General features: G+C 65.9%; 404 protein-coding genes, 4 tRNA genes, 6 rRNA genes, 3 pseudogenes and 2 riboswitches (3 of these 419 cut by a window edge). Of the genes and pseudogenes, 227 read left to right on the top strand and 190 right to left on the bottom strand.

Annotated features, from left to right (window positions below; all coding sequences use genetic code 11):
* Positions 1-46, top strand: the 3' portion of a protein-coding gene (locus NIBR502770_RS18335) for an IS481 family transposase (RefSeq protein WP_141182900.1). It extends 923 nt beyond the left edge of the window; the window shows 46 of its 969 coding nt (coding positions 924-969); its start codon lies beyond the left edge, outside the window; the stop codon is at positions 44-46.
* Between the two features lie 67 nt (positions 47-113).
* On the opposite strand, the gene NIBR502770_RS18330 is transcribed toward NIBR502770_RS18335, so the two are convergent.
* From NIBR502770_RS18330 to NIBR502770_RS18310, 5 genes are all read right to left on the bottom strand, one after another.
* Positions 114-1,490, bottom strand: a complete 1,377-nt coding sequence (locus NIBR502770_RS18330; protein WP_141182899.1) for an MFS transporter — start codon at positions 1,488-1,490, stop codon at positions 114-116.
* 222 nt (positions 1,491-1,712) lie between these two features.
* Entirely contained in the window at positions 1,713-2,912 is a 1,200-nt protein-coding gene (locus NIBR502770_RS18325) for a cytochrome P450 (protein WP_141182898.1), read from the bottom strand.
* Positions 2,913-2,957: 45 nt separating this feature from the next.
* Positions 2,958-3,923: a PDR/VanB family oxidoreductase gene (locus tag NIBR502770_RS18320; protein ID WP_141182897.1), complete on the bottom strand. Its 966-nt coding sequence runs from the start codon at positions 3,921-3,923 to the stop codon at positions 2,958-2,960.
* 161 nt (positions 3,924-4,084) lie between these two features.
* Positions 4,085-4,924: an IclR family transcriptional regulator gene (locus tag NIBR502770_RS18315; protein WP_141182896.1), complete on the bottom strand. Its 840-nt coding sequence runs from the start codon at positions 4,922-4,924 to the stop codon at positions 4,085-4,087.
* 151 nt (positions 4,925-5,075) lie between these two features.
* A complete protein-coding gene (locus NIBR502770_RS18310) occupies positions 5,076-5,876 on the bottom strand; it encodes an SDR family oxidoreductase (RefSeq protein ID WP_141182895.1) in 801 nt (266 codons plus the stop codon).
* 160 nt (positions 5,877-6,036) lie between these two features.
* Here NIBR502770_RS18310 and NIBR502770_RS18305 point away from each other — a divergent pair, with 160 nt between their 5' ends.
* The 6 genes from NIBR502770_RS18305 (at position 6,037) to NIBR502770_RS18280 (ending at position 12,015) form a co-directional block, all read left to right on the top strand.
* Positions 6,037-7,416 (top strand): aldehyde dehydrogenase family protein, encoded by a 1,380-nt coding sequence (locus tag NIBR502770_RS18305; RefSeq protein ID WP_141182894.1) that lies wholly within the window; start codon positions 6,037-6,039, stop codon positions 7,414-7,416.
* Between the two features lie 30 nt (positions 7,417-7,446).
* Positions 7,447-8,373 carry an MBL fold metallo-hydrolase gene (locus NIBR502770_RS18300; RefSeq protein ID WP_246857319.1) on the top strand — a complete coding sequence of 309 codons (927 nt, stop codon included), beginning with the start codon at positions 7,447-7,449 and terminating at the stop codon, positions 8,371-8,373.
* 51 nt (positions 8,374-8,424) lie between these two features.
* A complete protein-coding gene (locus NIBR502770_RS18295) occupies positions 8,425-9,720 on the top strand; it encodes a CynX/NimT family MFS transporter (RefSeq protein ID WP_246857318.1) in 1,296 nt (431 codons plus the stop codon).
* Positions 9,721-9,774: 54 nt separating this feature from the next.
* On the top strand, positions 9,775-11,175 hold the full coding sequence (locus tag NIBR502770_RS18290; protein WP_246857317.1) for an MFS transporter: 1,401 nt from the start codon (positions 9,775-9,777) through the stop codon (positions 11,173-11,175).
* A 99-nt stretch (positions 11,176-11,274) separates the two neighbouring features.
* Positions 11,275-11,664: a YidH family protein gene (locus NIBR502770_RS18285; protein ID WP_141182891.1), complete on the top strand. Its 390-nt coding sequence runs from the start codon at positions 11,275-11,277 to the stop codon at positions 11,662-11,664.
* Between the two features lie 3 nt (positions 11,665-11,667).
* A complete protein-coding gene (locus NIBR502770_RS18280; protein WP_141182890.1) occupies positions 11,668-12,015 on the top strand; it encodes a DUF202 domain-containing protein in 348 nt (115 codons plus the stop codon).
* A 134-nt stretch (positions 12,016-12,149) separates the two neighbouring features.
* Here the strand turns inward: NIBR502770_RS18280 and NIBR502770_RS18275 are convergent, their stop codons facing one another.
* Positions 12,150-13,022, bottom strand: coding sequence for an NAD(P)-dependent oxidoreductase (locus NIBR502770_RS18275; RefSeq protein ID WP_141182889.1), 873 nt, complete (start codon positions 13,020-13,022; stop codon positions 12,150-12,152).
* A gap of 137 nt (positions 13,023-13,159) precedes the next feature.
* On the opposite strand from NIBR502770_RS18275, the gene NIBR502770_RS18270 reads away from it, so the two are divergent.
* The gene (locus NIBR502770_RS18270) at positions 13,160-13,420 is read left to right on the top strand and encodes a DUF3072 domain-containing protein (protein ID WP_141182888.1); all 261 of its coding nucleotides are present in this window, start codon (positions 13,160-13,162) and stop codon (positions 13,418-13,420) included.
* A gap of 101 nt (positions 13,421-13,521) precedes the next feature.
* On the opposite strand, the gene NIBR502770_RS18265 is transcribed toward NIBR502770_RS18270, so the two are convergent.
* Positions 13,522-13,722 carry a hypothetical protein gene (locus NIBR502770_RS18265; protein ID WP_141182887.1) on the bottom strand — a complete coding sequence of 67 codons (201 nt, stop codon included), beginning with the start codon at positions 13,720-13,722 and terminating at the stop codon, positions 13,522-13,524.
* A gap of 397 nt (positions 13,723-14,119) precedes the next feature.
* On the opposite strand from NIBR502770_RS18265, the gene NIBR502770_RS18260 reads away from it, so the two are divergent.
* Entirely contained in the window at positions 14,120-15,373 is a 1,254-nt protein-coding gene (locus NIBR502770_RS18260; RefSeq protein ID WP_246857315.1) for a glycosyltransferase family 87 protein, read from the top strand.
* A 28-nt stretch (positions 15,374-15,401) separates the two neighbouring features.
* Complete coding sequence (locus tag NIBR502770_RS18255; RefSeq protein WP_141182885.1) at positions 15,402-16,658, top strand: glycosyltransferase 87 family protein; 1,257 nt, start codon at positions 15,402-15,404, stop codon at positions 16,656-16,658.
* Between the two features lie 24 nt (positions 16,659-16,682).
* Here NIBR502770_RS18255 and mptB read toward each other — a convergent pair whose 3' ends face one another.
* Positions 16,683-18,308 carry a polyprenol phosphomannose-dependent alpha 1,6 mannosyltransferase MptB gene (gene mptB / locus NIBR502770_RS18250; RefSeq protein WP_141182884.1) on the bottom strand — a complete coding sequence of 542 codons (1,626 nt, stop codon included), beginning with the start codon at positions 18,306-18,308 and terminating at the stop codon, positions 16,683-16,685.
* Between the two features lie 259 nt (positions 18,309-18,567).
* Here mptB and NIBR502770_RS18245 point away from each other — a divergent pair, with 259 nt between their 5' ends.
* Positions 18,568-20,067: a SulP family inorganic anion transporter gene (locus NIBR502770_RS18245; RefSeq protein ID WP_141182883.1), complete on the top strand. Its 1,500-nt coding sequence runs from the start codon at positions 18,568-18,570 to the stop codon at positions 20,065-20,067.
* Between the two features lie 48 nt (positions 20,068-20,115).
* Positions 20,116-20,520 carry a DUF1003 domain-containing protein gene (locus tag NIBR502770_RS18240; RefSeq protein ID WP_141158752.1) on the top strand — a complete coding sequence of 135 codons (405 nt, stop codon included), beginning with the start codon at positions 20,116-20,118 and terminating at the stop codon, positions 20,518-20,520.
* 12 nt (positions 20,521-20,532) lie between these two features.
* Here the strand turns inward: NIBR502770_RS18240 and NIBR502770_RS18235 are convergent, their stop codons facing one another.
* Positions 20,533-21,573 carry a LacI family DNA-binding transcriptional regulator gene (locus tag NIBR502770_RS18235; RefSeq protein WP_141182882.1) on the bottom strand — a complete coding sequence of 347 codons (1,041 nt, stop codon included), beginning with the start codon at positions 21,571-21,573 and terminating at the stop codon, positions 20,533-20,535.
* 296 nt (positions 21,574-21,869) lie between these two features.
* Here NIBR502770_RS18235 and NIBR502770_RS18230 point away from each other — a divergent pair, with 296 nt between their 5' ends.
* Genes NIBR502770_RS18230 through NIBR502770_RS18200 form a run of 7 tightly spaced genes read left to right on the top strand, consistent with a single transcriptional unit; the run spans position 21,870 to position 29,110 of the window.
* Complete coding sequence (locus tag NIBR502770_RS18230) at positions 21,870-23,189, top strand: ABC transporter substrate-binding protein (RefSeq protein WP_141158754.1); 1,320 nt, start codon at positions 21,870-21,872, stop codon at positions 23,187-23,189.
* 6 nt (positions 23,190-23,195) lie between these two features.
* Positions 23,196-24,098, top strand: a complete 903-nt coding sequence (locus NIBR502770_RS18225) for a carbohydrate ABC transporter permease (RefSeq protein ID WP_141158755.1) — start codon at positions 23,196-23,198, stop codon at positions 24,096-24,098.
* On the top strand, positions 24,098-25,003 hold the full coding sequence (locus tag NIBR502770_RS18220) for a carbohydrate ABC transporter permease (RefSeq protein ID WP_141182881.1): 906 nt from the start codon (positions 24,098-24,100) through the stop codon (positions 25,001-25,003). The genes NIBR502770_RS18225 and NIBR502770_RS18220 overlap by 1 nt, the downstream gene beginning before the upstream one ends.
* A gap of 13 nt (positions 25,004-25,016) precedes the next feature.
* Positions 25,017-26,207, top strand: coding sequence for a Gfo/Idh/MocA family protein (locus NIBR502770_RS18215; RefSeq protein WP_141182880.1), 1,191 nt, complete (start codon positions 25,017-25,019; stop codon positions 26,205-26,207).
* A 51-nt stretch (positions 26,208-26,258) separates the two neighbouring features.
* The gene (locus NIBR502770_RS18210) at positions 26,259-27,263 is read left to right on the top strand and encodes a sugar phosphate isomerase/epimerase (protein ID WP_141182879.1); all 1,005 of its coding nucleotides are present in this window, start codon (positions 26,259-26,261) and stop codon (positions 27,261-27,263) included.
* A gap of 48 nt (positions 27,264-27,311) precedes the next feature.
* A complete protein-coding gene (locus tag NIBR502770_RS18205) occupies positions 27,312-28,010 on the top strand; it encodes a ThuA domain-containing protein (RefSeq protein ID WP_141182878.1) in 699 nt (232 codons plus the stop codon).
* Entirely contained in the window at positions 27,995-29,110 is a 1,116-nt protein-coding gene (locus NIBR502770_RS18200) for a Gfo/Idh/MocA family protein (RefSeq protein WP_210418885.1), read from the top strand. Before NIBR502770_RS18205 ends, NIBR502770_RS18200 begins: the two co-directional genes overlap by 16 nt.
* Positions 29,111-29,145: 35 nt before the next feature.
* On the opposite strand, the gene NIBR502770_RS18195 is transcribed toward NIBR502770_RS18200, so the two are convergent.
* Positions 29,146-30,297 carry a diguanylate cyclase gene (locus tag NIBR502770_RS18195; RefSeq protein ID WP_141183495.1) on the bottom strand — a complete coding sequence of 384 codons (1,152 nt, stop codon included), beginning with the start codon at positions 30,295-30,297 and terminating at the stop codon, positions 29,146-29,148.
* Between the two features lie 372 nt (positions 30,298-30,669).
* Between NIBR502770_RS18195 and rsgA the strand changes: the two genes are divergently transcribed.
* From rsgA to NIBR502770_RS18160, 7 genes are all read left to right on the top strand, one after another.
* A complete protein-coding gene (gene rsgA, locus NIBR502770_RS18190; protein ID WP_141182876.1) occupies positions 30,670-31,833 on the top strand; it encodes a ribosome small subunit-dependent GTPase A in 1,164 nt (387 codons plus the stop codon).
* 44 nt (positions 31,834-31,877) lie between these two features.
* Complete coding sequence (locus NIBR502770_RS18185; protein WP_141158763.1) at positions 31,878-32,594, top strand: alpha/beta fold hydrolase; 717 nt, start codon at positions 31,878-31,880, stop codon at positions 32,592-32,594.
* A gap of 42 nt (positions 32,595-32,636) precedes the next feature.
* Positions 32,637-33,737 (top strand): agmatine/peptidylarginine deiminase, encoded by a 1,101-nt coding sequence (locus tag NIBR502770_RS18180; protein WP_141182875.1) that lies wholly within the window; start codon positions 32,637-32,639, stop codon positions 33,735-33,737.
* Positions 33,734-35,500, top strand: coding sequence for an amidase (locus tag NIBR502770_RS18175; RefSeq protein WP_141182874.1), 1,767 nt, complete (start codon positions 33,734-33,736; stop codon positions 35,498-35,500). Before NIBR502770_RS18180 ends, NIBR502770_RS18175 begins: the two co-directional genes overlap by 4 nt.
* A 32-nt stretch (positions 35,501-35,532) precedes the next feature.
* On the top strand, positions 35,533-36,366 hold the full coding sequence (locus tag NIBR502770_RS18170; RefSeq protein WP_141182873.1) for a pentapeptide repeat-containing protein: 834 nt from the start codon (positions 35,533-35,535) through the stop codon (positions 36,364-36,366).
* Positions 36,367-36,467: 101 nt separating this feature from the next.
* Entirely contained in the window at positions 36,468-37,718 is a 1,251-nt protein-coding gene (locus NIBR502770_RS18165) for a D-arabinono-1,4-lactone oxidase (RefSeq protein ID WP_141182872.1), read from the top strand.
* 22 nt (positions 37,719-37,740) lie between these two features.
* A complete protein-coding gene (locus NIBR502770_RS18160) occupies positions 37,741-38,082 on the top strand; it encodes a hypothetical protein (RefSeq protein WP_141182871.1) in 342 nt (113 codons plus the stop codon).
* Between the two features lie 33 nt (positions 38,083-38,115).
* Here the strand turns inward: NIBR502770_RS18160 and NIBR502770_RS18155 are convergent, their stop codons facing one another.
* Entirely contained in the window at positions 38,116-38,529 is a 414-nt protein-coding gene (locus NIBR502770_RS18155; RefSeq protein ID WP_246857314.1) for a MarR family transcriptional regulator, read from the bottom strand.
* Positions 38,526-38,648, bottom strand: a complete 123-nt coding sequence (locus NIBR502770_RS21695) for a hypothetical protein (RefSeq protein ID WP_256371921.1) — start codon at positions 38,646-38,648, stop codon at positions 38,526-38,528. Before NIBR502770_RS21695 ends, NIBR502770_RS18155 begins: the two co-directional genes overlap by 4 nt.
* 273 nt (positions 38,649-38,921) lie before the next feature.
* On the opposite strand from NIBR502770_RS21695, the gene NIBR502770_RS18150 reads away from it, so the two are divergent.
* The 3 genes from NIBR502770_RS18150 to NIBR502770_RS18140 are packed head-to-tail and all read left to right on the top strand — an operon-like array spanning position 38,922 to position 40,911.
* Positions 38,922-39,821: a hypothetical protein gene (locus NIBR502770_RS18150; RefSeq protein WP_141182870.1), complete on the top strand. Its 900-nt coding sequence runs from the start codon at positions 38,922-38,924 to the stop codon at positions 39,819-39,821.
* On the top strand, positions 39,821-40,252 hold the full coding sequence (locus NIBR502770_RS18145) for a phage holin family protein (protein ID WP_141158388.1): 432 nt from the start codon (positions 39,821-39,823) through the stop codon (positions 40,250-40,252). Before NIBR502770_RS18150 ends, NIBR502770_RS18145 begins: the two co-directional genes overlap by 1 nt.
* Complete coding sequence (locus NIBR502770_RS18140; RefSeq protein ID WP_141182869.1) at positions 40,249-40,911, top strand: DUF3618 domain-containing protein; 663 nt, start codon at positions 40,249-40,251, stop codon at positions 40,909-40,911. The genes NIBR502770_RS18145 and NIBR502770_RS18140 overlap by 4 nt, the downstream gene beginning before the upstream one ends.
* Positions 40,912-41,017: 106 nt before the next feature.
* Here NIBR502770_RS18140 and NIBR502770_RS18135 read toward each other — a convergent pair whose 3' ends face one another.
* A complete protein-coding gene (locus tag NIBR502770_RS18135) occupies positions 41,018-41,839 on the bottom strand; it encodes a LysR family substrate-binding domain-containing protein (protein ID WP_246857313.1) in 822 nt (273 codons plus the stop codon).
* Between NIBR502770_RS18135 and NIBR502770_RS18130 the strand changes: the two genes are divergently transcribed.
* Positions 41,802-42,203: a DUF5997 family protein gene (locus tag NIBR502770_RS18130; RefSeq protein WP_141158771.1), complete on the top strand. Its 402-nt coding sequence runs from the start codon at positions 41,802-41,804 to the stop codon at positions 42,201-42,203. The genes NIBR502770_RS18135 and NIBR502770_RS18130 overlap by 38 nt on opposite strands.
* Before the next feature lie 11 nt (positions 42,204-42,214).
* Here the strand turns inward: NIBR502770_RS18130 and NIBR502770_RS18125 are convergent, their stop codons facing one another.
* Complete coding sequence (locus tag NIBR502770_RS18125) at positions 42,215-42,595, bottom strand: VOC family protein (protein ID WP_141158772.1); 381 nt, start codon at positions 42,593-42,595, stop codon at positions 42,215-42,217.
* A 160-nt stretch (positions 42,596-42,755) separates the two neighbouring features.
* On the opposite strand from NIBR502770_RS18125, the gene NIBR502770_RS18120 reads away from it, so the two are divergent.
* Positions 42,756-43,382: a hypothetical protein gene (locus NIBR502770_RS18120; protein WP_141182868.1), complete on the top strand. Its 627-nt coding sequence runs from the start codon at positions 42,756-42,758 to the stop codon at positions 43,380-43,382.
* 60 nt (positions 43,383-43,442) lie between these two features.
* The gene (locus NIBR502770_RS18115) at positions 43,443-44,051 is read left to right on the top strand and encodes a hypothetical protein (protein ID WP_141182867.1); all 609 of its coding nucleotides are present in this window, start codon (positions 43,443-43,445) and stop codon (positions 44,049-44,051) included.
* A gap of 21 nt (positions 44,052-44,072) precedes the next feature.
* Here the strand turns inward: NIBR502770_RS18115 and NIBR502770_RS18110 are convergent, their stop codons facing one another.
* Together NIBR502770_RS18110 and NIBR502770_RS18105 are read right to left on the bottom strand one after the other, a co-directional pair.
* Positions 44,073-44,555 carry a pyridoxamine 5'-phosphate oxidase family protein gene (locus tag NIBR502770_RS18110; RefSeq protein ID WP_141158775.1) on the bottom strand — a complete coding sequence of 161 codons (483 nt, stop codon included), beginning with the start codon at positions 44,553-44,555 and terminating at the stop codon, positions 44,073-44,075.
* A 66-nt stretch (positions 44,556-44,621) separates the two neighbouring features.
* Positions 44,622-46,013: an NAD(P)/FAD-dependent oxidoreductase gene (locus NIBR502770_RS18105; RefSeq protein WP_141183493.1), complete on the bottom strand. Its 1,392-nt coding sequence runs from the start codon at positions 46,011-46,013 to the stop codon at positions 44,622-44,624.
* A 137-nt stretch (positions 46,014-46,150) separates the two neighbouring features.
* On the opposite strand from NIBR502770_RS18105, the gene NIBR502770_RS18100 reads away from it, so the two are divergent.
* From NIBR502770_RS18100 to NIBR502770_RS18085, 4 genes are all read left to right on the top strand, one after another.
* On the top strand, positions 46,151-46,879 hold the full coding sequence (locus tag NIBR502770_RS18100; protein ID WP_246857312.1) for a TetR/AcrR family transcriptional regulator: 729 nt from the start codon (positions 46,151-46,153) through the stop codon (positions 46,877-46,879).
* 111 nt (positions 46,880-46,990) lie between these two features.
* Positions 46,991-48,214 (top strand): MFS transporter, encoded by a 1,224-nt coding sequence (locus NIBR502770_RS18095; RefSeq protein WP_246857311.1) that lies wholly within the window; start codon positions 46,991-46,993, stop codon positions 48,212-48,214.
* A gap of 93 nt (positions 48,215-48,307) precedes the next feature.
* Positions 48,308-49,435, top strand: a complete 1,128-nt coding sequence (locus NIBR502770_RS18090) for a mandelate racemase/muconate lactonizing enzyme family protein (protein WP_141182866.1) — start codon at positions 48,308-48,310, stop codon at positions 49,433-49,435.
* 23 nt (positions 49,436-49,458) lie between these two features.
* Entirely contained in the window at positions 49,459-50,190 is a 732-nt protein-coding gene (locus tag NIBR502770_RS18085) for a FadR/GntR family transcriptional regulator (protein ID WP_141158778.1), read from the top strand.
* 107 nt (positions 50,191-50,297) lie between these two features.
* Here the strand turns inward: NIBR502770_RS18085 and NIBR502770_RS18080 are convergent.
* A tRNA-Leu gene (locus NIBR502770_RS18080) sits at positions 50,298-50,380 on the bottom strand.
* Positions 50,381-50,775: 395 nt separating this feature from the next.
* Between NIBR502770_RS18080 and NIBR502770_RS18075 the strand changes: the two genes are divergently transcribed.
* From NIBR502770_RS18075 to pknB, 7 genes are read left to right on the top strand one after another with little or no spacing between them, the layout of a single operon-like run.
* Positions 50,776-51,516, top strand: a complete 741-nt coding sequence (locus tag NIBR502770_RS18075; RefSeq protein ID WP_141158779.1) for a DUF3662 and FHA domain-containing protein — start codon at positions 50,776-50,778, stop codon at positions 51,514-51,516.
* A complete protein-coding gene (locus NIBR502770_RS18070) occupies positions 51,513-51,995 on the top strand; it encodes an FHA domain-containing protein (protein ID WP_141158780.1) in 483 nt (160 codons plus the stop codon). The genes NIBR502770_RS18075 and NIBR502770_RS18070 overlap by 4 nt, the downstream gene beginning before the upstream one ends.
* A gap of 2 nt (positions 51,996-51,997) precedes the next feature.
* Positions 51,998-53,689 (top strand): PP2C family serine/threonine-protein phosphatase, encoded by a 1,692-nt coding sequence (locus tag NIBR502770_RS18065; RefSeq protein WP_141182865.1) that lies wholly within the window; start codon positions 51,998-52,000, stop codon positions 53,687-53,689.
* The gene (locus tag NIBR502770_RS18060) at positions 53,686-55,074 is read left to right on the top strand and encodes an FtsW/RodA/SpoVE family cell cycle protein (protein ID WP_141158782.1); all 1,389 of its coding nucleotides are present in this window, start codon (positions 53,686-53,688) and stop codon (positions 55,072-55,074) included. Before NIBR502770_RS18065 ends, NIBR502770_RS18060 begins: the two co-directional genes overlap by 4 nt.
* Positions 55,071-56,531 (top strand): penicillin-binding protein 2, encoded by a 1,461-nt coding sequence (locus NIBR502770_RS18055; RefSeq protein ID WP_141182864.1) that lies wholly within the window; start codon positions 55,071-55,073, stop codon positions 56,529-56,531. The genes NIBR502770_RS18060 and NIBR502770_RS18055 overlap by 4 nt, the downstream gene beginning before the upstream one ends.
* Entirely contained in the window at positions 56,528-58,258 is a 1,731-nt protein-coding gene (locus NIBR502770_RS18050) for a protein kinase (protein WP_141182863.1), read from the top strand. The genes NIBR502770_RS18055 and NIBR502770_RS18050 overlap by 4 nt, the downstream gene beginning before the upstream one ends.
* Positions 58,259-58,273: 15 nt before the next feature.
* The gene (pknB, locus tag NIBR502770_RS18045) at positions 58,274-60,247 is read left to right on the top strand and encodes a Stk1 family PASTA domain-containing Ser/Thr kinase (protein ID WP_168223196.1); all 1,974 of its coding nucleotides are present in this window, start codon (positions 58,274-58,276) and stop codon (positions 60,245-60,247) included.
* A 28-nt stretch (positions 60,248-60,275) separates the two neighbouring features.
* Here pknB and NIBR502770_RS18040 read toward each other — a convergent pair whose 3' ends face one another.
* Genes NIBR502770_RS18040 through NIBR502770_RS18035 form a run of 3 tightly spaced genes read right to left on the bottom strand, consistent with a single transcriptional unit; the run spans position 60,276 to position 61,881 of the window.
* Complete coding sequence (locus NIBR502770_RS18040; protein WP_141158786.1) at positions 60,276-60,917, bottom strand: aminodeoxychorismate/anthranilate synthase component II; 642 nt, start codon at positions 60,915-60,917, stop codon at positions 60,276-60,278.
* Positions 60,914-61,084, bottom strand: a complete 171-nt coding sequence (locus tag NIBR502770_RS21275; RefSeq protein ID WP_168223195.1) for a hypothetical protein — start codon at positions 61,082-61,084, stop codon at positions 60,914-60,916. Before NIBR502770_RS21275 ends, NIBR502770_RS18040 begins: the two co-directional genes overlap by 4 nt.
* Before the next feature lie 2 nt (positions 61,085-61,086).
* Positions 61,087-61,881, bottom strand: coding sequence for a class E sortase (locus tag NIBR502770_RS18035; protein WP_141182862.1), 795 nt, complete (start codon positions 61,879-61,881; stop codon positions 61,087-61,089).
* Positions 61,882-62,054: 173 nt separating this feature from the next.
* Here NIBR502770_RS18035 and NIBR502770_RS18030 point away from each other — a divergent pair, with 173 nt between their 5' ends.
* Positions 62,055-62,306 carry a cell division protein CrgA gene (locus tag NIBR502770_RS18030; RefSeq protein ID WP_141158788.1) on the top strand — a complete coding sequence of 84 codons (252 nt, stop codon included), beginning with the start codon at positions 62,055-62,057 and terminating at the stop codon, positions 62,304-62,306.
* 34 nt (positions 62,307-62,340) lie between these two features.
* Positions 62,341-62,952 carry a DNA-3-methyladenine glycosylase I gene (locus NIBR502770_RS18025; RefSeq protein WP_141182861.1) on the top strand — a complete coding sequence of 204 codons (612 nt, stop codon included), beginning with the start codon at positions 62,341-62,343 and terminating at the stop codon, positions 62,950-62,952.
* Positions 62,953-63,157: 205 nt separating this feature from the next.
* On the opposite strand, the gene NIBR502770_RS18020 is transcribed toward NIBR502770_RS18025, so the two are convergent.
* From NIBR502770_RS18020 to NIBR502770_RS18010, 3 genes are all read right to left on the bottom strand, one after another.
* Positions 63,158-63,625 (bottom strand): carboxymuconolactone decarboxylase family protein, encoded by a 468-nt coding sequence (locus tag NIBR502770_RS18020; RefSeq protein WP_141158790.1) that lies wholly within the window; start codon positions 63,623-63,625, stop codon positions 63,158-63,160.
* Between the two features lie 543 nt (positions 63,626-64,168).
* Positions 64,169-65,047 carry a rhomboid family intramembrane serine protease gene (locus NIBR502770_RS18015; protein WP_141182860.1) on the bottom strand — a complete coding sequence of 293 codons (879 nt, stop codon included), beginning with the start codon at positions 65,045-65,047 and terminating at the stop codon, positions 64,169-64,171.
* Between the two features lie 9 nt (positions 65,048-65,056).
* Positions 65,057-65,602, bottom strand: coding sequence for a peptidylprolyl isomerase (locus NIBR502770_RS18010; RefSeq protein WP_141158792.1), 546 nt, complete (start codon positions 65,600-65,602; stop codon positions 65,057-65,059).
* 154 nt (positions 65,603-65,756) lie between these two features.
* On the opposite strand from NIBR502770_RS18010, the gene NIBR502770_RS18005 reads away from it, so the two are divergent.
* Complete coding sequence (locus NIBR502770_RS18005; protein WP_141182859.1) at positions 65,757-66,692, top strand: hypothetical protein; 936 nt, start codon at positions 65,757-65,759, stop codon at positions 66,690-66,692.
* Positions 66,693-66,794: 102 nt separating this feature from the next.
* Positions 66,795-67,670, top strand: a complete 876-nt coding sequence (locus NIBR502770_RS18000; RefSeq protein ID WP_141158794.1) for a glycosyltransferase family 2 protein — start codon at positions 66,795-66,797, stop codon at positions 67,668-67,670.
* Positions 67,671-67,673: 3 nt separating this feature from the next.
* Here NIBR502770_RS18000 and NIBR502770_RS17995 read toward each other — a convergent pair whose 3' ends face one another.
* From NIBR502770_RS17995 to dnaA, 12 genes are all read right to left on the bottom strand, one after another.
* Complete coding sequence (locus NIBR502770_RS17995) at positions 67,674-68,630, bottom strand: DMT family transporter (protein WP_141158795.1); 957 nt, start codon at positions 68,628-68,630, stop codon at positions 67,674-67,676.
* 82 nt (positions 68,631-68,712) lie between these two features.
* Positions 68,713-68,788, bottom strand: a tRNA-Ala gene (locus NIBR502770_RS17990).
* A gap of 72 nt (positions 68,789-68,860) precedes the next feature.
* The gene (locus tag NIBR502770_RS21365; protein WP_246857309.1) at positions 68,861-69,019 is read right to left on the bottom strand and encodes a DLW-39 family protein; all 159 of its coding nucleotides are present in this window, start codon (positions 69,017-69,019) and stop codon (positions 68,861-68,863) included.
* 29 nt (positions 69,020-69,048) lie between these two features.
* Positions 69,049-69,122: transfer RNA gene (locus tag NIBR502770_RS17985), tRNA-Ile, on the bottom strand.
* A gap of 97 nt (positions 69,123-69,219) precedes the next feature.
* On the bottom strand, positions 69,220-69,891 hold the full coding sequence (locus tag NIBR502770_RS17980) for a DUF3566 domain-containing protein (protein WP_141158796.1): 672 nt from the start codon (positions 69,889-69,891) through the stop codon (positions 69,220-69,222).
* A complete protein-coding gene (gene gyrA / locus NIBR502770_RS17975) occupies positions 69,884-72,562 on the bottom strand; it encodes a DNA gyrase subunit A (protein ID WP_141158797.1) in 2,679 nt (892 codons plus the stop codon). The genes NIBR502770_RS17980 and gyrA overlap by 8 nt, the downstream gene beginning before the upstream one ends.
* A 55-nt stretch (positions 72,563-72,617) precedes the next feature.
* Complete coding sequence (gyrB, locus tag NIBR502770_RS17970) at positions 72,618-74,705, bottom strand: DNA topoisomerase (ATP-hydrolyzing) subunit B (RefSeq protein WP_141158798.1); 2,088 nt, start codon at positions 74,703-74,705, stop codon at positions 72,618-72,620.
* 375 nt (positions 74,706-75,080) lie between these two features.
* Positions 75,081-75,635 carry a DUF721 domain-containing protein gene (locus tag NIBR502770_RS17965; protein WP_141158799.1) on the bottom strand — a complete coding sequence of 185 codons (555 nt, stop codon included), beginning with the start codon at positions 75,633-75,635 and terminating at the stop codon, positions 75,081-75,083.
* The gene (gene recF, locus NIBR502770_RS17960) at positions 75,625-76,830 is read right to left on the bottom strand and encodes a DNA replication/repair protein RecF (protein ID WP_141182858.1); all 1,206 of its coding nucleotides are present in this window, start codon (positions 76,828-76,830) and stop codon (positions 75,625-75,627) included. The genes NIBR502770_RS17965 and recF overlap by 11 nt, the downstream gene beginning before the upstream one ends.
* A 45-nt stretch (positions 76,831-76,875) precedes the next feature.
* A complete protein-coding gene (gene gnd, locus NIBR502770_RS17955) occupies positions 76,876-77,760 on the bottom strand; it encodes a phosphogluconate dehydrogenase (NAD(+)-dependent, decarboxylating) (protein ID WP_141182857.1) in 885 nt (294 codons plus the stop codon).
* An 83-nt stretch (positions 77,761-77,843) separates the two neighbouring features.
* Positions 77,844-78,968: a DNA polymerase III subunit beta gene (gene dnaN, locus NIBR502770_RS17950; protein WP_141158802.1), complete on the bottom strand. Its 1,125-nt coding sequence runs from the start codon at positions 78,966-78,968 to the stop codon at positions 77,844-77,846.
* A 537-nt stretch (positions 78,969-79,505) separates the two neighbouring features.
* Positions 79,506-80,927: a chromosomal replication initiator protein DnaA gene (gene dnaA / locus NIBR502770_RS17945; RefSeq protein WP_141158803.1), complete on the bottom strand. Its 1,422-nt coding sequence runs from the start codon at positions 80,925-80,927 to the stop codon at positions 79,506-79,508.
* Positions 80,928-81,396: 469 nt separating this feature from the next.
* On the opposite strand from dnaA, the gene rpmH reads away from it, so the two are divergent.
* The 8 genes from rpmH to NIBR502770_RS17905 all read left to right on the top strand — a co-directional run bounded on the left by rpmH (position 81,397) and on the right by NIBR502770_RS17905 (position 87,136).
* Positions 81,397-81,534 (top strand): 50S ribosomal protein L34, encoded by a 138-nt coding sequence (rpmH, locus tag NIBR502770_RS17940; protein WP_003800212.1) that lies wholly within the window; start codon positions 81,397-81,399, stop codon positions 81,532-81,534.
* A gap of 40 nt (positions 81,535-81,574) precedes the next feature.
* On the top strand, positions 81,575-81,985 hold the full coding sequence (gene rnpA / locus NIBR502770_RS17935) for a ribonuclease P protein component (protein WP_141158804.1): 411 nt from the start codon (positions 81,575-81,577) through the stop codon (positions 81,983-81,985).
* Positions 81,978-82,370 carry a membrane protein insertion efficiency factor YidD gene (gene yidD / locus NIBR502770_RS17930; protein ID WP_210418884.1) on the top strand — a complete coding sequence of 131 codons (393 nt, stop codon included), beginning with the start codon at positions 81,978-81,980 and terminating at the stop codon, positions 82,368-82,370. Before rnpA ends, yidD begins: the two co-directional genes overlap by 8 nt.
* A 15-nt stretch (positions 82,371-82,385) precedes the next feature.
* The gene (gene yidC, locus NIBR502770_RS17925) at positions 82,386-83,351 is read left to right on the top strand and encodes a membrane protein insertase YidC (protein WP_141158806.1); all 966 of its coding nucleotides are present in this window, start codon (positions 82,386-82,388) and stop codon (positions 83,349-83,351) included.
* Positions 83,351-83,914, top strand: a complete 564-nt coding sequence (locus NIBR502770_RS17920; RefSeq protein WP_141158807.1) for a R3H domain-containing nucleic acid-binding protein — start codon at positions 83,351-83,353, stop codon at positions 83,912-83,914. The genes yidC and NIBR502770_RS17920 overlap by 1 nt, the downstream gene beginning before the upstream one ends.
* Positions 83,915-83,934: 20 nt before the next feature.
* Positions 83,935-84,585, top strand: a complete 651-nt coding sequence (rsmG, locus tag NIBR502770_RS17915; protein WP_141182855.1) for a 16S rRNA (guanine(527)-N(7))-methyltransferase RsmG — start codon at positions 83,935-83,937, stop codon at positions 84,583-84,585.
* Positions 84,586-84,674: 89 nt separating this feature from the next.
* A complete protein-coding gene (locus NIBR502770_RS17910; RefSeq protein WP_246839819.1) occupies positions 84,675-85,757 on the top strand; it encodes a ParA family protein in 1,083 nt (360 codons plus the stop codon).
* Positions 85,758-85,822: 65 nt separating this feature from the next.
* Entirely contained in the window at positions 85,823-87,136 is a 1,314-nt protein-coding gene (locus NIBR502770_RS17905) for a ParB/RepB/Spo0J family partition protein (protein ID WP_141182854.1), read from the top strand.
* A 4,136-nt stretch (positions 87,137-91,272) separates the two neighbouring features.
* Here the strand turns inward: NIBR502770_RS17905 and trxA are convergent.
* The 5 genes from trxA to NIBR502770_RS17880 form a co-directional block, all read right to left on the bottom strand.
* On the bottom strand, positions 91,273-91,599 hold the full coding sequence (trxA, locus tag NIBR502770_RS17900) for a thioredoxin (protein ID WP_141182853.1): 327 nt from the start codon (positions 91,597-91,599) through the stop codon (positions 91,273-91,275).
* A gap of 36 nt (positions 91,600-91,635) precedes the next feature.
* Positions 91,636-92,592 carry a thioredoxin-disulfide reductase gene (gene trxB / locus NIBR502770_RS17895; protein ID WP_141158812.1) on the bottom strand — a complete coding sequence of 319 codons (957 nt, stop codon included), beginning with the start codon at positions 92,590-92,592 and terminating at the stop codon, positions 91,636-91,638.
* 158 nt (positions 92,593-92,750) lie between these two features.
* Positions 92,751-94,406 (bottom strand): discoidin domain-containing protein, encoded by a 1,656-nt coding sequence (locus NIBR502770_RS17890; protein WP_141182852.1) that lies wholly within the window; start codon positions 94,404-94,406, stop codon positions 92,751-92,753.
* A 166-nt stretch (positions 94,407-94,572) separates the two neighbouring features.
* A complete protein-coding gene (gene murJ, locus NIBR502770_RS17885) occupies positions 94,573-96,711 on the bottom strand; it encodes a murein biosynthesis integral membrane protein MurJ (protein WP_141182851.1) in 2,139 nt (712 codons plus the stop codon).
* 60 nt (positions 96,712-96,771) lie between these two features.
* The gene (locus tag NIBR502770_RS17880) at positions 96,772-97,272 is read right to left on the bottom strand and encodes an NUDIX hydrolase (RefSeq protein WP_141158815.1); all 501 of its coding nucleotides are present in this window, start codon (positions 97,270-97,272) and stop codon (positions 96,772-96,774) included.
* 208 nt (positions 97,273-97,480) lie between these two features.
* Between NIBR502770_RS17880 and NIBR502770_RS17875 the strand changes: the two genes are divergently transcribed.
* The 14 genes from NIBR502770_RS17875 to NIBR502770_RS17815 all read left to right on the top strand — a co-directional run bounded on the left by NIBR502770_RS17875 (position 97,481) and on the right by NIBR502770_RS17815 (position 115,534).
* A complete protein-coding gene (locus NIBR502770_RS17875) occupies positions 97,481-98,989 on the top strand; it encodes a CCA tRNA nucleotidyltransferase (protein WP_141182850.1) in 1,509 nt (502 codons plus the stop codon).
* Complete coding sequence (locus NIBR502770_RS17870) at positions 98,986-99,570, top strand: histidine phosphatase family protein (RefSeq protein ID WP_141182849.1); 585 nt, start codon at positions 98,986-98,988, stop codon at positions 99,568-99,570. Before NIBR502770_RS17875 ends, NIBR502770_RS17870 begins: the two co-directional genes overlap by 4 nt.
* A gap of 156 nt (positions 99,571-99,726) precedes the next feature.
* Positions 99,727-99,858, top strand: coding sequence for a hypothetical protein (locus NIBR502770_RS21690; protein WP_256371920.1), 132 nt, complete (start codon positions 99,727-99,729; stop codon positions 99,856-99,858).
* A 511-nt stretch (positions 99,859-100,369) separates the two neighbouring features.
* Positions 100,370-101,833 carry a glycosyltransferase family 87 protein gene (locus NIBR502770_RS17865; protein ID WP_141182848.1) on the top strand — a complete coding sequence of 488 codons (1,464 nt, stop codon included), beginning with the start codon at positions 100,370-100,372 and terminating at the stop codon, positions 101,831-101,833.
* A complete protein-coding gene (locus tag NIBR502770_RS17860; RefSeq protein WP_141182847.1) occupies positions 101,826-103,268 on the top strand; it encodes an NAD(P)/FAD-dependent oxidoreductase in 1,443 nt (480 codons plus the stop codon). The genes NIBR502770_RS17865 and NIBR502770_RS17860 overlap by 8 nt, the downstream gene beginning before the upstream one ends.
* Before the next feature lie 65 nt (positions 103,269-103,333).
* Complete coding sequence (locus NIBR502770_RS17855; RefSeq protein WP_141182846.1) at positions 103,334-105,322, top strand: penicillin-binding transpeptidase domain-containing protein; 1,989 nt, start codon at positions 103,334-103,336, stop codon at positions 105,320-105,322.
* 25 nt (positions 105,323-105,347) lie between these two features.
* Positions 105,348-107,030 carry an ABC-F family ATP-binding cassette domain-containing protein gene (locus NIBR502770_RS17850; protein WP_141182845.1) on the top strand — a complete coding sequence of 561 codons (1,683 nt, stop codon included), beginning with the start codon at positions 105,348-105,350 and terminating at the stop codon, positions 107,028-107,030.
* Positions 107,031-107,081: 51 nt separating this feature from the next.
* The gene (locus NIBR502770_RS17845; RefSeq protein ID WP_141182844.1) at positions 107,082-107,855 is read left to right on the top strand and encodes a DeoR/GlpR family DNA-binding transcription regulator; all 774 of its coding nucleotides are present in this window, start codon (positions 107,082-107,084) and stop codon (positions 107,853-107,855) included.
* The gene (locus NIBR502770_RS17840; protein WP_141182843.1) at positions 107,852-109,066 is read left to right on the top strand and encodes an MFS transporter; all 1,215 of its coding nucleotides are present in this window, start codon (positions 107,852-107,854) and stop codon (positions 109,064-109,066) included. Before NIBR502770_RS17845 ends, NIBR502770_RS17840 begins: the two co-directional genes overlap by 4 nt.
* 22 nt (positions 109,067-109,088) lie before the next feature.
* Positions 109,089-110,585 (top strand): bifunctional phosphatase PAP2/diacylglycerol kinase family protein, encoded by a 1,497-nt coding sequence (locus NIBR502770_RS17835; protein ID WP_141182842.1) that lies wholly within the window; start codon positions 109,089-109,091, stop codon positions 110,583-110,585.
* Between the two features lie 147 nt (positions 110,586-110,732).
* Positions 110,733-111,659: an ABC transporter ATP-binding protein gene (locus NIBR502770_RS17830; RefSeq protein WP_141182841.1), complete on the top strand. Its 927-nt coding sequence runs from the start codon at positions 110,733-110,735 to the stop codon at positions 111,657-111,659.
* Entirely contained in the window at positions 111,656-112,531 is an 876-nt protein-coding gene (locus NIBR502770_RS17825; protein ID WP_370871457.1) for an ABC transporter permease, read from the top strand. Before NIBR502770_RS17830 ends, NIBR502770_RS17825 begins: the two co-directional genes overlap by 4 nt.
* A 273-nt stretch (positions 112,532-112,804) precedes the next feature.
* On the top strand, positions 112,805-114,211 hold the full coding sequence (locus tag NIBR502770_RS17820) for an amino acid permease (protein WP_141182840.1): 1,407 nt from the start codon (positions 112,805-112,807) through the stop codon (positions 114,209-114,211).
* A 21-nt stretch (positions 114,212-114,232) separates the two neighbouring features.
* On the top strand, positions 114,233-115,534 hold the full coding sequence (locus tag NIBR502770_RS17815) for a M18 family aminopeptidase (protein WP_141182839.1): 1,302 nt from the start codon (positions 114,233-114,235) through the stop codon (positions 115,532-115,534).
* A 531-nt stretch (positions 115,535-116,065) separates the two neighbouring features.
* Here NIBR502770_RS17815 and NIBR502770_RS17810 read toward each other — a convergent pair.
* From NIBR502770_RS17810 to NIBR502770_RS17775, 9 genes are all read right to left on the bottom strand, one after another.
* Complete coding sequence (locus NIBR502770_RS17810; RefSeq protein WP_141182838.1) at positions 116,066-116,521, bottom strand: GtrA family protein; 456 nt, start codon at positions 116,519-116,521, stop codon at positions 116,066-116,068.
* Entirely contained in the window at positions 116,518-118,143 is a 1,626-nt protein-coding gene (locus tag NIBR502770_RS17805) for a glycosyltransferase family 39 protein (protein WP_246857308.1), read from the bottom strand. The genes NIBR502770_RS17810 and NIBR502770_RS17805 overlap by 4 nt, the downstream gene beginning before the upstream one ends.
* A 38-nt stretch (positions 118,144-118,181) precedes the next feature.
* Positions 118,182-119,468, bottom strand: a complete 1,287-nt coding sequence (locus NIBR502770_RS17800; protein ID WP_141182836.1) for a glycosyltransferase — start codon at positions 119,466-119,468, stop codon at positions 118,182-118,184.
* A gap of 107 nt (positions 119,469-119,575) precedes the next feature.
* Positions 119,576-120,277, bottom strand: a complete 702-nt coding sequence (locus tag NIBR502770_RS17795; protein WP_141182835.1) for a hypothetical protein — start codon at positions 120,275-120,277, stop codon at positions 119,576-119,578.
* The gene (locus NIBR502770_RS17790; RefSeq protein WP_246857499.1) at positions 120,274-122,514 is read right to left on the bottom strand and encodes a galactose oxidase early set domain-containing protein; all 2,241 of its coding nucleotides are present in this window, start codon (positions 122,512-122,514) and stop codon (positions 120,274-120,276) included. Before NIBR502770_RS17790 ends, NIBR502770_RS17795 begins: the two co-directional genes overlap by 4 nt.
* Before the next feature lie 866 nt (positions 122,515-123,380).
* Positions 123,381-123,527 (bottom strand): hypothetical protein, encoded by a 147-nt coding sequence (locus NIBR502770_RS21270; RefSeq protein ID WP_168223194.1) that lies wholly within the window; start codon positions 123,525-123,527, stop codon positions 123,381-123,383.
* The gene (locus NIBR502770_RS17785; protein WP_141182833.1) at positions 123,524-124,183 is read right to left on the bottom strand and encodes an acetyltransferase; all 660 of its coding nucleotides are present in this window, start codon (positions 124,181-124,183) and stop codon (positions 123,524-123,526) included. The genes NIBR502770_RS21270 and NIBR502770_RS17785 overlap by 4 nt, the downstream gene beginning before the upstream one ends.
* On the bottom strand, positions 124,180-125,346 hold the full coding sequence (locus tag NIBR502770_RS17780) for a DegT/DnrJ/EryC1/StrS aminotransferase family protein (RefSeq protein WP_141182832.1): 1,167 nt from the start codon (positions 125,344-125,346) through the stop codon (positions 124,180-124,182). Before NIBR502770_RS17780 ends, NIBR502770_RS17785 begins: the two co-directional genes overlap by 4 nt.
* A gap of 411 nt (positions 125,347-125,757) precedes the next feature.
* A complete protein-coding gene (locus NIBR502770_RS17775; protein WP_141182831.1) occupies positions 125,758-128,445 on the bottom strand; it encodes a LuxR family transcriptional regulator in 2,688 nt (895 codons plus the stop codon).
* Between the two features lie 550 nt (positions 128,446-128,995).
* Here NIBR502770_RS17775 and NIBR502770_RS17770 point away from each other — a divergent pair.
* Positions 128,996-129,808: a glycosyltransferase family 2 protein gene (locus NIBR502770_RS17770; protein WP_141182830.1), complete on the top strand. Its 813-nt coding sequence runs from the start codon at positions 128,996-128,998 to the stop codon at positions 129,806-129,808.
* Between the two features lie 4 nt (positions 129,809-129,812).
* A complete protein-coding gene (locus tag NIBR502770_RS17765; RefSeq protein ID WP_141182829.1) occupies positions 129,813-130,799 on the top strand; it encodes a glycosyltransferase family 2 protein in 987 nt (328 codons plus the stop codon).
* Positions 130,800-130,935: 136 nt separating this feature from the next.
* Here NIBR502770_RS17765 and NIBR502770_RS17760 read toward each other — a convergent pair whose 3' ends face one another.
* From NIBR502770_RS17760 to NIBR502770_RS17725, 8 genes are all read right to left on the bottom strand, one after another.
* Positions 130,936-131,997 (bottom strand): hypothetical protein, encoded by a 1,062-nt coding sequence (locus NIBR502770_RS17760; RefSeq protein WP_141182828.1) that lies wholly within the window; start codon positions 131,995-131,997, stop codon positions 130,936-130,938.
* Positions 131,994-132,200, bottom strand: a complete 207-nt coding sequence (locus NIBR502770_RS17755; protein ID WP_141182827.1) for a hypothetical protein — start codon at positions 132,198-132,200, stop codon at positions 131,994-131,996. The genes NIBR502770_RS17760 and NIBR502770_RS17755 overlap by 4 nt, the downstream gene beginning before the upstream one ends.
* Positions 132,197-132,538, bottom strand: coding sequence for a hypothetical protein (locus tag NIBR502770_RS17750; RefSeq protein WP_141182826.1), 342 nt, complete (start codon positions 132,536-132,538; stop codon positions 132,197-132,199). The genes NIBR502770_RS17755 and NIBR502770_RS17750 overlap by 4 nt, the downstream gene beginning before the upstream one ends.
* On the bottom strand, positions 132,535-134,316 hold the full coding sequence (locus tag NIBR502770_RS17745) for a glycosyltransferase (RefSeq protein WP_141182825.1): 1,782 nt from the start codon (positions 134,314-134,316) through the stop codon (positions 132,535-132,537). The genes NIBR502770_RS17750 and NIBR502770_RS17745 overlap by 4 nt, the downstream gene beginning before the upstream one ends.
* The gene (locus NIBR502770_RS17740) at positions 134,313-135,602 is read right to left on the bottom strand and encodes a lipopolysaccharide biosynthesis protein (protein ID WP_141182824.1); all 1,290 of its coding nucleotides are present in this window, start codon (positions 135,600-135,602) and stop codon (positions 134,313-134,315) included. Before NIBR502770_RS17740 ends, NIBR502770_RS17745 begins: the two co-directional genes overlap by 4 nt.
* Positions 135,592-136,410, bottom strand: a complete 819-nt coding sequence (locus NIBR502770_RS17735) for a glycosyltransferase (RefSeq protein ID WP_141182823.1) — start codon at positions 136,408-136,410, stop codon at positions 135,592-135,594. Before NIBR502770_RS17735 ends, NIBR502770_RS17740 begins: the two co-directional genes overlap by 11 nt.
* Positions 136,411-136,424: 14 nt before the next feature.
* Positions 136,425-137,516, bottom strand: coding sequence for a hypothetical protein (locus NIBR502770_RS17730; RefSeq protein WP_141182822.1), 1,092 nt, complete (start codon positions 137,514-137,516; stop codon positions 136,425-136,427).
* Between the two features lie 319 nt (positions 137,517-137,835).
* Complete coding sequence (locus tag NIBR502770_RS17725) at positions 137,836-138,624, bottom strand: family 16 glycosylhydrolase (RefSeq protein ID WP_141182821.1); 789 nt, start codon at positions 138,622-138,624, stop codon at positions 137,836-137,838.
* A 280-nt stretch (positions 138,625-138,904) separates the two neighbouring features.
* On the opposite strand from NIBR502770_RS17725, the gene rpsF reads away from it, so the two are divergent.
* The 7 genes from rpsF (at position 138,905) to NIBR502770_RS17690 (ending at position 144,766) form a co-directional block, all read left to right on the top strand.
* A complete protein-coding gene (rpsF, locus tag NIBR502770_RS17720) occupies positions 138,905-139,210 on the top strand; it encodes a 30S ribosomal protein S6 (protein ID WP_015939036.1) in 306 nt (101 codons plus the stop codon).
* A 73-nt stretch (positions 139,211-139,283) separates the two neighbouring features.
* A complete protein-coding gene (locus NIBR502770_RS17715) occupies positions 139,284-139,859 on the top strand; it encodes a single-stranded DNA-binding protein (RefSeq protein ID WP_141158852.1) in 576 nt (191 codons plus the stop codon).
* 124 nt (positions 139,860-139,983) lie between these two features.
* Positions 139,984-140,223: a 30S ribosomal protein S18 gene (gene rpsR / locus NIBR502770_RS17710; protein WP_003800144.1), complete on the top strand. Its 240-nt coding sequence runs from the start codon at positions 139,984-139,986 to the stop codon at positions 140,221-140,223.
* Between the two features lie 17 nt (positions 140,224-140,240).
* Positions 140,241-140,693 carry a 50S ribosomal protein L9 gene (rplI, locus tag NIBR502770_RS17705; RefSeq protein ID WP_141158853.1) on the top strand — a complete coding sequence of 151 codons (453 nt, stop codon included), beginning with the start codon at positions 140,241-140,243 and terminating at the stop codon, positions 140,691-140,693.
* A gap of 80 nt (positions 140,694-140,773) precedes the next feature.
* The gene (locus NIBR502770_RS17700) at positions 140,774-141,622 is read left to right on the top strand and encodes a PhzF family phenazine biosynthesis protein (RefSeq protein ID WP_141158854.1); all 849 of its coding nucleotides are present in this window, start codon (positions 140,774-140,776) and stop codon (positions 141,620-141,622) included.
* A 108-nt stretch (positions 141,623-141,730) separates the two neighbouring features.
* On the top strand, positions 141,731-142,357 hold the full coding sequence (locus NIBR502770_RS17695) for an FMN reductase (RefSeq protein WP_141183488.1): 627 nt from the start codon (positions 141,731-141,733) through the stop codon (positions 142,355-142,357).
* 600 nt (positions 142,358-142,957) lie between these two features.
* A complete protein-coding gene (locus NIBR502770_RS17690; protein WP_246857307.1) occupies positions 142,958-144,766 on the top strand; it encodes an Ig-like domain-containing protein in 1,809 nt (602 codons plus the stop codon).
* 116 nt (positions 144,767-144,882) lie between these two features.
* Here the strand turns inward: NIBR502770_RS17690 and NIBR502770_RS17685 are convergent, their stop codons facing one another.
* A complete protein-coding gene (locus tag NIBR502770_RS17685) occupies positions 144,883-145,449 on the bottom strand; it encodes a hypothetical protein (RefSeq protein ID WP_141183487.1) in 567 nt (188 codons plus the stop codon).
* Between the two features lie 2 nt (positions 145,450-145,451).
* Positions 145,452-145,769, bottom strand: coding sequence for a hypothetical protein (locus tag NIBR502770_RS17680; protein ID WP_141158856.1), 318 nt, complete (start codon positions 145,767-145,769; stop codon positions 145,452-145,454).
* Between the two features lie 641 nt (positions 145,770-146,410).
* Between NIBR502770_RS17680 and dnaB the strand changes: the two genes are divergently transcribed.
* Complete coding sequence (dnaB, locus tag NIBR502770_RS17675) at positions 146,411-147,793, top strand: replicative DNA helicase (protein WP_141158857.1); 1,383 nt, start codon at positions 146,411-146,413, stop codon at positions 147,791-147,793.
* Here the strand turns inward: dnaB and NIBR502770_RS17670 are convergent.
* Both NIBR502770_RS17670 and NIBR502770_RS17665 read right to left on the bottom strand, forming a co-directional pair.
* Entirely contained in the window at positions 147,790-148,806 is a 1,017-nt protein-coding gene (locus NIBR502770_RS17670) for an acyl-CoA thioesterase (RefSeq protein ID WP_141182819.1), read from the bottom strand. The two genes, dnaB and NIBR502770_RS17670, sit on opposite strands and share 4 nt — an antisense overlap.
* A 127-nt stretch (positions 148,807-148,933) precedes the next feature.
* Positions 148,934-149,371: a DoxX family protein gene (locus tag NIBR502770_RS17665; protein WP_141182818.1), complete on the bottom strand. Its 438-nt coding sequence runs from the start codon at positions 149,369-149,371 to the stop codon at positions 148,934-148,936.
* A gap of 108 nt (positions 149,372-149,479) precedes the next feature.
* Here NIBR502770_RS17665 and NIBR502770_RS17660 point away from each other — a divergent pair, with 108 nt between their 5' ends.
* From NIBR502770_RS17660 to NIBR502770_RS17650, 3 genes are all read left to right on the top strand, one after another.
* Positions 149,480-150,832, top strand: a complete 1,353-nt coding sequence (locus tag NIBR502770_RS17660; protein WP_141182817.1) for an MATE family efflux transporter — start codon at positions 149,480-149,482, stop codon at positions 150,830-150,832.
* Positions 150,833-150,901: 69 nt separating this feature from the next.
* Positions 150,902-151,492, top strand: coding sequence for a hypothetical protein (locus NIBR502770_RS17655; protein WP_210418883.1), 591 nt, complete (start codon positions 150,902-150,904; stop codon positions 151,490-151,492).
* 100 nt (positions 151,493-151,592) lie between these two features.
* A complete protein-coding gene (locus NIBR502770_RS17650) occupies positions 151,593-151,949 on the top strand; it encodes a hypothetical protein (protein WP_141182816.1) in 357 nt (118 codons plus the stop codon).
* 39 nt (positions 151,950-151,988) lie between these two features.
* On the opposite strand, the gene NIBR502770_RS17645 is transcribed toward NIBR502770_RS17650, so the two are convergent.
* The gene (locus NIBR502770_RS17645) at positions 151,989-152,534 is read right to left on the bottom strand and encodes a CGNR zinc finger domain-containing protein (RefSeq protein WP_141182815.1); all 546 of its coding nucleotides are present in this window, start codon (positions 152,532-152,534) and stop codon (positions 151,989-151,991) included.
* Positions 152,535-152,605: 71 nt separating this feature from the next.
* Between NIBR502770_RS17645 and NIBR502770_RS17640 the strand changes: the two genes are divergently transcribed.
* Entirely contained in the window at positions 152,606-153,634 is a 1,029-nt protein-coding gene (locus NIBR502770_RS17640) for a DMT family transporter (RefSeq protein WP_141182814.1), read from the top strand.
* A gap of 85 nt (positions 153,635-153,719) precedes the next feature.
* Here NIBR502770_RS17640 and NIBR502770_RS17635 read toward each other — a convergent pair whose 3' ends face one another.
* Positions 153,720-153,983, bottom strand: a complete 264-nt coding sequence (locus tag NIBR502770_RS17635) for a WXG100 family type VII secretion target (protein ID WP_110545130.1) — start codon at positions 153,981-153,983, stop codon at positions 153,720-153,722.
* Positions 153,984-154,195: 212 nt separating this feature from the next.
* Here NIBR502770_RS17635 and NIBR502770_RS17630 point away from each other — a divergent pair, with 212 nt between their 5' ends.
* Positions 154,196-154,468: a DUF2277 domain-containing protein gene (locus NIBR502770_RS17630; protein WP_141158864.1), complete on the top strand. Its 273-nt coding sequence runs from the start codon at positions 154,196-154,198 to the stop codon at positions 154,466-154,468.
* A 22-nt stretch (positions 154,469-154,490) separates the two neighbouring features.
* Here the strand turns inward: NIBR502770_RS17630 and NIBR502770_RS17625 are convergent, their stop codons facing one another.
* From NIBR502770_RS17625 to NIBR502770_RS17600, 6 genes are all read right to left on the bottom strand, one after another.
* Positions 154,491-156,767: a cation-translocating P-type ATPase gene (locus NIBR502770_RS17625; RefSeq protein ID WP_141182813.1), complete on the bottom strand. Its 2,277-nt coding sequence runs from the start codon at positions 156,765-156,767 to the stop codon at positions 154,491-154,493.
* A gap of 27 nt (positions 156,768-156,794) precedes the next feature.
* The gene (locus tag NIBR502770_RS17620; protein WP_141158866.1) at positions 156,795-157,034 is read right to left on the bottom strand and encodes a heavy-metal-associated domain-containing protein; all 240 of its coding nucleotides are present in this window, start codon (positions 157,032-157,034) and stop codon (positions 156,795-156,797) included.
* A 53-nt stretch (positions 157,035-157,087) separates the two neighbouring features.
* Entirely contained in the window at positions 157,088-157,447 is a 360-nt protein-coding gene (locus NIBR502770_RS17615; protein ID WP_371416470.1) for a metal-sensitive transcriptional regulator, read from the bottom strand.
* A gap of 285 nt (positions 157,448-157,732) precedes the next feature.
* The gene (locus NIBR502770_RS17610) at positions 157,733-158,245 is read right to left on the bottom strand and encodes a universal stress protein (protein WP_141182812.1); all 513 of its coding nucleotides are present in this window, start codon (positions 158,243-158,245) and stop codon (positions 157,733-157,735) included.
* An 81-nt stretch (positions 158,246-158,326) separates the two neighbouring features.
* Entirely contained in the window at positions 158,327-159,100 is a 774-nt protein-coding gene (locus NIBR502770_RS17605) for a class F sortase (RefSeq protein ID WP_141182811.1), read from the bottom strand.
* Between the two features lie 108 nt (positions 159,101-159,208).
* Positions 159,209-160,390, bottom strand: a complete 1,182-nt coding sequence (locus NIBR502770_RS17600) for a hypothetical protein (RefSeq protein WP_141182810.1) — start codon at positions 160,388-160,390, stop codon at positions 159,209-159,211.
* 280 nt (positions 160,391-160,670) lie between these two features.
* On the opposite strand from NIBR502770_RS17600, the gene NIBR502770_RS17595 reads away from it, so the two are divergent.
* The 8 genes from NIBR502770_RS17595 (at position 160,671) to NIBR502770_RS17560 (ending at position 167,191) form a co-directional block, all read left to right on the top strand.
* Positions 160,671-160,871 carry a hypothetical protein gene (locus tag NIBR502770_RS17595; RefSeq protein WP_141158870.1) on the top strand — a complete coding sequence of 67 codons (201 nt, stop codon included), beginning with the start codon at positions 160,671-160,673 and terminating at the stop codon, positions 160,869-160,871.
* Between the two features lie 71 nt (positions 160,872-160,942).
* Entirely contained in the window at positions 160,943-162,052 is a 1,110-nt protein-coding gene (locus NIBR502770_RS17590; RefSeq protein WP_141182809.1) for an exo-alpha-sialidase, read from the top strand.
* On the top strand, positions 162,045-162,332 hold the full coding sequence (locus tag NIBR502770_RS17585) for a MoaD/ThiS family protein (RefSeq protein WP_141182808.1): 288 nt from the start codon (positions 162,045-162,047) through the stop codon (positions 162,330-162,332). The genes NIBR502770_RS17590 and NIBR502770_RS17585 overlap by 8 nt, the downstream gene beginning before the upstream one ends.
* Positions 162,333-162,466: 134 nt before the next feature.
* Positions 162,467-163,249, top strand: coding sequence for an ABC transporter ATP-binding protein (locus NIBR502770_RS17580; protein ID WP_141182807.1), 783 nt, complete (start codon positions 162,467-162,469; stop codon positions 163,247-163,249).
* Positions 163,236-163,946, top strand: a complete 711-nt coding sequence (locus tag NIBR502770_RS17575) for an ABC transporter ATP-binding protein (RefSeq protein ID WP_141182806.1) — start codon at positions 163,236-163,238, stop codon at positions 163,944-163,946. The genes NIBR502770_RS17580 and NIBR502770_RS17575 overlap by 14 nt, the downstream gene beginning before the upstream one ends.
* Before the next feature lie 4 nt (positions 163,947-163,950).
* Complete coding sequence (locus NIBR502770_RS17570; protein WP_141158875.1) at positions 163,951-164,832, top strand: branched-chain amino acid ABC transporter permease; 882 nt, start codon at positions 163,951-163,953, stop codon at positions 164,830-164,832.
* Entirely contained in the window at positions 164,832-165,935 is a 1,104-nt protein-coding gene (locus NIBR502770_RS17565) for a branched-chain amino acid ABC transporter permease (protein ID WP_141182805.1), read from the top strand. Before NIBR502770_RS17570 ends, NIBR502770_RS17565 begins: the two co-directional genes overlap by 1 nt.
* Before the next feature lie 2 nt (positions 165,936-165,937).
* Entirely contained in the window at positions 165,938-167,191 is a 1,254-nt protein-coding gene (locus NIBR502770_RS17560; RefSeq protein WP_141182804.1) for an ABC transporter substrate-binding protein, read from the top strand.
* A gap of 15 nt (positions 167,192-167,206) precedes the next feature.
* Here the strand turns inward: NIBR502770_RS17560 and NIBR502770_RS17555 are convergent, their stop codons facing one another.
* The 7 genes from NIBR502770_RS17555 to NIBR502770_RS17525 all read right to left on the bottom strand — a co-directional run bounded on the left by NIBR502770_RS17555 (position 167,207) and on the right by NIBR502770_RS17525 (position 174,879).
* On the bottom strand, positions 167,207-167,827 hold the full coding sequence (locus NIBR502770_RS17555; RefSeq protein ID WP_141182803.1) for a PadR family transcriptional regulator: 621 nt from the start codon (positions 167,825-167,827) through the stop codon (positions 167,207-167,209).
* A 69-nt stretch (positions 167,828-167,896) separates the two neighbouring features.
* Positions 167,897-169,309: an aminomethyltransferase family protein gene (locus NIBR502770_RS17550; RefSeq protein ID WP_141182802.1), complete on the bottom strand. Its 1,413-nt coding sequence runs from the start codon at positions 169,307-169,309 to the stop codon at positions 167,897-167,899.
* Between the two features lie 38 nt (positions 169,310-169,347).
* Complete coding sequence (gene purU / locus NIBR502770_RS17545) at positions 169,348-170,220, bottom strand: formyltetrahydrofolate deformylase (RefSeq protein WP_141182801.1); 873 nt, start codon at positions 170,218-170,220, stop codon at positions 169,348-169,350.
* An 11-nt stretch (positions 170,221-170,231) separates the two neighbouring features.
* Positions 170,232-171,125: a methylenetetrahydrofolate reductase gene (locus NIBR502770_RS17540; protein WP_246857306.1), complete on the bottom strand. Its 894-nt coding sequence runs from the start codon at positions 171,123-171,125 to the stop codon at positions 170,232-170,234.
* A gap of 123 nt (positions 171,126-171,248) precedes the next feature.
* On the bottom strand, positions 171,249-172,511 hold the full coding sequence (locus NIBR502770_RS17535) for an aldehyde dehydrogenase family protein (protein WP_246857305.1): 1,263 nt from the start codon (positions 172,509-172,511) through the stop codon (positions 171,249-171,251).
* 273 nt (positions 172,512-172,784) lie between these two features.
* Positions 172,785-173,750, bottom strand: coding sequence for a VOC family protein (locus NIBR502770_RS17530; protein ID WP_141182800.1), 966 nt, complete (start codon positions 173,748-173,750; stop codon positions 172,785-172,787).
* A 37-nt stretch (positions 173,751-173,787) separates the two neighbouring features.
* Positions 173,788-174,879: a 4-oxalomesaconate tautomerase gene (locus tag NIBR502770_RS17525; RefSeq protein WP_141182799.1), complete on the bottom strand. Its 1,092-nt coding sequence runs from the start codon at positions 174,877-174,879 to the stop codon at positions 173,788-173,790.
* 206 nt (positions 174,880-175,085) lie between these two features.
* On the opposite strand from NIBR502770_RS17525, the gene NIBR502770_RS17520 reads away from it, so the two are divergent.
* From NIBR502770_RS17520 to NIBR502770_RS17510, 3 genes are read left to right on the top strand one after another with little or no spacing between them, the layout of a single operon-like run.
* On the top strand, positions 175,086-176,435 hold the full coding sequence (locus NIBR502770_RS17520; RefSeq protein ID WP_141182798.1) for an aminomethyl transferase family protein: 1,350 nt from the start codon (positions 175,086-175,088) through the stop codon (positions 176,433-176,435).
* Positions 176,436-176,453: 18 nt separating this feature from the next.
* Positions 176,454-177,866, top strand: a complete 1,413-nt coding sequence (locus tag NIBR502770_RS17515) for an aminomethyl transferase family protein (protein WP_141182797.1) — start codon at positions 176,454-176,456, stop codon at positions 177,864-177,866.
* Positions 177,856-178,680, top strand: a complete 825-nt coding sequence (locus NIBR502770_RS17510) for a DUF1932 domain-containing protein (protein ID WP_210418882.1) — start codon at positions 177,856-177,858, stop codon at positions 178,678-178,680. Before NIBR502770_RS17515 ends, NIBR502770_RS17510 begins: the two co-directional genes overlap by 11 nt.
* A gap of 29 nt (positions 178,681-178,709) precedes the next feature.
* Here the strand turns inward: NIBR502770_RS17510 and NIBR502770_RS17505 are convergent, their stop codons facing one another.
* Both NIBR502770_RS17505 and NIBR502770_RS17500 read right to left on the bottom strand, forming a co-directional pair.
* Complete coding sequence (locus NIBR502770_RS17505) at positions 178,710-178,946, bottom strand: hypothetical protein (protein WP_141158887.1); 237 nt, start codon at positions 178,944-178,946, stop codon at positions 178,710-178,712.
* 123 nt (positions 178,947-179,069) lie between these two features.
* Entirely contained in the window at positions 179,070-180,296 is a 1,227-nt protein-coding gene (locus tag NIBR502770_RS17500; RefSeq protein ID WP_141158888.1) for a pyridoxal phosphate-dependent aminotransferase, read from the bottom strand.
* 153 nt (positions 180,297-180,449) lie between these two features.
* Between NIBR502770_RS17500 and NIBR502770_RS17495 the strand changes: the two genes are divergently transcribed.
* Both NIBR502770_RS17495 and NIBR502770_RS17490 read left to right on the top strand, forming a co-directional pair.
* Positions 180,450-181,373: an AEC family transporter gene (locus NIBR502770_RS17495; RefSeq protein WP_141182795.1), complete on the top strand. Its 924-nt coding sequence runs from the start codon at positions 180,450-180,452 to the stop codon at positions 181,371-181,373.
* Between the two features lie 52 nt (positions 181,374-181,425).
* On the top strand, positions 181,426-182,511 hold the full coding sequence (locus NIBR502770_RS17490; RefSeq protein WP_141182794.1) for an ATP-dependent DNA ligase: 1,086 nt from the start codon (positions 181,426-181,428) through the stop codon (positions 182,509-182,511).
* Positions 182,512-182,611: 100 nt separating this feature from the next.
* On the opposite strand, the gene NIBR502770_RS17485 is transcribed toward NIBR502770_RS17490, so the two are convergent.
* A complete protein-coding gene (locus NIBR502770_RS17485; RefSeq protein ID WP_141182793.1) occupies positions 182,612-183,931 on the bottom strand; it encodes an MFS transporter in 1,320 nt (439 codons plus the stop codon).
* 230 nt (positions 183,932-184,161) lie between these two features.
* On the opposite strand from NIBR502770_RS17485, the gene NIBR502770_RS17480 reads away from it, so the two are divergent.
* The 12 genes from NIBR502770_RS17480 to NIBR502770_RS17425 all read left to right on the top strand — a co-directional run bounded on the left by NIBR502770_RS17480 (position 184,162) and on the right by NIBR502770_RS17425 (position 195,555).
* On the top strand, positions 184,162-185,019 hold the full coding sequence (locus tag NIBR502770_RS17480) for an IclR family transcriptional regulator (RefSeq protein ID WP_168223193.1): 858 nt from the start codon (positions 184,162-184,164) through the stop codon (positions 185,017-185,019).
* 154 nt (positions 185,020-185,173) lie between these two features.
* Positions 185,174-186,055: a shikimate dehydrogenase gene (locus NIBR502770_RS17475; RefSeq protein WP_141158893.1), complete on the top strand. Its 882-nt coding sequence runs from the start codon at positions 185,174-185,176 to the stop codon at positions 186,053-186,055.
* Complete coding sequence (locus NIBR502770_RS17470; protein ID WP_141182792.1) at positions 186,055-187,926, top strand: bifunctional sugar phosphate isomerase/epimerase/4-hydroxyphenylpyruvate dioxygenase family protein; 1,872 nt, start codon at positions 186,055-186,057, stop codon at positions 187,924-187,926. The genes NIBR502770_RS17475 and NIBR502770_RS17470 overlap by 1 nt, the downstream gene beginning before the upstream one ends.
* 58 nt (positions 187,927-187,984) lie before the next feature.
* Positions 187,985-188,857 carry a protocatechuate 3,4-dioxygenase subunit beta gene (gene pcaH / locus NIBR502770_RS17465; protein WP_141158895.1) on the top strand — a complete coding sequence of 291 codons (873 nt, stop codon included), beginning with the start codon at positions 187,985-187,987 and terminating at the stop codon, positions 188,855-188,857.
* A gap of 5 nt (positions 188,858-188,862) precedes the next feature.
* Entirely contained in the window at positions 188,863-189,417 is a 555-nt protein-coding gene (gene pcaG / locus NIBR502770_RS17460) for a protocatechuate 3,4-dioxygenase subunit alpha (protein WP_141158896.1), read from the top strand.
* Positions 189,414-190,892, top strand: coding sequence for a lyase family protein (locus tag NIBR502770_RS17455; RefSeq protein ID WP_141182791.1), 1,479 nt, complete (start codon positions 189,414-189,416; stop codon positions 190,890-190,892). The genes pcaG and NIBR502770_RS17455 overlap by 4 nt, the downstream gene beginning before the upstream one ends.
* Entirely contained in the window at positions 190,885-191,703 is an 819-nt protein-coding gene (locus tag NIBR502770_RS17450; protein ID WP_141158898.1) for an alpha/beta fold hydrolase, read from the top strand. Before NIBR502770_RS17455 ends, NIBR502770_RS17450 begins: the two co-directional genes overlap by 8 nt.
* Entirely contained in the window at positions 191,700-192,140 is a 441-nt protein-coding gene (pcaC, locus tag NIBR502770_RS17445; protein ID WP_141182790.1) for a 4-carboxymuconolactone decarboxylase, read from the top strand. The genes NIBR502770_RS17450 and pcaC overlap by 4 nt, the downstream gene beginning before the upstream one ends.
* On the top strand, positions 192,137-193,336 hold the full coding sequence (locus NIBR502770_RS17440) for a thiolase family protein (protein WP_141182789.1): 1,200 nt from the start codon (positions 192,137-192,139) through the stop codon (positions 193,334-193,336). The genes pcaC and NIBR502770_RS17440 overlap by 4 nt, the downstream gene beginning before the upstream one ends.
* On the top strand, positions 193,336-194,025 hold the full coding sequence (locus NIBR502770_RS17435) for a 3-oxoacid CoA-transferase subunit A (protein WP_141182788.1): 690 nt from the start codon (positions 193,336-193,338) through the stop codon (positions 194,023-194,025). Before NIBR502770_RS17440 ends, NIBR502770_RS17435 begins: the two co-directional genes overlap by 1 nt.
* Position 194,026: 1 nt before the next feature.
* A complete protein-coding gene (locus tag NIBR502770_RS17430) occupies positions 194,027-194,731 on the top strand; it encodes a 3-oxoacid CoA-transferase subunit B (RefSeq protein ID WP_141182787.1) in 705 nt (234 codons plus the stop codon).
* An 11-nt stretch (positions 194,732-194,742) separates the two neighbouring features.
* Positions 194,743-195,555: an IclR family transcriptional regulator C-terminal domain-containing protein gene (locus tag NIBR502770_RS17425; protein WP_141158903.1), complete on the top strand. Its 813-nt coding sequence runs from the start codon at positions 194,743-194,745 to the stop codon at positions 195,553-195,555.
* Positions 195,556-195,569: 14 nt separating this feature from the next.
* Here the strand turns inward: NIBR502770_RS17425 and ligK are convergent, their stop codons facing one another.
* The 3 genes from ligK to NIBR502770_RS21680 are packed head-to-tail and all read right to left on the bottom strand — an operon-like array spanning position 195,570 to position 197,300.
* Complete coding sequence (ligK, locus tag NIBR502770_RS17420) at positions 195,570-196,253, bottom strand: 4-carboxy-4-hydroxy-2-oxoadipate aldolase/oxaloacetate decarboxylase (protein ID WP_141158904.1); 684 nt, start codon at positions 196,251-196,253, stop codon at positions 195,570-195,572.
* Positions 196,254-196,275: 22 nt separating this feature from the next.
* Positions 196,276-196,620 carry an amidohydrolase family protein gene (locus NIBR502770_RS21685; protein WP_256371919.1) on the bottom strand — a complete coding sequence of 115 codons (345 nt, stop codon included), beginning with the start codon at positions 196,618-196,620 and terminating at the stop codon, positions 196,276-196,278.
* A 29-nt stretch (positions 196,621-196,649) separates the two neighbouring features.
* Entirely contained in the window at positions 196,650-197,300 is a 651-nt protein-coding gene (locus tag NIBR502770_RS21680; RefSeq protein WP_256371918.1) for an amidohydrolase family protein, read from the bottom strand.
* A gap of 191 nt (positions 197,301-197,491) precedes the next feature.
* Between NIBR502770_RS21680 and NIBR502770_RS17410 the strand changes: the two genes are divergently transcribed.
* From NIBR502770_RS17410 to NIBR502770_RS17390, 5 genes are all read left to right on the top strand, one after another.
* The gene (locus NIBR502770_RS17410) at positions 197,492-198,148 is read left to right on the top strand and encodes a GntR family transcriptional regulator (RefSeq protein WP_141182786.1); all 657 of its coding nucleotides are present in this window, start codon (positions 197,492-197,494) and stop codon (positions 198,146-198,148) included.
* A 175-nt stretch (positions 198,149-198,323) separates the two neighbouring features.
* On the top strand, positions 198,324-199,502 hold the full coding sequence (locus tag NIBR502770_RS17405; protein ID WP_141182785.1) for a Re/Si-specific NAD(P)(+) transhydrogenase subunit alpha: 1,179 nt from the start codon (positions 198,324-198,326) through the stop codon (positions 199,500-199,502).
* Entirely contained in the window at positions 199,502-199,822 is a 321-nt protein-coding gene (locus tag NIBR502770_RS17400) for an NAD(P) transhydrogenase subunit alpha (RefSeq protein WP_141182784.1), read from the top strand. Before NIBR502770_RS17405 ends, NIBR502770_RS17400 begins: the two co-directional genes overlap by 1 nt.
* Entirely contained in the window at positions 199,819-201,192 is a 1,374-nt protein-coding gene (locus NIBR502770_RS17395) for an NAD(P)(+) transhydrogenase (Re/Si-specific) subunit beta (protein WP_141182783.1), read from the top strand. The genes NIBR502770_RS17400 and NIBR502770_RS17395 overlap by 4 nt, the downstream gene beginning before the upstream one ends.
* A gap of 72 nt (positions 201,193-201,264) precedes the next feature.
* Entirely contained in the window at positions 201,265-202,185 is a 921-nt protein-coding gene (locus NIBR502770_RS17390) for a diacylglycerol kinase family protein (protein WP_141182782.1), read from the top strand.
* 20 nt (positions 202,186-202,205) lie between these two features.
* Here NIBR502770_RS17390 and NIBR502770_RS17385 read toward each other — a convergent pair whose 3' ends face one another.
* The gene (locus NIBR502770_RS17385; protein WP_141182781.1) at positions 202,206-203,045 is read right to left on the bottom strand and encodes an ACT domain-containing protein; all 840 of its coding nucleotides are present in this window, start codon (positions 203,043-203,045) and stop codon (positions 202,206-202,208) included.
* A gap of 158 nt (positions 203,046-203,203) precedes the next feature.
* Between NIBR502770_RS17385 and NIBR502770_RS17380 the strand changes: the two genes are divergently transcribed.
* The 3 genes from NIBR502770_RS17380 to NIBR502770_RS17370 all read left to right on the top strand — a co-directional run bounded on the left by NIBR502770_RS17380 (position 203,204) and on the right by NIBR502770_RS17370 (position 206,413).
* Complete coding sequence (locus tag NIBR502770_RS17380; RefSeq protein WP_141183482.1) at positions 203,204-204,280, top strand: FUSC family protein; 1,077 nt, start codon at positions 203,204-203,206, stop codon at positions 204,278-204,280.
* 70 nt (positions 204,281-204,350) lie between these two features.
* Positions 204,351-205,094, top strand: coding sequence for an IclR family transcriptional regulator (locus tag NIBR502770_RS17375; RefSeq protein WP_141182780.1), 744 nt, complete (start codon positions 204,351-204,353; stop codon positions 205,092-205,094).
* Between the two features lie 131 nt (positions 205,095-205,225).
* Entirely contained in the window at positions 205,226-206,413 is a 1,188-nt protein-coding gene (locus tag NIBR502770_RS17370) for a 4-hydroxybenzoate 3-monooxygenase (RefSeq protein WP_141182779.1), read from the top strand.
* A 40-nt stretch (positions 206,414-206,453) separates the two neighbouring features.
* On the opposite strand, the gene NIBR502770_RS17365 is transcribed toward NIBR502770_RS17370, so the two are convergent.
* Positions 206,454-206,993, bottom strand: coding sequence for a TetR/AcrR family transcriptional regulator (locus NIBR502770_RS17365; protein WP_141182778.1), 540 nt, complete (start codon positions 206,991-206,993; stop codon positions 206,454-206,456).
* Positions 206,994-207,050: 57 nt separating this feature from the next.
* Here NIBR502770_RS17365 and NIBR502770_RS17360 point away from each other — a divergent pair, with 57 nt between their 5' ends.
* Positions 207,051-208,106, top strand: a complete 1,056-nt coding sequence (locus NIBR502770_RS17360) for an FAD-dependent monooxygenase (protein ID WP_141182777.1) — start codon at positions 207,051-207,053, stop codon at positions 208,104-208,106.
* On the opposite strand, the pseudogene NIBR502770_RS17355 reads toward NIBR502770_RS17360, so the two are convergent.
* The 5 genes and pseudogenes from NIBR502770_RS17355 to NIBR502770_RS17335 form a co-directional block, all read right to left on the bottom strand.
* Positions 208,107-209,929, bottom strand: a pseudogene (locus NIBR502770_RS17355) (ABC transporter permease).
* Entirely contained in the window at positions 209,926-210,990 is a 1,065-nt protein-coding gene (locus NIBR502770_RS17350; RefSeq protein ID WP_141182776.1) for an ABC transporter ATP-binding protein, read from the bottom strand. Before NIBR502770_RS17350 ends, NIBR502770_RS17355 begins: the two are co-directional and overlap by 4 nt.
* Before the next feature lie 47 nt (positions 210,991-211,037).
* Positions 211,038-212,114 (bottom strand): extracellular solute-binding protein, encoded by a 1,077-nt coding sequence (locus NIBR502770_RS17345; RefSeq protein WP_141182775.1) that lies wholly within the window; start codon positions 212,112-212,114, stop codon positions 211,038-211,040.
* Positions 212,115-212,284: 170 nt separating this feature from the next.
* Positions 212,285-212,719 (bottom strand): acyl-CoA thioesterase, encoded by a 435-nt coding sequence (locus tag NIBR502770_RS17340; protein ID WP_141158919.1) that lies wholly within the window; start codon positions 212,717-212,719, stop codon positions 212,285-212,287.
* Between the two features lie 67 nt (positions 212,720-212,786).
* Positions 212,787-213,290, bottom strand: a complete 504-nt coding sequence (locus tag NIBR502770_RS17335) for a GNAT family N-acetyltransferase (RefSeq protein WP_141158920.1) — start codon at positions 213,288-213,290, stop codon at positions 212,787-212,789.
* Positions 213,291-213,444: 154 nt separating this feature from the next.
* On the opposite strand from NIBR502770_RS17335, the gene NIBR502770_RS17330 reads away from it, so the two are divergent.
* A complete protein-coding gene (locus tag NIBR502770_RS17330) occupies positions 213,445-213,957 on the top strand; it encodes a MarR family winged helix-turn-helix transcriptional regulator (protein WP_141182774.1) in 513 nt (170 codons plus the stop codon).
* A 390-nt stretch (positions 213,958-214,347) separates the two neighbouring features.
* Entirely contained in the window at positions 214,348-215,307 is a 960-nt protein-coding gene (locus NIBR502770_RS17320) for a serine/threonine-protein kinase (protein ID WP_141182773.1), read from the top strand.
* Here the strand turns inward: NIBR502770_RS17320 and NIBR502770_RS17315 are convergent.
* Positions 215,304-215,978 carry a histidine phosphatase family protein gene (locus NIBR502770_RS17315; protein WP_141158924.1) on the bottom strand — a complete coding sequence of 225 codons (675 nt, stop codon included), beginning with the start codon at positions 215,976-215,978 and terminating at the stop codon, positions 215,304-215,306. The two genes, NIBR502770_RS17320 and NIBR502770_RS17315, sit on opposite strands and share 4 nt — an antisense overlap.
* A gap of 140 nt (positions 215,979-216,118) precedes the next feature.
* Positions 216,119-217,561, bottom strand: coding sequence for an adenylosuccinate lyase (gene purB / locus NIBR502770_RS17310; RefSeq protein WP_141182772.1), 1,443 nt, complete (start codon positions 217,559-217,561; stop codon positions 216,119-216,121).
* Between the two features lie 178 nt (positions 217,562-217,739).
* Here purB and NIBR502770_RS17305 point away from each other — a divergent pair, with 178 nt between their 5' ends.
* Together NIBR502770_RS17305 and NIBR502770_RS17300 are read left to right on the top strand one after the other, a co-directional pair.
* Positions 217,740-218,030 carry a hypothetical protein gene (locus tag NIBR502770_RS17305; RefSeq protein WP_141182771.1) on the top strand — a complete coding sequence of 97 codons (291 nt, stop codon included), beginning with the start codon at positions 217,740-217,742 and terminating at the stop codon, positions 218,028-218,030.
* Between the two features lie 68 nt (positions 218,031-218,098).
* Positions 218,099-219,400, top strand: a complete 1,302-nt coding sequence (locus NIBR502770_RS17300) for a hypothetical protein (RefSeq protein ID WP_246857304.1) — start codon at positions 218,099-218,101, stop codon at positions 219,398-219,400.
* 27 nt (positions 219,401-219,427) lie between these two features.
* Here the strand turns inward: NIBR502770_RS17300 and NIBR502770_RS17295 are convergent, their stop codons facing one another.
* Positions 219,428-220,327, bottom strand: a complete 900-nt coding sequence (locus NIBR502770_RS17295; protein ID WP_141182769.1) for a hypothetical protein — start codon at positions 220,325-220,327, stop codon at positions 219,428-219,430.
* Between the two features lie 216 nt (positions 220,328-220,543).
* The gene (locus NIBR502770_RS17290; protein WP_141158929.1) at positions 220,544-220,969 is read right to left on the bottom strand and encodes a phage holin family protein; all 426 of its coding nucleotides are present in this window, start codon (positions 220,967-220,969) and stop codon (positions 220,544-220,546) included.
* A gap of 105 nt (positions 220,970-221,074) precedes the next feature.
* Between NIBR502770_RS17290 and NIBR502770_RS17285 the strand changes: the two genes are divergently transcribed.
* The 5 genes from NIBR502770_RS17285 (at position 221,075) to NIBR502770_RS17265 (ending at position 226,654) form a co-directional block, all read left to right on the top strand.
* Positions 221,075-222,193 (top strand): histidinol-phosphate transaminase, encoded by a 1,119-nt coding sequence (locus NIBR502770_RS17285; protein ID WP_141182768.1) that lies wholly within the window; start codon positions 221,075-221,077, stop codon positions 222,191-222,193.
* A gap of 149 nt (positions 222,194-222,342) precedes the next feature.
* On the top strand, positions 222,343-223,575 hold the full coding sequence (gene pdhA, locus NIBR502770_RS17280) for a pyruvate dehydrogenase (acetyl-transferring) E1 component subunit alpha (RefSeq protein ID WP_141158931.1): 1,233 nt from the start codon (positions 222,343-222,345) through the stop codon (positions 223,573-223,575).
* Positions 223,575-224,555, top strand: a complete 981-nt coding sequence (locus NIBR502770_RS17275; RefSeq protein ID WP_141158932.1) for an alpha-ketoacid dehydrogenase subunit beta — start codon at positions 223,575-223,577, stop codon at positions 224,553-224,555. Before pdhA ends, NIBR502770_RS17275 begins: the two co-directional genes overlap by 1 nt.
* Before the next feature lie 7 nt (positions 224,556-224,562).
* Positions 224,563-226,020, top strand: a complete 1,458-nt coding sequence (locus NIBR502770_RS17270; RefSeq protein ID WP_141182767.1) for a dihydrolipoamide acetyltransferase family protein — start codon at positions 224,563-224,565, stop codon at positions 226,018-226,020.
* A gap of 16 nt (positions 226,021-226,036) precedes the next feature.
* On the top strand, positions 226,037-226,654 hold the full coding sequence (locus tag NIBR502770_RS17265; protein WP_141182766.1) for a phosphatase PAP2 family protein: 618 nt from the start codon (positions 226,037-226,039) through the stop codon (positions 226,652-226,654).
* A gap of 29 nt (positions 226,655-226,683) precedes the next feature.
* Here NIBR502770_RS17265 and NIBR502770_RS17260 read toward each other — a convergent pair whose 3' ends face one another.
* The 4 genes from NIBR502770_RS17260 to NIBR502770_RS17245 form a co-directional block, all read right to left on the bottom strand.
* The gene (locus NIBR502770_RS17260; RefSeq protein WP_141182765.1) at positions 226,684-227,019 is read right to left on the bottom strand and encodes a hypothetical protein; all 336 of its coding nucleotides are present in this window, start codon (positions 227,017-227,019) and stop codon (positions 226,684-226,686) included.
* A 176-nt stretch (positions 227,020-227,195) separates the two neighbouring features.
* Positions 227,196-227,624, bottom strand: a complete 429-nt coding sequence (locus NIBR502770_RS17255; protein WP_141158936.1) for a universal stress protein — start codon at positions 227,622-227,624, stop codon at positions 227,196-227,198.
* A gap of 44 nt (positions 227,625-227,668) precedes the next feature.
* Entirely contained in the window at positions 227,669-228,961 is a 1,293-nt protein-coding gene (locus tag NIBR502770_RS17250; RefSeq protein WP_141182764.1) for a PLP-dependent aminotransferase family protein, read from the bottom strand.
* 126 nt (positions 228,962-229,087) lie between these two features.
* Entirely contained in the window at positions 229,088-229,645 is a 558-nt protein-coding gene (locus tag NIBR502770_RS17245; RefSeq protein ID WP_141182763.1) for an NAD(P)H-dependent oxidoreductase, read from the bottom strand.
* A gap of 120 nt (positions 229,646-229,765) precedes the next feature.
* On the opposite strand from NIBR502770_RS17245, the gene NIBR502770_RS17240 reads away from it, so the two are divergent.
* From NIBR502770_RS17240 to NIBR502770_RS17215, 6 genes are all read left to right on the top strand, one after another.
* Positions 229,766-230,389, top strand: coding sequence for a TetR/AcrR family transcriptional regulator (locus NIBR502770_RS17240; RefSeq protein WP_141182762.1), 624 nt, complete (start codon positions 229,766-229,768; stop codon positions 230,387-230,389).
* 258 nt (positions 230,390-230,647) lie between these two features.
* On the top strand, positions 230,648-231,631 hold the full coding sequence (locus tag NIBR502770_RS17235) for an ABC transporter permease (RefSeq protein ID WP_141158940.1): 984 nt from the start codon (positions 230,648-230,650) through the stop codon (positions 231,629-231,631).
* Positions 231,632-231,633: 2 nt separating this feature from the next.
* Complete coding sequence (locus NIBR502770_RS17230; protein WP_141158941.1) at positions 231,634-232,623, top strand: ABC transporter permease; 990 nt, start codon at positions 231,634-231,636, stop codon at positions 232,621-232,623.
* Complete coding sequence (locus NIBR502770_RS17225; protein ID WP_141182761.1) at positions 232,620-234,818, top strand: ABC transporter ATP-binding protein; 2,199 nt, start codon at positions 232,620-232,622, stop codon at positions 234,816-234,818. Before NIBR502770_RS17230 ends, NIBR502770_RS17225 begins: the two co-directional genes overlap by 4 nt.
* Before the next feature lie 50 nt (positions 234,819-234,868).
* Positions 234,869-236,584, top strand: coding sequence for an ABC transporter family substrate-binding protein (locus NIBR502770_RS17220; RefSeq protein WP_141182760.1), 1,716 nt, complete (start codon positions 234,869-234,871; stop codon positions 236,582-236,584).
* Between the two features lie 106 nt (positions 236,585-236,690).
* On the top strand, positions 236,691-237,755 hold the full coding sequence (locus tag NIBR502770_RS17215; RefSeq protein ID WP_141182759.1) for a Gfo/Idh/MocA family oxidoreductase: 1,065 nt from the start codon (positions 236,691-236,693) through the stop codon (positions 237,753-237,755).
* Between the two features lie 72 nt (positions 237,756-237,827).
* Here NIBR502770_RS17215 and ald read toward each other — a convergent pair whose 3' ends face one another.
* Positions 237,828-238,946: an alanine dehydrogenase gene (gene ald, locus NIBR502770_RS17210; protein ID WP_141182758.1), complete on the bottom strand. Its 1,119-nt coding sequence runs from the start codon at positions 238,944-238,946 to the stop codon at positions 237,828-237,830.
* Positions 238,947-239,180: 234 nt separating this feature from the next.
* Between ald and NIBR502770_RS17205 the strand changes: the two genes are divergently transcribed.
* A complete protein-coding gene (locus tag NIBR502770_RS17205) occupies positions 239,181-240,401 on the top strand; it encodes a CdaR family transcriptional regulator (protein WP_141182757.1) in 1,221 nt (406 codons plus the stop codon).
* On the opposite strand, the gene NIBR502770_RS17200 is transcribed toward NIBR502770_RS17205, so the two are convergent.
* The 3 genes from NIBR502770_RS17200 to ptsP are packed head-to-tail and all read right to left on the bottom strand — an operon-like array spanning position 240,364 to position 243,345.
* The gene (locus NIBR502770_RS17200; RefSeq protein WP_141183480.1) at positions 240,364-241,134 is read right to left on the bottom strand and encodes an alpha/beta fold hydrolase; all 771 of its coding nucleotides are present in this window, start codon (positions 241,132-241,134) and stop codon (positions 240,364-240,366) included. The genes NIBR502770_RS17205 and NIBR502770_RS17200 overlap by 38 nt on opposite strands.
* Positions 241,135-241,193: 59 nt before the next feature.
* On the bottom strand, positions 241,194-241,616 hold the full coding sequence (locus tag NIBR502770_RS17195) for a helix-turn-helix domain-containing protein (protein WP_141182756.1): 423 nt from the start codon (positions 241,614-241,616) through the stop codon (positions 241,194-241,196).
* A 43-nt stretch (positions 241,617-241,659) separates the two neighbouring features.
* The gene (gene ptsP, locus NIBR502770_RS17190; protein WP_141182755.1) at positions 241,660-243,345 is read right to left on the bottom strand and encodes a phosphoenolpyruvate--protein phosphotransferase; all 1,686 of its coding nucleotides are present in this window, start codon (positions 243,343-243,345) and stop codon (positions 241,660-241,662) included.
* Positions 243,346-243,505: 160 nt separating this feature from the next.
* Between ptsP and NIBR502770_RS17185 the strand changes: the two genes are divergently transcribed.
* The 6 genes from NIBR502770_RS17185 (at position 243,506) to NIBR502770_RS17160 (ending at position 249,973) form a co-directional block, all read left to right on the top strand.
* Positions 243,506-244,234, top strand: a complete 729-nt coding sequence (locus NIBR502770_RS17185; protein WP_141158949.1) for a TetR/AcrR family transcriptional regulator — start codon at positions 243,506-243,508, stop codon at positions 244,232-244,234.
* Between the two features lie 88 nt (positions 244,235-244,322).
* Positions 244,323-246,383 carry a PTS mannitol transporter subunit IICBA gene (locus tag NIBR502770_RS17180; RefSeq protein WP_141182754.1) on the top strand — a complete coding sequence of 687 codons (2,061 nt, stop codon included), beginning with the start codon at positions 244,323-244,325 and terminating at the stop codon, positions 246,381-246,383.
* On the top strand, positions 246,383-247,546 hold the full coding sequence (locus NIBR502770_RS17175) for a mannitol-1-phosphate 5-dehydrogenase (protein ID WP_141182753.1): 1,164 nt from the start codon (positions 246,383-246,385) through the stop codon (positions 247,544-247,546). The genes NIBR502770_RS17180 and NIBR502770_RS17175 overlap by 1 nt, the downstream gene beginning before the upstream one ends.
* A 179-nt stretch (positions 247,547-247,725) precedes the next feature.
* Positions 247,726-248,217, top strand: coding sequence for a GNAT family N-acetyltransferase (locus NIBR502770_RS17170; RefSeq protein WP_246857498.1), 492 nt, complete (start codon positions 247,726-247,728; stop codon positions 248,215-248,217).
* A gap of 41 nt (positions 248,218-248,258) precedes the next feature.
* Positions 248,259-248,699: a MarR family winged helix-turn-helix transcriptional regulator gene (locus NIBR502770_RS17165; protein ID WP_141182752.1), complete on the top strand. Its 441-nt coding sequence runs from the start codon at positions 248,259-248,261 to the stop codon at positions 248,697-248,699.
* A 47-nt stretch (positions 248,700-248,746) separates the two neighbouring features.
* Entirely contained in the window at positions 248,747-249,973 is a 1,227-nt protein-coding gene (locus NIBR502770_RS17160; RefSeq protein WP_141182751.1) for an MFS transporter, read from the top strand.
* 111 nt (positions 249,974-250,084) lie between these two features.
* On the opposite strand, the gene NIBR502770_RS17155 is transcribed toward NIBR502770_RS17160, so the two are convergent.
* The 3 genes from NIBR502770_RS17155 to rraA all read right to left on the bottom strand — a co-directional run bounded on the left by NIBR502770_RS17155 (position 250,085) and on the right by rraA (position 254,033).
* Positions 250,085-251,527, bottom strand: coding sequence for a sugar porter family MFS transporter (locus tag NIBR502770_RS17155; protein ID WP_141182750.1), 1,443 nt, complete (start codon positions 251,525-251,527; stop codon positions 250,085-250,087).
* Between the two features lie 224 nt (positions 251,528-251,751).
* Positions 251,752-253,416: an MDR family MFS transporter gene (locus NIBR502770_RS17150; protein ID WP_141182749.1), complete on the bottom strand. Its 1,665-nt coding sequence runs from the start codon at positions 253,414-253,416 to the stop codon at positions 251,752-251,754.
* A gap of 119 nt (positions 253,417-253,535) precedes the next feature.
* Positions 253,536-254,033 (bottom strand): ribonuclease E activity regulator RraA, encoded by a 498-nt coding sequence (gene rraA, locus NIBR502770_RS17145; RefSeq protein ID WP_210411338.1) that lies wholly within the window; start codon positions 254,031-254,033, stop codon positions 253,536-253,538.
* Between the two features lie 119 nt (positions 254,034-254,152).
* Here rraA and NIBR502770_RS17140 point away from each other — a divergent pair, with 119 nt between their 5' ends.
* From NIBR502770_RS17140 to NIBR502770_RS17120, 5 genes are all read left to right on the top strand, one after another.
* Complete coding sequence (locus NIBR502770_RS17140) at positions 254,153-255,439, top strand: MFS transporter (protein ID WP_141182748.1); 1,287 nt, start codon at positions 254,153-254,155, stop codon at positions 255,437-255,439.
* A gap of 137 nt (positions 255,440-255,576) precedes the next feature.
* Positions 255,577-256,185 carry a TetR/AcrR family transcriptional regulator gene (locus NIBR502770_RS17135; protein WP_141158957.1) on the top strand — a complete coding sequence of 203 codons (609 nt, stop codon included), beginning with the start codon at positions 255,577-255,579 and terminating at the stop codon, positions 256,183-256,185.
* 289 nt (positions 256,186-256,474) lie between these two features.
* A complete protein-coding gene (locus NIBR502770_RS17130; RefSeq protein WP_141182747.1) occupies positions 256,475-257,674 on the top strand; it encodes an NADP-dependent malic enzyme in 1,200 nt (399 codons plus the stop codon).
* Between the two features lie 93 nt (positions 257,675-257,767).
* The gene (locus NIBR502770_RS17125; protein WP_141182746.1) at positions 257,768-258,271 is read left to right on the top strand and encodes a DUF456 domain-containing protein; all 504 of its coding nucleotides are present in this window, start codon (positions 257,768-257,770) and stop codon (positions 258,269-258,271) included.
* A 76-nt stretch (positions 258,272-258,347) separates the two neighbouring features.
* A complete protein-coding gene (locus NIBR502770_RS17120) occupies positions 258,348-259,325 on the top strand; it encodes a hypothetical protein (RefSeq protein WP_141158960.1) in 978 nt (325 codons plus the stop codon).
* Positions 259,326-259,344: 19 nt separating this feature from the next.
* On the opposite strand, the gene NIBR502770_RS17115 is transcribed toward NIBR502770_RS17120, so the two are convergent.
* Positions 259,345-259,986 (bottom strand): LysE family translocator, encoded by a 642-nt coding sequence (locus tag NIBR502770_RS17115; protein ID WP_141158961.1) that lies wholly within the window; start codon positions 259,984-259,986, stop codon positions 259,345-259,347.
* 107 nt (positions 259,987-260,093) lie between these two features.
* Between NIBR502770_RS17115 and NIBR502770_RS17110 the strand changes: the two genes are divergently transcribed.
* Entirely contained in the window at positions 260,094-260,549 is a 456-nt protein-coding gene (locus NIBR502770_RS17110) for an Lrp/AsnC family transcriptional regulator (RefSeq protein WP_141182745.1), read from the top strand.
* 14 nt (positions 260,550-260,563) lie between these two features.
* Here the strand turns inward: NIBR502770_RS17110 and NIBR502770_RS17105 are convergent, their stop codons facing one another.
* A complete protein-coding gene (locus tag NIBR502770_RS17105) occupies positions 260,564-261,022 on the bottom strand; it encodes an Lrp/AsnC family transcriptional regulator (protein ID WP_210411392.1) in 459 nt (152 codons plus the stop codon).
* A gap of 325 nt (positions 261,023-261,347) precedes the next feature.
* Between NIBR502770_RS17105 and gluQRS the strand changes: the two genes are divergently transcribed.
* Both gluQRS and NIBR502770_RS17095 read left to right on the top strand, forming a co-directional pair.
* A complete protein-coding gene (gene gluQRS / locus NIBR502770_RS17100; RefSeq protein ID WP_141182744.1) occupies positions 261,348-262,244 on the top strand; it encodes a tRNA glutamyl-Q(34) synthetase GluQRS in 897 nt (298 codons plus the stop codon).
* 9 nt (positions 262,245-262,253) lie between these two features.
* Entirely contained in the window at positions 262,254-262,868 is a 615-nt protein-coding gene (locus NIBR502770_RS17095; protein ID WP_141158965.1) for an HD domain-containing protein, read from the top strand.
* Here the strand turns inward: NIBR502770_RS17095 and NIBR502770_RS17090 are convergent.
* Both NIBR502770_RS17090 and NIBR502770_RS17085 read right to left on the bottom strand, forming a co-directional pair.
* Entirely contained in the window at positions 262,865-264,181 is a 1,317-nt protein-coding gene (locus tag NIBR502770_RS17090; protein ID WP_141182743.1) for an ATP-binding protein, read from the bottom strand. The genes NIBR502770_RS17095 and NIBR502770_RS17090 overlap by 4 nt on opposite strands.
* A gap of 120 nt (positions 264,182-264,301) precedes the next feature.
* A complete protein-coding gene (locus NIBR502770_RS17085) occupies positions 264,302-265,249 on the bottom strand; it encodes an L-lactate dehydrogenase (RefSeq protein WP_141158967.1) in 948 nt (315 codons plus the stop codon).
* 90 nt (positions 265,250-265,339) lie between these two features.
* Between NIBR502770_RS17085 and ggt the strand changes: the two genes are divergently transcribed.
* Positions 265,340-267,193 carry a gamma-glutamyltransferase gene (ggt, locus tag NIBR502770_RS17080; protein WP_141182742.1) on the top strand — a complete coding sequence of 618 codons (1,854 nt, stop codon included), beginning with the start codon at positions 265,340-265,342 and terminating at the stop codon, positions 267,191-267,193.
* Positions 267,194-267,283: 90 nt separating this feature from the next.
* Here the strand turns inward: ggt and NIBR502770_RS17075 are convergent, their stop codons facing one another.
* From NIBR502770_RS17075 to NIBR502770_RS17035, 9 genes are all read right to left on the bottom strand, one after another.
* Positions 267,284-268,798, bottom strand: a complete 1,515-nt coding sequence (locus NIBR502770_RS17075; RefSeq protein WP_141182741.1) for an amino acid permease — start codon at positions 268,796-268,798, stop codon at positions 267,284-267,286.
* 27 nt (positions 268,799-268,825) lie between these two features.
* Positions 268,826-270,241, bottom strand: coding sequence for an aspartate ammonia-lyase (locus NIBR502770_RS17070; RefSeq protein WP_141182740.1), 1,416 nt, complete (start codon positions 270,239-270,241; stop codon positions 268,826-268,828).
* A gap of 40 nt (positions 270,242-270,281) precedes the next feature.
* Positions 270,282-271,310: an asparaginase gene (locus tag NIBR502770_RS17065; protein WP_141182739.1), complete on the bottom strand. Its 1,029-nt coding sequence runs from the start codon at positions 271,308-271,310 to the stop codon at positions 270,282-270,284.
* Positions 271,311-271,340: 30 nt separating this feature from the next.
* Complete coding sequence (locus tag NIBR502770_RS17060) at positions 271,341-272,048, bottom strand: FadR/GntR family transcriptional regulator (RefSeq protein WP_141182738.1); 708 nt, start codon at positions 272,046-272,048, stop codon at positions 271,341-271,343.
* A gap of 43 nt (positions 272,049-272,091) precedes the next feature.
* Positions 272,092-272,742: a DedA family protein gene (locus tag NIBR502770_RS17055; RefSeq protein ID WP_141182737.1), complete on the bottom strand. Its 651-nt coding sequence runs from the start codon at positions 272,740-272,742 to the stop codon at positions 272,092-272,094.
* Between the two features lie 241 nt (positions 272,743-272,983).
* Positions 272,984-274,096, bottom strand: coding sequence for a thermonuclease family protein (locus NIBR502770_RS17050; RefSeq protein ID WP_168223192.1), 1,113 nt, complete (start codon positions 274,094-274,096; stop codon positions 272,984-272,986).
* Positions 274,097-274,257: 161 nt separating this feature from the next.
* Positions 274,258-274,794 (bottom strand): uracil-DNA glycosylase, encoded by a 537-nt coding sequence (locus NIBR502770_RS17045; protein WP_246839826.1) that lies wholly within the window; start codon positions 274,792-274,794, stop codon positions 274,258-274,260.
* A 209-nt stretch (positions 274,795-275,003) separates the two neighbouring features.
* Positions 275,004-275,885 carry a cytochrome c oxidase assembly protein gene (locus tag NIBR502770_RS17040; protein WP_141182735.1) on the bottom strand — a complete coding sequence of 294 codons (882 nt, stop codon included), beginning with the start codon at positions 275,883-275,885 and terminating at the stop codon, positions 275,004-275,006.
* A complete protein-coding gene (locus NIBR502770_RS17035; protein ID WP_141182734.1) occupies positions 275,872-277,305 on the bottom strand; it encodes an HNH endonuclease signature motif containing protein in 1,434 nt (477 codons plus the stop codon). The genes NIBR502770_RS17040 and NIBR502770_RS17035 overlap by 14 nt, the downstream gene beginning before the upstream one ends.
* A gap of 102 nt (positions 277,306-277,407) precedes the next feature.
* Between NIBR502770_RS17035 and NIBR502770_RS17030 the strand changes: the two genes are divergently transcribed.
* A complete protein-coding gene (locus tag NIBR502770_RS17030) occupies positions 277,408-277,920 on the top strand; it encodes a hypothetical protein (RefSeq protein WP_141158977.1) in 513 nt (170 codons plus the stop codon).
* A gap of 17 nt (positions 277,921-277,937) precedes the next feature.
* On the opposite strand, the gene NIBR502770_RS17025 is transcribed toward NIBR502770_RS17030, so the two are convergent.
* The 5 genes from NIBR502770_RS17025 to NIBR502770_RS17005 all read right to left on the bottom strand — a co-directional run bounded on the left by NIBR502770_RS17025 (position 277,938) and on the right by NIBR502770_RS17005 (position 282,134).
* Entirely contained in the window at positions 277,938-278,321 is a 384-nt protein-coding gene (locus NIBR502770_RS17025; protein ID WP_141158978.1) for an RNA-binding S4 domain-containing protein, read from the bottom strand.
* A 54-nt stretch (positions 278,322-278,375) separates the two neighbouring features.
* A complete protein-coding gene (locus tag NIBR502770_RS17020) occupies positions 278,376-279,491 on the bottom strand; it encodes a sulfite oxidase (protein ID WP_141158979.1) in 1,116 nt (371 codons plus the stop codon).
* Between the two features lie 86 nt (positions 279,492-279,577).
* Complete coding sequence (locus tag NIBR502770_RS17015; RefSeq protein ID WP_141182733.1) at positions 279,578-280,438, bottom strand: SDR family oxidoreductase; 861 nt, start codon at positions 280,436-280,438, stop codon at positions 279,578-279,580.
* Positions 280,439-281,443, bottom strand: a complete 1,005-nt coding sequence (locus tag NIBR502770_RS17010) for an aldo/keto reductase family protein (RefSeq protein ID WP_141182732.1) — start codon at positions 281,441-281,443, stop codon at positions 280,439-280,441.
* A gap of 40 nt (positions 281,444-281,483) precedes the next feature.
* Positions 281,484-282,134 (bottom strand): hypothetical protein, encoded by a 651-nt coding sequence (locus NIBR502770_RS17005; protein WP_141182731.1) that lies wholly within the window; start codon positions 282,132-282,134, stop codon positions 281,484-281,486.
* A 162-nt stretch (positions 282,135-282,296) separates the two neighbouring features.
* Here NIBR502770_RS17005 and NIBR502770_RS17000 point away from each other — a divergent pair, with 162 nt between their 5' ends.
* A complete protein-coding gene (locus NIBR502770_RS17000) occupies positions 282,297-282,695 on the top strand; it encodes a YchJ family protein (RefSeq protein ID WP_168223191.1) in 399 nt (132 codons plus the stop codon).
* Here NIBR502770_RS17000 and NIBR502770_RS16995 read toward each other — a convergent pair whose 3' ends face one another.
* From NIBR502770_RS16995 to NIBR502770_RS16985, 3 genes are all read right to left on the bottom strand, one after another.
* Entirely contained in the window at positions 282,696-283,550 is an 855-nt protein-coding gene (locus NIBR502770_RS16995; RefSeq protein WP_141182730.1) for a TIGR04086 family membrane protein, read from the bottom strand.
* Positions 283,551-283,614: 64 nt separating this feature from the next.
* The gene (locus NIBR502770_RS16990) at positions 283,615-285,615 is read right to left on the bottom strand and encodes an acyl-CoA dehydrogenase family protein (RefSeq protein ID WP_141182729.1); all 2,001 of its coding nucleotides are present in this window, start codon (positions 285,613-285,615) and stop codon (positions 283,615-283,617) included.
* Between the two features lie 61 nt (positions 285,616-285,676).
* On the bottom strand, positions 285,677-285,979 hold the full coding sequence (locus NIBR502770_RS16985) for a hypothetical protein (RefSeq protein WP_141158985.1): 303 nt from the start codon (positions 285,977-285,979) through the stop codon (positions 285,677-285,679).
* Positions 285,980-286,248: 269 nt separating this feature from the next.
* Here NIBR502770_RS16985 and NIBR502770_RS16980 point away from each other — a divergent pair.
* The 3 genes and pseudogenes from NIBR502770_RS16980 (at position 286,249) to NIBR502770_RS16970 (ending at position 291,947) form a co-directional block, all read left to right on the top strand.
* Positions 286,249-287,705, top strand: a pseudogene (locus NIBR502770_RS16980) (DUF3375 family protein).
* Positions 287,698-288,486, top strand: coding sequence for a DUF4194 domain-containing protein (locus NIBR502770_RS16975; protein WP_141182728.1), 789 nt, complete (start codon positions 287,698-287,700; stop codon positions 288,484-288,486). Before NIBR502770_RS16980 ends, NIBR502770_RS16975 begins: the two are co-directional and overlap by 8 nt.
* Positions 288,483-291,947 carry an ATP-binding protein gene (locus tag NIBR502770_RS16970; protein WP_141182727.1) on the top strand — a complete coding sequence of 1,155 codons (3,465 nt, stop codon included), beginning with the start codon at positions 288,483-288,485 and terminating at the stop codon, positions 291,945-291,947. The genes NIBR502770_RS16975 and NIBR502770_RS16970 overlap by 4 nt, the downstream gene beginning before the upstream one ends.
* Before the next feature lie 71 nt (positions 291,948-292,018).
* On the opposite strand, the gene NIBR502770_RS16965 is transcribed toward NIBR502770_RS16970, so the two are convergent.
* Entirely contained in the window at positions 292,019-292,513 is a 495-nt protein-coding gene (locus NIBR502770_RS16965) for an FBP domain-containing protein (protein ID WP_141182726.1), read from the bottom strand.
* A 358-nt stretch (positions 292,514-292,871) separates the two neighbouring features.
* Here NIBR502770_RS16965 and NIBR502770_RS16960 point away from each other — a divergent pair, with 358 nt between their 5' ends.
* The 6 genes from NIBR502770_RS16960 (at position 292,872) to NIBR502770_RS16935 (ending at position 299,015) form a co-directional block, all read left to right on the top strand.
* Positions 292,872-293,960 carry an iron-siderophore ABC transporter substrate-binding protein gene (locus NIBR502770_RS16960; protein ID WP_141182725.1) on the top strand — a complete coding sequence of 363 codons (1,089 nt, stop codon included), beginning with the start codon at positions 292,872-292,874 and terminating at the stop codon, positions 293,958-293,960.
* 10 nt (positions 293,961-293,970) lie between these two features.
* Positions 293,971-295,053: an iron ABC transporter permease gene (locus NIBR502770_RS16955; protein WP_141182724.1), complete on the top strand. Its 1,083-nt coding sequence runs from the start codon at positions 293,971-293,973 to the stop codon at positions 295,051-295,053.
* Between the two features lie 56 nt (positions 295,054-295,109).
* On the top strand, positions 295,110-296,147 hold the full coding sequence (locus NIBR502770_RS16950; protein ID WP_246857497.1) for an iron chelate uptake ABC transporter family permease subunit: 1,038 nt from the start codon (positions 295,110-295,112) through the stop codon (positions 296,145-296,147).
* 1 nt (position 296,148) lies between these two features.
* Positions 296,149-296,964 carry an ABC transporter ATP-binding protein gene (locus tag NIBR502770_RS16945; RefSeq protein WP_141182722.1) on the top strand — a complete coding sequence of 272 codons (816 nt, stop codon included), beginning with the start codon at positions 296,149-296,151 and terminating at the stop codon, positions 296,962-296,964.
* Positions 296,961-298,016 (top strand): siderophore-interacting protein, encoded by a 1,056-nt coding sequence (locus NIBR502770_RS16940; RefSeq protein ID WP_141182721.1) that lies wholly within the window; start codon positions 296,961-296,963, stop codon positions 298,014-298,016. The genes NIBR502770_RS16945 and NIBR502770_RS16940 overlap by 4 nt, the downstream gene beginning before the upstream one ends.
* 135 nt (positions 298,017-298,151) lie before the next feature.
* The gene (locus tag NIBR502770_RS16935) at positions 298,152-299,015 is read left to right on the top strand and encodes an SGNH/GDSL hydrolase family protein (RefSeq protein ID WP_141182720.1); all 864 of its coding nucleotides are present in this window, start codon (positions 298,152-298,154) and stop codon (positions 299,013-299,015) included.
* On the opposite strand, the gene NIBR502770_RS16930 is transcribed toward NIBR502770_RS16935, so the two are convergent.
* Positions 299,012-299,317 carry a YciI family protein gene (locus NIBR502770_RS16930; protein WP_141158996.1) on the bottom strand — a complete coding sequence of 102 codons (306 nt, stop codon included), beginning with the start codon at positions 299,315-299,317 and terminating at the stop codon, positions 299,012-299,014. The two genes, NIBR502770_RS16935 and NIBR502770_RS16930, sit on opposite strands and share 4 nt — an antisense overlap.
* Positions 299,318-299,376: 59 nt before the next feature.
* On the opposite strand from NIBR502770_RS16930, the gene NIBR502770_RS16925 reads away from it, so the two are divergent.
* Both NIBR502770_RS16925 and NIBR502770_RS16920 read left to right on the top strand, forming a co-directional pair.
* Positions 299,377-299,862, top strand: a complete 486-nt coding sequence (locus tag NIBR502770_RS16925) for a MarR family winged helix-turn-helix transcriptional regulator (protein WP_141158997.1) — start codon at positions 299,377-299,379, stop codon at positions 299,860-299,862.
* Between the two features lie 56 nt (positions 299,863-299,918).
* A complete protein-coding gene (locus NIBR502770_RS16920; RefSeq protein WP_141182719.1) occupies positions 299,919-300,680 on the top strand; it encodes an SGNH/GDSL hydrolase family protein in 762 nt (253 codons plus the stop codon).
* A gap of 10 nt (positions 300,681-300,690) precedes the next feature.
* Here the strand turns inward: NIBR502770_RS16920 and NIBR502770_RS16915 are convergent, their stop codons facing one another.
* The 3 genes from NIBR502770_RS16915 to NIBR502770_RS16905 are packed head-to-tail and all read right to left on the bottom strand — an operon-like array spanning position 300,691 to position 303,501.
* Positions 300,691-301,521 (bottom strand): FAD:protein FMN transferase, encoded by an 831-nt coding sequence (locus tag NIBR502770_RS16915; protein ID WP_141182718.1) that lies wholly within the window; start codon positions 301,519-301,521, stop codon positions 300,691-300,693.
* Entirely contained in the window at positions 301,505-302,038 is a 534-nt protein-coding gene (locus tag NIBR502770_RS16910; RefSeq protein ID WP_141182717.1) for an FMN-binding protein, read from the bottom strand. The genes NIBR502770_RS16915 and NIBR502770_RS16910 overlap by 17 nt, the downstream gene beginning before the upstream one ends.
* Positions 302,035-303,501: a ferric reductase-like transmembrane domain-containing protein gene (locus NIBR502770_RS16905; protein WP_141182716.1), complete on the bottom strand. Its 1,467-nt coding sequence runs from the start codon at positions 303,499-303,501 to the stop codon at positions 302,035-302,037. The genes NIBR502770_RS16910 and NIBR502770_RS16905 overlap by 4 nt, the downstream gene beginning before the upstream one ends.
* A 314-nt stretch (positions 303,502-303,815) precedes the next feature.
* Between NIBR502770_RS16905 and rpmB the strand changes: the two genes are divergently transcribed.
* From rpmB to NIBR502770_RS21580, 13 genes are all read left to right on the top strand, one after another.
* Entirely contained in the window at positions 303,816-304,052 is a 237-nt protein-coding gene (gene rpmB / locus NIBR502770_RS16900) for a 50S ribosomal protein L28 (protein ID WP_018763944.1), read from the top strand.
* Positions 304,052-304,219 carry a 50S ribosomal protein L33 gene (gene rpmG, locus NIBR502770_RS16895; RefSeq protein ID WP_013602737.1) on the top strand — a complete coding sequence of 56 codons (168 nt, stop codon included), beginning with the start codon at positions 304,052-304,054 and terminating at the stop codon, positions 304,217-304,219. The genes rpmB and rpmG overlap by 1 nt, the downstream gene beginning before the upstream one ends.
* A 2-nt stretch (positions 304,220-304,221) precedes the next feature.
* On the top strand, positions 304,222-304,527 hold the full coding sequence (gene rpsN, locus NIBR502770_RS16890) for a 30S ribosomal protein S14 (RefSeq protein ID WP_141159002.1): 306 nt from the start codon (positions 304,222-304,224) through the stop codon (positions 304,525-304,527).
* 662 nt (positions 304,528-305,189) lie between these two features.
* Positions 305,190-306,711: ribosomal RNA gene (locus tag NIBR502770_RS16885) — 16S ribosomal RNA — on the top strand.
* A gap of 500 nt (positions 306,712-307,211) precedes the next feature.
* A 23S ribosomal RNA gene (locus tag NIBR502770_RS16880) occupies positions 307,212-310,340 on the top strand.
* A 162-nt stretch (positions 310,341-310,502) separates the two neighbouring features.
* Positions 310,503-310,619 (top strand): 5S ribosomal RNA (rrf, locus tag NIBR502770_RS16875).
* A 1,566-nt stretch (positions 310,620-312,185) separates the two neighbouring features.
* Positions 312,186-313,707: ribosomal RNA gene (locus NIBR502770_RS16870) — 16S ribosomal RNA — on the top strand.
* A 513-nt stretch (positions 313,708-314,220) separates the two neighbouring features.
* Positions 314,221-317,349: ribosomal RNA gene (locus tag NIBR502770_RS16865) — 23S ribosomal RNA — on the top strand.
* 162 nt (positions 317,350-317,511) lie between these two features.
* A 5S ribosomal RNA gene (gene rrf / locus NIBR502770_RS16860) occupies positions 317,512-317,628 on the top strand.
* The 16S, 23S and 5S rRNA genes sit together here, the layout of an rRNA operon.
* 358 nt (positions 317,629-317,986) lie before the next feature.
* Positions 317,987-318,271: an HU family DNA-binding protein gene (locus NIBR502770_RS16855; protein ID WP_011693739.1), complete on the top strand. Its 285-nt coding sequence runs from the start codon at positions 317,987-317,989 to the stop codon at positions 318,269-318,271.
* Between the two features lie 116 nt (positions 318,272-318,387).
* Complete coding sequence (locus NIBR502770_RS16850) at positions 318,388-320,547, top strand: cytochrome c oxidase assembly protein (RefSeq protein ID WP_141182715.1); 2,160 nt, start codon at positions 318,388-318,390, stop codon at positions 320,545-320,547.
* Positions 320,547-322,571, top strand: a complete 2,025-nt coding sequence (locus NIBR502770_RS16845; protein ID WP_141159005.1) for an NHL domain-containing thioredoxin family protein — start codon at positions 320,547-320,549, stop codon at positions 322,569-322,571. The genes NIBR502770_RS16850 and NIBR502770_RS16845 overlap by 1 nt, the downstream gene beginning before the upstream one ends.
* Before the next feature lie 654 nt (positions 322,572-323,225).
* The gene (locus NIBR502770_RS21580; RefSeq protein WP_246857303.1) at positions 323,226-323,609 is read left to right on the top strand and encodes an endonuclease domain-containing protein; all 384 of its coding nucleotides are present in this window, start codon (positions 323,226-323,228) and stop codon (positions 323,607-323,609) included.
* 130 nt (positions 323,610-323,739) lie between these two features.
* Here NIBR502770_RS21580 and NIBR502770_RS16835 read toward each other — a convergent pair whose 3' ends face one another.
* The 4 genes from NIBR502770_RS16835 to NIBR502770_RS16820 form a co-directional block, all read right to left on the bottom strand.
* Positions 323,740-324,732, bottom strand: a complete 993-nt coding sequence (locus tag NIBR502770_RS16835) for a hypothetical protein (RefSeq protein ID WP_210411344.1) — start codon at positions 324,730-324,732, stop codon at positions 323,740-323,742.
* Positions 324,733-324,887: 155 nt separating this feature from the next.
* Complete coding sequence (locus NIBR502770_RS16830) at positions 324,888-326,660, bottom strand: helicase HerA-like domain-containing protein (RefSeq protein ID WP_141182713.1); 1,773 nt, start codon at positions 326,658-326,660, stop codon at positions 324,888-324,890.
* 47 nt (positions 326,661-326,707) lie between these two features.
* Positions 326,708-327,238: a GNAT family N-acetyltransferase gene (locus NIBR502770_RS16825; protein WP_141182712.1), complete on the bottom strand. Its 531-nt coding sequence runs from the start codon at positions 327,236-327,238 to the stop codon at positions 326,708-326,710.
* Positions 327,239-327,242: 4 nt separating this feature from the next.
* Positions 327,243-329,180 carry an FAD/NAD(P)-binding protein gene (locus NIBR502770_RS16820; RefSeq protein WP_141182711.1) on the bottom strand — a complete coding sequence of 646 codons (1,938 nt, stop codon included), beginning with the start codon at positions 329,178-329,180 and terminating at the stop codon, positions 327,243-327,245.
* A gap of 379 nt (positions 329,181-329,559) precedes the next feature.
* Here NIBR502770_RS16820 and NIBR502770_RS16815 point away from each other — a divergent pair.
* The 7 genes and pseudogenes from NIBR502770_RS16815 to NIBR502770_RS16785 form a co-directional block, all read left to right on the top strand.
* A pseudogene (locus NIBR502770_RS16815) lies at positions 329,560-330,486 on the top strand (amino acid ABC transporter permease); the annotation flags it as partial.
* Positions 330,486-331,295, top strand: coding sequence for an amino acid ABC transporter ATP-binding protein (locus NIBR502770_RS16810; protein WP_141182710.1), 810 nt, complete (start codon positions 330,486-330,488; stop codon positions 331,293-331,295). The pseudogene NIBR502770_RS16815 and the gene NIBR502770_RS16810, both read left to right, overlap by 1 nt.
* A gap of 9 nt (positions 331,296-331,304) precedes the next feature.
* Entirely contained in the window at positions 331,305-332,363 is a 1,059-nt protein-coding gene (locus tag NIBR502770_RS16805; protein ID WP_141182709.1) for a transporter substrate-binding domain-containing protein, read from the top strand.
* Positions 332,360-333,196 (top strand): DUF1684 domain-containing protein, encoded by an 837-nt coding sequence (locus tag NIBR502770_RS16800; protein WP_141182708.1) that lies wholly within the window; start codon positions 332,360-332,362, stop codon positions 333,194-333,196. Before NIBR502770_RS16805 ends, NIBR502770_RS16800 begins: the two co-directional genes overlap by 4 nt.
* Positions 333,193-334,251, top strand: a complete 1,059-nt coding sequence (locus NIBR502770_RS16795; RefSeq protein ID WP_141182707.1) for an LLM class flavin-dependent oxidoreductase — start codon at positions 333,193-333,195, stop codon at positions 334,249-334,251. The genes NIBR502770_RS16800 and NIBR502770_RS16795 overlap by 4 nt, the downstream gene beginning before the upstream one ends.
* 10 nt (positions 334,252-334,261) lie before the next feature.
* The gene (locus NIBR502770_RS16790) at positions 334,262-335,635 is read left to right on the top strand and encodes an NtaA/DmoA family FMN-dependent monooxygenase (protein WP_141182706.1); all 1,374 of its coding nucleotides are present in this window, start codon (positions 334,262-334,264) and stop codon (positions 335,633-335,635) included.
* On the top strand, positions 335,635-335,817 hold the full coding sequence (locus NIBR502770_RS16785; RefSeq protein WP_141182705.1) for a hypothetical protein: 183 nt from the start codon (positions 335,635-335,637) through the stop codon (positions 335,815-335,817). The genes NIBR502770_RS16790 and NIBR502770_RS16785 overlap by 1 nt, the downstream gene beginning before the upstream one ends.
* A 222-nt stretch (positions 335,818-336,039) precedes the next feature.
* On the opposite strand, the gene dctA is transcribed toward NIBR502770_RS16785, so the two are convergent.
* Positions 336,040-337,350, bottom strand: a complete 1,311-nt coding sequence (dctA, locus tag NIBR502770_RS16780; protein WP_141159015.1) for a C4-dicarboxylate transporter DctA — start codon at positions 337,348-337,350, stop codon at positions 336,040-336,042.
* A 56-nt stretch (positions 337,351-337,406) separates the two neighbouring features.
* Entirely contained in the window at positions 337,407-338,549 is a 1,143-nt protein-coding gene (locus tag NIBR502770_RS16775; RefSeq protein ID WP_141182704.1) for a PrpF domain-containing protein, read from the bottom strand.
* Between the two features lie 128 nt (positions 338,550-338,677).
* On the opposite strand from NIBR502770_RS16775, the gene NIBR502770_RS16770 reads away from it, so the two are divergent.
* Positions 338,678-339,583: a LysR family transcriptional regulator gene (locus tag NIBR502770_RS16770; protein ID WP_018772062.1), complete on the top strand. Its 906-nt coding sequence runs from the start codon at positions 338,678-338,680 to the stop codon at positions 339,581-339,583.
* A 40-nt stretch (positions 339,584-339,623) separates the two neighbouring features.
* On the opposite strand, the gene NIBR502770_RS16765 is transcribed toward NIBR502770_RS16770, so the two are convergent.
* The 5 genes from NIBR502770_RS16765 to NIBR502770_RS16745 form a co-directional block, all read right to left on the bottom strand.
* Entirely contained in the window at positions 339,624-340,589 is a 966-nt protein-coding gene (locus NIBR502770_RS16765; protein WP_141182703.1) for a serine hydrolase, read from the bottom strand.
* 81 nt (positions 340,590-340,670) lie between these two features.
* Complete coding sequence (locus NIBR502770_RS16760) at positions 340,671-341,789, bottom strand: ABC transporter substrate-binding protein (protein ID WP_141182702.1); 1,119 nt, start codon at positions 341,787-341,789, stop codon at positions 340,671-340,673.
* Positions 341,790-341,821: 32 nt separating this feature from the next.
* Positions 341,822-343,606, bottom strand: a complete 1,785-nt coding sequence (locus tag NIBR502770_RS16755; RefSeq protein WP_141182701.1) for an iron ABC transporter permease — start codon at positions 343,604-343,606, stop codon at positions 341,822-341,824.
* Entirely contained in the window at positions 343,603-344,700 is a 1,098-nt protein-coding gene (locus NIBR502770_RS16750) for an ABC transporter ATP-binding protein (protein ID WP_141182700.1), read from the bottom strand. Before NIBR502770_RS16750 ends, NIBR502770_RS16755 begins: the two co-directional genes overlap by 4 nt.
* A 39-nt stretch (positions 344,701-344,739) precedes the next feature.
* Positions 344,740-345,831 carry a PrpF domain-containing protein gene (locus NIBR502770_RS16745; RefSeq protein ID WP_141182699.1) on the bottom strand — a complete coding sequence of 364 codons (1,092 nt, stop codon included), beginning with the start codon at positions 345,829-345,831 and terminating at the stop codon, positions 344,740-344,742.
* A gap of 319 nt (positions 345,832-346,150) precedes the next feature.
* On the opposite strand from NIBR502770_RS16745, the gene NIBR502770_RS16740 reads away from it, so the two are divergent.
* From NIBR502770_RS16740 to NIBR502770_RS16715, 6 genes are all read left to right on the top strand, one after another.
* Positions 346,151-346,819 (top strand): GntR family transcriptional regulator, encoded by a 669-nt coding sequence (locus NIBR502770_RS16740; RefSeq protein ID WP_246857301.1) that lies wholly within the window; start codon positions 346,151-346,153, stop codon positions 346,817-346,819.
* Positions 346,820-346,926: 107 nt separating this feature from the next.
* Positions 346,927-348,390, top strand: coding sequence for an FAD-dependent tricarballylate dehydrogenase TcuA (tcuA, locus tag NIBR502770_RS16735; RefSeq protein WP_141182698.1), 1,464 nt, complete (start codon positions 346,927-346,929; stop codon positions 348,388-348,390).
* A gap of 41 nt (positions 348,391-348,431) precedes the next feature.
* Positions 348,432-349,067 (top strand): GntR family transcriptional regulator, encoded by a 636-nt coding sequence (locus NIBR502770_RS16730; protein WP_141182697.1) that lies wholly within the window; start codon positions 348,432-348,434, stop codon positions 349,065-349,067.
* Between the two features lie 312 nt (positions 349,068-349,379).
* The gene (locus NIBR502770_RS16725; protein ID WP_141182696.1) at positions 349,380-350,297 is read left to right on the top strand and encodes an intradiol ring-cleavage dioxygenase; all 918 of its coding nucleotides are present in this window, start codon (positions 349,380-349,382) and stop codon (positions 350,295-350,297) included.
* A gap of 115 nt (positions 350,298-350,412) precedes the next feature.
* Positions 350,413-351,873, top strand: a complete 1,461-nt coding sequence (locus tag NIBR502770_RS16720; RefSeq protein ID WP_246857300.1) for a polysaccharide deacetylase family protein — start codon at positions 350,413-350,415, stop codon at positions 351,871-351,873.
* An 83-nt stretch (positions 351,874-351,956) separates the two neighbouring features.
* Positions 351,957-352,526 carry an SRPBCC family protein gene (locus NIBR502770_RS16715; protein ID WP_141183475.1) on the top strand — a complete coding sequence of 190 codons (570 nt, stop codon included), beginning with the start codon at positions 351,957-351,959 and terminating at the stop codon, positions 352,524-352,526.
* A 92-nt stretch (positions 352,527-352,618) separates the two neighbouring features.
* Here NIBR502770_RS16715 and NIBR502770_RS16710 read toward each other — a convergent pair whose 3' ends face one another.
* A complete protein-coding gene (locus tag NIBR502770_RS16710) occupies positions 352,619-353,563 on the bottom strand; it encodes an alpha/beta fold hydrolase (protein WP_141182695.1) in 945 nt (314 codons plus the stop codon).
* Between the two features lie 142 nt (positions 353,564-353,705).
* On the opposite strand from NIBR502770_RS16710, the gene NIBR502770_RS16705 reads away from it, so the two are divergent.
* From NIBR502770_RS16705 to NIBR502770_RS16695, 3 genes are all read left to right on the top strand, one after another.
* Entirely contained in the window at positions 353,706-354,758 is a 1,053-nt protein-coding gene (locus NIBR502770_RS16705; protein WP_141182694.1) for an LLM class flavin-dependent oxidoreductase, read from the top strand.
* Positions 354,759-355,165: 407 nt separating this feature from the next.
* Positions 355,166-355,999, top strand: a complete 834-nt coding sequence (locus NIBR502770_RS16700; protein WP_168223190.1) for a serine/threonine-protein kinase — start codon at positions 355,166-355,168, stop codon at positions 355,997-355,999.
* Positions 355,996-357,150, top strand: a complete 1,155-nt coding sequence (locus NIBR502770_RS16695; RefSeq protein WP_141182692.1) for a hypothetical protein — start codon at positions 355,996-355,998, stop codon at positions 357,148-357,150. The genes NIBR502770_RS16700 and NIBR502770_RS16695 overlap by 4 nt, the downstream gene beginning before the upstream one ends.
* A gap of 1,003 nt (positions 357,151-358,153) precedes the next feature.
* Here NIBR502770_RS16695 and NIBR502770_RS16690 read toward each other — a convergent pair.
* Positions 358,154-358,576, bottom strand: coding sequence for a hypothetical protein (locus tag NIBR502770_RS16690; protein ID WP_141182691.1), 423 nt, complete (start codon positions 358,574-358,576; stop codon positions 358,154-358,156).
* A 302-nt stretch (positions 358,577-358,878) separates the two neighbouring features.
* Between NIBR502770_RS16690 and metH the strand changes: the two genes are divergently transcribed.
* Positions 358,879-362,526 (top strand): methionine synthase, encoded by a 3,648-nt coding sequence (gene metH / locus NIBR502770_RS16685; protein WP_141182690.1) that lies wholly within the window; start codon positions 358,879-358,881, stop codon positions 362,524-362,526.
* A gap of 670 nt (positions 362,527-363,196) precedes the next feature.
* Here the strand turns inward: metH and NIBR502770_RS16675 are convergent.
* The 8 genes from NIBR502770_RS16675 to NIBR502770_RS16640 form a co-directional block, all read right to left on the bottom strand.
* Positions 363,197-364,816 (bottom strand): ABC-F family ATP-binding cassette domain-containing protein, encoded by a 1,620-nt coding sequence (locus NIBR502770_RS16675; RefSeq protein ID WP_141182689.1) that lies wholly within the window; start codon positions 364,814-364,816, stop codon positions 363,197-363,199.
* Positions 364,817-365,176: 360 nt separating this feature from the next.
* Positions 365,177-368,026, bottom strand: coding sequence for an ATP-binding cassette domain-containing protein (locus tag NIBR502770_RS16670; protein WP_141182688.1), 2,850 nt, complete (start codon positions 368,024-368,026; stop codon positions 365,177-365,179).
* Complete coding sequence (locus NIBR502770_RS16665; RefSeq protein WP_168223189.1) at positions 368,023-368,580, bottom strand: hypothetical protein; 558 nt, start codon at positions 368,578-368,580, stop codon at positions 368,023-368,025. The genes NIBR502770_RS16670 and NIBR502770_RS16665 overlap by 4 nt, the downstream gene beginning before the upstream one ends.
* 149 nt (positions 368,581-368,729) lie before the next feature.
* Positions 368,730-370,304, bottom strand: a complete 1,575-nt coding sequence (locus tag NIBR502770_RS16660) for an APC family permease (RefSeq protein WP_246857299.1) — start codon at positions 370,302-370,304, stop codon at positions 368,730-368,732.
* 145 nt (positions 370,305-370,449) lie between these two features.
* Positions 370,450-372,090, bottom strand: coding sequence for a GMC family oxidoreductase (locus NIBR502770_RS16655; RefSeq protein ID WP_141182686.1), 1,641 nt, complete (start codon positions 372,088-372,090; stop codon positions 370,450-370,452).
* Positions 372,091-373,629 carry an aldehyde dehydrogenase family protein gene (locus NIBR502770_RS16650; RefSeq protein ID WP_141182685.1) on the bottom strand — a complete coding sequence of 513 codons (1,539 nt, stop codon included), beginning with the start codon at positions 373,627-373,629 and terminating at the stop codon, positions 372,091-372,093.
* A 99-nt stretch (positions 373,630-373,728) separates the two neighbouring features.
* Complete coding sequence (locus NIBR502770_RS16645; protein WP_141182684.1) at positions 373,729-374,355, bottom strand: TetR/AcrR family transcriptional regulator; 627 nt, start codon at positions 374,353-374,355, stop codon at positions 373,729-373,731.
* Between the two features lie 115 nt (positions 374,356-374,470).
* Positions 374,471-375,448, bottom strand: coding sequence for an ABC transporter substrate-binding protein (locus tag NIBR502770_RS16640; RefSeq protein ID WP_141182683.1), 978 nt, complete (start codon positions 375,446-375,448; stop codon positions 374,471-374,473).
* 324 nt (positions 375,449-375,772) lie between these two features.
* Here NIBR502770_RS16640 and NIBR502770_RS16635 point away from each other — a divergent pair, with 324 nt between their 5' ends.
* Positions 375,773-378,106 (top strand): chromosome segregation ATPase, encoded by a 2,334-nt coding sequence (locus tag NIBR502770_RS16635; protein ID WP_141182682.1) that lies wholly within the window; start codon positions 375,773-375,775, stop codon positions 378,104-378,106.
* A 105-nt stretch (positions 378,107-378,211) separates the two neighbouring features.
* On the opposite strand, the gene NIBR502770_RS16630 is transcribed toward NIBR502770_RS16635, so the two are convergent.
* A complete protein-coding gene (locus tag NIBR502770_RS16630; protein ID WP_134164999.1) occupies positions 378,212-378,910 on the bottom strand; it encodes a type 1 glutamine amidotransferase domain-containing protein in 699 nt (232 codons plus the stop codon).
* Between the two features lie 24 nt (positions 378,911-378,934).
* Positions 378,935-379,807: an aldo/keto reductase gene (locus NIBR502770_RS16625; protein WP_018769950.1), complete on the bottom strand. Its 873-nt coding sequence runs from the start codon at positions 379,805-379,807 to the stop codon at positions 378,935-378,937.
* Between the two features lie 140 nt (positions 379,808-379,947).
* Between NIBR502770_RS16625 and NIBR502770_RS16620 the strand changes: the two genes are divergently transcribed.
* The 3 genes from NIBR502770_RS16620 to NIBR502770_RS16610 all read left to right on the top strand — a co-directional run bounded on the left by NIBR502770_RS16620 (position 379,948) and on the right by NIBR502770_RS16610 (position 385,320).
* Positions 379,948-380,940: an LLM class flavin-dependent oxidoreductase gene (locus NIBR502770_RS16620; RefSeq protein ID WP_141182681.1), complete on the top strand. Its 993-nt coding sequence runs from the start codon at positions 379,948-379,950 to the stop codon at positions 380,938-380,940.
* 218 nt (positions 380,941-381,158) lie between these two features.
* The gene (locus tag NIBR502770_RS16615) at positions 381,159-383,789 is read left to right on the top strand and encodes a trehalase-like domain-containing protein (RefSeq protein WP_168223188.1); all 2,631 of its coding nucleotides are present in this window, start codon (positions 381,159-381,161) and stop codon (positions 383,787-383,789) included.
* A 64-nt stretch (positions 383,790-383,853) separates the two neighbouring features.
* The gene (locus NIBR502770_RS16610) at positions 383,854-385,320 is read left to right on the top strand and encodes an MFS transporter (RefSeq protein WP_141182680.1); all 1,467 of its coding nucleotides are present in this window, start codon (positions 383,854-383,856) and stop codon (positions 385,318-385,320) included.
* Positions 385,321-385,381: 61 nt separating this feature from the next.
* On the opposite strand, the gene NIBR502770_RS16605 is transcribed toward NIBR502770_RS16610, so the two are convergent.
* From NIBR502770_RS16605 to NIBR502770_RS16590, 4 genes are all read right to left on the bottom strand, one after another.
* Positions 385,382-386,515, bottom strand: a complete 1,134-nt coding sequence (locus NIBR502770_RS16605; protein ID WP_141182679.1) for an FAD-dependent oxidoreductase — start codon at positions 386,513-386,515, stop codon at positions 385,382-385,384.
* A 38-nt stretch (positions 386,516-386,553) separates the two neighbouring features.
* Positions 386,554-387,480, bottom strand: coding sequence for an AEC family transporter (locus NIBR502770_RS16600; RefSeq protein ID WP_141182678.1), 927 nt, complete (start codon positions 387,478-387,480; stop codon positions 386,554-386,556).
* Between the two features lie 51 nt (positions 387,481-387,531).
* Positions 387,532-387,957: an aspartate 1-decarboxylase gene (panD, locus tag NIBR502770_RS16595; protein ID WP_210411346.1), complete on the bottom strand. Its 426-nt coding sequence runs from the start codon at positions 387,955-387,957 to the stop codon at positions 387,532-387,534.
* A gap of 166 nt (positions 387,958-388,123) precedes the next feature.
* Complete coding sequence (locus NIBR502770_RS16590) at positions 388,124-389,038, bottom strand: LysR substrate-binding domain-containing protein (protein WP_141159056.1); 915 nt, start codon at positions 389,036-389,038, stop codon at positions 388,124-388,126.
* A 155-nt stretch (positions 389,039-389,193) separates the two neighbouring features.
* Here NIBR502770_RS16590 and NIBR502770_RS16585 point away from each other — a divergent pair, with 155 nt between their 5' ends.
* Both NIBR502770_RS16585 and NIBR502770_RS16580 read left to right on the top strand, forming a co-directional pair.
* Entirely contained in the window at positions 389,194-390,657 is a 1,464-nt protein-coding gene (locus tag NIBR502770_RS16585; protein WP_141182677.1) for an amino acid permease, read from the top strand.
* A gap of 325 nt (positions 390,658-390,982) precedes the next feature.
* Positions 390,983-394,489 carry a bifunctional proline dehydrogenase/L-glutamate gamma-semialdehyde dehydrogenase gene (locus NIBR502770_RS16580; protein ID WP_141182676.1) on the top strand — a complete coding sequence of 1,169 codons (3,507 nt, stop codon included), beginning with the start codon at positions 390,983-390,985 and terminating at the stop codon, positions 394,487-394,489.
* A 77-nt stretch (positions 394,490-394,566) separates the two neighbouring features.
* Here the strand turns inward: NIBR502770_RS16580 and NIBR502770_RS16575 are convergent, their stop codons facing one another.
* Together NIBR502770_RS16575 and NIBR502770_RS16570 are read right to left on the bottom strand one after the other, a co-directional pair.
* Positions 394,567-394,881 carry a hypothetical protein gene (locus NIBR502770_RS16575; RefSeq protein ID WP_141159059.1) on the bottom strand — a complete coding sequence of 105 codons (315 nt, stop codon included), beginning with the start codon at positions 394,879-394,881 and terminating at the stop codon, positions 394,567-394,569.
* 168 nt (positions 394,882-395,049) lie between these two features.
* Complete coding sequence (locus NIBR502770_RS16570; RefSeq protein WP_141182675.1) at positions 395,050-395,904, bottom strand: LysR substrate-binding domain-containing protein; 855 nt, start codon at positions 395,902-395,904, stop codon at positions 395,050-395,052.
* A 140-nt stretch (positions 395,905-396,044) separates the two neighbouring features.
* Between NIBR502770_RS16570 and NIBR502770_RS16565 the strand changes: the two genes are divergently transcribed.
* Positions 396,045-397,424: an MFS transporter gene (locus tag NIBR502770_RS16565; RefSeq protein ID WP_141182674.1), complete on the top strand. Its 1,380-nt coding sequence runs from the start codon at positions 396,045-396,047 to the stop codon at positions 397,422-397,424.
* 69 nt (positions 397,425-397,493) lie between these two features.
* On the opposite strand, the gene NIBR502770_RS16560 is transcribed toward NIBR502770_RS16565, so the two are convergent.
* The 3 genes from NIBR502770_RS16560 to NIBR502770_RS16555 form a co-directional block, all read right to left on the bottom strand.
* Positions 397,494-398,663, bottom strand: a complete 1,170-nt coding sequence (locus NIBR502770_RS16560; protein ID WP_141182673.1) for a N(5)-(carboxyethyl)ornithine synthase — start codon at positions 398,661-398,663, stop codon at positions 397,494-397,496.
* Entirely contained in the window at positions 398,660-398,800 is a 141-nt protein-coding gene (locus NIBR502770_RS21265; RefSeq protein WP_168223187.1) for a hypothetical protein, read from the bottom strand. Before NIBR502770_RS21265 ends, NIBR502770_RS16560 begins: the two co-directional genes overlap by 4 nt.
* 103 nt (positions 398,801-398,903) lie before the next feature.
* A tRNA-Gly gene (locus NIBR502770_RS16555) sits at positions 398,904-398,977 on the bottom strand.
* 241 nt (positions 398,978-399,218) lie between these two features.
* Here NIBR502770_RS16555 and NIBR502770_RS16550 point away from each other — a divergent pair.
* The gene (locus tag NIBR502770_RS16550; RefSeq protein ID WP_141159063.1) at positions 399,219-399,680 is read left to right on the top strand and encodes an SRPBCC family protein; all 462 of its coding nucleotides are present in this window, start codon (positions 399,219-399,221) and stop codon (positions 399,678-399,680) included.
* A gap of 16 nt (positions 399,681-399,696) precedes the next feature.
* On the opposite strand, the gene NIBR502770_RS16545 is transcribed toward NIBR502770_RS16550, so the two are convergent.
* Positions 399,697-401,406 (bottom strand): CAP domain-containing protein, encoded by a 1,710-nt coding sequence (locus tag NIBR502770_RS16545; protein ID WP_371416469.1) that lies wholly within the window; start codon positions 401,404-401,406, stop codon positions 399,697-399,699.
* A gap of 144 nt (positions 401,407-401,550) precedes the next feature.
* Between NIBR502770_RS16545 and dcd the strand changes: the two genes are divergently transcribed.
* Positions 401,551-402,126 carry a dCTP deaminase gene (gene dcd, locus NIBR502770_RS16540; protein WP_141161442.1) on the top strand — a complete coding sequence of 192 codons (576 nt, stop codon included), beginning with the start codon at positions 401,551-401,553 and terminating at the stop codon, positions 402,124-402,126.
* Positions 402,127-402,143: 17 nt separating this feature from the next.
* Here dcd and NIBR502770_RS16535 read toward each other — a convergent pair whose 3' ends face one another.
* The 3 genes from NIBR502770_RS16535 to NIBR502770_RS16525 form a co-directional block, all read right to left on the bottom strand.
* Positions 402,144-403,325 carry a cation:proton antiporter gene (locus NIBR502770_RS16535; RefSeq protein WP_141182672.1) on the bottom strand — a complete coding sequence of 394 codons (1,182 nt, stop codon included), beginning with the start codon at positions 403,323-403,325 and terminating at the stop codon, positions 402,144-402,146.
* Positions 403,326-403,330: 5 nt separating this feature from the next.
* Entirely contained in the window at positions 403,331-403,813 is a 483-nt protein-coding gene (locus tag NIBR502770_RS16530) for a cation:proton antiporter regulatory subunit (protein WP_141159065.1), read from the bottom strand.
* A gap of 63 nt (positions 403,814-403,876) precedes the next feature.
* On the bottom strand, positions 403,877-405,277 hold the full coding sequence (locus NIBR502770_RS16525) for an MFS transporter (RefSeq protein ID WP_141182671.1): 1,401 nt from the start codon (positions 405,275-405,277) through the stop codon (positions 403,877-403,879).
* A 194-nt stretch (positions 405,278-405,471) separates the two neighbouring features.
* Here NIBR502770_RS16525 and NIBR502770_RS16520 point away from each other — a divergent pair, with 194 nt between their 5' ends.
* The 6 genes from NIBR502770_RS16520 to mnhG are packed head-to-tail and all read left to right on the top strand — an operon-like array spanning position 405,472 to position 411,972.
* Positions 405,472-408,558 carry a Na+/H+ antiporter subunit A gene (locus tag NIBR502770_RS16520; protein WP_141182670.1) on the top strand — a complete coding sequence of 1,029 codons (3,087 nt, stop codon included), beginning with the start codon at positions 405,472-405,474 and terminating at the stop codon, positions 408,556-408,558.
* Positions 408,555-409,157, top strand: a complete 603-nt coding sequence (locus tag NIBR502770_RS16515) for a Na(+)/H(+) antiporter subunit C (RefSeq protein WP_141182669.1) — start codon at positions 408,555-408,557, stop codon at positions 409,155-409,157. The genes NIBR502770_RS16520 and NIBR502770_RS16515 overlap by 4 nt, the downstream gene beginning before the upstream one ends.
* Positions 409,154-410,761: a Na+/H+ antiporter subunit D gene (locus NIBR502770_RS16510; protein ID WP_141182668.1), complete on the top strand. Its 1,608-nt coding sequence runs from the start codon at positions 409,154-409,156 to the stop codon at positions 410,759-410,761. The genes NIBR502770_RS16515 and NIBR502770_RS16510 overlap by 4 nt, the downstream gene beginning before the upstream one ends.
* The gene (locus NIBR502770_RS16505; protein WP_141159070.1) at positions 410,758-411,303 is read left to right on the top strand and encodes a Na+/H+ antiporter subunit E; all 546 of its coding nucleotides are present in this window, start codon (positions 410,758-410,760) and stop codon (positions 411,301-411,303) included. The genes NIBR502770_RS16510 and NIBR502770_RS16505 overlap by 4 nt, the downstream gene beginning before the upstream one ends.
* The gene (locus tag NIBR502770_RS16500; protein WP_141159071.1) at positions 411,300-411,578 is read left to right on the top strand and encodes a monovalent cation/H+ antiporter complex subunit F; all 279 of its coding nucleotides are present in this window, start codon (positions 411,300-411,302) and stop codon (positions 411,576-411,578) included. The genes NIBR502770_RS16505 and NIBR502770_RS16500 overlap by 4 nt, the downstream gene beginning before the upstream one ends.
* Positions 411,568-411,972, top strand: a complete 405-nt coding sequence (mnhG, locus tag NIBR502770_RS16495; protein WP_141182667.1) for a monovalent cation/H(+) antiporter subunit G — start codon at positions 411,568-411,570, stop codon at positions 411,970-411,972. The genes NIBR502770_RS16500 and mnhG overlap by 11 nt, the downstream gene beginning before the upstream one ends.
* A 15-nt stretch (positions 411,973-411,987) precedes the next feature.
* On the opposite strand, the gene NIBR502770_RS16490 is transcribed toward mnhG, so the two are convergent.
* Together NIBR502770_RS16490 and NIBR502770_RS16485 are read right to left on the bottom strand one after the other, a co-directional pair.
* A complete protein-coding gene (locus NIBR502770_RS16490; RefSeq protein WP_141159073.1) occupies positions 411,988-412,251 on the bottom strand; it encodes a DUF4235 domain-containing protein in 264 nt (87 codons plus the stop codon).
* A gap of 79 nt (positions 412,252-412,330) precedes the next feature.
* Positions 412,331-413,365: a LacI family DNA-binding transcriptional regulator gene (locus NIBR502770_RS16485; RefSeq protein ID WP_141182666.1), complete on the bottom strand. Its 1,035-nt coding sequence runs from the start codon at positions 413,363-413,365 to the stop codon at positions 412,331-412,333.
* Positions 413,366-413,532: 167 nt separating this feature from the next.
* Here NIBR502770_RS16485 and NIBR502770_RS16480 point away from each other — a divergent pair, with 167 nt between their 5' ends.
* From NIBR502770_RS16480 to NIBR502770_RS16450, 7 genes are all read left to right on the top strand, one after another.
* Complete coding sequence (locus NIBR502770_RS16480; protein WP_141182665.1) at positions 413,533-414,468, top strand: dihydrodipicolinate synthase family protein; 936 nt, start codon at positions 413,533-413,535, stop codon at positions 414,466-414,468.
* A gap of 116 nt (positions 414,469-414,584) precedes the next feature.
* Complete coding sequence (locus NIBR502770_RS16475; protein WP_141182664.1) at positions 414,585-415,982, top strand: MFS transporter; 1,398 nt, start codon at positions 414,585-414,587, stop codon at positions 415,980-415,982.
* A 229-nt stretch (positions 415,983-416,211) separates the two neighbouring features.
* A riboswitch (TPP riboswitch) is annotated at positions 416,212-416,352 on the top strand.
* A 67-nt stretch (positions 416,353-416,419) separates the two neighbouring features.
* Positions 416,420-417,043 (top strand): ECF transporter S component, encoded by a 624-nt coding sequence (locus tag NIBR502770_RS16470; RefSeq protein ID WP_141159074.1) that lies wholly within the window; start codon positions 416,420-416,422, stop codon positions 417,041-417,043.
* Positions 417,043-418,587, top strand: coding sequence for an ABC transporter ATP-binding protein (locus NIBR502770_RS16465; RefSeq protein WP_141182663.1), 1,545 nt, complete (start codon positions 417,043-417,045; stop codon positions 418,585-418,587). Before NIBR502770_RS16470 ends, NIBR502770_RS16465 begins: the two co-directional genes overlap by 1 nt.
* Entirely contained in the window at positions 418,584-419,384 is an 801-nt protein-coding gene (locus NIBR502770_RS16460) for an energy-coupling factor transporter transmembrane protein EcfT (protein ID WP_141182662.1), read from the top strand. Before NIBR502770_RS16465 ends, NIBR502770_RS16460 begins: the two co-directional genes overlap by 4 nt.
* A 116-nt stretch (positions 419,385-419,500) precedes the next feature.
* Positions 419,501-421,024: a UDP-N-acetylglucosamine 1-carboxyvinyltransferase gene (locus NIBR502770_RS16455; RefSeq protein ID WP_141182661.1), complete on the top strand. Its 1,524-nt coding sequence runs from the start codon at positions 419,501-419,503 to the stop codon at positions 421,022-421,024.
* A gap of 67 nt (positions 421,025-421,091) precedes the next feature.
* A complete protein-coding gene (locus tag NIBR502770_RS16450) occupies positions 421,092-422,318 on the top strand; it encodes a glutamate--cysteine ligase (protein ID WP_141159078.1) in 1,227 nt (408 codons plus the stop codon).
* Positions 422,319-422,446: 128 nt separating this feature from the next.
* On the opposite strand, the gene NIBR502770_RS16445 is transcribed toward NIBR502770_RS16450, so the two are convergent.
* Genes NIBR502770_RS16445 through NIBR502770_RS16435 form a run of 3 tightly spaced genes read right to left on the bottom strand, consistent with a single transcriptional unit; the run spans position 422,447 to position 424,338 of the window.
* Entirely contained in the window at positions 422,447-423,655 is a 1,209-nt protein-coding gene (locus NIBR502770_RS16445; RefSeq protein ID WP_141182660.1) for an O-succinylhomoserine sulfhydrylase, read from the bottom strand.
* Positions 423,656-424,066, bottom strand: coding sequence for a rhodanese-like domain-containing protein (locus NIBR502770_RS16440; protein WP_141182659.1), 411 nt, complete (start codon positions 424,064-424,066; stop codon positions 423,656-423,658). It abuts the gene before it with no gap.
* Positions 424,063-424,338: a DUF1737 domain-containing protein gene (locus NIBR502770_RS16435; protein ID WP_141159081.1), complete on the bottom strand. Its 276-nt coding sequence runs from the start codon at positions 424,336-424,338 to the stop codon at positions 424,063-424,065. Before NIBR502770_RS16435 ends, NIBR502770_RS16440 begins: the two co-directional genes overlap by 4 nt.
* A 13-nt stretch (positions 424,339-424,351) precedes the next feature.
* Positions 424,352-424,467: riboswitch (SAM riboswitch) on the bottom strand.
* Between the two features lie 166 nt (positions 424,468-424,633).
* On the opposite strand from NIBR502770_RS16435, the gene opgC reads away from it, so the two are divergent.
* The gene (gene opgC, locus NIBR502770_RS16430) at positions 424,634-427,102 is read left to right on the top strand and encodes an OpgC domain-containing protein (protein WP_141182658.1); all 2,469 of its coding nucleotides are present in this window, start codon (positions 424,634-424,636) and stop codon (positions 427,100-427,102) included.
* Positions 427,103-427,218: 116 nt separating this feature from the next.
* Here the strand turns inward: opgC and NIBR502770_RS16425 are convergent, their stop codons facing one another.
* Entirely contained in the window at positions 427,219-427,473 is a 255-nt protein-coding gene (locus tag NIBR502770_RS16425) for a hypothetical protein (RefSeq protein ID WP_141159083.1), read from the bottom strand.
* Between the two features lie 225 nt (positions 427,474-427,698).
* On the opposite strand from NIBR502770_RS16425, the gene NIBR502770_RS16420 reads away from it, so the two are divergent.
* Complete coding sequence (locus tag NIBR502770_RS16420) at positions 427,699-428,403, top strand: TetR/AcrR family transcriptional regulator C-terminal domain-containing protein (RefSeq protein WP_141182657.1); 705 nt, start codon at positions 427,699-427,701, stop codon at positions 428,401-428,403.
* Between the two features lie 39 nt (positions 428,404-428,442).
* On the opposite strand, the gene NIBR502770_RS16415 is transcribed toward NIBR502770_RS16420, so the two are convergent.
* Both NIBR502770_RS16415 and NIBR502770_RS16410 read right to left on the bottom strand, forming a co-directional pair.
* Positions 428,443-428,910 (bottom strand): pyridoxamine 5'-phosphate oxidase family protein, encoded by a 468-nt coding sequence (locus NIBR502770_RS16415; protein ID WP_141159085.1) that lies wholly within the window; start codon positions 428,908-428,910, stop codon positions 428,443-428,445.
* A 60-nt stretch (positions 428,911-428,970) separates the two neighbouring features.
* The gene (locus NIBR502770_RS16410; RefSeq protein WP_141182656.1) at positions 428,971-429,900 is read right to left on the bottom strand and encodes an aminodeoxychorismate lyase; all 930 of its coding nucleotides are present in this window, start codon (positions 429,898-429,900) and stop codon (positions 428,971-428,973) included.
* A 94-nt stretch (positions 429,901-429,994) separates the two neighbouring features.
* Here NIBR502770_RS16410 and cls point away from each other — a divergent pair, with 94 nt between their 5' ends.
* Complete coding sequence (gene cls, locus NIBR502770_RS16405; protein ID WP_371416468.1) at positions 429,995-431,470, top strand: cardiolipin synthase; 1,476 nt, start codon at positions 429,995-429,997, stop codon at positions 431,468-431,470.
* A 26-nt stretch (positions 431,471-431,496) separates the two neighbouring features.
* Here cls and pabB read toward each other — a convergent pair whose 3' ends face one another.
* The 6 genes from pabB to NIBR502770_RS16375 all read right to left on the bottom strand — a co-directional run bounded on the left by pabB (position 431,497) and on the right by NIBR502770_RS16375 (position 436,986).
* Positions 431,497-433,605, bottom strand: coding sequence for an aminodeoxychorismate synthase component I (gene pabB, locus NIBR502770_RS16400; protein ID WP_141182655.1), 2,109 nt, complete (start codon positions 433,603-433,605; stop codon positions 431,497-431,499).
* Positions 433,606-433,638: 33 nt separating this feature from the next.
* On the bottom strand, positions 433,639-434,190 hold the full coding sequence (locus NIBR502770_RS16395) for a DUF2231 domain-containing protein (RefSeq protein ID WP_141182654.1): 552 nt from the start codon (positions 434,188-434,190) through the stop codon (positions 433,639-433,641).
* Positions 434,191-434,263: 73 nt separating this feature from the next.
* Entirely contained in the window at positions 434,264-434,797 is a 534-nt protein-coding gene (locus NIBR502770_RS16390; RefSeq protein WP_141182653.1) for a low molecular weight protein-tyrosine-phosphatase, read from the bottom strand.
* A 144-nt stretch (positions 434,798-434,941) separates the two neighbouring features.
* A complete protein-coding gene (locus NIBR502770_RS16385; RefSeq protein ID WP_141182652.1) occupies positions 434,942-435,565 on the bottom strand; it encodes a LysE family transporter in 624 nt (207 codons plus the stop codon).
* A gap of 71 nt (positions 435,566-435,636) precedes the next feature.
* Positions 435,637-436,455 carry a methyltransferase domain-containing protein gene (locus tag NIBR502770_RS16380; RefSeq protein WP_141159090.1) on the bottom strand — a complete coding sequence of 273 codons (819 nt, stop codon included), beginning with the start codon at positions 436,453-436,455 and terminating at the stop codon, positions 435,637-435,639.
* Positions 436,456-436,485: 30 nt separating this feature from the next.
* Complete coding sequence (locus NIBR502770_RS16375) at positions 436,486-436,986, bottom strand: MarR family winged helix-turn-helix transcriptional regulator (protein ID WP_141182651.1); 501 nt, start codon at positions 436,984-436,986, stop codon at positions 436,486-436,488.
* Between the two features lie 207 nt (positions 436,987-437,193).
* Here NIBR502770_RS16375 and NIBR502770_RS16370 point away from each other — a divergent pair, with 207 nt between their 5' ends.
* Positions 437,194-439,395, top strand: a complete 2,202-nt coding sequence (locus NIBR502770_RS16370; RefSeq protein ID WP_141182650.1) for an efflux RND transporter permease subunit — start codon at positions 437,194-437,196, stop codon at positions 439,393-439,395.
* Between the two features lie 32 nt (positions 439,396-439,427).
* Here NIBR502770_RS16370 and NIBR502770_RS16365 read toward each other — a convergent pair whose 3' ends face one another.
* Positions 439,428-440,357, bottom strand: coding sequence for an NAD-dependent epimerase/dehydratase family protein (locus NIBR502770_RS16365; RefSeq protein ID WP_141182649.1), 930 nt, complete (start codon positions 440,355-440,357; stop codon positions 439,428-439,430).
* A gap of 125 nt (positions 440,358-440,482) precedes the next feature.
* Here NIBR502770_RS16365 and NIBR502770_RS16360 point away from each other — a divergent pair, with 125 nt between their 5' ends.
* From NIBR502770_RS16360 to NIBR502770_RS16330, 7 genes are all read left to right on the top strand, one after another.
* Positions 440,483-441,235, top strand: a complete 753-nt coding sequence (locus tag NIBR502770_RS16360) for a TetR/AcrR family transcriptional regulator (protein WP_141182648.1) — start codon at positions 440,483-440,485, stop codon at positions 441,233-441,235.
* Between the two features lie 90 nt (positions 441,236-441,325).
* Positions 441,326-441,760 (top strand): hypothetical protein, encoded by a 435-nt coding sequence (locus tag NIBR502770_RS16355; protein ID WP_141182647.1) that lies wholly within the window; start codon positions 441,326-441,328, stop codon positions 441,758-441,760.
* 234 nt (positions 441,761-441,994) lie between these two features.
* On the top strand, positions 441,995-443,863 hold the full coding sequence (gene dnaK / locus NIBR502770_RS16350; RefSeq protein WP_141182646.1) for a molecular chaperone DnaK: 1,869 nt from the start codon (positions 441,995-441,997) through the stop codon (positions 443,861-443,863).
* A 3-nt stretch (positions 443,864-443,866) separates the two neighbouring features.
* Positions 443,867-444,565, top strand: coding sequence for a nucleotide exchange factor GrpE (locus tag NIBR502770_RS16345; protein WP_141182645.1), 699 nt, complete (start codon positions 443,867-443,869; stop codon positions 444,563-444,565).
* Positions 444,566-444,860: 295 nt separating this feature from the next.
* Complete coding sequence (locus tag NIBR502770_RS16340; protein ID WP_210411349.1) at positions 444,861-445,832, top strand: DnaJ C-terminal domain-containing protein; 972 nt, start codon at positions 444,861-444,863, stop codon at positions 445,830-445,832.
* 15 nt (positions 445,833-445,847) lie between these two features.
* On the top strand, positions 445,848-446,273 hold the full coding sequence (locus NIBR502770_RS16335; RefSeq protein WP_141159097.1) for a heat shock protein transcriptional repressor HspR: 426 nt from the start codon (positions 445,848-445,850) through the stop codon (positions 446,271-446,273).
* Between the two features lie 191 nt (positions 446,274-446,464).
* Positions 446,465-446,851 carry a hypothetical protein gene (locus tag NIBR502770_RS16330; protein WP_141161447.1) on the top strand — a complete coding sequence of 129 codons (387 nt, stop codon included), beginning with the start codon at positions 446,465-446,467 and terminating at the stop codon, positions 446,849-446,851.
* A 36-nt stretch (positions 446,852-446,887) separates the two neighbouring features.
* On the opposite strand, the gene NIBR502770_RS16325 is transcribed toward NIBR502770_RS16330, so the two are convergent.
* The 8 genes from NIBR502770_RS16325 to NIBR502770_RS16290 form a co-directional block, all read right to left on the bottom strand.
* Positions 446,888-448,297 carry an aldehyde dehydrogenase family protein gene (locus NIBR502770_RS16325; protein WP_141182644.1) on the bottom strand — a complete coding sequence of 470 codons (1,410 nt, stop codon included), beginning with the start codon at positions 448,295-448,297 and terminating at the stop codon, positions 446,888-446,890.
* Positions 448,298-448,541: 244 nt separating this feature from the next.
* Positions 448,542-450,044 (bottom strand): NAD-dependent succinate-semialdehyde dehydrogenase, encoded by a 1,503-nt coding sequence (locus tag NIBR502770_RS16320; protein WP_141182643.1) that lies wholly within the window; start codon positions 450,042-450,044, stop codon positions 448,542-448,544.
* Between the two features lie 23 nt (positions 450,045-450,067).
* On the bottom strand, positions 450,068-450,871 hold the full coding sequence (locus NIBR502770_RS16315; protein ID WP_210418880.1) for an HpcH/HpaI aldolase/citrate lyase family protein: 804 nt from the start codon (positions 450,869-450,871) through the stop codon (positions 450,068-450,070).
* On the bottom strand, positions 450,856-451,641 hold the full coding sequence (gene hpaH / locus NIBR502770_RS16310) for a 2-oxo-hept-4-ene-1,7-dioate hydratase (RefSeq protein WP_141159101.1): 786 nt from the start codon (positions 451,639-451,641) through the stop codon (positions 450,856-450,858). Before hpaH ends, NIBR502770_RS16315 begins: the two co-directional genes overlap by 16 nt.
* 2 nt (positions 451,642-451,643) lie before the next feature.
* Positions 451,644-452,723, bottom strand: a complete 1,080-nt coding sequence (gene hpaD, locus NIBR502770_RS16305) for a 3,4-dihydroxyphenylacetate 2,3-dioxygenase (RefSeq protein WP_141182642.1) — start codon at positions 452,721-452,723, stop codon at positions 451,644-451,646.
* 55 nt (positions 452,724-452,778) lie between these two features.
* On the bottom strand, positions 452,779-454,290 hold the full coding sequence (hpaE, locus tag NIBR502770_RS16300; RefSeq protein ID WP_141182641.1) for a 5-carboxymethyl-2-hydroxymuconate semialdehyde dehydrogenase: 1,512 nt from the start codon (positions 454,288-454,290) through the stop codon (positions 452,779-452,781).
* Between the two features lie 11 nt (positions 454,291-454,301).
* The gene (locus tag NIBR502770_RS16295) at positions 454,302-454,967 is read right to left on the bottom strand and encodes a GntR family transcriptional regulator (RefSeq protein ID WP_141182640.1); all 666 of its coding nucleotides are present in this window, start codon (positions 454,965-454,967) and stop codon (positions 454,302-454,304) included.
* Complete coding sequence (locus NIBR502770_RS16290) at positions 454,960-456,432, bottom strand: fumarylacetoacetate hydrolase family protein (RefSeq protein WP_141183469.1); 1,473 nt, start codon at positions 456,430-456,432, stop codon at positions 454,960-454,962. Before NIBR502770_RS16290 ends, NIBR502770_RS16295 begins: the two co-directional genes overlap by 8 nt.
* Positions 456,433-456,659: 227 nt before the next feature.
* On the opposite strand from NIBR502770_RS16290, the gene NIBR502770_RS16285 reads away from it, so the two are divergent.
* On the top strand, positions 456,660-458,581 hold the 5' portion of the coding sequence (locus NIBR502770_RS16285) for an FAD-binding monooxygenase (RefSeq protein WP_141182639.1). It continues 1 nt past the right edge of the window; only the first 1,922 of its 1,923 coding nucleotides appear in the window; its start codon is at positions 456,660-456,662; the stop codon is cut by the window's right edge — 2 of its three bases fall inside, at positions 458,580-458,581.
* Positions 458,555-458,581 carry the end of a prephenate dehydratase gene (locus NIBR502770_RS16280; RefSeq protein ID WP_141159106.1) on the bottom strand. It continues 828 nt past the right edge of the window, so only the last 27 of its 855 coding nucleotides appear in the window; the start codon falls outside the window, past its right edge; its stop codon occupies positions 458,555-458,557. The two genes, NIBR502770_RS16285 and NIBR502770_RS16280, sit on opposite strands and share 28 nt — an antisense overlap.

Here is a 458,581-nt window from a genome sequence, read left to right as displayed (position 1 = left end):
GACACCGGCCAGCCGCGTCATCAACCTCTCAGGTCAATACAGCTAGCGGGGCCGCGTGCAGGCACACGAAGAAGGGGCAGCAAGTGCTGCCCCTTCTTCGTTTCCTATCGGGACTAAGCGGGCTCCGCGGTCCGCCCGGCCTTCCGTCCCTCGAGGTCCTCCAGGGTGGCGCCCCTGGTATCGGAGGACATCAGGGTGGCCACGGCCGAGACCAGGCAGATGCCGAGCGTGGCCAGCCCGATGGTCAGCGGGATGTTGGCGGAGCCAGGAGGGGCGATCGCCGTGAAGATGCTCGGGAAGAACGACGCAATCATGAGTCCGATGTTCTGCGACACCGCGAAGCCGGTGACCCTGATCCGCATGGGGAACTGCTCCTGGAAGAACGTGGCGAAGGTTGCGTTCCACATCTGGAAAAAGATGCCCTGCACGATCACCACGCAGACGAAGACCAGCGGCAGGCTCCCCTGCTCGATGGCCCAGAGGTATCCGGTCACCAGGACGCCACCGATAACGCCTCCGGCCGCCATCAGCATCCGCCGGCCAATCCTGTCGGACAGTGCGCCGAACACCGGAATGGTGGCCACTGCCGCGATATTGGCCACCAGCGTCACCCACAGGAACTCGCTGCTGGAGAAGCCGTTGCCGTAGCCCTTCTGGGTGGCAAAGGAGACGCCGAAGATCAGGGTGGCCATGCCGATGACGTTGGTGAAGGTCATCAGGATGCAGCGGAGCAGTGCGCCCGGCCGGGTGCGCAGGAGCTCGGCCAGCGGAAAGCGCTGCCGCGCCTGGGCCGGCCCGGACTGCGCGGCGTACGCAGGGGGTTCGGTCACCCGGCGGCGGATGAGGTAGCCGGCGAAAATGACGACGGCGCTGAGCAGGAATGGGATGCGCCAGCCCCAGGCACCGAACTGGTCAGCCGGGAGGAGGGCGGCGAGCGGCAGCAGGACGGCGGTGGCCAGGATTGACCCCACCTGCGTGCCCTGGAGGCTGAAGCTGGCGAAGAATCCGCGCCGGGCATCCGGCGAGTGTTCGACGATCATCGCGCTGGCACCGCCCAGTTCGCCGGCCACCGCGAAGCCTTGGATCAGGCGGAGGATCACCAGCAGGGCCGGGGCGAGGAGGCCCACCGTCCCGTACGTGGGCAGGAGCCCGACGGCGAAAGTCGCGAAGCCCATGAGCAGCATGGCGAAGACGAGCACCTTCTTGCGACCGTGCCGGTCCCCGTAGGCCCCTAGGACGACGGCGCCTACCGGGCGGGAGACGTAGCCCACCGCATAGGTAGCAAGGGAAGCAATGATCCCAACGGTCGGGTTCTCTGCGGGGAAGAAGATGGTGGGAAAGATGAGCGTGGCGGCCAGCGAATACAGCGCGAAATCGTAGTACTCAAGGGCACTTCCAATCCAGCCGCTCATCGCCGCTTTCCGCGGGTCTCGGGGACCGGTTGCGCCTTCCTGGCCAGCATGTACGACGCGGGTTGGGGTGGTGCTCATGGTGCTTATGTCCTTCGTCTTCATTGGCAAGGAACCGGACCGCTGGTGGCAGCTGAGGCTTTGGCGGTGTCCGCGCCGCAACCCGCCGGAGAGGGGATCGGGCGACAGCTCTTGAATCGATTCATCCAATATAGAAGGTGACGTGCGTTACGTCAACGGGCAAGCGCTATCCGGGGAAGGAGACATCCCCCGGGAGGCACCCGGCCTCCCGGAAGGTCCTGCCTATGCGGCCGTGACGCGCACCGGGAGGGACTCAAACCCGCGGAGCACGTTGTGCAGGATGGGCACCGGGGCGCCGGCAGGTTCGATGGTGGCCACCCGCTCCAGCAGCTGCTGCAGCACAATTTCCATTTCGAGCCGGGCGATCGGCTGCCCCACACACTGGTGCAGGCCCATCCCGAACGCGACGTGGCCCGATGCATTGCGGTTGAGATCGAAGTCATCAGCGTTCTCACCCCACTTGCGCGGGTCACGGTTCGCGGCGCCGAGGAACACCAGGACCTTGGCCCCGGCAGGGATATGTACTCCGCCCAGGACGGTGTCCACCGCGACGGTCCGGTGGAACTTTTGGAACGGCGATTCCAGGCGCAGCGCCTCATCCACGGCAAACTTCGCCATCTTCGGGTTTTCCCGCAGCTGGGCCCAGGCTTCCGGGTAGCGCGCCAGCACGGAGAGCGTGTTGCCGATGCCGAAGATGGTGGTGTCCACGCCGGCGGACAGCAGGGCGCGGACCAGGAGCGTGGCTTGCTGCTCGGTGATCAGCCCGTCCTCCACGCGCTTCCAGATCTGGGCGCCGAACCCGGTGTCGTCCAGGTTTTCGCGCTGGCAGTTCCGCATCACCGCGGCGGCGTGCTCGTCGCCCTGTGCGAAAGCCTGCTTGAAGATGTAGTTCTCCGGACCGAACGCGTTGAACACCATGTTGCCGTACGGCAGCAGGTGTTCACGTCCGACGTCGGGAATCCCAACCGCGTCGGGGAAGACACGGAGGGGGTACTTTTCGGCGAGGTCCGTAATGGCGTCGAACCGGTTGCGGCGGGCAAGCTGCTCCGTCAGCTCCACGGCAGGCGGCGTGAACGGCTCGCGGAGGGCACGCACCGTGCCGGGGTTAATGACGCCGGTCAGGGCGCGGCGCATGACGGTGTGAATGGGCGGGTCCGATTCCAGGATGCTCGGCGGACGCCAGCCAGAGTCCTTGCGGATGTCCCGCGGGCCCAGGCCGCCGGAGGAGATATAGGTTTCGAAGTCGGTCAGGACCTCGTAGACCTCCTGGTACCCGGCCACGGCGTAGCTGCCCGCACTCTCCAAGTAGGACACGGCTCCGGCGTCGCGGAGCCGGCCCAGGAACGGATAGGGGTCCAGGAGGTTTGCGGTGTCGAACGGATCCTCGTCCAACACATTGGCGTCGTGGGTGGTAACGGTCATGGGAAACACTCCTGGGGACGGAACTTGGCAGGGAAGAGGTTGTGGCTAGAGGTCCAGGACGAGCCGCGAACATCCCGCGGCGGCCCGCGAGACGCAGACCAGCATGATTTCGCCCGCATCCCGGTCCTCCTGGGTGAGCACTGCGTCCCGGTGTTCCGGCTCACCCGCAATGATCTGGGTTTCGCAAGTGCCGCACAGGCCGCCGCGGCAGGAGGACAGGACGCGCACGCCCACTTCCTCCACCGCTTCGAGGATGGTCTTGTCATTCGGCACGGTGACGGTGGTCCCGGTCCGGGCCAGCTCCACCTCGAACGGGGCGTTGGCGGCGGCGGCACCCAGTGTGGAGGCGACGAAACGCTCCGTGTGCAGGGCGCCCGGCGGCCAGCCCATGCAGCGTTCCTCCACCGCGCCGAGCAGGCCGCCGGGTCCGCACGCGTACACCAGCATGTGCGCCCGCGGCATGCCAAGAATCTGGTCCAGGTCGAGCCGGCCGGCTTCGTCCTCGGCGATGATCCTGATCCGGTCAGTCCCGTACAGGTCCTCCAGCTGCTGCGCGAAGGCCATGGTGTTCCGGCTCCGGCCGCCGTAGATCAGGGTCCATTCCTTGCCTGCAGCCTGGGCCGCTTCCAGCATGGGAATGAGCGGGGTGATGCCAATGCCGCCGGCGATATAGAGGTAGCGCCGCGACTCGCGCAGCGGAAAGTTGTTGCGGGGTTCGGAAATGGTCAGGGGCGTGCCCGCCAACAGGGCGTGCACTGCTTTTGATCCGCCACGGGAATCCGGCACGTGCAGCACACCGATGCGCAGGTGGTCCAGTTCGTCAGGCGAGGAACACAGGGAGTACTGGCGAATAAGGCCATCGCCTACGTGGACATCGATGTGAGCGCCGGGCTGCCAGGGCTGGAACGGCTGGCCATCAGCCCGTCGCAGGACCAGGGAAACCACCTGGTCCGCCACAACGTCCACCTGGTCCACCACGGCGTCGATAGTGGCTCCTGCAGATGCACTCATGGGGGTTCACTTCCTGTGGAATGGCTCGCCTGCCGGGCAGGCTATGGCCGGTAGCCCGGCCTCATTGGTCTAAGTTGAGGTTAGGTGTTCCACGCCACAGGCGGGGGAAGGCTTTCCACCCAACGGAAAGATTCGCGCCCGGGCAACTGCAAAGATCTGGCCTACTGCGGCAGATGCTCCACGCCCAGCCGCCGGGCGATTCCCCGGGCGGCAATGTTGAGCACCGGAACCACACTGCCCACCGGGGCCGGGCGCCCCCGGGTGACGATGCCCAGCGCGGCCACCACCTGCTTGTTCGGCAGGAAAACCGGAACGGCCAGGCCGTAGTTGTCCGGGCCGGCTTCCTCCTCAGTGGTGGCGTAGCCGTTGGCACGGACCCGCTCGATCTCGGCAGCCAGCAGCCCGGGTTGGGTGATGGTCCGCGGCGTATGCGGCTCCAGCCGCTGGACAGCGGAGGAAAAGAGGTCCTTGGCTCCATAAGCGAGCATGATTTTGCCCGCGGCGCTTGCGTGCAGGGGCAGGCGGGCGCCCACGCGCCGGAACGGCTGGCCGGCACCGGTGCCGGACATCCGCTCCACCAGCAGGACCTCCTCGCCGTCCAGAATGAACAGGTTCACCACGTTGTGGGTGACGAAGAGAACGTCCTGCATAAAAGGTGCAGCCACTTCGGCGATGTTCTGCTGCGCGGGTGCCAGCAGGCCCAGCCGCCATATCCGCTGGCCTACACGGTATTCGCCGTTCGCCTTCTCGAGGCCGCCCCACGCCACCAAATCACCGGCCAGGCGGTGTGCGGTGGCCACCGGGAGCCCTGCCCTCCGGGCCATGGAACTGAGGCTTTGAACGGAATGCTCGGTATCGAAAGTGCCCAACAGCGCCAGGGCGCGCGACGTGACGCTGGCCGCCTGGTGTGCGGCAGCACCGTCGTCGCCGGCTGGACGCTTTGGCGCGGCCGTCGGACCCGTGCGCCGGGTGGTCCGGCCTGCCGGGGCAGCGTTAGCCATGGGTCACCCTTCTGCGCGCTGGAGGACACGGCGCCGTCCGTGGCGCGGTGCTGCATCCTGCCATTTTAACGCCCGACGCCGGCGCCTCCCAGGACGCCAGGCGAGGTGACGGCGTCCTGCTGTAGGCACATCCTCCATGGGCGGAGAAGGTTCACTTGGGTACTGCGGCGAGGCCGGAGCCGCGGTAGGCGCCCAGGCCGCCGTCCACGCGGATGTCCGAGCCGTTCACCCAGCCCGATTCGGGGCGGAGCAGGAAGTCGATGACGGGGGCAATATCGTCCGGGTCGCCGAAGCGGCCCAGCAGTGCACCGGCGCCCTCCACCTTGTCGCGGCCGTGGTCTTTCTTGAAGTCCTCGAGGATGGGAGTGGCCACGGGTCCCGGGCTGACGCTGTTGACCCGGATCCGCTGCGGCAGCAGTTCGGCGGCCAGGTGCTCGGTGAGGACCCGGACGCACTGTTTGGAGAAGAGGTAGGACTCACCCGTCACCCCGTCGTCGCCGGCAATGGACTCCAAGGCGGCAGCTTGGTCTTCGGCGAGCGCGAAAGCGGAGCACTTTGCCTTGACCTCCCGCCAGTTCACGGCAACGTTGGAGGCCAGGTTCACCACGGCGCCGCCCTCGCCGAGCAAGGGCGCAAGCGCCCGGACCAGCCCGCGGACGCCGAATACGTTCACCGCCAGCACGGTCCGCCACGGGGCCGTCCCAGGAACGCCGGCGATGTTCGCCAGGCCCGCGATGCCGTGCGGCGCTGCGGCGGTGACTGCTGCCGCTGCGGCGTCGATGCCGGCCTGGCTCGAGAGATCCGCTTGGACAAATGTGCCGCTGAACTCAGTGGGTGGGTTGCGGTCGATGCCGATCAGCGGGATGCCGCGGGCGGCGAGGATGCGGGCGGTACGTGCCCCGATTCCGGAGGAGACCCCGGTGAGTACGATGGGCAGTTGCTCGTGGGACATGCAGACTCCTCGTTAGTGCGTGGCGTGCTTCACTCCATAGTGGCAAGCGGGACCGGGCGATTGAGGGACACTTTCCGTTGGACGGAAAGGTCACCCCGGGAAGTGACGGGTGCCATGACACTGGTATAAGAATTTCCCTCCCGGCCGAAAGGACAAAACCATGACGGCAACCCAGTATGAGGTCCACGACCCGGCCACCCTTGAACTCGTTGGACATGCTCCGGAAAACACCGCGCAGGACGTCGAGGCTGCGGTGGCAGCCGCCCGTGCGGCGTCGGCCGGCTGGGCCGCGGACCGGGAGGCCCGCCGCAATTCCCTGCTGGCAGGCGCGGCCCTGATCCGCCGTGACCTGGACGCGCTGGCCACCCTGCTCTCCCGGGAACAGGGCAAACCGAAGGCCGAGGCCGCCGGCGAATTCTCCGTGGCCGCAGGGCTGTTCGAGTACTACGCCGACCTGGAATGGGACTCGGAACAGCAGCTGAGCCCGCGCGCGGACCGCAGCCTGGAGGTCCAGTACCGGCCCGTGGGCATCGTTGGCACCATCACGCCCTGGAACTTCCCCATCTCGCTGCTCTGTGTGAAACTTGCCCCCGCTTTGGTGGCCGGCTGCACCGTGGTCGCCAAGCCCTCACCATCCACTCCCCTGTCCACGATTGCCCTGGTGAACCTGCTCAACGAGGCCCTCCCCGCCGGTGTGCTGCAGGTCCGGACCAGTTCGCGGCGGACTGTGAACGTTGCTTTGAGCACCTCGCCGGGCATCCGCAAGATCTCCTTCACCGGTTCCACGGAGGTGGGCATCTCCATCGCGCAGCAGGCCGCCTCAACGGTTAAGCGCGTCACCATGGAACTGGGCGGGAATGATCCTGCCATCGTGCTGGACGATGCGGACATCGCAGTCACCGCCCGCGGCATTGTGGGCAGCGCCTTCCGCAACGCCGGCCAAGTCTGCATGGCGGTCAAGCGCGTCTATGTCCCGCGCAGCCGCAGTGCGGAACTTGCTGAGGCCATTGCCGTCGAGGCAGCCCGCCATGTGCTGGGCCACGGCATTGCTGATGGCACCACCATGGGCCCGATGCACAACGAGTCCCAGCTCAAGCTGGTCCACGGCCTGGTGGATTCCGCCGTGGGCGCCGGTGCCCGCATCCTCTCCGGGGGAACCGCCGACTGCGACCTGCCGGGCTACTTCCTCTCCCCCACCGTAGTGATCGACGCCGAACCCGGCATGGACCTGGTGGAGCATGAACAGTTCGGGGCGGCGCTGCCCATCGTGGCCTACGACAGCCTCGACGACACCATCGCGGGACTGAACGCCGGCGAATTCGGCCTCGGCGCATCGGTGTGGAGCCAGGACCAGGAGCGGGCCTACGCCACTGCCTCCCGCATTGATGCAGGAACGGTCTGGGTCAACCAGCACACCGTGGTGGAACCGGACGCCCCGTTCGGCGGCTGGAAGGCCTCCGGCGTGGGCCGCGAGCGCGGCCGCTGGGGCCTGGAGGAATACCTGGAAACCCGTGTCATCAATGCCCGCCCGCACGCCTGACCCCCGCACACCCTGCAGAAGGACTTCCCTGTGAGCGTCGAACTGATCACTCTTGGCACCGCCGCCGGCCCGGCCATCCGCGGACCTGAAAACGGCATCTCCAGCGCACTGGTGGTGGGTGATGCCTTCTACATGGTGGACTTTGGCCTCGGCTGCTCCCGCGCGGCACATGAGGCGGGGCTCCGGGGCAAGGATTTTGTGGCCGGCTTCGTCACGCACCTGCATTCGGACCATGTGGTGGAACTTCCCGGCTTCCTGCTGTGGAACTGGGGGAATCCGGTGGAGGGCTTCACGCGGCCGGTATCAGTTGTTGGCCCCGGCAAGGATGCCACCCGGACGGGTGGCGGCGGCCTGTCCGGCACTGCCGAACTGGTGTCCCACTCGCTGCAGGCCTTCTCCTACGACATTGACATCCGGGTCCATGACGAGGCCCGCCCGGACCTTGCGTCACTGGTGCGCACCGTGGACCTGGCCACCCCCGCGCACGGCTCCGAGGACGCGGCCCGCCCCTTCGACGTCTACGAGGATGACAGGGTCAAGGTCACCGGCATCCTGGTGGAGCACCCGCCGGTGCGGCCCGCCTTGGCGTTCCGCTTCGAGACCGACGCCGGTTCTGTCGTATTCTCCGGCGATACCGCCGAATGCGAGGCCATGGTTGTGCTCGCCGAGGGTGCGGACGTCCTGGTGCATGAAGCGGTCAACCTGGACTTCTATGCGGACAAGGGGTTCGCGCCGGAGTTCCTTAACCACCAGCGGATCGCCCACACGCCACCTGAGGCCGCCGGCCGGGTAGCCTCCGCGGCGGGGGTGGACCGGCTTGTGCTCTCCCACCTGGCCGGGCGGGCGGAACCGCAGTGGTGGCGCAGCCGTGCTGCCTCAACCTTTCCCGGCACCGTGGACGTCGCCGTCAGCGGCCAGCGTTTCCGCATCGGCAGCCCCGTCCTGGCTTCTACCTGAGCAGAGAACCCGATCCCGGGTCGCCTGCCACAAACTCAGCAAGGACAACTCTTGGCTCTGCCGTCGCACACCACACCCGTTGATGACGCCGACGCGACGACGGACAGGGCGTGGCTTGCGGTCCTCGCGGCCGGTATCGCAGCGGCCATGCACATCTGGAAGCTTCCCGCCGCCCTGGCCGGCATCCAGGCGGATCTTGGCACCTCGCTGATCCAAGCCGGGCTGCTGCTGGGCATCATCCAGCTGGCCAGCGTGGTTGGCGGCCTGGCCACGGCTGTGGGCGGTGAGATGGCCGGCCTGCGCCGACTCCTGATCCTCGGTCTTGTCCTGCTGAGCGGCGCGTCCGCCGTGGGTGCGGCCGCCCCCAGCACCGAATGGCTTATGGCAACACGCACCCTGGAGGGCGTCGGCTTCCTGCTGGCCGTGGTGGTGGCACCCGCCCTCATCCGCAAAGTGGCCCCGCCGCAGCGGCTGAACATTGCGCTGGCAAGCTGGGCCACGTTCCAGGGCACTGCTACGCTGATCGGCCTTTCCGCGGGTGCGATGTTCCTGCAGGCTGCTGGCTGGCGGCAATGGTGGCTGATTATGGCGGCTCTCACGCTTCTCCCGGTGCCGCTGCTGCTGCGCCGGGTGCCGAAGGACGCGGCTCCAGCCGAGGCCGGACTCCGGCCCGCTCTACGCAGGGTGGGGCGCACCGTTGCCACCCGCAGGCCCTGGATCATTGGCGTGGTGTTCGCCTGCTACACGGCGCAGTGGATGGCGGTGCTTGGCTTCCTGCCCTCGATCTACCGCTCAGCGGGGCTCGACGGCCCGTGGCCCGGTCTCCTCAGCGCCCTGGTCGGTGGCGTCAACGCCATCGGTGCCCTCAGTGCCGGTCCGCTGATCCAGCGGGGAATTTCTGAGCGGAGCATCATTTTCTGGACCTTCCTGTCGATGTCCGCCGCTTCCGTGGCCACGTTCGCCGTGAACTGGGACCGCTTCGGCAACGGCATCTTTATCCAGGTTGTCCTGATCGCCGCGTTTTCCGCCGTCGGGGGCCTCATACCGGCGGCGGTGACCAGCTACTCCGTGCGCATCGCACCCGCAGATGGCTCCGTCACTGCCGTGCTGGGGCTGACGCAGCAGATCTTCAATGTGGGAAACTTTGCGGGGCCCATGTTGTTCGCCCTGCTCGCCACCACTACCCGCGGCTGGGGCACCACCTGGTGGCTGACGTGTGCCTTGAGCTGCTTGGGGATGGGCCTGCTGGCGCTCCTGAGACAGGCCGCCAAAAGTGACTTTCCGGCCAACGGAAAACCCAAATGTAAGGCCGGTCACACGAGCCTACAGTCAAGGAAACGCCGGTGAACCGGCAAAGACTCCCCTTCAACGATTGGGCAAACCGTGTCTAAAACTCCGCTTATGACGCCGGGCTCCGCGGCCTCCCGCGATCCCCGCACCTGGTCCCGGGCCAAGCGTAACCGCTACGGCTGGTTCATGACGTTCGGCCTGCTTTTCCTCATGATGCTCAGCTGGGCTGACAAGGCAGTCCTGGGCATCGCGGCCGTTCCCCTGATGAAGCAGCTGGGCATCACGCCCGAGCAGTTTGGCTTGGTGGGCAGCGCCATGTTCCTGACCTTTGGTGTGGCCCAGATCGTTGCCGCCCCCATCGCCAACAAGGTATCCAGCAAGTGGATCCTGCTGGTCCTGTGCCTGCTATGGTCCGTGGCGCAGGTTCCCATCCTGCTCTTCGCCTCGCTGCCCGCGCTCTGGGCAAGCCGCCTGCTCCTCGGCGTCGGCGAGGGCCCGCTGGCACCGGTCCTGATGCATGGGATCTACAAGTGGTTCCCCGAGAAGAAGGGGGCCACACCCGCTGCGCTGGCGTCATCCGGCGTGACTTTGGGCATTGTGGCGTTCGCCCCGGTCCTGGCCTGGGTCATTGGACAATTCGGCTGGCAGACCGCCTTCGCCGTGCTGGCCATCGTGGGCCTGCTGTGGTCCGTCTTCTGGGCCATCGCTGGCAAGGAGGGTCCCTATACCAGCCGGAAAGCTGAACAGGAACTTGACGGCATCGCTCGGGAGGAAACTCCGGTGATCAGCGAAACCAAGATCCGCTACTGGCGCACCATCCTGTCCCCCAGTTGGATCTTCGCGGTCCTGGCCTCCTTCTTCGGCTACTGGACCTTCACACTCGCCATGTCCTGGGGACCCGCCTACTTCCAGAACGTCCTGGGCTTCAGCGGCCAGCAGTCCGGCACCATGATCGCCCTGCCCGCGGCCTGGGGAACCGTCGCCACCGTTGGCCTTAGCGCACTTACCCAGCGCCTGCACCTCAAGGGCGTTCCCACCAGGAAGGCCCGTGGCTGGGTCCTCGGCGGCGCTGGCGCCTTCGCCGGGGCCTGCCTACTCGGAGCGACTATGACTACCTCGCCGGCCCTGTCAATCGCCCTGATGGTCTCCGGCTTTGGTACCGCACCGGCGCTCTTCGCCATCACGTACCTTGTGGTCGCGGAACTGACCACCATCGGCCAGCGCGGAGCCAACCTCTCCATTGCCAACGCCGTCCTCACCACGGGCGGCGTGTTTGCCCCCGCCGTATCAGGATTCCTTATTGGCGGTGCAGCCACCCCGGCAGATGGCTACCACGCGGCATTCGCCCTGGCCGGCGGCCTCATGCTGACCTTCGGTATTCTGGCACTACTCTTCGTCAACCAGCAGCGTGACCGCCGCCGGCTCGGCCTTGACTCAGCCGCTGGTTTTTCACTCGGGGCGGCCCCTGCAGCCGAAGCTGAGGAAGCCAGAGCGGTAGTCACTAAGGCCTAGAACTAACTCTCGAACGGCCGCCAGCGGAGGCGGCAAGCGCGGCCTCCGCTGGCTGCCTTAGCTACACGACAAATCGTGTACACGGAAGGAAGCCATCCCATGGATAATCCCAGCTCACGCAGTGATGGTGGAAGAACTGGCATATCCAGCCGAATATTGGGCGGCGGCCAAGAACCGGACCCGCGCTTCACCTTAGCCAACGAACGCACGTTCCTTGCATGGATTAGGACCTCCTTGGCATTGCTCGCCGGTGGCGTCGCCGTTGAAGCCTTCATGGCCGATCTATTCGACCCGAGACTTCGCAAAGGGCTCGCCGTCCTGCTTCTCGTTCTCGCGCTCCTCATCGGAGGCGGCTCATTCTTCCGCTGGCTTAATGTAGAACGCGCCATACGCCGCAAAGCCCCAATCCCACTCCCATGGATCGCTCCGGTCCTGGCAATTGGCGGGGGCGTCGTCGCCGCCATCATGACGGCTGTCGTGCTCGTCTAATCCATGCCTTCACGAGCTGAAACGCCAGTCCATGGAGATCCCGGACTCCAGCCGGAACGCACAGACATGGCGTGGGGTCGCACGATGCTGTCCTTGGCAGTTGCGGGCGCCGTCTTCCTGCGTTGGACAACACACCACGGCTGGTTCACGGCGCCGCTGGTAGGGGCATGCGTCATCACCGCCACAGCTATCAACCTCACCCGCAAGCCGCGCTTTCACCGCGCCATCAACGGCATTCGACATGAATCGATTCCGCCTTGCATCACTTCGATCGCCGCCGTCTCGGCAAGCGTCGTGGTCCTTGCTGCCCTAGGGATCTGGACCGTACTGTTCCTCCCTGTCCAGCAGTGACCTTTGAGGCTCGTCGCTGGAATCCGCATCATCAACCAAGCCGTCCGTTCAGGATGGGTTGCTGGTTTCACCCAGTTGGAGTCTGACCGAAATGAGGGTCCGTGAGCCATAAGTACTTCCGGCCTTGATGCCTGCTACCGGCTGGAGTAGTAAGCCGCGGCCATGTCCTGCTTGCTGCGGCCCTGCCCGGCTGCCCGGTCCAGCCTTGCGGCGAACGCTTCGGCACCGTCAAGCTTCAAGCCCTGCTCGGCGGCGGCATCGACAATCAAGTGTGCGTCCTTGCAGGCGGTGTCCACGGCGAAGGACGCCGGCTCGAGTCCCCCGTCCAGGATGAGCCCCATCTTGGTCCGCAGGTAGGGAAGGTCCAGGCCGCCGCCGTCGATCACGTTGAGGAACTGCTGCGGATCGACGCCCAGCGCCTCCGCCAGGGCAACCACCTCACCGGCGGCATTGGAGGCAGCAATGACCCAGCTGTTCACCACGAGTTTCAGCCGGGCGGCGGAGCCTTCGGCAGGGTCCTGCCCCGTCCAGATGGTCCGGGCTCCGATGGCATCCAGCACCGGCGCCACCCGCTGGCGCACCGAATCGGGTCCGGCGGCAAGTACCAGGAGCTGGCCGGCTTCGGCCGGGGCCCGGGTGCCGGAAACGGGCGCCTCCACCAGGTCCAGGCCGAGCTCCGCGGCCAGTTTGGCCAAAACGGGAACGTCCTGGACGCCCACCGTGGTGGACTGCACCCAGGCCATGCCGGGCCGGACGCCGGCGGCCGCAGCCCGCATGACATCTTCCACCGCGGCCGCGTCGAAGAGCATGGTCAGGACCACGTCGGCCGCCTTGACGGCGTCGGAAGGGTTGGCGGCACGCCGGGCGCCGTCAGCAGCCAGGGGTTCCGTTTTGGCCCTGTCCCGGTTCCATACCGAGACTTCATGGCCGGCCCGCAGGAGGTTCCGGGCCATGGCCGCTCCCATGATTCCCGTCCCGAGCACTGCGACTTTGAGCTTGGTATCCATCGAGTCCTTCTCCTGGCTGCGTTGGGGTCTGCGTCTACCTACTCAACGTCTCCATGATTTCCCGACTTATTCATGCCAATGCATTTCGGCACGCACGCTCCGGCAGAATGTCGGCGCCCCGACCTAGACTCGTACCCATGAGCGACAGCAACCAGGAAACAATCGGCAGCCCCGAACCGGAACCGAATGCAGGACTCAACAGGGACCCGGAAGACTGGGTGACCGGGGATGAGCCCATGACGGCGGCGCAGCGAAGCTACCTCTATACCCTCGCACGCGAGGCGGGCGAGGAACTTCCCGCGGACCTGAGCAAGGCGGACGCGTCAAAGCACATCGACCGGCTGCAGCAGCGCAGCAACCGCGTGGGCGGCGACGGGGACAACAGCGCCGGCAGTTAGGCACATTGACGGTCGACGCCGGAAGTGACGGCGGTTCCAAAGGAACCCCCCTCAGGGGCTGGCTGCGTTGGGGCTGGCTGGATCGGGCGCCAGCCAATGGCTTACCAGACCTGGTGTTCGCGGGTGAGGCCGAAGGGGACGGCGTCGCTGAGGTCCACCGTGAACTTATCTGCGCCATGGCGGGTCACCAAAATGCCGCGCCGGCCGATGAGTGCATGTGCCTTGGCGGCTGTGACGGCGGCGTCGAGCTCGGTGTCCATGCTCTGGCGGTCGGACACGGTGAGGGTCAGCGGGAAGTTCATGGGTCTAGCCTTTGTGTGTTGGGGGTAGGGGGTGATATCCAACGCCTGCGCTCCCCAAGGCTGCAGGCGAAGTTGGGAACCTTTGTGCCCAGCTCATGATGCCCGAGTGATGGATCACCAGCAACTTGAAAAATCAAGTAATAAGTCGCCGCAGGTCAAGGCATGACGGCTGGAGCCTGCCTCGGCAATTACGGGCGCCAAAGCACCGTGAATTAGAGTTGGACAGGAGTGGAAGCTGTTTCCGAACGGCTCCGCTGCCCTGACCCAGCCCTGCGGCAGAACCCAGCCACCAGCACGACACCACACGTGTGCCACGACCTGACAAGGATCCGCCATTTCCACCGACGCCCTCTTCGGCAACCTGACCAGGATCCGCAACGTCATCCTCCCCACCCCCGTGCGCAGCGCACTGAATTCCGGGCGCGGACTGCTGGGCGGCTTCATCGTGGTGCACCTTGTCTTCCTGGTCTTCGCCGCTTCCCTCTCCCTGCGCGGGGAAGCCTTCAGCGACACGTTCATCTACCGTGACTGGGCCATGGCCGGCTTCAACGACGCGAACTTGAGGGGCGGGCCCAGCCCCTGGGTATACCCCATCCTGGCCCTGTTCCCCATGGCCATTGCGGGCCTCGCAGGTCCAGGACCGTTCTTCTTCCTCTGGGTCCTCATGACAACACTGCTCAACGGCTGGGCGCTGCTGAAACTCACCGCACGGGGCCGCAACGTCAACGCCATCCCCGCGGGCTGGTGGTGGCTGGCCTTTACGTTCCTTATGGGCTGGCTGGGATTCGCCCGCGTTGACGGCCTCACCGCCCCCCTGGTCCTCGTGGCGCTGGCATACGGCGTCCAGCGCCCCTTCATTGCCTCGGTCCTGCTGGCCATCGGCACCTGGGTGAAGGTGTGGCCGGCGGCCATCATGCTGGCCCTCTTCGCCGTCGTCAAGAACCGCCTGCTGGTGGTACTGGCTGGAGTTGCGGCGACGGCGGGCGTCGTGGCGCTGGCGGCCGCCCTGGGCAGCGTCCCCAAGCTCCTGAACTTCCTCACCCAGCAGGGCGACCGCGGCATGCAGCTCGAAGCCACCTTCACCACCCCGTGGCTGTGGCTTTCCGTCCTGAACGTGGGCGGCTCCCGGATGTACATGAACACGGACATCAACTCCATGCAGGTGGACGGTCCGGGCACCGCCACCATGTCCGTGCTGATGCAGCCGCTCCTGGTCCTGGCCGCCCTGCTGGTGGCTGGCCTGGCTTTCTGGGCGCTCCACAACGGCAAGCAGCACAAGGTGGCCGGCGGCGTGGACCGGACTGAATTGCTTCTGGCCGGCGCCCTCGCCCTGGCAGCCGCCTTCGTGGTGTTCAACAAGGTGGGTTCGCCCCAGTTCATGGTGTGGCTGGGCCCTGCCGTCGCCGTCGGCCTCGCGCACAGCTGGCGCGAATGGCGCGTCCCGGCATTGATGCTGATCGCCATCGCTGTGGCCACCTACTTCATCTACCCGCTCTTCTACGACGCACTCAGCCACAACAACCCGTGGATGGCACTGGTGCTGACCATCCGCAACATCCTGGTGGTGGTCCTGTTCCTGTGGAGCGTCCGGCGCCTGTATTCGCTGGGCAAGAAAACCGCCGCACCCGCCCCCGCGCTCAAGGAGACCTGAGATTTCCACAAGGTTCTTTGACCGTTTGGTGACGGTCCGCAGCAAGGTCCTGCCGGCCAAAGCAGTGGATTGGTCCGCCCGCCCGTCCAGCGTGTGGTGGGGCTTCGCCGTCGTCCATCTGTACTTCCTGGGCTGGATGGCGTCCTTCTTCCTGAACGGCGAAACGTTCAGCGACACCGAGCAGTACCGGCAGTGGGCCACGGCCGGGTACAACCCGGCGGACCTCACCGGGAAGATCAGCCCGTGGGTTTACCCGGTGCTGGCGCAGATCCCCATTTTCGTCGCCAACATCGCCGGGCCCAGCCTCTACCTGCTCGTGTGGTTCCTGATTATCGCGGCACTCAATGCCGTCGGCCTGCTCTACCTGACCCGCGGCCCGCGGAGGGTTACCGGCGTGGCCCCGGCGTGGTGGTGGCTGTTCTTCACCGTCTTCATGGGCTACCTGAGCTTCGCCAGGGTGGAAGGCATCACCGCACCGATCGTGCTGATCGCGCTGCTCTACGCCGCGGAGCGGCCCGTGGTGGCGGGCGTCCTGCTCAGCGTCGCCACGTGGATCAAGGTGTGGCCGGCAGCGGTGCTGGTACCCATCGCCATCGCCAGCCACAAGCGCGTCCAAGTGGTGCTCGCCGGCGCCGCCGTGACCGCCGTCGTGGGCCTGGGGACCTGGCTGACCGGCGGCCTGCCGCACATCATGGACTTCCTGTTGAACCAGGGCGAGCGCGGCATGCAGCTTGAGGCCACGTTCTCCACACCGTGGGTCTGGCTGAGCGTGTTCCACATTGCCGGCTCGAAGATGGCGGACAACACGGCCATCAACTCCACCGAGGTTTACGGTCCGGGAGCCAGTACCGCAGCTTTCCTGATGCAGCCGCTGCTGGTCCTGGCCGCCGTGATTGCAGCCATCCTGCTGGTGCGCGCCATGCGGCGGGGCGCCGAGCGTGAGGAGCTGTTCCTCGAGGGCTCCCTCATGATGGTCACGGCGTTCATTGTGTTCAACAAGGTGGGCTCGCCGCAGTTCATCATCTGGCTGGCACCGGTGATCATCGCCGGCCTGACCCACGACTGGGAGCGCTGGAAGGTGCCCGCGGCCCTGCTGATGGGCATCGCCATGACCACGTTCGTAATCTACCCGCTGTTCTACACGCCCCTGATCCACGCCCATCCGGTCATGGCGGCCATCCTCACCACCCGCAACGTGCTCCTGGTGGTGCTGCTGTGGTGGTCGGTGAAGCGGACGGCCGAGCTGGGGCGCAGGACGTCCTCCCGGGTACCCGCGGGCGCGTAGCCGTTTCGGGCGCGCTTCGTCCGGCTATCGGCTTTTGGACCGGTCGCCGGCGGCGGGGGCCTGGGGTGCGCTACGGCGGTGTGCCGCCCTGCGCTCCACCGCCCACTGCCAGCCGCGGCGGCCCAGGTCCAGCGGCCTGCCCTCGATGAGCAGTTTCCGGGTGTGGATGTCCAGCACCAGCAGGTAGAACGTGAAGGCCAGGGCGGTGAAGAACGCCAGGGATGACGCGTCGATGGGCAGTTCCACGAAGGACCAGACCGAGAGTTGGTCCTGCGCGCCGAACACCACGAAGAACGTCACGCCGACGTAGAGGGAACGGATCTGCCAGTCGTCCCGGATGCCGGTGACGGCCAGGAACGGCAGGAACCACAGGATGTACCAGGGCTGGATGATGGGTGAGAGCATCACGACGGCGGTGAACGCCAGGGCCATCCGGCGCACCGCACGGGAGTAGTCGCCGCGGAACATGAGCAGCAGGACCAAGGCGATGGCGGCCCACTTCATGGCGGTCCGCAGCCAGGTGGCCAGCGTTCCGCCGGGCAGGCCCAGGGCGTTGGCGAGCATCTCCACCTGCTGGCCGATGAAACCGGACGGCGAGTAGCCGGTGTAGCCGGGGGTGGGATCCATAATGGCCCAGGTCCAGCCGATGCCCAGGTTGTAGGGGATGCCGCTGAGGGCCAGCACGCCGAAGCTGATGCCGGCCGTTGCTCCCCACATCAGGAATTTGCGTGGCCAGGAGGCAGACGGTCCTGCCCACATGACACCGATGAACGGCAGCAGCAGCACGGTAATGGGCTTGATGCCCACGGACGCGGTGACCAGGAGGATGCCCAGCAGGTAGCGGCGGGTGGCGGCCAGGTAGACGCCGGCGACGGCGAGCCCCACCATGAGTGCGTCGTTGTGGGCGCTGGCGATGAAGCTGATGAGGAACAACGGGTTGGCCACGGAGATCCAGAGGGCCCGTGCACCGTTGATGCCGTGCAGTTCGGCCAGTTTGGGTACGTAGATGACGCAGAGCAGGACGCCGACGCCGGCCAGCAGGCGGAACAGCAGGACCGAGGCATCCGGTTGGGCACCGGTCAGTCCCACCACGCCGCGCGCCAGCCACAGGAAGTAGGGGCCGTAGGGTGTCCGGTTTTCCGCCCAGGCGGGGTCGGCGCCCAGCGCGAACCAGTTGTTGAGGGTGGAGATGCCCACTTCGTAAGGGTTCTGGCCCTCCTGGACCAGGCGTCCCTGCCCTGTGTAGGCGTAGACGTCGCGGGAAAAGACGGGGACGCAGAACAACAGGGGCAGCGACCAGGCCGAAATGGCGATGACAACGGACCGCAGCGACGACTGCCCCCAGTCCCCCAACCGCTGGCCAAGCCTCAACCAGGAGCGCATCAGGAGCATGGCTCCGGCCGTCAGCAGCACGGTGGACACCGCCACACCCCACCCTTCGGTGCGGAGCGCGATCACCACCGGCTGGCGGATCATGGGTGAGCCGTTGGCGATCCAGCCGGTGCCGATAGAGCCGACAAACATCATCAGGGCGCCGATGAAGCCTTCGATGGTGGCGAGGTAGGCGCGGCCCCTGGCAGGCGCGGAGGCGTCGACCGGTTTGCCCTGCCTGCTCTCCGACGTCTCAAGGTGTGACCCGCCTGCCGTCATGATTGTGTGGTCCCCTACTTTGTTACGGCGTTGGTTGCACCGGCTCTACTGGCCGCCCTGCAACCCGGTCATTTTATCAGCCACGCTTACTGCCGGCCCGGGGGCACGGGGTAGTGTTGCATACGCAGCCGAGAGTCACCCGGCGCCTTTCTTCTCCACCCAATTGTCGTCCATGACAGGGCTGGACCGTGCGCATCGTGGCGCGCAATACATTGCCCACCCCGCTCTTGCCCAAGAGCCAAGTCCTTGGAGCCGCTCCTTGGCCGTCGCCGACCGCCCCCGCCCCACCCGGCAACCGGATAATGTCCTGGCCGCGCTCCGCTCTCCCCGGCAGCTGACCCGTGAGGTCCTCGCCGGCATGGTCACCACGCTCGCACTGGTCCCGGAGGTCATTTCGTTCTCGATCGTGGCCGGGGTGGATCCGATGGTCAGCCTGGTCGCCTCCATCGTGCTCGCCCTGGCGATGTCCATCCTCGGCGGACGGCCCGGCGTCGTGACGGCCGCCGCCGGCTCGGTGGCCCTGGTCATCGCCCCACTGGTCCACGAGCACGGCGTCCAGTACGTCCTGCCCACGGTGCTTCTCGCCGGCGTCATCCAGGTGGTCTTTGGCCTGGCAGGCCTTGCCCGGCTGATGCGGTTCATCCCGCGCTCGGTGATGATCGGGTTCGTTAACGCCTTGGGTGTGCTGATCTTTATGGCGCAGGTGCCGCACGTCCTCAATGTTCCCTGGCTCGCCTACGTCCTGTTCGCCGTAACGCTGGCCATCATTTTCGTCCTCCCGCGCTTCACCAAGGTGGTCCCGTCGCCGCTGGTGGCCATTGTCGTCGTCACGGCGATTGCCATCCTTGCGGGCCTTGCCGTTCCGACCGTCGCCGACGAAGGGCCTCTCACCGGCCGGATGCCGGGAATCACCCCGTTCCTGGTTCCGCTTGATGTTGGGACGTTCCGGCTGGTGCTGCCCACGGCCCTAAGCGTGGCGTTCGTCGGCCTCATGGAAACCCTCCTCACGGCGAAACTTGTCGATGACATCACGGAAACCCCCTCGCACAAGGGCCGCGAGTCGTGGGGCCTGGGCGTCTCAAACATCCTCGCCGGCTTCTATGGCGGCATCGCCGGCTGCGCCATGATCGGCCAGACGGTCCTCAACGTGAAGACCGGGCAGGCGCGTACCCGTATCTCGACGGTTGTGGCCGGGGTGTTCCTGCTGGCCCTGGTGACGGGGCTGAGCTCGATCATGGCGCAGATTCCCATGGTGGCCCTTGCCGCGGTCATGATGGTCGTGGCCGTTACCACGGTGGACTGGCACAGCGTCAAACCGTCCACGCTGAAGCGGATGCCGGTCCCCGAGACGCTCGTCATGGGTGCCACTGTCGCCGTGGTGGTCTTCACCGGCAACCTCGCCTACGGCGTGCTGGTGGGCGTCATCCTGGCGATGGTGCTCTTCGCCCGCCGGGTGGCCCACGTCATCACCGTCGAGCGGACCCTGGCGGACGACGGCGGGAGCGTGCGTTATGAGGTGGTGGGGCCGCTGTTCTTCGGCAGCAGCAACGACCTGGTGGAGCATTTCGCGTACGGCGACGATCCCGCCTCGGTGACCATTGACCTTAGCCGCGCCCAGATTTGGGACGCGTCAACGGTGGCCGCCTTGGACTCCATCGAAACCAAATACGCGGACCACGGCGCGACGGTGGCCATCGAAGGCCTCGATGAGCGCAGCACCGGTTTCCACCGCCGCCTCACTGGGCATCTGGGCGCCTGACCAGCTGGGGCCTGCCTGAGGAATGGCTTCCTCGGTCTACCCTGAGCCATGAGCTTCCAACAGAAGACCTGGCACGAGAAACACAAAGCTTCCCTGAGCACGGGACAGCGGGCCGCTGACATCATGCGCAACGGAATGGGAAGCTGGCCCTTCGTTGCCAGCTTTATCGGCTTCATGCTGATCTGGGCTGCCATCAATACGGTGGCACTGGCCGCCAACGCCTGGGACCCGTACCCCTACATCCTGCTGAACCTCCTGCTTTCAATGCTCGCCGGACTGCAGGGCGCCATTTTGCTCATCGCCGCCAAGCGGCAGGACGCCATTGCCGCGGCCATGGCCCAACACGACTACGACACCAATATCGAAGCGAAAAAGGAGATCGAGCTCCTGATCTCCATGAACCGGGTCCAGCTGGAAATCCTGCAGGAGCTGAAGAAGGCGGCCTCCCCCTAGGCACCGCCCCCGTCAGTCCGCGGGAACTGCCGTGGATTCGCGGACAATCACATGCGTGGCCAGTTCCACACGGTGGGAATCGAGGACCTCGCCGCGCGCTTGGCGCAGGAGCGACCTGAGGGCAGCGCGCCCCATCTCCTCGAGGGGCTGCGCCACCGACGTTAGCGCCGGTACGCATTCCTCGCCCTGGATGGTGCCATCGAAACCGACCAGGCTGATGTCCCCGGGAACCTTCAAGCCGCAATGCGCCGCCTCGCTGAGCACGCCCAGGGCGATGCTGTCGCTTCCGGCGAAAATGGCCGTGGGGGGCTTCTTGAGGCCAAGCAGCGCCTTCATCCCGGACACCCCACTGTCCCGGCGGAACCTGCCGCCGGAAATGATGTACTGCGGATCCACGGAGATGCCATGGGCAGCGAGGGCCGCCATGTAGCCGTGGAGCCGCGCCTGGTTGCACTCGGCCCGCTCGATCCCGCCGATGTAGGCAATGCGCCGGTGGCCCAGTTCCAGCAGGTGTTCAGTGGCCGCCTTGCCGCCGGCCCAGTTGGTGGCGCCTACGCTGACAACGTCCGCGGGGGGCGGGTTGAGCGGATCGATCACCACCACGGGAATCCGGCGCCGCCGGAAGGCGTGCATCTGCGCCTCGCTGAATGCCGAGGTCACCACGATCATTCCCGCCCGGCCTTCGTCGACCATCCGCTGGGCGCGGCGCTCAGCGGTGTGCACCGTGGGGGTCGACGGACCGGCGACGCTTACCAGGACCTCGACATCCTCGGCAGCGGCGAACTGCAGGATCCCGTCCAGGACCTCCGTGGTGTAGGCCGAGGTCAGGACGTCCACCACCACCTCGATCACGGTGCTGGTCCTCGCCACGGAACGGCGCTGCACGGGGGATTTATAGCCCGCCTGCTCCAAAGCGGTCAGAATGCGGGCGCGGGTCTCCGGCGCAACATCTTCGCGGCCGTTGACCACCTTGGACACCGTGGGGGTTGAAACCCCCGCCTGCAAGGCAACAGCTGCCAGGGTTGCCTTCGCCGGCCGTGCAGTCTTCGCCACTGACTTATCCACTCTTTCGAAACATTTCGCTTATGGTTATCTTGCCCGCGTTCCATCAAGGCGTCAACCGGATACAGGCGGGTACAGGTCACAGCCAATGGCATTACCCCTTGACTGTGACTCAACTCACGGCTAGATTGGCACCACCGCTCGCAAAGTTTCGAAAACTTTCGAAAGCTGCGCGGTACGACCACCGACCGAATTGATGCGGGCTATCCGCCTCGGAGCCGAGGCAAACGCCTGCTTCACACGTTACCGGGACCCAGCGTTGAGCCCGGAGGATGAACGGAAACGAAATGAAGATTCGAAAGTTGCGCTCGGCAGCGTTGGCAATTTCCGCAGCAGGTCTGGCAGTCAGCCTCGCGGCCTGCGGTTCGTCAGGTCCTGCCGGCTCAAACGTCAGCAGTGATTCGGCCACCATGTGGGGACTCACCGGCGGCAACCAGCCGGTGCTCCAAAAGTCGGTGGATGACTGGAACCAGGCCAACCCGGACAAGTCCATCAAACTGGATTTCTTCGCCAATGACGCCTACAAGACCAAAGTCCGCACCGCCGTCGGCGCCGGCGAAGGCCCCACCTTCATTTACGGCTGGGGCGGCGGAGTCCTGAAGTCGTACGTCGACGCCAACCAGGTTGACGACCTGACCACCTTCATCAAGGACAATCCACAGGTCAAGGACCGCTACCTTCCCTCAGTCCTAAAAAACGGTGAAGTGAACGGCAAGACCTACGCACTGCCGAACAACAACGTCCAGCCGGTAGTCCTCTACTTCAACAAGGACGTCTTCGACAAGGTGGGAGCCCAGCCCCCGAAGACCTGGGATGAGCTGATGGCCCTGGTGCCCAAGTTCAAGGAAGCCGGTATTGCCCCGTTCTCCCTGGGCGGCCAGTCCAAGTGGCCGGACCTGATGTGGCTTGAGTACCTCGTCGAGCGCATCGGCGGCCCCGAAGTCTTTGCCAACATCGCAGCCAACAAGCCCGGAGCCTGGTCCGACCCCGCCGTTAAGGAGGCGCTGACCAAGATCCAGGACCTGGCCGACGCCGGCGGGTTCATCAACGGCTTCTCTTCAGTCGCGGCAGACAGCAACGCAGACCAGGCACTGATGTACACCGGCAAGGCCGCCATGATCCTGCAGGGTGGCTGGATCTACCAGGGCATGAAGAAGGATGCCGCCGACTTCGTCAAGAGTGGAAAGCTGGGGTACACCACCTTCCCCACCGTCCCAGGCGGCAAGGGTGACCCTGCGAACGTGGTGGGCAACCCCTCCAACTTCTGGTCCATCTCCGCCAAGGCCACGGATGCCCAGAAGAAGGCCGCCCTGGACTATGTCAAGGACGGCATGTTCACCGGCGCCAACACCGACGCCTTGATCAGCTCCGGAGCTGTGCCGGTGGTCAAGGGAATCGAAGACAAACTGGCCGCCTCACCCGACAAGGACTTCCTGACCTTCGTCTACGGACTGGCCAAGAACGCCCCCAGCTTCACCCTCTCCTGGGACCAGGCCCTCAGCCCCGCGCAGGGTGACGCCATGCTGTCCAACCTGGACCAGATCTTCCTCAAGAAGATCAGCCCTGACCAGTTCATCAGCACCATGAACGCCACAATCGGAAAGTAAGGGACCATGACGGCTCTTGGTTCCGCCAACCGGGGGGTCCGCGACGCGGGTCCCTCGGGGTGGCTCGCAGTCCCGGCCCTGGTCTTCTTCCTGGCGTTCGCTGTTGTCCCGCTGATCGGCGTCGTCTTCCTCAGCTTCACCAGCTGGAACGGTTTGGGCGAGATCAAGCTGGACGGCCTGTCCAGCTGGACCACGGTCCTTACGGATCCGGTCACCGGCAACGCGTTGGTGGTCACCGCGAAGATCATGTTCTTCTCGTTCATCGTCCAGGCGCCCATCAGCCTGCTGCTGGGCGTCTTCACGGCCGGCGGCCAAAAGTACCGCGCCGCCCTCGCCGTGCTCTACTTCCTGCCGTTGCTGCTGTCGTCCGCGGCAGTTGCCATCGCCTTCAAGGCCCTGCTCGATCCCAACTTCGGCCTGGGGCCCGGATTCAACCTGCCCGTCCTTGCCCAGGACTGGCTTGGCAACTCGGATCTGGTCCTGTTCGTGGTGGTCTTCGTCATTGCCTGGCAGTTCGTTCCATTCCACACGCTGATCTACCAGGGCGGCGTACGCCAAATCCCCACGTCGCTTTACGAGGCTGCTGAGATCGACGGCGCGGGACGCTTCCGCCAGTTCTGGAACATCACCCTGCCCCAGCTGAAGTACACGGTCATCACGTCCTCCACCCTGATGGTGGTGGGCAGCCTCGCGTACTTCGACCTTATCTTCGTGCTCACCGGGGGTGGCCCCGGCTACAGCACCCGGCTGCTTCCGCTGCATATGTACCTGACGGGCTTCAAGGCCAACGACATGGGCGCCGCGAGCGCCCTGGGAGTCATTCTCGTCGTCATCGGACTGGGCCTTGCGCTCATCCTCCAGCGGTTGGGCGGCAAAAACCGCAACGCAAGCCAATTGGAAGGTGCCTGATGGCGTCCACAACCCAACTTCCCGTCCCACCGGCCCCCACCGCCGGCGGCATCACCGCCTCACCGGTTACCCGCACCAAGGGCCCCGGACGGCTCCGGCCAAACTTGCTTGGCGGCCTGGGCGGCTGGCTTTGGCTGGCCATCATCATCGTCCCCATCTATTACGTGGTGATCACCAGCTTCAAGAACCAGGCTGGCTTCTTCACCTCCAACCCCATGCTCCCGGCAACGGACCCGACGCTGGACAACTACAAGCTGGTCCTGGAGAACAACTTCGTCAGGTACTTCACCAACAGCCTGATCGTCACCCTGGGCACAGTCCTGCCTGCCCTGCTGGTGTCCTTCATGGCCGCATACGCCATTGTCCGCGGCAAGGGCCGGTTCCTGGGCCTGACGAACAACCTGTTCCTCCTTGGCCTTGCCATCCCCCTGCACGCCACCATCATCCCTATCTACTGGATGATCACCCGGGCGCACATGTATGACACCCTGCTGGCCCTGATCCTTCCGTCCGTGGCGTTTGCCATCCCGGTCAGCGTGCTCATCCTGTCCAACTTCATGCGCGATGTCCCCAATGAGCTTTTCGAATCGATGCGACTGGACGGTTGTTCCGACTGGGCCATGATGTGGCGCCTTGCGCTCCCCATGACCAAGCCGGCGGTCATCACGGTCGGCATCTACAACGCCCTGCACGTCTGGAACGGTTTCCTTTTCCCGCTGATCCTGACGCAGAGCCCGGCAACCAGGGTCCTGCCGCTGTCCCTGTGGACCTTCCAGGGCGAGTTCAGCGTGAACATCCCTGCCATTCTCGCCTCCGTCGTCCTGGCGACCCTTCCCCTGCTGGTGGTGTACGTCGTCGCCCGCCGTCAACTGCTGAGCGGCCTCACCGCCGGCTTCAGCAAGTAGAAAGGACTCCTCCATGACCACCGCCAAACCCCTGCGGGTCGGCATGGTGGGCTACGCCTTCATGGGTGCCGCCCACTCCCACGCCTGGCGCACCGCGCCCCGGTTCTTCGACCTGCCGCTGCGGCCACAGCTCACCGCGGTGGCGGGCAGGAATGCCGACGGCGTCCGAGCGGCCGCTGACAAGCTGGGCTGGGAGTCGGTGGAGAGCGACTGGCGGCGCCTGATCGAGCGCGACGACATCGACCTCATCGATATCTGCACGCCCGGCAACACCCATGCCGAGATTGCCATCGCGGCCCTCGAAGCCGGTAAGCACGTGCTGTGCGAAAAGCCGCTGGCCAACTCCGTGGAGGAAGCCGAGCGGATGACACTGGCAGCGGAGACCGCCGCCAAGAACGGTGTCCTCTCGATGTGCGGCTTCAGCTACCGCCGCACGCCGGCCCTGGCGCTGGCCCGGCGGTTCGTGGACCAGGGACGGCTGGGCGAGATCCGCCATGTCAGGGCCCAGTACCTGCAGGACTGGCTCACCGACGCCAACGCCCCCATGACGTGGCGGCTGGACAAGGAGCAGTCCGGCTCCGGCTCCCTGGGTGACATCGGAGCGCACAGCATCGACGCCGCCCAGTGGGTTACGGGCCTGAACATCAGCGGGGTTTCGGCACTGCTGGAGACCTTCGTGCAGGAACGCCCGCTGGCCGGCGACCTGGTGGGCCTCGGCGGCCACGGCGACCTCAGCAGCGACGCCCCGCGCGGGAAGGTCACCGTAGATGATGCGGCCATCTTCAGCGCAAGGTTCGACGGCGGCACCTCGGCAGGTGCCGTGGGCGTCTTTGAAGCCACGCGCTACGCGCTGGGCCGGAAGAACGCCATGCGGCTGGAGGTCAACGGCACCAAGGGTTCCCTCGCCTTCGATTTCGAAGACATGAACGCCCTCTCCTTCTACGACGCGGCCGATTCCCCCGACGCGGGGTTCCGGAAGATCTTCGTCACCGAGCCCGAGCACCCCTACGTCGGAAACTGGTGGCCCACCGGCCACGGCCTGGGGTATGAACACGGCTTCACCCACCAGGTGGTGGACCTCGTCACGGCCATCGGCGAAGCCCGCCAACCGGAACCGTCCTTCGCGGACGCCCTGCAGGTGCAGCGGGTCCTGGCCGCCGTGGAGTCCAGTGCCGCAAATTCCAGCCAGTGGCAAAAGGTCTGAGCAGCGGTTCGGCAGGGCAACGACCAGCTTCAAGCGATCCAAGGAATAGACATGACACGACCAATCACGCTGTTTACCGGCCAGTGGGCCGACCTACCCTTCGAGGAAGTGGCGCGGCTCGCGGGCGAGTGGGGCTTCGACGGGCTGGAGATCGCCTGCTGGGGCGACCACCTGGACCCGCGCCGCGCGGCCGAGGACGACAACTACCTCCAGGGCCGGCTGGATATCCTCGAAAAGAACAACCTGAAGGTGTTCGCCATCGCCAACCACCTAACCGGACAGGCAGTGTGTGACGACCCCATCGACGAGCGCCACCAGGGCATCCTGTCAGCGGACATCTGGGGCGACGGCGAGCCCGAAGGCGTACGCCGCCGGGCAGCGGATGCCATGAAGGACACCGCCAGGGCTGCTGCCCGCCTGGGGGTGAAGACCGTCACCGGGTTCACGGGCTCCTCCATCTGGAAGGCGGTGGCCATGTTCCCGCCCGCCTCCCAGGCCATGATCGACGCCGGATACCAGGACTTCGCGGACCGCTGGAACCCCATCCTCGATGTGTTCGACGATGAGGGTGTCCGGTTCGCACTGGAGGTCCATCCGTCCGAAATCGCCTACGACTACTGGACAGCCAAGCGCACCCTTGAAGCCGTGGGGCACCGGGAGAATTTCGGCCTGAACTTCGATCCCTCGCACTTCATCTGGCAGGACCTGGACCCGGTGATGTTCCTGCAGGACTTCGCGGACAAGATCTTCCACGTCCACGTCAAGGAATCCGTGCGCCAACTGGACGGACGCAACGGCCGTCTCGGCTCCCACCTGGCCTGGGCGGACCCCCGCCGCGGCTGGGACTTCGTCACCGCAGGGCACGGGGATGTCCAGTGGAACAGGATCTTCCGGACCCTGAACGCCATCGGCTACGAAGGTCCCACCAGCATCGAATGGGAGGATGCCGGCATGGACCGGCTCATCGGCGCTCCCCAGGCACTTGCCATGGTCCAGGGACTGGGCCGGATTGCCCCGCCCGCAGCGGCCTTCGACGCCGCGTTCGCCAGCCACTGACCCCAAGCCTTGCCGGCACGAGCCGGCAGCCAGACAAAGGAAACCTCAATGACAGATCGCAAGAATGCGCTGGTCGTCCGCGGCGGCTGGGACGGCCACCAGCCGTACGAGGCCACGGAGCTCTTCATTCCCTACCTCAAGGACAACGGCTACGACGTCCGGGTGGAGGAATCCCCCAAGGTCTACGCCGACGCCGAATACATGGCAGGCGTGGACCTGATCATGCAGTGCATGACCATGAGCACGATCGAAAAAGACGAGTTCGCCGGGCTGCGGGCGGCCGTGGAGAACGGCACCGGCCTGGCCGGCTGGCACGGCGGGATCGCCGATTCCTACCGGAACACCTCGGACTACCTGCACCTGATCGGCGGCCAGTTCGCCTGCCACCCCGGCAAGCACCCGGACGAGTGCAGCGGCGAGCAGTCGGACAACTACGTGCCCTATACCGTCAACATGCTGCCGGCCGCAGCAGACCACCCCATCACCAAGGGCATCAAGGACTTTGACCTGGTCACCGAACAGTACTGGGTCCTCTCGGACGACTACGTGGACATCCTGGCCACCACCACGCAAAAAGTCCGCGCGTGGGACCCCTGGAACCGCGAAGTGACGTCTCCCGCCATCTGGACCCGCCAATGGGGCAAGGGCCGGATCTTCGTGTCCACCCCAGGGCACCGCGTGGAAATCCTCCAGGACCAGAACGTACGCACCATCATCGAAAGGGGCCTGCTGTGGGCAAGCCGTTGAACGTCGGAATCATTGGCTGCGGAGCCATCATCGCGCAGTACCTCGCCAACTTCCGCCGGCTGGACCAGGTCCGGCTGGTGGCCGTCGCGGACCTGGACCCGGCACGTGCGCAGGCAGTTGCGGATGATTACGACGGCGTCCGCGCCCTGTCCGTGGAGGACCTGCTCTCCGCAGCCGACGTCGACCTGGTCCTGAACCTCACCATCCCGGCCGCACACGCCGACGTGGCACTGAGGGCGATCGCTGCCGGCAAAAGCGTCTATGGTGAAAAGCCCCTCGCTGCTACCACCGAAGAAGCCCGCCGGGTGCTGGATGCTGCACGGGAGGCGGGCGTCGTCGTCGGCTGTGCACCTGACACCGTGCTGGGCACGGGGATCCAGACCGCCCGCAAGGCGATCGACGACGGACTGATCGGCGCACCCATCTCGGCGTCTGCCACCATGGCCACCCCGGGCCACGAACGCTGGCATCCCAACCCGGACTTCTACTACCAGCCCGGCGGCGGCCCCCTCCTCGATATGGGCCCCTACTACGTCACCGCTCTCGTGACACTGCTGGGTCCCGTGACGTCGGTACTGGGCGCCGCCAGCCACACCCGGGACGAGCGGACCATCGGCTCGGGGGCGCGGCAGGGCGAAAAAGTCCCCGTGACCATCGACTCCCACGTCACCGGCGTCCTGGTCCACGCCTCCGGGGCACTGTCTACGCTCTTCATGAGCTTCGACGCCGTAAAATCCAAGTCGCCAAACATCGAGATCCACGGTGAGCGCGGCTCCCTGGTGGTACCGGACCCCAACCACTTCGACGGGGACGTCGAACTGTTCCCGCTCGGTGCCACGGACTGGGAAACCCTTCCGGTGTCCGCCGGGTATGTTGATTCCGGCCGCGGGTTCGGCATCGCGGACCTGGCCGCCACCCCGCAGGGCAAGGAGCCCCGGGCCGGCGGCGCCCTTGCCTACCACGCCCTGGAGGTCATGGAATCCCTGCTGGAGTCCGCCCACAAGGGCACTTCGGTGGCGATCCACAGCACCGTCGACCGCCCTGACCGCGTGGAGCTGACGGTCCTGGCGGAGCGGGCGGACGCACTCCAGCCCAAGTAGCAGATTGGCGGAACCGTGCCGCCGGCGCAGCCCGGCTAGTACAGCTCGTCGCTGCGGGCGGCGCGGTTCCGGCCCAGGGACTTGGCCCTGTATAAGGCGGCATCCGCGGAGGCCACGAGGTCGTCAACGTCGGAGGTCCCGGCGCCGTACGTGGAAATCCCGTAACTGGCGGTGGGCATCTCCATTCCGTTCAGGGTTTGGGCGACGGCCAGCCGCCTGCTGATCTCCTCCGCGATGGTTTCCGCGCGTTCGGCGCTAGCCCCCGGGACCAGGATGACAAACTCTTCCCCGCCGTACCTGCCGATCAGGTCGGTGGACCGGACCGTGGCAACGCAGGCGCCGGCGAAGGCCTGCAGCGCCAGGTCGCCGGCGGCATGGCCGTGGGTATCGTTGACCGCCTTGAAATGGTCCAGGTCGGCAAGGATCAGGGCCCCGGAGCCGCCCGTGATGCTCCGGTCGGCCAACTGCTCCGCCGCAAGGTCCATGAAGGCCTTCCGGTTCAACAGCCCGGTGAGGTCGTCCCGGGAAGCCACCACCCGCAGGGCGCGGGTCTGCTGCTCGCTGCTCAACGCCGCCATGCTGAAGGACACCACCACCAAGAGCACCATGGTGACCATGGTGGTGACTGCCGATCCAAAGACGGTGACGAAAACGGGACCGTCGGGGCCTTCAACCAGGAAAGCCAGCCAGCGGAAGAAGTAGAAAACGGACAGCCCGCCGGCGGCCACGGCCATGGGGATGCGTACCCGTGAGTAGCCCGGTTCCAGCCGCCACAGCTCGCGCGATGCCATGCCGATGGTCAGGCTCATCGCGGCGAGGAACACCGGGCCGCCGGACCAGGTATTGGTGGCGGGATGGTCCAGCAGGGAGGCAACCAGGGTGGCCAGGGGGATACCGGTAAAGGCCCATTTGGGCGGGCGCACCGTCCGCAGCGACCGCGCGCCGGCCCACACAGCAACACCGCCGTGGACCAGCAGGGTGTTGCCCACCGGGTTGGCCCACACCTGGTGGGGGGTGCCGTCCAGGAGGAAGCAACCCGATCCGGACAGGAAGAACAGCAGGGCTGCGCACCACCAGGCGCTGTACGGCGAGCGCGTCACCCGGTAGGCGGAAAAATAGAACAGGACCACCAGCACCAGGGCCATCAGGCCGAAAGCGATGCGCAGGGTTGCCGTATCCAGAACCATGTGCCAGAAGTCCCCCCAAACGCGGCGAATGCTGCTCACGACAGTATTGCATTCCACCCTGACATCGCAGAAGGTCCTGCCCACCACGGGGGCCGGCCTAGCGGGCGGAGGGTGTCCGCCCCCTTGTGGTCCAGGCTCTGGTGCCCGACGCCGGCGGCTACTAAAGTGGGTCCCGGCCCCATCCTGCCGTTCCCGGCAGGGTGACGGGACCCGCACGAGGGAGAGGAGGTGGCGTTGATGACTGCAATTGCCGCGCGCCGTGAGCGCCCCGCATCAACACCATCAACCATCCTTTCCCGTTGCACGCGCCTTTCCTGAGAAACCTGCCGGATACCCCGCGCCTGCACCGGGAACCTTTCCGAGGAAACCAACGTGCATATTCCTTCAGGCAACGCCCTGGACAACCCTGGCATCAACACCCCTTCAACAGCCGAGGGCCCCTTCGCCTACGGCTACACGCCCGCCGTCGCCCGCCATTTCGCCGCGCACCCCAACCCCGAGGCCACCGGCACCGGCCGGGTGGTGCGCGTGGACCGAACGCTGCTGCTGGTGGCCGTCGCTGACGGTCTGCTCCACCTGCCATACCCGCTGACCGGCGACCAGCCCGTTACCGGCGACTGGGTCTGGATCGGCCCCAACCGCGCCGGCGGACGGCAGATCCTGGCTGTCCTGCCCCGCCGGTCCGAGCTCAGCCGCAAACGTGCCTTCGAGGACTCGTCGGCCGAGCAGGTCCTTGCCGCCAACATGGACACGGTTGGCGTGGTGGTGCCCGTGGACCGGCCGCTCACCCACAACCGGCTGGAACGGACCCTGGTGGCGGTATGGGACTCGGGTGCCACTCCCCTGGTGATCATCACCAAGGCCGACCTTGCGCAGGTGGCGGACGACGTCGTCGGGAAGGTCATCCTGCAGGCGGCCGGCGTGGACGTGGTGACCACCTCAGCCGGGAACGGCAGCGGGATCGACGAACTGATGTCCCGCATCCCCGCCCGTGGCACCATCGTGCTCCTGGGTCCGTCCGGCGCGGGCAAATCCACCTTGATCAATGCCCTGGTGGGCCGCGAGGTCCAGCAGACCGGGGAGGTGCGGTCCGGCGACTTCAAGGGCAAGCACACCACCACCGCCCGCGAACTGGTGCCGCTGTCCAACGGTACGGTGCTGATGGACACCCCAGGGGTCCGCGGTTTCGGGCTGTTCGACGCCGGCGAAGGCCTGGGCAGCATGTTCGGCGATGTGGAGGAGCTGGCTGCCGGCTGCCGGTTTGCGGACTGCTCGCACGGAACTGAGCCAGGGTGCGCGGTCCGGGACGCAATTGACAGGGGCGTCCTGGAGGAGCGGCGCTGGAATTCGTACCTGAAGATGCAGCGTGAACTCGCAGCCCTGGCCCGCCGCTCCGACGTTGCTGCCCAGCGCGCATACCACCGGGAGTGGCAGCAGAAGGTGGTGTCTGCGGGAAAGTCTCAGCGCTCCGCTGAGCGCGAGGCCTTCGAACGCGGCAGCCGGAACGCCGGGAAAGGCCGGAACCGGAAGCGGTAGCGGCCCCTTGTTCCTGCGCAGGGGGTGGGGGGTAGGGTGCGGTCATGGACATCATCCTGGTACCCGGCTTCTGGTTGGACGCTTCATCATGGGCGGAGGTAACACCTGCTCTGGAGGCAGCGGGCCACCGGCCCCACCCCCTGACCCTGCCCGGACTGGAATCCGTGGACTCCAGCCGGGCCGGAATAGGGCTGCAGGACCACATTGATGCCGTGGTCCAGGCCGTCGACGCCATGGGCGGCAGGGTGGTCCTGGTGGGGCATTCGGGAGGTGGCGCAATCATCCACGGGGCCGTCGACGCACGGCCGGACAAGGTGCAGCGCGCCATCTATGTGGACAGCGGCCCACTGGGCGAAGGGGGTGTGATCAATGACGAACTGCCCGCCGAGGGTGACGACATTCCCCTTCCGCCCTGGGAAAGCTTCGACGACGCCGACCTGGTGGACCTGGACGACGGGCTTCGCCAGGCCTTCCGTGCCCGTGCCATTCCGGAGCCCCGGGGCGTGGCGTACGGCAAGCAGCAACTGCATGATGAAGGCCGCTACGACGTACCCGCCACCGTGATCGCGTGCGAGTTTCCGTCCGCCATGATCCGTGAATGGGTCGCGGCCGGGCACCCGTTCGTCTCCGAGCTGGCCAAGGTCCATGACGTGGAGTACATCGACCTGCCCACAGGGCACTGGCCCCAATTCACCAAGCCGGAGCAACTGGCGCAGGCCATCCTGGCGGCCGTTGACCGCACCAACACCTCCCGGGTCTGAATTACCCTTGCGCAGGGCCGGCATGGTCCCCATAATAAATGAATGGCATTCATTTATTCGACCGCAACCGAGGGCAGTGCTGCCCCCGGCCATGTCCATACCGGGCCCGCGGGCCGCATGCCCGCAGAGTGGGAGCCCCACCAGCGGACGTGGATGGCTTTCCCGCCGCCCAACGACACCTTCGGCCCTGTGGGAAGCTCCACTTTGGACCGGGCGCGGGCCGCGTGGAGCAAGGTGGCCCGGGTCATCGCCCGCTATGAGCCCGTCACTGTCATCGCCGATCCACGGGATGCCACTCCCGCGCGGGAATGGCTCGGCCAGGGCATCGACGTCCTGGAGATTCCGCTGGACGACGCCTGGCTGCGTGACAGCGGCCCCACCTTCGTTCACTCGGCGGACGGCTCGCTGGCCGCCGTCGACTGGATCTTCAACGGCTGGGGCGCGCAGCACTGGGCCGCCTGGTCCAAGGACCAAAACGTTGCCCGAAGCGTGGCAGCCGGCATCGATGTGCCGGTGCGGCCGAGCTCCCTGGTGAACGAGGGCGGCGGATTCCACGTGGACGGCGAAGGCACCGTGCTGTTGACCGAGACGGTCCAGCTCGATCCCGGCCGCAACCCTGGCGCCACCAAGGAATCGGTCGAGGCGGAAGTCCACGCGGCCCTGGGCACCACCAAGGCCATCTGGCTTCCGCGCGGCCTCACCCGGGACTACGACGAATTCGGCACCCGCGGCCACGTGGACATTGTCGCCGCCTTTGGCGGGCCCGGCACCATCCTGTTGCACCGGCAGGACGATCCTGCCCATCCCGACCACGCGGTCTATCTTCAGCTGAAAGCCGTCCTCGGAGGCCAGCTGGATGCCCAGGGGCGGCCCCTGCGGATTATCGACGTTCCGGCCCCCACCACGCTCAAGGACGGCGAAGGGTGGGTGGACTGGTCCTACATCAACCACTACGTGGCCAACGACGTGGTGGTGCTCTGCGCCTTCGATGACCCCAACGACGCCATCGCCGCCGGCATCCTGGAACGTACCTACCCCGGACGAACCGTGGAACTGGTGGACGCCCGGGACATCTTCGCCTTTGGCGGTGGCATCCACTGCATCACCCAGCAGCAGCCGGCCCCGAAGGAGGAGGCCGCGTGAACCTGGTTGAGGAGCAGAAGCCCGTGCCCGCAGTCCGCTCATTCAACGTCGTCGAGGCCGGCATCAGCCGGCTGCGTTCCGCGCTCGAGTCGGGCCAGGTCACCAGCGAGGAGCTGGTGGAGCTGTACCTGGAGCGAATCCTAAAATATGACTCATCAGGCATATGCCTAAATGCCATGGTGGTCATGAACCCGGAGGCCGTCGCTGAAGCGCAGGCGTCCGACCGGCGCCGGGCCGCCGGCTTCACGCTGGGCCCTCTGGACGGCATCCCCTACACGGCGAAGGACAGCTACCAGGTCCGCGGCCTCACCGTGGCCGCCGGCTCCCCGGCGTTCAAGGACCTGGTGGCGCAGCGCGACGCCTTCACCATTGGACGGCTCCGGGCCGGCGGCGCAATCCTGATCGGTCTTACCAACATGCCTCCCATGGCCAACGGCGGGATGCAGCGCGGGGTCTACGGCCGGGCGGAAAGCCCCTACAACGCGGACTACCTCACGGCCGCATTCGCGTCGGGTTCATCCAACGGCTCCGGGACCGCCACCGCCGCCAGCTTCGCGGCGTTCGGCCTCGCGGAAGAGACCTGGTCCTCCGGCCGCGCCCCGGCGTCGAACAACGCCCTCTGCGCCTACACACCGTCCCGCGGCGTGATCTCCGTCCGCGGGAACTGGCCGCTCGTTCCCACCATGGACGTAGTAGTTCCGCACACCCGCACCGTGGCGGACATGCTGGAGGTCCTGGACGTGGTGGTAGCCGACGACACCAACCCCCGCGGCGACTTCTGGCGCGTCCAGCCGTGGATCCCGGTACCCAAGGCATCAAGTGTCCGCCCGCCGTCGTATGTTTCCCTGGGCGTCCCTGACGCAGCCGCCGCGGCAGGCGTACTGGCAGGGAAGCGTTTGGGCGTGCCCCGGATGTACATCAACGCGGACCCGCAGGCCGGCACCGCCGACGCCCCGGGCATTGGTGGTCCCACAGGGCAGCGGATCGAAACCCGAGCGTCCATCATTGCGCTGTGGGAGGCGGCCCGCCGCGACCTGGAAGCGGCTGGTGCCGAGGTCATCGAGGTGGACTTCCCCGTGGTGTCCAACTACGAAGGGGACCGGCCGGGCGCACCCACCATCGCCACCCGAGGCCTGGTGTCCCCGGCATATTTGCGCCGGGAAATCGTTGACCTGTCAGCCTGGGCATGGAATGACTTCCTTGAGGCCAACGGTGATCCGCAGCTGAACCGCCTCGCAGACGTGGACGGCTCCGCGATCTTCCCCGCCCCGGACGGTGCATTGCCGGACCGCTACGACGGCTTCGACGACGACATCGCTGACTATCCCGCATGGATCCGGGAGCACGGCGTTCCGGACCTCGCCCACATTCCGCACCTGCCCACGGGCCTGGCCGGACTCGAAGAGACGCGCCGGGTGGACCTGGAGGCATGGATGGACCGGCTGGGCCTGGACGCGGTGGTGTTTCCCGCCGCTGCGGATGTGGCCCCGGCGGACGCTGACACGAACCCCGCTTCGGCGGACACGGCCTGGCGCAACGGCGTCTGGGTATCCAACGGCAACCTTGTCCCCCGGCACCTCGGCATTCCCACGGTCACCGTCCCGATGGGCCTGGCTACTGACATCGCCATGCCGGTGGGCCTGACCATCGCCGGCAAAGCCTACAGCGACACGGACCTGCTCCGGCTGGCCGCGGCCTTCGAAGCCACCGGGAACCGGCGCATGCCACCTCCCCGCACCACGCCTGCAGGAGAAAGTGACTGAACGAAGCCAGCCCTGGTGGGTAGTCTGGACGCATGGCACGGCCTCTTGCCAACCCAGCCGCCCTTCGGCCTGACTGCTCACACTGCTTTGCCCTGTGCTGCACGGCCTTCGGTTTTGCCCGCTCCGCAGACTTTGCCGTCGACAAGCCGCCGGCCACGCCGTGCTCCAACCTCGCCACAGACTTTTCCTGCACCATCCATGACAGGCTCCGGGCACGCGGTTTTGCCGGCTGCACGGTCTTCGACTGCTTCGGCGCAGGGCAGGCCGTCAGCAGGCGGCTGTTCAACGGAACCTCGTGGCGGGAAGACCCGGAAACGGCAACGGACATGTTCACGGCCTTCCGGATCCTGCGCCAACTCCACGAAATGCTGTGGCACCTGGCCCAGGCGGCGACGGTGGCCTACAGCGCGGATACCGCAATCGAGGTGCGCCAGGTGGAGTCGAGCGTCCGGAAGGTCGCCGAAGGCGGGCTTGGCGAGGTCCTGGCAGCCGATGTCGCGACCCTCCACCGGCAAGTGGGCGAAACTCTGCGCTGGGTCAGTGAGGAGGTCCGCGCCGGGTATATCGACGATGCCCCACAGCCTGCCCGCCTGGCACCAGGCTCGGACCTTGCCGGAGCACGCCTGGGCGGGTTGGCGCTGTGCGGCGCAGATCTTCGCGGCGCCTGCCTGATCGCCGCCGACCTCCGCGGAGCAGACCTGACCGCAGTGGACCTGCTGGGCGCGGACCTGCGGGATGCAAGGCTCGACGACGCAGACCTCAGTCATGCCCTATTCCTCACCCAGGCGCAGGTTGCCGCCGCCCGCGGCAGCGCGTCCACCCGGCTCCCCGCAGGACTGGAACAGCCTGCCCACTGGGTCCCCTAACCCGCACCGGGGCCTCCCGCCCACCCAGCGGATGCGCCTTGACAGCCGTGATTGTGAGCGCTGACAGTGGGAGGAAACCGACGCCAAGCGAAAGCCACTCGATGAAGAACTGGGCAGGAAACCTCGAATACTCCTCGGCTGATGTCAGGCGGCCGGAGTCCGTTGCGGAGCTGGCGGCCATCGTGGCCGCTTCGCCACGGGTCAAGGCCCTGGGGTCACGGCACTCGTTCAACCGCGTGGGTGACACTGACGGGGTCCACGTGCTGCTTGATGCGCTGCCGCAGCGGGTGGACCTGGACCCCAGCCGTGGCACGGTGCGCGTCAGTGGTGGCGTCAGTTACGGGGCACTGTGCCGGACCCTTGAGGAGTCCGGCGTGGCAATCCACAACCTGGCCTCGCTGCCGCACATCTCGGTGGCAGGTGCTGTGCAGACCGGCACCCACGGCTCGGGCGTGAACAACCAGTCCCTCGCCGGGGCCGTGGAATCGATCGACCTGGTGCGGGCGTCCGGCGAGCAGGTAACGCTGACCCGGGAGGACGGGGACGAGTTCCTGGCCAGCGTGGTGGGAGTCGGAGCCGTTGGCATCGTCACCGGCCTGGAACTGGCAGTGCAGCCCAGCTTCAGGATGCGCCAGCGGGTCCTCGAAGACCTGCCGTGGGACAACGCCCTGGCCGATTTCAGCACTATTGTGTCGGCCGCCTACAGCGTGAGCCTGTTTACGGACTACGGGGGCTCCGCGGTCAACCAGGTATGGCTCAAGGCGCTGGACGGGGAGCTGCCGCTTCCCAGCCTGTTCGGGGCCACCGCCGCCCTGCAGCCGCGGCACCCCCTACCGGAAATGTCGGCGGAAAACTGCACGGCGCAGCTGGACGAACCCGGCCTGTGGCTGGACCGGCTGCCGCACTTCCGGCACGAGTTCACGCCGAGCAACGGAGACGAACTCCAGAGTGAGTTCATCCTTCCCATCGAACACGCCCCAGCCGCCCTCCAGGCCGTCCGCGCGCTGGCAGAAGGCCTCACGCCCCTGCTGTTCGTCTCGGAGATCCGCACCGGCGCCGCGGACGAGTTCTGGCTCAGCCCGTTCCACCGCCAGCAGAGCGTCGCGCTCCATTTCACCTGGAAGCCGCTGCAACCTGAGGTGGAGGCCTTCCTTCCAGTCCTTGAGGAGGCCCTGCGCCCCTTTGGCGCGAGGCCGCACTGGGGCAAGCTGTTCACGCCGGACGGCCATGACTGGGAGGCCCTGTACCCCCGCTTCGCAGATTTCCGTGCGTTTGCCGCCGGGCATGATCCCGAAGGCAAATTCCGGAACAGGCTGCTGGACAGCATCCTGGGTGTCCCGGCCCGGCGGTAGGGAACGCCGGTACGCTGGGGGCATGACTTTCCGCCCCGCCGTCGTACCAGCCACCGCCCTGGCCGCCACCCTCCTGCTGACGGGATGCGGCGCAGTGGGGGACGCAGCGGGTACCGCTGCCAGCGATGCCGCTTCAAAAGCTGCCTCGGCCGCCGCGCAGGAGGTCAACAGGCAAATCTGCGCCGTCGTCAAGGACGGCCTGGTCAGCCCCGAGGACCGCAAGGCGCTGGCCGGCTTGGTCTCGGCCGCCAAATCAGCAGGGGTGCCCGCAGAGATTACGACGCCGCTGGGCCAGGTTGCGGAGTCCGGAGACCAGGTGCCCGCAGACTCCCTCCGGGCACTGCAGGACGCCTGCCGGGCATGAGCGCGCAAGCCGGGTCAGCTCTGGTAACCCGGGTCAGTTTTGGCGCGGCTGTTCCCAGCCCCGCATGCCGGCTGCCCGGCCGGCTTGGGGGCGGTGCCCCGTACGGTGTTCCGGCGGTGCGAACGGGACCACGTCGGTGTCCCGGCCGGGCGGGACGGCGCGGACAAACTTGGTGAGTTCCTTCCGGAGTACGTTCCAGCCAATGTCCGGATCATCGGGATAGGCGTTAACCTCCGCTTGCCGCGCCGCTTCGACGGCTGCCACACCGGCATCCGTCAGCTCCACCTTCAGCTGGCGGCGGTCCGAGGTCCGGCGGGTCCTGGTGATGAGTCCTGTATTTTCCAGGCGCGTGAGGACCCTGCCCAGCGTCTGGCTCTGGACCCTGATGGCGTCGGCAAGCTGTTCCTGGTTCAGTGGGCCCCCGGTGAGGCCTTCCAGTGCGATCACGGCCGCACGGGTGAGGCCAAGGGGGCCAGTGCATCGTCCTGGCGCCGCTGGATCAGCCGCGCCGCCAAAGTAATCAGGCGGTAGCTGCTCCGGGCGTCCGGATCGAGATTGCTGGTCATCGGCCGCGGCCTTCCTATTGGTGGCGAATTGCTGGTCACCCTGCGTCGCTACACCCCTACAATAAGCATGCTTAGCAACGTATTCGCAAGTAGGCTTACTATCCGCCCATCTCCGGGCCCTTGGAAAGGCCTGGTGAATAGAAAGCCGGACGGCCCGCCCCTTGCAATCGAAATGGGAAGTGTGCTTAGTATCTGGTTAGTAACCTTGCTTACTAAGTCGCCAGCATTGCTGGTTCCTGATCGCCAGCTAACCCTTTCCGAAAGAGAGCGAAGATGACAGAGAACCAATGGCCCCAGACCCCGCACACTGCCAACGATCCGGCCATCGCCGATCCGTACGGCGGAACCGAGCCAGCTCGCCAGCACGCCTCCTACCCATCCACTCCGGATGGCAACTCCAAGTCGCAGGCAGCGAAGGAAGAGGCCTCCAACGTCGCCGGTGAAGCGGCGTCCGCCGCCCAGGGGGTGGCCCAGACGGCGAAGGACGAGGCTGCGAACGTTGCGCATGAGGCGAAGGCCAATGCGCAGGACCTGCTGGGACAGGCGAAGTCAGGCCTGACCAGCCAGGCAGGCACGCAGCAGCAGAAGGCTGCCGAGGGCATCCGCAACATCTCCACCCAGCTGCACAGCATGGCCAGCGCCCCGGACCAGCAGGGCATGGCCAGTGACCTGGTCCGCCAGGCAGCGGAGCGCACCTCCTCGATGGCCACCTGGCTGGAAAACCGGGAACCGGGTGACCTCCTGAACGAGGTCCAACGCTTCGCCCGGAACAAGCCCGGGACCTTCCTGCTCCTGGCCGCCGGCGCCGGCGTCCTGGCCGGCCGCCTCACCCGCGGCCTCACCGCAGGCCCGCCCGAAGCGCAGGGGCAGGCGCGGTATTCCAGCCCTGCACAAGGTCCAGCCCAGCACCGCGCCGCGCAGTCACCGCCGGCAGCACCCCTGCACCAGGAGACCGTCTACGCCGCGGGCACCGACGACCTCTTCGATGAGCCCACCGTCCGCGGCTCCGCACCTGTGTCCACCAGCACCCTGCCGTCGGGGACTGCCGAGGAGACTCCCCTGCGCTTCGAAGACGACCCCTTCCGGGCCGAAAACGGTGTGTACAGCGGTGAAGAAGCACCTGGAACCGACGGTACCTACGGCAGTGGCCGCCATGGCACGGGTGGTTTGTGATGAGCAGCCAGATTCCGGAGCCGCCGCCCAGCGCGGCGCATGTGAAAGCGGATAACGCCTCGATCGGTGAACTCCTCGGGGACGTGACCCGTGACCTGTCCACCCTGATGCGCCAGGAAGTGGAACTGGCCAAGGCCGAACTCAAACAATCCACCTCCCGCGCGGGCAAAGGCGCCGGCATGCTCGCCGGCGCCGGCGTGGGCGGCCACTTCGTCCTGGTCTTCCTCTCCCTGGCCCTGATGTTCGCCCTCGGCGCCGTCATGGCCCTGGGCTGGGCGGCGCTGATCGTCGCCGTGCTCTGGGCCATCATCGCCGCCGTCCTGGCCTCCATCGGCCGGAAGGAACTCAAACAGATCAAGGGCCTGCCCCAAACCGGGGAAACCCTCGCAGAAATACCCCCAACCCTAAAACCAGGTGAGGTAAACCGATGAGCGAAAACCCCGATGCCATCCGCGCAGACATAGAAGCCACCCGGGCCCGCCTGGGCACCAACGTCGACGCCGTGGCCGACAAAGTCACCCCGTCCAACATCGTCCACCGCCAAACCGACAAGGTCCGCGACGCCGTGACCGGGGTGAAGGAGAAAATCATGGGCGCAGCAGACCACGCCACCACCAAGGTCCACGACACCACCGCCACCGGGACCGGGCACACCACCAACGCCCTAAACACCGCCGGGGACAACCTCCACCAGGCAGGAGACGCGGTCTCCGCGAAACTCTCCGACGCCGGCCAGGCCGTCTCCAACGCCCCGGACCAGGTCAAAGCCAAAACCGCCGGGAACCCCCTGGCCGCCGGGCTCATCGCGTTCGGCGCCGGCATGCTCATCTCCTCCCTGATCCCCGCCAGCGAGAAAGAACGCGAAGCCGCGGACCAACTCAAAACCGCCGCCCAGCCCCTGGCCACCCAGGTCACCGACGCCGCCAAAACCATGGCCCAGGACCTCAAGGAACCCGCCCAGGAAGCCATGGACAACGTCAAAGCCACCGCCACCGACGCCGCCCACAACGTCAAAACCGAAGGCCAAAACGCCGCCACCGACGTCAAAGACCGCGCCACAGACGCCAAAGACAACATCCAAAACACCTAGTCCGCCAGCGTAAAACGGACTACAGCGAAGCCGGTTCCGCATGATGCGGGGCCGGCTTTGCCGCCGTTCGGGCCATCACCAACGGCCCGGGGTCTCTCAGGGGAGACTAGCGCTTGCCCTTCTTGCGGGACCCCTTGCCGCGGCCCTTGTCCGGGTTGGGGGCATAGCGCTGTGCCACCTTGGGCGCTTTCTTGGTGCCTGTGCCGCGGCGGTCCGGCTTGGGTTCCTTCTTGACCTTCTGCGGCTGCGCGGAGGGCTGGCGGGAGCTCTGCGCGGTGCGGCCTCGGACCACGCCGATGAACTCCTCCAGCACCTCGTCCGTGGCCTCCGCAGGCCAGGCCAGGGCGATTTCGGTCCCCCCCGCCCCTGTAAGCCTGCGCGCCACCGTGTCTTTGACGTTGAAGTGGCGCGCCACTGACATCGGAAGGATCACCAGGCCGGCTCCGGAGGCCACCACCTGGAGGGCCGGATCCGGTCCGCCCAGGGTTGCAGGATCAAGGAAGGATTCCTGTGCGAGGTCGGCAAGGGCCACCTCCTCGAACACCGAGATCTCATGGCCTTTCGGGGCAACCACCACGGGCTGCTCCTCGTACAGCGGGATAACGCTGAGGCCTTCGCGCTCAATGGGAAGACGGACAAATGCCATGTGCGCCCTGCCGTCGTCCAGCACGTCACGCTGCACGCCGTCGTCGACCATGAATGCTTCAAGGGGAATATCCGGCATCCGCTCTTCCCAGCGGCGGATCCACTTGCCCGGCGTCACCCCTGCCACGTACGCGATGCGCAACACGCGCTGGGCCGCATCGTCAGGGGTGGGCTGGCCATCGGGCGTGGGGGTATTGTCGGCGGGCACGTCTTCACAGTACCCGCCGCCCGGATACCCTTGAAGCATGACCTCTGCAAACTCCCAGTCCATGAAGCCGGCCACCGTTGCCAAGAAACTTGGCATCTACCTGCCGGCCACCCCGCAGGAGTTCCAGGATTCATCGATTACCCGCGAGGAATTTGCCGAACTCCAGGCCAACCCGCCGGAATGGCTTGCCGAACTCCGCCGCAACGGGCCGCACCCCCGCCCGGTGGTGGCGCAGAAGCTGAACGTTTCCATCAGCGGCCTGGCCCGCGGCGGCGTGGAGGAAGCCCTCACGACGGCGGAGATCACCGCGCTGCTGCAGGCGCCCCCGCAGTGGCTCGTCACCGAGCGCGCCACGCACGCGGCCGTCCGCGCCGAGGCCCAGCGGGTCAAGGACGAGGCCGCGAAGAAGCAGGCCAAGAAGGACCGCGCCCAGGCCTGATTGCCCGCCCCTTAGTCCTGGTGGATTTGGACGTAGTTGCCGCAGCCGTCGTCGAACACGGCGCTGGTCCCGAATGAATCAGTGGTGGGCGGCGTCTTGAAACTCACCCCGGCGGCCATCAGCCGGTCATACTCCGCCTGGACATCGGGGACGCCGAACACGATGGCAGGAAGGCCGGCCTCGCGGACGGCGTTCATGTAACTGGCGCCGATGGGGTTGTCGCTGGGTTCCAGGAGCAGTCCCACGGAGCTGTCCCCCGCTCCCGGATCCTTAATGATGTACAGGTTGTACTCCGGCATGGCCATCAGGGTGTCGAAGCCGAGTGTGCCGGTGTAAAAGGCATGGGCGGCCGCGGGGTCCTGGACGTGGATGCTGCACATTTTGAGTCGCATGGTCCCACGGTACCGCCCATCGCCGTGACTCCCAGGCTGTGCGCCCCCCTTTCGCAGCCATTGACGCTGTGCCCGGAAGACGGTCCAATGGAAAGACCAGCCCGGGCTTTCCGGCCGGGGCCATGGCTTAGTGGGGAATGGCGGGCGCGGGAGGTACAGGATGTCGATCTTGGCGGAGTCCCTGAACCAGGGGCTGCTTCACGGTGCATGGGCGGTCCTGCTGTGCGGTCCGGTGCTGGTTGCCACCGTCGCAGCCACCGTGTTCGTTGTACGACGCCGGTCCCTGGCGCCTGCAAGCGACGCAGCTCAGGCGCCCGACCAGCTGTTTTGGGACTTTTTCCTCGGGTCCTGCGTGGCCCTTCCTGCGCTCGTGATCCCGTCCCTGGTGTCGCCATGGGCGGGATTGGTTCTGGCCGCGGCAGCGGCCGCCTCCGGCATCGCCGCATACCGGGGCAGCCCCCGGATCCTGGCGTGGCGCGCCGGCCGACGGGAGCACAGGGAGCGGCTCTCCGCCCATCAAGCGGCCCGGATCCAGCATGAGGAGCTGATGCACCGGTGGCAGCGTTACGAACTGGATCCCGGCTTTAGCATCGACTATCCGGCCCTGACCGACGTGCGGCTGCCGGAAACGTCCGCACTGATCAAGGCCATGCGGACCGCGGACCAGCTGCGGACAGCCTCGCACACGGGCTACCCGGCCGCCGTCGGAAGCCTGGCCGCCTCGCTGGCAGCCGCCGAACGGGCGGCCGGAATTCCTGCAGCCCTGCCGGCCGAGCGGGCCGGCTGACGTTAACTGCTGTGTCGAAGGGGTTGGATTGCTTCCGAGGCCCGGCGATAGCATCCCAGGATGAAGCCTGAGGAACTGCCTGCCCATGACCAGTACGGCCGGCTCCTGGAAGACCGGGGAGTCTGGCGCCAAGCCACCACGCTGGAGGCTGCCGGTGAGCTGACGGCCCGGTGGCTGGAAGGTGGAAGTTCATACCAGCCTGGACATTTCGCCGCAGTCTTTGACGCAGAGACCAAACCCATCGCCGCCGCGCTGGCGGAGCTGAACCGCAACGGGCTGTTCACCAAGGAGTCCCAGCCGGGCATCCTTGGCGATGGTGCCGCGCAGCGCCAGTACGTGACCGGATTCTGCGGCGCCGAAACCGCGCGCGGCTTGCTGGCGCTGTCCACCCGGACTGAACTGGTCACCGTTGCCCACGCCCCGGGCGAAGCAAGCAGCGCCGCCATTGCGGTGACCGTTGCGGGAACGGAGATCGCCACGGTGCTGGGCTCCAGCGAGAATCCCGTGACGGACGGGCAGATCCAGGATTGGGCCGGGGAGACCAACGATTCGCTGGCCCTCCTGCTCGCTGATTCCTGGTACGTGGAGATCCTGGATCCCGTGTGGGGACGCAATGACGTGCTGCTGCCGGCCGTCCTAAAGGCATTGAAAAGGGCGGAGCAGCAGTAGCCGCCCCGCCCAAAGCCGGCGTTACAGCTCCACGGTGCCGCTTTCGCCAACGCTCATGCGGCTGTTCGTCACCTTGGACTTGACCCACTGCAGGACCGTTGCGGCAGTGCCGCCCGGACTGGTCCAGTACTCCGCCGAATCCGAGTCCACCCGGAGGAGGCAGACCTCGGGGGTGTCCGGACCGTCCGGGAACCATGCTTCGACAACCTGGTTCCACATCTCGTGGATCTTGGCGCGGTCGGTGACCACCTCGGCGGTCCCTGCAACGGAAACCCATTCGGTGTTCTTGCCGAAGGCGACGTTGACGCGGGGATCAGCCCGGACATGGGCAACCTGCGAGGTGCCGAGCCCGGTGAAGAACCACATGTCGCCGTCGTCCTTAACCTCCTGGACGGCCAGCGGGCGGCTGACGAGGGCGCCTTCTTCGTTGATGGTGGTGACCATACCGATCTTGGAATCGTTGATGATCTCAGTAACCTTGCTGATGCTCTGCGCGTCAGTCATGCCTCACCTCGTTCGTCGAAAGTAGGGGAAAGTCCCCGCCGCCAGCCTATTAGTAAGCATGCTTATTTACCAGCCGGATGCCACCGGAACTTTGGCCACCTCGGCGATGCGCGCGGCCGTGATGCGGCCCGTGCGGATGGCGCCGTCCACGTGCTGGTAGCCTTCCGCCGCAAGGTCCGACGAGGACCAGTAGATCGGGCCGACCGGGGCATGCTGGTCCCTGCCGTAGCGGTGGAGGCCTCCAAGGTCATAGCTGGCGGCGTAGGCGCCACGGGTCCATTCCTCGGAGCCCCAGTCGGACTCGTAGTAGACGTCAGGAGTGAGGGCCTCCTCGCCCAGGTAGCCCGCAATGGATTCCAGGATGGCCTTCCTGCGGTCCTCTGCGCTCAACTCGAAAACGGCATCGGCCTTTTCATCGGACACGAAGCCCACCAGGGTGCCCCGCTGGTCATCGAAGTTCGTATTGTCGTACACCTCCTGGACCAGGGCATCCGCGCCGAAGCCGGTGCCGGAGAGTCCCTTTTCCCGCCAGAACGGAGTGCTGTAGACGGCGTGCACCTTGATGACCAGGCCCAGGGACTGGTGCTGGTGCATCTGGTGCTGCCGGCGCGGCAGCGGCGGGTTGAAGGAGACGCGGGAGTAAAGGTTGGGCGGCACGGCCATGATGACGAAGCGGGCGTTGACCGTGGCACGGTCCGATTCGACGGTGACGCGGTGGCCGCCGTCCCCATCCGGCTCCCAGTTGATGGTGCGGACCGGCGAACTGAGGATGACGTCGTCACCCAGTTCCTGCGCCTGCAACAGGGACACCTGCTGCATCCCACCAACCACGCGGCGGTCCAGGATGAAATCCTCGTCAGTCAGGTGGGTGAAGGAGCCGGCCGAAGCGGCCATCAGGACCGCCTGCAGGGCAGAGAAGGAGTGTGACGGCTTGGTGAGCATCCCGCCGGCGATGAACAGGCCAATGTTCCTGCAGGCTTCCTCGTTGGCAGAGTTCCGGCGGAGCCAGTGATGGAAGGAGATCGTGTCCAGTTCACGCGCCTTGGGGTGGGCCCAGGGTTGCGTGGGTCCAACCTCCGCGGCGAGGCCATCCAGCAATGCCACCAGCCGGTCCATTTCGACGGCGGTGTCCGGGTCCACGGGAAAGGTGTCACCCGTGTAGCGCACGGGTGTACCGTCCGCGCCGATGTAGATGGATTCGCCTTCGCGGTAGCGCGGGTAGGTCTCCAGGCCCAGTTCCTGGAGCAGTTCCAGGAGGGCGGTCTGGTCCGGGGAGACCCACTGGCCGCCGATCTCGAGCATGGCTCCGTTCACGGTGTCGGTCCAGGTGCGGCCGCCCACCCTGTCGCGGGCCTCAAGCACGGCGACCGTGAGTCCGGCCTTCTTCAGTTCGCGGGCGGCGGTGAGTCCGGACGGCCCGGCTCCAACGACCACAACGTCGCGGTTCAGGTTCAGCATGATGTCCTCTCTGCGGCCCCAGGTGACGGGGACCACTAAATGAATGTCATTCATTTAGTAGGAACTATAGCCCGTGCCTGCCGGCAGGGGAAGTGCTGAATGGAATAATGCAGGGGACGACGACGGAAAGGGCAGGAATGCCGGCAGTATCAGCCGCACAGGGGCGCTCCACCAGCAATGGCGGAGCGCCGAGGAGGCGGGCAGGCCGGCCCTCGGCGGCAGTGCTGGACAAGGCAGGGATCACAACGGCCGCGCTGGAGCTGGTCGGACGCAAGGGATACGACGGACTGACCATGGCCGCCCTCGCCAGGGTGCTGGATGTGGCACCCTCCGCCCTCTACAACCACGTGGCATCCAAACAGGACGTGCTGCTGTTGGTGGAGGATCACCTGATGTCGCTGGTGGACGTCTCAGGCTTTGAGGGCGGCAGCTGGGAAGATGCCGTGCACACCTGGGCATGGAGCTATCGGGACGTCTTCGCCGAACACACTCCGCTCATTCCGGTTATTGCAGTGCTGCCGGTAACAGACGCCCCGCAGACCCTCGCCATGTACGAGACCGTCAGCAAGGGATTTTCGGACGCCGGATTCCCGCAGGAGCGCATCATTCCTGCCATAGTGGCGCTGGAGTCCTTTATTTTCGGCTCCGCGTACGACGTTACGGCCCCGGAGGACATCTTCGATTCCGGGTCCATGGCCGGTTCCACGCCGTACTTCACTGCCGCCGTCCAAAGCTCGTCCGCGGCGCCCGAGGCGTCCTCCAGGCACCCCGAAGCCGGCCACCGCGACCATGGCCGGCAGGCGGATACCGCCTTTCAACTGGGCCTGGACGCACTGGTCTCCGGCCTGGCCGCGCTGCGGCGCTGAGATGCACGATTTGGCGCGCCGAGGCAGGTATCAGCATTCCCTCCCTCGTGGGGCTGCACCTTCCTACTATGGCGTGGGGCGAAGGAACGTTTCGCCAAAATAGGAGAAGACGTGCGGACAGGACAAGACCACCCGGCCGGGCCCCATGCGCAGCGGGGCGTGGCATCCACTGCGCCTGCCGCCGCCACTCCGCTGCTGACGTCGTCCGCCGCGCTGTGCTGGGGCCTGCAATTCGCTCTGCTGAACCCCGTCCTCGCACTGTTGCTCGTCGGTTTGTACGACGCCGGCCCGGCCGATGTCGGATGGGTCCTCGGCGTGTACAACGCCAGTGGGTTCGTCGCGGCGCTGGGCATACCGTCGTGGGCCGACAGGAGGAAGGACTACCTCCGGCCCCTCCTGGTGTGTGGAACCCTTACCCTGGCCCTCGCCGGTACCCTCGCCATAACCACAGCCCTCCCCGTTGCGGTGGTGGCCCTCGTCGTCCTCGGCGGTCCCGCGGGCGTCGGAGTGTCCCTCCTGTTCGCCGATATGAAGCATGCCAAGGCTGCCCCTTCCGAGGTGATCAACACGCGCGCCATCGTGTCCTTCGCCTGGGTAGCGGGGCCGCCGCTGGCCACGTTCATCATGGCCGCCCTGGGAAACCGTGCGATCCTTCCGGTGCTGGCCGTCATCGCCTTCCTCAACATGGCCACCACCGCGGGCATGATCGCCAAGCGACGCGCAGCAAAGAGTATGGATCCGGACCCGGATCCGACGCTCCACGCCACCGGGCAACCGGTCAGCCGCACGGCCGTTGTCCTCATTGTCAGCGGTTTCGTGGCACTGCAGGCGACCAACAGTGCTGCGGTATCGGTCATGAGCCTCTTCGTCACCGAACGCCTCGGGCTCCCGCTGATATGGTCAGGCGTCGCGCTGGGAATCTCCGCCCTGCTGGAGATTCCTGCACTGCTGATTATCGGAAGGCTGAGCCGCCGGTCCTCAAGCCAGGCAATCCTCGCGACCGGCTGCGTTGCCGGCGTGGCCTATTACGCTGCCATGACCGTATTGACGGGACCCGTGCTGCTGATCGCCGTCCAACCGCTCAACGCTTGGTTCTTTGGAACCGTTGCAGGCATTGGACTGACCTTGTTCCAGGACCTTATCCCTGGGCCCGGGCTCGCGTCCGGTTTGTTCACCAACACCAGGCGCATCGGAGCGATTGTCTCCGGTGTGATCATCGCGGCCGGCCCGGGCCTCGGCCTTGGATACCAGGGCGTGTTCGGCATCTGCGCCGTCGCGGCTTTCGCGGCGCTCATCCTCATTGGACTGTCGCGTGGGACGGCTCCGAAGGCCTGACCTGGCCCATTCGGCACTTCTTGTAATACAAGTTATGTACTTGTATCCTTTGTTGGTGGGCGAAGGAGCCCCGCGCCGCCACTAGGAGAATCCATGAGCACTGTCGACCTGATCCGGCACGTGAAGCTGTCCACCGCCCGACTCCCCCTTGCCGTTCCCATCAGTGACGCCAAGGTCTTCACCGGCCGGCAGAAGCCCATGACCGAGGTAGTCTTCCTGTTCGCCGAGATCACCAGCGAACTGGGCCATTCAGGGATTGGCTTCAGCTATTCCAAGCGGGCCGGCGGACGGGCCCAGTATGCGCACGCCAAGGAAGTTGCCGAAGGCCTCATCGGGGAAGACCCGAATGACATCGCCAGGATCTACACCAAGCTGCTTTGGGCAGGCGCATCCGTGGGACGCTCAGGCGTCGCCACCCAGGCCCTCGCCGCCGTCGACATCGCTTTGTACGATCTCAAAGCGAGGCGCGCCGGCCTGCCGCTGGCAAAGTTCCTCGGCTCCTACCGGGACTCCGTGCGGACCTACAACACCTCGGGCGGTTTCCTGAACGCCACCCTGGACGAGGTCAAAGCACGCGCCACGCAGTCCATCGAGGAAGGCATCGGCGGCATCAAAATCAAGGTGGGCCTGCCCGATTCTGCCGAGGACCTCCGCCGCGTGGCCGGCATCCGGGAACACATCGGCTGGGATGTCCCGCTGATGGTGGACGCCAACCAGCAGTGGGACCGCGCCACGGCCCTGCGCATGGGCCGCAGGCTCGAGGAGTTCAACCTCATCTGGATCGAGGAGCCCCTGGACGCCTACGACTTTGAGGGCCATGCCCACCTGGCACAGGTGCTGGACACTCCCATCGCCACCGGCGAGATGCTCGCGTCCGTGGCCGAACACAAGGGCCTCATTGCCGCCGACGGCTGTGACATCATCCAGCCGGATGCCCCCCGCGTCGGCGGCATCACCCAGTTCCTCCGCCTTGCTGCCCTGGCGGATGAGCGCGGCCTGGGGCTGGCCCCGCACTTCGCCATGGAAATCCATTTGCACCTTGCTGCTGCCTATCCGCGCGAGCCGTGGGTGGAGCACTTCGACTGGTTGGATCCGCTGTTCAACGAGCGCCTCGAAACCAAGGACGGGCGCATGATCGTCCCGGACCGCCCCGGCCTCGGCGTCACCCTCAGCGGGCAGGCCCGTGCCTGGACCACTGAGAGCGTGGAATTCGGCGCCTAACCCCGACGCCGTAACCTTGAGCCATGAGCCGGAACCTCACCGCGGACCTCGCCGCTGACCTTCGCACCCGCATCGTTGACGGCGTGATCCAGCCGGGTGGGAAGCTGCCCAGTGAAAACACCCTGATCAGTGAGTTCGGCGTTAGCCGGACGGTAGTCCGCGCAGCCCTGACGCGCCTCCAGGCCGAAGGTCTCGTGGAAACCGAACGGGGACGGGGCAGCTTCGCGCTCACGCCGCCGTCGGACGGCCCGCTGGCAGTGCCGGGTGTCCGGCCTGTGGCCACCACGGAGGACAGGCTGCACCTGCTGGCTTTCCGTATGGGTGTTGAGACCGAAGCGGCCGCCCTGGCTGCCCGGAACCGTACGGACAGGCAGCTGCGGGCGGTCGGCACGGCACTGGAGGCCTTCACCGAAAGCGCAGGCCACCCCGCCCATGCCATGAAATCGGATTTCGAATTCCACCGGGCGGTGGCGGCAGCCTCCGGCAACCCCTATTACTCCGATTGCCTGGCTGCGCTGGGGCAAACAATGATTGCCATGCCGCGGACCCGCCTGATGACCGGCGTCGAGCATTACGCCCGGGACCATTTCGACCAGGTGGTCCAGGAGCACCGGTCCATCCTTGAGGCGATCACCGATGGCGACGAAGCTGCCGCGGCGGCAGCGATGCGCAGCCACCTGGCCAACTCACGACGCCGGTTCAAGGCTTCGGCACGCCTGTCCACACGGCAGGACGCTTCGCCGTCGGACTCCTAGGGTTGTTCGCGCATCCGGTCGATATAGGGACGGATTCGCGAACCAGCCCATGATTGGCCAGGAACGCAGAAGACCCCCGGTCCTAAGACCGGGGCTCTTCTGTTGCGTGCGCGAGGGGGGATTTGAACCCCCACGCCCTTTCGGACACTGGCACCTGAAGCCAGCGCGTCTGCCGTTCCGCCACTCGCGCGCAATTTCCTCCACTCGGCCGTTTCGGTTTCCCGTTCCGCGCCTCGTAAAAGCAGCGAGATCAAGCATAACGGACAGATGCCGCAAATTACCAATCGGCCGAACGCCGCCCTCCCGTAAGCCACCTGGACCGCAATTAAAACGCGTTGAAGCAGGTAATTCCCGGACGGCAACCGCAGCGGGATGGCCGCCCCACAGCCGCCAAGGACAACCACCCTTCCGAACTTTTGCCGGCGCCCGGCCGTTGTTGATTAAGGTCATTCGCAGGGCTGGCCATTAGTATCGGATGTAGGAGTGGCCACTTCCGGCGGGCATCCCCGCACAGCGGTGGGGTGCCCCGCAGATGATGGCCGGCAACAACTACTGCCCCGGAGCCGGGGGGAAAGGAGAAGCACCATGGGCCTGCTGGACAAGGTTGAACGTGGCATTGAAAAGGCCGTCCGCGGCGTCTTCTCCACCGGTTCCAAAGCCCAGGTCGAGCCGGTGGAGATCGCCAGCCGGCTCCGCCGCGAGGTGGACCACAAGGCCCTCACCGTGGCCGCCGGACGCACGTTGGTGCCCAATGTCTTCGACGTCCAGCTCAGTGACGATGACTTCGGCAGGGCGCAGGAATGGGGCACGCCCCTGGCTGAAGAACTCTGCGACGTCGTCATCAACCACGTCCGCAGCCAGGGCTACACCCTCCAGGGTCCCGTCCGCATCTCGTTCCGCCGCGACGCGGAACTCCGGGCCGGCGACTTCGAAATCGCTTCCTCGACAGAGAAGTCCCAGGGTTCCGGCGCCGCCCAGTCCAGGCCCAATGTCCCGGCGGCTCCGAGCCGGCAGCCGGTCAGGCTCCAGCCGGTTCTGGATATTGACGGGCAGCGCTACTCGCTGAACGCCCCGTCCATCGTCCTGGGCCGGTCATCCGAGGCAGACATCCTCATCGAAGACACGGGGGTTTCGCGGCGCCACCTGGAGATCCGCACGGAGAACGGAGTCACCAGCGCCGTTGACCTGGGGTCCACCAACGGCAGCTATGTCAACGGCCAAAAGGTCTCCGGAAGCACCGAACTCACTGACGGCTCCACCATCACGATGGGACGGACAAAGATCATCTTCCGCCTGCTTCCTGCCAACCAGGGTGGCCACGCATGAGCGACCTCACCATCACCGCGCTGCGGTTCGGTTTCCTGCTCCTCCTTTGGGTCCTGATCTTCAGCATCGTCTCCGCCATGCGCCGGGACCTGATGCTGGGCCGCAAGGCTGCAGCTGGCGCACCCACAGCCCGCCAGCTCCGGCGTAACCCCGAACTGGCCGAAACGCCTCCGCAGCCCGTGAAACAGCAGGCCCGGCAGCTGGTGGTGCTGGAAGGACCGCTCAAGGGCAGGACCCTCCCTCTGGCAGCGAGCCCCATCCTGCTGGGACGCGCGCAGGAAGCCACCCTGGTCCTCGAGGACGATTACGCCTCCGGCCGCCATGCCAGGCTCTTCCCCCAGGGAAGCCGCTGGTTCATCGAGGATCTTGGTTCCACCAACGGAACCTACCTGGGAGACCAGCAACTTACCCGTGCCCTGCCTGTCGAGCCAGGGGTACCCGTGAGGATCGGCAAGACGGTCATTGAATTGAGGCCGTAACCGTGGCCGTTCCCGAAAACCCCGCAACCGGCTCCAGTCCGGCGCAGCGGCCTCTCATCATGCGCTTCGCCGCGCGGTCGGATGTTGGCCGGATACGTGCCAAGAATGACGATTCCGCCTACGCCGGCCGGCACCTTGCCGTCGTCGCGGACGGCATGGGAGGACATGCGGGCGGCGACGTCGCCTCGGCCGCAACCGTCCTGGACATGATCCACCTGGACAGCCCGGACCATGGTGACGATGCCGGAACGGTCCTGGCGGACGAGATCCAGACCGCCAATTCCCTCCTCTCCGAGCTGGTGCACATCAACCCGAAGCTTGCGGGCATGGGTACCACCGTCACCGCCCTCCTGCTGGCCAACGGCAAGCTGCACTTCGCCCACATCGGCGATTCACGCGCTTACCGGCTCCGCGACGGTGAATTCAAGCAGGTCAGCGTGGACCACACCTTCGTCCAGCGGCTTATCGACGAAGGCCGGCTGCGGCCTGAAGAAGCCGAAACGCACCCCCACAAGAACGTCCTCATGCGCGTCCTTGGCGATGTCGACGCCAGCCCCGAACTGGACCTGGACACCCTCGATGCCCGGCCCGGGGACCGCTGGCTGCTGTGCTCCGACGGCCTGAACTACGTTGCCGCGCATGCCGTGGAGCGGACGGTCCGCGAAACCCACAACCTGCATGAATGCGCCGAAACCCTTGTTGAGTTGACCCTTGAGGCCGGTTCCCCTGACAACGTCACCGTGGTCGTGGTGGACATCGTGGAGGAAACGCCCGACGACGTCAGCACGGCCGCCGTCGAAATCATCCCGCCGGTGCAGGGCAGCAAGCCCGCTGCCGCGGCAGAGGGCGTTCCCGCCGCCGCAACGGCAGCCGCCGCGGACGAGCCCAAGGAAACCCACGCCTCCAAACCCGGGGATGCCACTCCCGGCTCCGGGCCAGCCAAGGAACCGCAAGATGGCAACGCCGCCAACGCCCCTCAGGCCGAGTCCGGCAGCACCGACCCCCATCTTGGTGAACACCTCTCTGCCGAGGTCCTGCGGGAGGAACTCGCCTCCCGCCCCCACGAGCTGGTGGGAGCCGCCGCTGCTGCCGCGGAGTCCGGCTCCATCCCCACGGTGGCAGGCCGGACCGTGGCCCGCCGGGCCGCCACGCTCCTCACCCACAAGGCGGAACCGGCGGACGGAGAGGACGCGCTGCCGGCGCTGCGTCCGCGCCGCTGGCTGACCTGGTCCATCGCGGCCGCCGTACTGGTTGTGGTGGCAGTGGGCCTCTGGCTCGGCTACGCCTGGACCCAGACCCGGTACTACGTGGGCGAGTTCGATTCCCGCGTGGCCATCTACAACGGCGTGTCCCAGCGGCTGGGTCCCATCCAGCTGTCCTCCCTTGAAGCGGTGACGGACATCCGGATGGATTCCCTTCCACCCTTCTCGCAGCAGCGGGTCCGCCAGACGGTCCCTGCCAATGACCTGTACGACGCACAGCGCATCGTCAAGAACCTGGAGCTGACCGGGACCACGTCCCCCGAGGAGGAATGCCCCAAGGTGTCCGCTTCCCCGACACCGGCCCCGGGCAGCGCTCCTCCGGCCACCGCGGCAGCCCCGCCGCCGGCAACCGATGCGTCCGCACCTGCCCCTGCACCGCCGGCCCCGTCCCCCTCACCCACTCCGACCATCACCTGCGAGGCGGCCAAATGAGCCAGGTAAGCACCATGCCCAAGCCTCGCCGCAACGTCGAACTGGCGTTGCTGCTGGTGGCCCTCGCCGTGGGCATCGGCGCCAACATGATGGTAGGCGTGGACCAGGAAAAGGCCTTCGACTCCGACTTCTGGTTCCAGTCGAGCCTCCTGGCAGTGGCCGCGCTCGTTTTCCACGGCGTCCTGCGTTTCCGGGCGAAATATGCCGATCCAGTAATACTCCCGATTGTGATCGCACTGAACGGCTTGGGCCTGGCGATGATCCACCGCCTGGACGCTCCCGGCGAGGACACGGGGAACAACCAGCTCCGGTGGACCCTCATTGCCATGGCCGTGGCCATCGCCGTGGTGTTCTTCCTCAAGGACCACCGCATCCTCCGGCGGTTCACCTTCATTTCGCTGGCGGCTTCGGCTCTTTTGCTGATCCTGCCGCTTGTCCCGGGAATCAGCGCCGGGGAAATCCTGGGCGCCCGGGTGTGGATCCGGTTCGGCTCGATGACGTTCCAGCCGGGCGAGGTCGCCAAGATTACGCTGGCTATATTCTTTGCCGGGTATCTTTCGTCCAACCGTGACCTGATCCTGCTTGCGGGCCGCAAGATCGGCCCCATGCAGTTCCCGCGGTTCAAGGACATGGGGCCCATGGTCACGGCCTGGCTGGTCAGTATCGGTGTGCTGGTGTTCCAGCGCGACCTGGGCTCGTCCCTGCTGTTCTTCGGCCTGTTCATCGTGATGATCTACGTGGCCACCAGCCGGATCAGCTGGGTGGTGATCGGACTGGCGCTGATCCTGGGCGGCGGCTTCGTGGCGGCACAGGTCTTTTCCCATGTGCAGCAGCGCGTCTACGGCTGGCTCAACGCCTTCTCCCCCGATGTCTATGAGAACGGCAGCCGGCAAGTCATCGAGGGCCTGTTCGGCATGGCCAACGGCGGCCTGGTGGGTACCGGCCTTGGCCAGGGCCGTCCGGACCTGGTCCCGTTCGCCAACAGCGACATGATCATCGCCTCGCTGGGCGAAGAACTGGGACTGATCGGGCTGTTCGCCATCGTGCTGCTCTACCTGCTGTTCGTCACGCGCGGTTTCCGGGCAGCCCTGGGCACCCGCGACGCGTTCGGAAAGCTCCTCGCCTGCGGCCTGTCCCTCGCCGTGGCCCTCCAGTGCTTCGTGGTGATCGGCGGCGTCACGCGCCTCATTCCCCTGACCGGGCTTACCACCCCGTTCCTGGCGGCGGGCGGCTCGTCCCTCCTGGCCAACTGGATCATCGTGGGGCTGCTCCTGTTGATTTCCCACGCTGCCCGCGGGCCGGTGGATACAACCCCGCTCCCACCCGCCGGCGCGGCGGCGGCAAACGGCATTGACACTCCAACCGAGGCGGTGAAGCAGGCATGAACCAGGCAATTCGACACTCATGGGTAGCGGCAGTTGCCATGTTTGCGCTGCTCTTCGGCGCCATCAGTTATGTGCAGGTGGTGGGCGCCGACGACCTCAAGACCAATCCGCTGAACCAGCGCGCCATCCTGCAGAACTACTGCAACGACCGCGGTTCCATCATCGTGGGCGGCACTCCCGTGGCTGAGTCGGCGGAAACCGGTTCGGAGACGTGCAAATTCCAGCGGACCTATCCGCAGCCGGAACTCTACGCCGGCATCACCGGCTACTTCTCGAAGAATTACGGAGCCACGGGCCTCGAGCAGACCATGGGCGCCGAGCTGGCAGGGAACTCCGACCAGCTCTTCCTTGACCGGGTGGGCCAGCTCTTCCTGGGAAACCAGCCCAAGGGCGCGTCGGTGGAACTCACCATCGATCCGCAGATCCAGCAGCTTGCCTACAGCCTGATCCCGGACGGCCAGCGCGGTTCGATCGTGGTCACCAACCCCAAGACCGGTGCCATCCTGGCGATGGCGTCCAAGCCTTCCTACAACCCCAACCTGGTGGCCACGCAGGACGCAGCCGCGGAACGGGCCAACATCAACGAGTTGGTCAAGGTCCCTGGCATCAACCTGAACCAGAACGTCAGTGGTCCCACCGGCGAACTCCTCGCCCCGGGTTCGGTCTTCAAGCTCGTGGATACGGCCGCGGCCTTGGCGTCGGGGAAGTACAACAAGGACAGCGTCCTGCCGAACCCTGCGGAGATGCCCTTTGACGGCATCCAGTACAAGCTGCCCAACTACGCCGGGGGCAACTGCTACACCAGGGACACCGCCAGCTTCGCCTTCGCCCTGCAGCAGTCCTGCAATACGCCGTTCGCCAGCATCGCCCTGGACCTAGGCCGCGACGCCATCGCCGCCCAGGCCAAGAAGTTCGGGTTCGGCGAAGACGTGGGAGGCCTGCTGAAGCTGGGCCACGCAGCGGGAAACGGGTTCCCTGACAACCTGGACAAGCCCGGGCTCGCCCAGTCCGCCATCGGCCAGAAGGATGTCCGGGTCACGCCGCTGCAGGTCAACATGATGACGAACGCCATCGCCAACGGCGGCGCCCAGATGGCGCCAAGCCTCGTCAAGACCCTCCGGTCCCCGGACCTGCGCGTCATTGACGAGCCGCAGCCCTCGCAGCTCAGGACGTCCACCACCCCGGAAATCGCCAAGCAGATCACCGAATGGATGACCAGCGTGGTGACTGACGGGATTGCCAAGGGCGCCGCCGTCCCGGGCGTCCAGGTCGCAGGCAAGACCGGCACCGCCGAACTCGGAAACGGAACCAACAATTCGTGGTTTACCGGGTTCGCCCCTGCTGACAACCCGAAGGTCAGCGTCACGATCGTCATGGAAGGCGTAGACATCTACGCGGGAGCAAAGCTGACCAGTCCCAACGCGAAGAAGATTTTTGAGGCGGTGTTGAATAAGTGAGGCCTACAACGGGAATCACCCTCGGCGGCAGATTCCAGCTGACCACGCGGATTGCGATCGGCGGCATGGGGGAAGTGTGGAAGGCCAAAGACCTCGTCCTGGGCCGCATCGTCGCCATTAAGGTGCTGAAGGAGGAGTACACCGGTGACCCCGGCTTCCTCCAGCGGTTCCGCGCTGAGGCACGCCACACCGCGCTGCTGAACCACGTCGGCATTGCCAACGTCTTCGACTACGGCGAAGAGGAGGGCTCGGCCTACCTGGTCATGGAGCTGGTCCCGGGCCAGCCGCTGAGCAGCATCATTGAACACGAACAGGTGCTTTCGCCGGACCGTACGCTGTCGATCATCGCGCAGACCGCCCGCGCCCTGGCCGTCGCGCACGCCCAGGGCCTGGTCCACCGCGACGTCAAGCCCGGCAACCTCCTGATCACCCCCGACGGGAGGGTCAAGGTCACCGACTTCGGCATCGCCCGACTCGCCGACCAGGTGCCGCTCACCCAGACCGGGCAGGTCATGGGAACCGCCCAGTACCTCGCGCCCGAGCAGGCAACGGGACAGACCGCCACCGGTTCCTCGGACATCTACTCCCTCGGCGTCATTGGCTACGAGTGCCTCAGCGGCCACCGCCCGTTCTCGGGTGAATCCCAGATCGCCATTGCCCTGGCCCAGGTGAACGACGCCCCGCCGCCGCTTCCTGAAAGCCTGCCCGCGCCGGTCCGGGCGCTCCTGATGTCCATGCTGGCCAAGGACCCCAAGGACCGGCCGGCGAACGCCATCAAGCTCGCCGAAGCAGCGGAGGCCATCCGCAACGGCGACGTCGGTGCCGCCCGCGCCGCGGTGCCCGGCATGCTGCTTTTCGATGCGGCGACGGGACCCATCACGGCTCCTGTTGACACCGCCACCGCCCCCACCGGCGTGATTGGCACGCAGCGGGATTCTGCGCCCACCGCCACGTCGGCACTGCCGGTGATGGGTGCGGGCGCAGCAGGTGCGGCCGCAGCCATGGCTGCCGGCGCCCACGGTGCATCCGCGGATGGCGGGGAGCGTGCGCAGGGCCCGCTGGCCCGCGCCAACGCCTTGGCTGCCGAGCGGAACTGGGACCAGGAGGAGGAAACGTACGACGACGGGCCCTCCGATGAGCCCCGGCGCAAGGGCCGCAGCCCCTGGACCTGGCCTCTGGTCGCCTTGATCCTGTTGCTGCTCTTCGCCCTGGTGGGCTTCCTCCTGAACCAGGCAGGACTCTTCTCGCCGGCCGGGAACCCCAGCTCCAGCGCCACTGCCAGCAGCGCACCGCCGTCGTCCGCGACCCCCACGCGGACCACCCAGTCGGCTACACCGACGCCGACGCGCAACACTCCAACACCAACCCCCACCACGCAGCCCACCCAGGCCACCGTCAACGTCATTCCGGCGGCGTACCTCGGCAAGGACTACCGGCAGGTCCAGGCTGCGCTTGCCGGCATGGGGCTGCAGGTGACCGTCGTTCCGCAGGAGAGCAGCACGGAGACGCCCGGAACGGTGCTGGAACTCAACCCCACCGGAACGGTGCCCAAGGGTTCGCTGATCACCGTCGTCTACGCGACCGCTCCCAGCCCTGCGCCCACCACCGCAGCACCGACCCCTGCCCCCACGTCGTCCGCGCCCGTGGCTGGACCGACGCCCATCTCGCCCCTGGCAACCTGCGCGGCCGGCCAAACGCCCGGGACGCCCCCTACCTGCGCACCCTGATCTCGGGACCAGCCAGTGAATGAGTCGCCACGCACACCGTTGCACCGGGAGGACAGCCTTCCGGTGGATAACCGGCGTGTCCTGAACGGTCGCTACGAACTGGGTAACCTCATTGGCCGGGGCGGCATGGCGGATGTCTACAAGGGCACGGACACCCGCCTGGGCAGGACCGTTGCCGTCAAGCTGCTGCGGCCGGACATGGCACGGGATCCGCAGTTCCAGGCACGCTTCAAGCGTGAAGCGCAAGCGGTGGCCGCCCTGAACCACCCGTCCATCGTGGCCATCTTTGATACCGGCGAGCATGTGGTCCATGACGGTTCCGCCGAGGACGTACGGGTGCCGTACATCGTCATGGAATACGTTGACGGCAGGACCCTGCGTGAATTGATCCGCGCCAACGAGGTCAGCATCAGCCAGGCCATCGACTACTGCCTGGGCGTCCTGGCAGCCCTTGAGTACAGCCACAAGGCCGGCATCGTGCACCGGGACATCAAACCCGCCAACGTGATGTACTGCCCGGGCAGCGACTCAGTTAAGGTGATGGACTTCGGCATTGCCCGCGCCATCGCCGATTCCTCCGCCACCATGACCCAGACCCAGGCTGTGGTGGGAACCGCCCAGTACCTCTCGCCGGAACAGGCCCGGGGCGAGACGGTGGATGCCCGCAGCGACCTCTATTCCGCTGCGTGCCTGCTCTACGAAATGCTCACCTCGCGGCCGCCGTTCATCGGGGACAGCCCGGTTTCCGTGGCTTACCAGCATGTCCGCGAAATCCCGGAACCGGCCAGCAGCCTCAATCCGGATGTGTCCCCGGCGCTGGACACCGTCCTCGCCACGGCCCTGCAAAAGAACCGGGCCGACAGGTTCCAGGACGCGGCGGCCTTCCGGCGCGCCTTGCGCGCTGCCAAAGCCGGTGTTCCCGTGCCGGCCGTGGCGGCGTCAGAGGCGCCCACCGATCCCAATGACCACGTTCCGCAGGCGCCGCCACCCACCGAGGCGTTCGCCGCCACAGGGGCAAGCTTCCTCGACGATGCCCCCACCGGGCGGCTGGCTGCCACCAACCTGTACCATGACGACGGCGGAGCGGCGGCTCCGCTGGAACTGGCCGATGAGCACGGGGCGGACGCGTATGGGGCCGGCGCGCTCCCGCTGGGCCTCGCTACGGAACGTGAGCAAAGCACACGGCAGAAGTCCCAGCGTCGTGCCTGGATCGCCACCCTGGTGATCTTCACCCTCCTGATCCTCGCCGGCGGCGGATTATGGCTGTACCAAACGGTCAACCGGCCCGCTCCTGCGCCGCCCAAGGTGTCCATCCCGGCGGTGGCGTCCATGACGGAAACCGCCGCACTGCAGGAGCTGTACAACGCCGGCCTGCGGCCGCGGATCGCACGGTCCGCAAACGACACAGTGCCCAAGGGAACCGCGATCGGGACGGACCCCGCGGCGGGCGGTTCGCTGGATCCTGGAGCTGAGGTCATCCTCAACGTTTCGGACGGCCCCAGTTCGGTGAAGATCCCTGACAGCCTCCCCGGCAAGACCGAGGCAGCGGCGCGGGACATCCTCCGCCAGGTGGGGCTGGTGGGCGCCCCCTCGACCACCACCGCCAACAGCGCCACGGTTCCGGCAGGAATCGTCATCACCTCCAACCCGGCCCCCGGGCAAAGCGTCGGTGTCGGCACCAGCGTGGAGCTGATCGTGTCCACCGGAAAGGTAGTGGTCCCGGAACTGCGGGGCCTGATGCGTGACGAAGCCGAGGCAGCACTGAAGGAGCTCGGCCTGGTGCCGTCGGTGGTTGAGGTGGAAAACTCCCAGGTGGAGCCCGGCAAGGTCACGGACCAAAGCGACCCGGCCAACGCTGCCGTACCGCAGGGGAAGACCATCACTGTCGTGGTGGCCAAGGCACCGCCGCCTCCGCCGCCACCGCCCGCGCCAACGGAAACCGCCACCCCCACGCCAACACCGACGCCCAAACCCACCAAGAAGGGCTGACGCGTCCTGGCCGGTCCGGCAGCTCCGGCTACTGCTGGATCAGCGGGCTCAGTTTCGCTGCCCGGGCAGCGGCGCCCTTCATGCCCAGCGATTCGAGCCAGTTGCCGAGCATCTGGTACCCGCCCTCGGTGAGTACCGATTCCGGGTGGAACTGTACCCCGCACAATGGTGCTGTCCGGTGCTGCAGCCCCATGACCACCCCGGACGCGGTCTGCGCCGTGATTTCCAGGACGTCGGGGATGGATTCCCGGACCGCGGCCAGCGAGTGGTAGCGGGTGGCCGTGACGGGGGAGGGGAGCCCGGCAAAGACGCTGGTGCCGATGTGCTCCACCTTGGACGTTTTGCCGTGCATGAGTTCAGGGGCATGGGTCACCTTGCCGCCGAAAGCCTCCGCCAGCGCCTGGTGGCCCAGGCACACGCCGAACATGGGAACGCTGTTTTCACCGCACCACTTGATCAGCTCGATGCAGACTCCCGCCTCGGCGGGGTTTCCGGGACCGGGCGAAATGAGGACGCCGTCACGGGTGCTGGCCAGTTCGATGGCCTCGGCGAGCGTGACGTCGTCGTTGCGGACCACCGTGGTCTCGGCGCCGAGTTCCTGGAGGTAGCCCACCAGGGTGTAGACGAAGCTGTCGTAGTTATCCACTACAAGGATCTTGGTTGTGGTCATGGCTGGTCTGCGGAACCAATCGTTGAGTCGGTGAACGGGGTGAAATGGGACATCCAGGGGAACAGGAACTGGACCATCAGGACCAGGGCAAGGAATACCAGTGCCAGCGAGATGAAGATCCTGAGCCACAGCGGCCCGGGGAGGTGGCGGAAGATCCAGGCGTACACGGTCAGCTCCTTCCGGTGGCTGCTGCCACCTGGGCCGCGATCTCAGCCGGTGGTCCTGCCGCCAGGGGCCGCCAGCTGTCCAGCAGGGCGTAGGCGATGATGCGTTCTTCCGCTCCGAAGCGGGGGTTGCAGCTGGTCATGGTGAGGTAGCTTTCAGTCGGCGCGGCACCCGGCTGGGTGGGAACCGGTTCCAGGACATCGGTGCGGGACGGCATCACGATCTGGTTGTTCCGGAAGACGTAGACGTAGAAACCGTCTTTGGTCTGGACGTAGATCTTGTCACCCGGGACCAGTGTGTGGATGTTGTCCAGCACGGCTCCATGTGTTTGGCGGTGGCCGGCCACCGCGAAGTTGCCGACGGCGCCGGGCATGGCGGTGTTGCTGTAGTGGCCAAGGCCCAGGGTGTCCAGGACGTCCTGGCTTGTCCCCTGGACGATCGGACGGGTGTAGGTGGGACCGAACCTGGGGATGTACATAATGCCGATGGTGCCGGCGTGGCCGGGAGCCGTGCCCACCACGGGCTTTCCAAAGTCCTCCCCGGCGGCAGGAGGCGACGCCGGTGCTGAGGCCGAGGGAGCGGGGGCTGCGGTGCCCAGGTCCTGGGCGAATTCCTTGATGACCTGGCTCTGTTTGGCGTCGGACTCAACATTGGTCCACCACAACTGCCACGCCACAAAAAGCAGGAGGATGACGCCAACGGTGATCAACAGTTCACCGAGCACCGAGATAATGCCGGGCAGGAGGGCTCGACGGGATGCGGGCGCGGTGGCGGTCCCCGCCTTCTCCTGCAATACCACGCGTTCTCCTCCGGGCGTTTACCCTGGGCACCGGCTGCCCATCAACTGCGGCTAGAATTGGCTGCTAGTAAGAATCCAGATTTGACCAAGATCGCGCAGACCGCTGGCAATTTCCTTCTTGCAGGATACCAAGCCCGGGCCGCCGAGCTTGCCCAGTCCGCCAAGGAGAGCCAGTGCCCGAGTCAAAGCCTCGCAGGAAGACCGCCAGCACCGCCCAGCCGGCATCACCGCAGGCCTACAAGCCCAACCCCGTATGGTTCAAGCCGGTCATGTTCGGCCTCATGATCATCGGTCTCTTCTGGATCATCACGTTCTACATCAGCGAGGGACGGTTCCCGGTCCAGGCCTGGCAGTCCTGGAACATCGTTGCAGGCTTCGGCATCGCCATCGTCGGGTTCCTGATGACCACCCGCTGGCGCTCCTAGCCCCTGCTGCGGAACTGTTCCAAGGAGGACTCCACTGGCTCCGGATTCCACCGGCGTGATCGTTGGCGAGGATGGCCTGGCGCGGCCTGCCTGGGCTGCCACGGATCCGCTGATGCGCGAATATTACGACCAGGAATGGGGGCTGCCCGTTACCGACGAGCAGGGCCTCTACGAGCGGATTTGCCTTGAGGGTTTCCAGGCGGGTCTTTCCTGGGCCACCATCCTGCGAAAGCGGCCGGCCTTCCGCGCGGCCTTCGCCGGCTTTGATCCGGATGCCGTGGCGCTTTTTGGCGCCCCGGAGGTGGAGCGGCTGATGCAGGACCCCGGCATCATCCGGAACAGGCTGAAGATCCTGGCGGCGGTGAAGAACGCCCAAGCAACCCAGGAGCTCAGGAACGACGGCGGACTGGTGGACTTCGTGTGGAGCTTCCGTCCGGCCAGCACGCCCAAGCCACAGGCAATAACCGATATTCCGACCCAATCAGAAGAATCGGTGGCCCTGTCCAAGGCGCTTCGAAAGCGCGGATTCTCCTTCGTAGGCCCCACCACCATGTTCGCCCTGATGGAAGCCATCGGCATGGTGGACACCCACCTCCTGCAAAGTCACCGCCGGGGATCTTCCGGCGTGTGGCCCATTGAGGCCTAAAGGCACTGGCACAGGCTGTTATCCCCAGCTGTTGGGAAGGTTATCCACAATGGGGAAAACCTCCCCCTTCGACCGAAACTGATTCCGCTGCACCGCCCTGCAGGGCCTGTTCCGGGAAACCTGCCGGCCAGATGTGGTTATTAACAGTGTGGAATACCTGTGGAAAAGTGCAGGGCGCGAGTGGAGGGACGCCGGCCGGCCGGAACTATGGGCGGTCCCGCCGCACCGGGTGGTGGCTGGTGATGGACACCCGGTTGAAGGCATTCATGGTCACGGCAAGCCAACTCACGGCCGAAAACTCCGCGGCGCTGAGCCGCTCCCGCGCATAAGCCTCCGCGTGCTCCCGTGACCGTTCGTCCGGGAGTTCTGTAATGCTTTCCACCAAGGCCAGGGCGGCGCGCTCCTGGTCGGTGAAGAGTGCCGTTTCACGCCATGCGGGCAGGACCGCGAGCCGCTGCGGGGTTTCACCGGCCTCGGCGGCCTTCCGGACATGGAGGTCCAAGCAATACGCGCAGCCGTTGAGCTGGGAAATGCGCACATTCAGGAGTTCCACCAGGCCCCGGCCCAGTCCGGCCTCTTCTGCTGCTTCCTGGACCTTCAGTCCCAACCCGCTGATGGCTCTCCAGAGGGCCGGATGCTGTTTGTCCAGGTACAGGTGTTCGGTGGCGCTCACGGGAGTCCTTGTCGGTTGAACGGCTTGGCAGGCCACCATCATAGGCTGGCGGCCGTCCGGCACTGGGGTCGGTTGTCCACTTACCAACAACGCGATACCCACAAGTTATCCACAGATGTGGGAAACTTCGTGGACACTCGGCTCTCCTGGGGACTCCAGCCTTACTCCGGCGGGCTCACTCCCGGCCCAAACAACAGTGCTGTCACTTATTAACAGTGTGGATACCGCTGTCGATAACGTCCCGCACAGGGTGTGCACCGCCTCCTGCCGGCCACTTTCCCGCCGGTTTATCCACAGGCGCGCCCGAAAGTGGCGTCTTATCCACTTACGCACAGCAATATCCCCACAGGTTATCCACAGATGTGGAGAAAGGGTGCCCGGTACGCCTCGTAATGGATGAGGATCGCCGGGAGTAGCCGATCCAGCACATGAACTACAGCTATGTAAGTTACCAACACTGTGGATAAACGCTGTGGAAAACACGAATGCCCCCGTCACCGGAGGGTGACGGGGGCATAGTGTTTGTCCGCAGGCCGAAAAGGGTTAGAGCGTCACCCGTGCCCAGCTCACTGCGGCGAGCAGCACCACCACGGCGGCCAAGCCGAGTGCCTGGAGGAGGCCCTGGCGGCGTCCCCGCGGCGTGTAGGCAAGGACAGCGGCACAGAGACCACCGGTAATGAGGCCGCCCAGGTGGGCCTGCCAGGCGATGTGGGGGATCAGGAAGCCAATGACGCCGTTGATGGCAATCAGGACCCAGAGCTGCCGTGTATCGCCGCCCCGCTGGCGTTGAACCAGCAACATGGCACCGAAGAGGCCAAAGATGGCACCTGAAGCGCCGACCAGCCCCACCAGGCCCTGGCCGGGAACCAGCACAGGGTTTAGCAGCAGGTACCCCACCGAGCCGCCAAGGGCGGAGATCAAGTACACCGCAAGGAAGCGGGCCCGGCCCAGGACCGGTTCCAGTGCCTGCCCAAAGATCCACAGCGTGTACATGTTCAGGAGGATGTGTAGAAAGGAGTCCGGGGAGTGGAGGAAGGCTGACGTCACCATCCGCCATGGCTCGAAGGCGCCGTACTGCGGGGCGACAAAAATATTGTTGTAGGCAAACTGCTTGTAGACCCAGTCGCCAGGAATGAGCATTTGCAGGGCGTAGACGGCTACGCACGCTGCGATGATGCCGAACGTCACCAAAGGCTTCCCGGTGGCTGCGGCGCCGCCGTAGACCGACCGCACCTCCGGCGTCGTACGTTTTGTTTCGTTGACGCAGTCAACGCATTGGAATCCGACGGCGGCCGCCCGCTGGCAGTCCGGGCATGCCGGGCGCCCGCAGCGCTGGCACCGTACGTAGGAGGGCCGGTCCGGGTGCCGGGGGCAGACCGGGACCTGGGCGGACGGCTCGGCCGACGGAATTCCGTAGCTCATGGTGCCGCGTTACAGCTGTTCGATGTCGATGCTGTTGATGGTGACGTCCTCAACCGGGCGGTCGCCCATGCCGGTGCGGACACCCTCGATGGCGTCGACAACCTTCTTGGATTCCTCGTCGGCAACTTCACCAAAGATGGTGTGCTTGCCCTGGAGCCAGTCCGTGGGAATGGTGGTGATGAAGAACTGTGAACCGTTGGTGCCCTTGCCCATCTGGATGCCGGCGTTGGCCATGGCCAGCTTGTAGGGCTGGTTGAAGCTCAGCTCGGGGTGGATCTCGTCGTCAAAACGGTAGCCCGGACCACCGGTTCCACGGCCCAGGGGATCGCCGGCCTGGATCATGAAGTCCTTGATGATGCGGTGGAAGATGGTTCCGTTGTAAAGCGGCGTGCCGGTCTTGTCCTCGCCGGTTTCCGGGTGGGTCCAGGCCTGCTCGCCGGTGGAAAGGCCCACGAAGTTCTTGACCGTCTTGGGCGCGTGGTTGCCGAAGAGGTTAACCACGATGTCGCCGAGGCTGGTGTGGATGGTTGCTTTTGCGGTTGCGATTGCAGTCATAGGTCGATTCTCCCATGCCGGTTCGGGGCAGCCATGGCCGCGGGGGCAGTTCCGCGCTGGGTGAAATCGCCCTAAAATCCGCAGAGTGAATAGCCCGTGGTGATCTGGACACGTAGGCTAGCGACAGAACCGTCAAATTAATCGGGAGGTAGTTGTGAAGAAATCGGATCGTATTGCCCGTGACCTTGAGCAGTCGGTCACCAGTGCGGTGGAAAACGCCAAGGATTGGGCGGCCCCCCGGGTGGAAGCTGCCGTGGACTGGGCTGTTCCCCGCCTCCAGCAGAGCCTGGATACCGCATCTCCCAAGATCCAGGAAGGCCTGAAGACGGCGGCCCACAGCCTGGCCGACGGCGTGGCCACCGTGACTCCCCGGATCCAGGACGGACTGGCCCACCTGGCTCCCAAGATCAACGACGTAGTGGAAGGCGCATCGCCCAAGCTGCATGAGGCCCTGGACAAGGCCACGCCAGTTGTCCTGAATGCCCGCGACCGGGTGGTGGTGGATTACCTGCCCAAGCTCTCCGACCAGATTGGCGTGGCCTCCGGAGCTGTCCACCGCACCCTGGAAAACACCCCGGCCCGTGTTGACGCCGTTGCGCAGAAGCTCGGGGACGTGGGAATCATCCACGCCCTCCAGGAGCAGGCACAGGCCACCGGCACGCAGCTGAAGGCGGCCGCAGCAGGAGCCAGCCGCGCAGTGGACGTGAAGCTTGCCCAGCCGGAGAAGCCGAAGAAGCGCGGCTGGCTCGTCTTCGGCGTGGTGGCTGCTGCCGTCGCAGCCGGCGTCGCCGCGTGGAAGGCATCCAAGCCGGTCGAGGACCCCTGGAAGACTCCGTCGCCGGTCACCCCGACCCCGGCACCCGTCCCGGCCACCACCGTCAGCGACGTCAAGGCAACCACTGCCGGCACCGCCGGCAAGGGCACGTCCGAAGCCGCAGCCGGTGCTGCAGCGGACAAGGCCGGTGACGCAGCTGAGACTGTGGCTGATAAGTCAGAGGATGCCGCCGACAAGGCCAAGCATGTTGCCGATGACACCGAAGGCGGCGCCAAGACGGTCGCCGATGAGGGCAAGGGCAACAGCCAGGCCTGATTTCCGCCATACACACAAGGGGGCTCCGTTCCACGGCGGGGCCCCCTTTTGTGACCTTTCCCGTCCGCGGGGGCATCTATCCCGGATGCTAGATTTGAAGTGATGTCAGCCAATCGATCCTCTGGGGATGCCGTGAACGACGCAGCCGTACAGCTCCGCGTGTCAATCGTCATCCCGGCGTACAACGAGGAGAACGTGATCAGGCAGTGCCTGATAGCTGCCATCTACCAGTCTGTTCCCGCCCACGAGATCATCGTGGTGGACAACCTTTCGAAGGACCGGACCGCTGACATTGTCCGCCAGATGCAGCTCGAGTATCCGGAAAGCCCCATCATCCTCCTGAGCCAGGACCGCGAGCAGGGACTCATCCCCACCAGGAACTTCGGGCTGGACAGTGCCACCGGTGACATCCTGGGCCGGATCGACGCCGACTCCATTGTGGAACCCGACTGGGTTGAGCAGGTGCAGAAGGCCTTCGCGGACCAGTCGGTCCAGGCCGCAACCGGCCCCGTGGTCTACTACGACATGCCAATGCGCCGCTTTGGACTCAAGGCGGATGACAAAATGCGCCAGCTCATGCTTAAGCTGGCCAAGCACCAGTACCATTTCCTGTTCGGCTCCAACATGGCCCTGCGGGCCGGCGCCTGGGAGATCATCCGTTCCGAAACCTGCCGGGACGAGAAGGATGAGATGCACGAGGACATCGATTTGTCCCTGCACCTGGCCGACCACGAGCTGCCTGTCCGTTATTGGCCGCAGATGGTGTCCGGAATGTCTGCCCGGAGGCTTGAGGATTCACCCCGGGATTACCGCTACTACGTCACCCGGTTCGACCGGACCTACAAGGCGCACAACGTCAGGAAGATGGCGCTGAAGGCCCCCATGGTGGTGTTCTTCTCGGTGTATTTCCCGGCCAAGCTCCTCAGGGCCATCCACACCGTCAATACGGCCCAGCCGGTCCGGCGCGGCGGCCAGTAGCGCCTAGTCGGTCCCCAGCCCGGCGAGGTATTCCGACGGCGGTTCCTCCTGGGGATCGGTTCTGCGGCCCCTGCGCGTGGCGTTCCCTCGGCCCCGGCCACTCCTTTGGCCCAGCACCACGACGGCGAGTCCCGCCAGGATGAGGCCCAGCCCGGCGTAGGTGCCCGCCGGCAGGGTCTCGTGCAGGAAGACGGCGGCCAGCAGCGCTGCGCCGGGGATTTCCAGCAGGATGATCATGGAGACAATGAGGGGACTCATGGTGGCCAGCAGGTGGTTGAAGGCCGTATGGCCCACCAACTGGGCACAGACGGTGATGGCCGCGATGCCGAGCCACCCGGCCGGCTCGAACCCGGCCAGGGGTTGCCCCCAGAGCAGCGCCATTACTGCCACGAGGACGGCGCACATCCCGTAGCAGAGCGTTGTATAGGTCCCGGTGGTCATACTTTGCCGGGCCTTACCGCCGGCGAGCGTATATAGGCCGGCCAGCGCTCCACCGGCCATGGCCAACAGGTCCCCCGTAACGGCCTGCGGAGAGGAGCCCATATCAAACCCGGTGATGGCAAGGACTCCGCCAAAAGCAATCCCCAGCCCTGCCAGGACCTGCCACCGGTGGCGGATGCCCCGGAAGAGCTGGAAGACGGCAATCCAGGCTGACTGCAGGCACACGAGGGCTGTGGCAGCTGCTACGGACGTGAGCTGAAGGGAGGTGATGAAGCAGGCGAAGTGCAAGGCAAGCGCAATGGCGGCCAGCATGGACCAGCGGAACTCCCGGCCGCTGATCCTGCGGAACTGGCCGGGTTCCCGGACAAGGGTGGGAGTTGCCATGACAACGGCACCGATGGCATTGCGCCAGAAGGCGATGGCAAGCGCGCTGACGCTGGTGGCACCAAGCGTGGCGGCTATCAGCGGTCCGGAGGATGCAACGCCCAGGACCCCCAGGGCCGCGAATAAGAAGTTCAATGCAGCCCCCTGGTGCTGGTTCCTTGCGCAGATGGAAAGCAAAAAGTCCCGGCCGGCGTTTCCGCTGACCGGGACTTTCCTATGGTGGAGGCACGGGGACTCGAACCCCGAACCCCCTGCTTGCAAAGCAGGTGCGCTACCAATTGCGCCATGCCCCCATAAGAAGCAACCCGTCAATCATACCCTAGAACCAGGGAGCCTCTGACCGGCTCCCGGGGTGGGCGGCCGGGCTAGTCCACCGTGTCGGTTGACTTGCTCCAGACCGTTTTCCGGGCTTCGGATTCCTGTGCTTTCCGGTAAACCAGGAAGCCTGCGATTGCGGCTGCCAGTACAAGCAACTTCTTCACATGCTCCCCAATCCGGCAAGGTACCGGACGGATCCGCACCATACCTCCGTTTGAAACCTGCACAGGTTCCGTGGGCGTACCAGGACTTGAACCTGGGACCTCTTCGTTATCAGCGAAGCGCTCTAACCGCCTGAGCTATACGCCCTCAATCCCTCATCGGGCCGAGACATGACTTTACAGCACACCCCGGCCCGATCTCAAATCGGGCCATTCCACCGGCGTGGAGCCGGTGGAATGGTGTCCTAATCGTCGGTGAGGGTCACGCCGATGCCGCCCACCAGGGTGGCGGAAATGTTGTACAGGACAGCGGAAAGCATGGAGAGCGCCGTCAGCAGGACGACGTTGACCACGGCAATGATGGTGGCGAATGATGCCACCTGGCCCAGCGAAGCAACCTTCTTCAGTTCGAAGCCGCCGCTTTCAGCGCCCGCCAGGGTGCCGAGGAGGCTGTCCACCTGGTCAAAGATCCCGGTCAGGTCCAGGACGGTCCACAGGACGATGGCGGCCACCACGGTGACGATGCCCAGTGCCACGGACAGCAGGAACGCCATTTTCAGCACGGACCACGGGTCCACTTTGCTGATCAGCAGCCTGGCCCGGCGGACCTTTGCCTTCGGAGCGGGCTTCACCAGGCCAGGTGTTCCCTGGCCGGAGGCTCCCTGCGCAGGGCGCTGGCCTGTTTGTGCCGGGCGCTGGCCGGGCTGGCCCTGGAAGGGGCGTTGGCCCGGCTGTGCGGGGCGGTCTCCCTGCTGGGGACGCTGGCCCGGGACGGCAGGCCGCTGGCCTGGCGCGCCGGCGGGCGCCGAGGGGCGCTGTTGCGGACGAACGGGGGCGTTCACGCGGGGTGCCGCGGAAGGCCGGTTCCCGTCGGGAACAGTACTGTTCGGCTTGGGAAATGAGTCGGAATTACTCACTCGTTACCTCCGTGTTGTCTTCGTTCGGCTCAGCGTCGCCCGAGGCGTCCTCTGACTCAACGGCCGGTGATTCTTCTGCCATTGCTGGCGCGGCGGATTCCCCAGCGGTTCCGCCATCTTCAGCCAACGTTACGTCATCGCCGGCGGATTCCTCGTCCTCAAGACCGCGTTCGCTGTTGCGTGCCACCTCGATGATCCGGTCGTTCTTGTCCGGTTTGGCGAAGATGACGCCCATGGTGTCCCGGCCCTTTGCGGGAACACCGGCAACCGAGGAACGGACAACCTTGCCGCCCTCCATGACCACCAGGACTTCGTCTTCTTCCTGCACGATAAGTGCGCCCACCAGGTGGCCGCGCTCTTCCTGGTACTTTCCTACCTTAATGCCCAGGCCGCCGCGGCCCTGCAGCCGGTACTCCTCGACGGCCGTCCGCTTGGCGTAGCCGCCTTCGGTCACGATAAACACGAATGAACCGTCGGTGACCACGTCTGCAGCAAGCAGTTCATCATCCTCGCGGAATTTCATGCCGGTAACGCCGGATGTGGCGCGGCCCATGGGGCGCAGGGCGTCATCGGTGGCGGTGAAGCGGATTGACTGGCCCTTGCGGGAGACCAGGAAGAGGTCATCGGTCTCGGACACCAGCTGCGCGGAGACCAGTTCGTCACCGTCCCGCAGGTTGATGGCGATCACGCCGGCCGAACGGTTGGTGTCGTAGTCTTCCAGCCTGGTCTTTTTCACCAGGCCCCTCTTGGTGGCGAGGACCAGGTACGGGGCCTGCTGGTAGTCCTTGAGATCCAGCACCTGGGCGATGTGTTCATCAGGCTGGAAGGCCATCAGGTTGGCCACGTGCTGGCCCTTGGCGTCCCTGCCCGCTTCCATCAGCTCGTAGGCCTTGGCGCGGTAGACCCTGCCCAGGTTGGTGAAGAACAGCAGCCAGTGGTGGGTGGTGGTGACGAAGAAGTGCTCCACCACGTCGTCTCCACGCAGCTGGGCGCCCTTGATGCCCTTGCCGCCGCGCTGCTGCGACCGGTAATTGTCGCTGCGGGTGCGCTTGACGTAGCCGCCGCGGGTGATGGTTACCACCATCTCCTCTTCGGGGATCAGGTCCTCCATGGACATGTCGCCGTCGTAGCCCATGAGGATCCTGGTACGGCGGTCATCGCCATGCTTGTCCACGATCTCGCCGAGTTCGGTGCTGATGATCTCGCGCTGGCGCTGCTCCGAACCCAGGATTTCCTTGTATTCGGTGATCAGGGCTTCAAGTTCTGCGTGCTTTTCCTGGATGCGCTGGCGTTCCAGGGCGGCGAGGCGGCGCAGCTGCATGTCCAGGATGGCCCGCGCCTGCAGCTCATCGATGTCCAGCAGCTCCATCAGTCCGTCCCGGGCGGCCTCGGTGGTGCTGGAGGCGCGGATGAGGGCGATGACCTCATCGAGCATGTCCAGTGCCTTGAGGAGGGCGCGCAGGATGTGGGCTTCTTCCTCCGCCTTGCGCAGCCGGTACCGGGTGCGGCGGGCGATGACGTCCATCTGGTGCGTTACCCAGTGGCGGATGAACGCGTCCAGGCTCAGGGTCCGCGGCACCCCGTCCACGATGGCCAGCATGTTGGCGGAGAAGTTGCTCTGCAGTTCGGTGTGCTTGTAGAGGTTGTTCAGCACCACCTTGGGCACGGCGTCGCGCTTCAGCACGATCACCAGGCGCTGGCCCGTGCGTCCGGATGTTTCATCGCGGAGGTCGGCGATGCCCTGGATCTTGCCGTCCTTGACCAGTTCGGCGATCTTGATGGCCAGGTTGTCAGGGTTGGCCTGGTACGGAAGCTCGGTGACCACCAGGCAGGTCCGGCCCTGCAGTTCCTCCACGGCAACCACCGCGCGCATGGTGACCGATCCACGGCCGGTGCGGTAGGCGTCTTCGATGCCCTTGTGGCCAAGGATGGTGGCTCCCGTGGGGAAGTCCGGGCCCTTGACCCGTACGAGCAATTCCTCGAGGAGTTCCTCGCGCGTGGCACCGGGGTTGGAGAGGTACCACTGCACTCCGTCGGCTACTTCCCGGAGGTTATGCGGCGGGATGTTGGTGGCCATGCCCACGGCGATACCGGAGGAACCGTTCACCAGCAGGTTGGGGAACCTGGCCGGCAGGATGGTGGGTTCCTGGTTCTTGCCGTCGTAGTTGTCCTGGAAATCGACGGTTTCCTCGTCGATGTCCCGGACCATTTCCATGGCAAGCGGTGCCATTTTGGTTTCGGTGTATCGCGGTGCGGCGGCACCGTCGTTGCCGGGCGAGCCGAAGTTACCCTGCCCCAGCGCCAGCGGGTAGCGCATGGTCCAGTCCTGGATGAGGCGTACCAGGGCATCGTAGATCGCGGTGTCACCGTGGGGGTGGTACTGGCCCATGACCTCGCCCACCACGCGGGCACACTTGTTGAAGGACCGGTCGGGACGGTAGCCGCCGTCGAACATCGCGTACAGCACACGCCGGTGCACAGGCTTGAGGCCGTCACGGACGTCGGGGAGGGCGCGGCCCACAATGACGGCCATGGCGTAGTCGAGGTAGGAACGCTGCATTTCCGTCTGCAGGTCCACTTGTTCCACCCGGTCGATCAGCACGTCGCCTTCAAGAACGGTGTCCGGAGTTCCGCCCTCAGGGGCGGAGTTCTCGGGGATTTCGTCGCTCATTAGTTATTTTCCGTTTCAGGTATATGTCTGGTTCCGAATACTTTGGAGCGAGTCCTTAGATGTCCAGGAACCTGACGTCCTTGGCGTTCTGCTGGATGAAGTTGCGTCGGGATTCCACGTCTTCACCCATGAGGACGGAGAAGATTTGGTCGGCGGCCAGGGCGTCGTCCATGGTTACCTGCAGCAGGGTGCGGTGGTCGGGGTCCATGGTGGTGTCCCACAGTTCGGTGTAGTCCATCTCGCCGAGGCCCTTGTAGCGCTGGATGCCGTTGTCCTTGGGAATACGGCGTCCGGCTGCCTGTCCTGCCACGAGTTTGGCGTCGCGTTCCCGGTCGCTGTACACGTAGTCGTGCGGGGCATTGGACCACTTGATCCGGTACAGCGGCGGCTGGGCCAGGTACACGTAGCCGTTCTCGATGAGGGGCCGCATGTACCGGAAAAGCAGGGTCATCAGCAGCGTGGTGATGTGCTGGCCGTCCACGTCGGCATCTGCCATGAGCACAATCTTGTGGTAGCGCAGCTTGGCGAGGTCGAAGTCCTCACCGATGCCGGTGCCGAATGCGGTGATCATGGACTGGACTTCGGCGTTGCCCAGGGCCTTGTCCAGGCGGGCACGCTCCACGTTCAGGATCTTGCCGCGCAGCGGAAGGATGGCCTGGGTCTCGGGGTTGCGGCCGCGCTTGGCGGAACCACCGGCCGAGTCACCCTCCACGATGTAGACCTCGCACTTTTCCGGGTCTTTGGAGGAGCAGTCCGACAGCTTGCCGGGCATGCCAAAAGACTCCAGGGGGCTCTTGCGCCGTGCGTTGTCGCGGGCCTTGCGCGCCGCCATCCTGGCCTGCGCGGCGGAGATCGCCTTGCGGATCACGTCACGGGCGGGGCCGGGGTTGCGCTCGAGCCAGTCGCCCAGGCCGTCGGTGACCACGCGCTGGACGAAGCCTTTGACCTCTGAGTTGCCGAGCTTGGTCTTGGTCTGGCCCTCGAACTGCGGTTCAGCCAACTTGACTGAAATGACGGCAGTGAGGCCTTCACGGATGTCGTCGCCCGTGAGGTTGTCGTCCTTTTCCTTGATAATGCCTTTTTCCCGGGCATAGCGGTTGACCAGGGAGGTCATGGCAGCGCGGAAGCCTTCTTCGTGCGTGCCACCCTCATGGGTGTTGATGGTGTTGGCGTAGGTGTGGACGCTTTCGGAATAGGCGCTGGTCCACTGCATGGCCATTTCCAGGGCGATCTTGCGGTCCTTGTCCTCGGTTTCGAAGGCGATGACGTCCTCATGGACCACTTCCACCTTCTTGCCCGAATTCAGGTGCCGGACGTAGTCCAGGAGGCCTTCGTCGTACTGGTACACCACGGTGCGGTGTTCTGCGCTGACTTCGCCCTCGGTGCTGAGGTCGTCAAGGTCCAGGTCGCCGTCGGCATCGTCCCCGGCCGGCGCGCGCTCATCCGTGAGGGTGATACGCAGGCCCTTGTTCAGGAAAGCCATCTGCTGGAAGCGGGCGCGCAGCGTCTCGAAATCGAACTCGGTGGTCTCGAAGATCTCCGGATCCGGGTAGAACGTCTGGGTGGTTCCGGTAGCGTCCGTCTCTTCGCCCATGACCAGGCTGCCCTGCGGCTTGCCACCATCGGCAAAGGACATCCGCCATACGTGTCCCTGGCGGCGCACTTCGGTATCCACGCGGCTGGACAGGGCGTTGACCACAGAGATGCCCACGCCGTGCAGGCCGCCGGAGACAGCGTATCCACCCCCACCAAATTTTCCGCCGGCGTGCAGGATGGTCATGACCACCTCGACGGTGGGCTTGTGTTCCGTGGGGTGCATATCCACCGGGATACCGCGGCCGTCATCGACTACCTTGACGCCGCCGTCGGCCTGCAGGACGATCTCGATGTGGCTGCAGTATCCGGCCAGTGCCTCGTCCACGGAGTTGTCCACCACCTCGTACACCAGGTGATGGAGGCCACGGGGTCCGGTGGATCCGATGTACATGCCCGGACGTTTGCGGACAGCTTCGAGGCCCTCGAGGACAGTGATGTCGCTGGCGCCGTATTCCCTCGGCGTTGTGGCCGCAGCCGGGGTGTCAGGGGTGCGGCCATCCTCGACTGCTGTATCTGCTGCCAGAATATCTGTATTGTCGTTAGCCACAGGCGCTGCGACTCCTCTGTTCTCGATGATGGCCGGCCGGTGCCTCTCCCAGGGAAAGCCACCCGCCAACAGGCACAAACCTATGGCGCCGGTGACCTGCTGACAGTGGTGCTCCGTTCCCCGGACGCGGAGAGCGCGCGGAGAACGGACTGAAGTCAACGTTTCATCCGCGCCCAGTTATCTGCACCAATTCTACCGTGAACCGGCTCATATCCCCGCATTCCAGGGCCTTCAGCCCAGGTGAACATGGCTGTGCGAGGCTCTTGGCCGCGCCTAGGGCGGCCCAGCGGTACGCCCTCCGGGTGCCTATACACGCAATGGTCCTTACAGCGCCCTACACGCCCTTGCGCGCAGTTTCAAGAGTTGCCGCCCCGGTTATCCGTAAGTGTCCCGCGGACCACGGCCCTGGACACTGCGTCCACCCTTACGCCAGCTTGGTGCCGACGGTCCGAGGACCTGGATTTTGGTAACCACCCCTTCGCCCAGTTCCCGGCGGAACTTATCAAGCAGGCTGGTGCTGAGGAGCCGAAGCTGGGTGGCCCACGCCGTGGAATCACACCGCACGTGGAGGGTGGTGTCGGTAAAACTCTCCGGAGTGCAGTGGGAGGAGATTTCCGGTCCCACCAGGGTTGCCCACTCTGCCATGACCGAACCAACGGCCACAGGTGACGTCCAGCCGCGCTCCGCCACCAGCCGGCCAACCACCTTTCCCAGGCCCAGGGGATCCCGCCCGGTGGCGTGGAACTGGCTGAAGCCGCGGGTGTCCCGGATACTGCCCTTGGTTTTCGGTGCGCCAGGCCGCGCCACTTTCCGGCGGACTTCACCGCGTGCGGCCGCGGCTTCACGCATCCGGTTCAGTGCAGCCTGCGGGGCATCGATGTCGTCAGGCTCCCGGCCGGGCTGCAGCCCGCCGCCCTGCTCACTGTTCATCGATACCTCCCGGGACTACCTTCACCCGCCGTCCGGACAGCTCTCCCGGAATATCGGCGTCGACGGCGGCGGTCACCAGGACCTGTTCCGCGCCGGAGACTATTGCGGCCAGTTTACGCCTGCGCTGGACGTCGAGTTCGGCAAAGACGTCGTCAAGGATGAGGATGGGAGCGGAACCGCCCGTGCGGGCATCGTCCAGCATGACGTAGTACGAGGCCAGGCGCAGGGACAGGCACATGGACCAGGTTTCACCATGCGAGGCATACCCCTTGGCGGGGGCTTGCCCGAGCATCAGTTCCAAATCGTCACGGTGCGGGCCGACCAGGGAGATGCCGCGTTCCAGTTCCTTCTTGCGGGATTCCGCGAATGCCTGGATGTAGCGTTCCGTGAGTTGGTCCACGGAGAGAAGGCGGAGATCGTCGGGGCCGTCTGAAGAACCTCCCGGCTTGGCGCGCGGGGAACTTCCGGCAGGAACGCCGTCGTCGTCCATCTGGTTCTGCAGCGTTGACCGGTAGGTGGCGTCCGCCGGCTTGGACGCATCCGTAAGTTCGGCGTAGGCACGGGCGAGGTGTGGGCGCAGCCTTTCCACCAGCTCCAGCCGCGCGTGCAGCAATTCCGCTCCGGCCCTGGCCATGTGCTGGTCCCACACCTCGAGCGTGGATTCATGCGCGGAGGTGAACCTTCCGGCCCGCGCGGACTTGAGCAGGGCGTTGCGCTGCTTCAGCACCCGGTCGTAGTCACTGCGGGTGGCCGCGTGGTGCGGGATGAGGCTCGCCAGCAGCTCGTCCAGGAAGCGGCGGCGGTTGGACGGATCTCCCTTGACCAACGCTAAATCTTCCGGAGCGAAGAGTACCGTCTGGCAGATGCCCACCAGGTCACGGGCACGCACCGGATTACTGCGGTTGATACGCCCGCGGTTCGCCCGGCTGCCGTTGATTTCCAGTTCAAGGACCGTCGTCTGCGTGCCGCGGACCAGGCGCGCGCGGACCAGCGCGCGTTCCGTGCCGAACCTCAGCAGGGGCGCATCGGAACTGACCCGGTGCGAACTGAGCGTGGCCAGGTAGCCGATGGCCTCCATCAGGTTGGTCTTGCCAATGCCGTTGTATCCCACCAGCACGGTGACGCCGGGTTCCAGGGCGAGATCCACCTGGGCGTAACTGCGGAAGTCGGTCAGTGAAAGGTGTTCCAGATACACGCGGTTTTCGGCAATTCTGGGAACTCTGATGGTTCCCGGTGGGTGCTACTTGGCGGGACGGGTAGCGTGGCCACCGAACTGGTGGCGCAGCGCGGAAACCATCTTCATGGCTGGCGAGGTGTCCTCCCGGGAGGCAAACCGGGCGAACAATGCGGCTGTAATAGCCGGAGCGGGAACTGCGTTGGCGATGGCTTCCTCAACGGTCCAACGGCCTTCACCGGAGTCTTCCACGTAGTCGTCAATCGAGGCCAGGCCGGGGTCCTCGTCAAGTGCCTTGACCATGAGGTCCAGGAGCCATGACCGGACGACGGTGCCTTTTTGCCATGCCCGGAACGTGCCGGGAAGGTCGGTGACGATGTCCTTGGCTGCAAGCAGTTCGTAGCCTTCGGCGTACGCCTGCATCAGGCCGTACTCGATCCCGTTGTGGACCATCTTGGCGTAATGGCCGGCACCAATGCCGCCGACGTGGACAAAGCTGTCCGCCCGCTCACCTTCGGGGCGCAATGCGTCGAAGACCGGCAGGGCACGTTCGATGTCTGCGGCGTCCCCGCCGGCCATCAGTCCGTACCCGTTCTGCAAGCCCCAGACTCCGCCCGAGACACCGCAGTCAGCGAAACGAATGTCTTTGGCGGCAAGGAGCTCGCCATGCTTTTGGTCCTCGGTGAACCTGGAGTTACCTCCGTCGATAACCAGGTCGCCCGGTTCCAGCTTTTCACTGAGCTCGGTGATAACGGCGTCCGTGATGGGCCCCGAAGGCACCATCACCCAGATGATCCTTGGCGCCGGAACGGTGGCGATCAGCTCCTCGACGCTGGCGGCATCGGTTACGTCCGGGTTGCGGTCGTAACCGGTGACTTCCACGCCTCCCTTGCGCAGGCGCTCACGCATGTTGAATCCCATTTTGCCGAGGCCTATCAATCCAATATGCATGGTGGATCTCATTTCTGCGCTGGTGTGTGGCGGCGGTGGGGGCGGGCCTGAGCTGGGGAAGGCTGGGAGCCGATGGGTGGGGACTAGTTGGGAAGCCGGACCGGCATGACCAGGTAGCGGTAGTCGTCCTGGTCTTCGCCGTCAGCGTCTGCCTGTGCCGTGATCATGGCAGGCTTGGGCGCCGTGGTGAAGGAGAACCGGACGAACTTGGTTTCGATCACGCTGAGCCCCTCGATCAGGTAATGCGGGTTGAAGGCAACCGTGATGTCCTCGCCGGACAACTGCGCCTCCAGCTCTTCCGATGCCTGGGCGTCTTCTCCCGTCCCGGCATCAAGGTTCAGCAGGCCGTCGGTGAAGGCAAGGCGGACCGGGGTGTTGCGCTCGGCCACCAGGGATACACGGCGGACGGCCTCAACGAGTTCCTGGGTCTGCACCGTGGCGTGGATCGGGGTGGACTCAGGGAACAGCGACCGGATCTTGGGGTAGTCGCCATCCACCAGCAATGAAGTGGTGGTTCGGCCGCCGCTCTCGAAACCGATCAGGCGGCTGTCGTCGTCGGACAGGGCGAGGTTGATGTCGCCGCTGTTACCAAGCGTTTTGGCTACTTCGTTGAGGGTTTTGGCCTTGACCAGGGCGCTGGTGGAGATCCCGGGAGTAACGGGCTTCCACGGTACTTCGCGCATTGCGAGCCGGTAGCGGTCGGTGGCCAGGAGCGTGATCAGGTCGTCTTCGATCTCCATCCGTACGCCGGTGAGGATGGGGAGGGTGTCGTCCTTGCTCGCCGCGATGATCACCTGGGAGACAGCCTGGGCAAAGGCATCACCCGGGACGGTTCCGCTGATGGCCGGCAGGGACGGAAGTGGCGGGTATTCAGCTTCCGGCATGGTGGCCAGGTGAAAGCTGCTCCGGCGGCAGGTGAGGGTGACTTTGTTGCCGTCGGTCTCCACGTCCACCGGGGCCGACGGCAGGCTGCGGCAGATATCAGCCAGGAGGCGTCCGGATACCAGGATGGTGCCTTCATCCCTGATGTCGGCTGTGATCTCAAGGCGCGCCGAGGTTTCGTAGTCAAAGCTGGAAAGGCTGACGGTTCCGGCTTCAGCCTTCAGCAGGAGGCCGGACAGGACAGGCACAGGAGGCCGCGGAGACAACGACCGGGCTGTCCAGGTGACGGCTTCTGCCAGGACGTCCCGATCGACTCTGAACTTCACGGAAGGGTGCCGCCTTTCATTGCTGCTGCCATGTAAACCCGGGAATCTCGCAGGAAACTCCGGAAGAAGTTGGGCGCCACCCGGCTGGTGCATGGTCCGCGGAGACAGAAACCACACGAAAACCCAGGGATGGGAGCGCTGCTGACAGCTTAGCCGGAAGATCGGGGATTAACCCATCCCCCGCAAGACCGGACCGGCCCTTCAGGGGCCGGCAGGCCCCCTCGGCGGACCAGCGGAAGGTTCTTGTTGTTTGAGGGATTTCAATTTTTTGGGATTAGTAGTGTTAATAACTGCTGTGGAAACTGTGGATAACCCGGTCCTGCCGCATGGTTCCGCGCTTAAGCCCTGTTCACCGACTGTGCGTTAAGTGGGTTTTAAACAGGGTGTGGATGGGGACAACGCAAACGGCCATTTTTGACGATCCACAGACGGCTTAAGGGTTTTAAGCCCATTAACCGCGCTTGTCCCCTTAAGTATCCACAGGCTTATCCACATGGCCCTGTTAATAAGGTATAGAGTGCCGGACGCGGTGTGGATTCAGGAGTCGCGTTGCTGCTGCTTGATCCGGTTGGTCAGCTCGGTCACCTGGTTGTAGATCACACGGCGCTCGGCCATGAGTTCGCGGATCTTCCGGTCTGCGTGGATGACGGTTGTGTGGTCGCGGCCGCCAAGTTCCTGTCCGATCTTGGGAAGTGACATGTCCGTCAGCTCCCGGCACAGGTACATGGCGATCTGGCGTGCAGTCACCAGGGTCCTGGTGCGGGACTTGCTGCAGAGCTCTTCCATGCTGAGCTTGAAGTAGTCAGCCGTCTGCTGGAGGATCTGGGCGGACGTGATCTCCTGTGCGCCGTCGTCCGTGATCAGGTCCTTCAGGACCATCTCGGCAAGGGCCACGTCCACGGGCTGCCGGTTCAGGCTGGCGAACGCGGTCACCCGGATCAGGGCGCCCTCAAGTTCTCGGATGTTGCTGGAGATCTTCGAGGCGATGTACTCCAAGGCATCGTCCGGGGCGGACAGTCCCTCGCTCAGCGCCTTCTTACGGAGGATGGCGATACGCGTCTCCAGTTCCGGCGGCTGGATGTCCGTCAGCAGGCCCCACTCGAAGCGGGACTTCATCCGGTCCTCGAACCCGGCCAACAGCTTGGGCGGCTGGTCAGAGGTGATGACCACCTGCTTGTTGTTGTTGTGCAGGGCGTTGAAGGTGTGGAAGAACTCCTCCAGCGTCCGGTCCTTGCCGGCCAGGAACTGGATGTCATCAATCAGCAGGACGTCGACGTTGCGGTACGTCGTCTTGAAGCTGGTGCCCTCGTCATCGCGGATCGAGTTGATGAAGTCGTTGGTGAATTCTTCCGAATTTACGTAGCGGACCCGGATCCCGCTGTAGAGGCGCCGGGCATAATGGCCGATCGCGTGCAGGAGGTGGGTCTTGCCCAGGCCCGAATCACCGTAGATGAAGAGCGGGTTGTAGGCCTTGGCGGGCGCTTCGGCAACAGCGACGGCGGCGGCGTGGGCGAACCGGTTCGAGGAACCAATCACGAAGGTGTCAAAGACGTACTTGGGGTTCAGCCGGCCGAACTCGTGCGACGTGCTGGGGAGCATAGGCTGCGGCTTCTGCTCGATGACCTGGTCCGGCGCGAAAGCAGGTTCGACGGCGGGCTCGGGCTCCTCGTGGATGGGCACCAGATCGGTGTCCACGTCGATGGCGCAGCGGATGTCTTCGGAAAAAACGTTATGGAGCGCATCGTCAAGGGCTTCCTTGACCTGGGTCTGAAGCACTTCGCGGGTTAGTTCGTTGGGGACGGCCACCAGGAGCGTGGAACCGATCAGGCCCTGCGCCTGGGCAAGGATGACAAAGCCACGCTGGCGCGGTGATACCCGGTGGTCCTGTTCCAGCAGGCTGACAACCCTTCTCCAGGAACTTCCGACAGTATTGGCGTGGTTGGCTTCGTCTACTGTCATCAATCGGTTCCCTCAAAACTTGCTATGCCTGCATTGCCTGCAGCCCCAAGTCCGGAACCAGGGTGCTGGCCCAGCTTCATCCACAGGGTTATGCACAGTCCGTGGATAATCGGCTACTGGGACACTCTAGGTGATGAAAAGCCTAGAAGATAGCTGGCTATCTGGCTGTGGATAATTACACGGTTGTGGTTCCGGAAGTGCCTCTGTGAGCCACTTCATCCACAGGCTGTTGGGGATACTTAGCAACAGCTGGGGACGGCCGTACGGGACCGCTCCGGTTTGACTCGGGCCTGCAAATTGCCCTAACGTTGTGAAGTCCTTTGTGTCCGCTTTTTGGGCCCCATCTGAACATCCAGGCGCAGTGCGCCTGGGCAGTCGGGGGAAGCGTGCATATACAAAACTTAGCGTCGGCCAGTTCTTCCCCTTACTGATCGGGTGGGCGCACCTTTGATCCACTGGAGTAACTAACGTGAGCAAGCGGACTTTTCAGCCGAATAACCGCCGTCGAGCCAAGAAGCACGGCTTCCGCCTTCGTATGCGTACCCGTGCCGGCCGTGCCATCCTGGCAGCCCGTCGTGGCAAGGGCCGCACCGAACTGTCGGCCTAAATAACTGGCTTGTCGGTAGACATTCCCTTGCGAGTTTAAGGTGCTGGCCGCCCGCAACCGCTTGAGGACCCCAACCGATTTTTCAACAACTGTACGTTCCGGTGTCCGCAATGGACGCCGGAACGTAGTGTTATATGCGGCAGCTATTGCTGCTGACGAACCCAGCCGGATCGGGTTCATTGTTTCCAAGAGTGTAGGGAACGCTGTGGTCAGAAACCTCGTTAAGAGGAGACTGAGAGAAGCGGGTGCTGCGTCGTTGCGCGAGCACGGTACAGGACTCGCCATCGTCGTGCGGGCGCTTCCTGCGTCCGCCTCGGCCAGCTGGGACCAGCTGCTGTCGGACTACAACGCTGCACTGGAATCTACGCTGAACCGGCTGGCCGGCCGTCCTTCGCGGGCTGCCGCCAGGGGTTCAGCCGGTACAACACAGGAGGGGACACCGCGTGCCTAACGCCACCGCCGTCGTCGCCCGTCTCCGCACCGTGATCGCCGTCGCCGGCAGGTTCCTCTGGAACCTGCCCCGGAACATCCTCATTCTTTTGCTGATGGCCTACCGCAAGGTGGTTTCTCCCTTGTACGGCCCGGTCTGCCGGTTCTTCCCGTCATGTTCCGCCTATGCCCTGGAAGCGGTCACCGTCCACGGTGCCGTCAAGGGAAGCTGGCTCGCAGCGCGGCGCCTTGGCCACTGCCACCCATGGAATGCCGGCGGAGTGGACCATGTCCCCGCCGGCGGCCGGGAATGGCCCGCGGGCCAGACCCCCACAATTGTTGTGCTGAACAATCCGGACAGGTACCTGGTTGCTCGGACTGATGAAGAAGGCCGCAGTGCGGCCTGACGAATAGGGATAAGTATGGACATCTTTGGAGCAATAATCGGCCCGTTCAAGTGGCTGGTTTCGTTCATCATGGTGGCGTTCCACGACGGGCTGAGCAGCATCGGCATGCCCGCCGCGAACGGCTGGACCTGGACGTTGGCCATCATCGGGCTGGTGCTGGTGATCCGTGCCGCGCTGATCCCGGTATTCGTCAAGCAGATCAAGGCCCAGCGCGGCATGCAGTTGCTGCAGCCGGACCTGAAGAAGCTGCAGGAGAAGTACAAGGGAAAAACCGACCAGCTGTCCCGCCAGGCCATGGCCCAGGAACAGATGGCCATGTACAAGAAGCATGGGACCAACCCCTTCTCGGCGTGCCTTCCCATGCTGATCCAGATGCCGTTCTTCTTCGCCCTGTTCCAGGTGCTCTCCGGCATTTCGCAGGCCAAGGACCAGGGAGCCGGCATCGGTGCGATGAGCCACGAACAGGTGGTGGAGTTCGATGCCTCCAGCATTTTCGGTGCGCCGCTGTCCGCCGCCCTGCTGCACGGCGGTGCCGGGAACACAGCCGTGGTGGTGCTCTCGATCGTGATGATCCTGGCCATGACGGCTTCGCAGTTCATCACGCAGAAGCAGATCATGGCCAAGAACATGTCCGAAGAAGCCATGGCCAGCCCGTTCATGCGGCAGCAGAAGATGATGCTCTACATCCTGCCTATCGTCTTCGGCGTGGGTGGCATCAACTTCCCCATCGGCGTCCTGATTTACTGGACCACCACCAACCTCTGGACCATGGGCCAGCAGTTCTTCGTTATCCGCCGGATGCCGACGCCGGGTTCCCCCGCAGCGAAGGCCCTCGCCGAGCGGCGTGCCGCCAAGGGCCTGCCGGCTCTGTCCGTTCTGAGCGGGAAGCGGGATGAGGCAGCCGACGACGCCGCAGCCGCCGCAGTTGAGATCAAGGGACAGCGTGTCCAGCCCCAGCGCAAGAACAGGAAGAAGAAGTAATGTCAGCCGAGAGCACCGAGCACGCCCTTTCTGAAGAGATCGAAGATCAGGACGAGTCCGTGGGCCAGGATGATTCCACCGCCAAGGGTTCCGCCGCCAGCCGCCTCGAGGAAGAGGGGGACGTCGCCGCCGACTACCTGGAGGAACTGCTGGATATCGCCGACATCGACGGCGACATCGACATCGAGGTCCGCAATGGACGGACCTACATCTCCATCGTTGCCGAAGAGGAGACCGAAGGGCTCGAAAGCCTGGTCGGCGAAGACGGTGAAGTCCTGGAAGCCCTGCAGGAACTCACCCGCCTGGCAGTGTTGTCTGCAACAGAGAACCGTTCACGGCTCGTGCTGGACATCAACGGCTACCGGCAGGAACGCACCGGGCACCTGCAGAAGATCGCCGAGGACGCAGCAGCTTCCGTAAAGGAATCCGGCAAGTCGGTGGCCCTGGAGCCAATGAGCGCCTACGAACGGAAGATCGTGCACGACGCCGTGGCTGACCTCGGCCTGGTCAGCGAGTCCGAGGGCGAGGGCGCCGGACGCCACATCGTCGTTTCCGCAGACTAGTGAATGCCGGACCAATAGTCATGGTTGACATCACGGCGGCAGAGCTGCGCGCTGCTGAGAAGATCTTTGGCGATCGCCTGGAGCTGGCAAAGCGGTACGTGGAGCACCTGGCCACGTCCGGTACCGAGCGGGGCCTCATCGGACCACGCGAGGTGCCCAGGCTGTGGAGCCGCCACGTGCTCAACTGCGCAGTCATCGAAAGTGAGATTGCGCGCGGAAGCCATGTGGCCGACGTCGGGAGCGGCGCCGGCCTGCCGGGCCTTTGCCTTGCCATTGCGCGTCCCGATCTTGAGCTCACCCTTATCGAACCGCTGGAGCGCAGGGTTATCTGGCTTCAGGAAGTTGTCGATGACCTCGGCCTGGGCAATGTCACGGTGATGCGCACCCGTGCCGAACTCGCTGTTGGGCATGTGGAGGCTGACGTTGTGACTGCGCGCGCCGTATCTGCGTTGACCAACCTCGCCGGCCTGACCATCCCACTGCTGGGAGGGCACGGCGAAGTGGTAGCCATCAAGGGCCGCAGCGCGGGCGAGGAAATCGAGAAGGCGGCCAAGACCATCCGTAAGCTGGGTGGCGTTGAGACGTCAGTACTGACCGTAGGTGACAACCTCCTGGAGGAGCCGACGACGGTTGTGCGCATCGTGGTGAACAAGTCCCAAAAGAAGTCCTAATGCGGGCCCGCTGACGGCTGTCAGCAGGCCGGAGCAGTTAGGCTAGACAACGGCAGCAAAATTGGCTGAACGAGAGTGAGTGTGCCCCAGTGACCAGTAGTGAAGCCTCCGCACAACGGATCCCACCGTTTGTGTCCTTGGGGTCGGCACGTTCTGTCGCTGGGTCAGGGCTTGCGGGCATCGCAATGGCTCCCGGCCGTGGTGGTAATCATCCAAAGCCGGTTGTTTCGTCCGCTTCCAGCAGTGCAGTTTCACGTGAAACAACCTCTGCCGGTCGTTCCAACGTTATTGATGCCATTGATGACTCGAGTCCCATCGCACGCGAACTTGCCCATGAAACCAAACGGCGTGAGCGTTTGGTGGGCCGGAAGCTCCCCCGCCCGGAAAAGACGCGGATCTTTACCGTCTCCAACCAGAAGGGCGGAGTAGGCAAGACCACCACGACGGTGAACATCGCCGCTGCCCTTGCTGCTGCCGGGCTGAATGTCCTGGTGATCGATATTGATCCGCAGGGCAATGCTTCCACCGCGTTGGGCATCGAGCACCACGCCGATGTGGACAGCATCTACGACGTGCTGATCAACGACGTCCCGCTGGCTGATGTGGTGGCCCCCTGCCCGGACATCGGAAAGCTCATCTGCGCACCCGCCACGATCCACCTTGCCGGCGCCGAAATTGAACTCGTATCCCTTGTAGCGCGTGAACAGCGCCTGCGCCGCGCCATCGACGTCTATGCCAAGGCACGCGAGAAAAACGGCGAAGAACGGCTGGACTACGTTTTCATTGACTGCCCGCCGAGCCTGGGCCTGCTGACGGTCAATGCCTTCTGTGCAGCCAATGAGGTCCTGATTCCCATTCAGTGCGAGTACTACGCCCTGGAAGGCCTCAGCCAACTCCTCAAGAACATTGAGATGATCCAGAAGCACCTCAATGCCGATCTTGTTGTCTCGACCATCCTGCTCACCATGTATGACGGCCGCACCAACCTGGCCGCCCAGGTAGCCGCGGAGGTGCGCCAGCACTTCCCCGACCAGGTCCTCTCGGCCGTCGTTCCCCGCTCCGTGCGAATTTCTGAGGCACCCAGCTACCAGCAGACGGTCATGACGTACGACCCTTCCTCAAGTGGTGCGCTGTCCTACCTGGAAGCCGCCGCGGAAATCGCCGAACGCTAGAATCTTCAATACCGCAACGCACGGAGCCAGGCTCGTCCCGGCTCTATCACTGGAGGGATTTACCCATGAGCGAGAAGCGACGGGGCCTAGGCCGCGGTCTTGGCGCGCTGATTCCTAGTTCCGCCGCAGCCAATGGGTCTTCCGGTAACGGCGGGGCGGTATCCCGGCCGGTGGATCTCTTCTTCCCCGAGGGCCGAAAAAAGACCGAACCCCAGGACCAGCCCGCAGCGCGTGCTGAAGCCAAGGCGGACAAGGATACGGCACCGAATGCCGCTGCTCGCCGGTCGCCGGTTAAACCAGCGGACGCAAAGTCCCCTGCCGGTAAGGGTGGTGCTGGGGAAACCAATGCTGATGCCAGTACCGATACGTCGGCTGCGAAAAAGGAGCCGGCCAGGAAGGCTCCCCGTGGGGGGTCCAAGTCGGCTGCAGACGCTGCCGTCCCTTCGGCTGGAACGCCTGCCGGGCCTGCCCCGGAGGATGAAGATGCTGCTGTAACGGTTTCTGCCGCTACACCCAATGCCGTGGACACCGGAGCGGACTCGGGGGTTGAACTCGTTGAGGTTCCCGGCGCCCGCTTCGCGGAAATTTCCGTTGCTGACATTCACCCCAACCGGAAGCAGCCACGCAGCGTCTTCGATGAAGATGACATGGCCGAGCTTGTGCACTCAGTACGCGAGATTGGCGTCCTCCAGCCTATCGTGGTTCGCACATCAACCGAAGATGGTAGCGAACCTTACGAACTGGTCATGGGTGAACGCCGCTGGCGCGCAGTGCAGGCGGCAGGCCTCGATACCATCCCAGCGATCATCCGGGACACGACAGATGACGACCTCCTGCGTGACGCACTGCTGGAGAACCTCCACCGCAGCCAGCTGAACCCCCTGGAAGAGGCGGCGGCGTACCAGCAGCTCCTGGAGGACTTTGGTACCACCCACGAGCAGCTTGCAGACCGCATTGGGCGTTCCCGGCCGCAGGTGTCCAACACCCTGCGGCTCCTGAAGCTTCCGCCGCTGGTGCAGCGCCGCGTCGCTGCCGGTGTACTGTCAGCGGGCCATGCCAGGGCGCTGCTTTCCCTGCCTGACGCGGCGGCAATGGAACGGCTTGCCCAAAAGATCGTTGCCGAAGGCATGTCTGTCCGGGCGACGGAAGAAGCAGTCACCCTGTACCAGGATCCTGCAAAGCCGGCCAAGAACAACATCCCCCGCCCCGGCGCCAGGCACGAGCGCCTCGACTATCTCGCTTCCTCGCTCTCCGACCGTCTGGACACCAACGTCAAGATCTCATTGGGAGTCCGCAAGGGCAAGGTCAGCATTGAGTTTGCAAGCGTTGAAGATTTGAACCGCATTATGGACGTTTTAGCTCCTGGCTCAAATAACTAACTGGCTCAAATAACTGCCTACATGAAAGGGCCCGGTTCCTTGAGAATCGGGCCTTTTCTTGTCCACTGGGCGCTTCTACCGCCCGGGTGTCCTGAAGCAACTTAATTTTCGTATGTCCGTTGGCGTAAAAAAGGAACACTGGGCCCATAGCCTGACACCGTCCGGGTAGTGAAGCGGAAGAACGCGCCAACTAATAGCGGACAACGTTTCCGTGTCATTCCGGCACTTCCCAATTACGATGCAATGGCAGATTAGCAGCTTTGAGTAAGTATCTTCCGATTTGAGATGCTCATGCGAATTCAGTAAGTCCGGCCAACTGCGTTGTCTCTTAGGTCAGAACCTCCATGGAGCGTCCGATAGTTTCACGTGAAACAGGCGCCTGGTCCTCCTCACAAGTCGTTCGGCCAGGGATTGTCATGGCATTTTCTATTAGCATCTGTAGGTACGACGCACAGGTTGTTGGATGACTCTTCAGCGCCGCGCGAAGGCGACCGACTTTTCGCTCAAACACCTCAGCAGACTTGTCAGTGAGGGACGTGGGGTCCGGTGGACCGTCGTACCCGTATCAGTACTTCAATCTCTCTACAGTACTGACGAATCCCGTGCCACTGACGTCAGGGCACTGGGGGGCGGCCGGCATAACGGGCGACCAAGGAACGCAGACGTAGTAGATGGGTTCGAATGCGCTAATCTCCATGAAGCGATGACTGGTAGAGACTCTGCGGTAGTGGTCAGCCGAGGTGTGTCCAGTTCACTGATGAGAACAAGGGACCTGACTGGCAAACTGCTGAGAGATACCTAGAGGTCTCCTGTTCACTGCGTTGTCCCGACATCGTCGCGCGCGTCAGCTCCAATTCCCCGAAGGGTCACATCTGGGCTGTTGCACCACGACAAGAGTCATCCCCCGCAGAAATCGCATCACAGGCGGCTCAAGGCGGCGCAGCGGATAGTCCTTTGGTGCGCCGACATTGGATCTTATCGACTCCATCTCGAGTAGGTTGGCTGGCTCGCACTGGTTCTACCTACGCCCGGTGAAAGCCGCCTGCTTGGATGTTTCACGTGAAACGCGTGTTCAAGTAGGGCTCCGTACTGCCAGGACAGGTGTTTCACGTGAAACAGCTGAGCCCGACCGATGCTGACGTGGATCTGCGTCATGGCGAGCGAGCAGATCTCCCTCTAGGACATGTGCCAAGTGCACCCTGTGTGGCATTCTGGTCCTTCGATTGGCCGGACGTGTCCACCGCATCGATGCTAACTCAAAGGCCATAGCTGTGGCGAGAGCGGCTATGAGTATTAGCGCAGTGGGGTTGTACTGTTTCACGTGAAACGCCCGCAGCTGCGCCGTGTATCGGGCTAGCGCAAACTGGGCCAGCAAGACGTGTCGTTTCGGTCTGCTGTGCGCGTTCGAGGCCTCGGCCGAGGAGAGGGCCCAGCGGATCAAAATCACCGTCGAGCCAAACGGATGATCGTCTTAGATGGGGCGGCTTGCGTGAGGAACCGAAGTCGACCGGGCGGCGCTCAGCTAACGAGGACCGGCTAATGATCCTATATCCAGGTCTCAACATGGGGCGTCACCGACGTTCAACTGCACGCTGCAATGCCCTGGTTCTGGACAAGATCAGTGGGAGGGTGTGATCTGGTAATCCCGCAGGGAGAAGGTCGATGTGGTTAGGAGTGCTCAATGGGGCGGATTGAGTGTCCTTGACAGGATTGCCGGTGACCGCGCATGGAATCGGGATGGGCGTACTGTCCAGTGCCCCACATGGCGCAAAGCAACTGAGCCTTCTGACACAGTGCGTCGGGTGAGGCGCGCTAGCGCGAGATCTGGAGATAGATGCTGATAATGCGACGCAGTGTGGCCGAGGATGGCTGAGGCTGACGGTATCGACTCCGGACCCGTCTTGCCTGTCGCGTCGGACATACCTCGGCAGTACTACCGGCGCCGCTGCCTCCTCCCCGGACCCGGGTTTTCCCTAGTAGTCGGCACATCCTAACCGGTGGATATCGCTGTGGATAACTTTGTGGATATAGACGTTCAACCAGAGGAGTCGCCACGCGCCTCCTATCCCCTAATGGGGACCATCCTGCCCGACGTGACCGGAACTACTGAAGGGGAAACCTTCGAGCTGCTGCCGATGTTTCACGTGGAACCAAGCGCAGCAATGCATGCACGACGAAATCACCGGCGTCGTCACCCAATGGAGGTTAATTAACCTCAGCAGACCGTAAGGCAGGCGGCGCAAAGCTGCAGTTGAGCACCCTGCCTTGGTCGGGGCGGGGCCGTACGCTGCGGGGACGGTGCACATGGTCAGGGGTTGCTTCCGGCATCCGAACGCAGCCAGTCCGGCAATTACCTGTGGATAAGCCTGTTGATTTCCATCGAGGCGACTGGGGATAACGCTGTGGATAACTCCACCCCGGCTCTGGAGGCCCGTGCTTCCTTCATGGCGCAGGTTTCACGTCTCGCCCGTCTCAGGAGCCGCACGGACTCGCTTATGGGCAGCCGCGAAAGGGCTGCCTAAGAGGCTCGCCTCTGCCGCGGTGCCATCCAGGACACAAACCTTGTCTTGTCCCATTGAAACAGTAGTCCTAAGCCCGCGTGGTGAAGGTGATGCTCAAGCACGAAGATCGACCTTGCTGCCCCATCTACTGGCGACACGGCTTGGGCAAGGAGCCAGGGCGGATCTGTGGTTTTGGGTCCTCCTAAAGCGGGAACTCACGGGAGACACGACGGCGGCTGGCGTATTCCCTTCAGGGACATCCTTGGTGCCCTGTCAGTCGCAACGATGATCCGGAGCATAGGCATCAATCAATCCCCCGATATTTGGGCGATCCCCGAATGAGCCTAAGCCGCTGCTCTATCCGTTTCACGTGAAACGAATGCTAGTCTGTCCGATGTTTCACGTGAAACAATTGCAGGTCTTCGGAAGATCCACTTCGATATCGTCGAAAAAGCCTCACCGTCGGGCAATAGTTGAGAAGGGACTGTGATGCGACTGAAGTCCTGTACGTCGGCCGCGCGGAGAATTCTTAGGCTCAACCCGCAGCGCAAAGCGCTGAGCATCGGTCGAGGATCGAGAGCCAGATCTGTGTCCAGAGCAGGGCAAGCCAACATCCTGGTTCATAGCGCTTCTGAGCAGGGAATGTATGGGTTGACTGAGCTGTACAAATCCTTTCGACGGCACCGGCCGGGAGCGGGAAACTTAGTCGCTTGGATGGCAGATGTAGGCCACTTGGGGCGCTCTAGTGGGTGCCACTGGCGCCGGCTGACCCTGCTGATGAGCTGGGGTCGCATTTAGGCAGTCGGACGTTCCGTGCCGTGGTTGGGCCGCTGCTTTGCTTGTGGCAAATCTAAACGGGGCCCAGGGTATGCGTGGAGCGCGGCTCCATTAGTGCACACGTCTGCTGACGGACTTTGCGGGCGTAGTGCAGCAGGATCACCGGCAAAATTACAGCTCGGCGCAGCGTGCGTAATGGGCGGGGAGTACCGGCACAGCGATTGCGGGAAACAGCAGACAGTTTTGTTGTATTCATAGAGAATTTTTGACTTCCTGGTCATTTCTTTCGTCCGCGAAGATTCACGAGATTCGAAGGCTGGCAGTTCCGATTCATAAGTCGGTTGCCGCTAGCTGTGGAAGTCCGAGTGCCATCTTTCTTGAACAGATGTTTCACGTGAAACGCCAGCGCTTCTCAATGTGTCGGCTTAGGCGCGACATCCTGGCCCGCTTCCAGGCACAAGCGGACATGCTGCTGATGGTCCCCGGTAACCGTAAACAGCATTCATCCTTCGATTTCCTGCCCGCGATTCGTGCCAGAACCCTGTGACCGCAAAGATTCGTTTCACGAGCCGATATTTTTGCGTTGTGTGCAGCGACTCGTTGGGCGGTTGTAGATCTGCGGACCCTGCGAATTGCGAATACCACAGCCCGGCGAGTCGAATAGCGAAAAGAAAGCCGGGATGGGGCCGCGCTCCTGGACAGCTCTTTGTGTTTCACGTGAAACACTGTCGCCGATGCCGATGCCGATGCCTGGGCCCACTACTAAAGGGACGGGATGCAGAAAGGTGGCCACCGCCAGCCGGCAGTGACCACCTTTCTAAGTTTTTCCTGCAGGATCGACTGCAGGTACCTCACATATCAGGAGAGGACGTCGGCGAATTCCTTCTCAAAGAACTGCTTCGGCTTGGCGCCGATGACGGTACTCTTTACCTCACCGCGCTGGAAGAGGTACACAGCCGGAATAGAGGTAATCCCATACTGCGCGGCGATGGCAGGGTTGTCGTCGACGTTTACTTTGACGACGTCAACCTTTTCGCTGTACTCCCCCGCGATCTCGTCCAGGATCGGGCCGAGCTTGCGGCACGGACCACACCATTCGGCCCAGAAATCAACGATGACCGGCTTGTCGGCAGAGAGGACATCGGTGTCGAAACTTGCGTCAGTTACATCTTTTGCGTTGCTCATAACCTTCTCTTTCTTTTCAAACTACGGTGGCGCAAATTAGGCGGACAGGTCGGCCAGATAGTGCTCGACGTCGATGGCCGCAACACAGCCCGAACCTGAGGCGGTAATGGCCTGCCGGTAGGTGGGGTCGACAACATCACCAGCAGCGAAGACGCCCGGAAGACTGGTCCGGGAACTCCTCCCCTGTACTGCGATGGTCCCTTCCGGAGCCAGGTCCAGGACATCCTTGACGAGATCCGTGCGGGGATCGTTACCAATGGCTACGAAGACTCCGGTAACAGCGAGCTCGGACAGCGAACCGTCCAAAAGGTTCTTCAACCGAAGGCCGGTTACCTTATCCGTGCCGAGGACGTCATCAACGGTGCTGTTCCAGACGAAACTGATCTTTTCGTGGGCCAGGGCACGGTCTGCCATGATCTTCGACGCTTTCAGCGAGTCACGGCGGTGAACAACCGTAACTGATTTCGCAAACTTGGTGAGGAATAGCGCTTCTTCCATGGCCGAGTCGCCGCCACCGATGACGGCAATGTCTTGGTCCTTGAAGAAGAAACCGTCACAGGTTGCACACCAGCTAACACCGTGTCCTGAGAGCCGCTTTTCGTTGGGCAAGCCCAGTTCCCGGTAGGCGGAGCCGGTGGAGAGAATGACTGCCTTTGCTTTGAAGGTCTCCCCCGTTGCGATGGTGACCGTCTTGACGGGGCCGTCGAGTTCAAGGTCAGTAACGTCCTCGAACTGGATCTCCGTCCCGAACCGGGCGGCCTGCTTCTCGAAGTTCTCCATCAGGTCCGGTCCCATGATGCCCTCCGGGAACCCCGGGTAGTTTTCCACGTCCGTGGTATTCATCAGTTCCCCGCCGGCGGTTACCGATCCAGCCAGTAGCAGAGGCTTGAGGTTTGCCCTGGCGGTGTAGACGGCTGCTGTGTAGCCCGCTGGGCCCGAGCCCACGATGATGACGTCGCGAACGTCCGACGCCGACTTCTCTTCGATGGTCACTGGACCGTGAACCTCTTCCTTTTTCGACTCGCCTCCACTCGGAGGCCGGCCACATGGCACAACTGTGTCCGCTTGCTGAATATTCCAGCGCCCGAGCGACGTGGGCCATCCCGCAGCACAGAGGCAGCACCAGCCCGCTTGATGGTGGTGGTGGAGTGCTACTGGACCTTGATCTCGGCGAGCCGCAGACCGTACCCGTACCGGGTCTTCGGCGCTGCAAGCTTGGGGAGGGAATTGATGGAGATGATCACGTACTGCGCCTGGACGGGTTCCGAAAGGGGCATGTTCAAGTCAGTGGACGTGAAGCTGTTCGTCCCCACCGCCTTGGCTCCGTCCGTGGAGGGCCGGTCGTTGGTGTAAACGGTGATGTTGCCGCCCGATCCCCCCAGCTGGGAGAGCGTGATTGAGGAGATGGTTGCAGTGCCTTTCAGCTTCACCACGAGGGGGACGCCCTGGGGAGCCAGACCACCCCAGTTTTCGGTCGCAAATTCCATGTCGGACCAGTAGCTGGCGGCATTTCCGTCATAGGCCTTGACCAGGTCACCATCGAATGTGGCAGCGAAATCGAAATTCCCCTGCCGGCTGACGCTCTCGATAACCGGCGGGACGGCCGGCGGAGCCGACGGGGCTGCCTGGGTTGCCGTTGCCGAGTTTTGTGGAGCACTGCTGGTAACAGGGGCAGCCGTGGGTTTGGCCTGTGGTTCTGATGTGAAGAGGCTGCCAAGATTGGTAACCGCGAAGATCAGGCCCGCAATCAGGACAACAGCCAACAGCCCGCCAACCAACCAGCGCATTGAGCGGGGCTGATTGTCGGATTCGTCCCGGTCATCGTCATCGTCATCCCGGTCGGCAAACGACACACCAGCCGCAGCGGGCGCGGCCGCACGGGCAAAGAGGGCCGCCTTGCCCTTGACCGGACGCTGCTCCTCCACCGCGCCATCGGAGTCCTCGTAAGCGTCGTGGCCTCCGGACTGAGCGTAGTCATCATTGGACCACAAGGAGACCTTCGGCTTCTGGTCAGCAGCCGAAGACTGTTCCCCAGCAGGGCTGCCGGCCGGGGCAGCAGTATCGTTCGGGCCCGTGTCCGCCTCAGCTGAGACGGCACGCCCCGATTCGGTTGCGGCAGTGTGCGCCACAGGCTGGGCGGCAGTGGCATCCGGATCAATCCGCGAGGCACCCGACTTGGCGGCACCCGCACCGGCGGCGGCAGCACCGGCAGCGGCGGCACCTGCGGCAGCAGCCCCGGAACGGCCCTGGGAAGTGGGCTGCTGGGCAGCGGGCCTCACCGGCGGCCTGGGCGGAACGGCGGGAGCTGAACGTTCCGGGGCTGACCGCTCAGGAGCTGAACGGTAGTTATCAACCGGGTTGGGGTGTGAATCGGCGTAGCTGATGTAGCCGGCCTCGACGTGGTCTTCCTCGTCGTAAGGTTCAGGCTCGTGTGACCGGGCCTGTCCGAAGATTTCACTGCCCAGGGTGTCTGTGAAGAACGGCTCGACGTAGGGCGGATTGGGCGCCACCACCAGGTCCAGGAGATCGGCCGCCGAAGTGTGGTTTGTGATGAGGTAGGTGGCGTCCTCGGTCACGCCAAGGTCCAGTACCTGCACCGTTCCGGGACGTTCGCCCGTGGCCACCTCGCGGGCGCTCTGGGCAACCTGCTCAGTGTTCTCCGGTCCGGCAACCAGGATGCTGACCGGGCGGTTCAGGACCTGGTCCACACCATCCAGCACCAGATCGTGGTCGTGCGAGGCCAACACTGTGGCGGTGACCTTGTAGCGGCCGCCCAGTACTGATCCGACATCGATCGGGTTGGACACGTGTTCCTCCTAGACTGTCCGGGATTGCCGGCCTCAATGACGCAACCGCTTTCCAGGTGCCCGCGCGCACGGCCCGGCCTGAATGCAACTACCCCTGTATCTGTTCGATCCTAGCCGATCCGCCCCGGACGGCCGCGGAGAAGACGGCCGCCACAGGGTGCGGAACTTACTTTTTGCGCTTGCGCCGGGTACTGAAAAATGGGTTCTCACCGGCCTTGCCCTGGTACGTCCTGCGGCCCGGAAGCGGAATCTGCTCGCTGAGCAGGCCGCCGCGGGCGGTGCTCGGCTGGTCCTCGCCCGGCAGGTAGGAGCTGTCGGCAGCCTGCCGTGCCCCGTCGTCGTGCGTGTCCGGGCGGCCGCCCGCGCGCTGGGGGTCCGGGCCGGCGCGGAACGAGACGGCGTCGAACTCGCCGGAAATCCTTGGGATCAGGCCGGTGTCCACCGAGGTGGTGGCGCGCTCAGGCTGGTTCCCGCGGGCAGGGGATCCAGCGGAGGGAGAGGACGACGGCGCGTCCCCCGCTTCCGGCCCTTGGGCCTGGTTACCGCGGCCAAACCTTCCCAGCAGGGGGCGGAGCATGTCGCTGAGCTCGGACACACGGAACACACGGAGGAGCAGGAAGTAGACGGCCAGCATGACCGGCCCCACGATAATGAGCGTCACGAGTGCCTGGAGGCGGCCGCTCCAGGCGAAACCGTCGGGGTTGTAGCTGCCCATGAGCCAGAGGGCGCCGGCGCCGGCGATTGCCGAGCCCAGGGCCGCGTATCCCATCCTGATGTATGAATTGGCGATCCGGGCGCCGTCCAGGTGCCCCAGCATGCGGCGCAGGAACACCGCGCTGATGACCACCGAAAGGATGTTGCCCACCATGTACAGGATGGCGATGGCATAGATGATCTGGCCCACCGGCAGGAACTGGATGCCGAACGCACCCGCGACGTACACCACGGCGAGCAGCAGCTGAACGTAGAACGGGGTGCGGGCGTCCTCGTTGGCGTAGAACACGCGGGACATCATGAAGTTGGCGCTCATGAATGGGGTGCTGAGGGCCAGGATGGTCAGTGTCTGGGCCAGCATGACGCCGTCCTGGCGCAGGCCGCCCGAGAAGAACATGCCCAGCGGACCGGCCAGGGCAAACAGCGCCAGCGCACCAAAGACGGTGGCGACGGCCATGGTCCGCAGGCCGTGCGAGAGCGCATCCCGCAGTTCGGCCCGGTTGCCCTCCTGGGAGGCGCGGGTCATGCGGTTGAACAGCACGGTGGCCAGGGATAGCGCGATGATCGAGTGCGGCAGCAGGTACAGCTGGCTGGCCACTTCGAGGACGGCGTTGCCGGGCAGGGTGGACGCGGCCGGGTCCCCCGCCTCCTGCAGCCGGATGCGCTCCGCGCCGGGGATGGTGGCGATGCGCATGACATACAGGAAGGCCAGCTGCCCGACGGCGGCCGTCAGCAGCGTCCACACGCTCAGCTTTGCGGCGTGCCCAAGTCCTACGCCGCGCCAGCCGAACCTGGGCCGAAGTCCCAGCTTCAGCCGGAAGACGGGTACCAGCAGGATCGCCGTCTGCGACAGCACGCCAATAGTGGAGAACCCGGCCACCAACAGTGTCTGGGTGGCACCCCAGTTGTCCAGTGTGTGGGGGCTGAACTCGTTCGTGCCAAAGATCCAGATGAACATTCCCAGGCCGGCGATGGCCACCACGTTGTTCAGGATAGGTGCCCACATGGCAGGGCCGAACGCGCCGTTGGCGTTCAGGACCTGGGTGAGCAGGGCGTAGAGCCCATAGAAGAAGATCTGCGGCAGGCACCAGAACGCAAAGGTGACGGCGAGGGCCTTCTGCTGCGGGGAGTACCCCTGCGTGGTCAGCTCGATGACCCCCGGGGCCGCCAGGGTAACCAGCGCAGTCAGGCCGAAGAGAAGCAGGACAGCCAGCGTCAGCAGCCGGCTGATGTAGTCCGCTCCCCTGTCCGGAGCCTTGCTGGCCTTGATGATCTGCGGGACCAGCACGGCGTTGAACACGCCGCCGGCCACCAGGAGGAAGATCAGGTTGGGCAGGTTGTTGGCATTGATGAACGTGTCATTGACCGTTGAACCGAGGCCCAGGGCGGTACCCAGCATCCAGGTCTTGCCGAAGCCGAGGAAACGCGACACCAGCGTCCCGGCAGCCATGATGGCGCTGGAACGGGTTTCGCTGACGCCTGCCGCAGCAGGCTCCGCAAGGTCCGGTGCGGCGGGCTCAGGGGGGACGCTGTCGGGCGCGGCATCATCGGGCCGGCCGGACCGGTCGGAAGGAAAGTTGGTAGCTGACATCGACTTCATCGTCTCACCCGCGGGCGCATAACACCGCAATGACGACGGCGGCGTCCGGGCTTAAAGGTGCCCGGGAAGGACCTCGCGGGCGAGGTCGGCGATGCGGCGTTCGTTGGGGAAGGACAGCTTCCGTGCCAGCTCCTGGATGGGCACCCAGGCCACGTCCACGGCTTCCTGGTCGGGATCGTTTTCGATGGTGAGCTCACCGCCCGTGGCACGCAGGAGGTAATGGTGCACGGTCTTATGGACCCGGTGGCCGCTGACGGTGAACCAGTAATCGATGCTGCCCAGAGGTGCCAGGATGTCTCCCTCGATGCCGGTTTCCTCGGCAATTTCCCGGACCGCGGCCTCTTCGTTGTTTTCCTTGCCCTCCGGATGCCCCTTGGGCAGGCACCACTCAAGGCGTCCACCCCTGTTAAGGCGGGCGATGATGGCAACCCTCAGCTCGGCGTCGGACGTGTCCACCACCACGCCGCCGGCCGACACTTCCTCAACCGTTGGCAGCGATGCCGGTGCCGACTGCTGGGCAGGGGCAACGTGCGCACCTATTGCTGACGGCAACGGTGCGTTTGTCCTCCTGCCTGGAGCGCTCGGTACTGGATGGGCCATGGAGTCCACTCTAACGACTGTTGCCCTCCCGTGATGACCGGAACATGACAACAACATGGACGGGATATGACGCACTTTCCGCACGGGAACCCGAATCAGCGCGGATCGTGACGCTTTTTTGGACTGCCAAGGCGCTGGTTTCTGCCAAGCTTAAGGAACTATGGCGCACGCACATCACAAGATTGATTCCCACACTGTCGACTTCAAGGTACCGCCGGTGGTCCTGGAGCTCGGGCAGCGCTTCGTGGACGCCGGCCACGAGCTGTCCCTGGTGGGCGGTCCGGTGCGCGACCTCTTCCTTGGCCGGGTTTCCCCCGACCTCGACTTCACCACCGATGCCACGCCGGACCAGACGGTGGCACTGATCAAGAAGTGGGCGGACAACTTCTGGGAGATCGGCCGGGCATTCGGCACCATCGGCATGCGCAAGGCCGGCTTCCAGATCGAAATCACCACCTACCGGGCCGAGGCCTACGATCCCGATTCGCGCAAGCCCGTGGTGGCCTTCGGTTCCTCCCTCACCGATGACCTGCTGCGCCGGGACTTCACCATCAACGCCATGGCATTGAAACTGCCGTCCATGGAACTGGTGGACCCCTTCGGCGGGGTCCGCGACCTTCATGCTTCCATCCTGGCAACCCCCGGTTCACCGGAGGCGTCCTTCTCCGATGATCCGCTCCGGATGATGCGGGCGGCCAGGTTCGCCGCGCAACTGGGCGTCACAGTCCACGACGACGTCCGGGACGCCATGACGCGCATGGCCGACCGGATCAAGATCATTTCCGCGGAACGCGTGCGGGACGAACTGGTCAAGCTCATTTGCGGGGCCCGGCCGCGGACCGGGATCGACATCCTTGTGGATACGGGACTGGCCGAACATGTGCTGCCCGAGGTTTCCGCCCTTCGCCTCGAATCCGACGAGCACCACCGGCACAAGGATGTCTACCAGCATTCCCTGCAGGTCCTGGACCAGGCAGCCGAACTTGAAACGAATGCGGACGGGCCCGTGCCCGGGCCGGACTTCGTGCTGCGGTTCGCAGCCTTGATGCACGACGTCGGGAAGCCGGCTACGCGCCGCTTCGAACCGGGCGGCGCGGTGAGCTTCCGCCACCACGACATGGTGGGTGCCAAGCTCACCAGCAAGCGGATGAAGGCGTTGCGGTTCGACAACGACACCACCAGGGCCGTGGCGCGGCTGGTGGAATTGCACATGCGCTTCTACGGCTACGGTGACGCCGGCTGGAGTGACTCCGCCGTCCGGCGCTACGTCACGGACGCCGGGCCGCTGCTGGAGCGGCTGCACCGGCTTACCCGCTCCGATGTCACCACCCGGAACCAGCGGAAGGCAGAACGCCTGGCCTTCGCCTATGACGACCTCGAGTCACGGATCGCAGCCCTGCGTGAACAGGAATCCCTGGATGCGGTGCGCCCGGACCTCGACGGTGCCCGGATCATGGAGCTGCTGGGGCTTAAACCGGGGCCTGTAGTGGGCCGGGCCTACAAGTTCCTCCTGAATGAACGGATGGAGCATGGACCGCTGCCCACCGAGGAAGCGGAGGCGCGCCTGCTCCGCTGGTGGGCTGAACAGCCTGAATCCGCACCGTCCGGCCCCGGGGGGGAAGCCTCTCCCGCCGTCGTCGAACCTTCACCCGTTGAGGAGTCCAAGTGACCAATCCCGCCCTTGCCCCGCGCCCGCAGCTCTGGATCCTCCGCCATGGTGAGACCGAGTGGTCCAAAAGCGGTCAGTACACCGGCCTGACCGACCTCCCCCTGACCGTGGAAGGTGAACAGCAGGCCGTCGAGGCCCGCAAGGTACTGGACGGCGTCGATTTCGACCTGGTGCTCACCTCCCCGCTGCGGCGCGCACGGCGAACCGCCGAGCTGGCTGGATTCCCCGATGCCCGGCATGAGCCGCTGGCCGTGGAATGGAACTACGGCGATTACGAAGGCATCAGCTCCGACCTGATCCGCAAGGACAACCCCGATTACTTGATCTGGACCCACGGCGTACCCAACGGCGAGACCCTGGACGAGGTGGCCGCCAGGGCGGACAAAATCATCGGCCGGATCCTCGAATCGGGGATGGACAATGTGCTGATCGTGGCACACGGGCATTTCTCCCGGATCCTGACTGCCCGCTGGCTGGAATTGCCGCCCACGGAGGGACGGCACTTTGTCCTGGGAACGGCCAAAGTATGCACCCTGGGCTGGGATAAGAAGACGCCCGCCATTGTCCGTTGGGGCCTCTGAATCGCCTTTAGTAAAAAACTAATCCGCATTTCCCGGGAATTGCTGGCCTTTCGCAGATTCCTGGGGTACCTTTATTCCTGACCCCGCGGCAATCTGCCCGGGTCCAAGACCGCATTGCACACCAAGCAGCGGACAGCAGAAAAGGAGGTTGGGAAAATGATGACTTTGACTGGCGAATGGAATGCCCTCGTCAATGCGTTCCCGGCCTTTGCTGATTCTGCAAGCGTTGCCTCGGATACCCCGGATACCTGGCGTTCAGCCGCCGTCCAGGGCCTGCGGCGCCGCTAAACGGCACCAGCCTCCGGCCGGGACCCCGCACGGGCTTCCACCCGGGACAGCCGTCCGGTAAAGGAACGCACTCCGCTGGCTCTTTGATAGCCACCGCATCACTCCTTCCTTTGTCGTCGGTGTCCCTAACCGGGCCACCGACGGCCGGCAGTGGCCAGCTCCGGCGCAACTCCCGTAATTGTCCGAACTTACAATTGCGCTGATTCCTGCAATTAATCTGGATTCTTCCATGGATTGCAGGTCCCTATTTCTGCCTTACTTTTGTGCGCCCTAAAAGGCGCTGATTTGTCATGCCCTATTTCCGACCGCCCAAGAAAGGAGGTGGCTCCCCTTGATGCAAAGAATCATGAGACTCCTGTCCCGTCCCCTGCAGCGCCGCAGTTCCCTTAACAGCGGCCTGCTGGAGCAGCATCGAAATGACGTATTCGTGCTGATGCACCAGCAGGTTGGCGGCCTGCGCTGACGGCCGGCCCCGGTCCCGTGGGAAGGGGCCGGCTGTAAGCTCGATTCCATGCACGAGACCCAGGCGCCGGAGGATGGTCGACGGCCCCGCATCGTGGTGCCCAGCCGAAGCGACACCCTCCTGCGGAATTTCACCGAGGTAATAGGCGGCCCGCTGGGGACCCGGACGGATCCCGGGGTCGTCACCCCCGGCATCTTTACCGTGGAGCGGGTGCTCATTGCCCTCACGGCGCTGGCAGCCCTGTTGGGGATCCTGCTGAAGGGTTATTGCAGGGCCAACGGGTGGGAGACTCCCACGCAGTTCTATGCCACCTGCTACTCGGACTTTCCGGAGCTGTTCCGGAACCGGGGCATGGCAGCGGGAGTCTTTCCCATCGTGGGCAGCGGCAGCTTGTTCGAATACCCCGTTCTCATCGGATTGATCGCGGGCTTGACGGCATGGTTGGTCCCGGGAGGGGACGCCAACGCCCAGGCATTGGCCTACTTCGACATCAACGCCGTGCTGCTGGCGGCGGCGGCCATGATTACCGTGCTGGTGACTGCCCGGATGCCCGGCCGCCGTCCCTGGGATGCTGCCATGGTGGCACTGGCGCCGGGCATCGTGCTGGCCGGGACCATCAACTGGGACCTTTGGGCTGCCTGCCTGCTTGCGCTGGGAATGTATCTCTTCGCCAGGCAGCGGCTGGTTCCCGCCGGCGTGCTGATCGGCCTGGCCACAGCCACCAAGCTGTATCCCGTGCTGGTGCTGGCAGCCATCCTGCTGCTGGCGGTTCGGACTGCCCGATGGCGGCCACTGCTGGTTACCGCCGGGAGCGCCGCCGCCGCATGGCTGGTGGTCAACCTCCCTTTCGCCCTCGCGAACTTTTCCGGCTGGACCTATTTCTTCCAGTACAGCGCCGACCGGGGCGCCGGATACAGTTCCCCCTGGTTTGCCTACAACCTGGTGGCGGACAGGCTGGGCTGGTCCAAGCTGGGTGCCGAAGGCGTCAGCCTCCTGTCGGGCGGACTCTTCGTGGTGGCCTGCCTCGGTATCGCTGCTGTTGCCCTCACCGCCCGTCGCCGCCCGCGCCTGGCGCAACTCGCATTCCTGATCGTGGCTGCCTTCATCCTGACCAGCAAGGTCTACTCCCCGCAGTACGTGGTGTGGCTCATCCCGCTGCTGGCGCTGGCCAGGCCGCGGTGGCGTGACTTCCTCGTGTGGCAGGGCGTCGAAGCCCTGCATTGGGCTGCCATCTGGATGTACCTTGGTCAGGTGACCAGCGCAGGTTCCTCCCAGCACAACCTGGACATGCCCTACTACGTCCTGGCTGTGGCCGCGCACATGGTCGCGGTGGGCTACCTCATGGCACGCGTCGTCTGGGATATCTACGATCCCATGTACGATCCCATCCGCCGGCACCACCTCGACGATCCCCACGGCGGTCCGTTTGCCAACGCACCGGACCGGTTCCGGCTAAATCCATTCGGCCCGGCCGCTCCGCTGCTTCCCTCGAAAGCAAAGTCCCATGCCTGATGTCGCGGTAGTCGGTTCCGGTCCCAACGGACTCTCCGCGGCAGCGGTCATGGCACGCGCCGGGTTGTCAGTGGAAGTCTTCGAGGCAGCCCCCAAAATCGGTGGTGGCACCCGGACCATAGAGCTCATGCGGCCGGGACACTTCCACGACGTCTGCTCTGCGGTGCATCCCATGGCCGTTGCTTCCCCTTTCTTCCGTGCCTTCGAGTTGCCCCGGCGGGTGGAGCTGGTTACCCCGGAGATTTCCTTCGGGTCACCGCTGGACGGGGGCCGCGCGGCGCTGGCCTACAAGTCGCTGGACAGGACGGCATCGGAGCTGGGCCAGGACGGCCCCGCGTACCGGCGGCTCATGGAACCATTGGTCCGGCACATTGACGATGTCATGGACTTCACGCAGAACCAGCTCCTCCGGATCCCCCGGAACCCCCTGGTGGCCGCCGTCTATGGGCTGCGGACAATGGAGCAGGGGACCGGGCTGTGGAACACCAGGTTCCGGGATGACCTTGCGCCGGCACTCCTCAGCGGTGTGGCCGCCCACGCCATTTCCCATTTGCCCTCCCTCGCAGCCTCCGGCGCCGGTCTCATGCTCGGCGCCCTGGGGCACGCCGGCGGGTGGCCCATCCCCCGCGGCGGCTCCGCATCAATTGCCGAAGCACTTGCCGACGACATCCGGGCACACGGCGGCGCCATTCACACCGACACGCCGATCGACAGGCTGGAACAGCTTCCGGCTGCCCGCGCCACCCTCCTGGACGTTGCCCCCGCGGGGCTGCTCGGAATGGCAGGACATTCCCTTCCCGCCCACTACCGCAGGGCGCTGGAGCGTTTCCGCTACGGCAACGGCTCCTGCAAGGTGGACTTCATCCTGTCCGGCCCCGTGCCGTGGCAGGCAGCCGGGCTCTCCGACGCCGGGACGGTTCATGTGGGCGGCACGCGGGCTGAGCTCGCGCGCTCGGAGAACGAGGTCAGTGCCGGACGGCACCCTGAACGGCCGTATGTGCTCGTGGCCCAGCCCTCCCGGTTCGATGCCGGCCGCGCACCGGAAGGCCGGCACATCCTGTGGACCTACTGCCATGTGCCGTCCGGCTCGACGAAGGACATGACCAGCCATGTGGTGGCCCAGTTGGAACGGTTCGCGCCGGGCTTCCGCGACCTCGTGGTGGAATCGCACGCCATCACCGCTGCGGAACTGGCCGACTATAACCGGAACTACATTGGGGGCGACTTCAGCGCCGGCGTGATGGATGTCCGCGGACTTGTCCAGAAACCGGTGGTATCTCCAGTCCCGTGGCGGACACCGCTGCTCGGCGTCTACCTGTGCTCGTCATCGACGCCCCCCGGGCCCGGTGTCACGGGCATGCCCGGGCTGCACGCGGCAAAGTATGCCCTCAAGGACATCTTCAAACTCCCGGTTCCGGATCTGGGACTGTCCTAGGACCCTTCACGGCCGCAACCGCCGGCGTGGCGCGGCCCACGTCCGGTCCGGGGGATAATGGCGCGATGGGGAAATCAACGAAACTTTCGCTTGCCGTAGCTGCGCTCATTCTCAGTTCCACACTGGTGGCCTGCGATGACGGAAAATCCGGAGCGGAAGCTGCCGCCCAACAACTGGCAGGGGCGGTCTCCGCGCTCGATGTAGGGTCTGTGGCTTTCGAGGGCAAAGACGCCGCAGCGGCAAACGACCAGCTGCACCAGGTCTTCGCGGCACTGGACCCGCAAAAGCCAGAGGTCCAGTCAGGCACCCTGACGCTGGACGGAGACAAGGCGTCGGCGCCCTTGAACTACACCTGGAAGTTCGGTGATGCGGAGTGGAAGTACACCATCGCAGTGAACTTCAAGAAGTCCGGCGGCAAGTGGCTCACCGTCTGGGACCCGGCCATCCTGGCACCAGGCCTGGCGGACAGCGAGATTGTGACCAAGGGATCCCAGTCCCCCCAGCGTGCAGACATCCTTGGTGCCGGTGACGTCCCGCTGGTGACCTACCGCCCCGTGGTGAACGTAGGCATCGACAAACCGCAGCTCGGCACCGCGGACCCGGCCGATTCTGCCGGCAAGCTGGCGGCACTGGTGGGAGTGGACCCTGCCGCCTACGTGCAGCAGGTCAAAGCGGCAGGGGCGCAGGCCTTCGTTTCCGCCATCACGCTGCGTGAAGAAGGCCGCACCATCTCCGACGAGCAGATCGCGGCCATTCCCGGCGCCCGCGGCATCCCTGCGTCGATCCCCCTGGCCCCGAGCAGGACGTTTGCCCGCGCAGTGCTCGGATCCGTTGGGGAAGCCACCGCCGAACAGATTGAGGCGTCGAAAGGCGTCCTTACCGCGGGTGATGTCACCGGTATCGGCGGGCTCCAGCAACAGTATGACGAACAGCTCCGTGGCTCGGACGCGGTGGTCATCCGCGCGCAGCGGGCAGACCTGACCCGCGAACAGATCCAGTCGGCGGGTACGGACCCGCGGCGCGTCCTCTTCCAGGTGGCACCCAAGCCGGGGACGCCCTTGAAGACCACGCTCGATCCGCGGCTGCAGTCGCTGGCCGAAACCACCTTGGATAAGGTGGGTCCGGCGTCGGCCATTGTGGCCCTGAGGCCCTCCAGCGGCGCCGTGCTGGCCGCCGCCTCGGGGCCCGGCAGCAACGGCTACAACACGGCCATGCTGGGGCAGTACGCCCCCGGATCCATCTTCAAGATGGTGGATTCCCTGGCGATGTTCCGCAACGGGATGACGCCGGACTCCACCGTCCAGTGCACGCCCACGCTCACCGTGGACGGACGGACCTTCAAGAACTCCGAAGGCTACCCGGAAACCTCGCTGGGTGCGGTCACCCTGCGCGACGCCTTTGCCCACTCCTGCAACACCGCCTTCATCTCGCAGCGCGATTCTGTCTCACAGGGCCAGCTTGAAGCAGCGGCCACATCCATGGGGGTGGCGGTTGAGGCACCCAAACTCGGCGCAGAAGCATTCCTGGGTTCCGTCCCCGGTGACGCCCAGGGTACGGAGCACGCGGCTTCCATGATTGGCCAGGGCAAGGTGCTGCTGTCCCCGCTGGCCGCCGCGATCATGGCCGGCTCGGTCGCCAAGGGCGCCCCGGTCTCGGCGCAGCTGGTCCTGAACCCCGACGCCGGTGCTCCCGCCGCCGGAACAACGGCGGGTTCCACCGCTCCAGCAGCCGAAGCATCGGCGACGGCCACCGCGCAGGCGCCCTCTACGGCGTCGGACAAGCCCATCACAGCAGCGGAGGCGGCATCGCTGTCGGACATGATGCGCGCCGTGGTCACTTCCGGGCACGCGGGCTTCCTTTCCAGCGTCCCCGGCGCACCGGTAGGAGCCAAGACGGGAACCGCCGAATTCGGAACCGAGAACCCGCCCAAGACCCACGCCTGGATCGTGGCCGTCCACGGTGACCTGGCCGTGGCCGTGTTCGTGGAGGACGGCGGCCTGGGCGCCACCACCTCCGGGCCGTTGCTGAAGCAGTTCCTCACCGCCGCCGGCTAGGAAGCGGCGTGGGAGGATTGACGGCGTGGCCCATATTGACGTTTCCGGCATCGACTACTTCCTCTCCGACGGCACCCAGCTGCTGAACGGGGTGACCTTCAAGGTCCCGGACGGCACCAAGACCGCCCTGATCGGCCCCAACGGCACAGGTAAAACCACCCTGTTCCGGATCATCGCCGGGGATTTGGTCCCCGACGAGGGCGTCATCGGGCGCTCCGGCAACATGGGCATCATGCGCCAGTTTGTGGGCCAGGTCCGGGATGGTTCCACGGTCCGGGACCTGCTGGTCTCCGCCGCTCCCCCGGCCCTTGCGGCCGCTGCCCGAGAGGTGGACGAGGCCGAACTGGCCATGCTGGAGCACGACGACGAGCCCACCCAGATGCGGTACGCCCAGGCGATCGTGGACTGGGGCGATGCCGGGGGCTACGACGTCGAAACCGTCTGGGACGAGGTCTGCATGGCCGCGCTGGGACTCCCGTTCGACCGCGCGCAGCACCGCCCGGCGTCGACCCTTTCCGGCGGCGAGCAGAAGCGCCTGGTGCTGGAGGCACTTTTCGCAGGCCCGGACGACCTCCTGCTCCTGGACGAGCCGGACAACTACCTGGACGTCCCGGGCAAGCGCTGGCTCGAGGAAAAACTGAATGACTCAAAGAAGACCGTCTTCTTCATCAGCCACGACCGGGAACTGCTGAACAACGCGGCCGGCCGCATTGTCACCTTGGAGCCCGGAATCAACGGAGCGGCAGCATGGATCCATGGCGGCGGCTTTGGGTCCTACGTCGAGGCACGCGCAGACCGGAACGCGCGTTTCGAGGAGCTCCGCAAGCGCTGGGACGAGGAGCACATCAAGCTCAAGGAACTCGTCAACATGTACAAGAACAAGGCTGCCTTCCGCTCCGACATGGCGAACCGGTACCACGCGGCGCAGACCCGGCTGGCCAAGTTCCTGGAGGTTGGGCCGCCCGAGGCCCTGCCCATCGAGCAGAATGTCCAGATGCGGCTCAAGGGCGGCCGAACGGCCAAGCGGGCCATCGTGGCGGAGCGGCTGGAGCTCACGGGCCTGATGAAGCCGTTCTCCACCGAAGTGTGGTTTGGCGACCGGGTCGGTGTTCTCGGATCCAACGGCTCGGGCAAGTCGCACTTCCTCCGGCTGCTCGCCACCGGCGGCACCGACCCCGAACGCGAGCACCTCCCCGTTTCCGATGTGGAGATCGCCGAGGTACCCCACGAGGGAACCGTGAAGCTCGGTGCCCGGATCCGGCCAGGATTCTTCGCCCAGACCCACGTCCGGCCCGACCTGCTGGGCAAGACCCTCCTGGAGATCCTGCACCGCGGCGACGAACACCGTTCCGGGCTGGGTCGCGAGGCCGCCGCCGGCGCGCTGGACGGCTACGGCCTGGCGGGGCAGTCGGAACAGAAATATGAGTCCCTCTCCGGCGGTCAGCAGGCGCGGTTCCAAATCCTGCTGCTCCAGCTCAGCGGCGCCACGCTGCTCCTGCTGGACGAGCCCACGGACAACCTGGACCTGCATTCGGCCGAAGCGCTGGAACGGGCCATTGACCACTTTGAGGGGACCGTGCTGGCCGTGACCCACGACCGCTGGTTCGCGCGGACCTTCGACCGGTTCCTGGTCTTCGGTTCGGACGGCAAGGTCTATGAGTCCGCGGAGCCCGTTTGGGACGAACAGCGGGTGGAGCGCACCCGCTGAGGGTTCGATCACATGAGTGATCAAATGATCAAGTATTGATAGCATTTGATCATGAAGACGGATGAGCGGCACCGCGTAATCGCCGAAGTCCTGCGGCAGCAGCCGGAGGTGAGCGTGGAGGAGCTGATGCAGGCCTGCGGCGCCTCCGGAGCAACCATCCGCCGCGACCTCGAGGTTTTGGCCGGCCATGGTGTCCTTCGCAGGGTCCACGGCGGGGCCAGGAGCCTGATAGGGCAGGGGCAGAGTCCCGGCTACGGACAGCGGGAGCTGGAGGAGCAGGACGGCAAGAGGCGCATCGCGGCAGCCGTCGCCGGCCTCCTGGCGGAGAACGAGCACGTCTGGCTGGACAGCGGAAGCACCGCCACCGCAGTGGCCCGGGCCGTGGCGGGCAGGGAGCTGACGCTGATGCCCATGTCCCTGCAGGCCTTGAACGCGGCAGCTGAGGGAGAGGGCGCAGGGGGCTCACGCCCCGCGCTGCTCTTGCCTGGGGGAAGCGTGGTGCCCGGTGAACTCTGCTTCCGCGGACCACTGGCCGAGTCCACCATCAGGTCCCTGCGTTTCGACACCGCGGTGCTGACGCCGTGTTCCGTGGACTTCAAAGACGGACTCCTGGCCCACGACCTTGAAGATGCGGCCGTCAAGGCAGCCGGCCTGCAATCCGCAGCCCGGGTGGTGGTAGCCGCCTCAGCCGCGAAGTGGCAGACCCACGCCAGGGTTCTCGTGGCGGGACTGGACCGGGTGGACGTCATCGTCACGGACCGGAAATTCAGTGCACAGGACAAAGCCGAACTTGAGAAATACCCAGTGGAAGTAGTGAGTGTATGAGCACCAATACCGGAACGGACCAGCAGGCAGGACTAAAGGCCGCCGCTGCGGCGACCTTCGTGGTTTTCGGCATCAACGGGCTTGTCTTTGCCAGTTGGGCGGCCCGCATCCCCGCCGTCACCCAGACGCTGCACATCACTTCCGGCCAAATGGGCACCCTGCTGCTGTGCACGGCCGTGGGATCCCTGCTCGCGCTGCCAACCGCAGGACTCGTGGTGGGCCGGCTCGGAACGGGCAATACCGTGCGCTATGCCGGACTGCTGGCCGCGGCCGCCGGCGTGGGCATCGCCATGTCACTCCTGACAACGTCCATTCCCGGAACGGCCGTGTCACTCTTCTTCTTCGGCATTGGAATTGGCCTCTGGGACGTGGCGCAAAATATCGAAGGGGCCGACGTGGAGCACAAGCTCCGGCGGACCGTCATGCCCCAGTTCCACGCAGCCTTCAGCGGAGGCGCCTTCGTAGGGGCCCTGGTGGGGGCGGGGCTGTCAACCCTCGGCGTGGACCTGCCATTGCACCTTCTGATGATCGCAGCCGTAGTGGTGCTGGTGGCGCTGACGGTGCCGCGCTACTTCCTTCCCCACGTCTCGACTGCCCCTGTGGACGGGGAGCCGAAACGAGCCAAGGGACCGTCCGCCTGGCGGGACAGCAGGACGTTGCTCATTGGTGTGGTGGTCCTCGGGGCCACGCTTACCGAAGGCGCAGGCAACGACTGGATCGCCAAGGCCTCGGTGGACGGGCTTGCCACCTCCGAATCCACCGGCGCCCTCATGTTCGCGTTGTTCGTCCTGGCCATGACGGCCATGCGGTTTCTGGGCGGGCGGGTCATCGACAAGTACGGGCGGGTGGCCGTCCTGCGGGCCAGCATGGCAGCGGCCGCCGCCGGACTGGGTCTCTTCGTGCTGGCATCAAACATTTGGCTGGCAGGTATTGGAGCTGCCCTGTGGGGCGTGGGCGCCGCCCTGGCCTTCCCCATGGGCATGTCCGCAGCTTCGGATGACCCCAAGCATTCAGCGGCCCGCGTGTCCGTTGTATCCACTTTGGGGTATATATCTTTCCTGGCCGGGCCGCCGTTGCTGGGCTACCTGGGTGACCTCACCGGAATCCACACCGCGCTGCTGGCCATCATGGCGCCCATCCTGGTGGCACTGCTCCTCGCCGGAGCGGCGAAACCCCTGCGCGTTGAACCGGGGCCAGCCCCGGAGGAGTAGCCAGTGGGGTTAGGGTGATCCCATGCAAAGCACCAAGCCCCCGGGCCGGAGCTGGGTCAGCCGCCTCGATAGATACCTCGTAGGGCATGTTTCGGGCCTGCCCGGAGGCAACCACGACGCCTTCTTCCGCCGCCTCTCCGCCTCCGCCAACCAGGGGAAACTCTGGATGGGGACGGCAGCGGCCCTGGCCCTCTTCCCGGGGAAGACCAGGAGGGCGGCGGTGCACGGGCTGATCGCACAGGGAGTGGCGTCGGCAGTGACCAACGTGGTGTTCAAGACACTGCTCCCCCGCACCCGGCCGCTCCCCGAGCACCTGCCGGTCTTCCGCTTCGTGCATCCGCAGCCCACGAGCTCCTCCATGCCGTCCGGGCACTCCGCATCAGCCGTAGCGTTTGCCGTGGGAGCCGGCCTGGTCCGTCCGGCGCTGGGAATCGCGCTGGCTCCGGCCGCCCTGGGGGTGGCCTATTCGAGGGTCCACACCGGCGCGCACTGGCCCTCCGATGTAATCTTCGGGTCGGTCCTGGGTGCAGGAGCTGCCCTGGTGACGCGCCACTGGTGGCCTGTCCGTCCGCCCATCCCCCCGACCACGCGGGCGGTAACCAGCGCACCGGCACTGCCGGGCGGTGAGGGCCTCAGTATCGTTGTGAACACCCTGGGCGGCTCTTTCAAGGAGGAAACCGCGGCAGCGCTCCAAGAAGTATTCCCAAAGGCGCATATGAATGTCGTGCAGCCGGATGAAGACCTGGTCCAGCGAATCAATGCCACTGCAGACCATCCCGGCACCCTGGCCCTCGGTGTCTGGGGCGGAGACGGGACCGTCGGCGCCGCAGCCGCTGTCGCCGTCGAACGCTCCATACCCCTGCTGGTCCTGCCGGGCGGGACGCTCAACCACTTTGCACGCGACGCCGGGACCGGCAGCCTCAAGGAGGCGGTCGCGGCCGCGGAAAAGGGCGAGGCGGCCCTGGCCGACGTTGGTGTGGTCACCGTGGAACGCGGACTTGCCGGCAATCCTGAGGTCTCCCGGCTGATCATGCTGAACACCTCCAGCGTGGGCCTTTATCCGAATCTTGTGCGGCGGCGGGAACACCTGCAGCCGGCGCTGGGCAAGCCGCTGGCCGGTGTTGTGGCCATGTTCCGCACCTTCGCCGCCGGCACCCCCACAACGTTGAGCGTGGACGGCGTCCGCCACAAGGTGTGGATCGCCTACCTGGGCCGCGGCCGGTATTATCCGCGGGACCACGCACCCCTGATCAGGCCGGTGATGGACGACGGGGTCCTCGACGTCCGGCTGATCACCGCGGACGAATCCTTTGCCCGGCTCCGGCTTCTCTGGTCCGTGCTGACGGGGACGGTGGCAAGCTCAAGGATCACCCACCTCCGGGAAGCCACCGAGGTGAGGATCGACGCCGGCGGCGCGCCCATGGTACTGGCAGTGGACGGAGAAGCGCTGGCCGGTGTCCGGAAGGTGGCCTACGAACTACGGCCCAAGGCCTTGGCGTACTACTCGCCACGCCCCTGACATGGGCTGCGCCGGGGAGGACAACCCTGATTCTCCCCTGAATCATCCCTGAAACCGGCCCAAAGCGGCGCCTGCCTCGGTAGCGTGGGGAAGGTATCCGCACCCCACAACGTCCGCAGCCGTCCGCTGCCGTTCAAAGGATGATTCATGATCGAGGTAAACGGGCTGACAAAGGTCTATGGCGACAAAACCGCCGTGGCCGGTGTCAGTTTCACCGTCAGGGCAGGGCAAGTCACCGGCTTCCTTGGACCGAACGGGGCAGGAAAGTCCACCACCATGCGCATGATCATGGGACTGGACCGGCCAACGTCAGGGTCAGCGACGGTAAACGGACTGCCCTACGGGCAGCACAAAGCCCCGCTGCGGGAGGTGGGCGCCCTGCTGGATGCCAAAGCCGTCCACACCAGCCGCAGCGCCTACAACCACCTGCTGGCCATGGCCGCCACCCACAGCATCCCGAAAGCCAGGGTGCACGAAGTCATCGAAATGACCGGACTCGAGGCGGTGGCGCGCAAGAAAGCCGGCGGATTCTCGCTGGGCATGGGCCAGCGCCTGGGCATCGCAACGGCGCTGCTGGGGGACCCCCAGACGCTCATCCTCGATGAACCCGTCAACGGCCTGGACCCTGAGGGCGTGGTGTGGGTGCGGAATCTCGTGCGGTACCTTGCCGGTCAAGGGCGGACGGTGTTCCTTTCCAGCCACCTGATGAGCGAGATGGCACAGACGGCGGACCACTTGATTGTCATTGGCCGCGGCCGCGTCATTGCCGATGCCCCCATCCGGGACATCATCACCGGGAAGGGCCAGTCCCGGGTCCGCGTCCGCACCGACCAGCCCGACCACCTGCGCCAGCTCCTGGCCGGCCGTGGAGCATCCATTGAGGTGCCGGAACGGGAACTGCTTGAAGTGACCGGCCTGGATCCCAGGACCATCGCAGCCACGGCCCTGGAAAGCCAGGTCATGGTGTATGAACTCACGCCCCTTGTGGCCAGCCTCGAGGAGGCATATATGGAACTGACCAAGGACGACGTCGAATACCACTCCCTGCCCGCTGCGGAGGTAGCCCACTCATGAGCTCCACGACCACTGAATCCATGCCCTCCCCCGCCGGACCTGACCCGCGCAGTGCCGGACGCTCCCTTCCCGGGCCCACCTTCATCCGGGTGCTCAACTCGGAAGTCATCAAGTTCCGCAGCCTTCTTTCGACCCTGATCCTGCTCGCCTCCACGGCCGTGGTGATGGTTGGCTTTGGCGCGTTGTCCGCATGGGGGACGGGCCAGTTCGCCGATGCGGCCACCCGGGACCCGCAGGCTGCTGCCCGGATGGCAGCACAGGGCGGAGACCTTGCCGTCAGCGTGCCTACGTCCGGCATCGCCTTCGCCCAGCTGATTCTCGGCTCCCTTGGCGTGCTGCTGATGAGTTCGGAATTTACTACCGGAATGGCACGGTCCACCTTCGCGGCAGTTCCCCGCCGCCTCCCGGCTTTCGGTGCCAAGCTGGTGGTGGTCATGGTGACTTCGTTCGTGGTCACGGCTGCCTCCACGTGGGTGGCAGGACTGGTGGCGGTGCCTATCCTGGACAACTACGGACTGAAACTGGACCTTGGCAGCTCCCAGTCGGTGAAGCTCCTACTGGTCAACAGCATCTATGTGGCCGCCGTCGCCGCCATCGGGATGGCCCTGGGGACGCTGATCAGGAATTCGGCCGGCGGCATTATGAGCTTGGTGGGCATCTTCTTCGTGGCACCGATTGCGTTCCAGCTCATCCCCGGGGACTTCTTCAAGGAAGCCCGCAAATACCTGCCCGGCAACACCGTGGAGCCTTTGACGGCCGCCCAGCACGTTCCGGATACCCTGGAGGCCTGGCAGGCAGGACTGGTCCTGGGCGCCTGGGTGGTTATCCCCGTCCTGCTCGCAGCCGTGCTGCTGAAGCGCCGGGACGTATAGGCCCGCGGGGCCGGTTTCCGCCACGCGCCCGGGGTGGCCGCGTGGTTTCGGGCACATTACAAATATGCCTGGAGGGAAACTTTTATTGCCCCTGACGGTCTCCGCTTGGAGCGCCGTCCTGTTGGCCGGAACCAGATCTGTTGGACTGCACAAAGCAAGGCGCATAATGGCGGATCTAGGGTGAGACGACGATGTGGTGCATCACACGGTCCGCCGGTGACCACCAAGGCACGTCGCCCAACCCATGCTATTTCCCAACAGGACGGCACTTCCATGCATGCTGACCAGCAACTTTCAAAGTCCCTGAAACCCAGGCACCTGTCCATGATCGCCATCGCCGGCGTCATCGGTGCAGGACTCTTCGTCGGCTCGGGGGCAGCCATCCAGCAGGCCGGTCCCGGCATCCTCGTGGCGTATGCGGCCGCCGGCCTGGTGGTCATCCTGGTGATGCGCATGCTGGGTGAGATGGCAGCCGCAAACCCCGAAACGGGTTCCTTCTCCACCTACGCGGACAAGGCGCTGGGCCGCTGGGCAGGGTTCAGCATCGGCTGGCTCTACGCCTGGTTCTGGATCATCGTCCTGGGCATTGAAGCCACAGCTGGTGCCGCGATCATGCACCGCTGGGTGCCGGGCATCGACCAGTGGGTGTGGGCCCTTGTCCTCATGGTGCTGCTGACACTCACCAACCTCGGCTCCGTGAAGTCCTACGGCGAGTTCGAGTTCTGGTTCGCGTCCATCAAGGTCGCGGCGATCGTCCTGTTCCTGATCTTTGGCGTTGCGGCCATCCTGGGGCTCATCCCCGGTGTCCCTGCGCCCGGCCTGAGCAACCTGCTCGACAACGGCGGCTTCATGCCCAACGGTCCGGGAGCCGTCCTGGCCGGCATCCTGGTGGTGGTCTTCTCCTTCTTCGGTGCCGAAATCGCCACCATTGCCGCCGGCGAATCGGAGAACCCCGTGGACGCCGTGAAGAAGGCCGTGAAGTCCACCGTGTGGCGCATCCTGGTTTTCTACATCGGCTCCATCGCCGTAGTGGTCACCCTGCTTCCCTGGAACTCTGCTTCCGTGGCCAAGAGCCCGTACGTGGCGGTCATCGAGCTGTTCGGCATCCCCGGCGCCGGAACCATCATGGACGTCGTGGTGCTGACCTCGGTCCTCTCCTGCCTGAACTCCGGCCTCTACACCGCCAGCCGGATGCTGTTCTCCCTCTCCACCCGCGGTGACGCCCCGCGCTCCTGGACCCGCATCTCCCGCCGAGGCGTTCCCGCTGCCGCAGTGCTCGCCTCCACCGTGGTCGGCTTCGTCACCGTGGGCCTGAACTACATCGCCCCGGACACGGTGTTCCTCTTCCTGGTGAACACCTCCGGTGCCATTGCCCTGTTTGTGTGGCTGGTCATCTCCGCCTCGCAGCTGGTCCTCCGCCGTCGGATGGGTGCCGCAGCGAAGGACCTTCAGCTGAAGATGTGGCTCTTCCCGTACCTCACCTGGGCAGCGATCATCAGCATCGTGGCCCTGCTGATCGGCATGGTGATCGTGGAATCCACGCGTGAGTCCCTGCTGCTCTCCCTGGCGCTGGCCGCCGTTGTGGTGGCATTGGGCGTCCTCCGGTACCGCCGCAAGGATGCGGCAGCGGACGCACAGCCCGCCGTAGCCGCCGAGGCTGCCCCGGCTCCCGCGGAGTAGGGCGGCGCTAGACTCGGGACCATGCCTTTGCCTTCCTCTGCCGCAGACCACATCCAGGACCTTGGCGCCTTTGTCAGCGCATCGCCGTCGAGCTTCCATGCAGCGCACGAGGGAGGCCGGCGGCTGGCGGAGGCCGGGTTCACGCGCCTGGATGAGCTGGAGCCGTGGGAGGGCGGGCCGGGTTCGTTCTACATCATCCGCGACGGCGCGCTGATCGCGTGGGTGGTCCCGGAGGGTGCGGGACCGGCCACCGGATTCAACATCCTCGGCGCGCACACCGATTCGCCGTCCTTCAAGCTCAAGCCCAAGCCCACCACCGGAGCCCACGGCTGGCTTCAGGCGGGTGTGGAGGTCTACGGCGGCCCGCTGCTGAATTCCTGGCTGGACCGCGAGCTCCGGCTCGCGGGCCGGCTGGTGATGCTGGACGGCAGCGAGCACCTCACGGCCACCGGGCCGCTGCTCCGCTTCCCCCAGCTGGCCATCCACCTGGACCGGGCGGTGAACGAGGGGCTGGCACTGGACAAACAGCGGCACATGAATCCGGTGTGGGGGCTGGGGAACCCCTCCGAAGCCGACCTGCTGGGCGTCCTGGCGGCTTCGGTTGCCGGGGCGTCCGTCGATCCGGCGCAGATTGGCGGGTACGACGTCGTCATTGCGGACACGCAGGAGGCGGCAGTTTTCGGGGGCAAGGGGGAGTTCTTCGCGTCCGGGCGGCTGGACAACCTTTCGGCCACGCACGCCGGGCTGGCGGCGCTGACCGCCCACACCGGTTCCGGGCCCGAGGGCGGTCCCATCGCAGTGCTTGCGGCCTTCGACCATGAGGAAATCGGGTCGAACTCCCGCTCCGGTGCGTGCGGGCCCATCCTCGAAGATGTCCTGGTGCGCATCTCCGACGGCCTTGGCGCAACGGTGAGCCAGCGGCGGCAGGCCCTGGCGGCGTCGTTCTGCCTTTCTGCCGATGCCGGCCACGCGGTGCACCCCAACTACCCCGAGCGGCACGACCCCGGCAACCACCCCGTGCTGAACGGCGGTCCGCTGCTGAAGATCAACGCCAACCAGCGGTACGCCACGGACGCCTTTGGTGCCGCGTTCTGGGCCCGGCTCTGCGGCGAAGCCGGGGTCCCGTACCAGGAGTTCGTCTCCAACAACGTGGTGCCCTGCGGCTCCACCATTGGCCCGCTCACCGCCACCCGGCTGGGAATCCGGACCGTGGACGTGGGCGTGCCGCTGCTGTCCATGCACTCCGCCCGCGAGCTGTGCGGCGTGGAGGATCCGTACCGCCTGGCTGTTGTCACGGAGCTGTTCTTCGGGACGGCGGCGTAGGTACTTCCGGCCCCGAGGCTCCACAGGAGCGGATTCTGGAGACCGCGGAATGCCATTGAATGCCCAACCTGCGGCTGATTTCCACGATCCAACAATCCTCAGAGTTGCTCGTCCCCTGTCTCAGGATTTGATCGTAGTGAGCTTGGGAAACGTTCTAGTTGCCCTGACTCTCTTCCTATTGCGACTCATAAAAGCAGCTCAGGAGTTGCAACGACCACTGAACGCCAAGCCCACCCAATGGCTTAGTTTTCACCCGTCCCAGGCGGTAATCCAAGGCGTGCTTTTCCTTCTGTTTCCGCGACCCGTCTGCGCGGTTCTTTGGGATGATGATCTGGAACCACCCTTGAAGGAAGCTCCGAATACCGATTGCTTTCTTGATGGCGAGGGGGCATCCGGTCCTGTTATTTCGGCATGCGGTCCTTAGCAGAAGCCATGGGATAGCATATCGGTTAGAGGTCGAGAAGGTCTGGTCGGTAGCGCACCCTTATCTGCCCGCCTTCGTGGGCACGGGAGTTTGCCGCAGCGGAACGCTCAGGCCAGCGGCTCCGACGTGGCCGGCCCTACCGGCGCTTCATCCACCGCCAGCGGCGCATATACCAACTTCGCATGGTAGATGTAGCGGAGCAGGAACGCTGCTACCAGGCCAATTCCCTGCGCTAGGGTAGCGGACATGTGGGTCAGCTCAACCATGCACCAGACGGCGGGGACCCTTGCCATTCCTTCCACGGTGTTGAACCCGAATGAGTGGATGAACCGGCTGGCCAAGGAGCTCCGGCGTTCCACGCCCTGCTTGAAGACAAGCTTCTCCTGCATGATGAAGTTCGAGATTATGGTGGTTTCGTTTGCGAGGATTCCGGCCACACCATAGTCAGTCCCGACCGCAACTAGGGCCGTCATGATTATCAGGTTTATCATGGCCCCGAAGAGGCCTATCAGGGCAAAGCGCCCGATCGTGGCTGACAGGACGCCGCGTCCCGAAGCGATCATTGCCCAGCCTCCGCAGTTGCAGGCGCGGCCGCATTCACCGTCTCCTGCGTGTTCTTCACAACTTCCCTGATGCGCCAATCCCCGAAGGAAGCCACCACACGGGAATGTTTCAGTGCCTCGCCGGCGTTCCTGAGTTGCAGGTTCTTGATGTTTCGCGCAGTTGGTGGCCCCTCAATGATCCAGTCAATGGCGCGCCAGCTGTCCGGATGATGAACGGCGAACTCAGAGTCGAGGTCCATCTTTTCCAAAGCGACCACTTTCCATGGGTCGTGCCTGCCGTCCGCGTAAAGGTCCTGCCACATGGAGTAGGGCACCAAAGCCGTATCCTGGCGTGGCAGATTCTCTTTAGACCAATCCAGTGCGTGTTGCCAGTCGGCATTGCTGTTCGTTTCGAGGAGTGTCCTGTTCATGGACAGCCACTGCGGCAAGAGCACAACGGTGAGGGCTGCCAGCATTGCACCACCCGTCAACCCTCGGGCTGCCCTTCTTCTTCCCGGCACGGTTCGGGCAGCTGTATTTGAGTGCGTGGCGGCGGAGGCCAGGACAGGGACAAGCAGGGCTAGGCAATTCCAAGCCAAGTCGGCTGCGACGGCGATGGCAAGGACCAGAAACGGGATGGCTGCGATCACATACATGGCAGGCATGTATCCCTGCCCGATGACCACGGGAGCCGAAAACACGAGCAGCCCGGCGGGTATCCAACGAGCCTCGCGCCTCAGGATGCACGCCAGGGCCGCAACGATGCCGCCGACCACGAGATATTTGTCGTAGTACATCCACCCCATGACCAGCTTGGTCCGGTCGGACTGCGGATCGAAAATGCTGCCGGAACCCGGGCGGGAGGCGAATTGGTAGGTGACTGCGTCTTGAAGGGAGACGTGACCGGGTCCACTGAGCAGTTCATTTTGAAGTAAAGCCAACAGCGGGAAGAACGCCAGAATGAGGCCGCCTACCGAGAGGAACCCCACCAGAGAGAAGAACCGAGTCTTCCACCCAGGCCGGTGCAGCAGTGCCACCAAAAGGGCGGGACCGAAAATCGCAAGAGTCTCTTTTGAGAGAACGGCTATTGCGAAGCATGCCCCTGCCCCGATATGTTCCCACAGCCTGAGCCGGGGTGAGAGCATCAGGTAAAACGCTAAGAGCAGCCACGGCAGCCCCACGTTGTCGATGAACACCTGGCGCCCCAAAACCAGCGACAACGGGGACAGGCAGAAGAGGGCGGCAGCCAGGACAGCGAGGACCTGCCGCAGCTCGAGCCTTCGTGCGATCAAGTAAACCAGCACCGTGCTCGCCACGAAGAAGGCAGCCACCACGTAGCGCATCTGGCCTACGGAACTCTGATTTCCCTGACCGAAGAGCACCGGCAACCACGACAGTGCCGCCAACTGCGACCAGCCCACGGGTGGATGGTCATACCAGTAGGTGTAAGGGGCCAATCTGCCCTCGAGGATGGCAAGTGCCTGCGCGGTGTACGTACCCTCGTCATCCTGGTATTCGGGTGCGTTCAACAGATTCCAGCCGGAAAGCGCCGCGGCGGCAAGGGCAATGAGTGCCGCCGTTCGTTGGTCAGCGCTGAAGCGGTGTCTGATGGCCCAAAATACCTTCGCGGCGCGTGTAGGCATAACGTGAGGGGCATCTTTAGCGGGTGCTAGGAGCATGTTCACGCTTTGGCCGCCGCCCCGAGGTACTCAAGATGCGAGCCGCTATGGCTGGTCTTTTCCCACCGGAAGTCGTGGCGGCGGAACTTTATCAATGCCCGTAGGGCAGCGAATGCGAGCAGCACTTGGTAGAACGGCGTTGCGGCTACCAGCCGCAGGTAGTCGTACATGCGGATCCTGTATCCGTGGTCCCGGCCGAATTCGTGCAGCATGCAGACGTCAAAGGCAAGGGCTGCAACGGCAGGCACCAGTGGCACGAAGGCGAGCAGGGTGATGGGAACGGGATACTTTCCGAGCACCGCCGTGCCAATCGAGAATGGAAGGCACAACCCTGCGAAGGCCATGAAGTGCTGCTGCATAAGGGTCCACCACGCCATGCAGCGTTGGCGCATGGTTGGAAGGGTCTTCCAGTCGCCTTTTGCATGCACCTGCATGAAGCCCAGCGACCACCGCGTGCGTTGCTTGACCAAGGAACGAATGGAGTCGGGGGTTTCCTCTTTCGTGACCAGATGGGGTGAATAGGCGATGACGATTCTGCGGTGAAGGACTGACAGTCTTACCCCCAGGTCGCAGTCCTCCGCAAGGCAGCGGGCGTCCCAGCCATTGATGGTGCCAAGCACATCGCGGCGAATAAAGACCGTATTTCCCCCCAACGGAATGAAGCCCTGTTTTGCATAGGCATGCAACCTTGACCGGAACCAGGTGAAATACTCCAGGCAGTTCCTAAGGGAATACCAAGTGTCCCGGTAGTTGACCAACTGGACGGCCCCTTGGACGACATCGGCGTTCCTGATTTGAAAACAACTGTCCACGTGGAGCAATAAATCCGGTGCGGCGATGGACTCGGCGTCGAAGATGCCCACGATGTCATTGCGGCATATTGCCAAGGCAGTGTTGAGCTGCTGCGGCTTGTTCTTTACCGCCCCGCTGTCCAGACTGACGCGGACCTTCTCGGGACGCCGAGCAGCCAGCCTGTATGCCGTGGCAGCGGTTTCCGGGTCGTCGTGCCCGACAGAGATGATTACCTCGACATTCGGATGGTCTTGCTCGCACAGGTGCTTCAGAGTACTGGCCATGACGCGTTCACTTTCGTGTCGGCAGGGCATGATCAGCGAAAAGGACAGTGCCGGTTTGGGGAGCAGCTCGGTGTAGGAGGTGGAAGCCTGAGTCAGCGGGTCCCACCAGGCGTGGGTACTGACGTAGAGGGTAGACAAAGCTATGGCGAAGAGGGCGACGGAGACGCCGACAATGAGTAGTCCAATGGTGGCAGCAATGAGCGTGGGGAACATTTGGGGCTTTGTCCGTTCAGCGGTAGGTGCACAAGGGACACGAAAGGGCGTGTGGCATCTGCCGCAGGTCAGGCAGCTGCAGTTGGTTGAGAGCTACGAAAGAGCGATTACTTGGGGCCCGAGTCGCCGAGCCCGCACGCCTTTCCGTCCCCGTTGGAATCCAGCTTTTGGGGATCTATTCCTGCCTGGCGCACTGTTACGCCGTCATGGAAGTATTGGCGGAGCTCCGTGCACGACCACTGGTGCGGCATGGCCGCGGGGTTGCCGCCGGCCTTTGTCATCTCCTGCAGATGTTGGGCGAGGCTTGGTGGAACGGCGGGGACGCATTGACCGTTGTCGCCGTATTCCTTCAGGCACCCAGCGGCGTTCTCCGCACCCAGCTGAAACACCTGGGAAGAAGTGACAGGGCCGCGGGCCACAGGCGCCGGGGCCAAGGGCGGGGCTTCCTGCCCGGGTCCCACCACCGCGTGTTCCTTGTCGGCCGCCCCTTGCAGGGAGGCTTGTTGGCGGTTCGCCGGGTCGGCGGGGTCTGCGGGGCCGGGCCGCGGTACAGTTACCCCCGCCGGCGCCGGAAGCGATGGAACCAGCTGGGGAAGGGCAGCGGCGCTCCCTCCGGTTTGCGTGTTGGCCGGCAACTGCTGTGGGTCCGCTGCCAGGGCAACAGCATAATGGAGCTCGTGTGCTTCCGGCGCCGGTGCCGGAGCTGTGGCCGAATGGTAAGAAAGCGCTGCCAGTGCGCTCAGGCCAAGGGACATGATGATCGTCCGGACGACAAACCAGCCACGATGCCGCTGACCTTGAGAAGTCATGATATCCACACCCATTTCGCAATGCTCGGAATATTGTTTGAGTCCACGACGGTCAGCATGTACGGGCCGGGCGGAAGCAGATTGGGATTGCTTGGTATCGATGCGCTGACCGTGCCCCCGTTTGCAGTCATCGGCAGGTCCACCAGACGCGCATTCGTGTCGGTTTGGTGCGTTGCCGACATCGGTGACATCAGTTGCGCCGCTTTGATCGTGCCGGTGGCTTGGAACGTGATCTGCTGCCCGTAGGTGGCTGAGCTGGGGGCCGCCGCGATGGTCGGACGCGTCCCATTGAAAAGATAGGGCGGCGAATAGACGGAAATCCGAAGGTCAAAAGAATTGTCTAGGGGGTTTGAGCCCAGGATCGCCACCCTTCCATCAGGAAGGAGGATGGCTGAGGAATGGTAGTTCCGTCCCACCGGATCAGCGGCAATGCTTGTCCAACGATTGCTGGCCGGCTGGTAGAGAGCTGCGGTAAGCACGTTGTCCGAGCGATTATGTTGGGCCCCATCCGCTGCCAGGACTGTCCGGTCCGGCAGGTTCAGGAGGTTCACATAGCCCTTTCCGGGGCCCGGGAGGTCCGGGCCGGGCACATACGTTGGGTTTGCCTGTTTGAGGTCAATGATGTCCACGAGGTTGATCGCGGTGGTGTTAGTTTGCGTGTTCCCACCCCCCACGATCATGACCTTTTGGTCCTGCGCTGGCCCGAGAAGCACCGAACCGGCCTGATCCCTCAGATCCTTCTGGCGAAGCCCCGGCACATCCCACATCTGGGCTTTCCTCCAGTCGTACAGCGAAGCCCCGGTACCAGGAAGCCCATTGCCAAACGTGTGTGCTCCGGCGTAGAACATCCGGCCATCCTCAAGCAGATACATGTGGGGATAGGTGCCCCAGAAACTCCATGTTTGCGGCACGCTGCCGGACGGAAGCCATTTCAGTGTGGACGCTTGGAACATCTCGGTGAGCACCGTCCCGTCCGCCTGCTCGTTCAATCCGCCTGCGGACCAGACGTCCCCGTTACCCAGCTTGGTCATGGTTGGGTACCAATGTGCCCCGGCCATGTCGCTGATCTGGTGGAAACTGTTGTCCTTCGGATCGAAGTAGTAGCTGGCTTTGGACCCCTTGAAGGTGGTGGGGCCTGCACCTGTGGTGGGGTAGGCTGCGGTGCCGCCCCCGATCAGTACCTTTCCGTCGGCCAAGGTGAGGTGGCCGGCGCAAAACATGTCGTAGGGGACGGGGACCGGGGTAAAGGTGCCGGCATTGGGGTCCCAGATGGAAGCCTTGAACGTTCCGGCCGCGAATGCTGATCCTTCATTGCCGGAACCGGCGATAAGTAAGAGCCTGCCGTCGCTAAGCAGCGTGGAATGGATTCCCCGCAGCGGCATGGGAGCATTAAGGACCTCCCACGATCCAACCTGGGCAGGGGTGCCCACCTGAGGCGGTGCCGCTGCCTCCTGTACGGAATAGTTGGTAGTCAGCAGGGTTCCGTTGGCGCTGATGGACAGTCCGAAGGAGATGGCGTCAACACCAGCCGGAATGGCAGGGGTGGTCCCTGCAGCCACGGCCCAGGTGTCCGACGCAGCCACCGGTGCCAGGTCTGTCCAGTAACCCCATCCGCTTGCTGTATGCGAAAAGATTGTGATTGAGTTCTTTGCTGCCGTTGACTTGTAATTCACGGACAGGTTGTATTTTGAACCAGCCTTTACCGCCGGCGCGCAGGCCGGAGTTTCAGCCTGGAGGAGCTTGGCGTCCCCGCTGGCATAGGCGCTGACGGTAAGGGCGTAGGAGCGGGACCCCGCCGGAGCCGTGGCCGGGACGTCGGTATTCAGTCCCTGCGTCAGGCTCTTCGTTCCCCACCCTCCGGTGATGAAGCAATCAGGGAGGGGATTTCCAGCCGCCAGGTTTCCGTTAACCACAAGTTCGTTGGTGGCCGGCAAGGGCGTACCCGCGTTGGTAGCGTACAGCGAGTAGTCATCCGTAGTCAGCTGGCCGGTTGCAGAGATCGACAGACCGAACACGATCTTGTCGGTTCCGTCAGGAACCACCGGCGTGGATGCCTTCGCTTCCTGCCACGCACCAGCCGCTGGAACCTTCCCCAAGTCCCCCCAATACGTCCACCCACTCGCGGTATGCCGGAAAGTCGTGATGGAGACGGGGACGGTAGACTGGTACCAAACTCCTAGGTTGTAGACTTGGCCGGGTGTAACGGCGGGAGCACAATCAGGGGACTCCTTCTGCATCAACTTCCGGTCACCTGACACGTATCCCTGGACAGTGACGCTGAGCGCCCGTCCTCCAGTCCGTCCCGGAGAAAAGGACCACGTGCCTGCTGTCCCCCAGCCCGAAGCCTGGAAGCAGTCCGGGAAGGTCGCGCCTGTTTCCAGGGACGGGTTCACCACGAGGTTGGGGCCCGTGCTGTCAGCCGCGAACACCGGTCCCGCTGCTGTAACGGATGCAAGCATCAACACAGGTGCAAGCAGGTGTGCTGCGAGTTTCCGCCACGACAATAAATGCCTTGATCTGCCGCCACGGCGTCCAGGCCTCAGCATTAGGGGCCCTGAAACTGTAAAGCTCATCACCACATACCTGCTTAGGGTCGGCCATCCCAACGGTGGTTGGGGTCGAACAACAGCCAACCTAGGTCAGGAAGCACCGCCCGCCTAAGGGGTTGCGGGCACCAGTGCGGGTTTCCTGTGGAAACTGCGGATTTCTTACCAAAGGTGTGGACACGCACCGCTCTCGCCCAGCGTGCTCCGCCGGGAAGGGACTGTATCCAGCACACTCCAGCCCGAACCCGCTAGGAGCTACAGTGTGCGATTCAGATGAACATGAATTTGGATGGGGTAGTGGATTCCCACATGAGTCCTGGCAGCATGCTGCGCCTGGAGGACCGCGTCCTGGCGCTCGATCGTTACCACAAACAGGTGCGATATCTTCGCATTTTCCGGGCGCCTCGCTGACAGCCTCCGCCTATGCGATTGAGGTATTCGCGGAAATATCACGTCCCGCCACGGCAGACCCCGCTCGCACCTAGGGCAAGATCAGTGCGTCGGTTCCGATGACGCTTACGCAGTGCCCGGCGCCCCCGAACGAGGCCTACATGGCCTTAAAGTTTGTGACGGCGGGTCGGTTCGATAAAGGCAGCCGTAGACAAGACGCTGGCCAGTTCCGCCATGACTTCGTCGTGAACTTCGGCCTGCTGGGCCACCAAATCCACCAAGGGAACAACCTGCAGATGAACATCCACGCTCATGACATCCCCCCAATCCGGAAGCTTTCGCCATCAATCTCGTGTGCCGGCACCCCAACCCACGTCTGCCCGTCAGGGACGTTGCTCAAAACAGCAGCCCCCATCCCCACGGTCGCGTATGCCCCCACCGAGGTCCGTTCGCGGACGCTGGCGTTCATGCCCAGGTAGGCAGCCCGGCCAATCCGTACTCCGCCGCCCAGCGACACCCCCGCCGCGAACGTCGCAAAGTCCGCCACGTCGTCGTCGTGCGTGAATGTCACTGACGGCATCGCAACCACGTGCGAACCCAGCGTGACCGACGCAGTAAGCGTGACGTTCCGGAGCAGGATGCTGCCCCTGCCCACCCGGCACCCCTCCGGGCACAGGACCGAAGGGTCGATGGCGGTGGCGTAGCGCGCCTCGGTGAGCCCCATCGCCGTCAGCCGCTCCACCACGGATTCACGCGCCCTGCCCGAACCGATGCACACCAGGATGAACGCGTGGGTGTATTTGGCTGCGTCATCGATGGTTCCCAGCACCGGGGCGCCGTCCACGCTGACACCCGCCATTTCCTTATCGTCATCGAGCAGGCCGACGACGTCGTACTGGCCGCTGCTGCGCACCATCGCCAGGACTTCACGGGCCAGGCCGCTGGCAGCTATCAGGATCAGCTCACTCATGTGCGCGTCCCCGCTGCCGAAGCCCGGATGGCGCCGATGATCCTGTCCAGGCCGCCGTCGTCCAACTCGTGGTACACCGGCAGGATCAATGTCCTGTCATTGAGCCGCTCCGTGTGCTGCAGGAGGCCTCCGCCCGAGTCGCGCCACCGGTAGGCGGGCTGGCGGTGCGCCGCCATGATGCCGCGCCGCGCAGAGATCCCGGCTTCCGCCAGCTTTTCGAGCAGCCCGTCCCGGGTGGTTCCGAAACTGGGCAGGACCTCCACCCAGAAGGACTGGAAGTTTGTTGTGCCGTAGGGCGGGTCGGACACCAAACGCAGGCCGGGCACCCCGGCGAGTCCGGCCACATACCGTGCCGCGATGTCCCGGCGCCGTGCCAGCACCGCAGCCAGCCGGCCCAGTTGGACGATGCCGACGGCGGCCTGCAGGTCCGTCATCCGGTAGTTGAAACCCACCTCCAGGTAGTCCTCCGGCGGTGCCAGCAGGGATCCGTGCCGGTCTGCTGCGGAGAGGCTCATGGAGTGCTCCCGCAGGGTCCTGGCCCGGGCAGCCCAGTCTGCCCGGTTGGTGGTGAGCATCCCGCCCTCGCCGGTGGTGAGGATCTTCCGTGGATGGAAGGACCACACCGCGACATCCGCGTCCACACCCACCGGCCGGCCCCTGTAAGTCGACCCCACGGCGCAGGCGGCGTCTTCGATCACGGTGATCTCGTGGCGGTCGCACAGGCTGCGGATTGGATCCATGTCCAGGGGCACGCCGCCCTGGTCCACCACAATCACGGCCCGTGTATCCAGGGTGAGTGCAGCATAGATGGTTTCCGCGGTCACGTTCCCGGTCACGGGGTCGACGTCGCAGAATACCGGCCGGGCACCGACGTAGGTGACGGCATTTGCCGTTGCGATGAAGGACAAGGACGGAACGACGACGTCGTCCCCGGGCCCGATCCCCGCCACCACCAAGGCGAGGTGAAGGGCGGTGGTGCAACTGGAGGTGGCCACGCCGTGCCGGACACCCTGGGATTCGGCGAAGCGGGATTCAAACTCCTTCACCTTGGGTCCCTGCGCCACCCAGCCGGATGCCACCACGTCGGCCAGGGCACGGGCTTCCTCGTCCCCAAGCCAGGGCTTCATCACGTTGATCCGGGCCAGGACCGGCTCGGCAGTCATCGGGCACCAACCGTGCGTGCAGCGGCAATCTCCTCGCGCAGCGGCATCCACCAGCTGACCAGTTGCCGGGCACAACAGGCGAGAAGCCTGCCTCGGAGAGGAGGAAACCGATGTACACGGCCCCCGCGACGACAGATGTGTCAGGGCCCCGCCGAAGATCCGCCGGCTGCGGTGTTGCCACCCGCTGTGCCGCAGCGGGAGCAACGGGCCAGACAAAGGCAGCCTGCCGGGTTTTGCCTACTGGTATTTCCGCCATCGTGCCCCTTTCCAACGCAGCTGCCTGTTCTCTGGCCGTGAAGCAAAACTAGCCCTGGACTGACGCGGTTGAGGGTGAATCGGGAAGGCCTTTGTGGGTACCTCAGTGCAAGGGTGTGGAAACTGCGGGTACCTGCAAATTGCAGGACTTTAGGCCTATAGGATGGGAAGGACGTAGGGTTCAGCGGCCGCGGATCCCTTGCCTGCGGCGAGTGCCGTCAACTGAGCCCTGGACTCAACACCGAGCTTTCGGTAGATGGCGGTGAGGCGCACTTCGACCGTGCGCACGGAGACATACAAGGTGGCAGCAATTTCCTTGTTGCGCATGCCCCGTGCCACCATCTTCGCCAACGACCGCTCATGGTCCGCAAGCAACAGCATTGCCGGGTTGCCCTGCGGGCGGGCAGGCTCCATGCGTTCATCCAGGAGGAGGGCGTCCACATGCTGGGTCCACGCGTCCGCGCCGGCTTCGTCGAACATCACCTTGGCCCGCAACAACGCATCCCGTGCGTCCCGCAGCCTGCCAAAGGCGTGCAACCGCTCCGCATAGCAGGCAAGGGTCCTTGCCCTTTCAAGAGTGTGCCCGTTCCTGCTGTCCAGTGCCTGGCTGAAAAGCTGCAGTGACTGCTCGCCGTCCGCGAGAAGGGCACGGCTGCGGGCCACAGCCATCATCAGCCATGGTGACCGGAGCCCCACCGAGCGGCTCTCAAGGCGCAGAAGTGCCTGCGTGGCCTCCTGGTGCCGGCCGAGCCGGACCAGTACTTCAACAAGGTCCGCCTCACAGCGCAGGAGCGTGGGGTTGCCGAACCGCATGCCGATTTCGGCGGCCCGGGACAACTGGGCAACGGACTCTGCCAGGTCGCCGCGCAGCAGCGCGAACTGGCCTTGGCAGGCGGCAAGCTGTGCCGTAATGGCAGGGTGGCTGTCCGCACCCGCATAGCGAAGTGCCTCGGCGGCATACGTCCGGGCCTGGGCGTCGTCGCCGAGGGAATGTGCCCGCCAGACCCGGAAAAGGTGGCGCGTTCCGCGGTGGTACTTGAGTTCGGGCTCGGAAAGTTCAAGTTCGTCAATCAGCCGGACCGCCGCGCGTACGTTACCGGCACGGATTGCATTGTCCACTGCCATGAACGCTGCGGTTTCCTGCCAGTTAACGTGGCCTGGTTCGTCTGAACTCCTGAGCAGGGCGAAAGTTTCGTGGGCGCCTTCATAGTGTTCGGCGTAGGTGAGGGCCCTGCCATGCATCAAAAGCCCGGCGGCCCGGGCGGCGCCCGTTTGTTCCTGCCGCCGGCCAAGGCCGGCAGTTCCGCCGCCAATCGACTCAATCAATAGCTCGGCGCGCTCAGCGATGCCAAGGCAATGCGCCGACGCGGACCCGCGGAATTCTTTGCCGTGGCGCAGGAGCTCCGAGGCCTCCTCCAGTTCCCATCTCTCCGCATAGTACAAGGCGCCGATGGACAGCAGGCTCGCAGCGTAGGCCGGATCGTGCTGGCCAAATTCCTTCACCAGCCGGAGCACCATGCTGGAACGCACGGCAGCCCCTTGGGCGAACTGGATCTCAAAGGAAAGACCGGTCAACCGCAGGATCAGTGCGGGATTGCGCGTTACCCGCTGGGCCCACTCCAGGTACCGGCGGGCGTACACAAACTCACCCCGGTTGAACAGCATTTCTGCAACGCTGGTCAGCCGGGCCGCCGTTTCCGCTTCCCAGGGGTTTATGGTGAGCGCCCGCTCGATGTACTCCACGGCAAAACTCACTTCACCGTTGCGAACCAGGTCAACGGCGTGACGGAGCAGCTGGAACGGGGTTTGCCGTTCCAGTGCGGTAAAACTCATGTGCCACCTGCGGGCATACGGATCGGTGTCACTTGCTGCTTCTGCCAGGGCCCGATGGTTGGCCGTGCGGACGGCCGGCGTCATGGCCGCGAAGACATATCCCCGCAGCAGCTGGTCACCGATCCCCAGGTGGGGACCTGTTCGCTTCACCAGGCCGGCAGCCAACAGTTCGTCAACGCTTGTCCACACGTCCCGGTCGATCTTCTCGATCGTCGAGATGTCGCTGCGGAAGGAAAGAGCCAGGAGGTCAAGCACGTTACGGGCGCCGGGGGTCAGGCCTCCCACAACCGACGCGCACTCCGCGTCAAAGCTGCCCCCGGAGGGCAGCGGGACGGGCAAGGCATATTTGCCTGCGGTGTGCCTCTCCAGCAACCGGGTGTAAAGGTCGACGGCGGCGAGCGGGTTGCCGCCGGCGGCTGCGGCAACCGCGTGGGCAGCCGCCGTCGTGGTCCTCTTGGCGGGCAGGCTCTCCAGCATCCGCACAGTGTCGCTGTAGCCCAGCGGGCCGAGGCGCAAGGCAGCGAGCCCGCTGAAGGGGCTCTCGGGCAGGTCCTCCCGCATGCTGACAAAAAGGACGGTATCCGTACCCACCAAACGCCTGGCCACAAAGCCGATGACCGCCTGGCTGCTGGGATCCAGCTGGTCGACATCGTCGAGCACGACGACGGTCCGCGATGACGAGCGCTGGTGCAGGCCGTTGAGCAGCATGCTTGAAACTGCCGGTACGCTCATGGCGCCGGTGTTGTCGTGGAGCAGCTCGTCAGCAATCCGGTTCAGGACGGGATCGTCCATGTCATTCAAGAGTGCAGTAAGCCCGGACAGTGGCCAGTCCGATTCAGCGGCAGTGGCGGACAGGAAGACGGTGCGGTAATCGGAGAGCATGCGGATTGCCGACAAAAGGGCTGTTTTGCCTGTCCCTTTGCGGCCGATCACCGCCAGTGCAGTGTCCTTGGGCCCGCGAATAACTGAGAGGATGCGGTCCAGTTCTTTGCTTCGGCCAATAAGTGGCATGGTGTCCCCATTCGTCGAAGAAGGAGACCGCATTCTTGCACTGCCGGATCACGTCCCGGCAGTCCGCTCCCCAGTGCGGATTCTGCCGGTACCTGCGAATATAGCCCGCAACCAGCAGCCTTACCACAACGTTCCCGCTGGATTCCATCAAGATTGGCGCCTGCGCTTGGTTAAGGGACTACGTGGTGTCGGTGGCCCCATTCCGGATGTATGAACCCCCTGCCCTCCGATTCCCGCTCCAGGGCAATCCCCTATACCTAACGAAATCCGAAAACCCAGAGCCCCTTACTTGCCTAACAGGGGGTAAACGGTAGGTGAAAAGCGAGTACCTACTACTCGTGATACCTGCATTAGGTAGGGGATAGTCTTCCTGAAACGGCCAGAGGATTGGCGGTGGGTTGCTGGGGGACAGCGACCAGACCATGACCGGATTAAGCGTTGGTGCCGCCGGGTAACTCTCGGCGGCATTGTCAAGAATCCGAACTGTCATGAAGTGGTGAGGCAATTGTCAATTTCGCCCCAACTTCCAGCTCTTTTTTCCGAGCCGGGAATGTTATCTCCGCAAGCATCAATCAGCGTGATTATCCCTACGTTGAACGAAGAAAAGAACATACCTTGGGTTCTGCGCAGGATGCCATCCTACGTCGATGAGGTGATCATCGTGGACGGCCGCTCACAGGACAACACCGTTGAAGTGGCGAAGGCAGTACGCCCTGACGTGGTGGTGGTAAACGAAACCCGAAAGGGAAAGGGTGTGGCCCTTCGCGCCGGCTTCGCGGCGGCTTCCGGCGATATTATCGTGATGCTGGACGCTGACGGGAGCATGGATCCGCGGGAAATCGGCTGGTTCGTCGCACCGCTCCAGCACGATTTCGATTTCGTCAAAGGGTCCCGCCACGTCACCGGCGGCGGCTCCGAGGACCTCACCCGTTTGCGGAAGGCCGGCAACAGGGCCCTGACCGGACTCGCCAATGCTGTCCTGCACAGCAACTATTCGGACCTTTGCTATGGATACATCGCTTTCCGGCGGGAATGCCTGGAGGTGCTGGAACTGCAGTCCGACGGCTTCGAAATCGAGACCGAACTCATTGTCCGCGCTGCCAAGGCGGGCCTGCGGATCGCGGAAGTTCCCAGCCTGGAGCTGGACCGGATCTCGGGGGCATCCAACCTCCAGACGTTCCGCGACGGCTGGCGGGTCCTGCACACGCTGGCCCGTGAATGCACGGTGTGGGAAGCCCCAACCGCGGGCGCCCGCCCGGAGGCCCTCCGCCGCGTGAAATACACCTATTCAAATGTCCGCTTCCCGCGGCTGCCAGTGGATCCGCACAGCGTCCTCACGCCGGTGGTGAGCCAGCATGCTTGACCGCATGAAGCCCCTGTCCGTGACAGTGGTGATCTGCGCCTACACCTCCGAACGGTGGGGCATGCTGCTGGACGTCATTGAATCCGTGCGCAACCAGACCCTCACCCCTGACCAGGTCCTGGTTGTCATCGATCACAACCAGGACCTGCATGAAAGGCTCATCGAGATCGTCGACGACGTCACCATTGTGGAAAGCACCGGCCTGCCAGGCCTGTCAGGGGCCCGCAACACGGGCGTCGGGCTCGCTGAGTCCGACATCGTTGCGTTCCTTGACGACGACGCCGAGGCGGCACCGGACTGGCTTGAACGCCTGGTGGCGCTGTATGACGATCCCGACGTCCTGGCCGTGGGCGGGAAGGTTGTTCCACTGTGGGAAACCGGCAGGCCCGGTTACTTCGGGGAGGAACTGGACTGGATCGTGGGATGCAGCCACCGAGGGTTGCCCCGTGTGGCCTCCGAAGTCCGGAATGTCATCGGCGCAAATATGTCGTTCAGGCTTGAGGTGCTGCGCCAAGTGGGTGGATTCAATCAAGCACTTGGCCGGAAGGGCACGTTGCCCCTCGGCTGCGAGGAGACCGAGATTTGCATCCGGTCAACAATGGGATCCCCCGGCGCCCGCATCGTTTACGAACCCGCGGCCCTCGTCAGGCACCATGTGCCGGCCGAGAGGGGCAGCGTGCGCTACATGCTCTCACGGTCCTGGTCGGAAGGAATTTCCAAAGCACAGGTCAGCCACATCGTCGGGCAGAAGCGGGCCCTGCGGCCCGAACGGCGGTACGTCCGCAGCACCTTGCCGCGTGCGGTGTTCTCCGGAATCCGCGACTGGAGCCGGGGAGCCAACCCCCAGGGACTGGGCAGGGCAGGATCTGTCCTCGCCGTACTGGCCTTCACTTCCGCCGGCTACCTCCGTGGACGCCGGATTGCCCACGGGTCAACCACGCAACTGGCTGAGCTCGAGCTCCAGGGCGCACCATGGCGGCAGGTCCAGTGACACCCGGATTGGAGTCCTGAGCCGCAAGGGCCTGGGTACGGTGGAGAACCGGACCCAGGCCCTTCGGTTTTGTGCTATGTGCCAGCTGGCCGTTGCTTCCGCAAGGGTGCAAGGGAGACGAAGCCGTTCAGGGCTCCTAGCCGGCCACCGGACGCCAGTAGCGCAGCCCACCTTCGGTGGACCCGTCGTCGGCTACGTCAATAACGGCGTAGGGGAACGCCTGGCGGTCCGCCTGGTCGGGCCCAAGGCCGCGGACATCGGAGGACCAGGTCCCGGTGTTGACGTACCGGGTTGGAGAACCCTCGAGCGTCGTTTCAAGGGCACGGTGCGTATGGGCCGAGACATACCAGGCCACGCGGGAGCCGTACGTTTCGAGGATCCCTGCGACCCGGGCTGCGGCCGCGGGCGGCTGGTCGCCGCCATGGATGTTGCGCCCGGCGGCAGCAAGCACCATGCGGGTGGCGGTCACGGGCAGTGCCGACACGGTCCGGAATCGGGAGAGGCGCGCAAGTTCACGCACTGCCGTCCCGTCGAGCGCGAGCCGCAGCGATTCGGTCTGCAGCAGTTCGTCGTAGGCAGGCCTCCGGACCCGGCGTTCCGCCCGTTCCGAGGCCACGCAGGCCCGTGCCACTGCTCCGGCGCGGCTAAGCCGTGATGCCGTTGGGTTCGCATGCCAGGCCGCCAACGGGGGCAGGTCCACCTCGTCGGTGCCGTTGACTGCAGTCCGGAGCACCTCGGGTATCCGGTGCAGGGCATGATGGAGGTGCCCGTGTTCAACCACGAGCACCCCGGGGACGTAAAGGAGCCACGGGTGCACGCTGACCCGTGTGGGATCACCTGGTGACAGCAGCGCTGACAACCGCGCGGCCACCGGGGGCCGCGCCAGCTCCACGTCATGGTTGCCGCAGACGAAATGCAGCCGCACGCCGGCTGCAGCGCACGCCTGCAGCGCCCCCAACGTTTCGGGGTGGCGCTTGAAGATGGACTCGAGCCTTGCCAGGCTCTGCTCCTCGTCCAGCCTGACGAGCTCAAACGTGTCACCAACAAAGATGACGTGCTGCTCCAGGCCCGGTGGCTGCGTTGCGGACACCTCGCGGCGCAGGAACTCCGGCAGGACCTTCCCTGGGTGCCGGGGGTCGCTGTCCGACCCGTCCAGGTGGAGGTCGCTGAGGAGTATCCATCGCGCCGCGTGGTTCACGTCAGCAGCCCCAGGACCCGCGGGAAAAGGAGGATAACCACCAGCAGCCATAGGACACCGACTGTGATCCTGATGTTCACGGCCCGGTTGAAGAGCCGCAGGCTTGCCGGCTGTCCCGAGGCTGACGCGGTATGCCGTACCTCCAGCCCGATGAGGGTAAACAGCAGAACCGCAGCGGCAACCAATCCGGCGATATCAATCATGACGCGGCCTCCTGCCGTGCGCGGGCAATGCAAGCAAGGATGGTTATGGCACCCATGGTGACGACACAGGCCTGCCAGGACCAGACGGAGAGGTAGAACATCGCTGTTGATACCGCGGTAAGGCTGGCAAGGCCGAGTGCCAGGACGAGCAGTGCGCCCAGGCCGAGATCGGTGATCCGCATAAGCCGGGTAAGTGCCTGTCCCGGGAGCAGGACGAGCACAAGCAGTGCGGTGACCGCCTGGATCGGGGTTGGCAGCCCAAGGAGGGACACCGCGGAGAGGACCAAGGCCGTGAGCCCGATCGCCATAGTGGGCCGGCTTATTGCACGGGCGTTCATGGCGCCACCCGGTACACTCGGGCGTCGCTGTTGCTGAACGCGATGTCTACGCCGTCTTGTGACTTCAGCCAATTCTCCAACTCCTCGAAGCTCTGTGGGGTGGTTTGGCCCTGCAGGACAAGGCTTGATTCCGCGGAGGTCATGAGAAGCAGGTAGCCGCCGCCGGGGTTGTGCCTTGCGTACCGGTAAACCAGCGGGCCGCACGTCGCCGCCGACAAGTCGGAGGGACAAAGGTCCTCTATGGTCCGGTACCGGTGGTCCAGGTAGTCCTGGCTGCGCCAAGGTGTTGGATGGGCTGCCGCGATGATCGCGGAACCGGGCGGGGCGAGATTGTCCACGGCCTGGACAGCGGCGATCTCATCGTCCGCGAACACGTCGTACTGTGCGTTGCCGAACCTCCCGGTCACTGTCATAACAGCGAGCAGGACACAGGCCGGCACCAGTACCACCGTGTTGCGGGTCGAAAAACGAACACTGCCCGTGGTGGGGAGCAGGACCGAGCTTGCCTGCATGGCAATGAACGGCAGCGCAAACAGCGAGACGCGGATGAGCATTTCTCCGCCGTAGGCCTGCACGGGGAAGAGCAACAGGGGAGTGACGGCCAGGAGGACCACCCGGATATCAAGGCGTCCCCGGCGCCAGTCCCGGACCGATCCGATCGCCGCGAGGGCCCAAAGGATGAGTGTGAGCGCTATCCGGATCTGGACCACCAGCAGGTGTCCCGCCGAACCCGTCGTGCGGTCGACGACGTTCGCTTCGATGGCGGTCTGCAGTCCGGCGTCCGCCAGGGGTGGGTGGCCGGAAAGGTAGGTGCTTGCAGGATAGACGAGCCACAGCACAAGGAGGATGCCGGCAATGAGCGGCAGCCTGCCGGGCCACACCCGCCCGCTGAGGGTGAGGGCCGTGACGGCGATCAATACCAGGAACGGCGTCAGTTGATGGCTTGCGCAGATGACGGCGATCAGCAGGAGGGTGACCACGAGGGCTGCGACCCGGTGCCCGGGGCGATCGTCTGCTGGCGTCCGCGCCAGCCACCATGACTTGAGATTGGCACGCCCGAAACCACGGAAAGCGGGAGCCTTGGCGGCAAGGGGGCCGATGAGCAGCACGATTACCACCAGGTACAGGAAGAAACCGAAGGCTTGGGGAGACAGATAGTCCTGGTCCTGCCAGTTGCCGAGGCAAAAAATCCAGAGCACCAGCCAACGCCGGCGCGGATCCTTCGTCAGGTAGCGGGTCAGCACGCCAACGGCGGTGAGCCACAAGCCCATGTTGAACACCGGTGCCCACAGGGCAACGGTTACCGGATCAATACCGGTTGCCCGGAGCACGGTCGCCAGGAGCGCAAAGAAGCCGGGCCAATTGAAGTAAGCATCGATGTTCGGGTCGACGCCGCCGGAGGTTGAAAGAGCGTCGGCGATGCCAAGGTGGCGGAAAGCAACTTCGCCGCGCGGGACATCCGTGACGAACGCGGCAGCGCCGAAGAGCATCAGCACGAGGACTGCGATGAGCCACAGCATGACCGGCCGGCGCGCGGGCCCGGTGGCATCTCCCCGCAACGCCACGACGAAGGCGACGTTGACAATCAGAACGCCCACCCAGAAGGGATAGGGCAACACAGCCACAAGCCCAAGGTCGCTGTGGACGGGAACTGCCACCGTGGCGGCACTGCCCACTGCCAGAGCCAGTGAGACGGCGCCTGCTACGGCGCACCAGATGTCACGGGCATGCCACGGGTGTGATCGGATCCGGCTCGGTTGCTTCAGCGTGCTGGTCATGACGCCTCCTTTTTGGCGCGGCGGAGAATTGCGAGCAGTCGGAGGCCCACCGCGACGGCCCCGACGTAAAGCACCACCATCCACGCAAGGGCCATGGCGCTTGAGCCGCTCTCAGCGGCCCACAGAGCCGAGACGCAGAGCGCGGTTCCGAGCACTACGCCGACCACGATGGCTTCTGTGTAGAGTCCCAGGACGCGGCAGACGGAGTTGTAGGCCTGCAACACTGCGTAGGCCACGAGTCCGGCAGCCAGCAGCCGCAGGGCGACGGTGGACGCGTTTGCGTACCTGTCCCCGAGGAGGTGGAGAAGGGGGTGGGCGAAGACAATCAGTACGACGGCGGCCAGGCTTCCAATGACCAGCGACCATCGGAAACTGGCCCAGGTGGTGGTCGCCAGGCGGTCCGGGTCACGCACTCCCTCGGAGAATTGGACGATGCCTATCAGCATTGGAGCGGTGTAAGCGGCCCATGCCATCATCCATGCCGGATACCAGTAGGCCGCGACCTCGGGCGATACCAGGTGCGCGAGCAGGAGCGGCAGTACGAGTCCTGGGGCGCGTTCGGTGAGGGTAAGGAGCTGGTTCGGGATCCCCAGCATCAGCAGCGGCCGGTGGCGTGCGGGGTGCAGGGTGGGGCGTGGCTTGTATCCGACCAGTTTCCGCAGCTGGAAGGCACCGATCATGCATGACACGGCCGAGCCCAAGGTCCAGCAGGCCAGCAGGACGTCGGCGGAGGCGCCGTGGGCCTGCCAGGCGACAAGGGCTGTGGCCGCGAGGGAAGCCACGCCGCCCACCGTGTACCTCATCGTCGCGCTGCCGCCGCGCCCCAGCGCCACGAGCGCCTGGTCCAGTACCGTGCACATGGTCCCGGTGACGGCGGCCACGATGAAGGTGAGCCAGAAGAGAACCGAGAGTGAGTCCGAGTCGGGCGCCACGAAAGTCTCCAGCACGAGGTAGCCGAGCGCCAGGACGGTGCCTGCTATTCCCACGATGCCAAAGGCCGCGTCCAGCACCCGGGCGGGCGGCTCGCCCCGGCCCACCGACACGATCACGGCGGATCCGGTGCCCAGCACAGCCAGCTGGGTGCAGATCATCACCGCCGAGACGGCGGCCGTGGTGAGCCCGACCTCCCGGTCAAAGGTGGCATGCGCTGCCAGGATCCAGAACGCGAAGCCGGTACCGGTCTGCGCCCCCTTGGCGATGACCAGGCCGATGGAGCTGCGCAGGGGAGAGTGCCGCCGGAGGGCCGATGCGGCCTCCGTTGGGGCAATCTCCCGCTCAGCCGTCACGACCTAAACCCCTAGCCATTCCCGCATAGTTGTACCAGCAGAAGGCGATGTAGTAGCGCACCCATTGTGGCTGGCCGGCGGCGAGGCTCATTACGCTCCCGCGGGCTGCCGCCGCTGCGGGCAGCAGAGCCAGCCGGGCCCCACGCCAGCCGTGCTTGCGGACCATGCGTCCCAGGCCCGTGCCGTCCATGAGGAACTGGTCCAGCGCGAAGTCGAAGTCGTCCGCGGCAAACCTGTGTTCAACGAAGACCCGCTGCGACACGCCAGTCTTCATCCCCGACTGCCTCATGCGCCACCGCAGTTCGATGTCCTCGCCCGACTTGAACGAATCGTCGAACCCCAGGTTCAACATCAGGTCCCGGTCCACCAGCGTCGCCACAAGCCCGAACCAGTTGCGGCTGCGGCCTGTGCGGTGGTGATGCGCCAGTGCCTGCCCCCAGTAGCCCGGGCCGGCAACGCTTTCCAGGCCCGCCTGGAGGGCGTCATACCCGTCCTCCACGAATTCAATGAGCAGGTCCGCCACACCGGTCGCTCCGAACACGACGTCCGCGTCCACGAGCAGGACCCAACGCGTGGTGCTGCTGCGGACCCCGAGGGTACGGGCCCAGGGAAGGCCCCGGCCTTCGTCACTCAGCACCCGGGCACCCGCTTCACGGGCGATCTCGACAGTCCGGTCGGTGGACAGGCCGTCCACCACGATAATCTCGGCTACACCGGACTGGCGCAGGGCTTCCAGGCAGCCTGGGAGTAGATGCTCCGCATTGCGGGCCGGAACAACCGCCGTCACGTCTGCTGTGCTGTGGGCCACCGTCTTACCCCCTTTCAGACTTGCTCGTCGAGGACTGAAGGCAACAGCTCCTCAAGATGCCGGACAATGTCGTCCGACGCCTGGTCCGCCGAATATGCAGCCGGCACCTGCAGAAGGTGGCAGGGACGCCCGTCCAGCGCCTTGTTCAGGACCAGCCCCTTGGCCGCGAAATGCTCCCGCCACGGGACCACGGACGTGGCCGCCAGGCCCGTCACCACCCGCTGCGAGAAACCTGCCATTTCGATGTGGAAGTTGCCGATCATCCGGTCGACCATCCAGTCGCTCGTCTTCTCCAGGATCCGGGACCGTGCGCCGTCATAGCGTTCGATGTAGATCGAGGCTGCGAGTGGAGCCTTGGTGGTTACTTCCCGCCCCGGGAATGCAGCCTCCGGGGTAACCATGCGGTGCTCCGGCGACCAGCGCCGGGAGAAGTCTGCCAGCCGCGGATAGCGGATTACGAAGGGGTGCACCAGCGTTGTCAGCCGGCCCACAGGTTCGGAGAACCTCGAAGGAACGAGGGGTTTCCGTGCGCCCTCGAACAGGTGCGGGTAGATGGCCCGGTGGTGTGGCTTGATGAACATCGGCTTCGCGTAGCCGAGCAGCGTGGCGTCCTCTGCAAGGAACGCCCAGTCGTCTCCCATGAACGACCATCCCTCGCGCCGCATCAGTTTTGCGGCGGTACTCGTCTTGCCGGTACCTCCCGCCGCGGGAAGTGCGATCGCGTGGCCACGGTACGCCATGGTTGCTGCGTGGATCATTGCAGCTCCGCGGGCGACCATGGCGGCGTCCAGGACGGGTACAACCGTGGTCAGGAGTTCGCCGGGCCCGTGGATCCGCCAATGGTCTGCGTCCCTGACCACCTGCACCCGGTCGGCCTGGAACTGCACGCTGTTGTCTGTGTATGCCAGTTCGTGCTCAACATGGCCGGCATCCGGCATCGGCTCTGGTTGGTCGTCAACGACGATCTCGGCCTGCCGTTCCGTATCCGAGGCGAAACATGCCAGCATGCTCTGAAGCTGCTTCGCCGCCGGTGCAGTCGCGTCCACGTTGATCGTGACGCGGCCATGAATGTCGAAGTGCAGTGCCTTCGCTCGCCTGTTGCTCATGGTCCTCCCCTGTCTGATTGGTGTCAGCCGTGGTTTCCGTACCTGGGTTCAAGCCCGCCAGTGCCCCTATGCGGAATCGAAAACCCCGGCGTGCGACTCCGCCGGCAGAATCGAGCGTAGGGTAGGTCCGCTAGGTAAACACCGGTAGTAGGTACTCGCTTTTGTACCGGGCCCTACGTGGGGAAATCCGCGCGTACGTGGGCAATAGGGGTGGCGGGACAGCGCCCAGGGCCGTGTTAGGTACGTTAGGGGTTGGGGTCAGCGGAGTACTGGGTATAGGGGGTACCTATTCCAGTGACGCGCACGCATCCGGGGGCTCCTAGAGGCGGGGACTGCCTTCCGCCGGGTAGACGCGGACCCAGTCGACCCGCAGCTCACCAGGGCCATCGGCGGTGACGTTGTCAGGGAACCAGTCCAGTTGAAGTGTCTGGTGCATCGAACCTGGGGGCTGGTGCGCGGGATCGCGGTCTTCAAACCACTTCACGCCGTCGACGTAGCCCACGATGGCGTCGGGAGTCCAGTCGACGGCATAGTTGTGGAACTGGGTCAGGTCCAGGGCCTTTGATCCGGACGTCTTCGAGTTCGAGCACCCATAGTGGTGGAAGAAATTGATCAATCCCCAGTTGCCCGTGGTCTCCATGTAGTCGACTTCGCCGTCACACGGCCAGTTCCCACTGTCCGGCCACAGGATCGCCACCATGTGGTAGGCATCGTCACCTGAACCGGCAGCCCGGACTTCCCAGCGGCCGTACTTCTGCCGGCCAAACTTGGCACTCATGCCGGCGGAAATGCCATCAGGTGTTCCGGTGATCACCATTTGGGAACCATCAACGGTCACCTGCCCGGGGCTGCGGACGCCATTGCCCGCATGGCCGGAACTGTCGTAGACCGACCATTTCAAAGCGTCTGGTTCGCCGGTGTAGTTAAATTCGTCACCGGCAATCGGTGCACCCCAGTGCAGCATCGCGGCGGCCGAGTCCGCCACCGGTGTAACCGCTACCGGATCGGAGCCCTGGTCCGCCCCGTTGGCTGCCGGCTGCGCAGGAGGGGAGGAACAGCCGGACAAGAACATTGCCGCCACGCAGCTGGCGATCAACTGTCGATGCATACGTCAGATGATAGGGCCCCGCTTGTACGGTGCCTATGGAGTTGCTTCCGCCTGGCCCCCCGTTTTCCACATAGCCGCCATGCCCGGCCCCGTCCCGCATCCATGCGGGCTAGCCTTGGGTCAAGCGTGAATCGCCTATCGGGTCCAAATGCACTAGGATATTGAAGTCTGTGCTGCGTCCTGCCTCCGTTCCGGTGGCCGGGCATCGCGCGGAATCGCAAATGAACCTCCTGTTACGGAAATGCCGTAACCGCTTAGCCCAAAGGAGGTGGGTTCACATATGCGTCCTTACGAATTGATGGTAATCATCGACCCCGAGGTCGAAGAGCGTACCGTTGAGCCGTCGCTTCAGAAGTTCCTGAACGTCATCACCAACGATGGTGGAACCATCGAGAAGGTTGACATCTGGGGCCGTCGTCGCCTGGCTTACGACATCAAGAAGAAGTCCGAAGGTATCTACGCCGTGGTGAACTTCACCGCAAAGCCGGAGACCGCCAAGGAACTTGACCGCCAGCTGTCTCTTAACGAGACCATCATGCGCACCAAGATCACCCGCCCCGAAGAGCAGAAGGTTGTTGCTGAGTAATTCAGCGCCACTCTTCATTCTTTACCCCGCAGGAAACGCACTCTTCACCCAGGATCGAACAAGGAGGCAGTAGATGGCAGGCGAGACCACCATTACGGTCATCGGTAATCTCACCAATGACCCGGAATTGCGGTTCACACCGTCAGGTTCGGCAGTAGCGAACTTCACCATCGCTTCCACCCCCCGCACCTTTGATCGCCAGTCCAACGAGTGGAAGGACGGGGAGACCCTGTTCCTCCGCGCCGCTGTTTGGCGTGAAGCAGCCGAGAACGTCGCCGAGTCCCTGACCAAGGGCATGCGCGTCATCGTTACCGGCCGCCTGAAGAGCCGCTCCTACGAAACAAAAGAAGGCGAAAAGCGCACCGTTATCGAGCTTGAGGTCGACGAAATCGGCCCCAGCCTGCGCTACGCCAATGCCAAGGTCAACCGTACCCAGCGCTCCGGCGGACAGGGTGGCGGCGGCTTTGGTGGCGGCAACAGCGGCGGTGGCTTCGGAGGCGGCAACTCTGGTGGAAACCAGGGCGGCAACTCCGGTGGAGGCTGGGGCGGCGGCAACCAGCAGGCTGCACAGGACGATCCCTGGGCTACGCCCGGTGTGTCCAATGCAGGCGGCTGGGGCAACGGCCCCGATTCCGAACCTCCCTTCTAAAACCTAAACAACGGCCCGGCGCTGGGGCTGCCAAGGTGCAAGATGCACCCGGGCACTGCCGCCGTCGGACCACCACCATCCCGTGGATCAATATCCACGGGCTCCATAGAATAGGAGCTCCACGATGGCTAAGGCTGAACTCCGTAAGCCCAAACCAAAGTCCAACCCCTTGAAGGCCGCTGACATCACTGTCATCGACTACAAGGACGTAGCATTGCTGCGCAAGTTCATCTCCGACCGCGGCAAGATCCGCGCCCGTCGCGTTACTGGCGTCACGGTGCAGGAACAGCGCAAGATCGCCCAGGCAATCAAGAACGCCCGCGAAGTTGCTCTGCTGCCTTACTCCGGCGCTGGCCGCGGCTAAGGAAGGGATTAACTAACATGGCAAAGCTCATTCTGACCCACGAGGTCACCGGTCTCGGTGCTGCTGGCGATGTTGTCGAGGTCAAGGACGGTTACGCACGTAACTACCTGCTGCCCCGCAACTTCGCCCTGACCTGGTCGAAGGGTGGCGAGAAGCAGGTTGAGTCCATCAAGGCTGCCCGTGCCGCCCGCGAGCACGCTTCCCTGGAAGATGCTCAGAAGCAGGCCGCTGCACTGTCCGCCAAGCCGGTCAAGCTGGTCGTCAAGGCCGGCGAGTCCGGCCGCCTGTTCGGCACCGTCAAGCAGGGCGACGTTGCTGACGCTGTTGAGGCCGCAGGCCTTGGCAAGATCGACAAGCGCAAGGTTGAACTGCCCGCCCACATCAAGTCGGTTGGCACCTACCAGGCCAACGTCCGCCTCCACGCTGACGTTGCCGCTGTGATCGAACTGGACGTGGTGGCAGGAAAGTAATTTCCCCGCCTCACGCCAAGACCCCCGCTGCCGGACTCCGGCAGCGGGGGTCTTTCGTTTTCCGGTGGTAGCCTGCTCCGGTGAACCCGAACCCCCGCCATCGCCCATTTCACCAGGTGGATGTCTTCGCCGGCCAGGCCTACCGCGGCAACCCGCTCGCCGTCGTGCTTGATGCCCAGGGCCTGGACGCGGCAACCATGCAGCACTTCGCCAACTGGACCAACCTCTCGGAAACCACCTTCCTCTTGCCTCCCCGGGATCCGCGGGCGGACTACAGGGTCCGGATCTTCACCGGGGCCGAGGAGTTTCCCTTTGCAGGCCATCCGACGCTGGGCTCTGCGCATTCCTGGCTGGAGAGCGGAGGGGTGCCGAAGTCCGGCGGCCACGTGGTGCAGGAATGCGCCGCGGGGCTGGTCCGGATAAAGCTCGACGGCGGCAGGCTGGCTTTCGCAGCGCCGCCCCTGACACGTTTCGGCCCTGTGGAGGACCCGGTCCGCCGGCAACTGGCCGCCGCCCTGCGGGTGTCTGCCGGGGACATCGTTGACGCGTGCTGGCTGGTGAACGGCCCGGAATGGATTGGCGTCCTGCTGGAATCCGCAGAGCAGGTGCTGGCCCTGGAACCGGACCAGGCTGCCATGGGCGACCTGAAGATCGGCGTCATAGGGCCATACCATCCCGGAGCCGGAACCGACTTTGAAGTCCGCACGTTCCTGCCGGGTGCTGGAACGGTAGAGGATCCCGTCACCGGCAGCTTTAACGCCGGTGCCGCCCAGTGGCTGGTGGGAAGCGGCAGGGCGCCGGAGCAGTATGTGGCCTCGCAGGGGACCGTCCTGGGACGGGACGGGCGCATCCACGTGAGTACGGAGGACGGAGACGTCTGGGTCGGCGGCGAGTCCACTACCTGTATCCGGGGCACCGTCCTGCTCTGATCCGGCGCCCGGCAAGGCTCGCCCGGGAATACTCCGCTGCGCGCAACAGTTCAAAGGTATAGATGCATACGCATGTATGATGAACTGAACAAACACCAGGAGAATGCCATGGAAACCCGCCGCATCACCGTCCTCTCCGCAGGGCTTGGCGTACCTTCGTCGAGTCGGCTGCTGGCTGACCAGCTTTCGGTCGCCGCCACGCGACAGCTGGAAGCAGCCGGTTATGAGGTGGCCGTGGACGTCGTCGAGCTCCGCGACCTGGCCGTGGACATCGCCAACAACTTCGTTACCGGCTACGCCGCGCCCCGCCTGGCGGACGTCATCGAGGGTGTGAAGGCGTCCGACGGGATCATTGCGGTCACTCCCGTGTTCAGTGCCTCCTACAGCGGCCTTTTCAAGTCCTTTATCGACGTCCTTGATCCCAAGTCACTCGACGGAAAGGCCGTCCTGTTGGGCGCCACCGGCGGAACGGACCGGCACCAAATGGTCCTGGATTACGCAATGCGGCCACTGTTCAGCTACCTCCGGACGCGTATGGCAGCCACCGGAGTCTTCGCAGGACCGCAGGACTGGGGAACCGCAGAGGAGGGTGGGGGATCCCTCGCGGACCGCATCGAACGTGCAGCCGGCGAGTTCACGCGCCTGCTTGACGGTCCGCAGCCGGGCCGGGAGGAAGTCCCGCTGGAGTCCTTGCCGTTCGAGCAGCTGCTGGCGGGCATTTCCGGGGGCCGCTGACACACGCGTCCGCCCGGGTGCCGGACCCCGTGGTTCGGGGTTAGGGGACCCGGGCCACGGGTTTTAGGGGGCCGTCCGGGGATTGCTATTGATGGTTCCACCGCCAACACTGAACAAACTGGGGATTGGCGGAGTTTTCGACACCGGGGAGTGACGTTGATGGACCATCCAATATCCAAAGTGGACGAGCATGATCGGGGTGCCGGGGCTTCCCGGCCCTTTTTTAAATGGGGAGATGCCGGTCCCGAGGGGCGCCGTATGCGTCAACCCCGGCTGGGGCTTCCCGCACTGCTGACGGCGCTACTGCTTGTGCTTGGAGGTCTGGTGGCGCCGTTGGCCGCTTCCGCTGCTACCGGTGATGTGGGGGTGGAGGGCCCGTCCCATTCAGGGACCGGGACACCGACTGGTACCAAGCGGCAGTCGAATTCGCTGTGGTTTAACGATGGGATCTGGTGGGGGAACCTTTGGGATGCCGGAAGTTCCAGCTTTAGGATTTTCCGGTTCAACCCCGCGACCAACGCCTGGTCCAGCACCGGTGTGGTAACGGAGTCCCGGGCGAACACCCATCACGACGTGCTATGGGACGGAAAGACGTTGTATGTGGCGAGCTTTAAGTTCGTCAATGACGGGCTGCCGGCCGAGCCAAACTTCCCCACGACGATGCGCCGCTACAGCTACAACACGAGCACAAAGACTTACACCAGCCTTGGGTCCACGCAGATCAATAACCAGAAGACCGAAACCCTGTCCATAGACAAGGATTCCACGGGCCGCGTGTGGGCCACGTGGCAGCAGGGAAACCGGATTTTCCTGAACGTCACAGACACTGCGGGCGTAAACTGGGGGACACCTTTTCAGCACCCCGCGGCGTTGAGTAACGTGTCCGTGGACGACAACTCGGCTGTAATCGCATTTGGTGGAAACAAGGTCGGCGTGATGTGGAGCCGGCAGGTCGGGGACGCAACGGACGGCATGTACTGGAGTGTTCATGCTGACGGGGACGCGAACTCGTCCTGGACCACCCCTGTAGCGGCGGTGAAGGGGCAGCGGAGCGGCGACGACCACATGAACCTGAAGTGGCTGGATGCCTCCTCTGACCGCGTTTTCGCTGCTATCAAGACATCCTTCACGTCAGCGTCCCAGCCTTTGATCCAGCTGCTGGCCCTTGATACTTCGACGTCCGCCTGGTCCGCGACGACGATCGCAACGGTGGCGGAATGTCCCAACCGCGTGATCGTCCTGATTGACGAAAGTACGCAGATGCTGCGGACCTTCGCCACGTACCCGAAACCCAGCGGAACGACGAACGCGGGTGTCTGTACAAGCTCGGGCGGCGCAATCTACGAGAAGTCCACGCCGCTGAACAAGATCAGCTTCACTACCACCAAGACGGCCCGCATCGTTGACGCCGACCAGTATGTCCACAACGTGACGTCCACCAAGCAGAACCTGAACAGTTCCGCACGTGGCACGGCCAACAGCGGTCTCCTGGTACTCGCCGACGTGAACGCCACAAGCCGGTACTGGCATTTCTACGACGGCAGTGGCGGGAGTGGTGGGACCCCACCTCCAGCTGATACGACCGCACCAACGGTGACGGCTACGTCTCCGGCCTCGGGTAGCACCGGTGTGGCGGCCGCGGCCAACGTGACGGCCACCTTTTCCGAAGCAATGAACGCCTCGACGGTGACGTCAAGTACCTTCACGCTGCAGGCGGGATCGTCGACGCCCGTACCGGCCGTTGTGGCCTACGACAGCGCGAATAACGTGGCAACGTTGAATCCGAATGCGGACCTGGCCGCGGGGACGGTCTACACGGCAACCGTCAAGGGCGGCAGCGGCGGGGTGAAGGACAGTGCCGGCAACGCCTTGGCAGCGGACAGGACGTGGACATTCACCACTGCTCCGGCTTCGGGGGGTGGCGGAACGGCGCAGACCGTGACCCTCACCGCAACAGCCGACACCTACGCGTCGAGCGGGGCTGCAGGAACAAACTATGGAACGTCCGCCATGCTGGGGGTTGATAACAGTCCGGTGGAAGTTGCATACCTGAAGTTCGACCTCACGCCCTACGCAGGCAAGACGATCCAAAGCGCCACGTTGCAGCTGGTCAGCGCCGGGAGCGGCTCGACTGGCAAGCAGAACGTCAAGCTGGTGGCTGACGACGGCTGGACCGAGACCGGGGTGACCTATAACAGCCGCCCCGCGCTGGGAACGACTATTGGAACCTTAGGGCCGACCGCGACCAACACCAGCTACAGCGTCCCGCTCACGGCTGCCGGATTGGCCGGGGACCTGGGAAGCCAGCTCTCGCTGGGGCTCGATACGAGCAGCAGTGATGGCCTGGACCTCAATTCCAGGGAGGCCGGCAGCGCCGTAGCACCCAAGCTCGTCCTCACCTTCCAGTAGGCGGGCAAACACGGCAAAAGAGGGCCGGGGCTGCATTCGAAAACGATGCGGGCCCCGGCCCTCTCCTTGTGTGCTGCCTCCCGCCGGGGGCTCAAGGGTTAGTTTGTAATCCGCGCCTAGTCGTCCAGCAGCGCGATGAACTCCCGGGCCTGCTTGAGCGAGATATCCGAGTGCCGCGTCAGCGCGGTGGCTGCCGCCTCCGTTTCTCCGCTCCGGGCCAGCGTCCGGATCCTTCCGAAAATTTCGTCGTTAAGCATGTTGCTGCTTACTTCCCGGGTGACGTCACCTTTGCTCGCGATCGCCCGGTAGCGGTACGGGAACCGCTCTGGCTCGTCGTCGTCCTCCTCCGGGACCTGCACCGGTTCCTGGGCCCGGTAAGGCTGGGGGTGGGCTGCCATGGCGCCGACAGCGTCGCGGGAGGCCCGCAGTCCCTCGCCGGTGGCCTCGTAGTAGAGCTTGATGGCGGCCATGGCCTGCCCTTGGGCGATCAGGGCATAGAGCCGCCGGTGTTGGTCCTCGGACAAGCGGCCCGCAGCCGCGCGGGCCAATTCCTGCGACGAGGCAGCGGCCTGGGCCGGGGCTGTGCCGCGCGTTGACTTCCGGGTGCGGAAGGCGCGGTACGCCAGTATGACGCCAGTAACAACCGCGAGCAGGATAAGGACCGGGACCGCCAGGGATTCCATTTTCACGTGCCGTTCTCTGTTGTTCCTGGCCTTTGCCAGGTGCGTTCGCTTTGCTGGCGGGCCGCACGGATATATTCCTGCTGCTGGTTGTGCTGCTGGGCGTTTTGGCTGGGGTGGGTAGCGGCGGCCAAGCGGTCCCGGGCGGCAGTGGCCGCCTGGACCTGGGCCGCGTAGTGGCGTGCCGACCGCTCGGCAAGCTCGCGCTGGTACTTTGCGGCCTCCGACAAGCCCGGATCGCGCGGCCGCAGCGCGGTGGCGACTCCCCATAGGAGGGCCACCAAAACAATCGCCGGCAACAGCACCAGCAGGAGATCGCCCATACCTAGAGCCTAATCCAGATCGGGTTTATCCACAGCAATATTCACTCTTCCGCATACAGGGCCGCGCAGGCGCCAGTCAAACCCCCGCACTGGAATATGAGGAGCGCCACGGACAGGGGGCCCGGGCTCTTCCGGGGCCGTTCCGCACCTTCCATCTCTGGGATCCCACTCAGTGCCTGTGGATGAAATTCCGCGGAAGAAATATTTACTCCACATGCTGGTGGCAGTGTTTTCCCATTTCAGGGGCATAAAGAGGGCGAAAAAAACTTTGTATCCACAGACTTCCCCACAGGCTGTGCACAAGCTATGCCGCATACTGCACAGGTTATCCACAGGGTGTGCGGCATGCTGGCTTTGCGGCGGCCGCCATGCCAGTTAGCGTAGCGGGGTACCTGTTCTCCGGGGCCGAAACAGGATCCCTGTTCTGGCCACTGGGACCTCCTCCATGCTTCCTCCACACCTTTTTGTGGAAAAGCTGTGGATATTGGGGATAACTCCGGTCCGGAGGTGGTTTCCGGAACTCCGGCACGTGATTGTCAGGGCCTGCGGGTATACCTGGACGCGTGGCGGATCGGATATCGGAGCCACGAACAGGATGGATCACCGGACTGCACACCCGGTACAAATGGAGGACGGCAGCTTTGTCAATCGCGCATCTGGACCCTGTCGAGGCAACCCGTGGATCGGACGCGAGCCGGAAGCCGCCACAGGACATCGCGGCCGAGCAGTCAGTCCTGGGCGGAATGATGCTGTCCAAGGATGCCATCGCGGATGTTGTCGAGATCCTCCGCGGCCAGGATTTTTACCGCCCGGCGCACGAGACCATCTATGAGGCCATCATCGACCTCTATGGCCGCGGCGAGCCTGCAGATGCGGTTACCGTGTCCGATGAACTGACCAAGCGGGCCGAGATCAACAGGATCGGTGGGCCCGCCTACCTCCACGAATTGATCCAGACCGTCCCCACTGCCGCCAACGCCGGCTATTATGCCGAGATCGTGGCCGAACGGGCGGTGCTTCGCCGCCTGGTCAACGCCGGCACCAAGATTGTCCAGCTGGGCTATGGGTCCGACGGCGAGGTGGAGGACCTGGTCAACCAGGCCCAGGCCGAGGTTTACGCCGTGGCCGAACGCCGCACCGCGGAGGATTACGTGGTGCTGAAGGACGTCATGGAGTCCACGGTGGACGAAATTGAGGCGTCCGGCCACCGCGGGGAGGGCATGACCGGTGTCCCCACAGGTTTCTACGAACTCGACGAGTTGACCCACGGGCTGCACCCCGGCCAGATGATCGTCATCGCCGCGCGCCCCGCCGTTGGCAAGTCGACGTTCGCCCTGGACTTCGCCCGGTCCGCGGCCATCAAGAACAACCTCGCCACGGTGATGTTCTCCCTGGAAATGGGCCGGAACGAGATCGCCATGCGCCTGTTGTCAGCCGAAGCCACCATTGGGCTCCAGGACCTCCGTAAGGGAACCATCAAGGACGAGCAGTGGTCCAAGATCGCCACCACCATGGGCCGCATGAACGATGCCCCGCTGTTCATCGATGACAGCCCCAACATGTCCCTGATGGAAATCCGTGCCAAGTGCCGCCGCCTGAAGCAGCAGCACGACCTCAAGCTGGTGATCCTCGACTACCTGCAGCTTATGAGCTCGGGCAAGAAGGTGGAATCCCGCCAGCAGGAAGTTTCCGAGTTCTCCCGGGCGCTGAAGCTCCTGGCCAAGGAACTCCAGGTTCCCGTCATTGCCCTGTCCCAGCTGAACCGTGGATCGGAACAGCGCCAGGACAAGCGCCCCATGGTCTCGGACCTCCGTGAGTCCGGGTCCATCGAGCAGGATGCCGACATGGTGATCCTGCTCCACCGCGAAGATGTTTACGACAAGGAATCACCCCGGGCCGGTGAGGCGGACATCCTGGTGGCCAAGCACCGTAACGGCCCCACCAAGGACATTGTGGTCGCCTTCCAGGGCCACTACTCCCGCTTTGCGAACATGGCGGGCGACGCTGGCGGTGGAGGCTTCTAGTCCCCTTCGTTCCCGGAGCGGGCCGCGGCGCTGCCGGCAGGCCCCGCGGCGGCCAGCAGGTGGTTCGGCAGGCGGTTCCCGGGCGCCGTACCCCGGATCTCCAGGAGTTCGCGGGCGTGGGCATGCAGCCGCTTGTCCTCCTCGCTGACCGGCACCCAGGCGGGAACCGGCACCGAGTTGCCTTCGTCGTCGCGCGCCACCATTACGGTGAGGCAGTAGGTAGTGAGATCCAGCTCCCGGCCCTTGGGGTCGCCTGAGCGGACGTGGACGGCGATGTGCATGCCCTTGGTCCCGGTGTAGACCAGGCGGGCTTCCACTTCCACCACGTGCCCGATCAGCAGGGGCCGGTAGAAGCGGACGCCGCCGGAGAATACGGCCACGGTATCCCTGCCGCAGTAGCGGGAGGCGCAGACGTAGGCTGCTTCGTCGATCCATTTCATGACGATGCCGCCGTGGACCTTCCCGCCCCAGTTCACGTCGGTGGGGGCTGCCATGAACCTCAGCGTCACACGCTCGGCCGTGCCGGCGTCTGTATATTCCTGCCGGTTCATGGCTTCCACAATCTGTTCCCGGACCTTGATCCTGGCCAAGGCGTGGTCCCGCTGCTCAATCTCGGCTGGGGTGGAGGGCTGGAACTGCTGAACCGGGATCGGCCTGCCGTCTTCGCCGACCGCCACAAAGATCACCATGCACTGGCTCCGCATCGTGGCCGGGCCGCCTTTGGGGTCGCCGGAGGAGACCACGGTGTGGATGTGCATGGAGGAGCGGCCGGTGTAAACGATGGTGGCCTCCACTTCCACCATGTCGCCGCTGTTGACGGGATCGGCGAAATGGATGTTTCCCACGTAGGCGGTCACGCAGTAGGACTTGGCCCACCCCACCGCGGCGGCGTAGGCGGCCTTGTCCACCCACTCAAGCACTGTGCCGGCATCCACCGAGCCGCTGTGGCCCACGTCGGTTGGGGCGGCGAGGAAGCGGAGGGTCACGGAGTTGGGGCGGCCGGTCTCAGTCATGCTGCGATCCTACTGGCGGCCCCGGTTACCGGCCGGTTGGCGCTGCAACAATGCGAAGCGCAGCTTAAAATCCGACGGCGGCAGGCACCTTTGGGTGGCCTGCCGCCGTTCGTGGCTTGGGGAGGGGCTACGCGAGGACTGCCAGCCGGGATTCCGGACGGCGGCCGAAGAGGGCGCGGTCCACGGACAGCCGGCCGGCTCCGGTAAGGGCCAGGGCGAAGGATGCCGCTGCCAGCAGGAGGACGAGTTCGTAGCCTCCGTTTGCCGCGAAGATACCGGCGGGGGCATGTACCAGGAACAGGGCGCCCAGCATGTCCACCACGAGGAGGGCGGCCACGACCCGTGTCAGGATCCCCAGGATCAGGGCAACGCCGCCTGCCAGTTCGAGGACGGCGATCGCGGGGGCCATGACGTCGGCGGCCGGGACGCCCATCTTGGCGAAGGACGCCTGGGTGCCGGCGATGGTCCATTCATTGAACTTCTGCCAGCCATGGGCCGCGAAGAGGAAGCCGAGGATGATTCGTAGGGCGGCCAGGGCAGTGGTGGTCAGTGCGGACTTGTTCATGGGTTCCACTGTCCCGGATTAATAGTTGTAGTGTCAACTAATTCGTCATACTTGTGGTCTTTGTCATGCCTTGAAGGGTCCCGCGTGCGGCCCGGTTAGGCTGGCAACGTGCCCCAACAACCTGCCCTTGCCGCCGTCTCCGGAGGGCGCGGGCCTGCCCGTGAAATTCTCCGCCTCGCCATCCCTGCGTTCGGGGCGCTGGTGGCTGAACCCCTGTTCCTGCTGGCCGACTCGGCGATTGTGGGGCACCTTGGTGTCGCGCAGCTCGCAGGCGTGGGGCTGGCATCAGCGGTGCTGCAGACCGCCGTCGGGCTCATGGTCTTCCTGGCTTACTCGACGACGCCCGCCGTGGCCCGCGCGATCGGGGACGGACAGCTCGGCAAGGCCCTCGCGGCAGGGCGCGACGGCGTGTGGCTGGCCACGCTCCTGGGCGTGCTGCTCGCCGCCGCCGGCTTCGCTGCGGCCGAACCGCTGATCGACCTACTGGGCGCGGAGGGCAGTGTCCGCACCTTTGCCATCGACTACTTCCGCTGGTCCATGCCGGGACTGGTGGCCATGCTGCTGATTTTTGCCGGCACGGGTGTCCTGCGCGGCCTGCAGGACACCCGGACCCCGCTGGTGGTGGCCACGGCCGGATTCGGCGTCAACGCGCTGCTGAACCTGTGGCTTGTCTACGGGCTGGGCTTGTCGGTAACCGGTTCGGCGATCGGCACCAGCCTTGCCCAGTGGGCCATGGCTGCGGTTTACGTGGCGATGGTCCGCCGGAACGCCGTACGGCACGGAGTCAGCCTGCTGCCCAGTTGGCGGGGCATCCGCAGCATGACGAGGGTTGGATCCTGGCTCATGCTGCGCACGCTCAGCCTGCGGGCCGCAATACTGGCCACCGTGCTGGTGGTAACGGCCCAGGGTGAAGTCAACCTTGCCGCCCATCAGTTGGCCATGACCATCTTTTCCTTCCTGGCGTTCGCTTTGGATGCCCTGGCCATCGCTGCGCAGGCGCTCATCGGCAAGGAGCTCGGTGCCTCCAATGCCGGCAGGGCGCGCCTGCTGACCGGGACCATGATCAGGTGGGGCGCCGGGTTCGGCGTAGTGACAGGCCTGCTGCTGGCTGCGGTTGCCCCCTGGGCGGGAGCCCTGTTCACGACGGATCCCCACGTGCAGTCAGTCCTCACCGTTGCGCTCTGGGTCCTGGCCGCCGGACAGCCCATCGCCGGCTACGTTTTTGTGCTCGATGGTGTGCTGATCGGCGCGGGGGACGCCCGTTACCTCGCCCTCGCAGGGCTGGTGAACATCGCCATCTACGTGCCGCTGCTCGCCTGGGTGGCACTCTCCGGTGCAACCGGCGCCGCAGGGCTGGGGTGGCTGTGGGCCGCTTTCGGCGTGGGATACATGGCCGCGCGGGCACTCACCCTGGGCGTGCGTGCCCGGTCCGACCGCTGGATGGTGCTGGGCTCCGCCTGAATTGACTGCAGGCAAACCGGGCAACAGCGCCCGGTTCGACCTTCCATCAGCCCCCACTAAACTGGACCGGTGACGCAATCTTCCATCCCCGCGGATGCTGCCCAGGGAACTGCCCCCCGTACCGACCTCTGGAAGCCGGTCCTGCTGCGCTCGGCGGCTGCCCTGGTGTTCGGCGCAGTGACGGTGTTTTGGACTTCGCCTTCCGTGGAGGTCATGGGCTGGGCCGGAGGCCTCTACCTATTGGCGACGGGTGTACTGTCCCTCCGGAGTGTCCCGGCGGCGGGTTTCGCCCGAAATTCCGCCCCTGGAAAGCTGCTTTCCGCCGCTGGCGCCGTCCTGGCCGGGGCTGGTTTTGCGGTGGTCCTGCTGCACAGTGACCTCTTGTTCGCAGTCATTGCCGCGCTGGGGCTGGGCGTGGCCGGTGTATTTGAGCTTGCCTGCGGCCTTCAGCGCCGGGGGCGCCACGTGCTGGCCCGGGACTGGATCGCGTCGGGCATCATCGGGATCGGCACCGCCATCCTGCTGCCGTTCTTCGTCAACCTCGGGGCCCATGCCCTGCTGGGTGTTGCCGGGGGAGGGGCCATTATTTCCGGCGTCCTGTGGGTCCTGTCCGGCCTGACCCTCCGGCACGATGCCCGCACCGGCGCAGGAAAGCCGTAAACTAGGAGGAGCGCCCTTCTACTTTCTGTAGAAATGCCGGGGTGCGACACCGCAATTCGTAAACCAGGTGGCCGTACGCCGCCTGCAGGGAGGAACCACCGTGGCTGACCAGCATCAAGGAAAACCGCGCAAGCTGCGGACCTCGGTGAAGGGGCCGCTGATGTTTTCGGCGTTCTGGGCCGTCGTCGCCTTCGTTGCGGTGCTGATTTTCGCCTCCGGGGGAAGCGCCCGCGCGCCCCGCTTCGACCTCGCCTTCACCGCCGCCGGCATCGCCTTCATCGTGACCCTGGTCATCGCCGCAATGCTGTCCATGAGCTACAAGGAGAACGCCGAACACCTGGGCAAGGGATCGGGCGTCAACCTGAGTTCGGCGCCCAAGGCATCCCCCCATGGAGGTCCCGGCCGCCAGAACCCGCCGGCATCCGGCGACGGCACCGACAGCACGCCCCAGCGCTAGCGGCACACCTGCGCCAAAGCCCCAGGCAGCCTCAGCCTGCTAATTCGCTGCCGCCTGCCTGGCCCGATACGCGGCCACATGTGCCCGGTTGGCGCAGTTTCCGGTGTCGCAATACCTCTTGGACCGGTTGCGGCTCAGGTCCAGCACGGCGGCATCGCAGTCTTCTGATTCGCACGTGCGCATCCTGTCCATTTCCTTGCCGCGGATCACGTCCGCGAGGGCCATGGCTGCCTCGGTGCTCATCCGGTCCGCCAAGGGAGCATCCGGTGCCGTGGCGTGCAGGTGCCAGTCCCAACCGTCGTGCTTCATGAGCTGGGGAAGCGCATTCGCATCCCGCAGCAGCCGGTTGACGGTGTCGACCGCCGCGTCCTCATCCGCCGTCCAGACTGCCGCCAGTTCACGGCGCAGCTCCAGCACGCTTTCCAGTTCCGCGTTATCCCGGCGCCGGCCGCCCGAAAACCCCTCAGCGGCCAGGAAGGCATCGAGGTCCTCGAGGGTGGCCAGTCCCTCCCTGCCATTCGCCGCCGTGTTGATGAGGTTCACCACCGTACGCAGCGCCACTTCCGTGTCAGGGGCGAAAACCATGTTGACTCCTTACAGTGCCCGGGCGTAATGTCATGGGCATTACCCCATTTTACTCCTGACAGGAGGCGACGGTGCCTGCCGCCAAAGACCACATCCCCACCACGGAGCTGCCCGCCGGACGCCGAGGCTTCCTGGCACCCGGGCTCGGGATTGCGCTGTTCTCCTCCGCTGTCTTCGGGCTGTCCGGATCCTTTGCCAAGTCACTGCTGGAGACCGGCTGGTCGCCGGGAGCTGCCGTCACCGCCCGCTTGACGGGTGCGGCCCTGATCCTTGCACTGCCGGCCGCCGTCGCGCTCAAGGGCCGCTGGCACCAGCTGAGGGACAATTGGCTAACCATCGTGCTGTTCGGGCTTATTGGCGTGGCGGCCTGCCAGTTGTTCTACTTCAACGCTGTGGCACGTTTGTCCGTGGGCGTGGCACTCCTGCTGGAGTACCTGGCCCCGGTGCTCATCGTCCTGTGGCTCTGGGCCGCGAGCCGCCGGCGCCCCCGGCTGCTGACCTCCGGCGGGACACTCCTCTCCCTGGCCGGCCTGGTGCTGGTCCTGGACCTCACGGGCGCCGTCAAGGTGGATCTGGTGGGGGTTCTTTGGGGCATGGCGGCCGCCGTTTGCCTGGCCATCTACTTCTTCATCACCGCCAAGGAAAACGACACCTTACCCCCCATCGTGCTGGCGTCAGGGGGACTCATGACGGGCGCTGCCGTGATGTGGCTTGCAGCCGCCACCGGCCTGCTGCCCATGGCCTTCAGCACCGCGGACACCACCCTTGGGTCCTGGACCACCCCGTGGTGGGTGTCCCTTGCCGGGCTGGTGGTGCTGGCCACGGTACTCGCCTACACCTCGGGCATCATGGCCGCCAGGGCGCTCGGCTCCAAGGTTGCATCCTTCGTGTCGCTCACCGAGGTCCTGTTTGCCGTGCTGTGGGCGTGGCTGCTGCTTGGGGAACTTCCCGGTGCCATCCAGCTCCTCGGCGGAGTCCTGATCGTTGGCGGTGTGGTCCTGGTCCGGCTTGACGAGCTTCGCGCCTCCGCAGGCGCAGCGGGTACGAAAGTCCAGGCGTCGCCGCTGGAGCACGCGAACGACGTCGAGCCCGTCCCCTAAGCACGTGGGCGCCGTCGTCGGCCGCAAGAAAGAAAAGGCAGGGACACCTCATGGTGTCCCTGCCCCCGCCGGGCGGCGGTAAAGCCTAGTGGGAGGCCTGGCTCTGCTCTTCGGCGTTGCGCTTGGCCTGTGAGCCGGCTTCCTTCAGTGCCTCGGCAACCTTGGTCAGCATGGCGGTGTGGGTACCGGACCACTCGTTGCGGAACTTGGTGGCGTCCGGACCTTCCCAGTTGGTGCTGCTCAGAACCTTCGTGAGAGTGGACTTCTGCGTCTCGATCTCGGACGCACCTGCCTGAAGCTTGCTGCCGAGCTGGCGAAGCTGCTCAACGTCTGCACCCCAAATAGCCATCAGTTTCTCCTTGTTAGGTGTGTGGATCCGAACAAGATCGGCATCCCCAGCGGCCCCCCGGCTCATCCGGAAGATCCATTGCCTAGAACCTATCCCGGCCCCCAAACAGTGTCGATGGGCAGCCCTGCCCATGCCGGGCTCCCCATGGACGCCGGGTGAAGACCATGAAAAAAGGGTCGATCCCAGGCGTTGGAAGAGCCTAGCATGGCGTTATGTGCCGGAATATCCGAACCCTCCATAACTTCGAGCCGCATGCCTCATCCGAGGAGGTGCATGCGGCTGCGCTGCAGTACGTCCGCAAGATCAGCGGCAGCACCAAGCCGTCAAAGGCCAACCAGGAGGCCTTTGACGACGCCGTCCATGAGATCGCCCACATCACACAGCACCTGCTGGATTCGCTGGTAACGCAGGCGCCGCCCAAGGACCGGGACGCGGAAGCGGCCAAGGCCAAGGCGCGTTCCGCAGTGCGTTTCGGCGCGGCCTGACCGCGGGGGTCAGCCGCCGGGGCTACTTGCCGAAACTTCGCAGCCGCAGCGAGTTGGCCACCACCAGTACCGAGCTGGCGGCCATGGCCGCGCCGGCGATCATCGGATTGAGCAGCCCCAGGGCGGCCACCGGGATGCCCACCGCGTTGTAGAAGAACGCCCAGAACAGGTTCGTCTTGATGGTGCCCAGCGTCTTCCTGGACAGCTCAATGGCCTGCGCCACCTGGGCCAGGTCGTTGCCCATCACCGTCAGGTCCGCGGCCTCGATGGCCACATCCGTGCCCGAACCCATCGCAATTCCGAGGTCGGCCTGCGCCAAAGCAGCGGCGTCGTTGACGCCGTCCCCGGCCATGGCCACCGTGGCGCCGCCGGCCTGGAGCTTGCGGACTGCCTCGACTTTTCCTTCGGGCAGGACGCCGGCGTAGATATCCTCCGGAGCAATCCCGACGACGGCAGCCACCCGGGCGGCGACCGCGGCGTTGTCGCCGGTCAGCAGGATGGGCCGCAGGCCCAATGCCTTCAACCGTTCGACGGCGGCGGCGGAACCTTCCTTGACAGTGTCCCGGAGGCTGATGATTCCAGCAGCCTTCCCGTCCACGGCGACGCAGATGGTTGTCGCTCCGCCCTGCTCAGCGGATGCGAGCAGGGCCTGCCGGCGGGCGTCCAGGACGATCCCGTTCTGCTCCAGCCAACCGCTCCGCCCTGCCATCACGGCCATGCCCTCAACGGTGCCCGACACTCCGCCGCCCGGGGCGGAACTGAACCCCTGCACGGCCGGCAATGTCCCGGCGTCGCCCGCTTTGCCTGCGGACACTGACGTGGCTGCTGCTGCGATGGCGCGGGCCACCGGGTGCTCCGAGGCGGCCTCGACGGCGCCTGCAAGCCGAAGGACGTCCCGGTCCTGGAAGCCTGGAAATGCTGCCGCGGCATCCACGGCCAGGACGCCAGTGGTGACCGTACCGGTCTTGTCCAGGAGGATGGTGTCCACGGTGCGGGTGTCCTCAAGGACCTGCGGGCCCTTGATCAGGATGCCCAGCTGCGCGCCGCGGCCGGTACCGGTGAGCAGGCCGACGGGCGTGGCCAGGCCCAGTGCGCAGGGGCAGGCAATGACAAGGACGGCGACGGCGGCGGTGAACGCCTGCCGCAGGTGGTCCCCGTCCGCGGCCGGCCCGGCGAAGAGCAGCCAGAGTACGAATGTCAGCACCGCCAGCGCCAGGACTACCGGCACGAAGACGCTGCTGATCCGGTCCGCGAGCCGCGCGATGGGCGCCTTCCCGGTCTGGGCTTGTGACACCAGCCGCGCCATCTGGGCAAGGGTGGTTTGGGCGCCCACCCGGGTAGCCCTGACCAGCAGGCGGCCGGACGTGTTGATGGTGGCACCTGTCACGCGGCTGTCCGGGCCTACCTCGACGGGGACTGATTCACCCGTGACCAGGGACGCGTCAACGGCCGAGGCGCCGTCCACCACCACGCCGTCTGTGGCAATTTTCTCTCCTGGCCGGACCACCAGGAGGTCGCCCACCTGGAGCAGGTCGGCGGAAATCTTCTGCTCTGTGCCGTCGCGCAGGACCGTGGCATCCTTGGCACCCAAATTCAGCAGGGCCTTGAGGGCATCGCCGGCCTTCTGCTTGGCATTGGCCTCCAGGTACCGGCCCAGGAGCAGGAAGGTGGTGACGACGGCCGCCACCTCGAAGTACAGGCCGCCGGTCATGCCCTCCATGCCGGGGTGTTCGGTCATGCGCGGATCTGCCAGCAGCTGCCAGGCCGAAAACAGGTAGGCCGCTGCCACCCCAAGCGATACCAGGGTGTCCATGGTGGATGCCAGGTGCCGTGCATTGACGGCCGCCGCGCGGTGGAAGGGCCACGCCGCCCACGTGACCACTGGAAGGGCCAGAGCCGCCGCAACCCACCCCCAGTTGGGGAACTGGAACGCCGGGACCATGCTGACCAGGAATACCGGAACTGTCAGGATGGCTGCCAGGATGAGCCGCGGACGGAGCTCGGCGGCGGGCATTGCGGCAGGTTCAGCAGCTGTATTTTCGCCGCCCGTCGGCTGCTGCCGGCGCACCTTCGCCTGGTAGCCGGCCGCGTTGACGGTCTCCACCAGTTGCTCGTCGGTGATGCCTGCCGGGACCGTGACGTACGCGGACTCCAGGGGCAGGTTGACCGTTGCGGCCACGCCGTCGAGTTTGCCGAGCTTCTTTTCCACCCGGTTGACGCAGGACGCACAGGTCATCCCTTCGATGTCGAGTTCGACGACGCGGGTGCCCGGTGGGTGCAGCAGTTCCTGGTGGCTCATGGCAGCTTTCCGGTAGTGGGAGGGTGATCAGGCTTCGTTGGCAACCACCAGGTAGCCGGCCTCGGCCACGGCTTCGCCGATTTCCGCGGGGGACAGTTCCTTGCCGGAGGTGATGGTCACGGTGGAGATGCCGCCGGCGTTCAGGTCCACGTTCACTGCTTCAACGCCTTCAAGGGCTTCGAGTTCTTCGCTGACGGCCGATACGCAGTGTCCGCAGGTCATGCCGGAGACGCTGATGGTCGTGGTGGTGGGGGCGGTGGTGCTCATGGCTTGCTCCTTCTTGTGGTGCCGGCGGTGGCCGGGTTGGGATGGTGGTGGCGTCAGCGAAGCAGGCGGCCGATTGCGTCGGCAGCTTCCTTGACCTTGGCATCGATGGCTTCTGCCCGTACGTCGGGGTCTGGTTCGGAGGCGGCCCCCACCACACAGTGGCCGATGTGTTCCTCGACCAGCCCCAGGCTGACGGCGTGCAGGGCCTTGGTGACGGCGGCAACCTGGGTCAGGATGTCGATGCAGTATTTGTCCTCGTCCACCATCCGGGCTATGCCCCGCACCTGGCCTTCGATGCGCTTCAGGCGGCGGAGGTAGGCGTCCTTGTTTCCCGTGTACCCGTGCTGAGGGGCAGCGCCTTCCTCCATAGCCGGATGTTCGGCGTCCACAATGGCTTCCCCGGTAGCGTTCATGCAGTCAACATATACCCCTTGGGGGTATATGCACAAGTACCCCGGGGGGTAATTTAAAGGTGCCGATAGCACCCCCTCATGGCACAAAAAAGCTCCGGAGTGCGTTATTGGGGGATACGCACTCCGGAGCAGCTCTTGGGCAATTCCTGCTTCCACGGTAGGTGGATCGGCCTTGCTTGAATCAGCTTACTGGCTGGTACGGCACCGCGCCAGCACCCCGAATAACTACTTTCGCTTTACTTTAGCGGGGCCCCGAAGAAGGGGTTTTGCCCCCGGGAGCACCCATCACGGCCGGTTCTCGTGGGCGGGCATCCGGTAGGGAACCACCAGCACGGGCCGGCTCTGGTGGTGGCTGAGCCATGTGCCCACGGCGCCGCTGAGGGCTTCCGAGAGGCGATGGGTAAACCCCCGTTCCGGGGTACCCACAATGATCAAGGGTGCGTCCATTTCGGCGGCCAGCTGCCCGAGTGCCCGGGCCGGGTCCCCGGTGAGGGTGCGGAAGGACCACTCCGGCGGTCCAGCGCCCGCCGGCAGCTGGTCCAGGGTGGACTGGACCAGCGCTTTCAGCTCGGTTGTCAGTGCCAGCATGTCGTCATCCACTCCCGGGTGCCGGGACAGGCGGTGGGCGGAACGGGCCGGATCCCACTCGACCAGGTAGCTGGCTTCATCTACATACGCACAGACCAGGGGTGCCGCCAGTCGGGCAGCGAGGGCAGCCGCAGTCTGGATGACCTCCGGGTGCTGATTCGGCATGATGCCCACCAGCAGGGGAGCTCCATCGAAGTTTTCCCACGTCATGCTGCCCATTGTGCGCCAGTCAAAGACCTTGTGAACAGGTACGTTAGGCCCGGGCACGTTTCAGGCGTTGCCGGGCGGATGCTACGGGGCAGCTGGGGAAGCGGTGACCACAACGTTCTTGCCCCACGGGTCCTCGGTAAAGCAGCTGATGAGGACCAGGCGGTTGGGCACCATGTCCCAGACGGCGCTGTCCTTGAGGCCGGACTTCAGGTAGGTGGTAACGCTGTCCACCTGGTAGCTGATGGACCCGGCGGCGGTTTCCAGATCAAAACGGTCACCAACGGCGGCCGCCGAGCTCAAATGGTTAAAGGGAGCGTCCGCACCCTCCCAGCTGTGGCCTATGACGTACGTGGTGTTGCCGGATCCCTTGCCCGGCGTGCCGAAAGCTGACAGCCAGTAGCCGTCCTTCGTAGCGGGGGGCTCAATGGTGCGGCTGGATTGTGCTTCGCCGTCCAGGTCCAGCGGATGGAGGGGCACATCGAAGGCGGCGGCCGGGTACCGGATGTGGATCGGCTGGGCGGCCGGCGGCAGGACGGCGGCTGCCGGCGCTGGATTCACCACGGGCTGGGGCTGGGCGGCCGCTGTTCCGGTGGCCTGCGGAATGCCGGTCTCCGCCATCGGGGCTGCCGCCCCCGCAGGCGCAGCGGCGGCGCGTACGCCGGGAGCCGACGCGTGGATGCCGGGGACCGTCAGCAGGGGGGCCTCGTGGAAGAGGGGTGCGCCAGCCGTGAAGGACAGGAAGGTGAGGACGCCGCAGCCAAGGATGGCCAGGTCGCCTTTGGTCCACCGTTGCCGGGGCGGCCACCTCGTGAGGCCCCGCCCGGGTGCTGCGTGCCGGCGTCGGTCCTGTGGCATGGCATCTCCTCACGGGTGGCCTGGGGAAAGGAAGGAAGGAAGGCGCCCTGCCGGGCACTGGCAGGGCGCCTTCCTTGTCTCTAAGCCACCGGGGTGGCGGATTGTGGGCTAGCGGGTGGTGTGCAGCGGACGTGGCCGACGGCGTACCCCCACCATCGCTCCTGCGGCGGCCAGTGCTCCCAGGCCAGCAAGCCAGCCGGGTGTGCTCTCAGCCCCAACGGCCGTTTGGGCGTTGTAGCCCTGGTTGGTTCCCACGCTGACCGGGGCTGCGGCGGGAGCGGCCTGCGGGGCTGCCTTGGGGGCAGCGGCCGGGGTCAAAGCCGCCGAGACGTTGGTGTTGCCGCCGCCGGTGTTGTCGGTGCCGCCTCCGCCGGTGCCGCCGCCGGTGTTGTCGGTGCCGCCTCCGCCGGTGCCGCCGCCGGTGTTGTCGGTGCCGCCTCCGCCGGTGCCGCCGCCGGTGTTGTCGGTGCCGCCTCCGCCGGTGCCGCCGCCGGTGTTGTCGGTGCCGCCTCCGCCGGTGCCGCCGCCGGTGTTGTCGGTGCCGCCTCCGCCGGTGCCGCCGCCGTTGCCGCCTCCGTTGTTGCCGCCTCCGCCGCCGCCGCCGTTGCCGCCTCCGTTGTTGCCGCCTCCGCCGCCGTTGCCGTTGCCGCCGCCGTTGCCGCCGCCGTTGCCGTTGCCGTTGCCGTTGCCGCCGCCGTTGCCGTTGCCGTTGCCGTTGCCGCCGCCGTTGCCGTTGCCGTTGCCGTTGCCGCCGCCGTTGTTGGAGCCGCCGTTGCCGCCGCCGTTGTTGGAGCCGCCGTTGCCGCCGCCGTTGTTGCCGCCGCCGTTGCCGTTGCCGCCGCCGTTGTTGGAGCCGCCGTTGCCGGTGCCGCCGCCGTTGCCGCCAGCGTTGGAGCCGCCTCCGCCGTTGCCGCCAGCGTTGGAGCCGCCGTTGCCGGTGCCGCCTCCGCCGTTGCCGCCAGCGTTGGAGCCGCCGTTGCCGCCAGCGTTGCCGCCGCCGTTGTCGGTGCCGCCTCCGCCGGTGCCGCCGCCGTTGTTGCCGCTACCGCCAGTATTGTTGGCGCCGCCGTTGTTGGTTCCGCCGTTGCCGTTCCCGCCAGTATTGTTGGCGCCGCCGTTGTTGGTTCCGCCGTTGCCGTTCCCGCCTGTGCCGTTGACATTGACCAGCGGTATCAGCGCGCTTCCGCCGGAGTGGGTGATCACCACTGGGTCGGAAGCTGCGATGGCAGGCGCTGTGAGGCTGATCAGGCCGAGCCCAACCACCCCCAGTGTGGCTAAGGTGCGTTTCATGTCTTCTCCCCATATGTGTGCGTCAAACGGACCATGGCGGGGGACGGCCAGCGATTGCGCCGTATGCCCCAGCAGCACGGTCAGCTTGCTTTGAGATTTCAGGCTAGGGGCGCCGCCTGGGGCAGTCGCCAGTAGGGGGTACTCGTCTTTCTGCGGGGCTGGCGGCCCAAGTTACCTGCCAGTACCCTAAAGCCGGCCCGCGCCACCTGCTTCCGCGGCGGGACCTTGTCCGCAGTGCGGGCCGCGCCTACCGTTTTAACTGAAGCAGGGAGGGGGAATCGTGGAAATCTACATGTGGTGGCTGGACCTGGACCTGGCCAGCAAAGAGTGGCTGCGGCAGAACCTCCGCGCACTGGAGTTGCCGCTTCCGGTACTCCAGGGGATTGCGGAAGCCGGCGGCCCGCATCCGGGCAATCCCGCCGCCGTGCTGACCGCCGCTGACTGGGACTTCATCGAAACGCAGTCGGAATTCGTGGACTAACCCCTTGTCCGCCCGCTGTCCCACCGGTGGCGGGCTCAAAACCGTTGCGCGTTGCCCCTGACGGTGGTTGCATGGTCCGCATGGCAACGGCGGCAGAATCCTTCATCCTGGCAATCGGCACCAAGAAAGGGCTGTGGCTCGCCACCAGCCGGGACCGGCGAGAATGGTCCTTCAGCGGCCCCCACTTCCTCATGGCCGAAATCCCCAGCATCGGAATCGATACCCGGGAGGGCCGCACCAGGATCCTGGTGGGAGTCCGCAGCCCGCACTGGGGACCCACCGTTGCACACTCCGATGACCTTGGTGCCACCTGGTCCGAGCCGGAACACGGCGCCATAACCTTTCCTGGCGACACCGGCGCCGCCGTGGAGCGCGTATGGCAGATCTACCCGGACGCCGAGTCCCGGCCCGGGGTGGTGTGGGCGGGGGCGGAGCCCATCTCCGTATGGAAATCGACCGACGGCGGCGAGCACTTCGAGTTGAACCGGGGCCTGTGGGACCACCCGCACCGCAGTGAGTGGGGAGCAGGCTACGGCGGTGCGGCGGCACATTCGATCGTGGTGGACCCGGCGGGCGAAACCGTGCACGTCGCCATGAGCACCGGAGGTGTGTACCGCTCGCTGGACGGCGGGTCGTCCTGGGAAGCGCGCAACAAGGGCATCTCGGCCTACTTCATGCCGGACCCCAACCCGGAGTTCGGCCAGTGCGTGCACAAGATCGCCGCGGATGCCGCCGTCGAAGGACGCCTCTACGCACAGAACCACCACGGGGTCTACCGGACCGACGACAATGCCGACAGCTGGAACTCCATCGCGGAGGGCCTGCCGGCCGACTTCGGCTTCGTCATGCTGACGCATCCGCGCCGGGACGGCACCGCCTGGGTGATACCGCTGAAGGCCGACGGCGAACGCATCCCTCCGGACGGAAAGCTCGCCGTCCATCGCACGGACGACGCCGGGAACACCTGGATGGGGCTCAGCGCCGGCCTCCCCGAGCAGGAATACAACAGTGTGCTCAGGGACGCTGCCTCGGTGGACACGGCCGAACCGGCCGGGGTCTACTTCGGCACGCGGGGCGGGACCGTCTACGCGAGTGCTGATGAAGGGGAGACGTTCACGGAGGTAGCGTCCCACCTGCCGGACGTCCTCTGCGTCCGGGCGGCAGTGGTAGCCGGTGCCTGAGATTTCGCTGCTGTTGCCCAGTGTCCTGCAACCCCTGGCCGGCGGACAACCCGTGCTCTCCACTCCGGCCGACGGGCCGGTAACGGTGGGGCACCTGCTCGATGCCGTCGCCGCCGACTATGCCGTGCTGGGACGCCGGCTCCGGGACGAGACCGGGGCGCTGCGCAGATTCGTCAACATCTACGTCGGCGGTGACGAGGTGCGGCGGCTTCAGGGCCTGGAAACCGAGGTAGCGCCGGGCCAGGAAGTGCTGGTTATCCAGTCTGTTGCGGGCGGCTGAGCGGCGGCTGGAGCCGTTGGCGCAAACCGAGTGCAAAATCGTTGACAATTTCGTCCGCGATCCGTAGCGTCGGTTTCGTGCAGTGGTGATCAACTGCATCCATTCCTAGCGATGATGCAACAGGAAGGTACAGGGTGGCCGCGAGCCTGAGCCTCAAGGACGTCAGCCTGCACTTCGGCGGGGTCAAGGTGCTGCAGGACGTCAGTTTCGACGTCGAGCCCGGCGTGATCTTCGGCCTGGTGGGCCCGAACGGTGCCGGCAAGACATCCCTGTTCAATTGCATCAGCGGCCACTACAAGCCCAGTTCCGGTTCAGTTTCCATCGACGGGACCGAGGTGTCCGGCAGTGCCCCGTCCCGGATGGCACGCCTTGGACTTGCCCGCACCTTCCAGCACCCGGCGCTCCAGCTGAACGCCACAGTCCTGCAGAACGTGCTCCTCGGGGGCCACACGCGGCTGCCAGGCGGCCCGGTCTCGTGGGCGCTGCGGATGCCGTACACCGTCCGCGCCGAGCGCGCCGTCCGCGCCGAGGCACTCGACCTCCTGGCCAACGCCGGGCTGGGATGGGCGGCGGACGTGCCTGCCGACGAACTGTCCCACGGGCTCCACAAGGGCATCGAGCTGTGGCGGGCGCTGCTTTCCAGGCCCACGTTGCTCCTTCTCGATGAACCGGCAGCCGGCCTGTCGCATGGGGAGGTTGAACAGCTCATCGCCACCGTGAAGCGCCTCCGCGCTGAGCAGGACCTCACCATCATCATCGTGGAGCACCACATGGGACTTATTTCCGCTCTGACGGACCAGGTGGTGGTCCTGGACCACGGGCGGAAGCTGATGTCGGGAACCGCGGCGGAAGCCCAGTCCGATCCCCGCGTCATTGAGGCCTACATCGGAAAGGACGCCGCGGATGACGCTGCTTGAACTGACCGGCGTCACAGCGTCCTACGGCCCCGTGCAGGTCCTGGAGGGGGTCTCCCTCAGCGTCCCGGAGGGCGGATCCGTGGGTATCCTGGGCGCGAACGGTGCGGGCAAAACCACCACGCTCCGGGCCATCAGCGGCAGCGTCCGGACCGGCGGCAGCATCCGGTTCGATGGCAGGGACATCAGGGGCCTCCGGCCGGACCAAGTGGCAGCACTCGGCGTAGCACACGTACCTGAAGGGCGGGGCACCCTGGGCCAGCTGAGCGTGCGGGAGAACCTGATGGTGGGCTCCTACCTGCGCAAGGACCGGAAGGCCATCGCCGGTGACATCGACTACTGCCTGGACCTGTTTCCGCAACTGCAGGACAGGGTTGGCTCGCGGGCAGCAGCGCTTTCGGGCGGCGAACAACAAATGCTCGCGGTTGGCCGCGCCTTCATGGCCAAACCCAAACTGTTGCTCCTGGACGAAGCCTCGCTGGGGCTGGCACCGAGCACCGCCAAAACGGTGTACCAGGCCATCCGGCGGCTACGGCTCGAATCCGGGATCGCGATGCTGGTGGTGGAACAGAATGCAAACCTCGCATTCTCCCTCGTGGACACCGCCACCGTCCTGGAAACGGGCCGGAATGTCCTCACCGGAACCTCGGCCGAACTCAAGGGCATGGACGAAATCCGCCGCGCCTACCTGGGGGGCTGACCGAATGGGAACCTTCATCCAACTCGTCGTCGACGGCCTGGCCACCGGCTCCATCTACGCGGCCCTGGCCCTGGCAATCGTGCTGGTGAACCAGGCCACCGGCCTGATCAACTTCGCGCAGGGCGGCATGGCGGTGCTGTCCGCCTACCTCGCCTACGCGTTCGTGCAGCTCGGCCTGCCGCTCATCCTGGCCATCATCATTGCCATTGTCCTGTCCTTCCTCTTCGGCGCACTGGTGGAACGTTTCCTGATCCGGCGGTTTGAACGGGGAGATCCGGACACCGCAGTGGTGGTGACAATCGGCCTGCTCACCCTGGTCACCGGTATCTGCGCGGTCCTGTGGGGCTACAACAACCTGGGGTTCCCGTCGCTCTTCCCGCTGACCAGCGTTGAAATCCTCGGGGCCGTCGTCAGCGTCAGGTCCCTTGCCACCGCCGTGACCATCGTTGTGATCATGGTGGTCCTGCAACTGCTCTTCCTGCGCACCAAGCTGGGACTGGCCCTCCGCGCCGTTGCCGACAACCCGGCGTCGGCCGCTTTTTCGGGCCTGCCGGTGGGCCGCCTGCTCATGGTGGGCTGGGGACTCGCTGCCACCCTGGGGGCGATTGCCGGCGTCCTGGTTGCTCCGCAGCTGACGTTGACGCCCGGCATGCTGGACACCGCCCTCGTTTACGCGCTCGCCGCCGTGATCCTCGGCGGCCTGACCAGTCCCATCGGCTGCGTGGTGGCGGCATCCGCAATCGGTGTCCTGGAAAACCTGGTGGCCGTCTACGTTCCCCTCATCGGCCACGACCTCAAAATCGCCGTGCCCTTCGCGCTGATCTTCGTCATCCTCATCGTCCGTCCCCAAGGCCTGTTCGGCAGGAAGGTCGTGGTGAGGGTCTGATGAATGCCGCTGCCGCCACTGCACGCAGGCCATGGGTCCGGGTACTCCTCGCCGCCCTCGCGGCCATTGTGCTGATCGTGGCCCCACTGGCCCTGCCGGCCTTTGCGAACCAGACGCTGGTCCGCATCGGTGTCTATGCGGTGGCGGTGCTCGGGCTGAACATCGTCATGGGCTACACCGGCCAGGTCAACCTCGGGCAGATCTTCTTTGTGGGGCTGGGAGCCTATGTCACCGCCTACGGCGTCAACCACGGCTGGAACATCCTGCTGGTGTTCGTCGCGGCCTGCGCCGTGGCCGGTGTGGTGGGGCTGCTGGTGGCCCTCGCGGCCGCACGCCTGGGCGGCCTGGCGATCGCGATGGTCACCATCGCCCTCCCCATCGTCGGGGTACCCCTGGCCAAGCGCCTCTCCGAATTCACCGGCGGCTCGCAGGGGATCTCCGCACGGTTCACGGACGCCCCCGACTGGTCCGGGCTGGACAACGACCAATGGCAGTTCTACATCGTCCTGGTGGTGGCAACCGCGGCCTTCCTGCTGGCGCGGAGCCTGGTCCGGGGCAAGTACGGGCGGGCGTTCGCGGCGGTCCGGGAGAACGAGGCTGTCGCGGCCTCCATGGGCATTTCCCCCTACCGGACCAAGGTGCTCGCCTTTACCATCGCCTCCATCTTCGGCGGGGCCAGCGGCTTCCTGTACCTCGCCGCCGTGCAGTACACCTCGCCTGAGACGCTCAGTTTCGGCCACTCCATCAGCCTCCTGGCCGCCATGGTCATCGGCGGCGCGGGCAGCATCGCCGGGTCCCTCCTTGGCGGCGCCTACTACGTCTTCGTCCCACAGCTGACCAACGCCATCGATCCCAACCTCACCACCGTCAGCCAGGGCGCCATCCTTCTCGCGGTGCTGTTCCTGCTGCCCGGCGGCCTGGTGAGCGTGCCCCGGGTGGTGCGGCGGCTGACCCGCCGGACCGGTGCCGGCCGCTCCACGGGCCGCCGGTCCTCCGCCGGCCCGGTTCGGGAGACTTCCCAGCAGACCGCTCCAGCGCACCGCCCGGTTCCGGACGATGCGCTGGAGGGACATGAACAAACAGAGAGGCAAGATGGACCATGAACATGAGAAAGAAGCCCGGCGGGGTACTTGGCATCGTTGCCGTGACAGCCGCCCTCGCGCTCTCCCTGTCCGGCTGCAGGGGCGATAGCGGCGGCCAGGGCGGCGGCGGTTCTGCGTCCTCTCCCGGGATCACGGACTCGGCGATCACGCTTGGCATCACCACCCCCCTTAGCGGCGCCACCGCAGGGCCGGGCAAGTGCACCGTGGCCGGCGTCTCGGCCTACTTCGGTGCCGCGAACGCCGCCGGCGGCGTGAAGTTTGGCGACGGCAAGACGCGAACCGTGAACATCAAGTCCTACGACGACGCCTACGATCCGCAAAAGTCGCTGGCCAACTTCCAGCAGATGGTGTCGGACAACGTCTTTGCCGCCACGGCCGGCCTGGGCACCCCCACCAACCGTGCTTTCCGCGACGCCGCGATCAGCCAGAAAGTCCCGCAGGTGCTGGTGATGACCGGTGACCCGCTCTTCAGCGACCGGAAGCAGAGCCCGTGGCAACTGGGCTTCGTGCCCATCTACCAGAATGAGGGGGGCGCCTTCGGCAAGCTCCTGGCGAAGTCGGGCGCGCAGCACAAGGTGGCCATCCTGTCGCAGAACGATGACTACGGCAAGGGCTACGTTGCCGGCTTCAAGGAAGCCATCCAGGGAGCATCCAACATCTCGGTGGTGGGGGAGCAGACTTACGAGGCCACCGACACATCCGTTGATGCCCAGCTCACCCAGCTGGCCTCCTCCGGAGCGGACGTCTTCTTCAACGCCATGTCCATCACGCCGCTGACCATCGCCGCGCTGCAGAAGGCGCAGCAGATCGGCTGGAAGCCCAGCTGGTTCCTGCCCTCCAATACGTCCAGCCCCACTGCGATCCTTGAGCCCGGCGGTGCTGCCGCCTACCCCGGCATCTACTCGGTGTCCTTTGCCAAGGCACCGCAGAGCCCTTCGTTCGCCAAGGACCCCGACGTCGTGAAATTCCTTGACGAACTCAAGAAGTACGGGAACTACCCGGATATGCCGGCCTTCCCGCACTGCATGTGGAGCTACATGGTGGGCGCCACCCTTGAGAAGGCGTTCCAGAACATGAAGGAACCCACCCGGGACAGCTTCATGACGGCGCTGCGGGACATCAAGGACCTGAAGGCGCCGCTGATGCTGGAAGGTACGTCGGTCAACACCACGGTGGACGGCCAGCCGGCAGTGTCCTCGGTGGTGGTGCAGAAGTACAACGGCAAGGGCTACGCAACGGCCGAGAACTTTGGCTGACCAGGGCGGTATCCGCTAGGCGCGGGCGGCGCTCGGCTCCGGCCGGGCGCCGCCCCCGGACTCGAGGGTGTCCACCAGTTCCAGCCCGCGCCGGGCCCACGCGATCTCCACATGGGCCCGGTCCACCAGGCCCTCGTAGGTAAACCGCTTAAAGGCTATGGTCCGTTCACGGTCGGCCGGATCCGTTACGGCCAGGCGGCGCACCAGCATTGGGTTGTCCACCTGGTCGATGCGCTGGAGTTCACCCTCCCACTGGGCGAGTTCGGACTCCCACTGGTCCATATGCCGGCGGAAGAACGCCCGCGCGGCCTCCGGTGACGCTGCTTCCAGGTAGGCGGCCCGCAGGTGGGCGGGGTCGCGGACCCGGGCGTACTCCAAGGGGGTCTGCATCCAGTCAAGGAAGGCCTGGTTTCCGGTATCCGTCACGTGGTACAGCCGCCGCGTGGCGCGCTGGCCCCGGGGCTGCTCCTCACCTTCGATGAGGTTTTCCGCCTCCATCTTGCGCAGCTCAGGGTAGATCTGCGAGTCGGGGGCGTGCCACACGTGGCCTACCGACATGGAGAACTGCTTTTGCAGTTCATAGCCTGACAGCGGGCCCACGCGCAGCAGCGCAAGCAGCGCGTACCGAAGGCTCATGCGGTACTCCTCCAAGGGCTCAAGGAAGGTGCGGGGGCGCACGCGCCCCCGCACTCCGGGGTCCCCAGCCTAGGCCGACTGGTAGTTCGTCCGCCACCCGCCGTGGTAGGTGGCGCGGGCCACGGTCGAGTAGGGCACGGGGCTGACCACCGCACGCACCTCGGTCTGCACATGGGGTTCGACGGCGGCCTTGGCAGTGCCGCCGTTGGGCTCACCCCATACCACCTTCAGTTCCGTGCCTTCGGGAACGTTGGGATCAATCGTTGCAAGCGAGAGGGCGCGGCGTTCGTTGGCGCTGTAGCCGGTGAACATCGAGTAGCCCACCACGGTTCCGTCGGCGTCCACCACGGAGTCGTAGTTGGCCGAGCCGTAGTTTGCCAAGGGCAGGTCGAAGAACTTGTAGCTGGGTCCGTCCACATCGAACAGCGACGCGAAGATGGAGGTGACATCTTCGGCGTCCCAGGCCAGGGTGACTTTCCTGCGCTGGGCGGCGGGGTCGATTTTCTGAAGCGCGTCCCGGCCGATGAAGTCGTGGTCGAATTTCACGAACGAGCCGTAGCCCAGCTCCCACGGGGTCAGGTAGTAGTCCTCGATGTTCCCGGACACAAAGGATCCTGCCAGGGTCCCGGTTGCTTCGTAGCCATCTGCCGGCAGCCATTCACGGTAGCCGCGCTCTGCTTCGCCGGTGTAGATGGCGGGAAGGGGAGACGGGATCCAGCCCGATTCGAGGGTGTTGGACGGGTACGCCCGGGAACCGACGGGGACCAGTCCGAACTCGGCTCCGGCGTCAACGATCGCGTCGCGGATGCGGTCGTGGTCCGCGTACGGTCCCCACACCTCCAGTCCCGGCGCGCCGGCCATGCCGTGGCGCAGCGTGCGGACCGTGGTGCCGGCAATGGTCATGGTGGACATGTTGAAGAACTTGAGCTGCTCCAGGGCTCCGCCGTTGAGTTTTTCGATCACCTGCCAGGCGTTGGGTCCCTGGATCTGGAAGCGGTAGTACTGGCGGGTCACCGGGTGGCCGTACGGCCGCGACGGGGAGCGCCGGTCCACGGTGATGTCCAGGTCCCGGTAGCCGCCCGTTTCGCCGTGGTAGAGCAGCCAGTTGGCCGCCGGGGAGCGGCCCACGTACACGTACTCGTCGTCCGCCTCGTGGAAGAGGATGCCGTCGCCGATCACGTGCCCGGACTCTGTGGTGGGCACGTACTGCTTGGCTTTGTTCACCGGGAAGGTGGCGGTGGAGTTGATGGCGGTCGCCGTGATCAGCTTGATGGCGTCCGGGCCTTTCAGGAACAGGTTGTCCATGTGGTGGGACTGGTCGTACAGCACAGCCGTCTGACGCCACGCGGTCTGCTCCTTGATCCAGTTCTGGAAGTCGGCCGGCACCACCGGGTAGATGTAGGAGCCGATCTGGGAGTTGCGGAGGAGATCCACGGCCCCTTTCGACGCGTCGAGGACTTCCTGCAGGTTTTTCGGTGCCACGTTGAACCTCTTGTTCTGTATCGGATTGTTGGTGGGTCTCAGAAGACGATGGTCTGGTTGCCGTGCCGGATGACCCGGTCTTCGGCATGCCACTGGACGGCGCGGGAGAGCACCGCGCGTTCCACGTAGGCGCCCCGCGCCTGGAGGTCCTGCGCCGAGTGGGCGTGCGTCACGCGGGCCACATCCTGTTCGATGATGGGCCCCTCGTCCAGGTCCTTGGTTACGTAGTGCGAGGTGGCGCCAATCAGCTTGACGCCCCGGTCCTTCGCCTTGCGGTAGGGGGCGGCGCCCACGAACGCGGGCAGGAAGGAATGGTGGATGTTGATCAGCGGTACGGAAACCGCGTCCAGGAATCCGGGGGACAGGATCTGCATGTACCGGGCCAGCACCACGAAGTCCACGTTCCCTTCCAGGAGCTTCAGGATCTGGGCTTCGGCCGCGCCTTTGTCCGGACCGGCGGAAGGGACGTGGAAGAACGGGACACCAAAGGACCGCACGTCCTCCGCCGTGTTGGTGTGGTTTGAGATCACCATGGGGATGGTCACCGGCAGTTCGCCCCTCCGGTGCCGCCACAGGAGTTCGAGCAGGCAGTGGTCTGAGGTGGAGACCAGGATGGCCATGCGCTTGGGGATGGAGCGGTCGGTCAGCGTCCAGGCCAGCCCCAGGGGCGTGAGCGTCCGGGCGAGGTCGGCCTCGATCCCGGGCATGGCGGCGGACAGGTCCGGCCGGTTGAAGACCACCCGCTGGAAGAAATCACCCGACGAAGGATCACTGGAGTATTGGTCCAGGGACACGATGTTTCCCCTGTTGCGGGTCACCAGGGCGGCTACGGCAGCCACGATGCCCGGCTGGTCCGGCCCGTGGACGATCAGGCAGGACTGGTCCTTGCGGGATTCGGTGTGCAGGACCATGGCTTGCCGCCCTAGCCCTCTTCGGTGAAGTGCCGGACCCAGTTGGCCGTGGCCAGCAGGCCGCCAAAAGTGTAGAAGTGAAGCCCTACCTGCGCCGGAAGGTGGTGGTCCGGACGTGGTGCGTGGTCTGCAAGTACGGCGGCCAGATCGTTGACGAACCGGTCCGGGCCGGCGTCGCCCATCAGGTTGGTCAGCGAGAAGCCGTATTTCTTCACGATCATGGCGTTGGCTCCCACGCCGAAGCGCCGAGCGAAACCGAGGAGCCGCTTGACTCCGGCCGGGCCTGGCGTGCCTACGCGGATGGGAGCCTGGATGCCCCTGGCCCGGACCTCGTCGATCCACGCGGCAACCGGCGCCGTGTCGAAGGCGAACTGCGTGATGATGGAGGCCTTAAGCCCCTGCGCGGCGAGGGCTGCGGACTTGTCCTCCAGGGCACGCCAGAGATCTTCCTTGCGGATGTCCGGATGGCCTTCCGGATACCCGCCGATTCCCACCTCCCGAACCCCGTACTGCTGCAGGAGCCCGGTGTTGACCAGTGCCAGGGAGTCCCCGTACGGGCCCTCCGGTTCTGCGGGGTCGCCGCCCACCACGAAAAGATGCTCGGCGGCGCCCACCTCCTGGAGCCGCCCAAGGAACTCCTCAAAGTCGCCCTTCGACTTCAGCCGGCGCGCCGAAACGTGCGGCACAGGGATGAACCCCAGGTCCCGGGCCGCCTTGGCCGCGGCCACCCGCATCTCCAGGTCCTCGTTGCCGAGGAAGGTGACATTGATGCGGGTGCCCGGCGGAATGCCGTCCTTTGCCTCGATGAGGGCAGGAATGTCCTTGCCGGTCATCTCCAGCGAGAAGTTCTTGATGAGTTCCAGGGATGCTGCCCGGTTGGGGGCGGGCATGGTTCGAGTCGCCATCAGGTCATCCTTTCGGCGGGTGCAGCGGTGCACCCGCCTCCAAGATTACCTATGAGCATAGGTAATGTCGATAGTTATTCGGGGATTGCTGATCCCTTCTTGCCTGCCGGCCGTCCGCAGGCCCTACCCTTCGGCTGCGCCCGGTTCGAGATGGGCGATGGCGCGGGTGTCCTGGAAGGCCCGGACCCCTTCGATGCCCTGTTCCCGGCCCATGCCGGACTGCTTCATGCCGCCGAAAGGTGCGCGCAGGTCCAGGCGGGTTGCCCCGTGGTCGTTCACCCAGACGTAGCCGCAGACCAGCCTGCCGCCCACGCGGTCGGCCGCTGCCGGGTCGGCGGTCCACACCGAACCGCACAGGCCCGCCCAGGTGGCGTTCGCCGCCTCCACCGCCTCGTCCTCCGTGTCGAACGGGATCAGGGGGATCACGGGCCCGAACTGTTCCTGGGTGACAACCCGCAGCGAGGGGTCCGGATCGATGACCAGTGCCGGGCGCAGGAAGTTCCCGCCGTGCAGTTCAGGGTCCGAGGGAAGGGTGCCGAACTCCCTGACATCGGCGCCCGCTTCCTTGGCCTCCTCGATGAGTTCGGCCACGAAGGCTTTCTGCACGGGGGAGTGCAGCGGACCCATGGTGGTCCCGTCGTCGAGCCCGTAGCCGATGACCGCCTTTTCAAGCCGCTGCGAGAGCCCGTCCACCACCTCGTCCAGGCGCGAACGGTGCACGTAGACCCGCTTTGCGTTCATGCAGATCTGGCCGGTCGTGTCGAAGATGGCGGCATAGAGCCGGTCCAGGTGGGTGTCGTCAAGGACCGCGTCCTGGAGGATGACGGCGGCGTCGTTCCCGCCGAGTTCAAGCGTCACGCGGGTGAGGGACTTCGCGGCCATTTCCATGATGCGCTTGCCGCCGCCCACGCTTCCCGTGAAGCAGACCTTGGCAATGTCCGGGCTGGTGATGAGTTCGGCCATGTCCGCGTCCTTGCCGGTCACCACGTTCAGCACCCCTGGCGGAAGCTTTTCGGCAATCCGCTGGACCACGCGCGTGGTTGCCAGCGGCGCGGTGGGCGGCGGCTTAACGATTGCCGTGTTCCCTGCCAGCAGTGCGTGCGGCAGCGAGGCCGCGAGGATGGCAATGGGCCAGTTGAAGGGCACGATGACCGTCACCACGCCCAGGGGCTGGAAGGTGACAGACGTGGAGACGGGAATGCCGGGCGCGGGCGGCAGCGTCTTGGCGGTGTCGACGTCGGGAGCCAGTTCCAGCGCGAGGTTCCACCTGATCTCGAACACCAGCGAGTCCACCCAGGCTTCCATGCGGATCTTGCCGTTTTCCTGCGAAAGGATGGCTGCATCCTCATCGCGGAAGTCCGCAATGCCTTCCAGCGCCTGCCGCATCCGGTCCGCTCGCTCCTGAGCCCCAGGGCAGCCCATCCGGGGTAGGCCGCCTTTGCCGCGGCGATGGCATCCTGGACGTCAGACGGCCCGGCGGCCGCGGCGTGGCCCACCACTGTGCCGGGCTTGCCGGGATCGGCAATCTCCATGGTGGCGGCGGCCTGGCGCTCGGTGCCTCCGATGAAGAGGCCGGTGGTCACCGGGGCGGACGTGTCCACTGTGTTGGTCATGATGATGCACCTCTCTGTGCGGTACTGCCGGGATCCTTTAATTTTCTCACTGGCTGACGTTCGGCGTTCCGTGCGTATGGAACGTCTCGATGGTTTTCATGCCCCAGGCCTGCCCTTTGCGGCGCTCCTCCTGGCTCCACTCGACCACGGGCGAGTCCGGGTCAAGCAGCAGGCGGGCGCCGGCGTTGGCCAGTTCGATCCGGTTGCCGCCGGGCTCCCAGACATACAGGAAGAACGTCTGGTTGATGGCGTGCTTGTGCGGACCGGACTCGATGTGGATGCCGTTTTCAAGGAAGATGTCCGCGGCCTTCAGGATGTCCTCGCGGGTATCGGGGGCGAACGCCACGTGGTGGAGCCGGTTGCCGTGCTTGAGCCAGTCGTCGGAATACACGATGTCGTAGGACTTGTTGTTGAAGTGGAACCACCAGGCGGCGTATCCGCCGTCGTCGAGCCGGATGCGCTCACTCTCCCGCCCGCACAGCGCCTGGGCCACGAACTCCCCGTTGGCCTCCACGTCCTTGGCCAGGAAATTGATGTGGTCCAGCCGCCGGGCGTTGACTCCCCGGCCGGGGAAGGCCGAGGCCTGGTTCTTCAGGGCGGGTTTGTCGTCCGTGGCCACGTACCGTTCGGTTTCGTAATAGATGCCCAAGAGGTGCCCGTCGGGGTCCCGGAAGGAATAGGTGGGCCCGGTTCCCACTTCACCGTCTTCCCAGCCCATGCCCAGGCCGGTGGCTTCGATGGCGGCGACCCGGCGCTCCAGTGCCTCCCGGCTGGTGGCCCGGAAGGTGGTTCGCCCGACGCCGGCATCGGCCGAGGCGGTGAGTTTGACGGTGTAGAGCTGGTATTCGTCCCAGGTGCGAAGGTAGGCGGACTTCGTGCCGGCGCTGCTGGTCTCCGCCACGACGCGCATGGCGAGCAGGTCGCGGAAGAACCACAGGCTTTCCTCGAAGACGGGGGTCAGCAGTTCCACGTTTCCCAGGTGGGCGACGTCGAACGAGGTATACCCGGTCATGAAGCTGTCCTCTCTAAAAGGGGTCGTTGTGCAGGCGTCAGGGGCGCGGGAAGACGCGTCCATCGAAAATCTTCCGTGCCGTCCTGAGGGCGGTTGAGCGGGTCACGGTGTAGCCGTCCGGGGTGGCCTCGATGGACACCTCGACGTCGAAGTGCCCGCTGGGGTGTTCCACCCGGAAGGGTTCTCCCGGTGAAGGAAGGACGCCCAGGCCGTGGCCCACCGATCCTTCGGCCAGTACTCCGGCCGCCACGGTGAGTGCTCCCAGCACGCCGATGGAGGTGTGGACCCGGACGGGAAGGAAGCTGCGGGTGGCGATGGCACCCCCCTCCCGCGGCGGCGCCAGCAGCACCAGCTTGGGCACGGTGGCAGCGCTGACATCGCCCATGCCCATCAGGTCCGCCGCCGCGAGGCGGAGCCCGGCCAACCGTTGTGCCAGGCCTGCATTGGCCTCAAGGTCTGCGGGGGCCTCGTCCCCGGCGACGCCCAGGTCGGCGGCGCGCATCAGGACGGTGGGCATTCCGTTGTCAACGCACGTGAGGTCCACCCCGTCCGCGCGGTCCATGACGTGGCCTGTGGGAAACAGGGCACCGGTCGAAGATCCCGCGGTGCCTTCGAAATTGAGCCGGATGGCTGCCGCCGTACCTGGAACCCCGTCGATGGCCACCGCCCCGCCTGCCGCCGGGCCGCCGTCGTAATCCACCACCCCGCCGGGGGTGGCAAACCGCGCCGTGGCCATGCTGCCCGTGTTCAGCATCCGGATGCGCACCTCGGTCTGGCCGTCGGCCGGCTGCACCAGGCCCCGCTCCACGGCGAAGGGCCCCACGGCCGCAAGGATGTTCCCGCAGTTCTGCCGGCTGCTGACCAGTGCGGTGTCCACGGCGACCTGGAGGAACAGGTAGTCCACGTCCGCGCCGGCGTCCGAAGACGGCGAGATGACGGCAACCTTGCTGGTCAAGGGGTGCGCCCCACCCAGTCCGTCCACCTGGCGGGGATCAGGCGAGCCCATGATCCGCAACAGCAGGTCGTCGCGTTCTGCGGGGTCGGCAGGCAGGTCCGAGGCCAAAAACAACGCACCCTTGGAGGTCCCGCCCCGCATCAGGAGGCAGGGGATCCCCTCTGTACCCGGCATGTGCACCCTCGCGTTCCACGGCGGGCATGGTGCCTGGACGGCCCATGGTCAGTCCTTTCCGGCGGACAGTGCCAGAAAACCACGCTCTGGAACTTTGGTCAAGACATCCGATACAATTTTGTTAGCAATCGTGTTGGTACTGGACGTCCCGGGCTGCCCTCCGCCGTGGACCGAACGATGGAGTTCGCAGTGACAGGCATTTCACAGTGACAGGGACTTTGCAGGAAGCGCTGGACCGGGCCGCTTCACCGGTCCAGCTTCTACGTGATTCCCCGGCCGGCCCCCACGTTTTTCCCGTCCGGGCGGAGTTCAGCAACTGGCGCTCCGAGCAGAATTCCTGGCGTACGGCCTGCGCCCTCCTGGACCAGTCCCACCACATGACCGATCTCTTCCTCTCCGGGCCCGACGCGGAGGGGCTGCTGCGCGGGCTCGCGGTGAACTCTTTCGCGAACTTTCCCGTGGACCGTGCCAAGCAGTTCATTGCGGTGAACCATTCAGGGCAGCTCATCGGCGACGCCATTTTGGCACATCTTGACGAACGGTCCTTCAACCTGGTGGGCCACCCGATGGCCATCGACTGGGTGCAGTACCACGCCGAAACCGGAGGCCACGACGTTAAAGTTTCCCGGGACGGAAACTCGATCGTCCGCGCCGGTGACCCCCGCCTGTTCCGCTACGAGCTCCAGGGGCCCACCGCCATGGCCATCGTCGAAAAACTCACCGGCGCCCCGGTACCGCAACTCGGGTTCTTCCACATGGGGCACCTCCCCATCGCCGGACTGCAGGTCCGGGCCATCCGGCACGGCATGGCCGGACAGCCCGGCTTTGAGCTGTTCGGCCCCTGGGCAGAGGGCGGACGCGTCAGGGACGCGCTGCTTCAGGCCGGCGGGGAGTTCGGCCTGACCCAGGTGGGGGCAAAAGGCTATTCGACGGCGAACCTTGAGTCCGGCTGGGTGCCCTCGCCCGTGCCGGCGGTCTTCACGGACGAACGGTTGCGCGGCTACCGCGAATGGCTTCCGGCTTCAGCGGCCGGTTCCCTGGGCGGGAGTTTCGATTCAGCGGACATCGAGGACTACTTCCTGACCCCGTACGAGCTCGGGTACGGCCGCTCCATCGCGTTCGACCACGACTTCGTGGGGCGGGAGGCGCTGGAAGCGCTCTCCCGCACCTCCTCCCGCCGCAAGGTGACACTCGTCTGGAACCCCGACGACCTCCAGGACGTGATGGGTTCCATCCTGCGTCCCGGCCTCCCCGCCAAATACATCGACCTGCCCAAGGCCCGCTATGCCCTCTTCCAGGTGGACCGGGTGCTCCAGGACGGCGTCACGGTGGGCCAGTCCTTTGACTGCGGCTACATCGCCAACGAGCACTCTTTTGTTTCCCTGGCGGCGGTGGAGGGACTGGAGGACGGCGCCGAGGTCACCGTGCTCTGGGGCGAAGAGCCCAACTCCGCCAAACTGCAGGTGGAACCCCACCGGCAGGTCCCCATCCGAGCCACCGTCGCCCCCGCTCCCTTCGTGCAATACGCACGCGAGAGCTACCGCGCCACCCACTGAACCGAAGGAGAACAGCCCATGGCCCCGAAATCCCTGCAGGACGTGCTCGATGCGGCGGGCAATACCGTCGAACTGCTGCGCAATTCCCAACTCGGCACCTACATCTACCCCGTGGTCCCGGCAGAATTCACCAACTGGCGGCGCGAGCAGCGCGCGTGGCGCGAAACCGCGGTGCTCTACGACCAGTCCCACCACATGGTCAACTTCTTCGTAAAGGGCCCCGATGCCCTGAAGCTCTTCTCGGACACCGGCATCAACAGCTTCGCCAACTTCCCGGTCAACACCGCCAAACAGTTCGTCCCCACGGCCTCCAACGGCGGGGTGATCGGCGACGGCATCCTGTTCCACCTGGAAGACCAGGAGTTTGTCTACGTGGGCCGCGCGCCGGCTGCGAACTGGCTCCAGTTCCACGCCGAAACCGGCGGGTACGACGTCGAATGCACCTACGATGACAGGTCGCCGTCGCGCCCGTACGGACAGCCGGTCAGCCGTAAGTACTACCGCTTCCAGATCCAGGGCCCCAGCGCCTGGCAGATCATCGAGAAACTCAACGGCGGAACCCTGGAGCAGGTGAAGTTCTTCCACATGGGCCACCTGGGCATCGCCGGGGAACAGGTGCGGACTCTGCGCCACGGCATGGCGGGAGCGCCGGGGCTTGAAATCTGGGGACCCTACGAACAGCACGGAAAAATCCGTGATGCCGTGCTCGAGGCCGGGGCTGAGTTCGGGCTGGAACCGTGCGGGTCGCGGGCCTACTCCTCGAACACACTGGAATCGGGCTGGATCCCCTCGCCGCTGCCGGCAATCTACAGCAGCGACGCCGAGCGCGCCTACCGCCAATGGCTGCCGGCAACCAGCTATGAAGCGGTCAACGCGCTCGCCGGCTCGTTTGTCTCCGGCAACATCGAGGACTACTACCTCACCCCCTGGGAACTGGGCTACGGCTCCTTCGTGAAATTCGATCACGACTTCATTGGCCGCGACGCCCTCCAGGGGGTCGATCCTGCTGCGCAGCGAAAAAAAGTCACCCTCGCCTGGAACGACGAGGACCTGGCCGCCATCTGGGCGTCGTTCCTGGACCGGGACAAGCCCGGCTACCAGTTCTTCGACGTCCCCAACGCCAACTACGGGTCCTCCAACTACGACGCCGTCATCGACGCCGACGGGACGGGGGTGGGCCTGTCGCTCTTCACCGGCGTGACGGCCAACGAACGCCGCGGCCTCTCGCTGGCCACGGTAGACCCCAACGTGGAGATCGGTACCGAGGTGCGGGTTGTCTGGGGCGAACCCGACGGAGGGTCCCGGAAGACTACCGTGGAACCGCATGAACAAATCAGTGTCCGGGCCGTCGTCAGCCCCGCCCCCTACGCGGTGACAGCCCGCACTGAATACCACGGCGGCTGGCGGACCGCTGCCGCCGGTGCCCGATAGGCCGGTGGGAACGGCCGGCCCCGCTGTCGCCGTCCTGGGCCTGGGAGAAGCCGGGAGCATCTACGCCCAGGACCTGGCCGGCCGTGGACTGCGGGTGACGGGGACGGATCCGGTGGTCCAGGCAGTTCCGCCGGGGGTGCTGCAGGCCCCTGGAATCAGCGAAGCGGTGGCCGGCGCCGGCCTGGTGATCAGCCTGGTGGGTGCCGGCGCGGCGGAAACCGTCCTTGCGGAGGCGCTGGCCGCCATAGACCCGGAAGCCGTCTTCGCGGACCTGAACACCGCGGCACCGGGCCAAAAGCGGCAGTTGGCGGAACGGGCCGCCAGGAGCGGAGTCCTTTTCGCCGACGTCGCCATCCTGGCGCCCGTTCCCCGCGGGCGGATCAATTCGCCCCTGCTGATTAGCGGCACGGGGGCTGATGCCCTGCTGTCACTCTTCACCGGATGGGGTATCCCGGCGGCCGGCGCAGGCGGCGAAGCCGGTGCTGCCGCCGGCCGGAAGCTGCTCCGCAGCGTGTTCATGAAGGGACTGGCCGCATCCGTCCTGGAGGCGGTCACGGCCGCCGAGGCGGCAGGGGCAAAAGACTGGATCATCAGCCAGATCGCAGCGGAACTTGGCCCGTCAGGCGACGCGCTGGTGGCGCGGATGCTTGAGGGGACGCGGCTGCATGCCGTCCGGAGGGAGGCGGAGATGGTTGGGGTGCGGGAGTTCCTGGAGTCGCTCGGGACCGCCCATCCGGTAACGGACGCCAGCATCGAGTGGCTGCATTCGCTCGCGCTCCGGCAGCAGGAACAGGTTGCGGACAGTCCTTCCTGACTACGCCCGCAGCCGTCTTCCCGGACCGGCTAGGCCACCCGCCAAACGCTGCACTCGTCCGTATTGATAGCCTTCCGCACCCCGCTGATGCGGTCGAGGATCCAGACCACGCCGATGCCGGGAGCTGTCTCCTGCACGCTGCCGCGGCGGATCACCACGTCGTCGTAGGAGGGCCCCACCGAAAGGCGGGCTTCGATTTCGTCGCCGCGGTGGAGCTGGTCCAGGGCGCGGACTCGTGTTACATGCGTGGTCGCCTTCTTCAACATCGCGGGGCCTCCTGGCTGGAGCTGGTGCGGGCTCTTGCCTGCAATACCAAGTGTGGGCCGCGAATGTTGCGTGCCGGTTTCCCAGCGGTTAGGGCGCGGTTAGTACTTCGCGCCGCCCCGGTTTCAGGCTGCCGCCCCGCCGCGGTAGGCCGCCAGGAACGTGGAAATCCTCCGGACGGCTTCCTCGATGTCCAGCACCGAGGGGAGGATGACGAAGCGGAAGTGGTCCGGCGCCGGCCAGTTGAAGGCCGACCCGTGGGAGACCAGGATTTTTTGGTCCCGGAGCAGGTCCAGGACAAACTTCTCGTCGCTCTCGATCGGGTACAGGTCCGGGTCCAGGCGCGGGAACAGGTACATGGCGCCCGACGCCGGGACGCACGTCACGCCGGGAATGGCAGTGAGGAGCTTGTGGGCCAGGTCCCGCTGTTCGCGCAGCCGGCCGCCAGGCTTCACCAGCGCGTCGATGCTCTGGTACCCGCCCAGGCAGGTCTGGATGGCGTGCTGCGCGGGAACGTTGGCGCACAGGCGCAGCGACGCCAGCAGTTCCAGGGCTTCACGGTAGGCGGCGGTGGCGGCCAGTGGACCGGTGATGGCCACCCAGCCGGCACGGTAGCCGGGCATCCTGTAGGCCTTGGACAGGCCACTGAAGGTCAGGCAGCAGACGTCCTCGGCCACGGCAGCGGTGTGGATGTGCGTGGCGTCGCCATAGAGCACTTTCTCGTAGATCTCGTCGGAGAACAGGACCAGGTTGTGCTTCCGGGCCAGGCCGGCGAACTGTTCCAGGATGTGCCGGGGGTAGACGGCGCCGGTGGGGTTGTTCGGATTGATGATCACAATGCCCTTGGTGCGGCTGGTGATCTTTGCTTCGACGTCGGCCAGGTCCGGCCACCAGTTCTCGGCCTCGTCGCAGATGTAGTGCACGGCCTTGCCGCCGGTCAGGGTCACGGCGGCGGTCCACAGGGGGTAGTCCGGCGCGGGGACCAGGATTTCGTCGCCGTTCTCCATGAACGCCTGGAGGCACATGGAGATCAATTCGCTGACGCCGTTGCCGATGACGATGTCCTCGACCCCGATGTTCATGAGGCCCCGGGTCTGGTAGTACTGCGAAATGGCTGTCCGCGCCGTGAAGATGCCCTTCGAATCGCTGTACCCCTGGGCGCCGCGCAGGTGGTGGATCATGTCCACCACCACGGACTCCGGCGCTTCCAGCCCGAAAGGCGCGGTGTCACCGAGGTTCATCTTGAGGATCCGGTGCCCCTCGGCCTCCATGTTCTTCGCCGCCTCATGGATGGGGCCGCGAAGTTCATAGCGGACATTCCGGAGTTTGCTGGAGTGTTGCATGGCGCGCATGGTTGATCTTTTCACACAGCACGGGCGGCGGGCGGCGGGGAAGGCCAGTCCGTGGACGCCTGCTGGCACAGCGCTCCCTATTCGATAAGTTGTGAACTTGTAGTACTGCCTTCCTGCGGTGGTGCACGGCGGAACGGGAAGGAAGTACCCCACGTGGGCGGTGTGCTGGTCGGACTGGCGGTGATCGGCGTCGTCATTGCCGTCGGATATCTTGCTGCGCGCTGTGGCCTGGGCGATGAACCCACCATCAACGCACTGACCCGCACCGCTTTCTTCATCACCAACCCGGTCCTGCTGTTCACCGTGGTGCTCAAGTCAGACCTATCTGTGGTCTTTTCCGCCTATGTTCCGCTGGCCATGATCACGGCGGCGGCAACTGCGCTCCTCTATGTGGCCGCCAGCCGGATCTGGTTCCGGCGACCACTTGCCGAGACTGCGGTGGGTGCCATGGCCGGCTCCTACGTCAACGCCAACAACATCGGCATCCCCATCACGCTCTATGCCCTGGGGGACGCCACCCCGGTGGCCCCGGTCCTGCTGGTCCAGCTCCTCCTGTTCGCCCCCCTGGTCCTGACCCTGCTGGACCTCTCGGAAGCCGGCCGGTTCTCGCCGCGGCTGATGCTCACGCAGCCCTTCCGCAACCCCATGATCATCGCCTCGCTCCTCGGCGTGGTCCTGGCAGCGTTCCACGTGGAGTTGCCCGCCCCGGTGATGGCGCCGCTGACCCTGCTGGGCGGTGCGGCTGTCCCGGTGGTGCTGCTGGCCTTCGGCATGTCGCTGCGCGGCACCAGGATGCTCCGGAGCGGCGGGCACACGGCCGAAATCCTCACTGCCACGGCGCTGAAGTCCGCTGTGATGCCTGCCGTGGCATTCGTCGTCGGACGCTTCCTGTTCAATCTGGACCACCACATGCTCCTGGGTGTGGTGCTCATGGCCGCGCTGCCCTCGGCCCAGAACGTGTTCCTGTTCGCCAGCAAGTACGGTCGCGGGGTGGCGGTGGCGCGGGAGACCATCCTGCTCTCCACGGCCGCAGCTGCGCCGGTGCTGGTGCTGGTGGTGTGGCTGCTGGCGGCCTGAAGCGGGCGCGCCGCCCTACCGCCCGGGCCGCCGGCCGGGCAAGAATGGGCACATGGAACTTCCCGTGATGCCGCCCGTCCCGCCCATGCTCGCCAAGGCCGTCAGCGGCATCGATGGCATCCCCGGCAGCGGAGGCCTCAGTTACGAACCCAAGTGGGACGGCTTCCGGTCCATCATTTTCCGCGACGGGGATGACCTGGAGATCGGCAGCCGCAACGAGAAACCCATGACCCGCTACTTTCCGGAACTGGTGGCTGCGCTCAAGGAAAACCTGCCCCCGCGCTGCGTGGTGGACGGCGAGATCATCCTGGTGGGGGCGTCCGGGGACCGGCTGGATTTCGACACGCTGCAGCAGCGCATCCACCCTGCCGCCAGCCGCGTGAAGCTGCTGGCGGAACAGACCCCCGCAAGCTTTGTGGCCTTCGACCTCCTGGCCCTGGGTGGGGACGACTACACCGGCCGGCCCTTTGCGGAGCGGCGGGCCGCCCTGGAGAAGGCGCTCGCCGGCAGCAAGGCGCCCGTCCACCTCACCGCAGCCACCACGGACAAGGACACCGCCGGGCAGTGGTTCGAGCAGTTCGAGGGTGCCGGGCTGGACGGCATCGTGGCCAAGCGGCTGGACGGCCGGTACGAGCCGGACAAGAGGGTGATGTTCAAGGTCAAGCACGAGCGCACCGCGGACTGCGTGGTGGCCGGCTACCGCCTGCACAAGAGCGGGCCGGACGCCATCGGCTCGCTGCTGCTGGGCTTGTACAAGGACGACGGCGGCCTGGCCAGCGTGGGTGTGATCGGCGCCTTCCCGATGAAGCGGCGGCAGGAGTTGTTCCAGGAGCTGCAGCCGCTGGTGACGGGCTTTGATAACCACCCCTGGGCCTGGGCCAGGCAGGAGGAAGGCGAACGGACCCCGCGGAACGCGGAGGGCAGCCGCTGGAGCGCCGGGAAGGACCTGTCCTTCGTGCCCCTGAAGCCCGAACTGGTGGTGGAGGTCCGCTACGACCACATGGAAGGCGAGAGGTTCCGGCACACGGCCCAGTTCAACCGCTGGCGGCCGGACCGGGACCCGGAATCCTGCACCTACGCGCAGCTGGAGGAGCCGGTGAACTTCGACCTCGCCTCGGTGCTGGCGACGGGCCGATAGCCCCAGGCCGGCCCAGTTTTAATGGGGGAGAGCCCGCCATTTGGGGGAATGGCGGGCTCTCCGGCCTGGAAACCGGGCCAGTCTGTAAGCGGCGGACGGCCTACTTCAGGCCGAGCAGCCTGGTGGGCGTCCGGAAGGACTCCCGGGCCGTCAGGGCGGACACTGCTGCAACGGCGCAGATGATGGCGGTGAAGATGCTGATCTGCACCCAGCCGCCGGGCTTGATGCCACCCATGGCCGCAACGATTGCCGGGGCGAACCCTGCCATCAGGAAGCCGAGCTGCGTGCCGATGGCCAGGCCGGAGAAGCGGACCTTGGTGCTGAACATCTCGGCGTAGAAGGAGGGCCAGACGGCGTTGGCTGCCGCGTAGCCTCCGGAGAAGTAGCCAATGGCGGCCAGGAACATCAGGGGGATGCTGCCGGACTCCAGGCTGAGCAGGAACACCGGGGTGAGGATCGCGCTGGCCACGGCGCCGTAGATGAAGACGGGCTTGCGGCCGATCTTGTCCGCCAGCATCCCGAAGAGCGGCTGCGTGCCCAGGGCCACCAGGTTTGCACCCACGACGAGCCACAGGGTGGTGGTGCCGTCCACGCCGGCCACGGTCTTGGCGTAGCTGATGGCCAGGGTGCCGAACACGGTGGAGACGGCGGCGATGAACGCGCAGCAGATGACGCGGAGGACGTCGCGCCAGTGGCCTTTGAGCAGGTCGGCGACGGGCAACTTGGCGATCTGGGCGGTCCTGCGTGCTTCTTCGAAGGCGGGCGGTTCGTGCAGGGTGCGGCGGATCAGGAACGCCACCACCACCACCACGGCGCTGAGCCAGAACGGGATGCGCCAGCCGATGCCGAACTTGATCTCATCCGGCAGGGCCAGGACGGGGATGAACACCAGGGCTGCGAGGATCTGGCCGCCCTGGGTGCCGGTGAGGGTCCAGGAGGTGAAGAAGGAACGGCGGTTGTCCGGCGCGTGCTCGAGGGTCATGGAGGAGGCGCCGGCTTGCTCGCCTGCGGCCGAGAGGCCCTGGCAGAGGCGGGCGAGCACCAGCAGGACGGGAGCCCACCAGCCGACGGTCTTGAAGTCCGGCAGGCAGCCGATCACGAAGGTGGAGGCACCCATCAGCAACAGCGTAAACATCAGCACCTTGCGGCGGCCCACGCGGTCGCCGAAGTGGCCCAGGATGATGGCGCCCACCGGCCGGGCCACGTAGGCGAAGCCGAACGTCGCAAAGGACATGATGGCCGCATTGGTGTCGGCGTCGGGGAAGAAGACCTTGGGGAAGATCAGTGCGGCTGCGGAGCCGAAGATGAAGAAGTCGTAATACTCGACGGCGCTGCCGAGGAAGCTGGCGAGGGCTGCCTTCTTGGGCGTCCCGCCGGAGGTGAGGGCACCCGCCCCGGCGGACGGAAGTGTCTGGCTCATGGTGTTCCTTTGGTGTGACGACATTGTCGCGGATGGATCTGGGGGTCGCAGCCGCCGTTGCCTTGGTGCGGGCGGCGATGCGGCTGGAGTCCGGTGGAAAGACCCGGCAGGGGTAGCCACATGGTGGGAGCTACTTGTGCGATACAGAAACTATGACTGTGAGGATGGTCACCTGTCAAGAAAATAATCACCATCTAGAAATAGCTCTCACATTGTGGCAATATCGAAGCATGAGTGTGAACCAAGCCACAATGAACGACGACGTTCAGCCGGACCCTGCCGCGCTGGCCGAAGAGCCCGAGGGTGGGAAGAAGGTGGGGACAAAGAAGGCGGCGGACCGGACGGACATGGTGGGCAAAGCCCTGGGACTGCTGGTGCTGCTGGGGGAGGAGCCCCGTGGTGCAAGTGCCGCCGACATATCCCGCCGGGCGGAACTGCCGTTCAGCACTACCTACCGGCTGCTCGGATCACTGGCGCGCGACGGATTCGTGGACTACGAGCCGGATGGCCGCCGCTACCACCTCGGCCTCCGGATCTTCCAGCTGGGCCAGCGTGTTTCAAACCACCACGGTTTCGCCGGCACGGCCATGCCGGTATTGCGCAGGGTAACTGCCGAAACCGGCGAAGCAACCATCCTCAGCGTCCGGGACGGCCTCCACCACCTCACCGTCAGCAAAGTGGACGGCCCGCAGATCTTCCGGGTGACCAGCGACCCCGGCCACCTGGGATCTTTGTCCACCACCGCCGTCGGGAAGGCCCTGGTGGCATTCGCCGAGGACGGGGAGCGCGAAAAGCTCCTCGCGGAGTTGCCGCTTGAGCCGCTGACCGGGAAGTCCATCACGGACCGGGAGGCGTTCAGGGCCGAGATTGCCCAGGTCCGCCGACAGGGCTACGCCGTCATGGATGAAGAGAATGAGGCCGGCATGCGGGCGGTTGCCGTCCCGCTGCTCAACAGCCAAGGCCACGCCTTCGCGTCACTGGCAACGGCTGTTCCCGTCTTCCGGCTGGACCTTGAGGACCTGATCGCCCATGTTCCCCTGCTGCAGGAGGCCGCCGCCGAGCTTGCGGCCCGGCTGCCGCAGCGATAGCGGGCCCAGCGCCCCAACAACGTTTCGCCCCCATTTGTTCGTATAAAGAACATAAGTGCGATAAGTGAACATCTGTTGTACTGTAATCCCTATCACCCCGCAGCGCGGCCCGAGGTCCGCGCCTGCCCGGTGCCGTACCAAAGGAGCTGCACGCATGAGCATTCGAACTGAGTCCTACCTGGTGGGACTGGTTGGTGACGGCGTCACGCCATCGCTCACGCCACCCATGCACGAACGGGAAGGTGACGTGCAGGGCCTGCGCTACCTGTACCGGCCCATCGACCTGCTCGAACTGGGGTTGACCGGGGAAGCGGTGGGAGCCATCCTGCAGAGTGCCCGCACCCTGGGTTTCAACGGACTGAACATCACCCACCCCTGCAAGCAGCTGGTCCTCCAGCACCTGGACGAGGTCAGCCCGGACGCCCGCCGGCTCGGCGCCGTGAACACCGTGGTCATCCGGGACGGCCGCTTCATCGGCCACAACACGGACTTTTCCGGCTTCGCCGCCGCCCTGGCCTCCGGCCTGCCCGGCGCGCGGCTGGACCGCGTGGTGCAGCTCGGCGCAGGAGGTGCCGGCTCCGCCGTCGCCTACGCCCTGCTCAGCGCAGGCGTCAAGACCCTGGACCTGGTGGACATGGATCCGCAGCGCGCCGCAGCGCGCGCCGCCGAACTGGCAGGTTTCTTCCCGGACAGCACCGTGGCGGCACGCACGACGACGGAGCTGCCGCAGCTGATGCCGCTGGCCGACGGCCTGGTGCACTGCACACCCGTTGGCATGGCAGCCCACCCCGGCGTCCCGCTGGACCTGGACCTGCTCGAGCCCCGGCACTGGGTGGCCGACATTGTCTACCGCCCCATCGACACGGAACTGGTCCGCGGCGCCCGCGCCAAGGGCTGCGAGGTCCTGGACGGTGGCCGCATGGCGGTGGGCCAGGCCGCCGACGCGTTCCGGATCTTCACCGGGCTGGACGCTGACCCGGAGCGCATGCGCTCCCACTTCCTGGACCTTGTAGCCGCCGAGGAGGTGGCCGCCTGATGCGCACCGGAATCGCCACGGTCTGCCTCTCCGGCACCCTGAAGGAAAAGATGCAGGCCTGCGCCATCGCCGGGTTCGACGGCATCGAGATCTTCGAGCAGGACCTGGTCACCTCACCCCTGAGCCCCGAGGACGTCCGCAGGATGGCAACGGACCTGGGGCTCGGCCTGGACCTGTACCAGCCCTTCCGCGACTTCGACGGCGTCACCCCGGACCTGCTCAAAGCCAACCTCCGGCGCGCCGAGGCCAAGTTCAAGCTCATGGCACGCCTGGGCATGGACACCATCCTGGTGTGCTCGAACGTTGCCACCGCCACCATCGACGACGATGCCGTCCGCGCCGAACAACTGGCACAGCTCGCCAACCTGGCCGGGGACCACGGCGTCAAGGTGGCCTACGAGGCCCTGGCGTGGGGCAAGTACGTCAACGACTACGAGCACGCCTACCGCCTGGTGGAGATGGTGGACCACCCCAACTTGGGCACCTGCCTCGACTCCTTCCACATCCTGTCCCGTGATTGGGACACCGCACCGATCGAGCAGATCAACGCGGAGAAGATCTTCTTCGTCCAGGTGGCGGATGCCCCCAAACTGTCCATGGACGTCCTGTCCTGGAGCCGCCACTACCGGGTGTTCCCGGGCGAAGGACAGTTCGAGCTGGCCAAGTTCATGGGCCACGTGGTCCGCGCGGGCTACACCGGGCCGGTTTCGCTCGAGGTCTTCAACGACGTCTTCCGCCAGTCGGACGTGGAACGCACCGCCGTGGATGCGATGCGTTCACTGATCTGGCTGGAGGAGCAAAGCGCCAAATGGCTCGCCGGCAATGAAGCCACGCCCGGCAACCCAGCCGCGCTCCGCCGTCGTTATCCCATGGAACTGGCCACACTGCCCAAGGTGAACGAACCCGCCGGCTTCAACTTCGCCGAGGTCAAGGCGGACGACACCGCGCAGCTGGAGAAGCTCCTGGGCCAGCTCGGTTTCCAGTTCGAAGGCCGCCACCGGACCAAGGACGTTCAGCTGTGGACCATGGGCCAGGCACGCGTGATCATCAACGAACAGGCAGCGCAGCACGCGGAGCCCGCCATCGCCGCGCTGGGATTCGACGTCGATTCACCCGTGATTGCCTCCGCCCGCGCCCAGCAGCTCAAGGCCCCCGTGGTGGCCCGGAAGGTCCAGGCGGACGAGGAAGTGTTCCAGGGCATTGCCGCCCCGGACTCCACCGAAATCTTCCTCTGCCAGGGCAGCCCGGACGGCACCGCGGCCTGGACGCACGAATTCGGCGAAGGGCTGGAACACCCGTCGGCCGGGACCACGGCGGTCATTGACCACGTCAACCTGGCCCAGCCGTGGCAGCACTTCGATGAAGCTGTCCTCTTCTACACCAGCGCCCTGGCCCTGGAGCCGCAGCCCTTCGCGGAGGTTCCCAGTCCCAGCGGCCTGGTGCGCTCGCAGGTAATGCAGACTTCCGACGGCGCGGTGCGGCTGGTCCTGAACCTCGCCCCGATCCAGCAGGCCAGAAACGAGGCCCGCAAGACCTACCAGGAACACATCGCCTTCGCCGTGGAGGACCTGGTGGCCACCGCCCGGGCCGCCCGGGAGCGCGGCCTGGAATTCCTGCAGATCCCGGCCAACTACTACGAGGACCTGGACGCCCGGTTCGACCTGGAACCCGGATTCCTGGCCACCCTGCAGGAGCTCAACCTGCTCTTCGACCGGGATGCCGACGGCGAGTTCCTGCACTTCTACACCGCCACCGTGGGCAGCGTGTTCTTCGAAATGGTGGAACGCCGCGGCGGCTATGACGGCTACGGCGCCCCGAACGCCCCGGTCCGGCACGCGGTCCAATACGACTCGCTGCACCGCACCACCTGAACCCGCACCACCCACTACCCAGACGCAACAAACCCAACAGATCAGAAAGGAGCCAGCGGTGAAGGAAGACATCAACGCCGAGCTGGAGTCGGAAGAGCTCGTGCCCCCGGCCGAACCGAAGGCTGCCCACCAGCCCCTGGACAAGGCCATCGAGTCGCAGGCGGACCTCAGCGCAGAGATCAACGCCATCGGCGAGGCCTACCGCCGCGCGCTCAAGGACGGCGGCCAGCCGGAGATCCAGCCCCGGCTGGACTATCCGCCGTACCGCAGCAGCATCCTGCGCCACCCCACCAAGAGCCTGCAGCACGCGGACCCGGAAACCATTGAGCTCTACTCGCCGGCCTTCGGGCACCAGGACGTGCACGCGCTGGAATCGGATTTGACCATCCAGCACAACGGCGAACCCCTGGGCGAGCGCATCATCGTCTCCGGCAAGGTCCTGGACGGCGACGGCCGCCCGGTGGCAGGACAGCTGGTGGAGATCTGGCAGGCCAACTCCTCCGGCCGCTACATCCACAAGCGTGACCAGCACCCCGCGCCCATCGACCCCAACTTCACCGGCATTGGCCGCTGCATCACCGGCCCGGACGGCTCGTACCGGTTCACCACCATCAAGCCCGGCGCTTACCCGTGGAAGAACCACCTGAACGCGTGGAGGCCGGCGCACATCCACTTCTCGCTGTTCGGCACCGAGTTCACCCAGCGCATCATCACCCAGATGTACTTCCCCGGCGACCAGCTCTTCCCGCTGGACCCGATCTACCAGACCATCGTGGACCAGGACGCCCGCGACCGGCTGGTGGCCACCTATGACCACAGCATCACCGAGCCCGAATGGGCCCTGGGCTACAACTGGGACATCGTCCTGACCGGTCCCAAGCGGACCTGGACCGAAAACGAGGCGCTCGGCGCCGCAGGCGACGAGGAGTAGGAAAGATGACCAAACTGGTACCCACCCCCGGCCAGACCGTGGGCCCGTTCTACGGCTACGCGCTCCCGTTCGAGAAGGACAACGAACTCCTGCCCCCCGGCTTCCCGGGCTCCATCCGCCTGCAGGGCACCGTCTATGACGGCGCCGGCCACACCATCCCGGACGCCATCCTGGAGATCTGGCAGCCGGACGCCGACGGCAAGGTTGTCCAGCGCACCGGTTCCCTGGTCCGCGACGGCTACACCTTCACCGGCTGGGGCCGCGGCGCCGTGGGCAACTCCGGCGTCTTCACCTTCACCACCGTCAACCCCGGCCCCACCAAGCCGGGTGCGGCCCCGTTCATTTCCGTGGCGCTCTTCGCCCGCGGCCTGACCAACCGGCTGTTCACCCGCATCTACCTGCCGGAGGACACCGAGGCACTGGCCAACGACCCGCTGCTGGGCTCCCTGGAGCCGGAGCGCCGCGAGACGCTCATTGCACGCCGCGACCCCGATGGGGGCCTCACCTGGGACATCCGCCTCCAGGGTGAGGGCGAGACGGTCTTCCTGGACTTCCAGTGACCCACGCCGCCGCTTTGGGAGACTTGCGCGCCTTCGCGGAAGAGGGCGACGCCGGCCTGCTCACCCCCGTCTCAGCGTCGCCGTTGGTGGCGGCGCTGACGGGGGACCGGGCAGTGCTGGCGGCCATCCTCGCCGTCGAGGCCGGCTGGGCCGCCGTGCTGGAACGGGCCGGGCTGGCACCCGCCGGTTCGGCCGCCGTCGTGGCCTCCGCTGCCGAGGCGGGGCGCTACGACCTTGCAGGCATAGCGCTGCGCGCCCAGGGCGGCGGCAACCCGGTGATCCCGCTGCTGGCCGACCTCCGGAAGAACGTGGCGGCGCTCGATGCCGCCGGAGTCGGTGCCACGAAGGCCGTGCACACCTCCCTGACCAGCCAGGACGTCCTGGACACGGCCCTGATGCTACTGGCCCGCAATACCGTCCACGCGGTGCTGGCGGACCTGAAAGGCACCACGACGGCGCTGGCGCACCTTGCTGGGCAGCATGCGGACACGCTGTGCGTGGGCAGGAGCCTGACGCAGCATTCGCTGCCCTACACCTTCGGGCTGCGGGCCGCGCAGTGGTTCCAGGGCGTGGCCGCCGCGGGGCGGCAACTGGAAAACCTGGAGTTCCCGGTCCAGTTCGGCGGGGCGGCGGGAACACTCGCCGCCGGAACCGTGCTGACGGATGGCTCCCAGGCCACGCCGTTCACCCTGGCCGACGCCCTGGCGGACCAGCTGGGCCTGGCCCCGGCCACGGCTCCCTGGCACACCAACCGTTTGGCCATCACATCCCTGGGGCACGCGCTGGCATCCGTACTCGACGCCTTTGGCAAGATCGCCGCCGACGTCCTGTTCCTGAGCCGGCCCGAGGTGGCTGAGGTCGCCGAGCCGCGGGCGGCCGGGCGGGGCGTGTCCTCGGCCATGCCGCAGAAGCAGAACCCGGTGCTGTCCGTCCTGGTCCGGAGCGCCGCGCTGCAGGCACCACAGCTGGCCGCCCAGCTGCACGTGGCCGCCGCCAACTTCAACGACGAACGCCCGGACGGCGCCTGGCATACCGAATGGCCGGCCCTCCGCCAGCTGCTGGCCCTGGCCCTCGGCGCCGCAGGCCATCTGCGGGAACTCGCCGAAGGGCTCCGGGTGTTCCCGGACGGCATGCGCCGCAACCTCGACCTGTCCGGCCCGCTGCTGCTGGCCGAAGGCGTCACCGCCGCCGTGGCTCCGCTGCTGGCGGAGCAGGACGGGCGCACCGGCAAGCAGCAGCTGCAGCACGTGGTGGACCGGACCCTTGAAGCACCTCCTTCGGAGCAGGCCGCCGCCTACCGCAAGCTGTTCCGCGAAGCCGTTCCCGCCGCCGTCGTCCCTGACGCCCGGCTGGAGGAACTCCTGGACCCCGCCAGCTACCTGGGCCAATCGGCGGAGATTACCCGCCGCATCCTTGCCGCCTACCCCGAATTTGATTCCACCACCACCGACGCGAATGGAGCTTCCCGTGGCTAAGCCGGCCTTGAAGGCAGCGCTGCTGTCCCCCCAACGTCCCCTGGGCGACCACCCCCTGATCGTGGCAGGGCCGTCCCTGGGCACCTCCACGATCCTGTGGAACAGGGTGGCGTCCCTGCTCGGCGGTGATTACGACGTGGTGGCCTGGGACCTCCCCGGCCACGGGGTTTCGCCGGCTGCCAGCGAAGGATTCGACGTCGCCGCGCTCGCTGACGCCGTGGTGGACCTGGTGGACTCCATCGCCCCCGGCGAAAACTTCCACTATGCCGGGGTTTCCCTGGGCGGCGCGGTGGGCCTCCAGCTGGGCATCAAGCACGGTGAACGGCTGAAGAGCCTCTCCGTACAGAACAGCGGCGCCAAGATCGGCACCCCCGAAGGCTGGCTGGAGCGCGCGGAAACCGTCCGCACGCAGGGCACGCCGGTCATGATCCAGGGGTCCGCCCAGCGCTGGTTCGCGCCCGGCTTCATGGACCGGGAACCCGAGTTCAGCAGCCGGCTCCTGCACGCCCTGCGCGACGCCGACCGCTTCAGCTACGCCTTCTGCTGCGAGGCGCTGGCCGCCTTCGACGTCCGGGAGGAGCTGGGCAGCATCACCGTCCCCACCCAGGTCATCGCCGGGTCCCTGGACGGCGTCGCCACCCCCGCCATGGCCGAGGAAGTGGCAGGGGGTATCACCGCAGCGGGAGGCACTGCGACGGCGGTGACCGTGGAGGGCATCTCGCACCTGGCACCCGCGGAGGCCCCGGCCCACGTCGCGGACCTGATGCGCAGCCTGGCCACCTGGGCCGAATCACGGCAGGCCGCCAAGTGAGCGGCGCTGAGGGGGGCGGCCTGGAGCGCCATGGAGTGGTCCAGCCCGGTGCCACCAGCCAGGAAATCTACGACGGCGGCATGGTGGTCCGGCGCGAAGTGCTCGGCGACGCGCACGTGGACCGGGCCAACGCCAACAAAGATGAATTCACCGACGACTTCCAGGACATGATCACCCGCATCGCCTGGGGCGGAATCTGGACCCGGCCCGGCCTGACCCGCCAGATGCGCTCCGCGGTCACCATCACCGCCATGGTGGCGCACGGACACTGGGAGGAGTTGGCCATGCACATCCGCGCCGCCCTCCGGAACGGCCTCAGCAGGGACGAGATCAAGGAAATCCTGCTGCAGACCGCCATCTACTGCGGAGTCCCCTCCGCCAACACCGCCTTCAAGACCGCCCAGCAGGTCTTTCGAGAAATGGATACCACCGTATGAACCAGGCTTTTGTGTACGACGCCGTGCGCACCCCCTTTGGCAAGTTCGGCTCGGGCCTCGCGGCCGTCCGTCCGGATGACCTTGCGGCGCACGTGATCAAGGAGTCCGTGCAGCGTGCACCGGGACTCGATGTGGAGCGGATCGATGAGGTGGTGTTCGGCAACGCGAACGGCGCCGGTGAGGAGAACCGGAACATCGCGCGGATGGGCACGCTGCTGGCCGGGCTCCCGGTTTCCATCCCGGGCACCACGGTGAACCGGCTCTGCGGCTCCTCGCTGGATGCCGCGATCATCGCCTCGCGCCAGGTCAACGCCGGCGACGCCGACCTGATGCTGGTGGGCGGGGCCGAGTCGATGTCCCGTGCCCCGTGGGTGCTGCCCAAGACGGAAAAGCCGTACCCGGCCGGGGACATGACCCTGGCCTCCACCACGCTGGGCTGGCGGCTGGTGAACAAGGCGATGCCGAAGGAGTGGACCATCTCCCTGGGGGAGGCCACCGAGCGGCTCCGCGAGAAGTACGGCGTGACCCGGGAGGCGCAGGACGAGTTCGCCGCTGCCTCGCACAACCTGTCTGCCGCGGCGTGGGATGAAGGGTTCTATGACAACCTGGTCGCCCCGGTGCCCGGGACGGACCTGGTCCGGGACGAAGGCATCCGGGCGGGTTCGTCCGCCGAGAAACTCGCCGGGCTCAAAACCGTGTTCCGGACCGAGGACGGCACGGTCACCGCGGGCAACGCGTCGCCGTTGTCCGACGGCGCCTCCGCGGCGTGGATCGGATCCGAGGCGGCCGCCGGGCTGCTGGGGCTGGATCCGCTGGCCCGCATCGCCGGGCGCGGGGCGCACGCCAATGATCCGCAGTACTTCGGCTACGCCCCCGTCGAGGCCGCGAACAAGGCCCTCGAAAAGGCGGGCATCGGCTGGGAGCAGGTGGGCGCCGTCGAACTTAACGAAGCCTTCGCCGCGCAGTCCCTGGCGTGCATCAACGCCTGGGGGATCGACCACTCGATCGTGAACCGGCACGGCGGAGCGATCGCCATGGGGCACCCGCTGGGCGCTTCCGGGACCCGGATCCTGGGCACCTTGGCCCGGTCCCTGCAGGCCTCCGGCGAACGCTGGGGCGTCGCTGCGATCTGCATCGGCGTCGGCCAGGCCCTGGCCGTCGTGCTCGAAAACGTCACCGCTGGAAAGGACCAGTAATGCTGAACTTCGTAGATTCGGTCCAGGACGCCGTGGCCGGCATCAAGGACGGCTCCACCGTGATGATCGGCGGGTTCGGCAACGCCGGCCAGCCGTTCGAACTGATCGACGCGCTGCTGGAGTGCGGCGCCACGGACCTGACCGTGGTGAACAACAACGCGGGCCAGGGCGACCAGGGCCTGGCCCTGCTGATCAAGGAGGGCCGGGTGAAGAAGATGATCTGCTCCTTCCCGCGGCAGTCCGACTCCTGGCACTTCGACGCCAAGTACAAGGCCGGCGAAATCGAACTCGAACTCGTCCCGCAGGGCAACCTCGCCGAACGCATCCGCGCCGCCGGCGCCGGCATCGGCGGGTTCTTCACCCCCACCGGGTACGGCACCATGCTGGCCGAGGGCAAGGAAACCCGCATCATTGACGGCCGCGGGCAGGTCTTCGAAACCCCCATCCACGCCGATGTGGCCCTGATCAAGGCCCTGAAGGCGGACGGGAAGGGCAACCTGGTATACCGCAAGACGGCCCGGAACTTCGGCCCCATCATGGCCGCCGCGGCGAAGCACACCATCGTCCAGGTGTCCGAGATCGTCCCCACCGGCGGCCTGGACCCGGAAAACGTGGTCACCCCGGGGATCTACGTCAACAGCATCGTCAAAGTTGCCGGCAGCGGCAGCGCAGCAGAAAAGGTTGCCTGAGATGAGCGTGCAGTCCAACGAAAAGTCCCTCCAGACCTCGGCGACGCCCCTGGGCCGCGATGACCTGGCCCGCCTGGTGGCCAGGGACATCGCGCCCGGGTCCTTCGTGAACCTGGGCATCGGCCAGCCCACCCTGGTGTCCAACTACCTCACCGAGGAACAGAACATCACCCTCCACACGGAGAACGGCATGCTCGGCATGGGCCCGGAAGCCAAGGGCGGGGAGATCGACGAGGACCTGATCAACGCCGGCAAGATCCCCGTCACCGAACTGCCCGGCGCATCCTACTTCCACCACGCGGACTCGTTCGCGATCATGCGCGGCGGCCACCTGGACATCTGCGTCCTGGGTGCTTTCCAGGTCTCCGCCACCGGGGACCTGGCGAACTGGCACACCGGGGCACCCGGGGCGATTCCCGCCGTCGGCGGTGCCATGGACCTGGCAACCGGCGCCAAGGACGTCTTCGTCATGATGACCCTCCTGACCCGCGACGGCGCCTCAAAGATCGTGGACGCCTGCACCTACCCGGTCACCGGCGTCGGCTGCGTCACCCGCGTCTACACAGACAAGGGAGTGTTCCTCACCGGCCCGGACGGCGTCAGCGTCCGCGAAACCTTCGGCTGCACCCTCGAGGAACTCCAGGAACTTGTCCCGGTCCCGCTCAAGGCCGCACCCGCCGAACGCCAGGACCCGCGCGCATCCTAGGATTGGTAACCATGACCGACGCCGCAGGTACCGACACCAGGCCCGCCCCGCAGGCCGGCGACCAGTATGTCCAGTCGCTGGCCCGGGGGCTGGCGGTAATCCGTGCCTTCGACGCCGACCGTCCGGTCATGACGCTCACCGAGGTCGCCTCCCGCACCGGCCTGACACGGGCCACGGCGCGCCGCTTCCTGCACACGCTGGTGGAGCTCGGCTACGTGCGGACCGACGGCAAGACCTTTGCGCTGACCGCCAAGGTCCTCCAGCTGGGGTACGCGTACCTTTCGGGGCTGTCGCTGCCGCAGCTGGCACAGCCGCACCTGGAGGAACTGTCCCTCAAGCTGGGCGAATCCACGTCCGCGGCGGTGCTGGACGGAACGGACATCGCCTACATTGCGCGGGTGACCAGCCGCCGGATCATGACGGTTGGCATCACCGTGGGTACCAGGTTCCCCGCCTATGCCACCTCGATGGGGCGGGTGCTGCTGGCCTACCTTCCGCCCGCGGACCTGAAGGCCTACCTCGCGTCCGCCGAGGTCAGGCCGCTCACTCCGCGCGCCCTGGGCTCCGTGGACCAGTTGGTGGCGGTGCTGGACAGAGTCCGGGCCCAGGGCTGGTGCCTGCTGAACCAGGAACTGGAGCTGGGCCTGATGTCCGTGGCCGCGCCGGTGTATGACGGAGCCAAGGTGGTGGCGGCCGTGAACGTGTCGCTGCAGGCCCAGTCCGTGGAGGCCAAACCGGACCCGCAGGCGTACCTGGCATCGGTGGCGCAGGAGATCGTTGCCACCGCCAAGCTGATTTCCGCCGACCTTACCGCCCGGGGATAACGGGAGCCCGGGCTTCAGTCCACGTACCGCAGTCCGGCTTCCGCCAGCGGTCCGCGCATGCTGTAGATGTCGAGCCCCAGTTCCCCGCTGGCAAAACGCCCACGCTTGGCTTTCTCGTTGTCTTCGCGTTTCCGCGCGGCTTCCGCAACGTCGGCGGCGCGGGAGGCGGGGACCACTGCCACGCCGTCGACGTCGGCAATCACCACGTCCCCGGGGTTCACCAGTGCGTTGGCGCAGACCACCGGGATGTTCACTGAGCCGAGGGTGGCCTTGACGGTGCCCTTTGAGTTGATGGCCCGGCTGAACACGGGAAAGTCCATGGCCTGGAGGGCTGCCACATCGCGGCAGCCGCCATCAATGACCAGGCCGGCTGCGCCCCGGGCCCGGAGCGATGTTGCCAGCAGTTCGCCAAAGAAGCCGTCCTCGCACTCGGTGGTGCAGCCGGCCACCACCACGTCACCGGGCCGGACCTGTTCGGCCGCAACATGCAGCATCCAGTTGTCGCCGGGCTGGAGCAGGACGGTCACGGCGGTGCCGCACAGGGTGGCAGCGGGGTAGGCGGGGCGGATGTAGGGGCGCATGAGGCCCAGCCTGCCCATGGCTTCATGGACCGTGCTGACGCCGAAGGCGGAGAGGGCCTTGACGGCGTCCTCCGGTGCGCGGGTGATGTTGGTATGGACTACCCCAAGTTCCTGCATCGTGGCTCCCTTCGACGGCGTCTCACCGGCCCTGCCGCTTGAGCAGGGCGTCAAGGCGCGGATAGACGGTACGTGCGTTGTGTTCGTGGATGGCGCCGAGTTCGGCCTCGTCGAGGCCGGCGGCGTCGATGTAGCGTGCCGTGTCGTCGAAATGGTGGCCCGTCCACGGATCGATGTCCCGGACCGCGCCGATCATTTCGGAGGCAAAGAGGATGTTCTGCGTGGGGATGACTTCCAGCAGGAGGTCGATTCCGGGCTGGTGGTACACGCAGGTGTCGAAGAAGACATTTCCCAGCAGGTGCTCTTCCAGCGTGGGCTTCCCCAGGGCCATGGCAAGCCCACGGAAGCGCCCCCAGTGGTAGGGCACTGCGCCGCCGCCATGGGGAATGATGAGCTTCAGGGTGGGGAAGTCCTTGAACAGGTCCCCTGGATGAGCTGCATGAAAGCGGTGGTGTCCGCATTGAGGTAGTGCGCGCCGGTGGTGTGGAAGGCGGCGTTGATGCTGGTGCTGACGTGGACCATGGCAGGGACGCCGTACTCAACCATCTTCTCGTAGACGGGATACCAGTACCGGTCCGTCAGGGGCGGGGCAGTCCAGTGCCCGCCGGACGGGTCGGGGTTCAGGTTCAGCGCCACCGCCCCGTATTCCTCCACGCAGCGGGTGAGCTCGGGGAGGCAGGTTTCGGTGTCCACGCCGGGGGACTGGGGGAGCATGGCGGCCGGGACGAACCTCCCGGGGTAGAGCCGGCTGACCCGGTGGCAGAGTTCGTTGCAGATGGCAGCCCACTCCGCCGAGGTTGCGAGGGAACCGACATGGTGCGCCATGAAGGACGCGCGCGGTGAGAAGACGGTGAGGTCGATGCCGCGTTCGTCCATGAGCCGCAGCTGGTTCGCCTCGATGCTTTCACGCAGGTCGTCGTCGGAAATGGACAGGTCGGTGCGGGACGGCGCCAGTGAAGGATCCTCCAGGGCCGCCACCTGCCGGTCACGCCACAACCCGAGGGCGGCCGGGGCCGTGGTGTAGTGGCCGTGGATGTCAATAATCATCGCGCATGCTCCTGGCAGGGGCGCCTGCCAAACGGCGCCGTTCTAACTCGATAACCGCACATGCAAATGTTGTCAGCAATATAGTTAACAATCAATGGTTTCCCGGGCCCAGGCGGACAAGTCTGGAGTACGCTGAATCCGGAAAATCGTCAGCAAATGTGGCAACCGGCCGAGCAGGGAGATGGTGGGCAGTGGAAACCGTGGATGGAACGGGCCGGGCCCTCACGGCTGCCGAGCTCGCGGAGCTGCTGCGCACCGCCATCGTCAGCGGTGAGCTGGTTCCCAACCAGCGCCTGGTGGAAGGGGACCTCGCTGCCGAGTACGGAGCAAGCCGCGGGAACATCAGGGTGGCCCTCTCGGAGTTGAGCGTGGAAGGCCTGGTGGAACGGGTCCAGAACCGCGGCGCCAGGGTGCGCGCCGTCTCAGTGGACGAGGCCGTTGAAATCACCGAGGTGCGGGCTGCGCTGGAGGCGTTGTGTGCCCGCAAAGCCGCGGAACGGGCCACCGAGAGGGACATTGAAGAGCTGCAGGAGCTGGCCGCCCGGATGCAGGGCGCCGTGGACCGCGGAGACCGTGAGTCCTACTCGGAAGGCAACCAGGCGATGCACGAAAAGATCATCGCCATGAGTGCGCAGAAGACCGCCGCAGCCACCATCCAGCGCCTGCGCGGACAGGCGGTCCGCTTCCAGTTCCGCCTGGCGCGCCAGCCGGGGCGCCCGGCCGTCTCGCTCCCGCAGCACCTTGCCGTCATTGATGCCGTCTGCGCGCATGATGCCGATGCCGCCGCCGAGGCCATGCGGGTCCACCTGGAAAGCGTGGCGGACGCCATCCGCGCCAGCAACAAGTAACCCGCAGCCGGTCTGGCCAGGGGCCGCCGCAGCATGGGAGGCGCGGCCTGACAGGCGAATCGTTACCCACAACCTCCCCGCCGGCTACTCCCGCCGCGGGCCGCCGCGCTCTAGACTCAAGCCAACTGCGTGCAGCAGAGCCGCTGCACAGCTCGTCAGGAAGAGGAGTCGGCGGGTGAAACTGGGGATTCCGCGGGAACGCAGGGAGGGCGAGCGGCGCGTCGCCGCCACTCCTGATACCGTCAGGCAGCTGGTGGCGATGGGACTGGACGTCCTGGTGGAAACCGGGGCGGGGGACGGCGCCGGGCATGCCGATGCGGGCTATCAGCAGGCCGGTGCCACCATCGTCCCCGTACTGGACACAACGGCCCTGGATGTCCTGGCCCATGTCCGGCCCCTTGACCCGAACACCGCCGCGTCCCTGCACAAGGGAGCCGTCACGGTGGGGCTCGCGTCGCCGTCGTCCGACCTGCCCGCGGTCCAGGCGCTCGCTGATAACGCGGTGACCTCGTTCGCCCTGGAACTGGTGCCCCGCATCTCCCGCGCCCAGTCCATGGACGCCCTGACCTCCCAGGCCCTGGTGGCCGGCTACCGGTGCGTCCTGGAGGCCGCCATCAGGCTGCCCCGGTTCTTCCCGCTCTACATGACCGCGGCAGGGACCATCCCGCCCGCCCGCGTCCTGGTGCTTGGTGCCGGCGTGGCAGGGCTGCAGGCGATAGGCACCGCCAAACGGCTGGGTGCGCGCGTCTTCGCGAACGACATCCGCCCTGCCTCCGCCGACGAGGTCGCGTCCATGGGTGGCACCTTCATCCGGCTGGACCTGGAGACTGCTGAAGCGGCCGGCGGCTACGCACGGCAACTGAGTTCCGATGCCGGCACCCGGCAGCGGCAGCTGCTGGCACCCCACGTGGCGGAGTCGGACGTCCTGATTACGACGGCGGCCGTTCCCGGGCGCCCGGCGCCCCTCCTGGTGACCCGCGAGATGGTGCAGGGCATGCGCCCGGGATCGGTCGTCGTCGACCTCGCCGCCGAGTCCGGCGGCAACGTGGAAGGCTCCGTGCCCGGCCGGGACATCCCCATACCCACCGCCGACGGAACCGGGCACATCACCCTGGTCGGCTTGAAGGATCCGGCCTCCGCGATGGCGTCGGACGCCTCCCGCCTGTACGCCAAGAACGTGGCCAACCTGCTGGCACTCCTGGTCCAGGACGGGCACCTCGCGCTGGATTTCGGGGACGAAGTGGTGGCCGGTGCGTGCCTCACCCACGCCGGGGAAGTGCGGCACCGGCCCACCGCGGACCTGCTCGCGGCCCGGACGGCCACGGCAGCGGCCGGGCAGGAAGGAACACGCTGATGGATGGAATCGCCCTGCTGACCATCACCGTGCTGGCGGTGTTCGTTGGCTTCGAGGTGGTCTCCAAGGTCTCCAGCACCCTGCACACGCCGTTGATGTCCGGCGCCAACGCCATCCACGGGATCATCCTGGTAGGGGCCATCATCGTCGCCGGCCAGGCGGCCGACCCGTGGGTTCTCGCGGTGGCGCTCGTCGCCGTCGTCCTCGCCACCGCCAACTTGGTGGGCGGGTTCGTGGTGACGGACCGGATGCTGCACATGTTCCATGCCAAGAAGGATCCGGTCAAGGCAGGCGCCCAGCCCAAGGCAGGCAGTAAATGAGCCTCCTCGACCCCGTCTGGACCTCACTGCTCTACCTCGCCGCCGCGGTCTGCTTCATCCTGGCCCTGCGCGGACTCAGTTCCCCCCGTACGGCACGCCGCGGAAACCTGGTGGGGGCACTTGGGGCGCTGATCGCCGTCATCACCGTCTTCCTGTCCGCCCGGCTGGAGAACGTCCCCTGGATCCTGGCCGCCATCGCCGTGGGTTCCGCGGTGGCGGCACCCGTGGCGCGGCGGGTGAAAATGACGCAGATGCCGCAGCTCGTGGCCCTGTTCAACGGGGTGGGCGGCGGCGCTGCCGCCCTGGTGGCCCTCCTCGAGCTGGGCCATGCGGGGGAACCGTGGGTCCGCGTGGCCATCGTTTTCACGCTCTTGGTGGGTGCGGTGTCCTTCGCCGGTTCCGGGATCACGTTCGCCAAGCTGCAGGAGCTGATGACCACCCGGCCCGTGGTGTTCCCCGGGCTGCCCGTGGTGATGTCGGTGGTGCTGCTGGCGGCAGTGGGCTCCGGCGTCGCCGTCGTCGTTTCCGGGTCGCTGCCCCTTGCGGTCCTGCTGCTGGTCCTGGGCCTTGCCGCGGGCGTCCTGCTGGTGCTGCCCGTGGGCGGCGCGGACGTGCCCATCGTCATCTCGCTGCTCAACGCCTTCACCGGCCTGGCCGTCGCGGCGTCCGGCGTGGTGCTCGGCAACGTCCTGCTGGTGGTGGCCGGCACGCTGGTGGGCGCCTCGGGCACCATCCTCACCCGGGCCATGGCGGCCGCCATGGGCCGGAGCGTGGCGGGCATCCTGTTCGGCGCTTTCCGTGGAGGTTCGACGGCGGGGTCCACGGCCGTGAGCGAACGTCCGGTCCGGTCGTCCTCGGCTGAAGACGTGGCGGTGCTGCTGGGGTATGCCCAGCGCGTGATCATCGTCCCCGGCTACGGGCTGGCGGTGGCGCAGGGCCAGCATACTGCCGCCGAGTTGGCGCTGGCCCTGGAGGCCCGAGGGATCGAAGTGGACTTTGCCATCCATCCTGTGGCCGGCCGGATGCCCGGACACATGAATGTGCTCCTGGCCGAAGCCAACGTTCCGTACGAGTCGCTCAAGGAAATGGGCGAGATCAACCCGCAGTTCAAGACCACCGATGTGGCCTTGGTGGTGGGTGCCAACGACGTGGTGAACCCGGCCGCCAAGACGTCCTCCGGGTCCCCGATTTACGGCATGCCCATCCTGGAAGTGGCCGACGCGCGGCAGGTGGTCTTCCTTAAGCGCTCCATGCGCCCGGGCTTCGCCGGCATCGAAAACGACCTGCTGTACGAGCCACAGACATCCCTGCTGTTCGGCGACGCCAAGGACTCCCTGGCCCAGGTGCTGGGCGCGGTCAAGGCACTGTAGGCGGGGAACGGCCCCCGCGGCGGGTTACCCTTCTCTCAGAAGCTTGCTTTCCATCCGCCATCAGAGGACGCCATGACTGACATCAGCTCCACTTCGCCCAAACGTGCCGCCATCATCGTCAATCCAGCCAAGCCGGTGGACATCGACGTGCGCGGGCTGGTGGCCAAGCACTGCGTGGAAAACGGCTGGGGCGAGGCCATTTGGCTGGAAACCACCAAGGAGGATCCCGGGGTCGGGCAGGCGAAGGAAGCGCTGGCCCAGGGTGCGGACATCGTTATCGCTGCCGGCGGTGACGGTACCGTGCGCTGTGTCGCTGAGGTCCTGGCCGGCGGGGACACCCCCATGGGCCTGCTGCCGCTGGGCACCGGCAACCTGTTGGCCCGGAACCTCGGCCTGGACGTGACCGATTACGACGCCGCCATGGCCGGGGCCCTGATTGGCACCGAACGGAAGATCGACGTTGTCCGTGCCCGGCGCAGCGACCCGGACAAGGAGCAGGTGTTCCTGGTCATGGCCGGCGTGGGATATGACGCCACCATCATGGCGGACACCAATGAGGACCTGAAGGACAAGGTGGGCTGGCTGGCCTACGTTGACGCCGGCATCCGTAACCTGCCCGGCAAGCCGATCAAGGCGACCGTGGTGATCGACGGCAAGGACGTGGTGCACCGCGGGGTCCGCAGCGTGATGGTGGGCAACTGCGGCAAGGTCCAGGGCGGCCTGGAAATCTTCCCCGATGCCAAGATGGACGACGGTCTGCTGGACATTGCCGTCCTGGCACCCCACCACGGCAAGCTGGGCTGGCTGTCCGTGCTGGCCGGCATCATCGGCCGGGGCAAGAACAGGGACACCGCCGTGGAGTACTTCCAGGGCAAGACCGTGGAGATCACCCTCGAGCACAACGACGACTACCAGCTGGACGGCGACCACGAAGGCGAGGGCAAGCACGTCCTGATGACCATGGAGCCCGGAGCCCTGACCCTGCGGATGTAGGGACTGCGGTCGGAGGCCCGTTACGCGCGGGGTCCCTCCGTCCGCCGGTGCGAGAGGATCTCGGCAAGCTCCGCCAGGCGGTGCGCCCGGGCCGATTCGGCCGGGGTGAACGGCTCGCCGGGCCGGGTGAAGGTGATGGGACCGTGCCATGCCGTGGGGATCTTAAGCCGGGTCCCGTCGTCGGGCCCTTTGGTGCCGGCGTCCGACGGCGGCACGATGCCCGCGTGCAGCAGCTCGGCCACCGCCAGGGGCAGTTCGTCCGGAGCGGCAGCGATCCTGGCCGCCAGGCTCAGCGCCCTGGTCTGTCCGTCTGCCATGGCCAGTGCGGTGGTGGGCCAGACGTGCGAGTGGCTCCCGCCGCCGTTGGACAGCGCTGCAAGCAATTCACGCTCACCCACGGTGCCCGGGGCCGAGAGCACGAACTCATCCAGGACCCCGCCCGGTGCCGGGTGGACGTGGATGCCAAGGATGTTCGCATCCAGCCTGGCCAAAGCCCGCGTGATCCGCTGCAGCGACCCGGGCTGGTCCCGGAGCAGCGTCCGCGCCCGCCACAGCGACGGTGCCGCTGCCAGCCGCCGGCGGTGACGCAGTGCCGGGGCGTGCAGCCAGCTGCGAAGGACCCGGGCGGCGGACGGCTCGGCCACCCAGATCACCAGGACCGTGGCGGTGAGGGTCAGCACCAGCACCTTGGCCACGTAAGGGAGGTGGGCTTCCACCACGAGGGCGTGGACCAGAAGCTCGATGGGCAGCATCGCGGCGACATTGGCCAAGGTCAGCCGGGCCTTGTGCGGTTCCGGCATCCGGCCGCAGACTTCGCAGCTCAATTCAGCGGCAGGCGCATTGCGCGGAGGGCGGTTCATGACTCAAGCATCAGCGGGCGCTGTTTCCGCCGCATTGCCTCCTGATTCCATTCATGGGAACGTGTTGGCCGGTTTCTGAGGCCTCCGGCGTAGGATTTACCAGGAACGTCAGCGCGGCCGCCACCCCGGAATCCACCCCCAAGGAAGGCGCTGCCCCCGTGAAGATGCTTGCTGAAATGTTCAGCATTGCCCCCGGCAACAAAGACCACCACCCGGCCATCAGGTGCGCCGTCGGCGTCTTTGTCCCCCTGATCACCCTGGTGCTGCTGGGCAGGCTGGACCTGGCGATCTTCGCGTCGTTCGGAGCCTTCACTGGAATCTACGGCCGCGGCGAGCCGCACGCCGTCCGCTTCATGCTGCAGCTGCGGGCCGGGCTGCTGATGCTGCTGGTCATCTTCCTGGCCGCCCTCGCGGCCCGGTTGGGTCCTGCCCTGGGCCTGGATACCTCCGCGCACACATGGCTGCTGGTCCTGGCCACCACCGTGGTGGCGGGCGCCTGCTCGGTGGCGATTTCCTGGCTCCGGCTGCGCCCGGCAGGCTCCCTCTTCCACATTTTCGCGTTCGCTGCCATCGCCTCCATTCCCAACCAGCCGCCGCTGTGGGAAGGCATGCTGGTTGCGGTCCTTACCACCATGTTCGCGTTGTTCGTCGGCTTCTCGTCAAGGATCCTTCCCAGCCACCGCACCCCCTGGACCAGGCCTCCCCGCATCCGTCGCACCCCCGCTGAGAAGCGGACGGCGTGGCTTGAAGGCTTCGGCTACCTGGTGGCGGCGGGCCTGGCCGGGTCGTTGGCCACGTGGGCAGGAAGCCAGCTCGGCTTCGGCCACAACTACTGGGCCATGGTGGCCGCCGTGGTTCCCCTCGTGGGCCACAGCACCAGGCACCGGGTGCGCCGGGGCATCCAAAGGATCATCGGGACCGTGCTGGGCCTGCTGGTCCTGGCTGCCGTCCTGCTGGTGGGGCTGCAGCCCTGGCAGACGGTGCTGGTCATGGCGCTCTGCCAGTTCGGCGCCGAGCTGTTCATTATCCGCCAGTACCTTTTGGCCCAGGTGTTCGTCACGCCCCTGGCGCTGGTGTCCACGCTCCTGGTGGTCCCCGCCTCAGCCTCCATCCTGTTGCGCGACCGCATCGTCGAGACCGTCATTGGCGCCGCCGTCGGCATCGTGGTGGTGCTGGCCCCCGGGGCGTGGCGCCGGCTGCGGGCCGGTGCGGAAAGGGCCGGGACGCCGGCCTGACCGGCTCCCGCTGCGGTCCGCCGCCCGGCCGCGGTACGCTGGACTTCCCGTTCAACGGAAGGCGGCGGCAGTGGCGAACTCAACTTCGGGCGATTCGGTAGTGGACCGGATTGTGCGTCTGATCTCCGCCTTCCCGCAGGACGTTGCCGACCTCCGGTTGTCGGAGCTCGCCGAGCGTGCAGGCCTCCCACTGACGACGGCGCACCGGCTGGTGGGCCAACTGGCCGGCCACGGGCTGCTGGAGACCGCCCCCGGCGGTATCGTCCGCCCGGGCCTCCGGCTGTGGGAACTGGTGAACCGCGCCTCGCCTGCCCTGGCGCTGCGCCAGGCGGCCATGCCGTTCATGGAGGACATCCAGCAGGTCCTGAACCAGAACGTGAACCTGGCTGTACTGGACGGCTGGGAGGCGCTGTTCGTGGAACGCCTCTCCCGCCGCGGGTCGGTGGCCAACCGGGCCCAGGTGGCCGGCAGGATGCCCATCCACATATCGTCCGCCGGACTGGCGCTCATGGCCCACCAGGACAGGACCCTCCAACATGAATACCTCGCCCAGTTCCAGGATCCCTACGGCAAGCTGGTTGCCGACGACGTCCGTACGCTGCTCGCCGATACCTCGCGGCAGGGCTTCGCCCAACTCAAAGGCGTGGTTGATCCGGACACGTGGGGCATCGCCGTGCCCGTCCTGAACCGCCGCCAGCGCGCGGTGGCATCCCTCGGCGTCGTGGTTCCCCTGCGGGAAATGCGGCTGCAGGCGCTGGTTCCGGCGCTGCAGACGGCTGCCCGCGGGATTGCGAGGGGCCTGGCCGAGGCCTGAGCAACGGTCCCGGAGCTGCCCCGGAATCCGTTGAACGGAATTCCTGTAACGCCGGTCACCCGCCCTGCTGCACACTGAAAGCCAGGCATCCATCCGCCCCTCCCGGGCCCGCAACGAAGCGAGACGCAGCCATGGCACGAAAAGTCATTACCACCCAGGTAGCCATCATGGGAGGCGGCCCGGCGGGCTTGATGCTCTCCCATTTGCTGGCCAAGGCCGGCATCGAGTCCACGGTGGTCGAGATCCGCAGCCACGAGGAAATCTCCCACACTGTCCGTGCCGGCATCCTGGAGCACGGAACCGTCAACCTGCTGGTGGACAGCGGCGTCTCCGACCGGGTGCTGCGCGAGGGCGACCGGCACGATGGCATCGAACTGCGGTTCAACGGCGAGAGCCACCGCATCGACTTCAAGGACCTCGTGGGCGAGTCCGTCTGGCTGTACCCGCAGACGGACGTCTTCCTGGACCTCGCCGCGCGGAGGAAGGACGACGGCGGCGACGTCCGCTACAGCGTCACCGACACCACTGTCCACGACCTGGAAGGCAGCCCGAAAGTCCGGTTTACCGACTCCGAAGGCGTTGAGTTCGAGATCCAGGCGGATTTCCTGGTGGGTGCCGACGGCTCCCGCAGCCACTGCCGGTTCCAGATCCCGGAAGCCCACCGCAAGTGGTACTTCCACGAGTACCCCTTCGCCTGGTTCGGCATCCTGGCCGAGGCCCCGCGCAGCTCCGATGAACTGATCTACGCCAACTCGGCCAACGGATTCGCCCTGATCAGCCAGCGTACGGAGACAGTCCAGCGGATGTATTTCCAATGCGACCCCAAGGAGAACGTGGCGGAATGGGACGACGAGAGGATCTGGGCCGAATTCCGGAGCCGTGTCAACGGCAACGGCTTCGAGCTCAAGGAAGGCCCTGTCCTGGAAAAAATGGTGCTGCCCTTCCGCAGCTTCGTCCACACTCCCATGCGCCACGGCAACCTGTTCCTGGCCGGGGATGCTGCGCACACCGTGCCGCCTACCGGTGCCAAGGGCCTGAACCTGGCCATCAATGACGTCAAGTTCCTTTTCGAGGGGCTGGACAGCCACTACAACTCCGGTTCGGACCGGCTCCTCGAGACCTACAGCGACCGTGCCTTGGACCGGGTGTGGAAGGCCCAGCAGTTCTCGTACTGGATGACCACCATGCTGCACACCCCTGCCGACGCGGACGATTTCTCCCGTGCCCGCCAGCTCGGCGAACTGAACTCCGTGGTCTCCTCCCGCCACGGCAAGGCCTACCTGGCTGAGGCGTACACGGGCTGGCCAGCTTCGGCCTAAAGATGCCGGGAACGTACGACGGCGGCCGGCCGGGCAGCGTTCAATTGCCCACCAGCCGCCGGACGGCGGCCGCGATGGCGGCAGCGTCGGGCTGCTCGTCCCGCCTGACGGTGAGCAGGTGAAGCAGCACCCCGTCGCCGTAGTCGGCCACGTCCCGGGCCCGGGCCTGCGAATCCGGGACACCCAGCGCGGCCAGCGCATGTTCCAGGCCGCCCACCAGCTGGAAGTGGCCCGCCGTTACGGACTCCGGTTTGTCCAGGGAAAGTGCCAGCCGGGCCCGGGTCAGGCCGGCATGCCGGCCGGCAAGCATTACCACCATGGAGGCGAGCTGGCTTGCCAGTTCACCCGCATCCTTCGGCGGACCAGCAGGTCCCTGCTCCCGGAGGAGCGCGGCGTCCAGTTCAAGCAGGCGGTCCAGTACGGCGTCAACCAGGGCAGCGCGGTTGCGGTAGTAGTTGGACGTAGTGCCTTCCGACAGGCCCGCGGCGGTGTCCACGGCCCGGTGGGTGAGGCCCTTCATGCCCTTGTCCGCCACTACGGCCAGGGCGGCGTCGAGCAATAGGGTGCGTCGGTCCGGCATGGATCCAGTGTAAGTGGACCCCTTCCCGGCCACTACAAAAGTAGTAAACTGGTAGGCATGGAAACGATCACGATCGTTGGCGGCGGCATCGCCGGCCTGGCCCTGGCAGCAGCCCTGGACCCCAGCCGCTTCCACGTGGCGGTGTACGAGAAACGGCCGGAACTGCCCACCGTCGGCAACGCCCTCGGGATGTGGCCTAACGCCCAACGCGCCCTGGCCCGGTTGGGGATCCTGGACCAGGCTCGGGCCGTCAGCCCGGTGCTGGGCAGCGGGTCGGTCCGCAATGCACAGGGTGAACCGTGGTTCACCGTCGAGGCGGGGGAGATGTTCGGCATCTCCCGGATCGACCTGATCCGGCTGCTGGATGGCGCCGTGCCCGCCACCGTCCTCCGCGTCACCGACACCGTGCAGTCGGTCCCCGCGGACGGCAGCCTGGTAGTGGGCGCCGACGGTGTCCACAGCATGGTTCGCCGTGCGGGATGGGGCAGCGCCACGGAGGCCCGGCTCACGCCCTACCTCGCCCTCCGCGGTACCCTCCCGACGCCGGTCGCCCCGGACGAGGTGGGCGAGTACTGGGGCCGCGGCGACCTGTTCGGCATGGCCGCCGCCCGGGGCGGGTCCTTTTGGTACGCCAGCTACCGGTCCGGACTGGGCCCCTATGGAATCGATGTTCCATTGGCCCTGGAACAGGCTCGGGCACGCTTTGCCGGCCATGCACCTGCCATCCGTCGAACCCTGGCAGCAGCCACGCCGGAGGAATGCCTGGCCCAGCGCCTGTGGACGGTTCCACGCCTGCGCTCCTACGTCACGGGCCGGACGGTGCTTATCGGCGATGCCGCGCACGGCATGCTGCCCACCCTTGGCCGCGGTGCGTGCGAATCCCTGGTGGACGCGGTGACACTGGCAGACCTGCTTAACACGCTTCCCGAAGACCAAGCACTGCGTGCCTACAACCGGCAGCGGAGACTCCGCACCCGCGCCGTGAGCGTGGCCTCCTCGGCGCTCGGACGTGTCGCGCTGGCAGACCGTGCCCAGCCGCTGCGTGACCGCCTGCTCAACCTGGCCCGGCGGCGGAACACACGGACCGCCGTCGGCAGCGGTTCGGGGCGGTAGTCAACGGACGGCGGCGGCCGGGCGCGTGGCGTCGTCCTCACCCGGTGCCTGTGCGCCGGAAAGTCCGGCGCCGGAGGCCTGCTGGCCGGCCGGCGCTGCGGGCAGCCGCTTCCTGCCCTTCCGCCGCCCGGACCTGCCGTACACCAGATACATCGTCACGCCGGTGATCACCATGAGGAGCACCGTGTAAACGAAAGTGTTCGCGATCCCCTCCGTGCCTTCTGCCCCGTCGGTGTTGGCTTTGATCACCAGGCCCAGCGGCTGCACCAGCGGATGGGCCAGGAAGATCGCGGTGTCGTAGTCGTCCAGCAGGCTGTTGAAGTTCAGGGCCGTGATGGCTGCAGCTGCCGGAAGTACCAGCGGCAGGAGGATCCGGCGGAAGACATACAGCGTCTTGGCGCCCATGATGGCGGCGGCCTCCTCCAGGGAAGAGTTCACTGCCGCAAAGGACGCCTTGAGCATCCGGAGCGTGAACGGGATCTTCACCGTGACGAAGGCGATGAGCAGGATCACCGTTGTCCCGGTGAGGACGGCGCCCCCACCAGGGGATTGGGATGGTCGTAGCTGACAATCAGGCCCAGGGCCAGCAGTGCCGACGGCAGGATCCACGGAATGTGCAGCAGGTATTCAAATGTTGAGGACAGCCAGTTTTTGTACTTTTGCAGCAGCCGGGCCACAAAGAGCAGGCCGCCGACGGCGATGACCGCAGCCAGGGCGCTGTACACCACACTGACGATGAACGGCCGGAGCCCGGATTGCTGCGTGAGGACGCGGACATAGTTGTCGAGGGTCAGGTTGGAAAGCGAGAGCTGTCCGGTCTGGATGGCTGCGCCATCGGCAAATGAATAAAGCACGATCAGCACCACGGGCAGCGTGTAGACGGCAAAAAGGAGATAGGCCACGGCGTGCACGGCCACGTTGGCCACGGGGTGGGCAATGTCCTGCTTCTGCAGCTCGGAGGACACCTTTGACACCGAAAAGTAGGTGCCGCCCTTCTCCAGCCGGGACATCACTGCGAGCATCACCATGGTGGCCAGGCCAAGGATCACGGCCAGCAGCGCGGCCAGGTCGCGCGAAGTGGGGCTGTTGGTGAAGGTCAGGATCATCGGTGTGATGGTCTGGAACTCGCGGCCGCCCAGCACCTGTGGGGCGCTGAGGGCGCCCAGGCCGGTGAGGAAGGACAGGATGGTGACAGCGAACAGCGTGGGTTTAAGCATCGGCAGGACGATGCGGCGCAGGATGGTCCATGTGGAGGCACCAAGGTTCCGCGCGGCCTCGATGGTCTGGTAGTCGATGCCTTTGAGGGCGTTGGCAACGAACAGCATGTGGTTAGTGGTGGTGGCAAAGGTCATGACTGCCAGCACGGCCAAGAACCCGGAAAACCAGCCGGGGTCCATTCCGGGAAAAATCCGGACCAGCAGCGACGTGACAATGCCCCTGTCCCCGTAGATGAATTTGTACCCCGCCGCCAGCACGATGCCGCCATAGATGAACGTGGACGCGTAGCCGAGGAACAGGATCCTCGAGCCGCGGATCCGAAAGTAATGCGTTACCAGGACGATGAAGACGCCCACCAGGTTCACGGTGACGGACAGCGCCACGGCCAGCAGGAAGCTGTTGCCCAGTGCCTTCATGGCCCGCTGGGAGGAAAACAGCTTCTCCGCGGCGCGGCCCGAAAAGCTGCCGTCGGGGAAGAAGGTGGCGATCAGGATGTTGACGTTGGGCCACACCAGGAATGCGGCGATGAACCAGGTGAGGATGACCCCCACCACCAGGACGAACGGGGAGCGGGCCATGCTGCGCACCGGGCTGTTGACGCTCATTTCAGGGCAACCGCCGGGTCCTGTGCCAGTGCGGCGCCGGTTCCCGGATGGTACTGGAGGACATGCCCGGGCTGGACGTAGACCGTCGTGGCCGTGCCGGCCCCAGGGTGGGCGGCGCCGTCTTCACGGACCAGGAGGCGGATGTCCGCGCCATGGCTGCGGACCACATAGCGGCTGTGCAGGCCGTGGTACGTCCGGGAAACCACGGTGGCGGGAAGCCCGACGGCGGTCCCTCCGTCCGAGGGCCGGTCCAGGGAGGCTTTTTCAACGCGCAGGTAGGACCTGGCATCCGTACTGAGGCCGGCCCCGGAGAGCCGGTTGACCTCCGCCACGAAGTCCGGCGTCAGGGCTGAGCTGTCACCGATGAAGTTGCAGACAAACTCCGTAGCAGCATGGTCGTAGATGTCCTGGGGCGTCCCAACCTGTTCAACCACCCCCTTGTTGAAGACCGCCACCCGGTCACTCATGGCAAGGGCCTCGTCCTGGTCGTGGGTGACGTACACGGTGGTGATGCCGAACTCGCTCTGCAGGTCCTTGAGCTGCTGGCGCAACTGGTGGCGGAGCTTGGCATCGAGGTTGGACAGCGGCTCGTCCAGCAGCAGGATCTTGGGCCGCAGCACCAGGGCGCGGGCCACGGCCACGCGCTGCTGCTGGCCGCCGGACAGCTCGGCCACGTTCTTGGCCAGCTGCTCGTCGCTGAGGTCCACGCGCCGCGCAATGTCCCGCACAAGGCGGTCGCTGTCGGCAGGTTTTTCCTTCCGGACCCGGAGCCCGAAGGCGATGTTCTCCCATACGCTCATGCTCGGGAACAGGGCATAGTTCTGGAACACCATGCCCACCTGACGCTTGTCGCTCGGAAGGCGGGTCACGTCCTTCCCGTCCACCCGGACCGTCCCCCTGGCCGGCTGGATGAAGCCGGCCAGGGTGCGCAGCGCCGTCGTCTTCCCACAGCCGGAGGGCCCCAGGAGGGTGAAAAACTCACCCGGCTGGACATGCAGGTCCAAGTGCGGAATGGCGGTGAAATCGCCAAAAGTAACTTCGATGTCTTCCAAGCGGATCATGGCAACCCTGTCTGATGGAACGCGGAAACGGCGGCTGGCAGGACGGGCTACGTCATGTATTCGAGTTCGATCTTCTCCACCCAGGCGCCCATGTTCTTCTGAACGAAGTTCCAGTCGATGTCCTGCTGCTTCAGGCCGGCGAAAAAGTCCACCACCTCCGGGTTGGCTTTCGCCTGGGCGCTTTTGTTGACGGGCATGGAATTGAACTTCTGGGCGAACTCGCCCTGCACGTCCGCGCTGCCGAACCAGTCGATGAACTTCTGCGCCTGCTCCTTTTTCTTGGTGCCTTTCACCAGGGCTATCTGCTCCACGGCAAGCGGGACCCCCACGGAGGGAATGACCGTGTCCACGTTCACTTTGAAGGACTTTTCGCGGTCGGCAATGATCGAGGACGGCATCTGGCCCATGTCCACCTCGCCGGACGCGATGCGGGCAAACAGGTCGGTCTTGGCCACTGCGGGGCTGCCGTTCTTGAAGTACTGCTCAACCTGCTTCCACCCGTCGTCGGAAATCCCAAGATCGCCCGAGTCATCCCGGTAACGCGAAAGGATGCCGGCGAAAACCAGCTGCGCCGTTGCGGTGCCCAGGCCGGTGACCCGCTCATAGCGGCTCTTGAACTCGTCCTTGGACCACAGGTCCGTCCAGTCCTTCGGTGCGGCGTCCTTGGAGATCTTGTCCGAGTTGTAGCCCAGAAGGATGGCCTGCTTCACCAGGGGCCAGTACGTCTCCCCGTCGCCCAGGCCCTTGTCCACCTCGCCCGCCCACGCGGGCTGGTACGCCTCCAGCGCGCCCTCGTTCTTGACCTGGGAGAAGTACATGTTGTTCAGGCCGAACGCGACGTCGGCGATGGGGTTGTTCTTCTCGGCAATGAGCTTGTTGGTGGCATCGGCGCCTCCGGCCCCCACGATCTCGATCTTGAATCCAGCCTCGGCCGCCTTGGCGGCCAACCAGTCGCCCCGGCCCTCCCCGTTGGAGTTGGTGTAGATCACCAAGGTGTCCCCCGACGCTCCCGCGGAAGCTCCGGAGGCTTCACCGGTGGAGGCCGGCGGGGTGGAGCCCCCGCCGCAACCGGCGAGGAGGGTGGCGGCAACGGCGGCGGCAACCAAAGTCTGCAATTTACGCACGATCAGGACTCATTTCTGGACTGGAATCAGAGCATGTCCGCACAGCCTATAGCCGGGCATGACAAAAACCGGGCTGTTATAGCTATCGATTCGATAAACAGCCCGGCTTCTCACTTTGGACCTGTCGGGAAAACGGCTGGGGCCCCCGGCGTGAACCGGCGGGAAACGTTTCAGTCCTGGTCGGGGGTTCCGCCGAGGTGGTGGGTGGGGATTCGGTCCCGGTCGTAGGTGATCTCCGTGTAGCCGTGCGGTTCCGGCTTTCCGTCCCGGCCCAGGTTCACGAAGACGATCTCCTCGATGGTGAGGATGCTCTGCCTGGTGATCATGTTGCGGACCTCGGCGCGCATGGTCAGTGAGGTCCGGCCGAACCGGGTTGCCGTCAGGCCCATCTCGATGAGGTCACCCTGGACCGCGGAGCTGACAAAGTTGATTTCAGAGATGTACTTGGTGACCGCGCGGCCGTTCCCCAATTGGAGGATGGCGTAGATGGCGGCTTCTTCGTCGATCCACTTCAGCAGGCTGCCGCCGAAAAGGGTTCCGTTGGCGTTGAGGTCCTCCGGCCGGACCCATTTGCGGGTCCGGAAGGTGATGTCTGCTGCTTCCATACGGCCGAGGTTAGCTGATGCCGCCCGCCACAGTCCCAGTGTGACGGCTTCCCGGGTCGGCCGGACGCTAGGCCATGGCCGTCTGGGCGGCGCTGTGGGCGTTGATGCGTTTGGCATAGCAGTACGAGTGCTCCACGCCCGTGTAGGGCCCAAAGTTCGGGATCGGCTCGAAACCTGAATTTTCGTAGAAGTTCCGGCCGTCCGGTTGTGCCGACCCGGCCTCGGCCTTGATCCTGGTTATGCCCTGGCTGAAGGCCTCCGCCTCCAGGGCCGCGAGGATGGAGCTGGCCACCCCGGAGCCACGGGTGTACGGCAGCACGTAGAGCCGCTTGATTTCGGCCGTCGTTCCGTCCAGGAGCCGGAGCCCGCCGCAACCCACCGGTTGCCCCGAGCCTTTGTCGTACGCCACCAGGAAGACGGCGCAGTCAGCGCCCGACGGCGGCGGCCCAGGCTCATGGTCGGGCCGGCCGAAGCGGGCGTCGAGTTCTGCCTGCTGCGCGCGGCGAAGGTCCGCGCCCACGGGGTTGGACCAGGAGACCTGCCGAATGTTGAGCCTGGGGTTGGTCTGCATATCTGCCTCGATTCGCCGGAGGGGTATGCCTGACAAGGCTAGGTGGGGCGAGTTACGCAGGTGTTTCCAAGGGGTTAGCACCCGGATAACCCCCCAAGCGACCATAAAGTAGATTACTTGGCAGTCTAGTTACCAGTTGGTCTAAAATGATGTCATGGTTTCTATGGGCAACGAGGGATCCGGCTACTGGTACGGACCTGACGGGCAACTGGACTACAGTGCGGCGGTGCTGAAGGCCCTGCGCGACTACCGCGCGGCCGAAACCGAGATTCGCCGAAGCACCAGGGACTCCATGGGCATGGGCGAAACGGACATCCTCGCCCTGCGGTACCTGCTGCGGGTCCAGGCATCGGGGAAGCAGGTTGTCCCCAAGGACCTTAGCCGGTTCCTCAATATTACTAGCGCTTCCACCACATCGCTCATCGACCGCCTGGTGGCCAGTGGGCACGTTCGCCGCGAGGCGCACCCTTCCGACCGCCGTTCGGTGGTGGTGGTTCCCACCGTGGAGTCGGACAAGGAGGTCCGGGAGACGCTCGGCGCGATGCACCGCCGCATGATGGCAGTTGCGGAAGGCCTGAGCGCCGAAGAGGCGCGGATCGTGGTCGATTTCCTGCAGCGCATGACCGATTCACTTCAGCTCCGGGAAGAAGAATTAAAAGTTCACTAGCCTGACTAGCTAGTTCACCTAGTTATATGTAAGCTTACGATTGTTCCCGAAGTTGCTTCCCAACGGAGTCGTGAGTGTGTTGGTCTCTTACACCGAAGTTTCACCGCGTAAACCCGCCATGGGCGTGACCATTCCGGATGCCCGCACGGACCTGACGCGGTCCACCCTGGACGGCACCACAGCGCCGCCGGGACACACCGCCGTCCACTGCGGTACGCCGATGCAGCTGGTGACGCCGGCACTTGGGTGGCAGCGTGCCAGCTACACCTTTGCCCCAACTGCCCCCGGGGACAGCGAGCTTCCGCCCGTGTGGCGTTGCGCCTGCGGGTTCCAGCTTGACGCCTGTAGCGCCGGACCCCGCGTGGCACGTCGTTCCGCTGACCTCTCCGCATGAGCGCCAACGGGACGGCAGCTGCGGCGCCGCCGCATTCGTTGCTGAACAGCGGGGCGGCGCCCCTTGCCGGCCGGTACCAGTTGAGGGAACGCCTTGGCCGGGGATCCGCGGCCGAAGTATTTCGCGCGGTGGACCTGGAGGGCGGCCCGGACGTTGCGGTGAAGATCGCGACGGCCGGCGGCCGGAAGCAGCACCAGCGGATCCGGAATGAGGCTGCCGTCCTGGCCCGCTTCAGCCATCCATCCATCGTGAGCCTGGTGGACCAGGGCGTGGTGGCAGGCAGCGGTTCCCGTGCCGGGCGCCCGTACCTCGTGGAGGAACTGGCCCTGGGCGCCAGCCTTGCCGAGGTCATCCGCGCGGACCCCCCTGGGTCCGGTGATGTGGCACTGTGGGCCCGGGGCCTCTTCGGTGCACTCGCCCACCTGCATGCCGGCGGGCTGGTGCACCGCGACGTCAAACCCGCGAACCTGATGCTCAGCGGCCTGCGGAGAAGTCCAGTCCGGATCATCGATTTCGGCATTGCCGCCGCCACCGGTTCGGCGCCCGAGCCCGGAATTTCGTCCGGGACAGTGCACTATATGAGTCCCGAGCAGGCATCCGGCGGCACCGTTGCGCCGTCCTGGGACGTGTACTCCACGGGGCTTGTCCTGCTGGAGCTCCTCACCGGCAACAAGGCCTTTCCGGGCACCGCCATTGAATCCCTGGTGGCCCGGACCCTTCGGTCCCCCGACGTCCCGGAGTACCTCGGGGGCTGGGTCCCCCTGCTGCGGTCCCTGACGGCCATGGACCCCGGGGAACGGCCGACGGCGGCAGATGCCGCGGTGATGGCAGCGCAGCTGATTCCCGGGGTCCCGTCAGCCCGCCGCGGCATACCGGCCGTGCGCAGCCGGGCGGACGTGGGCCCATGTCCCGCCGCGCGGGCGCTGCCCCACCGGCGCCACCGGCAGCAGGCCTAGGGGGCGGCTGCGTCCCGGCCCGTCGGGTCCCCGGCGGCGGGGTCCGCCAGGGCGAGGCCGCCCACCGGGCTGCCTTCCCAGTGGATCAGCTTCCAGCCGGTGTCCGGGTCACCCTCCAGCGCCACAATGCCGGTATTGGCCAGCACGTGCCTGGCGGCGAATTCGTGGTCGATGCCGTCGGCCCGGAGCCCGGCCCAGGTCCTGATGGCCGCACCATGGCTCACCACTGCCACTGTGTTGTGCTGCCCGGATGCCCTGTCGACCACCCTGGCGATGGCGGCGTCGAACCGGTCGAAGAACGCGTGGCCGTCGGGTCCTGCGGGCATGCGGTTGTCCAGTTCACCTGCAGCCCAGGAAATGACCGTTCCCATGTACCGCTTATGCGACTCGTGGTCCGTGAGCTTCTCCAGTGCTCCCGCCTCGATCTCGTGCAGCCCCTCCAGCACCGTGGTTTCCAGGCCCCGGAGCCTGCCCAGGGGTGCCGCGGTGATCTGGGTGCGGATCAAGGTTGACGCGTACAGGGCGCCGATGGGTTCGTTGACCAGGGACCGCGCCATCGCCTCTGCCTGCCGTTCGCCCAGTTCGGTGAGGCCCGGTCCCGGGTGGTCGGTGTCCAGCTGGCCCAGCACATTTCCCGGGGTTTCGCCGTGGCGGATCAGGAGCAACTTCATGACTCCAGTTTCCCATCCCGCCGCAGTGCTGCCGAAACGCCTGCATCCGGGCCCGGGAGGCACGCCCTGCCTGGACAAACGAAAGGCGCCGGACCCTCCCGGGCCCGGCGCCGTCGTCGTACGTTCCTGCCTTGCGGGGCTTACTTCAGGTGGTCCACCAGCTGGTCCGCGATACCCGTGTATTTGCCGGGCGTGAGGGCCAGGAGGCGGGCCTCAGCCTCGGGGGAGAGGCCCAGGCCCTGCACGAACTCCTGCATGCGCGCAGCGTCCACGCGCTGGCCGCGGGTGAGGTCCTTGAGGCGCTCGTAGGGGTTTTCCATGCCCTCGACGCCGGCAATCGCCTCGGCGCGCATGACCATCTGGATGGCCTCGCCCAGGACCTCCCAGTTGGTGTCCAGGTCCGCTGCCAGGACGTCTTCGGCGACATCCAGGCGCTCCAGGCCCTTGGCAACGTTGGAGATGGCCAGGAGGGAGTGCCCGAATGCGACGCCGATGTTGCGCTGGCTGGAGGAATCGGTGAGGTCGCGCTGCCAGCGGGAGGTCACCAGGGTGGAGCCCAGGACATCGAGCAGTCCGGAGGAGATCTCCAGGTTTGCCTCGGCGTTTTCGAAGCGGATGGGGTTGACCTTGTGCGGCATGGTGGAGGAACCCGTGGCACCGGCCACCGGGATCTGGGCAAAGTAGCCGATGGAGATGTAGCTCCAGATGTCGGTGCAGACGTTGTGCAGGATGCGGTTGAAGCGGGCAACGTCGGCGTAGAGCTCAGCCTGCCAGTCGTGGCTTTCGATCTGCGTGGTGAGCGGGTTCCAGGTAAGGCCCAGCCCCTCCACGAAGGATTCGGAAACCTGCTGCCAGTCGGCGCCGGGGACGGAGGCCACGTGGGCGGCGTAGGTGCCGGTGGCCCCGTTGATCTTGCCCAGGTATTCGGTCTTGGCGATCCGGTCCAGCTGGCGGGTCAGGCGGTGCGCGATGACGGCCAGTTCCTTGCCCAGGGTGGTGGGGGTGGCCGGCTGCCCGTGGGTGCGGGACAGCATGGGAACTGCGCGGTTCTCCTCCGCCATGGTGCTGATTTGCGCCACGAGCTTGCGGGCAGCGGGGAGCCACACGTCCTCCACGGCACCCTTCACGCCGAGGGCGTAGGACAGGTTGTTGATGTCCTCGGAGGTGCAGCCGAAGTGGACCATGGCGGTCAGGTTTTCGATGCCGATGGCGGGGAGGCGGCGGCCGATGTAGTACTCCACGGCCTTCACATCGTGCACGGTCACGGCTTCGATTTCAGCCAGTTCGGCGACGGACGCGGCGTCGAATTCAGTGACGATGGCTCGGAGCTGGTCCTGCTGCTCCGGGCTCAGGGGACCGGCGCCGGGAAGGACGTTGTTGCTGGTCAGGTGGATGAGCCATTCCACTTCGACCGCCACGCGGTCCCGGTTCAGGGCGGCCTCGGACAGGTAGTCAACGAGGGGCGCGACGGCGGACTGGTAACGGCCGTCCAGGGGTCCAAGCGCGATCTTTTCCGATGACGCGGCGAGGGCCAGGCGTCCTGAGGGCGTACGGGTATCAGCTGTGGCGGCAGTTTCAGGCATGTGCTGATTCTTTCATGAAGTCCGGGGCCGCCTTAAGCGTGGTCGTCCACGTTACTTGTCCACATAGCCGACGGCGGCGCTTACGGGGGCGGGGCCGCGTGCCTAGCGTTGGGAGCAGCAGGGTTGGGACGGATTATCCGGCCGGGGAGGCTGGGTCGGAAAGCAGGGGGACGGTCCGATGGACGGGAGCTGGGACAGCCGGCAGCAGCTGGATGCCACGCTGATGTCGGTCGCGGGCCGCCTTGAAACCTGCAGCGCCAAGGTCGAACAGGTACTTGGCGGATTCCATGACATTCAGCTGCTCGACTGGCAATCTCCGGCCGGGCGCGCTTACCGGGATGCTGTCACTCTCCAGGCCTCCAGCCTGCGCCGCGCCCTCGACCGTCTGCAGGAGGCGCGGCTCGCGGTAGCACGGCGGGCCCAGGAAGACACCGGGGTGCCAATCGCCACGTCCGGCTGGCCAGGATGAGCACCGCGGCTCCACGGGGGGAGGGCGACATTGGGCTGTATGGCCCGTCCCGGAACGGCAGTATCACCGTGAGCGGAGGCGTCTCGGGGTTCAGCGTGCAGCTTGAGGAACTCATGGCCGGCGCGGAGAAACTCGACGGGCTCGCACAGGATCTGTTGTGGGCCGAAGAGGAATCCGGCCGCATCCTGGACGAGCTTTGCCGGGCGGACCACCAGCCAGCCTGGTCCGGCGCGGGCTACGTGGCGAGCGTGCGCGACAGTGCATGGGCGCTGCGGACGGTCCGGGCAGAGATGCAACGGATCAGTGCCGAGGTCCGCACCTGCATCCGGGACTACGAGAAGGCTGAAGAGCACGCAAAAACAAGCCAGTATTTCGGGTACCGCAGCCATCAGGATCTCCTGCACTCGGCCATCGTGATCCTGACTTCCAAGGCTGCCGACGGAAAGACTATGGAATGGCTGGTGAGCCAACTGGGCGCGCAGGCCTCGGCAATGAAAACCAACATTGGACAAAACCCCTGGGTCCGGGACGCCGTATTTGGCATTGCATCGGGCCTCAGGCCAAGGCACATTGATGTGCAGCGCGAAGAGAATATGGCAGTGGACCTGGAGGCTTCGCCGGCCGGCCTGTTGGAGCGGATACGGCAGATTGAGGCACGGGGACCCGGGTTCATCGAAGTCCTTGAGGTGCCAAAAGGAGGGGAAACAGCTTATGTCGTGGTCATTCCCGGCACTCAAGCGGCAGGAATCCAGGCAGGGGGCGACAACCCCTTCGATGAAGCAGGCATCGGCGAGGGAATGTTCTACAGTTCCTCGGAAGTCAACCAGGCAATCCTTGAGGCACTTGAGGCGGCCGGGGCAAAGCGGGGAGCTCCGCTGGTAGCGGTGGGGTACAGCCAGGGCGGCATCCATGCCATGAACCTTGCTGCCGATCCCGAAGTCCTCCGCACCTACGATGTCCGCTACGTGCTTACCGCTGGATCGCCGGTTGCCGGAATTACACCTGGAGTGGGGGTCAGTTCGCTGCACCTGGAGCATGAAGCAGACTGGGTTCCGGGCGCAGACGGAGCACCAAACCCCGACACCCGAGACAGGGTAACGGTCACTCTGACAAATCCGGTAACCACTCCAGAGGGGGAAAGCGCGGGGCTGGGGCCAGGCCACCGACTCAGCGGTTATGGAGAGGCGGCAAGCCTGGTTGGCGCCAGCAAAGATCCCTCACTGGTCCAGTCCACCGCGGCGCTGGGTGCTGTCCTGGGCGCAGGCGGGGCCGTCACGGCTACGCGATTCTCCCTGTCCAGGACTCCGCCCACCGTCCCCAAGGACCGCAGGGATCCCTTTTCCGGGCGGCCACAACCGGGAGCCCGCTAGGGAGTTTCTCCGCACGCGCGGCAGGCGTCAGGAGATTGGGGCGGCGTGCAATTCCATGTACCGGCTGGAGCGCAACTGTTCGGGTTGCGGGGCGGGGGCAGCCGGCTGTGGGGCAGGTGCCGGGACGGCGGCAGGGCACCGGTAGTTGTAGTCGAGGTCGTTTTCCGTGAACTGCGTTGTGGTGACAGTTCCGCCCGGCGTCAACGGCGGAGCGCCGCAATACTCTTCTGCCGACTCTGCCGAGTCGGGGCCCGCAAGCCAGTTCTGGAGTTTGTAGAGGTTGCTGCCGGGACTGACGTCGCCCGCAATCTCGTTGAACTGATATCCGGTTGAATAGATCCCCACTTCCACCCCGGCCCCCTGCAGGTAGGCCGTCATGCCTTCCAGTTCGGCTGCATTGGCTGCCTTGTCCCACAGCCAGGTGTTTCCAAACTCAACATCCAGCCACCACATGCGGTGTATGTCCTGCCCGGCTGCCGCCAGGATGCCGGCTGACGTGGCGGCCATGGCGTAGCCGTGCACGTAGGCGCAGGCCGGGGACGCGTTGCCGTCGCACAAACCATATGGATTGCTGACAGCGGTTTCCCCGTAAGTGTTCCCGGCCGGCCACCATAACGAGTCCGCGGGCCCGGTCGCGGCAGTGTTCACATACACTGCAGCCGGGGTGCCGCCTGCCGCCTCCGCACTTTGATCCGCCCACGCCAGTTGGGCGGCCAGGCAAGGGTTGGCGGTGTCGGGACGCCCGCCGTTCACCCCGACGATCGCGAAGGGCGGGGGCGCAGGAAGATCAGCGCCGCATTGCGGCCAGGAGATGTCGTTGCCCAACCCCGCGGGGCCGTGCGGTGCGGTGCCGGATTCCGCACGTGCCGGGCCGGCTTGCCATGCCAGGAGCAGGCAGGCAGCGAGACATATCCTGATGGACTTCATACCTTGACCCCAATGTTCCGGAACCGACAGCGACGGGCCGTGCCTGGCCTGAATTGCAGCCTAGGCGGCCGCCAGCGCAGGGGTCATGGGTGGCTGGTACTGGAGTTTGTGCTGCTGATTCTGGGAATGGCACCTGATGGGTACCTGCCCGCCGGCCGCCCTGCTACTTGGCGGCAAGGCACCGTGGGGGCTTCTTCACGTCGGAGGCGGTCCGGGTCAGCGCCGGCCTCCCGGCAGGAGCCCCGCCACCAGGGACACCAGCGAGATGATGATGGCGGCGAGCAGCGCCGTCCAGAAGAAGGAATCTATGGTGAGGTGCACTGGCGTATAGCTGCTGATCCAGGCCGTCAGGTACAGCATGGCCGCGTTGATGACGATGGCGAACAGGCCAAGCGTCAGGATGGTGATGGGCAGCGCGAGGAGGCGCACAAGCGGCCGAACAAAGGCATTGACGACGCCGAAGATGAGGCCGATGAACAGGTAGGCAAGGACAATCCCAATGGTCTCGGTGTCCTGTGAAATCCCGGTTCTGGCGACGGCGTCGGATGCCGCCGTGCTCGAGATATCCATGCCCGGCAGGATCCAGCTGGCCACCCAGAGCGCAGCGGCGTTAACGACGACCCGAAGGATGAAGGAACCCATGCCCCCATGCTTCCATACCGTTCCCATGGGAACCTGGTGAACGGCAAGGAATTTGTGCCCCGCATACCCCGGGTCCTCGCGGGAGCGGGACGTAGGCTAGAGGCCATGACTTCACCTGAGACCCGGGAGGGCGGAATTGCGCCGCGCCCGGTGCTGGACCGGCTGCCCCGCTACGCGGCAGGAAAACCGCCGGCCGCGGTCAGCGGTCTGGCCAGCTTCAAGCTGTCCTCCAATGAAAACCCGTTACCGCCGATCCCGGCAGTGCTGGAAGCCATCGCCAACCAGTCCGACTTCAACCGGTATCCGGATCCCCTGAGCAGCAAGCTTCGCGCTGCCCTTGCGGAATTCCTCGGTGTGCCCGCCGACGACATTGTGACCGGAGCAGGAAGCCTTGGCGCGCTGAACCAGATCCTGGCCGCCTTTGCCGGCCAGAACGAGGACGGGAAAGCGGACGAGGTCATCTATGCGTGGCGCTCTTTTGAGGCTTACCCCATCAGCGTTGGCCTGGCAGGCGCCGAAAGTGTCCAGGTTCCCGTCACGGCCGACGGCCGGCACGACCTCGCAGCCATGGCGGCGGCCGTAAGTGCCCGCACCAAAGTCATCCTTCTCTGCACGCCCAACAACCCCACCGGCCCGGCCCTGGACGCGGCCGAAACCGAAGCCTTCATCCGGTCCGTTCCGCCTGACGTGGTGGTGGTGATCGATGAGGCGTACCAGGAGTTTGTCAGGGCGGAAGGCGCCGTGGACGGAATCGCGCTGTACCGGAAATATCCCAATGTGGTGGTGCTCCGGACCTTCTCCAAGGCGCACGGCCTGGCAGGGCTCCGTGTGGGCTACAGCGTCTCCCATCCCGGGCTGACGCAGTATTTGAGGGTGGCCGCGACTCCATTCGCTGTCTCCCAAATTGCCGAGCAGGCAGCGGTTGTCTCCCTGGCAAATTTTGGCCAGGTTGTGGAAAGGGTACAAAAACTCGTTGACGAGAGGGACCGGGTGGTCAACGGCCTCAAGGACCTCGGCTGGAGCGTCCCTGACGCCCAGGGCAACTTCGTCTGGCTCGCGCTTGGCGCCGAAAGTGCCGCCTTCGCAGAGCTGGCGGGGACGCGGGCTCTCTCGGTGCGGGCCTTCGCCGGAGAAGGCGTGAGGGTCAGCATCGGGGAGCCTGAGGCCAACACGCGGTTCCTCCAATTGTGTGCCGACTATACAAAGGCGCCTGCAACTTCCTAGCACTTAACAAGTAGCCCTCCGGCTACTTACCGAAGATAAAGTTAGGATCAGTAAGCCAATATATATGCCATGCCGGGAATGTATTCCGTGCGCGGCATATATCCCAGCGACATTGCATTGCATCCGGATGCGGCAAGCAAGGAGACGGTATGGGCACTCATCTGCCTTCCACCGAGTTCGACGGAACAGCGGTAGACGACCAGCGGGAAGCCGATGCTGAAGCCGTCATGGGCGAGCCCGCGGCACAAATGGTTCAGCTTCTCGGTCCTGACGGGAAGCTGGGTACCGATCCCGTCTACAGCGCCTACGCGGACAAGCTCACCGCCGGCGACCTGCGGGGCCTGTACGCCGACATGGCCGCGATCCGGCGGTTCGACGTCGAAGCGACCGCCCTCCAGCGCCAGGGCCAGCTGGCCCTGTGGGTGCCGCTGACAGGCCAGGAAGCGGCGCAGATCGGTTCAGGCCGGGCCAGCCAGCCGCAGGACTACATCTTCCCCACTTACCGGGAACACGGCGTGGCGCTTACCCGGAACGTGGACCTTGCCGAACTCCTGCGCCAGTTCCGCGGAGTCTCCAACGGCGGATGGAACCCCAAGGACACCAATTTCCACCTATACACCCTGGTCCTGGCGGCGCAGACCCTTCACGCCGTGGGATACGCCATGGGGATCCAGCGGGACCAGAAGCTCGCCGCCGCCTCCAATACCGCCGGCAGGGAGCCTGACGCCGCCGTCATCGCGTACTTCGGCGACGGCGCCAGCTCGGAAGGCGACGTCCACGAGTCCATGGTGTTTGCCTCCTCCTACAAGGCCCCCGTGGTGTTCTTCTGCCAGAACAACCACTGGGCCATCTCCGTGCCCACCAACGTCCAGACCCGCGTTCCGCTCTCGAACCGTGCCAAGGGATACGGCTTCCCCGGCATACGGGTGGACGGCAACGACGTGATCGCGGTCCACGCCGTCACCGAGTGGGCGCTGGAGCATGCCCGCCAGGGCAAGGGGCCAGTCCTCATTGAGGCCTTCACGTACCGGGTGGGGGCGCACACCACGGCGGACGATCCCACCAAGTACCGGCAGTCCGAGGAGGAGGATGCCTGGCGGGCCAAGGATCCGCTGGCCCGGCTGGAGAAGTACCTGCGCGCCGAAGGCCTGGCAGATGACGCCTATTTCGCCAAGGTGAAGGCCGACGGTGACGACCTGGCCGCTTATGTCAGGCGCACCGCCCACGATCTTCAGAACCCGGACATCCGGCAGGCCTTCGCCAGCGTCTACAGGGAGGCCCACCCGCTGGTGGCCGAGGAACTGGCGTGGTTCGAGGAATACAGCGCAGGATTCGCCGGCGGGGAAGAATCCGCCGGGCACGCAGCAAAGGCAGGCCACTGATGACCACCATGACCATCGCGAAGGCCATCAACGAAGGCCTCCGCGCCACCCTGGCCGCCAACCCCAAGTCGTTGCTGATGGGCGAGGACATCGGACCCCTAGGCGGCGTCTACCGCGTCACTGACGGACTGATCGGCGAGTTCGGCCCGGACCGCGTGGTGGACACCCCGCTGGCCGAGTCCGGAATCATCGGCACCGCCATCGGCCTGGCGCTGAGGGGGTACAGCCCGGTCTGCGAGATCCAGTTCGACGGGTTCGTCTTCCCCGGCTTCAACCAGATCACCACCCAGCTGGCCAAAATCCACTCACGCAGCAACGGCAACCTCACCGTCCCCGTGGTCATCCGCATCCCCTACGGCGGCGGCATCGGCTCCATTGAGCACCACTCCGAATCCCCGGAGGCCCTGTTCGCCCATACGGCCGGCCTGCGCATCATCACCCCGTCCAACCCGCATGACGCCTACTGGATGATCCAGCAGGCCGTGGAGTGCCAGGACCCCGTCATCGTTTTCGAACCCAAGCGCCGCTACTGGCTCAAAGGGGAGGTCGACGTCGAGGCGCCCGGGCCGTCGGAGGATCCGTTCAAGGCCCACGTTCTTCGCGAGGGTACCGACGCCACCGTGGTGGCTTACGGACCCCTGGTTCCCGTGGCATTGGCGGCCGCCAACGCAGCGGAGGAGGACGGCCGGAGCCTCGAGGTCATCGACCTCCGGTCCATTTCCCCCATCGACTTCGACACCGTCACCGCCTCCGTCCAAAAAACCGGCCGGCTGATCGTGACCCACGAGGCCCCCACATTCGGCGGAATCGGAGGCGAAATCGCCGCCCGGATCAGCGAGCGGGCATTCCACTCCCTCGAGGCGCCGGTGATCCGCGTCGGCGGCTTCCACATGCCCTACCCCGTTGCCAAGGTGGAGGAAGACTACCTTCCGGACATCGACCGCATCCTCGAGGCGCTGGACCGCGCTCTCTCCTACTGAGGACACCATGACCCTTAATAAGTTCAACCTGCCCGACGTCGGCGAGGGCCTCACGGAGGCGGAAATCGTCTCCTGGAAGGTCAAGCCCGGCGACACCGTGGCCATCAACGACGTCATCTGCGAGATCGAAACCGCTAAGTCGATCGTGGAACTGCCGTCCCCGTTCGCCGGCACCGTCACCGAACTGCTGGTGGAGGAAGGGGTGACGGTCGACGTCGGGACCGCCATCATCAGTGTCAGCGACGAAGTCTCCGGCGACCCCACCCCCGCCGACGTCCGCGCACCCCAGGCCACCGTCGCTTCCGGTGCCTCCACCCAGCCGCTCTACGGCACGCTGCCCGCAGACGCAGGGGAGGCGGGGGAGACCTCCACCGCACCCCTGGTGGGTTCCGGGCCGAAGGCCGATGCCGTCAAGCGCCGGCCCCGGAAGACCGCACCGTCAGCCGCCATGACAGTGAACGCCCCCGAGGTCGAACCGGTCCAGCCCCGCACGCCGGCCGAAGTTTCCGCCGGCGCACCTTCCGCCGTCGACACCAGGCCGACCCTCGGCGGCACCATCACGGGCCTTGTCAACCGGGTACTGGCCAAGCCCCCGGTCCGCAAAATTGCGCGCGACCTTGGCATCGACCTCGCCGACGTCGTCGCAACGGGTTCGCGCGGCGAGGTGACCCGCGAAGACCTGGTCAGCTACCAGGCGCAGCGCGACGCCGAACTGGACAAGGCGGACGGCTTCTGGGGCGCGGCCGGAAAGCCGCAGGACCAGCGCGTGGAGAGCATTCCGGTCAAGGGCGTCCGGAAGGCCACGGCCAAGGCGATGGTGGAATCTGCCTTCGCGGCACCGCACGTCAGCATCTTCGTGGACGTCGACGCGAGCCGCACCATGGAATTCGTCAAGCGGCTCAAGGCCTCCCGGGACTTCGAGGGAATCAAGGTCTCGCCGCTGCTCATCCTGGCCAAGGCCGTCATCTGGGCCGCCGCAAGGAATCCCAGCGTGAACGCAGCCTGGGTGGACAACGAAGACGGCAGCGCCGAGATCCAGGTCAAGCACTTCATGAACCTGGGCATTGCCGCGGCCACTCCGCGCGGCCTCATGGTGCCCAACATCAAGAATGCGCAGGACCTGTCCTTGAAGGAGCTGGCCCTGGCGCTGAACGACCTTGCCACCACGGCCAGGGCCGGGAAGACGCAGCCGGCGCAGATGCAGGGCGGGACGCTGACCATCACCAACATCGGGGCCCTGGGCATCGACACCGGTACGCCGATCATCAATCCGGGGGAGGTGGCCATTGTTGCCTTCGGAACCATCAAGCAGAAGCCGTGGGTCCTGGACGGAGAGGTGATTCCCCGCTGGATCACCACCCTGGGCGGATCCTTCGACCACCGCGTGGTCGATGGTGACCTTTCCGCCCGCTTCATGGCCGACGTCGCAGCCATCCTGGAGGAGCCCGCGCTCCTCCTGGACTAGGGCACCGGCCCAGGACATGGCAGCAGGCAACGGGACGATCCGGGCCAGGAACCGCACAGCCAAATGGCTGACGGAGGTCTTCCAGCCGCCGGTGGTGGTTTCCCTGCAGCTGCTGGTCAGCCCACTGGCCCAGCCGGGATTCCCGGGAACCATCGGCTACGGCGCGCTGGCGGCCCTCTTCGTGTGCGTGCTTCCGCTGGTGGTGCTGCTAGTCCTGGTCAGGCTGGGCAAAGTCACGGACCACCACGTCAGCGACCGGAAGCAGCGTGCACCCGTGCTGCTGATGGCGCTGGGCTGCATCGTTCTGGGGCTGCTGGTGCTGGGCGCCTTGGATGCGCCCCAAAGCGTCGTTGCGATGGTGCTGGCGGTAGTGGGCGGCGTGGCGGTCCTGGCCGTGGTCAGCCCGTTCTGGAAGATGAGCGGCCACGCCGCTGCCGTGTCCTGCGCGGCCGTCGTATCGGTGCTGATGCTCGGCGCTGCGTGGTCACCGCTGCTGCTCCTGGTCCCGGCGGTCAGCTGGTCGCGGGTGGTGCTGCGGGCCCATTCCCTGGCACAGGTGGTGGCGGGATCGCTCTTCGGCGGCCTGGTGATGGCCGGGATCTGGTGGCTGCTGCAGGGTTGGCTGGTGGGCTGACCTTCTGCGCGGCCGGGGGAATTGCCGGCCTAGTAGGCGGCGTATGCGGTGAAGGCTTCGAGTATGGCCGGATCCGCGGTGGTTCCCAGCACTACTGCGGCGGCGGTCATCAGGCCGCCCATGAGCGCGGCCACGCCGGCCCAGGCGCTCAGGAGCTTCCAGTCCTCGCGCAGGACGCTGCGCACGGTGGCGGGGAGCTGGAGCCCCGGGGTAATGAGGTTGGGCGCACTGTCCAGGCTGCCGTCGTCCAGCAGCGCAACCACACGGTCGTTGCTGCGGTCCACCCGCATGGAGCTGATGTGGTTGCCGTGGCGGGCCAGGAGGATGTCGTGGCCAACAAGCTGGCGGCGCTGCATGGTGATCAAGGGGAGCCCTTCGCTGGTGGGTGGATTCGTCAGTGTCCACGCCGTTGGGGGCCCATCCAATTTTATCGTTGCGCCAGCAGCTTAAATGATGACAATGCGGTGAGAACGGACACCACCCGCAGCGATATCCGCCACCACGGGTGGTGTCCTGCGTTACCCCAAGGGGGTTCCTGGCTCTAGTCGGCGTCGTAGGTGTTGGCGATGTACACGTCGCAAGGGGCGTTGTGGGCCACGCTGTTTGCCACGCTGCCCAGGACCCGGCCGATGCCGTGCATGCGGCGGTTTCCCACCACGATGATGCGGGCATCCATTCGGACGGCTTCCTTGATGAGGGCATCGGCGGGCCGCCCGCGGGCCGCCGAATAGGTGACCGCGACGTCGCGGCCCAAGGATTCCGCCACGGTCCGGGCCACCTGTTCTGCGGCGTCGGCGTCGGAGACGATCCAGCGGTCGCTGCCGCTGCCGAACACCTCGGTCCGGTCGCTGTCAAAGGCCGACACGACGTGCAGCGAGGCGTCCAGTCCCGCCGCCAGGTTCTTGGCCGATTCCGCTGCCCTCTTTGCGGTTTCGCTGCCGTCGACCCCTACAACGATGATTCCACCCATATGCATGCTCCTTTGCTCGGTTTTCGGCGTCCGTGTGGCTTACGCTACAGCGCGGCGATGGCTTCCTGCAGCACCGGCGCCAACCGGCGCACTCCCTCGGCGATGGTATCGGGAGGGACGGCGCTGAAGGCGAGCCTGAGCTTGTTGGACGGCTCGTCCGACGGCGTGAACGCAGCGCCGGGGATAAACACGACGCCGGCATCGATCGCCTTGCGCAGCAGTGGGTAGGTGTCAATGCCCTCCGGCAGCGTCACCCAGACGAAGAAGCCGCCCTGTGGGCTGGTCCAGGTGGTCCCGGCGGGCATGTATTCCTTGAGGGCGGCGAGCATGGCCCGGCACCGCTCGGCGTACAGTCCGCGGTAGGTTTCGATCTGGCCCTGCCAGTCGTAGTCGCGCAGGTAGGCGGAAACCAGCATCTGGTTCAGGGCGGGCGGGCAGAGCGTGACCGATTCCGCGGCGAGGTAGTAGCGGCGCTGCAGGTGTTCCGGAACCAGGGCCCAGCCGATCCGGAGGCCGGGCGCGAAGATCTTGGAGAAGGAGCCGAGGTAGATGACGTCGTCCGGGTTGGCCGCGCGCAGTGGGGGCAGCGGCTCACCTTCGAAGCGGAGGAGTCCGTACGGGTTGTCCTCCAGGACCAGGATATTCGCCCTGCGGCATATATCGACCACCTGCTGCCGCCGTTCCCGGGCCAGGGTGATGCCGGAGGGGTTGTTGAAGTTCGGGATGGTGTAAAGGAACTTGATGCTCCTGCCGGCGAGCTGGAGCGCGGCAATCCGCGCCTCCAGCAGTTCCGGGACCAGGCCGAACTGGTCCATCTCCACCGTTTCCACCTGGACCTGGTATGCCTCGAAGGTGTTCAGTGCGCCGACGTAGGTGGGGTCCTCCACCAGGACCACGTCTCCCGGATTGCAGAAGAGCTTGGTGGCCACATCCTGGGCCGACTGTGATCCCGCGGTGACCACTACGTTCTGGGGGCGGGCGTCCAGGATGCCTTCGGCGGCCATGACCTCGCAGATCTGCTCCCGGAGCTCGGGGGTGCCCTGTCCGGCGCCGTACTGCAGGGCAGTAAGTCCATCCTTGGCAATGATGTCCGCTGCCGTCGCTGACAGGCGGTCAAGGGGCAGCGACTGGAGATACGGGCTTCCGCCCGCGAGGGAGACCAGTCCGGGCCGCATGGAAATGTCGAAAACGTCCCTGACGGCGGACTGGCGGATGTTCGCCGCCCGCTCCGAGAACAGTTCCTCGTGGCGGTGGGCCGAGGTGGCTGCGCGCTCGATCGCATCGATGGCTTCGGCAGGCAGCGTTCCGGCGGAGGCATCCAGTGTTTCGTGGGTCACAGAGTCAGGATACAGCCCGATGTTGCTTGCAGGGCAACACCTGTTTATCCCGGACGAGCGAGACGTTCCGTGGACATGAGAGCGCCCGGCACGCGACATAGCGTGCCGGGCGCGTTGCCGGTCGGGCTAGGCCGCCGGTGCTGCTGCCGCAAGGGCATCGAAAACGCCCTTGATCTGCTCCACGACCTCGGCGTCGTCCTTGGGGTGGACTTCAGCGAAGCGCACCATGGAACCGGGGACGGCGAGCTTGACGTCTTCCAGGATCTGCGCACCGGCGATGCCGGCGGCCTTGCGGGCTTCATCCTGGGCCCAGACGCCGCCGTACTGGCCAAACGCGGTACCGACGACGGCGGTGGGCTTGCCGGCAAGGGCGCCGGCGCCGAAGGGGCGGGACAGCCAGTCGATGGCATTCTTCAGTGCGGCGGGCACGGTGCCGTTGTGCTCGGGGGTAACCAAAAGGACGGTGTCCGCCTCTTCGGCAGCGGCCCGCAGGGCCGCTGCGGCTGCAGGGACCTGGCCCTCGACGTCGAGGTCCTCGTTGTAGAACGGGATGTTGCCCAGGCTCTCGTGGATCACCACGTCCACCTGCTCCGGCGCATTGAGCTGGATGGCCTCGGCCAGCTTTTGGTTGGTGGACTCGGCGCGGAGGCTGCCGACAAGGGTAAGGACTGTGCTCTTGGTCATGGGAACTCCTGGCTAGGGGAGCGGCGGGGGCCGCATTCGGTCAAACTTCCGGCTCATGGAGCCTTCACCAGACTAAACGGACCGCAGTCCGTTTATATTCCGCATGGCTACACTGTCTGTGTGAGGTCCATCCCAGTGCGGCCGGTCGTGGCCCCCGTGACGGCCGCGGAACGCAGCGACGCCGCCCGGAACCGTGAACGCCTCCTGCTGGCTGCCCGGGAGTTGATCGAACAAGGCGGGGCCGCCGCGCTCACCATGGACCGGCTGGCCGAGCAGGCCGGCGTGGGCAAGGGCACCGTCTTCCGCCGCTTCGGGAGCCGGGCCGGGCTGATGCTCACCCTGCTGAACGACTCGGAGGCCGCGTTCCAGGCCCGCTTCCTGTTCGGCCCGCCACCCCTGGGTCCGGGCGCACCGCCACTGGACCGGCTCATCGCCTTTGGAGCCGGGCGGATCGCGTACGTCGTGGAATTCGGGGAGTTGGTGCTCGCAGCCGGAAATGCTTCGAGGGGAAGATTTGAAGTCCCTGCTGCCGCCCTCTGGGACCGCCACGTGGAGATGCTGCTGCGTGAAGCCGGCGCAGAATCCCCGGAGCCCTGGCTGATGGCGGGATCCCTCAACGCGACTCTGGACCCCGAGAGGCTTCTACACCTGATCCGTGAACATGGAGTCACATGCGAACGGCTGGCTGCATCGTGGCGAGAGCTTGTGACACGGGTTGTCACAAGCGCGTATGGTACGCGCTGAGCGGACCCTGCGTCCAGTCACGCGGGCTTCACAGAACTATTCATAACGATCTGATACGGCGCGCCTGGTTTCCGGGGATTCCCCGGCTTTTCGGCTCGAGGCTTGTGATAGTTTCCTCTGGAATGTGACCCGCAACATAGTCCACCAGGACCTGCCCCCAGGGGCTGCGGGAAGCCAGCTACCCGCTGGTACAGGGGACCCGGTGAGGCGGCACCATCCGTGCTTGTCCGGGGAGGACGGAAGGATCCAGCAGCGCCCATGCTCAAGTACCTCGCCAAGCGCGGCATCACGTATGTGGTCATGATCTTCCTCACCACATCCGCCGGCTACTTCCTGGCCGTCAGCTCGCTCAAGCCGGCACTGCTCGAACAGGAGCGCATCCCGCGGCCCACCCCCGAGCAGGTGGCGAATTCCATGCGGCTCAAAGGCCTGGACCCGGCGCTCAGCCCGTGGGAGCGCTACGTTGACTGGCTCACCGGCATCGTCACCCGCTGGGACTGGGGCCGCAGCCCCAACGGCGCCTATATCAACGCCGAGTTCGGGGACCGTGTCTGGATCTCCACCCGGCTGTTCCTGGCGTCCATCATCCTGACCCTGGTGATCGGCGTCGCGCTCGGCGTTTATTCGGCGGCACGCCAGTACAAGTTCCAGGACCGGGTCATCACGTCCTACAGCTACCTCGCCTATATCGTGCCGGCGCCCATCGCCTACTTCCTGGTCCAGCTGGGCGCCATCAACATCAATGAGTCCGTGGGCGACCGGATCTTCTTCGTCACCGGCATCTCCACCCCCGGCCTCGCCCCAGGCTGGGCCCAGTTCGTTGACATGCTGGGCCACTACGTAGTGCCCACCGTGGCCATCACCCTGGTTGGCTGGGGTGCCTACCAGATCGCGCAGCGGCAATACCTGCTGGACAACGTCAACGCGGATTTTGTCCGCACCGCACGGGCCAAGGGGCTGACCCGGAACCAGGCGATTGCCCGGCACGCGCTTCGCGTGTCCTTCATCCCGGTGGCCCAGAGCATCGCCTTCACCATCCCGGCCATCTTCGCCGGCGGCTTCTTCGCCGAAAAGATCTTCGCGTGGCCGGGCGTCGGGTCCTGGAGCATCGACGCCATCTCGCTGCAGGACGTCAACGCGGCCACGGCCACACTGGCCTACGGCTCCGTGATCTTCGCCCTGGGCGCCATCCTGGCGGACTTCGCCACCACGCTTGTCGACCCGAGAGTACGGGTGCAGTAGCCATGACCAACCTGAACGCGGTGGACCCGGCAGCAGTGGCGCAGGATGCGCACCTGGAAAGCGCCGACGTCGTCATCGGCAAAACCACCATCATCTTCCGCCGCTTCCTGCGGAACAAGACGGCCGTTGCGGGCCTGGCCATCTTCCTGGCCCTGACCGTTTTCTCGTTCATCGGCGGATTCTTCACCCAGTGGGACAAGGAAACCATCGATCCATTCAATATCGGCATGCCCCCGTCGGCCGACCACTACCTCGGAACCTCGCAGGCAGGCATCGACCTTTACGCCATGACCGTGGAGGGCACCAGGATCTCCATCCTGATCGGCCTGGTGGTGGGACTGGTGTCGGTCCTGATCGCCGCCGTCTACGGCTGCACCATGGCCTACTTCGGCGGCAAGGTGGACAAGGTCATGCTGTTCATCCTCGAAGCGCTGATCATGATGCCGGCGCTCCTGGTGGTCGCTGTCGCCACGAGCGGCGGCGGGGCCGGGCTGAAGCGCGACCTTCCCTCCTGGCTGCTCCTCATCATCGTCCTGCTGGTGTTCAGCTGGATGGGCACCGCCCGCCTGATCCGGTCCATGTCCATGTCGCTGATGCAGCGTGACTTCGTCAAGGCGGCGCAGTACATGGGCGTCCCGCCACGCCGGATCGTCTGGCGGCACCTGGTACCAAACATCGGCTCACTGCTGATCCTCGACATCACCCGCGGCGTCACCGCCGCCATCCTGGCCGAGGTCGCCTTCTCCTTCATCGGCATCGGCATCAAGGTCCCGGACGTGAGCCTGGGCGTCCTGATCGGCCAGGCGACCTCCCAGGTGCAAACCTTCCCCTGGATGTTCTGGGTGCCGCTCACCGTGATGTTCCTGCTGACCGGTTCCCTGGCCATGATGAACGACGGCCTGCGCGACGCCTTTGACCCCAGCTCCACCTCCAGCGGCAGGGCCAAAAAAGCCAAAGCCCGGAAAACCACCGCGGAAAAGAAGGCGGCATGAGCAGCGAAACCACCACCGGAGCCACGGACCCATCACGTTCAACCGTGGAACGCCTGCATGTGGCAGGCCTGCACGCCCCCGGCGACGCCGTCTTGTCGGTCCGCGACCTGAACGTCCGCTTCAATACGGAGAACGGCGTTGTGCACGCCGTCAGGGGCGTCGACTTCGACCTGATGCCGGGCAAGACACTCGGGATCGTTGGCGAATCGGGGTCCGGCAAGTCCGTCACCTCGCTGGCCGTCATGGGGCTCCTCCCGCCCACCGCCCAGGTCTCCGGCTCTGTCCGGCTCAAGGGCCGGGAGCTGCTGGGGCTCAGCGACAAGGACATGTGCAAGTACCGCGGCAACGACCTTGCCATGGTCTTCCAGGACCCGTTGTCATCCCTCACCCCGGTGTTCACCGTGGGCACCCAGATCATCGAAGCGCTCACCATCCACCACCCCACCATGAGCAGGACGGCCAAGGAGGCCCGCGCCGTCGAACTCCTGGCCATGGTGGGGATCCCCAGCCCCAAGGACAGGCTGAAGGCCTTCCCGCATGAATTTTCCGGCGGCATGCGCCAACGCGTCATGATCGCCATCGCCATTGCCAACAACCCCCGCGTCCTGGTTGCGGATGAGCCCACCACGGCCCTGGACGTCACCATCCAGGCCCAGGTCCTCGAGGTGCTTCACACGGCCCAGGAGGAGACGGGCGCGGCGGTGGTCATGATCACCCACGATCTTGGCGTGGTGGCGGGGATGGCAGACGACATCATGGTCATGTACGCAGGAAAACCGGTGGAAACCGGCGCCGTGGAGGACATCTACTACAACCCGCGGATGCCCTACACCATGGGCCTGCTGGGCGCGGTGCCCCGCGTGGATGTGGCCGAGAAGTCCTCGCTCGTTCCCATCGAAGGCATGCCGCCGAACCTGCTGCACACTCCCACCGGCTGCTCGTTCGCTCCGCGCTGCCCCCTGGCCTCGGACGCCTGCCTGCACGGCGAACCTGCGCTGGCATCCGTTGACGGCGACGCCCAGCACCGCGCCGCCTGCATCAAAGCAGGGTCCCTGGGCGGCTCCGTGGATGTGCACGACGTGTTCGCCGCCCCGCCGGTGGCGGTGTCCCGCTTCGACGCGATTCCCCGGGAGGAGCGGTCCACCGTCCTGCAGCTCAAGGACGTGCGCAAGCACTTCCCCCTGACCAGGGGAGCCCTCATCAAACGCAGGATCGGCACCGTCAAGGCGGTGGACGGCCTGAGCTTCGACATCCGCGAAGGCGAATGCTTTTCGATCGTGGGCGAATCGGGTTCGGGAAAGACCACGACGCTCCTGGAAATCATGGAGTTCCATCCGGACCAGGACGGCGAGGTGGTGATCGGCGGCCTGAGCAACAAGCAGGCGGCTGATGCCAAGACCAAGGGCAAGATGCGGCGCGAACTCCAAATGGTGTTCCAGGACCCTACCGGCGCCCTTGATCCGCGCTTCACGGTGTACGAAGTCCTGGCCGAACCCCTGCAGAACGCGGGCATGGACCGGGCCGCGACCAGGAAGCGGATCATGGAGCTGATGAAGCTCGTGGGCCTGCAGCCGGACCACGTCAACCGCTTCCCCAACCAGTTCTCCGGCGGCCAGCGCCAGCGGATCGGGATCGCCCGGGCACTGGCCGTGAACCCCAAGCTGGTGGTCCTCGACGAGCCGGTCTCGGCCCTGGATGTCTCGGTCCAGGCCGGGGTCATCAACCTCCTGGACCAGCTGCGCGCCGAGCTGGGCCTGAGCTACCTGCTGGTGGCACACGACCTCTCGGTAGTGCGCCACATCTCCAACCGGGTGGCCGTGATGTACCTCGGCAAGATCGTGGAGGTCGGCGCCGTGGACCGGGTGTTCGACAACCCGCGGCACCCCTACACCCGCGCCCTCCTCTCCGCGATCCCGGTGCCCGATCCCCGGCTGGAACGCACCCGCGAACGCATCATCCTCCAGGGCGACCTGCCCTCCCCACTGCAGGCCCCCAAAGGCTGCAACTTCGCCACCCGCTGTCCAGTCTTCGCCGCACTCCCGCCTGCCAAGCAGGAGAAGTGCCTCACCGTTGAGCCGCCCCTGGAAACGGCGTCCACTGCCACGGACCAGCAGTTCGCCTGCTTCTTCCCGGACGGGGAACTGGATGAGGACATGCTGGTGGTCCACGAACCGGCGGACCACCATGCGCCCTAAGGACTTTTCGACCCCAAGCACCACCACTCGCACCAAATGAAGGGAAAACCATGAGGAAACTGAACAGGATCGGCGGAGCTGCAGCCATTGCTGCCGCCCTGGCGCTGACGGCCTGCGGCGGTGGCGGTGCCAGCGGCCCCGAAACAGCCAAAGGACAGGAATCCGGGAGCGATCTGTCCAAGCTGATCAGCATCAACGAGAAGCCGGCGTCCGACCTCCAGCAGGGCGGCAAGGTCACCCTGCCGCTGGGCAACATTGGCCCGGACTTCAACGGGTTCTCCAACAACGGCAACAGTGCGGACAACTCCGCCCTGCAGATCCCCATGAACCCGGTTGCCATGAACAGCGGCGGCATCGGCGGCTGCTGGAAGGTGGACTTCAAGGGCAAGGTCACGCCAAACCCTGACTTCTGCGAATCAGTGGACAGCGAGGTCAAGGACGGCAAGCAGACCATCACCATCAAGGTGAACCCCAAGGCCACGTACAACGACGGCACGCCCATCGACGTCAAGGCCTTCAAGAACACCTGGAACATCCTCAAGAGCCCGGACAACGGCTACGACATCGTCAGCTCGGGCGCCTACGAGTTCGTTGACTCCGTCGAGGCAGGCAGCAACGACAAGGAAGTCATCGTCAAGACCAGCCGCCCGGTCTTCCCCGTGGATTCGCTCTTCTTCGGACTCATCCACCCCGCCGTCAACACCCCCGAGATCTTCAACGAGGGCTTCAACGGCAACATGCACCCGGAGTGGATGGCGGGCCCCTTCAAGCTTGACCAGTACGACACCGCCGCCAAGACGGTAACCATGGTGCCGAACGACAAGTGGTGGGGCCAGAAGCCGGTCCTTGCCAACGTGACGTTCCGCCAGCTGGAAACCAGCGCACAGATCGCCGCCTTCAAGAACGGTGAAATCGACGCCATGTCCGCCAACACCATCTCGCTGTACAAGCAGCTGGACGGCACCAAGGATTCGGACATCCGCCGCGGCCAGCGCCTCTTCGCCGGTGGCCTGAACCTCAACGCCCAGCGCATCACCGACGTCAACGTCCGCAAGGCCATCTTTGCCGCCGTGGACCGCGAAGCCCTCCGCAAGGTCCGCTTCAATGGACTGAACTGGGAAGAGCCCAGCTCCGGTTCCATGATGCTGCTGCCGTTCTCCGAGTACTACCAGGACAACTACCCGGTGAAGGAAACCGGAGCTGATGCGGCCAAGAAGGTCCTCACTGACGCCGGCTACACGGCCAACGCCAACGGCATAATGGAGAAGGACGGCAAGCCCGCCGCCTTCAAGATCAGCAACTTCGGCGACGACCCCACCACCCTGGCAGTGGCCCAGACCCTGCAGAAGCAGCTCCAGGCCGGCGGCATGGATGTGGGCATCGACCAGCGCGCCTCCGCCGACTTCGGCAAGGTGCTGGGCAGCCGCGAATTCGACCTGAGCATCTCCGGCTACACGGTGGGCCCGGATGCCACCGACGCCGTCAAGCAGTACTACGACTCCAAGGTCAACGAGAACAAGCTGGGCGACGCCGACCTGGACAAGAAGATCGCCGACCTCGCCTCCATCGAGGACAACGCAGCCCGCAACAAGGCAGCCATGGACGTGGAGAAGGAGCACATGGCCAAGTACTACTCCATGGGCGTGGTCTTCAACGGCCCGCAGATCTCCTTCGTCCGCACCGGACTGGCCAACTACGGCCCGTCGCTCTTCCAGAGCACCTCGCAGGTCCCGGACTGGACCACCATCGGCTGGGTAAAGAAGTAACCACCCCCAGCCCTGTCGAGTAGCCGGCACCCCTGGTCTTCCAGGGGTGCCGGCTTCCTTTAACCCGGCGCCTTATCCATACGGGACCGGGGGTAGCGTTGCTTCCATGACCGGAACTGCAGCGGACCCCCGCACCATCCGCACCGCCGTCGTCGGATACGGACTCGCCGGCAGCGTTTTCCACGCGCCGCTGCTGGCAGCCAACGCCAGCTACTCGCTGGACGTCATTGCAACGTCCGACGCCGGGCGGCAGGGAGCTGCCTCGTCCCGGCTTCCGGGGGTGGCGGTGGTGCGCGACGGCGCCGCCGTCCTTCAGCGGGCCGCAGACCTTGACCTGGTGGTATTGGCGACGCCGCCGGACACGCACTATCCGCTGGCCAAGGCCGCGCTGGAAGCGGGGCTGGACGTGGTGGTGGACAAGCCGTTCGCGGTCACCAGCACCCAGGGACAGGAACTCGTTGCGCTGGCACGGGCGGAGGGACGCGTGCTGACGGTGTTCCACAACCGCCGGTGGGATGGGGATTTCCTCACGCTCCGGAAGTTGCTGGCAACCCAGTCCCTGGGCAAGGTGGCCCGGTTCGAGTCGACGTTCGAGCGGTGGTCCCCCTCCATTGCCAAGGCCTGGAAGGCGCGGGCCACTGCTGCCGACGGCGGAGGCGTCCTGTTCGACCTGGGCACCCACCTGATCGACCAGGCCCTGCAGCTGTTCGGCCCGGCCACCGTCCTCCACGCGGAGCTGCAGGCGCGCCGGTCCGACGAGCGGGCGGATGATGACGCCTTCCTGGCCCTGCGGCACCAGTCCGGTGTGACCAGCCACCTGGCCATGAACATGCTGTGCGCCCAGCAGGGGCCGCGCTTCCGGGTGTTGGGTTCGATCGGCGGCTTCACCAAGAACGGGGTGGACCCGCAGGAGCCTTACATGGCGGCCGGCGGCAGTCCGCGGGATGCGGACTATGGCCTGGAGGCACCGGAATGGGCCGGGCTTCTGGGCCGCGACGGGCACCTGGACCGCCTCGCCACCGAACGCGGGAACTACCCGGAGTTCTACCGCCTGCTGGGGGACAAGATCCTCGACGGCGGAGCGCAGTCATCCCTGCCCCTCCCCGTAAACCCGGAAGACGCCGTCGAGGTCCTCAAAATCATCGAGAGGGCCAGGGAACTGGTTAAATGACTCATCGATTGCTCCGTAAGCGCCGTTCTGAGGGTTCAAAAGGACGATTACGGAGCAATCGATGGAGAGGGCTTAGGCGGAGACCAGCTCGTGCCAGTCGGCGACGAGGGGCAGGTTGTGGGCCTCGGACACGGAGTGGTGCGCCACGTGGCCTGCGGCGATGTTAAGGCCGGCGGCAAGGGCGGGGTCGCGGTCGAAGGCGGCCTTGACGCCCAGGTTTGCCAGGGACACCGCGTAGCGCAGGGTGACGTTGGTCAGCGCGTACGTGGAGGTGTTGGGCACGGCGCCAGGCATGTTGGCCACGCAGTAGAAGATGGTGTTATGCACCTTGTACGTGGGCTCCTGGTGGGTGGTGGGGTGTGTGTCCTCGAAGCAGCCGCCCTGGTCCACGGCGATGTCCACCAGGACCGAGCCGGGCTTCATGCGGGCCACGAGGTCGTTGGTGACCAGCTTGGGAGCCTTGGCGCCGGGGATCAGGACGGAACCAATCACCAGGTCGGCGTCCACCACTGACTTCTCGATCTCGTACTTGTTGGAGGCAACGGTCTTCAGCCGGCCCTGGTACTGGGCATCAAGTTCGCGCAGGCGGTTGATGTTGATGTCCAGGATGGTGACGTCGGCGCCCAGGCCCAGGGCCATGGCAGCGGCGTTGGTTCCGGCCACGCCGGCGCCCAGGACAACCACCTTCGCGGGCCGCACGCCGGGCACGCCGCCCAGCAGGACACCCTTGCCGCCGGCCGGGGCCATCAGGGAGGTGGCGCCCACCTGGACGGACAGGCGGCCGGCAACTTCGGACATCGGAGCCAGCAGCGGCAGCGACCTGCCCTCCTGCACGGTTTCGTAGGCGATGGCGGTGACGCCGGAATTGATGAGCTCCGCGGTGAGCTCGGGCTCGGCGGCCAGGTGCAGGTAGGTGAAGAGGATCAGGCCCTTGCGGAAGCGGTGGTATTCGGACTTGATCGGTTCCTTGACCTTCATCACCATGTCGGCGCGGGCCCAGACGTCGTCCGCCTCGTTGACGATCTCGGCGCCGGCGATCGAGTATTCCTCGTCGGTGATTCCCGAGCCCAGGCCTGCGCCGCGCTCCACCAGGACGGTGTGCCCGTGGGTGAGGAACTCGTGGACGCCGGCCGCGGTGATGGCTACCCGGAATTCGTTGTTCTTGATTTCTTTGGGGACGCCGATGATCATCGTCTGCTCCAGTTTTTGGGGGCCGGTAGGCCGTACAGGTGGAAGGATTTTCGTGTTTCAACGATAAATCCCGTTGTGAGCCAGGCGACATGATCCCGTGCCCTCGGGCTGGCCGGAACCGCGGGATTCCGCGGTTTTTGGATCCTTTAGCTCGACATTCGTCGAGCCTTGGAGCGTCAGGTGTCGCCTCGTGTCCGTTCGTCCGCGGGGCCGCCGGGGCAGTACTGTTGGCCCATGCAGCAGCAGGGTGTGGAACAGCTCGTCGAACAGGTGGCGCAGAAGCTGGGCCGGGGGCTGTCCCTGGAGGATTTGGACGGGCTGCTGCTCGCCTACAGTTCCAACCAGTCCCACGCTGACCGCGTCCGGGTCAACTTCCTGCTGAGCAAGAAGGTCCCGGCGGACGTGAGCGCGTGGCAGCTCGCGCACGGGATCGCCACCGCCGTACGGCCTGTTGTGGTGCCGGCCAACCCGGACCTGGGCATGCTGGGCCGCGTGTGCGTCCCGCTGATGGTTCGCGGTTTCCGGGTGGGCTATCTCTGGGTGCAGCAGGACTCGGCGGAGGAAAGCCCGACGGCGATCCTCACCCAGCTGCCGGGCGTCAACCACGAGCTTGAGCTGCTGTCAGGGCTCCTGCTCGACTCGAACACGGCTGAATCCGAATTCCGGCGGGGCCGCGAGCGGGAGTTCCTGGCCGCCTGCGCCGGGGAGCCCAATGCGGTGGCTGCGGTGGCCGGCTGGAAGGAAGTCCAGGGGAGGGGGCCGTGGCAGATGGTCACGGTCCTGGACGCAGACGGCTGGGCCAGCGGCCCGGACCCCATCGCCTCCACCCTGATCCACCGGTCCACCGCGCTGCAGGCCACGGTGGGCGTGGATGCCGCCCTCTTCAGCGCGGGGACGGAGACGCATTCGGTGGTGCTGTTCCGCGAATCGACCGGCCGGGCAAACCATGCCCAGGTCCTGGTGCACTACCAGCTGGAGCTGGCGAAGCGTTCCGGCCGCCCGGTGCACCGGATCATCCTTGGCATCAGTGAAGGCTTCGCGAAGACCCGGCAGCTCTCGGAGGCGTACCGGCAGTCACGGATGGCAGCCCAGGCGGCCGCGGTGGATCCGCAGCTGGGCGAGCTGGTGGACTGCAGGGCCACCGGCGTGTACCAGCTGCTGGCCTCCGCCGGGGGAGGAGTAGGTGCCTGGGCGGACTCCGGGTCGGTGTACTTCCGAATGCTCGAGGACCATGACCGCAACGGTGAGCTCATTCCGGTCCTGGAGCTGCTCTATGACAACGACGGCTCGGTCCAGGACGTGGCCACCAGGCTCCACCTGCACCGCAGCAGCATCTACAACCGGCTGGGACGGATCCGGCAGCTGCTGGGCGTGGACCCGCTGAAGGGGATGCCCCGGCTGGAGCTGCACGCGGCCCTCAAGATGCGGCGCTGGGCAGGGCGGCCCAGGATTTGATGGCATCCGCCACCTGCCGCGGGCGCAGGTGCTGGACCACGTGCCCGGCGTGCTGGATCTCCGCGAAGCTTCCCTCCGGCACTGCCCGGGAGAGTTGGAGCGACCAGTCAGCGCCTGCCACCTGGTCGTTGTCGCCGCGCAGCACCAGGACCGGAACGTTGATCCCGGCCAGCCTCCGCTCCGTAGGGTAGGCCATCATGACGGGGAGCACGGTGAAATACCAGCGGGGCCCGCAGCGGAAGTAGTCCGAGAGCACGAGCCAGTTCGACCCTGGGCTCTCCCTGAGGAGGGCGTCCAGGAACAGCGCCATGCCCTGCCGCACGACGGTCCTGTGCCGCGAGTCCACCACCGGACCCATGAGGACCAGCCGTTGCGCCTGGCCGGGAGCATGGAGCGCTGCCTCGATGGCGAACTGCACGCCCATGGAATGCCCCACCAGGATGTAGGAGGCGATGCCGCTTGCCTTGAGTGCCTGGGCGATGAAGGCGCCGTAGTCGGCCACGGACAGCTGCCGCTCCGGCCTGGGCGTTCCAGCGAAGCCCGGCAGTTCCAAGGAGTACGTTGGGGCAACGGCGGCGAGCTCACCGTGCAAGCGGCGAAGGTAGCGGTGTGAAACGCCGATGCCGTGAATGAGGATGTAGGCGGGTGCCGTGGAGGCGCCTGCGGCATCCGGTCCAGGGGCGGGTGTCCCGTCAGCCCAGAGGATCCGGCCCGTTAGACCGTTCGCTTCCATGTCGGCTGAGTGGAGCACAATATCCTTCCGGCGCCGTGGCCAGGACAGGGGGGCCCGCACTATTCGCCCGCGCCGGCGTCGACGGCCGCGTTCTTGCCTTGCTTGCGCTTCTGTTCGGCAAGCTTCTGCTGCTCCAGCCAGGCCATGATGTGGGCCGTGCGGATCCGGCGGTGCGATCCGCGGTACTCCACCGGGATTTCCCCGCGATCGGTCATGTTCCGCAGGTAGGTGTGCGAAATCCCGGCCAGTTCGGCGGCCTGGGAGGTTGTCAGCATCTCCTCCACGCTGCTCACCGTCACCGTTTCGCCGCGTCCCAGCCTGGCGAGGAGATCGACGACGGCGTCCCGGGCCTCCGCGGGCAGCCGGTGGACGGTGCCGTCCACGAACACGGTGACGTCGTTGCTGTCCTCGAGGGCGCGCGTCAGGGCGCGGGCCTCGCCGGCGGGCAGGCCGGCCGAGACCCGGGGGGCTATCAGTGCCATGGACGTAGCCTATCCCGGGTGCCGCCCGGCCGCCCCCGGCTGGTCAGAGTCCCAGTTCCTCCAGGACCGGCAGCTTTTCGCGCACCCAGGCCCGCGCCTCGGTGGCACTCGGGGCGGAGAGGGCCAGCTTGGCCAGTTCCTGGGCCTCGGACAGGGTTACCGTCTTCAGGACCGCGGCCACTGCGGCCAGCGAACGCGCGGTCATGGAGAGTGTATTGACGCCAAGGCCGGTAAGGACGACGGCGAGGGCAGGATCGGCGGCAGCCTCACCACAGACTCCAACGGGTTTGTTGTGGCCCTCGGCGCGGGATCCTTCGACGGTCAGTCCGACGAGGCGCAGGACTGCGGGCTGCCACGGGGTGTTCAGGTTGGCCAGCGGGCCCAGCTGGCGGTCGGCCGCCATGGCGTACTGCGTAAGGTCGTTGGTGCCCAGGCTGGCGAATTCCACTTCGCGGAGGATCGCTTCTGCGGTGAGGGCGGCGGAGGGGACCTCCACCATGACGCCGGGGGTCTTGATCCCGGCGTCCGCGCACATGGAGGCGAAGCGGGAGGCTTCCTCGGCCGTGGAGATCATGGGAGCCATGACCCAGACGTCGGCTTCGGACTGCTGCTGGGCCAGGGCAATGGCTTCCAGCTGCCGGTCCAGGACGCCCGGCGTGGTGAAGTCGGTGCGGTAGCCGCGGACGCCCAGGGCAGGGTTGGGCTCCGTGGAGTCGGTCAGGAACGGAAGCGGCTTGTCGGCGCCGGCGTCGAGCGTGCGGAGCACCACCTTCTTGCCGGGGAATGCATCAAACACGCTCTTGTAGGCCGCCGCCTGCTCCTCCACGGAAGGTTCCGTGTCCCGTTCCAGGAAGCAGAACTCGGTGCGGAACAGGCCCACGCCCTGGGCGCCCAGCTTGGCAGCTGCTTGGGCGTCCTTGCCGCCGCCCACGTTGGCGAGGAGCGGCACCTCGTGGCCGTCCGCCGTCGTACCCGTGCCGGTGAATTCGGCCAGCAGGGAGGCCGTTGCCGCCCAGGCTTCGGCCGTGGCACGGAGGGTCTCGTCGGGTTCGGCGGTGATGCTGCCGGCCGCGCCGTCCACGTACACCTCGGTGCCGTCCGGAAGTTCATCAACGCCCACGGCTGCGACCACGGCGGGCAGGCCGAGCGAGCGGGCGATGATGGCAGTGTGGGACTGGGGTCCGCCGCCGGCGGTGACCAGCGCCAGGATCTTGTTGGGGTCCAGCGTGGCGGTATCCGCGGGGGCCAGGTCTTCTGCCACCAGGATGAACGGGGTGCTGGAGGCGGGAATGCCGGGCGCGGGGACGCCCCGCAGCTCAGCGACGATCCGGGCGCGGACGTCCAGGACGTCGGTGGCGCGTTCGGCCATGTAGCCGCCCAGGTTGTGCAGCATCTCCGACACCGAGGAGCCTGATTCCCAGATGGCGCGCTCGGCGGAGGTGCCCCGGGCCACCAGCTTGGCCGCGCCCTTGATCAGCATGGTGTCCTTGGCCATCAGTGCAGTGGCTTCAAGGACCGCCTTTCCGTCTCCGGTGGCGTGCGCGGCGCGGTCCTTCAGCTCGTCGTGCACGGCCTGCGAGGCCGCCTTCAGGGCAGCCGTGGCTTCTTCCGCCGTGGTGTCCGGCGCCAGCTGCTCACCGGCAGGAGGCTCACTGATCGGTTTGGGCATCTGGAGGATGGTGCCGATGACGCGGCCTGGACTGACGCCTACTCCTGGGAAGTTCTGCACTGAAGGTCCTCATTCTCTGCCGGTAGCCAGGCCCGCCAAACATTTCCGGCGCCGTGCCGGAACACCGCCGGACTGCCACGTCAGGAGGTGGAAACGAGCCTGAAAAAATTGTATGTGATTCAGTTCATATAGCAACGCTATAGGTGCTAGGGTAGCGGTTATGAGTTTGGATGGCCAGCTTCCCCCCAAAATGCGGCTGCTCCGTGCTGCCGCGGAACTGCTGGCAAATTCCGCGGGAGCTCCGGTTTCCACCCGCCAGATCACCCAGCTGGCAGGGGTCTCCGCTCCCACCCTGTACCACCACTTCGGTGACAAGGAAGGTCTGTTCGACGCCGTCGTCGCCGCAGGATTTGAAGAATATGTCGCGGGCGAAAGGGATTTCGCCCCTTCCGGACAGCCCCTCGAGGACATCCGGAGAATGTGGGACAACCACGTCCAGTTCGGGCTCAACCAGCCCGAGCTGTACCTGGTGATGTTCGGCAATATCCGTCCGGAAAGCCGGCCCGCCATCGTGGCGGACGCCGAGGCGCTGATGGAGGAGATGCTGAACAAGGCAGCGGCGGCGGGCCAGCTGAACGTCCAGCCCCGGGAAGCGGCCAGGTCCATCCTGGCGGCCAACGTGGGCGTGACGCTGATGCTGATTGCGGAGCCCGCCACCGAACGCAACCTCGAACTGTCCACCATGACCCGGGACGCCATGATTTTCGCGGTGTCCGCCGAGCCCGCCAGCGGCCCGGCCCCGGGCGGCGCCGGAAAGTCCTCGGTGGTGGTGGCAGCGATCGCCCTGAACGCCGCACTTCAGGCCTCGCACTCTGACCAGCTTTCCAGCTCGGAACTCAAGCTTTTCCTCGAATGGCTCCACCGGATCTCCACCAGCCCGGCCGGGTAGCCCCACAACCACGCATTACCCAGCAGTACGTCGTCGTAATCATCGGACCAATCCTGCGGAGCAGCAGGAATGACGGTTAGGAAATCACATGGCAACAGAGACAGTTGCAAAGCCCCGCACCAGCGCGCGCGTGCACGTCCAAAAGTTCGGGACATTCCTGTCCGGCATGATCATGCCCAACATCGGGGCGTTCATCGCCTGGGGCATCATCACCGCCCTCTTCATTGAGAAGGGGTGGCTGCCCGTACCGCAGCTCGGTGGTTTCGGCGAGACCGACGGGAAGCCCAACATTGGCCTGGTAGGCCCCATGATCACCTACCTCTTGCCGCTGCTGATCGGCTACACCGGCGGCAAGATGGTCTACGACGTCCGCGGCGGCGTGGTGGGGGCAATCGGCACCATGGGCGTGATCGTTGGCGCCGGCATCCCGATGTTCATCGGCGCCATGATCATGGGCCCGCTGGGCGGCTGGACCATGAAGAAGATCGACTCGATCTGGGACGGCAAGATCCGCCCCGGCTTCGAGATGCTGGTCAACAACTTCTCCGCAGGCATCTGGGGCGCCCTGCTGGCGCTGCTGGGCTTCTACGGCATATCGCCGCTGGTCACGGCGTTCAGTACTGCCGCAGGCAACTTCGTGCAGTTCCTGGTCCACAACGGCCTCCTGCCGCTGACCAGCATCTTTATCGAGCCGGCCAAGGTCCTGTTCCTGAACAACGCCATCAACCACGGTGTGCTCACCCCGCTGGGCGTGCAGCAGTCGCTGGAGCAGGGCAAGTCCATCCTGTTCCTGCTGGAGGCCAACCCCGGTCCCGGCCTGGGCCTCCTGCTCGCCTACGCGTTCTTCGGCCGCGGCGCCGCCAAGGCATCGGCCCCCGGCGCAGCCATCATCCAGTTCCTCGGCGGCATCCACGAGATCTACTTCCCGTACGTCCTGATGCGTCCGCTGCTGATCCTGGGTACCATCGCCGGCGGCATGACCGGCATCGCCACCCTGGCCGTCACCAACTCCGGCCTGGTCGCTCCGGCCGCCCCGGGTTCCATCTTCGCCGTGCTGGCGCAGACCTCGCGTGACAGCTACTTCGGCGTCATCCTGTCCGTGGTGCTCGCGGCGGCCGTCTCCTTCCTGGTGTCCTCGGTCATCCTGCGCACCACCAAGCACAGCGACGAGGCCGACCTGGGTGACGCCACCGCCCGCATGGAAGCCATGAAGGGCAAGAAGAGCTCGGTTGCCTCAACCCTCACCGGTGCCGCTGCAGGAACTGCCGCTGGTGCAGCCGCCGGCCGCGGCGGGGTGGGCGTCCTGGCGGGCCCCGTGCGGAACGTCGTGTTCGCCTGCGACGCCGGTATGGGCTCCAGCGCCATGGGCGCCTCGGTGCTGCGGAACAAGATCAAGGCTGCCGGCTTCCCGGACGTCAAGGTCACCAATGCCTCGATTGCCAACCTCACGGACACCTACGATGTGGTGGTCACCCACCAGGACCTCACCGAACGCGCCAAGCCGGCCACGTCCAGCGCCGTCCACTACTCCGTGGACAACTTCATGAGCAGCCCGCGCTACGACGAGATCGTCGAGCTGGTCCGTGAGAGCAACACCGAAGGGGAAAAGTCCGACGCCGGCACCACCCACGGTGCGCACGCCGCCGACGCACCCATTGACGCAGCGCCCGCTGCCGCGGGAACAGCTGCGGCGTCCGGCGCTTCCGCCAACGGAACCTCCGAAATCCTGGCCCGCGAGAGTGTGGTGCTGGCCGGTAAGGCCACCACCCGTGACGCCGCCATCGACGAGGCCGGCCGGCTCCTGCTGGCGCGCGGTGCCGTGGACGAGGGTTACATTGCCGCCATGCACGAACGCGAGGAATCCGTGTCCACCTACATGGGCAGCTTCCTGGCCATCCCGCACGGCACCAACGCCGCCAAGGACCACATCCGCAAATCGGCGGTGTCCGTCATCCGCTACCCGGAAGGCATCGACTGGAACGGCAAGCAGGTCAAGTTCGTGGTGGGCGTGGCAGGCATCAACAATGAGCACCTGCACATCCTGTCCTCCATCGCCAAGGTCTTCACCAACAAGGAGCAGGTGGCGCGGCTCGAGGCTGCCACGTCCGAGGATGAAGTCCTGGAGCTCTTCGGAAAGGTCAACGCATAGTGAAGGCAGTACATTTCGGTGCCGGCAACATCGGCCGCGGCTTCGTGGGCCTGCTCCTGCATGACGCAGGCTACGAGGTGGTGTTCGCGGACGTGGCCGACGAACTCATCACCCGGCTCTCGCAGGCCGAGAGCTACGCGGTGCACGAGGTGGGTGAGAACCCCGCCGTGCGGACGGTGGACAACTTCCGGGCGCTGAACTCCAACGCCCAGGAGGCTGAGCTGGTCCAGGAAATCTCGACCGCGGACATCGTCACCACGGCGGTGGGCCCGCACATCCTGAAGTTCGTGGCACCCGTGATCGCCAAGGGCATTGTTGCCAGGGAACCGGGCCTGGCGCCCCTGCAGGTGATGGCCTGCGAGAACGCCATCAACGCCACGGACATTTTGGCCAGGGAGGTGGCGTCCCAGCCGGGAGTCACCGCCGCAGTCCTTGACGGCAAGGCAGTGTTCGCCAACACAGCCGTGGACCGGATCGTGCCCAACCAGGAGGCCGGGCAGGGCCTGGACGTGACCGTGGAGACCTTCTACGAGTGGGTCATCGACCGCACCGCCTTCGGCGACGCGGCCCCGGTGATCCCTGGTGCCACGTTCGTGGATGACCTGTCGCCGTACATCGAGCGGAAGCTGTTCACCGTCAATACCGGACATGCCTCGGCGGCGTACCTCGGCTTCCAAGCCGGCGTGGAGAAGATTTCCGACGCGATGGCGGACCAGGACGTGGCCGAGGATGTGCGGGCGGTGCTTGAAGAAACCAAGCAGCTCCTGGTGGCCAAGCATGGGTTCAGCAACGACGAACAGGAGGCCTACGTCCAGAAGATCCTGGTCCGGTTCTCCAACCCGTACCTGCCTGACACCGTGAACCGGGTGGGCCGTGCACCGCTGCGGAAGCTGAGCCGGCATGAACGGTTCATCGGCCCGGCTGCGGAACTGGCGGAACGCGGCGTGGTGCCTGAAGCCCTGCTGGGTGCCATTGCCGCCGCCCTGCGCTTCACCGATCCCGCGGATGCCGAGGCCACCGAGCTGGCGGCCATCCTGGGCTCGGAAAGTCCGGCGGATGCCACGGAGAAGATCACCGGGCTGGGGAAGGACCATCCACTGTTCAATGCCGTTGCCACCCTGGTTGAGGAGCGGCAGGCGGAGCTGGCCCGCACCCCGGCCTGACGCGCCCCCCGGCACGCGCCATCACTTCCTGCGGCTTTTAACGCAACGCGCCATCCGATCCTGCAGGAATTCCGGCAACGCCCCATCACAACGACGCCGGCACTTACTCAAGTGCCGGCGTCGTTCGGTTCCTGTGCAAAGCTGGGCAGGTGACCCCTGCTGAAGATGCCGTTCCTGCCCTGTTTACCGCCGACGTCGACGGCGGGACGTTCAGACTCCGCCATGCCACCCGCGCCGACCTGCCCGCCATGGTGCGGCTGCTGGCCGACGACGCCATGGGGGCCGGACGGGAGTACGGCGCCGACATGGAACCCTACGAACTGGCTTTTGAAGCGATCGCGGCCGACCCCTCCCACATGCTGGTGGTGGGCGAATTGGTGCGGCCCGGCGAAAATTCTCCAGCGGTGGTGGCCACGTTCCAGCTGAGCTTCATCCCCGGCATTTCCCGGCACGGGGCATGGCGGTCCCAGCTCGAGGGAGTCCGGGTAGACGCGTCCCTCCGCAACCAGGGGATCGGGAAGCTGATGGTGGGCTGGGCTATCGCGGAGTCCCGCAGGCACAGTTGCAACCTGATGCAGCTGACAACGCACCAGAGCCGCACGGCCGCGCAGCGGTTTTACGAACAGCTGGGTTTCGAGGCCAGCCACATCGGGATGAAGTTGACTCTTTAGGCCTTGACCGTTAGGTGACCTAAATGTTAGGCTACCTAACGATGAATGACATAGATCCCCAGTTGGAGGAACTTGCCGGCGGGTTCCGCGAAGCCCTCCGCCACAGCGTTTACCTGGTCCGGCGGCTCGACGCGGACGGTGAACTCAGCGCCGCCCAGCTCAGCACCCTCAAGATGCTGCTCGGCGAAGGCCAGCGCGTCGGCGAGATCGCGCGGAACCTCGGGGTCCGCGTGCCCAGCGCCACCGAGCAGATCATCAAGCTTGAACGCGCAGGCCTTGCGCGCCGCGAACCTGACCCGGCAGACTCCCGCGCCGTCCGGGTGATCCTCACCCCCGAAGGCCGCGCCGCCGTCGACGCCGCGAACAAGCGCCGCAACCAGGTGATGGCAGCCATCCTCAGCGGCCTTACCGACCGGGACCGCAAAGCCCTGGCGGAGGCCCTTCCGGTGATCGACAAAATCAATGCGTCACTCCAGAACTGAACCACCCACCCCGCACTGAAACACCCACGAACTTAGGAGTACCCTCCATGGACGGCCAGCTCGCAGAAACCCTGCCGGCACCAGAATCCACCCTGCAGGCCGAAAAGGCCTCGTTCCTGAAGCAGCCCAAGGCAGTATGGGCCACCGCCCTCGCCGCAGTGTTCGCTTTCATGGGGATCGGGCTGGTGGACCCCATCCTCCCGGCAATCGCCACCAACCTCAATGCCAGCCCCAGCCAGGTATCGCTGCTCTTCACCAGCTACTTCCTGGTCACCGCACTCGCCATGCTGATCACCGGCTATGTTTCCTCCAGGATCGGGGGCAAGAAGACCCTGCTGATCGGCCTGGCCGTCATCGTCGTCTTCTCGTCACTGTCCGGCCTGTCCGCGAGCGTCGGTGAATTGGTTGGCTTCCGCGCCGGCTGGGGCCTGGGCAACGCCCTGTTCGTGGCCACCGCCCTCGCTGTAATCGTGGGCGTGGCCAGCGGCGGTGCCGGCACCGCCATCATCCTCTATGAAGCCGCCCTGGGCCTGGGCATCTCCCTTGGCCCGCTCCTGGGCGCCCTTCTGGGCGGCTGGCAGTGGCGCGCACCGTTCTTCGGCACTGCAGTCCTGATGGCGGCCGCCTTCATCGCCCTGATCACCCTGCTGCCCAAAACGCCGCTGCCCGAACGCAAGGTGCGGCTGCGCGACCCGCTGCTGGCACTGGGCCACAAGGGCCTGCGGACGACGGCGGCAAGCGGGTTGTTCTACAACTACGGCTTCTTCACCATCCTGGCTTTCACCCCCTTCATCCTGGGCATGAACGCCTACGGCATCGGCGGCGTGTTCTTCGGCTGGGGCGTAGCCGTGGCGGTCTTCTCCGTCTTCGTTGCCCCGCCCCTGCAGGCCCGCTTCGGTGCCGTCAAGGTCCTGACCGGCACCCTGTTCCTGCTCATGCTGGACCTGGCCGGGCTGGGACTGGCCGCCGGGCACTCGGTTCCTGCCGTCGTCGTCCTGGTGATCGTTGCCGGTGCCCTGCTGGGCGTCAACAACACCATTTACACCGAACTGGCCATGGGCGTCTCCGATTCGCCCCGGCCCGTGGCGTCCTCCGGCTACAACTTCGTCCGCTGGATGGGCGGAGCCCTGGCCCCCTTCCTGGCAGCCCAGCTCGGTGAACACTTCGGTCCGCAGGTCCCGTTCTTCGCCGGTGCCGTGGCCATGGTGATTGCCATCCTGATCGCGTTCGGTGGCAGGGCCTACCTGTCCTCGCACGAACCGCACGTCGTGTAGATATCCGGACAACGAACAAACCCTCCATCACGCCAGGTGATGGAGGGTTTGTTGTTTTCCGGCGAAAGCCGATGGGGCGTCCCCGGAAAGGCCGCAGGATGTGATGGGGCGTTACCTGGCTTTCGCCGAACCCTTCGGCACGAACAGCGTCTCTGCCTGCTCCAGGGACATGCCGTTGGTCTCCGGCACCTTGAACATGACGAAGAAGAAGGACGCGGCAGCGAACATGGCGTACATGGCATACGTCAGCGGCAGGGACGCCGAGGCCATGACCGGGAAGCTGAGGGTGATCGCGAAGTTGGCCACCCACTGCGCCGCCGCTGCCAGGCCCAGCGCGCGGGCTCGGATCCGGGACGGGAAGATCTCCCCCAGGAGCACCCATACCAGCGGACCCCAGGAGGCACCGAAGCTGATGACGAAGATGTTGGCGGCCACGAGGGCAACCGGACCCCATGCGCCGGGGAGGCTGATGTCCTCGCCTGAGCCGGTGGCGGAGGAGAAGGCCAGGGCCATGGCGCCCAGGGATACGGCCATGCCCACGGAGCCGGCCAGCAGGATAGGCCTGCGGCCCACACGGTCCACCAGCGCAATGGCCACCAGGGTGACCAGGATGTTGGTGATGGACGTTGCCACCGAGATGGCCAGGGAGTCCTTCTCCTGGAACCCCACAGCCTTCCACAGGGTGGTGGAGTAGTAGAAGATCACGTTGATCCCAACGAACTGCTGCAGTACGGAGAGGATGATGCCCACCCAGACCACTGCCTGCAGGCCCAGGGTCTTGCCGCGCAGCGATCCCTTCTGGCCGGCCACCTTGTCCTCCTCGATGGCTTCGCGGATATCGCGGATATGGCGCTCCGTGTCCTCCGCGGGTGCGATCGAGTCGAAGATCGTCCGGGCCTCGTCCTCCTTGCCCTGGAAGACCAGGAACCGCGGGGATTCGGGCAGGGTGAAGGCAACCCAGCCGTACACGACGGCCGGCACCGCAGCACCGAGGAACATCCACCGCCACGCCTCAATGCCCAGCCAGAAGGCCTGGTCTGCGCCCCCTGCGCTGGTGGCGAAGAGCGCGTCGGAGAGCAGGGCGGCAAAGATACCCGTGGTGATGGCCAGTTGCTGCAGGGATGCGAGGCGGCCGCGGACCTTTCGCGGTGAAATCTCGGATATGTATGCCGGTGCGATCACGGAGGCCAGGCCGATGCCCAGGCCGCCTACCAGGCGCCAGAACACCAGGTCCCACACGCCGAATGCGAACCCGGTACCGATGGCGCTGACCAGGAACAGCAGCGCGCCCAGCTTCATGGCCGGAATGCGGCCGTAGCGGTCAGCCACTTTGCCGGCCAGGAAGGCTCCGGCCGCGCAGCCCAGCAAGGCGATGGCCACGGCAAAGCCGGTCACTGCCTCGGACAGGGCAAATTCTTCCTTCATGGCGTCCACGGCCCCGTTGACCACGGACGAGTCGAAGCCGAAGAGGAATCCGCCCACCGCCCCCGCAAGTGCCAGCCAGATCACCCGCCGCGGTATCCCGGTATTGGTCTGCTCCTGTGCAGTGGGCATGGTTCTCCCTGGGTTTGGGGGTTTATGGATGCGGTGCGGACGTCGTCGGCTGCGGTACCGGCCGGAGGGGCCGGCGCACACGCGCTAAACAGTGTGGCACGTCACCGCCGCAGGTTCCACTTGGCAGGGTCTGCCCGGGCCTTAAGGAACGACGGCGACGGCGGGCCGTGCCGCCGTCGTCGTCTCATCGCACTGTCCCGCTCACCCGGGCGGGGTGACCGGCGTCAGTGCGCCGGGATCTGCATGCTGTCGTCGTCCTGCGGGGATGCTTTCTGGTCCGTCAGCTTCTTGCGGGGAAGGGCGAAGCTGATGAGGAATGCCAGGCCCGTCAGGGCCGCGGCCGTCAGCATCACCGTGTCAATGGACGTGGCGAAGCCTTCGGTAATGGGCCTGGTGAGCGTGCTGTTGGCGGTGTGGAGCCAGCTGGTGTCGTTCAGGGAGTCGTTGGACGCGCCGTTCTTGAAGAAGTCGTACAGCTTGGCATTGGCCGGGTCCGACGCGACGGCGGGATCCTTCAGGACGGCCAGGTAGGCGGGGTCCGTGGTGGCGGCCTTCATGCCGTCGGCAATCCGGTTTGCGGCCAGGCTGAAGAGCATGGAGATGAAGACTGCGGTTCCCACGGCGCCGCCCATGGAGCGGAAGAACGCGGCCGAGGAGGTTCCCACGCCCATGTCGCGCGGCGGGACCGAGGTCTGCATGGCCAGGGTGAGCGGCTGCATGCAGAAGCCCAGGCCGACGCCGAAGAAGACCGCGATGCCGCCCGGCACCCAGAGCCCGGTGTCAACGCCCAGGGAGAAGCCCATCACCAGGGCGGCCGCGGTCAGGATGCCGGTGCCCATGATGGGGAAGATGCGGAACGTCCCGGAGGCGGAGATGGTGCGGCCGGCGGTGATGGAACCGAACAGGATGCCCACGGTGAAGGTGATCATCATCAGGCCGGCTTGGGTGGGGGTGAGGCCCTTCACGAGCTGGAGGTACATGGGGAGCATCGCGATGGCGCCGAACATCCCGATGCCGATGATGAAGTTCAGCAGGGAAGACAGCCCGAACGTGACGTTGTGGAAGAGCCGGAGCGGGATCAGGGCGTAGTCGCCGGCACGCTTTTCCGCCAGCAGGAACCACGCAATGCCCACCACGCCCAGGCCATAGCAAAGGAAGGAGTTCAGCGACGTCCAGCCCCAGGTGCGGCCCTGTTCGGCCACCAGCAGGAGCGGAACGATGGCGACGGTGATCGCGGCTGCGCCCCAGTAGTCGATCTTCTGCTTCAGGTGCTTGGCGGGCAGGTGCAGGAACAGGAAGACCACCGTGAGCGCGGCGAGGCCAATGGGGATGTTGATGAAGAAGACCCAGCGCCAGCCGTCAAAACCGAGGATGTTGGCGGAACCGGCGAACGCGCCGCCCACCACCGGGCCCAGGACGGAGGAGATGCCGAACACCGACATGAAGTAGCCCTGGAACTTGGCGCGGTCCTTGAGAGAGACGATGTCGCCGATGATGGTCAGCGCCAGGGCCAGCAGGCCACCGGCGCCCAGGCCCTGGATGCCGCGGGCAACTGCGAGTTCGGTCATCGAGTGGACCGAGCCGGCGTACAGCGAGCCCACCAGGAAGATGAGGATCGCCGTCAGGTACAGCGGCCGGCGCCCGAAGATGTCGCTCAACTTGCCGTACAGCGGCGTGCTGACGGTGGACGTGATGAGGTACGCGGTGGTGGCCCAGGCCTGCAGCGAGAGCCCGTCGAGGTCGTTGGCGATGGTGTAGATGGACGTGGAGACGATGGTCTGGTCAAGCGACGCCAGGAACATGCCCAGCATCAGGCCCACCATTACCGTGACGATCTGTCGTTGCGTCAGTGTTTCTCCGGCACGGGGCGCGGAAGGGGCTTTGGACATGGGTGCTCCAAGGAAAGAAAAGGATATAAGCAGCGATAGTTGCTTTCAGTAACTATCTTACCGGTTCTTTCTATTCCCCGTCCTCGGATTTTTACCGAAGAAGTTTTGCCCGCCCTTCCTCACGGCTCCACGAGGATGCCGTCCGGGTCGCACCAGACGGTGGCTCCGGGGCGGAAGGTCACGCCGTCGATCACTACATCCACGTCAACCTCGCCGGCTCCGGCCTTCTGGCTTTTGCGGGGGTTGCTGCCGAGCGCCTTGACGCCAAGATCCAGTTCCGCGATGGCCAGCCGGTCGCGGATGGCGCCATTAATGACGACGCCGGCCCAGCCGTTGGCCACGGCGCTTTCGGCAATCATGTCCCCCATCAGGGCAGTCCCCAGCGAGCCGCCGCCGTCCACCACCAGGACCGCACCGTTCCCCGGGGAGCCGAGCGTGGACTTCACCAGGGCGTTGTCCTGGTAACAGCGGATGGTCCGGACCGGGCCGCTGAAGTGGGAGCGGCCGCCCAGGGACTGGAACTGCAGCGAGACGGACGCCAGCCCGTCGCCGCGCTCATCATAAAGATCGGCGGTGTTCACGGCCGGGGCGGATCCGGTTCCTGCTGGTGTGGTCACGTGGCTCTCCTCGCCTGGTGGTGGATTATGCACATGCGGCGCCTTGGGACGGGCGGCGCGATACCGCCCACGATAGTCTGATCCCACTGCCAAACGGCCGCACCGGGGGGAGCCACGCAATGAGCCTGTCCAACACTCCCGCGCCCTCGGGGCCGCCCGCGGAAGAGGAGAGCACCGGGGCGGCGCTCGCCGAGCCGGTGCGAAAGGTCACCGCCCGCTGGGTGACCGGCCTGGTGCTGGTGAACGTGGGTATCAACGCGGCATTTTTCGGGCCGATTAACGTTTTCATCGGCCAACAGGCCATCAGCATCGACGCGCCCAGCAAGGAAGCCATCCTCTCGCTGGTCACGGCCTGCGGCGCGGCTGTTTCCCTGGTGGCCAATCCCCTGGCCGGCGCGTTCTCGGACCGGACAACGTCGCGCTTCGGCCGCCGGGCTCCGTGGGTGCTGGCCGGGGCAGTGCTTGCTGCTGCGGCGCTTGTGGCTATGTCCTTCTCGGGCGCCGTGGCCCTGATGGTCCTCTTCTGGTGCCTGGTGCAGCTGGGCGCAAATGCCGCCTACGCAGCGATCACCGCTGCGGTCCCCGACCGGGTCCCCGTGGTCCAGCGCGGGGGAGTGGGCGGCCTCGCAGCGATGGGCCAGACCCTCGGCATCCTCACCGGGGCAGTTTTCGGAGCCGTGGTCTCGGGAAACTTCCTGGTGGGCTATTGGCTCTGCGCGGGGGCCCTGCTGCTGTCCGTTCTGCCGTACCTGTTCCACCGCAATGACCCCGCTCTGCCCAAGTCGGAACTGGAGGCTTTCCGCCCCCGGGTATTCATCAGGGGCTTCTGGATCAGCCCGTTTATCTACCCGGACTTCGCCTGGGCCTGGCTGACACGCTTCCTGGTGAACGTTGGCAACCAACTGACCATCGTCTACCTGCTCTTCTTCCTGCGGGACGTCATCCACCATGAGGACCCCGCCGCGGGAGTGCTGGTCCTGACGGGCATTTACGCCGTCATGGTGATGATCACCGCCGTGGCCGCTGGGCCCTGGAGCGACCGGGTGGGCCGCCGGAAGCCCTTCGTCATCGCCTCCTCCGCCACCATCGCGATGGCGGGTGCCATCATGGCGTTCTTTCCCGTGTGGCCCGGAGCCCTGGCCGGTGCCGCCGTCCTGGGCATTGGGTTTGGCGCCTACCTTGCCGTTGACTTCGCACTGTTGACCCAGGTCCTGCCCTTCGCGGTTAGCCGCGGCAAGGACATGGGGGTCATCAACGTGGCCAACTCGCTGCCGCAGGTGGTTGCCCCGGGGCTGGCGCTGCTGGCAGTGGCCTACTGGGGTGGCTACCGGACGCTGTTCCTCACGGCGGCGGTCATCGGACTGTTGGGCGCCGTCTTCGTGGTGAAGATCAAGGGCGTCGACTGACCTTGCGGCCCTTGATAGTAAGGGTGGCTGACGAATTAGGGCACGGACCTGTGCCGTATAGTTGAACCGGCTGCAGGGCGGTACGGAAGTGGGGGCGCTCCTGGCCGCAGTCGCTAACACACAACCCCGGAATGCTGATGCCCGAGACTTTTTCAGACCATCCGCCCATGGCCGCCAGGCCTTCCGCTCCGCGCCAGCGGCTCCGCTATGCACGGATCCTCGACACCGCTGCAGGGTTTGCCCGGACCGGGCTTGACGCCGTGGAACTCTCCGAGGTCGCGGAAAAAGCGGACGTTCCGCTCGGCACGCTCTACCGGTACTTTCCCTCCCCAACGCATCTGATGCTCGCCTTGTACCGCCAGCAGCTGGATGAGCTGCAGGCAGGGTCCCGCGGCTCGTCCCCGCGCTTCCGCGGCCGGGCGCTTTCCGGCCTGCTGATGGAGATCTTCCACATGCGCGTCATGCAGCCCGCGGTGGAGCAGTGCCTCAGCCGGGGCGTCTACCTCCCCGAGAAGGACACCACGGATCTGCTGCGCGAGATCGACGCGCTCAGTGAGAAGCTTGTGGCCGGAGCCTGCGGTGATGCCGTTGGCGCCCGGGTCCTGCTCCTGACCGTCACTGGTCTGGTCCAGTCAGTGCGCAACCGCCGCCTCTCGCTCTTCGAAGCCGAGGAGGACCTCAAAAAGGCCTGCGGACGGCTGTCCCCCGGTGCTGAATCAGGGTTCACAGTGGGCAAAACCGCGTAACTGGTCTAGACCAAAACGGCATTAAATCCGCCATAATCACGTGATGCGGACCACAAGATGTCCTGCGTAAGCGTTTTAGCAGGGTTGCTTCGTGTCAAGGGTGGCCGGACCGCACCCCTGGGGCTGCCTACCATGGAGGCACAGGAGCGGCAGGGCGGAAACATCCCCGGCGTTCCCCACGGACCCGCCACCCCTGGGTTTCCTGTCGCACTACTTTCCATGCTGGGCCCGCTGCCGGGCTCCAGCCCCATGTGCCGTGCGCCCACGGCAAGCACCAGGAGACAACGACGTGTCCATTGACGCAATCACCGCCACCGACAACTCAGCAGCCACTGCCCTGACCGAAGAAGAGATCTTCGGCGCCCACCAGGGCGGCAAGCTGTCCGTCACCAGTACTGTTCCGCTGTCCAACAAGCGGGACCTGTCCATCGCCTACACGCCGGGTGTCGCCGAGGTCAGCCGTGCCATCCATGCCAAGCCCGAACTCGCCCGCACACTGACCTGGGCGGAACGCCTGGTGGTCGTGGTCAGCGATGGCACCGCCGTCCTGGGCCTGGGCAACATTGGCGCCAGCGCCTCGCTTCCGGTGATGGAAGGCAAGTCCGCCCTCTTCAAGACCTTTGGCGACCTTGACTCCATCCCGCTGGTACTCAACACCACCGATGTGGACGAGATCGTGGAGACCCTGGTCCGCCTCCGCCCCAGCTTCGGCGCCGTGAACCTCGAAGACATCTCGGCACCGCGCTGCTTCGAGCTTGAGGAAAAGCTCATCGAAGCCCTGGACTGCCCGGTCATGCACGACGACCAGCACGGCACCGCCGTGGTGGCCCTTGCTGCCCTCACCAACGCCGCGAAGGTAACCGGCCGCGGCCTCGAACGGCTCAAGGTCGTGGTGTCTGGTGCAGGCGCGGCCGGAATCGCCGTTGCCGAAATCCTGCTGGCAGCGGGCATCACCGACGTGGTGCTGCTCGATTCCCGGGGTGTCATCAACAGCAACCGGGCCGACCTCGCCGCCAGCCCCGCGGGCAAGAAAGCCGACATCGCCGGCCGCAGCAACCCCCGCGGCATTTCGGGCGGACCCGCCGAGGCGCTGGCCGGTGCCGACGTCTTCATCGGCGTCTCCTCCTCCAAGCTGGACGAGGCGCACCTGGCCACCATGAACAAGGACGCCATCGTGTTCGCGCTGTCCAACCCGGACCCCGAAGTCCTGCCTGAGGTTGCCGTGAAGTACGCCGCCGTTGTGGCCACGGGCCGCAGTGATTTCCCGAACCAGATCAACAACGTCCTGGCGTTCCCCGGCATTTTCCGCGGTGCCCTCGACGCCGGCGCCCGCCGCATCACCCCTGCCATGAAGCTTGCGGCGGCACGCGCCATCGCCGAGCTCGCCGAAGAGGAGCTGTCGGCCGACTACATCGTGCCCAGCCCCCTGGACCCCCGCGTGGCCCCGGCAGTCACCGCCGCGGTCGCCGCAGCGGTCGAAGCAGGGTAGGGCTTCCTTCCCCGGAAACCACGACGGCGGTGCCTCCTTTCCTGAAGGAGGTACCGCCGTCGGGCATTAAGGCAGCACCCTAGACTGGGCACCATGAGCTCCGAAACCGTGGTGACCATCCTGTGCGGCCTGGCGATCCTGGTGGGGGTGGCCGGCACCATCATTCCTGTCCTGCCCGGGAGCGTCCTGATCGGCGTGAGCCTGCTGGCGTGGGCCATCTGGGGCGGTGCCGGAACGGCGGGATGGGTGGTATTCGCAGTGGCCATGATCTTCGTGGCCGCAGGAATGACAGCTGGCGCCGTCCTCACCGGCCGGAAACTGAAGCAGCACGCCATTCCAAGCCGCAGCGTCGTGGTGGCTTTGGTGGCGGGTGTGGCGGGAATGTTCATCATCCCGGTAGTGGGACTCTTCGTTGGCTTCGCCGCCGGGCTGCTGGCCAGCGAGTTCCTCCGCACCCGGAACATCTCGACCGCGTCAAGGTCCAGCTGGGCGGCACTGAAGGCCACGGGCCTGGGAATGCTTGCCGAATTCGGGCTCGCCTGCCTGGCTGCCAGTACCTGGGTGATCGGGGTGTGGATAGCCGCGGCCGGCGCTTAGAGTCCAAGGCCCCCAGTCCGGCGCCGCCTTCCGGGATGGGCGTCCGCCTCCGGCCGGCCGCGGTTAGCATGGAAGGATGGGCTCCGGGGAAACTGCACCGATCTACTGGGACAGCCGCGACCTCACTCCCTTCGGCCAGCCATACCTGCGCACTCCGGTCCACGACCTTGCTGGAGGTGTGGGCGGCCTGCTGACCGGCGTCCTGGGCGGGCGCAATCCCGCCCTGCTGTCCGTCGACGGCGAGGTGCCCCGGCTCAAGCGGCTGATGCCCAAGCCGGCCAAGGCGGTCCACGAGGCTGTCTTCACGAGCCGCGAACCGGAACGCCTGATCACCCTGGCGCGCGCCTACCCCGGCTGGGCCGGTCTCTGCTACCTGATGGCCGGACTGCTGATATACAAGCATGGCGGCTACCTGAGGGCTTCCGAGCTCCTCCAGCGCGGCCTCACCACCAGGAACGATGACGAGGCGAACCGCTACTCCTCCACCTACCTCACCCGGATCGTCACCAGGATAGAACTGGCCGAGCGGGTGGAGATCCCCGTCCTGTTCAGTGAGGAATCGGTGTTCCTGGCCCTCGCCCACTCGCTCCGCGAGACGGGCCGCACGGAAGCTGCTCTCGATGCGCTCACCGGGCTGCCGCCGTCGCTGCCCATGGCCCTGGCGCGCTGCTCTCTGGCCCTTGCGCTGGGTCGAACCCGGACCGTCATCGACTGGACCGACGGACTGCTGAACGCGGACGATCTTTCCGCCGCCCTGCTGCTGGTCCGCGCCCGTGCCTTGCGCAGGGAGGGCCGACTGGACGCCGCACACCAAGCCATCGCTGAGGTACTCCGCCGTCGCAAGACCCACCTGACGCTCCGCAATGATGCGTTGACTGACCGGGCGCTGCTGGTGCTGGAATCAAGCCGCCGGACGCTGAACCCGCGTGACTGGGGCCGCCGGCGCCCGGACCCGGAACCGCAGCGCGAGCTTGGGGCGCCGGTACCCATCCGCAAGGACGAGGAGATGCGGCGGATCTGGGAGCAGGACTGGAAGGAACTCAACGGGGACTAGGAGCCCCCCTGACCCGGTGCTACGCCCGGGCGGCCAGAAACGGCACCAGCTGCTCACCGAGCAGCACGGCCCCCAGCACCACCATGATGATGCCACTGGCGAGGGTCACCGCCCGGGCGGCGCCGGGCCTGCTTCGCAGCAGCGTGCGTGAGAGCAGGGCCACCACGGTGTAGACCACGCCCACCAGGACAACGAACGTCATGCCGAGCAGTCCGGACTGCACTGGCACGGGCAGGGAAGCATCGGCGCTGATGAACTGTGGGATGAGCGCCACGTAGAAGAGCAGGCCCTTGGGGTTGATCCCGCTGGTGCCCATGCCCTGCAGGAAGGTGCGCAGCTGGGTGCCGGAGCCGCCGTCGGCATGGGCGCTGAAGGTGGCCCTCCGCCAGGACCGGAGGGTTCCCACCCCGAGCCACAGCAGGTAGCCGGCACCTGCCAGGGTGATCCAGCCCAGGACGCCGGGCAACCCGGCCAGCACCGCGGCCAGTCCTGCCACCAGCAGGACCGTGTGCAGGATATATCCGCCGCATAGTCCTGCCACCGCCGGAACGAAACTGCGCTGCCTCAGTCCCGCTGCGATGGTGTAGGCCCAGTCCACTCCCGGCGTGCACGCCAGGGCGGCGGCCACCACCAAAAAGGCCAGGAACAGCTGCGGATTCATGGTTTTCTCCTGTCGGGAATACTCTCAGGAGCAACCATAGGGAGAATTCAGCCAAAAGTGCTGTCCGGTTTTCGCCCGACCCACCGCCGAACCGATATGTTTATTGCGTGATCGACAGTATCGACAGGAATATTTTGCGCCACCTCCAGGAGGATGGCAGGATGACGGCCACGGCGCTTGCTGCCAAGGTGGGGCTGACGGTGGCACCATGCCACCGGAGACTGAGGGAACTGGAACAGTCCGGAGTCATCCGCGGCTACAAGGCGGACGTCGACCCGGCTGCGGTGGGCCTGGGGTTCGAGGCGATCGTGTTCGTCACGCTCCGCCAGGTGGACAGGTCCACGATGGAGATCTTTGAGAACCGGGTGGCAGCGAACCCGAACATCATTGAGGCCCAGCGGCTGTTCGGCTCGCCGGACTACCTGCTGAAGATCATCGCCGAAGACCTGCCGGCCTACCAGCGTTTCTATGACACCGAGCTCACATCCCTTCCTGGCGTGGAGCGGCTGACGTCAACGCTGGTCATGAAGAACCTGAAGTCGAACGCCGGGCCGCCGGTGTAGCCGCTGGGCAACGGTTACCCTTCGAGCAATCCGGTGGTGCGGTACGGGATGACCTCGCGCAGGAACATGCTCGTGGACGTCCTGACGATGCCGGGGCAGAGACGGATTTCTTCGGAGACGCGGTAGAGGTCGTCAGGGCTTTTGGCCACCACGCGGATGAGGAGGTCGGTGTCCCCGGCCGGCGCGTGGCACTCCAGGACTTCGGGGATCCGCCGCAGTGCATCGATGGCCTCATTCAAGTGGCTTTGGTCAAGTTCTGCGCTGACGGCCGCCGCGACGCCGCGCCCCAGGGCCGATGGCAGGACGCGGCTGCTGTTGGGCCGGAGGGCGCCCGACGCCGCCATCCGCTCCATCCGTGACTGCACGGTTCCGCGTGCCAGGCCCAGCTTTTGCGCGAGCACCATGACCGGGATCCGGGGGTCCTGATCCAGTGCATTCAGGATCCGCTTGTCTGTTGCGTCCAGTTCCTGCAATCTGATCACTTCCTGCCTGCTCCCGCGTAAGAAATTGATCAGTATGACTAACCAAAGTCCTGCTTGTTGTACCAACTGTAGGTGGTCTGTTGGAATGGTGGCAATAAGGGCAAAAGCTACCGCTCGAACCCGCAGGCTTACAGGTTTCCCGGCACACCACCCGCACCCTGGACACCGCCTCCCGCAAGGAGGCCGCCGCTGAATGAGGCTTGTTCACACCATGCTCACTCTGCAAACACGGCAAGAGCCCCTGGGTTACCGACGTCGGATTCCGCTGTCATCGGTAGCTGAGGGGCTCTTGTGTCGTTCGGTCTAGGGTTGGTTCATGACCTCCGCCGGCCGCTTCGCCCCCAGCCCCTCCGGCGAACTACATATCGGGAACCTCCGCACCGCCATGCTCGCCTGGCTCTTCGCCCGCTCCACCGGCCGGGCCTTCCTGTTGCGGGTGGAGGACCTCGACCGTGCCCGCGCCGGGGCGGAGGCGGAGCAGTTACGGGACTTGGCCGCCATCGGCGTCACCTGGGACGGCGACGTGGTGAGGCAGACGGCCCGGGGGCCCCTCTATGCCGAGGCAATCACCCGGCTCACGCGGGCGGGCCTCACGTACGAGTGTTTCTGCACCCGCCGGGAGATCCAGGAGGCGGCGTCCGCGCCGCATGCCCCGCAGGGCGCCTACCCGGGAACCTGCCGAAACCTGGACCGCGCGGAGCTGGAGTTCAAGCGTTCCGTCCGGCCCGCCGCCCTCCGCCTGCGGGCCGGCGTCGCGGAGTTCACCGTGACGGATGTCCTCCGCGGACAGTTCACGGGGGTAGTGGACGACTTTGTGCTGCGGCGCAACGACGGCGTCACGGCCTATAACCTTGCCGTGGTGGTGGACGATGCCGAACAGGGCATAGACCAGGTGGTCCGCGGTGATGACTTGCTCCCGTCCACCCCCCGCCAGGCGTATCTCGCAAGCCTCTTGAATATTCGAATACCGGAATATGCGCATGTTCCCCTTGTGGTGAACCACGACGGCGTGCGGCTGGCCAAGCGTGACGGTGCGGTCACGCTCGCTGACCTGGCGAAGACCGGGGTGGCGGCAGGGGAGGTCCGGGACAGGCTGCTGGCGTCCGTCGGACTGCCGGGCGGGACGCTGGGGCAGGCGTTGCCGGCCTTCCGCCCCGGAGCCCTGCCCCGGGAACCTTGGGTGTGGACACCCAAGGCGGCAACCACGCCCTAGGCTTAGTGCATGTCACGCGAGCACTTTCCGGAGCAGAACCCCGCACCCAGGTTTACGGTGGAAACAGCCAAGGTCCTGGCCGAAGTGGCCCACAACAGGCAAAAGGACAAGCTGAAGCGCCCGTACCGGGAGCACGTCCTTGCCGTGGGCGATGCCCTGGCGGACTTCGACGACGAGATCCGGATCGCCGGGTATCTCCACGACATCGCCGAGGACACACCTATCACCCGCCAGGCACTGCTGGACATGGGGGTCCCGGAGCGTTCGGTGGACATCATCGAGCGCGTCACTAACCGACTGCACAGCAACCCGGATGATTACCAGGCCGGCATGCTCGAGATCGCCCAGGACCATGACGCCGCCCTGGTCAAGATCGCCGACAATGCCCACAATTCGCTGCCGGAACGTGTCCAGGCGCTCGCGGCGAAGTGGCCGGACAAGCCTCCGGTCACCAAGTACCGTGATGCCAGGCCCGTGCTGTATGCCGCCGTAGAGGTGGAAGAAGTCCGGAAGATCCTGGCCCGGGCCAACCCATGGTTGCTTGAGGAATTCGACGCCCAGCTGGACGAGGCCGACGACACGGACTACGAAAACCTCCGGTACGACTCCGGTTCCGGGAGCTAGACCCGCCCCAGCGCCTCGATGTCCTCAAGGAAATCCGCCTGCACTTCAGCGCTCACGGTGGTCCGGGTGTCACCGATGGCGTCCAGGTAGTCCTGGGTGGAAGGGCCCTTCCGCACCGCCTCACGGACGGACACATCGCCCCCCGAGGCCAGCCCGCCGTCGTCGTACACTGCCTTTTCCAGTGCCCGCTGTGACGCGCTCCGGGCGGCGTACTCGATATCCGCCGGGGAGAAACCCTCGGTGCGCTCCACCAGGAGTTCCACGTCCACGCCGTCCACCACGGTGGCGGGGATGAAGCGCTGCCACATGGCTTCGCGTGCCTGCCGGTCCGGCAACCCGATGGGGATGACGTAGTCGAACCGGCCGTGGCGCAGGAATGCAGAGTCCAGGGCGCGGATGAAGTTGGTGGCGCAGACCAGGAGCCTGCCGGGCTGTTCGCGGAACGCCGGGATGATCTTGAGCAGCTCGTTGGTCACGCCCTGCAGCGGCGACGGCGGGTCCCCGGCCCGTTGCGAGGCGATTTCCTCCACCTCGTCGATGAACACCACCGCGTGCTCCAACTCGGCGATTTCCAGGAAGGTTTCGCGCAGTGCGCCGGCCAGGCCCTGGGGATCACCGGCCAGCCGGGAGGGGAACACTTCCACGAACGGCCATTCGAGCCGGGACGCGATGGCCTTGGCGAAGGTGGTCTTGCCGGTGCCTGGCGGGCCGAACAGGACGACGGCGCGCGGCGGCACCACGCCGAATTCATCGGCCAGGTCTGCCTCGGCGAGTGGAAGCACCAGGCGGCGTTCGAGCAGTTCCTTTTCCTTGCGCATCCCCGCCACGTTTTCCCACAGGTCGCGTGCCAGGACCCGGCCGCCGAGCTGGCCGAGGGCACCGAGCTCCTGCCGCTGGACCGGGATGGTGCGTTCGAAGTAGCGGAGGTTCTTCTTGAGCGCGAAGCCGCGGCCCAGGAACGCCTCCACCCGGGTTTCGGATTCCGGCATCAGCGCCGAGAGCTTGTTCAGGCCATGCGGGGCCATCCGGTTTTCGACGGCGGCCAGCAGCGAGGTGCCGATGCCGCGGCCCCGGTATTCGGGCAGGGTGGCGAGGAAGACAATCCAGCCCTGGTCGTGGGCGGCCCGCCCGACGGCGGCGCCCACCACCTGCTCACCCAGCACCGCCACCACTGCATGGTCTTTTTCGCAGGAGGCGAGGACCTCGGACAGGGCATAGACGGGCTCCACGTTGTTGGCCTTCAGCGTCTCCCACAGGTGCAGGATCCCGTCCAGGTCCGCCGAATGGAAATCCCTGATCCGCCAGTTGGTCATGCGTTACTCCTGTTGGTTCGTCGTCGAGCCAGTCCCGGTGGGCCAGCGTTTGGCACCTGGAAGTGAGCTTATGCGAAGCCGCCGCCCGGGAGGGTTGCGGCGGCGTTGCATGACGTCCACTCACAGGCCCAGCGCGTCCATGGAGTGCCGCAGGGTGTCCGCAGAGTGACGCAGTGCTGCCAGCTCGTCGTCGTCCATGGGTGTCTCAAGAACCCGGTGCACGCCGCCGCGGCCCACCACGCTGGGCAGGGACAGCGCCACCCCGGAGATCCCGTAGAGCCCCGACAGGACCGTGGAAACGGGCAGGACGGCGTTGTCGTCGCGGAGCAGCGCTTCCACGATGCGGGCGCCGGAGAGGCCGATGGCGTAGTTCGTGGCCCCCTTGCCCGCGATGACCTTGTAAGCGGCCTGCACCACTTCCTTGGCGGCGCCAGTGAGGGATTCGGGCGTGAAGATCCGTTCCCCGCCAACCGTCCAATCGCGGATCGGCACCGGGCCGATGGTGGCGCCGGACCACAGCGGGAACTCGGTGTCACCGTGCTCGCCCACCATGCTGGCGTGGACGCTGGTGACGGAGACCCCTGCCCGGCGGGCCAACAGCCAGCGCAGCCGGGACGTGTCCAGTACCGTTCCGGAGGAGAAGATCCGCTCCGGGGGCAGTCCGGAAATCCGCTGCGCGGCCACCGTCAGGACATCGCACGGGTTGGTCACCAGGACATAGACAGCATCCGGTGCCTGCTCCAGCAGCGGCGGCATCAACTGCTCCAGGATCCGCACATTGGTGCCGGCCAGGTCCAGCCGGCTCTGGCCGGGGTTCTGCTTGGCGCCGGCCGTGATGACCACGACGTCGGCGCCTTCCGTAACGGCGATGTCCCCGCCGCCTGTTACGGTGGCCGACGCCGCGGCGAACTGGCTGCCATGGGCAAGGTCCAGGGCTTCAGCCTCCGCCTTGGGCGCGTTGACATCGAACAGTGCGATGTTGCTGGCAGAGCCGCGGATCAATGCTGCGTACGCCAGCGAGGTTCCGACGCTTCCCGCGCCTACCACCGCGAGCTTGGATCCTGCCATGGTGCACCCTTCCTTTCCGGAGCCGTTGAGTGTGTCCTACCCGAAGAGTAGCGTGGCCCACATCACTCAAACCCCCATTTAGGAGCCACCATGCCACATTTCGGACGCCGGCTCGCAGCTGTTACTGCCGCGCTGGCCATAAGCGTCACCACGGGGGCCGTCAGCCCCGCAGTCGCGACAAACCCGCATGAAGGCGACGGGCGCCACACCGACAAGAACCCCACGGCCACCGGTTACGGCGGCGCGGTGAGTACTGTGGACCCGGAAGCGTCAGCGGCGGCCATCGATGTCCTCAGGCATGGCGGAAATGCCGTTGATGCCGCCGTAGCCGCGGCAGCCACCCTGGGGGTCACCGAACCGTACAGCGCCGGAATTGGCGGTGGCGGTTACTTCGTCTACTACGACGCGAAGTCCGGGAAAGTCAGCACCATCGATGGGCGGGAAACGGCGCCGGCGGGCATCACCCATGATGCCTTTATCGATCCGAAGACCGGCAAACCTTACAACTTCACGCCAGAACTCGTCACCAGCGGCGTCTCGGTGGGCGTCCCGGGAACGCCCGCCACGTGGGAACGCGCGCTGGAGCGTTGGGGGAAGTTCAGCCTGAAGAAGGCGCTGGAACCTGCCATTGGGGTCGCTGACCGCGGATTCGTGGTGGACAAGACGTTCAATCTTCAGACCACAGAGAACAAGGTCCGCTTCTCCGCTTTCCCCGCCACCAGCGAGATCTACCTTCCGGGCGGCGAGGCGCCCGCCGTAGGATCAGTCCTGAAGAACCCCGACCTCGCAGACACCTACCGGCTATTGGCAGACAAGGGAATGGACGCGTTCTACAACGGACCGCTGGCCAAGGAGATCGCCAACACCGTGCAGAACCCGCCCAAGTCCAAGGACACCACCCTCCCAGTCCCCAAAGGCTCGATGACCGAGGAGGACCTGGAGCACTACAAAGCCCTGGACCAGGACCCAACGCATGTGAACTACCGGGGCTACGACGTCTACGGCATGGCGCCTTCCAGCAGCGGCGGCACCACGGTGGGCGAATCGCTGAACATCCTGGACGTGTTCGACCTGCCGGGACTGAAAAGGGACCAGCCTGCAGTGCTGCACCACTACCTCGAGGCCAGCGCGCTGGCTTTTGCGGACCGTGCCAAGTACGTGGGGGACCCGGCGTTTGTGAAGGTGCCCACCAAGGCCCTGACGGATCCCATCTTCGGCAAGGAACGCGCCTGCGAGCTTGATCCCACCCATGCCGCAACCAAGCCGGTGCTGCCAGGTGACGTCAGCAACTACGACGGAACCTGCCCGGTGAAACCTGCCGCTGCCGAGGACGAGAAGGACACGGAAAACATCAACACCACCAACATGACCGTGTCGGACAAGTGGGGCAACGTGGTGGAGTACACGCTGACCATTGAACAGACCGGCGGCTCCGGCATGGTGGTTCCCGGACGCGGGTTCATCCTGAACAACGAGCTCACGGACTTCTCAGCCGTGTACGACAAGGCCGATCCCAACCGGATCGAGCCGGGCAAGCGGCCGCGTTCGTCCATGTCCCCCACCATCCTGCTGGAGGACGGCAAGCCGTTCCTGGCACTGGGCTCACCGGGCGGTTCCACCATCATCACCACCGTCCTGCAGACGATCGTCAACCGCATTGACCTGGGCATGAGCATCCCGGACGCCATCGCGGCCCCCCGTGCGTCCCAGCGGAATACCGCCAATGTGACAGCGGAACAGGCCTTCATTGACTCCCCGTCAGGCAAGGTCCTGGCGGCCCGCTATGGCCACACGTTTATGGCGGCCGGTGCCCCGGGAACTTCCGCCTCGGAGATTGGGGCGGCCACCGCCATCGAATTCCTCGAGGACGGGCGCACCCTGGCCGCAGCCGAGCCGGTAAGGCGCGGCGGAGGGTCAGCGTTGGTGGTCAAGCCGTCCAAGTGACGGCCGGGAACTGCCCTTAAACCCCGACGGCGGCACCCGGGTTCTGCGAATTCCAGAACCCGGGTGCCGCCGTCGGACGTCTTGCGGCAGCTACTTCTTGAAGGTGTCAGCCGGCGCGTTGGCGACTACCGGGGACGTGCCGGTGTAGCCGTCGCGGGTTTCGGCGATGTGGCGGATGCGGGTGCGGCAGGCGTACCAGCCGGCGACCATGAGGATGGAGGCGATGGCGGTGACGAGCATGGTCAGGGGTGAGTCGATGAAGACCATGGCCAGGACGCCGATGAGGAAGAGCAGGGAGAGGTAGCCGGTGTAGGGGGCGCCGAACATGCGGAAGGTGGGGCGTTCGACCCAGCCTTTGTCGGCCCAGCGTTTGAGTTGGATTTGGCAGAGCACGATGGTGGCCCAGGTCATGATGATGCCGACGGAGGCGATGTTGAGGACGATTTCGAAGGCTTCGGCGGGGACGAGGTAGTTCAGGGGGACGCCGAGGAGGGAGACGGTGGCGGTGATGGCGATGCCGCCGTAGGGGACGCCTGCTTTGTTCATGCGGGAGGCGAATTTGGGGGCGGAGCCGTTGACGGACATGGAGCGCAGGATCCGGCCGGTGGAGTAGAGTCCGGCGTTCAGGGAGGACAGGGCGGCGGTGAGGACGACGAGGTTCATGATGACGTCCACGCCCTGGACGCCGATGGAGCCGAAGAACGTCACGAAGGGGCTGACGCCTTTTTGGTAGGAGGTGAAGGGCAGCAGCAGGGCGAGGAGGATGACGGAGCCGACGTAGAACACGGCGATGCGGAAGACCACGGAGTTGATGGCTTTGGGCATGATTTTTTCGGGGTTTTCGGTTTCGCCGGCGGCGGTGCCGACGAGTTCGATGGAGGCGTAGGCGAAGAGGACGCCCTGCATGAGGATGATCATGGGGAGCAGGCCGTTGGGGAAGATTCCGCCGTTGTCGGACAGGAGGCTGATGCCGACCTGCTGGCCGTCGACGGGGGTGCCGAAGATGACGAAGTAGGTGCCGATGATCAGGAACGCGACGAGGGCGGCGACTTTGATGAGGGCGAACCAGAATTCCATTTCGCCGAAGACTTTCACGGAGACCAGGTTCAGGGCCAGGACGACGAGGAGGGCGGTCAGTGCCCAGGCCCACTGCGGGACGTCGGCCATCCAGGGGATGTAGTTGCCGAAGAAGTGCATGTAGAGGGCGGCGGCGGTGATGTCCACGATGGTGGTGGTGGCCCAGTTGATCCAGTAGAACCAGCCGGAGACGAACGCGGCTTTTTCGCCGAAGAATTCGCGGGCGTAGGAAACGAACGAGCCCGATGAGGGCCGGTGCAGGACCAGTTCGCCCAGGGCGCGCAGGATCAGGAACGCGAAGAACCCGCACACCGCGTAGGCGATGACCAGGGACGGGCCGGCCGCGTTGAGCCGGCCGCCGGCGCCCAGGAACAGGCCGGTACCGATCGCACCGCCGATCGCGATCATCTGGATCTGCCGCGGCTTGAGGTTCTTGTGGTAGCCCTTGTCCTCCGCGTGCAGGGAGGTCTCGGACGCATGCGCGTGACCACCATCAATCAGGTGGTCGGGAAGGGGAGTATTTGTCATTGGTGTGTCCTTCGGAGCAGGTGGGGACTACTTGCTGAGGTTTGCCAGGCGTTCGGGGCTGAGGAGGTCCAGGAGCTGGGCGTCGGTGAGGAGCCCGTGTTCCAGGACGAGCTCGGCCACGCCCTTGCCGGTGGCAAGTGCTTCCTGCGCGATGGCAGTGGCGGTGGCGTAGCCGAGGTGGGGATTCAATGCGGTGACCAGGCCGATGGACTGCTCCACGGTGCGGCGCAGGTGGTCGGTGTTGGCGGTGATTCCACTGATGCAGCGGGCCGTGAGGGTGCGGCAGGCTGCTTCGAGGTGGGAGATGCTCTTGTGGAGGCTGTGGACAATGATCGGTTCGAAGGCGTTGAGCTGCAGCTGCCCGGCTTCGGCGGCCATGGTGATGGTGACGTCGTTGCCGATGACCTCGTAGGCCACCTGCGAGACCACTTCCGGGATGACCGGGTTGATCTTGCCGGGCATGATGGAGGACCCCGACTGGACGGCCGGCAGGTTGATCTCGCCGAAGCCGGCCCGGGGGCCGGAGGAGAGGAGGCGGAGGTCGTTGCAGATCTTGGACAGCTTCACGGCCACGCGCTTGAGGACGCCGGAGAGGTGGACGAACGCGCCCACGTCCTGGGTTGCTTCGATGAGGTCGACGGCGGTGACCAGCGGCAGTCCGGTGATTTCCGCCAGGTGCCGGCAGGCTGTGTCGGCGTAGCCGGCGGGGGCGTTCAGGCCAGTGCCGATGGCGGTGGCGCCCAGGTTGATCTCGTGGATCAGCAGTTCGGCTTCAGCCAGGCGCAGCCGGTCCTCGCCGATGGTCACGGCGTAGCTGCCGAACTCCTGGCCCAGGGTCATGGGTACGGCGTCCTGCAGCTGGGTGCGGCCCATCTTGACCACGGTGCGGAATTCCATGGCCTTGGCAGCGCAGGCATCCTCGAGTTCTTCGAGTGCAGCCAGCAGCTCACGGGCGGCGAAGATGGTGCCCAGCTTCACGGCCGTGGGGTACACGTCGTTGGTGGACTGGCTGAGGTTGACGTGGTCGTTGGGGTGAAGCCGCGCGTAGTCGCCCTTGGGGTGGCCCAGGATCTCCAGGGCCCGGTTGGCAATGACCTCGTTGGCGTTCATGTTCGACGACGTCCCGGCACCGCCCTGGACCACGTCCACCACGAACTGGTCGGCAAGGCGTCCGGCCATGACATCCTGGCAGGCTTGCTCGATGGCTTCGGCGCGTTCGGCATCCAGCAGGCCCAGCTCGCGGTTGGTGCGCGCGGCGGCCAGTTTCACGGCGGCAAGGCCCCGGACCAGGTGCATGTTGGAGGAGAGCTTCTGGCCGGTGATGGGGAAGTTTTCCACGGCCCGGAGCGTGTGCACGCCCCAGTAGGCGTGCGCGGGCACGTCCCGGTCGCCGAGCAGGTCGTGTTCGGACCGGACGTCTGCGGTGGTTTGGGTGATGGTCATGGGGTCCTTACGGGGCGTCGTTGTCGGGTTCGGACAGTCGTTATGCGGATACAGGAGCAAGGAAATCAGTGGCCAACAGCCGGCCCACCTCGCGGCCGCCGCCCAGTACCGGGGCGGTGGCGATGCCGGCGAGCTCGTCGGTGTCGATGTCCAGTGCCTCCAGCAGGCGGACGGTGGCGGGCATCCGGGCGCGGTCGCCGCCGTCGGAGATCTTGACGGCCACGGCGCTGCCGGAGGGCAGGCCCACCAGCTGCACGCCCTCAAAGCCGTCCTTTGCCACGGTGCCGGGCAGCAGGCGCATCAGTGCGGTGACGTCGCGCCCCTCGCCGGCCACCATCTCGGGGTGCTGCTGCATGGCGAGGCCGACGACGGCTTCCGGGCTGCCGTCGTCGTCCGCCGCAGCCTTGGCAATCCGGCCGAAGGCGCGGGCCATGCCGCGCAGCGTGAGGGCGAACAAGGGGGTGCCGCAGCCGTCCGTGCTCGCGGCGGCCGGCTCTTCGTTGGTCAGGTCGATGACCGTTTGCGCCACGAGCCGCTGCAACGGGCGGGATGGGTCCAGGTAACCCTTCACAGGCCAGCCGTTGATTTTGCAGGTGGCCACCATGGCGGCGTGCTTGCCCGAGCAGTTCTGGGCGATGTGGGTGGCGCTTCCGCCGGCGCGCAGCCAGTCTTCCCGTTCGGCGGTGCCGTAGGGGAGGTCAATGCTGTTCTCCAGGTCCGCGGGGGCCAGTCCGTGCAGTTCGAGGATTCGCAGCGCACCGTCGCGGTGTGCTGCCGCGCCCGAATGGCTCGCGGCGGCCAGTGCCAGCAGGTCTGCCGGAAGTTCAAGGCCCGCGCGGACCATGGCCACCGCCTGGAGGGGCTTGAGCGCAGAGCGGGGGTAGAACGGTGCCAGGGGATCGCCCGCGGACGCTGCCACGGAACCGTCAGCCGCGAGGGCAATGGCGGAGCCGTAGTGGATGCTTTCCACCAGTTGGTCGCGGATGGCCGCGACCAAGGGGGCATGCTGCGGAAGGGTCACCCCGGCCGGGGCAGCGGTGTGGGCAGCAGAAAAAACGGGGGAGGGCATGGGGTCCTTGGGAAGGTCGGTTGGATCTTGCTAGCTGTTAAGGATGGAGTCCAGGGCTACGCCCACGGCTTCGAGATGGTGGGCCATGGCGGCACGGGCTTTTTCCGCGGAGCCGGTTTCGATGGCAGCGAGGATTTCCTGGTGCTCGATGTCTGAAGCGTGCTGGCGGTCTGCCACCATGTTCAGGGTCTCGGATTGGTGCGCAAGTGCGTCCCGGATGTCAGCCACGACTGTTGCGAACACCTTGTTGCCGCTGGCGCGGGCAATCGTGGCGTGGAAGCTGGAGTCCAGGGCCACCCACGATTCCAGGTCGGTTTCGGTGGACATGGCGCCCATGATGTGGCGAAGGGTATCGAGTTCTTCTTCCGTGCGCCGCTCAGCGGCAAGTCCGGCAGCGGGGATTTCGATGTGGGGGCGGGCTTCGGTAAGGTCGCGGGCGGAGTACTGGCCCAAGGTGAGGTCATTTGCCACCTTGTTGGCAATGACGAACGTGCCCTTGCCGGTGCGGGTGACGGTCATGCCGAGGGCGGTGCACGAGCGGAGGGCCTCCCGGATCACCGAGCGGCTTACTCCGTACTGCTGGGAGAGTGTGGCCTCTGAGCTGAGTTTGCTGCCAACCGGGATGTTGCCGGACTCGATGTCCCCGCGGATGGCGTTGAACACCGCCTCGGCAGCGCTTAGCCGGGCAAGGGGACGGAATGCAGGCTGTCCTGCTGTCCGGCTGTCTGACAGGTTCACGCCTTAAATATGGCACTGGTCACAGTTTGCTGTCAAACCTTGCTCATGAATTCGGGGCGCTGTCCCGCCGTCGGCCTGCCGGGCGCCGCTGCTGCCTCCGGAGTCGTGAGCGGAAGTGCCAGACGGCGAGTGCCACCACTGCCACGGCGGCAATGACGAGGGCGAGGTCTTGTCCCACCGCTTTGGCGACGGCCTCGTAGGAGTTGCCGGCGAGGTACCCCAGAAGGACGAAGCCGATGCCCCAGACCAGGCCCCCTGCCGCGTTGTAGGCAAAGAACCTGCCGTAGGGCATGCGGGACGTACCTGCCAGGGCGGGCATGACGGCGCGGAAGAAGGCGGTGAAGCGGCCCAGGAAAACCGCGGAACCGCCCCTGCGGCGCAGCAGGTCCTGGGCGTATTCCAGTTTTGAAGCATGGCGGGCGAGTGCCTTGGTTTTCACGAGGCGGCTGCCCAGGTGCTTGCCCACCTCGTAGCCAACAGTGTCGCCAATGATGGCAGCGGCCACCACCAGGGCCATCATGACGCCGAGCTGCACTTCACCGCGGCTGGCCACCACTCCACCCAGGACAGCTGCGGTTTCGCCGGGGATGACGAAGCCGACGAACAAGGCGTCCTCGGCGAACACGAGGCAGAAGACGGCAATGTACGCCACCAGCGGGCTGACGTTCAGGAGGCTGTCAATGAAGCCCGACATGGCAGCGGGTCAGGCCTGGCACGCCGGGACGGCGATCCAGTGCCGAAGCTGGGGGAGGACCGCCATGCGCACGGCCGCGGCGTCCGCTTGGGACGCCGCCCCGGGGGAATGGTTGGTACGGGGCGTCAAGGTTCAGCCTGGTTCTATCGCCGGTCAGGGTTCCTATGAGTATGCACCCGCATGGCTGAAAGAATCCTGTAAATCTGCCATCTCCGTTATCTCCGAAGACGGGTTTGGGGGGTCAGCATGGCCGCCACGTCTTACCGCCCGGCGCATAGCAGCGTGGGCCGGTGTACTTGGTGGAGGGGGCAGGAGGAACGTATGGCTGCGGCGCCGGCGCGACGTAGGGCGCTGGGATTGGTGCTGGTGCCGGAAGACTGCGCAGGCGTTCAGCCTCAGCCGCCGCTTTCCGGGCTGCTTCGGCTGCTGCGGCTTTTGCAGCAGCCTCGGCCGCCGCGGCCTCTTCCGCCATCTTCTTTTCCGCGGCAGCCCGCTCTTCTGCCGCTTTGCGTTCAGCGGCCGCCCGGGCTGCAGCCGCCGCCCGCTCCTCCTCGGCTTTCTTCTCCGCCGCGGCCAGGGTAGCTTTCAGGGCCTTTGTATCTTCTGCTTTCGCTTCTGCGGCGGAGATCTTTTTGTCGAGGTTGGATACGTGCTTGGCCAGCACGACAGTTGAAAGGCCAGCCCAGAAGAGCGCCCGCTCTGTCGCCTTGTCACCGTTCAGGATCTTGCGCAAGGCCTTGGCCGCTGCCACCTTGGCGGCGAGTACGCCTGCCGCAGTACCTGCCGCGGCGGAAGTAGTTGCCGGCGAAGCCGCGGTGGCGGTTTCCAGTCCTTGGGTCGCCTCAGCCAACTGGGCTGGAAGGGTGCAGCCAATGCCCTCCGAGAAGAGGCCGGTCTTTGCCGCCCTGGCCTCTTCGTATGCCGCTGTCACGGGCGGGAGGAACCTTCTGTTGCCGCCATACTCGACTGGAATTCCCAGTCCCTGCTGCGCAATTTTGGCATTGACCAGGGAACCGTCTGCGGTGAAGACGCCGGCGAGAGTCCGGCCGTACTTGTCGTGACGCTCGGCGTCGAACTCCAACCTAACCTGGGTTCCCTTCGGCAGCAGGCCCTCAAGATACTTTGAGGCCTCCGGGCCGAGGCATTCGACCGGCTGGTTCGGGTCCTTGGTTTCAGGGGTGTCGATGTTCAACAGGCGAATTGTTTGGTCGCTGTTGTTGATGGAAACCACCAGTGTGTCCCCGTCGATGACGCGGACAACAGTGCCGTTGCCGGCGTTGGCAGCTGCACCCGCAGCGAACGATCCGGCGACCAGGCCCGTTGTCAGCAACGACGCGATGAGTATCTTCTTCATGCCAAGTTCCCCCGATTTAAACCAGGAAACGAGGCTGTTCAAAGGCATACCTCGGAGATTCCTGAGTGTTTACTCCACCAATGCTGGAGATGGAGGGTCAAGAATTCATCAAGGGCGGATCAAGGAGGGCGCAGTTTTATCGAATACGGGCAACCCCGGGCCTAAAGGTGCTGAATGCCCGCCCGCTGCATCGCGTCGCGGTAAGTTTCGACGCTCTTGGTGAGCAGCTCTTCCTGTTTGGCCTCGGAAACAGCAAAGGCCCTGCCGCCGAGGGCGGAGGCCTTGTAGATCTTGATGCCGCTGTTCTTCAACGATGAGTGGTAGGTCTTCTCAAAGAGGGTCAGGAACGTGGAAGCGTCCGTGCCGTGCGCGATGATGGCCGAAACGCGGGAATTTATTTTGAGGAACTGGCGGAACGGGCGGAGGCCGTCGGTCTTTTCCTGGACACTCAACGCCGAGGGGCTGCCACTCTCCCGCACCCAGGGGTAGGCATTCCACGGCATGACGTACCGGGGATCCAGCTCGGCGAGTTCATAGATCTGGGTGGCCCTGCGGGCAGCCTCGTCATCATTGTTGTGGGAGACGAACCCGGATTCGGTCCCCTTGCCGGGGCTCGCCTGGAGGCTGATGATTCTGCACTCGTCTTCGTCGTGGACGGGGTCGATGTAGGGGACATTGGAACCGGGCTTCTTTTCCATCAGTTCATCGCAAAGTTGGGTTACCTTCGCGATATTCGGTTTCTGTAGCAGGGCCTTTTTTTCGTCCCAATCAATCGTCACGATTACTCCCTTGGCAGCGAGGCGTCCAGAATCAGGCGTCCTATGTCACTCTACGCTTCCCCGGGTAGGGGTGGGCACACCAGATTTTGGGGAGACGTCCAGGTTGCTTCCGCCCGCTGCCGGTTGGCCTAGTGCCGTCCGCGCAGGTGCTGGTTTTGAAGTTCATCGAGCTGCTCATCTGTTAGATCATCGAACGCGCCGGCTTCCCTTTTGTCACTGCGCGAGAAGCGGATGAACATGAGAATGATCAACGGCAGGTCCAGGACCTCGCAGATGAACCACAGCAGGTTCCCGGCGAACTGCTGGTCTTGGAGGGCGTCCCGGAACCACCATTGGGGATTGGAAACGGACATCACATGGTCGAGTACCTGGCCGTTGAGGCTCAGCAGGATGCCCGGGACCGCGTCGATCAGCAGCTCGATGAATACGAACATGAATTCAAGGGTCAGGTAGGCGCTGGACCGCTGGAAGTCGGATTCTTCGATGATGGGCAACGCCATCAGCATTCCCAAAAGAGGTACTCCAAGGGTGAGCAGCGCGCCGGCCACGGGGTCGGTCCGCAATGTGAAGAAGGCCGGCGTGAGGAAAGTGGAGAAGAGTGCCAGGCCCAGCAGCGGCGCACCGAATGAGTTGCTCACGAATCGAACTGGCCTGCTGGACAGGACTTTGTCCAAGGCCGACCTGCCCTTGGGGGCCAATGCCGCCCGGGCAAGGGTGAGGGGTTTGCCAAGCCCGATCAGCAGGGGCACAACAAACAGCAGCAGGGATATTTTGAGGGTGAACGCCCACCGTTGCTCAGCGCCGTAAACCCCGGTAAAGCCGCAGGTAAGGATGGTGAACGAGCCCAGGCCCAGGACGTAGAACGCTACCGCCCGCCACACCGGCCATCGATGGCCGCCGAGTGCGGCGGACCGCATTCCCCACCCGTACAGGATGCCGGTCACCGCGACGAAAGCTGCAGCGGCCCAATCGAGTCGCCAGGAGGAAAGGAGGATCTCAAGGGGTGGCACGGGCCAATGCTAGGCGTCGTTCCTGAGAATGGCCTGACTGGTTGCCGTGTGCGGGGCTTTGGCATATCGGAGCGCCGGGGAGTGGTGGGGCGGTGGAGTGGTAGGTGTGGCCGGTGGGGGTGGTGGTTGCCACGGTATGCCGCTGTCCCTGGATGGTTTGGGCCGTCCAGCCGGGGGTTTCTTTGGTGTGGTTGCATGCTTCGCACAAACCTTGGCCATTATTCACGCTGGTGGGTCCACCGGTGTGCCAGGCGGTGATGTGGTCGTGGTGCCTGATCGGGGCGTCGCAGTACGGGGTGCGGCAGGTGTCGTCCCGGACCTGGAGAAACCGTTTCAACCCGGCCGGGAAGAGCCGGGCTGTGGAGTCCATCGCCACGAGCTCGCCGCTGCCCGGGGCGGTGTAAAGCCGCCGGACCCACAGGTCGAGTTCATGAGCGGCTCCCTCGCCGGTCACCGGTTTTCCCGGGGCTGGTCCGCCGGCGAGGGCGATGGCCCGAGCCGGTTCGGCGGGGATGGTGCCGTAGCCGGGGAGCCGTGCTGGTTCTGCGTCGGCCCGGAGGAGGGTGCGGTCGGTCATGACGAGCTGGATCTGGACCCCGGTGATGCCGCCGGGGGCGCCGGTGAGGCGTTCGATGAGGGTATCGGCCATGACCTGCCCGCGGGACCGGTCATCTCCGGCCGCCCGGGCGGTGTCCGCGTCCCGGACCAGGGCGGCGTAGGCGGCCACGCCCTGGGCGACCGGGAGGAGCGCGGTCAGGTAGGCCATGGTGTCCGGGGCCGGGCGCAGGCTCACACACCGCTCGCTCACGGCCCGGGCCGCGCGTTTGGCGGCGGAGGCCGGGTCGCGCCGGTACGCCGCGGCGCGGACGGCGGCGATGATCGCTTTGTCTCCCGCACCGTCCAGGGCACCGGTATCGGCGAGTTCCTCATCCACCCCGGCCCGGTCCCCGGGCGTGAGGCAGATGGTTTCCTTCACGATCAGGGTGGTCCGCCACTCATTGAGCAGCCCGGCACGGAACGCGGCGAACGTGTGCGGCATCCCGGTCAACGCCTTGGCCAGGCCCAGCAGCCGGGAACCCCGGGCCGGGGACTCCCGCCTTGCCAGGGCGATCTGCGCCGAGACTCCGGCACCCTGATCGGCGGCCGGGACCCCGGCGTCGGCCTGTTCCCGCCGCTGGGACAGGTCAAAAGCGACCGCGGCCTCAGCCTGCCGGGCACCGGCAAAGCACTTCAACTCCTCCAGCCCGCGAATCTGGTCAATCAACCCCGCACCATCAGCAGCCAGGGGAACACGGGCCAACAGGTTAAGCACATCCGCGATGCAAGGAGCAGCGGGCAGGTATGAAACAGCGCCAACAGCAGACGGTTCCGCCCACCGCGCAGCCCGGTCCACTCCCGCCGATTCCACAATCACTCCCATAGCCAAACTCTTCCACCAGCCCCTGGCAATCCCAGCCACCCAAAACCCCTATGTGGAAAACGCAAACCCAGCAACGGCGCGGGCCGTGCTGTTCAATGGATTATGCAGTTCACCAGGAAGGGCCTGAAGGCCGAAGGGTTCGCTGGCTTCCGGCCTATCCGAAGCCTCGAGACGATGCGGATTCCGCAGGGGACAGGACTCTTCACGGTCGTGGCGCCGGAAGATTTCCAGGCGCGCTTTCTCACCAAAAGCACCGCGGGCATCTTCAAGAAGAAGGACCCATCCCTCTCCGCCGCAGCGCTGGCCGCCGAGTGGGTGGACGGCGCCGTCGTCCTTTACGTGGGGAAGGCCGGACCCGGAAGCAAGGGCAACCGGGGACTTCGGCGCCAGATCCAGGAGTTCGTTGACTTCGGGCAGGGAAAGCCTCCAGGCCACTGGGACGGGCGGCTTATCTGGCAGCTCGCTGACGCTGGATCACTGACCATCGCGTGGAAGGAACTTCCGGCTGGCCAACTGGCCGGCGCCGAAGCGGGTTGCCACGCTGCCTTCGTGGAGGAATTTGGCCGGTTGCCGTTCGCCAACCTGGTGCAGGCCCGCACCAACGCGCGTGCCTGACGCCGGCAGCAAGCCAGCTACGCAGGTCCCCGCAGACGATCCATCTCGCGCCGGTCCTTCTTGGTGGGACGCCCGGCGCCCCGGTCGCGTTGCGGCAACCCCAGTGCCGGAAGAACGGGGCGCGGGGGAGTGTGGTCGGTAAAGCAGTGCGACGCCGCCTCCGCCCCTACGCGTTTGGCTATGAGCCGGCGCACCTCAAGGATGCGCTCGTACCCGGGCATCCGGACGGTGACGGTGTCACCCGTGACCAGCGTTGCCGAAGCTTTCGAGGGGCTGCCGTTGAGGCGGACATGCCCGGCGCGGCAGGCTGCAGTGGCGGCAGACCGCGTCTTGTAGGCGCGGACTGCCCACAGCCACGCATCGATTCGGACACTGGCGGGAGCGGACGGGAGGCTGGTCATGGTTGGCACCGAGTATAGCCCCAGGGGGTGCCGCCCCAGGAAGCAGGTCCGGCTTCACTCCACCGTCACGCTGACGCGCTGTACCACGTTGTTGCCCATCCCCTGGTAGTTCCAGTCCTGCTCCAGGGGCTGGCTGGCGCCCGTAATGTCCGTGGCGCGGCAAGCAAGGACGTGCTCGCCGGGGTCCGCGACCCATGGAAGGCTCCACTTCCGCCAGGCGTAACCGCCCACCGGTTTATCCAGGTGGGCCGGCAGCCAGGTGCCGTCAATCCCCACCTCGACGGCGACCACGGCACCTTCGCCGGACCATGCCCTGCCTTCCAGCATCACCGGGCCCGCGCGCAGGAAACGCTTCCGGGTAAAGAAGTCCGGGACACCGGGCGGAACCATCAACGAACGCACCCTGATCCGCGTAACCGGGGTGCCGGCGTCGTCCACGGACTCCTGGTACCGGTAGGCAACCTTCTGCTGGAACCCTGGGAACGGTGCCTTTGCCACCTCTATGGACGCCAGCCACTTGACACTGGCCATCCCGTACCAGCCCGGGACCACCAGCCGCAGTGGGTAGCCGTGCTGTGGCGGCAGGTCGGCGCCATTCATCTTGTATGCAAGGACGACGTCGGGACGCAACGCCTCACGGATCGGCAGGCTGCGCGCGTACTGCTGGGGGACGCCGCCCTGGATGCCGGCATCGGCCCCGGTGAAGACCACCTCCACCGCATCCGGCAGCACCCCGGCCTTGCCGAGGAGGTAGGCCAGCGGCACCCCGGTCCAGTGCGCGGTGCCTACGGCTTCCATGACCCAGGGCTGGCTGACGGGCCGCGGTTCCAGGAGCGACCTGCCGTTGCCCGCGCATTCGAGGGTCACCGGCACAGTGATTGCCGGGTCCCGTAGGAGCGCGGCCATGCTCAGCTCCAGGGCGCGTTCCACCGCACCCCCGATCCGCAGGTGCCAGGATGAGGCGTCCAGGTCAGGAATGTCGAAGTGCGTGAGTACGTAATGGAGCCCGGGCGGGGTCAGCTCGCGGCGGAGCGCCTCCAGCGGCATCGAATGGTTGCGGGCCGCGAGCTGCAGTTCCTCCCGGGTGAGCGGCCCCGACGTAGGCTCCGCGGCGGCGGCAGGGGCCGGCGCCGGCTCCTGCCGGGTGGATTGCTGGTTGCTGGACTTCATGGCGGTGCGATTCTGCTCGGTGGACTAAAGGCCCCCGCCACAGGTCTACGCCGGGCCCAGCCGCCACGTCAACGACTTTAGCCCGGCTACAGTACCGGCCGGGTCAGGAACTCGGCCAGGCTGATGGGGTCCTGCCCGGTCAGGCCATGCACGTCCGGCGAAAGTCCTGCCATTTCGCCGGCGGCCATGGCCGTGTAGGTGCTGACCCACGCATCCAGCTGCCATTGCGGGGCGTCGTAGGAGGCCCGCGACGCGTACGCCTCCTCCACCGACTCCGCGTGGTAGCGCACCTGCCGCCCCGTGCCGGCGCTCAGCACCTCGGCAGCCCGGGCCATGCTCAGTTCCTCAGGGCCGGTCAGGTTGTAGGTCTTGCCCCTGTGGATGGCGGGATCCCGCAGCACGGCGTGCGCGCAGCGGGCAATGTCCTCCCGGGCCACCCCTGAAAAGACGCCGTCCCCGGCAGGCCCGCGGATCACGCCGTCTTCCCCGGTCATCAGCGGCAGGAAATCCAGGTAGAAGTTGTCGCGCAGGAAGGTGTATTCCATCCCGGACGCCTTGATCCGCTCTTCGGTGGCGTAATGGTCCCGGGCCAGCGTGAAGGTGGCATCCGGGGCCGCCCCGTAGAAGGACGTGTACACCACGTGCTCCACCCCGGCAGCGGCCGCGGCATCCAGGAACGCGTAATGCTGCTGGAGGCGGTCTTCGGCCTCGGCAGCAGAGACCATGAACAGCACCTTCGCCCCGTCCAGCGCCTGCCGGGAGGTAGCGCCGTCCCCGTAGGAACACACCACCGGATGCGCGTCCTCCAGCTGCGGGGCCCGCGCGGAATCCCGGACCAGCAGGCGCTGGGCGAAACCGGACCCGGCAAGCTGCCGTGCCACCATTCCGCCCAGGCCTCCGGTGGACCCGGTGACGGCGAGGTCCGGCAGTTCCACTGGGGACGCCATTCAGGCTTCCCGGGTGGCCGGCGACTTGGTCTGCGCCGGGTCACGTTCGGCGAGGCCTCCGACGGCGTCGTCAATCCTCTTGAGGACCTCGGCCTCCAGCTTCACTCCGGCGGCGCCAACGCTGTCGGCGATCTGCTCCGGCCGGGAGGCGCCGACAATGGCGGACGCCACGTTGGGGTTCTGCAGCACCCAGGCAACGGCCAGCTGCGCCATGGTGAGGCCCGCCTCCTGGGCAATCGGCTTCAGCTCCTGCACGGCGGCCAGGACGTCGTCGCGCATCCACCGCTGGATCATCTTGGCCCCGCCCTTTTCGTCCGTGGCGCGGCTGCCTTCGGGGGCAGGCTGGCCGGGCAGGTACTTGCCGCTGAGGACACCCTGGGCCATGGGCGACCAGACAATCTGGGACACGCCCAGCTCTTCCGACGCCGGGACCACCTCGGCCTCGATCACGCGCCAGAGCATGGAGTACTGCGGCTGGTTGGAGATGAGCTGGAAGCCCAATTCCTTGGACAGCCGGTGGCCCTCGCGGAGCTGCTCGGCAGTCCACTCGCTCACCCCGATGTAGAGTGCCTTGCCCTGCCGGACAATGTCCGCGAACGCCTGCATGGTCTCTTCCAGGGGCGTTTCGAAGTCGTACCGGTGGGCCTGGTAAAGGTCGACGTAGTCCGTCTGCAGCCGGCGCAGCGAGCCGTTGATGGATTCCATGATGTGCTTGCGGGACAAGCCAAGATCGTTCTTGCCTTTGGGGCCGGTGGGGCCGAAGACCTTGGTGAAGATCTCCACGGACTCGCGGCGCTCATCCTTGAGTGCGTCGCCCAGGACGGTTTCAGCGGCGGTGTTGGCATAGACGTCCGCGGTGTCGAAGGTGCTGATGCCGGCGTCGAGCGCCGCGCGCACGCACTGGGTCGCGACGTCGTTTTCCACCTGCGAACCGTGCGTCAGCCAGTTGCCGAAGGTGATTTCCGAGACTTTGAAGCCGCTGTTTCCGAGGTATCTGAATTCCATGGGTTTCACGCTAACCCAGATGGTTGCTCAGGGTAAGGGCCTAGCCATTCTCCTTGGACTGCTCCTTGGGTACCTGGTGGGGACCGGCCAGGGACACGAGGGACCCGGTGTCCAGCGGGGGCAGCGGATGCAGCGGCTGGGGTTTCTTGAAGGACCGCGGCATTTCGTGCGGGGGCCGGTGGTTGTGCAGGGCGGACTCCACCAGGGGGGCCACTTCGGAGACCTTGTCCGCAGGTACCGCCGGGTCCGGAAGATCCCGCACGGACAGCTTGATTTCCGGCCGTTCGGCCCTCGCCCTTGCTTCGGCACGCTTATCGGCCTGGGCAACCGCGGAGGCCCAGTCTTCGGCGAGGACCGGCGGTTCGGGCCGGGCGGCGGCAGGCTTCGGATGGCGTACGACGGCGGTGCGGAGCGACTCCTTGAGCCGGTCCGGCTTGAGCGCGGCGGTGCGTTCCCGGAGCCGCCTGCGGGGGCGGCCCTGCTTGGCGGGGGCGCCGACAAAACCCGTGGAATCGCGTTTGCCGGGGGCCCGCCCGAACAGGGTCATGAGGATGACGGCAGTGAGTCGTCCCAGACCGGCAAGGACCAGGGTGATGACGCCAAGCAGGAAGAGGACCAGGAACATCAGGAGGGCCAGGCCCATGGTGCCAAGGAAAGTCAGGTTGAGGACGAGAGTGTCAGGGTGCTCCACGTCATCTCTCCTCTCTGCCCACGTGCTGTGCCCGCATCCGGTTTACATTGCCGGCGGCGGACTCCCCTCCACCTTACGGATTTTTGCCCGGCCGTGCCCCGGCAGGCGTGGCCCCGTCCCAGGTTGTAGCGAAGCTGTTACCGGATATGACAGCATCACCGGGTGACCGCATCAATAGATTCCGCAAACTGCATATGTCTGTCCGGAGAGCCATACGCGGCCTGCTGTGGGCGGTTCCATTCCGGCGGCGCGGAGGCCGCCACGGCGGAACAGCTGATGCGTTCCCGGTACAGCGCTTTTGCCCTGCTGGACGAGGGCTATCTGCTGCGCACCCACCACGCATCCACGGCACCGAAGGCCCTGGATCTGGACGCTGCCATGGACTGGCGCCGCCTGGACATCGTGGCCACGTCCGGCGGCGGACCGTTCGACACCTCGGGCACCGTGGAGTTCAAGGCGTACTACCGCCGTGGCAGCGAACGCGGGATCCTGCATGAGAGCAGCAGGTTCGTCAGGGAGGGCGGGCGCTGGCTCTATGTGGACGGCGACATCCTCGCCTGACTACTCCTCGCCGTCGTAATACTCGCTGTCCGGGGTGAAGCCGGCGCGGTCAACCTTCCGGTGGAACCGCATACCCGCCAGGCCGCCCAGCACAGCGCCCACGAGGGCCACCACAGCCACCACAACCGCAGCGATGATGCTGGTGGTGGTCAGCTGTCCTTCGTTGATGGGGATGCGCGGGAAGCTGTTCAGGTTGGCCAGGACATTGAACTGCTGCCCGGCCACGAGCCCCAGGATGGCCACGACGATGGCTGCGATCAAAGCCCAGACCCACACCATAAGTCCCTGCTTGGCGCCGTTGAAGCGGGCCATGCGGCCGGCAACGTAGCCGCCGCAGTAATAGGAAAGGAACAGGATCACCAGCAGGACGATGATCCCCACCAGCCCAACCGTGCCGCTGTTCCGGGCGGCCTGGTTCACGGCCTCGTTGACATCGGTGTTGTTCGCCAGGCCCACGGCTGTCCCGGCGGCCGCCACCAGGGCGGTCAGCAGGACGGCCATGCCGGTGGCGGCCAGCCAGCCAAAGAAGGCGGAGCCGACCTTGATGCCGCCGAACCGCTCCTTCTGGCGTGCCACTGCGGTTTCCCTGTTCGCGAGCGTGGGGTCCACCGCCGGAGTTGCCGTAGTGGGGGCCGCACGGTACTCGCGCTCCGCGGTGGGCGGGTCAGGTTGGTAGGACCGCTCCGCCCCGATGTTCCGGGTGGGGTTCCGCTCGCCGGACCGGGCGGGCGCCTGGTCCATCGAGCGCGTGGCGGCGTCGTCCGCGCTTCCGTCCCGGTAGCTTCCGCTGCGGGTGGTGTCGTCCTCCCGGGCGCGTCGGGGAGGCAGGTTCTCTGGGTCCGTTGAGCTGCTCATGACTCAACTCAACCACCCGCCCCGGGCGATAGCAAGCGTGCTTACTATTTTGTGACCTGCGGTTTTACCGGTATCTCCGGTGCAGGTCCTCCTTGGTTGATGCGCCGGGCGAGGCATCGGCGATCCACGGGCCCGTGCCCTCGGACTGGTCCAGGACCCCCGCCTCCAGCCACTCATAGTCACCGGCGAGGACTTTGCGCGTCAGGGCCTGGTCGGCGTCGTCCGTGTTCCGCCACAGCTGGTCGAAATATTCGTCCACCCGCACCCTCGCCTGCTCACAGTAGGCATCGGCGAGCTCGTAGGCGCTGGCTGCCTTGCCGGGGGAGGTCTTCAGGAGCATTTCGGCGCGGGAGCAGCATGCGGTCATAGCGAAGAGTTCCGCGCCGATGTCCACCACCCGGCCGAGGAAAGCCTGCTTGCGCTCGAGTTTGGCCTGCCACCGGCCCATGCCGTAAAACGTCTGGCGCGCGAGCCTCCGCGACGACCGCTCCACGAACCGAAGGTGCTTGGCAAGCCGGCCGAACTCACCGTAGGACCGCGGGTCCATGCCCGCCCCCGCCACCAGCTTGGGCAGCCACTTGGCGTAGAAGCCGGAAGCGCCGACGGCGGCCTTTGCTTTGTCGGCCAGGCTCGCACCAAGGGAAGCGAGATCGCCCGCGGCGGCAAGGTGCGCGTCCACCGCTTCCCGTGCAATCAGCAGCCGCATGATTTCCGAGGAACCCTCGAAGATCCGGTTGATGCGGAGGTCCCGAAGCTGCTGCTCGGCCGGCACCGCGCGTTCCCCGCGGGCGGCCAGCGACTCCGCCGTTTCAAACCCGCGGCCGCCCCGGATCTGGACCAGTTCATCGGCTATCCGGCAACTGATTTCCGTGGCCCAAAGCTTTGCGAGCGCGGCCTCGATGCGGACATCCTTCTGCCCCGCATCGGCGAGTTCCGCGGACAGCTCAAACACGGCGTCCAGCGCAAAGGCCGAGGCGGCGATGAAGGCAATCTTCTTGCCCACGGCCTCGTGTTCGCCCACTGGCCTGCCCCACTGCGTGCGGGCATTCGACCACTCGCGGGCAATCTTCAGGCTCCACCGTCCCGATGCCACGCACAGCGCGGGCAGGGCCAGGCGGCCGGTGTTGAGCGTGGTCAGTGCGATCTTCAGGCCCTGGCCCTCGCGCCCCAGCCGGTTGGCGGCGGGCACCCGTACCTGGTGGAAGCGGGTCACCCCGTTCTCTATCCCGCGCAGGCCCATGAAGGCGTTGCGGTTTTCCACCGTGATCCCCGGCGAGTCCATTTCCACCACGAACGCGCTGATGCCGCCCTTGTGCCTGGTGCCGTCCTGACCGGTGTGCGCCGGAACCACCGCCATGACCACCACCAGCTCGGCGATCACCCCGTTGGTGGTCCACAGTTTCACGCCGTCCAAAAGGTACGCTTCGCCGTCGTCCGTGGGCGTTGCCGTGCTGCCCAGCCGGGCGGGGTCGCTGCCCACGTCCGGTTCGGTGAGGAGGAAGGCAGTGACGGCGCCGCCGGCACACCTTGGCAGGTACTCGCGCTTCTGTTCGGGCGTCCCGAAGACCTTGACGGGCTCGGGGACGCCGATTGACTGGTGGGCGGAAATCAGGGCGCCCAGGCTGGGGTGCACGCTGCCCAGCAGGGCAAGGGCGCGTCCGTAGTACACCAGCGAGAGGCCCAGGCCCCCGTATTCCTCCGGGATCTTCATGCCAAAGACGCCCAGGTCCGCCAGGTCCTTGATGTATTCGTCCGGAATCTTCGCGTCCCGCTCGATAACGCGCCCGGACATGGTCCGGGCGAAGTCGGTCAGGCGGGCCATGAACTCCTCGCCCTTTTGGACGGAGGCTGGGTCCGCGGCCGGCCACGGGTGGACCAGGTCCAGATCAAAACTGCCCAGGTAGAGGCCTTTGGCGAAGCTGGGATGGTCCCAGCCTGACTCCCGGGCGGCCTCGGCGACGGCGCGGGCATCTTCTGCGGTGGCACCGGCGCCGATGTTGCCGGCGGGGACGGGGGTTTCTTCAGCCGGGGCGTCTTTGGCCTGGCTGTCAGTTGCGGAGGTCATGGGTTATCTCCTTGGCCGGATTGGCCGGTGTAGCCATGGATCCGCCGGGTTGGAGAACCCTTCAGCTGTCCCTCAAGATTACCCGCGGGTAGGTTCCGGTGCTAGGGGCCGGCTGGCCCTGGAAGTCCCCCGGAAGCTCGACGGCGGAAGCGCGGTGGACCAGCCTGTCCCACCCTGAATTGATCCCGTGGACCACCGCCATGAGCGTATTGACAATAACCATCCAGGTGAGTTTGCCCGCGCCCAGCACCACCAGGGCCACCAGCCCCGCCGTCAGGACGAATCCGGCCAGGACTGCGCCGAACACCAGTGTCCCGATGAAGACCAAGGTGGCCGTTTCCACGGAGCTTAGATCGAACTGCATGTATCCCCCTGCTGCGACATTGCTTGCGAAAGACTGCTGTATTGAAGACCGGTAGCAGAAGCGTAGGTGGACGGCTGTGGGCGCAGCCAGACCCGGCGCGGACGGCGGCACCTGTTGATACGGGATCGAAACACTACCCACAGGTAGGTCACGAAGCGGTCGCGGCGCCCTGCGTTAACCTTGTAGTTGGCAGTTTTCCGGTCCGGCCATGTCGGACCGCCCCTGCCCAGCCCCGGAACAGTCCACAGCCAACAGCCCAAGGAGAGTGTGTGCCCCGCTCCGCCAGGTCATCCGCTGACGCCATCAGCGCCCGGCTCCGGGACCTCGAACTCCTCACCAAGGGTCCTGCGTGGGCCCTGACCCGTTCGGCGCCCTGGGTCATTGCGGTGCTCCAGGCCTCCTTTACCCGCACCCGGCCGCAGGTGCCGCTCGAGGAATTCCATGCCGACGTCGACACCTTCCTTGAAGAGCTCCGGCGCCAGGATCCCGGGCTGGGGGAGGGGCCAACGGCAAGGCCTTTGGCGATGAATGGACGCGGCGGCAGTTCCTGACCCGCCGGAACCAGTCGGGCCAGATCGTCTATGAGGCAACGGAGCCGGCCTCGCGTGTGCTCGCCTTCCTGGACAGCCTCTCCAGCGAGCGGTCCACCTTGAACGGTTCCCGCCTGGGCACGCTGCTGGGTGACGTGGAGAAGCTCGCCAATGAGACCAACCCGGACCAGAGCGCCCGGTTGGAAGCCCTTGAAGGGGAAATCGAAGAGCGGCAGCAGCTCATCCAGGACATCAACACCGGCGAGTTCGACGGCCTGCTCGACGACGATGACGCCGTGGAAGCCGCGGGGAACATCCTGGACCTGGCAGCCAGCCTGCCAGCGGACTACAAGAAGATGCGTGACCGGATCGAGGAACTGGTGGGCGGGCTCCGCAACCAGATCATCGAGGAGTCCCTGACCAAGGGTGCCACCATGGCCCAGGTCCTGGAAGCCGATAAACGGCTGCGCCAAAGCCCCGAAGGCAGGACCTTCCGGTCCTTCACCGCCTTCCTTGAGGACCCGCAGCAGCAGCTTCGCTTCCGGTCGGCGATCGGCGAGGTCCTGAGCCGCCAGTTCGCCGACGACCTCTCGCCTGATGACCGGGAAACACTCAAGAACCTGGTGGCTGAACTCCGCCAGCAGCACAGCCAGATCCAGCGCATCTACGGCAAACTCAGCGAAAGCCTCAACACGTACGTCCAAAGCGACGACTTCCGCCAGTCGGTCAGGCTGCGCCAGGTCCTGCGCGAAGCGGAGCAGGCCATCCGGTCCCTGCCCTACGAGCGGGAACGTCCAGGGCTGGTCCCCGGGCCGGTCCTTTACAACGCCGGCTTTGAGTCCCTGTCCATGGTGAAGCTGTTCGATCCGGACGAGTTCGCGGCACCGCCCCGCCTGGCCGATCCCATCGCCTTCACCGACTCGGACCGGGTGCGCTCGCCGAGGACCGGCAAGGCCAAACCGGCGGTGGTCCGGGCGGCCATGGCCGGGGCCGCAACCCTGGCCGACGCCTGGCACCAGCTGCCGCCTGAAGAGCAGCACATCAACTCCATCCGCGCCCTGTTGTCGGAGGCCCTCCATGCCGGGGCGGACTTCAACCGCGGCGCCTGGGGTGGCCTGGACTTCGAACAAATAGACGGCTCCACCCGCAAGGCCTACCTGCCGGTGGTCACGCTCGCAAAGGATTCAGATGACTGAGGTTACGCACGCACAGGACTCAGCGCCCGACGCCACTCCCGGGGCGGCATCGGGCGTTGAGCACACTTTCGCAGTCTCCCCCCGCGATACCTTCGTTGACGGCGCGGCCTTGTTCCCCGGGGACACGGGCGTCCTGTCCATGAAGGTGCGGCAGGCCCTGGTGAAGCTCCTCAAGGGCCCTTACATTGACGGTGGCCGGGACGAAAAGCTCTGGACTGTGCTGCTGGACAACCAGGTGATCCTGCGCAGCCGCCTTTCCGAGCTGTTCCTGGCCCTGCAGCTGGACCATGAGCGGAAGATCGCCGTCCTGCGTCCCGTGGATCCGGAAGTGATCGGCGGCAATACCCGGTCCAGCATCCTGCGCCAGCAGCGCGCCCTCAGCCGGGTGGAAACCATCGTGCTGCTCCGGCTGCGCCTGCTGCTGGACCGGCACGTCACTGCCCAGACGGACCCCACCATCACCCGCGAGGAGATCACGGACCTGGTGGCGCACTACCAGCCCGCCGGGCAGCAGGACGCCCTGCGCGACTCCGATGTGGTCACCCGCGCCATCACCAAGCTCCTGGCCCGCCAGCTCCTGCTCCCTACTGGACTGGACGACGTCTACACCATCTCCAACGCCCTGCCCCTGGCCCTCCCGTTCGAAAACATCGGCGACATCCCGGCCCACATCGAAGCCCTCGTGGCGGCATCGGCAGACCAGTCAGGAACAGAACCGCTCCTGGATCTTGACGGCGACGCGGAGACGAACGGAACCACGTCCGAGGAGGATGACCAGTGACCATCGCAAGCATGCTCCCGCTGGGGGATGTGACCAACCCGGGGCAGATGCGGCTTGCCCTGGTGCAGGTGGTCAACTGGGGGACGTTCCATGGGGCGCACACCATGCACGTGGACCGGAACGGCACCCTGCTGACAGGCAACTCCGGCGTGGGCAAGTCCACGCTGTTCGATGCCATGCTGCGGGTGTTCGATGCGCGGCCGAGGTCCAACGAGGCCGCCGCCCAGCGTTCGGGTGGCGCCGTGGAGGACAAGCGGACCACTTTCACGTACATGCGCGGCAAAGTGGGGGACAAGGCCGTGGGGGAGGGCTCGGCGAGTGCTTTCCAGCGCCCGGGTGCCACCTGGTCCGCCGTCGCGCTGACGTTCGATAACGCCGCCGGCACGCGGGTGACGGTGTCGGCGCTGTTCGACCTGCCGAAGAACGGGACCGAGTCCAGCGTGGGCCGGTTCTACCTGATTGACAACGTGCCGCTGGACCTGGAAGCCGTGGAGGGCATCGCGGACAAGCGCTTCGCCAAGGGCGCCCTGGAGGCGCTCTTCCCGCACGCCCAGGTTTTCGACGTGCACAAGGCATTCGCGGAGCGGTTCCGGCGCCTCCTGGGGATCAGCTCGGACCAGGCGCTGCCCCTGCTGCGCGTCATCCAGGCAGGCAAGGGGCTGGGCGGCAGCGTCAACACCTTCTTCCGCGACCAGGTCCTTGACGCGCCGGCAACGCTGGCCGCCGCGGACGATGTGGTGGAGGAGTTCAGCAACCTGATGTCCATCCGCCAGCGGCTGGAAGACGTGCGGCAGCAGCGGGACCAGCTGGCGCCGGTTCCTGGCCTGAACCGGGAGTACGCGCAGTCGCTGCTGGACGCCAACCGGCTCCGGGAGCTTGTAGGCGGGGAATTCGAGGCGTACAAGCAGCAGCTCGCCGTCACGGTGCACCAGAAGACGCTGGTCCGTTTCCGCGGGCTGGCGCAGGCAAAGGCCAAGGAGCTGGGTGCCGAGCGTGCAGTCAGGGACGGTTTTGCCAAGGACTTGCGGGAGCTGGAGGCCGACTACAACAACCAGGGCGGCAACGCGATTTCCGCGATCGAGCAGTCCCTCGAGAACGCCCGGGTTGGCCTGAAGCTCCGCCAACAGGTGGAGGGGGCAGCCCAGCAGGCACTGGCCGACGCCGGCCTGCAACTTGAGTGGAGCGCTGCCGGCTGGGAGCGGGCGCACGAGCAGGCGGCGGCCCGGTCGGCCGAGCTGAAGGATGATTCCCAGGCCCTGCAGGAGCTCAGGTTCGAGGCCTTCGACGCGCACGCTGCCCGGAAACGCGAACTGGCGGCGGCTGAGCAGGAACTCGTCTCACTGAAGACGCGCAAATCCCTGCTGCCGCCGTCGAGCATTGAAAACCGCGCCGCGATTGCTGCCGCCACCGGCATCCCCGAGGACCGCATGCCCTTCGCCGGTGAGCTTATGGACCTCGCTGAGGGTGAGGAACGGTGGCGCCCAGCTGCCGAGCGCGCGCTCCGCAACCTGGCCACCACCCTGCTGGTTCCGGGCGAGCACTTCGGCGCCGTGACCCGCTACCTCAATGGCCACAACGTCCGCGGCGCGCTGCGGGCAGTGGATGTCTCCAAGCCGCTCGCCGGCGGCGCGCTCGCCGTGGAGGACGCGCGCGACGGCGACCTGCTGACCAAGCTGGACATCCTTGCCTCGGGTGCGGCTGCTGAGGCAGGGGAATGGGTCCGCGAGCGGATCGCCCTGGACTTCGCGTACCCCTGCGTGGAGGACCCTGACGAACTGGCGGCCCTCGACAAGGGCCTCAGCCTGGGCGGCGTGGTCAAGCGCAACCGGCACACGGTGGAGAAGGACGACCGCTTCACGAGCCGCCAGGATTACGTGCTGGGCTTCGACAACGCGGCCAAGCTGGAGCTCGTGGCCGGGCAGGTGGAGGACCTCCGGCAGGAAGTGGCCAAGGCCGCTGAGCTGGCCCAGAGCCGCGAGGACTCGCACCAGGGCATGAGCAGGCAGCTCGACGCCCTGCGCCGGATCGCCGAAGACGACCGCCCCTGGGAACAGGTGTCCGCCGCGGTTGCCGCCGACGAGCTGGCCCGGATCGAGCAACGGCTCAAGGACGCCCTTGCTGCCCAGGCTGACCTGGAGCCGCTCCGGGCCACCATCGAGGACGTCCGGCAGAAGCACCAGTCCAGCACCGAGTCCGCCGCGGTCCTGCAAAGCGAATACAAGGCACTCGACCGCCAGCTGACGGCCGCCGACACCCTGCTGGAAGCCGCGCGCGACCGCCTGGCCCAGGGGCCGCCGTCGGACGCCACCGCCAAGGCCCTGGAACCCTACTTCGCCGACTTCGGCGACATCACGGAAATGCACGAACTGGACAACCTGGCCAACCGGGTCCGGACCGCGCTGCTGGGTGAACTGCACACCGCGGAGTCCCGGGGACAGGCGACGGCCGAGCGGCTGACCCGCATTTTCGAAGGCTTCGTGCGCGAGTGGGGCAGCGCCATCTCGGCCGACCACGGCACCAGCATCGGTGCGGCAGGCGAGTTTGAGGCGCGCTACCACGCAATCGTCAACGACGGCCTGCCCGCGCAGGAGGCGGAATTCCGCCAGTTCTTCAACCAGCGCACGCACGAATCCTTCAGCACCCTGCTGCACCTGCTGGACGAGGAACGCCGCTCCATCACCAGCCGCATCCTGCCCCTTAACGGCATCCTTTCGCAGGTGAACTTCCACGAGGGCAGCTACCTGGAACTGGACATCAAGCAGACGCTGCCATCCACGGCAAAGCAGTTCAAGGACGCCATCCAGAACGCCCTGAAGGCCCGCCACACGCGGCCGGTGAAGTCCGACGCCGGCCGGGCAGAAGGTTCCGGCGCTGAAGGGGACGACGACGGCGAGCTTACCGCCCGCTACAAGTCCCTGGAAACCCTGGTCAAGCGGCTCGGTTCCCAGGCGCCCGAGGACCGGCGCTGGCGTGCCGAGGTGCTGGACGTGCGCGGGCACTTGTTCATCCAGTGCAAAGAGCACCGGGAAGTCACCGGTCCGCGAGGCGGCAAGAAGACCGAAGTGTTCATGCACGCCGACACCGGCTCCATGTCCGGCGGCGAGCGCCAGCGGTTCACGGCGTTCATCATGGCCGCGGCCCTGAGCTACCAGCTGGGCATCGCCGAGCAGGGCTTCACCACCTACGGCACCGTGATGATGGACGAGGCTTTTGTGCTCGCCTCGGAGGAGTTCGCCGGCGCCGGAATCAAGGCGCTGCACGAGTTCGGCTTCCAGCTGCTGCTCGCGGCTCCGGAGAACGTGATCGACCTGTCCCGCCACCTGGGCTCGGTCACGGAGATCCTCCGCGACCGGCGCACCAACCGCTCCGGGGTCCTCACCGCGCCGGTGATCCGTCCCCGCGCCGGCGAGGAGGGCGCCTGGCGGTCGGAGGCGAACCCGGTGGATATCGTCCTGCGCTAACCGGCAGGCAGGAAGCCCCAATCACGGCCGCGAACGGGGCTTCCCCCTGCCCGCGGGCTTCGCCTGACGTTCTATGTGCCCTGAACGCGCCCAAGGAACTGCGCCGTGCGGTCATGCAGCCCCTGGATCTGGCGTTCCACCACAGCGGCGGGATCAGGATTGATCTCATTGGCAGGCGGCTCCCTGCGGACGTTGCCACAGCACACGAAGTCGGCGCAGATCAGGGTACCGACGGTATTGCCGTTCCGCCCGGACTGGCCCGCCCGCTTGGCGACCCAGAGCAGGACGTCCTCCTTGGACAGCACATCCCGGCAGAGCTCACACAGCACCGACCGGTTCTTTTTGGCCCCTCCCTCGGGTGCCCGGAGCATGATCCCGGTGAGGCCCTTTCGTCCCGGAACCACCATGTAACCGCGCAGCGGCATCTTCTCGTCCCGCCAGCCCAGGAACTCCAGGCGGTCCCAGTCGAGGGAGTCGAAGTTTTTGGGCAGTGTGAGCTTTGCGGCTTCCGAGCGGCTGGCATTGACGAAGGATGAACGGATTTCCTGGGGCGTGACTGATTGCATGGCTGGACTTTCGTGAAAGGGTGGGCGGCCCGGAGCCGGGCCAGGAGGTAACGGGGGAGTCAGTCAGTCTCCGCGGTGCAGGCCAAAGCGGCCACCCCGCTCTCCACGGCAGCGGCGGCCCAGTTGGCCATCTGCATGCGCATCGTTCCCGTTGTCCTTTTCCTGTCCAGCCGTCCGGCGTCTCTGAGTCCGGACCGGCAAGGGCCATCCTGCCAAATTGAGAGTCGGCTGTCCAAGGAACGCGGATGGAGTGTGTCCTTCGTCACCTTCCGGTATTAGGTGACGAAAGTGTTGCGTAATGGCGATTTACATAGGTTAGCCTTACTTAAGTTTCCATCAGCCTGATCCAAGGAGCCCCGTGACGTTCCCCCTCTTGCCCGGCCCTTCGCCCACCCGCCGCATGCTGTTCTCCTCGGCCGGCAAAGCTGCCGCGGTGCTGGCTGCGGCGACCCTCACGCTGTCTGCATGCAGCACGGGTCCCGCCACCACGGTTGCCGATGCAGGCAGTTCCAGCAACAGCACCGCGTTCCCGGTCACCATCGATCACGTGTACGGCAGCACCACCATCGAGAAGCAGCCCACCCGGGTTGCCACCGTGTCCTGGGTGAACGATGACGTCGCCATCGCGCTGGGCGTGGTCCCGGTAGGCGTCCCCAGGAACGAGTGGGGCGGCAATGGCAAGGGCTCCACCCCCTGGAAGGACGCAGCGCTCGAAAAGCTGGGCGCCGGGTTCGGTTCGGCCAAGGCTCCCGCCCAGTACTCGGAGGCCGACGGGATCAACTTCACCGAGATTGCCAAGCTCAGCCCGGACGTCATCCTCGCCGCCTATTCGGGCCTCACGGCGGAGGACTACAAGAAACTCAGCGAAATCGCCCCCGTGGTGGCCCACCCGGACGTCGCCTACGGAACCTCCTGGCAGGACGCCACCACCATCATCGGCAAGGCCCTGGGCAAGGAGGCCGAAGCTTCCAAACTGGTTTCCGACACCGAATCGACCGTCAAGGACAAGGTGGCCCGGTTCCCGCAGATCCAGGGCAAGAGCTTTATCTACGGCAACCTGGAGCCCGCCAAGGGCGACGGCGTGAACGTCTACACCGCCAACGACAACCGCCCCCGCTTCCTTAGTGAAATCGGCATGACCCTGGCCCCGGTGGTGGCGGACAACTCCAAGGGCTCCAGGGAGTTCTACATTCCGTGGTCCGCCGAAAAGGCCAACGAACTGCAGTCAGACATCTTCATCACCTGGGTTCCGGATGCCTCCACCGCCGACGCGATCAAGGCGGACCCGCTCCTGGGCCAGATCCCGGCCATCAAAAACGGCGCCCTGGTGGCCGATTCCGACAACACGCTGACCCTGTCCATCTCGGCATCATCACCCCTGAGCCTCCCGTGGTCCCTGGACGCGTTCCTCCCGCAGCTGGCCACGGCAGCGGACGCAGTGAAGTAGGCGCACCTCCATGAGTACGACGACGGCGCTTCCGGCAGCGGACAACGGCACCCAGGTGCCGGCCACGGCAGCCCCCGGCACCCTCCGGGGTGATCCTCGGGGAAGGGAACGGGCCGCCTGGCTGCTGGCCGCCGTCGTCGTGCTGGTGCTCCTCACCGGCACATCGCTGGCCGTGGGCGCCCGTGACGTTCCCCCCGGCACCGTGTGGCAGGCACTCACGGCGTTCGATCCCCTCAACGGGGACCACGCCGTGGTGCACGCCCGCATCCCGCGGACCGTCCTGGGCCTGCTGGCCGGCGGCGCGCTGGGCCTGGCCGGTGCAGCGATGCAGGGTGTTGCCCGGAATCCGCTGGCCGATCCCGGCATCATCGGAGTCAACGCCGGGGCAGCGCTGGCGGTAGTCGCCGGAATCTACCTGTTCGGCGTCACCACCTTCACCGGCCACATCTGGTTCGCGTTCACGGGGGCCGCCGCGGCCGCCATCGTGGTGTACCTCATCGCCTCGCTGGGCCGGGAGGGTGCAACGCCGGTGAAGCTCGCGCTGGCCGGAGCAGCCTTGAGCGCCGGACTGTCTTCGCTCATGAACGTCATCCTGGTCTCCAGCCAGGACACCCTTGACCGGTTCCGCTTCTGGCAGGTGGGCGGCATCGCGGGCCGTGACTGGTCGGTGCTGCTGCCCGGACTGCCGTTCGTGGCGGCCGGTGCGCTGGTGGTGCTGCTGGCCGGGCGGACCCTCAACAGCCTTGCCTTGGGGGACGACGTTGCCCGCGGACTGGGCCAACGCGTGGGGCTGTCCCGCGCCGTGGTGGCCCTGGGCGTGGTCCTGCTGTGCGGCACGGCCACCGCGCTGGCGGGGCCCATCGGGTTCGTGGGCCTGGTGGTGCCGCACGCCGTCCGCTTCCTCGCCGGCCCGGACTACCGCTGGATCCTGCCGTTGTCCCTGGTGGCCGCCCCGGCGCTGCTGCTGGGTGCGGACATCGTTGGCCGGGTGGTGCTGCTTCCCGGTGAGATCCCCGCGGGCATCATGACCGCCCTGATCGGCGCCCCCGTGTTCGTATGGCTGGTCCGCCGCGGGAAAGGAGCCGGGCTATGAGCCGTGCTGCCCTATCAGAGATGGCTGCCAAAACCGGTCCTACAGGACCAAAAGTGATGGAGCAACGTGGGGGACGCGGGCGACTGAACCGGACCGCGGTGCTGGCCGCCGCCGTCGTGATCCTGTTTCTTGCGTCCGTCCTGCTGGGCAGCTACACGGTGACCGTCCCGGATTTCCTCACCATCGTCGGCAACCACCTCACCGGCGGCCCGAAGATTCCCGGCGCCAGCTTCATCGTGATGGAGAACAAGCTTCCGCGCGCCGTCGTCGGCACCCTGATCGGGATCGCGTTCGGCCTGGCCGGCGCCCTTTTCCAGACCATGCTGCGGAACCCCCTCGCCAGCCCCGACGTCATCGGCATCAGCTCGGGGGCAAGCGCGGCGGCGGTTGTTGCGATCGTTGTTTTCGGCGCATCCGGTGCCGCCGTGTCCGGGGCGGCGCTCGTCGGAGCCCTTGCAGTGGCGGTCCTGATTTACGCAATTTCCCGCGGCGCCGGCCGAACCGGCAGGGGAAGCGCTGCCGGAAACCGGCTGGTCCTGGCCGGTGTGGGGACCGCGGCCGCCCTCCAGGCCGTGGTCAGCTTCCTGATGACCCGGGCCGACATCCGCACGGCCGCCGACGCCTTGGTCTGGCTGAACGGATCCCTGAACTCCGCCAACTGGGACCGCGCCGGCATCCTGTTCCTCGCGCTCGCCGCCCTGGTTCCCGCCACGGGCCTTATCGCCGGGCCGCTGCGCGTCCTGGAACTGGGGGATGACGCAGCCGCCGGCCTGGGCGTCCGGGTCAACACCGCGCGCCTGGCACTGGTGGTTACCGCCGTGTCACTGGCAGCAGTGGCGACGGCGGCTGCCGGACCGGTCTCGTTCGTCGCCTTCCTGGCCGGTCCCATCGGCCGCCGCTTCACCCGCAAAGCCAGCCTGCCGGCGTCGGCCATGGTGGGCGCCCTGATTGTCCTGGCGGCAGACTACTTCGCCGCCAACCTGGCCCCCTTCCTGCTGGGCGGCACCGTCCTGCCGGTGGGCGTGGTCACCGGCGCGCTTGGCGCCCCGTTCCTGCTGTGGCTCCTGGTCACAGCCAACCGAAAGGATGCCTGACGTGGCAGTACTCCAAGCCAGGGACCTGACGCTCACCTACCACCAGCGATGCGTGGTGGACGGGCTCAGTGTCCGGATCCCCGAAGGCATGGTCACCATGATCGTGGGTGCCAACGCCTGCGGGAAGTCGACCCTGCTGCGGGGCCTGTCGCGGCTCCTTAAACCCGCCGGCGGCACCGTGACACTGGACGGCAAGGACATCCATTCCCGTCCGGCACGCGAACTGGCCCGCACCCTGGGCCTGCTTCCCCAGCATCCCAGCGCCCCGGACGGGATCACCGTCCGCGACCTGGTGGGCCGGGGGCGCTACCCGCACCAGGGCTTCTTCCGCAGCTGGAGTGACAAGGACGACGCCGCCGTGCAGCGCGCGCTGGAGGCCACCGGAACGGCGGGGCTCGCCGGGCGGGACGTGGATGAACTGTCCGGCGGGCAGCGGCAGCGGGCATGGATCGCCATGGCCCTTGCGCAGGAAACCGACGTCCTGCTGCTGGATGAGCCCACCACCTACCTGGACCTGGCCCACCAGGTGGAGGTCCTGGACCTGGTAACCGACCTGAACCGTAAGCGCGGCACCACGGTGGCCATCGTCCTGCACGACCTCAACCTCGCCGCACGCTACGCGGACCACGTCATCGCCATGAAGGACGGCGCCGTGGCGGCACTGGGCTCCCCGGAGGACGTGGTAACGGAGGATCTAGTCCGCGAGGTCTTCGGCCTCGAAAGCCGCGTCATCCCGGACCCCGTCTCCGGTACTCCGCTGATTCTTCCCATCGGCCGCCACCACGCCACAGCCAACGAACTGGAGCTCGTTTCATGAAGACCCGGCAAAGCGCCTCCACCCAACAGCGGACAGCCCAGCCGATGAGCGTGGCCTTCGAGGTGGCCGTGTCCGCCGTCCAGGAGCTGAGCCCCACGTTCCGCAGGATCACTTTCGGCGGCTACCCGCTGCGTGACTTCGGCGTCCACGGCCACACCCTGGACCTCCGGGTCAAGCTCGTCATCCCGTCGCAGGACTTGGGCGGCGCACCGCTGCCGCTCCCCGTCTTCGACACCGGCCACGCCGGCTGGTACCGGGACTGGCTGGCGATGGACCCGGCCGTGCGCGGCTCGATGCGGACCTATACGGTCCGGGAGGCGCGGCTGGATGCGGTGTACCCGGAGATTGACATCGACTTCGTGATGCACACCGACGGGCATGGGCACGCCGGGCCGGCGGCAAACTGGGCGTCCAAGGCCAAACCGGGCGACCCGCTCACCATCATCGGCCCAAACAACCGTGCCGCGCATTGCATCACCGCCGCAACCTATTCCGGCATCGAGTGGCGCCCCGGAATGGCCCAGCGCGTCCTGCTTGCCGGCGACGAAACCGCCGTCCCCGCCATCTCCGCGGTCCTGGAATCCCTCCCGTCGTACATGAGTGGCCATGCCTTCCTGGAAGTTCCGCAGGCCGGCGACTTCATGCAGCTCACCTCCCCGGCGGACATCGAAATCACCTGGCTGGCCCGCGGCACCGCCATCGGACGGTCCCGGCAGCACGGGCAACTGCTGCAGGAAGCCGTGCGCAAGGCTGTCCCCGTGCCCGGCTGGGTGGGCATAACAGCAGACGACGGCGGCGCCGGGCCCGAGCCCGATGACATCAACGTGGATGAAGACATCCTGTGGGAGACCCCGTCCCGCCTGGAAACCTCAGCCGTCAGCGGTTCGAGGAACCCGCACCTGCCCGCCGGTGCCCTGCCCTTCTATGCCTGGCTGGCAGGCGAAGCAGGGGTTATCAAGGAACTGCGGCGCTACCTGGTCCGCGACGTGGGGATCGACCGGAAACAGGTGGCGTTCATGGGGTACTGGCGGCAGGGCAAAGCCGAAGGCTAGCCAAACGCGCCATCAGATCCTGCCGGCATTTCCGGGACGCCCCATCAGATCCTGCGGCATTTCCGGGACGCCCCATCACTTACTGTTCATCCCGGCGTCGTGATTGCTTTGACTTGTCCCGCTACGTTCGTGCCTGTGCCCTTTGATCCCCTGCTTCCTGACTCCGGGCGGCGGGTGTTTGTTGCCCTTGGGGATTCCTTCACCGAGGGGGTGGGGGACCGGGATGAGCGGCTGCCCAACGGGGTGCGGGGGTGGGCCGACCGCGTGGCCGAGAAACTGGCGAAGGCGCAGCCGGGGTGGAAATACGCCAACCTGGCCATCAGGAGCAAGCGGCTGCGGCACATCGTGGACGAGCAGCTGGAACCGGCGCTGGGGATGCGGCCAACGCTGGTCACCCTCTACGCCGGAGGGAACGACATCCTGGACCTCAAAACCGACATGTCCGCGCTTATGGCGGACTATGAGCAGCTGGTGGCAGCGCTGGCAGGCACCGGGGCCACGGTGGTTCTCTTCACCGGCTTCGACGTCAAGGTCTCCGCGCTGCTGGAGCCCCTGAAGAAACGCAACACCTACTACAACCAGCGGGTGCGGAACATCGCGGAGAAATACGGGGCCGTGCTGGTGGACTACTGGTGCCTTGACGCCTTCCACGACCGGCGGATGTGGGACTCGGACCGGCTCCACATGTCCAAGGCCGGGCATAAGTACCTGGCCGGGCAGGTGCTGGACCAGCTGGGCGTGCCGCACAAGATCAAGCCCAAAGACTGGGAACCACCCGCCCGGCCCAGCCTGCGCGAGTGGGAGCGGCGCCAGCGGCGCTGGGTCCATGACTGGGTCCTGCCGCTCTTCGGCCGCAAGCTCCGTGGTGTCACGCTGGGGGACACCCTCACCCCGCGCTGGCCCCAGCCGGTGAAGGTCCCGCGGAAGGGCGGGCTGAAGAAGCTCGCCGCCGGAACGTCCGACGCCGGCAGCACACCTTCGGGAAGCAGCCCGCGTTAGGGAGTGGGCTGGGGCGGGGTGTCCAGCAGGATCTCGTACCCCGGGGCCACCCGGCCGGCGTGGAACTCCATGACTTCGAAGTCGGCAACCCCGTTGGTGTAGAACGGATCCTGGGCCAGGCTGGCGTCGAGGGTTTCCCGGTCAGCCTGCGACAGGAGCAGTCCACCGGTGCGCGGGATCTTGCGGCCGGCGGCGATGAACACGCCGTCGTCAAAGGCCTTCTGCAGCCAGCCGATGTGGGCGTCGTTGTGGAAATCGACGATCTCCTGGGGCACGCGGTAGGTGAGGGAGACAACATACATGGGGCAAGCCTACCGGCGCCCGGCCAGCTACTTGAAGGATCAATCGTAGAATGGTGACCATGACCGATCCCCGCTGGCTCAACGCTGACGAACGCCGTGCCTGGCTGGCGCTGGTAAGCATCAATACGCTGCTGCCTGCGGCTCTGGACACCAAGCTGCATGCGGCAGGAAAACTATCCCTCTTCGACTACACGGTCCTGGCCATGCTGTCCGAGGCTGAGGAGCGGTTCCTGCCCATGAGTGAGCTTGCCGCCCGCACCAGCGCCTCCCTGTCCCGGCTCTCACACGTCGTGACCAAGCTGCAGAAGCGCGGCTGGGTGGAGCGCCGCCCGCACCCCCACGATGCCAGGGTCACCACCGCGCATCTCACGGAGGAAGGCATGGCCACCATTGTCGGGCTGGCCCCGGCCCACGTGGAGGACGTCCGTGACCTGTTCCTTGATGCGCTCACCGAGCAGGATGTCCTGGACCTGGCACGGATCGGTGAAAAAGTGGTGGGCCGCCTGGACTCCGACCACTGGATCCTGCGCGAAACCCAGGACTGACCTAAGAGCGACCGAGGCGATTGGTTGCTTCCGGCAACGGGTGGCAAACTAACCGCATGGATTTCACTTCCCGGCTTGTGGCACTCGGCGACTCCTTCACGGAAGGGGTGGGCGACGACGACCCGGACCGCCCCAATGGCGTCCGGGGCTGGGCAGACCGCGTGGCCGAGCAGCTCGGCGCCGCCGACCCCAATTTCGGCTACGCAAACCTGGCCATCCGCGGCCGGAAACTCCGCCAGATACTGGCTGAACAGGTGGACGCCGCCGTCGCCCTTCGTCCCACCCTGGTAAGCATCTACGCCGGTGCCAATGACATCCTCCGCCCGCGCGTGGACATCGATGACCTGCTGGTGGAGTACAACGATGCCGTGGGGAAACTCGCTGCCACCGGCGCCACCGTGGTGATGTTCACGGGTTTCGACGCCCGGGGGTCGAAGGTGTTCGGCACCATGCGCGGCCGCACTGCCATCTACAACGAACTGGTCCGTGGGATCGCCGGGGACCACGGCGCCCTGCTGGTGGACTACTGGCGCTTCAGCGAATATTACGACTGGGGCATGTGGGCCCACGACCGGATGCACATGTCCGCCGCCGGCCATGCGAACATGGCCAAGCGCGTGCTTGAGGTCCTCAAATATGACCACTCCATCGACGTCCCGCCCATGACGCCGGTGCCGGAACTGAGCGGGGCCGACGCCATCCGCGCCAACGCCCGGTGGTTCCGGGAGTACGCCGCGCCGTGGGTGGTCCGCCGCGTCACCGGCAGGTCTTCCGGGGACAACCTGCAGGCCAAGTACCCCCAGCTCACGCGGCTGTAGCGCGGGTCTCCTACCCTGGCTGGAACGCTGGAGTAGCCAGCATGGAGCGGTCCGCGCGGATGGCCAGCACGGCTACATCCCATTGGTCCGCAACCTGGTCCAGCGTCCGTGTCCCTCCGGCAACGATGGCGGTGGCAAGGACGTCGGCGGTGACTATGTCGGCGGCGGCAACGGTGACCTGGACAAAGGCCCCCGCGTCCGGTGTGCCGCTTCCCACCCGCCAAATGTGTTCCCCGCGTTCGGCGGATCCTGAGGTGGCGAGGGCGTGGTGCGGGTTGTTGCCGCCGAGGGCATATCCGGTAATGAGGGTTTTGCGGTCCGCGGGATCCACTACGCCGGCTTTCCAGGGTTCGGCGCTGCCGGGGTGCGGCGAGCCGCTGACCAGGACGTCTCCGCCGGCGTTCAGGCACCAGTCCCGGCGGCCCAGGGCCAGAAGTGATGTTCCCGCCTCACGGATGGCGTGGCCCTTGATGAGGCCGGAAAGGTCCAGCACCCCGTCCGGCCTTTCGGGCGTGAACGCTCCCTCCGTGCGCAGCCGCCACTCATGCGCCTCGGCGTATGCTTCGCGCATCTGCGCCGAGGCGTGGGGCAGCGTCAGTTCCCCACGCGCCAGGCTGCTGGCTTCCGAGTCCGGGCGGTACAGGCTGAAGGTTTCGTCAAGGTCCCGGAAAAGGCGTTCGACGACGTCGGTGGCGGCAGCGAGCTCGTCGAGCCCCGGCTGCCCTTCCGCAGGGTCGCCGACGGGCATTGTCAGTCCGATGACCGTTCCCATGCACTCAAAAGTGCGGGCCTTCAGGCTGGTGCCGGCCGTGGCGCGCAGGGAATCAGAGGTTCGCTGCATCGATGGCTGCCTGGAGTGAGGTGAGGTAGGCGTCGCTTGTGATGGTGGCCCCGCTCACGGTCTGTACATCGGCAGACTGCGCCGCCAGGACCTTGCTGCGGAGCAGAGGCGCCGCACGGTTGCTGATCTGGATCGATTTGCCGTCCGTATTGGTCAGCTGCAGCGCCGTGACATCAGTGATCTTTCCGTTCGCTACCGTGATCTGGACCTGCACGGGGCCAAACCGGGTCTGGACCGTGTTTCCCTTGTAGGTGCCGGAGCCCGTGGAACCGGACGAACTGGAGGACCCGGAGCTTGCGGACCCGGACGACCCTGTGGTGCCTGATGGGCTGGAGGACCCGGCCGACCCGGACGAACCCGTCCCCGTGGACCCGGTGCCAGTTCCACCCGTGGTGCCGGTCGCCGTCGTGCTCGACGCGACGGTACTGATGCCGCCCGCCTGGGTGCCCGTCTGCCAGCCCACCAGGAGGATCCCGGCGGAGGCCAAAGCTGCTGCGACTGTTCCGCGTATTTTCACCAGTCAAACCTTTCGTGATGGATCTGCTCCTCGGGGACGCCGGCTTTCCCGGCATCCGCTATGACGTTGGCCGCCCACGCCGACGGGCCGCAGACGTAGACGTCCGCATCCCTGATGTCCGGCACGTAGGAGGTGAGGCTGTAGCCGTTGTGCACCGAGTCCGCGGGAAGCCACGTGGACTGGCCGCGGGCGCGCGGCCCGGTGAGGTGGAAGAGCCGGACCCCGCGCGCCCGGCAGAGGTCAAGGATTTCGTTGCCCAGGTACAGCTCCTGGTCAGTATGGCCGCGGAGCAGGACTGTGGCCTCGCCGGGCGCGAACGGGGTGGTTTCGAGCAGCGCGCGCAGTGGTGTGATGCCGATGCCGGCGCCAATCATCACCACCTTGTTCTTCGTGCGGGCTGCCGTGCTGAGCAGGCCGTAGGGGCCTTCCAGGGCCACTTTGGTGCCTTTCCGCAGCCGGAGCAGCTGGGCGGAGCCGTCGCCGAGGTTCCGCACGGTGACCCGCAGCGTCCCCTGGCCGTCCCGGCCGTTGACCACAGGCTCCGCGGACAGGCTGAACGGGTGGGGGTGGCACCACATGCCCGGAGCCAGGAAGCGCCAGATGAAGAAGCGTCCGCCGGTCCCTGCCAGCTGGTCCAGCTTCCGGCCGCGTATGACGATGTTCACCACACCTGGGGCAACCCTTTCCACCCGTGCCACGGTGAGCTGGTGCCGTGCCGTGGCCAGCACCGGCTCAAGGATCCGGAAGTACACCAGGGCACTGCCGGTGTAGATGCAAATGGCGAGCCAGTACCAGCGCTGCCAGGTCCCGGCGGCGAAGAGGCCGCCCACGCTGAACTGGTGCGGAATCGACGTTGCCACCGCGGCGTAGGTCAGCAGGTGGACCAGGTACCAAAACTCGTACGGGAAGCGCCGGCGCACAGCCACCAGGGACGTCACCACGACGGCGATGAACAGGGCCATGGAGACGAACGCCAGCCACATATCGGGGACCTGGACCCACAGGTTGATGGACTCGCTGACCGGATCCGGTCCCTCGGCCATGCCGTACCCGATGACCAGCAGGAGTCCGTGCGCCAGGAGGAGGTAGAGGGAAGGCTTGCCCAATTTGCCGTGGAATTCCAGGGCGCGGTCATGGCCGATGGTGCGGTCGATGAACGGGATCCTCGCGGCCAGGAGCAGCATCAGCAGGACCAGGTCCATGCCCGCCAGGCCGGCCACAATTCCCGCCGCCGTGAACAGTGAGGCGGCCGAAGTGATGTTGGTGGCCCCGCCGTCGGCCAGCCACAAGGCGATGGCGGCGGCGACGGATGCCCAGGCAATGACGGTCAGGAGGTCCGTCCGCAGCATGCGCTGGCGATGCTGGCGGGCGAACCAGCCGCGGGCGGGTATCTTCGTTGGTGGTAGCTCCGGGCGGCCGGAGCTGCTTGCGGCCGGTGATGCCGGCAGGAGCTGCGTGTTCATGCATCAAACATGCGCGGGGAAGCTATGTCCCTGCTGTGAAAAGGGGCCAGCGGCTGCTGTGACCTTCATCCATTGGCCAGCGCTTATACACCCGATTGGTCTTTAATTGCGGCAACTCGTAGACTTGGTAGGCGCTAAGTGCGCGGAGCGTGCGCAATTGCTCCGGTTGCCCGGTAATTTTCTCCAGGGTGGCCGGTAGTTAGGGGCTCAAGTTGCGTGACTAACCGTTGCCCGTACATTCTGTGGGTCGCCCTTAGCTGCATGGTCCAGCAGCAGATATGCGGATCATTACTTTCAATTCTTGAGGAGAAGTCATGGCAGCACACTGCCAAGTGACCGGGGCCGAGCCGGGCTTTGGGCACAGCATTTCGCACTCGCACCGCCGCAACAAGCGTCGGTTCGATCCGAACATCCAGAAGAAGCGCTACTGGGTTCCGTCCCTGCGCCGTAACGTCACGCTGCAGGTCTCTGCACGTGGCATCAAGACCATCGACGTGCGCGGCATCGACGCAGTCGTCGCCGACATTCTGGCTCGTGGGGTGAAGCTCTAGTGGCTAAGGACAAGGACGTACGTCCGATCATCAAGCTCAAGTCGACCGCGGGAACGGGTTACACCTACGTAACCCGCAAGAACCGTCGTAACGACCCGGACCGCATGGTCCTGAAGAAGTACGACCCCAAGATCCGCCAGCACGTCGAATTCCGAGAGGAGCGCTAAACATGGCTAAGAAGTCCAAGATTGCTCGCAACGAGCAGCGCAAGGTCATCGTTGAGCGTTACGCTGCCAAGCGCCTCGAGCTGAAGAAGACCCTGGTTGACCTGAACGCAACCGACGAAGCACGCGAAGCGGCCCGCCTGGGCCTGCAGAAGCTGCCGCGCAACGCGTCCCCGATCCGTCTGCGTAACCGCGACATCATCGACGGCCGGCCCCGTGGCACGTTCCAGAAGTTCGGCATCTCCCGTGTCCGTTTCCGCGACATGGCACACAAGGGTGAACTCCCGGGCATCACCAAGTCTTCCTGGTAATCCGGCACCGCTGATTCCAGCTGCTTGAGAAGGGCCGGCAACCTTAGGGTTGCCGGCCCTTCGGCGTTTAAGCCGTTACTTGTTCAGCGGCTGGGCCAGCCAGGAAACACCTGTGCGGCAGCACACACCGGCAGAATGACGACGACGGCAGGTTGCGCAGGCGCTCCACCCCGGGTTTCGCCGCGGAATACCGCGGATCTTCGGCCCTGTGAGGGCCGGTTTGCGGTGGGCCGGGTGGGCGTGTATTGTTTTCTAAGTCGCCGCGGGGGAGACAGTGAAGAACTGTTCACCGGGTGGCCAAAACCCCCAAATCAAAGCCAGATTCTGGTTGCTCTTTAGGGCGCCGGGTAATCGGTATGGGGCGGTCTTCAATTCGATGTGAGTCCTGAAAGATGGATTTGCTTCGGAGGTGGGGATCGGGTAAGTTTGAAAAGTTGCTTCGGAGCGATCCTGAACGTTGGTTTGGGTGGTGCCGGGTGTGTCTGTTGTTTGAGAACTCAATAGTGTGCCAAGTTTGTTGATACCGATTATGTATGTAATTGGTTGAATTTGCCGAATCGTGCCGCCCCTGTGGTATTGGTTTGGTGTTTTTAGCTGGTTTCAAATTTTGTGCAGCCGTTATGACCGTTATTTCCGGTGGTTTTGGTTGTGTCTGTTTGTTTTCAACGGAGAGTTTGATCCTGGCTCAGGATGAACGCTGGCGGCGTGCTTAACACATGCAAGTCGAACGATGATGCCCACTTGTGGGTGGATTAGTGGCGAACGGGTGAGTAACACGTGAGTAACCTGCCCTTGACTCTGGGATAAGCCTGGGAAACTGGGTCTAATACCGGATATGACCTTCCATCGCATGGTGGTTGGTGGAAAGCTTTTGTGGTTTTGGATGGACTCGCGGCCTATCAGCTTGTTGGTGGGGTAATGGCCTACCAAGGCGACGACGGGTAGCCGGCCTGAGAGGGTGACCGGCCACACTGGGACTGAGACACGGCCCAGACTCCTACGGGAGGCAGCAGTGGGGAATATTGCACAATGGGCGCAAGCCTGATGCAGCGACGCCGCGTGAGGGATGACGGCCTTCGGGTTGTAAACCTCTTTCAGTAGGGAAGAAGCGTAAGTGACGGTACCTGCAGAAGAAGCGCCGGCTAACTACGTGCCAGCAGCCGCGGTAATACGTAGGGCGCAAGCGTTATCCGGAATTATTGGGCGTAAAGAGCTCGTAGGCGGTTTGTCGCGTCTGCCGTGAAAGTCCGGGGCTCAACTCCGGATCTGCGGTGGGTACGGGCAGACTAGAGTGATGTAGGGGAGACTGGAATTCCTGGTGTAGCGGTGAAATGCGCAGATATCAGGAGGAACACCGATGGCGAAGGCAGGTCTCTGGGCATTAACTGACGCTGAGGAGCGAAAGCATGGGGAGCGAACAGGATTAGATACCCTGGTAGTCCATGCCGTAAACGTTGGGCACTAGGTGTGGGGGACATTCCACGTTTTCCGCGCCGTAGCTAACGCATTAAGTGCCCCGCCTGGGGAGTACGGCCGCAAGGCTAAAACTCAAAGGAATTGACGGGGGCCCGCACAAGCGGCGGAGCATGCGGATTAATTCGATGCAACGCGAAGAACCTTACCAAGGCTTGACATGAACCGGAAAGATCTGGAAACAGGTCCCCCACTTGTGGTCGGTTTACAGGTGGTGCATGGTTGTCGTCAGCTCGTGTCGTGAGATGTTGGGTTAAGTCCCGCAACGAGCGCAACCCTCGTTCTATGTTGCCAGCACGTGATGGTGGGGACTCATAGGAGACTGCCGGGGTCAACTCGGAGGAAGGTGGGGACGACGTCAAATCATCATGCCCCTTATGTCTTGGGCTTCACGCATGCTACAATGGCCGGTACAAAGGGTTGCGATACTGTGAGGTGGAGCTAATCCCAAAAAGCCGGTCTCAGTTCGGATTGGGGTCTGCAACTCGACCCCATGAAGTCGGAGTCGCTAGTAATCGCAGATCAGCAACGCTGCGGTGAATACGTTCCCGGGCCTTGTACACACCGCCCGTCAAGTCACGAAAGTTGGTAACACCCGAAGCCGGTGGCCTAACCCCTTGTGGGAGGGAGCTGTCGAAGGTGGGACTGGCGATTGGGACTAAGTCGTAACAAGGTAGCCGTACCGGAAGGTGCGGCTGGATCACCTCCTTTCTAAGGAGCACCTACAACAACCGGTCACCAGCGCATGTTGGTGGTGTGGTGTTGTCAGGAAGCAAGCCCGTAGCACGGACGATTGTTCCGTGGCGGGTGCTCATGGGTGGAATATCAACAAATAGCGGCCGCGTGTTTTTGTGTCTTGTCTAGTACGAGCCAGTGATGGTTCTGGAACGGTGGGCGTGGGGATGCGTGGTTTTGTGTTTGGCACACTGTTGGGTCCTGAGGCAACAGGACCACGGGAATGGTCCCTGCCTTTGGTGGGGGTTGTTCTGGTGGGTTTGTGTGTTTCTGGTTTCCCTGCCATGACGGTCCACGCACGTGTGTGTGGGGTGTGTGGTGTGGGGTTGTTGTTTGAGAACTACATAGTGGACGCGAGCATCTTGTATAAGAAGCAATTTCCAAGAATATGAACCTGGATCTGGTTCGTGTGCCCTTTTGGGTGTGCGGGGCAGTTTCTGTGGTTCTCTCGAGTGTTTTTTGTTTTTGATCTTTGTGGTCAAGTTTTTAAGAGCACACGGTGGATGCCTTGGCATTAGGAGCCGAAGAAGGACGTAGGAATCTGCGATAAGCCTGGGGGAGTCGATAACCGGACTGTGATCCCAGGGTGTCCGAATGGGGAAACCCCGCTGAGCGCGCGAGTGACTTGGTGACCCGTACCTGAACACATAGGGTGCGTGGGGGGAACGCGGGGAAGTGAAACATCTCAGTACCCGCAGGAAGAGAAAACAATAGTGATTCCGTTAGTAGTGGCGAGCGAACGCGGATCAGGCTAAACCGTTCCATGTGTGATAGCCGGCGGGCGTTGCATGGTCGGGGTTGTGGGACTTTCCGTACCAGTTCTGCCGGGCTGGTGGGGTGTGATGTGCGCGCATAGGTGAACGGTTTTGAAAGGCCGGCCAGAGAGGGTGTTAGTCCCGTAACCGTAATGTGTTTGTACCGCCTGTGAGAGTATCCCAAGTAGTACGGGGCCCGAGAAATCCCGTGCGAATCTGTCAGGACCACCTGATAAGCCTAAATACTCCCTAATGACCGATAGCGGACCAGTACCGTGAGGGAAAGGTGAAAAGTACCCCGGGAGGGGAGTGAAACAGTACCTGAAACCGTGTGCTTACAATCCGTCGGAGCCGGCTCTGTTCTGGTGACGGCGTGCCTTTTGAAGAATGAGCCTGCGAGTTAGTGTTACGTCGCGAGGTTAACCCGTGTGGGGCAGCCGTAGCGAAAGCGAGTCTGAATAGGGCGTGTGAGTGGCGTGATCTAGACCCGAAGCGAAGTGATCTACCCATGGCCAGGTTGAAGCGACGGTAAGACGTCGTGGAGGACCGAACCCACTTCAGTTGAAAATGGAGGGGATGAGCTGTGGGTAGGGGTGAAAGGCCAATCAAACTTCGTGATAGCTGGTTCTCCCCGAAATGCATTTAGGTGCAGCGTTGCGTGTTTCTTGCTGGAGGTAGAGCTACTGGATGGCTAATGGGCCCTACAAGGTTACTGACGTCAGCCAAACTCCGAATGCCGGTAAGTGAGAGCGCAGCAGTGAGACTGTGGGGGATAAGCTTCATAGTCGAGAGGGAAACAGCCCAGACCACCAACTAAGGCCCCTAAGCGTGTGCTAAGTGGGAAAGGATGTGGAGTTGCCCAGACAACCAGGAGGTTGGCTTAGAAGCAGCCACCCTTAAAAGAGTGCGTAATAGCTCACTGGTCAAGTGATTCCGCGCCGACAATGTAGCGGGGCTCAAGTACACCGCCGAAGTTGTGGCATTCACATATTTTCCAAGCCTTTGTGGTTCAGGAGTGTGGATGGGTAGGGGAGCGTCGTGTGGGCAGTGAAGCTGCGGTGTAAACCAGTGGTGGAGCCTACACGAGTGAGAATGCAGGCATGAGTAGCGAAAGACGGGTGAGAAACCCGTCCGCCGAATGATCAAGGGTTCCAGGGTCAAGCTAATCTGCCCTGGGTAAGTCGGGACCTAAGGCGAGGCCGACAGGCGTAGTCGATGGACAACGGGTTGATATTCCCGTACCGGCGAAAAACCGTCCATGTTGAACAGGGGATACTAACCGCCCGAGACCTGCCCGACACCCCTTGTGGGTGAAGGGTTTTGGTGGAGCGCGGGACCTGATCCTGGGAGGCAAGCGTATTAACAGGTGTGACGCAGGAAGGTAGCCGAGCCGGGCGATGGTTGTCCCGGTCTAAGGATGTAGGGCGAGTGGTAGGCAAATCCGCCACTCATGGTGCCTGAGATCTGATGGGACCCCCGTTTGGGGGGATTTGGTGATCCTATGCTGCCGAGAAAAGCATCGACGCGAGGTTTTAGCCGCCCGTACCCCAAACCGACACAGGTGATCAGGTAGAGAATACTAAGGCGATCGAGAGAATTATGGTTAAGGAACTCGGCAAAATGCCCCCGTAACTTCGGGAGAAGGGGGGCCCCAACCTTGATACACCTTCGCGGTGTGGAGGGGATCGGGGCCGCAGAGACCAGGGGGAAGCGACTGTTTACTAAAAACACAGGTCCGTGCGAAGTCGCAAGACGATGTATACGGACTGACTCCTGCCCGGTGCTGGAAGGTTAAGAGGACCGGTTAGCCGCAAGGCGAAGCTGAGAATTTAAGCCCCAGTAAACGGCGGTGGTAACTATAACCATCCTAAGGTAGCGAAATTCCTTGTCGGGTAAGTTCCGACCTGCACGAATGGAGTAACGACTTCCCCGCTGTCTCAACCATAAACTCGGCGAAATTGCAGTACGAGTAAAGATGCTCGTTACGCGCAGCAGGACGGAAAGACCCCGAGACCTTTACTATAGTTTGGTATTGGTGTTCGGAGTGGCTTGTGTAGGATAGGTGGGAGACGTTGAAGCCCGGACGCCAGTTCGGGTGGAGTCATCGTTGAAATACCACTCTGGTCACTTTGGACATCTAACTTCGGCCCGTAATCCGGGTCAGGGACAGTGCCTGATGGGTAGTTTAACTGGGGCGGTTGCCTCCTAAAAAGTAACGGAGGCGCCCAAAGGTTCCCTCAGCCTGGTTGGCAATCAGGTGTCGAGTGTAAGTGCACAAGGGAGCTTGACTGTGAGAGAGACATCTCGAGCAGGGACGAAAGTCGGGACTAGTGATCCGGCGGTACATTGTGGAATGGCCGTCGCTCAACGGATAAAAGGTACCTCGGGGATAACAGGCTGATCTTGCCCAAGAGTCCATATCGACGGCATGGTTTGGCACCTCGATGTCGGCTCGTCGCATCCTGGGGCTGGAGTAGGTCCCAAGGGTTGGGCTGTTCGCCCATTAAAGCGGTACGCGAGCTGGGTTTAGAACGTCGTGAGACAGTTCGGTCCCTATCCGCTGCGCGCGCAGGAAATTTGAGAAGGGCTGTCCTTAGTACGAGAGGACCGGGACGGACGAACCTCTGGTGTGTCAGTTGTACTGCCAAGTGCACCGCTGATTAGCTACGTTCGGATGGGATAACCGCTGAAAGCATCTAAGCGGGAAGCTCGCTTCAAGATGAGATTTCCATACACATTTATGTGTGAGAGGCCCCCAGCCAGACCACTGGGTTGATAGGCCGGATGTGGAAGCGAGGACTAACGACTCGTGAAGCTGACCGGTACTAATAGGCCAACAACTTACACCACACAGATACATACAAAACTCTGCTTGCGTCCACTATGTGGTTCCCAACCAACAACCCCCAACACGGGTTGTCACGGCACGGAACCAACACAACTAAATAACAACACCATGTTGTAACCACAAAACTTCCCACCAACCCCCCAGGGTTGGCCGGGTACAAGGGTTACGGCGGTCATAGCGTGGGGGAAACGCCCGGTCCCATTCCGAACCCGGAAGCTAAGACCCACAGCGCCGATGGTACTGCACCCGGGAGGGTGTGGGAGAGTAGGTCACCGCCGGAACAACTATTAATGGTCGAGGCCCCAACCACACGGTTGGGGCCTCCCACATTTAACAAACAAAACCAGTCCAGGGTTGGGCCTTCCGGCCATCCACTCTGGCGCCCCTTGGCTGGGAGGTGCCGGCCGCCGTCGTCCGTATCTGTCAACCAACCCCTCACCGGGCACGTCTCTTTCCTGGACCCGGCGTGTCAGGCGCCAACGCCCCTGAACTGACTACGCTGTCGCCTAGGTACGACAACAAGTACCAAGAGGGGGACAAACTATTCGCCTCGGCGTATGTGCGGCGCGCTCTGGCAATGACCTGGTGCAGGGCGCCGTCTCTGTCCCGGTGGACACCAATGCGCGCACGGCGAAGGCGTTCCATGAGGAGACCCAGACTACGGGGCCCGTCGTGCCCGGCGGCTCAGGGGCAGTTGCGGTGCTGCCGGCAGCAGTCGTCCGGTACGTGGCAGTCTGCTGTGGCGGCAGGAGGGGCGCGGTACGGGTGGTGCCGCTGCACGATCCTGCCCCCGTGGAGTTGGCTGGCACCCGCGACTCCAAGGCGTCCATCTACCAGTTCCGAAATAACGCGCTTTGCGGCCGAGCACATTCACGTCAGCACGTGCACGGAGCATGTGACAAGCAGTCCATGGTGGTGATTGCCAACTGGTGGTCCAACCGTGCGGTCCCGCATATTGCATCCACTTCCCCTTTCCGGCAGTGGGATGGGCTGCCGCCGGCTTCAACGCGGACCAGAGCTGGCGGTGTGCGCCGGTACTAGCACCCCTGGCGGGTTCGGCCAGCGTCCCACGAGCGCTACAGGCCACCAGGCACCCAGGCTCTGGAGGCGGTAGGCAGCAGATTGGAGCGCGGGCCGGAGGACCAACCTACGCCTGCCCTGATCAAGCCATGGAGGGTGCCGGTACAGCTGCGTGCGGCCCGGCTCCCTGGAGAGCAATGCCGGGTGGGACCGCCGGCGGCGAACCACTAAACGCACTTCCAGGTAATTGGCGATCACTGCCACAGATGTGAGCCACTCCATAGAAAGCCGGAACTGCCTCCGGAACGTCAAAACCCGATGCGGGGGCCCGGAAAACCTCGGTTTCTCGGGGTTTTTGGCGTGGTGGGGGTTGGGGCCTTGGCCGGTTTGCGGTGGGCCGGGTGGGCGTGTATTGTTTTCTAAGTCGCCGCGGGGGAGACAGTGAAGAACTGTTCACCGGGTGGCCAAAACCCCCAAATCAAAGCCAGATTCTGGTTGCTCTTTAGGGCGCTGGCAATCGGTTGGGGCGGTCTTCTCTTCGATGTGGGTCCTGAAAGATGGATTTGCTTCGGGGCGGGGGATCGGGTAAGTTTGAAAAGTTGCTCCGGAGCGATCCTGAATGTTTGGTTTGGGTGGTGCCGGGTGTGTCTGTTGTTTGAGAACTCAATAGTGTGCCAAGTTTGTTGATACCGATTATGTATGTGATTGGTTGAATTTGCCGAATCGTGCCGCCCCTGTGGTGTGGTTTGGTGTTTTTAGCTGGTTTCAAATTTTGTGCAGCCATTGGCGCCGTTATTTCCGGTGGTTTTGGTTGTGTCTGTTTTTCTTCAACGGAGAGTTTGATCCTGGCTCAGGATGAACGCTGGCGGCGTGCTTAACACATGCAAGTCGAACGATGATGCCCACTTGTGGGTGGATTAGTGGCGAACGGGTGAGTAACACGTGAGTAACCTGCCCTTGACTCTGGGATAAGCCTGGGAAACTGGGTCTAATACCGGATATGACCTTCCATCGCATGGTGGTTGGTGGAAAGCTTTTGTGGTTTTGGATGGACTCGCGGCCTATCAGCTTGTTGGTGGGGTAATGGCCTACCAAGGCGACGACGGGTAGCCGGCCTGAGAGGGTGACCGGCCACACTGGGACTGAGACACGGCCCAGACTCCTACGGGAGGCAGCAGTGGGGAATATTGCACAATGGGCGCAAGCCTGATGCAGCGACGCCGCGTGAGGGATGACGGCCTTCGGGTTGTAAACCTCTTTCAGTAGGGAAGAAGCGTAAGTGACGGTACCTGCAGAAGAAGCGCCGGCTAACTACGTGCCAGCAGCCGCGGTAATACGTAGGGCGCAAGCGTTATCCGGAATTATTGGGCGTAAAGAGCTCGTAGGCGGTTTGTCGCGTCTGCCGTGAAAGTCCGGGGCTCAACTCCGGATCTGCGGTGGGTACGGGCAGACTAGAGTGATGTAGGGGAGACTGGAATTCCTGGTGTAGCGGTGAAATGCGCAGATATCAGGAGGAACACCGATGGCGAAGGCAGGTCTCTGGGCATTAACTGACGCTGAGGAGCGAAAGCATGGGGAGCGAACAGGATTAGATACCCTGGTAGTCCATGCCGTAAACGTTGGGCACTAGGTGTGGGGGACATTCCACGTTTTCCGCGCCGTAGCTAACGCATTAAGTGCCCCGCCTGGGGAGTACGGCCGCAAGGCTAAAACTCAAAGGAATTGACGGGGGCCCGCACAAGCGGCGGAGCATGCGGATTAATTCGATGCAACGCGAAGAACCTTACCAAGGCTTGACATGAACCGGAAAGATCTGGAAACAGGTCCCCCACTTGTGGTCGGTTTACAGGTGGTGCATGGTTGTCGTCAGCTCGTGTCGTGAGATGTTGGGTTAAGTCCCGCAACGAGCGCAACCCTCGTTCTATGTTGCCAGCACGTGATGGTGGGGACTCATAGGAGACTGCCGGGGTCAACTCGGAGGAAGGTGGGGACGACGTCAAATCATCATGCCCCTTATGTCTTGGGCTTCACGCATGCTACAATGGCCGGTACAAAGGGTTGCGATACTGTGAGGTGGAGCTAATCCCAAAAAGCCGGTCTCAGTTCGGATTGGGGTCTGCAACTCGACCCCATGAAGTCGGAGTCGCTAGTAATCGCAGATCAGCAACGCTGCGGTGAATACGTTCCCGGGCCTTGTACACACCGCCCGTCAAGTCACGAAAGTTGGTAACACCCGAAGCCGGTGGCCTAACCCCTTGTGGGAGGGAGCTGTCGAAGGTGGGACTGGCGATTGGGACTAAGTCGTAACAAGGTAGCCGTACCGGAAGGTGCGGCTGGATCACCTCCTTTCTAAGGAGCACCTACAACAACCGGTCACCAGCGCATGTTGGTGGTGTGGTGTTGTCAGGAAGCAAGCCCGTAGCACGGACGATTGTTCCGTGGCGGGTGCTCATGGGTGGAATATCAACAAATAGGTGCCTGGTGGCACGGACCATTGATCAGTACGGATTCCTTCGGGGGTTCAGGAACGTTGTGTGGTCTGGTGTTCTGGGTAGTGTTTGGCACACTGTTGGGTCCTGAGGCAACAGGGCCACGGGTTCGCTGTCTTCGCCTTTTGGGGTGTGGGTGGTGTTCTGGTGGGTTTGTTTGTTTCTGGTTTCCCTGCCATGACGTCTCTGCGCACTTGGTGTGTGTGGGGTGTGTGGTGTGGGGTTGTTGTTTGAGAACTACATAGTGGACGCGAGCATCTTGTATAAGAAGCAATTTCCAAGAATATGAACCTGGATCTGGTTCGTGTGCCCTTTTGGGTGTGCGGGGCAGTTTCTGTGGTTCTCTCGAGTGTTTTTTGTTTTTGATCTTTGTGGTCAAGTTTTTAAGAGCACACGGTGGATGCCTTGGCATTAGGAGCCGAAGAAGGACGTAGGAATCTGCGATAAGCCTGGGGGAGTCGATAACCGGACTGTGATCCCAGGGTGTCCGAATGGGGAAACCCCGCTGAGCGCGCGAGTGACTTGGTGACCCGTACCTGAACACATAGGGTGCGTGGGGGGAACGCGGGGAAGTGAAACATCTCAGTACCCGCAGGAAGAGAAAACAATAGTGATTCCGTTAGTAGTGGCGAGCGAACGCGGATCAGGCTAAACCGTTCCATGTGTGATAGCCGGCGGGCGTTGCATGGTCGGGGTTGTGGGACTTTCCGTACCAGTTCTGCCGGGCTGGTGGGGTGTGATGTGCGCGCATAGGTGAACGGTTTTGAAAGGCCGGCCAGAGAGGGTGTTAGTCCCGTAACCGTAATGTGTTTGTACCGCCTGTGAGAGTATCCCAAGTAGTACGGGGCCCGAGAAATCCCGTGCGAATCTGTCAGGACCACCTGATAAGCCTAAATACTCCCTAATGACCGATAGCGGACCAGTACCGTGAGGGAAAGGTGAAAAGTACCCCGGGAGGGGAGTGAAACAGTACCTGAAACCGTGTGCTTACAATCCGTCGGAGCCGGCTCTGTTCTGGTGACGGCGTGCCTTTTGAAGAATGAGCCTGCGAGTTAGTGTTACGTCGCGAGGTTAACCCGTGTGGGGCAGCCGTAGCGAAAGCGAGTCTGAATAGGGCGTGTGAGTGGCGTGATCTAGACCCGAAGCGAAGTGATCTACCCATGGCCAGGTTGAAGCGACGGTAAGACGTCGTGGAGGACCGAACCCACTTCAGTTGAAAATGGAGGGGATGAGCTGTGGGTAGGGGTGAAAGGCCAATCAAACTTCGTGATAGCTGGTTCTCCCCGAAATGCATTTAGGTGCAGCGTTGCGTGTTTCTTGCTGGAGGTAGAGCTACTGGATGGCTAATGGGCCCTACAAGGTTACTGACGTCAGCCAAACTCCGAATGCCGGTAAGTGAGAGCGCAGCAGTGAGACTGTGGGGGATAAGCTTCATAGTCGAGAGGGAAACAGCCCAGACCACCAACTAAGGCCCCTAAGCGTGTGCTAAGTGGGAAAGGATGTGGAGTTGCCCAGACAACCAGGAGGTTGGCTTAGAAGCAGCCACCCTTAAAAGAGTGCGTAATAGCTCACTGGTCAAGTGATTCCGCGCCGACAATGTAGCGGGGCTCAAGTACACCGCCGAAGTTGTGGCATTCACATATTTTCCAAGCCTTTGTGGTTCAGGAGTGTGGATGGGTAGGGGAGCGTCGTGTGGGCAGTGAAGCTGCGGTGTAAACCAGTGGTGGAGCCTACACGAGTGAGAATGCAGGCATGAGTAGCGAAAGACGGGTGAGAAACCCGTCCGCCGAATGATCAAGGGTTCCAGGGTCAAGCTAATCTGCCCTGGGTAAGTCGGGACCTAAGGCGAGGCCGACAGGCGTAGTCGATGGACAACGGGTTGATATTCCCGTACCGGCGAAAAACCGTCCATGTTGAACAGGGGATACTAACCGCCCGAGACCTGCCTGACACCCCTTGTGGGTGAAGGGTTTTGGTGGAGCGCGGGACCTGATCCTGGGAGGCAAGCGTATTAACAGGTGTGACGCAGGAAGGTAGCCGAGCCGGGCGATGGTTGTCCCGGTCTAAGGATGTAGGGCGAGTGGTAGGCAAATCCGCCATTCATGGTGCCTGAGATCTGATGGGACCCCCGTTTGGGGGGATTTGGTGATCCTATGCTGCCGAGAAAAGCATCGACGCGAGGTTTTAGCCGCCCGTACCCCAAACCGACACAGGTGATCAGGTAGAGAATACTAAGGCGATCGAGAGAATTATGGTTAAGGAACTCGGCAAAATGCCCCCGTAACTTCGGGAGAAGGGGGGCCCCAACCTTGATACACCTTCGCGGTGTGGAGGGGATCGGGGCCGCAGAGACCAGGGGGAAGCGACTGTTTACTAAAAACACAGGTCCGTGCGAAGTCGCAAGACGATGTATACGGACTGACTCCTGCCCGGTGCTGGAAGGTTAAGAGGACCGGTTAGCCGCAAGGCGAAGCTGAGAATTTAAGCCCCAGTAAACGGCGGTGGTAACTATAACCATCCTAAGGTAGCGAAATTCCTTGTCGGGTAAGTTCCGACCTGCACGAATGGAGTAACGACTTCCCCGCTGTCTCAACCATAAACTCGGCGAAATTGCAGTACGAGTAAAGATGCTCGTTACGCGCAGCAGGACGGAAAGACCCCGAGACCTTTACTATAGTTTGGTATTGGTGTTCGGAGTGGCTTGTGTAGGATAGGTGGGAGACGTTGAAGCCCGGACGCCAGTTCGGGTGGAGTCATCGTTGAAATACCACTCTGGTCACTTTGGACATCTAACTTCGGCCCGTAATCCGGGTCAGGGACAGTGCCTGATGGGTAGTTTAACTGGGGCGGTTGCCTCCTAAAAAGTAACGGAGGCGCCCAAAGGTTCCCTCAGCCTGGTTGGCAATCAGGTGTCGAGTGTAAGTGCACAAGGGAGCTTGACTGTGAGAGAGACATCTCGAGCAGGGACGAAAGTCGGGACTAGTGATCCGGCGGTACATTGTGGAATGGCCGTCGCTCAACGGATAAAAGGTACCTCGGGGATAACAGGCTGATCTTGCCCAAGAGTCCATATCGACGGCATGGTTTGGCACCTCGATGTCGGCTCGTCGCATCCTGGGGCTGGAGTAGGTCCCAAGGGTTGGGCTGTTCGCCCATTAAAGCGGTACGCGAGCTGGGTTTAGAACGTCGTGAGACAGTTCGGTCCCTATCCGCTGCGCGCGCAGGAAATTTGAGAAGGGCTGTCCTTAGTACGAGAGGACCGGGACGGACGAACCTCTGGTGTGTCAGTTGTACTGCCAAGTGCACCGCTGATTAGCTACGTTCGGATGGGATAACCGCTGAAAGCATCTAAGCGGGAAGCTCGCTTCAAGATGAGATTTCCATACACATTTATGTGTGAGAGGCCCCCAGCCAGACCACTGGGTTGATAGGCCGGATGTGGAAGCGAGGACTAACGACTCGTGAAGCTGACCGGTACTAATAGGCCAACAACTTACACCACACAGATACATACAAAACTCTGCTTGCGTCCACTATGTGGTTCCCAACCAACAACCCTGTTGGCGGAACCTAACAATTGAATACAACACCACCCCCTGCCCACGGGCAGGGATGTTGTAACCACAAGACTTCCCAACCCCCTGCGGGTTTCGGGTACAAGGGTTACGGCGGTCATAGCGTGGGGGAAACGCCCGGTCCCATTCCGAACCCGGAAGCTAAGACCCACAGCGCCGATGGTACTGCACCCGGGAGGGTGTGGGAGAGTAGGTCACCGCCGGAACAACTATTAATGGTCGAGGCCCCAACCACACGGTTGGGGCCTCCCACATTTAACACACAAAACACCGCACACCGCATGCCGCGGGCCTTCCGGCCATCCACCCTGGCGGGCCGTGGCTGGGAGGTGCCGGCCGCCGTCGTACTTACCTGCCAGCCGAGCGTGGACCGCGGTGCTGCTGGTGCCCGTGATGCGTTGACGAGGGTGAAAACGGCCGAAGAATCGGTGATTAACCTCAAAAAATGGCGGAAACACGCGGAATTTGCGGCCCGCAACCGCCCAAGCTGGTAAGTTTTCGAACAGTGGCCTGCGCGCATGCCGTGTGCAGGCTCCAGAATCAGAACCGTCCAGGAGGACATCAATGGCTAAGAACCGTAGTGAACTTGTTGCAGAGGTAGCTGGCAAGGCCGGCACCAGCCAGGCTGCCGTCAACTCCGTCCTCGACGCACTGTTCGAGGTTTTCGAGACTTCCGTCGCCGCCGGCGAGAAGATCACCATCCCGGGCTGGCTCGCCGTCGAGCGTACCGACCGTGCAGCCCGCACCGGCCGCAACCCGCAGACCGGCGAGACCATCCAGATTGCAGCAGGCCACAGCGTTAAGCTGACCGCCGGCTCCAAGCTGAAGGCTGCAGTCTCCAAGAAGTAGAGCTTATTCCCGGCCGGCATGCAGCCGGCTGGAACAGGAGCGGCAACCCGTCGGGTTGCCGCTCCTTGGCGTTTAACCCCGGATTCGCCGCCCGGGCGGGCGTAGCGGACAATGGAATGGTGTCTTCTGCCGCAAAACCACGCTCCACCCCGCCACAGTCCAGCCCTGGCAAGGGGGCTGCGGTCCGGGACGCCGGCACCCGGGGGGTACCGGTTGCCTGGCAAGTGGCTGGCTTGGCGGCACTTTTCCTGGGCCTTGCAGCAGCGCTGATCTTCTCCGGAGAGTCAGCGGCCCGCAGCGTAGCCGATCCCGGCGCCTTGGTCCGTTGGGGACTCCCCATCAGCAAGGCCATCCACAACGTGTCCCTGGCGACCGTCGTCGGCGGGCTCATCTTCGCCGTCGGCATCCTGCCCAAGAACCTCAACGGGCGCGGGCGGGACCGGGAGAAAGCAGGCAGCGGGGCACCCGAGCATCCCGCCTTCACCCGCGTGCTCGCTGTGGCGGCCGTTGCGGGCGCGGTGTGGACCTTGTCCGCTATAGCGGTCCTGGTGCTCACGTACGCCGATGTGGCCGGGCAGGGACTGTCGGGCGATCCTGCTTTCACGCAGGCCCTGGTGTACTTCATGACGGACATCGATACAGGGCGGGCCTGGCTCGCCGTCACCATCATCGCCGCGATAGTGACGACGGCACTCTTCGGCGTCAGGTCCCTTGGTGGCCTGGCCCTCACCCTCATCCTGGCCCTCATCGGTTTGGTGCCTACCGCCCTGATCGGACACTCTTCAAGCTCGTCGGACCACGAGGGCGCCATCAACTCGCTCGGCCTGCACCTGCTCGGCGTCAGCACATGGGTGGGCGGCATCATCATCCTGGCCCTGCTGTCTGGAATCCTGACGGGGCCCAAAGCCGGGGCAGCTTCCGATATCACCGAACCCACGCTCAAGCGCTTCTCCACCCTGGCGGGCTTCGCATTCGTGCTGGTTTTCGCCTCCGGCATTATCAACGCAGCAATCCGCGTCACCAGCTGGCATGATCTCTTCGGCTCGGCGTACGGGCAGCTGATCCTGGCCAAGACCGCGGGCGCGGTGGTGCTGGGCGGCATCGGCTTCATGCACCGGCAGTGGGTCATCCCGCAGCTGGGCCGCAAGGGGGCCACTATGTCCTCGCGGCGCGTGCTGTGGCAGTTGATCCTGGCGGAGCTGCTGGTCATGGGTGCCACCTCGGGCATCGCCGTGGCACTGGGCCGCTCAGCCCCGCCGCAGCCAACAGAGCTGGCACCCAACGCCTCACCCGCCTTCATCCTCAGCGGCTACGAGCTTCCCCCCGAGCTCACTTCCGAACGCTGGCTCACTGAGTGGCGCCTGGACTGGATCTGGGTCGGCGTGGCCCTCTTCGGGCTGGTCGCCTACTTCCTGGGCGTTGCCAGGATCCGGCGGCGGGGAGACTCCTGGCAGTGGTTCCGGTCCGTCAACTGGGTCATCGGCCTGGTGGTGCTGACATACATCACGTCCGGGCCGCCGTCGGTCTACGGACGCATCCTGTTTTCTGCGCACATGGTGGACCACATGGCGCTGACCATGGTGGCCCCGATCTTCCTGGTGCTCGGGGCGCCGGTGACGCTGGCCCTGCGCGCCCTGCCCGCCCGCGGTGACGGCTCACGCGGTGCCCGCGAGTGGCTCCTGGTCTTCGTGCACTCGAAGTTCTCCCAACTGGTCACCCACCCGCTGTTCGCGGCAGCTAATTTCGCCGGTTCCATCATCCTGTTCTACTACTCGGACCTCTTCGGCTTCGCCATGCGCGATCATGTGGGCCACGAGCTGATGAACCTGCACTTCCTGCTGACCGGCTACATCTTCGTGCTGAGCATGATCGGCACCGACCCGCTGCCGCGCCGCGCCCCGTACCCCATGCGGCTGCTCCTGCTCCTGGCCACCATGGGCTTCCACGCCTTCTTCGGCGTGTCCATCATGGGCGGCACGGGCCTGATGGCTGCGGACTACTTTGGCAACCTGGGCCGTGCCTGGGGACCGTCCGCCCTTGCCGACCAGCAGGCCGGCGGCGCGGTGGCCTGGGGCATTGGCGAAGTGCCCACGCTGCTGGTGGCGATCGGCGTCGCCATCATGTGGTCCAGGTCGGACCAGCGGGAGACCAAGCGGGTGGACCGGGCGGCGGACAGGAATAACGACGCCGATCTGACCGCTTACAACGATATGTTTGCCAAATTGGCCGAACGCGATGCCAAGCTGGCTGAACGCAACAAGCTGGAAGGACGCTGATGAGCGAAACCGTACGCACGCATGCCCGGGTCCGGGCCTCCGAACTGGTGGGCCGCAACTGGCTGAACACCGGTGGCAAGTCCCTGGACCTCGAAGCCCTGCGCGGCAAGATCGTGCTGCTCGATTTCTGGACCTTCTGCTGCATCAACTGCCTGCACGTCCTCGATGAGCTGCGGCCGCTTGAGCAGCAGTACTCCGACGTGCTGGTCACCGTGGGAGTCCACTCGCCCAAGTTCGAGCACGAGGCGGACCCTGTGGCGCTGGCGGCCGCCGTGGAGCGCTACGAGATCCACCACCCTGTCCTGGACGACCCCGAACTGGACACCTGGAAGGCGTACACAGCCCGTGCATGGCCCACCCTGGTGGTCATCGATCCCGAGGGCTACATCGTGGCGCACCTTTCCGGTGAGGGCCACGCGGACGGGCTCGCGGTGCTGATCCCGGAGCTGATCGCCGAGCACGAGGCCAAGGGCACCCTGCACCGCGGTTCCGGCCCGTACGTGGCCCCCGAGGCAACGTCCGGCACCCTGCGCTTCCCCGGCAAGGCATTGTTCCTCCCGCCGGGCCGCGGTTCCACGGCTTTGGCTGGAACAGCCGACGGCGGCACGCCCGCAGGTGCAGCCGCTTCCGTTGCTGCGGAGAAGGGGTCCTGGCTGGTCACCGACACGGGCCACCACCGCCTGGTGGAACTGGCCACCGACTTCGAAACAGTCCTGGCCACCTTCGGCTCGGGCACCAAGGGCTACGCCGACGGCCCCGCCGCGGGGGACACCGCCAGCGCCCAGTTCAACGAGCCCCAAGGCCTGGTCCTGCTCCCGGAAGACGTGGCAGCCAAGGCGGGCTACGACGTCGTCATTGCCGACTCGGTCAACCACCGGCTGCGTGGACTTTCGCTCACGGACGGCAAGGCCTCCACCCTGGCTGGAAACGGCATCCAGCGCCTGCTGGAAACCGGCCCGGCCCGGGTGGACGAGGAAGGCGCCGGCTTCAGCGGCTCACTGGGCACGGACCCGCTGGATGTGGCGCTGAGCTCGCCGTGGGATGTCGTATGGTCGCGCAAGCTCAATGCGGTGGTGGTGGCCATGGCCGGCACGCACCAGATTTTCAGCTTTGACCCCGTCTCCGGCGCCGTGTCGATCATTGCCGGCAACGGCCTGGAAGGGCTTCTCGACGGTCCCGCGCACGAGTCCTGGTTCGCCCAGTCCTCAGGCTTGGCCGAAGATGCCGACGGCAACATCTGGGTGGCGGACTCCGAAACGTCGGCCCTCCGCAAGCTGAACATCGCAGACGACGCCTCCATCACCGTGGAGTCCGCCGTGGGCAAGGGCCTGTTCGACTTCGGCTTCCGCGACGGCCCGGCCGCCGAAGCACGGCTGCAGCACCCGCTCGGTGTGACCGTCCTGCCCGACGGCTCCGTGGCGATCGCAGACACCTACAACGGAGCCGTGCGCCGCTACGACCCCGCGTCCGGCACCGTGTCCACGCTGGCCCGCGGGCTTGCCGAGCCGTCCGACGTGATTGTGGACCACACGGAATCCGCCGGCTCCGAGCCCCTGCTGGTGGTGGTCGAGGCGAACAAGCACCAGCTGGTGTACGTTCCCATCCCCAAGGAAGCGCAGCAGGTGGATGAGGGCGCATCCCAGACCCAGCGGCCCAAGAGCCCTGTGGCCCCCGGCGCCCTGGACCTGACCGTCCGCTTCACCGCTCCCACCGGGCAGAAGCTCGATGACCGCTGGGGCGATCCGACGCAGCTGAAGATCTCCTCCACCCCGCCGGAACTGCTGGTGGCCGGCGGCGGCACCTCGGTGGGACTGCTCCGCACCCTGGAGCTGTCCCCGGACGTTCCCGAGGGCGTGCTGCACATTACCGCCCGCGCCGCGGCCTGCGACGGCCCCGAGACCGAGGACGGCGAGATCCCCGACCACGCCGCCTGCCACCTCTACCAGCAGGACTGGGGCATCCCGGTGGTCCTGCAGGCCGACGGTGACACCGAACTGGTCCTGGACCTCCGCGGAATGGACTGACCCGCCTGTGGTTTGCTGAACGGCTGCTTCCATGTGACTCCGCGTCACGGGAGGCAGCCTTTCGCGTTCCCAGCACGGCGGCCGTCCCGGAATTCCGGGCTTTTCGCAGACTGCCGGCTCTGAAAGCGTGCTCTGCGTGACGCTGGCCAGATCCTCCGCTGTCCACATAGGGCGGCGGCGGGGTATGGGCGGCTCTCAGAAGCGGGGCACCATGGCCGGGTGGATGCCCTCAGAGCCTTGGAAGTCTGCGGCGGAGCCGCACGGAGACCCGCCCTGGCCAGGCTGGGAGTGGATGACGCCGCCCTCAGGAGGGCGGTACGGGCGGGGGTCCTGCAACCGGACCGGGGCCTGTATGCGCTTCCGACGGCGCCTCCGGACTTGGTTGCCGTGCTCCAAAACCGGGAGTTGTTGACGTGTTCCAGCGCTGCGACTGCATATAGCCTGTGGTCGCTGCCCTCGGACGGAAAACGCCACGTCTACCACCGCCGGCAGGAGGCGGTCGGTGGGGATGCAATCCATCATTCCGGGCTCCTGCTGCCACCCTCCCGGGTCCAGCCTGTGGCCGCCCTGGCTGATGTGCTGATCCACGCGCTTCGATGCCTGTCTTTCGCGGGATCGCTGGTTATGGTGGAGTGCGCCGTAACCCGCGGCGACATGACTGTTGATTTCCTGCGCCGGCGCTTGCCGGGAAAACGCAACGAAAAGACCAATGCGGTCCTGGACTGGGTGGATAGCGGGGCGGATTCCCTCCTCGAGACGCTGGCACGCACATACTTCCGGCAAGCGGGAATCCAGGTGCAGCCGCAGGTGTACCTGGAGCGGGTGGGGTATGTGGATCTGTTGCTGGACGGATGGCCGGTCGTTGAACTGGACGGGAGGCACCACGCGGAGTGGAAACAGGTTCAAAAGGATCATCGCCGAAACAATGAGTCGGTCCTCCAGGGATATACAGCCCTCCGCTACTACTACGTCGACGTGGTGTACGGGCCGCAGGCGATGGTGGAGCAGGTGCTGGCTGTCCTGCAGCGGCGGCGCTAACTTGCCTGCGGCGTCACGCGGAGCAGGTTTTTGCGTTCCTTGCGCCGACGCAACCCCGCGAACTCAGGGGCTGCGTCCTGCGCCACTGCTGAAAGCGTGCCTGGTGTGACGCGGCGGGTAGGGGAGGGGGCTAGAAGCTCAGCTGCGGGGTGACCTTGACCGTGTCACCGGCCACGTCGAGGCGGGTGGTGAAGCTGAAGTCCACCTCGGCGTCCAGCGGGTACCAGGCGCCGGTGAAGGAGTTCTGCTGGAGCGCTTCGACCTTGGCCTTGCCGTCCAGCGGGGACACCACCCACCGGCCGTCGAAGGGTTCCACCGAGACGCCCGGGTATTCGGTGACGGTCCACTTGATGGTGCCGTCCTGGACCCGGTTGTTGCTGGCGTAGTAGAAGGGGCAGTCCGGCTGGAGCTTCTGTTCCTTGACGGCCTGGGCCGCGCAGCCGTCCAGGAATTCCCTGATTTTGGCCGCGACATCGTTCTTCAGCTTGTCCGTGGCCTGGGTCAGCAGGTTCAGTGGCGCCACGGGCGCGTCCTTGGCGGTGACCGTGGCCCGGGTGGCGGGAGCCGAGAAGTACTGCCCGTTGAGGGAGGCCTCGTACTCGCCCGGGTAGAAGACCGCGAAGGAATTGCGGCCGTTGGGCATGTTCACCGGGACGCCGTTCAGCACCGCCTCGTTGCCGTTGACCACGGTGATATCGACGGTGGGCAGGCGGGACGGGACGAATGCCCAGGTGTTGAAGAACAGCCACTCGGTACCGGTCTTCTGCAGCAGGAACTCCGTGTGCAGCCGGCTGCCGTCGATGGTGTATTCCATCGGGACCATGACCTGGTTCCCCGGACGTTCCTCGGGATCGCCGATATCCACATTCGTGACGCGGGACGCGGAGGTCTGCAGCCCTGGCCCATCCAGCATGGCGGCGTTGCTGGGCGGGACAGCCGCCCGCAGGATCCCCAGCGCACGCCCGCCGTCGCCGCTCTTCAGCGCGTCCAGGTATTCCCTGACGGGCTGCTGCGGACTGGCCACGGTATTGTTCACGACATTGATGGCCACCACGGCTCCGGCGATGGCAAGCATGAGGCCCAGCAGCCACCCGGCCGCGATCCTCACCAACGCTTGACTCATCTGCACGTTCTACACAGTAACGTCAGTGCGGACGCACACTAAAGTTGGTGTCCCCCTAATCTGGCGGGCAGCACCCGTTAACTCCCGACGGCGGGGCGCCGGAACAACGCCCACCAGCGCCTTGGACCCTGCCTCCGGCGGCCCCGGTGGCGGGGTTAGCGGCGCCGGCGCCGGGACGACGTTCCGAACACGCCGCGGAGCAGTTCGCGTCCCAGCTGCGTGCCCACGGACCGCGCCATGCTCTTCAGCCCCCCGCCCAGGGCACCGCCGAGTACGCCGCCAAGGTCGCCCATCATGCCGCCGGCTTGTGGCTCCGGCTGGCTTGGCTGCGGTTGGCGCGTCCGGGGCGCTTTGGCCCGGGACTGGCGCGGCCCAGGGTCCCGGGCTTCGTCGAATTGGGGCTCGCTGTATTGCGGTTCCGGGGCCTGGGCTGGCCTGCTGCTGGGCCGGCCCAGGATTTCTTCCTCGATCCGGCGGGCCTCGGCGTCCACGTCGTACGTGCCCGGAGTTGAAGGTGCACCCGGGGCAGGTGTGCCGGCAGCAGGCCCGGGGACCGCCGGGCCCGTGGGGGCTGCGGCTTTGCCGGTGAGCTTCTCGTAGGCGGAGGGGTTGTCCACGGTGGTCCCGTACTTCCCGAGCAGGGCGGAGCCGGCCACCGTGCTCCGGACCAGCGCTTCCTCGCTGGGACCCATGACGGATTCAGGGGCGCGCAGCCGGGTGAGGGCCACCGGGGTGGGTGCACCCTTCTCGTTCATGACGGTGATGACGGCCTCGCCGATGCCCGCGGACGTCAGCGTCTCTTCCAGGTCGTAGTCGCTGACCGGGAACGTGGAGACCGTGGCCTTGAGCGCTTTGGCGTCCTCCGGGGTGAAGGCGCGCAGGGCGTGCTGGACCCGGTTTGCCAGCTGGCCCAGGACGTCGGCGGGGACATCCTTTGGCGTCTGCGTGACGAAGAAGATGCCCACACCCTTGGACCGGATCAGCCGGACGGTGGTGGTGATGGCGTCCAGGAAGGCTTTGGAGGCCCCGTTGAACAGCAGGTGTGCTTCGTCGAGGAAGAACACGAGCTTGGGTTTGTCCAGGTCGCCGGCCTCGGGAAGGTCCTCGAACAGGTCTGCCAGCAGCCACATCAGGAAGGTGGAGAACAGCATGGGCTTGGTCTGCAGGGTGGGCAGTTCCAGGCAGGTGACCACGCCGCGGCCGTCGGGGGCGGTGCGCAGCAGCTCGGCCGTATCGAATTCCGGCTCACCGAAGAACTTCTCCAGCCCCTGCGCCTCCAGGTTCACGATCTCCCGCAGGATCACGCCTGCGGTTGCCTTGGACAGGCCGCCGAGTTCCTCCAGCTTGTCCTTGCCCTCGTCCGAGGTGAGGAACTGGATGACCGCGCGGAGGTCCTTGAGGTCTTTCAGCTCCAGGCCGTTCTTGTCCGCGAAGTAGAAGACCAGCTGAAGGCTGGATTCCTGCGTGTCATTCAGCTCCATGATGCGCGAAAGCAGGACGGGACCGAAGGAGGTCACCGTGGCGCGGACCGGGACGCCGTTGCCGTCGCCGCCCAGCGCGAGGAATTCCACGGGGAACGTCTTACCCTGCCACGGCTGGCCGATGCTGTCCGTGCGGGCCTTCAATTTGTCGCTGCCGACGGCGGCCGTCGCCAGGCCGGAAAGGTCACCTTTGATGTCGGCCAGGAACACGGGCACGCCTGCCGTGGACAGCTGCTCGGCCATCATGTGCAGCGTGACGGTTTTGCCGGTACCGGTAGCCCCGGCCACCAGCCCGTGCCGGTTCATCATGGCCAGCGGCAGCCGCACCGGCGCGTCCTTGTGGAGTTCGCCGTCGATGATGGCGGCTCCCAACTCGATGGTGGCGCCTTCCAGCGTGTAGCCCTGCTGGATGGTGGCAAGCTTCTCTGCTGTGGTTTTCGTGGCCATGGCGCCAGCTTAGCGGCGTCACCCCATCTGGCGGGCAGGCCGGGCACTCAAATTTTCGGCAGGTCCTTGGTGAAGGCCAGCGGCCCGATGGTTTCCGGGTCGGCGTCGAGATCGAACTGCGCCTGGTAGCCGGTGTTCAGGTAGAGGTGCTTGGCCTCCGGCTGCCGTGGACCGGTGGTGAGGTACAGCCTGGTGTAGCCGCGGGCGGCGGCCAGCGCCTCGAGTTCGGCGAGCACCAGGCGTGCCAGCCCACGACGGCGGTGTGCCGAGTGCGTCCAGATCCGCTTCAGTTCCGCCGTGGCGGGGTCGTACCGGCGGAACGCGCCGCCGGCGATTGACTCGCCGTCTTCCTGGATCACCAGCAGGGCGCCGTGCGGGCCCTCGAATTCGGCCGCCGGGTAGCGGTTCAGTTCCTCTGCCGCGGCCCCGCGGCCAAACAGGTCCCCGTAGCGGGTGTCATATTCGACGGCGAGCTCGTCCAGGAGCGGCCGGACCCGCGGATCGTGCATGGGAAGGCTGAGGACCGACAGCCTGGCGGGATCGAGGGGGCGGGGCTTGAGATCGGACTCTGCGGTCATGGTGCTAGTTCTTTCCGGCGGCGGCTGGTTCTGGACTCATTGTGGCGGACACCTGGGAGGCGATGTCCCGGGCAACCCCGAGGACGGTCCGGGCCAGGGCATCGTTCTCGCGGAAGGGCGCCGCGTTGGTGTTGGGCCTGGCGAAGGCGCCGGCGCCCCAGCCGGAGGTTCCCGGCCCGACGCCGAAGAGGGTTGCCTGCGCCCGGCCGTCCGCGTCCACCAGGTGGTGCCCGGGAGAGACCAGCAGCTTCCCGGTGGAGTGGATGCCGTCCGAGGTCAGCAGCTGCTGTTCGCTGCCCAGGCCGCCGTCATACAGCGAAGAAAGTACCGGGTTGAGCGAGCGGGCCACGGACGTGGACGGCAACCGCGCCTCAATCAGGGCCGCGGCCGTGACGGTCACCCCCGACTGCGTGGAGGAAGCAACAAAGAGCCCGCTGGCGTCGTCGGCGGATACCTCCAGGCCGGGGCCAAGGAACTGCAGCACCCCGGCGCGGTGCAGCGCCAGCATCTGGCGCAGCCTGTGCGGCGGCGGACCGGAATCCACGAAGCTGAAAAAGCCGTGCCACCAGCCGTGAATGACCTGCTGCGAGCGGGCATTGAGGCGTTCCGCCGGAACCACGCGTCCCACCTCCATGTACACGTGCAGCAGGGCCAGGAACAGGGCCAGGGTTTCCGGATGGTCCGGGCCGTCCCGTAAAGAGAGATCGTTCTCTATATACCCGGCCACGGCGTCCTGCAGCTCCTGGTGGCCGGCAAAGTGGACACCGTCGAAGGGACGGTCCAGCCGCTCCAGGTCCAGGTGCAGGCCCGGGTCCGGCACGGCAGCCGCCACGAGGTCCGTGCGCTCGCCGCTGTACCAGTCCACCCCGGCATAACGGGCGGCAAACACTTCCCATTCCATGGCCGCGCGTTCCGGGCTGCCCGTGAGGAGTTCGCGGTAGTAGCAGTAGCCTGCTTCCTTGGCAATGAGCGGCCAGAGGTGCTGCCGGAAGTCCAGTTCGCCGTGGGCGTCCAGGAGGGCGTCCACGGCACCAGCAGTGAAGAACCGCAGCGGCCCTGGAGCCTGGCCGCGCAGGGGTGCGGAAATCTTGGAGTGGTACGGAACCCCACGGCGCGACCCTGCCCACAGCCGTGGTTCCCGTCCGGACGGAAGGTAGCGCAGCCCGCCGTCGTCCGTTTCCTGGAACCTGCCGCCGCGCCCCTCCATGAGCAGGACCAGCAGGTCAACAAACGCCAGGCCCATCCCGGCGACGATCACGTCCTGCCCGGCGGCGATGGGGGAGTAGTCGACGTCGGTGGTGTAGCTGGGTGCCGCGTGGTAGCCGCCGTGCCGGGCGGCGAAGTCCGCGAACCCGGCGGAGACGGCGTCCGGGCGGGAGTCAGTGTGCCCCAGGGCGGTGACGACAATGTCTGCGTGCAGCGTCCGGCCATTGGCCAGCTCCACCTCATGGCCGCCATCCACAGCGGCAATGCCGAGGGCGGTGGTCCGGTGCACCGCCACGCTGCGGCCCAGCGACTTGGCGGCCCGGCGGAAGAACCACTCCAGGTACTGGCTCTGCAGCCGGCGGGTGGGGAAGGTGCTGCCCGTCAGCGCGCGGAGCTGGTCCCACAGCTGCTGCGGGAAGTCCGGCACGTCGATGATGGTGGCATCCAGGACGCCTGCGGCCCACTCGGCCAAACCGGGGCCGGGGGCGGCGGGGCCGGCGCAGTCCACCGACTCGTCCGTGAACATGGTGATGTCCTCCGCCATGGAGTTCAGCAGGAGGCCGGGGTCCTGGTCGTACCGCCAGATCCGGCCCGAACCGGGGACGTGCGGTTCCACCACATGGATCTGCAGCGGGCCCGCGAAGACGTCAGGCCGGTTGGCCGCTATCCGTTCCAGCACACCGGCCGTGCGCGGTCCGCCGCCAATGAAGACGATGGCCGGGATGGTGGCTGGCATGGATGCTCCTGACAGTGGGGGCTGGGATTGAGTGCCCATGCTAGGCAGCCGTGACGACGGCGGTCGAGCGCCTGGTCACGGCCGTTAACTCCGCGTCACGGCGCGTTACGGGACGCAAAGAATCGACTCATGACGCCGTACGAAGCCCCGTGAACTATTGCAACCTGCCGCCTTGCTGGGCCGTTCCGGCCGGTCCTAGATTTGCAGCCAGCAAGGGGCCGAACGGTCCCACCCGGGGCAACGCCCATCCGGATCCCACGACGAGAAGCGAGGTGGCACATGAGTTCAGCAGCAACGACCGTGGCGCAGTCACAACAGCCAGCCGGCACCGCCGGCGGAAACGCCACCGAAAACCCGGCGGCCCGAAGATGGGGCGGCCGCCCGGAAGGCCCCGGACTACTCGTCCTACCGGGTGGTGGCAGCAAAGCATCCGTGGCGCTGGGTGGGGACTGCCGTCGTCGCGCTCGGCGTCCTGGCGGTGGCGTGGTCCCTGGCCACCAACCCGCGCTGGGAGTGGGGCGTGGTGGCGCAGTGGTTCACCGCCCAGTCGGTGGTCAACGGGCTGGTGGAAACGCTGAAGCTGACCGCCATCTCCGGCATCCTGGGGTTCGTGCTGGGCTTCATCCTGGCGCTGATGCGGCTGTCCGCATCGCCGCTGCTGGTCTCGGTGTCCTGGACCTTCTCCTGGATCTTCCGGTCCACGCCGCTGCTGGTCCAGATGCTTCTTTGGTACAACCTGGGCTACCTGTACGAGAAGATCAGCTTAGGGATCCCGTTCACCGATGTCCGCTTCTTCGAGGTCCAGACCACCACACTGATCAGCCAGTTCGCGGCAGCAGTGCTGGGGTTGACCCTGAACCAGGCGGCGTACTCGGCGGAGATCATCCGCGGCGGCATCCTGTCCGTGGACCAGGGCCAGCTGGAAGCCGCGGCCGCCCTGGGCATCCCGGCCTGGCGCCGTTCCACCCGGATCGTCCTGCCGCAGGCCATGCGCGCCATCCTGCCCACCGCGTTCAACGAGATCATCGGCCTGGTCAAGGGCACCTCGATCGTCTACGTCCTGGCCTACTCCGAGCTGTTCTACACGGTGCAGGTCATCTACAACCGCACGCAGCAGGTCCTGCCGCTGCTGCTGGTGGCCACGCTCTGGTACATCGTGATCACCTCCGTGCTGAGCGTCTTCCAGTACTACATCGAACGGCACTACTCCAAGGGCGCGGTGCGGAACCTGCCGCTGACGCCCCTGCAGAAGGCCCGCAAATTCTTCGCCACCCACGCGGCAGTCCCCACCCGGAGGAACTTCTGATGACTGAGACCCTTACCGCCCCCACTGCCACCCGCGGCCTGGTGGAGATCACCGGCGTCCGCAAATCCTTCGGCCCCACGGAAGTCCTCAAAGGCGTCAGCCTCACCGTGGAACCCGGGGGAGTAGCCGTGATCGTGGGCCCCTCCGGATCCGGCAAGTCCACCCTGCTGCGCACCATCAACCACCTGGAGAAGGTGGACGGCGGCCACATCACCATCGACGGCCGGCTGGTGGGCTACGAAGTCCGCGGCGACCGGCTGCACGAACTGCGGGAAAAGGAGATCCTGAAACAGCGCACCGACATTGGCATGGTGTTCCAGAACTTCAACCTGTTCCCGCACCTGACCGCGCTGGAGAACGTGGCGGAAGCGCCGGTGGTGGCGCAGGGCCGCTCCAAGGCGGAAGCCCGCCGCCGCGGCCTGGAACTGCTGGACCGGGTGGGCCTCAAGGACCGGGCTGACGCCTACCCGCGCCAGCTCTCCGGCGGCCAGCAGCAGCGCGTGGCGATTGCCCGCGCGCTGGCCCTGGACCCCAAGATCCTGCTGTTCGACGAGCCCACCTCCGCCCTGGACCCCGAACTGGTGAACGAGGTCCTGGACGTCATCCGTGAACTCGCCAAGTCCGGCACCACGCTGATTATCGTCACCCACGAGATGGGCTTCGCCCGCGACGTGGCGGACACCGTGGTGTTCATGGACCAAGGCCAGATCGTGGAACAGGGCACCCCGCAGGACATCTTCAGCAACCCCCAGGAACCGCGCACCCGGAGCTTCTTCTCCAAGGTGCTTGAACCGGCCTTCAACATCTAAGGAACTCCCATGGCTTTCCCCACCAGCCGCCGCCGCGCCCTCGCGGCGCGTCCCGCCGTCGTACTCCTCGGCACGGCACTCCTTGGTTCAGCCGCGCTCGCCGGCTGCGCGGACCCCGGCGCCTCCGCCGCCGGCAACCCCACCGGAGGGGCGCAGGCGACGGCGGCCCGAAACGGCGTGGTCTACAACACCTCCCCGGACCAGCAGCGGATCCGCGCGGAGAAGGACGCGGCGCTCGCCGCCAAGGTTCCCGCGCTGATCAGCAAGGACGGCAAGCTGACGGTGGCCACGACGGCCGGTTCCATCCCGCTGTCCTTCCACGCAACGGACGACAAGACGCCGATCGGCTCCGAGCTGGACGTCGCGCAGCTGGTGGCGGACAAGCTGGGCCTGGAGCTGGACGTGCAGGTCACGTCCTGGGAGAACTGGCCGCTGAAGACCCAGTCCGGCGACTTCGAGGCCGTCTTCTCCAACGTGGGCGTGAACAAGGACCGGGTGAAGCTGTTCGACTTTGCCAGCTACCGGGCCGCGTACATGGGGTTCGAGGCGAAGAAGTCCGCCACCTATGACATCAAGGGCGCGGACGACATCTCCGGCCTGAAGGTCTCCGTGGGCTCCGGAACCAACCAGGAGAAGATCCTGCTGGCCTGGAACAAGGAGCTGGAGGCCAAAGGCAAGGCCCCGGCCACGCTGCAGTACTACTCCTCCGACGCCGACACCATCCTGGCGCTCTCCTCCGGCCGGACGGACCTGAACATCGCGCCGTACCCCTCCACCGTGTACCGGGAAAACACCCGGGACGACCTGAAAGTGGTGGGCAAGGTCAACGCCGGTTGGCCGTCCGAGACCCTGGTGGCCGCCACCACGCTGCGCGGCAACGGGCTGGCGCCGGTGATTTCCGAGGCCCTCAACGAGGTCATCGGGGACGGCTCCTACGGGAAGGTCCTGGAACGCTGGGGCCTGTCAGAGGAAGCCCTGCCGGAATCCAAGACCATCACAGCGGAAAACTTCGCGGCCACGCCGGCAACCGCCACGGCCGCTCCGTCACAGGCGGGGAAGGCATCATGAACGCAGTACGCACGGAAACCGCCCTCGAGTCCTTCGACGCCGACTGGCAGGAATGGCACGCCGCCCACGAACAGCAGCGCGCCCACCCGCACGGCTTCCTGGCGGTGACCCACCTGCACTGGCTGGGCAGCGAACCCACCCGGCTGGAAGGCGCCCCGGGCACCTGGAGCGTGGCGGCCGACGTTGTCCGCGTCCTTTTGGAACCGGGTGACAGCCTGCAGCAGGACGGCACGGAGCTGAACACGGAAGCCGGCGCGTCGCTGGAGTTTGGCCCCGTTGAAGAACGCGGCGGCATCAACCTGGTGTCCGGCGAGACCGTCATTGAACTGGCCAAGCGGGGCGGCGAGTACATCGTGCGGCCGCGTCACCCCGAAAACCCGCTGTTGCAGGCCTACCAGGGCACGCCCGCCTACTCCCCGGATGCTGCGTACGCCGTCCGCGGGACCTTCGTGCCGTTCGAGGCGCCGCGGCCCACCACCGTGGGTGCAGCCGTGGAAGGCATCCAGCATGTCTACGAGGCACCCGGCGAGATCCGCTTCAAGCTGGCCGGCCAGGAGCTGGCGCTGACCGCGTTCAACGGCCACGCGCCCGGCTCCCTGTCCGTGCTGTTCACCGACCAGACCTCCGGCAAGACCACCTACGCGGCCAACCGCTCCCTTTCGGTGGTGCCCGCCGCGGACGGGTCCGTGGTGCTGGACTTCAACCGGGCCGTGAACCTGCCGTGCGCCTACACGGACCTGGCCACCTGCCCGCTGCCGCCGGCCGAAAACCGGCTTCCCGTGGCCATCGAAGCCGGCGAAAAGACTCCCTACGAACGTCAGGACCAGCAGTGAGTACCTTTGAAAAGCCGGGCTTCCTGGCGATCGAGCTCGACGGCGCCGGCTGGGACGGCGCGCACCTCACCCGGGCCGTGCTGGCAGCAGAGTCCGCGGGCTTCCATGCAGCAACCTTCACCGACGCACCCGCTCCGGGCCGCGCCAACGCGCTGCAGCGGGCGGCCTTCGCCGGGCCGGTGACGCACACCATTGCGCTGGTCCCGGAGGTGGACACCGTCTACACCGAGCCCTTCCACGTCTCCACCCAGCTGGCCAGCCTGGACTACGTGTCCGGCGGCCGGGCCGGGTGGATCGCCACCGCCGCCGACGCACCTGGGGCGGCTGCCGCCGTCGGCCGTGCTTCCGTTGCCGGCGAGGCGCTGGGGCAGGAAGCGGCCGCATCCATCGAGGTGTCCCGCCGCCTGTGGGATTCCTGGGAGGACGACGCCGTGATCCGCGATGTTGCCACCGGCCGGTACATCGACGTGGACAAGCTGCACTATGTCGATTTCCAGACGCCTGCCGATTTTTCCGGCGCGGGCTATTCCGTCAAGGGGCCATCCATCATTCCGCGGCCGCTCCAGGGGCAGTTGCCGGTACTGGTTCCCGCGTCCCTGCTCGGAGAAGTTCCGGCGGACGCAGTGGATGCCGTGCTGGTGACTGCGCCCGCAGCGGAACTGCTGGCCGCCGAGGTCCGCGACGTCCGGGCCCGGGTGGGGGCGTCCGTTGCCGTGATCGCCGAGCTCGACGTCGTCCTGGACGCCCGCGGGCAGGCTGCGGCTGCGAGGGATGCAGCGTTCGACGGCGGCCGGGCGGCTTTTGCAGGTTCCGCAGCCGGTCTCACCGACTTCCTGTCCGACCTTTTAAGGGCGGCCGACGGCGTGCGGCTGCACCCGGCGTCGCTTTTTGTCGATCTCGAGGAGCTGGGCCGGCTGGTCCTTCCGGAACTGCGCAGCCGCGGAGTCCTCCGCCCGGTGGTGCAGGACGGCACCTTCCGCGACCTGCTGGGCCTGGAGCGCCCGGCCAGCCGCTATGCAACCGTCTCCGCCGCGGCAGCCGGCACCGGAAAGTAAGGGAAAAACCATGACACAGCACACCCGTGCCAAATCCGAGGCCTTCACGCCAAGCGGCCAGATCCAGTTCGGCGTCTTCTTCCAGGGCGTGAACTCCGGCACCATCTGGAAGGCCGCCGAATCGGGCTCCCAGACGGACTTCGAATCGTTCCGCCGCATCGCCCAGACGGCGGAGCGGGGCCTGTTCGCCGCGTTCTTCCTGGGCGAGGGGCTGCGCCTGCGGGAGCATCTGGGCCGCCCGCACGCGCTGGACGTGGTGGGCAGGCCGGATGCGCAGACCATGCTCGCCGCCCTGGCGTCGGTGACGAAGAACATCGGCCTGGTGGCCACCCAGAACACCACCTACAACGATCCCGCCGATTTGGCGCACCGGCTCGCCTCACTGGACCTGATATCGGGCGGCCGTGCGGCGTGGAACATCGTGACCACTGACAACGCCTGGACCGGAGCGAACTTCCGCCGCGGCGGCTACCTGGACCACGCCGACCGGTACAAGCACGCCGAGGCCTTCGTGGAGACGGCCAAGCGCATCTGGGATTCCTGGGAGACGCCGGACGGTCCCGCCCGCCGTGTGGTGCACCACGGGCAGCATTACACCGTGGACGTCACGCCCCGGCTGCCGCGCAGTGCGCAGTACCGGCCGGTGCTGTTCCAGGCCGGGGATTCGCCGGAGGGCCGCAACTTCGCCGCGCGGCAGGCGGACGTGATCTTCTCGGCCCACCCCAAGTTCGACGACGCCGTGGAGTTCCGGAAGGACCTGGTGGAGCGGTCCGTGGCCGCCGGCCGTGGCGCCAATGCCGTCCAAATCATGCCGGCCAGTGAGTTCATCCTGGCGCCCACTGCCGCCGAAGCCGCCGAGAAGAAGGCGTGGGTGCGGAGCCTGCAGATCGGCCCGCAGCAGGCCATCGCCTACCTGGAGCAGTTCTGGGGCCGCGAGCTGTCCTCCTACGATCCGGACGGCCCGCTGCCGGAGATCGATCCGGTGGTGGAGGAAACGTCTGAAACCCGCGGCAGCGGTTTCCACGGCGCCAAGGCCCGGCAGCTGGCGGACCAGTGGCGGGCTGAGGCCAAGGACAAGGGGCTGTCCATCCGGCAGTTCGTCACCTCGAAGACGGCGCGGGTCGATTCCACCTTCACCGGCTCCTATACCGCGGTGGCAGACCAGCTGACGGAGTATGCGCGGGTGGGCGCGGTGGACGGGTTCAACATTTCCCCGTGGCTGATCCCCACCGGCCTGGACGACATCGTGAACCACCTGGTCCCCGAACTCCAGGAACGCGGCGTGTACCCCACTGAATACCGGGGCAGCACCCTCCGCGAGCACCTCGGGCTGGAAACGCCGGTGCGCTTGCCTGACGGGGCTGTTGAGGCGGTCCGCGCCTGATGCGCCGGGCAGGTTTTGCCGCCTGGGCCGGCATTGCCGGGAAGGCTGGTTTTGCCGGACGGGACGACGACGGCGGCACGGCGGGTGCCGCCGTCGAACCTTCCGTGGGGGCTGGTGCTGTGGGGGCTGGTTCGCCCGGGACCGTCACCCTCCAGCTGACGGTGTGGGAGCAGTGGCTGTAGGCCGGCCGCCCCGCCTCTCCTTGGGACCTAGTCGGTTTCCGGGCTCTGGCAGTAGAAGCACGTGCCGGCGTCGCAGTCTTCTGACGTTTCCTGCTCCGTTTGGCGCTCACTCATTCCGGGTCCTTTCCGTAGGGGTTGTGAAGTAGTCCCCCTTGCAAGGGTTTGCCCGGGACCCCTGCTGGGATCCCGGGCAAACACTGGGGGTGGTGGCCTGCCGGCCGGTTAGTGGGCCAGGGCCGGTTCGGCCAGCTGGACCTTCTCCGCCTCGGTGGGCACGAAGCCCGCCTGGAGTTCGGAGCGGAGCTTGCCCATGTCCAGCTCGCCCTGCCACTTGGCGATTGCCACGCAGGAGACGATGTTGCAAACCGTGCTGGTGAGGGCACGGGCCTCGCTCATGAAACGGTCGATGCCAACGATGAGGGCCACGCCGGCCACCGGCAGGGTGGGCATGACCGTCAGGGTTGCCACCAGGGCCACGAAACCACTGCCCGTGACGCCGGCCGCACCCTTGGAGGTCAGCAGCATCATGCCGAGCATCAGCAGGATCTGGCCCCAGCTGAGGTGGATGTCGCAGGCCTGGGCGATGAACATGGAGGCGAGGGTGAGGTAGATGGCCGTTCCGGTCAGGTTGAAGGAGTAGCCGGTGGGGACCACGAGCCCCACAACGCTGCGGTCGCAGCCGATCCTTTCAAGCTTGGACAGCAGGCGCGGCAGGACCGGTTCGCTGGAGGACGTGGCCAGGACGATCAGGAACTCATCCTTGAAGTAGCGCAGGATCTGCCAGAGGCTGAAGCCGGTCACCTTGGCCAGGATGCCCAGGCCCACCACCACGAAGACGATGCAGGCGGCGTAGAAGGCAAGGATCAGCATGCCGAGGTTTCCGATGGAGTGGGCGCCGTACTTGCCAACGGTGAAGGCCATGGCCCCAAAGGCTCCCAGCGGAGCCACCTTCATGATGTAGCCGAACATGATGAAGAGCAGCTTGTTGAAGCTGTTGACCACGTTCAGCGCCAGCTGGCCCGGTGCGCCGAGCTTGCTGAAGGCGAAGCCGCACAGCAGTGCAATGACCAGCACGGGCAGGACTTCACCGTCCGCGAAGGCGCCCACGAAGGTGGTGGGGATGATGCTGAGGATGAAGTCCACGGGGTTGCTGCTGGGCAGCTGCGTGGTGTACTTCTGCGCCACCGAAGAGTCCAGGTGCGCGGGATCGATGTGCATCCCGGCGCCGGGCTGGAACAGCGTCACCGCGGCCAGGCCCAGGGCCAGGGCGAGTGCGGTCAGTGCGTAGAAGAGGCCCAGCGAACGGATCAGGGTGGGCCCCACCTTCCTGGTGTCCCGCAGGGAGGTGATGCCTCCGACGATGGTGCAGAACACGATGGGGGCGATCATGAACTTCACGAGTTTCACGAATCCGTCGCCGATGGGCTTCAGGGACGAGCCGAGGTCCGGCCACAGTGCGCCTACAACGACGCCGAGGGCGACTCCGATGAGTACCTGGACATACAGGTGTCCGAGGATGGATTTGATCTTCATTGAACAACTTCCTGGTTGGTGCGGCCCCTTAATGATGGGGCAAAGAGATAGGGGTGTTAGGCAGACAGCTCGGCGGCCAGGGCCACGTCGATATCTGCGGTGGCGATGTGGCGGGCTGCCCGGTGGAGGGCCACTTCGCTGACGTTGCCGGTGTCATCGGTGATGATTTCGGCGGTGATCACGCCGGCGGGCGTCCCGACCCGCAGCAAGCGGGGAGTTCCGGTGCCGGTGGATGGTGATTGGCCTGCTGCGTTGGCTACGACCGATGACTGCAGCGAGGATGCCAGGGCAACTGCCACGGCTGAGGTCAGGCCGATGGCCGGGTGGGGTGCCAGCATGGACAGCATCCGCACCCGCACGTCGTGGCTGCCGGCGGTGATGGTTGTTCCGTCCGCGGCGGTGTAGTCGCCTGCAGGAGCCACCACCCCGACTTTCGGGACGGCGTTCTGCGGCGGATCCTCAGGCTTCCGCAGCCCCATGATGAGGCCGGCTGATGCCCGTGCCGCGATGAGGTCCGGCAGCTGGGCGGTGAGGTTGCCAGTCATTGAGGAAAGATCGACGCCGGCCTGGTCGGCTGCCAGGAGCACGGCAGGGGCGCCGGCGTCCACCATCGTGGCGGCCAGGGTCCGGCCGTTGACCTGGAGCTCGTCCACCGTGTTGCCGGTAGGCAGGAGTGCACCGGTGTTCTGGCCCCAGGGGCCATGGAACGAGAGGCTGACAGGAACACCGGCGGCGCTGCTGCCCGGAACCCGGGCCAGGCCGGACTTGGGAATGTGTCCGCCCGGGGTGGGAACCGATCCGCTCAGCACGGCACCGGAAGTGACGTGGCGCATGCGGACCTTGGTCATGCCGTCCCGGGCGGGAACGATGCCCGTCTGGACTGCGAACAGGGCAATGGCGGTGGCGCAGTTGCCGCAGTTGGAACCCAGCTCAACGGTGGGGTCACCGATCCCCACCTGGGCGAAAAGGTAGTCGAGGTCTGCCTCGGCACCAGGGGTTGCCCAGATGACCGCAGCCTTGGACGTGGTGGACGTTCCGCCCCCGACGCCGTCCAGCTGCCGCGCGTCCGCTGCGCCGAATGCGGCTGACAGCAGTGCGGGGATTTCCTCGCGGGTGGGGGCGTGGAGGGCCACGTCCCTGGCATCGAAGAGCCAGCACTTGCTGGTGCCGCCCCGGTACCAATGTCCTTTGAGTCCCACTGTATTTCTCCCTCGTAACTTGCAGGTGCTCTACTTCACAGCACCTTGTACTTCTACGATCCGGGATGGGAGCCTTCAGCACAATCGCAAATAAATGGACGACTATCTACTTTTGCTAAACTCAGTGCATGGCAATCCTCGACCTCCACCGGCTCCACGTGCTCCGCGAGGTGGGCCGTTCCGGCTCCCTGACCTCTGCTGCTGCCGCCCTTTCCTTCACCACCTCGGCGGTGTCGCAGCAGATAGCCAAACTCGAGCAGGAGATGGGCGTGGTCCTCATCGAGCGCCATCCCCGGGGCGTGGTCCTGACCGAGGCGGGGCACGCCCTGCTGCACTACGCCGACGACATCGACAGGACCGTGGAAGCTGCCCGCGCCGAAATGGGGGAGTTCGCGGGCCTTCGGCGCGGCCAGCTCCGGCTTGGAACCTTTCCCACCGGCGGAGCCTCCCTGATGCCCGACGTGGTGCTGGCGTTCCGCGCCCGCCACCCCGAGGTGGCAGTGACGGTTGTCAGCGCCCGCCGGGACGGCCTGCTGGAACGGCTGCGGCGGCGGGAAATCGAACTGACCCTGCTGTGGGACTATCCCTGGCAGCAGATCGAGGACCCCGACCTCGCCCTGGTCAGGCTGACCAACGATCCAACAGTGCTGCTGGTCCCGCGGGAGCACCCCATTGCGAAACTGGGCTCGGTCCGCATCGGCGCATTGAGCGACCAGGAATGGGTGGTGCGCGACGAGCACCCCGTGGCCGACGTCCTCAGCCGGGTATGCCGCGACGCCGGGTTCGAACCGCGGATCGCCTTCGCCGCCAACGATTACCAGGAGACACAGGGCATGGTGGCGGCCGGCATCGGGATCGCCCTGGCACCCAGGCTGGCCCTGACGGCCCTGCGCCCCGACGTCGTGGCGGTCCCGCTCGCCGGGTCCCCGAAGCGCCGGATCCTCCTGGCCCACCTGGCAAACCGGCGGCTCAGCCCCGCCGCGCAGCAGGCCACCAAGGTGTTCCGGTCCATCGCCAAGGGCGCGGCTTCCTGACAAGGAGGGTGCCGCCGTCGTACGGTGCCTTTCCTGACGCCTACCGGGCCAGGGGCCCGGCAACCAGAGCCCGGGCAAGGTCCATGAAGTCGGCGTGGGTCACCGGAGCGGGGCCTGCCGTCGAGGCAGCTGCCGTGGGGGTGTTCCGGGCGACGGCGAAGCTGTCGCTGACGAAGCGCCGGTGCGCAATGACGCTCCCGATCGCCGGCAGGACCAGCAGGAACTGGCCGTAGTTGCCCGCGGCCAGGAACGCCCCCTGCCACTGCGGGCCGGATTCCCGGGGGAGCCACCACAGATAGCCGTAGTCGCAGGTGCCAAAACCGGTGGACGGCGCCATGTCTGCGCGCCTGACATGGGTGGCCACGCTGTCCGTGGCCCACTCCCGGGGGACAAGCTGCCGTCCCTCCCACTGGCCGCCGGCTGCCATCAGCATCCCGATCTTGGCCAGGTCCCGGGCGGAGAGGAAGAAATGGTAGGCAGGGAAGGCGGACTTTCGGGTGTCCCCGAGCATGCGCTGGCGTGTGGGGTCGTAGTCGTCGAACCCCAGCGGACCGGCCAGGTGTTTCTGGAACGCTTCGAAGACGGTCAGGCCGCTGGCCTTCTCGAAGATGGCGCCCGCGGCGTTGAAATCCCAGTTGTTGTAGACGAAATATTGCCCGGGCGCCTTTGTGCCACGTGCAGGGAAAGCATCCTCGTCACTGCCCGGGCTGGACGGCGGATGGTAGACCCCCGAGCGCGAGGTCAGGAGGTCACGGAGCCGCGCCGTCCGCTCGATGGGCAGCAGGCCGCCCACATCATCAACACCGAGCTCATCGAGTGTGGCGTCGAGGCTGACCGTGCCGGCGTGCACCTGGATGCCGAAAAGGATCGAGAGCAGGCTTTTGCGGACGGAGGCGATGTAGCTGGCGCGGGTGGTGTCGCCGAGTTCGACGACGGTGCTGCCGTCCTGGAGGACCAGCAGGGACGTGGTGTTCCGGGGCATCGAAATGTCCGGGGCGGCGGTCACGGGGCCTCCTGGTGGATGGTGTGGAACGAAAAAGCCTGGGGACCCGGCGGAGGCCGGGTCCCCAGGCGCGGGATTTCGGGGTTACTTGGTGTAGCCGAACACCTGGTTCCACTTGGCCAGGTCGTCCTTGCCGTAAGTGGTGGCGTCGCTGTTCTGCATGCGGTAGACCTTGCCGGAATCGACGGCGGGGAGGGTTACGCCCATGATGGTGGGCGGTGCCACGTCGGTGCGGACCGGGTATTCACCGATCTGCGCGAAGACCTGCTGGCCCTGCTTGGAAAGGTTGTAGTTCATGAAGACCTTCGCGGCTTCCACGTTCGTGGCGGTGCCCGTCATGCCCAGGTAGTAGTCGTACGAGACGAGTCCTTCCTCGGGGACGATGAACTTGACCGGAGCCTTGTCCTGGACGGCCGAGATGTTGGTGCCGCTGATGGTGACCGTGCCCACGGCCACTTCGCCGCGGGCCAGGGCCGTGGCTTCAGCGCCCAGGGAGTCGTAGATCTTGGGCTTCTGCGCAGCGTACTTGGCGAAGTAGTCGCCGCCCATCTTGGTTTCCATGAACCGGTTCAGCGCAGCGGTGCTGCCGCCCGAGCCGCCCTGGACGATGCCCAGCTTGCCCTGCCACTTGCCGCCGACGGCATCCGCCCATGACTTGGGGGCGTCGGCTTCCTTCACCAGCTGGGTGTTGTAGCCCAGGGTGTAGACGGAGTTGAACATGCGGGTGAACTGGCCGCCGTCCACGGAGACGTCCTTGAGTGCGGAGGCGCCGGGGACGTCATAGGCCTTCCAGACCTTGGCATCCTCCATGGACTTGGCAATCCGGTAGTCGGACGTGCGGATGACATCGGCGCTGAGCTTGCCGGCACCCTGCTCGGAGAGAACGCGTTCGGACAGTTTGTTCGGGGTGAGCCGGACAACGTTGACCTTGATGCCGGTGTCCTTGGTGAAGGCGTCCACCAGCGCGCTTTCCGAGGAATCGGTGTAGCCGGAGTAGAGGGACAGGGTCTGGGTCTTGGCCTTCTCATAGATGTCCTTGTCCGCGATGGATTCGCCATTGATCACCAGTCCGTTGTCGGTGTTCACGGCTGCGGTGGCAGTGACTACGCCGGCACTCTGGGCGGCGCTTCCACAGCCGGTCAGGCTGAGGGCCAGGAGCACTCCGGCGGCGGTGAGGGCGGGGAGTTTGGACGCTAACTTCATTGAGGGTGTCCCTTTCAAAGGTGGGTGTGAGGTCAGTTCTTGGTCTTGCGTTCGCCGCCGACTTTTTGGGCGATGACGGCGAGGATTCCGATGACGAGGCAGTACAGGACGCTGACGGCGGCAGCTGCCTGGCTCTGGCCGTTGTCGAAGTTGTCGAACACGAGGATGGACAGGATCCGGGTGTTCGAGGTGAAGAGGAAGATGGAGGCGCTGAGCTCACGCATGGAGAGCATGAGGAACAGCAGGAACGAGGACATGATGCCCACCCGCATCAGGGGCAGGGTCACGTCCAGGACGGACCTGGTGCGCCCGGCGCCGAGCATCACGGCGCTGTCCTCGAGGTCCTGGTCCATCTGGAGCATTGACGCGGAGACGCCGCGGTAGCCCTGCGGCATGAACACGGCCACGCAGGCGACGGCGAGGATCGCCAGGGTGCCGTAGATGGGCAGCGGCAGCAGCAGCCAGGTCCAGAGCAGTCCGATGCCCATCACGATGGCGGGGACGGCAAGGGGGGTCATGGCCACCAGTTCAATCAGCCGCCCCACCTTGGACTTGGTGCGGTACCGGATGTAGGAGGCGATGAAGCTGAGGGTGGTGCCGGCGAAGGCTGCGATCAGGGCCACCAGGACACTGTTCTTCAGGGCGAGCTGGAAGTCGTTGGATCCCAGGACCTCGATCAGCTTCGCGAAGCTAAGGGAGTTGGCTTCGAGCAGCTGCGACATCGAGGACACGAACGGGGTGGCCTGCATCGAAGCGGCCAGCAGGGCCAGCATCGGCAGGACGACGGACACCGCGAAGTAGGCCAAGGCGATGATCGTGAAGGGCCAGCGCATCTTGCGCAGCGGCACCTGGCGGGGACGGTTGCCCTTGCCGGTCATGGTGGTGAACTTGCGCTTGTTGATGATGCGCTGCTGGATGAGGGTCACGGCCATCAGCGCAACGGTCAGGATCACGGCGACACTCGCCGCCTGGTTGCTCTTGGCGGGCGTGGCGCTCATGAGGCGGTAGATGTAGGTGGGCAGCGTGTCCACGCCGGCGGGGTTGCCGATGACCTGGGCCACCGGGAAGTTCTCCATGGTCAAGGCGAAGACCAGGACGGCGGAGCCCAGGATGGCGGGAAGGGCCAGGGGCAGGGTGACGGTCCGCAGCATGGTGCGCAGGGGCGCCCCGTGGACGGTGGCGGCCTCTTCGAGGTCGGCGTTCATCATGGACAGTGAGCTGTGCAGCAGCAGGAAGGCGTACGGGGCGTAGAAGATTCCCAGCACGAACACCAGGCCCGGGAGGCTGTAGATGTTGATGGCGGCGTCAATGCCCAGGTCACGGAGGAAGATGTTGATGTAGCCGGCGCTGGGCGAGCACAGGAGCGACCAGGCCAGGGCACCCACCAGTGCGGGGATGAACATCGGCGCCATGCCGATGAAGAAGATGAACTTCCGCCACGGCGCATCGGAGCGGGCACACACGAAGGCCAGGAAGGCGCCGATCAGGAGGGCGATGAGCGCCGAGCCGGCGCCGACCATGAGTGAGTTGACCAGGGCCCCGAGTGCTTCCGGCGTGGCCAGCAGGGCCAGGTTGGACAGCGTCAGGCCGCCCAGGGAGATGCTGCCCGGCCGGGGAACACTGTCCGAGAACGCGGCCAGCAACACCAGGGCAAGGGGGAGGACGATGAGGACACCAAGGATGACCAGGACGATCAGGCCCGGCGTGTTCTTCCGGAGGCCCGAAAGGGTCCGGGCTGCACGGTAGTCCCGGGGCGCCGGCATGGGTGCGAGGCGGGCGTCGGCGCGGGTGGCCGCCTCGGTGGTCTTGAGGCTCATGCGAGGACCTCAGCCGGGAGGATCTGGACTTCGCGGGGGTTGACGGTCACCCACACGCGGTCTCCCACTTTGTGCTGTTCGCCGCGGCGAAGTCCGCCCAGTGCGTCCAGTTCGGGCCCGGATTCCAGCTGGACGGCGTACCGGATGTCGTTCCCCTGGAACCCTGCCACGCGTACTGTCCCCGGCCATGAGTTGGGGTGTTCGGTGGGCATGGCGGTGATCTGCAGGTCCTCGGCCCGGATGCACACCTTGGGGGATGTGCCGGCATCGCCGGCCTGCTGCGCCGACTGGACCGTGAGCTCGCTGTTGGTGATGCGTGCGGTGGTGGACCCGGCGGCGGTGCCCTCCGGGGTGCAGTCCATGATGTTGGAAACACCGAGGAAGTGGGCGATTGACGCGCTGGCGGGTGCCTCGTACATGTGCTGCGGGGCTCCCATCTGCACAATCCGGCCGCCCTGGAGCAGGGCGATGCGGTCTGCCAGGGCGAAGGCTTCGTGCTGGTCGTGGGTGACGTACACGCAGGTGAGCCCCAGCTGGAGCTGGATTTCACGCAGTTCAACCCGGAGCCGGTCACGCAGGCGGGCGTCAAGGTTGGAGAGCGGTTCGTCGAGCATGAGCACGCTCGGCCGCATGACCAGGCTGCGTGCCAGGGCCACGCGCTGCATCTGGCCGCCGCTGAGCAGGCTGGCGCCGCGGTCGGCGTAGGGCTCCAGGCCCACCAGCGTGAGGGCCTCCATGACCCGCTCATCGATTTCGTTCTTGGAAAGCTTCTTCTGCTTGAGGGAGTAGGCAACGTTCTGGGCCACCGTCATGTGCGGCCATACCGCGTAGGACTGGAAGACCATGCCGACGTTGCGCTTGTTCGGGGGCAGGTTGATGCCTTTTTCGGAGTCGAACACCACCACGTCGTCGATGATGATCCGCCCCGAGGTGGGCTCTTCCAGGCCGGCGATGCAGCGCATGGTGCTGGTCTTGCCGCAACCGGACTGGCCCAGGAGGACCAGGGCCTCGCCGTCTTCAATGTCGAGGTTGAGGTTTTCGATGGCAGTGAAGCTTCCGTACTTCAGCTGCAGGTTTTGAATGCTGATTTTCATGGCTGATTCCTTGGCTGGGTTTTTCCGGTAGGGGTTTCTTCAGTCACTGGGCACCAGGATGGTGCTTTCGCTGATGACGCGGGCCGAGCGTTGAAAGGAGACTTCGGCGGGATCGGCTGCATCCAATGCCAGCGCCGTCTTGCCTTTCAGCAGGTGGATAAAGAGTCCGGCCTCCGCCGCCGGAACCACGCTGCGCTGCACCACGCTGCCTGGTGTGCCCGAGGCGGCCGCGACGGCGACCGCGCTGGTGAGGCCGATGGCGGGGTGCAGTGCGGTCATCGAGATCATTCGGGCCGAGACGCCGGTTGCGCCTGCGGGCGGAGGTCCCACGATGCCAACCTTCGGAATGGATGTGAGGTCCTGCGGAAGGCCCATCAGACGGGCGGCCGCTGCGCGCAGCTGAGGGGCGATCCGGACCAGTGCCTCCAAGTCCTCCTCGCTGCCGGTGGCGTCCAGCCCCAGGTCCTGTGCGTCGAAGAGCGCCGCCGGGGCTCCGGCGTCGATCAGTGTTGCCTGGAAGCTGCGCCCGTCGACCTCGATGTCATCGATGGCGTTGCCCGTGGGGAACTGTGCTCCGTAGCTGGACCAGGAGGACTTCTGGAAGATGACGTCGATGGGGACGCCGGGGTAGTGCTGGCCGTCGAGGCGCCGCCCGCCGTAGGCCGGCACCTGCGCCTCGGGTGTGGGGATTTCGCAAACGAGGCGAAGCCCGGTCACGGTGTTCAGGATGGGGACCCGGGTGACTTCCCCGGTGGGAGCGACCAGTCCGGCGTGGAGCGCGTACAGGCCCAGCGCTGTGGCGCAGTTGCCGCAGTTGCTGGCCCACTCCACGGCCGGCTTGTCGATGGCCACCTGGGCGAACCGGTAGCGGACCGTTCCGTCCGGGTCGGTGCCCGCCACAGTGATCGCCTTGCTGGTGGTGGACGAGGCGCCCCCCACTCCGTCGATCTGGCGGAGGTCCGGCGAGCCGAAGGTGCGGATGAGGAGACGGTCCGTCTCCAGGGCGTCAGCCGGAAGGTCCTCGTCACGGAATATCCAGCACTTGCTGGTGCCGCCACGGACGAGGGTGGCCGGTACCGGGGTGACCGGGAGGGTGCCGGCCTGCGGCTCTTCCCTGAATAGAAGCGTCATTGGTTCTCCTGAAATACCCCGCGCTGCCGTGTGCAGTCGCCGGATAAATGTTCAAAGCTGAGCAAACCGGAATCCGGTAATTGCTGTGCTGTATGGCGTTGGTCACAAACGGTATACCGTTGATATGACTTAAGCAACAGTCATTTGAATATGAATACCGACACGGCAGCCTTGGTGCCTTGCGGGGCGAGATGGTGTGCGGAAAATCGGCACGGTGTTCACAGCGCGCCCAAACGGTATGCAGTGCGTTAGAATTGCGGCTAAAGGTATGGCGCCGGCGCGTCCTGCCGCTTGTTTCCATGAAGACCGGAGGCCGCCCGTGGCGTCGCAACCAGAGACAAGCCCCTACCTGATGATCAGGAACGCCATCATCTCGCAGGAGCTGCCTCCCCGTGCCCAGCTCGTCGAAAGCGCCCTGGCCAAGAAGTACAACGTCTCCCGGACGCCCATCAGGGAAGCGTTGCGGCGCCTCGAAACCGAGGGGCTCGTGGAGCGCTACGGTTCACGCATGCAGGTGCGGGAGTATCGCCCGGAGGAGATGCTGGACCTCTATGAGGTGCGGACCTTCCTGGAGGAGGCGGCGGCTAAAACTGCTGCTCTCCGGCACACGGACATGGACCTGATGCTGATCGACCGCGCGCACCAGGCCATGGTCACCCTTGATTTTGAGGCCGCCACTCCGGCTGAACTGGCCGCCGCCAACCGCACCTTCCATGAGCGCATCTGGGCCGCCAGCCACAGCGCCGCCCTCCTTGACCTGCTCGACCGGATCCTGGTCCACTTCATCCGCTACCCGGGCACCACGCTCTCCACCAAGGAGCGCTGGGACCGCGTGCTGAAGGAACACGAGGAGCTGCTGGTGGCCATCCGTGCCCGGAACGCGGAGGAGGCCGGCCGCATCGCCAGCGCCCATATGGACGAAGCAAAGAACATTCGCATCCAGATGTACATCGACGCCCAGGAAATCAGCAGCCCCCGCCTGGCGTAACGGCCTGATTCCGGCACAACCCCGTCTCAACGCCCCCAAATGCGCTATTGCATGCGACGGCATACTTATGTATACAATCGTGTACAGCGATGGAGCTGAGGAGACTGATGATGATCAAGAGCGACGTTTTGGTAGTGGGCGGCGGCAACGCCGGATTTGCGGCAGCACTTGCAGCCGCCGAGCGTGGCCGCAAAGTTGTCCTGCTGGAAAAGGCGCAGGAGGCCTCCTCGGGAGGCAACAGCTTCTACACGGCCGGTGCTACGCGTATCTCCCATGACGGGCTCCAGGAACTCATCGAGTTCGTGGAACCTGATGAGCGGCACGCCGCCAGCGAGGTCCCCGCCTACACCGCCGCCGAATACCTTGCCGATCTGTCCAAGGTCTCCGAGGGGCGCAACGACCCCGAACTCTCCGCGGTCCTGGTCCGCGAAAGCAACCCGACCCTGCGCTGGCTTCAGGGCATGGGACTCAAATACCGCCTGATGTACGAACGCCAGGCGTACCGGACCCAGGACGGCGGGTACCTGTTCTGGGGCGGACTGCACGTGGGCAATGTGGGCGGCGGCAAGGGGCTGATGGCCGACCACCGCGCAGCTGCTGAGCGGATGGGCGTTGAGGTCATCTACGACTGCGCAGCCACCGGACTGATCCAGGAGGACGGCCGGGTGCGCGGGGTCCGGTACCGCAGCTCATCCGGAGAAGGTGAGCTCCGGGCCGAGTCGGTCATCCTCGCCTCGGGAGGTTTTGAAGCATCACCTGAACTGCGCCGCCGGCACCTGGGGGAGGGCTGGCAGAACGCGAAGGTACGCGGTACGCCGGGCAACACGGGAGAGATGATCCTCGCCGCATTGGACGCCGGCGCGGCCAGGGGCGGCGACTGGTCCACCTGCCACAGCGTCGCCTGGGACGCCTGGCACCCGGAGAACGAGGGCAACCTGGAACTCACCAACCAGCTCACCCGCGGCGGGTACCCGCTGGGCATCGTGGTGAACAGCGACGGGAAGCGGTTCGTGGACGAGGGCGCCGACTACAGGAACTACACCTACGCGAAGTACGGCCGGGACATCCTTGCCCAGCCGGGCTCGGCCGCCTTCCAGATCTTCGACGCTTCGTCCCGCCCCATGCTGCGCGCCGAGGAGTACGACATGCCGGGCGTCTCGGTGGTCACCGCTCCAACCCTCGCCGAGTTGGCGCAGAAAGCCGGCATCAGCCCGGAAGGCTTGGAGGAGACGGTGCACAACTTCAACGCTTCGATCACCGGCAGCTCGCCCTTCGACCCCAACGTCAAGGACGGACGCCGGGCCGACACCCAGCCGCCGAAGAGTAACTGGGCCCGCAGCACCGCCACCGGCCCGTTCTACGCTTTCCCGGTGACCTGCGGCATCACCTTCACCTTCGGTGGCCTCAAGACGGACACCTGGGGCCGCGTGCTCACCGAAGACGCGGAGCCGCTCGAAGGGCTGTATGCCTGCGGGGAAGCGCTGGGCGGACTGTTCAGTGGAAACTACCCCGGCGGCTCCGGGCTTGCGGCGGGCGCCGTCTTCGGCCGCCGCGCCGGCTCCATCGCCTAGGCAACCCAGCAGCCCCCACCAGCAACGGAAAAGAGGAAAAAGTGGCCAGTACCATCCACCAGCGGCTCCGCGAGGATGTCCTCGCGAGTGTGTTTGCGCCTGACGAGCCCCTCACGGAGGCCAAGCTCACCGAGCGTTACGGGGCATCCCGGACCCCGGTGCGGGAGGCGCTGCAGCGGCTGGAGCAGGACGGGCTGGTGGAGCGGCGCGGCAAGGCGGTGGTGGTCCGCACGCATTCGGCCGAGGAGATCATCGACATTTACGAGTCGAGGATCATCCTGGAGCAGGCAGCCGCCGCCAAGGCTGCCGTCAAGGCAACGGCCCTGGACCGCCAGCTGCTCACGGGGCTGCTGACGCAGATGCAGCAGCTGGATCCCAGTGACGGCCGGGCGCTCGCCGAAACCAACCGCGCCTTCCACGCCCAGCTGTGGCACGCCACGCACAGCCCGTCGCTGATCGGACTGCTGGAACGCCTTGACCAGCAGGTGCGCCGGTACACCCTCACCACCCTGACCTACCCGGGACGGTGGCCGGTGGTGCTGGCGGACTACGCCGAGCTGCTGGCCGCCATCGGGGACGGCGACTCCGGGCGTGCGGGTGAGATCGCCGCCCGCCACATGTCCGACGCCTTGAACATCCGGCTGAAGATGTACGCCGAGGATCCCAGGACGCTCTAGGCCGCAGCGTCCGCACCAGACCCGCCGGCAGATGTTCCTGCATACTCCATCGCAACAGGAAACCCGAAAGTCGGGCGCAGGGCATCGGCCGGTGCAAAGAGGCGGGGCAGGCTCCAATGGGCCTGCCCCGCCTCGCTTTTCCGGCGCCTTATGCGCCGGGCCGGCTTCGCTGGAAGGGACGACGACGGCGGCGGGCGGGTGCCGCCGTCGTACCTTCCCCCGGCCGGCCGTGCAAGAAGCTCCGTCCGAACGCACAGCATCGGCACAGCAGCAACCGGCCCACGGCATAGCCTGGTGCGGTTTCCTTGCATCATGAGCACTTCACGCGCACCCCGCCAGCCCGACCTTGACCAGCCGCACCCCGACCATGACCGGGGGCTGGAGTTTGACCTGAACACCCTGGTGAGCCGCAGGTCCCTGGGACTGTTCCTGGGCGCGGGCGGTGCGGTGGCCGCGCTCGCCGCGTGCTCACCGGCCGGAAACACGGGTTCCACCTCGCCGTCAACAACCACGACGGCGGCAGCCACCACGTCCGCAGCGTCTGCCACGGCCCCGGACGCCGGCACCGGCACGCCAACGTTGACGCGGGCCATCGCCGAGTGCGGGGTGGAAATTCCGCAGGAAACGGCGGGCCCCTATCCTGGCGATGGGTCCAACGGGCCGAACGTCCTGGAGGCGTCCGGGGTGGTGCGGAAGGACATCACCTCCAGCTTCGGTACAGCTTCAGCGAAGGCCGAGGGCATTCCGCTGACGTTCACGCTGACCCTCCTGGACAACGCCAACGGCTGCGCCCCGATGGCCGGCGCCGCGGTGTACGCGTGGCACTGTGACCGGGACGGGAAATACTCGATGTACGACTCGAGCCTGAAGAACGAAAACTACCTGCGCGGTGTGCAGGAAGCCGATGCCAACGGGCAGGTCACCTTCACGTCGATCTTCCCGGCCGCCTACTCCGGGCGCTGGCCGCACATCCATTTCGAGGTGTTCGAGTCCATGAACAATGCAACGGCTGCCGGGCAGGTCCTGGCCGTCTCCCAGATCGCGCTGCCGCAGGCGGCCTGCGACGACGTGTACGCCACCCCCGGGTACGAGCGCAGCGTCGCGAACATGACCCGCACAACGCTCAAGTCGGACAACGTGTTCGGGAACGACGGCGGCATCTACCAGCTGGCAACGATGACCGGGTCCGCTGCTGCTGGCTACACGGCCGGGCTCAACGTGACAATCTAGGCTGCCGCAGCTCCCCGTTCCGAGCCACTGCCTCCGGTTTCGTCATGTGGGCCTGGTAGTAAGGGACAATCGAGAGGTCAACACCTGAGGAGCGTGCGGATCGATGGGGCTGGGTATGGGGCGCACCCGCGGGAGCGTGGCTGTTGCCTGCCTGCGTTTGCTCGTTGCCTCGCTCTGCGCCGCGGCGGTGCTGGCCAGCGGTGCTGGCAGTGCGGTGTCCCCTTCCCTGCTGCAGCCCCATGACCGGGTTTCCAGCCAGCCGCGGGTGGTGCCGATGCCACCGCCATTGTCGGACGTGCTGGATCAGCCGGCCGCTGTCCCGGGCGGGTACCCGATGGCCTTGACGGCCCAGGTGGGAAACCACCACGTCCATGCGTCCTGGACCTACGTTGACGGGCTGCCCGCCTTCAACGCCCACATCGACTCGTGGCTGCTGGGACTCCTGGATGCGGCGGCTCCGGCGGGTGGCCGCTACCGGCCCGCGATGGCACTGAACGCCGGCCAGCACCAGGGCCGGGAAATGGTCATCTCGGCCAAACCCGTCCAGGCCAAGGGCAATGTGCTTGTGGTCCGTCAAAGAGTGTCGGACGCCGGGCCGGAGGGAGTCAGTGCGATGGCGGCCGCCACCGTTTATATCGACCTGGCCTCCGGCGCGGTCCGGAGCGGCACCGACCTGCTGAGGCCTGACGCCATCCCCGCCATCCAGGCACGCGCGGCGGGCATCCCTGCCGACATCGCCGCCCGCGCCCCTCAAGGAATCCCGACCGACCTTGTCCTCAGTCCGGAAGGCGAACTGACCGTCTCCGCAGGGCAGCCCGGCATGCCCGGCCGGGAGGTGACGGCCACGATGAATGCCGCGGACACGGCGGCTGCCCTCAGCGATTACGGCCGCCAGGTGCTGGGGCAGCTGAACGCCGCCGCAGCACCGCGCCCGGCCAGCGCCCCGGCCCACAGGCATGTGAACTGCGATATTGTCCCGTGCGCTGCACTGACCTACGACGACGGGCCCGACCCCCGCACCACGCCCCAGTTACTGGACATCCTGAAGGCCAACGACGCGCAGGCCACGTTCTTCATGACCGGGTCCAACACCACCGCCAACCCGGCCACCGCCAGGCAGGTTGCCGAGGCCGGGTACGCAATCGGCAACCACACCTTCAGCCACCCCTACCTGACCAAGCTGTCACCGCCCGCGATCAGGAAAGAGATGGACCGGACGGATGCCGCGATCCTGGCCGCCACGGGTTCCACTCCCAGCATGATGCGTCCGCCGTACGGCGCGGCCGATGCAGCGGTCCAGGCAGCAGTGGGCAAACCATTGATGATCTGGGCAGTGGACTCGCTGGACTGGCAGAGCAAGAATCCGGCGGCCTTCGTGCCCAAGGTGCTGAAGGAGGTCACGCCCGGCGCGATGGTGCTCATGCATGACGTCCAGCCGTCGACAATATCCGGGCAGCAGGAGCTGATTGCGGGCTTGCAGGGGCAGGGCTACAAGCTGGTGTCCGTCCCCCAGCTCTTCGAGGGGATTCCGCTGCTGCCCGGGCACGTTTACCGGTCCCGGCCGGCGCGGCCGTAGTCATCGAGGCGCGGCGCCCGTTGACCACAAACAACGGCGTGAGTACTGTGGGCCGCCTATTCATCCTCGCCGCGGAGGCAGCCATGGGCGATTCGAAAAGCAGCACCGACTATGAGTTCCTGACCGTCTGGCGCGTGGCCGGGACACCACGGGAGGTGGTGGACGTCCTGGGCGATGCCGGCACGCTTCCGCGCTGGTGGCCATCGGTGTATCTGGACGTCGAGCCCCGGGATACGGGCAATCCGGACGGCACAGGCAAGGCGTTCTTCCTCCACACCAAAGGCTGGCTGCCCTACACGCTCAAGTGGCAGCTCACCCTCACGGAGCCCGTGACGGAGCAGGGTTTCGCGCTGTCCGCGCGGGGCGACCTCAACGGCACGGGACGCTGGACGTTCGAGCAGGACGGGCCTGAAACGGTGGTCACCTATGACTGGCGGGTCAGTGCGGCGAAACCGTTGCTGCGGCGGCTGGGCTGGCTGCTCAAGCCGGCTTTTGCCGCGAACCACCGGTGGGCGATGGCGCGCGGACAGGAGGCGCTGGCGCTGGAACTGCGCCGACGGCGGCCGGGCGCCAACCCAGTCAAAATCCCGCCGCCGGCTGGCCCCACGTTCGCACGCCTGTCCCGCTGGCAGCAGAAAGCTACGCACACCTGACGTGACCGGCTGGTTTTGCTGGGAGGTTCGACGACGGCGGCGGGTGAGTGCCGCCGTCGAACCTTCCAGCGGCGCGCTTTTCTCCGGGGCCGTCAGCTGCCGGCTACCCGCTGGATGAACTCGACCGTCTCGCGCTCTGTCTCTGCGCGGGTGGTGGGTTCGTTGTGCACTTCATGCCGGACGCCGGGGAAGACGCGGGTGCGGACGTCCGCGTGGCCCGAATCCGCCAGGCGGTTGGCCACGTGGTAGGCGCCTTCGCCGTAGTTGGTCACGGGGTCCTGGTCGCCGGCGAGGATCAGCACGGGGAGGTCGGCGGGGAGCTGTTTGTACCAGTCGTCCGAGGTGACCTGATCGTAGAGGTCAACGAAGCCCTGCAGGAAACGGGCGCTGAGCGGTGCGCCGAAGTTGTTGAAGGGGTCCCTCCCGTGGTCGGCGACGACGTCGGCGTCCAGCGCCACCCAGGCGGTGGGGCCGGCGTTTTCGCCGAGGCGGCCCAGGAAGCCGTCGAACAACTGGCCCACCAGTTCCTCAGGCGCGGGCTCCGCCGCACTCTCGCCGGAGGCAAGCCCGGCAAGTTCGGGACGGTTGATTCTTTTCTCGATGCCCCGCATCTGGGCGGCGATGCCGCAGAGGATCAGGCCGGAAAGCTGGGTCCGTGGGTCCACGGCCATGCCGCGGGCGATCATGGAGCCCCAGCTGTGGCCGAACACCACGTACGGGAGCGGGGGGAGTGCCTCCCTGGCTTTGGCCTGGAGGGTGACCTCGTCCGCGACCACCACGCTGGCGGCGTCCTCGCCGGCGTCGCCCCAGGTGCCCTGCTGCATCGCCGTGCGTCCGTGCCCGGAGTGGTCGCCTGCCACCACGATGAATCCCGCGTCCACCAGGGTGGAGATGAGGTGGAGGTAGCGGCGGGAGTGCTCGCCGAGCCCGTGGATCAGCTGCACGATGGCCTTGGGTTGGCCGATGGGTTCGTAGACCCAGGCCTGGATGGTGTCGCGGCCGTTGGCGGACGTGAATTCGATTTCCTGCAGTGACATGTATTCCTCCTGTGGCGGCGCCGTCGCCTGCCCGTGGTGAGCCTAACCACAAGGCCGTCATGTGCGTCAATGCTTGCTGGTTCATTTAAGGGGCTTCCGCCTAGTCTGAAACCAGCCCCGTCCGCCGCTTTGAAGGAAGCCGATGCCGCACCCCGACCGTCCCCTGCGCAAGCTGGGATTCCTCACTATTGGCCTCTTTGATCCCGCCAATCCGGCTGCGGGCCATGAATCCACGCTGGAAATCATCGAACTGGGGGAGCGACTGGGGTTCGACAGTGCCTGGCTGCGCCACCGGCACCTGCAGTTCGGCATCTCTTCTCCTGTCGCGGTGATGGCGGCGGCGAGCCAACGGACCTCGCGGATTGAACTGGGCACTGCGGTGACGCCGCTGGGCTGGGAAAACCCTCTGCGCCTGGCCGAGGACCTGGCCACAGTGGACCTGCTCGCCGGTGGACGCATCAACCCAGGCGTAAGCGTTGGGGAGCCGATGCAGTACGACACCGTGAAGCATGAGCTGTACCCGGATACGGCGGACGTGGAGGATTTCAGCTACGCCCGCGTGGAGCGGTTTGCGCGGCTGGTGGCGGGTGAGCCGGTGCGGGAATTTTCCGGCAAGCACGGCGTGGTGGAGGAGTTCTCCAACCGCGTGGAGCCGCATTCACCGGGGCTGCGTGAGCGCCTTTGGTACGGAGCCGGGAGTACGAAGTCAGCGATATGGGCCGGGGCCAATGGCTTCAATCTGCTCTCCAGCAGCGTGATCTTCCCCGGCAAGGACCAGGAACCGGACTTCGCCTTGGTCCAGCAGTCGCAGATCCGGGCGTTCCGGGAAGCGGCTGCTGCTGCCGGGCATGTTCAGGCGCGGGTCTCGCAGGGGTTGGTGGTGATTCCGACCGACTCGGCGACTCCGACCCAGCGGGAGAAGTACCAGCGGTACGTCGACGAACGCACGCCGCGCACCGCTTCTCCGCAGGGGCCGAGGGGCATGATGTTTGCCGCCGACCTCATCGGCACCAGCGAGGAGATCGCGGAGAAGCTGTACTCCCACGCCGGTTTCCAGGAAGTGGATGAGGTGGCGTTCGCGCTTCCGTTCAGCTTCGACCACGAGGACTACGTCCAGATCCTTACCGATATCGCGGGCAAATTGGGGCCGGCTCTGGGTTGGGCTCCGGGTGAGGGGTCGGGGTCGTTGCGGTAGGGATGCAACCCTTTGCGTCATCGTCAGCGGCCGTGCGGTCAGCGCGGCAGGCTTTTATTTGAAGCGTAACCTTCGCATAATCGCCGGACAAGTCGCTGATTTCTAACCTCGGGTTTGTGGTGGAACCGGACTAGACAATGGCTCTTGTTGAGTGCACGCGGGTACGAGCAAGATCACGCTGGACGGCGTGGGTAGCACCAACATGACCCGGCACGACCTGCGCTTGCGGATGGAACCCATTACTGTTTGGCGAGACCGTCCAGGACAACCTCGCGTGCGGGCGACGTACGTGGACCGTTCGTATGCTCGGCTTAATGAGTTTGCTGCTTCGGGGTCCGAGGCTGAAACAGCGCACCGGTCGAAACATGATTCCGGTTTGTTCGCCTCCGTCGATTAGGATTCCGTCCATGGGGAATGAAGCGGCGCTGCTCAAGCTGGCACTCGATGAGCTCGGAATAACTTTGATTCGAGACCTCAAGGCCGGAGGCCAAAAAACTGTGCATCTGGTGGATCACGAGGGCGTTTCCCGGGTACTCAAACTAGTCGAAATTCCGGCGGCCGAGCCAAATGCTCTTGAGCGCGCGCGAAGGGAAGTCGCGCTTCTGGCCGGAACCGAGCACGCCAATGTCGTCAAGGTCGTTTCGCCCCTAACTGAGCTTGGCAACCCCGTGCGCGGAGCAGCTTGGATGGAGGAGTTTCTGGATGGGGGCGACCTAAGCGACTTCCTCGGTGGACCTTGGCCGGCAGCCGAGGTCCGGGAGATGGGCATAGCCGTATCCGCCGGGCTTTCTGCCCTACATTTGCAGCAGGTGGTCCACAGGGACCTGAGTGCCAGCAATGTCCGAAGGCTCGCGGATGGGACGTACAAGGTGATGGACCCCGGATTCGCTAAGCACACCCTTCGTACCGGACTGACCGTCGGAGGGCAGCCGGGGACTCGTGGCTTCATGACGCCCGAGCACTTACAGGCGTATACGGGCCCTACTGCTGCCTCAGATGTCTTTGCCGTGGGTCAGTTGATGTACTTTGCCGCGACGGGATTCGCACCGTATCCGTACAAGGGGGACGATGCGGAGTACATCACAAGGCTTAGCGCCGGGCACTACACTCCCCTAGCCCAGGTGCGTTCGGATTATCCGGCAGAACTGTTGGCTGTTATTGAAAGAGCTCTGCACCCCCAGCCTGCCCGTAGATACCGAAATGGAGATGCCCTGCGAGTAGCTCTGGAGGGAACGAAATGAGCGTTCTCATACAAGACACCGCGCGGAATACTTTGGCGGGATGGACTACAACCGGCTTGAAGCGAGGGACCGCTGCCGGGGCTATACTGTCGCCGTTCAGCTCCCCAAAAACTGGCAACAGTTACAAGATTGATGCGACACGAATAGCGGACAGAATTCGGAAGGCTGGCGGTGAGTTTTGGTTTGATCCCACCACGCACGCCCTGCAAATGCCGCAAGCGGGGGATTTTCGTTATTATGACGAATGGGACCTGTGGTCCGGAGACCGAAACCGATTGGAAACCGCCGCGGACCAGCGAGAGCACGTGCGTCGGGTCTTTAACATCCAGGACCAGCTCGGAGTGCCCCTTCTCGGCCCGACAGTCTTGCTGCACAGCTCCCAGAGCCAGAAGAGCCTGCAGGCCATTGACCTCGCAGAAGTAGCGCGGAGTGAAGCGGGAAGCCGTGACGTGTGGCTTTCCATAGTGGGTGACTCGCAGTTTTGGGCTTCTGGAGCTGACCTTGACGCCCACATCGGTGTCTTGGATCAACTTGAACCCGCAGGGTGGATGGTCTCAGTCGTTCGTCCGCAATCGACGATCCCGGTGGCGGCTCATGGCGAAGAAATAGCCGGAATGATGCGCACCGTGTTCGCCTTGAGCCAAGATCGCCCTGTCATCATTGGCCACGGCGATTTTGCTGGGCTACCAGGCGTAGCTGCAGGTGCAAAGACCATCGGTTCCGGGGGCGACATTCGACAGCGCGTTTGTTCTTACACAGATTATGTCGCGAGGCCGCTCAACGGGAGCGATTTTGGCTCTTGGTACAAACGCCCCACCTTGGGGGGCCTATTTGGTGCAATGTCGACTAACGAGTACAACGTTCTCCTAGATCAGGATCAAGCACTAGCCCAGCGACTTACGCCTGGTCACTTTATCGATACGCCTGGAGAAGCTTTTCAACACCATATTCGTGTCCTAGCGGAAGCGGTTGAGAACTTAAACCAGCTATCAGGCGAGGCAAGAGTTCGTCAATTGCAGGCGTGGTATTCGGACGCCTTGAAGGAGTGGCCTGAGGCTCAAAGGATATCGGGCTGCGCTGCGGGTGGGACTTCTTGGGTTGCCCCATTGCTGGATGGCGTGGAATTGTTTATCCGGGGAGAGGGTTGGTAATTTTCGAGCGAAGCCACCAGGTGCTCGAATCCCAATAGTGCTTTTTGGGGTCGTAATTTCCGGGAAGAGGGTCTATGCTGCCATTTCCCGTCAACAATAAGTCCCGCTCCGTCAGCAGTGACCTCAGCTTTTATGGATTCAGTACTCTGTGGTCCGAGCGGACCAAAAATTAAGACGTAGTTAGTGACCCAGGTTCGGTAACCGCGCGCCTGACGTAATCCTTGCTGCCAATCGCGGACTTTTGTCTCGATGGCGTACAAGGTACCGGAACTACTAAGTGCCTCATGCCTCACGAATTTTCCTGAAGGCGTCGGCAGCACCGCGCCCCTTTTTTTAAGTCCAAGAATTCGCGTTCTGGTGTACTCCTCTGGTAACCCGAGTTCCAGGGTCAAGCGTTCTAAGGATTTTGGTCGCGACGGATACAGGGCCGCGATAATACTGCAGTCCATTTCGTTGAGTAGTGGTGGTATCCCTGAGTCTAGGCGCCTTTCCAGAGCGCGGCGTCCGCCGACGATAGCTAGAAAATCGGGGACGCCAAGGGGGCCTGACATTTCCGGAACAACAAGTACGCCGCCTGCCGATGACCCCGGTAGGCGCCTTGCAGCCTCAATTGCGACGGGATAGAGCTCCGCTTCTTGCACGGCTATGAACCGGCGTCCGGCACGTGAGCGTGTCGTTCGATGTACGTGTACTTCGGTCACACTATAATTCTGCCAGATTCTGGGTTGTTATGAACAATGCTCAGCTCGATTTCATAGGGTTGCGGCACAAGCCTATGGCACCTGAGCGCTGAGCTTATGCTGTCGCTGCACGGTCGTGGTGGGGCGTAGACGGAGACAGGGGCGCGCGTCGAGGTTCAGGTTCAAAGAGTAGGGGGTTCCGTCATCGATTCCCGAAGGTCCGTCGCGTTCCCTAGGCTGCCTTGTTCGGAGACGCTCGAATGACTCAAAATGACGGCAACCAAAGTGCCGAAGGTACCCTGCGAATACCTCGCAACTCTGCGTTAGTGTGTCGCTATTGTATGAATAGTTGCCACGGAGTGCCCGCAGATTTCGCAATTGACGGGACTGGTGGTCGTGATGTTAGCGGGACCTAGGTCCGCGACGCGTCGGGCGGCGATCAAGATGACTACACATAAGAACACGATTATTGCTAGCAGAGTGATCGCAATTGGCCATCCGTAGGGTTTCAACTGGTCGGCGGAAGCCAACGCGAGAGTTGCCGCAAAAAGGGCTGCCAAGCCTCCGAACGCTTTAAACGCCATTGCTATCGTACGCATTTGCTTGAGGACTGGCTGGGAAGCTGCTTTTTCCTCCGCAGTGCCAATAGCTTCGAAGAAAATTCCCAAAGCGACAATAATTGCGGCAAAACCGGCGACTGTAGCCAGCGCCGCCGGAGCGCCAGCCATAAACGGTGTAAAGTCCACATTTCCCCTTGAATGTAGTTGCTTAGTTCATCTACTGTGCCTTGATTATATGCGGTAGTCCTATAACCGCGGAACGGCTCCCGGGCCGGGCGGAGGTTAGCAAAAGAGATCTTCGATCTATTACCGCTTTCGTGGAGTTCGCCTTGCGAAAAGTGCATCACGACTAGAGTCCAAGCCGTCGACTACTGGGATGTGGAGACGTGTTGATGTGCGAATACCGTCGTCACATCCAGGCTGCCCCAGCTGCCGTAGCATCCGGACACACAGCGCAACGTTGGCGCCCCCACACGTAACCTGATTAAATGCCTCGTTTCGCACTGGACATCGAGTCCGTCCCCCGCCCCGCCCGTGCCCAGGAACTCCTGGACGCCGTGAACCAGCGGGTGGTCATTGCCGACGGCGCCATGGGCACCATGCTGCAAGGCCGGGACCTCTCGCTCGAAACGGACTTCCAGAACCTGGAAGGCTGCAACGAGATCCTCAACGACACCCGTCCGGACGTCATTGCGGATATCCATGACGCCTACTTCGCCACGGGCATCGACGCGGTCGAAACCAATACCTTCGGCGCCAACTGGTCCAACCTCTCCGACTACGGCATCGATGACCGCATCGCCGAGCTCGCACAAAAGGGCGCCAGGATCGCGCGCGAACGGGCCGAAGCTGCAGAGGAAACAGACGGCCGCATGCGCTGGGTCCTCGGCTCCATGGGCCCCGGCACCAAGCTCCCCAGCCTGGGCCACACCAGCTACGACTACCTCAAGCAGACCTTCGCCCTCCAGGCAGAGGGCCTCATCGACGGCGGCGCGGACGCCTTCCTCATCGAAACCAGCCAGGACCTCCTGCAGACTAAGGCCGCGGTCAACGGCTGCAAGCAGGCCATCGTCTCCAAGGGCGTCCGCCTCCCCATCTTCGTTGAGGTGACGGTCGAGACCACCGGCACCATGCTCATGGGCTCCGAAATCGGCGCCGCGCTTACCGCCCTGGAACCGCTCGGCGTCGACGCCATCGGCCTGAACTGCGCCACCGGCCCGGACGAGATGAGCGAGCACCTCCGCCACCTCGCCAAGCAGTCCTCCGTCGCCATCGCCTGCATGCCCAACGCCGGCCTGCCCATCCTCGGCGCCAACGGTGCACACTACCCGCTCACCCCCACCGAACTCGCCACCGCGCACGAGCAGTTCGTGCGCGAATTCGGCCTGGGCCTGGTGGGCGGCTGCTGCGGTACGACGCCGGAGCACATGGCCGCCGTCGTCGAACGTTTGGCGCCCTTCCGCACCAAAGCCGTGGCCGCGGCAGGGGACAAAACAGCACCGGCGCGAATCCCCACCGAGCGCGAGGCCGGCGTCGCCTCCCTCTACCAGCACGTGAACTTTGACCAGGAATCCGCGTACCTGGCTATCGGTGAGCGAACCAACGCCAACGGCTCCAAAGCCTTCCGCCAGGCCATGCTCGAGGAGCGCTGGGACGACTGCGTGGACATCGCCCGCGAACAGATCCGCGTCGGCGCACACCTGCTGGACGTCTGCGTCGACTACGTGGGCCGCGACGGCGTCGCGGACGTCAAGGAAATCGTCTCCCGCTTCGCGTCCGCCTCCACCCTCCCGCTGGTCATCGACTCCACCGAACCGCCCGTCCTGCAGGCCGGCCTGGAACTCATCGGCGGCCGCCCCGTGGTCAACTCCGTCAACTACGAGGACGGCGACGGCCCCAACAGCCGCTTCGCCCGCATCATGCCCCTGGTCAAGGAACACGGCACCGCCGTCATCGCCCTGACCATCAACGAAGAAGGCCAGGCCCGCACCACCGAAGGCAAGGTGGCCATCGCCTCCCGCCTCGTCGACGCCCTGGTGGGCGACTGGGGCATGCGGGTCGAGGACATCATCGTCGACTGCCTCACCTTCCCCGTCGCCACCGGCCAGGAGGAAACCCGCCGCGACGGCATCGAAACCATCGAGGCCATCCGCCAGATCACCGCCAAATACCCCGGCATCAACACCACCCTCGGCGTCTCCAACGTCTCCTTCGGCCTGAACCCCGCCGCGCGCATCGTCCTGAACTCCGTGTTCCTGCACGAGGCCGTCCAGGCCGGCCTGACCAGCGGCATCATCGACGCCGCCAAGATCGTCCCGCTCGCCTCCCTCCCCGATGAGCAGCGCAAGGTGGCCCTGGACCTCGTCTGGGACCGCCGCGAATACGACGCCGACGGCAACACCACCTACGACCCCCTGGCCATAATGCTGGACATGTTCGCCGGCGTCGACACCGCAGCGCTCAAGGACCAGCGCGCCGCCGAACTCGCGGCCCTGCCCACCGGCGCGCGGCTGGAACGGCGCATCATCGACGGCGAAGGCAAGGGCCTCGAAGCAGACCTGGACCTGGCCCGCAGCGAAGGCATGACCCCGCTGGGCATCATCAACGACCACCTGCTCGAGGGCATGAAGGTGGTGGGCGAACGCTTCGGCGCCGGCGAAATGCAGCTGCCGTTCGTGCTGCAGTCCGCCGAGGTGATGAAGAACGCCGTCGCGCTGCTCGAACCGCACATGGAGAAGTCGGACTCCTCCGGCAAGGGGACCATGGTGATCGCCACCGTGCGCGGCGACGTGCACGACATCGGCAAGAACCTGGTGGACATCATCCTCACCAACAACGGCTACAAGGTCATCAACATCGGCATCAAGCAGGGCATCGCCGAGATCATCGCCGCAGCCGAGCAGCACAACGCCGACGTGATCGGCATGTCCGGCCTGCTGGTCAAGTCCACCGTGGTGATGAAGGAAAACCTCGCCGAGCTGCAGTCCCGCGGCCTGGCCAAGAAATGGCCGGTCATCCTGGGCGGCGCGGCACTCACCCGCGCCTACGTGGAGCAGGACCTGGCGGAGCAGTTCGACGGCGTGGTCCGCTACGCCAAGGACGCCTTCGAGGGCCTGTCCCTCATGGAACCACTGGTCCGCGTGGCCCGCGGTGAATCACCGGACGACGTCGGCCTGCCGCCGTTGAAGAAGCGCATCCACAAGGGCGGGGCGAAGTTCACCATCACCGAGCCGGAGGCCATGCCCGGCCGCTCCGACGTCGCCACCGACAACCCCGTCCCCGTGCCGCCGTTCTGGGGCACCAGGATCGTCCGCGGCGTCTCGCTCCACGACTACTCCGCGTTCCTCGACGAGCGTGCCACCTTCATGGGCCAGTGGGGCCTCAAGCCCGGCCGCGGCGAGGACGGCGCCTCCTACGAGGAACTCGTGGAACGCGAGGGCCGGCCGCGCCTGCGCTACTGGCTGGACCGCATCCTGGGCGAAGGCATGCTCGATGCGTCCGTCGCCTACGGCTACTTCCCCGTGGTCTCGGAGGGTGAGCAGGTGGTGGTGCTGCACCACGGAGAGGATCCCGACGGCGTCCTGGGCCAGGCAGGTCTGCTTGCCCCGGACGGTGGTTCAGGCGGCCCGATCGGCACCGACCGCCTGCGGTTCGACTTCCCACGGCAGCGCCGCGACCGGCACCTGTGCCTCGCCGACTTCGTGAAGTCCCGCGAGTCCGGCCAGATCGACGTGCTGCCGGTCCAGCTGGTCACCGCCGGCTCCAGGATCGAAGAGTTCACGTCCAAGATGTTCGCGGCAAACCAGTATCGCGACTACTACGAACTCAACGGCCTGGTCATGCAGCTCACCGAGGCGCTGGCCGAGTTCTGGCACGCCCGCATCCGCAAGGAGCTCGGCTTCGCGTCCGAGGAGCCCAAGGACACAGCAGGGTACTTCAAGCTGGACTACCGCGGTGCCCGGTTCTCGCTGGGCTACCCCGCCTGCCCTGACATGGAGGACCGCCGCAAGGTCACCGAGCTGTTGAAGCCCGAGCGCATGGGCGTCATCCTGAGCGACGAGCTGATGCTGCACCCCGAGCAGTCCACCGACGCGTTCGTGTTCCACCACCCGGAGGCCAAGTACTTCAAGGTGTGAGTTGGCTTAGTGGTGTCCGAACCGCTCCCGGGCAGCTCGGGCGGATGTGCCGAGGGCGGCACCGATAACCCCCCCCACGAGTCGCCCTTCGCGCGCGCGGCGCTGACTGCTGCTTCGAGCTCGGCCTCGGCCTTCGCGGCAGCCGTACGTGCCGCGGAAATCCGGCGGTAGTCCGCGGCCTGCCTGTTCACGGTGGGAACCGGGCTCAGGCGAAGGAGCGTGCCGTCCACCCGTAACGGCGCGCCTAAGTGCTCGACGTGGAGGACGTAACCTTCTTCGGGCGCGCGCTGGATGTAGAGGGTGAGGACGGTCTTTCCCTCGCTGTCGTCAAAGTCCACTTTGCCGTAGCTCTCGCTGGGGCCAACAGGCCACGGGCGCGGCTTCAACCGCCATCCGGCTTGGTAGTGCCTCGGCTCGTAGGTTGGTGCTTCGCGAGGGGTCATGCTGGCCGGTCTCCTTCAAATATCTTGCCGCTTCACCCCGGCGCGTAGGGGCGCAGCAACGTCTCCCTCCACGGTACGGCCACGGGACCAACGGGCACCCGGGTGGCAGGTACGCGAATCCGGCGAAGGCATTTACCTGCGGTGGGAGTAGGTAGACGGAGGCCAAGTACTTCAAGGTGTGAGCCGGCGCCGGCCGTGGGGACCGCGCTGCCGGCGCCGGGCTCTTGTCATTCCGTGCCAGGCAGCGAGGCCAGCTCCGTCAACGACCCGTCGCGTCCCATGCCGAGGATGAGGTCCAGGTCCAACCGGTCCAGGAAGCCGTCATCGTGGCTGACCACGATGACGGCGCCGCCGTAGGCCCCGAGGGACTCCACCAGCTGGTCAACGCTCCGGATGTCCAGGTTGTTGGTTGGCTCATCCAGGATCAAGACTTGAGGCGGCGGGTCGGCGAAAAGCAGCCGGGCCAGGGAAACCCTGAACCGCTCACCGCCCGAGAGCGTGTGCACTGGCCGGTTCACGCTGTCGCCGCGGAGGAGGAACCGGGCCAGTTGGTTGCGGATATCGCCCGCAGGCACGTCCGGCGCGGCGTCCTGCACGTTTTCGAGGGTTGTTGCCTGTTCCCGCAGCCCGTCGAGGCGTTGACGCAGGTAGCCCGCGCGGTCCGTCAGCAGGCTTCCACCGGCTTGGCCCTCGATGCACGGGACACCGCCCATCAAGCGTTCCAGCAGTGTGGTCTTGCCGGCGCCGTTGGGTCCGGTGATGGCCACCTTCTCCGGGCCCTGCACCACGAAGGACCGGTTGGTGCCCCGCAGTTCCGCGATCCGCCGGCCGCGCGGAACGTCCGGGTCGGGAAGGTTCAGGGATATCCGCTCCTGGTCCCGCACCCTCGCTGCTGCGGCGTCCAGGGCCGCTTGCGCGGCCTGCACTTTGGCGTCCATGCCGGAACGCATTCGTCCGGCTGAGACCTGGGCATCAGAGGCCCGCTGGTTCATCAGGATCTTGGATCCCTTCTTATTGTCGTAGCTTGCCTGGCCCGTCCTGGCCCTCTGGGCGAGCTTCGATTCGGCCTCCTGCTTTTGCCGCTTTTCCTTCTTCACCAGTTGCTCAGCGGCACGGGTTGCCTGCGCGGCTGCGGCTTGCTGGCTGTCCAGGTACGCCTGAAACTCGCTGTAGGGGCCGCCGAACACCGTGAGCCCTCCCTCGTACAGTTCGGCCGTGCTGCCCATGAGTTCCAGCAGTGCCAGATCGTGGCTGACCACCACCAGGCTGCCCGGCCAGTCAGCCAGCATGCGTCCGAGGGCCGAGCGTGCCCGGCGGTCCAGGTTGTTCGTCGGTTCGTCCAGCAAAGTGATGGGGGTGCGCCGGATCCGGAGCCCGGAGATGGCGGCCAGCATGGCTTCCCCGCCGGACAGTTCGCCCACGCGCCGGTCCAGTCCGACGCCGGTAAGGCCGATCCCCTCCAGCGCCTCCTCCGCGCGGGCCTCGATGTCCCAGTCGTCGCCCAGCACATCGAAGTGCTCCACCGCTGCGTCGCCGGATTCGATAGCCCGCAGGGCACTGACTTTGTCCTTGATCCCGAGCAGCTCCATCAGGGTGGCATCGTCGTGCAGCGTCAGGGTCTGTGGAAGGTAGCCGACGGCGGCTCCCGTGGTGATGCTGCCGGCCGTCGGTGTGAGGGTCCCCGCCACGAGTCGCAGCAGCGTGGACTTTCCGGAGCCATTCGTTCCGACGAGCCCGGTTTTCCCGGGCCCGAAGCTGCCGGAGATCCCGGACAACGCCGGCGAGCCGTCCGGCCACCGGAAATGCACGTCCGTGAGGACAATGGATGGATTTTTTATTGCAGGCATGGTGCTCCCAAAACAGGAATGTTGGGCGGCTGGGCCGCGGTTCGCCAAGGTCAGGTCCGTAAGGCGGGGGTCCTAAGGTGGACGGGACGTGGCGGTGGGCGGCCACGGCTCCCCGGGGAATGGGCAGGCGTATGCTGCGGGGCAGGAAATCAGTGCAGGGAGAAAGCCGTGGATCGGCATCGGGCTCCGGGTGGTTTCAGCGGGTGAAGCGCTGAACTTGCCGGCCCTTGGGGCATCAGGGAAGTGTCAGCGCGCGGATTGCGTCGCGAAACCTGAAATGCCCGTCAAAACATTGCCTAACACTGGGGAACAGAGGACAACAGTGTCACAAATTCGTTGGCTGGAGGCAACCTGTCTGCGTCAAGGTGTGAGCTGGCGCCTGTCCCGGGCGTCTGGGGACGGCACGCTGGCGGCCCGGCCGTCCGCGCCCGAAGCGGCGCCGGCCACCGGCTTCACCCGCCGGAGCGAGGCCAGGACAGCCCGCCCCACCACGGCGATGCCGATGACCGTGGTGACGGCCCGCAGGGTGTCCCAGCCCGCCGTCGACGTCAGCAGTGAGTAGAGCAGGAAGCTGCTGAGGTTGGTCCCCAGCGGTGCGCCCGGCACATAGGAAATCCCCGTGCCGCTGCCCACCGCGAAGGGCCAGAACCACAGGTTGAGCAGCAGGCCGAACACATAGGACGCCACCACGCCGTACCCGGCAAGCATCCACAGCTCCGCCCTGCCGCGCACCCGGCGGGGGAGCAGCCCGGCTCCCGCACCCACCCAGGCGCAGGCGAACATCTGGAATGGCGTCCACGGCCCGATCCCGCCCCACAGCACGCTGGAAACGGCGATGGTGGCGGCGCCGAGGAGCAGGCCAAACCGCGGACCGAACGCCCGGCCCGCCAGGACCAGCAGGATGAACACGGCCTCCACGCCGCCGACGCCGGTACTCGCCACCCGGACCGCGGAACCTACCGCGGCGAGGACGCCGAGCATCGCCACGGTGTGTGCTGAACGGACCGAGCCGTCCAGGGACACCACGACGGCGGCCGCTGCCAGGGGTGCGATGGCCAGGGCAGCGTATGGGGTGGCAGCAGCGGCATCCTGCGGCAGCGCCGCGGCCAGCAGCGGCCAGCAGAACGCCGCCAGGGCCACCAGGTTTGCTGCCGCCAGGACGGCCAGCTCGGCGCCCCGCGGCATCCGGGGGCGGCGGGCCGGCTTCGCGGCAGGCAGGTCAGGCCGGCGCTCGGCGGCCCCGGCCGGGGCCAGGGGTTGCGCCGCGAGAACGGCAGCGGCGAAATCTACTGGCTCGTCCGGCACGGCTGTCACGGCGGCCGGCGCCACCCCGTCCCGCATCGGCAGGATCCGGGCCCCAATCCGGTGCGCAAACTCCAGATCGTGGGTGGCGATCAGGACCGCCGCGCCATCCTCTGCCGCCGTGCGCAGGGCATTCGCCACCGCTCCGCGTGCGGCCGGATCGAGTCCGCGCGTGGGCTCGTCAATCAGCAGCACCCCGGGGCTGTCCATGGTCTGCACGGCGATGGCCAGGATCCTGCGCTCGCCGGCGGAGAGGTCCCGCGGATGCCCGTTCCCGACCGGAATATGAACGTCTCCCCGCAGCCGGGCAACGCGTGCCGCCGCGGCACCGGCAGCAACCGCCGCGCCGTGTTTCTTGCGCGCCAGGCGCCGCTCCGCCGCCCGCAACTCACCGGCGACGGTGTCCCTGGTGAAGAGGTCGTCCGAGGCGTCCGGCACCAACGCCACCCGGCCGCCGCCGTCCGTCCTTGCACCGCTGGTCCCCTCGCCGAGGGCCAGCGCCACCAGGAGGGAGGACTTCCCGGCACCGTTCGGGCCCACCAGCGCCACGATTTCGCCGGGGTGCAGGGCCAGGGAAGCCTCGCGCACCACGGGCGTGCCGCCGCGGTGCACGGCCAGGTTTACGGCCGCCAGCACGGGCGCGGAGGCCGGCGGCTCCGTGGCTGGACCAACAAGGGGACGCGGGGGCGCGGGCGTTGGGGCCGCGCCGGGCACCAGCGCGCCATTCTCAAGTGACCACCAGGAATCGGCGACGGGGACCAGCGCTTCCGCCCGGTGCTCCGCCACGATCACGCACACGCCGGAGTGGTGCGCAAGGCTGCCGAGCACGGCAGTGACGCGGCTGCGGGCGGTGGAGTCCAGGTCGGCCAGCGGCTCGTCCACCAGGAGCAGGGCGGGATGGTCCACGACGGCGGCGGCGATGGCCACCAGAGTTGCCTCGCCCGCCGAGAGGGTGCTGGGATCCCGATCCAACAGCGCCGAAACCCCGATCCGTTCCGCCACCTCCAGCACCCTGGCCTTGGCGGCCGGCCGGCCCACGCCACGCAGCTCCAGGGCCAGGCCAATCTCGTCCCGGACCCGTGTGCTGGCAAAGGCGGCGCGGGGATTCTGCAGGACCACGCCGATCAGGCGCGCGGTGTCCCGCGGCGGGGCGGCAGTGCGGTCGACGCCGGCCACCTGCACCGTGCCGGTGATGGCACCGCCGTCGACGTGGGAGAGCAACCCCGCGATGCCGCGCAGGACGGTGGACTTGCCGGACCCCGTTGGCCCGGTGATCACGGTGAGGGATCCGCCGGCGGGCGTGAACCCGGCCGCGTGCACCTGCGCCCCGCCCACCCGGAACAGCGCGTCCCGGACCACCAGCGGCGCATCGCTTCCGGAGGCCGGTGGCGGTACGGGCCGGCCAGCGAAGCCGCGCAGCTCCAGGGCCGCCGCAACCCGGCCCGCATGTTCGAGGGTACGCTCCAGGACGGGCACCAAGGCCCGCGGCCCAAAGCGTTCGCCCCGCAACCGGAAGGCCAACCGAACCGAGGCCACCGCGTCGGCCAGCGCCGGGAGCGCCGCCCACGCCACCACCAGCATCCGGGCCACGCCCTGCAGCGGGCCGCCCCGGGCCAACCGGACGAAGCCGCGGGACACATCCACCCACGCATTGAGCAGGCCGAAGCCCAGGATGGTGAGTGCGATGGGCAGCGCGGACAGGACCGCCTGCCAGAGACCGGGCGCCGTGACCGGGCCCAGGAACACCACGTGGGCGTACGGAGCCGGAAGCCGCAGCGGCGGCAGGGCCAGCAGGAGCGGCGCCCCGATGCCCGCCCCGTTAAAGAGGACCCGGTAGAGGACCCGCGCCGCAATGAACACAGCAGCGAGAACCGCTGCTGCGCGCAACGGCGCGGGCCGGAAGGTCATGACGCGGGTGCAGCCGGTTCGTTGTCCACGGTGTAGAGCAGTTCAAGGCTCTCGCCGGGGCTGAGCTTGAGGGTGTCCAGGCCTTCCTGCGCGTAGGCCCATGTGCCGGCGGCGGGCTTCACCCAGAGGGCCCAATAAGAGACCGTGTTTTTGTCATCGCACGCTTCGCGGGTGGTGCCGCCCTTGTGCTTGATGTCGAAGTCGGCAGCGGGCACGCCGTTGACGCGGCACGCGAAGCTCGTGGGGTACTTGGCGGTGCCCTCGATCTTCACATTGGCCTTGCCCAGCACGTCCGATGCCAGGGTGGGCCCGTCCGCGGGCACGCAGGCGGCGGTGTCGGCGGCGGACTGCTTCAGGGAGGCGGAATCCACCACTACCTTCACCCCGGTGCAGGGCCCGGCGGAGGCAGAGGCGCTCGCCGATGCCGAGGGGGAAGCGGATGCGGAGGGAGCGGACTGGGTGGCGGCCGGCGTGGAGCAGGCGGCAAGGGTCAGCAGGAGGCCGGCGGCGGCGAGGGAGCTCGCGGCGGCGGTGCGGGTCTTCGTCAATGTCACCTGTCAAGGGTAGGGCGTGCCGGGCCGGGAACCGGAGGCTGTCGCCTTGTGTGACGCAACGTCTCTGCCCGGCGCGCGCCGGGCCCCGCGCAAAGGCCGACGACGGCACCCGGGTGGGCGCCGTCGTCGGCCGTTCTGTCTTGATGCTGCTAGCTTTCGGTTGCCATGGCCGCGTTGGCCGGCACCGTTTCCCCGGGAGCGTCGTAGCGGGGGTCGTTGGACGACGGGTGGGCGGAGACCGCCGCGGCGTGTTCGGCCAGCACGCCGGTCTGGTGGCGGATCTTCAGCCGGTAGAGCAGGGTCCCTCCAACCACCACCGCGGCCACGAAGATCACGCCGCCCCACTGCAGGTACCACTCGAACGGCGGCACCGAGTTGTAGATCTCCGGGCGGGGCCAGACCAGGTTCACCGTCATGGCGGCGCCCCACAGGACGGCCAGGATGTTCACGGGTAGCCCCCATTTGCCCATGCTGAACCCGGGCTCGGAACCGCCCGCGACCAGCGGCCACTTCTTCAGGATCCGATTGCGGAGCAGGGGAACCGTGACCAGGAGGTAGGACAGGTAGATCAGCACGATGCTGATGCTGGACAGGATGGTGAAGATGGCCGGCTGCATCACGTTGACCAGCAGCGGGATGACCGCCAGGACGCCGATGACGATCGCTGCCACCGTGGGGGTCCGGCGGACCGGGTCCACCTTGCCCAGCTGCCGGCTGAAGGGCAGGTTGTTGTCACGGGCCATGGCGAACATCATCCGGATGGCGGCGGCGTGGACGGCCAGGGTGCAGACCACCACGGCCACCACGATGCAGGCCAGGAAGGCCTTGCCGAAGGGGCCGCCTAGGACGGAGAGCACGATGTGCTGCAGGCCGCCGTCGGGTGAGCCGATCTGCGGGTCCGTGAGGTCCGGTGCAGCCAGGATGCCGAACAACAGGATCCCCCCGCCCAGCAGGAATGATGCCGTGACGGAGCGCAGGATGGCCTTGGGCGCGGTCTTCTTGGGATCCTTGGTTTCCTCGCCCAGGGAGCTGGCGGTGTCGAAGCCGTACATGACGTAGCCGGAGGCCATGGCGCCGATCAGGAAAACGCCGAAGAAGCCCAGGTCCTTGCCCTCGCCGAAGCCGTTGGTCTGGAAGAAGACCTCCGGCCCGCGGACCACGTGCCAGGCCAGTGCGAGGATCAGCAGCACGGCGGCGATGAGCTCCACGAAGACGCCGATGCTGTTGATCCGGGTCATCAGCTTCACGCCGAACGCGTTGATGAGGGTGGAGATGGTGATCATGATGGTGGCCAGCACCACCCCGTTCATCGCGAAGTCATAGGGGCCCGTGCCGTCGCCGACGAACTGGAAGCCCTCCCAGAGCTGGGGGAGCGTGATCTGCAGGGCCAGGGCCACGGAGCCCAGCGCCATGATGGAGGACAGCAGCAGCAGCCAGCCGGCCAGCCAGGACGAGGTTCCTGAGGACAGCCGCTTGGCCCAGTTGTAGACCGAGCCCGCAACCGGGTAGCGGCCGGCCAGCTCGGCGAAACAGAGGGCCACCATCAGCTGCCCGACGAACACGATGGGCCAGGACCAGGCGTACGCCGGGCCGGCCATGGAAAAGCCGAAGTAGAACAGTTGGAAAACACCGGTGAGGATGGAGATGTAGCTGACACCGGCGGCGAAGCTGGCGAACTTGCCGATGCTCCGGTCGAGGGTCTGGGTGTAGCCAAATTCATCCATGCCGCTTGAATCAATACTCTTGCTGGGTTCCAATATGGACTCCTAGATCAGAAAAGCACGAAGGGAACGGCCGCCCTGGGGTGCGGCGGAATAATGTTCTGCGGGGGCCGCGCTGTTGGGAGCGCTGCCCCTTTTGACCCGCCGCTCAGGCGAGGGACGTGGTGAGCTCCTTCTTTTCCAGGGCGTCGGCGCCGGCGTAGTCCGCCTTGATCAGGTCGGCACAGCGCTCGCCGATCATCATGACGGTGATGTTGGGATTGACGGTGACGTGTTCAGGCATGACGGACGCATCGGCCACCCGGAGGCTGGTGACACCCTTGACCCGCAGCTCCGGATCCAGCGGCGACATGTCGTCGTCGGCTGGCCCCAGGCGGACGGTGCCCACCGGGTGGTAGACGGTGTTGTGGGTCTTGCGGATGTAGTCCTGCAGTTCCTCGTCGGTCTGGGCCTCAACGCCGGGCGAGAGCTCGCGGCCGGTCCATTCCGCCATGGCGGGCTGGGCGGCGATCTCGCGGGCCTTGCGGATGCCGGCCACCATGACGCGCATATCATGGCCTTCCGGGTCCGTGAAGTAGCGCGGATCCACCATCGGCTTGTCGCGGAAGTCGCGGCTGCGCAGCCGGACCGTCCCGCGGGAGCGGGCGTGGGTGACGTTGGGGGTGAGGCTGAAGCCGTTCTCCGTGGTGGGGTAGCCGTGCCGCAGCGTGTTCATGTCGAACGGGACGGAGCCGTAGTGCATCATCAGGTCGGGGCGGTCCAGGCCGTCCTCGGTGGGGGTGAAGATGCCGATCTCCCACCACTGGGTGGAGGTCTGCACCATAGGCTGCCTGGCCTCGAACTGCACCACGCCTTCCGGGTGGTCCTGCAGGTTCTCGCCCACGCCGGGGGAGTCCACCAGCACCTCGATGCCGTGCTGGGCCAGGTGTGCTGCGGGGCCGATGCCGGAGAGCATGAGCAGCTTGGGGGAGTCGATGGCGCCGGTGGACACGACGACTTCCTGGTGTGCGGTAAGCCGGTGCGTGCGGCCGAATGCTCCGTCGACCACGTCCACGCCGGTGCAGCGCTTGTCCGCATCGAACACGAGCTGGCGGGCGCGCAGGCCGGTCAGCAGGGTGAAGTTGGGCCGGTCGATGATGGGGTGGATGTAGGAGACAGAGCTGGAGGAGCGGGTGCCGTCCGCGCGGCGGTTGATCTGGAAGAAGTTGGCGCCGTTGACCACGGTTGTGCCGGTGTTGAACTTCGCCCGCGGGATGCCCGACTGCTCGCAGGCGTCCAGAAGTGCGACGCCGGCAGGATCCGCCGGGGGCACGTTCATCAGGTGCACGGGGCCGGAGTCGCCGTGGTGCGTTGCGTCGGGGCCGGCATCTTCATTGGTTTCCAGCCGCTTGTACAGCGGCCAGGCGTTGGCGGCGTTCCAGCCGGTGGCGCCGTACTTGGACTCCCATTCGTCCAGGTCCTCGCGCGGTGCCCAAAAGGCGATGCAGGAGTTGTGGCTGGAGCAGCCGCCCATCACCTTGGCGCGGGCGTGGCGCATGAAGGAGTTGCCGTTTTCCTGCGGTTCGATGGGGTAGTCCCAGTCGTAGCCGGATTCCAGCAGTTCCATCCAGCGGTCCAGCTGCAGGATCTCCGGGATATTGCGGTCGTCCGGGCCGGCCTCCACGAGGGCCACGGTCACGTCCGGATCCTCGCTCAGCCGTGCGGCCACCGCCGCTCCCGCGGACCCGCCGCCGATAACGACGTAGTCGAACCCGCGTTCGGTCACGTCCTCGATGTTGTCGTAGTGCATCTAGTTCTCCTTGCCGTGGTCAGCAAACCAGCCGGTCACCTGCGGGCTGGTGTTCTGGTAGATGTGCTTGGCTTCCTGGTACTCGGCCAGGCCGGTGGGGCCCAGCTCGCGGCCGACGCCGGACTGGCCGAAGCCGCCCCACTCGGCCTGGGGGAGGTAGGGGTGGTAGTCGTTGATCCAGATCGTGCCGTGCCGCAGCCGGGAGGCCACGCGCTGCGCCTTGCCGGCATCCTGGGTCCAGACGGCGCCGGCCAGGCCATAGATCGTGTCGTTGGCGGTGGCCACTGCTTCGTCCTCGGTGCGGAACGTTTCCACCGTGACCACCGGGCCGAACGCCTCGTCGGTGACCACGGACATGCCGCGCTGCACCTGGTCCAGGATGGTCGGCTGGTAGTAGAAACCGCCGTCGTACTTCTCCCCGGAAGGTGCGGCGCCGCCGGTGCGGAGCCGCGCGCCCTCCTGGATTCCCCGCTGGACGTAGGCGTCCACCTTGTCCCGGTGGGCGGCGGAGATCAGGGGGCCGGTTTCGGCGTCGTCGTCGAAGGGGCCGCCGAGCCGGATGCCCTCTGCGCGGCGGACCAGTTCGTCCACGAAGCGTTCGGCGATGGATTCCTCCACCAGCAGCCGGGCGCCGGCCGAGCAGACCTGCCCGGAGTGGACGAACGCGCCGTTCAGGGCGTTGTCGACGGCGGCGTCGAAGTCCGCGTCGGCGAACACCACGTTGGGGTTCTTGCCGCCGAGCTCCAGCGCCACCTTCTTGACGGTGGCGGCGGCGGCCGCGGCGATGCGCTTGCCGGTTTCCAAGCCGCCGGTGAAGGAGACAAGATCGACGTCGGGATGTTCCGAGAGCGGGGCGCCCGCCTGGGCGCCGGCACCGGTGACGAGGTTCGCCACGCCGTCCGGCAGGCCGAGGTCCTGCAGCAGCTGCATGGCCAGGATGCTGGTGGAGGGCGTCAGTTCGGAGGGCTTGAGGACGAAGGTGCAGCCGGCGGCCAGGGCGGGGGCGATCTTCCACGCCGCCTGGAGCAGGGGATAGTTCCACGGCGTGATGAGCCCGCAGACGCCCACGGGTTCGTAGACGATCCTGCTGACGACGTCGGCGTTCCCGGCGTCCACCATTCGGCCCGCCTGCTGCCCGGCGAGCCTGCCGAAGTATTCGAAGCAGGCGGCGATGTCGTCCATGTCGATGCGGCTTTCCACCATCCGCTTGCCGGTGTCCAGCGATTCCGCGCGGGCAAACTTTTCCCGTCGCTCCCGCAGTCCGGCGGCGACCTTCAGGAGGAAGGCGCCCCGCTCCGGTGCCGGGACGCTGGACCAGACGCCGGAGTCGAAGGCGGCGCGGGCCGCTGCGATGGCGCGTTCGGCGTCCTCCCGGCCCGCTTCCGAGACGGTGGCCACCAGCTCGCCGTCTGCGGGGTTGCGGATTTCACGGACGGCGCCGGAGGCTGCCGGTTCCCATTTGCCGTTGATGAACAGGGTGGCGGCTGTCTTGGTTTCGGTGCTCGGGGCGGCTTCCTGGGCCTGTGTGGCGTAAGTCATAGGAAGGACAGTAGTTCAAGTTGAACAGGTGTTCAATAGATTTCTTGAACACTTGTTCAATGCTTCTTGCGCCGCTACTGTTGCCCCTGAAGCGGGTTTTCAGGGCAGGAAGGTAACCTGACCGCCGGCGTTTTCGTCCGGAACCGGTGCGAACGCGATCTGCTCCGTGCGTGCGATGCTCCGCTGGATGGAGGCCTTGTCCACCCCGAGCAGTGCGGTCAGCCACATGCCGTTCTGGATGACCACGATGTCCGATGCGCGCTCCCGGCATGCCTCCCAGGAGAGCCCTGGCCTGGCGCTGGATACCAGTGCTGCGAGCCCGTCGATGTAGCGGTCGAAGGCGGCGGCGTTGATCTGGGCGTAGTCCTCGTCGGCCTGGGCGAGGGCCCAAAGGTGGAGGCGCAGGGACAGGTAGCGCGTGGTCAGCAGGTCGGCGCCGGCAACCCGCCGCAGGGCCTTGCGCAGCTGTTCATCCGGGGGAGTGGACGGATCGGGGGCGACGAGCAGAAGGTCATGCTCATCCACCCGGCGCAGGGCTGCCCGGATCAGGGTGGTTTTGTCGTCGTAGTAGTAGTTGACCAGGCCCAGCGCCACGCCGGCTTCCCGCGCCACGGACCGCATGCTCACTCCGGAAATGCCGTGCCGGGACAGCAGGTCCATGGCCGCCTCGAGTATGCGCGTCTGCCTGTCCACTTGTTCGCCGGAGTTAACGGCACTGGTCCCCATCTGGCCAGACTATTGCCTAACCGGCCGGGAGCGCACTTTCGCGGATCCGCACTCAAACAGAAGAATCCCCGCCCTGCTGCCGGCAGGGCGGGGATTCCTTCGTCGGCAGGCTGCCTTATTTCTTGGGCAGGCCCGCCGGGTTCAGCTCGGACTTCTGGATGGCCTCGGAGGAGAGGCCCCAGCGGTCCAGGATTTTCGCGTAGGTGCCGTCCTCGATCAGGTGGTTCAGCGCAGCCTGGGCGGCCACCGCCAGGCCGTTGCCCTTCTTGGTGGTGAAGGCGATCTGTGCCGTCAGCGGCCAGCCGCCGTTCAATGTGCCCACCTGCTTCGTCTTTCCGTCCTGCGCTGCCTTGTAGGCGGCAGCCGCGTTGGGGCCGAACGTCAGGTCCGCACGTCCTGACTGAAGGGCCAGGCTCGAGGCGGAGTCGTCGTCGTAATACTGGAACTGGACCGGCGCCAGGCCGTTCTTCTTGTTCTCCTCGTCCCAGCGCACCAGGATGGCTTCCTGGTTGGTGCCGGAGCCCACGATGATCCTCTTGCCGGCCACGTCCTTGGCTTCCTTGATTTCACCGATGCCGGAATCGCTCTTGGCGTAGAAGCCCAGCAGGTCATTGCGGTAGGTGGCGAAATCGAACTTCTCCTTCCGCGCCTCGGTGACGGTCACGTTGGAAAGCACGGCCTCGTACTTGGCAGACTCCACGCCCAGCGGCCACTCTGCCCACGCCACGGGAAGGACCTCCACGTCCAGGCCCAGCGCCTCGCCCACCGCGTAGGCGATGTCCACCTCGCTGCCAATCAGGGTCCTGTTGTCCGTGGCGAACAGGCTGAGCGGCGCCGCCCCGCCGGTGGTCACTACGGTCAGCTTGCCGTCCGCTTTGATGGCCTCCGGCACCAGGGCGGCAGCGGCGGGGTCGGCAGAGACTTTGAAGCGGTCCTGCTCCGGGGACAGGTTGAAGGTCTTGCCGGCAGAGCTGGTGGCCGACGACGACGGTACTGTCGCCGCCGAAGCGCCGGGGTCAGAGCAGGCAGACAGTCCCAGCAGTGCTGAAACGGTAAGGGCCACGACGGCGGCCGGCCTGGTGGTGATGGCCATGGTTCCTCCTTGGAACGAGGGTGGAAGATGCAGCGGGATGTGCGCGTTGCAGGCCACTATCCGGCAGCCTCCGCGGTGGAATCAAAGGCCGCGAAACCCGGGGATACAGGGAGTAACGGCGGTTAACCGGAGGACCGCGGCAGTCATATTCACCCCGGCCCGGGCCACTACCCCCCATGGCGCGTCACGGATCCATCAGAAAACGAGTACCCGGCCGGAAAAGACAGGTGGTGACTACGCGTGTTCTCCGCCGATGGCGGACTCTACGGTTGGGCCATGAGGCGGCCAGAGTTGGCCGCCGCAATGGTCTCAACAGGAGCTCGCATGCGCACTTCCCCGTCCAAGTCCCCCCTTTCCCGGAGCCTGGCCGCCGCCGTTGTCCTGCCCGGGCTGCTCACCACCAGCATGGTTCTGGTCCAGCCTGCCGTTGCCGCTACAACCTCCACCACCGGCATGTGCAACGGCGTGGTCAACCAGCTGGCGCACCGTGGCGCCGTCCAGGAGAACCTTCTTAAGGCAGCCGCCAAGAAGAACGCAGACGCGATCGCTGCCTTGCAGGCCGACAAGGCCAAACTGCAGGCCCAGGCGGATGCCTTGGCAGCGCAGAAAGCCGACGCGGAGAAGGCGCTGGCTGACCTCGCTGCCCAGGAGACGCAGCTGGACAGCCAGGCAACGGCAGCGCAGGCAGAACTGGACAGGGTGACCGCTGAGCAGGAAGGCCTCACCACGCAGGTAGCGGCGGCGAAAACGGCCATCACCGACCTTCAGGGCAAGAAGGCAGACGTGGAGAGCCAGCTGGCACCGCTGCAGGAGGAACTGGCAACTGCAAAGGCCGCCTCCGCGGACCTTCAGGCCCAGGCCGACCAGGTGGCAGCAGCCCTGGTGGCCAACAGCCAGGCCATCGCAGCCGCCCAGACGGAGCTCTCCGCGCTGCAGCAGGCCGCGGACCAGGCAGCCTCTGACCTGGCCACCAAGGAAATCCAGATCCAGCAGGCCCAGGATCAGTTGACAGCCCTGGCCGCGCAGGCGCTGCAGGCCGCCGCTGCCGTGGATGATGCGCAGCAGGCCGTCGCCAACGCCGAAACCCAGCTGAACGCGCTGGTGGCAGCCGGAAACACTGCGGCAGCAGAGCTGCAGGCCCAACAGGACAAGGTGGATACTGCGAAGGCGACACTGGCCGGGCTGCAGGAAACCGCTGCAGCCGCCAACGCTGCCGTCACCGGCAAAAAGGACCAGATCGCGACGGCACAGGCCGAGCTCACTACCCTGCAGTCCACAGCCACCACTGCCAAGGCGGCCCTCGATGCCAAGAACGCCGAGATCGCCAAAGCCCAGACGGACCTGCAGACCCTCCAGACCAATGCGGCGGCCGCAGCAAAGGCTGTCAGCGACAACACCGCCAAGATTGCCGCGGTTAATGCCGGCATCACCAGCCTCCAGGGCCAGATTGCCACGGTGAACAGCCAGATCGCCTCGAAGCAGACCGAGCTGGCCCAAGCCCAGAACGACCTGACTGCACTGCAGACACAGCAGGCCGATCTCACGAGGCAGATCGCTGACCTGGACAGTCAAATTGCCGCCATCAATGGAAATTCCATCAAGAAACGAACTCTCCAGGCCCAACGCGATGGCCTCCAGGTCCAGTTGAATGGCGTGAACAGCCAGATCGCCGATAAGAGCGCCACCATCTCCGGCCTTCAGGGCGACCTGGCTACCCTCCAAAAGCAGGTGGACAGCCTGAACTCCCAGCTGCTGGCCAAGCAGCAGGAAAGCAGCACCCTGCAGCAGAACGCTGCGCCGCTGCAGGCAGCACTGGATGCAGCGAATGCAGCGGTGACGGCAAAACAGAACGACATTGCCACCCTTAAGGCCCAGGTGCCGGCACTCCAGGATGCCGTGAACCAAGCCAACGCGGCTGTCACCACCAAACAGGGGGAGCTCACCACCCTGCAGGGCCAGCTTCCGGCCCTGGAGCAGGCAGCGAAGGATGCTGCTGACGCGGTGACGGCCCAGCAGCAGGTGGTGGCGGGCCTCGAAGCGGCCCTGCCCACCCTCACCGAAAACGTGGCGCAGGCCCAACAGGCCATCACAGACCAGCGGGCAATCCTCGACGGGTTGAATGGCACCTTGACCCAGGCAAAGGATGTTCTGGCGGCGGCCAACGGCGCGGTGGACGGCAAGAACGCTGAGATTTCAGCGCTTCAGGCTCAGCTTCCGGCACTGCAGGCCACCCTGGACGCCGCAAACACCGCGGTTGGCACCAAAACGGCGGAGATCGCATCGCTCAACAAGATCGGGGACGACCTGGTGGCCCGGATTTCGTCGCTCAATGCCCAGATCGCCGAAGCCGAAGCCAACGTTCTTGACCTGCAGGGCCGGGTCAAGCCTTTACTGGACCAGCTCAGCAGTCTCAACGGGGAGATCAGCGCGGCGGAAGCAAACCTCGCAGCCCTCCAAAGCCAGCTGAGCACGGTGGACGCCCAGGTTACCGCTGCCCAGGACACTCTTCGGGCCCTCCAAGCCAAGAAGGGGAACTACGCGGATCCGATCAAGGTGCAGAAACTCCTGGTAGCCAGCCTGCAAACCCAACTGGCGGACATCCAGAAGCAGATCATGGCCATCGATCCCACGATCGGGAACGGGGGCTGCGCCGTCTGACCAGGGGGTCGTCTGAAGGCCGGCGCCCAATGACGCGCGCCGCAAGGAGGGGACCAGCTCATTGCGAACTGGTCCCCTCTTTTATGGCCGTTTGTGCTTGCTGAACTAGCTCAGTGCAGCCAGGACTTCCTTGGCCACGTCCTCGCTGGACTGCGGGTTCTGCCCGGTGATGAGGTTGCCGTCGCGGACCACGTTGGAGGACCAGGCGGCACCGTTTTCGATCACCGCGCCCTTCTCCTTCAGCGCATCCTCCACCAGCCACGGGGTGTTCTCCCCGGTCCCGCCGCCCAGCTCCTCCTCGTTGGTGAAGACCGTCAAACGCCGGCCCTTGAACGCGAACCCGCCGTCGTCGTCCGTTGCACTCAGCAGTCCCGCCGGACCGTGGCAGAACGGCGCAATGATCTTGCCGTCCCTGTTGGCTGACACCAGCAGGCGTCCCAGGTCGGCGTCCTGGTAGAGGTCCGCCATGGGGCCGTGGCCGCCGGGCATCACCACGGCGTCATACGCTGCGGCGTCGACGTCGGCCAGCACCAGCGGGTGCGCCAGCTCGCCGTCGATCTTTTCCAGGTAGTCCCGGAAGCCCTGTGCCCGGTCCTCGCCACCGGCCGATTCGGCAGCCAGGCTGACTTGGTCCACGGTGGGCTTCCGGCCGCCGGGGGTTGCGATGTGGACGGTGTTGCCGGCCTGCGTCAGGGTCTGGTGGGCCACCACCAGTTCCTCTGCCCAGTAGCCGGTGGGGTGCTCGCTGCCGTCCTTCATGGTGAGGGAATCCGCGGCCGAGACGACCATCAAAATGTTTGCCATGGTGTTTCTCCTGTCTCTGATGCTCTACTTGCCGGCCGCTTCAAGCTCCGCGTACGTATCGTCATCGAGCGTGATGCCTGCAGCGGCCATGTTCTCTTCGAGGTGCTGCACGGAGCCGGTGCCGGGGATGGGCATCATCACGGGGGAGCGGCGCAGCAGCCAGGCCAGGGCCACCTGGGAGGTGGTGGCGCCAAGGCGCTTGGCGGCCTCATCCAGCGGTCCGCCGGGCCGGGCGAGCTCGCCGGCGGAGATCGGCGCCCACGGGATGAAGCCGATTCCGTTCTCCTCGGAGTAGCGCAGCACGTCCTCAGAGCTGCGGTCCGTCAGGTTATAGCGGTTCTGGACGGTGGACACCGTGAAGTGCTTTCCGGCGGCTTCGAGTTCCGCCACGCCTACCTGGGACAGTCCCAGGGCACGGACCTTGCCTTCGTCCTGGAGCTCACGCAGCACGCCGAACTGCTCCTCGGCGTCCACCTTGGGATCGATGCGGTGCAGCTGCAGCAGGTCCAGCGTGTCCACCTTCAGCTTGCGCAGGCTCAGTTCCGTCTGCTGGCGCAGGTATTCCGGCCGGCCAACGGGAACCCATTTGTTGGGCCCCGTGCGTGTGAAGCCCACCTTGGTGGCGATCTTCAGCCCCTCCTTGTAGGGGTGGAGGGCCTCGGCAATGATTTCCTCGCTGATGTTGGGGCCGTACGAGTCGGCGGTGTCAATGAAATCCACGCCGAGTTCGACGGCGCGGCGCACCACGGCCACGGCGGCCTGCCGGTCTGCGGGCTCACCCCAGACGCCGTCACCCACAATGCGCATGGCACCAAAACCCAGCCGGTGCACGGTTCCCAGGTCCTTGAGGTCGATCGTTGCGGACAGTTCCAGCTGCTTCGTTGAATCATGGCTCATAGGGGCGGCAACCTCATCAGTATGCTGAGTATTCCCCAGCTCACAGAAATAAGGCGGGGCCCGCCGTCGTTATGCATCACGTGCCCGCCGCCATCCGGCCGGCACCCCCTACGAAACATTTTGAAAGGCCGGCACCTGACGTGACTCTTCCCCTCTCCATCCTTGACCTGGCAACCATCGGCAAAGGCCAGACGGCGGCGGAGAGTTTCGCAGGCAGCGTGGCCATGGCGCAGGACGCCGAGAAGCTGGGCTACCGGCGCGTCTGGTACGCCGAGCACCACAACATGTCCTCCATCGCCTCCTCCGCCACCAGCGTGCTGATCGCCCACGTGGCGGCGCACACCGAAAGCATCCGGCTGGGCGCCGGCGGCGTCATGCTGCCCAACCATTCCCCGCTGACCATCGCAGAGCAGTTCGGCACCCTGGAAACGCTGCACCCCGGACGGATCGACCTGGGCCTGGGCCGGGCCCCGGGCAGTGACCAGAACACCATGCGGGCGCTGCGCCGGGACCCGATGTCCGCGGACAGCTTCCCGCAGGACGTCCTTGAACTGCAGGGCTACCTGACCGGCCCCACCCGCATCGAGGGCGTCGAGGCCACCCCGGGCAAGGGGACCAACGTGCCGCTGTACATCCTGGGGTCGTCCCTGTTCGGCGCGCGCCTGGCCGCCCAGCTTGGCCTCCCGTACGCGTTCGCCTCGCATTTCGCACCCGCCGCGCTGCAGGACGCGGTGGCCATCTACCGGCGCGAGTTCAAGCCGTCCGCCCAGTTGGACGCCCCGCACGTGATTGCCGGCGTCAACGTGATCGCCGCCGACTCCGCCTCCGAAGCGCAGGCCATGTTCCAGGCCACCAAGCGGGCCCGCGTCTCCCTGTTCTTCGGTGGGGGCACCCGCGAGTTCACCGACGACGAAGCTGACATGATCCTGGACTCGCCCCAGGGACAGCACATGGCACAAATGATGACGTACTCCGCGGTGGGGACGCCCGACGCCGTCATCGATTACCTGGACAGCTTCGGTAAGCACGCCGACGCCGACGAACTCATCGTGGCGCACCAGAGCCCGGGCACCGAGGCACGCCTCCGGTCCGTGGAACTCCTGGCCGAGGCGGCCGGGCTGGTCCGGGTGTAGCCGCTGTGGTTTGCCGGCGGTGCGCAACATGCAACGCCACTCGGCCGGTCGGACTTTTACACATACGCAATGAAGGGGACTTCCGGGGGTAACTGCCCGGGCTGAGGATGGGATGTGCCCCGGGTCATCCACCCGGAACCCCGGGGCGCCAACCGGTAGCCCGCGGACCGTCCGTGCGGCTGTGTTCCCGGCCTGGCCCTGCCTCAAAGGGGTTTTGGATGCCGACGCCATTGAACCAGAGCGTGGCGGATTCCGCGCTGCTCACACGGTCCCTTCCGCTGGACATGCTGCGCGCCTTCATCCAGTCCGATGCGGCGGACAACGGGCTGACCCCCGCCCTGCTCACGGAACTCAAGGTGCTGGCCCGCGTCCCCAGCCTCCTGGTGGCCTGCAATTACGGCGGAACGCTGTGCGACGCCGAAGGCATTTCCACCGAGACGCTCCCGCTGGGCAGCGCGGCCATTGCGCTTCGTGCGCTGGCAGCGCTGCCCAATACCCATGCGGCGATCATCTCGGGCCGCTCACTGCGTGACCTGGCAGCGGTGTCACGGCTGCCCGCGGAGGTGCACCTCATCGGTTCGCACGGCGCCGAAGCGGACATGGGGTTCGCCCACGCGCAGACCCTGGCCACCGAGTCCGTCCTGCAAAAGGTCAATGCCGCCCTCAACGAGGCCGTCGGCTTCCACGAGGGCATCTGGATCGAACGCAAACCGGTGGCAGTTTCGGTGCACACCCGGCCGGCCCGGCCGGACGTGGTGGCCACCGTGACGGAAATTTCCCGGCAGATCGCTGCTGCCCACGGGCTGTTCTTCATCGTGGACGGCTCCGTGCTGGACCTGTCCGTGGTGGAACCGTCCAAGGGCGAGGCATTGGAAACCCTCAGGTCCCGGCTGGGGGCCAGCGCGGCGATGTTCGCGGGGGACGCCGCCAGCGACGAACTGGCCATTGCCACCCTGCGCGGGCCCGACCTCGGCCTGCACGTGGGCCAGGGCGAGACGGCAGCCCCGCACCGCCTCCGCGACCCCCAATCCTTCGCCCGCGTCTTGGCGTTCCTCTTCGAACTGCGGCGGGCGTGGCTGTTCGGGGAGGACGCGGTGGGCCTTGAACGCCACTCGATGATCGGCAACGGGTCCTCCACCGCGCTGCTGACGCCCGACGCGAAGATCTGCTGGATGAGCCACCCGCTGCCGGACTCCGGTTCCCTGTTCGCCCACATTTTGGGCGGCGATGCCGCCGGGCACTTCTCGGTGGAACCGGTCAAAGCCTCCCAGGTGCTGGGGCAGCGCTACGTGGACAGCACCATGATTGTCGAAACCCGCTGGGCGGACGTCACGGTCACCGACTACCTGGAGCCTGCACCGGAAGGCATCACCAGCCTGGTCCGGGTGCTGACGGGCCACGGCGCAGCCAGGATCACATTTGCTCCGCGGCCTGACTACGCCAACGCCCCGTTCAGCATGGAGGCGCGGGGCGGGGAACTGCACGTGCTGGGCACCTCGGAGCCCATCATCCTGTTCGCGCCGGGCGCCGCGTTCAGCATCACCTCGGACGGCCGCCATGCCACGGCAACGGCGTCCGTGAACCTCCAGGACGGGCCCGTGGTGCTCAACCTCCGCTGCGGGGACACCGAGCCGCAGTCCGCGGACCCCGGCGGGGAGACGGAACGGCGGGCCCGGGTGGCGCTCCATGCCCGGCAGTGGGTGCAGAACCTTTCCCTGCCATCGGTTAAGCCCTCGCTGGTACGGCGGTCGGCGCTGGTGCTCCGCGCCCTGGTGCATGAACCCACGGGCGCCGTACTCGCGGCCCCCACCACTTCCCTGCCCGAGGGAATCGGCGGGACCAGGAACTGGGATTACCGGTACTGCTGGCTGCGGGATGCCTCCATGACCGTGAATGCGCTGGTGGACCTGGGCTCCACGGCGGAGGCGGCCGGATTCCTGGGCTGGCTGGGCCGGATCCTCGAACACGCACCGGGCCCCGAATGGCTGCACCCCCTGTACTCGGTTACGGGCGCGCCGCTGTCCACGGAAGCCGTCGTCGACAGCCTGCCGGGGTACGCGGGATCCCGTCCGGTGCGGATCGGCAATGCGGCGGATCACCAGGTCCAGCTGGACGTCTTTGGGCCGGTGGCCGAACTTATCCACTCGCTGAGTGAACGCGAGGACGCGCTCGCCGACGACCACTGGGAGCTGATGAACCAGATGGCCTCGGCGGTCCTGGCCCGCTGGCATGAACCGGACCACGGGATCTGGGAAGCCCGGCGGGCGGCACGGCATCACGTGTATTCAAAGGTGATGTGCTGGGTGACCCTGGACCGCGCGCTGCGGACCGCGGCGCGGCACGGCCGGGAGCCGGACCCGGCCTGGGCGCCGGCGGCAGCCACGATCCGTGCGGAAGTGCTCCGGGAGGGCTGGGACGAGTCCGCGAAGTCCTACACTGTTGCCTACGACAGCCCGGACCTGGATGCCGCCGTCCTGCACATCGGCCTCTCCGGCCTGCTGGACGTCACGGACCAGCGCTTCCTGGACACCGTCACCGCCGTGGAGCGGGAGCTGCGGGTGGGTCCAACGGTCTTCCGCTACAGGTACGACGACGGGCTGCCGGGCCTGGAGGGCGGGTTCCACATCTGCACCACCTGGCTGATCGAGGCGTACGTGGCCGTCGGCCGCATCGATGAAGCCTGGGACCTGTTTGACCAGCTGGTGAACCTTTTCGGCCCCACCGGGCTGCTCCCCGAGGAATACGACCCCGGCACCGAGACCCACCTGGGCAACCATCCGCAGGCCTACTCACACCTGGGCTTCATCCGCTGTGCCCGGCTGCTGGACGAACACCAGGACAGGAGATAGTCGGCTCCCGTCGTGGGTACGTAGAGTGGAGGTAACAGGGATCCACCTTACTGAAACGAGACTGATGACGACCGCCCGCGCCCAGGGAGTAGGGTTCCGGTCCGACCGCGGCCCCATCCTCATCGCCCTGATGCTGTCCACGGGACTCGTGGCCATCGACTCCACCATCGTGGCCACGGCCGTCCCGTCGATCGTCCGGGACGTGGGCGGCTTCGCATCCTTCCCATGGCTTTTCTCCGCATACCTGCTGGCGCAGGCGGTGTCCGTCCCCATCTACGGCACGCTCTCCGACATGGCCGGCCGCAAACCGATCATCCTCACCGGCATCGGCCTGTTCCTGCTGGGCTCGGTGCTCTGCGGCGTGGCGTGGAGCATGCCCTCCCTGATCGCTTTTCGGGCCCTGCAGGGACTCGGCGCCGGCGCGGTGCTGCCCGTGGCCGTGACCATCGCCGGGGACATCTACACCCTGCAGGAGCGTGCCAAGGTCCAGGGCTACCTGGCCAGTGTCTGGGCCATCTCGTCCGTGGTGGGCCCCAGCCTGGGCGGCGTCTTCTCCGCCCTCGGCATATGGCGCGGCATCTTCCTGGTCAACGTGCCGCTCTGCCTGCTGGCCGGCTGGATGCTGGTCCGTACCCTGCACGAGAATGTGGAACGGAAGAGGCACAAGGTGGACTACGCCGGCGCCGTCCTCCTGGCCGGATCGCTCGGCCTGCTCATCCTCGGTGCGCTGCAGGGCGGCCAGGCGTGGGCCTGGAATTCGCCCATCAGCATTGGCGTCTTCGTCGTCGGGGCGGTGCTGCTGGTGGCCTACCTCCTGGTGGAGCGGCGGGCGGCGGAGCCCATCCTCCCGGCCTGGGTGGTGTCCCGGCGCCTGCTGGCCACCACAGCGCTGGTGTCCTTCGGCGTCGGCGCGATGATGATCGGCCTGACCTCCTACGTGCCCACCTTCCTCGAAGGCGCCCTGTCCTCCTCGCCGCTCGTGGCCGGCCTGGCGCTTGCAGCCCTGACCCTCGGCTGGCCGCTCAGCGCCTCGCAGGCCGGGAAGTTCTACCTGCGGATCGGGTTCAAGTCCACCGCCCTGATCGGCATTGCCATCGCCGTGGCGGGGCTGCTGATCCTGTCGCTGACGGCGTCGTCGCCCAACGTGGCGCTGATCGCGGTCAGCTGCTTCGTCGTCGGTCTTGGCCTGGGCCTGCTGGCCACCCCCACGCTGATTTCCGCCCAGTCCAGCGTTCCCTGGCACGAACGCGGCGTGGTGACCAGCACCAACATGTTCGCCCGGTCCATCGGCAGTGCCCTGGGCGTGGCCGTGTTCGGCGCCGTGGCCAACTCCATTTACGGCGGCAGCAGCGGTGGGGAGGCCGACCCCGCCACGGTAATCAGCGCTTCGGGTGCCGTGTTCCTGGCCGCGCTCGTGGCCGGCCTCCTCACGGTGGCAGCGGTGCTGTCCATGCCGGCGGTCAAGGCCGAGGACAACGGCAATTCCGGCGCGGAGCCAGTGCCCACCAACGCGGACGGCAGCCCGGACTAGGGAATCCCGCCAGACCGGCACGCCAGCCCGGCGGCGCCGCCCGCCCTGGGTGGCAGCGCCGCTAGCGGGACGCCCGGAAGATCGACGGCGCTGGCCGGGTCCCGGTGGCAAGGTCGGCCAGGATCCGCCCCACCACCGGGGTGAACTTGAAGCCATGGCCGGAGAAGCCCGCGCCGATCACCACCGGCCCCACCCGGTCCAAAATGAAGTCCTCGTCCGGGGTGGTGGTGTACGTGCAGCTGATGGCCTCGAACGAATCAGGGTCCACGCCGGGCAGCCACTGCCGTGCGTACTCCTGCAGCGCTGCCAGCTGCGTTGGTTCGGGCAGAAAATCGCGGTGGTCCGGGTCCACCACCGGGCCCACCCCGTGCCAGCCGGCCTTGATGCCTTCGCCGGGGGTCTGCATGCCGTACACGGGGGAGTGCCAGCCCTGGTAATCCGGGCCGGGATAGTGGTTGAAGCCGGGCCACACCGCGCCGGGGTCCGCCACCCGGAAATGCGCCGGCTGCTCCTGCGTCACCCTCAGCTTCGGGATCCGCAACGCTGCGGCGCCCGTGCCCGCAACCCTGGCCAGCAGCTTTTCCGTCCAGCCGCCGGCGGTCACGACGGCCTGGGCTGCGGTGACCACTTCCGTGCCCGCAGCGGATTCAAGGCCCAGCCGCACGCCATCGTCGAACACCTCGAAGTCCACCACCTTGGTATGGTGCCGGATCTCGGCGCCGCGGGCGGAGGCGAGACGCTGGAAGGCGGGCAGCGCCGCCTCCGGGTTGAGCTGGCCGCCGTCGGGCATATGCAGGACCTGCTGGTCGAAGCGGATGCCGCGCCAGCGCCCGCCGGCCTCGGCAGGGTCCAGGAATTCGGCGCGGATGCCGGCCTCGGTGAGGGCCTCGGCAACCTTGGGGAGGTCGCCGCCGGGACCATGGGCCACCACGCCGGTGCGCGCCAGCAGCTGCACGCCGCCGTCCTGCTCCAGCTCGTCCCACAGGGCGAGCCCCTCTGCCAGCATGGCCACGTAGTCGGGCTGGTGGTAGCCAGGGTTGAGGTTCCGGGTAGCACCGTGGGAGGCGCCGATCTTGTGGCCTGGGCCGAATTGTTCCACCAGCGTCACCTGCCGGCCGCGGCGGGACAGTGCCCACGCGGCCGCAGAGCCCATGGCCCCGCCGCCGATCACGACGGTGTCCAGCACAGTATTCATCAGCCCTCCAAGCTGCAGTTATGTCGGTTGGCCGGCGCTCAGGCCAGCAGCAGTGCCACGCCGATCATCGCCGGCACCGCCACCACGGTGGTGATGAGCACGGTGTCCTTGGCGACGGTAAGCCCGGTCTGGTACCGGCTGGCGGCTACGAACACATTCTGCGCGGTGGGCAGCGAGGACGTCACCACCACCGCGAACAGGGCATGCCCCTCCATCCCGAGCGCGAAGCGGGCAAAGACGTAGGCCAGGGCCGGCTGGACCGCGAGCTTGAAGCCGCTGGCCAGCAGGGTGTCCACGCGCCGGCCGGCGGAGGCCTGCAGCGGGCGGCTGCCGTTCAGGCTCATCCCGAATGCCATCAGCATGGCCGGAATCGCGGCCCCGCCAATCAGGTGGATCGGCTCCATGACGAGCGCCGGCACCTGGAATCCGGTGCCTGCCACCAGCAGCCCCAGTCCGGAGCCCACGATCATCGGATTGCGCAGGATCATCAGGAAGAAGCCCAAAACCGTGGTCCGGTGCGTGCTGGTGCTCGAGTCCAGGATCATCAGGAACGTTGGCGTGAAGAAGGCCAGCTGGAAGATCAGCAGGGGCGCCACATAGCTCGCATCGCCCAGGACATATACCGCGATGGGAATACCCAGGTTCGCCGAGTTGGCAAGGGACGCGGACATGGCGGACATCAGCGATTCCGGGAGGGCGCGCTTCAGCCAGAACCTGGCCAGCACCAGGTAGATCCCGGCCGTGGCGATGGCCGCCACCGCCGTGACCAGGAGCGGTTCGGCGAAGACTTCCTGCAGGCGGGCCTTGCTCAGGGTTTCAAAGAGGAGCGCCGGACTGGCGACGAAGAACGTCAGGCCGCTCAGGACGGGGCGGGCGTTATCACCAAGGATCCGCTTCCGGCCCACGAACCAACCCACCAGGATGATGCACCAAACGACGAAGAATCCCGCCAGCACCCCTAGCAAGGGTCAGCCGTTCGGGCACGGCGGAGGCAGGGACCGGGACACACGCTCCGGCTACAGGGTGGCGTTGTTAAGCGCGAAAGGGGGGCGCATCATGCCGGGAGTCAGGCCTTCGGCGGGATCATTGCCCAGCTGGATGATCCGGTTGTCCTGGTCGACGTGGACCACCTTGGGCTGGTAGGCCTTGGCTTCTTCGGTGGTCATTTCGGCGTAGGTGATGAGGATGACGATGTCATTCTCGTGCATCAGGTGCGCCGCTGCACCGTTGATGCCGATGACGCCGGAACCGCGCTCGCCGGCGATGGTGTAGGTTTCAAGCCGCGCGCCGTTGGTGACGTCCACAATGGACACCAGCTCGCCGGGCAGGATGTCGGCGGCTTCGAGCAGGTCGAGGTCAACGGTGACCGAGCCGACGTAGTGCAGGTCGGCGTGCGTGACGGTGGCCCGGTGGATTTTGGACTTGAACATTGTTCGATTCATAACGGCTCCAGTCTAGTCCTGCGGCCCTTTACCCGCAGTGACGCACGAAACATACGGGCCACGCCGCGCCTGCGCACCGGCGCGGGTTCTCAGGGCGCAGGGAACGCACCTGCGCAACGCCGGGCGGCGTGGCTGCGCACGGAAGGACGCGGACGACGGCGGCCGGTCACCCGGCGTCGTCCGTTGCCACCGCCGCGGCAGCCGCAGCCAGGGTCTCCCGGGCGGCCAGGATGGCCGGGCGCTGGGTGCTGGAGCGGCGGACCGAGGTGAAGATGGTGCGGTGCGGCTTGCCGGGAAGCTCAAGAAGCTGCGCGGTGGTGCCGCGGCCCGTCCACACCAGGTCCGGCATCAGGGCCACGGCGTTGCCGGACTCGATCAGGCGTGCCTGGGCCTGCAGGTCGGCGGTTTCAAAGCGGACATCGGGCTCGAATCCTGCGCTGCGGCAGGCTTGTTCCGCCCAGTGGCGCGAAGCGGCGCCGCGCGGTTCCATGACCCAGGCCAGGTCTGCCGTGTCCTCCAGGGAACGGATCCCGGGTCCGCTGCCGGAGGCCGGGGGAACGGCCAGGCGGATGGCGTCAGTGGTCAGTTTCACCTTGTCCAGTTCCGGGTAGCGCGGGGCCGCGTGTCCCGGATACTGCTCGGCAATCACCAGGTCGAAGTCCCGCGCCCACGTCTCATGCAGCGCCGTCTCGGGCTCGCGCTGGATCATTTCGATCCGCACCTCGGGGTAGGCGGCGGCCATGCGCGTCAACGTGTCCGGCATCAACGCCAGCGCCGCCGACTGGAAGACCGCGATCCGCACCGTGCCGGTCACCGTGGTCAGGGACGCGGCCAGGTCCGCCTCGGCCTGCTCCATGGTTTCGAGCAGCTGCGCCGTGTGCGCCACGAGCACCTCGGCCTGGGGCGTCAGTTGCACCCGCCGCCCGGTCTTCCGGAGCAGTTCCACGCCCACTTCCTTCTCCAGCAGGGCCAGCTGCTGGGATACCGACGACGGGCTGTACTGCAGTGCCTCGGCCACCTCCGCGAGCGTCCCACGGATGCTTAACTCCCGGAGCAGCCGCAGCCTGCGGACATCAAGCATGGTGAATTCCTAACTGAAACTAATGAATATAGGTTAGAAGTAGTCACTTTATCTAACGCAATTGCGCACGCATACTGTTGAAACCGAGTTACCCCCGTCACAGCCAGGTTTCTTGGCGTGCCGCGGCGGGGTCGCACCCCAACCAGGAGTTCCTGATGAGCAGCAAAGATTTGAGCCAATCGATCATGCGGCGAAAGCCCATTGATGACATCGAAGAAGAAAACAAGCACAGTGGACTGTTCAAGTCCCTTGGCCTGTGGCAGCTCACCGCCATCGGCGTTGGCGGCATTATCGGCGTCGGCATCTTCTCCCTCGCGGGACTGGTGGCCGCCGGCAGCGAAGGCACACCCGGGGTGGGGCCCGCGGTACTGATTTCCTTCCTGATCGCAGGGCTGGCCTCAGCGGCCGCAGCCCTGTCCTACGCGGAGTTCGCGGGAATGATCCCGCGCGCCGGCTCCGCCTACACCTACGGCTACGTAGCGCTCGGCGAGGTCATCGGTTGGTTCATCGGCTGGGACCTGCTGCTGGAATACATCGCCATCGTGGCGGTGGTGGCGATCGGCATCTCCGGTTACCTTGACGCCTTCCTGGCCGGCATCGGCATCCACCTGCCAAGCTGGATGACCTCCACCTTTGACGAAGGCAAGGGCGGCATCATCAACATCCCTGCCATCCTGGTCTGCCTCCTGGTCACCTGGATCCTGTCCCGCGGCACCAAGGCGTTTGGCCGGTTCGAGCTGGCAGCCGTGGCCATCAAGGTGGTCCTGATCCTCTTCATCATCGGGCTTGGCGTGTTCTACATCGACACCAACAACTACAACCCGTTCATGCCCAGCGGCTTCGGCCCCGTGGTGGCAGGCTCCGCCACCGTCTTCTTCGCAGTCTTTGGTTACGACGCCATGAGCACCGCGGCCGAGGAAGCCAAGGACGGCAAGAAGCACATGCCCAAGGCCATCGTGCTCTCGCTCATCATCGCCATGCTGCTCTACGTTGCTGCCACGCTCGTCCTCACCGGCATGCAGAACTACAAGGACATCGACCCCAAGGCAGGCTTCGCCTCGGCCTTCACCTCCGTGGGGCTGCCGGTTATCGCCACCATCATTTCGGTGTTCGCCGTGCTGTCCATCCTCACCGTGATGCTCACGTTCCTCCTGGGCGTTACCCGCGTGTGGTTCTCCATGAGCCGTGACGGACTGCTCCCCGGCTGGTTCGCCAAGACGGACCACCGCGGCACCCCGCAGCGCGTCACCTGGATCGGCGGCATCGCCTCCGCCTTCCTGGCCGGCGTGTTCCCCATCAAGGCAGTCGCGGACCTGACCAACATCGGCATCCTGGCCGCGTTCGTCGTCGTCTGCCTGTCCGTGATCATCTTCCGTTACAAGCGGCCTGATGCTCCCCGCACGTTCCGCCTGCCCCTAATGCCCGTGATCCCGGCGTTCGGCGTCCTGGCTTCGGCCTTCCTCATGCTGCAGCTGCACTGGGAGACCTGGCTGCGGTTCGTGGTTTGGCTGATCATCGGCTTGGTGATCTATTTCAGCTATGGACGCAAGCATTCGCTGATGAACCCCGACAGCCCGCGGCACCAGGAGCTCGCAGACCTGCACCGCCCGCTTTCCTGACTTCTCCCCGGACGCCCCATCACCTTCTGCCCGTTTTCCCCCAACGCCCCATCACGTTCTGACTGCTTTCTCCCAACGCGCCATCAGATAATGCGGCGTCCAGCCGAACCCTCCCCCACATTCGGTGGGGGAGGGTTCGTTGCTTTCGACGGGAGGTGATGGGGCGTTGGCGGTTTGCGGGCGGAATGTGATGGGGCGTTGGGAGGGGGATGAAACATTGGTTTTCCTAACCTGTATTGGTTGGAAAAGATCGCTTTATCTTATGTGAGTTGAAGCTCATACTGGTGGAAAGACCTCCCAGGACACCAGAAAGATCGGGAAAACAATGACCCACGTTGCAATGGAACCGGCAGTCGCAAAGGCGGCCACCCCGCAGACTGTCGACGTCGACGTCCCCCAGGCCAAGGCCCTCGCCAATGAAGCGGTAGCCTTGGTCCGGCGCTGGCTTACCGAGGCCGCCAAGGTCCCGGTGGACGCCTCCGCAGAGCAGTTGGCCGGCGTCCTGAAGGACCCCAACGGCCTGGACTTCACGGTGGGCTTCGTTGACGGCGTGGTCCGCCCCGAGGACCTCAACGTCGCCGCCCGCAACCTCGCCAAGCTGGCCCCCAAGGTTCCCGCCTTCCTGCCGTGGTACATGCGCAGCGCCGTGGCACTGGGCGGCACCATGGCCCCGGCAATGCCGCGGCTGGTCATCCCCATCGCCCGCAGGGTCCTCCGCGAAATGGTGGGCCACTTGATCGTGGATGCCACCGACGCCAAGCTGGGCCCCGCCATCGCCAAGATCAAGAAGGACGGCATCAAGCTCAACGTCAACCTCCTGGGCGAGGCAGTCCTCGGCGAGCACGAAGCCTCCCGGCGCCTCGAGGGAACCCACACGCTGCTGGCGCGACCCGACGTCGACTACGTCTCCATCAAGGTCTCCTCCACTGTGGCCCCGCACTCCGCCTGGGCCTTCGACGAAGCCGTGGAACACGTCGTCGAAAAGCTCACCCCGCTCTTCCGGCGCGCCGCCTCCTACTCCGGCAGCGGACAGAAGAACAAGTTCATCAACCTGGACATGGAGGAGTACAAGGACCTGGACATGACCATCGCGGTCTTCACCCGGATCCTGGACAAGCCCGAGTTCCAGGACCTCGAGGCCGGCATCGTGCTCCAGGCCTACCTCCCGGATGCGCTGTCCGCCATGATCCGGCTGCAGGACTGGGCCGCAGAGCGCCGCGCCAACGGCGGCGCCGGCATCAAGGTCCGCGTAGTCAAGGGGGCCAACCTGCCCATGGAGCAGGTGGAAGCCTCGCTGCACGACTGGCCGCTGGCCACCTGGGGTTCAAAGCAGGACTCGGATACCAGCTACAAGAGCGTCATCAACTACGCCCTGCACCCCGAACGCATCAAGAACATCCGGATCGGCGTGGCCGGCCACAACCTGTTCGACATCGCCTTCGCGTGGCTCCTGGCCAAGCAGCGCGGCGTGGAGTCCGGCATCGAATTCGAGATGCTGCTCGGCATGGCGCAGGGCCAGGCCGAGGCCGTCAAGAAGGACGTCGGCTCACTCCTGCTCTACACGCCGGTGGTGCACCCGTCCGAGTTCGACGTCGCCATCGCATACCTGATCCGCCGCCTGGAAGAAGGCGCCAGCCAGGAAAACTTCATGTCTGCGGTCTTCGAGCTCAGCGAAAACGAAGGGCTGTTCGAGCGCGAGAAGCAGCGTTTCCTCTCATCCCTGGAGGCACTGGACAACACAGTTCCCCTGCCCAACCGCCGGCAGGACCGGAACCTTCCCCCGGAGGCCATGCCGCACACCGGATTCCGGAACACCCCGGACACGGATCCCGCCCTTCCGGCCAACCGGACCTGGGGCCGGGCCATCCTTGAGCGCGTCCCGTCCTCCACGCTGGGCGACGCATCGGTGAAGGCCGCATTCATCAATGACGAGGACACCCTCGACTCGGCCATTGCCAACGCAGTGGAGAAGGGCAAGGCCTGGGGCGAACTGTCCGGCAACGAACGTGCGGACATCCTGCACCGCGCCGGGGAGATCCTGGAAGCCCGCCGTGCGGATCTGCTCGAGGTCATGGCCAGCGAGACCGGCAAGACCATCGACCAGGGCGACCCCGAGGTCAGCGAGGCCGTGGACTTTGCCCACTACTATGCCGAGTCCGCCCGCCGGCTGGACACGGTCGACGGCGCCACGTTCGTCCCAGCCAGGCTCACCGTCGTCACCCCGCCCTGGAACTTCCCGGTCGCCATCCCGGCAGGGTCCACCCTCGCGGCACTCGCCGCCGGCTCCGCCGTCGTCATCAAGCCCGCCAAGCAGGCCGCCCGCAGCGGCGCTGTCATGGTCGAGGCGCTGTGGGAGGCCGGCGTGCCCAAGGGCGTACTGACCATGGTGCAGCTGGGGGAGCGGGAACTGGGCACCCAGCTCATCAGCCACCCTGCCGTGGACCGCGTGATCCTCACCGGCGGCTACGAAACCGCCGAGCTGTTCCGGTCCTTCCGCAAGGACCTGCCGCTGCTGGCCGAAACCAGCGGCAAGAACGCCATCATCGTTACCCCCAGCGCCGACCTGGACCTCGCCGCCAAGGACGTGGCCTACTCAGCGTTCGGCCACGCCGGCCAGAAATGCTCCGCCGCCTCGCTGGTGATCCTGGTAGGTTCCGTGGCCACCTCCAAGCGGTTCCACAACCAGCTGATCGACGCCGTCACTTCCCTTAAGGTGGGCTACCCGCAGGACCCCACCAGCCAAATGGGCCCCATCATCGAGCCCGCCAACGGCAAGCTCCTCAATGCCCTCACCACGCTGGGCGAGGGCGAGAACTGGGCCGTTGAACCGAAGAAGTTGGACAGCACCGGCCGGCTGTGGAGCCCGGGCGTGCGCTACGGCGTCAAGCGTGGCTCCTACTTCCACCTGACCGAGTTCTTCGGCCCGGTCCTGGGCGTCATGACCGCCGAAACGCTGGAAGAGGCCATCGCCATCCAGAACCAGATCGAATACGGCCTCACGGCGGGCCTGCACTCCCTCAACTCCGAGGAACTGGGCATCTGGCTGGACACCATCCAGGCCGGCAACCTCTACATCAACCGCGGCATCACCGGCGCCATCGTCCAGCGCCAGCCGTTCGGCGGCTGGAAGAAGTCGGCGGTCGGTGCCGGCACCAAGGCAGGTGGCCCCAACTACCTGGCCGGCCTGGGTGACTGGCTTCCCGCGGAGGCATCCGCGAAGGCTCCGGTATCCAACGCGGCCGTCCGCCGCATCCTCAACGCCGCCGGCCCCGCCCTGGACCCGGCAGGCCTCGAGTCCGTCCAGCGGGCCCTGGCATCCGACGCCGAAGCCTGGGCTGACGAGTTCGGCACCGCCAAGGACGTCTCCGGGCTGGGCGCCGAGCGCAACATCTTCCGCTACCGCAGCCTGCCGGTCACCATCCGCCTTTCCGAAGGTGCTCCGCTGGCACACCTGGTCCGGACGGTGGCGGCGGGCGTGCTGGCCGGTTCGGCACTCACCGTGTCCACCGCCGTCGAACTTCCCGCGCAGCTGCGCTCCGTGCTCACCGCACAGGACATCGACGTGACGGTGGAGTCCGACGCCGGCTGGCTGGCTTCCGCCGGACACCTCGCCTCGGCGGGCAAACTGTCAGGGGGCCGCATCCGCCTGATCGGCGGCAACGCCTCCGCGCTCGCCGAGGCCACGGGCGGGCGGCCGGACCTGGCCATCTACGCACACCCGGTCACGGAGGCGGGCCGCGTGGAGCTGCTGCCCTTCCTGCATGAGCAGGCCGTCAGCATCACCGCGCACCGGTTCGGCACCCCGAACCACCTCTCGGACGCGCTGATCTAGCGCCTGCGGGCACACAGAAGGTCCGGCGGTTGGGCTTGTTTCCACAAGCCCAACCGCCGGACCTTTTGTTTGTCCCGCTAGCCCAGGTACCAGCCGGGCGGCGTCCAGGTGGCGGGGACGCTGTGGGCGGAGAAATCCTCGCAGCGGGTGCAGGTGTAGGCCACCTCGCCAAGGGTGGCCACCGTCCCGTCACGCCGGTAGGTGGGCGGAATGTACGATTCGAGGTAGACGAACTCGTCCGTACGGCACTTGTCGCAGGTGGGTTTCCCCACATAACCGGAGTCCACGGAGGCGTGTCCGGTTCCGAGGGTGTTCTGGCGGGTGGACGGCCGTGCGGTGGAGTACGGGCGTGCGTGCGCAGAACCTGGGTGGATATTCCTGGCTGTCGTCATTGGCTGCCTGTCCCAAGCGGTGGTTTCCGGCATGCGGAGACTCGCTTGCTTCGGTGAACCGGCCTGCTGCTTGACCTTGGAAAACCAGCATAGGTGATGCCACTTCCCCTATCAATGGACACGGGCCCCCTAACTCCCCTAAATGCTGGAAATTGAGCCGCTGGAGAGTTAAGTTTGGCGGTTAATGGTCCTGCCGACAATCGTCTGGGTAAGGGCGTCAATCACCTCGGCATTGGCCAGCGGATTGCGGATCAGGGTGAAATCAACGTCACCCACGGCGGGAAGGTCAAAGCGCCGGGTAATGATCTTCAGGTCTTCGGGCACCAGCGACGTGGGCATAACGGCCACGCCGATGCCCGCTCTGACTGCCGCCAGGACGCCGCTGATTTGCCGGGTGGTGCAGGTGATCCGCCACGTCCTGCCGTTGGCCTCCAGCGCATCGATGGCCAATTTCCGGCTGAGGCTGGGGGCCGGATAGGCAATCAGGGGCACGGGAGCTCCCGGCTCCAGCGATGTTTGTTCAAGGCCCACCCAGGAGAACGAATCGTGCTGGACTACCGTGCCGTCCTTAGCCCCGGCCACCCATTTCACGAACACCAGGTCCAGTTGGCCGGCGTTGAGTTTCCGGTAGAGCTGGTCACTTTGGCCCACTGTGAGTTCCAGGTTGATCTGCGGGTAGATCTGCCGGAATTCACGCAGGATCCGCGGCAGTCCGGTGATGGCGAGGTCATCCGCCGTGCCGAACCGCAGCCGTCCCCGCATCGCGGAGCCCGAGAAATAGCGGGCCGCGGCGTCATGCGCTGACAGGATGCTGCGGGCAAAACCGGCCATGGCGTCGCCGTTGTCCGTGAGCCGGACGTCCCGGGTGTCCCGTGTGACCAGGCTGCGCTTGGCGGCTGCCTCAAGCTTGCGGATGTGCTGGCTGATGGTGGGCTGCGCCAGCCCCAGGCGTTCGGCGGCCTTGGTAAAGCTCAGGGTGTCCGCCACCGCCAGGAAGGAACGCAACTGGGCTGGTTCAAACATCTTGGGTCCCCCGCGGCATTCGAGTCGGCGTGTATTGCGTTTCGCAATACGAGTTATAGGGACCATACCGCTCCATAATTGCCTCCGCCAGCCTAGCGTTAAGGGCATCCCAGCCCGCCCGCAAGTTTGAGGACACACCTGTGGCACCCCCACCGCCTTCGTCGGCCTCCGTCACCCAGCCAGTTATCGCCGCGGCGGGCTCAGCGCCGCCGGACAACCAGACCCAGCCGCTCGCCGTCGTCACTGAAAAGCTGCCCTGGCGGCACACCTTCATCTCGCTGAAAGTGCCTAACTTCCGGATCTTCGCCATGGGCCACTTCATCGCCGTCATCGCCATCTGGATGCAGCGCATCGCCCAGGACTGGCTGGTGCTGCAGCTCTCGGGGTCCGTGACGGCCGTGGGGTTCACGGTGGCCCTGCAGTTCATGCCGTCCCTGGTGCTTGGCCCTTGGGGCGGTATGATCGCGGACCGGTTCGCCAAACGGAAGATCCTCATCCTGTGCCAGAGCGTGGCCGCCATCCTTGCGGCGGCCCTGGCCGTCCTGGCCCTGACCGGCGTGATCATGGTGTGGCACGTCTACGTCATCGCGTTTGTCCTGGGCCTGGTGACCGTGCTTGACCAGCCCGCCCGCCAGGTGTTCGTCAACGAGCTCGTGGGCCCGAAGTACTTGCGGAACGCCATCAGCGTCAACTCCACCACCTTCCAGCTGGGCGGCCTGATCGGACCGGCCATCGCGGGGGTGCTCCTGACGGCAGTGGGGGCCGGCTGGGCGTTCGCGGCAAACGCGCTGGCCTGCTGCTCCACGGTGACCATGCTCCTGCTCCTGCGCAAGGACCAGCTTTACGTCAGCGCCCCGACGCCCAAGAGCAAGGGCATGCTCCGGGAGGGGCTGCGCTACGCCCTGAGCAAGCCCACCATCTACTGGCCGTGGCTCATGGCAGGGTTCATCGCGGTGTTCGCCATGAGCCTGCCGGTGCTGCTTGCCGCTTTCGCGGACCACGTCTACCAGGTGGGGGCCGGCGGGTATGGACTCCTCAACGCCCTGGTGGCACTCGGAGCACTGTCCGGCGCCGTGGCGTCCACCCGGCGTCGGCAGCTGCGCCTGCGGTCCGTGGTGTTCTGCGCCGGGATGTACGGCCTGATGCTCTGCCTGGCTGCCGTTGCCCCGTCCATGGTGTGGTTCGGCGCGGTGATGGTCCTGTCCGGGTTCTGGTGCCTGATGTTCCTCACCGGGTCCAACCAGCTGGTGCAGGTCAGCTCCAACATGGCCATCCGCGGCCGGGTCATGAGCCTGTACATCATGGTGCTGATCGGAGGCCAGGCGCTGGGCGGCCCCATGCTGGGCTGGATCGCCGAGCATGTAAACCCGCACGCTGCGCTGCTGGTGTCCGGCGGCGTACCCGCGCTGGCCGCGCTGTCGGTGGGGGCCATACTGGCCCGCAAGGGCGGCCTGCAGCTCCGGATGGACCTGAAGGGGCGCCGCCCCCTGCGGATCGTCAGCCGGCACGCCCGCGCCTAGGGAGGGCGCGCGGGCAACTGCTGAAGGCAACCGGGCGCGGTGCGCCCGGTTGCCGTTAAGGGGAGCTGCCTAAAGAACTGCCAGGTGCAACGCCTTGTGCGGGTATTCCGGGACGCGCTCCTGGAACTGCAGCACAGCCTCGTTTCGGATGACGCCGTCGCGGATCTCGATGGCCCGTGCAATGGTGTCGTTCGCGTCCCACGCGGCCGGTCCGCCCATGACTGTCCCGAGGAACGGTTGGAGCGCCTGGCTGATCTCCCAACTCGAGGAGTTCCACAGGTAGGACGGGCTGTGGTCCACCGCGTAGTAGTTGATGTGGTCACCGACCGTGATCATCGGGGCCGCAAACGTGGTGGACTTGGCCCAGCTGAAGCCCATGCCGTCATCGCAGGAAACATCGACGATAAGACTGCCCGGGTTGAACGCTGCCAGGTCCTCGGTCCGGAGGTACGTGAGCGGGTTGTTCGGGTCCTGCAGCGTGCAGTTGACCACGATGTCGCTCTCGGCGAGGAACGGGGCCAGCGGAACCCTGCCCCGTTCGGTGATGACCTGGTTCAGGAAGGGAGCCTCGTCGTCGTGGTCGAACTGCACGATGTTCACTGAATGGATGGGGGCGCCCACCGCTGCCACGCCGCGGTTGGTCAGCACCTGGACGTCGTGGATGCCGTGCGCGTTCAGCGCCGTCACCGCCCCGCGCGCCGTGGCACCGAAGCCAATCACGACGGCGCTCAGCCGGCGCCCGTAGTCCCCGGTGGAACCTGTCAGCGCCAGCGCGTGCAGGACCGAGCAGTAGCCGGCCAGCTCATTGTTCTTGTGGAACACGTGCAGGCCGAACCCGCCGTCGCTGGCCCAGTGGTTCATCGCCTCAAACGCGATGAGGGTCAGTTTCTTGTCAATTGCCAGCTGGGTGATGGCGCGGTCCTGGACGCAGTGCGGCCACCCCCAGAGGACCTGCCCGTCCCGCATCTCCGCCAGGTCTTCCGGCTGCGGTTTGGGCAGGAGGACGACGTCGGCCGCGGCCAGCAGTTCTTCCCGGGCCGCCATGCGTCCCACCAGCGTGGAGAGGTGGCTGTCCGGGACGCCGAAGCGCTCACCGTAGCCACGCTCCAGGATGATGCGCTGCCGCAGTGCGGGAGCGATCCGTTCGACGTGCAGGGGGTGGAGGGGTACGCGGCGCTCGTCCGGTTTGCGCGAGGAAGCCAGGACGCCCAGGCTCAGCCGGGGTTCGTGGCCGCTCACTTCTTCTTTGCGGCCTTGGTGGACGTGATGTCCAGGGAGCTGGCCGGCGCTGCGGCGGCCTTCTTGTCTGCGCGCTTTTCCTTGATGGACTTGCCGGACTTTTTTGATGCCGTTTGACGCGGGGACTTATCAGCCATGATTGCTCCTGTAGCGGAACCGAATAGGTTCCTGACTACTGAGACTACACCCGTGGACCTAATCATCAGCCGGGGGTGCGCGGCCCTTTGAGTGCTGCAGGAATGGAGCGGCTGACGGGAATCGAACCCGCGTATCAAGCTTGGGAAGCTAGCGCTCTACCATTGAGCTACAGCCGCAATGCCCTCGCTCGCGCGGGGCAGAACTTAGCTTAGCGCAGATCTGCAGGCTCCCCGCCAACCCGGGCCGGCAGCCGCGCCGTGTCCCGCGAACCGTGGCGTCATCCAGTAACTCTTCAATAACGTCCGCGCCGCCGGCTAGGCCCGGGCGTGGGGCGGTGGCTAACCTGATCCGGGTAGCGGCCGCTTTGGGGGGAGGCAGCTATTGCGGGCAGCCGACGTCAACCACAGGAATTTCTTCATGGCAATCGCAGAGCACGAGGTCCTCATAGAGCGCGACGCCATGGCCGTCTACCAGTACCTCCTTGACGCCACCAACCTCCCCGCCTGGCGCAGCGACGTCCGCAGCGTGAAGCTTGTGGAGGGTCCGGCCGAAGCCAGGGGCGCCGTTTACCGGAAGATGGTGGCCGGACGCTCCGGCCTGAGCATTCCCGCCGAATTGGAGATCACCAATGTCCGGCCCGGCGCCGAAATCCAGTTCCACGTGGTTTCCGGTCCTGCCACCCGGTGGGGCGGCTACTATCTCAGCACGGAAGAAGCCGGAACCCGGGTCCGGTTTTCCGTGGAAGCCAAACGCGAGGGGCGGTTCGGGGTCCTCGGCAGGTGGCCCTTCTTTAACGGGATGCTCCAGCGCCGGGTCAGTTCCGATGTGGCCCAGCTGGACCGGCTGAAGAACGTGCTGGAGCTCCAGCCGGCCATCTGAGCCGCTCCCTTCGCCTTTACTGCGCCAGCCGCTGCCCGGTCCAGGGACCGGCAATGTTCGACGGCGACGCGAGGCTTCCGGAGCCCAGGTCCCAGTACTGCACGGTGTCGTTGGCGCGGCGGAGCGCCACGCCCCTGGTGTTCAGGCCGGTGGCATCACGCAGGGACCGGATCCCTGTGACGTCCGCCCAGCCGGTAGCGACCGTGGCCCGGGCTTCGGCGCGGAGGGCGGTGCTGCCCCACCCCCGGTAGAGCTGGACGGTGCCGTCGGTCCGCAGCCCCAGGATGTCCTGGAAGCCGTCACCGTCGTAGTCCACCATGGCGAGCCGGGAGGCGTACACGCCCGTGGCCACGGTGACGCGGTCTGCAATATCGCCGGTGCCCTTATTGCCGTAGAGGTAGAGATTTCCGCCGCCGTCCAGGGCCAGGATCTGCGGCATCCGGTTGTTTGCGCACCATCCGCCCACGGCAAGGGTCAGGGAGTCCCATCCGCCCAGGCCCAGGGTGATGGGCGCCTGGAACCTGCCGCCGGCGATGCCCCGGTGCAGTGTGAGGTTGCCGTTGGCCCATTGGGTCAGGACGTCAAAGGCGCCATCGCGGTCCCAGTCGGTCACGAAGACTTCCTTGGCCCCGCTGAAGCCTGAGCCGATTACCTTTGCGGCGGCATAGGTGCGGGGCCCGGTGGAGGCCCGGTCCAGCAGTTGCCCGGCGGAGTCGACCGACACGAGGTCGGCAGGGCCGGTGATTGCCGCGGCGCTGAGATTAAGGGTGGGCGGCATGTGCTTCACAGGTGCGTCGCACAGGCTTGGCGGTGACGGCGGGAAGGCATCACCCGATGCCGAACCGCCCGGTGAATCGAGGGTGCCTGCCGGGAGCGTGGTGTAGCCGAAGAAGTTCACCACGCCCCAGATCTGGTAGGTGGAGTTGGTGTACGAGATGCCGGCGCCCATCACGTTGAAGCGCGGGTCAAGGAGCATGGCGTTGTGGCCGGGCGAACCCTTCCACCATTCCACCAGCTGGGCTGCGTCCCGGTCCGTGCGGATGGCGATGATCTCGCCGGCGCCGTTGTTCGGACTCATGGCGCGGGGGTCGGTCCAGAAATTGGCCCGGTGTTCGATCACCTCACGGGTGGCGATGTTGTCGGACCAGTCCTGGGACAACCCCGCCACAGTGGGGTGGTACTTGACCTTGTTCAGGCCGTTGGCCACACGGTATTCGTTGATCTTGGTAAAGACGGTGAGGATGGCCGCTGAATTGTTGTCCGGGACCAGGGCTTCCGTGGACAGGCTGGGGGCGGCCGGTTCCGGAGCCGTGAGCCGGGTGGCCGGGGGCGATGCCAGATCCTGGTCCGGCGCCCAGAGCGGCGGGATGGACACGGTCCGGGGAGCAGGCTCCACGGTGGACGCCGCAGGTGCCGGCGGGGGCGTAGGTTCGGTGGCGGGCTGGACCGCGGGCGTGGAAGGGGCAGCAGGCGCGGGGTTGGGTGCCGGCGCGGGCGCGGCATCCGTCAGCGGTGACGCCACCCGGATATCCGGGTCCACGGCCGGGGTGAGGCGCCCGGCGGAAGCGTCACCCGCTGTGGACGCACCGCCGCCATGCACCAGCGGGGCTGCAAGCGAAATGCCCGCCGCCCCCGCCTGGGTCAGCGGCAACGGCGAGGGCGGTGCAGTGGCTGACGACGAGACCAGCGCCAACGCACAGAGCACGCCAAGAAAAGACGGTGCCACTAATTTATTCACAACATCCCCAGCTCTGTTATGCCATCCCGGGAGACCATTCCGGCGGCTTTCATTCGCAACATTAGCCCCACGAGGCCACAGCAACAACGGGAAAATGCGGGTGTGGATAACCGATACGGTAATTTGGGAGCCGTGCTGATCTCTGACCGCGACATTCGTGCCGAAATTGATTCCCAGCGGATTGTGCTGGAACCTTACGACCCCGCGATGGTCCAGCCGTCGTCCGTGGATGTCCGGATCGACAAGTTCTTCCGGTTGTTCGACAACCACAAGTACGCGCACATCGATCCCGCGCAGGAGCAGCCCGAGCTGACCCGGCTGGTGGAAGTGGAGCAGGACGAGGCGTTCATCCTGCACCCCGGGGAGTTTGTCCTGGGCTCCACGTATGAGACGGTCACCCTGCCCGACGACATCGCGGCCCGCCTGGAAGGAAAGTCGTCCCTGGGCCGGCTGGGCCTGCTGACGCACTCAACCGCGGGCTTCATCGATCCCGGTTTTTCCGGCCACGTCACCCTTGAGCTGTCCAACATGGCAACGCTGCCCATCAAGCTGTGGCCGGGCATGAAGATCGGCCAGCTCTGCTTCTTCAGGCTAAGCTCTGCCGCGGAATACCCGTACGGTCAAGGCGAATACGGCAACCGCTACCAGGGCCAGCGCGGTCCTACCGCCAGCCGCAGCCACCTGAACTTCCACCGCACCAGCATCTAGGAGCGACGCCGGCCACATCAGGTCTGCGGAGCTACCGCGGGCCTTCGGACGAACGGCCTGGCCAGCGGTTCGACGTAGCGTGCGGCCAGTGGGCCCACCACCGCCATCAGCAGCACATAGGCGGTGGCCAGCGCCGCGAGCTCATGCGGGACTGCCCCTGACGCAACCGCCAAGCCTGCAATCACAATGGAGAATTCGCCGCGGGCAACGAGAGCGGCGCCGGCACGGAAGCGTCCGGGCCGGGCGATCCCTGCCCGTTTTGCCGCCCAGATCCCGGTCAGCATCTTGGTTGCCGCAGTAGCCACGGCCAGGACCAGGGCCCATCCCAGGACCGGCGGGATGGATGAAGGGTCCGTGTTGAGCCCGAACGCCACAAAGAAGATGGCCGCAAACAGGTCCCGCAGCGGCTCGAGGATCCGGGTGGCATTGTGGGCAGTGGACCCCGAGATGGCGATGCCCAGCATGAAGGCTCCCACTGCTGCCGAAACCTGCATGGCGGACGCCGCGCCCGCCACCAGCAGGGCGGCGCCGAGGACGTTGAGCAGGAAGACCTCGGAGTTCTCGCTGTGCACCGCTTTGGAGACGTGGTGCCCGTGCCGCAGTGCCACCATGAGCACCACACTGACCACTGCCAGAGCGATCCCCACGGTGGTGAGCCCGCCCAGGAAACCCACACCCGCGAGCGTCGCCGTGAGGATGGGCAGGTAGACGGCCATGGCCAGGTCCTCGAAGACCAGGATGGACAGCACGACCGGGGTTTCCCGGTTGCCCAGCCGGCCCAGGTCAGTGATCACCTTGGCGGCGATGCCGGACGAGGAAATGTACGTCACCCCGCCCATGACCATGGCCCCCACACCGCCCCATCCCAGCAGCAGGGCAAGGCCGGCACCGGGCAGGAAGTTCAGGACGAGGTCCAGCACGCCCGCCTGCCAGGAGCGGCGAAGGCCGGTGAAGAGCTCAGCCGCTGTATATTCCAAACCGAGCATAAGCAGCAGGAGGATGACGCCGATCTCGCCCGACAGATGTGCGAACTCGTGCATACCTTCAAGTTTGACGATGCCGCCGGCGCCAAAAGCCAGCCCGCCCAGCAGGTAGAACGGGATGGGGGACATGCCGATCCGTCCGGCCAACCTGGCCAGGAGGCCGAGGAAGAACACAACGGCCCCCAGTTCAATGAGGGTCTGGGCCAACGGGTCCATGGAATCTAGCCGCGGCGAAGGATATCGGCCGCTGAGTCCAGGCCTTCCTGGGTGCCGACTGCCACCAGCAGGTCACCGGCGTGGAGGACGACGTCGGGTCCCGGCGAAGGCAGCACCTCACCTTCCCGCATGATGGCCACGATCGAAACGCCGCACCGCGTGCGGATGGACGCCTTGCCCATGGGCTGGTTCTGGAAAGGGGAGTCCGCAGCAATGGAGAACTGCCGGGTGACGATGCCAGGGACGTCCTTGTGCTCTTCCGCGAGCTTCATGGCCAGGTGCATACCGCCCAGGAGGTTGCCCAGGGTGGCGGCTTCATCGCTGGTGAGCGGAATCGAGGCCTGGCAGGTATCGGGGTCGTCCCAGGTGGAAACGATGAGTTCCGTCTGGCCTTCCCGGAGCTCCACGACGCCGATGCGGCGTCCGGAGGCGGTCATGAAATCCTTCCGGCGGCCCAGGCCGGGAAGGTTCGTTTCGTCCACGTTCATGACTCCAGCCTAGTCGGCCTGGCAACACCGGGCGGCGGGCTGCACCAGCATCGGAACGAGTTTTCAGCTGGCCGGCACCACGGCGATGGGGGCCCTTTCCGGTGCCTTCACCGGCAGCAGCACAAGGAGCCCTGCGAGGAGGACCACCATAATGCCCAGGATGCCCCACCGCTGTGCCTGCCCGGCGGGCACCAGCGGAGTTGCCACCGTGATGCAGAGCGTGAACAGGGCAGGCGCCAGGAAGCTGACGGCCCGGCCCGTGGTGGCGTACAGGCCGAAGAGCTCACCGGACTCACCGTGTGGCGCGAGCCGGGCCAGGTAGGCGCGGGACGAGGATTGGGCGGGACCCACAAACAGGCAGAGGAACAGTCCGAAGACCCAGAACGTCGTGCTGCCGGCCCATTCCATGCCGAAGAGGGAATAGTTGCCGTTACCCAGGGCCAGAATGGCGGTCCCGGCAATCAAAAGGCCCACCAGGGAACCGGTGATAACAGCCTTGGGGCCTACCTTGTCGTCCAGGAACCCGCCGATGACGGCGCCGACGGCGGCCACGACGTTCCCGAAGATGGCGAAGAAGATGACCTGGGACAGGGCAAACCCGAATGTGCCGGCCGCGATGATGCCGCCGAATGTGAAGACTGCTGCGAGGCCGTCCCGGAACACGGCGCTGGCCAGGAGGAAGTAGATGGTGTGCGGGCTGGTGGCGTAGATCGCCTTGATCCGCCGGAACAGCAGCCGGTAGCTGGCGGCCAATCCCAGCCGCGCGGCTTGGCCGGAGCGCGGCACTTCGGGAACGGCGAACAGGACGGGGAGGGCGAAGACCAAGAACCACAGGGCTGAGAAAACGGCCACCAGCCTGATGTTCAGGCTGTCCTGCGTGGAGGCGCCGAACCATTCGAAGGCAGGCTGGACGAAGAGCTGCAGGACGATCAGGAGCGCGACGATGCCGCCCAGGTAGCCGGCGCCCCAGCCGAAACCGCTGACCTTTCCGATGTTCCGCGGCGTGGACACCTGCGCGAGCATGGCGTTGTAGTTGACGCCGGCGAATTCGAAGAAGACGTTGCCCAGTGCGATCAGCGAGACGCCGAGGAGCAGGAATTCCGGGTGCGGGAACACGAAGAAGCACAGTGCGGTCAGGATGGCGACGGCGGCCGAGTTGACTCCCAGCCACAGCTTGCGCCGGCCCCCCGCATCCGAACGCTGGCCGGTGACAGGTGCCAGCAGCGCGATGGCGAACCCGGCAACCGCCAACGCGCCGCCGAGTACCGCCGAGGCACTGTCCTCGCCGCCGAAGGCGTTGGACGTCAGGTAGACCGTGAAGACAAACGTCGTCATGACGGCGTTGAAAGCAGCGGAGCCCCAGTCCCAGGAAGCCCAGGCCAGGACCTGCCCTTTGGAGGAACCGGTTCCGGCAACAAGATCCGAGGCGGGCTGCATCGCCCCGGGAGCGCTGGCGCTGTTCATACGATGCATCGTATCCGCCCGTGGCGAACACTCGGGGACCACGGGCCCTTGATGCCGGGGATTCGGGCAGGGGCGGTGGGTTAAACCGGGGAAGACGCCGGACCGGCCTTGATAAACTGGGTCCTCCCGGACCTTACTTTTTGCCGCCTGCTCCAACTTTTGACAATCGAATTCCTGACGTTGCGGAGAATACAGTGATCACAGTCCTTACCGTGCAGTTTTCGGTGGCTGTCCTCGCGCCCTTCCTCTTCCGGCTCTGGGGCCGCAACGCTTTCTATGCACTGGCGGCCGTCCCGGCGGTTTCCTTCGGCTGGCTGATGTTCCAGCACAACCCCATTTACTCAGGCCCGGGCGCCATCACCGAGTCCTTCGAGTGGATCCCCGGCCTCCATCTGGAACTTGCCTTCCGGATGGACGCGCTGGCGTGGGTCATGTCCCTCCTGGTGCTCGGCGTCGGCTCCCTGGTGCTGGTCTACTGTGCGCGGTACTTCAAGCGGACGGACCAGGACCTCGGCGGCTTCGGTGCCCAGCTGCTGGCGTTCGCAGGCGCCATGTTCGGCCTGGTCACAGCGGATGACCTCCTGCTGCTGTTCATTTTCTGGGAACTGACCACCATCCTGTCCTACCTGCTGATCGGCTTCGCGCGGACCAGGCTTGCCGCCCGGCGCTCCGCCCTCCAGGCGCTGATGGTCACCACCGCCGGCGGCCTGGCCATGCTGGTAGGCCTGATCATGCTGGGCACGGCCGCCGGCACCTACCGTATCTCCGGCATCCTGGAGCAGGCCCCCGCGCTGGCCGACGGGACGTCCGGGGCCATGGTGAGCGCCGCCGTCGTACTCATCCTGGTAGGTGCCATCACCAAGTCGGCGCTGGTCCCGTTCCACTTCTGGCTGCCTGGCGCCATGGCCGCGCCCACCCCGGTCAGCGCCTACCTGCACGCTGCGGCGATGGTCAAGGCAGGCATCTACCTGGTGGCACGGCTTGCCCCGGGCTTCGCGGAGACTGCCTACTGGCAGCCCGTGGTCATGGGGCTGGGGCTGGCCACCATGCTGGTGGGCGGCTACCGGGCCCTGCGCCAGTCCGACATCAAGCTGATCCTGGCCTACGGCACCGTCAGCCAACTGGGCTTCCTCACTATGGTGGTAGGCCTGGGAACGCCCGATGCCGCGCTGGCCGGCCTGGCCATGCTGCTGGCACACGGCCTGTTCAAAGCCACGCTGTTCCTGGTGGTGGGCATCATCGACCACCAGTCCGGGACCCGCGACGTCCGGAAACTGTCAGGCGTCTTCCGCTCCTCCCGCGCCCTCGGCATCGTTGCCGGCATCGGCGCCGCGTCCATGGCCGGTGTGCCATTGCTGGCAGGGTTCGTAGCCAAGGAATCGGTGCTGGAAGCCTTCGTCCACCACGCCACGGACCCGCATTCCGGTCCGTGGGGCATGGTGGTCCTGGTGGGGCTGGTGGTGGGCTCCATCCTGACCTTCGCCTACAGTGCCCGCTTCATGTGGGGTGCGTTCGCGGTCAAACCCGGGGTGGACCCCACACCGTTCAAGGCCATCAGGCCTTCCTTCCTGGCGGCGCCCGCCGTCCTCAGCCTCCTGACCATCGCCTACGGGCTCTGGCCGGTTCCGGTGGACGCCTGGATCCAGCCGTACGCCGCGCTGTTCGCATCCACAGCGTCCGACGCCGGCACGCCCGCAGCGCAGGCAGGCCACCTTGCGCTGTGGCACGGGTTCACCCCGGCGCTTGGGCTGACGGCCATCACCTTCGTGCTCGGCGCAGCCATGTACTTCGGCCGCACCGCGGTGGCCCGCGCCCAGTCCCTGGTCCCGGCCTGGGTGGACGGCGACCGCGCCTACCAGCTGACCATCGGAGCGCTGGACGACGCTGCCGTCTGGATCACCGGCCGGACCCAGCGCGGTTCCCTGTACTTCTACCTCGCAGTGATCCTGAGCGTGGCATTCGTCCTGCCACTGGTGGCCATACTCCTGGGCGGCAACGCACTCCCGCCGAACGTCTACCTGGTGGACCCGAATTCGCCACTGCAGCTGGTGGCCGGCGCGGGCATCGTCATCGGCGCCTTGGCGGCCGTCAAGGCCAACAAGCGTTTCCTTGCGGTGCTGATGGTCTCCGTAACCGGCTACGGCATCGCGCTGGTGTTCGCCCTGCAGGGTGCCCCGGACTTGGCCCTGACCCAGATGCTGGTGGAAACCATCATCCTGGTGGCCTTCGTCCTGGCCATGCGCAGGCTGCCTCCCGAACTGCGCGACCGCACCGGCGGAAAATACCGCGTACTTCGCGTCATCATCGGTGCCGGCTTCGGCGTCACCATGGTATTCGCGGCCATTTTCGCCATGGGTGCCAGGACGGCCATCCCGGTGTCACTGCAGTTCCCGCAGCTCGCCTACGAAGGTGGTGGCGGCCTGAACGTGGTCAACGTGACCCTGGTGGACATCCGCGCCTGGGACACGTTCGGCGAGATCAGCGTCCTGGCACTGGCCGCCACCGGCGTGGCAAGCCTGATCTTCGTGCGCGGCCGCGGCGACCGGCTCCAGGCATCCGCGAGCGTTGCGGCGGGCACGGTGGGCAGGCATCCCGGGGTGGACCCCGGCTCCCGCGACGCTGCAGCCCTGGCCATCAGCCGGAGGTTTGCGGCCTCCACCCGGGACGCCTGGATTGTGGCCGGCCGGACCCTGGCCCCGGAACGCCGCTCCATCATCTTCGAGGTGGTCACGCGGCTGATCTTCCACTCCATGATCATCTTTTCGCTCTACCTGCTGCTGGCGGGGCACAACCTGCCCGGCGGCGGATTCGCCGGTGGCCTTACTGCCGGCCTCGCCCTGACCATCCGCTACCTGGCAGGCGGCCGCTTCGAGCTTCGGGAGGCTGCGCCCTTGAGCCCGGGGGCGCTCCTGGGCATCGGCCTGGCACTCGCAGCCGCCTCGGGCATGGCGCCGCTGCTGCTGGGCGGGCAGGTGTTCCAGTCCGCCATCATCCAGGTCTGGCTGCCCGTGTTCGGGGACATCAAGTTCGTCACCTCCACCATCTTCGATATCGGCGTATACGTCGTGGTGGTGGGCCTGGTGCTTGACGTGCTGCGCAGCCTGGGGGCCGAGATCGATGAGCATTTGGAGGAACAGTCCGGGCCCGGCGCACAGGAGCCGGAACGGTCCCAGGAAGCTGGCCAGGAGCCTGGCGTTGCCAGGGACGGGCAGGGCGCCGGGGAGCTGGAACAGGAACCGGACGGGATTCCTGCCGAGACCACCGCAAGGGGACACGCATGAGCGTCAACCTGACCCTGCTGATTGTCATGGGAGCCCTGTACGCCTGCGGCATCTACCTGATCCTGGAACGCAGCCTCACGAGGGTGCTGCTGGGGCTGATGCTGCTGGCCAACGCCACCAACCTGCTGATCCTTGCCACCGGGGGATACGCGGGACTGGCGCCGCTCTTCAGCAAGGACACGCCCGCCCGGGACTACAACGATCCGCTGCCGCAGGCACTGATCCTGACATCGATCGTGATTTCCTTCGCGGTCACCGCCTTCATGCTGGGCATTATCTACCGCACCTGGGTGCTGGCCCGCCAGGACGACATCCAGGACGACGCCGAGGACCTCCGGGTGGCCGTGACCCCCAGCTTTGATGCCGAGGATGACGCCGAAGTCCCCGCGGAAACATCAGAGTTCCCGCTCACCATGCTCGGTTCCGACGGCAAGGATGTTTCGGACCGCGGTGCCTCCGGCGGGGACACGGACCGGGACACGGACCGGGTGGCCACGCTGGTGGCAGGCGGCCGGGAAATGCCCGCCGAACATGCTGCCGCGGAGGAAAAGCCCGGCTCCCTCAACGTTGACCACAGCCCGGAAGGAGGCGGAAAGTGAACATCGCAAGCTTTGCCCCGCTCGCCGTCGTACTTCCCATCCTGGGCGCCGCCCTGACCTTCCTGCTGATCCGGCACTCCCGGGCCCAGCGGGCGGTGAGCATTGGCCTGCTGTCACTGACGCTGGCACTTGAATGCCTCCTGCTGGCGTCCGCATGGAACGGCGGCACCGCCGCGGTGACCATCGGTGGCTGGATCCCGCCGTTTGGCATCGTCATGGTGGTGGACCAGTTCTCCTCCCTGATGCTGGTGGTGTCCTCAGCCGTCAGCCTTGCGGTGCTCGTATACGCCACAGGCCAGGGCATGGCCGACGGCGACCGCGACGCGCCGGTGTCCATCTTCCACCCCACCTACCTGATCCTGGTGGCCGGGGTGTCCAACGCGTTCCTGTCCGGGGACCTCTTCAACCTCTATGTCGGCTTCGAGATCCTGCTGACTGCAAGCTACGTGCTGATGACCCTGGGCGGCACCGGGCCGCGGATCCGCGCCGGCGTCACCTATGTGGTGGTGTCCGTCGTGTCCTCGGTGCTGTTCCTGATTGCCATCGCCATGGTCTACGGGGCCACCGGGACCGTGAACATGGCGGACCTTGCCATCAAGCTGGGCGAACTGGACCAGGGCACCAAAACCCTGCTGCACGTGATGCTCCTGGTGGCCTTCGGCATCAAGGCCGCCGTCTTCCCCTTGTCCTTCTGGCTTCCCGACTCCTACCCGACCGCTCCGGCACCGGTCACGGCCGTGTTCGCGGGCCTGCTGACCAAGGTGGGTGTCTACGCGATGGTCCGCACCGAGACACTGCTGTTCCCCGGCGATACGTTGAACACGCCGCTGATGGTGGTGGCGCTGCTGACCATGCTTGTGGGCATCCTCGGTGCCCTGGCCCAAAGCGACATCAAGCGCCTCCTCTCGTTCACCCTGGTCAGCCACATCGGCTACATGGTGTTCGGGCTGGCCATGTCCTCGGCTGTTGGGCTGGCGGCGGCGGTCTTCTACGTGGCGCACCACATCACCATCCAGACCAGCCTCTTCCTGGTCACCGGCCTCATCGAACGGCGCGGCGGCAGCTCGTCCGTGGACCGGCTGGGCGGACTCGCCAAGCTCTCACCCATGCTGGCGCTGTTGTTCTTCATCCCCGGGATGAACCTGGCCGGCATCCCGCCGTTCTCCGGATTCCTCGGCAAGGTTGGCCTGCTGCAAGCCGGCGTGGAGCTGGGCACGCCGCTGGCCTACGCGCTGGTGATCGGCGGCGTGGTGACCAGCCTCCTGACGCTTCTGGCCATCGCCCGGGTGTGGAACCGTGCGTTCTGGCGGAAGCCGGAGGACGCCGAGCACCCCGACCCCGTGCTCCTTGCCACTCCCGCTGCGAGGGTCTCCGGGCCGGGAGCCAAGGTGAACAACACGGTGACCCTCCTGCCGCGCACCATGGTGGGCTCCACGGCCGGCCTGGTGGTGCTCGGTGTTGCCCTGACCGTCTTCGCCGGACCATTGTTCGCACTTTCGGACCGGGCAGCCCGGGACATGCTTGACCGGACGCCGTACATCCAGGCGGTGCTGGGCGAGGGCATCGCCGTTCCCGGCACCACCGCGGCGGGAGGAGGACGATGAGCCGTAAACGCATTTCGCTGCGCCAGGAACTTCCGCTCCTGGTCTGGCTGGTGATTGTGTGGGGCGCCTTGTGGCAGGATTTCAGCCCCGGCAACCTCCTCTTCGGGACCCTGCTGGCCGTGGGCGTGGCCCGGCTCTTCTACCTCCCGCCGGTGGAGCTCAGCGGCCGGTTCAATATTCTCCACGCCGTGCCGTTTGCGCTGGCGTTCGTGGGCAAGGTGGTGGTGGCCAGCGCACAGGTCCTGTATCTGGCAGCTGTCCGCGGCCCCAAGGTGACCAATGCCGTGGTCGCGGTGAAACTGCGCAGCCACCAGGACCTGATCGTCACTGCCACGGGACACGTGATTTCCCTGATCCCGGGTTCCCTGGTGGTGGACGTGGACCGTTCCACGTCCACGCTGTACCTGCACGCACTCAACATCACCTCCAAGAAGGACGTGGAAGGCCTGCGGAACGAGGTCCGCTCCATTGAAGCGGGCCTGATCCGCATCATGGGCACCGCGGATGAACTGGAAGAGGTCCGTATGGAGGCCGGCGCATGATGCCCGTTGTCCTGGCTGTCACAGCCGTCATTTTCTCGCTGGCGGCCGCCGGTGCCATCATCCGGATCGCCCGTGGCCCGTCGCTGCTGGACCGGGTGCTGGCTGCCGACGTGCTGCTCGCAATCCTTGCCGGGGCGCTGTGCATCGATATGGCGGTGAACCGGCACCTGAACAACCTGATGCTGGTGGTGGCCATCTCCATCATCGGGTTCATCGGTTCCGTGACCGTAGCCCGGTTCGTGGCAGACAGGAGGGTCAAGCCCAATGAATCCTGACTTCTCCGGGCCCGACGCCTGGATCGACCTCGCCTCCGCCGTGTTCATGGTGGTGGGTGCCCTCATGTCCCTGGGCGCCGCGATAGGCCTGCTGCGGTTCCCGGACCTCCTGAGCCGCATGCACGCCGCCACGAAGCCGCAGGTGCTGGGGCTCTTCCTGCTGCTGGCGGCCATCGGGCTGCAGCTGCGGACGTGGTGGGTGTGGCCGGTCCTGGTGGTGGCGTGGATCTTCCAACTCCTCACGGTGCCCGTGTCCGCCCACATGGTGGGCCGTGCCGGCTACCGCACCAAGCACCTGCACCGGGAACTGCTCACCACCGATGAACTCGAAGCCGTGGTGCAAAAAGCCGCCGCCGAGACTGCCCGGAAGGACAGCCCCGACGACGGCCGGTAACGCTGGGGCAGGACGCTAGACGATGTCCTGGGTCTTCGCGAAGCGGGTGATGGCGCGCTGGGTGCCGCGGTTGGCCAGGACCTGGATGATGGCACTGACCGACGCCGAGATCAGCGCAAAGGTCAGTGCCGAACGCAGGCTGGTGGGTACGTCCTCGTGTTTGCCGGTGGGCGGCTTCTGTCCGGTGGTCTTTTCCCATATGGCATTGACCAGTTTGGTACCGGCGAGGCCTGCGCCGAGGCTCACGCCTGTCCCGAGCAGTTTGATGAGAAGGTTCATTCCAGGTACTCCTTGCGGGCGGAAAACGGACTGCTCCCAGCCTAGCCTTCCATCCGGCAGGAATTGGGATCGAACCGGCTCACGCCCGGGGCGTTGGCTGCCGCCGGGGTGTTCCGCTGGATTGGCGTGGGATGAGGGTAGGCATTGACCGGCGGATGTGGGGCTCCGTGCCTGGGTTGACGATGAGGTCGATGGCGGTGGCCGCGATCTGGTCCAGGGGTACGCGGACTGAGCTGAGGGGCGTGGGCAACCGTGCGGACAGTGGCGTGTCGTTATATCCGACCAAGGCCAGATCGTCGGGGATGCTGATACCGCGGCGGTGGGCCGCCGCCATCACACCCATGGCAATGTTGTCATTGGCGGCGAAGATCGCCGTAGGGCGGCTTTGCTGGGTTCCTGCCAGGAGGGTTTCGCCGGCCGTGTAGCCGTTTTCGATGCCGTAACCCGCAGCGATCAGCCAATCTTCCCGGGACTGGATGCCTGCTTCGTTCAAGGCTTTGCGGGCTCCTGCCAGGCGCGCCGTCCCCGTCGAGGTAAAGGCAGGGCCGGTGACAACGGCAATGTCGCGGTGGCCGAGGTCGATGAGGTGGCGCACGGCGAGATAGCCGCCAACCTCATCGTCGCCAAGCGCGGAGGGGCTGACGCCGTCGGTGCGGAGTACCAGGGCGTGCGCCACACGGCGTTCACGCAGCAGCCGGGGCAGTTCGTCATCGAGGCGCGCGGTGGCAAGGATAATGCCGTCGACGTTCCTGTCCAGGAGGGTCTCCGCGGCGCGGCGTTCATCGTCGGGGTCGTCCCCGCTGGTGGCGACCATCGCAAAGTATCCCCGGGACGAGGCGGCCTTTTCGAGCTCTTCAAACATCAGGGCCATGACCGTGTCGCTGAGCCTGGGAACCAGGACGCCCAGGGTCCTTGTCTCGCCGCGGCGCAGGCTGGAGGCGAAGGAATTCCTCCGGTACCCGAGTTCTTCGGCGATCTTCCGGACATGGGCTGCAGCCGCTGATCTGGACGTGGTGCGTTCATCCAGGGCGCGGCTGGCGGTGGAGATGCTCACGCCGCTGGCGGCCGCGACGTCCTTCAGGGTGACGATTGCGGCGGGGACGGCCCGTTCCATCGCGGTTCTCCTCTTCAGCAAGGGTGTAACAGCCACTCTAATTCCTCCTTCCTGCAAACGTTCTCTTGACAGTGACCTGCGACACGTGCAAACTTGAAAACGTTCCCGCAAACGATTTCATAATAGCGGGACTACCGACCATCAAAGAAGACAAGAAGGTAGCTGCAATGGCACTCGATCTCCGCGGACTCAGCCCCGCACCTGTCACCCCGTTCACCGAAGATGGCGCTGTCGACTTCGCTGCGATCCAGCGCCTGGGATCGTGGCTCGGATCGATCGAAGGTGTGAAGAGCCTCGTCGTCCTGGGACATGCCGGCGAAGGTACGTTCCTCACAGAAGAGGAGCAGCTGGACGTTATTCGCGCCTTCGTGGCGTCCACCGACGGCCGTGTACCGGTCGTGGCGGGTATTACGAAGGAGGGCAACAAGACCGCAGCACTCGAAGCCAGGAAGGCCGTCGAAGCCGGCGCGTCAGCTGGTCTTGTCTACCCCTCGCACGGGTGGCTGCGCTTCGGATACCAGAAGGGCGCACCGCAGTCGCGTTACAAGGAGATCTATGAAGAGTCCGGCCTGCCGCTGATCCTGTTCCAGTACCCCGACAACACCAAAGCGAGCTACGACCTCGAAACCCAGTTGGAGATCGCCGGCCAGGAGGGCGTCTTTGCCACGAAGAACGGTGTCCGGAACATGCGCCGCTGGTACACCGAAATCCCCGCGCTGCGCGCCGCGTACCCCGAATTGCAGGTGCTTTCCTGTCATGACGAGTACCTGCTGCCGACAATGTTCGATGTCGACGGGCTGCTCGTCGGCTACGGCAACATCGCCCCCGAACTGCTCGTCGAACTCATCGAAGCCGGCAAGGCGCAGGACTACCCGCGTGCCCATGCCATTCATGAGCGGCTGCTGCCGGTGACCAGGAACGTCTACCACCGCGGGTCCCACATGGAGGGCACCGTCGCCCTGAAGTGGGGCCTCGTTAACCGCGGCATCCTGGACCACGCCACAGTGCGCACTCCGCTCCTGCCACTGCCCGAGGGCGCAGATGCCGAGATTGCGGAAGCCTTCGCCGCCGCCAACATCGGCAAGGTCACCGTCAACGCCTGATCCACGGATCTTGAGGATGGCGGGAGCAACTCCCGCCATCCTCCCCTAGGCTTTAGCCATCTCCACTCTCGGTCAATGAGGACCCCAGCATCAGTGCTGGAGAAGGAGGACTCGCAATGCGCGAGCCGAACAACACCACAACCATGGCTGGCGGCCCCAGCGCCGCCAGGATCAACTCAGAGCTTGTAGCCCGACTCGAACGGCTCCCGCTCACCCGACGGCTGACCCTGATTCGCGTTGTCATCGGGTCGGCCACGTTCTTCGACGCGTACACCGTCCTGGCCATCGCCTTCGCGATGCCCCAATTGTCCTCCGAATGGCACCTCACCGCCGGGGAAATTGGAATGATCCTCTCCGCCGGCTACGTCGGCCAGATCTTCGGATCCCTCTTCTTTGGCCAACTCGCCGAAAGAATCGGCCGCCTTCCGGTCCTGCTCTTTACGATCCTGCTCTTCGTCTCCATGGACATCGCATGCCTTTTCGCGTGGGGCGCCACGTCCATGATCATCTTCCGATTTATCCAAGGCATCGGCACCGGCGGTGAAGTGCCGGTCGCCAGTGCCTATATCAACGAATTCGTGGGCGCCAAGAAGCGCGGCCGCTTCTTCCTCCTCTACGAGGTGATCTTCCCCGTCGGCCTGATGTTCGCAGGCATCGCCGGATACTTCCTGGTCCCGGTGGTGGGCTGGAAGGCCATGTTCATCGTTGGCATCGTCCCGGCCCTTCTCACCATCCCGATGCGTTGGCTGATGCCCGAATCACCGCGCTGGCTCGCCTCCCGGGGCCACGTCCACAAAGCCGAAACCGTCGTTGCCATGCTCGAAAAGGAAGCGGTCGCGGCAGGGCACACCCTTTCTGAGCCCGTGGTGCGTCCTGTTGACCCGAAAGCCACGGCCCGCACTGATTGGCGCGAACTGTTCTCCGGGATCTACAAGAAGCGCACCTTCATGATCTGGATGCTCTGGATCTGCGTCTACATGGTCAACAACGGCCTGGTCACCTGGCTGCCGACGCTCTACAAGCAAACATTCAACCTGCCCCTGCAAACCAGCCTCGCGTACGGCTGGGTCACCTCCGCCGCCGGCGTCGTGGCATCGGTCCTCTGCGCTCTCCTGATCGACCGCGTCGGCCGCAAACGCTGGTACACCGTCGCGTTCCTGACCGCGACCGTCCCGCTTGTCATCCTCACCGCGCTCGGCGCCGTATCCGCGACCCAGGTGGTGGTGTTCGCCAGCATCGCGTACGCCATCCTGCAGACCGTCTCCTTCTCGCTCTACCTCTACTCCGCCGAGCTCTACCCCACCCGGCTCCGCGCCATCGGCACTGGATTCGGCAGCGCCTGGCTCCGGGCAGGCTCCGCTATCGGACCCATCCTGGTCGGTTGGATCGTCGACAACTACGGCATCAGCCTCGTCTTCACGGTGTTCGCAGCCGTAGCCCTCGTCGGCGGCCTCGTCACCATCTTCTTCGCCATCGAAACCAAGGGCAGGGTCCTCGAAGAGCTCTCTCCCTGAGAACCTCCAAGCCGCCTGCCAGCGGCAGCGGCTCGAACCTTCCTGGGTCCGTGCCGCTGCCATTGGCAGTTAAGGCCGCTTTCCGGCCGGGGCGCGGCGCATCCGGGACCGGGGCCGGTCATATCCGGGTGATTGGCGCCGGCAGCCCGCAATCCAGCCCGGCCAGGTGTAAACTTGACCACGCCCAACCGGGCACAACAACAAGCGTTACCCACACCAAAAGCAACACTAAAAACGACAGGGGAGCGCCGCCGTCGGACAACCTGGCATTAGCCGGGCACCGCAGGTGGGCGCTGAGAGTGCGGACAGCCGCAGACCCTCGAACCTGATCCGGTTAGTACCGGCGCAAGGGAGTCGAGTTCTCAAAGTGTCGCGGTTCCACGGCCACAGGCCGCCGGCCGGGTCCACTTTCCCCTCCTGTTTCCCAGGAGGACCACATGAGTACTGCAGCAATCAAGAAGACCACCAGCAAGTCCTGGCGCGTCGTGGACATCGTCGTCGCCGCGCTGGTGGCCATCGCGGGCGGCGTTATTTTCTGGGCATGGGACCAGGGTGCCGCCGCCCTGTCCGCCCCCATGAACGCAGCCTACCCACCCCTGACCGGCCTGCTCGCCGGGGGCTGGATGATTCCCGGCGTGCTGGGAATGCTGATCATCCGCAAGCCCGGGGCCGCCCTGTTCTGCGAGACCGTCGCCGCCACCGGCGAACTGCTGATGGGTTCCCAGTACGGCGCCTCGGTCCTGTTCTCCGGTTTCATCCAGGGCCTGGGCGCGGAAATCATCTTCGCAATCTTCGTCTACCGCAAGTTCAACCTGCCCGTGTCCCTGCTGGCAGGCGCCGCGGCCGGATTCTTCTGCGGCCTGAACGATTCGTTTGCACCGTGGGGCTGGAACATCGCCTACTCCGGCGCCGACAAGCTGGCCTACATTGTCCTCACCACCATTTCCGGGGCCATCCTTGCGGGTGCCCTGGCCTGGGTTGCCACCCGCGGCCTGGCACGCACCGGGGTGCTGAGCTCCTTCGCGTCCCGCAAGGCCGCAACGGAGCCCGTCTTCTCCTGATGGCACCCTCCCAGGACTCCGGCGCGGTCCGCCCCGCCGCCGTCACCGCCCGTGGCTGGGGCTGGCGGCATGCCGGCAGGGCCAAACCCGCCGTCCACGGCCTTGACCTGGACATCGCCCCCGGGGAGCGGGTGCTCCTGCTCGGCCCCTCCGGCGCAGGGAAGTCCACGCTGCTGCACGCGCTGGCCGGCGTCCTGGGAGACATCGACGACGACGGCGAATCAGGCGACGCCGACGAGTCCGGTTCGCTCCGGGTGGACGGAGCCGCGCCCCGCGCCCAGCGCGGCCGCGCCGGCCTGATGCAGCAGGACCCCGAAACGCAGGTGGTCCTCTCCCGGGTGGGGGACGACGTCGCCTTCGGCGCCGAAAACCTCGCGGTGCCCCGCGCCGCGATCTGGCCCCGGGTGCACGCGGCGCTTGCCGACGTCGGACTCTCCCACCTCCCGCTGGACCACCCGACGTCGGCCCTGTCCGGCGGGCAAAAGCAGCGCCTGGCGCTGGCGGGCATCCTGGCGATGCGTCCCGGCCTGATCCTGCTGGACGAACCCACCGCCAACCTCGACCCGGACGGCGTCCTGGAGGTCCGCGACGCCGTGGCCCGCTGCCTGGACAAGACCGGGGCCACCCTTGTGGTGGTGGAGCACCGGGTTTCCGTCTGGAAGGACCTGGTGGACCGGATCATTGTCCTGCAGCCGGGCTCGGCCTCGGATCCCGCCGTGCTCCTGGACGGCCCGCCGGACCGTGTGCTCAGTGAGGCGAGGACCATGCTGGCCGCTGCCGGCGTGTGGGTGCCCGGGTATGTGCCCGCGACCCGTCCCCGCGCCGCCGTCCCGGCCGCGGGAACGGGGAACCTGTTGTTGGCCGCTGAGCAGCTTGCCGTGTCCCGCGGACGCGCCCGCCGGCAGGGCTTTCGGAAGATTTCGCCGGTGCCGGTCCAGGAGGACGTGGCTGCACAGGTCCGCGCCGGGCAGGCCCTGGCCATCACCGGTCCCAACGGTGCCGGCAAGTCAACCTTCGCCCTGACCCTGGCCGGTCTGCTGGAGCCCGTGGCGGGGAAGGTTTCAGCCACGCTGGACCTCAGCCGCGGCGCCGGCATCGACCCCTACAAGTGGAAGGCCCAGCAGCTGATCTCGCGGGTGGGCACGGTGTTCCAGGAGCCGGAACACCAGTTCGTCACCGGGAAGGTACTGGACGAACTGCAGTTCGGCCCGCGGCACCTGGGGCACGGCGCGGACAGGGTGGACGAACTGCTGGAGCGCCTGCGGCTCACCCAGCTGGTGGACGCCAACCCCTACACGCTCTCCGGCGGGGAAAAGCGGCGCCTCTCCGTGGCCACCGTCCTTGCCGCCAGCCCCCAGGTGCTGATCCTGGACGAGCCCACGTTCGGGCAGGATGCCAATACCTGGGCCGAACTCGCATCATTCCTGTCCGAGCTTCTGGATGCGGGTACGGCGGTGGTTTCCGTGACCCATGACGCGGAGTTCACCTCGGCCCTGGGCGGGACGGAACTGCGGATGGCTGCCGCGGAGGCGGTGGCACCATGAGGCAGGAACTCACCTTGAGCGGCAACCATGCACTCCTGGCCCGCGCCAACCCGCTCAGCAAGTTCGCGGCGGTCCTGCTCATCACGGCGGTCCTGGCCTTGTCCATCGACTGGGTGTCCGCCTCAGTGGCCCTCGCCTTCGAACTGATGCTGTTCCCCCTTGCCGGGCTCACCGTGTCCCTGCTGTGGCAGCGCGGATGGCCGCTGATCCTCGCCGCAGCCATCGGAGGCTGGAGTACCGCCATCCTGGCGCCGGACAGCGGCAGGATCCTGCTCGACGTCGGCATCTGGAGCATGAGCGAAGGTTCCCTCCAGTTGGGCATCGGCTTCCTCCTGCGCGGCTTTGCGATCGCCCTGCCCGCGGTGCTCCTGATGAGCTGCACCGACCCCACGGACCTGGCGGATGCACTGGCGCAAAAGGCCCGCCTGCCGCACCGGTTCGTCCTGGGCACCCTCGCCGCGATGCGCCTGGTGGGGCTCATGGCAGAGGAGTGGCAGACCATCGGGATGGCGCGCCGTGCCCGGGGCGTGGGCGCCCGCGGCAGCCTCGTCCAGCGGGTGAAGGCGACGCTGGGCCAGAGCTTCGGACTGCTGGTCCAGGCCATCAGGCGGGCGTCGAGGCTCGCCGTGACCATGGAAGCGCGTGGGTTCGGCGGGGGCCGGCGGACGTGGGCCAGGGAATCCACCTTCAGCCCGCTGGACTCCTGGGTGGTTGCCGGCGGTGTGCTGGTGGCCGGACTGGCCCTGGTGGCGGCCGTCTCTGCCGGCACGTGGAACATGGTCTGGCTGGGCAGCTGACTCCCGCTGGAAGCTCTGTACGCGTTCCTATCGCATCGGGTGGGTAGCCTGGGGGTGGTGGCCTTCACCTGCTCCTCGAAAGGGGAGGGATAACTCATTTATGATATATTCGCGGTATGACCCAGAGAACCGCTGAACACGTTGCCGCCATGCTGAGGGACGCCCGGGGCGAGAAAGGGTGGACCCAGGGCCAGCTGGCCGCCGAACTCGGCACCAGCCAAAGTGCCGTGGCGCGGATGGAACAGGGCAAGCAGAACCTGAGCCTGAAAATGATCCAGCGGCTGGAAAACATCTTTGACCGCAGCATCGTGAACGTGGCCAAGCCGCGGATGACGCACCTGCGGGTGGAGGGCGGCCGCACCCTGTCCGGCGCCGTTGACGTCAACAGCAGCAAGAACGCCGGCGTGGCACTGCTGTGCGCCAGCCTGATCAACCGCGGCACCACCGTGCTGCGCCGCCTGGCCCGGATCGAGGAAGTCAACCGCATCGTCGAGGTGCTGACCAGCATCGGCGTCGAGTGCACGTGGCTCAATGACACGGACCTCCGCCTGCGCCGCCCCGCCGTCCTGGACCTGGACGCCATGGACGTGGACGCGGCACGCCGCACCCGCAGCGTCATCATGCTGCTGGGCCCCCTGCTGGATGAGTCCCGGGAGTACCGGCTGCCCTACGCCGGCGGCTGCGACCTGGGCACCCGGACCGTGGAGCCCCACATGCAGGCACTGCGCGAGTTCGACCTGTCAGTGGAGGCCACGGCCGGGTTCTACACCGTGCAGGCCCCGCCCGCGGATAGCCGGGACCGCTCCTTCGTCCTCACCGAACGGGGGGACACCGTTACCGAGAATGCGATCATGGCGGCGGCCCACCGGCCCGGAACAACCGTGATCCGCAACGCCAGCCCCAACTACATGGTGCAGGACCTCTGCTTTTACCTGCAGATGCTCGGGGTGGCCATCGAGGGCGTGGGAACCACCACCCTGCGGATCACCGGCAGGCCCGTGATCGACGCCGAGATCGAGTATTTCCCGTCCGAGGACCCCATCGAGGCCATGAGCCTGATTACGGCCGGCATCGTCACCAACTCCGAGGTCACGGTCCGCCGGGTCCCCATCGAGTTCATGGAAATCGAACTGGCCACGCTGGGCCAGATGGGCCAGAAGCTCGAAATATCCGGCGAATACATGGCCCGCAACGGCCGCACCCGGCTGGTGGACGTCACCACCAAGCCCTCCGAGCTGCGTGCCCCCGAGGACAAGATCCACCCCATGCCGTTCCCCGGGCTGAACATCGACAACCTGCCCTTCTTCGCCGTCATTGCAGCGAACGCCCATGGCCAGACCATGATCCACGACTGGGTTTACGAGAACCGGGCCATCTACCTGACGGAGCTGAACCGGCTCGGCGCACAGGTGCAGCTGCTGGACCCGCACCGGATCTACGTCAACGGCCCCACGAAGTGGCGCGCCGCCGAGGTGGGCTGCCCGCCGGCGCTCCGCCCGGCCGCCTGCCTGCTGCTGGCCATGCTGGCCGCGCGGGGCGTGTCCGAGCTGCGGAACATCTATGTGATCGAGCGGGGCTACGAGGACCTGGCGGAGCGGCTGAACACCATCGGCGCCAAGGTGGAGTACTTCCAGGACTAGGCATTCATCCTTCGTCATGAAGGGAGGCGCCCCTGTGAATGCCCGGCGGGCGCGGCAGAATATTCGTATGCGTACATTCGGCGTCGAGGAAGAACTCCTGATTGTTGATCCGGAGTCCGGGGAGCCGCTTGCCCTGGCCGATGCCCTCCTCGCTGGCCGGCGCGTGGCAGCCGATGATGCGCCGGTGGAGCTGGAAAGCCGCCATGCCGGCAACCAGGCGGATTACGACGACGAGATGGGCTTGAGTGCCGAGCTCAAGCTTGAGCAGATCGAGACACAGACCCGGCCGTGCACCGACTACGGAAGCCTGCTGGAACAGATCCGGGCCGGCCGGGCGCTGGCGGACCAGGCTGCCCAAAAGCACGGGGCCCGGGTTGCGGCGCTCGCCACCTCTCCCGTGGCCTCGCCCAGCCACACCACGCCGGACCCGCGCTATGCCAGGATGCTGGAACGCTTTGGCCTCACCGCCCAGGAGCAGCTGACCTGCGGTTTCCACGTCCACACCTTCATTGAATCGCCGGAGGAAGGCGTGGCGGTCCTGGACCGGATCCGCGACAAGCTGGCGGTGCTCACGGCACTGAGCGCCAACTCGCCATTTTGGAATGGCGTCCCCACCGGTTTCGAAAGCTACCGGACCCAGGCCTGGAACCGCTGGCCCACTGCGGGCCCGGCAGGTATTTACGGGACGTATCCCGCGTACCGCCGCGTGGTGACCCGGCTGCTGGACAGCGGCGTCATGCTCGATGAGGGCATGCTGTATTTCGACGCCCGTCTCTCCCGGAACCATCCGACGGTGGAAGTGCGGGTGGCGGACGTGTGCCTCCGTGCCGGGGACGCAGCCCTCATCGCGGTGCTGGTACGGGCATTGGTGGAATCCGCGGGCCGGGAATGGCGCGAGGACGTGGATCCCGCGCCTGTACCCACAGTCCTGCTGCGGATGGCGTCCTGGCAGGCCAGCAGCGCCGGGCTGAGCGGCGAACTCCTGGACTTCGGCAACTTCAGGCCCGCACCGGCCGCGGACGTGGTCCGTTCCCTGGTGGACTACCTTGCCCCCGTCCTGGCCGAACAGGGGGAGCTGGCCCTGGCCAGGCAGGGGGTGGAGGACATCATTTCCCGCGGAACCGGGGCCGCTGAACAGCGCCGTGCCCGCGACAAGGCCCTGGCGGGGCAGCCGCCTGAGGACATGGGGTTCGGTGCCGTGGTGCGGCAGGCCGTCCACCTGACGATGCGCGACACGCTGGACCTGTCAGACATGGCGGACACGCCCGAGCTGCTGCGCGTGCGGCAGGCCTGACCTGCCGCTTGGGTTGCCGGTCCGCGGCATGCATATTCCTTTTCGACGCGCACACTCCTTTGCGCACGCCGCATTCCGTGCGCGCCAGGGAATCTGCGCGTCGAAAACGGGGAGGCGCGTCGAAAAGGCTAGATCTGCTTCAGCGCCTGCTCGAGGTCGCGGAGGAGGTCATCCGGGTCCTCGAGCCCCACCGAGAGCCGCACCACGCCGTCGCTGAGCCCAATGGCGGCCCGCCCCTCCGGGCCCATGGCGCGGTGGGTGGTGGTGGCCGGGTGCGTGATCAGGGACTTGGCATCACCGAGGTTGTTGGAAATATCGATGATCCGCAGCCCGTCCAGGAGGGCGAATGCCGCTTCCTTGCCGGAGCGCCCGCCGGTCGGGGCCAGTTCGAAGGTCAGGACCGTTCCGCCGGCACTCATCTGCTTGGCGGCCAGCCCGTACTGCGGGTGCGACTTCAGGAGCGGATACTTCACCCAGCCTACCGCCGGCTGTTCCTCGAGCCATTCAGCCAGCCGCAGCGCGGTGGCGGACGAGTGGTTGACGCGCAGGCCCATGGTTTCCAGGCCCTTGGTCAGGACCCAGGCGTTGAAGGCGGACAGTGCGGGGCCGGTATGGCGCATCAGCTGCTTGACGGGTCCGTCGATGAATTCCTTGGTGCCCAGGATGGCACCGCCCATCACCCTGCCCTGCCCATCGATGTGCTTGGTACCCGAGTAGACGATGACGTCGGCGCCGAGGTCCCCGCAGCGCTGCAGCAGGGGAGTGGCAAAGACGTTGTCAGCCACCACGGTGGCGCCGGCCGCATGCGCCAGCTCACTGACGGCGGCGATGTCGACGATTTCCTGCATGGGGTTGGACGGGGACTCGAAGAAGACGGCGGTGGTGGGCTTGGACAGGGCTTCGCGCCACTGGTCCAGGTCCGGACCGTCCACGAAGACCGTTTCCACACCCCAGCGCGGGAGGATCTCGTTCAGGATCACAAAGCACGAACCGAACAGCGAACGGGCAGCCACCACGCGGTCGCCGGCAGCCAGCAGGGCACCCAGCGCGGTGAACACGGCAGACATGCCCGACGCCGTCGCAAAGCAGGCTTCGGTGCCTTCCAGCAGCCTGAGCCGTTCCTGGAAGGTGGCAACGGACGGGTTGCCGTAGCGGGAGTAGACAAAGCGCTCGTCCTCGCCGGTGAACGCGCGTTCAGCTGCCGCAGCGGATTCGTAGACGAAGCCGGAGTTCAGGAAGATGGCCTCGGACGTTTCCTGGAAGTTGGAGCGGTCCAGGCCGCCGCGGACTGCCTGCGTATCGGGGTTCCAGCCGGGGGCGTCTGGGTTGAAGGTCACTTAGTTCTTTCCGAGGTTGGTGGGGAGGCCGCGGTTCTTCCAGCCGTTGACGGTGCGTTCGCCGTAGCGGTCCGGCTCGCCTTCGAAGCCCTCCAGCACGTTGTAGGCGGTAAAACCGGCCTGGGTGGCGGCAGTTGCAGCCGCGATGGACCGCTGGCCGGAGCGGCAGAGGAAGAGCAGTTCCGCCTGGGGATCCTCCGGCGCCTGCGCCTGGAGGTCCTTGACGAAGTCGGGATTGGGGATGCCGCCGGGGAAGGTCCACTGGATGAACAGGGGATCGTTGTCCGTGGCCTTGGTGTCCGGGATGCCGATGTGGGCCCATTCGCCCTCGGTGCGGACGTCCACCAGGATGGCGCCCTGCTCCAGCTTGGCCCATGCTTCCTGGGGCGTCAGGTCTCCGGCGTAGCTCATGCGTGGCCCTCGCCGTCGAAATCGCCTTCAAGGCCGGCGTCGAGCTGGTCCACCGCTGTGGCGACGGCGGCATCGGCTGAGGCGATGGCGGCCGGAAGGACGATTGCCTGCGCCACGATGACGCTGGTGCCGTTGAAAGTAGCTGCCGGGCTGCCGTGCAGCACGTAGCCGTCGGCGAGTGCGGCGGAGATCCGCTCGCAGAATTCACGGGTGTCCGCGCCGGTTATCAGGCGGTAGGACAGTCTTTCGTCAAGGGCGGGTGCGTCGGACACGACGGATCTCCTTCTCTCACGCTTGCAGCTCGAATCGGTCGATATGCCGAGTATTCACCTGAGGCACCCCGCCGCGAAAGGGAGGGTTGCCGACCGGCAAGTCAGGGCTTGGCGCCGGTACTCATTACTCCCCAAAAACGTAACACCTGCCGCGCCAAGCCGCATCGCCGACGTCGTCATGTTCCGTCATTGAGCTGCCCGCCATGCGGCACGTAGCCTGCTGCGGACCGATAAGGTTCATACCGGGGGCGCCGCCCCGTATCCAGAGCAATGAGTACCGGGGGTCCTTGTCAGCATGCGGGCACACGTATCGCACCACCGCGCCGCCATCCGGCGTAACCGTCCGCGTTCCGCCGCGTCCTTCCTGGCCGCGGTTCTCATCGCCCTCCTGGCAGTGGTGGCCCCGGCAGCCCCGGCGCAGGCGGCCGGCCCCGCGCCGGACAGGGGCAAACCCTGGCTGGGGGCGGTCCTCGAATGGGGTGAGGATACCGCCGCGGGCTTCAGCGACCGGCTGGGCGCAACCCCGGCGCTCTACGGCCATGACATCACCATGCCGTACCGCGAATCCGAGCGGAATGACATCGGGGGCTTCCTGCAGCAGACCGCAGCGAAGGGCGCCCACGCCATGCTCACGGTCAAGCCGTCCGTGCCGCTGGACCAGCTCGGCGCCGCGGAGGCGGAAGCGTTCGCAGCGCAGGTGCGCGACCTGACCGCGGGATTCAAGGGCCAACTGCTGGTCCGCTTTGCCCCCGACATGAACGCCAGCTGGGTGGCCTGGGGCCAGCAGCCGGCTGCGTACCGGCAGGCTTTCCAAGCGGTGTCGGCAGCCTTCAGGAAGGACGACGGCGGCCGGGCCACCATGGTGTGGGCGCCCTACCTGGGGAAGGACTACCCCTTCGACCGGAACAGGAATGCGCCACAGCCGGGAAGCGACGGGTTTTCCCTCCTGGATACAAATGGGGACGGAACCTGGAACGGGAGCGACAGCGCCTATGCCCCGTATTACCCGGGCGACGACGCGGTGGACTGGGTGGGGTTGGCCGCCTACCATGACGACACTGCCGGCGCGGCCGCCGTCAACTCCCTGCCGCACGCCGGCGAACTCGAAGACATGCTGACGGCCTCCGGCAACGAAAACTTCTACGGTACCTACGCCGAAGGACACAAAAAGCCCTTCCTGCTCCAGACCTCGGCCTTCTACAGCCCTGCATCCGGCGGGGCGCCCGAGGCGGACATCAAAACGCGCTGGTGGGACCAGGTGGTGGCAACTGCCACCTCTCCGCATTTCGCCGGAACGGCCGCCGTGGTGTGGGACGAACGGACCAGCACGCGGGACACCGGCGTAGCAAGCATCAGCTGGCTGCTCACGGGAAGCCCGGACATCGCCAAAACTGCCCTGGACCGGTTGAAGGCATCGCCCATGGTCACCGGGCCTGTCACGGATGTGGCGTCCGCAGGCACGTATGTCCGCGCCAACACACTTGCGGGCGCCGCCCCGTGGACCGTTGCTGCCGCCATGGTCATCCTCCTGGTGGCCCTGTGGCAGGTTCCGCGCCGGATCAACGCTGCCACGGCCTGGAGTTACCAGGATCCTTCTGCCAGGGATTCGCGGGTGGACCTGCTGCGCGGAATGGCCATTGTCTTCGTGGTGGTCAACCACCTGGGCATGGCCTCGCTGTTCCAGCTGCTCACCCAGGAGGCGGTGGGCTTCGTATCAGGCGCTGAGTTGTTTGTCCTGTTCTCCGGCCTGGTGGTGGGCATGGTGTACGGCCCCAAAGCGAAGGAGGATTTCGGCCGGGTGGTGGACCTGACGTCCCGCCGTGCCGGGAAGCTCTATGTCACTGCCCTGGCCGTGCTGGTCGGCGTCTTCCTGCTGTCGCTGCTCCCGTTCTTCCACACCGAGGCCCTGACCACGTTCGTGGACCAGGGAACCGGCGGCGCCGGGCACAGCGGCGCGGGCCGGACCTACGACCTGTACGCGGGCATGTCGTCGCTGTTCCAGTTCCCCGTGCCGCCGCAGGTGCTTCCGGCCATCGTGCTGCTGCAGTTCGGGCCCTGGCAGTTCAACGTCATGGGCCTTTACGTGGTGCTCCTGCTGGCCAGCCCCCTGATCCTGGCGGCACTCAACCGCGGCAAGGCCATCTGGGTGTTGCTGGCGTCCCTGGCCGTGTATGCGGTCGGGGCCGTAACCAGGGTCAGGCTCCTGCCATCGCAGTTCGAGGATTCGTTCCCCCTGTTGGTATGGCAGGTACTCTTTGTCGTCGGCCTGGTTGTCGGCTACCACCGCCGCAGCATAGTCGCCTGGCTGTCGGCGCACACCTGGGTGGTGGCAGCCTGCACCGCAGCGGCGTTCGCGCTGGCCTTCCTGTCCTGGGGCAACCCGTACCTGGCCAACAACTATGACGTCCGGCTGGCGCTCATGCCGGACGCCGCCTACCGGGCCATGTATGACGCGCTGTTCGGCCGGACCTACGTGGCGCCCGGCCGCCTGCTCAACGTCCTGGTCTTGGTGGTGGCCGCCTACGCCTTCCTTAGCGCCTACTGGAAACCAGTGCAGCGGGCCCTGGGTTGGTTCCTGATCCCGCTGGGCCGCGCCACGCTCTACGTATTCATCATGCACGTGGTGCTGATCGCCGTCGTGGCCAACATCCCGGCGCTGCAGCAGCAGAGCATCTTCCTCAACACCGTCGCCTACGCCGTGGTGCTGGGCCTTCTGTGGGTGATGGTCCGAGCCAGGTTCCTCTTCCGGATTATTCCCACCTAGGCGGCAGCGGGGACGTCCCGGGGCATGAAAAATGCTGTGGCACATATGTCAAGTGCCACAGCATCTGATGGTGGGGCGCCGGTTACCCGGCGCCCCATCTGACAGCCCGTTGGGGCTTAGACCAGCCGTGGGTAACTGGTCATGATGTAGTCCGCGGCGGCGGGCCCCTTCATGCGCAGTCCGTTCCGGCGGGCGGAGACCCGGTGTTTCATGGCAGCCCAGAAGCTGGACTCGGTGCCGGCCGGCTGCTCGTTGACGAAGCACCAGCTGGTGTACAGCCCAAAGAGGCGGTCACGGTCGAGGCTTGATTCGGAGGCCTGGTCGGCGTAGGTGGCTTCGTGGAGGAAAAGATCAAACTGCGAATTGGCCATGACGGCGTCCCTTCGCTCGGTGCGCGGTGCCGCCGTTCGGCTACAGCAGCAAAACCCTCGATGCCCTGCACGGGGGCGGTGGGTCTGTAGGTTCGATCCCATCAGGAGAACTTGGGAATATCAGCGTTCTTGAGGCATGTCTACGCTGTAGACTTTACTCGTAGACTACAACTGAGGCAACCGTATTGAATAAATCAGCCGGCTGCCCCCAGTAAGGATCAAATAATGACTTCAGCCAATACTTCGGGAACGGCGGGCACCAAGCCGAGGCTGAGCAGGGACCTGGTACTGGCCAAAGCGCTGGAGCTGGTGGACGCCGAGGGCCTGGACGCGCTGACCATGCGCCGCCTTGGGCAGGAGCTTGGCCGGGACCCGATGAGCCTTTACCGCTATGCCCAGAACCGTGCAGCTTTGTTGGATGGAGTTACGGAGTTGGTGCTCAACCAGCTCCGCATCCATCCGGAGGACCCCGACTGGAAGGCCCAGCTGCGCGGGATTGCCCATGGCCTGCGAACGCTTGCCCTCCAGCACCCCAATGTTGTGCCGCTGCTGGTCACCCGGCCCCTGTCCACGCCCCTCGGCCTTAGGCCGCTGGGCACGCTGCGTCCCTTGGAACAGATCCTGTCCCTTCTCGGCGCTGCAGGATTCGGTGCGGCCGATGCACTCCACGTCTACCGCGCCTACTACGGCTTCCTCTACGGACACATCCTGAACGAACTGCAGGAGTACGTGGTGGACCCTGAAGAGAACGAGGTGCTGCTGCGGCTGGGGCTCCACCGGCTGCCCGCGAAGGAGTTCCCCAAGCTTCGTGCACTGGCTCCGGCCCTGTCTGAGTACGACGGCGAGGCGGAGCTTGACCAGGGACTTGGCATCCTGCTGTCCGGGCTGGAAGCCCAGCTGTCACGCCAGGCGGCCGGCCCCGCCGCCTGACGCTCCGGGCCTTGTGGAGGCGGTATTACCGGGCGTGGCCTATTCGAAGGACGCCCGACGACGGTCCTGCAGGCGGGTGTTCCAGATGTCCGGCTTGTTGACGCGGAACCGGCGCCCCGTCAGGGCTTTGGCGTTAAGCCGGACGTAGTTGGCCTTTTCGCCCGGCTGCCAAGGTTCCAGGCCCAGCCCGTCCACGGCATCTTTCACGCCCTGGTCCTCGATGATCTCCGTTTCGCCGCGCACCACCACGCTCCAGGCCTGTTCGGAGGCAGGGTCGTAGCCGTCGATTTCCAGGGCTGCCGGACGTTCCATCCGGGCGCCCCACAGCTTTGAACCGGGTGCGGTGCGGAAGACGATGCTGCGCAGGTGGACAGCGTAGTTCACGGGGAAGATCTCGGGATGTTCGTCCACCACGATGGCCAACCTGCCCACCGTGTCGTTGTCGAGGAGTTCCCAGCAGTCGTCGAAGGACAGGTTTTCAATCTTCGGCAGGTTTCGCGAGTCCATGGTCCACACCTTACGGGTGTTGCGGGAGCGGGAAAAGGGATTGCGCCGCTTGTTTCGCCGCTACTGGATGCCGGCGAACAGCTCACCCAACTCCGCGGTCAGTTCCTTCTGGAGGGCCGGGGTGCCGATCTCCTTGCCATCGATCCTGTTCACGGGGGCAAGCAGGCGGACGCTCGAAATCAGCCAGACCGCGTCAGCGTCCATGAGGTCCCGGGGTTCCAGCGGACCGTAGCCCAGTTCCCAGCCGGCGGCCTTGGCGGCGGCGAAAAGGGCGCCCTGGGAGGTCCCGGCCAGGATGCCGCTGTCCAGCTGCGGGGTGATGAGGCGCTTCACCGTGGTGCCGTCGTCGGACTTTTCCACATGTGCGAGCAGCACCGTTGAGGTGGGCCCTTCCAGCACACGGCCATCGGAGGAGAAGAAGATGACGTCGTCGGCGCCCTGTTTGTGGGCGTGGCGCAGGGCCGCCATGTTGACGGCGTAGGAAAGCGTTTTGGCGCCGAGGAGCAGCCAGGGCGCCCGGTCGGCCACGTCGCTGTCATAGCCACGGTCAAGGAGGATGACGTCGATGCCCGTTTCACGCTGCCGGCGCCCGGCTGCCCCGGCCGGGGTGGCCTGCACCCAGGCTGTGGGGGTGGGCGCGCCTTCCACGCCCCGGGTGACCACCAGTTTGACCACCAGCTCATCAGCAGCCGGGTCTGCGGGCGGGTTCTCCAGCCGGTGCCGGGCCACCGCCGCGGCAATGACGCGCCGCCAGGCCTCCTGGTCCGGGATGTCCAGGTCCAACGCCGCCGCGGAGCCGGCAAGGCGGTCAAGGTGGGCCTGCATCTTCCGTACTGTTCCGCCCACGGCCAGCATGGTTTCAAAGACGCCGTCGCCCCGCGTGACCCCCAGGTCGGTGACCAGGAGTTGCGGCTTGGAGGCATCGGCCACCCGGCCATCAGGGTAAGCGGGATCGAGGAAGGCGAGAACCACGGGGGCTGGAGAGGTCATGGCACCAGCTTAGTGCGGTACCGCGGATAAGCTGGGCAGAGTGCACCGGCCGGAAGCCGTCCTCCGGAGCCCGATCTCCCCGGGGGTTTAAGACGTGTTGTGGCCTTTTTCACTTGCCGGCACCGCTCCGACGTGGGTGGTGGTGCTCCTGGGTTTCGCCGACCTGGTGATCAGGGTGCTGGCGCTGGGTATCATCCCCGGCAACCGGCGCCCCACCACCGCCATGGCCTGGCTGCTGGGCATCTTCTTCATTCCGTTCCTGGGCATCGTCCTGTTCCTGCTCTTTGGCAACTTCCGGTTGTCCAGCCGCAGGCGGGCACAGCAGCAACTGGTAAATGAACGCGTGCAGGCAGGCATCTCCGCACTCTCGGACGCGGAAAGCGACTACCCCGGCCCGGAATGGGTGAAGTCCGCGGCTGAACTCAACCGCACCCTCGGTTCCCTGCCCATGGTGGACGGCAACTCCGTGGACCTCATCCCCGGCTATCCCGACTCCATCCTGGAAATGACCCAGGCGGTGCGGAAGGCGAAGAAGTTCGTCAACGCCGAGTTCTACATCATGAGTTCGGACCATGTCACCAATGACCTGCTGACCGCCATGGAGGAGGCCGCGGAGCGGGGCGTGGAGGTGCGGCTCCTGTTCGACCACATCGGAACCCTCCGCATCAAGGGGTACCGGAAGCTGCTCAAGCGTCTCCGCGCAGGCAAGATCCAGTGGAAGCGGATGCTGCCGCTGCTGCCCATCCACGGACAGTGGCGTCGCCCTGACCTGCGGAACCACCGCAAGATCATGGTCATTGACGGCGAGATTGCCTTCACGGGTTCGCAGAACCTGATCGAGCCCTCCTACAACAACCCGCGGCACCGCAAGGCAGGCCGCGAATGGGTGGAACTGATGGCACGCCTGCGCGGACCCATCGTGACCACCCTGAACGTCGTCTTCGCCACCGACTGGCTGAGCGAGACCGACGAGTCGCTGGAACACCAGCTGCAGCTCGCACCGAACCCGGAGCCCGGGAACGTCACAGCCCAGGTGGTGCCCAGCGGCCCCGGGTTCATCACGGAAAACAACCTGCGGCTCTTCAACACCCTGATCTACTCCGCCCAGCACCGCATCTCCATCTGCAGCCCGTACTTCGTGCCGGACGATTCCCTGCTCTACGCCATCACCACCGCCGCCCAGCGGGGCGTTGACGTGGAACTGTTCGTCTCGGAGAAGGGCGACCAATTCCTGGTCCACCACGCCCAGCGGTCCTATTACGAGGCACTCCTCGAAGCCGGTGTGCGGATCTACCTGTACAAGGCCCCGTTCGTGCTGCACGCCAAGCACTTCACCATTGACGACGAGGTGGCCGTGCTGGGCTCCAGCAACATGGACATGCGGTCCTTCTCGCTGAACCTGGAGGTTTCCGTGATGCTCCTGGGCGAGGACATCGTGAACAAGATGCGGGCGGTGGAAGACACCTACCGGGACATCTCGCACGAGCTCAAGCTCGCGGACTGGATCGGCCGGCCGCTCGCCGCCCGGTACGTGGACAACGTGGCCCGGCTGACGGCCACGGTGCAGTAAGACGGCCGCGTATGCCTAAACCGGAGTCAGTCTCCGGGAAAGACGGAGCCGAGGGTGGACAGGACCCCGTAGGCCTTGGTCCGGATTTCCTCGTATTCGTCGTCGGGCACGGAGTCCGAGGTGATGGCACCGCCGACGCCGAGAGACAGTTCAGCGGTTCCGTCACCTTCCGCGCTGACCACCAGTGTCCTGATGGCGACGGCGAGGTCGGCTGCGGCATTGAGGGAGAAGTAGCCGATGGCCCCCGAATAGAGCCCCCGGGGCCCGGCCTCCAGCCGGTCCAGGATGGCCATCGTGCTGATCTTGGGGGCTCCGGTCATGGAGCCGGCCGGGAAGCATGCAGCCACGGCCTCGGCCCGGGGCGCGCCCGGGAGGAGGCGGGCGTCGATGGTGCTGACCATCTGGTGGACCGTGGCGTAGCTTTCGATCGCGCAGAGCCTGCTCACGGTAACGGAGCCGGGCTCGGCAAAATGGCTGAGGTCGTTGCGCAGCAGGTCCACGATCATGATGTTCTCGGCCCGGTCCTTCAGTGATGCGGCCAGGTCCTCGCGCAGCAGCTGGTCCTCCTGCGGGTCGGCAGCCCGGCGGCGGGTGCCCTTGATCGGCTCGGCGCGCATGCCGCCGTCGGACGCGATCTTCAGGAACCGCTCAGGCGAGGTGCTGGCAACGGCGAGGTTCCCCAGGCGGAGATAGCTGGCGAACGGCGCCGGGTTCCGGCGGCGCAGCGCCAGATAGGTGGTCCACGGATCCAGTGCGTGTTCCGGGACCCTGGCTTCGAGCGTCGTGGTCAGGCAGACCTCATAGGTGTTGCCCTGGGCGATCTGGTGCTGGGCTGCCGTGATTTTCTCCCGGTACTCCGCACCCGTGTCCCGGCTCCGGAAAGCAGGCGGCGCGGCAAGCACGACGTCGGTGCTGCCGCCGGTTTCCGGTGCCGGGCCAAGAATGGCCGCCGGGGAGCCGCTGCCGGCGGCTTCCACTGCGGCCCTGGCCCGGGCCAGCCACTCCCCGGCGTCCGAGGCCTCCAGCGCGAGGAGCCAGGCCGCGCCCCCGGCATGGTCAAGGACGACGGCCCGGCCGGCAAAGATCAGGGCAGCGTCCGGAGTGGGGGCGGAGAGGTCGCTGCCGCCGGTTTCGCGCTTCAGCTCGTAGCCCAGGCAACCGAGCCAGCCCAGCGTGAACTCACCGGGATACCCATCGGGCGTGCGGACGGCACGGCGCCCCCAGACGGTATCCAGCCAGCGGAAGAAGGGGCCCGGCACCTTGGCAGTTGCGGAACCGGTGCTGACCAGGCTTATCCCGGCACGGTGCGTCACGAACTGTCCGAACGTGCCGGCGTCGTCCGCCATGATGCTGAACCGGCTGCGCTCGGCGGCCGTGCGGGCCTCCGGCTCCGTGCCCTCTTCCTGCCCGGCGGCAGCCGCGGCGGCGCCGGCGTTGGAGGAATCCAGCCACACTGCATTGGGTGAAGTTCCGTACAGCGACTGGAACAGGGCCGGCGCGTCCGGGAGGGCGTCGAGGCGCTCAGCGTGGAGCCGGAGGCCGCGGCGTGCGGACAGTTCGGGGGCCAGCACGGGCGCCAGCGCCGGCAGGCAGGGGAGGAGGTGCAGCAGGTCCGTGGGGGCCGATCCGTCAGCGAGGTTCTGCACCCGGAGGTCCGCGTTCCCGGGGACGTCGTCCAGGCCCAGCCACTCTTCCTCCTGGGCGGCCCACTGGTCCCAGTAGGGCTCGTAGGTGGCGCCGTCGCGGTCCAGCGCCCGGGTGCGCCGGACGTCGTCCGGAGACTCGGCCCAAACGACGGCGTCCAGCATGGGCCGGGCAGCCTCAGCGGCGGCACCCACTCCCTCCACGATGACAATCTCGGCGGGCAGTGTGACCCGGGCTTCGCCGTCGTAATGGTTCTCCCAGTCCCAGCTGGTCCAGGTGGCCGCCTCGCCACGGCTCAAGGGGGTGAGCACCGTGGAGACATAGCGTTCCACGCCGGCAGCCAGTCCGTCCCACCCCGGGTAGATGTCTTCCAGGTGGAACAGTGAAACCTTGTGGTGGGCGCGGAGCCGTGCAGCAAGTTCGACGGCGAGGGTGGTCTTCCCTGCGCCGGAACGCCCGTCCACGGCGATGATGACGGGGGCTGGGCTCATGGACTAGAGCGTACCGTTTTCCGTTGCCCGCTTTCAGCCATGAAGTGCGCGCTGCCCGGACGCATGGCGGCCGCTGCTGAGGTGGCCGCCCAGGAACCCGCTCACCAGCAGCAGGATTGCCCCGGCCCGTGCCAGCCGGACGCCCAGCCGATGATTGCCGCGGGAGCGGGCACGCCAGGAGGCGATGTATACGGCGGTGGCTGCAGCATTGGCGCCGGCGTGGAGGATGCCCACGCGCTTCAAGGGCCGGTCCTTGCCGGACCAGGTCGCCCAGCCGGACAGGGCGGTGGGAACGGCGGCGACGACGCCGAGGGCCACCAGGCGCTGGGAGGAACGGCGGGAAGCGTCGTCGTCGAAGAGGTCCAGGAACACTGCCGACCACCAGGCGCCGAAGGGGCCGTCGGTGAGGATGGTGTGAAGCGGTATGCCGGTGGTGTCACCGCGGATAAGTGACCGGATCCGGGGCTGCGACATCAGCCGGGACGCCAGTGGATCCGCTGCGTCGACGGCGGCGTCCAATGAGGTGGCATCTTCAAGGTTGCCAAGGAGTCGGGTGTACCTGCCGGGGCTGGAAGCGGCGTGCATGAGCACAAAATACTCCTGGTGCCGCCGGGCCGCACGCCTTTTTTGCGCCCGGAGGCTTTTCCTGGCGCTGCAGCTAGTGCAGTTGGAGGTGGGTGTTCTGCAGGACCTCTGACTTGATGTGCTGGACCAGGCCTGGAAGTGCCGTGTGGATCTGGTGCCAGACGGCGTCGAAATCAGCATGCCCGCCGTACCAGGGATCTTCGATGCCTTGGTCCAGCCGGTCCCGGTCGGCCATGGCGGGATCGAAGCTGCGGAACATCCGGATTTTGTCCAGGCAATCCTGGTCCGGAGCCGCTTCGCTCAGCCAGGCGTAGTGGTCGATGTCGAGCGCGAGGATTAGGTCGCGCTCGCGGAACCACGCCGGCTCCCACTGGCGGGCCACGTGCTGTTCCGAGGCCAGCTGGGTCACCGCGAGGCGGCGGGCAGCGCGGGGATCAATAGGCCGGCCGGCCTCGTACCCCGTGATGCCTGCGGAATCCACTTCAACCAGCATGTCGAGGCCCTCGCGTTCAAGTGCTGACTGGAGCATCAGCTCGGCCATCGGGGACCGGCAAATGTTGCCCGTGCAGACAGTGATGACGCGGTAGGCGCTCGACGTTGAGGTCATGGAACTAAGCATGCGCGCTCCGGCCACCTTTGGCCAGCTGCCTGTTCACAAAGTTTTACTGGGTTGTAAAGATGCATTACGAGGTATGAAAACGGGTACGGGCCCACGTTGTGTGATCGGGGGTTTCCGCTTGGGCGCCGGCCGCTAGTGGATCAGGGCCAGCAGGATGCCCACACCCACGAACAGGACACCAAACACCCTGCTCAGGACCAGCTGGCCCCGTTCGGTGCTGGTGACGCGTTGGAATGACCTGGCTGCCGCGGCAAAGAAGAACCACATCACCAGAATGTCGATGACCACAATGGTGGCGGTCAGCACGGCGTACTGCGTAAAGAGGGGCTGTTCGGGCCGGATGAACTGGGGTGTGAAGGCGAGGAAGAACACGATCGCCTTCGGGTTCAGCAGGTTGACCCAGAAGCCGCGCCGGAAGATGGACCATGCAGGTTCGCTGCGAAGGGTGGCAGCCTGCTCCCGGGCCGCGGCGGGCTTGCTGAGGAACTGGCGGACACCCAGGTAGACCAGGTAGGCCGCCCCGGCGTAGCGGATCACGTTGAAGGCAACCGGGGAGCTTGCCACCAGGACGCCGACACCGAGCGCGACGATCAGGACGTGCACCACCAGGGCCGCCTGCTGCCCCAGGATTCCCCATATGGATCGGCGGAACCCGGCGTTCAGCGAGTTGCTCATGGTGTTGATGGCCCCTGCACCCGGGGTGAAGCTGATCAGGGCGCCGGCGCCTGCCAAGGCCAGCCATAGGGAAAATTGCACTTGACAATCTTACGGTGGCAATTGGCTGCCGATTCTTTCAGTCCCTGTGACGCTGTCCGGGCAACCAGGAGTCAGGCCCGCGCGATGACTTCACCGTTGGGGATCAGGAACCAGCCGTCGTCCGTGGATCCCCAGCGGTGCCAGCCGGCAGAGATCCGGGCAAGGCCTGCTGCGTCGGCGAATCCGTACTCCAATGCCTGCTCGGCGAAGGCCGAATGCAGCACCCGCTCGCCCCAGACGCGTGCCTGCCAGCGGCGCTGCTGCGCCGTGGCGTACAGCCAGTTGCTGCTGGTGGGCGCGACGTCGGTGAAGCCTGCGGCCTGTGCCCAGCTGACCAGCCGCCGCCCGGCGTCGGGCTCTGCTCCGTTGCGCCGTGCGATCCTCTGGTACAGGTCCATCCACTCGTCCAGCTCGGGGACGTCGGGATACCAGCTCATGCCATGGAAGTCGGCGTCGCGCACGGCAACGATGCCTCCGGGCTTCGCGACGCGCCGCATTTCGCGGAGTGCCTCGACGGGGTCGGTCAGGTGCTGGAGGACCTGGTGGGCGTGGACCACGTCGAACGTTTCGTCGGCGAAGTCCAGGTCGTAGATGTTCCCTGCCACGAATTCGACGTTGGGCACTTCGCGTTCGACGGCGAGCGCCTGGGCCTGGGCGACGATGTCCGGTGAGCGGTCCAGGCCGGTGACCTTGCCGGGGCTGACCAGGGCTGCGAAGTCGCAGGTGATGGTACCCGGTCCGCAACCGACGTCGAGCAGGGTGGACCCCGGAGTCAGGTAGGGCAGGACGAAGGCCGCGGAGTTTTCGGCGGTCCTGGCGGCATGGGCACGGACCACCGATTCGTGGTGGCCGTGCGTGTAGACGTCGTCTTCAGGCTGCTGCGCACTCATAAGCAAACGCTACCCCCACGAGTGGCGCACTTACCCAGTTTCCGTCCTTGCCGCAATGGTGGCTTCGATCATGGCGGTCATGAATCGCGTGACAGTATCCAGCTCGGCGTCGGAGAAGCCGGCCAGCGCGCTTCCCATGTGCTTGGCCAGCGGGGCGAAGATGGCTCCGCCCTCACGGAAAGCCTTGGGGGTCATCTTCAGCTGGACCTGCCGCCGGTCCGTGCTGTGGCGTTCGCGGACCACATGGCCGGCGCTGTCCAGGCGGTCTATGAGGGCAGTCGTGGCGGGGGAGCTCAGGTTCAGTTCTTTCCGCAGCAGCCCCGGCGTCACCACATTTCCCCTGGCCGTGTGGCGCATGATCACTGCGAGGGCGTTCATGTCCGTGCGGTGCATGTCCTTGCGGTCCCCGGCCGCATCCACGTAGCGGTTCGCTTCAAGGGTGAACTCCTGCAGGATCCGGAGCAGCGGGTGGCCGAACTCCGGCCCGGCCGGGGCGGAAGGTGATGCGCCGTGTGCCGTGTCCCCTGCCATCTCCACCTCCCGGCTGCTATGTCCCGGGCTGCGTATTTGCCCAAGCGTACTGACGGATATTACTCCAGGGCCGGTTGGGCCGTGGTGACGCTGCCGGACCCCGTCACTCAATCCGGGCAAAAAAAGCTTGACTGGCACTTATCTCTGTTATGGAGATAATCTATGCTGGAACAAATACTACTCCACCTGCCCGATAAGGAAGGCACCATGAAACTCACAAAAGTTGGCAGGGAACGGGTTCCGTTCTGGCTGCGCTGGCTGGTCCCCGTTGTCCTGGTGCTGGCCTGGCTGGGGCTGGCCGGGGTCGGCGGACCCACCTTCGGCCGCCTGGACGAGGTCTCGTCCAACGACCAGGCATCCTTCCTGCCCGCCAGCGCCGAGGCAACCGAGGCACAGGACTGGCAGGCGAAGTTCCGCGACTCGGACGAGGTTCCCGGCATCATCGTCATCGAGAAAAACGAGGCCTTCACGCCCCAGCAGCTGGGCGGCCTGGCCACACTGAAGACCGACCTCGAAAACCTTAAGCTGGGCAGCACCGTCATCGGGCCGATCCAGTCCAAGGACGCCAAGGCCGTCCAGTTCGTGGTCCCCATTGGCTCGTCCGCTGAGATCAAGGACGCCGTCAAGGAACTCCGCGCAACGGTGAAGGGCGCGGCGCCGGAGGGTACCCAGACCTTCGTGACCGGTCCCGCCGGGCTTGCGGCGGACCTCACCGCGGCGTTCGGCGGCATCGACGGGATCCTCCTGCTCGTTGCCCTGTCCGCCGTTTTCGTGATCCTCCTGGTGGTCTACCGGTCCCTGCTGCTGCCCGTCATGGTGCTGCTGACCTCGGTGTTTGCCCTGTGTGCGGCCATCCTGCTGGTGTTCGGCATGGCCAAGGCCGGCTGGATCCAGCTCAACGGCCAAAGCCAAGGCATCCTCTCCATCCTGGTGATCGGTGCCGCCACGGACTACGCCCTGCTCTTCGTGGCCCGCTTCCGCGAAGCGCTGACCCACACCACCAACCGCACGGCAGCCGTCCTTACCGCCTGGAAAGCATCCTTTGAGCCCATCCTGGCTTCCGGCGCCACCGTGATCATTGCGCTCCTGTGCCTGCTCTTCTCCGACCTGAACTCCAACAAGGCCCTGGGCCCGGTGGCCGCCGCCGGCATCTTGTGCGCCCTGTTCGCCGCCCTGACCCTGCTGCCCGCCCTGATGGCACTGTTCGGCCGGGCCGCGTTCTGGCCCTTCCGGCCCAAGCTGCTGCCTGCAGACCAGCGTGAACCCGAGCTGGTCACCGGGCTGGAAGGCCAAAAGGGCCTGTGGCGGGCCACCGGTTCGCTCGTCTCGCGGCGCCCCAGGACGGTGTGGGTTGCCTCGGTCCTCCTGCTGCTCGTGGCCGCGGGCGGCCTGTTCCAGCTGAAAGCCAACGGTGTACCGCAGACGGACGTCATCCTCACGGCCTCCAACGCGGTGGACGGCCAGGACGCGCTGGCCCGTCACTTCGATGGCGGCAGCGGCAGCCCCGCCGTCGTGGTTGCTGACCAGGGCAAGGCAGCGGAGGTGCTGGGCAAGGTTAAGGCCGACGACGGCGTGGGCGAGGCCTACCTGCTGGGCCGCGGCAGCGTGCCGGTCACCGGAGCCCCGGGTGCCCCCACCACACCCGACGTCCGGGACGGGAAGGTCCTCATCAACGCCACGCTGAAGAATGCCGCGGACTCGCTGGAAGCGGAGGAGACCATCAAGGCCCTGCGCACCGAGGTGAAGGCCGTCGATCCCAGTGCCCTGGTAGGTGGCGTGACTGCCACGGCCCTCGACACCAACACCACCGCCCAGCATGACCTGGTGGTCATCATCCCGGTGGTCCTGGTGGTGATCCTCTTCATCCTGATGCTGCTCCTGCGCTCCATCGTGGCCCCGGTCCTGCTGGTGCTCTCGGTGGTGGTGTCCTACGCGGCAGCGCTGGGAGTGTCAGCCTTCGTGTTCAACAACCTCTTCGGTTTCCCGGGAGCCGACGCCACCGTCCCGCTGTTCGGCTTCGTCTTCCTGGTGGCCCTGGGCGTGGACTACAACATCTTCCTGATGAGCCGGGTCCGCGAGGAATCGCTCAAGCACGGCACCCGGCCCGGCATCCTGCGTGGCCTGGTGGTGACCGGCGGCGTCATCACCTCCGCCGGCGTGGTTCTCGCCGCCACATTCGCCGCCCTCGGTGTCATCCCCATCATGTTCCTGGTGCAGCTGGCCTTCATCGTGGCATTCGGCGTCCTCCTGGACACCGTGCTGGTGCGCTCGCTGCTGGTGCCGGCGCTGGCCTACGACATCGGGCCGAAGATCTGGTGGCCCAGCAAGCTGGGGCGCACCGAAGGCGGAACTGCGGCACGGCCGCGGCAGCCCGGGGTCGAACCGCTGGAAGAAGTGCCCAGCCACTGACCCCTACGCGCAAAGAGCGGAGTCTCGGAGCACTAACCCTGCTGCCGCCACCAATCCACGGTGGCGGCAGCAGCCGTTTCCAGCGGCGTGGGGGCTACTTCCAGGGCCGCCTGGGACGCCGCCGAGTCCATGATGAACGGCCGCTCAAACTGGTACAGCATTTCGGCCAGCTCGCGGGCCCCGGCTGAGAACATCGCCGCAGCGCGAAGGGCCCAGCCGGGCAGGGCGCGCACCTTGGGGGCCGGCCGTCCGGCCGCAGCGGCGAAGGCGTGGGCCAGTTCCATCTGGGTAAGCGCCGGCCCCGTGGGGGCGTGCCATACGGCATTCCAGGCGGAGGGCCTGTCCGCCGCCGCGACCATTGCCGTGGCCAGATCCGGTACGTACGTGAACGAGTGAGGCTGCCGGGTACTGCCCACTACGCTGACGCTCTTTCCTGCCAGGATGGGCGCCACCATCCGTTCCCCGCCGTGCGCCATCCTGACGCGCGGACCAAAAAAGTCGCCTGCCACCACGCTCACCGTTGGTGTTGCGGCAGCCTCGCGGGCCCGGAGCAGCTCCGTCCGCACCCCGCGTTTGCCGCCCACAGCCTGGCGCGGGCTGTCCTCTTTCATCACGCTGTCCGGCTCGCTGTAGGAATAGAGGCTCTCGGGGAACACGACGACGGCGCCCGCCTCGTGCGCCGCGGTCAGGACCGCCTGCTCGGCTGCGGGAAGTTCCGCCCGCCAGGCGGCGGCGGTGTAGGCCGAACCGTGAATGCAGTGGAAGACAGCCCGGGCGCCCGCGAGGGCAGTATGCAGAACTTCCGGGTCCTTTGCATCCCCGGCAATACGCTCGATCAGGGGGTGCTGTGGTCCACTGCCCGACCGCGTAAGTACGCGCACCCGCCGTCCCAGGGCTGCCAACTGTTCGGCGACCGTCCACCCCACCGGTCCCGCTCCCGTCACTACATACACATCTGCCATGGTGGCCTCCTTGGTTCCTGTTTGGAGAGCACTGCTCTCCAAACAGGATGAGCCCGAAAGCCGACCAAGTCAAGAGCGGTGCTCTTTTTTGATTCCCGCGCTCTCGGTTGTGGCATGCTGGACCCGTGACTGAAGACGGGAAAACAACCGGCGCCGCTGCCCGCCCCCTCACCCCGCGGCAGCGGGCAAGGGCGCAAACCGTGGCGGATATCATCCGCCTGGGGCGGCAGCACCTGGCAACGCATGGTGCTGCCCCGCTCTCCCTGCGCGCGGTGGCGCGGGATCTGGGGGTGGTGTCCTCCGCGGTCTACCGGTACGTGGAGAGCCGGGACGAGCTCCTGACCTTGTTGCTGATCGACGCGTTTGGTGAACTTGGGGACGAGGTGGATGCCGCCGTCGCCAAAGCGCCGGAGGATGACCACACTGCCCGTTTCCGGGCGCTGGGCCGGGCGGTCAGGGAGTGGGCTTTGCGGGAGCCTGCCAGCTACGCGCTCCTTTTCGGCAGCCCCGTTCCCGGCTACAGCGCCCCGGCGGAGCGAACAACGGGCCCCGGCACGAGGGTCATTGTCAGCCTCATCGGCATCCTGGACGCGGCTTCCCGGGCGGGGCGGCTGGCAGTTCCGGCCGTAGGCGCCACGCAACTGCCGCCAACCCTGGGCGGGGACCTCGCCGCCATCCGTTCCGGGTTTGGCCTGGACATTCCGGAGGAACTCGTGGCGCGGGGCGTCCTGGTGTGGAGCTCCCTCTTCGGTGCAGTCAGCTTCGAGGTTTTCAACCAGTACGGACCGGACACGTTCCATGCGCCCGCTGAGCTCTTCGACCATCACCTCGCCGTCCTGGCAGGCATCGCGGGCCTGCCTGCAGGCGCCTCCAGATAGGTGCCGGCGGAGCCCTGTTGGTGTGCGCGGGCCGTCGATAGACTGCCAGTGCGCCCGCATGGACGCGGAGCCTCGAAGGAGAGATGCACCATGACCGAGAATCCCGAAGTTGCAGCCGAAGAGCCACGCAAGGGAAGCAGTGCACCCGGACTGGAGGGTGAAGGCGGGCAGTATGTGGACGGTGACTATGGTGATGCCGGCGCCGTGGAGCGCCCGGCGGATGAACGGGACGACCAATATCCGGAAGGCAACTACGGCGACGCCGGAACAGTTGGGGCCCCTTCGGCAGGCGCGGGGGAGGGCGGACATTATGTGGATGCCGACCACGGTGCCGCCGGCACCGGCAGCGAGCCCCGGCGGGACCTTGCCGATGGCGAATACGAGGAAGGCGACTACGGCGACGCCGGGACCACCGGAGGCGCCCGGACGGAGCGTGCTGTCCGCGAGGGCCTCACCGACGGCCAGGTCCAGGCGACCGATGAGCAGCGCGGTCCGCTGCATGGCGACCGGAATCCGGAGCGCTGAACCAGCCGGAGGGGCCGTTCTCCTAAAGCGAACTGTGGTGCCGCCGTCGTAATTCGGCGCCCGGATGCCCGGAATGGCGCGGAATTTTCGCCCGTCCATCTATTGCCGCATCCAAAGTTGAGTGTACTTAACTCAACTTTGGATTGACATCGCTGGCGCCCTGAGTAAAGTTGAGTGCAGAACGCTCAATGCTTAGGGCGCCAACCAGTTTCCAAGGAAAGAAGGAAGCAACACATGTCACGTGCAGTAGGTATCGACCTCGGAACCACCAACTCCGTCGTCTCCGTTCTCGAAGGTGGCGAGCCCACCGTTATTGCCAACGCCGAGGGTGGCCGCACCACGCCGTCGGTGGTTGCATTCTCCAAGTCCGGCGAAGTGCTGGTTGGCGAAATCGCCAAGCGCCAGGCCGTCAACAACATCGACCGCACCATCGCCTCCGTCAAGCGCCACATGGGCACCGACTGGACTGTCGCGATCGACGACAAGAAGTACACCCCGCAGGAAATCTCCGCGCGTATCCTCATGAAGCTGAAGAACGACGCCGAGTCCTACCTGGGTGAAAAGGTCACCGACGCGGTCATCACCGTCCCGGCCTACTTCAACGACGCCGAGCGCCAGGCCACCAAGGAGGCCGGCGAAATCGCAGGCCTCAACGTCCTGCGCATCGTCAACGAGCCCACCGCCGCGGCCCTCGCCTACGGCCTGGACAAGGGCAAGGAAGACGAACTCATCCTGGTCTTCGACCTCGGTGGCGGAACCTTCGACGTCTCCCTGCTGGAAGTGGGCAAGGACGAAGACAACTTCTCCACCATCCAGGTCCGCGCCACCGCGGGCGACAACCGCCTGGGCGGCGACGACTGGGACCAGCGCGTCGTCGACTACCTGCTGAACCAGCTCAAGGTGAAGGGCATCGACCTCTCCAAGGACAAGATCGCCCTGCAGCGCCTCCGCGAAGCCGCAGAGCAGGCCAAGAAGGAACTCTCTTCCTCCTCCAGCACCAACGTCTCCCTCCAGTACCTCTCCGTCACCCCCGACGGCCCGGTCCACCTGGACGAGCAGCTCACCCGGGCCAAGTTCCAGGACCTCACCAAGGACCTGCTGGAGCGCACCAAGAAGCCGTTCCACGACGTCATCAAGGAAGCCGGCATCAAGCTCTCCGACATCAACCACATCGTGCTGGTCGGCGGCTCAACCCGTATGCCTGCCGTCTCCGACCTGGTCAAGGAACTGGCCGGCGGCAAGGAGCCCAACAAGGGCGTCAACCCGGACGAGGTCGTGGCCGTCGGTGCCGCACTGCAGGCCGGCGTGCTGAAGGGTGAGCGCAAGGACGTCCTCCTGATCGACGTCACCCCCCTGTCCCTCGGCATCGAGACCAAGGGCGGCGTGATGACGCACCTGATCGAGCGCAATACCGCCATTCCCACCAAGCGGTCCGAGACCTTCACCACGGCGGATGACAACCAGCCGTCGGTGGCCATCCAGGTCTTCCAGGGCGAGCGCGAGTTCACCCGCGACAACAAGCCGCTGGGCACGTTCGAACTGACCGGTATCGCCCCTGCACCGCGCGGCGTTCCCCAGGTTGAGGTCACCTTTGACATCGACGCCAACGGCATCGTCCACGTCTCCGCGAAGGACAAGGGCACCGGCAAGGAACAGTCCATGACCATCACCGGTGGCTCCAGCCTCTCCAAGGAAGACATCGACCGCATGGTCAAGGACGCCGAGGAGCACGCAGCCGAGGACAAGGCACGCCGCGAGGCGACCGACACCCGCAACACCGCCGAGCAGCTGGCCTACTCCGTGGACAAGCTGATCGCCGACAACGCCGACAAGCTGCCCGACGAGGTCAAGACCGAGGTCCAGGCCGACGTCGACGCCCTCAAGAAGGCCCTAGAAGGCACTGACGACGCCGCTGTGAAGTCCGCATTCGAGAAGTTGCAGGCTTCCCAGACCAAGCTGGGCGAGGCCATCTATGCCCAGGCCGGTTCGCCGGACGGCGCAGCCGCGCCCGGCGCTGAGGGTGCCGCAGGAGCTTCGGCAGGTTCCTCGGACGAGGACATCGTCGACGCCGAGATCATCGACGAAGACGAAGCGAAGAAGTAACCCATGCCGCACCACGGTAACGAGGAAGAGCACAACGCATCCGCCGGCCAGCAGAACGCGCACGGCAACGGCCAGGAACCGGTCATCCGGGACAACCGCAAGGTTGACCCGGTGACCGGGCAGGCCCGGCACCCCGAGGGCGGCCACGCCGCCCCCGGGGCCGGGTCCCAGGCCGGGGCAGCGGATTCCGACGGCGACGCGCTGGCCCAGGCCGAAGAGATTCTCAACGGCGTGGACGTGCCGGCCGAGGACTCCGTGGCCCAGGGGGCTCCGGCAGCAGCCGGCAACGCCGAGGCCGCCGAACTGCGCAACGACCTGCTCCGCCTGCAGGCTGAGTACGTCAACTACCGCAAGCGCGTTGAACGCGACCGCGCCGTGGCAGGGGAGATGGCCGTCATCGGCGTCCTGAACTCCCTGCTCCCGGTCCTGGACGACGTCGACGCCGCCCGGCAGCACGGTGACCTGGCCGATGGTCCCTTCGCCGCGATCGCCACCAAGCTGGAGAACGCGCTGAAGACGTACGGCCTGGTCCGGATCAACGAGACCGGCGTGGAGTTCGATCCCACGATCCACGAGGCCCTGATCCAGCAGCCCGGCGAGGACATCGAGGTTGACACCGTCAGCCAGGTCCTCCGCTCCGGCTACAAATCAGGAGACCGCGTCCTCCGCGCCGCGCAGGTGATTGTGGCCGTTCCGGCTTAGTCGGGGTCAGCTGGTCTGGTCGCGCCGAACGGATAAGGGGCCCCGCCCCTACGCGTGGCGGCTTGGTCCTACGGACCTAAGCCGCCACGCTTCGGCAGGCCCGATGCCACTCCCGGGCCCCTTATCCGTCCGTCGCTCGGCGGTTGTGTCACCTAAGGTGAGATGACCACAAGCTCGAAGCGCACCTGGGTAGGGGGCCGCGGCGTGGCGGGCACCGCGAAGCGGGCACGGCCCCCTACCCGGCGGAGCGTCGCCCCGCCGGGCACTTAGGTTTTGTTTAAGAAAGGAAACGCCATTGGCTAGCCAGGATTGGGTGGACAAGGACTTTTACAAGATCCTTGGTGTTGCCAAGGACGCTTCCGAAGCCGACATCAAGAAGGCCTACCGGAAGCTTGCGCGGCAGCACCACCCTGATACCAATGCCGGGAACGCTGCTTCCGAGAAGAAGTTCAAGGACATCTCCGAGGCTTATTCGGTGCTCTCGGATCCCGAAGAGCGCCAGCAGTATGACGCCATCCGGGCCATGGGCAGCGGCGCCCGGTTTGCTCCCGGTGGCGCCGGCGCCACGAACGGCGGGTTCGAGGACATGTTCGGCGGCCTCTTCACGGGCAACACCGGGCGGCACGCGGGCGGGTTCAACCCCGCAGGCGGCGGCATCCCGCCCGAATTCGCAGACCTCTTCGGCGGCTTCGGCGGTGCTCCGGGCTTCCAGCGCACGCCGCAAAAAGGTGCCGACCGTACCGCATCCACCAGCATCTCGTTCGCCGGCTCCATCCGCGGGACCACCATTGGGCTTCGCGAGCCCAGCGGCGAGGTCATCGACGTGCGTGTACCGGCCGGCATCAAGGACGGCCAGAAGGTCCGCGTCCGCGGCAAGGGCCAGCCTGGTGCTGCCGGCAACGGCGACCTGGTGGTCTCCGTCTCCGTCCAGCCCCACGCCTTCTACACGCGCGACGGCGACAACCTCCGCATCCATGTACCCGTCACCTTCCCGGAAGCTGCTTTGGGAGCGGACATCGAAGTTCCCACCATCGACGGGGAGAAGGTAAAGGTCCGCGTTCCGGCGGGCACGCCGTCGGGCCGTACCCTGCGGGTCAAGGGCAAAGGCGTGAAGACGTCCAAGGCAACGGGCGACCTCCTGGTGACCATCGACGTCGCGGTTCCCAAGAATCTCAACAAGGATGCCGAAGCTGCGGTCAAGGCGTTCGCCGAGGCCACATCGTCGGCGGATGTCCGTGAGGGCCTGGCAGCCAAGGCCCGGCTCTAGGAGCTGAGGTGAGCCGTGGACATCAGTGCTGACCAGCCGATCTTCGTGATCTCCGTGGCGGCCGAGCTGGCGGACATGCACCCGCAGACGCTGCGGCAGTATGACCGGCTCGGCATCGTCAAGCCCAGCCGTGCCCCGGGCAAGTCCCGGCGCTACTCGCAGCGTGACGTGAACATGCTGCGCGAAGTGCAGCGCCTCTCCCACGAGGGTGTGTCGCTGGAGGGGATCAAGCGCATCCTGGAACTCGAAAACCAGGTGGCCGCGCTCCAAAGCCGGATCTCGGAACTCACCGAGGAACTCGGGCGCCGCCCGCGCGCGGTGGACTCCCGGATCTTTGCCGCCGGCGCCGCCGGTGACGTGGTGAGCCTGGCGCGCGGGCAGCGGCCACGGCCCAGGTCCCAGGCCATGGTGGTGTGGCGCCCCCGGGCCATTGGACAGTAGGGCCCAGCAGGTACCGCTTCCCGGCGTCCCGCGAAAATAGAGTACCGACTACTCGTGACGGAAAAGCCCCCCGAAACTTGAATGGAACCATCGCCGGATCAGCGGCGATGGTTCCGCAAGTTCTGGGGGTTTTCCGTGTTTAAGGTTCTCAGCAAAACTCTTCACAGCAAGGCCCGGCCGTGAGCCCGGGAATGGAAGCGGTCACTGCCTTCAGCGGCTCCATGCCGGGGCAGATCCTGTTGGCCCTCGGGCAGACCATCGTGGTGGTCTGTGTCTGCTTCGACATGGTCCGCGAGTTGTCCGTCCCGAGGTCGCACCGGCGCTTCGTGGCCAGCACTGTCTTCCGGACCCTGGCCATCCCGTCGGTCATGGCCAACGCGCTGACGGTCTTCATCGCGCTGGTGGTGTCGTCCTGGGTGGACGTGGTGATGGGCATGTTCGTGCTGGTGGCCATCGTTTTCCGCTTCCACTACAACAAGGACGAGGACAACTGGTGGAAGGGCAAGGGAAAGAAGCTCGCCCGCTGGGCCCGCCGCCAGTTCGCCGGCCGGTCATCCACTGCCCCGGCCATGGGCTAGCAATCCCGGGACCGGGGCAGTTTCCGGCCAGAAACCCTAACCGTTGATGACCTGGGGGACGCCGAGGGCCTTGAGGCCTTCGACGCCGAACTCCACCCCGTAGCCGGACTGTTTCGCGCCGCCGAACGGGATGCGGGGGTCCACGGCGCCGTGCCGGTTGATCCACACGGTGCCGGCCTGGATGCGGGCTGCGACGTCGCGGGCGGCCTTCAGGTCCGCGGACCAGACGGAGGCGCCCAGTCCGACGTCAAGCCCGTTCGCCATCTCCACCGCTTCGTCGATGGTGCTGTAGCGGATGATCGGCAGGGCCGGGCCGAACTGTTCCTCGGCCACCAGCGGGTTGTCGTTGTCGATGTCCGCCACCAGGGTAGTGGGGTAGAAGTAGCCGGGCCGGCTGGTGTCCGGGTTGCCGCCGAGCAGGATGCGTGCTCCGGAAGCCTTTGCCGCCTCCACGAGGTTGGCGACGACGTCGTACTGGGCTTTGTTCTGCAGCGGTCCCAGGACGTTGTTCTCGTCCAGGCCGTTGCCCATGGGCATCTGCTTGGCGACCGCCACGAGCTCGTCACAAACGGAGTCGTAAATGTCGTCGTGGACGTAGAGGCGCTTGAGCGCGGCGCAGGTCTGGCCGGTGTTCAGGAACGCGCCCCAGAAGATGTCCTGGGCGATGGCCTTGGGGTCGGCATCGGGCAGGACGATGCCGGCGTCGTTGCCGCCCAGTTCCAGGGTGAGCCGCTTGACGGTGTCCGCGGAGGACTTGATGATGGCGCGGCCGCCGGCGGTGGAGCCGGTGAACATGATCTTGCCGATCGCCGGGTGGTCGGTGAGGCGGGCGCCTACTTCGCGGCCGCAGGAAACGGCCGAGAGGATGCCGTCGGGGAGCTCTTCGTTGATGACCTTCACCAGGGCCAGCACGGACAGCGGAGTGTTGCCGGAGGGCTTGACCACCACGGCGTTGCCCATCCGCAGGGCCGGGGCGAGCTGCCAGACGGCGATCATCATGGGCCAGTTCCAGGGACCGATGGCGCCGACGACGCCGATGGGCCGGTAGTGCAGTTCGGCGCGGGTTTCGCCGTCGTCCACGATGGTTTCCGGTTCCAGCGGCAGGCCGGCGGTGGCGCGGAGCCACGCGACGCAGGCGCCGACTTCGAAGCGGGCGTTAGGGCCGTTGAGGGGTTTGCCCTGCTCGCGGGAGAGCACCTGGGCGAGTTCCTCGGCGGAGCGTTCGACGGCGTCGGCTGCTTTGAGGAGCGCGGCGGACCGGGCGTCGTGGCCCAGGGCAGCCCACGCGGGCTGGGCGGCGGCGGCGGCGGACACGGCACTTTCCAGGTAGTCGAGTTCGTGGATGGGGGCTTCGCCCACAGCTTCGCCGGTGGCCGGGTCAAAGATGGTCCGGCCGGAGCCGGCGGCGGGGGCAACGGACGCGAGAAGCGCATCATAGGTTTCCAAGGGATACTCCACTTCGAGTAGGCAAGGACGCCAGCCGGTCGGCGTAGCGGGTTACTCACAGTGTGGTTGGCAACCCGGTCGAGTCTCTTGTCTTTGTGCGCAGAGCGCTTGTTCGGTAGCGAACGCAATGTCACGCCAAGCACGCTTTTGCGCACCGGACGGTGTCGGGACCCCGTGTTTCCGGGGTCCGGACGCCGAAGGTGGGCTTGAAGGGTGCCGTGCGTGACGCCGTCGTACCCGGCGGTTATCCGGCGTAGGGGTCTGCGATGCCGATGTATTGGGTGGTGGTGTATTCGGCGATGCCTTCGGAGCCGCCTTCGCGGCCGAGGCCGGATTGTTTGACGCCGCCGAAGGGTGCTGCGGCGTTGGAGATGACGCCGGCGTTGAACCCGACCATGCCGAATTCGATCTGCTCCGCCACACGAAGGAGGCGGTTGAAGTCGCGGCTGTAGAGGTAGGACGCCAGCCCGTACTCACTGGCGTTGGCGAGTGTGATGGCTTCTTCGTCAGTGGTGAAGGTGGTGATGGGGGCGACGGGTCCGAAGATTTCCTGGCCCAGGATCGCAGCGTCGTTGGGGACGTTGGCCAGGACGGTGGGCTGGTAGAAGTAGCCGGGCCCGTCCACGGGGGCGCCGCCGGTGACGGCCACGGCTCCGGCGGCGACTGCCGCTGACACCAGGGCGTGGACGTCGTCACGGGCGCCGCCGTCGATGAGCGGGCCAACCTTCGTCTCCGGGTGGGTGCCGCGGCCGGTGGTCAGGGCGCCCATGGCGGCGGCGAACTTGCGGGTGAATTCCTGGGCGACGGTTTCGTGGACGAGGAAGCGGTTGGCTGCGGTGCAGGCTTCGCCCATGTTCCGCATCTTCGCCGCCATGGCCCCTTCCACGGCGGCGTCGAGGTCTGCGTCCTCGAAGACGATGAAGGGGGCGTTGCCGCCGAGTTCCATGGAGGTCCGCAGCACGTTCTTCGCCGCGTCGGCCATGAGCCGTTTCCCGACCGGGGTGGAGCCGGTGAAGGAGACCTTCCGGAGGCGGGAGTCCTTCAGCAGCGGCCCGGAAACCCCTGAGGCGGAGGAGGAGGCGACGACGTTGAGGACCCCGGGCGGGAGGCCGGCGTCGAGCATGGTCTGGGCGAAGTACTGGGCCGTGAGCGGTGTGAGCTTGGCGGGTTTGAGGACCATGGTGCAGCCGGCGGCCACTGCCGGGGCGACTTTGCGGGTGGCCATGGCCAGGGGGAAGTTCCAGGGGGTGATGAGCAGGCAGGGGCCGACGGGTTTGTGCTGGACCAGGATCTTGTTCTTGCCTTCGGGGGTGGTGAGGTAGCGGCCGTAGTCCCGGACGGCTTCCTCGGCGAACCAGCGCAGGAACTCCGCCCCGTAGGTGACTTCGCCGCGGGCTTCTGCCAGGGGTTTGCCCATTTCCAGGGTCATCAGCAGGGCGAAGTGTTCGGCGCGTTCGGTGACGAGGTCAAAGGCGCGGCGGAGGATGTCTGCGCGTACCCGGGGTGCGGTGCGCGCCCAGGAGGCCTGGACGGCGTCGGCCGCGTCCAGAGCGGCCACCGCGTCGTCGCTGGTGGCGGAGGCGAGGGTGGCGAGGACCTCGCCGGTGGCGGGGTCGTTCACATCGAACGTGCCGCCGTCGGACGCCTCGCGCCACTGACCGTTGATGAGCAGGCCGGTAGGGACGGAAGCCAGGAGCGAGGCTTCATGCTCCGGCGAGAAGGCAGGGGAGATCGCAGAAAGTGTCATCAGAAGTCCTTTGGAAGGGAAAGTCAGTAACTGGCGGGGGTGCCGCCGTCGGCAGGTTTGATGTACTTGGCGGCGAGGGCTTCGGAGCCGCGGGCGAGGAGGGCGACGTCGGCCCCAACCAGGATGAAGTCGGCACCGTTCGCGAGGTAGTGCGTGGCGGTGTCCGGGTTGAAGGCGTTCACCCCGGCGGGCTTTCCGGCCGCCCTCGCGGCGGACAGGCAGTGGTCGACGGCGGCACGCACCTCCGGGTGTTCCTGCTGTCCCAGCAGGCCCATGGAGGCGGCGAGGTCTGATGGGCCGATGAACACCGCGTCGACGCCGTCGACCTTGAGGATGTCCTCGACAGCCTCGACGGCGGCGGTGGATTCGATCTGGACGGTGACGCTGATGGTCTCGTTGGCGCGGGCCAGGTAGTCGGGGACCCGGTTCCAGCGGGCGGCGCGGGCCAGGGCGGACCCCACCCCGCGGACTCCCTGCGGCGGGTAGCGGGTGGCCGCCACCGCGGCTTCCGCCTCTGCCACCGAGTTGACCATGGGGACCAGCAGGTTCTGCACGCCAAGGTCCAGGTACTGCTTGATCATTACGGTGTCGTTCACGGGCGGCCGGACCAGGGTGTGGACCGGGTAGCCGTTGACGGCCTGGAGCTGGGCCAGGATGGATTCGAGCCCGTTGGGGCTGTGCTCGGCATCCACCAGGAGCCAGTCCAGGCCGGACCCGGCGCACAGTTCCGCGACCAGCGGGCTGCCGGAACACACCCACATACCTGCCAGCGGGCGGTCCGCCTGGGCCAACGCGGACCGGAAGGTGTCCTCTACTCGAAACGGCATGTCACGCTCCCCAGGGGTCCGTAGTCGGCGTGGACGGTATCGCCCTTGTAGACCCACATGGGCCGGGTAAAGGACCCGGCCAGGATGATGTCCCCGGCCTTCAGGGCGTCGCCGTGGGCGGCGATCTTGTTGGCCAGCCAGTGGACCCCATTGGCGGGATGGTCCAGGACGCCGGCCGCCACGCCGGTTTCCTCCACGGTCTGGTTCTTGTACAGGATGGCGGAGACCCAACGAAGGTCCACAGTGTCCGGCTTCACCGGGTTGCCGCCGATCACCATGGCACCCATCGCGGCGTTGTCCGAGATGGTGTCCACGATGGTCCGGCCCTCCATCTCAATCCGGGAATCCAGGATCTCGAGGGCCGGAACCACGTAGTCGGTGGCCTTCAGGACATCGAAAATGGTCACGCCCGGGCCTTTGAGTCCATCCTTTAATACGAACGCCAGCTCCACCTCCACCCGCGGATGGGTGTACTTGTCCCACTCCACGGAGCAGCCGGTCTCCAGCACCATGTCATCGAATATGGCGCCGTAGTCAGGTTCGGTGATGCCGGTGGCGGCCTGCATCGCCTTGGACGTGAGGCCGATCTTGCGCCCCACCAGCGTCCGGCCGGCGTCCTCGTTGCGGCGGCGCCACAGCTGCTGCACGGCGTAGGAGTCCTCCACCGTCATCTCCGGATAGCGGGCCGTCAGGCGGGGAACAGGGGTGCGGGTCCGGCCGGCTTCCACCAGCTCGTCCGCGATGGCCTCAATCGTCTTTGGCTCCAGCATGGTCAGACCTGGACTCCCAGCTTGAAGCCCTCAGCGGCTTCGCCTTCGGGCTTGCGGGTGTAGGAGAAGCCGTCGGCGCCCACGGTCACGGCCATCTCGGACTTTTCCTCGCGGACGATGACCGGCTGGGGGTTGCCGTCCAGGTCCAGGACCAGGGAGGCTTCGGTGTACCAGGACGGGACCACGGGGTTGCCCCACCAGTCGCGGCGCTGGTTGTCGTGGACGTCCCAGGTGATGGTGGGGTTGTCCGGGTCGCCGGTGTAGTAGTCCTGGGTGTAGATCTCGATGCGGTGGCCGTCCGGGTCCAGGATGTAGAGGTAGAAGGCGTTGGAGACGCCGTGCCGGCCGGGGCCGCGTTCGATCCGGTCGCTGATGCGCAGGGCGCCCATCTTGTCGCAGATCTGGATGATGTTGTGCTTCTCGTGCGTGGCGAAGGCGACGTGGTGCATGCGCGGGCCGTTGCCGCCGGTGAGGGCGGTGTCGTGCACGGTCTGCTTGCGGTGCATCCACGCGGCGTACGTGACGCCGTCGGAATCCTTGATGTCCTCGGAGACGCGGAAGCCCAGGTCCTCCAGGTATTTGCGGCCGCGGGGAACGTCCGGGGTGACCTGGTTGAAGTGGTCCAGGCGGACCAGTTCGCCGGCTGAGTAGAGGTCGTAGCGCTGGGTGAGCCGCTCCACGTGCTCCACCTCGTAGAAGAACTCGTAGGGGAAGCCCAGCGGGTCCTCCACACGGACGGAGTCGCCCACGCCCTTCGTGAAGCCGTCCTTGCGGCGCTCCACCCGGCAGCCGAGCTCCTTGTAGTAGGCCTCCGCGGCGTCCACCTCGGCGGGGGACTTCACGCGGTAGGCGAAGGCCGCGACGGCGGCGACCGGGCCCTTGCGCAGCACCAGGTTGTGGTGGATGAACTCCTCCAGGGAGCGCAGGTAGATGTTGTTTTCGTCCTCTTCGGTGACATGCAGGCCCAGGACGTCCACGTAGAACTCGCGGGACCTGGCGAGGTCCGTGACCACGATTTCCATGTAGGCGCAGCGGACGATGTCCGGAGCCGGGACGGTGGGGGTGGGGACGAAGTTGGTCATTGGAGTCTCTCTTCTTTGAAAGGGGGCGTGGAAAGTACGACGGCGGCCGGCTGGCTTAGGCGCCGAATTTGGGGGTGTGGACGGTGCCGAGGGTGATGTGCACGGCTTGCTGGTCGGTGTAGAAGTCGATGGAGCGGTAGCCGCCTTCATGGCCCAGGCCCGAGGCCTTGACGCCGCCAAACGGCGTGCGCAGGTCGCGGACGTTGTGGCTGTTCAGCCACACCATGCCGGCCTCGACGTTCTGCGAGAAGTTGTGGGCGCGGGTCAGGTTCTGGGTCCAGATGTAGGCAGCCAGGCCGTACTTGGTGTTGTTCGCCAGGGCGAGGGCTTCGTCGTCGTTCTCGAACGGGGTGATGGCAACCACCGGGCCGAAGATTTCCTCCTGGAAGATCCGCGCGTCCGGGGCGACGTCGGCGAACACCGTGGGCGCGATGTAGTTGCCCTCGGGCAGGTGGCCGGGGCGGCCGCCGCCGGCGAGGAGCCGGCCTTCGGACTTGCCGATCTCCACGTAGGAGGCCACCTTTTCGTAGTGCTCCGGGTGGACCAGGGCGCCCACCTGGGTCTTGGGATCGTGCGGATCGCCCACCACGATGTTCTTGGCCCGGGCGGCGTACTTTTCACAGAATTCGTCGTAGATGGCGCGTTCCACGAGGATGCGCGAGCCGGCGGTGCAGCGCTCGCCGTTGAGGGAGAAGACGCCGAAGAGGGCGGAGTCAATGGCGGCGTCCAGGTCGGCGTCGGCGAAGACGACGCAGGGGGACTTGCCGCCGAGCTCCATGGAGAGGCCCTTGAGGTTGGTGGCGGCGTTCCGGAAGATCGTCTGGCCGGTGGTGGTCTCCCCGGTGAAGGAGATCAGCGGGACGTCCGGGTGCTTGACCAGGGCGTCCCCTGCTTCCTCGCCCAGGCCGTTGACCAGGTTGAAGACGCCGTCGGGCAGGCCGGCGTCCTTGAAGATGGTGGCCCACAGGGAGGCGGAGAGCGGGGTGAACTCGGCCGGCTTCAGGACCACGGTGTTGCCGGTGGCCAGGGCCGGGGCCAGCTTCCAGGATTCGAGCATGAACGGGGTGTTCCACGGGGTGATCAGGCCGGCCACGCCGATCGGCTTCCGGTTCACATAGTTGATCTGGGAGCCGGGGACCTTCATGGCGTCGTCGAATTGGGCCACGATGAGGTCCGCGAAAAAGCGGAAGTTCTCGGCGGCGCGGAGGGCCTGGCCCTTGGCCTGGGTAATCGGCAGGCCGGTATCGAAGGTTTCGAGTTCCGCGAGGCGGGCTTCCTGGGCTTCGACGGCGTCGGCGATCCTGTTCAGGACTCGGGCACGCTCGCGCGGCTTCATCTTCGGCCAGGGACCGTTCACGAACGCTTCGCGGGCTGCGGCGACGGCGAGGTCGATGTCTTCTTTCTGGCCGGCGGCGGCGGTGGCGTAGTTCCGGTTGGAGACCGGGTCCAGGACGTCGAAGGTCTTGCCGCCCACGGAGTCAACGAACTGGCCGTTGATGTAGTGCTGGATGTGAGTGGGCAGGTCCTCAGGGACGTGGTGCTTGGCGGTTTCTACTGAGGTCGTCATCGTTGAAGTCCTTACTGGTGCTTGGCTTGGGCGAGATATGCGTCAAGGGTGGCGGCCCGGTGCTGGCGGGCGGCTTTTTCGATCTGCTCCGCGTCGGCTCCGGTTTCAATGAGCTTCAGCAGGTTTTCGTGCTCGTCCACGGAGTCGCGGGCGCGGCCCGGGACGAAACGGAACGTGGAGGACCGGAGTGCGGCGAGCCTGTTCCAGCCGCGGTGCACCAGGTCCAGGATGTGCGGGTTGGGGCAGTGCTCGAACAGGACGCTGTGGAAGTCCTGGTTGAGCTGCGTGAACCGGACCGGGTCGAAGTGGTCCAGGCATGCGCGCATCTCCTCGTTCACGGCGCGGGCCCGGGCCACGGCCGCGGGATCGATCAGCGGCGCGGACAGCGCGGTGGCTGCGCCTTCCACGATGCTGAGGGTCTGCATGGTGTAGAGGTACTCGGTGGGGTCGATGCCGGCGACGGTGGCGCCCACGTTGCGTTCGAAGGTCACCAGGCCTTCGGCTTCGAGCCGGCGGATGGCTTCGCGGACGGGGACCACGCTGAACCCGAGGTCCTTGGCGATGGAGCCGAGGACAAGCCGGTAGCCGGGGGTGTAGGTGCCTTCGACGATCCGGGCCTTGACGGCCTGGTAGGCCTGCTCGGACTTGCTGCCGGCGACCATGGTGGCCTCAGTCATTGTGGTTTCCTGCTTCCCACTCCTGGTAACGGGCCTGCCATTCGGAGTTCATGGGGTAGAGGCCGTCAACGCTGTTGCCCTGCTTGACCATCTCGAAGATGAAGGTTTCTTCCCTCTCCTGCTGGATGCAGTCCGCCACCAGTTCTTCGGCGATGGCCGGCGGGATCACCAGGATGCCGTCGGAATCGGCCACGATGATGTCGCCGGGCTGGACGGTGGCGCCGCCGCAGGCGATGGTGATGTCGGTGTCCCACGGGATGTGGCGGCGGCCCAGCACCGCGGGATGCGGGTTGGCGAAGTAGGTGGGCATCTCCAGGCCAGCCACGGCGGAGTAGTCGCGGACGCCCCCGTCGGTGATGATGGCCGCGGCGCCGCGGACCTGGGCCCGGAGGGCCAGGATGTCGCCCACGGTGCCGGTTCCTTTTTCACCGCGGGCTTCCATCACCAGGATTTCGCCCTCGTTGACGGAGTCGATGGCCTTCTTCTGGGCGTTGAAGCCGCCGCCGTGCGTTTTGAACAGGTCCTCGCGGTTGGGAACGTAACGGAGGGTGCGGGCCACGCCCACCACCCGGCGGTCCGGGCGGGTGGCCTGCAGCCCGTCGATGCTGACGTTGTTCAGGCCGCGCTTGCGCATCTGGGAGGACAGGGTGGCGGTGGCGACGGACTCGAGCTTGGCTTTCAGTTCCGGGGTGAGGACGGGTTCGACGGCGGCGAGGCCCGCTGCTTCACGGGACCCGTAGGCTTCCTCCCGCTGCAGGTCATCGACCTTGGGTTGGGCACCAAAGTCCGCGAACGCAGTCGTTCCCTGCTCCACGGTGGTGGCCAGGCGTCCGGTGGTGAGGCTGCCATCAAGCGTGCCCACCTCAACTTCCAGGACGTCGCCGGGTGCGGCAACGGAGGCGCCGGCCGGGGTGCCGGTGAGGATGATGTCGCCCTCCTCGAGGGTGAGGAGCTGGGAGAGGTCCGCGATGAGCCGGGCGAACGGGAAGAGCAGGTCTTCGGTGGTGTCGTCCTGGACCAGGTCCCCGTTGTGCCAGGTGCGGATGCGCAGTTTGGAAGGGTCGACGGCGTCTGCCGGGATCAGTGCCGGGCCCACCGGGGTGAACCCGTCGCCGCCCTTGGACCGGAGGTTGGAGCCCTTGTCCGCGTAGCGGAGGTCGTAGACGCCGAGATCGTTGCTGGCGGTGACGGCTGCGACGTGGCTCCAGGCGTCCTCGATCGAAACGCGGCGGGCGGCCTTGCCGATCACCAGGGCGATCTCGCCCTCGTAGCCCAGCAGTTCGCAGCCGGCGGGCCGCTCCACAGGGCTTCCGCCCAGTGCCAGCGAGCTGGAAGGCTTGAGGAAATAGGACGGCTGGGCCGGGGTGCGGCCCCGCTGTGCCGCCCGGCTGGGGTAGTTGATGTGCACTGCGACCACCTTGCGTGCTGCCGCCAGGGTGTCGCCGTTGACCTGCTCCAAAGCCATCTCCTCATCAGGTACGAAATCGTATACGATCACTATTACCCATCCCGAGCTAGCCGTCAACCCCCGGTTTTCCGGGCTTTTGGCGGCTGGACCGACGGTACTTGTCGCCCGGATCACATCGAGCGTACAGTTGAAACCAAGTTTCTATTTTTCGATTATCGAACCTTGTGTTCTCATATGGAACACTACCCCAGCGATTGCCATCCACAACGAAGTGAGGAAAGCCCGTGCAGTTCCACCACCACGGATACGTATCCGGTGACCCGCGAGTCCAGCCGGCGGCCGGCGTCGGCCTTAACCGCCCCGAGGAACTTCCCGACGAAGTGGACGTCCTCATTGTGGGTACCGGACCTGCCGGCATGCTCGCCGCGGCCCAGCTGTCCATGTTCCCCAGCGTGACCACCCGCATCATCGAACGCCGTCCCGGCAGGCTCGCCATCGGGCAGGCTGACGGCATCCAGGCGCGCAGCGTGGAGACGTTCCAGGCCTTCGGCTTCGCGGAGCGGATCATCGCCGAGGCGTACCGCATCACTGAAATGGCCTTCTGGAAGCCGGATCCCGCCAACCATGCGAACATCATCCGGACCGCCCGGGCCGTGGATGACGAGATGGGCATCAGTGAGTTCCCGCACCTGATCGTCAACCAGGCCCGCGTGCTCGACTACTTCGCCGAGTACATGGCCAACGCTCCCACCCGGATGAAGCCTGACTACGGCTATGACTTCCAGGGACTGACGGTGACCGGTGAAGGCGATTACCCGGTGACGGTGACGCTCCGGCACACATCAGGCCCGAATGAAGGCCAGGACCGTGTTGTCCGCGCGAAGTACGTCGTGGGAGCGGACGGTGCGCGCAGCAAGGTGCGCCAGGCCATCGGCTGCACGCTCGCCGGTGACCAGGCGAACCATGCCTGGGGCGTCATGGACGTGCTTGCCGTCACCGACTTCCCGGACATCAGGACCAAGTGCGCCATCCAGGGTGCCGAAGGCAGCATCCTGCTGATCCCGCGCGAAGGCGGCCACCTGTTCCGCATGTACGTGGACCTGGGCGAAGTGGACCCCGCCAGCCAGCACTCGGTCCGTGAGACCACCATCGAGCAGATCATCGCCAAGGCCAATGCGATCCTCCACCCCTACACGCTGGACGTCCGGAACGTGGCATGGCACAGCGTGTACGAGGTGGGCCACCGGCTTACGGACAGGTTCGACGACGTCCTGCCAGCCGAGCGCGGCACGCGCACCCCGCGGGTGTTCATCACCGGCGATGCCTGCCACACCCACAGCGCCAAAGCCGGCCAGGGCATGAACGTGTCCATGCAGGACGGCTTCAACATCGCCTGGAAGCTGGGCCACGTGCTCGAAGGCCGCAGCCCCGAGAGCCTGCTCACCACGTATTCCGAGGAACGGCAGGTGGTGGCCAAGAACCTCATCGACTTCGACAAGGAATGGTCCACCATGATGGCCAAGAAGCCGGAGGAGTTCGAGCACCCCTCCGACCTTGAGGACTTCTACGTGCAGACCGCCGAATTCCCGGCCGGCTTCATGACGCAGTACACGCCGTCCCTGATCGTTGGCACCCCTGACCATCAGGACCTGGCCACCGGGTTCCCGGTGGGCAAGCGCTTCAAGTCGGCCCCCGTGGTCCGGGTGGGGGACACCAACCCCCTCCACCTGGGCCACCACGCCACCGCTGACGGCCGCTGGCGGATCTACGTCTTCGCCGATCCCGCCCTGCCGGGCACCAGCTCGGCAACGGACAGGCTGGCGGACTGGTTCGCGAAATCGCCGGAGTCCCCGCTGGCCGCGACGCCCACCGGTGCCGACCCTGACGCGTGGTTCGACCTGAAGGTCATCTACCAGCAGCCGCACACCGCCGTCGACATCAATGCCGTGCCCGCAGTGTTCAAGCCGCTGGTGGGGCCCTTCAAGCTGACCGACTACGAGAAGGTGTATGCCACCGATCCCAAGGCCGACATCTTCGACCTTCGCGGCGTGGACCGTTCCGGAGCTGTGGTGGTGGTCCGTCCGGACCAGTACGTGGCCAACGTGCTGCCGTTGACGGCAACCACGGAACTCGGCGCGTTCTTCGCGCCCGTGTTGAAGGCCGCCCCCGCGGCGCCGCGTCAGGCGGTGGCGGCTGCGGCCCGGTA

Origin of the sequence: Pseudarthrobacter sp. NIBRBAC000502770 (genome assembly GCF_006517815.1) — a bacterium.
GTDB classification, from domain to species: Bacteria; Actinomycetota; Actinomycetes; order Actinomycetales; family Micrococcaceae; genus Arthrobacter; species Arthrobacter niigatensis.
This window is presented reverse-complemented; position numbering and strand designations above follow the sequence as displayed.

Excerpts from the sequence above, each read along its gene's own strand:
- NIBR502770_RS16640 (WP_141182683.1), bottom strand. The coding sequence starts at position 375,448 with ATGGCCATCACCACCAGGCCGGCCGCCGTCGTGGCCCTTACCGTTTCA.
- NIBR502770_RS18210 (WP_141182879.1), top strand. The coding sequence starts at position 26,259 with ATGACACGACCAATCACGCTGTTTACCGGCCAGTGGGCCGACCTACCC.
- NIBR502770_RS17115 (WP_141158961.1), bottom strand. The coding sequence starts at position 259,986 with ATGAATCCGCAGCTGTTCCTGGCCTTTTTGGTGGTGGCCGCCGCCCTG.
- NIBR502770_RS18105 (WP_141183493.1), bottom strand. The coding sequence starts at position 46,013 with ATGCTGAACCTGAACCGCGACGTTGTGGTCGTTGGAGCCGGGCCGTCC.
- NIBR502770_RS16745 (WP_141182699.1), bottom strand. The coding sequence starts at position 345,831 with ATGACGCTTCTATTCAGGGAAGAGCCGCAGGCCGGCACCCTCCCGGTC.
- NIBR502770_RS18145 (WP_141158388.1), top strand. The coding sequence starts at position 39,821 with ATGAGCAGCCAGATTCCGGAGCCGCCGCCCAGCGCGGCGCATGTGAAA.
- gnd (WP_141182857.1), bottom strand. The coding sequence starts at position 77,760 with ATGCATATTGGATTGATAGGCCTCGGCAAAATGGGATTCAACATGCGT.
- NIBR502770_RS17755 (WP_141182827.1), bottom strand. The coding sequence starts at position 132,200 with ATGATTGATATCGCCGGATTGGTTGCCGCTGCGGTTCTGCTGTTTACC.
- NIBR502770_RS17180 (WP_141182754.1), top strand. The coding sequence starts at position 244,323 with ATGGCAACAGAGACAGTTGCAAAGCCCCGCACCAGCGCGCGCGTGCAC.
- NIBR502770_RS17440 (WP_141182789.1), top strand. The coding sequence starts at position 192,137 with ATGAACCAGGCTTTTGTGTACGACGCCGTGCGCACCCCCTTTGGCAAG.
- NIBR502770_RS17335 (WP_141158920.1), bottom strand. The coding sequence starts at position 213,290 with ATGCAGACCAACCCCAGGCTCAACATTCGGCAGGTCTCCTGGTCCAAC.
- NIBR502770_RS16455 (WP_141182661.1), top strand. The coding sequence starts at position 419,501 with ATGACCCAGAGAACCGCTGAACACGTTGCCGCCATGCTGAGGGACGCC.
- NIBR502770_RS17600 (WP_141182810.1), bottom strand. The coding sequence starts at position 160,390 with ATGAAACGCACCTTAGCCACACTGGGGGTGGTTGGGCTCGGCCTGATC.
- NIBR502770_RS17205 (WP_141182757.1), top strand. The coding sequence starts at position 239,181 with ATGCAGCAGCAGGGTGTGGAACAGCTCGTCGAACAGGTGGCGCAGAAG.
- NIBR502770_RS17470 (WP_141182792.1), top strand. The coding sequence starts at position 186,055 with ATGCGCACCGGAATCGCCACGGTCTGCCTCTCCGGCACCCTGAAGGAA.
- NIBR502770_RS17820 (WP_141182840.1), top strand. The coding sequence starts at position 112,805 with ATGCATGCTGACCAGCAACTTTCAAAGTCCCTGAAACCCAGGCACCTG.
- NIBR502770_RS16825 (WP_141182712.1), bottom strand. The coding sequence starts at position 327,238 with ATGACCGCAGAGTCCGATCTCAAGCCCCGCCCCCTCGATCCCGCCAGG.
- NIBR502770_RS18120 (WP_141182868.1), top strand. The coding sequence starts at position 42,756 with ATGTCGATCTTGGCGGAGTCCCTGAACCAGGGGCTGCTTCACGGTGCA.
- NIBR502770_RS18110 (WP_141158775.1), bottom strand. The coding sequence starts at position 44,555 with ATGACTGACGCGCAGAGCATCAGCAAGGTTACTGAGATCATCAACGAT.
- NIBR502770_RS16365 (WP_141182649.1), bottom strand. The coding sequence starts at position 440,357 with ATGGCAGATGTGTATGTAGTGACGGGAGCGGGACCGGTGGGGTGGACG.
- NIBR502770_RS16845 (WP_141159005.1), top strand. The coding sequence starts at position 320,547 with ATGAGCGAAACCGTACGCACGCATGCCCGGGTCCGGGCCTCCGAACTG.
- NIBR502770_RS16905 (WP_141182716.1), bottom strand. The coding sequence starts at position 303,501 with ATGAACACGCAGCTCCTGCCGGCATCACCGGCCGCAAGCAGCTCCGGC.
- NIBR502770_RS16760 (WP_141182702.1), bottom strand. The coding sequence starts at position 341,789 with ATGAAGTTAGCGTCCAAACTCCCCGCCCTCACCGCCGCCGGAGTGCTC.
- NIBR502770_RS17810 (WP_141182838.1), bottom strand. The coding sequence starts at position 116,521 with ATGATCGCTTCGGGACGCGGCGTCCTGTCAGCCACGATCGGGCGCTTT.
- rpmB (WP_018763944.1), top strand. The coding sequence starts at position 303,816 with ATGGCAGCACACTGCCAAGTGACCGGGGCCGAGCCGGGCTTTGGGCAC.
- NIBR502770_RS17275 (WP_141158932.1), top strand. The coding sequence starts at position 223,575 with ATGACCACCATGACCATCGCGAAGGCCATCAACGAAGGCCTCCGCGCC.
- metH (WP_141182690.1), top strand. The coding sequence starts at position 358,879 with ATGCCTCGTTTCGCACTGGACATCGAGTCCGTCCCCCGCCCCGCCCGT.
- NIBR502770_RS16485 (WP_141182666.1), bottom strand. The coding sequence starts at position 413,365 with ATGGAACGGGCCGTCCCCGCCGCAATCGTCACCCTGAAGGACGTCGCG.
- NIBR502770_RS17770 (WP_141182830.1), top strand. The coding sequence starts at position 128,996 with ATGTTATCTCCGCAAGCATCAATCAGCGTGATTATCCCTACGTTGAAC.
- NIBR502770_RS17285 (WP_141182768.1), top strand. The coding sequence starts at position 221,075 with ATGACTTCACCTGAGACCCGGGAGGGCGGAATTGCGCCGCGCCCGGTG.
- NIBR502770_RS16425 (WP_141159083.1), bottom strand. The coding sequence starts at position 427,473 with ATGGCCAATTCGCAGTTTGATCTTTTCCTCCACGAAGCCACCTACGCC.
- NIBR502770_RS17370 (WP_141182779.1), top strand. The coding sequence starts at position 205,226 with ATGGCACGAAAAGTCATTACCACCCAGGTAGCCATCATGGGAGGCGGC.
- NIBR502770_RS17425 (WP_141158903.1), top strand. The coding sequence starts at position 194,743 with ATGACCGACGCCGCAGGTACCGACACCAGGCCCGCCCCGCAGGCCGGC.
- ggt (WP_141182742.1), top strand. The coding sequence starts at position 265,340 with ATGCCACATTTCGGACGCCGGCTCGCAGCTGTTACTGCCGCGCTGGCC.
- NIBR502770_RS16725 (WP_141182696.1), top strand. The coding sequence starts at position 349,380 with ATGAGCACTTCACGCGCACCCCGCCAGCCCGACCTTGACCAGCCGCAC.
- NIBR502770_RS16370 (WP_141182650.1), top strand. The coding sequence starts at position 437,194 with ATGAAACTCACAAAAGTTGGCAGGGAACGGGTTCCGTTCTGGCTGCGC.
- NIBR502770_RS17565 (WP_141182805.1), top strand. The coding sequence starts at position 164,832 with ATGAATGCCGCTGCCGCCACTGCACGCAGGCCATGGGTCCGGGTACTC.
- pcaG (WP_141158896.1), top strand. The coding sequence starts at position 188,863 with ATGACCAAACTGGTACCCACCCCCGGCCAGACCGTGGGCCCGTTCTAC.
- NIBR502770_RS16955 (WP_141182724.1), top strand. The coding sequence starts at position 293,971 with ATGAGTACGACGACGGCGCTTCCGGCAGCGGACAACGGCACCCAGGTG.
- NIBR502770_RS18290 (WP_246857317.1), top strand. The coding sequence starts at position 9,775 with ATGACGCCGGGCTCCGCGGCCTCCCGCGATCCCCGCACCTGGTCCCGG.
- NIBR502770_RS17590 (WP_141182809.1), top strand. The coding sequence starts at position 160,943 with ATGGTCCGCATGGCAACGGCGGCAGAATCCTTCATCCTGGCAATCGGC.
- NIBR502770_RS16380 (WP_141159090.1), bottom strand. The coding sequence starts at position 436,455 with ATGAGTGCGCAGCAGCCTGAAGACGACGTCTACACGCACGGCCACCAC.
- NIBR502770_RS16950 (WP_246857497.1), top strand. The coding sequence starts at position 295,110 with ATGGAGCAACGTGGGGGACGCGGGCGACTGAACCGGACCGCGGTGCTG.
- NIBR502770_RS18215 (WP_141182880.1), top strand. The coding sequence starts at position 25,017 with ATGACCACCGCCAAACCCCTGCGGGTCGGCATGGTGGGCTACGCCTTC.
- NIBR502770_RS18270 (WP_141182888.1), top strand. The coding sequence starts at position 13,160 with ATGAGCGACAGCAACCAGGAAACAATCGGCAGCCCCGAACCGGAACCG.
- NIBR502770_RS17235 (WP_141158940.1), top strand. The coding sequence starts at position 230,648 with ATGCTCAAGTACCTCGCCAAGCGCGGCATCACGTATGTGGTCATGATC.
- NIBR502770_RS17050 (WP_168223192.1), bottom strand. The coding sequence starts at position 274,096 with ATGAAGAAGATACTCATCGCGTCGTTGCTGACAACGGGCCTGGTCGCC.
- NIBR502770_RS17790 (WP_246857499.1), bottom strand. The coding sequence starts at position 122,514 with ATGCAGAAGGAGTCCCCTGATTGTGCTCCCGCCGTTACACCCGGCCAA.
- NIBR502770_RS21265 (WP_168223187.1), bottom strand. The coding sequence starts at position 398,800 with ATGGCTGATAAGTCCCCGCGTCAAACGGCATCAAAAAAGTCCGGCAAG.
- NIBR502770_RS21690 (WP_256371920.1), top strand. The coding sequence starts at position 99,727 with ATGATGACTTTGACTGGCGAATGGAATGCCCTCGTCAATGCGTTCCCG.
- NIBR502770_RS16670 (WP_141182688.1), bottom strand. The coding sequence starts at position 368,026 with ATGACCTTCCGGCCCGCGCCGTTGCGCGCAGCAGCGGTTCTCGCTGCT.
- NIBR502770_RS18055 (WP_141182864.1), top strand. The coding sequence starts at position 55,071 with ATGAACCAGGCAATTCGACACTCATGGGTAGCGGCAGTTGCCATGTTT.
- NIBR502770_RS16585 (WP_141182677.1), top strand. The coding sequence starts at position 389,194 with ATGAGCAGCAAAGATTTGAGCCAATCGATCATGCGGCGAAAGCCCATT.
- yidC (WP_141158806.1), top strand. The coding sequence starts at position 82,386 with ATGGACATCTTTGGAGCAATAATCGGCCCGTTCAAGTGGCTGGTTTCG.
- NIBR502770_RS16330 (WP_141161447.1), top strand. The coding sequence starts at position 446,465 with ATGGAAGCGGTCACTGCCTTCAGCGGCTCCATGCCGGGGCAGATCCTG.
- mptB (WP_141182884.1), bottom strand. The coding sequence starts at position 18,308 with ATGACGGCAGGCGGGTCACACCTTGAGACGTCGGAGAGCAGGCAGGGC.
- NIBR502770_RS16390 (WP_141182653.1), bottom strand. The coding sequence starts at position 434,797 with ATGACCTCAACGTCGAGCGCCTACCGCGTCATCACTGTCTGCACGGGC.
- NIBR502770_RS17045 (WP_246839826.1), bottom strand. The coding sequence starts at position 274,794 with ATGGAAAAGAAGCCCGGTTCCAATGTCCCCTACATCGACCCCGTCCAC.
- NIBR502770_RS16375 (WP_141182651.1), bottom strand. The coding sequence starts at position 436,986 with ATGGCAGGGGACACGGCACACGGCGCATCACCTTCCGCCCCGGCCGGG.
- NIBR502770_RS17645 (WP_141182815.1), bottom strand. The coding sequence starts at position 152,534 with ATGGTTTTCGCCCCTGACACGGAAGTGGCGCTGCGTACGGTGGTGAAC.
- NIBR502770_RS17480 (WP_168223193.1), top strand. The coding sequence starts at position 184,162 with ATGAGTGTGAACCAAGCCACAATGAACGACGACGTTCAGCCGGACCCT.
- NIBR502770_RS16295 (WP_141182640.1), bottom strand. The coding sequence starts at position 454,967 with ATGACTGAGGCCACCATGGTCGCCGGCAGCAAGTCCGAGCAGGCCTAC.
- NIBR502770_RS16570 (WP_141182675.1), bottom strand. The coding sequence starts at position 395,904 with ATGTTTGAACCAGCCCAGTTGCGTTCCTTCCTGGCGGTGGCGGACACC.
- NIBR502770_RS16415 (WP_141159085.1), bottom strand. The coding sequence starts at position 428,910 with ATGGACTCGCGAAACCTGCCGAAGATTGAAAACCTGTCCTTCGACGAC.
- NIBR502770_RS17315 (WP_141158924.1), bottom strand. The coding sequence starts at position 215,978 with ATGAAGTTGCTCCTGATCCGCCACGGCGAAACCCCGGGAAATGTGCTG.
- NIBR502770_RS17965 (WP_141158799.1), bottom strand. The coding sequence starts at position 75,635 with ATGAACAGTGAGCAGGGCGGCGGGCTGCAGCCCGGCCGGGAGCCTGAC.
- NIBR502770_RS17265 (WP_141182766.1), top strand. The coding sequence starts at position 226,037 with ATGGCAGCAGGCAACGGGACGATCCGGGCCAGGAACCGCACAGCCAAA.
- NIBR502770_RS18060 (WP_141158782.1), top strand. The coding sequence starts at position 53,686 with ATGAGCCAGGTAAGCACCATGCCCAAGCCTCGCCGCAACGTCGAACTG.
- NIBR502770_RS17010 (WP_141182732.1), bottom strand. The coding sequence starts at position 281,443 with ATGGAATTCAGATACCTCGGAAACAGCGGCTTCAAAGTCTCGGAAATC.
- NIBR502770_RS17390 (WP_141182782.1), top strand. The coding sequence starts at position 201,265 with ATGACTGACATCAGCTCCACTTCGCCCAAACGTGCCGCCATCATCGTC.
- NIBR502770_RS18085 (WP_141158778.1), top strand. The coding sequence starts at position 49,459 with ATGAGCCGGAACCTCACCGCGGACCTCGCCGCTGACCTTCGCACCCGC.
- NIBR502770_RS18230 (WP_141158754.1), top strand. The coding sequence starts at position 21,870 with ATGAAGATTCGAAAGTTGCGCTCGGCAGCGTTGGCAATTTCCGCAGCA.
- NIBR502770_RS17555 (WP_141182803.1), bottom strand. The coding sequence starts at position 167,827 with ATGAGCCTTCGGTACGCGCTGCTTGCGCTGCTGCGCGTGGGCCCGCTG.
- ald (WP_141182758.1), bottom strand. The coding sequence starts at position 238,946 with ATGATCATCGGCGTCCCCAAAGAAATCAAGAACAACGAATTCCGGGTA.
- NIBR502770_RS17255 (WP_141158936.1), bottom strand. The coding sequence starts at position 227,624 with ATGGGTGGAATCATCGTTGTAGGGGTCGACGGCAGCGAAACCGCAAAG.
- NIBR502770_RS17525 (WP_141182799.1), bottom strand. The coding sequence starts at position 174,879 with ATGCCGGGTACAGAGGGGATCCCCTGCCTCCTGATGCGGGGCGGGACC.
- NIBR502770_RS17730 (WP_141182822.1), bottom strand. The coding sequence starts at position 137,516 with ATGAGCAACAGGCGAGCGAAGGCACTGCACTTCGACATTCATGGCCGC.
- NIBR502770_RS18275 (WP_141182889.1), bottom strand. The coding sequence starts at position 13,022 with ATGGATACCAAGCTCAAAGTCGCAGTGCTCGGGACGGGAATCATGGGA.
- NIBR502770_RS17400 (WP_141182784.1), top strand. The coding sequence starts at position 199,502 with ATGGATGGAATCGCCCTGCTGACCATCACCGTGCTGGCGGTGTTCGTT.
- NIBR502770_RS16975 (WP_141182728.1), top strand. The coding sequence starts at position 287,698 with ATGACTGAGGTTACGCACGCACAGGACTCAGCGCCCGACGCCACTCCC.
- NIBR502770_RS16820 (WP_141182711.1), bottom strand. The coding sequence starts at position 329,180 with ATGCCAGCCACCATCCCGGCCATCGTCTTCATTGGCGGCGGACCGCGC.
- NIBR502770_RS17095 (WP_141158965.1), top strand. The coding sequence starts at position 262,254 with ATGTCACGCGAGCACTTTCCGGAGCAGAACCCCGCACCCAGGTTTACG.
- NIBR502770_RS21680 (WP_256371918.1), bottom strand. The coding sequence starts at position 197,300 with ATGATTATTGACATCCACGGCCACTACACCACGGCCCCGGCCGCCCTC.
- NIBR502770_RS16655 (WP_141182686.1), bottom strand. The coding sequence starts at position 372,090 with ATGCACTACGACAACATCGAGGACGTGACCGAACGCGGGTTCGACTAC.
- NIBR502770_RS16995 (WP_141182730.1), bottom strand. The coding sequence starts at position 283,550 with ATGAGCAGCTCAACGGACCCAGAGAACCTGCCTCCCCGACGCGCCCGG.
- NIBR502770_RS17905 (WP_141182854.1), top strand. The coding sequence starts at position 85,823 with ATGAGCGAGAAGCGACGGGGCCTAGGCCGCGGTCTTGGCGCGCTGATT.
- NIBR502770_RS17015 (WP_141182733.1), bottom strand. The coding sequence starts at position 280,438 with ATGGCGTCCCCAGTGGAACTGCCGGACCTCGCCGTCACCGGGTCCACC.
- NIBR502770_RS17505 (WP_141158887.1), bottom strand. The coding sequence starts at position 178,946 with ATGTTGAAGAAGGCGACCACGCATGTAACACGAGTCCGCGCCCTGGAC.
- NIBR502770_RS16580 (WP_141182676.1), top strand. The coding sequence starts at position 390,983 with ATGACCCACGTTGCAATGGAACCGGCAGTCGCAAAGGCGGCCACCCCG.
- NIBR502770_RS16785 (WP_141182705.1), top strand. The coding sequence starts at position 335,635 with ATGCGCCGGGCAGGTTTTGCCGCCTGGGCCGGCATTGCCGGGAAGGCT.
- NIBR502770_RS16355 (WP_141182647.1), top strand. The coding sequence starts at position 441,326 with ATGACCGAGAATCCCGAAGTTGCAGCCGAAGAGCCACGCAAGGGAAGC.
- NIBR502770_RS18315 (WP_141182896.1), bottom strand. The coding sequence starts at position 4,924 with ATGGCTAACGCTGCCCCGGCAGGCCGGACCACCCGGCGCACGGGTCCG.
- NIBR502770_RS16720 (WP_246857300.1), top strand. The coding sequence starts at position 350,413 with ATGGGGCGCACCCGCGGGAGCGTGGCTGTTGCCTGCCTGCGTTTGCTC.
- NIBR502770_RS16705 (WP_141182694.1), top strand. The coding sequence starts at position 353,706 with ATGCCGCACCCCGACCGTCCCCTGCGCAAGCTGGGATTCCTCACTATT.
- NIBR502770_RS18130 (WP_141158771.1), top strand. The coding sequence starts at position 41,802 with ATGACCTCTGCAAACTCCCAGTCCATGAAGCCGGCCACCGTTGCCAAG.
- NIBR502770_RS16395 (WP_141182654.1), bottom strand. The coding sequence starts at position 434,190 with ATGCACGCCGCTTCCAGCCCCGGCAGGTACACCCGACTCCTTGGCAAC.
- NIBR502770_RS18090 (WP_141182866.1), top strand. The coding sequence starts at position 48,308 with ATGAGCACTGTCGACCTGATCCGGCACGTGAAGCTGTCCACCGCCCGA.
- NIBR502770_RS17815 (WP_141182839.1), top strand. The coding sequence starts at position 114,233 with ATGCCTTTGCCTTCCTCTGCCGCAGACCACATCCAGGACCTTGGCGCC.
- NIBR502770_RS17150 (WP_141182749.1), bottom strand. The coding sequence starts at position 253,416 with ATGTCCAAAGCCCCTTCCGCGCCCCGTGCCGGAGAAACACTGACGCAA.
- NIBR502770_RS18330 (WP_141182899.1), bottom strand. The coding sequence starts at position 1,490 with ATGAGCACCACCCCAACCCGCGTCGTACATGCTGGCCAGGAAGGCGCA.
- NIBR502770_RS16550 (WP_141159063.1), top strand. The coding sequence starts at position 399,219 with ATGGCAATCGCAGAGCACGAGGTCCTCATAGAGCGCGACGCCATGGCC.
- NIBR502770_RS16505 (WP_141159070.1), top strand. The coding sequence starts at position 410,758 with ATGAGCCGTAAACGCATTTCGCTGCGCCAGGAACTTCCGCTCCTGGTC.
- NIBR502770_RS17860 (WP_141182847.1), top strand. The coding sequence starts at position 101,826 with ATGCCTGATGTCGCGGTAGTCGGTTCCGGTCCCAACGGACTCTCCGCG.
- NIBR502770_RS17215 (WP_141182759.1), top strand. The coding sequence starts at position 236,691 with ATGACCGGAACTGCAGCGGACCCCCGCACCATCCGCACCGCCGTCGTC.
- NIBR502770_RS18280 (WP_141182890.1), top strand. The coding sequence starts at position 11,668 with ATGCCTTCACGAGCTGAAACGCCAGTCCATGGAGATCCCGGACTCCAG.
- NIBR502770_RS18115 (WP_141182867.1), top strand. The coding sequence starts at position 43,443 with ATGAAGCCTGAGGAACTGCCTGCCCATGACCAGTACGGCCGGCTCCTG.
- NIBR502770_RS16480 (WP_141182665.1), top strand. The coding sequence starts at position 413,533 with ATGGCACTCGATCTCCGCGGACTCAGCCCCGCACCTGTCACCCCGTTC.
- hpaE (WP_141182641.1), bottom strand. The coding sequence starts at position 454,290 with ATGACGACCTCAGTAGAAACCGCCAAGCACCACGTCCCTGAGGACCTG.
- NIBR502770_RS16460 (WP_141182662.1), top strand. The coding sequence starts at position 418,584 with ATGAGGCAGGAACTCACCTTGAGCGGCAACCATGCACTCCTGGCCCGC.
- NIBR502770_RS18125 (WP_141158772.1), bottom strand. The coding sequence starts at position 42,595 with ATGCGACTCAAAATGTGCAGCATCCACGTCCAGGACCCCGCGGCCGCC.
- rpsF (WP_015939036.1), top strand. The coding sequence starts at position 138,905 with ATGCGTCCTTACGAATTGATGGTAATCATCGACCCCGAGGTCGAAGAG.
- NIBR502770_RS17785 (WP_141182833.1), bottom strand. The coding sequence starts at position 124,183 with ATGAGTGAGCTGATCCTGATAGCTGCCAGCGGCCTGGCCCGTGAAGTC.
- NIBR502770_RS18310 (WP_141182895.1), bottom strand. The coding sequence starts at position 5,876 with ATGTCCCACGAGCAACTGCCCATCGTACTCACCGGGGTCTCCTCCGGA.
- NIBR502770_RS18180 (WP_141182875.1), top strand. The coding sequence starts at position 32,637 with ATGGCATTCATTTATTCGACCGCAACCGAGGGCAGTGCTGCCCCCGGC.
- NIBR502770_RS16770 (WP_018772062.1), top strand. The coding sequence starts at position 338,678 with ATGGCAATCCTCGACCTCCACCGGCTCCACGTGCTCCGCGAGGTGGGC.
- NIBR502770_RS16940 (WP_141182721.1), top strand. The coding sequence starts at position 296,961 with ATGAAGACCCGGCAAAGCGCCTCCACCCAACAGCGGACAGCCCAGCCG.
- NIBR502770_RS17605 (WP_141182811.1), bottom strand. The coding sequence starts at position 159,100 with ATGCCACAGGACCGACGCCGGCACGCAGCACCCGGGCGGGGCCTCACG.
- NIBR502770_RS17155 (WP_141182750.1), bottom strand. The coding sequence starts at position 251,527 with ATGCCCACTGCACAGGAGCAGACCAATACCGGGATACCGCGGCGGGTG.
- NIBR502770_RS17615 (WP_371416470.1), bottom strand. The coding sequence starts at position 157,447 with ATGAACGCTACCGGGGAAGCCATTGTGGACGCCGAACATCCGGCTATG.
- NIBR502770_RS17535 (WP_246857305.1), bottom strand. The coding sequence starts at position 172,511 with ATGCGGCAGGCGCTGGAAGGCATTGCGGACTTCCGCGATGAGGATGCA.
- NIBR502770_RS17725 (WP_141182821.1), bottom strand. The coding sequence starts at position 138,624 with ATGCATCGACAGTTGATCGCCAGCTGCGTGGCGGCAATGTTCTTGTCC.
- NIBR502770_RS17745 (WP_141182825.1), bottom strand. The coding sequence starts at position 134,316 with ATGACCAGCACGCTGAAGCAACCGAGCCGGATCCGATCACACCCGTGG.
- rpsR (WP_003800144.1), top strand. The coding sequence starts at position 139,984 with ATGGCTAAGGCTGAACTCCGTAAGCCCAAACCAAAGTCCAACCCCTTG.
- NIBR502770_RS16800 (WP_141182708.1), top strand. The coding sequence starts at position 332,360 with ATGAACGCAGTACGCACGGAAACCGCCCTCGAGTCCTTCGACGCCGAC.
- NIBR502770_RS17195 (WP_141182756.1), bottom strand. The coding sequence starts at position 241,616 with ATGGCACTGATAGCCCCCCGGGTCTCGGCCGGCCTGCCCGCCGGCGAG.
- NIBR502770_RS18195 (WP_141183495.1), bottom strand. The coding sequence starts at position 30,297 with ATGGTTCTGGATACGGCAACCCTGCGCATCGCTTTCGGCCTGATGGCC.
- NIBR502770_RS17840 (WP_141182843.1), top strand. The coding sequence starts at position 107,852 with ATGAGCACCAATACCGGAACGGACCAGCAGGCAGGACTAAAGGCCGCC.
- NIBR502770_RS16700 (WP_168223190.1), top strand. The coding sequence starts at position 355,166 with ATGGGGAATGAAGCGGCGCTGCTCAAGCTGGCACTCGATGAGCTCGGA.
- NIBR502770_RS16650 (WP_141182685.1), bottom strand. The coding sequence starts at position 373,629 with ATGACTTACGCCACACAGGCCCAGGAAGCCGCCCCGAGCACCGAAACC.
- NIBR502770_RS17070 (WP_141182740.1), bottom strand. The coding sequence starts at position 270,241 with ATGACCATCACCCAAACCACCGCAGACGTCCGGTCCGAACACGACCTG.
- NIBR502770_RS16615 (WP_168223188.1), top strand. The coding sequence starts at position 381,159 with ATGCCGACGCCATTGAACCAGAGCGTGGCGGATTCCGCGCTGCTCACA.
- NIBR502770_RS16525 (WP_141182671.1), bottom strand. The coding sequence starts at position 405,277 with ATGAACAGCGCCAGCGCTCCCGGGGCGATGCAGCCCGCCTCGGATCTT.
- NIBR502770_RS18185 (WP_141158763.1), top strand. The coding sequence starts at position 31,878 with ATGGACATCATCCTGGTACCCGGCTTCTGGTTGGACGCTTCATCATGG.
- NIBR502770_RS17670 (WP_141182819.1), bottom strand. The coding sequence starts at position 148,806 with ATGACTGAGACCGGCCGCCCCAACTCCGTGACCCTCCGCTTCCTCGCC.
- NIBR502770_RS16850 (WP_141182715.1), top strand. The coding sequence starts at position 318,388 with ATGGTGTCTTCTGCCGCAAAACCACGCTCCACCCCGCCACAGTCCAGC.
- opgC (WP_141182658.1), top strand. The coding sequence starts at position 424,634 with ATGCGGGCACACGTATCGCACCACCGCGCCGCCATCCGGCGTAACCGT.
- NIBR502770_RS16635 (WP_141182682.1), top strand. The coding sequence starts at position 375,773 with ATGCGCACTTCCCCGTCCAAGTCCCCCCTTTCCCGGAGCCTGGCCGCC.
- dnaK (WP_141182646.1), top strand. The coding sequence starts at position 441,995 with ATGTCACGTGCAGTAGGTATCGACCTCGGAACCACCAACTCCGTCGTC.
- NIBR502770_RS17680 (WP_141158856.1), bottom strand. The coding sequence starts at position 145,769 with ATGGGCGATCTCCTGCTGGTGCTGTTGCCGGCGATTGTTTTGGTGGCC.
- pdhA (WP_141158931.1), top strand. The coding sequence starts at position 222,343 with ATGGGCACTCATCTGCCTTCCACCGAGTTCGACGGAACAGCGGTAGAC.
- NIBR502770_RS16465 (WP_141182663.1), top strand. The coding sequence starts at position 417,043 with ATGGCACCCTCCCAGGACTCCGGCGCGGTCCGCCCCGCCGCCGTCACC.
- NIBR502770_RS18100 (WP_246857312.1), top strand. The coding sequence starts at position 46,151 with ATGCCGGCAGTATCAGCCGCACAGGGGCGCTCCACCAGCAATGGCGGA.
- NIBR502770_RS17075 (WP_141182741.1), bottom strand. The coding sequence starts at position 268,798 with ATGACAAATACTCCCCTTCCCGACCACCTGATTGATGGTGGTCACGCG.
- NIBR502770_RS21695 (WP_256371921.1), bottom strand. The coding sequence starts at position 38,648 with ATGACCAGCAATCTCGATCCGGACGCCCGGAGCAGCTACCGCCTGATT.
- NIBR502770_RS16835 (WP_210411344.1), bottom strand. The coding sequence starts at position 324,732 with ATGAGTCAAGCGTTGGTGAGGATCGCGGCCGGGTGGCTGCTGGGCCTC.
- NIBR502770_RS18170 (WP_141182873.1), top strand. The coding sequence starts at position 35,533 with ATGGCACGGCCTCTTGCCAACCCAGCCGCCCTTCGGCCTGACTGCTCA.
- NIBR502770_RS18140 (WP_141182869.1), top strand. The coding sequence starts at position 40,249 with ATGAGCGAAAACCCCGATGCCATCCGCGCAGACATAGAAGCCACCCGG.
- NIBR502770_RS17230 (WP_141158941.1), top strand. The coding sequence starts at position 231,634 with ATGACCAACCTGAACGCGGTGGACCCGGCAGCAGTGGCGCAGGATGCG.
- NIBR502770_RS17625 (WP_141182813.1), bottom strand. The coding sequence starts at position 156,767 with ATGAGCCACCAGGAACTGCTGCACCCACCGGGCACCCGCGTCGTCGAA.
- NIBR502770_RS17320 (WP_141182773.1), top strand. The coding sequence starts at position 214,348 with ATGAGCGCCAACGGGACGGCAGCTGCGGCGCCGCCGCATTCGTTGCTG.
- NIBR502770_RS16450 (WP_141159078.1), top strand. The coding sequence starts at position 421,092 with ATGCGTACATTCGGCGTCGAGGAAGAACTCCTGATTGTTGATCCGGAG.
- NIBR502770_RS17385 (WP_141182781.1), bottom strand. The coding sequence starts at position 203,045 with ATGAACCGCCCTCCGCGCAATGCGCCTGCCGCTGAATTGAGCTGCGAA.
- NIBR502770_RS17360 (WP_141182777.1), top strand. The coding sequence starts at position 207,051 with ATGGAAACGATCACGATCGTTGGCGGCGGCATCGCCGGCCTGGCCCTG.
- NIBR502770_RS16440 (WP_141182659.1), bottom strand. The coding sequence starts at position 424,066 with ATGAGCTACGCCGGAGACCTGACGCCCCAGGAAGCATGGGCCAAGCTG.
- NIBR502770_RS18015 (WP_141182860.1), bottom strand. The coding sequence starts at position 65,047 with ATGAGCTACGGAATTCCGTCGGCCGAGCCGTCCGCCCAGGTCCCGGTC.
- dnaA (WP_141158803.1), bottom strand. The coding sequence starts at position 80,927 with ATGACAGTAGACGAAGCCAACCACGCCAATACTGTCGGAAGTTCCTGG.
- NIBR502770_RS17160 (WP_141182751.1), top strand. The coding sequence starts at position 248,747 with ATGGACGGCCAGCTCGCAGAAACCCTGCCGGCACCAGAATCCACCCTG.
- NIBR502770_RS18305 (WP_141182894.1), top strand. The coding sequence starts at position 6,037 with ATGACGGCAACCCAGTATGAGGTCCACGACCCGGCCACCCTTGAACTC.
- tcuA (WP_141182698.1), top strand. The coding sequence starts at position 346,927 with ATGATGATCAAGAGCGACGTTTTGGTAGTGGGCGGCGGCAACGCCGGA.
- NIBR502770_RS17065 (WP_141182739.1), bottom strand. The coding sequence starts at position 271,310 with ATGCCCTCCCCCGTTTTTTCTGCTGCCCACACCGCTGCCCCGGCCGGG.
- NIBR502770_RS18225 (WP_141158755.1), top strand. The coding sequence starts at position 23,196 with ATGACGGCTCTTGGTTCCGCCAACCGGGGGGTCCGCGACGCGGGTCCC.
- NIBR502770_RS16490 (WP_141159073.1), bottom strand. The coding sequence starts at position 412,251 with ATGAACCTTCTCATCAAACTGCTCGGGACAGGCGTGAGCCTCGGCGCA.
- NIBR502770_RS16920 (WP_141182719.1), top strand. The coding sequence starts at position 299,919 with ATGGATTTCACTTCCCGGCTTGTGGCACTCGGCGACTCCTTCACGGAA.
- NIBR502770_RS17395 (WP_141182783.1), top strand. The coding sequence starts at position 199,819 with ATGAGCCTCCTCGACCCCGTCTGGACCTCACTGCTCTACCTCGCCGCC.
- NIBR502770_RS17225 (WP_141182761.1), top strand. The coding sequence starts at position 232,620 with ATGAGCAGCGAAACCACCACCGGAGCCACGGACCCATCACGTTCAACC.
- NIBR502770_RS17610 (WP_141182812.1), bottom strand. The coding sequence starts at position 158,245 with ATGACGTGGGAAAACTTCGATGGAGCTCCCCTGCTGGTGGGCATCATG.
- pabB (WP_141182655.1), bottom strand. The coding sequence starts at position 433,605 with ATGAGCCCAGCCCCCGTCATCATCGCCGTGGACGGGCGTTCCGGCGCA.
- NIBR502770_RS17795 (WP_141182835.1), bottom strand. The coding sequence starts at position 120,277 with ATGACTTCTCAAGGTCAGCGGCATCGTGGCTGGTTTGTCGTCCGGACG.
- NIBR502770_RS17365 (WP_141182778.1), bottom strand. The coding sequence starts at position 206,993 with ATGCCGGACCGACGCACCCTATTGCTCGACGCCGCCCTGGCCGTAGTG.
- NIBR502770_RS16625 (WP_018769950.1), bottom strand. The coding sequence starts at position 379,807 with ATGAGCCATGATTCAACGAAGCAGCTGGAACTGTCCGCAACGATCGAC.
- rsmG (WP_141182855.1), top strand. The coding sequence starts at position 83,935 with ATGGTTGACATCACGGCGGCAGAGCTGCGCGCTGCTGAGAAGATCTTT.
- dctA (WP_141159015.1), bottom strand. The coding sequence starts at position 337,350 with ATGAAGATCAAATCCATCCTCGGACACCTGTATGTCCAGGTACTCATC.
- NIBR502770_RS16790 (WP_141182706.1), top strand. The coding sequence starts at position 334,262 with ATGACACAGCACACCCGTGCCAAATCCGAGGCCTTCACGCCAAGCGGC.
- NIBR502770_RS16695 (WP_141182692.1), top strand. The coding sequence starts at position 355,996 with ATGAGCGTTCTCATACAAGACACCGCGCGGAATACTTTGGCGGGATGG.
- NIBR502770_RS17140 (WP_141182748.1), top strand. The coding sequence starts at position 254,153 with ATGAGCCTGTCCAACACTCCCGCGCCCTCGGGGCCGCCCGCGGAAGAG.
- NIBR502770_RS17635 (WP_110545130.1), bottom strand. The coding sequence starts at position 153,983 with ATGGCTATTTGGGGTGCAGACGTTGAGCAGCTTCGCCAGCTCGGCAGC.
- NIBR502770_RS17490 (WP_141182794.1), top strand. The coding sequence starts at position 181,426 with ATGGAACTTCCCGTGATGCCGCCCGTCCCGCCCATGCTCGCCAAGGCC.
- NIBR502770_RS17560 (WP_141182804.1), top strand. The coding sequence starts at position 165,938 with ATGAGAAAGAAGCCCGGCGGGGTACTTGGCATCGTTGCCGTGACAGCC.
- NIBR502770_RS17135 (WP_141158957.1), top strand. The coding sequence starts at position 255,577 with ATGCCCGAGACTTTTTCAGACCATCCGCCCATGGCCGCCAGGCCTTCC.
- NIBR502770_RS17245 (WP_141182763.1), bottom strand. The coding sequence starts at position 229,645 with ATGACCAAGAGCACAGTCCTTACCCTTGTCGGCAGCCTCCGCGCCGAG.
- NIBR502770_RS17055 (WP_141182737.1), bottom strand. The coding sequence starts at position 272,742 with ATGTCGGGCTTCATTGACAGCCTCCTGAACGTCAGCCCGCTGGTGGCG.
- NIBR502770_RS16810 (WP_141182710.1), top strand. The coding sequence starts at position 330,486 with ATGACTGAGACCCTTACCGCCCCCACTGCCACCCGCGGCCTGGTGGAG.
- NIBR502770_RS17765 (WP_141182829.1), top strand. The coding sequence starts at position 129,813 with ATGAAGCCCCTGTCCGTGACAGTGGTGATCTGCGCCTACACCTCCGAA.
- NIBR502770_RS17185 (WP_141158949.1), top strand. The coding sequence starts at position 243,506 with ATGAGTTTGGATGGCCAGCTTCCCCCCAAAATGCGGCTGCTCCGTGCT.
- NIBR502770_RS16345 (WP_141182645.1), top strand. The coding sequence starts at position 443,867 with ATGCCGCACCACGGTAACGAGGAAGAGCACAACGCATCCGCCGGCCAG.
- NIBR502770_RS16410 (WP_141182656.1), bottom strand. The coding sequence starts at position 429,900 with ATGACCTCTCCAGCCCCCGTGGTTCTCGCCTTCCTCGATCCCGCTTAC.
- NIBR502770_RS17340 (WP_141158919.1), bottom strand. The coding sequence starts at position 212,719 with ATGGAAGCAGCAGACATCACCTTCCGGACCCGCAAATGGGTCCGGCCG.
- NIBR502770_RS21365 (WP_246857309.1), bottom strand. The coding sequence starts at position 69,019 with ATGGTGCGGATCCGTCCGGTACCTTGCCGGATTGGGGAGCATGTGAAG.
- NIBR502770_RS21580 (WP_246857303.1), top strand. The coding sequence starts at position 323,226 with ATGACTGTTGATTTCCTGCGCCGGCGCTTGCCGGGAAAACGCAACGAA.
- hpaH (WP_141159101.1), bottom strand. The coding sequence starts at position 451,641 with ATGCTGGAGCCAAAGACGATTGAGGCCATCGCGGACGAGCTGGTGGAA.
- NIBR502770_RS17620 (WP_141158866.1), bottom strand. The coding sequence starts at position 157,034 with ATGAGCACCACCGCCCCCACCACCACGACCATCAGCGTCTCCGGCATG.
- NIBR502770_RS17485 (WP_141182793.1), bottom strand. The coding sequence starts at position 183,931 with ATGAGCCAGACACTTCCGTCCGCCGGGGCGGGTGCCCTCACCTCCGGC.
- NIBR502770_RS18150 (WP_141182870.1), top strand. The coding sequence starts at position 38,922 with ATGACAGAGAACCAATGGCCCCAGACCCCGCACACTGCCAACGATCCG.
- NIBR502770_RS16675 (WP_141182689.1), bottom strand. The coding sequence starts at position 364,816 with ATGCCTGCAATAAAAAATCCATCCATTGTCCTCACGGACGTGCATTTC.
- NIBR502770_RS17500 (WP_141158888.1), bottom strand. The coding sequence starts at position 180,296 with ATGCGCGCCATGCAACACTCCAGCAAACTCCGGAATGTCCGCTATGAA.
- NIBR502770_RS18240 (WP_141158752.1), top strand. The coding sequence starts at position 20,116 with ATGAGCTTCCAACAGAAGACCTGGCACGAGAAACACAAAGCTTCCCTG.
- NIBR502770_RS17570 (WP_141158875.1), top strand. The coding sequence starts at position 163,951 with ATGGGAACCTTCATCCAACTCGTCGTCGACGGCCTGGCCACCGGCTCC.
- NIBR502770_RS16660 (WP_246857299.1), bottom strand. The coding sequence starts at position 370,304 with ATGGATGAATTTGGCTACACCCAGACCCTCGACCGGAGCATCGGCAAG.
- NIBR502770_RS17685 (WP_141183487.1), bottom strand. The coding sequence starts at position 145,449 with ATGGAATCCCTGGCGGTCCCGGTCCTTATCCTGCTCGCGGTTGTTACT.
- NIBR502770_RS17220 (WP_141182760.1), top strand. The coding sequence starts at position 234,869 with ATGAGGAAACTGAACAGGATCGGCGGAGCTGCAGCCATTGCTGCCGCC.
- gluQRS (WP_141182744.1), top strand. The coding sequence starts at position 261,348 with ATGACCTCCGCCGGCCGCTTCGCCCCCAGCCCCTCCGGCGAACTACAT.
- NIBR502770_RS16535 (WP_141182672.1), bottom strand. The coding sequence starts at position 403,325 with ATGGACCCGTTGGCCCAGACCCTCATTGAACTGGGGGCCGTTGTGTTC.
- NIBR502770_RS17800 (WP_141182836.1), bottom strand. The coding sequence starts at position 119,468 with ATGTTCCCCACGCTCATTGCTGCCACCATTGGACTACTCATTGTCGGC.
- NIBR502770_RS18165 (WP_141182872.1), top strand. The coding sequence starts at position 36,468 with ATGAAGAACTGGGCAGGAAACCTCGAATACTCCTCGGCTGATGTCAGG.
- NIBR502770_RS18070 (WP_141158780.1), top strand. The coding sequence starts at position 51,513 with ATGAGCGACCTCACCATCACCGCGCTGCGGTTCGGTTTCCTGCTCCTC.
- trxA (WP_141182853.1), bottom strand. The coding sequence starts at position 91,599 with ATGAGCAACGCAAAAGATGTAACTGACGCAAGTTTCGACACCGATGTC.
- NIBR502770_RS17835 (WP_141182842.1), top strand. The coding sequence starts at position 109,089 with ATGCAAAGCACCAAGCCCCCGGGCCGGAGCTGGGTCAGCCGCCTCGAT.
- NIBR502770_RS17695 (WP_141183488.1), top strand. The coding sequence starts at position 141,731 with ATGGAAACCCGCCGCATCACCGTCCTCTCCGCAGGGCTTGGCGTACCT.
- NIBR502770_RS17475 (WP_141158893.1), top strand. The coding sequence starts at position 185,174 with ATGAGCATTCGAACTGAGTCCTACCTGGTGGGACTGGTTGGTGACGGC.
- NIBR502770_RS18265 (WP_141182887.1), bottom strand. The coding sequence starts at position 13,722 with ATGAACTTCCCGCTGACCCTCACCGTGTCCGACCGCCAGAGCATGGAC.
- NIBR502770_RS17515 (WP_141182797.1), top strand. The coding sequence starts at position 176,454 with ATGGCCCCGAAATCCCTGCAGGACGTGCTCGATGCGGCGGGCAATACC.
- NIBR502770_RS18040 (WP_141158786.1), bottom strand. The coding sequence starts at position 60,917 with ATGACCACAACCAAGATCCTTGTAGTGGATAACTACGACAGCTTCGTC.
- NIBR502770_RS17780 (WP_141182832.1), bottom strand. The coding sequence starts at position 125,346 with ATGACTGCCGAGCCGGTCCTGGCCCGGATCAACGTGATGAAGCCCTGG.
- NIBR502770_RS17855 (WP_141182846.1), top strand. The coding sequence starts at position 103,334 with ATGGGGAAATCAACGAAACTTTCGCTTGCCGTAGCTGCGCTCATTCTC.
- NIBR502770_RS18220 (WP_141182881.1), top strand. The coding sequence starts at position 24,098 with ATGGCGTCCACAACCCAACTTCCCGTCCCACCGGCCCCCACCGCCGGC.
- NIBR502770_RS21270 (WP_168223194.1), bottom strand. The coding sequence starts at position 123,527 with ATGAGCGTGGATGTTCATCTGCAGGTTGTTCCCTTGGTGGATTTGGTG.
- NIBR502770_RS18205 (WP_141182878.1), top strand. The coding sequence starts at position 27,312 with ATGACAGATCGCAAGAATGCGCTGGTCGTCCGCGGCGGCTGGGACGGC.
- NIBR502770_RS17865 (WP_141182848.1), top strand. The coding sequence starts at position 100,370 with ATGCACGAGACCCAGGCGCCGGAGGATGGTCGACGGCCCCGCATCGTG.
- NIBR502770_RS16930 (WP_141158996.1), bottom strand. The coding sequence starts at position 299,317 with ATGTATGTTGTCTCCCTCACCTACCGCGTGCCCCAGGAGATCGTCGAT.
- purU (WP_141182801.1), bottom strand. The coding sequence starts at position 170,220 with ATGGTCCTGCACACCGAATCCCGCAAGGACCAGTCCTGCCTGATCGTC.
- NIBR502770_RS17530 (WP_141182800.1), bottom strand. The coding sequence starts at position 173,750 with ATGACCGGGTATACCTCGTTCGACGTCGCCCACCTGGGAAACGTGGAA.
- NIBR502770_RS17845 (WP_141182844.1), top strand. The coding sequence starts at position 107,082 with ATGAAGACGGATGAGCGGCACCGCGTAATCGCCGAAGTCCTGCGGCAG.
- NIBR502770_RS17825 (WP_370871457.1), top strand. The coding sequence starts at position 111,656 with ATGAGCTCCACGACCACTGAATCCATGCCCTCCCCCGCCGGACCTGAC.
- NIBR502770_RS17025 (WP_141158978.1), bottom strand. The coding sequence starts at position 278,321 with ATGACCAGCCTCCCGTCCGCTCCCGCCAGTGTCCGAATCGATGCGTGG.
- NIBR502770_RS17430 (WP_141182787.1), top strand. The coding sequence starts at position 194,027 with ATGAGCGTGCAGTCCAACGAAAAGTCCCTCCAGACCTCGGCGACGCCC.
- NIBR502770_RS16855 (WP_011693739.1), top strand. The coding sequence starts at position 317,987 with ATGGCTAAGAACCGTAGTGAACTTGTTGCAGAGGTAGCTGGCAAGGCC.
- NIBR502770_RS16805 (WP_141182709.1), top strand. The coding sequence starts at position 331,305 with ATGGCTTTCCCCACCAGCCGCCGCCGCGCCCTCGCGGCGCGTCCCGCC.
- NIBR502770_RS16590 (WP_141159056.1), bottom strand. The coding sequence starts at position 389,038 with ATGCTTGATGTCCGCAGGCTGCGGCTGCTCCGGGAGTTAAGCATCCGT.
- NIBR502770_RS17750 (WP_141182826.1), bottom strand. The coding sequence starts at position 132,538 with ATGAACGCCCGTGCAATAAGCCGGCCCACTATGGCGATCGGGCTCACG.
- NIBR502770_RS16965 (WP_141182726.1), bottom strand. The coding sequence starts at position 292,513 with ATGCAATCAGTCACGCCCCAGGAAATCCGTTCATCCTTCGTCAATGCC.
- NIBR502770_RS17665 (WP_141182818.1), bottom strand. The coding sequence starts at position 149,371 with ATGAACAAGTCCGCACTGACCACCACTGCCCTGGCCGCCCTACGAATC.
- NIBR502770_RS16710 (WP_141182695.1), bottom strand. The coding sequence starts at position 353,563 with ATGTCACTGCAGGAAATCGAATTCACGTCCGCCAACGGCCGCGACACC.
- NIBR502770_RS17435 (WP_141182788.1), top strand. The coding sequence starts at position 193,336 with ATGCTGAACTTCGTAGATTCGGTCCAGGACGCCGTGGCCGGCATCAAG.
- NIBR502770_RS16755 (WP_141182701.1), bottom strand. The coding sequence starts at position 343,606 with ATGAGCCTCAAGACCACCGAGGCGGCCACCCGCGCCGACGCCCGCCTC.
- murJ (WP_141182851.1), bottom strand. The coding sequence starts at position 96,711 with ATGTCAGCTACCAACTTTCCTTCCGACCGGTCCGGCCGGCCCGATGAT.
- NIBR502770_RS16605 (WP_141182679.1), bottom strand. The coding sequence starts at position 386,515 with ATGAATACTGTGCTGGACACCGTCGTGATCGGCGGCGGGGCCATGGGC.
- panD (WP_210411346.1), bottom strand. The coding sequence starts at position 387,957 with ATGAATCGAACAATGTTCAAGTCCAAAATCCACCGGGCCACCGTCACG.
- NIBR502770_RS16715 (WP_141183475.1), top strand. The coding sequence starts at position 351,957 with ATGGGCGATTCGAAAAGCAGCACCGACTATGAGTTCCTGACCGTCTGG.
- NIBR502770_RS17035 (WP_141182734.1), bottom strand. The coding sequence starts at position 277,305 with ATGGGAGTGATTGTGGAATCGGCGGGAGTGGACCGGGCTGCGCGGTGG.
- NIBR502770_RS17085 (WP_141158967.1), bottom strand. The coding sequence starts at position 265,249 with ATGGCAGGATCCAAGCTCGCGGTGGTAGGCGCGGGAAGCGTCGGAACC.
- NIBR502770_RS16575 (WP_141159059.1), bottom strand. The coding sequence starts at position 394,881 with ATGACGACAGCCAGGAATATCCACCCAGGTTCTGCGCACGCACGCCCG.
- NIBR502770_RS17875 (WP_141182850.1), top strand. The coding sequence starts at position 97,481 with ATGGCGCACGCACATCACAAGATTGATTCCCACACTGTCGACTTCAAG.
- NIBR502770_RS16925 (WP_141158997.1), top strand. The coding sequence starts at position 299,377 with ATGACCGATCCCCGCTGGCTCAACGCTGACGAACGCCGTGCCTGGCTG.
- NIBR502770_RS16290 (WP_141183469.1), bottom strand. The coding sequence starts at position 456,432 with ATGGCTTTGGAGCAGGTCAACGGCGACACCCTGGCGGCAGCACGCAAG.
- NIBR502770_RS17090 (WP_141182743.1), bottom strand. The coding sequence starts at position 264,181 with ATGACCAACTGGCGGATCAGGGATTTCCATTCGGCGGACCTGGACGGG.
- NIBR502770_RS16610 (WP_141182680.1), top strand. The coding sequence starts at position 383,854 with ATGACGACCGCCCGCGCCCAGGGAGTAGGGTTCCGGTCCGACCGCGGC.
- NIBR502770_RS17200 (WP_141183480.1), bottom strand. The coding sequence starts at position 241,134 with ATGGAAGCGAACGGTCTAACGGGCCGGATCCTCTGGGCTGACGGGACA.
- mnhG (WP_141182667.1), top strand. The coding sequence starts at position 411,568 with ATGAATCCTGACTTCTCCGGGCCCGACGCCTGGATCGACCTCGCCTCC.
- NIBR502770_RS16830 (WP_141182713.1), bottom strand. The coding sequence starts at position 326,660 with ATGGCCACGAAAACCACAGCAGAGAAGCTTGCCACCATCCAGCAGGGC.
- NIBR502770_RS16985 (WP_141158985.1), bottom strand. The coding sequence starts at position 285,979 with ATGCAGTTCGATCTAAGCTCCGTGGAAACGGCCACCTTGGTCTTCATC.
- NIBR502770_RS17350 (WP_141182776.1), bottom strand. The coding sequence starts at position 210,990 with ATGATCCGCTTGGAAGACATCGAAGTTACTTTTGGCGATTTCACCGCC.
- NIBR502770_RS16315 (WP_210418880.1), bottom strand. The coding sequence starts at position 450,871 with ATGCCGTTTCGAGTAGAGGACACCTTCCGGTCCGCGTTGGCCCAGGCG.
- NIBR502770_RS17330 (WP_141182774.1), top strand. The coding sequence starts at position 213,445 with ATGGTTTCTATGGGCAACGAGGGATCCGGCTACTGGTACGGACCTGAC.
- rplI (WP_141158853.1), top strand. The coding sequence starts at position 140,241 with ATGGCAAAGCTCATTCTGACCCACGAGGTCACCGGTCTCGGTGCTGCT.
- NIBR502770_RS16630 (WP_134164999.1), bottom strand. The coding sequence starts at position 378,910 with ATGGCAAACATTTTGATGGTCGTCTCGGCCGCGGATTCCCTCACCATG.
- NIBR502770_RS16470 (WP_141159074.1), top strand. The coding sequence starts at position 416,420 with ATGAGTACTGCAGCAATCAAGAAGACCACCAGCAAGTCCTGGCGCGTC.
- hpaD (WP_141182642.1), bottom strand. The coding sequence starts at position 452,723 with ATGACCAACTTCGTCCCCACCCCCACCGTCCCGGCTCCGGACATCGTC.
- NIBR502770_RS16750 (WP_141182700.1), bottom strand. The coding sequence starts at position 344,700 with ATGAAAATCAGCATTCAAAACCTGCAGCTGAAGTACGGAAGCTTCACT.
- NIBR502770_RS16500 (WP_141159071.1), top strand. The coding sequence starts at position 411,300 with ATGATGCCCGTTGTCCTGGCTGTCACAGCCGTCATTTTCTCGCTGGCG.
- rpsN (WP_141159002.1), top strand. The coding sequence starts at position 304,222 with ATGGCTAAGAAGTCCAAGATTGCTCGCAACGAGCAGCGCAAGGTCATC.
- NIBR502770_RS18010 (WP_141158792.1), bottom strand. The coding sequence starts at position 65,602 with ATGACTGCAATCGCAACCGCAAAAGCAACCATCCACACCAGCCTCGGC.
- NIBR502770_RS17775 (WP_141182831.1), bottom strand. The coding sequence starts at position 128,445 with ATGCCACTTATTGGCCGAAGCAAAGAACTGGACCGCATCCTCTCAGTT.
- NIBR502770_RS16420 (WP_141182657.1), top strand. The coding sequence starts at position 427,699 with ATGACTTCAGCCAATACTTCGGGAACGGCGGGCACCAAGCCGAGGCTG.
- NIBR502770_RS17805 (WP_246857308.1), bottom strand. The coding sequence starts at position 118,143 with ATGCCTACACGCGCCGCGAAGGTATTTTGGGCCATCAGACACCGCTTC.
- NIBR502770_RS17120 (WP_141158960.1), top strand. The coding sequence starts at position 258,348 with ATGGGCTCCGGGGAAACTGCACCGATCTACTGGGACAGCCGCGACCTC.
- NIBR502770_RS18000 (WP_141158794.1), top strand. The coding sequence starts at position 66,795 with ATGTCAGCCAATCGATCCTCTGGGGATGCCGTGAACGACGCAGCCGTA.
- NIBR502770_RS17165 (WP_141182752.1), top strand. The coding sequence starts at position 248,259 with ATGAATGACATAGATCCCCAGTTGGAGGAACTTGCCGGCGGGTTCCGC.
- NIBR502770_RS16515 (WP_141182669.1), top strand. The coding sequence starts at position 408,555 with ATGAGCGTCAACCTGACCCTGCTGATTGTCATGGGAGCCCTGTACGCC.
- NIBR502770_RS18160 (WP_141182871.1), top strand. The coding sequence starts at position 37,741 with ATGACTTTCCGCCCCGCCGTCGTACCAGCCACCGCCCTGGCCGCCACC.
- NIBR502770_RS16320 (WP_141182643.1), bottom strand. The coding sequence starts at position 450,044 with ATGACACTTTCTGCGATCTCCCCTGCCTTCTCGCCGGAGCATGAAGCC.
- NIBR502770_RS17575 (WP_141182806.1), top strand. The coding sequence starts at position 163,236 with ATGACGCTGCTTGAACTGACCGGCGTCACAGCGTCCTACGGCCCCGTG.
- NIBR502770_RS16990 (WP_141182729.1), bottom strand. The coding sequence starts at position 285,615 with ATGACCTCCGCAACTGACAGCCAGGCCAAAGACGCCCCGGCTGAAGAA.
- NIBR502770_RS16915 (WP_141182718.1), bottom strand. The coding sequence starts at position 301,521 with ATGCAGCGAACCTCTGATTCCCTGCGCGCCACGGCCGGCACCAGCCTG.
- NIBR502770_RS17295 (WP_141182769.1), bottom strand. The coding sequence starts at position 220,327 with ATGAAGTCCATCAGGATATGTCTCGCTGCCTGCCTGCTCCTGGCATGG.
- NIBR502770_RS18320 (WP_141182897.1), bottom strand. The coding sequence starts at position 3,923 with ATGAGTGCATCTGCAGGAGCCACTATCGACGCCGTGGTGGACCAGGTG.
- NIBR502770_RS17020 (WP_141158979.1), bottom strand. The coding sequence starts at position 279,491 with ATGAAGTCCAGCAACCAGCAATCCACCCGGCAGGAGCCGGCGCCGGCC.
- NIBR502770_RS17290 (WP_141158929.1), bottom strand. The coding sequence starts at position 220,969 with ATGGGTTCCTTCATCCTTCGGGTCGTCGTTAACGCCGCTGCGCTCTGG.
- NIBR502770_RS18285 (WP_141182891.1), top strand. The coding sequence starts at position 11,275 with ATGGATAATCCCAGCTCACGCAGTGATGGTGGAAGAACTGGCATATCC.
- NIBR502770_RS17125 (WP_141182746.1), top strand. The coding sequence starts at position 257,768 with ATGAGCTCCGAAACCGTGGTGACCATCCTGTGCGGCCTGGCGATCCTG.
- NIBR502770_RS17715 (WP_141158852.1), top strand. The coding sequence starts at position 139,284 with ATGGCAGGCGAGACCACCATTACGGTCATCGGTAATCTCACCAATGAC.
- purB (WP_141182772.1), bottom strand. The coding sequence starts at position 217,561 with ATGCCTGAAACTGCCGCCACAGCTGATACCCGTACGCCCTCAGGACGC.
- NIBR502770_RS17920 (WP_141158807.1), top strand. The coding sequence starts at position 83,351 with ATGTCAGCCGAGAGCACCGAGCACGCCCTTTCTGAAGAGATCGAAGAT.
- NIBR502770_RS16645 (WP_141182684.1), bottom strand. The coding sequence starts at position 374,355 with ATGGGGACCAGTGCCGTTAACTCCGGCGAACAAGTGGACAGGCAGACG.
- NIBR502770_RS17540 (WP_246857306.1), bottom strand. The coding sequence starts at position 171,125 with ATGGCGACTCGAACCATGCCCGCCCCCAACCGGGCAGCATCCCTGGAA.
- NIBR502770_RS16530 (WP_141159065.1), bottom strand. The coding sequence starts at position 403,813 with ATGAACGTGGACGAAACGAACCTTCCCGGCCTGGGCCGCCGGAAGGAT.
- NIBR502770_RS17630 (WP_141158864.1), top strand. The coding sequence starts at position 154,196 with ATGTGCCGGAATATCCGAACCCTCCATAACTTCGAGCCGCATGCCTCA.
- ligK (WP_141158904.1), bottom strand. The coding sequence starts at position 196,253 with ATGCAGGAACTTGGGGTAGTCCATACCAACATCACCCGCGCACCGGAG.
- NIBR502770_RS16475 (WP_141182664.1), top strand. The coding sequence starts at position 414,585 with ATGCGCGAGCCGAACAACACCACAACCATGGCTGGCGGCCCCAGCGCC.
- NIBR502770_RS17030 (WP_141158977.1), top strand. The coding sequence starts at position 277,408 with ATGCAGTTCACCAGGAAGGGCCTGAAGGCCGAAGGGTTCGCTGGCTTC.
- NIBR502770_RS17270 (WP_141182767.1), top strand. The coding sequence starts at position 224,563 with ATGACCCTTAATAAGTTCAACCTGCCCGACGTCGGCGAGGGCCTCACG.
- NIBR502770_RS17830 (WP_141182841.1), top strand. The coding sequence starts at position 110,733 with ATGATCGAGGTAAACGGGCTGACAAAGGTCTATGGCGACAAAACCGCC.
- NIBR502770_RS18325 (WP_141182898.1), bottom strand. The coding sequence starts at position 2,912 with ATGACCGTTACCACCCACGACGCCAATGTGTTGGACGAGGATCCGTTC.
- gyrA (WP_141158797.1), bottom strand. The coding sequence starts at position 72,562 with ATGAGCGACGAAATCCCCGAGAACTCCGCCCCTGAGGGCGGAACTCCG.
- NIBR502770_RS18075 (WP_141158779.1), top strand. The coding sequence starts at position 50,776 with ATGGGCCTGCTGGACAAGGTTGAACGTGGCATTGAAAAGGCCGTCCGC.
- NIBR502770_RS17305 (WP_141182771.1), top strand. The coding sequence starts at position 217,740 with ATGGACGGGAGCTGGGACAGCCGGCAGCAGCTGGATGCCACGCTGATG.